Raw genomic sequence first — 453,758 nt, forward strand, 5'->3', positions numbered from 1 at the left:
ACATGATCGATGTCGGCGGGGGTTTCCCGTCGGTCTATCCGGGGATGGAGCCGCCGCCGCTGGAGGACTACTTCCAGATCATCCACCAGAACTTCTACAATTTGCCGATCGCGTACAACGCCGAGCTGTGGTGCGAACCCGGCCGTGCGCTGTGCGCCGAATACAGCTCGCTTATCGTCAAGGTCGAGAAGCGCCGCGGCGAGGAGCTCTACATCAACGACGGCGCCTATGGCGCGCTGTTCGATGCCGCGCATGTGGACTGGAAATTCCCCGTCCGCGCGCTCGAGGACGACCTCATCAAGCCGGACATGGATTTCGCCTTCTACGGCCCGACCTGCGACGATGCCGATTACATGCAGGGCCCCTTCGTCCTGCCCGAGGATATCCAGGCGGGCGACTATATCGAGATCGGCATGCTCGGTGCCTATGGCGCGGCGATGAAAACCGATTTCAACGGTTTCGGCGCGGCCGACCGCGTGCTCGTCACCGACGAGCCGATGGCCAGCCTCTACGACGGCAGCCGCCAGCGTCCTGCGGCGGACAATGTGGTGAGCCTGCGCTAACCATTTGCTCGACGGATCGGCTCAATAAGCCCCGGCGGCCCTGCGCTCGCTGGGGCTTTTTGCTTGCATCACCCGGCGCGGACCTGAATTCTCCCTCGCGAGAGAGAAGGGGAGAGACTGCCGCATGATCGAATTCTTCACCGCGCCTGCGCCCAATGGGTGGAAGGTCGCCATCATGCTCGAGGAATGCGGGCTCGCCTACGAGCAGCGCTGGGTTAATCTGGCGGCGGGCGACCAGCATTCGCAAGAATATCTCGCGATCAATCCCAATGGCCGTATTCCCGCGATCACCGACCACGCGCCCGCCGACGGCGGCGAGCCGGTGACGGTGTTCGAATCGGGTGCGGTGCTGCTGTATCTGGCGGAGAAGGCCGGGCGCTTCCTGCCGACCGATTTGCGCGGGCAATCGCGCGTGCGGCAGTGGCTGTTCTGGCAGGTCGGCCATCTCGGCCCGACGCTGGGCCAGCACGGCCACTTCCACCTCTATGCCGAAGAGAAACTGCCCTATGCGATCGAGCGGTTCCACCGCGAGGCACTGCGCGTCTACGGCGTGATGGATCGGCAACTGGCACAGGAGGAACACCTCGCCGGGGCGGATTACACTATCGCCGACATGGCCTGTTTCCCGTGGGTGCGGACATGGAAGGCGCAGGGCATCCCGCTGGCAGACTTCCCGCATGTTAAGCGGTGGTACGATGCCCTCAAGACGCGCGAGGGGCTGCGGCGCGGGGTGGCGCTGGGCAGCGACATGGCGCGGCGCGGGGAAATGAGCGCGGCAGAACGCCAGAACCTGTTCGGCACTGCCAAGGCGCGCGTGCAATGACCGTGCGGGTGGAGTTCTTCTTCGACCTGTCGAGCCCATGGACACGACTGGCCTTCGCCAACATCCGTCCCGCGCTGGACGGACTGGACTATTCCATCGCCTGGCGGCCCTTCTTGGTCGGCGGGGTGTTCAACGCGGTGAACCCGTCGGTCTATGAAAGCCGCAAGCCTGAAAACGCCGCGCGGCTGGCGCGCAGTTTCGGCTGGCTGAAGCAGTGGGCCGAACTGGCAGGCGTGGGGATGAACTTCCCGTCCGAGCACCATCCGCTGAAATCGGTCAACGCGATGCGCTTCTGCTGCGCGCTCGAGGAAGAGCAGGAGGCGCTCGAGCGTTTTGCCCATGCCGCGTTCGAGGCCTATTTCACCCACGCCCGCAATCTCGACGACCCGGCCGTGCTGGTGGCGGTGGCCAATGAGGCAGGGCTGGGCGGCGCGGCGCTGGCCGAGCGCGCGGGCAGCCAGCCGGTCAAGGATCGCCTGCGCGCCAACACCGACGAGGCGATCGCGCGCGGGTCCTTCGGGTCGCCGACGATCATCGTCCACGAGCCCGCCGGCGAGGAGCAGCTGTATTTCGGCAACGACCAGCTGCCGCTGGTGCGCGCGAAGGTGGCGGCGCTGGCCTAGCCGTATTCGGCGCGGTGGGCGTCGAGCACCGGTTTGACCCGGCCCAGCGCCGCGCCGATCAGCTCGGGCAGCTCTTCCCCGTCGAGCGGCAGGAGAGCGTTGTGCGCGGCTGCGATGCAGACCGCGTCGGCCCAGTCGATCCCCAGCTCGATCGCCCATTCGCGGAATTCGTCTGCCGCGCCCGCTCGCGGTTCGAGCGCCTTGGCCAGCGTCGGGTGGAAGCCGAACCGTCCGGTAAAGGGCAGCAGCGACAGCGGGAAACCCTTGCGCAGGTAGACGAAGGTGTCGTCGACATGGACCGTGCCGCTCGCGCGGTGCAGCGCCAGCACCGAGGAGAAGTGCACGCTCTCGTCGTCGCTCACCAGCGTCACCCCGCGCGGGACCGAGAAGGCGAAATCCTCGGCATACAGCTCGGCCAGCGCATCGTGTTCGCAGCGCAGCGTTTCCCACGGCAGTTCGGGCAGGTGATCGACATGGCGCGCCGTGCCGTAAAGCTTGGCCTGCGGGAAAGCCGAATGCATCCATTCGCAGTGCAGCGTGTGGAAGGGGTGGAGGTTGAGAATCGCCTCGACCTTCGTCCCGCCATCGGTCAGCGCGTCGACTTGGGCGCGGATCGCGTCGGTCAGCGGATAGCTGTCGAGAAAGACGAAATTGCCGCTCGCCAGCCGGACGAGCGCGCATTGCGTGCCGATATCCACGATCCCGCCAAGCCGCAGGCTGCCGCGCAGGCTCCAGAAGCCTTCGCCGAGGTCGACGAGCCGGTCGCTCATGGAAAGCCGACGAAGCGCGCGGCCTCGTCCACGCTCTTGCGTTCGCTTACCACCGCATTGGCGGGGAAGCTCTCGTCGGGCCAGCCCAGCGCGACCGCCTTCATGATCACCTGGTCGTCCGGGATGCCCGCATGCTCGCGCACCACCGGGCTTTGCATGATTCCCTGGCTGTTGATCACGCAGCCGAGCCCGCGGCTCCATGCGGCATTGACCAGCGCGGTAGTGACCGCGCCGCAATCGAAGGGCGTGTCGTCGCTGCCCGACAGTTCGCGGTCGTATGTGACGATCACGCAGACCGGCGCGTCGAACTGGCGGAAGCCGCGCAGCACCCAGTCCTGCCGCTTTTCCTTGTCGTCGCGTTCGATCCCCATCGCGCCGAACAATTGCTTGGCGACGCCGACCTGGCGTTCGCGGTGGACGCCCGCGAAGGGTTCGCCGCGGCGGAACTCGCGGCTGTCGGGCTCGCCCGCAAGAATGCGTTCGGTATTGCCCTTCCGGATCCGGTCGAGCGGTTCGCCGGTGATGACGTGGAAATGCCACGGCTGCGTGTTCATCGAGGTGGGCGAGCGCATGGCGAGCGTCAGCACTTCCTCGATCACCGCGCGCGGCACCGGCTTGTCGAGATAGCCGCGGATCGAGCGGCGTCCCATCACCACTTCGTCATAGGTCATATCCGGATTGCCGCTCATTCAGTCTCGCTCCCATAAGTTTCACTGCCATGCCTAGCGCGCCATACCGACGCGGACAAATCCCCTACGGGATTGCGGGCAGGCAGGTTCCGATGTCCGGCGCGGAAAACAGCCGGCAATCGAAGAATATTGCTTCGCCGCCATTGGCATTCGCCGCGGCGAAACTGAACCGCAGGCTGCGCCGTGCTGCATCGCTCAGCGGCAGGCTGGCCGGGACCTGCGCGGGATCGCTCCACCCCTGCACGCGGCAGTAGCCGCCGCCCGCGCACAGGCTGCGCGCCCGCTCGACCAGCGCGGCCGGCGAATCGCCCGGCGATACGAGGACGAAATGCACGCCTGCGCCCGGACCGGGCTGGCCGGAGGATGCGGCTGCGCGCGGCGGCTCGCCGGCGGCGCGCGCCACGCTGTCGCGGGTGATGCTGCGCACCGCCTCGCCGCTGCCCAGCAGTCCGGGCAGCGGATTGGCGGCAGCGGTGGCGAGCGCGGTGTCCCGCAGCCGCAGCGGATCGGGTTCGCCGCCCGCATAGCGTGCCGAGAGCGCCTGCCGGCTGCCCCAGAAGCCGCGCCAGCGGAAGAAGATATGCGGCCCGACCTTGGCCACCTTGTCGAGCCGGTCGCTCCACCACGGATAGACGTAGTCGGCATGGAAATGCGTGGCATTGCCGACGGGGTCATGCGTCGCGCCGCCCAGCATGTCCTCCGCCCGCGCGCGCGCCTCGCTCCATGCCGCGTCGGAATAGCGCCGCGCGAGCGAGCCGTCGCAGGTGAAGCTGAACTGGCAGCCGGTAGGCCGCTGCGAGCCTTCGAACACCACCCCGCAGACGGTGCCCGCAAACGCCGGATGGCGCACGCGGTTGAGGATCACCTGCATCACCGCGCGCTGGTCGCCATCGGCGCCGCCCGCCTCGGCCATCCCGGCGAGCGCGAGGCAGTCGCGCGCGCGGAGGCGATCGGCCGCATTCCCGGCAAAGCCGAAGGGTAGGGGCGCGCCCGGGCCGATGGCTGCGAACGCCACCGCCGCATTGCGCGCCTGCGCATCGCCGGCGGCCAGTTCGGTCCCGACCACAGTGTCTTCGGGCGAGGCGGGGAGGTCGGGAAGCGGCCCGTCCGCGGCGGCAGGTGCCGGGGCGGCCGGGGCCACGCCGGACGCAGACCAGCCGCCGACCACTGCGAGCAGGACGAGCGGGAGCAGCACCAGCGCCGCGAAGGCGGCCAGCGCGGCGCTATCGCGCGGCGGTTCGGCAGAGGGGGCGGCGCTGTCCATCACGGCTATCTAGGCGCAATTCGCGCCCGCACCAGCCGCACGGCGCGCCGGTCAGGCCGCCTTGGCCAGTTCCATGTCCATCCGGTCCCAGATCTCGACCAGCGCGCCGACCAGATCGTCCATCATTTCGGCGGTGTGCGCAGGGCCGGGGGTGAAGCGCAGACGCTCGGTGCCGCGCGGGACGGTGGGGAAATTGATCGGCTGCACATAGACGCCGTATTCGGCGAGCAGGATGTCGCTGATCTTCTTGGCATGCACCGGGTCGCCGACCATCAGCGGGACGATATGCGTGACGCTGTCCATCACCGGCAAGCCCGCGTCGCGCATCTTGGTCTTGAGCAGTTCGGCGGCGGCCTGCTGGCCTTCGCGCTCGACGCTGCTTTCCTTAAGATGCCGTACCGAGGCAAGCACGCCCGCCACCAGCGCGGGGCTGAGCGAGGTGGTGAAGATGAAGCCCGGGGCATAGGAGCGGATGCAGTCGATGATCTTCTTGTCGGCCGCGACATAGCCGCCCATCACGCCGAAGGCCTTGCCCAGCGTGCCTTCGATGATGTCGATCCGGTGTGCGGCCTCGTCGCGCTCGGAAATCCCGCCGCCGCGCTTGCCGTACATGCCCACCGCGTGGACTTCGTCGATATAGGTCAGCGCGTTGTATTTTTCCGCAAGGTCGCAGATTTCGTGGATCGGGGCGACGTCGCCATCCATCGAATAGACGCTTTCGAAAGCGATCAGCTTGGGCGTGTCGGCATCCTCGGAGGCGAGCAGTTCTTCCAGATGCTCGAGATCGTTGTGGCGGAAGACGCGCTTCTCGCAGCCCGAATTGCGGATCCCCGCGATCATGCTGGCATGGTTGAGTTCGTCGGAGAAGATCACGCAGCCGGGCAGCAGCTTGGCCACGGTCGACAGCGTCGCATCGTTCGAGACATAGCCGCTGGTGAACAGCAGCGCGGCGTCCTTGCCGTGCAGGTCCGAAAGCTCGGCCTCGAGCTGGACGTGGTAATGCGTGTTGCCGCCGATGTTGCGCGTGCCGCCCGAACCCGCGCCGACATCGTGCAGCGCCTCTTCCATGGCGGAGATCACCTTGGGGTGCTGGCCCATCGCGAGGTAGTCGTTCGAACACCAGACGGTGACCGGCTTGGGCCCGTTGTGACCCGCGAAACAGCGCGCGTTGGGGAAGGCGCCCTTGTTGCGCAGGATATCGATAAAGACGCGATAGCGGCCTTCCTCGTGCAGCCGGGAAATCGCTTCGTCGAAGATCTGGTCGTAGTTCACTGGCGTAGTCGCCCGTATCTGCGCCGCCTTCCGCGGCCATCCTGTGCGGGTCGCCCTAATCGAATACGTTGCAAATCGCCACCGCGATCTTTGCGAGTGGTTCGCAGATCAGAACGCGCGCAGATCGTCGATCCCGTAGCGCGCGAAGGCCGGCGCAAGTCGTTGGAAATCGGCCAGCTCTCCCGTTCCTACCGCGAAATCGGGGGCACTGCGCGCAAAATCCTGCCCCTCGGTCAGCGATACGATGCGCCGCGCGATCCCCTCGGCGCCGTGGATGAACGCCACGCCTTCGCCGAACGCCTGCCGCAATTCGTCCTCGAGCAGCGGGAAATGGGTGCAGGCAAGGATCACCGTGTCGAGTCGCTCACCGTGGTTCTGCAGCACCAGCCCCGCCGCAGCGCGCGCGACATCGTCGACATCGACGCTCTCGCCGCGCAGCTTGGCCTCGCCCAGCGCGACGAGGTTGTTCGCGCCGTAGCGCAGCAGCGTGCAGTCGCCGACGAATTCGCGTTCGAGCTCGTCGACATAGGCCTGCCGCATCGTCGCCTCGGTGCCCAGCAGGCCGATGACGCCGGTCCGGGTCATCTTCGCCGCGGGCTTGATCGCGGGCACCGTGCCCACGATCGGCGTTTCGAGCACGTCGCGCACCATGCCCAGCGCGATCGTGCTGGCGGTGTTGCAGGCGATGCAGATCAGCCGCGGCTGGTAGCGTTCGGCCATCCGCCCGAGCAGCCCGGCAACCCGGGCGGCGATTTCGGCCTCGCTCTTCGCGCCATAGGGCAGGCCGGCCATGTCCGCGGCGTAGATCACCGGCGCCTGCGGCAGCAGCTCGCGCAGCTCGCCCAGCACGGTCAGCCCGCCGACACCCGAATCGAACAGCAGGATAGGTGAGTCTTGGGCCGGTTGATCCAATTCCGTGTGTCCTGCGCTTGTCGAGTGGCCGTGTTTCCATTTAGGGCGGTAGAAGAAAGTGCGGGGTTTCGACAAGCTCGGCTCGAACGGTTTCCTGTTTTGCGGAGTGTGCTGTGCCGACCGATATGACCACCAACCTGATCTGGGCCGCGCTGCTCGGCTATCTGATCGGCTCGATTCCCTTCGGCCTGCTGCTGACCAAGGCGGCGGGCATGGGCGACGTGCGCCAGATCGGCAGCGGCAATATCGGCGCCACCAACGTGCTGCGGACCGGCAACAAGGGGCTCGCGGCGGGCACGCTGGTGCTCGACCTGCTCAAGGGCTTCGCACCGGTCGCGGTTGCCGGCCATCTGTGGGGCGAAGTGGCGATGGCATTTGCCGCCGGGGCCGCGGTGCTCGGTCACTGCTTCCCCGTCTGGCTCGGCTTCAAGGGCGGCAAGGGCGTGGCGACCAATGCCGGCGTGGCCTTCGGGCTCGCCTGGCCGCTGGGGCTGGCCTACGCCTTCGTCTGGCTCAGCATATTGGCAATTTTCCGCATTTCCTCGCTTGCCGGAATGGCCGCGGTGGTCGCGGCGGCGGCCGCCGCGCCGCTGTTCGGCTATCCGCAGTTCTTCCCCGTGCTCGGCGCGATCGCGCTGCTGATCATCTATCTCCACCGCGAAAATATCGTGCGGCTGGCCAAGGGCGAGGAGCCCCGCGTCGGCGGCAGCAAGGACACCGCCGGGGGATGACCGGCGCGGCGACCTCGGCCCTGTCGCAGGACGAGGCTTTCGCCCGCATCCGGCTGCTGCGCTCGCCCAATATCGGCCCGGTCAGCTATGCCATGCTGCTCCAGCGCTTCGGCAGCGCGGGCAAGGCGCTCGAGGCGGTGCCCGATCTGGGCCGTCGCGGCGGGCGCCAGTACCGCGCCACCGCCGCCGAGACGGTGGAGCGCGAGGTCGAGGCAGTGCGCAAGGCAGGCGCGAAATACCTGTTCCACGACCAGCCCGATTACCCCGCGCTGCTCGGCCCGCTCGACAGCGCGCCGCCGATCCTGATCTGGCGCGGCGACCTGGCGCTGGCCGCACGCCCCTGCGTCGCCATGGTCGGAGCGCGCAATGCCAGCGCGGCAGCGGTCAAGCTGGCGCGCGATTTCGCCAGCGGGCTGGCCGAGGCGGGGTTCACCGTGGTTTCGGGGCTGGCGCGCGGGATCGACGGCGCCGCGCATGAGGGCGCCTTTCCGCACACCGTGGGCGTGATCGCCAGTGGAATCGACATTGCTTATCCGCCGCAGCACGCCGAATTGCAGGAGCGGATCGCCAGCGAAGGGCTGCTGCTGGCCGAACAGCCGCCGGGCACCGAACCGCGCGGCAGCCATTTCCCCAGCCGCAACCGGATCATCGCCGGGCTGGCGGGCGGGACGCTGGTGGTGGAAGCGGCGGTCAAATCGGGCAGCCTCATCACCGCGCGGCTCGCGGGCGAGGCGGGGCGCGAGGTCATGGCAATCCCCGGCAGTCCGCTCGAGCCGCGCAGCCACGGCTGCAACCACCTCATCCGCGAAGGCGCGGTGCTGGTGCAGGAACCCGGTGAAGTGGTCGAACTGCTGAGCACCTTCGCCGGCGAACCGCGCTCGACCTTTCGCGAACCCGCCAATGGCTTCGACTACACGCCCGAGGACATCGCTGCGGCCGAGCCCGCCGATATCGCCGCGCGGCTCACGACGGCACCGGTGGGGATCGACGAGCTGATCCGCCAGTCGGGTGAAAGCGCCGCCGCGGTGCAGCTCGCGCTGCTCGAACTGGAGATCGCCGGTCGGCTCCAGCGCCACGCCGGGGGCCGCGTCAGCGTACGCTGACGGCATGCGCGGCCAAGTCAGCGCGCGCGGGCCTGCGTGTTTTGCCGCTTGACGCCTTCCGAACCCCGGCCCCATTTTCGCGCGTATACGCACGTACACACGTAAGGGACTGCCCACACCACCATGCAACTGGTCATCGTCGAATCGCCCGCGAAGGCGAAAACCATCGAGAAATATCTCGGCAAGGACTTCAAGGTTCTCGCCAGCTACGGTCACGTCCGCGACCTGCCGCCCAAGGACGGCAGCGTGCGCCCCGACGAAGGCTTCGCGATGGACTGGGAACTCTATCGCGACAAGCAGAAGCGCTTCAAGGAAATCAGCGACGCGTCGAAACAGGCCACCCGCCTCGTCCTCGCGACTGACCCTGACCGCGAAGGCGAGGCGATTTCGTGGCACGTCCAGGAACTGCTCAGGAAGCGCAAGACGCTGCCCGAGAAGGTCGACCGCGTGACGTTCAACGCTATCACCAAGCAGGCGGTGACCGAGGCGATGAAGGCCCCGCGCGAGCTCGACCAGCCGTTGATCGACGCCTATCTGGCGCGCCGCGCGCTCGACTATCTCTATGGCTTCACCCTGTCGCCGGTGCTGTGGCGCCGCCTGCCCGGCGCCAAGAGCGCGGGCCGCGTGCAGTCGGTCGCGCTGCGGCTGATCGTCGGCCGCGAAATCGAGATCGAGCATTTCCGCGCCGACGAATACTGGTCGGTGATCGCCAAGCTGCAGCAGGACGGCAGCGAGTTCGACGCGCGGCTGGTCAAGTACGAGGGCAAGAAGCTCGACAAGCTGACGCTGGGCGATGAAGCAAGCGCCATGGCCGCCAAGGCGGCGGTCGAAGCGGGCAATTTCACGATCGAGGAGATCGAGACCAAGCCGTTCAAGCGCAATCCCGCGCCGCCGTTCACCACCTCGACGCTGCAGCAGGAAGCCGCGCGCAAGCTGGGCTTCTCCGCCAGCCACACGATGCGGCTCGCGCAGTCGCTCTATGAAGCGGGCGCGATCACCTACATGCGTACCGACGGCGTGCAGATGGATGGCAGCGCGATTTCGGAATGCCGCAAGGCGGTGTCCGATCGCTATGGCGGCCATGCGCTGCCCGAAAAGCCGCGCATCTACCAGTCGAAGGCCAAGAACGCGCAGGAAGCGCACGAAGCGATCCGGCCGACCGATTTTTCGCGCGATCGCGTGGGTTCGGGCGACGAGGGCAAGCTTTACGATCTCGTGTTCAAGCGCGCGATGGCCAGCCAGATGGCCGCCGCGCAGCTCGAGCGCACAACGGTCACGCTGCGCGAAGCCACCGGCCAGCACGAATTGCGCGCCACCGGCCAGGTGGTGAAATATCCGGGCTTCTTCGCGGTCTACCAAGAAGGCCGCGACGATGCCGATGACGACGAGGACGGCCTGCTTCCCGCGATGAGCAAGGGCGACAGCCCGCTCAAGCGCGGCGTCGACGCCAACCAGCACTTCACCCAGCCGCCGCCGCGTTTTTCCGAAGCGAGCCTGGTCAAGCGGCTCGAGGAACTCGGCATCGGCCGCCCCTCGACCTATGCCAGCACGATCCAGACGCTGCGCGACCGTGCCTATGTGCGAATGGAGAAGAACCGCTTCTTCGCCGAGGAAAGCGGGCGGCTGCTGACTGCTTTCCTCGAACGCTTCTTCCCGCAATATGTCGCCTTCGACTACACCGCCGGGCTCGAGGACGAGCTCGACACCGTCAGCGACGGGCGCGAGGACTGGAAGAAGCTGCTCGAAGCCTTCTGGCGCGACTTCAAGCCCAAGACCGAAGAGGTGATGGACAAGAAGCCTTCGGAAGTGACCGAAGTGCTCGACGAATTCCTGTCCGATTACCTGTTCCCCGAACGCGCCGACGGCAAGGACCCGCGCCATTGCCCGCTGTGCGAAACCGAAGGCCGCGAGGGCGGCCGGCTGGCGCTGCGCGGAGGCCGCTATGGCGCGTTCGTCGCCTGCGCCAATTACCCCGACTGCAAGTTCACCCGCCAGTTCGCCAAACCCGGCGGCGAGGGCGATGACGGCGCCGATGACGGGGTGATGGGCGAGGATCCCGAAACCGGCCTGCCGGTCGAACGCAAGACGGGACGCTTCGGCCCCTACATCCAGCTGGGCGAAGGCAAGGAAGCCAAGCGCGCGAGCATTCCCAAGGACCTCGATGATTTCGATCTCGAATGGGCCCTCAAGCTGCTCAGCCTGCCGCGCATCGTCGGCCAGCATCCCGAGACCGGCAAGGATATCGAAGCCGCGATAGGACGTTACGGCCCGTACCTGCGGCATGATGGCAAATACGCCAAGCTGCAGAGCACACGCGACGTGTTCGACACCGGCATGAATGCGGCGGTCACGCTGCTTGCCGAAGCCGCCAACCGCAAGGGCGGCACGCGCGGCAAGGCGGAGCCGATCAAGACGCTGGGCGAACACCCGACCAGCGGCGCCGAGATGAAGGTGATGCCGGGGCGCTACGGCCCCTATGTCACCGATGGCACCACCAATGCGACGATCCCCAAGGACATGAAGCCCGAGGACGTCACCGAGGCGCAGGCGATCGAACTGATCGATGCGCGCGCGGCCAAGGGTCCGGGGAAAAAGAAGAAGGCCGCGCCCAAGAAGAAGGCGGCAGCGAAGAAGAAGCCTGCCGCCAAGAAGGCCCCCGCGAAGAAGAAGGCCCCGGCGAAGAAGACGGCTGCCAAGAAGGCCGCGGCCGACTGATGGCGAAGGACCGCTTCGAACGACACAAGCAGCCCTGGACGGGCGAGGAGGCGGGCCAGCTCCGCACCCTCGCCGCCAAGGGGCAGGGCCTCAAGCAGATCGCCAAGGCGCTGAACCGCAGCGAGGAGTCGACCAAGGACTTCGCCAAGAAGAACAAGATCAAGGTGGCGAAGAAGAGGTAGGGCTTTTAGGCTAGGCTTATTGAGAAAACGATGACGCCAACCACAAACATGCTGCCAGACAGCCAGCCCAGCGCCTCACCGATCCAAGATCTTTCTCCTGCTCGATGGATAGAGGACTCTATATCACTCTGCCGCTGACTGTTAGTAAGGCCTGTGATTTTCACTTCATTCCAGTAGAATATCGCATCTGGTAGCGCGCGGGATATCTTATTGGAGTAGTGCTGGTTGGCGACCGCGCCAAGCAACGCGAAGACTAGGCCTGATACGAACAAGAGAGCTGCTTCACGAGGCGATGTCACTTTCTCGAACTGATTCAATACCGTCAGTATTCCGCCAGAGTTTGCTGTGAAGAGGCTGGCGGTAAGCCACTTGGATAGCCCAGTTAACTGATCGAGAGCAATCTCGTGGTGTTTTTGGTAGTAATCGACCTTCCACTCAGCGTGTAATTTCGCCTGTGTGTGTTCGATATCATTAGTGCCGGCCACTTTTCCAACGGTTTTACTGGCTTTGCTCATCTATCAGCTCTTCCAGTCCAGTCCCATTTCCTCGAACATTTCCTTGTCCTCGCTCCAGCGTTCGTCGGTCTTGACGTGGAGGAACAGGTGGACCTTCTGGCCGAGCAGTTCGCTCAGCTCCTCGCGCGCGGCCTGGCCGATCGCCTTGATCCGGCTGCCACCCTTGCCGAGCACGATCATCCGCTGGTTGTCGCGCATCACCACGATCTGCTGGTGGATCTCGACGCTGCCGTCCTTGCGCTGGATGTATTTCTCGGGCCGCACCGCGCTGTCGTAGGGCAGTTCCTCGTGCAGCTGCTGGTAGAGCTGCTCGCGCGTGATTTCGGTGGCGAGCAGGCGTTCGCTGGCATCGCTGACCTGGTCTTCGGGATACATCCACGCGCCTTCGGGCATCATGGCGGCGAGCGCGTCCTTCATCTCGTCCACGCCGTCGCCGGTCAGCGCGGAGACGAAATAGACCGTTTCGAATTCGACCTTCCCGGTCAGCTCCTGCGCCAGCGCCAGTAGCGGTTCCTTCTTGGCCCGGTCGACCTTGTTGAGCACGAGGATCTTGCGTTCGGGCCGCGCGGCGATCTGTTCGAGCAGCGGTTCCAGCTCGTGCCGCCGCTGCTTGAGCGGATCGACCAGCAGCAGCAGCGCATCGGCCGCCTCGGCGCCTTCCCACGCGGCGCTGACCATCGCCCGGTCGAGCCGCCGCTTGGGCGCGAAGATGCCCGGCGTGTCGACGAGGATCATCTGCGTGTCGCCATGCAACGCGATGCCCATCATCCGCGCCCGCGTGGTCTGCGCCTTGGCGCTGGTGATCGCGACCTTCTGGCCGACCAGTTGGTTCACCAGCGTGCTCTTGCCCGCATTGGGCGCACCCAGCACTGCGACCACGCCGCATTTGGTTGTTTCCTGCGTCACCCGAATGTCTCCATGAATATGCGTGCCGCCTGTTTTTCGGCTTCCTGCTTGCTGCCCGCGGTGCCTTCGGCCTCGCCGACCTTGTGGACTTTCACCCGCACGGTGAAGCGCGCCGCGTGATCGGGGCCCGACCGCTCGATCAGCTCGTATTCGGGCGGGCGCCGCTGGTTACCCGCGGCCCATTCCTGCAACGCGCTCTTGGGGTGTTTCGACTTACCCGCGCCGCTTTCCAGCGCCGGACGCCACAGCAGGCGCACGACGTCGCGCGCCGCGGCGAAGCCGTTGTCGAGGAACTGCGCGCCGAGCAGCGCTTCCATCACGTCGCCGAGGATGTTGTCGCTGTCGCGGCCGCCATCGCTGCTCGCCTGGCGCGAGATCCGGATATGCGGCGCCAGCCCGATGCCGCGCGCCACCTGCGCGCACATCGCCCGGCTGACGATCGCGTTGAGCCGCTGCGCCAGCTTGCCCTCTGGCGCTTCGCTTTGCGCATAGAGCCAGTCGGCGATCGCGAGGCCGAGCACGCGGTCGCCAAGGAACTCGAGCCGTTCGTAATCGCGCGTTTCGCCCATGCTGCCATGCGTCAGCGCGGCGAACCACAGCGCTTCGTCCTGCACGGTGAAACCCGTGCGGGTCAGCCAGTCGCGGGCATCCGGGTCGAGCGCGCTCATATGTCGGCCCCGATCCGGTCCCAGCGCGCGGCGGTGAACCAGGTCCACGGCAGCAGCCATTCGGCGCTGCCGTCGGTCGACCACAGCACGCGGCTGGCGCGGCCCACCAGCAGGTCGGTATCGACCAGTCCGACGCCGCCGTCGCGCACGGCCGGGAAGCGGCTGTCGAGCGAGTTGTCGCGGTTGTCGCCCATCACGAACAGCTGGCCTGCGGGAACCACGATCGGCGCGGCATTGTCGGGGTCGATGCGCAGCGGGTTGCCGCGTTCGTCGGTGGCGACACCGCGCGCGCCATCGCTGAGGAAGCGCGGCCCGACGGTGCCGAAATCGATCGTCAGGTAGCTTTTGCCCGACGGCAGGGTCTCGCGGAACTGGCGGTAGCGGCAGGTGGTCCCGCCATCGACCACGACCCCGCCATCGCTGCGGCAGGCGGTGTTGGGGCCCATCGCGATATCGGCGGCGCCCGCGGGCTGCTTGGGCAGCGGCTCGCCGTTGAGGATCACGCGGCCGTTTTCCAGCGCCAGCGTATCGCCGGGCAGGCCGATCACGCGCTTGACGTAATCCGCGCCGGTCACCGGATGCTTGAAGATGACGACATCGCCGCGGTCGGGCAGGCTGGCGAAGATGCGCCCGTCGAACAGCGCCGGTTCGCCCGGCAGCGACAGGTTGGAAAAGCCGTAGGGCCATTTCGCCGCGACCAGGTAATCGCCATTGCGCAGGTTCGGCAGCATGCTCTCGCTGGGAATGGTGAAGGGCGAGAAGATGAAGCTGCGGAAGATCAGCACCGCGATCACCAGCTTGGTGACGAACCACAGGAAACTGCCAAGGCTTTCCTTTTTCTCGGTCTCGCCCGGGCCGGCGGCAGGCGTAGCGGTATCCAGCGTTTGCTGTGTCATGCGGGGTTCTCAATCATTGCCGAGTTCCCTAGTCGCAGGAGCGCAGCCATCAAAGGATTTTTGCCCGCCATGACCACCGCCGCCCAGCTCTGGACCCGCCTGGAAACCCTGCCGCGCCCGACACTGGGCGAATTGTTCAGCGCCGCGCGCGAAGGCGGCGAAGGCGCGGACGAGCCCGGCGGCGCCGACCGGGTCGCGATGCTCTCGGGCCGGATCGAGCTCGAGGAGGGCGGGATCCTGTTCGACTGGTCGAAGACGCATCTCGACCGCGCCGTGGTCGCGGGCTTCGAAGAGCTGGCCGAGGCGATGGACCTCGCCGGCATGCGCACAAAGCTGTTCGGCGGCGAAGTGGTCAACCCGACCGAAGGCCGCGCCGCCGATCATGCGACTCTGCGCGGCACGGGCGAGGGCGCCAAGGTCGAGGAAGCGATGGCGCTGATCGACCGCATGGGCATGCTGGTCGAGGCGATCCACCAGGGCGCGCTGGGCGAGATCGAGCACCTGATCCACATCGGGATCGGCGGCAGTGCACTCGGCCCCGCGCTGGGGGTCGACGCGCTCGGCCGCGATCTGTCCTATTGCGACGTCCATGTCGTCTCCAACATCGACGGGGTCGCGCTCGAGGCAGCCTTCGCGAAATGCGATCCGGCCAAGACGCTGATCGCGGTGGCGAGCAAGACCTTCACCACGATCGAAACCATGACCAATGCCGCCAGTGCGCTCAAATGGCTGGGCGACAATGGCGTCTCCGATCCCGGCGGGCGCGTGATAGCGCTGACCGCCAATCCCGAAGGCGCGGTCGAATGGGGCGTCGACGAAACGCGCATCCTGCCGTTCCAGGAAAGCGTCGGCGGGCGCTATTCGATCTGGTCCTCGATCGGCTTCCCGATCGCCATGGCAGTGGGGATGGACGATTTCCGCGCCATGCTCGCAGGCGCCAAGGCGGTGGACGAGCATTTCCGCGACACCGACGGCGCGGCCAACCTCGTCCTGCGCGCGGCCTTTGCCGATCTCTACTACACCCGCGTGCGCGGCTGCCAGACGCGCGCGGTGTTCGCCTATGATGAACGGCTGGGGCTGTTCCCCGATTACCTCCAGCAGCTCGAGATGGAATCGAACGGCAAGCGCGTCACTGCCGAAATGCAGCCGGTCGACGGCCCGACCGCGCCGATCACCTGGGGCGGGGTGGGCACCGATGCGCAGCACGCGGTGTTCCAGCTGCTCCACCAGGGCACGCATCTGGTGCCGGTCGATTTCATCGCCAGCATCGCCCCGGGCGACGAGCTCGACCCCGCGCACCATCGCATCCTGCTGATGAACTGCTTCGCGCAAGGCGCGGCGCTGATGGCGGGCAAGCAGGGCGAGGACCCCGCGCGCAATTACCCCGGCGACCGCCCCAGCGCGACGATTCTGTGCGACGATCTCGACGCCGCCGCACTGGGCGCGCTGATCGCCTTCCACGAACACCGCGTCTTCGCCAGCGCGGTGCTGATGGGGATCAACCCCTTCGACCAGTTCGGCGTCGAACTGGGCAAGCAAATGGCAAAGGCGATCGAACAGGGCGGCGAGGAATTCGATGCAAGCACCGAGGCGCTGCTGGATGCCGCTGGGTTGGGGTGAGCAACTTCAAACCAGCACGAAATACATCACAGCCAACGCGCCCATCACCACTGTGCCCGTCAGGCTCAGCGCCTTGATTGCGGTGCTTGGCCTCGCGTCGGTGGGCAGTTCGCAGCGCGTCACAACGAGGTAGTTCAGCAGCGCGAGCAGCGGCGCGACCACGAAGGTGGCGCTGGTCACGAAGTCGAGGAAGCTCGTGAACGCGCCCATCGCGGTGAACAGCACTAAGATCGACAGTCCGGCCAGCGCCAGCGTGCTTAGTACATATTGCGTGCGCGTGCCGCTCTGCTGTTCCGCGCCGCGCAGGACTTGGATCGCGGCGGGCAGGGTGCGGGCATAGGCGTCGATCGCGGCGATCACCGTGGTCAGCATCACCGAGAGCGCGGCCACGGCGGCCAGCGCTGCGGCGGTCGGCCCGAGCGCTTCGCGGTAGAGGTTCACCAGCTGGCCCGCGAAGCCCGGCGCATCGGACAGCGGGGCGATATCCTGTGCATGCATCACGCCCGCGCCCATGATGCAGAAGCACAGCGCCATCAGCGTGGTCATGACATAGGGCCACAGGAAGCTGCTGCGCGCCTGCGCTAACGTGGGATGTGCGCCTGTGGGCAAAGTGCGGTCGGCTTCCACCTTCCACAGCGACAGAGCGACCGAGACGTCGAGCGGGTTGGGCATGAAGCCCGCGAGCGCGACGATGAATAGCAGCGCGGCGGTTTGCCGTGTCCAGCCGAAATCGGTCAGCGTCGCCCATTCGACGCGTGGCAGGACCATGATGGTGGTCGCCACCGTCGCGATGACGAGGAAGGCGAGCAGCACGCCGTTGACCCGATCGAGCAGCCGGTACCCGCCGGCGAAGAGCAGCGCGGAGGCGAGCGCGATCACCAGCGATCCCATGACCGGCAGCGGCAGCAGCGGGCCGAAAACGGCAGCGAAGATTCCTGCCGTCGCTGCGCCCAGCGCGGCATAGACGATCGGTACCAGCGGGATCACGGCGACGAGGAACAGCCACACCGCCCATGGGCCCAGCTCGCGATAGCCGGACAGCAGCGAACGCCCGCGTGCATGTGCGTAATCGACGCCGAAGCGGTAGGCGGGATATTTGAGCAAGGTCGAGAGCACGATCACGCCCAGCAGGGCGACCCCGAACATCGCACCCGCGCGGGTCGATTGCACGAGATGCGAAGTACCGATGGCAGAACCGGTAAAGATCAGGCCGGGGCCCGCCAGACGGCGCAGGATCGCGTTTCTCATCTTATATCCCCAAGGCTCCGCAAGGCGCGGACGATGCTTCCGAAATTGCCGGTCACGCAAGCGAAATGATCGTTCGTTCTTGCGAAACAAATTGACATTCCGCGCCTTTGCGCTCATCTGGTCTCCATCGAAGCGCGCTAGCCAGCGTGAAGCGGCGATCGGTTTACAGCGATTGCCCCGGCCGCGCCTCGGTTCCTTTTTCCAGACTTCCCTATTCACGCGGGTGGTTTCAAACCCCGCGACCGCGCCCGGATTCCGTCATGGAACGCTGAGCGCGCCGCATTACGAATGCGAGTTTTCATGACACAGTTTTCCGATCTTGGGCTGTCGCAGCCCGTCCTTCAGGCGCTTGACCTCAAGGGCTATTCCACTCCCACGCCGATCCAGGAAGGGGCGATCCCGCCCGTTCTCGAAGGGCGCGACCTGATGGGTATCGCGCAGACCGGCACCGGCAAGACCGCCGCCTTCATGCTGCCCAGCATCGATCGCCTGCGCGAAGCCGACAAGCAGACGCCGTTCAAATCCTGCCGCATGCTGGTGCTTGCGCCGACGCGCGAACTGGCCGGCCAGATCGCCCAGAGCGCCAAGGATTACGGTGCGCTGGCGGGCCTCAAGGTCCATTCGATCGTCGGCGGCACCTCGGTCAACAAGGACCGCAACAAGCTGCACCGCGGCACCGACATCCTCGTTGCCACGCCTGGCCGGCTGCTCGATCTGATCGACCAGAAGGCCTTCACGCTCGACAAGGTCGAAGTGCTGGTGCTCGACGAGGCCGATCAGATGCTCGACCTCGGCTTCATTCACGCGCTGCGCCGGATCAGCCAGCTGGTCCCCGAAGACCGCCAGACGCTGTTCTTCAGCGCCACCATGCCCAAGCAGATCCAGGAACTGGTCGGCAAATACTGCCGTAACCCGGTCAAGGTCTCGGTCACGCCCGAAAGCACCACTGCCGAACGCATCGACCAGTATCTCTTCATGGTCCAGCAGGACGAGAAGCAGACGCTGCTCGAAATGATCCTGTCCGAACGCCACCAGGTGCCGGGCAAGTTCGAGCGCGTGCTGATCTTCGCGCGCACCAAGCATGGCTGCGACCGGGTGGTAAAGAAGCTGGCGCAGGTCGGCATTCCCGCCAACGCCATCCACGGCAACAAGAGCCAGCCGCAGCGCGAACGCGCGCTCGACGAGTTCAAGCGCGCCAAGACGCCGATCCTGATCGCGACCGATGTCGCCGCGCGCGGGATCGACATCCCCGGCGTGAGCCATGTGATCAATTACGAACTGCCCAACGTGCCCGAGCAATACGTCCACCGCATCGGCCGGACCGCGCGCGCGGGCAAGGATGGCATCGCGATTGCCTTCTGCGCCGAGGACGAGCGCGATTACCTCAAGGACATCCGCAAGAAGACCGATGCCGAGTTCGAACGCCTGCCGCTGCCGGACAATTTCCGCGCGGTCGTCGAAGGCGTCGGCCCGACCAAGCGCGCGGCCCCCGGCCAGCGTATGGCCAAGCCCAAGGTTCGCCCCACCGGCGACGCGGCGAAGCGGGCCAAGCCCAAGGACAAGCATCCCGCCCGCAAGGGCCGTCCCAGCGGCGCAGGCGGTCCGGGCGGCGGCGGAAACGCCGGTGCCGGCAGGCCCGGCGGTGGCCGCAGCCGCAATCGCCGGCGCAGCAGCGCCGCACGCGGCTAACTGTCAGGGGCGGGGCCGGTCGTTTCCGGCTCCGCTTCCCCGTTCATCAGCCGCAGCCGCGCAAAGGCTGCGGGCTGGTGGTCGGCCAGCCATTCGAGCATCCCTTCGCGGATGTCGCAGCGCAGGTCGAACAGCGTGGGCGAATCCTTCGCGCTCATCAGCAGCCGCACCTCGATCGCATCGCGCTTCGTGTCGGTCACCTGCACCACCTGCACACGGCCGTCCCAGCGCGGATTGTCCGCGATCTGGCGTTCGAATTCGGCGCGGATCGGGCCGATCCGGGTCACCGGGTCGAGATAGAGCATCACCGAACCCAGCAGCTGCGCGGTTTTCTTGGTCCAGTTCTCGAACGCGCCCTCGAGGAATTGCGATGTCGGCACGATCAGCCGCCGCTCGTCCCAGATCTTGACCACCACATAGGTCGTGCGGATGTCCTCGATCCGTCCCCATTCGCCTTCGACGATTACCACGTCATCGATATTGATCGGCTCGGTCAGCGCCATCTGCACGCCCGCGATCAGCGATTTGAGCGCGGGCTGCGCGGCCGCGCCCACTGCGAGGCCCGCGAGGCCCGCCGAGGCGACCAGCGTCACCCCGATATCGCGCACGCCGGGGATCGACAGCAGCACCAGCCCGACGGTCACGAAGATGATGATGAAGGTCGCGATGCGGCTGAGCATGGTCAGCTTGGTGCGCTGGCGCCGGGCGGAGAGATTGTCCTCCACCGAGATATCCGCGCGCAGCTTCATCGCCTCGATCAGCGCCTGTAAGATCGCCAGCGCGATCCACCCGATCACCGCGGGCATGACAAAGCCGGCGACGCGTTCCCACACGGTCTCGAAGGCGGGAATCTCGCGCGCGGTCAGCACCAGCGCCAGCGCGACCAGCGCAAAGCGCGTGGGCATGGCGAGCCGCCGCACCAGCATCTCGTCCGCCTCGCTCCGCGTGCGTCCCACGACGCGGCGCAGCAGGCGGAACACCACCCAGTGCAGCAGCAGCGCGGCCAGCGTCGCGGCCACGGCCAGCGCCAGCAGATTCCATGGATGCGGCAGGATCGCCGTCCCGCGGGCGGCGTAATCGGCAAGCGTATCGGTCATGCGGTCTCCCGTTGGATGCATGCGGACAGGGCCGGCATCCCCTCCCAGGGACTTGCCCTTCCAACCCCGGTTCCCGCCGCGCGGTTCCCGCTTGCCTCTTGTGCCGCTGCGCGCGAGGCCCCAAGTGCGGCGCGCATTCACAACGGAGACAGGCTTTGGCTTCAGCACCCACCGGCGAGTACGATTTCGACCTTTTCACCATCGGCGCCGGTTCGGGCGGGGTGCGGGCCAGCCGCGTGGCGGCCGCGCACGGCGCGAAGGTGGCCGTGGCCGAGGAACACCGCGTCGGCGGGACCTGCGTCATCCGCGGTTGCGTGCCCAAGAAGATGCTCGTCTACGGCGCGCATTTCGCCGAAGACCTGAAGGACGCGCGCAATTTCGGCTGGTCGACCGAGAATGCGACCTTCGACTGGATCACGCTGCGCGACAATGTGCTGAAGGATGTCGAGCGGATCGAGGGCGCCTATACCAACACGCTCGAAAGCCACGAGGTGACGATCTTCAAGGAACGCGCCGAGATCACCGGCCCGCATGAGATCACGCTGGCGAGCGGCAAGGTCGTGACCGCGAAAACCATCTTGATCGCCACCGGTGCGCGCCCGCGTATGCCCGAATGCCAGGGCGCCGAACATGCGATCAGTTCGAACGAGGCGTTCCATCTCGACGAACTGCCCAAGAAGATCATCATCGCGGGCGGCGGCTATATCGCCAATGAATTCGCCGGCATCTTCAACGAGTTCGGCAGCGAAGTTCACATCGTCAATCGCGGCGACCGCTTGCTGCGCAGCTATGACGAGGCGGTGCGCGACCGGCTGCTGCAGATCTCGACGATGAAGGGCATCCAGTTCCGCTTCAACACGACGTTCGAATACATCAAGCCGTGTTCGGAAGGCGGCTATTTCGTCAAGATGTCCGATTGCGACGAGGAAAAGGCCGATCTGGTCATGTTCGCGGTCGGCCGCGTGCCCAACACCGAGGGGCTGGGCCTCGAGAATGCCGGCGTCGAACTGGGCGAGGGCGGCGAGATCAAGGTCGACCGCTTCAGCAAGACCAATGTCGATCACATCTATGCCGTCGGCGACGTGACCGACCGCGTGCAGCTGACCCCGGTGGCGATCCGCGAGGGCCAGGCCTTTGCCGACAGCGTGTTCGGCGACGGCGAGCCGGTGGCGGTCGACCACAGCTGCATCCCCAGCGCGGTGTTCAGCCACCCGCCGATCGCCGCGGTCGGCATGACCGAGGGCGAGGCCAAGAACCAGCTCGGCAGCGTGAAGGTCTATCTGTCGGACTTCCGCCCGATGAAGAACGTGCTTGCCGGGCGCAACGAACGCAGCCTGATCAAGATGATCTGCGACGGCGACAGCGGGCGCATCGTCGGTATCCACATGATCGCCCCCGAAGCGCCCGAGATGATGCAGGCTGCCGCGATCGCGGTGAAAGCCGGGCTGACCAAGGAAGACTTCGACGCCACCACCGCAATCCATCCGACCATGGCGGAGGAACTGGTGCTGATGCGCTAGGACGCCGTCATCGGCCCCGCGCCCGCGCGGCGGGGAAGAGTCGACAGCTGCGCATTGCGAAGCGCTCGGCCCGGTGCTTAGGCCGGTACGATGGAACACCCGTCGTCCGCCAGCTTTACGCGCCCCAAGCACGTCGACATCGAACTCGTGTCGGTGGCTTATCGCAACCGCAGCTTTCCGATGCATATGCACGACCAGTATGTGGTGGGCGTGGTCGAAAGCGGCGGCGAAACCCTGACCATCGATGGCACCTCCTACGAGGTCGGCGAAGGCGACATGATCACGATCGATGCGGGCACGGCGCATGCCAACGCCACGCTCGGAGACGCGACCTTGCGCTACCGGGTATTCTACATTCGCGCCGAGGTGGCATGGTCCTATGTCGGCCGCTCGGACCTGCTCTTCCCGGCACCGGTGCGCTGCGACCCCGCCTGCGCCCAGCGGCTGCTGGAACTGCACCGCTGGTTCGAAGCGGGGACCGGCGACAGGCTGGAAGAAGACACCGCGCTTGCGGAAATAGTCGGTATCGCGTTCGCCGCAGCTGTCGAACCGGATCGAGACGACCGGCTACCGGAGGCAGTTCGCCGGGCGAAGGGGTATATCGACGCGCGCTATGACGAGAATTTCGGTCTCGATGAACTGGCCGATGCCGCGGGTGTGACCAAGTACCATCTGGCGCGGAGTTTCACGCGCGCGCACGGTCTCAGCCCGCTTGCCTACCGCACCCAGCGGCGCATCCATGCGGCCAAGGAAATGGTGCTGGCGGGTGCGCCACTGGCCGATGTCGCATCCGATCTGGGTTTTGCGGACCAGAGCCATCTCACGCGCCAGTTCCAGAGCATGGTCGGAATCTCGCCCGCCCGCTATCGTGAGCAATGACGTTCAAGACAGGTCTGGAGCGCCCGACTAAGCCCCGTTGAAAGGCTTGTCAGGGACCATACCATGAAGAATTTACGCTCGATTATCACCACTCGGCCGCAGACGCTGAAAACGGCTGCGCTGGCCGCAGTGGCCGCAGCCTGCGCTGCTCTCGCCGGTCCTGCGAACGCCGCAGCGGCGGGCCAGGACGTTGAAGCCAATCGCCAGGCCTCGGGTGAAGCCAGCAGCCCATACGCGACCTTCCTCGCGAATTATGTCGAATGGGTGAGAACCATCGAAATCGAGGGTCAGGCGCGCGGCATCGCGCTGACGCCGAAGCAGGTCGAGCTGGCCACCCGGATCGGGATCGAGCATCCGGAAAAAGTGCGGCTGGTATACGTCGACGAAATACCCTTTCCATCGGAAGATCCGCAAATGCGCAAGATCGGCGAGGAGCTGGGCTTTGTCGGACCGGGTATCACCAATAACGCGCAGGCGTTCGGTTATACCATCTGGGTGCGCAACGGTTTCGACCTGACATGGCCGATGCTCGCCCACGAACTGGTCCATGTGCAGCAGATCGAGCGCAATGCGAGTTTCGGCGCCTTCGTGGAAAAATACATGAAGCAACTCATGGCTCACGGGCACGAAGACATGCCGCTCGAGGTCGAAGCCTACGAAGCCAATCGGATCCACGCCTCGCAACCCTGAGACGTGCCGGTCCGCCTGCCGCAATGCCCCGCGACCCGATTGCGCCTGCTGCGTTCCCGGCCTAGCGTGGCGCGGTTCAGCGGCGGATGACAAGGGGAACTTGCGTGAAGGGTTATTGCGACAATATCGAGCGGCGGACTGTCGAAAACGACAACTTCCGCCAGGTTCTCTACACCGGCGAGCATCTGCAACTCGTGGTGATGACGCTGCCGCCGGGCTGCGATATAGGCGAGGAGGTCCATGACGACCGCGACCAGTTCTTCCGCTTCGAGGAAGGCAAGGGCGTGGTCGATATCGACGGCGTCGAGAACCCGGTCGAGGATGATTTCGCGGTGATCGTGCCGGCCGGCGCGCGGCACAATGTCCGCAACACCGGCAGCGAACCGCTGCGCCTCTATACCGTTTACGGTCCGCCCGAGCATATGGACGGCGTGGTCCATGCGACCAAGGCCGATGCCGAGGCGCGCCATCACGACGAGGAATGGGACGGCGGCACCACCGAGTGATACGCTGCCCGCCGCAGCAGCGCAGGCGCATAGTCCGATCGCAGGAGCACGACATATGACCAGCACGCCCGATGCCTTTCGCATCCGCGAGGCTGTCGCCTATTTCGACGCCAGCACGGATCTCGAGGAAGCGATCGACGAGCTGCTCAGTTCGGGTTTCGACCGCGCGGAAATCAGCCTGCTGGCGACCGAGAGGGCGGTCGAGGACCAGCTTGGTCACCGCTATCACAAGGTTGCCGAGCTGGAGGACGATCCCGCCGTGCCGCGCGCGATCTACATTCCCAGGGAAGCGATCGGCGAGGCACAGGGCGCACTGGTCGCCACGCCGCTCTACCTGGCGGCGATGACCGCGATCGGCGGTATCGTGGCCTCGGGTGGCTCGCTGCTGGCAGTGATCGTCGGCGCGGCGGTTGCAGGCGGGGCAGGGCGCGCGCTGGGCGCCGGGGTGGCCCGATTGGTGGGTGACCGGCACGCCGAAAACCTGCAGAACCAGCTTGAACATGGCGGGCTGCTGCTCTGGGTGCGCACCTGGGACAGCGGCGACGAACAACGCGCGGTCGACATCCTGACGAAGCATTCGGGGCACGATGTCCATGTGCATGGCTCGCCGCAGAACTGACCGCTTGATGGGAGAATTACAGTGATCGGGAAGATGGTGGCACTCGGGCTCGCAGGGCTTGCCGGATACGCGCTGTTCAAGCGCAAGGATGCATCCCGCAATGCTGCCTTTGCGGAAGACCAGCCGCATAATTTCCATACCGACGTGCGCGATGCCGGACCCGGCGCTATGCGCGACCCGGAGGCGCGCGAATGGACCGAGACCGACGAGGATCTCGACGAAAGCTTCCCCGCAAGCGATCCGCCGGGTGGCTATTGACCCGCGCGGGCGATAACCCGGTGAATTGAATGGCGGCCAGGCTCGTCCAGATATACCTGCCCGAAGACCGGGTCCGCGATCTGGAGATGATCCTCGCTCGCCACACGCGGCGGTTCTGGCGGGAAACCGTGCCCGGGGCGCAGGAAAAATGCACCTGCATCGTCCAGCAACGCTATACCGAACGCCTGCTCGCCGATCTGGACGAGGCCTTCGCAGACCTGCCCGACTTCTCCGCGCTCGTGTCCGAGCTGCAGGCGGTCCTTCCGGTGGTCGAAGAAACGCCGGTCACCGAATTGCCGCTGTCGCCCGACCTGCCGACCCCCACGCGGATCGAGCGGTTCTTCAGCCGCGATCGGCTCAGCACCGACGAACTCTACGACGACATCGAGGAAAGCCTGCATCCCGGGCCTGCCTATTTGCTGACGGTCACGCTGTCGGCGATCATCGCCGGCCTGGGGATGCGCAGCGGGCAGACCGCGGTGGTCATCGGCGCAATGATCATTGCGCCGCTGCTCGGGCCGACGATGGGGTTGGCGCTGGCGGCCACGGTCGGCAATTGGAAGCTGGGCCGGCAGGCGGCCGCGACGCTCGCCATCGGCTGCGTCCTCGCAGTGCTCGCGGGTGTCGTCCTCGGCATTACGGTGGCAATCGATCCGCTGGTGCCCGAATTGAAGAACCGCACGCTGGTCCAGCCCGCCGATATCGCGCTGGCGCTGGCCTGCGGTGCCGCGGGCGTGCTGGCGTTCAGTCGCGGCGCCTCGCTTGCGCTGGTCGGGGTGATGATCGCCGTCGCGCTGGTTCCGCCCCTGACCGCAGCAGGCATCTATACCGGTGCGGGCATTCCCGAAGCGAGCGCCAACGCGCTGTTCCTGTTCACCGTCAACCTCGTCTGCGTCAATGTCGCGGGGATCGCGATGTTCTTGTTCCAGGGCCTGCCGCCGACCAGCTGGCGGATGACCAGCGGGATCATGCTGGTGTGGGTGGTGTTGCTGATCCTGCTGATGTCGATGATGGCGGGGCGGATTTTCCTCGGCTTCGGTTCGTGGGACTTCGTTATGGACTACCTGACCGCCAGCCGCTGAACGGTGGGGATTGCCGCCGCGATGGCGAACGGCGGCTGCGCTGGGGCCGTGTGGCACACCTGCCCGGGGGACCTGGCAGCGGACCAATAAACCTAGGCCCGGCGGATTTCCCTGCTATCGGTGCGGGATGACACCACGTCTCCATCCCCGGGAAGAAGAACGGCTGCGCGAGCTGCGCCGCTACAATATCCTCGATACCGAGCGTGAACGCGATTTCGACGATCTGGTCGAGATCGCGTCGCAGATCTGCGAGGTCCCGGTTTCGGTCGTCAATTTCATCGACGAGGGCCGGCAGTGGTTCAAGGCCGAGGTCGGGCTGGGCGTGCGCTCCACCCCGATCGAAACCAGCCTGTGCGGGCATGTGATCCTCGAAGGCGATTTCGTCGAGATCCCCGACACGCTGAAAGACGAGCGCATGGCCGACAACCCGCTGTGCACCGAAGAGCCCGGTTTCCGGTTCTACGCCGGCGCGGTGCTGCGCACCGAGAAGGGGCTGCCGCTGGGGACGCTGTGCGTGCTCGATCACAAGCCGCGCACGCTCACGCCGCACCAGCGCCGCGTGCTCGAGGTGTTGTCCAAGCACGTGATGCGCGAACTCGAACTCCGGCTTGCGCTGGCGCAGGAACAAACGCTCCGGCGCGAGGTCGACCACCGGGTCAAGAACTCGCTTGCCTCGATCGGGGCACTGCTGTCGATGAAGGCGCAGCGGGCAACCGACGAAGCGGTACAGACCGCGCTCGAAGACGCCAGCATCCGTATCCGCTCGCTCTCGTCGCTGCATGCCGAACTGCACGATCTGGCGCAGGGCGAGCGGGTGGAACTGCGCTCGCTTTTCGAACGGATCGAACGCGATCTGCGCCAGCTGCTGCCCGACGGGATCAGGCTGGTGATCGAGGTCGGCAACGACCGCGTCTCGCCCAGCCTCGCCAATGCGCTGCTGCTGATCGTGAACGAATTCGTGTCGAACAGCGTCAAGCACGGGCTGCAGGACCGCAGCGGATCGATCGCCATCGCCATCCGCGCGGGCGACGACGGCTGGTCGATCGCCTGCAGCGACGATGGCAGTGCCACCAGTGCGGATGCCGAACGCGCGGCGCTGGCCAAGGGGCTGGGCACGCGTGTCATCCAGTCGCTCGCCTCATCCTTCGGCGTGGCGCCCGACTGGAGCGCAAACGGGTCGGGGATGCACCTGAGGATCGACGCCGCGGCCTAGGCGGGCTGCTATGCCGGCGGCGTTCGGAGGCGTTCCACTGCCAGCATCGCGCGGGTCACGCCCACCGCGCGCAGCTCCTCGGGCCACGGCCCGCCGGTCGCGGCCGCTTCCACGGCCAGCGCCATGGCGGGCGAGGTCTGCAGGCCGAACCCGCCCTGTCCCGCCAGCCAGAAGAAACCCGGCGCTTGCCGGTCGAAGCCCGCCACGGGCAGCCGGTCGGGGGCAAAGTTCCTGAGACCCGCCCATTTGCTCGCCAGCTGCCGGATTGTCAGCGTGGTGGCCTGTTCGACATTCCACGCCGCCAGCGCGACGTCTTCCTCTTCGGGCTGCGCGTCGCAGGGCGCGCTCGGGCCTTCGTCCATCGGGCTGGCGAGCAGCCGGCCATTGCCCTCGGGCTCGAGATAGAAGCCGGGGCCCACGGTCTTGGTGAAGGGCCAGTCGCGCACCGCATGCTCGGTATCGAAAGTGATCACCGTGCGCCGCAGCGGGGTGATGCCCAGCGGCGCGATACCGCCCAGCGCCGCGACCGGGTCGGCCCAGGCGCCCGCGGCATTGACCACCACGCGTGCGCTGTAGCTTGCCCCCGGCGTATCGGCAGTCCAGCGCTCGCCCGCGCGCGCCAGTCGCTCCACCGGGACGCCGTTCGCCAGTTCGCCCCCGCGCGCCAGCAGCTCCTTGCGATGCGCCTCGAGCATGGCATGCGCGTCGAGCTTGCGCGCATGCCGGTCGAGCAGCGCGCCGCTGATGCCGCCGTCGCCCTCGCGCAGCACCGGGGTGAACGCGCGCGCTTCGGCAGGCGCCAGCCGTTCGACGCGCGGCTCCCATTCGCGGTAATTGGCTTCCAGCCTGTCGAGCGCCGCTTCCTGCCCTTCAAGCGCGATGAACAGCGCGGGATGCGGCGTTGCCCCGGGTTCGGCCAGCAGCGGCATGCTCGCCGCGGTCAGCGCGCGCACCAGCCAGGCGTCCATGTCGAAATGCGCGAAGGCGGCGCTGCGGCCCGAGGAATGCACACCGGGCGCGGCTTCGGCCTCGACCACCTGCGTGGTACCGTGCCGTGCCAGCCGTGCGGCGGAGGACAGCCCCGCGATCCCGGCGCCCACCACGAGGAAATCGACCTGTTTCATAGCGACTCCGTTGCCCGCTGCAGCCATTCTGCCTAGTCTCGCGCCTAGCAAAACAGCGGGGGCGCAGACAGATGGCAATGACGATCCTGGTGACCGGGGGCACCGGCTATATCGGCGGCGAGGTGATCGAGCAGCTGCTGGCGCGCGGGCACAGCGTCCACACCACGGTCCGCGATGCCGCGAAGAGCGAACCGCGGCTGCGCGCGCGCTGGAACGATGCGGGTGAGCGGCTGAAGGTGTTCCAGGCCGATCTGCTCGACGATGCCGGCTGGGCCGAGGCCAATGCCGGCTGCGACGCGGTGGCGCATGTCGCCTCGCCGTTTCCGCTGGCGACGCCCCGGGACAAGGACGAGCTGGTGGTGCCCGCGCGCGAAGGCACGCTGCGCGCGCTCGATTTCGCGCACCGCGCGGGCATCACGCGCTTCGTCCAGACCAGCAGCGCAGCCGCGATCGCCTATGGCCAGCCGGACAAGGACCATTTCACCCATCTCGACTGGACCGACCTGACCGCCGGCGTGCCGCCCTATATCGAGAGCAAGACCGTGGCCGAACGCGCCGCGCGCGACTGGGTCGCGATGCACGCGCCGGGCATGGCATTCTGCTCGATCAATCCGGTGGCGGTGTTCGGTCCCGTCCATGACGACGACCTGTCGACCAGCGTCGCGATGGTGAAGAAGATCATCGACGGTTCGATCCCGCTGTTGCCCGACATGGGAATCTGCGTGACCGACGTGCGCGATGTGGCCGAAGCGCATGTCCGCGCGCTCGAGGCCCCGGCACAGCAGGTTCGCGGCGAGCGTTTCCCGACCAGCCAGAAATTCCTCTGGCTGCGCGAAATGGCGGCGATCATCCGCCAGCGCGTGCCCGAGCATGCGGGCAGGGTGCCGAGACGCGGCATGCCCAACTGGCTGGTGCACATGCTTGCGCCCTTCATGGACGAAATGAAGCAGGTGCGCGGCGAGCTCGGCAATGTCCGCGACGTTTCCGGTCGCCACACCGAAGAGGTGCTCGGCTTCACCTTCATCGCCGCCGAACAGACGCTGGAGGACACCGTGCGGAGCCTCGCGGCAAAGGGCATCGTCACGCACTGACGGGGGCATTGCATTGCCAGTCCGCCGGGGCTTCGGCACAAGACGCATGAAACGAATCGTTGACGGGAAATAGACATGAACATGCTGGCGTCGCGCGGGCAGCTGCGCGCAAGTTTCCTTCGCTGGGCGCTCTTCACCGTGCCGCTCTGCGTGCTGCTCGGCTTTCTGTCCGGCCAGCTGGGCAGCCCCGACACCGCGTGGTTCCAGTCGCTCGTCAAGCCCGGCATCTATCCCGAACCCAAGTGGTTCGGCATCGTCTGGACGATCCTCTATGTCATGATGGGCTTCGCGCTGGCTCTGGTCGCCTCGGCATGGGGCGCGCGCGGCCGCACTGCGGCGCTGTGGGTCTTCGCCGTGCATTTCGCACTCAACCTCGCGTGGAGCTATGTCTTCTTCGGCGCACAGCAGATCAGCGGGGCGCTGGCACTGCTGGTGGCGATCGTGCTGACGTTGCTGGTGGTGATCGCACTGTTCTGGCGCGTCCGCCGGCTCGCCGCCGTGCTGCTGCTGCCCTATCTCACCTGGGTCTGCTTCGCCACCGCGCTGAATTACCAGTTCCTCCAGCTCAATCCGCAAGCCGATGGCGGCACGCCCGAAGGCGCGGTCGAGCGGGTAAGGATCTAGTTTTTGCTTTTCGCACCGACATCCGTCGGTGCATCCTCGGGGCTGTTCCTCCGCTTCGCTCCGGGCCCCTGCGGGCGCGCGGTCGCGCTTGCCGTTCGCTGGTCGCGAACGTCAAGCGCGTTACCATAGCGGGTCGCACTGGTCCCGAGCCGCAGGCGAGGCAAGGGCGACCGCCCGCCCGCAGTGGAATCGAAGCGACAGCTGAGATGGCTGAAAGCCACCCGACCTTCAGGTCGCATGAGCGAGGATAGCCTAAGGCCGCGGACGCGGCCGCCGGCGCTTGAGGCTAGACAAAAGCAGCATCCCGTCCCATCTGAACCCTATGCAGAGCCAGAATCCCCTGATCGCCGATTTCGTCAAACTCGCCAATTCGGCAGCCGGTACGCTGGCCGGCATGGGGCGCGAGGCCCGCGACGCCGCGCGCGAACGGGCCAAGGAAAGCTTCGGCGGGATGGACTTCGTCACCCGCGAGGAATTCGACGCGGTGAAGACGATGGCCAGCAAGGCGCGCACCGAAGCGGAAGACCTCAAGGCCCGCGTCGCAGCGCTGGAAGCCCGGATCAAGTAGGCTTTTGGCCGCTCGGCGGTCTGCGGGCAGAGAGCTTATCTAGGCCCCTGCCTTCGCAGGGGCGACGCGAAGAGGTAAGGTCAGGCAATGCACCTCATCGCTCTCGTCGCCCCTGCGAAGGCAGGGGCCCAGCCGACCTCTCGGACCGCGGCCTGATCGATGCCGGGCGGCTGGGTCTATATCATGACCAATGGCCCGCACGGCACGCTTTACCTCGGGGTTACCGCCGACATCGCCGCGCGCGTCCACGCCCATCGCGACGGGCAGGGATCCGAATTCTGCCGCAAGCATGGCCTCACGCGCTTGGTCTATGCAGAGCAGTATGAGGATATCCATGACGCCATCGCGCGGGAGAAGGCGATGAAGCGGTGGAAGCGGCAATGGAAGCTCAGGCTGATCCGGCGCGACAATCCCGACTGGAACGACCTGTTCGAGATGATCCTGTGATGGTGCCATTTCGCTGATCTTACCTAGGCCCCTGCCTGCGCAGGGGCGACAGACCACCAGGGCTCTCTCCGTCGCCCCTGCGCAGGCAGGGGCCCAACTGACGTCGCAGTCCGCGATAGAACGCTCCATAAGTCGACTTCGCCGTCTTCGCAGGATCGATGCGAGCGGCTAAGACCGCCCCATGCAGCTTTCCGCTCCCGCCATCCTGCTTGCCGCGCGTGCGCATGGCGAGACCGCGGTCATTGCGCGGATGCTGACCGAGCAGCATGGCATGGTCGCCGCTTATGTAGCAGGGGGGCGCGGGCGGCAGCTGCGGCCGGTGGTGATCCCCGGCAATATCGTCCAGGCGGAAATCCGCGCCAAGTCGGACAGCCAGCTGCCCTTCGCCCGGCTCGAACTGGTCGCCAGCCGCGGGCCGTGGCTGGGCGAGCCGCTGGCGGCTTCGGCGATCAACTGGGTCACCGCGCTCACTGCGAGCGCGCTGCCCGAGCGCAATCCCTATCCCACGCTCCATTCCGCGCTCGGCGGCTTGCTCGATGCGATCTGTTCTGCCGACAGCGCACGGCAGTGGGTCGAGGCGCTGGCGGTCTATGAAGCGCTGCTGCTGCGCGAGCTGGGCTATGGCGGCCAGCGGCCCGCGATAGCCGGCCTCGGGCAGGCCTTGGAAATTCTCGACCGGCAGGAGCCGCTGATCGCGCGCTATTTGCTCGCCGACACCCGCGCCGACGTGATGGGCGCGCGAACGCTGCTGCGCCAGCGACTGGAACGGATGGTTTAGCCGCGTTCAAGAATGGTTCGTCGCCCCGGCCCATGCAGGGGCTTAGACACTGTCCGTTGAGCGCCCCGAGGGGCAGAAAGGCTCCTGCGCAGGAGCGACGAGGCTGGAGAACCACGCTTGAAAATCGCAATTTTCGCCGGCGACGGCATCGGGCCCGAAGTGATCGCACAGGCGCGCCGCGTGCTGGAAGCGCTGTCGTTGCCCGGATTGACGCTGTTCGAAGGCGATGTCGGCGCCGCCGCCTATCGCCGCCACGGCCATCCGCTGCCACCCGAAACGCTGGAAATGGCGCGTGCTGCCGATGCGGTGCTGTTCGGCGCGGTGGGCGATTTTTCCTGCGACGACCTGCCGCGCGAACTGCGCCCCGAACAGGCGATTCTCGGTCTGCGCAGCGAGCTGGGGCTGTTCGCCAATTTGCGGCCAGCGGCCGGCTTCCCGGGGCTCGAACACCTGTCCTCGCTCAAGCCCGAAGTCGCGCGCAGCATCGACCTGCTGGTGGTGCGCGAACTCAATGGCGATGTCTATTTCGGCGACAAGGGCGAACGCGGCAGCGCGGGCGGGCGCGAGGGCTGGGACATGATGTCCTACAACGAGGCCGAGGTTCGCCGTATCGCGCACGCCGGCTTCCGCGCCGCGATGGGGCGCGGCAAGAAACTGACCAGCGTCGACAAGGCCAACGTCCTCGAAACCAGCCGCATCTGGCGCGAAACCGTGATCGAAGTCGCGCAGGAATATCCCGAGGTCGAACTTGACCACATGTATGTCGACAATGCCGCGATGCAGCTGGTCAAGTCGCCGGGCCAGTTCGACACGATCGTCACCGGCAATCTGTTCGGCGATATCCTGTCCGACCAGGCCAGCGCCTGCGTCGGCTCGATCGGCCTGCTCGCCAGCGCGTCGCTGGGCGAACGGCAGACCGACTACGGCACCTTCGGCCTGTACGAGCCGATCCACGGCAGCGCGCCCGACATTGCCGGGCAAGGCAAGGCCAATCCGGTCGCGGCCGTGCTCAGCCTCGCCATGCTGCTGCGTCACTCGTTGGGGCGCGAGGAGGACGCCGTCCGGATCGAGCGCGCCGTGGAGGCGATCCTTGCCGATGGCGTGCTGGGTGGTGACCTCGGCGGAAGCGCTTCGACGCAGGAAGTCGGCGATGCGATTGTTAGGAAGATTGTAACCATATCTTGAGGATTGCCGCATAACCGGGTCATGCAATGGACATGACACCGCAGATGCAGCCCGATCCGGCTACCTCCACCGCTGCCAGCGCTCGCCCGCTGGAGCTGGCGATCATCCTGCCCACGCTCAACGAGCGCGACAATCTCGCCCCGCTGGTCGAGCGGATCGAAGGCGCGCTGGGCGTATCGGGCTGGGAAGTGCTGGTGGTGGACGACAATTCCGCCGACGGTACCAGCGACGAAGCGCGGCGTCTGTCGCTCTCGGATCCGCGCGTGCGGGTACTGCAGCGCATCGGCCGGCGCGGCTTGTCGAGCGCGGCGATCGAGGGCTTCTGCGCCACTGCGGCGCCCTATGTCGCGGTGATGGATGCTGACCACCAGCACGATCCCAAGCTGCTGGTCGACATGCTTGGCGCGGTGAAAGCGGGGGACGCGGATGTCGCGGTCGCCAGCCGCTTCGCCGAAGGCGCGAGCATGGAGGAATGGGGCCGCCCCGACCGCGAGAAGCTTTCCAGCGTCGCCAACATGCTGGCGCGCAAGCTCACCGGTGTCGAACTCAGCGACCCGATGAGCGGCTTCTTCCTGCTGCCCAGCGCGACTGCACGGCGGCTGGTGCCCAGCCTTTCGGGCATCGGCTTCAAGATCCTGCTCGACCTGCTCGCCACTTCCGAAACACCGCTCAAGGTGAAGGATTTCCCGATGAATTTCTCCGCCCGCCGCTCCGGCGAAAGCAAGCTCGACCGCGCGATCGCGCTCGATTTCCTCGCCGGGCTGTACGACAAGAGCTTCGGTCGGATCATCCCGACGCGCTTCGCGCTGTTCGGCACGGTCGGGGTCATCGGCATCGGCGTGCACATGGCGATCCTCTATGCCTTCATGCTGGTGGCAGGGACCAATTTCGGCTGGAGCCAGGCGGTCGCGACTTTCGGGGCGATGACCTTCAACTTCTGGCTCAACAATTTCCTCACCTATCGCGACCGCCGGCTGAAAGAGGCGGACCGCCTGTTCTGGGGCTGGCTCAGCTTCATCGCCGCCTGTTCGATCGGCGCCTTCGCCAATGTTGCGGTCGCCACCACGCTCAACGATCGGGGCTTGCACGAAGTCTTCGCCGCGCTGGTCGGGATCGGCATCGGCTCGGTATGGAACTACGCCCTGTCGAGCCGCTTCGTGTGGGGGCGATATTAGGTTTCGGGCGTGCGGTCGGGACACGCGTCGTGACCTTGCTGTTCCGTCCCACTCCTGAGTTTTTGTTGTGTGCGCCTTCGACACCCGTCGAAGGCTTGCGGCACCGGCCCACTCCCCCACCCGGCCACCCAGTCAGTATGATCCCGTGGGTGGCCGGGTGGGGGAGTGGGCCGGTGCCGCCGCAAGGCAATCGCGGATGCGCTTCACGCACCCCACCAAAACCCTATCTCCAGCTTTCCATCCAGGTCCACACGGCGAAGCTGTCGGGGCCGGCGAGCGGCGCGGCGCTGATGATCGGGTAGAACCACGCGAACACCAGCACACTGCCGATCACCGGCGCCAGCGCGCTCTTGCGCCAGCCGCCCTGCCACAGCGCATCGCACACCAGTGCCAGCGCGGCGAGCAGCGCCATGCTCGGCAATGCGTAATGGTAGTAGAACTGCACCGGCTTGGTTGCGACCACCCAGAAACCCAGGCTCGCCGCATAGAGCAGCGCCGTGCCCAGCGCCGCCCAGTGCCGGCGCATCACCCCGTGCCAGGCGCACCACGCCAGCGCGGGCAGGCCGAGCAGCATGGTCAGCGGATTGCCGATCAGCATGATACCGCGCTGGACCCCCGCGACCGGTTCGTAGAGATACCAGATCGAGCGCGCATTGAGCACCCATTGCTCCCACGTCGACTGGTAGGGATGGGGCTTCAGCACCTGCTCCTGCTGCGACAGCATGAACTGGTGGTGGAACACCAGCCCCTCGGTGATCGGGTGCAGGCGGAAGAAGAAGGCCGGCAGGTAGGTCGCGGCATAGACCGCCAGCGGCACTGCGCCGAGCCACAGCGCGGCCTCGAGCAGCGTGGTCCCTGGGACGGGCGCGCCGCGGCGGCTGAGGAGCAGCCGGCGGCGACCTGCCAGCGTGCGCGCGACGAGGAAGGTCAGCCCCGGGAGCATGGCGACGACCAGCGCGTTCCATTTCGCGCCCATCGCCAGCCCCAGCGCGATCCCGGTCAGAGCCAGCCGCCAGCGACCTTGCTCCGGTTGCCGGATCGCGGCGGCGAACTGCCATGCGGCCAGCGCGAGGAAGGCGAGGTAGACGATGTCGAGCATGGCGATGCGCGCATGCACGAACAGGTGGAAACCGGTCGCCAGCAGCACGCCGTAGGCGAGGGTGGCGAAGCGGCTGGCGCTGGCGAACCACAGCGCTCGCATCGCGCCGAACAGCGCCAGCGTACCCAGCAGCGTGGGCAGCAGCCGCCAGCCGACCGGATTGTCGCCGAACAGCGCGATCCCCAGCGCGATCAGCTGCTTGCCCAGCAGCGGGTGTTCGCGATTGGTGAATTCGCCCAGCACCAGCAGCTCGCGCGCGGCGGGTAGGTAGTGGACCTCGTCGAAATAGGGATGCGGCACCGCGGTCAGATACGGCAGGCAGGCCAGCCAGAAGGCGAGCGCCAGCGCGGCGCACCAGCGAAGCGGATCCTGGACCTGTTCGGGCGCGCGGCTCATCGCGAACCGGCTTAGGTAAGCCGCGCACCCGCATCAAGGCGGATCAGCCGGTTGTGCGCCGTTCCAGCCAGAACAACCGGGCGACCATGGCGAGCAGCCCGATGCTGGCAGTCGCCGCGACGAACAACAGCCACAGCGGCACCGCCATCCCCTGCGCACGGGCGCGCGGAACGACGAAAAAGCACGCGATACCCAGCGCGAACAGCAGGTCCCACCACACCTGGATGCCCCACAGGTTCGAAGTGTGGTTAACCCACACCGGCATCACGCCGTCGCGGGCGATCGTCACGGCGGTAAAGAACCCGAAGCCCGCCGCAAGCAATGCGGCGAGGAGCGGATTGCCCGTCTCGGCACGAGCGGTCAGGATATGGGCGAGGGCGGCCATCACTCCCACCAGCCCGGCAAGGAAGAGGATTACGTAGGGTGTCACGGTAGTCGGCTCCCGATTCGAATGTAGCGAGTGCTACACTTGTAGCCCCTTGTAGCGACTGCTACAAGATGCGCATGTCACCCGCCCGCATGTCCCGCGAAACGCTGCTGCCATTGCTGGCGGCGCATGTGATGGCGCACGGGCTCGCCGATGCCTCGCTGCGTCCGCTTGCCAGGGCGGCAGGAACCAGCGACCGCATGCTGATCTACCATTTCGGTAATAAGGACGCGCTGGTCGCAGCGCTGCTCGATTACCTTGTCGCGCGGTTCGCCGACGCGCTCGATTCCGCTTTCCCGCAAGCGCGCAGTGCCTCGCGCCGCGCCTGTGCGGAAACGGTCTATGCGGTTACGGGGCAGCCCGCATTCGCACCCTTCCGGCGGGTATGGTGGGACATCGTCGCGGGCTGCTCGGCCGGGAATGCCGCCTATCTCGCGGCGGCCGGCGGGATGATGGAGGTCCTGCTCGAGTGGGTGGTCGATCACCTGCCGGCAAGCGATCCCGACCCGGCTGCGGGGGCCCGCGCGGTGCTGACCGCGATCGAGGGTGCCCAGGCGCTGCGCGCGGTGGGGCGCGGCGACATTGCCGAAGCGGGGCTTGCAGCCTTGGAAGGGCGACCCGCTTGATGCGCGCCGCGCGCGTGCTATCGCGCCTGCCATGAAGAAGACCACCGGCACCGACCGTTCGATCACCTCCCGCTGGCGGCCCGCGACGCAGGCGGTGCGCGGGGGCACCTGGCGCAGCGAGCAGGGCGAGACCAGCGAAGCGCTGTTCCTCACCTCGGGCTATAGCTACGACAATGCGCAGACCGTCGCCGACCGCTTCGCTGGCGATGATGCGGGCATGACCTATTCGCGCCTGCAGAACCCCACCGTCGCCATGCTCGAGGAGCGCATCGCGCTGATGGAAGGCGCCGAGGCATGCCGCGCGCAGGCCAGCGGGATGGCGGCGATGACCACCGCGCTGCTGTGCCAGCTTTCGGCGGGCGACCACGTGGTCGGCGCGCGCGCGGCCTTCGGTTCGTGCCGCTGGCTGCTCGATCACCTGCTGCCGCGCTTCGGGATCGAGACCACCGTGGTCGACAGCGCCGATAACGATGCGTGGGAAGCCGCGATCCGGCCCAACACCAAGGTGTTCTTCTTCGAAACCCCCGCCAACCCCACGCTCGACGTGGTCGATCTGGCGCATGTCTGCGCCGTCGCCAAGGCGCATGGCATCACCACCGTGGTCGACAACGCCTTCGCCACCAGCGCGCTGCAGCGCCCGATGGATTACGGCGCCGACGTGGTCGCCTATTCGGCCACCAAGCTGATGGACGGGCAGGGCCGCGTGCTCGCGGGCGCGGTGTGCGGATCGCAGCAATGGATCGATGAGGTGCTGCTGCCCTTCCAGCGCAACACCGGCCCCAATATCTCGCCGTTCAACGCCTGGGTGGTGCTCAAGGGGCTCGAAACACTCGACCTGCGCGCCCGCCGCCAGAGCGCGAATGCGGTCGAACTGGGCACCTTCATCGAACCGCGGCTGCCGCGCATCCTGCACCCCGGGCTGGCCAGCCACCCGCGGCACGATCTGGCAATGGAACAGATGGTCGCCACCGGCCCGATCTTCGCGCTCGACGTGGGCGACCGGGCGACCGCATTCAAGCTGCTCGATGCGCTCCAGCTGGTCGATATCTCGAACAATATCGGCGACTCGCGCAGCCTGATGTGCCATCCCGCCAGCACCACGCACGCGGGCATGACGCAGGAGGCGCGCGACGCGATGGGCGTGACCGAAGGCCTGCTGCGGATCAACGTGGGGCTCGAGGATGTCGAGGACGTAAAGGAAGACCTAGACCGCGCGCTTACCGCCGCGGGGCTCTAACCCGCCGCCGCGTTCAGCCGCGCCACGCGTTGCGCGTCGCCACCCGCTCCAGTTCCTCGCCCAGCGCGTGCGCGGTGGTGAGCGCATCGGTGCAGCGCGCATCGTCGGTCAGCGCGCCATGCACGTCGAGCCCGCCGCCGCCGATCAGCGCCATCAGCAGCCCTTCGTCGCGCGTCATCCCCGCCGCGCAGCACGGCGCGAGCAGGATCTTGCGCCGCGAGGTGCGCGCCAGGTCGACGACCAGCGCGCGCGTCAGCACCAGCAGCCGCCGGAACTCCGCGCCGCTGGCATCGAGCGCGAGCATGGTCGCCCGCGCATCGTGCAGCCCGTGACCGGCGATCCGGCGGACGAGGACAAGCCCCAGCGTCTGGTGCCGCCGCGCGGGGAGCGGAAGGTCGAGTGTGGTCGAATCGTGCGAATGGGCCATGCAATCTCCTTTGCCGGCCGCCATCCTATGCTATTGCAAATCACTCGCAAGTATTATCTGCGGCTCTTCCACCGCCCGATCTCCCCCGCGGCACGCCCTATCGCCCGCGATAGGGTTCGCAGGCGACTCCGTCATTGTCGCGGTCGAGCGCGGGGCGATAGCCCGGCTGTCCGCGCAGTATCGGCGCGGCGCGTGCGGCGCGGGCCGCATCGCAATTAGCGAAATAGACGCCCCCGCGCAGCTGCGCAGTGGGGGCTTGCGGGCTGGATCGGCGGTTGCGGTGACAGTGATAGCCGCCGCTCTGCCGGTTGTTGTGGCATCCCTCGGCGTTCAGTCCGCCCGGGTGCGCCTGTGCGGGCGGTGAAGGCAGGGCCAGCAGTGCACAGGGCAGCAGCAGGGAAAGATGTTTCATCCTCGCCTCCCTAGCACGCAGGCGTTATCGCAGTGAAAAGGGGAGGAACACGATGACTGCAACCGTCGAATTCATTTTCGATATCGCCGCGCCCAATGGCTATCTCGCCTGGTATCCGCTCAAGGACATCGCCGCGCGCACCGGGGCGCGGCTGGAGGTCACGCCGGTGTTCCTCGGCGGGATGCACAAGCTGACCGGCAATGCCCCGCCGATGATCCGCGATGCCGGGGTCAAGGGGAAGGTCGCTTATGCGGCGCTCGAGTTCCAGCGCTTCGTCGACCGTCACGGCATGCACCGGTTCAGGATGCACCCGGCATTGCCGTTCAATTCGATCCTGCTCCAGCGCGTGCTGGCGGCGGCGGCTGACGAAGCGCAGCGGCAGGCGCTCGTCGAAGCGCTGCTGCCGGCAGTGTGGGAACGCAACATCGATTGCAGCGATGCCGACGCGGTGGGTGCGGAATTGACGCAGGCGGGTTTCGACGCACCGGCGCTGCTGGCCGCGGCGCAGGACCCGGCGGTGAAGGCGCGGCTGGCCGAAAACACCGAACGCGCGGTCGAGCGCGGCGCCTTCGGCATCCCGACCTTTTTCGTCGATGGCGAGATGTGGTTCGGCAAGGAACGCCTGGGCCAGCTCGAGGATTTCCTCGGCGACGGACAGCCTTAACCGAGCAATACCGCAATGATCGGCAAGGGCAGCGCCAGCGCCATACCCGATAGCAGATCGCCGCCTTCGTCGCGCACAAGACGCCTCAGCAATGCATAAAACATATTCCGACTCCCCCCGGTTGTCGGACCAACCAATCGGCCGTGCGACCCGAATGGCTCCGGCAATAATCAGGTGCGACCCTGCCATCCGTAATGCACCCGAGGGCTTGGGAATATCTCTACGATCCCGGTAAACCGATGTTAACTTGCCGCATTGCGGAGGAAAATTTTGCCCGTTTCCTTGCGCCACACGGTTGGCGCGCTAGATTGGGGGGGTGATCAAGGAGCTCTTCCAGCATGCCGCCATGACCGACGGGATTACCGTCCGGGTCGCGGTGAACTTCCTGCCCGAACAATCGCAGCCCGACGCGGGCAAGTGGTTCTGGGTCTATCACATCCGCATCGAAAACGGCTCGCACGAACAGGTCCAGCTGATGACGCGCCACTGGCGCATCACCGATGGGGCCGGGCTGGTCAGCCATGTCGATGGCGAAGGCGTGGTCGGCGAACAGCCGGTGCTGAAGCCCGGGCAGAGCCACGATTACGTTTCGGGCTGTCCGCTCGACACGCCGCATGGCTCGATGGAAGGGTTCTACACCTTCAAGGCCGAAGATGGCTCGCCGCGCGAAGTGCGCATTCCCTTCTTCCCGCTCGCCGCGCCCGCCACGGCAAACTAGGCCGCGCGGCCGCAGGCACGCAAGCGGCGCGGGCTGGCTAGCGCGCCAGGCCCGCCTCGGCTTCGACGGGGCCCGATACCGGGCGATCGAGCACGGCTTTCGCCTCGGCTTCCAGCCGGGGCGTCAATTTCGCGGTACGCGGTTCCAGCGGCGTGCCGTCCCCGCGTTCGCCATTGGCCTCGATATCGGCCAGCAGCAGTTTCATTTCGGCGATTTCCCTTACCTGTGCCTCGATGATGGCATCGGCCAGTTCGCGCACGCGCGGATCGCTGATCGCGGCGCGCTCGCTGGTGAGGATCGCGATCGAATGGTGGGGGATCATGGCCTTCATCCACGCCTCGTCCTCGACCGTGTGCTGGCTGCGCACGAGGAACAGGAACAGCGCGAAGCCAACGCAGGCGAGGGCCATCACGGCGATCTTGGTGGCGAGGCTGCGGTACATGCCCCACATGAAGCCGAGCATGATCACGATCATGGCCATGCCCATCATCAGGGCCATCCACATGCGCGTCTGGCTGAAGAAGGCGTGGTCGAGCTCCCACAGCGCCGAATATTTCAGCACGAACATGGTCACGATGGAGGTCGCGATCATGGCGAAGAAGGTGGGCCACATGCCGTGGCCGGAACTGCGCTGTTCGTCGGTCATCGATTCTCCCCTTGTCGGGAAAGCCAACGGGCGGGCGCCGCGCGTTGTTCCGGCCCGCGGGGGGTTACTCTTCTTCCTCTTCCTCGCCGCCGAACTTGAAGCTGCCGACCTTGACCTTCGGTTTAAGGCCGAGCCAGTCGGCCAGTGCCTCGAACTCGCGCATGGCGGGATAGGTGGCCAGCGCCGCGCGGCTTTCGTCGAGCCGCAGGACGAGGCTCTTCTTCTTGCGCCTCAGCGCGCTGGTGGTGAGCGACATGCGGCTGCCGCCGCCCAGCCGCCGGGCGAGGCGGTAGCCCAGGCCCCAGGTGATGCCTTCACGCAGGTCGTCGTCACTTGCCAGTTCGCTCAGCTTCTCGGGCACGTCGGTGCGGCCCATGCTGCCGAACAACGCGGCGCAGATCATCGCGCGGCCGCGCGCGTCGAGGTCGATCCAGCGCTTGCCCAGCGGCCATTCGATCGCATGGCTGACGCGCAGGTTGGGTTCGACCCGCTGCAACGCGCCCGACAGCTGCGCGGCGGCCAGCCGCAGCCGCTCGTTGACGCTGCCATCGCCATCGGTGAGGCTGACCGTCCAGGCGGACAACAGCGTCGCATCGGTGATCGAGGCGTCGCGCGGCGAGGCATAGGCGGTAACCCCCGCGAGCAGCGGGTCGGCCTTCATCTGCGCCGGTTCGAGCCGCGCGTAGAGCAGGCCCTCGCGCAGGCCCCAGGACGAGAATATCAGCTCCTCGGGACCGATCGTATCGAGCAGCGGGCGCAGCAGTGCGGCGGCGTCGGGCAGGTAATGCGCACGCATCGCGCTGATGCCCGAGATCTCCATCAGCTGCTCGGGGTCGGCGGCGACCAGCTCCTGCGCCAGCCGGTGCGCGTCCTCGGGGGCGAGGGAAAAGCCGTGCGGGTCGGTCAGCGGATAGTCGAAATAGCGCATCGCATAGGCCGCCAGCGCGCGCCACGTGCCGCCGATCATGTACATCGGCCCGGGGTGCGCCGCGGCCCAGCCGGCCAAGCCGAGCTGCTTGCGCACCGCCTGTTCGAACGCTTCGGACCCGCGCGCGCGCAGGGCCGGCAGGCGCAGCGTGCCGAGCTGCAGGCTGGCGGCCTCGTGGCAGCTGTTGTCCGCCACCGAGACGAGTTCGAGGCTGCCCCCGCCGAGGTCGGCAACCACGCCGCGCGCGCCCGGGAACGCGCCGAGCGCGCCCATCGCCGAGGCGGTGGCTTCCTCCTCGCCCGAGAGCAGGCGCGGCTCCAGGCCGAGCGCGGCCACCCTGGCCAGGAATTCGCTGCCATTGGTCGCGTCGCGCGCGGCGGCGGTGGCGACGGTCTGGACGTCCTCCACCCCCAGGTCATGCAGGATCAGCGCATAGCGCGCCAGCGCGGCGAGCGCTTCCTCGGCGGCTTCCTCGGGGATCGCGCCACTATCCGCCAGATCGCGGCCGAGCCGGGCGGAGACCTTCTCGTTCCACACCACTTCAGGCGCGCGCGCGGTGCCTTCGTAGATCACCATGCGCACGGTGTTCGAACCGATGTCGATGACCGCGCGCGGCGGCTGGATCAGGCGGCGCTGCCACTTGGCCGAACGCGACTTGTTCATTCGCTCGTTCCTCCCAGCGTGAGGCGCGGGACCTCGTGCTCGGCCAGCGCCGCACCGCGGCCCGACAGCGAGGGGTTGGCCATGAAATACTGGTGGCAGTTGAACCCGCCGTCGCCTTGCCGCAGCCGGTGGTACTGGCCATCGGGTTCGAGCTGCCAGCTCTGTTCGGTATCGAGGATATTGGCGAGCATGACCTGTCCCAGCACCTGATCGTGCACTGTCTTGTTGGTGATCGGCACCATCACCTCGACCCGCCGCAGCAGGTTGCGGCTCATGGCGTCGGCGCTGGTCAGATAGACCTTCGCCTGCCGGCTCGGCAGCGCCTTGCCATTGGCAAAGGCCCAGACGCGCGAATGTTCGAGAAAGCGGCCGATGATCGACTTGACGCGGATGTTCTCCGACACGCCCGGCAGGCCCGCGCGCAGGCTGCAGATGCCGCGCACCATCATGTGTATCTCGACCCCCGCCTGGCTGGCTTCGTAGAGCTTGTCGATCATCGGCCGGTAGGTGATCGAATTGAGCTTCGCCCAGATCCCCGCCGGCTTGCCTGCGCGCGCATTGGCGATCTCGGCGTCGATCAGGCTGAACAACCGCGCCTGCAGGTCGATCGGCGACAGCGACAGCTTCTCCAGATCGTCGGGCTCGATATAGCCGGTGATGAAATTGAACACCTTGGCCGCGTCGCGCCCCAGCGCCGGATCCGCGGTGAAGAAGCTGAGGTCGGTGTAGATCTTGGCGTTGATCGGGTGGTAATTGCCCGTCCCGAAATGGCAGTAGGTGCGATAGCCGTCCTCTTCGCGGCGCACCACCAGGCTGACCTTGGCGTGCGTCTTCCATTCGGTGAAGCCGTAGATCACCTGCACCCCGACGCGTTCTAGCTCGCTGGCCCACTGGATGTTGCGTTCCTCGTCGAAACGCGCCTTCAGCTCGACCACCGCGGTCACTGCCTTGCCGTTCTGCGCCGCCTCGATCAGCGCCGCGATCACCGGCGACTGGTCGCCCGCACGGTACAGCGTCTGCTTGATCGACATCACCGCCGGGTCGCGCGCGGCCTGCCGCAGGAAGTCGACCACCACGTCGAAACTCTCGAACGGGTGATGGATCACGAGGTCCTTCTCGCGAATGGCGGAAAAACAGTCGCCGTCATGTTCGAGGATCCGCTCAGGATAGCGCGGGCTGAAGGGTTCGAATTTCAGATCGGGCCGCGGTTCGTTGCAGATCGTGGCGAGATCGGCGAGGCCGAGCATCCCGCCCGACTTGACGATCATGTTCTCTTCCACCTCGAGCTCCTCGCGCAGCATCGTCTCGGCGATGTCGTCGCATTCGTCGTCGAGTTCGAGCAGCACGGTACGGCCGCGGCGGCGCCGCTGGATCGCCGTGCGGAAGTAGCGCACGAGGTCCTCGGCTTCCTCCTCGACCTCGATATCGCTGTCGCGCAGCACGCGGAACACCCCGTCGCCGAGCACCTTGAAGCCGGGGAACAGCTGGTCGGCAAAGCGCGTCACCAGCTGTTCGATCGCGACATAGATCGCCTTTTCCCCCGGCACCCGGACGAAGCGCGGCGCACCGCTGGGGATCAGCACCATTTCGATCAGGTCGGCCTGGCGCTTGCCGCGCTTGAGCCGGAAGATCACGCCGATCCCCTTGTTGGCGACGAAGGGGAAGGGGTGGCTGGGGTCGATCGCCTGCGGGGTGATCAGCGGCAGGATGTCGCTTTCGAAATATTCGGCCAGCCAGTCCTGCTGTTCGGCGGCCAGGGCGCTGGCCGGGGCCAGCACGATGCCTTCTTCGGCCAGCAGCCCGCTCAGCCGGTCGAGGCTCTCCTGCTGGCGGTCTTCCAGCCGCAGCAGCTCGTCGCGGATCGCGGCCAACTGCTGGCGCGGGCTGGCCCCGTCGATCGCCTGCGTTTCGATCCCGCGGTTCACCTGGCCTTCCAGCCCGGCGATGCGGACCATGGTGAACTCGTCGAGATTGCTCGCCGAAATCGACAGGAAGCGCAGCCGTTCGAGCAGTGGATAGCGTTCGTTCTCGCTTTCGGCGAGCACGCGGCGGTTGAACGACAGCCAGCTCAGCTCGCGGTTGGTGTAAAGGTCCTGCGCGGCGGCCGGGACGTCTTGCGATCCGGCATCATTGGCCGGCGCCTGGGGGGAGGTTTCTGCAGTCATGGTGGTGCGGTGTGGAACATGGTCCTCGCATATGACGGTTGCGCGACAGTGTGGCCGACCGGCGCGCTAAAGGAAAGGGCGGGCGGTGGCATCTTGTTTCCTGCGGCTGCCGCATTTATGTCGCAACGCGCAATGAAGCGTACACACCTGCCTCTCAACGCCCTGCGCGTTTACGATGCCGCCGCGCGGCATCTCTCCTTCACCCGCGCCGCGGACGAGCTGGCAGTGACGCCCGCCGCCGTTGGCCAGCAGATCCGCGCGCTCGAGGATCACCTCGGGACGGTGCTGTTCCGCCGCACCAGCAAGGGGCTGGAGCTGACGCAGGAAGGCGCCGCGGGCCTCGACGCGCTGCGCGAAGGGTTCCTCAAGTTCGAGGAAAGCGTCTCCGCCATGCAGGCGGGCCAGGCTTCCGACAGCTATACGATCGCCTGTCCGCGCGAATTCTACGCGCAATGGCTGGCTCCGCGGCTGGCAACCTTCGGCGAGGCGAACCCCGATATCCGTTTCACCTTCGTTGCCGACGAGAACGCCGATTTCACCGAGGCGAACCTCGATTGCGCGATCCGGCTGGTCGACGGGCCGGGCGACCTGCAGGGCATCGAACTCGACGAGGCGCGCCGCGTCACGGTGGCCCGGCCCGCGCAGCACGGCGGCGCCCCCGACCAGTGGATCGATTGGGGCCTGCCGCTGCAGGACGGGATTGCGGCGCATGTCAGCGTGTCCAACGCGGGCCAGGCGCTGTCCTCGGCACTGGCCGGGCTGGGCAAGGCGATCCTGCCCGAACTGCTGGTCAAGGACGCGATCGATGCGGGCCGGCTCGAAGTGCTCGACGGGCCGCACACCGGCACGCGCGCCTACTGGATGGTGGCACCGACGCCGCAATGGCGGACCAAGAAGGTCCGCACGCTGGTCGAATTCCTGTCTGCGGAACTGTAATCCGGCCGCGCGCGGCGCGCCCCGAGCCGTCACGGCAGGCATCGCCGAAGACGGCGGCCGGATAGCGCCCGGCTCCCCCGTTCCACCCGCCGCGCGGCAGGCGCGACCGCGAGCGCATGGTGAACCGATTTCAACCGGTTCTTAACCCGCGCAGGTAAGGTGATCTTAACGGTGCAACGGTTAGTCCGGGGCCACAGGGGGCTGGCTTTGTGAACCGTATGCTGCAAAATCTTCGTACCGACACCAAGGGCAACGCGCTGGCGATTTTCGCCGCAGCCTTGGTGCCGCTTGTCCTTGTGGTCGGCAGCGGGCTCGACCTGAGCTTCGCCTACATGGCGAAAGCCAAGCTGCAAAACGCCTGCGACGCCGCGGCGCTCGCGGGTCGCCAGTCAATGGACGGCACCAGATGGACGAGCGCGAACGAAGCGGAAGCCGATAAGTTCTTCGACTTCAACTTCCCCGAAGGAACGCTGGGCGCGCGCGACCGGGTCTTCGATATCGGCAAGGATCCCCTCGACAACACGCAGCTCCTGGGCGAGGCAAGCGCCACGATCCCAACGATGCTGATGTATATTTTCGGCTATGACGCAATCCCGATCGAGGCCGAGTGCAACGCCAAGCGCGACTTGGGGCATAACGACGTGATGCTGGTGCTCGACACCACGGGGTCGATGGCCCAGCGTCCCTCGACCGGCGGAAGCAAGGACAAGATCGAACTGCTGCGCACGGGCACCGCGGGGCTGTTTCGCGCGCTCGACGATACCAGCAACGGCTCGATCACCCGCTTCGGCATCGTGTCCTACTCGCATACGGTGAACGTCGCGGGCAGTCTGGGAAATCACGATATTCTCAAGGACCAGCTCTATGCAGGCGAGGAATGGGAGCAGACCGTTTGCTACCAGACCAGATCCGGCTGGTGGTGGCAGACTGATTATTGCACGACGAACACCTACGACGACGAAGACGATGCCCCGAGCCGCGGCTATAGAGACCAGAGCAGTACGCGGCGGACCTATACCTACGATCCGCAGTACAAATATCCCGGCGACGTGACCGTCAAGATTGGGGACACCAAGTGGGATAATCGGCGCGGTTTCCGGGAAAGCACCGAAGGTTGCATCGAGGAACGCTCGAGTGTCGGTCAGCCGGGCAGCCCGGTAACCATCCTGCAGACGGTGAGCCAGGCTGACATCGACGAAATCGCTTCGAACAACGGCAACAGCGCCGCCTATCAGTGGGGCCGCTACGATCCGGACAGTCAGAACGGCCAGTCGCAGAACGGGTGCCCGTCGCAGTCGCAGAAACTGAAAACCTACGCGTCCGAAACCGCGTTCCAGAACGCCGTGAATGCCGCCACCGCCAACGTCACCGGCGGTACCTATCACGACATCGGTATGCTGTGGGGGGCACGCTTCCTGTCGCCGACGGGTATGTTCGCCTCCGAAAACCCGACGCAGCACGGCATCGTGCCGGTCAACCGCCATATCGTCTTCATGACCGACGGGAAGCTCGATACCGGCGATACGCTGTATTCGGCCTTCGGCGTCGATCGCTATCACAACCGGATCCAGGGGTCGCAGTCGCAGACGACCAAGCACATCAACCGCTTCGACTCGATATGCGACCGCGTGAAATCCACCGGCACGACCATCTGGGTGATTGCGCTCGACGTCACCGATACCGACGATATCGAAGACTGCGCAACGACCTCCGACCATTTCTATACTTCCGACGGATCGGACCTCGAGAGCATCTTTGAACGGATCGGTCGCGGGATCGGCAATCTGAGGCTGACGCGGTGAGGCAGGCGATGTCCAGGCTGCGCGGCATCCGCCGGGACGATAGCGGCGCGACGATCGTCGAGTTCGCGATCATCCTCGTTCCGATGGTCATCCTGCTGATGGGCGGGATCGAACTGGGGTACAACAGCTACGTGCGCTCGGTCCTGCAGGGGTCCCTCAACGATGCGGCGCGCCGGGCCGCGGTGGAAGCCCCCGCGATCAACGCTTCGGGTTCGACAGTGGAGGAAAAGGTCGAGAACCTTATCCGCGGCACGGTGCGCAAGGTCTCGCCGAATGCGACGGTAAACGTCACCCAGCAAAGCTATTTCGATTTTTCGAACATCGGGAACCCGGAAAAGCTGATGACCGATCACAACAGCAACGGCCAGTTCGATGCCGCCGACGGCGACTGCTGGGAAGACGCGAACGGCAACGGCCAGTTCGATACCGATGCGGGCAAGACCGGGCAGGGCGGGGCCGAGGATGTCGTGCACTATGTCGCCGATGTCAGCGCGCCGCGGTTATTTCCGCTTCACGCGTTCATTCCCACGATCAACCCGACCATCGAATTCGAACTGCAGGCTGCAGTGCGCAACCAGCCCTTCGGGCAGCAGGCCAACGCGGCGGTGATCTGTGCTTGAGATGCTGCGCTCCCTGCGCCGCGACAGCCGCGGCCTCGCCCTGACCGAGTTCGCCTTTGCGGCGCCGATCTTCCTCACACTGGTGCTGGCCGGTCTGGAACTGACGAACCTCGCCCTGGCCCACCTGCGGGTCAGCCAGATGGCGATGACCGTGGCCGATAATGCGGGCCGCGTGACCTCGGGGATCGACGAAGCCAATATCTACGAAGTGTTCAGCGGGGCGGAAGCGAATTCCAGCGCGCTGGGGTTCAAGGAAAACGGCCGTATCGTGCTGTCCAGCCTCGAGCACAACGGGCGCTCGGGCAGCAGGGAAGGGCAGACCATCGTCTGGCAGCGCTGCTGGGGCGACGATACGGCTGTCTCGTCGTCCTATGGCGTCGAAGGCGACGGCAAGAACAACGACGACCTCGAGTTCGGGATGGGCAATGGGAGCAACACGATCACTGCGCTCGAAGGCACCGCGGTGATGTTCGTCGAGGCGACCTACGACTATCAGCCGCTGGTCGACACCGGTTTCTTCGATCCGCCGACGATCCGCTACGAAAGCGCGTTCAACGTGCGCGGGCGCCAGAACAACGAGATCAGCAACACGCAGAACCTCGACGAGATGGACTGCTGAGCGCAGCCCGCGCGGTTCCCGCCGTTCCTAGCCTGCAGGGCCATCGAAATGCGCGAAGATGTCGCTCACCCCGGGCGGGTGGCGTTCCTCGCGCAGCCGGTCGAGCGCGGGAGCGACCTCGAGCCGGTATTCGGCCTGCGGTCCGTCCTGCCCGACATGCACCCCGCCGAGCCGCTTGATGAAGCTGCGCGCGGCGTCGTTTTCCGACAGTACATGCGCCCGCAGCGCCTCCATCCGGCCCGCCGCGGCGTCGATCAGCAGCGTCGCGGTGAGCAGCCGGCCGACCCCGAGCCCGTGATAGGCATCGACCACCCCGACCGAGAATTCCGCCACCGCGTCGCCCGCATCGGGGCGCATCGCGTGGACCACGCCCATCGCCGGCTGCGCGGGATCGGTCAGGTCGAGCGCGCCCCAGGCGAGGTGCAGCACGCCATCGGCATCGAGCAATCGTTCGATCACCCAGTCGGGCGGGCTCGCCCCGCCGGAGAAGAACCGCAAATAGCGCGAGCGCGGGCTCATCGCCGCGATGCCGGCGCGCAGCCGTCCCTCGTCGCCGGGGGTCACAGTGCGGATGCAGATCGCGCGCCCGTCTTCCAGCCGGGTGACGATCGACGCCTCGCCGCAATCGTCCGGCGCGCGCAGTCCCGCAGGTATGTCGCCGCTGTCGGCCATCGATCCTCTCCACGCTGTGCGGCACTCGCCGCGCGCGGCCGAGCCTAAAGCCATTCGCCGCGCCGCGCCAGCACCTCCGTCGCCCAGGGAACGCTTACCCGGCCGAGCCCCCGCGCAGCCACGCCAGCGCGCCCGCCGCCATGCCCTTGAACTTGGGCCAGCCGTCCGGATCGTCCGCCAGCGGCGCGCAGGCGAGCGCGGCATCGCCGGGCAATTGCCACTTGATCCGGTGATACAGCTTCGAGCGGCTCAGCGGCGAGCGGATCAGCCACAGACCGTCGGCCAGCGGATGCCCGTCGCCATGCAGGTCGAGCGGTCCCGCGGGCGCGGCCTCGGGGTCGTGCCACACGAGGTACAGTGCCGCCGCGTCCCCGGCGGTATCGGTGGCTGCGGCGGGCGAATCGCTTGCGGTTGGCGGCATCGTCGATCTCCTTTGTAACCCAAAGGTAAAGGCCGCTTCGTGGTTCCACCTGCTTGACCGACTCGCGGTGCCATTTTACCCCGTAGGCATGACCTTGGCCTCTCCCTGTATCGGCGTTTGCCGCCTCGATCCGGCCCAGACCTATTGCACCGGCTGCGGCCGCAGCTGGGGCGAGATCGGCGAATGGACCGTGGCGAGCGAGGCGCGCCAGCGCGAGATCCTCGCCGCTGCCGAGGTGCGCGCCGCCGCCGCGCTGGCCGGCGATCCGCCCACGGGCGTGCTGCGGCTGGAACGCCGCGCGCCCGCGCACACCCCGCGCGACATCACGCATCTGGTCGACCCGATGACCGGCGGCCGCGCGCTGCAGCGCTGAACCGTTCCGCCATCTCCCCGGCGCCTTGCGCATAGCGGTCAGAACGGCGGGTCCGCTTCCATCTCGGCCAGGATCGTCCGCGCGCGGCGCACCGCGGCATCGTCCCACGCGGGCAGCTGCGGCTTGCCCTCGGCGTCCTCGGCCTCCCACGCATCGGTGATGTCGCCCGCCCTGGCACCGGCCGCCTGCCGCTGGCGCCACAGCCGCCGCCGGCGGAAGGTCTGCAAGGCGATCGCGCGCGCGGCGACCTCGTCCTGCAAGGTCCGCTTGATCTCGGCTACTTCGGCGCGCGCCTGCGCCGCCAGCTCCTCCCACACCGGGTGGCCGGGGCCGACCTCGCGCGCCTGCGCGCCGTAACGCGCGGGCAGGCGGTGCGCGAGGAGGAAGCGCAGCAGCGCATTGTCGGGCTTGTCCCAATGGCCGAGGATCTCGCCGCCCGAGACGATCGGCGTGCGCGTGCCCAGCAGCGCGCGCTCCATCGCCATGTCCTCCAGCCGCGCCGCCCCGCGCTCGAGCGCCGCGTCCCAGGCAGACGCAAACCCCTCCGCCCCCGGCCGCGCACGCAGCTTGTACAGCGCCTCGAGGCTCTTCCCGATCCGCTTGGCCGCCACCTTGACGATGCCCGTCGCGGCGAGCGTGGCGACGAAGCGGCGTTGCAGGTCTGGCGTGATTGAATTGCGGCGCGGGGCCGTGTGGAGGAAGGGCGCGAAGCCGAGGAGCGGGTCGTCGTCCTCGGGCTCGGGCGCGGTGTGTGCGACGACGGAGGTGGCTTGGCGCGCGATCTTGCGGGTGGGTTCGGTCATGGCGAAAGTCTCCGAGCCGCAGGCGAGGCAAGGCCGACCGGCCGCCCGAGCCTATGCGAGGAAGCCAAGGCGCACGGATGTGCGCCGCCCGGCGTTTGAGGGCCAAACAAAAGACTTGAGGAGATGGGTGGCTTTTCATCAGTCATTGCGAGGAGCCGCAGGCGACGCGGCAATCCAGTGAAGGCGTTCCGTGCCGCTCTGGATTGCTTCGCTGCGCTCGCAATGACTGGGGGTGAAAGCGGCGCGCAATATCCAGGTAGCGCGCAATCGGAGGGCATCGCGCCGTCGCGGCGCGCACCAAGAAGCGAAGACACCAAGGGTGTTGTGGGGCGAGGGTGGTCCATGATCACCCACAGGATGCAAATTTCAGGCGAGTAGGAAAATGGTTTCTAGCTGGCGGGCTATCCGAGCCGGGCTCGGAGCTGAAGGTGGAGAGGGCGCGCAGCGCCAACGCGAGGCAAGGGCGACCGCCCGCCCGAGCTTATGCGAGGAAGCCAAGCGACGCGGACGCGTCGCGCCCGGCGTTTGAGGGACGAAAGCAAAAACTGCGGAGTAGGAAAATGCAATCAGGCTGGCGCTCGTTCCGAGCTGCATGCGAGGCGAGGGAGATCGGTCAGTTGCACTCAGTTTTACTATATATTTTTCCACACGTCTTGCATCTCAGGGGGGATGTTTCCAACATGTTCCATGGAACTAAGCTCAGTTTTTGGGGGGCATCTTGGCGCGCATATTTTTCTCTTACTCTCATGCCGATGAGGCGTTGCGCGACCAATTGGAAACGCAACTGGCTCTGATGAAGCGTCAGGGTTTGATCGAAACTTGGCATGATCGCAGGATACCCGCTGGAAATAATTTCGAGCATGAGATTAGTTCAAATCTCGAATCTGCCGAGATCGTGTTGCTATTGGTGAGCCCCGATTTTTTGGCATCGGATTACTGTTACGATATCGAAATGGGTCGCGCCTTGGAGCGGCATAAAACGGGCGAGGCGAAGGTCATTCCGGTGATCCTCCGTGCCTGTGACTGGCACGGCAGCCCATTTGGTAAGCTCAATGCCGTTCCTCGGGATGGTAGGCCGATAACTCAATGGCCTGATCGAGATCAGGCGTTTTTGGAAGTCGTGAAAGCCATTAGGAATGGTTTGCCGAATAGCGCCGCGAAGCAACCGATAGAAGTCAAATCAGCGTCCGCTTTGCAGCGCAATACAGTCGCGGTTGAGCAAGGTCCGCGATCAAGCAATCTCCGTGTTGGAAAGGACTTCACTGACCGCGATAAAGATAAGTTTAAGGTCGAAGCCTTTGAGTACATGGCAAAATTTTTTGCCAACTCACTTTCCGAACTCGAGGAAAGAAACGAGGGGATTGAGTGCGATTTTAGAAGGCTGGATGGCAATAGGTTTGCTTCGTCAATATATATTAATGGGAACTCGGTGGCTAAATGCACCGTTTTTATGGGGGGGGATCGCTACATGGGGAGCGGAATTTCCTTCGTCCATGGGGAAACAAACTCGTCAAATAGCTATAACGAGAGTTTAGCGGTCCAATCCGACTCCTCGTCAATGTATCTTGCGCCATCTGGTATGGCTGCAATGGTGCGTGGAGAGGACGGTCAGCGTCTCACAATGCAAGGCGCCTCAGAGCTGTATTGGGCATTGTTGATGCAGCCGCTCCAAGGCCACGAGTGATGGTCGTGGTTCGAGCCGAAAGTTTTGGGTGTGGGAGTTTGGCTGATGTAGTCGAAACGTCGCTGGTCTTGGCTGCGGAGCCAAATAGGCATGATTTTCTCGTCGGTGTCAGCGACCAAGGCAAGTTCGCAATAGCGATTAATGACGCTGGAGGATATCGAGCTTTCGAGTGTAGTGGTAATACACCTCATTCCGGCATTATCATACCTAAATTGATCTTTGAGATTGACCTCTCAAGCCCCGCCGAACCTTATGCTATGCCGGCAGGAGCGATGCTCAGAAGTAGCCAAAATTTGCTTATGGCGACTGCAACGGAGCGATTTTCGACTGGTGCGATCGGTCCCGTAACATTGCTAGGTGGGCTTCCTTCGTCGCCAAGCGGGGCCGCGATTTCCTTTCCCAATTGGACGATTTCGATTCAGGATGGTCCCAGTAGGGTGAGGCTGTATTCCAGTGAATCTGGCAGAGAAGTTGGAGTGTAAGCATTGCCTGTCTCAATACGAAAAAGATGTAACAATTGCGGTTATCGCTTTACAACCGACGTATTGACTGAGGAAGAGGTTGCTCAGGCCGAACGTGATAGGCGTCGCACATCTGCTGTTCGCTGTCCGGAGTGCGGTCGGACAGATTTGAGAAACGGATGGGAATAGGGATGTTGTTGAAGGGTATTGTGCGTGTGGTCGGGCGGTCTGATCTAGAGGTCGGAAAATTCTATGCCAGCTCGTTTCCAGACGATGAATATCAAGTCATTCAGATTATCAATCATGTATTGCAGGATGGCGAGCAGTCTAAGCTCGCTGTTATCTACCCACAGGATGGGGGCTTGCCGTCGATAGGAGAAATCCCGTCAATTGAGGTTTACTCCGAGTTTCCTGAGGTCTCGATCCGAATTGATCCTATGTCCAGAACTGGTTCTTGCTTCGATCAAGCTCTGGCAAAAGGATTGTTTATCGTGAGCGGTGAGAATGCCATTTTGCTAGCAACTCCGCCTCGTAATCTCGGTTGGCAATCATTCTCCATCACCGCAAGCGTGACACTCGACGCTCATGACATGCGCGATTGGTGTTCTTTCTCGGATTGGAAGCTGGTCACGATCGAGGGGGATGAGGAGAAGGTGCTCTACTCCGCCCACCCTTGACCGCGCACCCCCATCCAACTATGTGCGCCCCCATCCGGTGCAGGAACCGCCTCGCGTGATTCCCTCACAGGGCAGATAGAGCTGAACATTGCCGGTCATGTCCCGGAGCCTGGTGCGTCATGCGCCCGGGCTTTTTCTATTGCAGCGATCCCTCTGGGAACGCTCGGGGCAGCCGTCAAAGTAACCCGGTGGCCATGTGGGCCGTGGGTGGAGTGATTCAGTTCAGTCGTCATTCCAGCGAACGCTGGAATCTCGTGCCGCTTGCGTCGCGCTTGCGGAAACAGACCCCAGCCTGCGCTGGGGTGGCGCTGGACCAAATCACACCGCCGATAACCCGCTAGTCGTCACCTTCAACGCTTTGGCCCATCCGGGCCGGGCACACGGTGAAGAGAGAACTCATGCCGACGATCAACCAGCTGGTCCGCAAGGGCCGCGTTCCGCAGAAGGCCAAGAGCAAGGTCCCTGCGATGGAACAGAACCCGCAGAAGCGCGGTGTCTGCACCCGCGTCTACACGACGACCCCGAAGAAGCCGAACTCGGCTCTGCGTAAAGTGGCCAAGGTCCGCCTGACCAACCAGCGCGAAGTCATCTCCTACATCCCCGGCGAAGGCCACAACCTGCAGGAACACAGCGTCGTGCTGATCCGCGGCGGCCGTGTGCGCGACCTTCCCGGCGTGCGCTACCACGTCCTGCGCGGCGTGCTCGACACGCAGGGTGTCAAGGACCGCAAGCAGAGCCGTTCGAAATACGGCGCCAAGCGGCCTAAGTAGGGTTTTTGTTTTCGGGTGCGGTCGACACATCCGTGTCGACCTCTGCGCCAGCCCGTCTCCCCCTCCCGACCACCCATGGCATTGTCCGATAGGGTGGTCGGGAGAGGGAGCCGGGCCGACACAGAGCCCGGGAATTGGTTTTCACGCGGATCCGGTTCGATCCTCCTCCCGGCTACCCCATCGAGGTAGTCTCTGGGTGGCCGGCCAGAAGGTCGGAAAGATGGAGCGGGCCGGAGCCGCAAGGCGAAACGGAGGTTTCGCCGCACTCCGAAGGAGTTTGAAAAAATGTCACGTCGTCGTCGTCCCGAGAAGCGGGAAATCCTGCCCGATCCCAAGTTTGGTGATCAGGTGCTGTCGAAGTTCATGAACAACCTGATGTATGACGGCCGCAAGGCGGTTGCCGAAGGCATCGTCTACACCGCGCTCGACGTGGTCGAGGCCAAGGCCAAGGCGAACCCGGTGGAAATGTTCCACACCGCGCTGGAAAACATCAAGCCGCAGGTCGAAGTGCGCAGCCGCCGCGTCGGCGGTGCGACCTACCAGGTCCCCGTCGAAGTGCGTCCCGAACGCGCCCAGGCGCTGGCCATCCGCTGGCTGATCTCGGCGGCACGCAGCCGTCCGGAAACCACCATGTCGGCCCGTCTCTCGGGCGAGCTTATGGATGCGGCCAACAACCGCGGCAATGCGGTCAAGAAGCGCGAAGACACGCACCGCATGGCGGACGCCAACCGCGCCTTCTCGCATTATCGCTGGTAGGGCGCCCTGCTTGTAAGGCCGGGGGAGGGGGTTTCCTTCCCCGCGGTCTTCAAGCGGTCATACTGATACCCATATGGGGCGTGCAGCTGCGCTAACCCCGAAATCGAGGAAATCCACATGGCTCGCGAATATCCGCTGGAGCGGTACCGCAACATCGGCATCATGGCCCACATCGATGCCGGCAAGACCACCACGACCGAGCGTATCCTCTACTACACCGGCAAGTCCTACAAGATCGGCGAAGTCCATGACGGCGCCGCGACGATGGACTGGATGGAGCAGGAGCAGGAACGCGGCATCACCATCACCTCGGCCGCGACGACCACGTTCTGGCAGAACGAGGACGGCAAGGGCGAGAAGCACCGCATCAACATCATCGACACCCCCGGGCACGTCGACTTCACCATCGAAGTCGAACGCAGCCTGCGCGTGCTCGACGGTGCGGTTGCCGTGTTCGACGGCGTAGCCGGGGTCGAACCCCAGTCCGAAACCGTCTGGCGCCAGGCCGACAAGTACGGCGTCCCGCGCATGTGCTTCATCAACAAACTCGACCGCACCGGCGCCGATTTTTATTATTGCGTGCAGTCGATCATCGACCGTCTCGGCGCCACCCCGCTGGTGCTCTATCTCCCGATCGGCGCGGAAAGTGATCTGTCGGGCGTGGTCGACCTCGTGAATAACCGCGGTATCGTCTGGGAAAACGACGGGCTTGGCGCTGACTTCAAGTATGTCGACATCCCCGCCGACCTCGCTGACAAGGCCGCCGAATATCGCGAAAAGCTGATCGAGACCGCCGTCGAACAGGACGACGATGTCATGGAAGCCTATCTTGAAGGCGAAGAGCCCGACGCAGCGACGCTCAAGAAGCTGATCCGCAAGGGCACCATGGCGCGCGACTTCGTGCCCGTGATCTGTGGCTCGGCGTTCAAGAACAAGGGCGTCCAGCCCCTGCTCGACGCGGTGGTCGACTACATGCCGAGCCCGCTCGACGTGCCGGCCATCAAGGGCGTGCTGCCCGACAGCGACGAAGAGCAGACGCGCCCGTCGTCGGACGAAGCGCCGTTCTCGGCCCTGGCCTTCAAGATCATGAACGACCCGTTCGTCGGCTCGCTCACCTTCACCCGTGTCTATTCGGGTCACCTGACCAAGGGTTCGGTCCTGAACTCGGTCAAGGAGAAGAAGGAAAAGATCGGCCGCATGCTGCTGATGCACTCGAACAATCGCGAAGACATCGATGAGGCCTTCGCGGGCGACATCGTGGCGATTGCCGGCCTGAAGGAAACCACCACCGGCGACACGCTGTGCGATCCGGCCAATCCGATCATTCTCGAACGGATGGAGTTCCCCGAACCGGTCATCGAGCTGTCGGTCGAACCCAAGACCAAGGCCGACCAGGAAAAGATGGGCGTCGCGCTCAACCGCCTGGCTGCCGAGGATCCCAGCTTCCGCGTGTCGACCGACCACGAAAGCGGTCAGACGATCATCAAGGGCATGGGCGAGCTTCACCTCGACATCCTCGTCGATCGCATGAAGCGCGAGTTCAAGGTCGAGGCCAATGTCGGTGCGCCGCAGGTGGCTTACCGCGAATATCTCGGCAAGCCGGTCGACGTCGACTACACCCACAAGAAGCAGTCGGGTGGCTCGGGCCAGTTCGGCCGCGTCAAGGTCAAGGTCACCCCGGGTGAGCGCGGCCAGGGCTTCGTCTTCGAAGACGAGATCAAGGGCGGTAACATTCCAAAGGAATACATCCCCGCGATCGAGAAGGGCTTCCGCGAGCAGGCCGAAAGCGGCCATCTCGTCGGCTTCCCGATCATCGACTTCAGCGTCACGCTGTACGACGGTGCGTATCACGATGTCGACTCGTCGGCGATCGCGTTCGAAATCGCCGGTCGCGGTGCGATGCGCGAAGTGGCCGAGCGTGCCGGTATCAAGCTGCTCGAGCCGGTGATGAAGGTCGAAGTCGTGACTCCCGAGGACTACCTCGGCGACGTCATCGGCGACATCAACTCGCGTCGTGGCCAGATCCAGGGCACCGACAGCCGCGGCAATGCCCAGGCGGTCGATGCTTTCGTCCCGCTGGCCAACATGTTCGGCTACGTGAACGAGCTGCGTTCGTTCACTCAGGGCCGTGCGCAGTACTCGATGCAGTTCAGCCACTACGACGAAGTGCCGGCCAGTGTCGCGCAGGAAGTCAAGGAGAAGCTTGCGTAAGCCAGCTTTGAGGTCTAGGGGCGGCGCCTGATTCAGCGGGCGCCGTTTCCTCCCCGCAGAAATCCCAAATTTTAAGACAGAGGTTATTGGAAAATGGCGAAGGAAAAGTTCGAGCGTAACAAGCCGCACGTCAACGTGGGCACCATTGGTCACGTCGACCATGGCAAGACCACGCTGACCGCGGCGATCACCAAGGTCCTCGGTTCGGCCGTCGACTTTGCTAACATCGACAAGGCGCCCGAAGAGCGCGAGCGTGGCATCACCATCTCGACCGCACACGTCGAGTATGAAACCGACAACCGCCACTATGCGCACGTCGATTGCCCGGGTCACGCCGACTACGTGAAGAACATGATCACCGGTGCTGCCCAGATGGACGGCGCGATCCTGGTCGTGAACGCAGCCGACGGCCCGATGCCCCAGACCCGCGAGCACATCCTGCTTTCGCGTCAGGTCGGCGTTCCCGCACTGGTTGTCTACATGAACAAGGTCGACCAGGTCGACGACGAGGAAATCCTCGAACTCGTCGAACTGGAAGTTCGCGAACTGCTGAGCGAATACGGCTTCGACGGCGACGATATTCCCATCGTCAAGGGTTCGGCTCTGGCCGCTCTCGAAGGCCGTGATCCGGAAATCGGCGAAAACTCCATCCGTGAACTGATGGCTGCTGTCGACGAGCACATCCCGCAGCCGGAACGTCCGGTCGACCAGGCATTCCTGATGCCGATCGAAGACGTGTTCTCGATCTCGGGTCGTGGTACGGTTGTCACCGGCCGTGTCGAAACCGGCGTTGTGAACGTTGGCGACGAATGCGAAATCGTCGGCATCAAGGACACCACCAAGACGACCGTCACCGGCGTTGAAATGTTCCGCAAGCTGCTCGATCGCGGCGAAGCCGGCGACAACATCGGTGCGCTCATCCGCGGTGTTGCACGTGACGACGTCGAGCGTGGCCAGGTTCTGGCCAAGCCCGGTTCGGTTACGCCGCACACTGAGTTCAGCGCAGAAGTCTACGTCCTGTCGAAGGACGAAGGCGGCCGTCACACGCCGTTCTTCGCGAACTACCGTCCGCAGTTCTACTTCCGCACCACCGACGTCACCGGCGAAGTGATCCTTCCCGAAGGCACCGAAATGGTGATGCCGGGCGACAACGTGACGATCAACGTCAAGCTGATCGCGCCGATCGCCATGGACGAAGGCCTGCGCTTCGCAATCCGCGAAGGCGGTCGCACCGTCGGCTCGGGCGTCGTGGCCAACATCACGAAGTAAGCTTCGTCGATCACAGTCAAATCGCGGGCCCGCTCCTCGTCACGAGGGGCGGGCCTTCGTTTTATGAGAGCGTGCTAACCGTTCTTCGGGCACGGGTCGCCGTGTCATATTCCGTCATCTTCAGATCGGCGGGATTGAGGGGTTGCCAGACCGGTGACTCACCCGTATAGGCGCGCTCACAGGATGAGGAATCACCGCCATTGGCGGCCTCGCCAACGAATTCATGAAAGGTCGCCCGTTCCGGGAAACCGGGCGCTGACAGGGCGGGCCTTTCTTTTTTGTGGACCTTTGTTGGTCCATTGGCTCTTTCGCATCGGTGTAGGTAATGGAAGCTCAGAATATCCGCATTCGCCTCAAGGCGTTCGACCATCGCGTTCTCGACCAGGCAACTGGCGAAATTGCAGACACCGCGCGTCGTACGGGTGCACTTATTCGCGGCCCCATTCCCATGCCGACGCGCATCGAGAAATTCACCGTGAACCGCGGCCCGCACATCGACAAAAAGTCGCGCGAGCAGTTCGAGGTGCGTACCTACAAGCGGCTGCTCGACATCGTGCAGCCGAACGCCCAGACGGTCGACGCGCTGATGAAGCTCGACCTTGCTGCGGGCGTGAACGTCGAAATCAAGCTCGCTTAAGAGTTTGCCGCAAGTCCCGCATGGCGGGATTTGCCGTCGAGCTGGCCAGACGCTAACTGGCCGCAAAGTTTCGGGGCACTCGATAGCCCCGCTGGACCGCGAGGTTCGGCAAGACATCGGGATACCGCCGGATTGATCCGGGTCTGCGTCCCCCGTCTCGCTACCAAGGCAATTTGCCGAGGTGGCACTCAGCCCGGACGGGGCGACGCATCTTAAAACGGGCTGGCAAGCACCTCGGATGGGCCGGGGTGCCTCTGTGTTAGGAGTTTTACGATGCGCACAGGCGTTATCGCAAAGAAAGTCGGGATGACCCGCCTCTTCCAGGAGGACGGCCGGCACGTGCCGGTTACCGTTCTCGCTCTGGAAAATTGCCAGGTTACTGCTCACCGCACCGAAGATCGCGATGGTTATTTCGCGGTTCAGGTCGGCTCGGGCGAAGCCAAGCAGAAGAACGTCAACAAGCCGCAGCGCGAAGCTTTCGCCAAGGCTGAAGTTCCGCTTAAGATGAAGGTCGCCGAATTCCGCGTCGACACCGAAGAAGCCCTGCTTCCGGTCGGTGCCCGCATTTCGGCCGAACACTTCATTGCTGGCCAGAAGGTCGACATCACCGGTCACACCCAGGGTAAGGGTTTTGCCGGCGCGATGAAGCGCTGGGGCTTCGGTGGTCTGCGGGCGACGCACGGCGTTTCGCTCTCGCACCGTTCGCACGGTTCGACGGGTAACCGTCAGGATCCGGGCCGCGTGTTCAAGGGCAAGAAGATGGCTGGCCACATGGGCGACCGTCAGCGCACCCAGCAGAACCTCGAGATCGTTCGCACCGACGCCGATCGCGGCCTGCTCTTCGTCAAGGGTTCGGTCCCGGGCGCGAAGAACGGTTGGCTGCTGGTCAAGGATGCGGTCAAGATTGCGCACGGCGAACTCCCGTTCCCCGGCGTGATGTATCGCAACCGCGACGAGTTCGAGCATCAGGAAGCTGATGCCGGCCTGGTCGAGAGCGCTGCCGAGCACGAGCCCGGTACGGAAGTTTCCCCCGAGCAGCAGGAAGCGCTGCTGAAGGAACAGGAAGCTGGTGCCGAAACCGAAAACACCACCGATACGCCCGCAGCCGACACCGGCTCGGACGAAAACAAGGAGGGCTGATCCGTGAAGGTGAAGGTCCAGAAAATCGACGGCAAGGCGTCGGGCGACATCGAACTGAACGATGACGTCTTCGGTGTCGAGCCGCGTGCCGATATCCTGCATCGCGTTGTCACCTGGCAGCTCGAAAACCGCCGCGGCACCGCCCGTCCGACGCGTGAGCGTTCGGATGTCGCGCGCACCGGCAAGAAGTTCGGCCCGCAGAAGGGTTCGGGCGGCGCTCGTCACGGCGACCGCGGCGCTCCGATCTTCATTGGCGGCGGTAAGGCTCATGGCGCGCGCAAGCGTGACTTCGAGCAGTCGCTGAACAAGAAGGTCCGCGCACTCGGCCTCAAGATGGCTCTGTCGAGCAAGGCGAAGGACGGCCTTGTCGTCGTCGACAGCCTCGAGCTCAAGGACGCCAAGACCAAGGCGCTCAAGGGCCTGTTCGACAAGGCTGGCTGGAACGGCAAGGTTCTGGTCATCGACGGCGCAAGCGTCGACGATGGCTTCAGCAAGGCGGCCCGCAACCTGCCCGGCGTCAACGTACTGCCGGCCATGGGCGCGAACGTCTACGACATCCTGAAGCACGACACGCTGGTCCTCACCAAGGACGCGGTCGAAAAGCTGGAGGCCCGGTTCAATGGCTAAGAAGCAGGAAGTGGAAGCGCGTCACTACGACGTCGTGCTCGCACCGCACATCACCGAGAAGGCCACGCTGGCGTCGGAAAACAACGCCGTCGTCTTCAAGGTCGCCAATGATGCGAGCAAGCCGCAGATCAAGGAAGCGATCGAGGCTATCTTCGACGTCAAGGTCATGGGCGTGAACACCATCGTGACGAAGGGCAAGACCAAGCGCTGGAAGGGCAAGCCCTACAAGCGCACGGACATGAAGAAAGCCATCGTCACTCTGAAAGACGGCGATTCCATCGACGTCACCAGCGGTATCTGAGGGGCTAGAGAGAAATGGCACTCAAGAACTACAAACCAACGAGCCCGGGCCGTCGCGGCCTGATCCTCGTCGACAAGTCGGGCCTCTACAAGGGCAAGCCGGTCAAGTCGCTCGTCGAAGGCAAGCGCAAGACCGGTGGCCGCAACAACAAGGGCCACGTCACTTCGCGCGGCATGGCCGGCGGCCACAAGCAGAAGTACCGCTACGTTGACTTCAAGCGTCGCAAGTGGGACGTCGAAGGCACCGTCGAACGGCTTGAATACGATCCCAACCGGACCGCGTTCATCGCCCTGGTCAAGTACACCGACGGCGAACTGGCCTACATCCTCGCTCCGCAGCGTCTCGCTGTCGGTGACAAGGTCATCGCTGCCGAGAAGGCCGACACCAAGCCCGGCAACGCCATGCTGCTCGGCCAGATGCCGGTCGGTACGATCTGCCACAACGTGGAAATGAAGCCGGGCAAGGGCGGCCAGATCGCCCGCGCAGCCGGTTCCTACGTCCAGCTGGTCGGTCGTGACCGCGGGATGGTCATCGTGCGTCTCAACAGCGGCGAGCAGCGTTACCTGCGCGCCGACTGCATGGGAACGGTCGGTGCCGTGTCGAACCCGGACAACCAGAACCAGAACCTGGGCAAGGCCGGTCGTCGTCGCTGGATGGGCATCAAGCCGCTGACCCGCGGTGTCGCCAAGAACCCGGTCGACCACCCGCACGGCGGCGGTGAAGGCCGCACCAGCGGTGGCCGTCACCCGGTCACTCCGTGGGGCAAGCCGACCAAGGGCGCCCGTACCCGCAAGAACAAGCAGACGGACAAGATGATCATCCGTTCGCGCCACGCGAAGAAAAAGAGGTAATCCGACATGGCTCGTTCCGTCTGGAAAGGTCCGTTCGTCGAGCTCAGCCTTCTGAAGAAGGCAGAGACCGCCCAGGACGCCGGTGGCTCCAAGCCGATCAAGACTTGGTCGCGCCGTTCCACCATCCTGCCGCAGTTCGTTGGTCTGACGTTCAACGTCTACAACGGACACAAGTTCATCCCGGTCTCCGTCTCGGAAGAGATGGTCGGCCACAAGCTCGGCGAGTTCGCGCCCACGCGCACCTTCCCGGGTCATGCTGCCGACAAGAAGGGTAAGCGCTGATGAGCAAGCAGAAAGCACCCCGCCGCGTTGCGGATAACGAGGCTCTGGCCGTTGGTACCACGATCCGTGGTTCGGCGCAGAAGCTCAATCTCGTTGCCGGTCTGATCCGCGGCAAGAAGGCCGAAGAGGCGCTCAATATCCTCGCTTTCTCGAAGAAGGCGATGGCTAGGGACGCCACCAAGGTCCTCGCATCGGCGATCGCCAATGCGGAAAACAACCATAACCTCGATGTTGACGCGCTGGTCGTTGCCGAGGCTTCGGTGGGCAAGTCGATCACCATGAAGCGGTTCCACACGCGTGGCCGCGGCAAGTCGACGCGCATCCTGAAGCCGTTCAGCCGCCTGCGCATCGTCGTCCGCGAGCAGGAAGAGGCGTAAGATGGGTCAGAAGAGCAATCCGATCGGTCTGCGTCTGCAGATCAACCGCACCTGGGACAGCCGCTGGTACGCCGAAGGGCGCGACTATGCCAAGCTGCTCAGCGAAGACATCGAAATCCGCAAGCACATCGTGAACAGCCTGCCGCAGGCGGCGATCTCGAAGGTCGTGATCGAACGTCCGGCCAAGCTGTGCCGCATCTCGATCTATGCTGCCCGTCCCGGTGTCATCATCGGCAAGAAGGGCGCGGACATCGAAAAGCTGCGCACCAAGCTGGCCAAGATGACCGCAAGCGAAGTGAAGCTGAACATCGTTGAAATCCGCAAGCCGGAAATCGATGCCAAGCTCGTCGCCCAGGGCATTGCCGATCAGCTGATCCGCCGTGTCGCCTTCCGCCGCGCCATGAAGCGTGCGGTGCAGTCGGCCCTGCGGCTTGGCGCCGAAGGCATCAAGATCGTTTGCGGTGGCCGTCTCGGCGGTGCCGAAATCGCCCGCGTGGAATGGTATCGCGAAGGCCGCGTTCCGCTTCACACGCTGCGTGCAAACGTCGACTATGCGGAAGCCGAAGCGCTGACCGCCTACGGGATCATCGGCATCAAGTGCTGGATCTTCAAGGGCGAAATCCTGGCGCATGACCCGACTGCCCATGACCGCCTGATGATGGAAGCCCAGACCTCGGGCGTCCGTCCGGCGCGCTGATTGCAGGATTAGGAAAGAACCATGCTGCAACCGAAGAAAACCAAGTACCGCAAGGCGTTCAAGGGTAAGATCCATGGCCAGGCCAAGGGTGGCACCACGCTGAACTTCGGGTCCTACGGCCTGAAGGCGCTCGAGCCCGAGCGGATCACTGCACGCCAGATCGAAGCGGCTCGCCGCGCGATCACGCGCCACATCAAGCGTCAGGGCCGTCTCTGGATCCGCGTCTTCCCCGATGTGCCCGTGTCGAAGAAGCCTGCCGAAGTCCGTCAGGGTAAGGGCAAGGGTTCGGTCGAATACTGGGCTGCTCGCGTCAAGCCGGGCCGCATCCTGTTCGAACTCGATGGCGTTGCCGGCCCGCTGGCCGCCGAAGCATTCGAACGTGCAGCAATGAAGCTGCCGATCAAGACCAAGGTCGTTGCCCGTCTGGGCGACACCGCCCACCTGGGAGGCGAATGATGGCCAAGACCGAAGACCTGCGCCAGAAGTCGGACGACCAGCTGTCCGAAGAGCTGACGACGCTCAAGCGCGAGCAGTTCAACCTCCGCTTCCAGGCGGCGACGAACCAGCTCGAAGCTCCGGCCCGCATCCGCGAAGTTCGCCGGACGATCGCCAAGATCAAGACGCTGCAGAGCGAGCGTTCGCGCTCGGCTGAAGCGAAGGCTTAAGGAGTAGACCATGCCCAAGCGTATCCTGATCGGGACCGTCACCTCCGACAAGACCGACAAGACCGTTACCGTGCTCGTCGAGCGCAAGGTGAAGCATCCCCTCTACGGGAAGATCATCCGCCGCTCGAAGAAGTACCATGCCCATGACGAGAAGAACGAGTTCACGCTCGGCGACGTCGTGCGCATCGAAGAAACCAAGCCGATCTCCAAGACCAAGACCTGGCAGGTGATCGACCGCGTTACCGCAGGTGGCACGCAGGCTGTCGAGGCTGACCTCGCTGTCGAAGCCGCCGGTAACTGAGCTTTATTGACGTAGGAACTGCCGGGCAATCGTCCCGGCAAGCCATTGAGAAGGAAACGGATCGATGATCCAGATGCAATCCAATCTCGACGTCGCGGACAACAGCGGCGCAAAGCGCGTCCAGTGCATCAAGGTGCTGGGCGGCTCGAAGCGCCGGACTGCTTCCGTAGGCGACGTGATCGTGGTTTCCGTCAAGGAAGCCCAGCCGCGCACGAAGGTGAAGAAGGGCGATGTCCATCGCGCCGTCATCGTGCGCACGAGGAAGGACGTACGCCGCCCCGATGGCAGCGTGATCCGCTTCGACAGCAATGCCGCGGTGCTCGTGAACAAGAGCGAAGAACCGATCGGTACCCGTATCTTCGGCCCGGTGGTCCGCGAACTGCGCGGCCGCGGCTTCATGAAGATCATCTCGCTTGCTCCGGAGGTGCTGTAATGGCTGCCGCAAAGATCAAGAAGGGTGACAGCGTCGTCGTCCTGTCCGGCAAGGACAAGGGCAAGACCGGCACCGTCGCGAAGGTCATGCCGAAGGATGGCAAGATCGTCGTCGAAGGCGTCAACATCGCCGCGCGTCACCGCAAGCCGACCCAGCAGAACCCGCAGGGTGGCATCGACCGCTTCGAAGCGCCGATGCACCTGAGCAAGGTTGCGCTGGCAGACCCTAAGGATGGCAAGCCCACTCGCGTCCGTTTCGAAGAAAAGGACGGCAAGAAGGTTCGTGTCGCCGTAAAGTCCGGGGAGACTATCGATGGCTGATTATACGCCCCGCATGAAGCAGCGCTATGACGACCAGGTCGTCAAGGCGATGACCGAGAAGTTCGGCTACAAGAACGCTCTCGAAGTCCCCAGGCTGGAAAAGATCACGCTCAACATGGGCGTCGGCGAAGCCAGCCAGGACAAGAAGAAGGTCCAGACTGCGGCCGAGGAAATGGCCCTGATCGCCGGTCAGAAGCCGGTTATCACCAAGGCCAAGAAGTCGATCGCGCAGTTCAAGCTGCGTGAAGGCATGCCGATCGGTTGCAAGGTCACCCTGCGCCGCGAACGCATGTACGAGTTTCTCGATCGTCTGGTGACCGTGGCCATGCCGCGCATCCGTGACTTTCGCGGGCTCAACCCGAAGTCGTTCGACGGCCACGGCAACTATGCCATGGGCCTGAAGGAACAGATCATCTTTCCCGAGATCAGCTACGACCAGATCGACAAGGTCCGGGGGATGGACATCATCGTAACCACGACGGCGAAGACCGACGACGAGGCGCGCGAACTGCTCCGCCTGTTCGGTTTCCCGTTCCCGGCTGAAGAGTCGGCAGAGAAGGAGGCGGCGTGAGCCGCTAATAGAGGAACTTAAGTCCAATGGCGAAACTGAGTTCGATCAACAAGAACGAGCGTCGTAAGAAGCTCGTCAAGCAGTATGCGGAAAAGTTCGCGAAGCTTAAGGCTATCGCTGACGATGAATCGCTCGACGAGACCGAACGCCTGATGGCGCGTCTCAAGATGGCGGAACTGCCGCGCAATGCGAACCCGACCCGGGTGCGCAACCGCTGCTCCACCACCGGCCGCCCGCGCGGCTACTACCGCAAGTTCGGGCTCAACCGCATCGAACTGCGCGACCTCGGCAACAAGGGCCTGATTCCGGGCCTGACCAAGTCGAGCTGGTGAGGTAAAGACAAATGGCTATGACCGATCCCCTGGGTGATATGCTCACCCGTATCCGCAACGGCCAGCGCGCGAAGAAGGACAGTGTCCTCTCGCCCGCCAGCAAGCTGCGTGCGAACGTCCTCGAAGTGCTCCAGCGCGAAGGCTACATCCGTGGCTACAGCGATGACGCTTCGGCCAAGCATGCACAGCTGCGGATCGAACTGAAATATTTCGAGGGCGAACCTGCTATCAAGCACGTTGCCCGCGTCTCCAAGCCGGGCCGCCGCGTCTATTCGGGTTCGAAGGAACTTCCGATCGTGCGCAACGGCCTTGGCATCACCATCGTCTCGACACCCAAGGGTGTGCTTTCGGACGCCGAAGCGCGCACCGAGAACGTCGGCGGCGAAGTGCTGGCGGAGGTGTTCTGATGAGCCGCATCGGCAAACGTTCGGTGGCGATCCCCAGCGGGGTCACTGCCAACATCAATGGCAACACGCTCAGCGTGAAGGGTCCCAAGGGCTCGCTCGAAATGGGTCTTTCCGACCTGATCGAATACAAGCTGGAAGACGGCGAGATCTCGGTCAAGCCGGCCAACGAGACCCGTCAGGCGCGCAACCACTGGGGCATGCAGCGCACGATGGTTTCGAACCTGGTCGAAGGCGTGACCGAAGGCTTCACCAAGGTCCTCGAGATCAACGGTGTCGGTTACCGTGCGCAGGCGCAGGGCAAGAAGCTCAAGCTTCAGCTCGGCTATTCGCACGACGTCGATCTCGACGTGCCCGAGGGCATCGAGGTCAAGACGCCCGACCAGACTACCGTCGAAATCAGCGGTATCGACAAGCAGGCCGTGGGCCAGTTTGCGGCGAACGTCCGCAAGTGGCGCAAGCCCGAGCCCTACAAGGGCAAGGGTATCAAGTACCGCGGCGAGTATATCTTCCGCAAGGAAGGGAAGAAGAAGTAAGATGGCAAAGCTCTCTCTCTTTGAACGTCGCCGTCGCCGCGTCCGCACCGCGCTCCGCAACGTGTCCGGTGGCAGGCCCCGCCTATCGGTGCACCGCACCGGCCAGCATATCTATGCGCAGATCATCGACGATTCGGCCGGCAAGACGCTCGCCGCAGCATCGACGCTTGGCGCGGACGGTACGGGTGCCAATATCGAAGCCGCCAAGAAGGTTGGCAGCGATATCGCCGCTGCTGCCCAGAAAGCCGGCGTAACCTCCGTCGTGTTCGATCGCGGTGGTTTCCTGTTCCATGGCCGCGTTAAGGCGCTGGCCGACGCCGCTCGTGAAGGCGGGCTGGAGTTCTGATGATGGCTGACGAAAACAAAACCGAAAACACCGAAGCCGAAACCAAGGTCGAAACGACCGAGGCCAAGGCCGAGACCACGCCTGCGGTCACGAAGGAAGAGCCGGCTGTCGCCGACACGCCTTCGGAAGCTGCAGCGAACCAGAGCCCTGCACAGGGTGCCGAAGGGCAGCCGCAGCAGCGCGAAGGTCGTGGCCGTGGCGGTCGTGACAACCGTGGCGGCGGTGGCCGTGGCCGCGGTGGCCGCGACAACAACCGTCGTGGCGGACGCCGCGAGGAAGAAGACGACGGCATCATCGAGAAGCTCGTCCACATCAACCGCGTCAGCAAGACGGTGAAGGGCGGTAAGCGCTTCGGGTTTGCTGCGCTGGTCGTGGTGGGTGACGGCCAGGGCCGCGTCGGGTTCGGCAAGGGCAAGGCCCGCGAAGTCCCTGAGGCGATCAGCAAGGCGACTGCCGCTGCACGCAAGATGATGGTCCGCGTCCCGTTGAAGGAGGGCCGTACCCTCCATCACGACGGCAAGGGTCGTTTCGGCGCGGGCAAGGTTACCGTTCGTACCGCACCTCCGGGTACCGGCATCATCGCCGGCGGTCCGATGCGTGCCGTGTTCGAAAGCCTCGGCGTTGCCGACGTGGTGACCAAGTCGGTCGGTACGTCGAACCCCTACAACATGATCCGCGCCACGTTCGACGCGCTGACCAACCAGACTTCGCCGAAGTCGGTGGCTCAGCGTCGCGGCAAGAAGGTCGCTGACCTGCTTGGCCGTGGTGGCGCTTCGGTAGCAGAGGCTGAAGCCGACGCCGCCGCTATTGCGGAGTAAGATCGATGGCCAAAGCGAAAACCGTCAAGATCAAGCAGATCGGTTCGCCGATCCGGCGCCCGGAAAGCCAGAAGAAAATTCTGATCGGTCTGGGCCTCAACAAGATGCACAAGATCGTCGAGCGCCAGGACACCCCCGAGGTGCGCGGCGCAATCGCCAAGATCCCGCATCTGGTGACCGTGGTCGACTGATCAGGCAGCCTGTCTGCCGAACAAAAGTGCCGGGCCGCGTTCGATCGCTGCCCGGCCTTTTTCGTTAGGACGACAATTTCGTTTACCGCGTGCGCGCCGTCCAATTGAGAGTCGACATGATCGGCCAAACAGACTATCGGCGCGCACTTCCCAACAGCGCGAACCCCGTCACGGGGCGTTAGAAAGCGAAAGCGAGTGCACTATGAAATTGAATGATATCCGCGACAATCCCGGCGCACGTAAGACCCGCATCCGTATCGGACGCGGCATCGGCTCGGGCAAGGGCAAGACCGGCGGCCGCGGCCAGAAGGGCCAGAAGAGCCGTTCGGGCGTCGCCATCAAGGGCTTCGAAGGCGGCCAGATGCCGCTGCACATGCGCCTGCCGAAGCGCGGCTTCAACAACCCGTTCGGCAAGGACTTCGCCGAAGTGAACATCGGCATGGTCCAGAAGTTCATCGACGCCGAAAAGCTCGACGGATCGAAGGTGCTCGACCATGAAACGCTGCGGGCCGCCGGCCTCGCGCGGGGTGGCAAGGACGGTGTCCGTCTGCTGGGCAAGGGCGAGCTCAAGGCCAAGGTAACCTTCAAGGTCGCCGGTGCCTCGAAGGGCGCCATCGAAGCGGTCGAAAAGGCCGGCGGCAAGGTCGAAGTGATCGCCGCCGACAAGCCCGAGCACGAGAAAAAGGCTGCTCGCGCCGAAGCCAACAAGGCCAAGAAGGCGAAGTAAGCGGGATAATTCGGGGGGACGGGTTCGACAATCCGTCCCCCTGTCCCTATCTAGCCTTCCTGTGCCGGGAGGGGCCGGCGCCAATTCAGGATTGAACAGATTCCCATGGCATCACGCGCCGACAATATCGCGAGCAACATGAGCCTCGCAAACTTCACCAAGGCCACCGAGCTGAAGAACCGTATCTGGTTCACCATCGGGGCCCTGATCGTCTTCCGTTTCCTCAGCTTCGTTCCGCTTCCGGGCGTGAACCCGCTGATCCTGAGCGATCTCTACGATCAGACGCGGGGCGGGATCCTCGACCTGTTCAACACCTTTTCGGGCGGCAGCCTTGAGCGGATGAGCCTCATCGCGCTCGGCGTCATGCCCTACATCACCGCCTCGATCGTCGTGCAGCTGGCAGCCGCGCTGCATCCAAGCCTCGCCGCGCTCAAGAAAGAAGGCACGGTCGGGCGGCAGAAGCTTAACCAGTACACCCGGTACGGCACCGTGTTTCTGTGCGCGATCCAGGGCTGGTTCCTCGCCTCGGGTCTCGAAAGCTTCGGCGCGCAGAGCGGGCTTCAGGCGGTGGTCGACCCGGGCATCATGTTCCGTGTCGGCGCTGTCATCAGCCTGGTGGGCGGGACCATGTTCCTGCTGTGGCTGGGCGAACAGATCACCAGTCGCGGCATCGGCAACGGCGTGTCGCTGATCATCATGGCAGGCATCGTCGCACAGTTCCCGACCTTTGTCTCGAACCTGGGTCAGGGCTATTCGGAAGGTTCGATCCCGACCGGCATCATCGTCGGCCTGATCGCCATGGTCGTCGTGCTGATCCTGGTCATCTGCTTCATGGAGCGCGCCCAGCGCCGCCTGCTGATCCAGTATCCCAAGCGTGCGACGCAGCGCGGCGTTATGCAGGCCGATCGTTCGCACCTGCCGCTCAAGCTCAACACCGCAGGTGTGATCCCGCCGATCTTTGCCAGTTCGCTGCTCCTGCTTCCGCTGACGATCACGCAGTTCGCGGGCAATTCGGTCGATACCGACAGCGCCGCGGGCGGGGTGCTCCAGTCGACGCTGCAATATCTGCAGCACGGTCAGCCGCTCTACATGACGCTCTATGGCCTCGGCATCATCTTCTTCTGCTTCTTCTACACCGCGATCGTCTTCAATCCCGAGGAAACCGCGGACAATCTGAAGAAGAACGGCGGGTTCATTCCGGGCATCCGACCGGGCAAGCGGACCGAGGAATATCTCGATTATGTGCTGACGCGCATTACCGTGATCGGCGCAATCTACCTGACGCTGGTTTGCGTCCTGCCGGAATACATGATCGCCCAGACCGGCGTGCCTCTGTTCCTCGGCGGCACCAGCCTGCTCATCGTGGTCAATGTCACGGTCGACACGATCAGCCAGATCCAGTCGCACCTGCTGGCGCACCAATATGGTGACCTCATCAAAAAAGCGAAGTTGAAGGGACGCCTGCGTTAAGGCACAGCACGGGCGAAGGGGACTTTACGCAATGGATATCATCCTCCTGGGCCCTCCGGGCGCCGGTAAGGGGACGCAGGCCCAGCGCCTGGTCGAACACCACGGAATGCTGCAGCTTTCGACCGGCGACATGCTGCGCGAAACACGCAAGGCCGATACCGAGCTGGGCCACAAGGTCGCGGACATCATGGATTCGGGCGGGCTCGTATCGGACGAGATCGTGTCGGCCATGATCGATGCCAAGCTGGCCGATATGGGTCCGGAAACGGGTGCGATCTTCGACGGCTATCCCCGCACTGCGGCCCAGGCCGACCAGCTCGACGGTATCCTTGCCCGGCACGGCCGCAAGCTCGACCATGTGATCGAGCTCGAAGTGAACGAGGAAGCGCTGGTCGAACGGATCACGGGCCGCTTCACCTGCGCCAATTGCGGCGCCGGCTATCACGACGTGTTCAAGCAGCCGGCGACACCCGGCGTATGCGACAAGTGCGGATCGACCGAGTTCAAGCGCCGTCCCGACGACAATGAGGAGACGGTGCGCAAGCGGATGCAGGAATATCGCGGCAAGACCGCGCCGATCCTGCCCGGCTACGAACAGCGCGGCATTGTCAGCCGGGTCGATGGCATGGCCTCGATCGAAGACGTTACGCACGCGATCGACGCTATCCTCACCCGCTGATCCCACTCGGGTTTCCATGACCCGGTACATGGCCTAAGGCCGACCTCTCGACAGAGGGAGATTGGTCTTATGCGCCTTGCCGGAACCCTGTTTGCCGCTGCTGCGCTTGGCTGTGCGGCGCCATTGTCCGCCGAGGTTGCGGAAACCACCGCCAGCGGCTTCGTCACGCGTGACATGGCCGAGGTTGCGGCTACCCCGAGGCAGACCTGGCTGGCATTGATCCGTCCGGGCGCGTGGTGGAACGATGCGCATACATGGTCGGCAGATGCGGCCAACATGACGCTGACCCCGCAGGCGGGCGGCTGCCTGTGTGAACGCGTGCCGGGCGAGGACCGCGCCGACGGCTTTTCGCTCGATGGCAGTGTGCAGCACATGGTCGTGGTCCAGGCTTACCCGTTGAAGAACCTGCGCATGCGCGGGGGGCTGGGCCCATTGCAGGGCGAACCCGCCACCGGTGTACTGACGATTACTCTGGAAGAGATCGACGGCGGGACACGGATCCGCTGGGAATATGTAGTCGGCGGCTACATGCGTTACGAAGTGCCGACTATCGCTGCCGCGGTCGATCAGGTGATGAGCCAGCAATTGCACGGGCTGCGCGATCATCTGGGCGCGCTCGGCGGAGCCGCGGCGACCGTGCCACGAGACAGCGATCCTGCGCCGGCCGATGAGGCAAGCCTCGAAGACCAGATCGACGCGCTGGACGGGGCGGGGTAGGCCAAGAGCCAGGTCGGGGACGCCACGGCCGGGCGCCGATCATGCTTGCCTAAGGGTTTTGACGTATGGCGGCGAACGGGCTAGGCCCTGATCTTCTCGGACGACAGCGGCCGCATGGGTCGCTGTGGATCTCGCTGTGTGCTGGGCAGTTGACCTTGGCGTCGAATCCCCCTAAGCGCGCGGTTCATTCGACATTGCGGCGATTCCGGCGGATGGCAGTGATATCTGCGTCGAGCCGGATTTTGCGTTAGGCAGGGGCTGCAAGCGTCGGATTGAGCGATGAGATAGGACCGCCGGCCTCACCGGCGCCTGTGGAGCATGGAGAAGTAAGTGGCTCGTATTGCCGGGGTAAACATCCCCACCAACAAGCGCGTGATCATCGCGCTCACCTATATTCACGGTATCGGCCGTAACAACGCCGTCGAGATCGCCGACAAGCTCGGTATCGATCACACCCGCCGCGTGCAGGACCTGTCCGACGAGGAAGTCCTGCGCATCCGCGAGACGATCGATGCGGATTACACCGTGGAAGGCGACCTTCGCCGCGAAACCGCGATGAACATCAAGCGGCTCATGGACCTGCGGTCCTACCGCGGTCTGCGTCACCGTGCCGGTCTGCCCGTTCGCGGCCAGCGCACTCACACCAACGCCCGCACCCGCAAGGGCAAGGCCAAGCCGATCGCTGGCAAGAAGAAGTAAGCGCAGGGGCATTCCCCGCGCTTTTGCCTTCTTGATAGATTAGAGGAATACAGACCATGGCACGCGAACCCGGCCGCGTTAGGCGCCGCGACAAAAAGAACATTTCCAGCGGCGTTGCGCATATCAACGCCAGCTTCAACAACACGATGATCACCATCACCGACGCACAGGGCAATGCGATCAGCTGGTCCAGCGCCGGCATGATGGGCTTCAAGGGCAGCCGCAAGTCGACTCCCTATGCTGCGCAGGTCGCCGCCGACGACGCGGGCCGCAAGGCCGCCGAGCATGGCGTGCGCACCCTCGAAGTCGAAGTGAAGGGGCCGGGCTCGGGCCGCGAAAGCGCGCTGCGCGGTCTCGCGGCAGTGGGCTTCACCATCACTTCGATCCGCGACGTGACGCCGATCCCGCACAACGGGGTCCGTCCTTCCAAGCGTCGTCGCGTCTGATCCGTACCTGCCTGGCGGCTCGCTGACGCGGGCCGCCGACACCCTCTCACGGACCGGACGCTCTTACCGAAGAGCGCCGGTCCTGCCCGCATCCGAACCAGGGGATTTTCATGTCCGTCAACATTAAGAACTGGCAGGAACTCAAGAAACCCAGCGTCCTTGATATCAAGGCAGCTAGCGACAAGCCTCACAAGGTCACCTTCGTCGCAGAACCGCTCGAGCGGGGCTTCGGCCTGACGCTCGGCAATGCGCTGCGGCGCGTGCTCCTGAGCTCGCTGCAGGGCGCTGCGATCACTTCGATCAAGATCGAAAACGTACTCCACGAATTCAGCTCGCTCGCCGGCGTGCGCGAAGACGTGACCGACATCGTCCTCAACGTGAAGCAGATCGCGCTGAAGATGGAAGGCGAAGGCATGAAGCGCCTGCAGCTTTCCGCAACCGGCCCGGGTGAAGTGACCGCGGGCGATATCGCCGTTTCGGGCGACATCGAAGTGATGAACAAGGATCTCGTGATCTGTCATCTCGATGAAGGCGCGACGCTCAACATGGAACTGACCGCGGACACCGGCAAGGGCTACAGCCCCGCCGTGATGAACCGTCCGGCCGACGCGCCGATCGGCCTGATCCCGGTCGACAGCCTGTATTCGCCGGTTCGCCAGGTCAGCTACAAGGTCGAGAACGCCCGTGTTGGCCAGGAACTCGACTACGACAAGCTGTCGATCACCATCGAAACCGACGGCACCGTCTCGCCCGAAGATGCCGTGGCCTATGCCGCGCGCATCCTCCAGGACCAGCTGACGCTCTACGTCCACTTCGAAGACGGCATTCCGCAGCCGACCTCGGCCATGATCGGCCAGGCCGCCGAGCCGCAGGAAAGCGACACCAACCAGCTCAACCGTTACCTGCTCAAGAAGGTCGACGAGCTGGAACTGTCGGTCCGTTCGGCCAACTGCCTCAAGAACGACAACATCATCTATATCGGCGACCTCGTCCAGAAGACCGAAGCCGAGATGCTTCGTACGCCGAACTTCGGCCGCAAGTCCTTGAACGAAATCAAGGAAGTGCTCTCGTCGATGGGTCTGCGCCTCGGCATGGACATCCCCGGATGGCCGCCGGAGAACATCGAGGAAATGGCCAAGAAGCTCGAACAGGAACTCCTGGGCTAACGTAATCAGGGTGCCCCGGCGCAGGTCGGGGCTCCCTTCCATCGGCACAGCGCCGGTGGAAATACGAATGGGCGTAGGTGACGGCCCGCAACGGTCACCGGCTTCGGGCTACCTAGAACGGGCCCTTATCGAACAAAGGAAGAGATACGATGCGTCACAAGATTTCCGGCCGCAAGCTGCAACGCAAGACCGGCCACCGTCATGCCATGCTGCGCAACATGGCTGCCGCGCTGATCAAGCACGAGCAGATCATGACCACGCTGCCCAAGGCCAAGGAAATGCGGCCCTACATCGAGAAGCTGATCACGCTCGCGAAGCGTGGCGGCCTGTCGAACCGTCGTCTGGCAATGAGCCGCCTGCAGGACGAAACGCAGCTCAAGAAGCTGTTCGACATCCTTGCCGAACGTTATTCGGACCGTGAAGGCGGCTACAGCCGCGTCATCAAGGCCGGCTACCGTGCCAGCGACGCCGCCCAGATGGCAATCATCGAGCTGGTCGACCGCGACGAAGACGCCAAGGGCCAGGATTCGGGCCCGGTGATGAATGAAGACAGCGAGTTCGAAGACGCCTGAGGCGCTCTCGAATGAAGACATGCGGGGCCGGGCGGGAAACTGTCCGGCCCTTTTGTTTTGCATGGCTGCGGCAGCATGGCACAAGGCGCGCATGATCAGACATGCCATCACCGCCGCAGCGCTGCTCGCCGCTGTTCCGCTTGCCGCCCAGTCCGTCACGCAGGAGCAGATCGAGACGCGCTACGACCGCTCCCTCGCTGCGGGGTACAAGGCGCTGTTCCTGTGCAGCGCAATCGCGAATGCTGAGCGCAACGGTGCCTTGCGGACTGCCGAAAGCGTCTTCGAATGGGAACTGTCGGGCATTCAGGCACCCCTGGGGCCGCTGGCCGATACGATGCCCTACCGGATCGCGCGCGGCGCAGACGGGACCGTCGAAACGGTCTCGGTCGAATGGGCTGATGACGCACCGCCGCGGATTGCCGTGCATGATTCGCGAATGGGTTGCGCGCAGCTTCCGATCGGGGGGCGCCCCGATCCGGTCGTCACCAAGCGGCCCGCCAGCACGATCGAACGCAGTGCGCCGATTGCTGCCACGGGCGCATTGGCTGGCACGTTCGCGCAAGGGTTCGGCGATACCTATGGCGAGGGAACGCGCACGACGGCGGTGCTCGTCATGCGCGATGGCGAGGTACTGGGCGAACGTTATGCGCCAGGGTTCGGGCCCGCCGTGCCCCAGCGCACGTGGTCGGTCGCGAAAAGCATCGCCGCGACGCTGGTCGGCATGGCGGTGCACCGCGGCGAGGCGGCAGTGGACCAGTCCGCTGGGCTGGGGATCGACATCAATGACGCGCGCACGCAGATAACGCTCGATCACCTGCTGCGCATGGCATCGGGACGCTATTCGGACACCGCGGGCAACCGCACTGATCCCCTGTATTATGGCGGATCGACCGTGGCCGAAACCGCTCTGCACTGGCCACTGGTGCATGAACCGGGCAGAATCTTCCGCTATGCCAACAACGACACGCTGGCCGCAGTCAATGCGATCGAAGCGTCGCTGGCGAAGCAGCCGCCCGCGCAGGTTTTCGCGCAGCTCGGCATGTTCGATACGGTCGCGGAAACCGACTGGCGCGGCGATTACATCCTGTCGAGCCAGGTATGGTCCACCGCGCGCGATCTCGCGCGGCTCGGACAGCTCTATCTGGATGACGGCGTGCTTGCGAATGGCACCCGGGTGCTGCCAGTAGATTGGGCGGACTACGTCTCCGCCCCCGACGGCCCGCAGCCCGATGGCCCCTTCGGCTACGGTGCCGGCTTCTGGCTGCTAGACGCGGTGGACGGCGTCCCCGCCGATACCTTCGCCGCGATGGGGAACCGTGGGCAGTTCATCGTAATCGTGCCGAGCCGTGACACGGTCATCGTCCGGCGGGGCGAGGACCTGGCCGGGCACCGGTTCGATATCGCCGCTTTCACGCGCGACGTGCTGGCTCCGCTGGAATGAACCATTCATAAAAACGGCGCCTAAACTGAACAAAGGCTGTCGTCCAAGTTCAGCCTCGTCTCACGCCCGTTCATCTAGATCGGTTCTCACAGCCGGGGCATTCCCGCCGCGGCCCTGATGAGGAGACCCTCGAGATGAAACAGTTCAGCAAAACGTTCGCGAAGGGTGGGATCGCAGCGGCAACGGTCGGGGCAATGGCCCTGGCGGGTGCCACACCGGCACAGGCACGCGGCGACGACGACGGGATTTCGGTCGGCGAGGTAATCGCCGGCGCAGTGATCATCGGCGGTATCGCTGCCATCGCCGGTGCTGCCAGCAAGGACCGCAACCGCGACCGCTACGGCTATAATGGCGGCGCCTACCGCTATGACAATGACTACCGCCGCGATGCCTACGCCAGGCGCGGCAACCCGCGCGCTGCAGTGCAGCGCTGCGTCAGCGCCGCACAGGTCGACGCGCGCCGCTCCGGCTATCGCCACGCATCGGTCACCGATATCCGTAGCGTGAAGGACACGCGCTATGGCTGGAAGGTCAGGGGCACGATGGTTGTCGATGGCCAGCGCGGTTACCGCGATGCGCGCTACGATCGCCGCCGCGACCGCTACAGCGCCCGCGATAGCGGCAAGTTCACCTGCTACATCGAACGCGGCCGCGTTGCCGATGTCGACTACAGCGGTATTCGCGGACTGCGCTGATCGCGTTTCACGCACCACCACGGGCGGTTCAGGCCTCGTTTAGCCCGGGCCGCCCATTCCTGCCGTATTGCCATACGCGTGCCGGGGTGAGCGCGCGACCACAGGGGATCCATATGCCGACCAGACCATCCATTGCCGCGCTGCCGGCGCTGCTGGCAGCCACCTCGCTGGTGGCCATGCCCGCGCAGGCGGCCGAACTGCCGGTCCAGGCCGCGCCCGCGATAGCACAAACGGTTGCCGCGGCTCCGGCCTGGGCACCGGGCGACGACGATGCCGCAAAGCATCGCCGCTACCGCGATCGCCGTTACCGCGACCGCGGGACCGATGTCGGCGACATCCTCACCGGACTGCTGATCATCGGCGGCATCGCTGCGGTCGCCAGCGCGGTCGACAAGTCGGACGAGCGTGAATACCCGCGCGATGCGCGTTATCCCGATCCCCGCCGCGACACCGATCGCGCCGACGATGTACGGGGGCTCGACCGCGCCGCCGCGATGTGTGTCGAAGCAATCGAACGCGATGCCCGGGTCGACACGGTCGATGCGGTCAACCGCGATGCGAGTGGCTGGAGGGTCGATGGCCGCATGTACGATGGCCAGGCCTTCACTTGCCGGATCGGACCGGACGGGCGGATCGATGGTATCGATTACGGCAGTGGCATGGCCAGTTACGACGCGGGCGGGGCAGGCAGCTACGGCTATCAGCCGGCGACCGACCGGCAATACGGCGCCGACGTCTACGCAGCGGCACGCGCGCGGGCCGATGGCGCGCAGCCTGCCTATCCGGGCGGCCCCCTGCCGGGCGACGACGTGATCGACGGCGATCTCGAATACGGGACCGCCTATCGCGGCACCGGCGGCTAGTCGCGGCCGTAGGCCGGCAGCGCGAGGTTCCAGCGGATCGCCGCAAGCCGCAGGCCATATCCCGCGGCGGTTGCAGCCACCCACACCCATTCGCGGCGGATGCCTGCCAGATCGCCCAGCACGGTGACGCTGGCGGAAAGCGCGGCGGCGGTGACATAGAGTTCGGGGCGCATGAGGATCGATGGACGCCCTGCCACCACATCGCGGATGATCCCGCCGACGCAGCCGGTGATCACGCCCATCAGCGCGGCGGTTACGGGCGGTATCCCATATTCGAGCGCCTTGGCCGCGCCAAGCACGGCGTAGGCCGCCAGCCCGAGGCCGTCGGCAATCGAGAGGAACCGGCCGGCCCACCATCTCGTCGGGATGAACCACGCGAACAGCGAGACCGCGAGGCAGACCACGGCCACCCCGCCATCGTGGATCCAGAACACCGGGGCACCGATCAGCAGGTCGCGCACGGTGCCGCCGCCAACCCCCGTGACCAGCGCGAAAAATGCCAGCGTGACGAAGGTCTGTCGCTCCTTCGCCGCCACCAGCGCACCGGTCAGCGCGAAGATGGCGACGCCGGCAAGATCGAGCCAGTCGAGCAGGGGGGTCAGGACCTCGGGATTCATGCGATAGCCGCGTGCGCGCCGTGCCCTGGCATGATCGCGTCCTCGCCGGCCATCCGGCCCGGCTGCTGTTTCCGCTTGCGGGCAGGGCGCTGAAGGCCGCGCTGGTATTCCATGTCGTCGAGGCTCCCTAGCCGTGGAGTATCGTGCCGATCGACTCCGCCGCGGCGATGCAGTCGAGATCGGCCCACCTGCGCGAGATCACCTGCATTCCGCAAGGCAGCCCGCCGGTTTCGCCCACAGGCAGGACGGTAGAAGGCAGGTTGGGATAGGTCGCGAGCCCCGCCCAGCACAGCGTGCTGCCACCGGGCTGCGGCGTCCCGTTTATCATCACCGGGCCGTCGAACACGCGCCCTTCGCTGTGTTCGACCGCGAGGACGGGGGCGGGGGGCGCTAGCACGAAGTCGTAAACTGCGAACAGGCGGGCCCAGGCATTCTCGCTGCGCGCCTGCAGGTCGAGCATGTCGAACCAGTCGCTGGCGCTGGCCCGCTTGCCGCCGGGCCCGGGCATGCCGCGCGCCATCGCGACATTGAGCATCCGCATATATTCGGCATGCTCGGTTGCCAGATCGGGGACGAGCTCGCTTGCGCGGTCGATGGCCAAGCCCGCGCGCTCGAGCTCTGCCGCGGCCGCTTCGATGGGTGCGCGCACCGCTGCATCGGTCGGGCAGGATGGGTGGTCGAGCAGCAGCAGCGCCCGGCAGTCTTTCAGCGGCTTGCCGCTTGCCTGAAGCGGGACCGAGCGGGTCAGTTCGACCAGCAATCGCAGATCGGCCGCATTGCGCGCTAGCGGGCCAGCAATGCCCAGCGCGCCATCATGCGCATCCCTGCCGGCAAGTTGCGGGTGCACATGGCCCTGCAAGGGGACGAGGCCCCAGCTGCTCTTGTGCCCCCAGATGCCGCAGAAATGCGCGGGCACGCGGACCGACCCCCCGATGTCGGTGCCGAAGTCGCACGCGACCATGCCGCTGGCCACTGCCGCCGCCGCGCCGCCCGACGATCCGCCCGGAGAACGGCCTGCATAATGCGGGTTGTTGGTCCGGCCATAGACCGGATTGCGCGATTGCCAGTCGGCCAGGTCGGGCGGGACATTGGTCTTGCCGAGGATAACCGCGCCCGCGCCCTTTAGCAGGCTGACGACGCGGGCGTCGGCTTTCGCGATATTGTCGGCATAGGCCTGGTGCCCCCAGCAGGTGGGAAGGCCTTCGACATCGAAGCTTTCCTTGATCGTCATGGGCACACCGAACAGGGGCTGATCGGCCGCAAACCCCGTATCGGTCAGCGTGCGCGCGCGTTCGAGCGCGCGGTCGAAGTCGGTGACCACCACCGCGTTGATGTGCGCATCGAGCCGTTCGATCCGCGCAATGGCCGCTTCCACGGCCTCGTATGGGGACATCTCGCCATTGCGAATGGCGGTTGCCGTGGCGATCGCGCCGGGCTTGTCGGTAAGTGCGGGGTAACCCATGCTGTCTCCTCTTGCCCCCAATGTCGGACAAGCGGCCAGCGTGGTCAATCGCGCTGTTCTAATCCCGGCGCGTATGCCGCGCGAGCGCCAGCGCGAGCCCATATCCAAGGATCGGCGCGGCGCCGTAGCCGATCAGCACGCTGGGATAATTCGACACGAACGCCGCGAGCGAAAAGCCGAACAGCGATCCCGCCAGCGCATGGCGCGTGGATTTTGCCGCGGGCAGGGCATGCGCAATCATCAGGAAACCGGCAAGCAGTGCCATGCCGAGACCGAGTGCAGCCAGCGGCTCGCGCAGCGCCAGATCGACCAGCACGCGCTCGACGAAGGGCTGTGCGGGCAGTTCGCCGCGCAGCACCGCGCCGATGCTGGTAAGAAAGGCTATTCCCGCGACGGGCACCATGCGCCAATCCTGGCCGGCATTGTAAAGCCCCACGGCGGCCATCATCACGGCAAGCGCGGTCGCGGCATCGGGTTGGAAGCTGGCGGCGAGCAGCGCGGCCAGCAGGATCGGTGGTGCGTAATCCTCGTCTCGCGCTGCCAGCACGACCAACGCGGGCAGCGCAAGCGCCCCGGTATGCAAATTGACTGGTCCCAGAGGCAGCCATCGCGCCACTGTGCCGAGATGGGGCCCGCTGACTAGCGGGACGAATAACAGGGCGAGCAGGACCAGCGCAAGCATACGCCGCTCGCGCTCGGCAAGCCGCAACGGCAAGAACGCCGCGATCGGCACAGCTATGAGCAGGGTCAGTGCGTTGGCTAAGGGATAGGCAAGCGGTGCGCCGCCCAGCACGAGGTAGAGCAGTCCCGCAGCTACGGGAATGCCGAGCGCGAGCATGATCGCCGCGCGCCCGGCCATTCAGCGGTCCTTGCTCGTCGCAGGAAGGGCCGCGCCGTAAGTCACCCGATCAGACGTGGATGGGCTTGCCCTGGACCGCCATCGCCGCTTCCTTGATCGCTTCGGAATGCGTCGGGTGGGCATGGCAGGTATAGGCGATATCTTCGGACGTAGCGCCGAATTCCATCGCCTGCGTCGCCTGCGCGATCATCGTCCCGGCAACGCTGGCAATCGCCCAGACGCCGAGCACGCGGTCGCTTTCGGCTTCGGCGATGATCTTCACGAAGCCGTCGGGTTCGTGATTGGTCTTGGCGCGGCTGTTGGCCATCATCGGGAACTTGCCGACTTTGACCTTGGACTTGTCGCCGCCCATCTTCTCGATGGCTTCTTCCTGCGTCAGGCCGACACCGGCAAACTCGGGCCAGGTGTAAACCACGCCGGGGATCAGATCGTGGTTCACGATGCCCGTCTGCCCGGCGACATTCTCGGCGCAGGCGATGCCTTCATCCTCGGCCTTGTGCGCCAGCATCGGGCCAGGCACGACGTCGCCGATCGCCCAAACGCCGTCGACCTTGGTGCGGAAATCGTGATCGATCTCGATCTGGCCGCGCTGGTTGGTTTCCAGACCGATGTTTTCCAGCCCCAGCCCATCGGTGTTCGGGCGGCGGCCGATCGATACCAGCACGCAATCCGCCTCGAGCGTTTCCTCGTCCCCGCCAGCGGCGGGTTCGAGCGTGAGCGTGGCTTTCTTGCCCTTGACCGTGCAGCCGGTGACCTTGGTCGACAGGCGCAGTTCCATGCCCTGCTTCTTGAAGATCTTGGCTGCTTCCTTGCGAACATCGTCGTCCATGCCGGGCAGCAGCTTGTCGAGATATTCGACCACGGTCACCTGCGCGCCGAGCCTGCACCAGACCGAACCGAGTTCGAGCCCGATCACGCCGCCGCCGATGACGACCATCTTTTTCGGCACTGCGTTGAGTTCGAGCGCCCCGGTGGAATCAACCACCACCTGCTTGTCGTTATCGACCTCGACACCGGGCAGCGGGGTCACCGAGGAGCCGGTTGCGATGATGATGTTCTTCGCGGTGACCGTTTCGTCACCGACCTTGACCGTATGCGCGTCCTGGAAGGTGGCGTGGCCGTTCTTCCAGTCGACCTTGTTCTTCTTGAACAGGAAAGCGACGCCCTTGGTCAGCCCCTCGACCGCATCGCGGCGCTGCGCATGCATCTTGTCGAGATCGAGCTTGGGCGTGACCTCGATGCCCATCTCCGCCATCGTGCCGTTGCTGGCGGCGTTGAAGTATTCCGACGCGTGCAGCATCGCCTTCGACGGGATGCAGCCGACATTGAGGCAGGTCCCGCCCAGCGTGTCGCGGCTTTCGGCGCAGGCGGTCTTCAGGCCGAGCTGGGCCGCGCGGATCGCAGCGACATAGCCCCCCGGGCCAGCGCCGATGACAAGGACGTCGTAGTCGTATTCAGCCATTATTCTTTCCTCAAAGGTCGATCAGCATCCGGGTCGGATCTTCGATCGCTTCCTTGATGATCTTGAGTGCGGTGACAGCCTCGCGGCCGTCGATCAGGCGGTGGTCGTAGGACAGCGCGATATACATCATCGGGCGGATGACGATCTCGCCGTCGACCACGACCGGGCGGTCCTCGATGCGGTGCAGGCCGAGGACGGCGCTCTGCGGCGGGTTGATGATCGGCGTCGACATCAGCGATCCGAACACGCCGCCGTTGGAGATGGTGAAGGTACCGCCCTTCATGTCGTCCATCGTCAGCGTGCCTTCCTTGGCGCGCTTGCCGAAATCGGCGATGTCCTTCTCGATCCGCGCGAAACCCTTGTCCTGCGCGTCACGGATGACCGGAACGACGAGGCCGTTGGGTGCCGACACGGCGACCGAGATGTCGACATAGTCGTGATAGACGATCTCGTCGCCCTCGATATAGGCGTTGACCGAGGGAACGTCTTTCAGCGCCAGGCAGGCGGCCTTGGCGAAGAAGCCCATGAAGCCGAGCCGGATGTCGTGCTTCTTGGCGAACATGTCCTTGTACTTGCCGCGCGCCTCCATCACCGCCGACATGTCGACGTCGTTGAAGGTGGTCAGCAGCGCGGCGTTTTCCTGCGCGCCCTTCAGCCGCTTGGCGATGGTCTGGCGCATGCGCGTCATCTTGACGCGTTCCTCGCGGCGTTCGCCGCCCGTGGACGCGGGTGCCGGGGCGGAGGATGCCGGCGTGCTGCCACCGGCGCGCTTGGCGTTGGCGGCGGCGATGACGTCTTCCTTGGTCAGGCGGCCATCGCGGCCGGTGCCCTTGATCGTCGACGGGTCGACCCCGTGTTCGAGGACTGCGCGGCGCACGGCCGGCGAAAGCGTCTGCGCGGCGTCCGACGAAGCGGCGGGTGCGGGTGCGGGTGTGTCGGCGCGTTCCTGCTTGCCTTCTTCGCGCTCTTCCTGCGCACGGCCGGCCTCGGCGCCCTTGGCGGCGGGCGCGGCGCCTTCCTCGATCACCGCGATGATGGCGTCGATCTCGACCGTGTCACCGACCGCGACCTTGAATTCCTTGATCACCCCGGCGACGGGCGAGGGGGCCTCGACCGCGACCTTGTCGGTTTCGAGACTGACGATCGGCTCGTCGACGGCAACGGCATCGCCGACGTTCTTGAGCAATTCGCCGACGGTCGCTTCGGTGACCGATTCACCCAGCGTGGGAACTTTGACTTCGGTGGCCATAATCTCGCTTTCCCGAGTTACTTGCAGTCACTGCGGACGTTGGGCGCGGTGCCGTTCAGTCCGAGTGCGATGTTGACGAGGGCTTCCTGCTGCACCTGGTGGCGGCTGGCGTAACCCGTGGCGGGCGAGGCAGCGACTTCGCGTCCCGCATAGCACGGGCGCATGCCCGACTTGCCGGCGGCTTCGGCCGCTTCCTCGATCAGGCGATCGACGAAGAACCATGCACCGTTGTTCTTCGGTTCTTCCTGGCACCAGACGATCTGTTCCAGATTGGTCATCCGGCTCAGACGCTTTGCCAGCGGTTCGCCCGGGAAGGGGTAAAGCTGCTCGATCCGCACGATCGAGACGTCTTCGAGCTCGGTCTCGTCGCGGCGCTGCAGCAGGTCATAGGCGACCTTGCCGCTGCACAGGACGAGGCGCTTCACCTTCTCGTCGGGAATTGTCTTCGTGTCGGACTTGATCCGCATGAAGTGGTGATCGCCCATGAACTCCGCCGCGTCCGACTTGGCCATCGGATGGCGCAGCAGGCTCTTCGGCGTCATGATTACCAGCGGCTTGCGGAAGCTGCGCAGCATCTGGCGGCGCAGCACATGGAAATAATTGGCGGGCGTGGTGATGTTGCAGACCTGGATGTTGTCGTTCGCGCACAGCTGCAGGAAGCGCTCGAGGCGCGCCGAACTGTGTTCGGGACCCTGTCCCTCGTAGCCATGCGGCAACAGCAGGACGAGCCCGTTTGCGCGGAGCCACTTGGCTTCACCGGCGGCGATGAACTGGTCGATCATGATCTGCGCGCCATTGGCGAAATCGCCGAACTGCGCTTCCCACATCACCAGGCTCTTCGGATCCGCCATCGCAAACCCGTATTCGAAGCCAAGCACGCCGTATTCGGACAGCGGGCTGTCATAAACCTCGAACTTGCCGTGCGGCAGCGTGGTCAGCGGGATGTATTTGTGCTCGTCCTTCTGGTCGACCCAGACGGCGTGACGCTGGCTGAACGTCCCGCGCCCCGAATCCTGGCCCGACAGGCGCACGCCGAAGCCTTCGGTGACGAGGCTGCCGAAGGCAAGCGCTTCGGCGGTGGCCCAGTCGAACCCTTCGCCGCTGGAGAACATGTCTTCCTTGGCCTTGAGCACGCGGCCCAGTGTCTTGTGGATCGTCAGGTCGTCGGGGGTCGTGGTCAGTGTCCGGCCGAGGCTGTCGAACAGCTTCTTCTCGATCGCGGTTTCGACGTTCCGGCGGGCGGTTTCCGGATCGGCGGGCTTGTTCATGCCCGACCACCGGCCACCGAACCAGTCGGCCTGGTCCGGCTTGTAATCCTTGGCTTCCTTGAATTCCTTTTCGAGGTGATCGGTGAATTCGGCGATCAGCCCGTCGGCGAAGCCCTTTTCGATCACGCCTTCTTCCTCGAGCCGGGCGGAATAGATCGCGCTGACCTTCGGGTGCTGGCGGATCTCGTCATACATCAGCGGCTGGGTGAACTTGGGCTCATCGCCCTCGTTATGGCCGAAGCGGCGATAGCACCACATGTCGATCACGATGTCGCGGCCGAAGGTCTGGCGGTATTCGACGGCCAGCTTGCACGCGAAGGTGACCGCTTCGGGATCATCGCCATTGACGTGCAGGATCGGCGCTTGGACGCCCTTCGCCACGTCGCTGGGATAGGGCGAGGAGCGCGCGAACTGCGGGCTGGTGGTGAAGCCGATCTGGTTGTTAATGACGAAGTGCAGGCAGCCGCCGGTGTTGTAGCCGCGCACGCCCGAGAAGCCGAGGCATTCCCAGACGATGCCCTGGCCGGCAAAGGCCGCATCGCCGTGCAGCAGCACGGGCAGGACCTGTTCGTGCTGCTTGAGATCGTCGCGGATCGCCTGCTGCGCACGGCTCTTGCCGAGCACCACCGGGTTGACCGCCTCGAGGTGGCTGGGGTTGGGAACCAGCGACATGTGCACGTTGATACCGTCGAATTCGCGGTCGGTGCTGGTGCCGAGGTGGTATTTCACATCGCCCGAACCACCGACGTCGTCGGGATTGGCGCTGCCGCCCGAGAATTCGTGGAAGATCACCTTGTACGGCTTGCCCATGACGTTGGCGAGCACGTTCAGGCGGCCGCGGTGGGCCATGCCGTAGATGATCTCGCGCACGCCCAGCTGGCCGCCATACTTGATGACCGCCTCGAGCGCGGGAATCATCGACTCGCCGCCATCGAGGCCGAAGCGCTTGGTGCCGACGTATTTCTTGCCGAGGAAGGCTTCGTACTGTTCGCCGCGGATCACTGCGGCGAGGATCGCCTTCTTGCCTTCGGGGGTGAACTGGATCGTGTCTTCGGGGGTCTCGAACTTGTCCTGCAGGAAACGGCGTTCTTCCGTATCCGTGATGTGCATGTATTCGAGGCCGACATTGCCGCAATAGGTTGCGCGCAGCGCGTCATAAAGCTCGCTGACCTTGACCCATTCGAAGCCGAACACGCCGCCGACATAGACCTCGCGGCCTTCCTGTCCGTCGAAACCGTGCCATTCGAGCGTCAGGTCCTCGGGCACCTCGCGATGCGACAGGCCCAGCGGATCGAGATTGGCGGCCAGATGGCCGCGCACGCGATAGAGCCGGATGAGCAGCATGGCGCGGATCGAATCGTCCGCCGCCTGCTCGATCGCCTTGGGGTCGAGCGTCTTGCCCGCCTTCTGCGCCGCCTGCGCAACCGCCGCACGCATCTGCGTGGGGTCGAGCGCGGCGGTCAGATCCGCCCCGCTGTCGACCACTTCGGCGAGCCATTTGGGGTTGCCCCAGCTCGGGCCCGGCTGCGGGCCTTCCTGGTCGCCCATTTCGGGAAGGAAATCGTGGCTTTCGTTACCCATCCGGGTCACCTTTCGCGCGCCGACCTGCTGTCGGCTCTCTATGGCAATGCCTCAGCGGCGCGGACGGTCCCGGGGAGGAGGGGGTCCGCGCCGAATGTCAGGCGTGTTCCTTCAACAGTGCGTCGAGCGTGGTGCCGAGTTCGCTCGGGCTCGGCGAGACGCGGATGCCCGCATCTTCCATGGCCGCGATCTTGTCGTCGGCGCCGCCCTGGCCGCCCGAGACGATGGCGCCCGCGTGACCCATGCGGCGGCCCGGAGGCGCCGTGCGGCCGGCGATGAAACCGACCATCGGCTTCTTGCGGCCCTTGGCGGCTTCCTGCTTGATGAATTCGGCGGCTTCTTCCTCGGCGCTGCCGCCGATTTCGCCGATCATGATGATCGATTCGGTTTCCTCGTCGTCGAGGAAGAGATCGAGCACGTCGATGAAATTGGTGCCATTGACCGGATCGCCGCCGATGCCGACTGCGGTGGTCTGGCCGAGGCCGACCTGCGTCGTCTGGTGGACGGCTTCATAGGTCAGCGTGCCCGAGCGCGACACCACGCCGACGCTGCCCTTCTTGAAGATGCTGCCGGGCATGATGCCGATCTTGCATTCGCCCGGGGTCAGGACGCCGGGGCAGTTCGGGCCGATGAGGCGCGACTTCGAGCCCTGCAGTGCGCGCTTGACGCGAACCATGTCGAGTACGGGAATACCTTCGGTGATCGCGATGATCAGCTCGATCTCGGCGTCGATCGCCTCGAGGATCGAATCCGCGGCGAACGGCGGCGGGACGTAGATGCACGAAGCGGTCGCACCGGTTTCGGCCTTGGCTTCGGAAACGGTGTTGTAAACGGGGAGGCCGATATGCTCGCTGCCGCCCTTGCCGGGGGTCACGCCCGCGACCATCTGCGTGCCATAGGCGAGCGCCTGCTCGGTGTGGAACGTGCCGGTATCACCGGTCATGCCCTGCGTGATGACCTTGGTGTCTTTGTTTACGAGGATGGACATTCACTTGTTCTCCGTTCGGGTTCCCACGACCAGTCGCATGGCCGGGGCTTCACGTGATCCTGTGGGGGCGATCTGAACAATGCGCCCTTGGGCACCGAACAGGATTTCGCCGTTTTCGTTCGCGTCTGGAAGCTTGCCTCCAAAGGCAGCCTTGAATTCGTTGTAGGTGTCGAAGCTCTCGATACGGGCATTGACCACGCAGAAGCCATCACTGCTGAGATTGCTCAGAATGATGATCGGGGCGCGTTCGCTGTGGCCGTAGATGATGGGGCCATCTTCGATCGTGCTGCCATCGCCGTCGCGCATCGTTGCGCGTGCCCAGCCGAGCTCTTCGAGAGACGATGCGGAAATCGAACCGCTGTCGGTTGCCGCGAAGCAATCCTTGTAGCTTTGCAAAATGTCCGGGAGCGCAGCCTCGCGAAGCTGCGCCGACGCCGGCGCAGCAAGCAAAGCCGCACTACCCAGAAAGATCAAAGCACGCTTAAGCAAGGCTGCTATCCAGCCCCTTGCAGGCTTCGAGCAGTTCCTCGACCGCGTCGGTCGAGACCTTGAGGTTGGCCTTTTCCTCGTCGCTGAGTTCGATCTCGATCACCTCTTCGGTGCCGCCCGCGCCGATCATCGTCGGTACGCCCACATACAGCCCGTCAAGGCCGTACTTGCCTTCGACATAGCTGGCGCAGGGCAGGATGCGCTTGGTGTCGCCGAGATAGGCTTCGGCCATCGCGATCGCGCTGGTGGCGGGGGCGTAATAGGCCGAGCCGTTGCCGAGCAGGCCGACAATCTCGCCGCCGCCCTTGCGGGTGCGGTCGACGATTTCGTCGATGCGGCTTGCCGACACGCCCTTGATCTTGGCGAAGTCGTTGACCGGGATGCCGTTGATCGTGGTGTAGCTGGTGACCGGAACCATGGTGTCGCCATGGCCGCCGAGCACGAAGGCGTTCACATCCTTCACCGACACGTCGAATTCCCAGGCGAGGAAGGTGGCGAAGCGTGCGCTGTCGAGCACGCCGGCCATGCCGACGACCTTGTTGTGCGGCAGTCCGCTGAATTCGCGCAGCGCCCAGACCATCGCGTCGAGCGGGTTGGTGATGCAGATCACGAATGCGTCGGGGCAGTTGTTCTTGATGCCTTCGCCGACCGCCTTCATCACCTTGAGGTTGATGCCGAGCAGATCGTCGCGGCTCATGCCGGGCTTGCGCGGCACGCCCGCGGTGACGATCACCACGTCGGCACCGGCGATGTCGGCATAGTCGTTGGTGCCGGTGATCTTGGCGTCAAAGCCTTCGACCGGGCCGCACTGGCTGAGGTCGAGCGCCTTGCCCTGCGGCATGCCTTCGGCGATGTCGAACAGGACGATGTCGCCCATTTCCTTCTTCGCCGCGAGGTGGGCGAGCGTTCCGCCGATCATGCCGGCGCCGATGAGGGCGATCTTCTTGCGTGCCATGGAATTGAGGGTCCTTGTTCCTGCCGTGCGGGACAGTAATGATACCCGGACCGATGAGCGGGCCGTGCTTCACGTGTCCCGCAAAGGAGGCACAGCACCCGGTCGATTGCGAATGCGCCCTAGGCCCGTGCCCGAGCGATTGCAACCGCCAATCCCATGCGGCACAAAACTATGTTTGCAAATAGTTATCAATTGCAATAAGCGCGCGTGCGCGTCGTGATACCATGGCCGGGCGCGGGGCAGTTTGCCGGTGGTCCTGGTTCCTCGCAAAGCGCGCGGCAAGCCGATGCACGATGGCGTTCAGCGAGCGCGCGAAGTCAGCCGATCAGCGCGGTTTCCGGCATCACCCGGCTTTCGAGTTGCCGCGCGAGGCGCGCGTCGAGCGTGCGGCAGATGCCCAGCCACCAGCGATAGCTGTCCTCGTCACCGGCACGGAATGCCTCTTCGGCCATGTCGCGCGCGGTTTCCGCCGCCTTGAGGCCATGCGCGCCGAAATGGCGCAGCGCCGCGCGCATTGCGCGGTCTAGCCCGGCTACCGGTGGCTGCGACGACGATCCCGCGGCCCCGCCATTGTCGTTCGCTGCCCTGCCATGTGCCTTCCTCGCCAATGCGCGCGCGATCGGCGAATGGGCGGTGGAGCGGGCGGCAGCGAAATGGAGGGGCATGCCTGGAACCTCGTGTAGCGACTGGGGGACGTTCTCCCTAGCGCAGCGCGCGCTAAACTTCGGTTCCGTGACATGGTTGGGGAGATGTAAAGGCCCCCCTGTGCCAATCCCTTAGGGTTGCTGCCCGGGCTGCGAAATCCAGCGTCCCGAATTGGCGTATTCCTCGCGCACGGTGCCCGATTGCGGCAGCTTGCCCGCGTCCCGCGGCGTATCGGCGGCCGCGGTTGCGCTGGCTGCCGGGGCGGCGGCCTCGAAGCCGGTCCGGGCCGTGGCAGCACTCGAGACGGGGCCGCTGTCCAGTTCGCGAACATCGGCGCGGCGGACGGTGGGTGCTGCCAGCGGTTCGCTGCCCGCATAGGCGTCGGTGAAGGCGCCTGCGGTCCCGGCGCCGCCCTTCCAGCGGTAGAAGCGATGCGCCCCGATCGTGCGGATATAGTCGAGGCTCGCCGCCCAATAGGGGTTCACGTAATTGGTGTGGTAATGCGTCGCCAGCCCGATCGGCCGGTAGACCTCGCCCGTCAGTGCAGCCAGTGCGACCGACTGCGCAACCGCCCAGCCGCGCCGCGCCGGCGTGCGCCTGAGCGATCCGTCGCAGGTGAAGCTGAACTGGCACCCGGTCGTGCGTTCGGACCCCTGGAACACGACACCGCAGACGCTTGCCGGATAGGCCGGATGCGCCACCCGGTTGAGCACCACCTGCGCCACCGCCTGCTGCCCGCCGTAGCTCTCGCTCGCCGCCTCGTAATAGACCGCCATCGACAGGCATTGCAGCGCGCGCGCCTTGTCGACCCCGCTGCCCGCCTGGCGGAAGGCCTCGGCTGCGGCGCCCGCGCCGTGGCTTTCGGCAAACTCGACCGTTTCCAGCGCGCCTTCGTCTTCGCGCAGCTCCGCATAGTCCGCCGCCAGGCGCGGTGCGTCCTCGAGATAGTAGAAAGCGGAACCGGGAAAGCTTTCCCCCGGCGTCTCGAACGGCATGGCGGTGAGGCCAGCCTGTTCGTCCGCGTTCCCCATGGCGCCGGCGAAATCCCACCATTCGCCCTGCGCTGCAAAGGTCGGCAGGGCGATCGCGGCTGCCAGCAACCCGCCGCGCGCCGCGATCTTGCGGCGCTGGCGCCGGCGCGCCTCGTGGCGCAGCGCACGCGGCGAGGGCGCGCGCCGGGCGCGCCGCTGATCCCTCGCTGCTGGTGTCCTCTGGCTCACGTTCGGTCCTGTTCTGCGCCGCAGCAATATAGCGCACCCGCGCCATTCTGACAGGTGCACGGGCGGGGCATCCCGCGGCGGGACGCCGGTCTCGCGCCATGCTTAACAGATATTTGCTTAACGAAGAGCGTCTCTTGTGCATTGCAAAAACCCGCGTTAAGCGCCTCGGCGAGTCACGGGTTGGCCTGTTCGCGCAGGCCCGAAGAGGGAAGGAGGTGCAAACCCTCCGCTGCCCCCGCAACTGTGACCGGGGAGCGATCCCGCCACATGCCACTGGGCCCTGGCCCGGGAAGGCGGCGGGAAAGCGTCGATCCGGGAGCCAGGAGACCTGCCCATGACTGTCGTTCGGCCGCGGGCGGGGTGTATCGTAGGCAAACGTGGAAGGAGCAATACTGCTCCCTCCCGTCATGGACGGCATTTCGTCTGTGATAGGAGGTTACGTGTACAAATACCTGTTTTTCCTGACGGCTTCGGCCGTGCCCGCTGCTGCATTGGCGCAAAGCCCGAGCGACCAGGCGCTCGCTGAAATCATCGACCGGCAGGATGCGGAAGGGGCCACGCCGGCCGCAGTCTATGCTCCGGCAGCGGCGCCGCGCGATGCGGCGGTGATCACGGTTACCGCCAACGGGCTCGGCACCGATCTGCGCAACACCGGCCAGTCGGTCACCGTCATCGAACGCGACGAGATCGAGCAGCTGCAGGGGGCCGACCCGGCGCGGGTATTGAACCGTGTCCCGGGCCTGTCGCTATCGCGCAGCGGCGGGATCGGCCGGGTGACCAGCGTCAATCTGCGCGGGGCCAGTTCGGACCAGGTACTGGTCCTGATCGACGGCGTGCGCGTGGCCGACCAGGCCAGCCCCTCGGGCGGGTTCGATTTCGGCAATCTGCTGCTCGGCACTGCGGGCAAGATCGATGTGCTGCGCGGTTCGAACAGCACGATCTGGGGTTCCGAAGCGGTCGGCGGCGTCATTGACATTTCCACGCGGACCGATCGCGGGCTCAGCGGCAGCATCGAATACGGCGCGCGCGATACGCTGTTCGCCAGCGCGGCGGCAGGCGCGGGCAATGATCGCGTGTTCTTCGGCCTGACCGGTTCATGGTACGAAACCGACGGGTTTTCGGCAGCCGCCTCTGGCACCGAGGCCGACGGTTCGCAGCAATTCGCGCTGGGCACGACCGCCTTCGTCAATCTGACGCCAAGCCTCGAGCTGTTCGCGCATGGCAATTTCGCCGAGGGCGAGGTCGATATCGACGGCTTCCCTGCACCCGCTTTCGTGCTTGCGGATACCGAGGATACGCAGAAAACCACCCGCTACTGGGGCGATGTCGGGCTGGCCTATTACGGCAACGACCTCACGCTGCGCGCCGCCTACAGCCGTTCGGACACCGAACGCGCCAATCGCAATGGCGCAGGCACCGAAACCTTCGCCAGCGATGGCAGCTCCGAACGCGTTTCGCTGCGCGGCGAATACCGCCTGCTGGGCGGACTGGCGCTGGCCTTCGGCGGCGACCACGAATGGACCGCGTTCGAAACCAGCTTCGATGCTTCGGCCGACACCGAGATCAGCGGCGCCTATGCGCAGCTTGGCTGGGTGATGGGGCGGCTGGCCGCGCATGCCGGGGCACGCGTGGACGACCACGAGCAGTTCGGCACGCATGTCAGCTTCGGCGGCGATGTCAGCTACGGCTTCGGCAGCGACTGGCGGCTGCGCGCCAGCGTGGGCGAAGGCTTCAAGGCGCCGACGCTGTACCAGCTGCTGTCCTTCTACGGGAACACCGAGCTCGAACCCGAGGAAAGCACCAGCTACGATCTCGGGATCGAGAAGGGCCAGCGCGGTTCGGGCCTGCATCTGGCGCTCACCGGGTTCCGCCGCGACAGCGACAATCTGATCGGTTTCGGCTTTACCGCCGAGCGTCCGTCGGGTGTCTATCTCAACACGGCGCGCGCGCGGGCGCAGGGAGTCGAGGCCGAAGCCGGCATCGACCTGCTGCGCGGGTTGCGGCTGGCGGGGATCTATTCCTATGTCGACGCCGAGGACCGCACCACCGGGCTCGACCTTGCGCGCAGGCCCGAGCATTTCGGGACGATCTACGCCGACTGGCACAGCGCTTTCGGCCTCGGGCTGGGCGCGGATCTGCGCATCGTCGGTCCGAGCTGGGATAATGGCGCCAACACCAACCGGCTGGAAGGATACGAACTGTTCGACCTGCGCGCTTCCTTCGGGATCGGCGACAATCTCGAACTGTTCGGCCGGGTAGAGAACGTCTTCGATACCGATTACCAGACTGTGGCCGGTTACGGCACTGCCGGACGCAGCGTGTTCGGCGGGATCAGGGCGAAGATGTGAAACCGCTGATCGTCGCATCGGTCCTGCTGCTCGCCGCTTGCGCGGGGGGCGGGGCCGGTGCGCCGCCTCCCGAACGCGGGCCGACGATTGTCAGCCTCAATCCCTGCACCGACGCGATCCTTGCCGAGGTTGCGGCTCCCGGACAATTGCTGGCGATTTCGCACTACAGCAAGGACCCGCGCGCCAGCTCGATGGAAGCGGCAGTCGCGGCGCGGTTCGAGGCGACTGGCGGGACGGTCGAGGAAGTGCTCGCGCTCGATCCCGACGTGGTGGTCGCGGGCAGTTTCCTCGCCCCGGCGACCCGCGCGGCGCTGGCCGAACTGGGGATGGAGGTCGTCACCTTCGATATCGCTGCCGATGTCGCTGCCAGCAAAGAGCAGATCCGCGATCTCGCCGCGCTGGCGGGCGATACCCCCGCGGGCGCGCGCCTGATCGCCCGCATCGACGCCGCACTTGCTGCCGCCGCGCCTGCGGATGGCGAGAGTGTCGCCACGCTGCTGTGGCAGCCGGGCGGGATCGTCGCCGGAGAACAGACACTGGTCAGCGACCTTCTGGTCCGCACCGGCTTCGCCAATGCCGCCCCTGCGCGCGGGCTGTCGCAGGCAGATTATATCGCGCTCGAGGACGTCGTCGCCGCACCGCCCGAGGTCCTGTTGATCGCGGGCGGCGAACTGGGGCAGTCGCATCCGGTTCTCGGCCGCCTGGGCGATATGCACCGGGCGCGGTTCGATACCAGCCTGCTCTATTGCGGCGGGCCCACGATCATCCGGGCGGCCGAGCGGTTGGCCGCGATCCGGGCGGCCGCATCGTGAACCGCGCGATCCCGATCTTCGCCGGACTGTTGGCCATCGCAGTGCCCCTGTCGCTGCTGGCGGGGCGGGTCTGGCTCGACCCCGCGAGCACGCCCAATGCCGCACTCATCCTCGCCGAATTGCGCCTGCCCCGCGCGGTGCTGGCCATCGTCGTCGGCGCCGGGCTGGGCGCGAGCGGCGCCGCCATGCAGGGGTATCTGCGCAATCCGCTGGCCGATCCGGGCCTGTTCGGTATCGCGCCGGGCGCGGCACTGGGCGCGGTCGCCGCGCTGTGGTTCGGCTATGCCGCTGCGCCCTATCTGCTCCCCGCCTTCGCGCTGGTCGGCGCGGGCGGCGCCATGGCGCTGCTGGCCGCGATTGCCGGCCGGACCGGAGGGATCGCGCTGTTCACGCTCGCCGGGCTGATGGTCGCCAGCCTTGCCGGGGCGCTGACCGCACTGGCGATCAGCATGGCGCCCAATGCCTTTGCGATGAGCGAGATCGTCATGTGGCTCAACGGCGCGCTGACCGATCGCAGCTGGCGCGACGTCTGGGTGGCCGCGCCGCTGGTGGCGCTGGGTATCGTGGTGCTTGCGCGCGCGGGCACCGCGCTCGATGCGCTGACGCTGGGCGAACCGGTCGCCCGTTCGCTTGGTGTCGATACCAACCGCCTGCTTTGGCTGCTGATCGCGGGGGTCGGGCTGACGGTTGGGGCCAGCGTCGCGGTGGCGGGCATCATCGGCTTCGTCGGGCTGATCGTGCCGCATCTCGTCCGCCCGCTGACCGATCGGCGGCCCTCGCAGCTGATCCTGCCCAGCGCGCTGGCGGGCGCGCTGCTGGTGCTGGTAGCGGACAGCGCCGTGCGCGTTCTGCCGCTGGTCACCGAATTGCGGCTGGGCATCGCGCTCAGCCTGCTTGGCGCGCCGTTCTTCCTGTGGCTGCTGCTGCGCATGCGCCGGGGGCTGGCATGAGGCTGGCGGCGGCACAGCTGTCGATCGCCGAGCGGTTGGACCGGGTCTCGCTGATCCTCGAACCCGGCACGATCACCGCGATCTGCGGGCCCAATGGCGCGGGCAAGTCGAGCCTGCTCGAAGCGCTTGCCGGGCTGCTTCCGGCCGGCGACGGGGCGGTGTTTCTCGACCGGCAGCAGATCGCCGCGCTGCCCCTGCGCGAGCGGGCACGGCGTATCGGCTATCTGCCGCAAGCGCATGAAATCGCATGGGATGTGCCCGTGCGCAGCCTGGTCGAACTCGGCCGGCTGCCGCATGGCGACCGGCTGGCGGCACCGGTCGATGCCGCACTCGACGCGCTCGACATCCGGGACCTCGAAAACCGCCGCGCACAGTCGCTGTCGGGCGGCGAGACCGCGCGGGTCCTGCTGGCGCGGGTGCTGGCGAGCGAACCGCAGTGGATCCTCGCCGACGAACCGCTCGCCGCGCTCGATATCGCGCACCAGCTTTCGCTGCTGAAGCATTTGCGGCGGGCGGCGCAGGGCGGGGCGGGCGTGGTGCTCGTGCTCCACGATCTCGCGCATGCGATGAACCATGCCGACCGCGTGGTGGTGCTCGACCGCGGCGTGGTGGCCGCCGACGGCGCATGCGAAGACGCGCTCGACCAGCAGGTGATCGAGCGCGTCTGGAAAGTGCCCGTCCGGTGGATCGGCGAACCGCGCCACCGGGCCTTGGTCAGCCGGTGATCAGTTGACCGTGCGCGGCGGCAGCTTGCCGTCGGAAGCCTCGCTGTCCGCCGCTTCGTCGCCCGCGATCAGGCCGCGCGCTTCGAGCATCGGGGTCACGTCGGGCTCGCGTCCGGCGAAGTTCCGGAACATCTCGAAATAGTCCATCGTCCCGCCCGTGCTCAGCACGGTCTTGCGATAATGGTCGCCATTGGCGCGCGTGAGCCCGCCATTGTCCATGAACCACTTGCGGCTGTCGCGGTCGAGCATCTCGGTCCACAGATAGCTGTAATAGCCCGCGCTGTAGCCGCTGGGCGAGCTGAAGATGTGGTTGAAATAGGTCGTCCGGTACCGCGGCGGCACCAGGTCGATTTCCAGCCCCAGTTCCTCGAGCGACTTGCGTTCGAAGGCGGTGACCTTCTCGGGCGTGTCGATCGCGGCGGCTTCCGCCTGCGACAGCGCGGCCCACTTCATGTCGAGCAGGGCGGCTTCGACGACTTCGCCGAAATCATAGCCCTGGTTGAACTTCGAGGCCGCCTCGAGCTTCTCGATCATTTCAGCCGGGATGGTTTCCCCCGTCCGGTAATGCTTGGCGTAGTTCGACAGCACTTCGGGATAGGTGGCCCACATCTCGTTGACCTGGCTCGGATACTCGACGAAGTCGCGCGCCACCGCGGTGCCCGACAGGCTTTCGTAGCGCTGGTCGGCGAAGAAGCCGTGCAGCGCATGGCCGAATTCGTGGAACAGCGTGTTGACGTTGTCGAAGCTGACCAGCTGCACTTCGCCCTCGGGTGCCTTGGGGATGTTGAGCACATTGTAGATCACCGGCTTGGTGCCCCACAGATCGCTCTGGTCGACGAAGTTGCTCATCCACGCCCCGCCGCGCTTGGACTCGCGCTGGAACGGGTCGAAGTAGAACAGCCCCAGTTCGCTGCCGTCACGGTCGAACACCGTGTAGGTCGTCACATCGGGGTGATAGACGGGCAGGTCGCTGCGCTTCTGGAAAGTCAGACCGTAGAGCTTTTCGGCGGCATAGAACACGCCGTCCTCAAGCACGGTATCGAGCTGGAAATATTCCGCCATCGCATCTTCGTCGAGGTCGTAGCGTTCGGCCTTGACCTTGTTGGCATAGCGGTACCAGTCCCACGGCTGGACTTCGAAATCACCCCCTTCGGCAGCGATCGCTTCGTTGAGCATGGCGGCTTCGCGGCGCTGCGTATTGGCCAGCGCGGGGACCATGCGTTCCATGAAGCCGAGCGCGGTGGCGGGTTTTTCGGCCATGCGATCCCACATCGCGTAGCTGGCCCAGTCCGCTTCACCGAACAGCGCGGCTTTCTCGGCGCGCAATTCGGCGATCCTGGCAACCAGCGGGCGGGTGTCGATCGCGGTCGTGCCATTGGCGCGGTTGTAGCTTGCCTTGAAGAGCTTCTCGCGCGCGGCGCGATTTGTCATCGTCGGCAGCAGCGGCTGCTGCGTCGTGTTCTGCAGCGCGATCGCATATTTGCCCGCATAGCCCTTTTCGGCAGCAAGGTCGGCAGCCGCCTTGATGTCCGAATCGGTCAGCCCGGCGAGTTCGGCGCGGGTGTCGAAGATCACCGGCTGGTCGGCCATTGCAGCACGTGCTTGCTGGCCGAATTCGGTCGTGATCTCGGACAGTTCGGAATTGATCTGCTTGACCCGCTCGCGCTCGGCCTCGGTCAGCAGCGCGCCGGCGTGGACCATGCCCTGGTAGGTCTCTTCGAGCAGCCTGGCGTCTTCGCGCGTCATCGCCATGGCGGCGCGGTTGTCGTACACCGCCTTCACCCGCGCGAAAAGTTCGGGGTTGAGCGTGATGGAATCGCCATGCGCGGTCAGCTTGGGACTGATTTCGGTGTTGATCTCATCGAGCCGATCGGTGGTGTTCGACCCCGTCACGGCAAAGAACACGCGCGCCACCCGGCCGAGCATGCGGCCCGACTTTTCCAGCGCGACGATGGTGTTGCTCATCGTCGGCGGTGCGGGATTGTCGATGATCGCCTGGATCTCGGCCTTCTGGATCGCCATGCCCTGTTCGAAGGCGGGCAGGTAATCGTCTTCCGAGATCTTCGAGAAATCGGGCGTCTGGAAGGGAAGCGTGCTGTCCGCGGCAAAATAGCCGGTTGCCTCGGGCAGGTCGGCGGCCGCCATGTCCGGCTGGCCGATGGTATCGAGGTCTTCGCCGTAAGCGGCGGAGCACCCTGCCAGCAGTGCGGCGGATGCGACGGTGGCCAGTATCTGGGCCTTCATAGTGTTCCCCTCAGGATTGGCGCGCCGGCGGGTAAGCCTGGCGCTGGAATACGAAGATGACTTGCGCGGATGGACGCCCCGGCACGCGCGCGCAAGCGCGGACACGTCACCGGTCGGCGCGTTTCCTACATTGGTCGAACGGCACGTGCTAACGCTGGTTCCGACCGGCTGGCGCAGCCGCTGCGTCACGCGCCTCGCCCAGCGCGCGGCGATTGACGGTCATCAGCCGCGGACGGCCGCCTTCGCGGTCGACCACCAGCCATACTGCACCCAGTTCGAAAAACCCGCCCTGGTCTTTCGCCACGCTCATTTGCGACAGGTCCAGCCGTTCCAGCAGCGCAAGCATGTCGGCATCGAAAATTTCGTCGAACACTGCTTCGATCCCGGCGCGATCGGCGATCTCGCGGCGGTCTCCATCGCCGTCGATATACAGCAGCGGCAGGCCGACCTCGCGCAGCAGCTTTGCCTTGTCGCCGCTGCGCGCTGCGGCGCGCAATGCAGCGATCGCGGCCTCGAACTGGCTCGCGCTGGTGCCGGTTGCGCAGGAAATCGCGCCGCCGTCGACGATATCGTGCGCGCGGTCGAATTCGGTGCGGCGTTCCTCCTGCGCGGACCACACCAGCAGCAGGCAATCGTCGGGCTGTGCGCTGCCTTCGGCAAGCAGGTGGGCGCGCACTTCGCTCTCGCGCTCGTCCTCGGGCATGCACCCGGCGAGCGCGCAACCAAGGGTCAGCGACAGGGGAAAGGCGGTTGTCGGTTTCATTCCAGTTCCAGCGCATATCGCATTACGGGCTCGTAGACAGAGCCTTCGGGACGCAGGAAGCTTTCGTACAACAGATAGGCATCGACCTCCCACGGACCAAGACGCAAGCCCGCGGTCCGGGCCAGGAATGGCTCGAGCGAGCCGCTGGCTCGGTTGGTGCGCGCAAGGGTGACATGCGGATGGTACTTGCGGTGATCGGGTTCAACGCCGGCGGCAATGCAGATCTGTTCGATCCGGCGCCGCAGGCGCTGCAAGGCGACGTTGGGTTCCACGCCCGCCCACAGCGTATGCGTGCGGCCACTGCGGACGAAGATACCGGTGCCCGAAAGCGCCATCCGGAAGCGGGGGAGGGCGGCAGCGCGCAGGCGCTCGGCCAGCTCGTCCGCCAGATGGGCGTCGACCTCACCGATGTAACGCAGCGTAACATGCAGTTGGTCGTCATCCTGCCACCGCAACGCATCGACGCCCTCCATCAGGTCGATCAGCGCGTCGCGGATCGCTGCGGGCGGGCGGATGCCGACGAAAAGGCGGTGGTACATGGTTCGGGTCTACAGGACGGTTGGGGACAGTCCGCCGCCTTTGGCGGAGAATCCCGTGGATGATGAGCTGAAAGCGATCAGGTGGAGGCGAGCCCGGGCATCTCGCGCGGGTCTTCATAGGCCGCTTCCATGAAGATTTTCGCGCGACGTTCGCTGCGATATTGCAAGCCCTTGGCGAATTGGCCGCCGGCATGCGTATAGTCCAGCTCGGCCGCGATCGCGTCGTAATCGCCGGCATCGATCGCGGCGTTCAGCCGCGGGCTCTCGCTCGGCGACACATTGCCGATACCGACATTGTAAACCAGGTCGAGAAGCGCATCGAATTCGTGCTGGTGCAGCGGCAGGTCGCCGACCAGCTGGCGCACGCCATCCTCGGCTTCGGCGAGATCGGCATCGAGAAAGGCCAGCACCCGTTCCTCGCTGACCCGGTCACCGACGCGCAGCCTGTCTTCCGGTTCGACCAGATGGCCGACGCCCACCGTGGGGTAGCCCGCGACATCGCGGTAGACGGTGTAGCGCACGCCTTCTTCTTCGATCAGCGCCTGTTTGAACGTGTCGCTCGCTGTCAGCAGCGGTGCCGGCTTGCGCACGCCTTCGGCATATTGCGCGGTCATGTCTGCCGTATTGGACGGGGCGACGGGCGCAGGGCGGGGCGGGCCGGTAAAGGCTGCAAGGCCGAGCGCCCCCGCACCCAGCATCAGTGTTGCCCGCTTGCGGGTCGATAGCTGCGGCCTGACATCGAAGGCCTGTGCGGCGGCCCGGCGCGCACGGCGCAATTCACGGCGGTGCTGGCGTTCGCGGCGCAGCCGCTTGAGCAGGCTTCGCGGGCCTTCGCCGCGGCTGCCGCGCAATGTCGTATGCGACCAGTCGACCGCGTCGAGCGGCCGGTCCAGTTCGTCGAGAATCGCCTGCAGTGCGTCGGCGTTCCGGTTGTTTCGCGCTGTGTTCTGCCCGTTGGGGCCTGATGATTGCTTCCTGTGCGCGGTGTCCATTTCCATTGGCAGGGCACCTTTCGTTGATATTCGAATGAAGACACCTGCAAGTCTGGTCCGGGGTACGCGATTTCGTGAACCCGGCGCGGTGTCGGTCTTTCCCAATCAACGGGTGGGGCGGCTCGATGGTCCTCGGCTCGTCCCGGCGGGGCAACGCCCGGTCGGTGGGGGGTGCCCGTCAGGCGGCGCGGCGCACGCGGTTGCGGCCGGTGTTCTTCGCTTCGTAGCACGCTGCATCGGCACGCAGCAGCGCATCGTCCAGGCCCTCGCCGAAGCGCCAGCCGGTCAGGCCGATCGAGGCCGAAATACGGATATCGGGGTGCTCGCTGAACCCGCGGGCGATCTGCGCGATCGCGCTGCGGAGGCGTTCGGCAGCGTCGGCCGCCGCGCCATCGTCCAGCCCGCGCGTGATCACGAGGAATTCCTCGCCGCCCAGCCGGAACGCCTGGTGCCCGGCGGCTGCGGGCAGGGTGCCGCCCCATTCGCGAATGGCATCGGCCGTCGCGATCAGCACGTGGTCGCCCACGCCGTGACCGTAAGTGTCGTTGATCGCTTTGAACCGGTCGAGATCGATGGTCATCAGGTGGCGCGGCTGGGTGCTGCGTTCGATCCGCGTTTCCTCGAACAGCTTGCGGCGGTTGAACAGACCCGTAAGCGGATCGCGCCAGCTGAGGAATTCCGCATGCGCCAGCGCATCGGCCAGGTCTTCCGACAACTGGCGGTTCTCGACCAGCACTTTCGCCGCGCTCTGGATGTGCTCGCCGGTGGAAGCGCTGTAGATGCGTATCCCGATGACGATCAGCGCAAGCATGACCACCAGCGCAGGATGCTGCACGCCGGGATGCAGGATAATCATCCCCAGCACGGTGAGCCAGAAGCTCGCCAACATGGCGTCGCGTGCCACTGGCAGGGCGGCAAGGGTGACGGCGATGAGCGTCACGACGATTACCACTACGCCGCGCACCAGATTGACGGCCACGACCGAACTGTCGGGCGGCGGCGGCCACAGCATCAGCGCCAGCGTGATGCCGGTCAGACACATGGCGAACAGGACGACCCGTCTGGCCGATTGCGCTGGCTTGCGTGCTCGCATCACGCGTTCGAGCTCGCCGACAGCCTTGTGCGTATAGACGAAGGACGCCGCACGCAGCAGCAGGAGGACTGTCATGGCAGCCGCGTTGGGCAGCATGGCGACACCGGCGGCGAGCATGGCCAGCCCGATCATGCTCGCCAGAACTGAGCGACGCTCGCGCTCGAGCATGGCAATGACCGCCTCGCGCTCGATCTCGAAAGGATCGACCGCCAGCCGCGTGAGCCCCTGGCTCGCAGTGTCGTCAAAACGGCTATCGGTGAACAATGGTGCGACCCTTCGTGTCCCGCGCATCGCGGGCGCTGCGGCATAGCGCCGATTGGTTAACGAACTCCAACGCGAAAATCACCATGTAGTAGCCTGCCACGACCGTGCCCCTACCGGTAGCTCGATTGTGACAATGGTTTGCCAATCGATCGGTGCCCGCTGCCCGCTGCAATCGATCGGCAGCGTTGTAAATCGCGCCGGCGAACCCACATTCGCGGCACCACTGCGGCCGCCCTTGCGTTCGGCCCGTACCCGCCCTTGACCCTAGCGAACAATTCGGGAACACGTTTCCTTCATGGCACTCACCAAAATTTCCGTCCGCGGCGCGCGTGAACACAATCTCAAGGGCGTCGACATCGATCTGCCGCGCGACAGCCTGATCGTGATCACCGGCCTCAGCGGTTCGGGCAAGTCGAGCCTCGCCTTCGACACGATCTATGCCGAAGGGCAGCGGCGCTATGTCGAGAGCCTCAGCGCCTATGCGCGCCAGTTCCTCGAGATGATGCAGAAGCCCGATGTCGAGCATATCGACGGGCTCTCACCCGCGATCTCGATCGAGCAGAAGACCACCAGCCGCAACCCGCGCTCGACCGTCGCGACAGTGACCGAGATCTACGACTACATGCGCCTGCTGTGGGCGCGCGTGGGCGTACCCTATTCGCCCGCCACGGGACTGCCGATCGAGGCGCAGACCGTCTCCAACATGGTCGACCGGGTAATGGAACTGCCCGAGGGCACACGCATCTACCTGCTCGCCCCCGTGGTGCGCGGGCGCAAGGGCGAATACCGCAAGGAACTGGCCGAATGGCAGAAGGCGGGCTTCACCCGCGTGCGCATCGACGGCGAGCTTCATGCGATCGAGGACGCGCCCGCGCTCGACAAGAAGTTCAAGCACGACATCGAGGTGGTGGTCGACCGGCTCGCGGTGAAGGAGGGCATCGAGACCCGCCTTGCCGACAGTTTCGAGACCGCGCTCAAGCTGGCCGAAGGGCTCGCCTATGTCGATCTCGCCGATGGCGCGGTGCCGGGGCGCGAGGACGAGGAAGCCGCGGCCGGCGGCGCAATGAAGGGCGCGGGGCTGCCCGCCAACCGCATCGTCTTTTCCGAGAAATTCTCCTGCCCGGTCAGCGGCTTCACGATCGAGGAAGTCGAACCGCGCCTGTTCTCCTTCAACGCGCCGCAGGGTGCCTGCCCGACTTGCGACGGCATCGGCGAAAAGCAGCTGTTCGACCCGCAGCTGGTCGTCCCCAACGAAGCGCTCAGCCTCAAGAAGGGCGCGGTAGTGCCTTGGGCGAAGAGCAACCCGCCGTCGCCCTATTACATGCAGGTGCTCGCCTCCCTCGCGAAGGAATACGAGTTCGACCTGACCACCCCGTGGCAGGAGTTCGACGCCGAGATCCGCGACATCATCCTCCACGGCACAAAAGGCCGCGCGATCCCGCTGACCTTCAAGGACGGGCGCAAGAGCTACACCGTCAAGAAGCCGTTCGAGGGCGTGATCGGCAATCTCAACCGCCGAATGCTCCAGACCGAGAGCGCGTGGATGCGCGAGGAGCTGGCCAAGTTCCAGACCGCTCAGCCCTGCGAGACCTGCAATGGCAAGCGGCTCAACCCCAAGGCGCTCAGCGTCAAGATCCCCGGCCCCGCGGGCCCGACCGACATCGCCACCCCCACGCAGATGAGCGTTGCCGATGCCAAGGCGTGGTTCCTCGGGCTCGACGGGCACCTGACCGACCAGCAGGCGCAGATCGCCAAGGCCATCCTCAAGGAAATCAACGAGCGGTTGGGCTTCCTCGACAATGTCGGGCTCGACTATCTCAACCTCGACCGCACTTCAGGTACGCTGAGCGGGGGCGAGAGCCAGCGCATCCGCCTCGCGAGCCAAATCGGCAGCGGGCTGTCGGGCGTGCTCTACGTTCTCGACGAACCCAGCATCGGCCTCCACCAGCGCGACAACGACCGGCTGCTCGAAACGCTGAAGCGCCTGCGCGACCTCGGCAATACGGTGATCGTGGTCGAGCATGACGAAGACGCGATCCGCGCCGCCGATTACGTGGTCGATCTCGGCCCCGGGGCGGGGGTTCACGGCGGCGAGGTGGTTGCCGAAGGCACGCTCAAGCAGGTGCTCAAGAACAAGAAATCGCTCACCGCCGCCTATCTCACCGGCCGCCGCGAGATCGCGGTCCCCGCCAAACGGCGCAAGGGCAACGGGCACAAGCTCACCGTCCACGGCGCGCGCGCCAATAACCTCGCCAACGTCACCGCCAGCCTGCCGCTGGGCACCTTCACCTGCGTCACCGGCGTTTCGGGCTCGGGCAAGTCCAGCTTCACCATCGACACGCTCTACGCCTCCGCCGCACGCGAGCTCAACGGCGCGCGCATCGTCGCGGGCGCGCACGACAAGGTCACCGGGCTCGAATATTGCGACAAGGTGATCGAGATCGACCAGTCGCCCATCGGCCGCACCCCGCGCTCCAACCCCGCCACCTACACCGGCGCCTTCACCCAGATCCGCGACTGGTTCGCGGGCCTCCCCGAAAGCCAGGCACGCGGCTACAAGCCCGGGCGCTTCAGCTTCAACGTCAAGGGTGGCCGCTGCGAGGCGTGCCAGGGCGACGGTCTCATCAAGATCGAGATGCACTTCCTGCCCGACGTCTACGTCACCTGCGAACAATGCGGCGGCAAGCGCTACAACCGCGAAACGCTCGAGGTGAAGTTCAAGGGCCACTCGATCGCCGACGTGCTCGACATGACGATCGAGGATGCGGAGGAATTCTTCAAGGCGGTCCCGCCGATCCGCGACAAGATGCACATGCTCAACGAGGTGGGCCTCGGCTACGTCAAGGTCGGCCAGCAGGCGACGACGCTGTCGGGCGGCGAGGCGCAGCGCGTCAAGCTCGCGAAGGAACTCGCCAAGCGCAGCACCGGGCAGACGCTCTACATCCTCGACGAGCCCACCACGGGCCTGCATTTCGAGGACGTGCGCAAACTGCTCGAAGTGCTCCACCGGCTGGTCGAGCAGGGCAATTCGGTGGTGGTGATCGAACACAATCTCGATGTGATCAAGACCGCCGACCATGTGCTCGATCTTGGGCCGGGCGGCGGTGTGCGTGGCGGCCAGGTTGTCGCGGAGGGCGTTCCGGAACACGTCGCGACCGTCGAGGGTAGCTACACGGGCCACTACCTCAAGCCGCTTCTGGATCGCGCAACCCGGAACGAGCCTGCCCCGGCGTAGGCCGGGGCCGGAGGAGGTGGCTGCGGTAGAGAGGAGCTACACGGGGCAGTATCTCAGGCCGATGCTGGCCAAGAGTGCGGAGCGGCAGCAGGAGGCTGCGGAGTGATGACTTGCTATCGCGGTCGCGACGGGCGAAAGACTTGCTAACAGTGCTGTGCGCCCGCATAGGTGCCTTAAAGATCACCATCTGAGACCTGTATGGAATTTCTTCGAGACGAACGTGTAGATTGCCTTTCTGTCATGACGACGATGAAAGTCGGTGATTTCCTATCGATCGTAGCTCCAGCATACGAAGATAAGGGAGGCCTCGAAGGACAACGTCCTGCTTTGAAGACAAAGACAGCTCTGACTATACGAGACAGGCTGGTCGGGGATTTAAAACAGGGGGCGATAGTGCCGCCCGTTGTCATCGGCGTCCTTTGTCTGGATCATGAGAAGCTTAAGAAGATAGAAAATGCGGAAACGCTGGACGGACTGATCGATCAGATTTCCGAGCTTCCGCATGAGAGTGTCTCCATCATTGACGGGATGCAGCGCACAACGGCGTTCCTAGAGGCCGGGGTTGAGGACGGAGATTTCTTCTCACGATCAAAGCAGCGTTTTGAATTCTGGATATCTGGAAATCTAAGCAGTCTCGTGTATAGGATGCTTGTTCTTAATACTGGACAAGTACCATGGGAGATTGCCCGCCAGCTCGAAACAATTTACGCGCAGTTCCTTCAAAAGATAAAAAGTGAAATCGGGAACGATATAGCGATCTTTAAGCGCGATGATGAGCGTCGGCGGCGCGAGTCTGCCCAATATCAGGCTAGCGTGATTATTCGCCTTTTTCTTTCTTTCGCATCTCGTAGGATGGAATTCGATCTCAAGGACCGCATTGCTGAAGATTTTGCCCGCATCGACACTATTGAAGCAAGCTCGCACGACGATTTTCTTCCAGCCTTTATCGAGACACTTGAACTTCTAGCAGCCTTTGATCGTGAGTTTAGTCGGGCTGCGCCTTCGGGTCTCGATAAAACTGCACGCATTCAAGAAGGTAAGGCATTCTTTAATTCGTATCCGGCGCTCGTCGGGTTCGTGAATGCAATTGCGGTAGCGATCATGGACGAGCCAGGTTTCGGAGTGGAATGGGGCGACGTTCGCACAAAGCTATCAGATGTCAAGAAATCGCTGAACTTATTGCTCGTGAAACTGGAAAGAATGAATCCTGAAGACCTAGTGCAATTTCTAGAATTGCCTCTCCTCAATGAGAGGTTGATGGTCAAATCTGGGCAAGTTGGCCGTTTCGAGCGAGACTTCTTTTTCAAGGCGTTTCAAAAAGCAATCCGAAATGCTCACCGGCTCGAAAGTATGCAACCTTGCTGGTTAGCATAAATGGCGAAACTTAGCTTCCGGGATTGTATCCCGTGGGTGTTCGCACCCCTAATTGATGCGTCGCGTCGAACTGATCTGGTGGACACCCTGCGGCTTGTTCCACCGCCGAAGGAAGTTCGAAATGAACAATTTGCACGTTTCGGATCTCTGAAGCGACCAGATAGCACGGCGATCCCGCTTCCGAATGGAGGGTTTTTTCTCCGCTTTCAGCAGGCAAATCAGACATCTTTTGCTTTCAGCTCCTATATCGATGATATTGATCGAGACCCTGATCTAGATTTCTGGCTCGCTGAAAACGAGGCTGTGATTGAGAACTTAGATCAGGCCCTATTTCTATACTTAGCGAAATTTGCTCATCCGCATTTCTCAATTCGCCCAAGATTTAAAAGCCGCGCTGAGGCGCGAAACATCGTCGAAATTGCTGAAGCGAATTCGTATGAGGGGCACAATGCTGACGATCTAATAGAAGTATATAGGCCGACATTTGTAGTTACCTTGCCGAAAGATTCGCTACTTGAGGATGTTGACGACTACACCCTTTGCTCCGAGTTGTCTTCGATGATATCGGATCTGCGATCTCCGATTATTGACCAAACTTTTGCGGGAAAGGTTCATCTTCTACTTGGTAACCACTTGGTAAGTTCTGAAAGTATCTATCTTGTCCTCACATCAACGCGATGGCGGTATGCTTTTATGGAACTTTTTCGCATTTTAGAGACAACGCTACATGTTCCGTGGCTTCTCGATCTAACAAAGGATTTGAGTATCGGGGGTAGCTTGGTAGATCTCTACCGTAATTTGCGGGAAAAGCTTTCTTGGAAAGAGGCTAAAGGAAACTCAGTTGAGAGGGTCTTTCGCGATTTGAACGGTGACGAGGATTTGCTCCGATTCGAGAAGACAGTCTCTGTATTTGCGGGAATTGATTTGGATGCGGAAGAATTTTGCCGATCTTCGATAGGACGTAAAATTTGGAAGACTAGAAATCAGTTGGTACACCCGGAGGATTTTACTGATGGGAGCAAACTAGAAGTAAGTGAAGATCAGTTCCGCGCGCTAAGTAATTACCTCATTGAAGTAATCGCGAAAATTTTCGCCAAGATCCCGGATGGAGCGCTCCGCGCTAGCTAGAACGCGATCGTGACGTGCAAGCCAGCAAGTAGGAAGGTGAGCGCAACGCGCCTGCTGTCCTACACGCCCCGCACTGTATAGATGACTCGGCTCCCTTCCTCACAAGCAAGGCGAACCAATGCATTCCTCCCCCGATACCCCCACAACCCACCCCATCATCCTTCACACCGACCTCCACGCCGAGGACGAGCGCGCGCCGCAGAGGCAGTTCGTGGTCGAGCGGCAGGTCGCCTTTCTCGAGGCGCTGGCGACCACCGGCAGCGTGCGCGCGGCGGCGCGGCGGGCGCGGGTGTCGCACCAGACCTGCTACCGCGCGCGCCGCGCCAGCGCCGCCTTCGGGCGCGCCTGGGATGCGGCGCTGGTGGTCGCGCGCGGCGCGGCCGAGGCCAAGCTCGCCGATTACGCCATGAACGGGGTCGAGGAGGAGGTGTGGTATCACGGCGACCTCGTCGGTTCGCGCAAGCGCGTCTCCGACCGGCTGCTGCTCGCGCATCTCGGGCGGCTCGACCGGATGCGCGGCGATGAACGGATCGAGGCACTCGCGGAGGATTTCGACGGCATGATCCTGCGGCTGCGCCGCGGCGAGCCGATCGAGCCCGAAGTGGCCGAACCCGGCCCCGCCGAGCCCGCGCAGGAGGGGCGCGGCACTTCTTCGCCTGGACCGTGTAACAGGCGGTCCATGTCTCGGGTAAAGTCTCCGGCGGACCCGCAGGACGATGAGGGGGCGGGGGCAGCCTCCGACCCGGGCGAGCCGTCTTGCGACTGCGCCGGTGCGCGTTACGGGACCGATCGCGGGCAGAAGCATTACCGGCGCGGGGCGCAGGGGCCCGAGCCGGTGATCAACGTCGCGGGCGAGGGGCCGTGCTGCGACGCGCCCGACTGGCCGCAGTGCCGCGACTGCCCGCACTATCCCCCCGTCGGCCGGATCCTGCGCGAAATGGAGGAAGACCGCCCCGCCGGCGCCCCCGCTCCGCACGAACAGGGCAACGCCGCCGCGGTCGAGGGCGTGCAGATCGAGGCCTTCTGCGCGGGGCTCGCGCAGTGGTGGCTGCTGACCAGCGAGGAAGAGCTGCAGCGCGCGCTGGCGGAGGGGATGGGGGAGGATGAGGAGGGGTAGGGGGTGAGCGTGGGGTGAGAGAGGGAGTCTTTGTGTTACGCACCCGCATCCGCGGGCGCATCCTCGGGGCTGTTCCTCCGTCGCTGCGCTCCTACGGGCCCCTGCGGGCGGCCGGTCGGCCTTGCCGGGCCTCCGCCGGCCCGGTTCTCGTACGCACCGGACAGGTTGCGCTGGTCCCGAGCCGCAGGCGAGGCAAGGGCGACTGCCCGCCCGCAGCGGGTGCAGCTTGCTGCACGTCTAGCGAGGACGAAGCCGCGGATGCGGCTTCGAAAAGCAGAGACTCAAACATTGATCAAACCGAACTTGAGCCCCTTGACCGCGGCCGAGGCGCGGTCGGTCACGTCGAGCTTGGCGAAGATGCGCTTGATGTGCGTGGCGATGGTGGGGCGCTTGTTGCCGAGGATCATCGCGATCTCCTCATTGCTCTTGCCGCGCGCGATCCAGTGCAGGATGGTGATCTCGCGCGGGGCGAGGTGCGGGCGCTCGACCTCTTCGGACGCCAGCTGGTCGATCCGCAAATGGGTCGCCTGCGCGACGCTGTGGAGGATCGGCACATCGGCATGCGCGATGCGGTCCTCGTGGTCGATCATGGTGATGGAGAACACCGCGATGTGCTGGCGCGGGCCGAAGGTCGGCAGCAGGAAGCCGTCGGTCAGCCCGTGCTCGCGCGCCGCGTCGATGAACAGCTGCTGGTTGCCGGTCAGCCGCCCTTCGGCGACGTCGACCAGCCGCAGCGGCCGGCCCGCGCGCGCGGCGAGGCCGGGCAGCGGGTCGTACTCGGCGAGGCGCTCGCGGTAGCTGGCGACGAAGCCCTCGGGGAAGCCGAAGGAGGTCACCTCGCTGCGCCCCGGATCGGTGCGCGAGGGGCGCGCGTAGCTCAGCGCGGCGAAGCCCTGCGTGCGGAAGAAGGCGCGCGCGACCGCGAAGACCGCGCCCTCATCCTCGGCTGCGGCGATCTGGCGGATGGCCTGGCTGTCGTCCATGGCGTGCGTCGAACCTCCCCCGAAGGCATGCGGTCTGCGGCATGCCTTCACTGGATGTCATCCACTCGCATGACATGCAAGCGTGTCGGCATGTTGGCGGGCAAAGGGCCGTACATGAATACCGCATCGGGCCCGTTGGCGCTGCGCAGCACGTATCTCTACGTAGTGTCTATGGATGTAGTGCACATGGGTGACATGCATTCAGACGACTAGGGAAAATACCGCGTTAATCATAGGCAATGGGCAGGGCCGGGGGGACCATCGCTCGACCGACCCGGGGGGAATTGACGGAACGGGATCGTCACGCGATGCAAAACTCTACCTTTGTTGTCATCGACAGCAACTATCGGACACGTCACGAGCTGGTGCGGGCACTCGGCACGATGGCCTATGTGGTGCCTGCGGATTCGCTCGAGGAACTCGGCGGGCGCTGGCCCGAACAGGGCTGGCTGCTCGTCCACGACACCGGCACGCAGGTGGCCGACACCCAGCGCGCGCTGCGCGAGGCGGGGCAGTACCTGCCGGTGGTTCCCTATTCGCAAGGCGCCAGCATCGCGCATGTGATGGACGCGCTCTCCGCCGGTGCGGCAGGCTATCTCGAATGGCCCTCGGCGCATGACGCGCTGCAGCGCAGCCTGGAAACAATCATGGCGCGCAAGTGGCAGGGCTCGGCGACATCGCTGGCACAGGCCCGCGCCAAGCAGCGCATCGACCTGCTTTCGCCGCGCGAGAAGGAAGTGCTGACCAGCGTATGCGAAGGCTATTCGAGCAAGGAAGTCGCGCGGACGCTCGGAATCAGCCCGCGCACGGTCGAGCTGCACCGCGCGAATGTGCTGACCAAGCTCGGCGTGCGCAATGTCGCGGCTGCGGTGAAGCTGTCGGTCGAGGCGCAGTTCGAGAGCGCCGCCACCGAGACGCCACAGTCCGAGCCATCCGAAATGGCTGCCTGACGACGGGGTACCTGCGGCCCGCCGGCCGTCCTATGGTTCGAGTATGGCGAGGTGGACGGTGCCATGCCCGCGGCGGATCAGGCCCAGCTGCGATGCCGCCTCACGGCTGACGTCGATCACGCGGTTGCCATGAAACGGCCCGCGGTCGTTGATCCGGACGGTAACGCTTTTCCCGCTGCTGGGGTTGGTCACCTCGACCAGCGTGCCGAACGGCAGCGTGCGATGCGCCGCGGTCAGCGCATGCATGTCGAAGCGCTCGCCGCTGGCCGTGCGGCGGCCATGGAAACGGCGGCCGTAGTAGGATGCCACACCCACACCCAGAGGGCGCGCAGCGGGCGCGACCTCGACCGGCGGTTCGATCGTCGAAAGATCGACGACCCGGCCTGCCGGTTCGGGTGGGGGCGGTAGCGCCTCGAAACGCGCAAAGCTGGTCTCGAAGGCCGGCTGCCCGCCCACCGCATGTGTGCGTTCCTGCGGCTGCGCGGCAGTGGCCGGCATGGCAAGTGCGGCAAGTATCACCATGCTGCGTAGCGCGCGATTGACCATGATCGGACCTCCCGTTCGGTTCACGGGGATATAGGCGATAGAAACGGGCGAGTCCCACCGGCGGGGGCCGGTTGCCCCATTGGCGCCACAGTTCGTCGTGTCTCGCGATGCTCGGTGGAAACTTCGGGGGTCGCCCATCGGCGGTGCCCCGCAAATGCAAATGGGGCCGGCATCGCTGCCGACCCCACTCTCACCGATGCGTGGACTTGCCTTGCGACAAGCACTTGGCATCCAGTGCCTGTCCTTCCATCCTGTCCTGAGACAGGGGCGGAAGGATCCGTCACCGGCGCTCGCACCGGCATCCGACCTCGCCCTCCAGCAGGCCCATCGGGGTGCGTCAGGCCGAAGCCCTCGCTTCCCTTGCCGAGCCGGCCTTCGCCGGGCGGTGCCGCGATCCGGCTTTCCGTTACTGGCCGAAGCCTCGAGCAGAGGGGCGCGGATCGGGTATGAAACCGTCAGCTGCGCCGCCTCCTCGGCATTCGACCGGGTCAGCCCGATCCATGGACAATGAACTTTGCGCTTCCGTCATCGACCGTCTTGCTTCGGGCTTGCACCATCCGCAATACGGCCTCTGGAAACACATGGACAGCATTCCCCATGTCTTTCCGGTGTGGAATTCCAAAGCGATTTCAAGCCGTTAAGCCCTGATCGCGTTGGCTTTCCAAGCCGTTCCGATAGATGAAAGCTGCGCCCGGTCGAACGATTCGTCCAGCGCCGGACGGGCAAGTTTTCCACTTTTCCAGCTTTTCGCTGTGGAGGAGAGTGGACAACTCAACCGGCTGCCGCAAACCTGCTCCGAGGCAGGTCCGCAGTCAGCGATCGCGCTTGGCAAGCAGCCTAAGGCGCAGCGCGTTGAGCTTGATGAAGCCTTCCGCATCCTGCTGATCGTAGGCGCCGGCATCGTCCTCGAACGTCACATGCGCTTCGGAATAGAGCGTGTCGTCCGACTTGCGGCCGACCACCATGGCATTGCCCTTGTACAGCTTGAGCCGCACGGTGCCCGAAACCTTCTCCTGGCTGAGGTCGATCGCCGCCTGCAGCATTTCGCGCTCGGGGCTGAACCACAAGCCATTGTAGACCAGCTCGGCATAGCGCGGCATTAGTTCGTCCTTCAGGTGCGCGGCGCCGCGGTCGAGCGTGATCTGTTCGATCCCGCGATGTGCGCGGGCGTAGATCTCGCCGCCCGGCGTCTCGTACATACCGCGGCTTTTCATCCCGACGAAGCGGTTCTCGACAAGATCTAGCCGGCCGATGCCATGCTTGCGGCCAAGGTCGTTAAGCGCGGCGAGCAGCGTGGCGGGGCTCATGGTCTTGCCGTCGAGCGAGACGCCGTCGCCCTTCTCGAAACCGATCTCGATATATTCGGGGGTGTCGGGCGCGTTTTCCGGATGGTCGGTGCGCGAATAGACGTAATCTGGGGTCTCTTCCCACGGATCCTCGAGTACCTTGCCTTCGGACGAGGTGTGCAGCAGGTTCGCATCGGTCGAGAACGGGCTTTCGCCGCGCTTGTCCTTGGGCACAGCGATCTGGTGCTTTTCCGCCCATGCGATCAGCGCGGTGCGGCTGGTCAGGTCCCATTCGCGCCACGGGGCAATGACCGTGATGTCCGGGTCGAGCGCATAGGCCGAGAGTTCGAAGCGGACCTGGTCGTTGCCCTTGCCCGTGGCACCGTGCGCGATCGCATCGGCATCGGTTTCCCGCGCGATTTCGACCAGGCGCTTGGAAATCAGCGGCCGCGCGATGCTGGTGCCGAGCAGGTAGTCGCCTTCGTACCGGGCATTGGCACGCATCATCGGGAAAACGAAGTCGCGCACGAACTCCTCGCGCAGGTCCTCGATGTAGATGTGCTTGTCGGGAATGCCCATTGCACGGGCTTTCTCGCGCGCGGGTTCAATTTCCTCGCCCTGTCCCAGATCGGCGGTGAAGGTCACAACTTCGAGCCCGCGCTCGACCTCGAGCCACTTGGCGATGACCGAGGTATCGAGACCACCGGAATAGGCGAGGACGACGCGTTTGATATCGGACATTGGGGCACCTTCACTGTTCGAGGCGCGCCGCTAGCAGGGCGAGGGGGCTCTAGGCAATCGATTCACGCTTTGGCGGCAACAAGCGGACATGCGCCGATGTCTTGGCCGCGTTCTGAGGCCGAGGAGGGTGGATAGGGAGCGCCTGACCCCGCAGCGAGGGCGGGCCCCACCGAGTATCGCCTGGAAAAGCGTTCAGCGAAGCTGGCTGTCCTTGCTGCCGCGGCGGTTGATCCCCGTGCTGCGCGCGCTGGCATCGAGACCCGACTGGCAATCGACGCAGCGCTTCACGCCCGGGAGCGCCTGACGCCGCCGCTCGGGAATTTCCTCGCCGCATTCGATGCACCACTGTTCGCTTTCGCCCACGGGCATGCGCGACCGCGCGGCGCTGACCGCGTCGGAAATAGTGTCGTCGATCTGGTCCTGTACCGCGCCGTCGCGCGCCCAACCACCTGCCATGGCTTTTTCCTTTCCGGGCGAATGTGGGTGTCCAACCAGCTGGAATCAACCGGATGCGTGGCGTCAGCGGCTTTCCAGCATGCCGCCAAAGTGCCAGACTGCGCCTGCAGCAGACAGGAAGAACTTGGGCGGCTATTGCGACGAGGAAACGGGCGGTCGCCACGCCGCTTCGCTCGAGCGGCTGGGCAAGCATGCGCGCGGCAAGAGCTGCCTCTATGTGAACAAGCTGGCCGATATCGACCTCGCAGTGCTCGAAGAGATGATCCTGACGGATTGGGAAGCGATGAAGCGCCGCTATCCCGATTGATCAGATCCCCGCATACCACTGGTAGCCGGCGCGATCTTCCCAGTAGCCGCCCTTGCCGAGCCCGATATCGTCGAGGCTGGCGACGGCTTCGATCCCGGTCAGATACTTGGCGTGTTTGTAACCCAGCTGGCGCTCGATCCGCATGCGCAGCGGCGCCCCATTGCGGATGGGAAGCGGTTCCCCGTTCAGCCGGTGCGCCACGATGGTTTGCGGGTGGTAGGCATCGATCAGGTCGACGCTTTCGTAATAGTCCTGGCCGTTGAGATTGTCGGCGCAGCGGAAGACGATGAAGCGTGCTTCCTCGCGCAGACCGGCAGCGTCGAGCAGCAGCGACAATTGCGGTCCGGTCCATTCGCCGATCGCGCTCCACCCCTCGACACAGTCGTGCCGCGTGATCTGCGTGCGCTGCGGCAGCCGCCGGATATTCTCCATGCTCAGGCTGAGCGGTGTTTCGACCAGCCCGCCGACGGTCAGTCGCCAATTGGCAAAGCCTTCCTCCGCATGCGCCGGATAGCCGCCCGTTTGCGGATCGGTCGATCCATTGCCGCGGAAATAGGGCGAAATGGCGCTGCGCGGGTATTCGGGCGCCAGGGCGGTGCGGTCGGTCAGCAGCCGATGGGCGCTCTCGTGCCATTTCTCCGCTGCGCCCAGCAATGCCTGGCCCGGCTGGCTATCGGCCACCCGGTTGCATCCGGCGACGCAAGCCGCACCCAGGGTGGCGAGGAAATTGCGCCGCTTCATGCCTGGCTGCCCCCGGAGATCATCGCGCGCATCTGTCCGATGGGGCCGGACAGCAGGACCAGCAGGACATGGACGACGAAAAATCCCGCCAGTGCGAAAGCGAAGATAAAGTGCAGCGAACGCGCGGATTGCCGGCCGCCCATCGCTTCGACCAGCCAGCCGAAGGTGGGTTCCATCCCCGGGCTGATCGCGATGCCGGTCAGGACCATCATCGGCAGGAACACTCCCAGTACAAGGCCGTAAGCGAGCTTCTGGAGGAAATTGTATTTTCCCGCGCCGTGATCGAACTCGAGCCGCAGGTGCGCGCGGACATCGCGCCATATCGCAGCGGGACGCCATTCGCTGCGGCGAGTGGCGATGTCGCGAACGAAGTGCCGATTGGCAAGCATGGCGACCCACATGAACAACAAGCCCAGCGCATAGGGCCACGCCATCAATATGTGCCAGTCGCGCGCGACTGCGAGGCTGTAATAGCCCGGAATGGTCATCCAGTCGGGAAAGCGCGGCACTGCCAGCCACGCCTGTTCGGGGGCAAAGCCCCAGTCGCCCCAGTACAGCCGGCGATGCGCATTGGAGATCGTCAGCCCGGACATGAACAGCACGACCACACACAGCAGGTTGAGCCAGTGCCACAGACGGGTGCTGAGCGCGTGGCGCTTCACGCTGCCTGCCCCGCGCGCGCGAGGTAGATCACGTCGCGCGGCTGCGACAGCAGGTGCTGGCCGCTGTCGATATACAGCGTCTGCCCGCTGGCGAGGTGGCCAGCGGCAAGGAACAGCGCGGCATCGGCCACTTCGTCGGCGCCGGTCTTGCGGCCCAGCAGGTTCATCCGGTGCGAAATCTCGGTTTCCTCCTCGCTCTGGTCGTGGCTGGCAAGGATGGCGCCTGGCGCCAACGCATAGACCCGGTCGCGCGCGCCCGCCGCACCCATCGCGAGCATCGGCACGGTCGCTGCGACCGCATGTTTGCTCATGGTGTAGCTGAAGAAATCGGGATTGGGATTGGCCAGCTTCTGGTCGGTCAGCTGGATCACCCGCCGCCCGCCCGGGGCCTGCGCCCCGGCAAGATAGGCCTGAGCCATGCGTGTCGGGGTGCGCGCGTTGATCTGCATCGTGCGCGCATTGGTTTCCGGATCGAGCGCAGTCACCCGGTCCGGGTCGAATATCGCCGCGCAATTGACCAGTGCGCGCCAGTCACCCAGCCGCTGCGCCAGCGTTTCGACCATTGCCACCGCCGCATCGCCATCGGCAAGGTCGCACTGGAGGCATTCCGCCGATGGCAACGTTTCGGCAAGGCGTTCGGCGTCGCTGCGCGAGGAGCCGTAGTGGATCACGACATGCCAGCCCGCCGCACCAAAGCGGCGCGCGATGGCGGCACCGATCCGTCTTGCTCCACCGGTTACGAGCACTGCTGGCCTGGGATCAGTCATCGCCTACGACCATAGCGCCGCGCGCACCAAAGAAAAGGCGCGCCGCCACCTGAGGGGAGGGTGGCGACGCGCCTCGTGCACAGCCCCCGAGGGATCGGAAGGGGGCTGGGTCAGGGGTGGATCAGGCGGTTACCGGCACTGCAGGCTGCCGCGGTCGATCTCGCGACCGACGAGCCCGCCGACCGTGCCACCGAGTATTGCGCCGAGCGTGCGATCGCCGTTGCCGGCAAGCTCGTGTCCGGCGAGCGCGCCGACCCCGGCGCCGATCACCAGCCCGGTCGTGCCGTTGTCGCGCTTGCAATAATACCGGCCGTCACCGCCGCGCCACATGCGGTCGCTGCGGCTGATCCGGCGCGGTTCGTAATAGCGTCCGCGGTCGTCGTAGACGCGGTCCTTGGCGCGCTTGCCGTGGGCGGGGGCCCAGGAGGGCGGGTCCGCAGCGGCCGGGGCGGAAAGGCCGGCACCCGTAAAGGCAAGCGCTCCGGCGGCGAGAGTGAGGGTGAGTTTCTTCATTGTCGTATCCGTTCGGCGATTGTGTCGGTTCGGGAACGGCGAGACATGGCGCCGGGTCCACAACCTGTGATGAACGGGACGCCGAACTGGGAATAACGCGACAGACCGTGCAATATCTCGCGATAAAGCGTTAGGTTTGGAGCCGTGCGCGCGCCTCGCCGCGCAGTTCATCGCTCAAACGGGGGAGCGCAGCCAGCTGTTCGCATTCCTTGCGCGTGGCCTTGTGCGCCGGATCGTAGAACTTGGCGAACACATGCGCGACGTTCCACACCGCATGTCCGATTTCGACGCGTTCGAGCGTATCGCCGGCCTGCGCCGCGCCTTCTTCGATCACCCGGTAATACCAGCCGCAATTGTGCTGCTTGACGATGCGCGCGACCATGCCCTTGCGGCCGAAATGATGTTCGATCTTCCAGCACGGTTTGCGCGGCTGGCTCACTTCCAGCAGCGCGCTGCCCAGCCGGAAACGGTCGCCGATATGGACCGCGTCCTCGGTCAGACCCTCCGCAACGATGTTCTCGCCAAATGCCGCGGGGCGCGAAAGCAGGTCGTGCCCGCCCAGCCACGCATCCCATTCGGCATAGTGGTCGCGCGGGTAATGGTGCACCGCCATGTCCGGCCCGCCATGATGTTCGGTATCGGCCACCATGTCGCCTGCGAGGCCGAAACTGCGGATCGCGACGGTTCCTGCCAGTGGACGCTTGTCGATCGCGCTCATCTCGGCGCCGTTGAAGGGCTGGGGCTGTCCAGCACACAGCGCGGTGACATCGATTTTCATGCAGGCTCCTTGCGCAGGGTGAAGGCCGCCCAGTCGCGCTGGACGCCGTCGGCACCCTTGCCGCGATAGCAAACCATGTCGACGATCGCGAACCCCGCCACGCGATAGGCGCTCTCGAGCCATGGCTCGCCGGGCAAATTGGTCAGCCGCCCCAGCGGATCGCGGCCTTCGCCCGTTCCGAGCTTGTAATTGGCGAAATGCCAGCCACCGGGACGGAGCGCATCATGGATGGCGGCCAGCACCGCGGGCAGGTCCGTGCGCGCGACATGCAACAGGCAGGCATGCGCCCAGACCGCGTCATAGGCATCCACCGCATCGAGCTCGTCGAAGCGCATCGCCCGCGCACCCACGGCGAAGCGTTCATTGGCCTTGCGCACCATTGCGGGCGTGCCATCGGTCGCATCGAGATCGAAGCCGCGCTCGGCGATCCGGGCGGAATCCCGTCCTGCGCCGCAACCCAGTTCGAGCACGCGCGCTCCGGGTTCGAGCCGGTCGAGAAAGCCATCCAGGTGGTGGCTCGGCGCCTGGCCGAAGCTGAAAGTATAATACGCCGCGTTCGCCTGGTAATAGGCGATCGTCGCGGCGTCGGCGCTCATCCCGCGGCGACCTCTGCCGCAGCGGCTTCGCGATCGCGCTGGGCGCGGCTTTTCTTTTCCGCCGCGGTCTTGAGCTGGCCGCAGGCGGCATCGATGTCGCGCCCGCGCGGGGTTCGCACCGGTGCGCTGATGCCGTGATCGAAGACGATTTCGGAGAAGCGCTTCACCCGCTCGGGCGTCGAGCATTCATAGGGCGCGCCGGGCCACGGATTGAACGGGATCAGATTGACCTTCGCGGGCAGCTTGTAATGCTTGATCAGCCGGACAAGCTCATGCGCATCCTCGTCGGAATCGTTCTTGTCGCGCAGCATGACGTATTCGAAGGTGATCCGCCGGGCGTTGCTTGCGCCGGGATAGGCGGCGCAGGCCTCGAGCAGTTCCTCGATACCGTATTTGCGGTTGATCGGCACGATCTCGTCGCGCACTTCCTTGGTCACCGCATGGAGCGAGACCGCGAGGTTCACGCCGATCTCCTCGCCGCAGCGCTGCATTGCGGGGACGACCCCGCTGGTCGACAGCGTGATCCGGCGCTTCGACAGCGCCAGCCCGGCGCCGTCCATCACCAGCTTGAGCGCGCCTTTCACATTGTCGAAATTGTAGAGCGGCTCGCCCATTCCCATCATCACGATGTTGGTCAGCAGGCGGCCATCCGACCGGTATTCGCTGCGGTCCTCCTCGGTATCGAGACCCGCCATCGACCCCTTGGGCCATTCGCCCAGAGCGTCGCGGGCAAGCAGCACCTGACCGACGATTTCGCCCGGCGTCAGGTTGCGCACCAGCTTCATCGTACCGGTGTGGCAGAAGGTGCAGTTGAGCGTGCAGCCCACTTGGCTGGATACGCATAGCGTGCCGCGGTCCGCATCGGGAATGAAGACCATCTCGAATTCATGGCCGTCGGGGGTCTTGAGCAACCACTTGCGCGTACCGTCGGACGAATGCTGCGCTTCGACCACCTCGGGGCGGCCGATGTAGAAGCGCTCGGCGAGCCACGGGCGCATCGTCTTGGCGATATCGGTCATCGCCTCGAAGTCGGTCACGCCGCGATGATAGAGCCAGTGGAACACCTGCTTGGCGCGCAGCTTGGCCTGCTTGGCATCGAGCCCGGCCTCGGCAAACAGCGCGGTGATCTGGTCCTTCGGCAAGCCGATCAGATCGACGCGGCCGTCGGGGCGGGGCGTAATTTCACGCGCCACGGGAACCGGGTCAACCTGCCCGGGGATGCTCATGAGTGTCGTATCGGCCATGGGAGCGGCGCATATAGGGACAATCGGCGCGAAAGCAAAGCACAGCGCGAGGCACTGCGCTTTCGCTGCCGACGATCACACAGGCGAGGGGGGAGCGCGCGGAGCATGCGACACATTCCGTTCATCGCGCATCAATCACAACTGATCGCGCAACATGTGTTCAAAATGCCACAACTTCGTGTTGTGTGAGGTTAATGAAACTCTTTCGGGTTCCGCGCCGTTTCCCCGGTCCACGCAGCGCAAAAGCTGCGGGTCAATCAAACGGAGTTCGCACATGAACAAGATTTCCACTCTGCTCGTTGCCGGTTCGCTGGTCGCCTTCTCGGCACCTGCAATGGCTCAGGACACCGGCAGCTTCGATGGCTTCCGTATCCAGGGCGTCGCCGGTTATGACGCGCTGAAGGCAGGCAGCAGCGTCGATGACGACGCCAATGCGGACAACGATCAGTCGATCGACGGCCTCGTATACGGCGTCCAGGTCGGTTACGATTACGATCTCGGCAATGCGGTCATCGGCCTCGAGGCCGAACTGACCGATTCCACCGCCAAGACCGAATTCGTGAACGGCGATTTCGAAGGCTTCGGCTTCGGCCAGGTCGAAGCGGGCCGTGACCTGTTCCTTGGCGCGCGCGCCGGTGCAAAGGTCGGACCGGACCTGCTGCTCTACGCCAAGGGCGGTTACACCAACGCCAAGCTCAACATCCTCGCGAATGATGGCACGACCGAATATAACGAGGACTTCGATCTCGACGGCTGGCGTGCCGGTGCGGGTCTCGAATATGCGATCAACCCGCGCACCTTCATGAATGTCGAATATCGCTATTCGAACTACAGCGAAGGCGAAGTCGATTTTGACGGCGACCTGGCCGACAGCGACCGTTTCGACGTCGATCTCGACCGCCACCAGATCATGGCCGGTCTCGGCGTTCGCTTCTAAGCGCGCCCGACCGATCCGATCGAGGGCCGGGGAGCGCGTCATGCGCTTCCCGGTCTTTTCGTATCAGCGGCGCGCGCAGGCGAGCGTGGCGGCATCCATCGCAGTGGCCGCCCCGGCCAGCGAATAGGTGTTCGAGAACCGCCGTCCGCGCGTGTCGGTGGCGCGGATTACCATCCGGTCTGCCGAACGCATGGCCGCGACGATCGCCGCATCCATCGTGCGGTCCCTCGCCCAGGCATCGCCGCCGCCGCCGGTCAGTTCGAAACGCTTGCCGCCGATCGACACGGTGATCGAGGAATCGCGTCGCAGTTTGCGTGAAAGCCGGAAATGGACCTGCCCGCGAAGGCCGCGCCGCGGCCAGGTGCCGATGGTGGCGAAGGGTTCGAAATCGCGTTGCAGCCTGCTGGCCGCGGGCATGGCGATGGCATAGCAGCGCGGCACGGCGGCATCGCGGAACGCGCCCCAGTCGGAAAATACGCCCAGGCTGTCCTTCGCGGACAGGGGCGTCGTCAGCGCCAGCCCAGCAATCATGGCGAACAGGACGGCGCGAAGCCGCAACGGCTTCGAAGAAGGGCAGGTCTGGAACAGCGTTCGGCGCATGGTTAGCGCCAGCCTTATGGCGCTGCGCGTGATCAAGCTAGGCCCCGGCATGTTCGCGGGCTAGCGGATAGGAAATCGCCACGATCTCCCATTCCTTCACCCCACCGGGCAGCCGGACACTGCGCAGATCTCCGATCGCTGCACCCTTGAGCGCGCGCGCGAGCGGGGACGACCAGCCGATCCGGCCCGTGCCGGCATCCTGTTCGTCGTCGCCCACCAGCGTCACGATGCGTTCCACGTCATCTTCGTCGGCCAGCGTAATCGTGGCGCCGAAAAAGGCGCGCGAGGTGTCCGGCTGGTCGGCGGGATCGATGACGCGGGCGGCCTTGAGCCGCCGCGCGAGATGCGCCAGTTCGCGATCGATTTCGCGCATACGCTTGCGGCCGTAGAGGTAATCGCCGTTTTCGCTGCGATCGCCATTGCCCGCCGCCCAGCTGACGATCTCCACGATTTCGGGTCGCTCGGTGCCAAGCAAATGGTCGTAGCGCGCCTTCATCGCGGCATAGCCGGCGGGCGTGACGGGATTGGATTTGGGCGTCATGGAGCATGCGCCCCTAGCGCAAATCAGCCTGGCAGGTAATTGCGAATATCACGTTCGTAACCCGCCGACTTGTCAGGATGCATATTGGCATAGCTGACTGCGTTCCCGATCACGCGCATGACGTAATAGCGCGTTTCGAAATTGGACGGGATCTGTTCGATCCAAGTCACCCAGTCGACTGCGCCCGTGCGCGGATCGCCGTTGAGCCGAAGCCATTCGTTCACCCGTCCGGGGCCGGCGTTGTAGGCGGCAATGGCCAGCGGATAGGCCCCGCCATAGCGGTCCATCAACCGGGCGAAATGGGCATCGCCCAGCCGGATATTGTAGCTGGGGCTCTCGGTCAGATTGGCCGACATGTAGCGCACGCCGATCTTCCCGGCTTCTTCGCGGGCCGTGCCGGGCATCAGCTGCATCATGCCGCGCGCACCGGCATGGCTTACGCGGTTGCGGTCGAACTCGCTTTCCTGGCGCGCGATCGCGTGGACCATCGTCCAATTGGCGCCTGCATGCGTTTCAACCGTCGGATAACCGATGCGTTCGAACCCTTCGAGACCGTGTTCGCCGGCGACCAGACCCGCGACGACCGCCATTTCGTTCAGTCCGGTATCGCGGGCGAGTTGCCCGACCAGCGCCATCTGCTCAGGCGTGTCGGCCTTGTCCGCGATCGCCTCGAAGAAAGCACGTTCGGTCCGCCAGTCGCGGCGATTGCGGGCGATGGCCCGTAGCGCGCCGGTGAGCGGATCGGCTTCGAACGCGGCGCGCTGGGCGCTGTCGGCTGCCGGAACCGCAGCAAAGCCGGGCATCGGCCGCCCGAGCTCGCTCAGCGCCAGCTGGCCGTAATACCAATCGGGATAGTCGGCAGCCATGGCCCAGTACCGCTGCGCGCCTTCGGTATCGCCCGCGCGCGCTGCGGCGCGGCCCGCCCAGTAAAAACCCTTCGAGCGGGTCAGCGGAGTCTTCGCGGCGGTGCCATAGCGATAGAACAGCGGCGCGGCCTGCGCGCCGTCACCCAGCGACCAGAGCGCCTTGGTGCCGCCCAGCCACATCAGGTCGGTATATTTGTCGCGCAGCGTGAAGGAGCCGTCCGAAATATCGGTGCCCGGCGCAAACACATCGTCGACCTTCGATGCAATGCTGACCGCCTGCGTCGCGCCTGCGCTCTTGGCGACCGCGAGCGCTTCGCTGATGAACTTCGTCCCGTCGAAAGCGGGCGTGGTGAAGGCGGCGCGGCTGGCGAGCAGGTTGACCGCTTCATAGGGCTGGCCCGAATTTCGGTAGTGGCGCGTCAGATTGTAGACATAGCCGGCATCGCGCATCGCATCGGCGGGAAGGCGCAGACCTGCCTGCTGCGGCGTGCTGCCCTGCAGCAGCGCCAGCCGCGCCTGCGCCGTGTCGCGATAGGCGGGGGATACCCGCATGACATGGCGCGAGGCAGCCTCGTAATTGCCCTGCCACAGTAGCGCATCCATCCGGGCGTCGTGATCCTCCGGCGCGAAACGGCTGCCAAACAGGCCCTGCATGTATAGCTCCGCAGGGCCGCTCATGGTGCCGCTGCGCCAGGCTTCGCGTGCCACTTCGAGCGCTTCGGGCCGATCGAGCGAGGCCAGCGCGAGCGCGTAGCGTGCGCGGCCGCTGTTGGTGAGCGGGGCATGCCGGTCGAAGAAACCGACGAGGTCCTGCGGGGAGGGCGCTTCCTCGTCGAGTGCCGCCTCGGCGCGGCGCTGAAGCAGTTCCTGCTTGGGGAAATCGGGGTAGGAGGTGATGAACCCGGCATAGGAGGCAAAGGGCAGGTCGTCGCGCGCGGTGAGATATTCCCACTGGCCAACGGACTGGTCCATCTGACCCGGCTGCTGCGCCACGAGGCTGCTGCGACCGGCCTCCTGCGCCTGCGCGGTGGCGGGGAAGACCAGTGCGGTACCGGCCATCAGTGCGATCGAGTAAATAGTTTTTCGTCCCATGCTGGACATAGTGCCCGGCCCCTCCTTATCAGGCGCTGAATGAATTGTGGCGCACATGCGCCGAAAATCGCCTTGTTTCATACCCCTAACGCAGGACCACCGTAAATGTTCTCAGGCTCGATTCCGGCTCTGGCGACTCCTTTTCGCGACGGATCGTTCGATGAAGCCGCTTTTCGCAAGCTGGTCGACTGGCAGATCGACAACGGCAGCAAGGCGCTGGTTCCCTGCGGCACCACTGGCGAGACCTCGACGCTGTCGAATGCGGAACATCACCGCGTGGTCGAAGTGTGCATCGAACAGGCCGCCGGGCGCGTGCCGGTCATCGCCGGTTGCGGATCGAACGACACGCGCAACGCGTTGATGCACATGCAGTTTTCCAAGAAGGCCGGGGCTGCCGCGGGCCTGTGCGTTGCCCCCTATTACAATCGGCCCAGCCAGGCCGGCCTGATTGCCCATTTCAGCTATCTGGCGGAAAACAGCGATCTGCCGATCGTGCTCTACAATGTTCCCAGCCGCACGGTGACCGACATCGAGGATGAGACCGTGGTCGAACTCGTCCGCATGCACCCCGACCGGATCGTGGCGATCAAGGACGCCAGCGGCGACCTTTCGCGGGTGGCCGACCACCGCATGGGGCTGGACAGCGAGTTCTGCCAATTGTCGGGCAATGACGAACTGTGGCTGCCGCATTCGGCCGCGGGCGGCGCGGGTTGCATTTCGGTGACTGCGAATGTCGCCCCCGCGCTGTGCGCCGAGTTTCACGAGGCCATCGCCGCCAACGAACTGGCGAGAGCGCGCGAGCTCAACGACCGCCTGTTCCCGCTGCATTACGCAATGTTTTCAGACGCCAGCCCGGCGCCGGTCAAATATGCGCTCAGCCGCGTGCACGACTGGTTCTCGCCCGATGTCCGCCTGCCGCTGTGCAATGCGAGCGAGGCGAGCCGCAAGGCGGTGGACGAGGCGCTGGAAATCGCCGGGCTGGTCTAGAAGACTTCGTCCTCGTCGAGCATGGGTGCGGCGGGGAAGGGCGGATCGCTGACGGCGAGCGCCTCGACGATGCTGTCGGCATGGTCGCCTGCATGGTCGAGCGCGTCGACCGCGGCGACGTGAAACAGCGCATCGCCCTGGTTGACGATCGGGAGCGTCGCATGGCCGATGATGACCCCGTCGCTGGGGCTCACGAGGTCTTCCTGATCCTCGCCGAACAGCCCGCCGACGCTCGCCAGCAGGTCTCCCGTGCGTACGATGTCTCCCGATTTGCGGACGCGGTGCGAAACCCCGCCGCGCGGCGCGCGTACCCAGCTCGACCGGCTGGATCGTACGGGCACGTGAACTTCGGCCAGCCCATCGTCGGCATCGATCATCCCGATATGTGCCAATACGCGCAGCACGCCCGCGACGCCGGTCTCGATCGAGAAGCGGTCGAAGCGCAGCGCCTCGCCCGCTTCGAGCAGCAGCATCGGCACCTCGCGGTCTCCAGCGAGCGCGCGCATCGAACCGGGCCGTAGCGGGCTCTCGATGATGATCGGCGCGCCGAAGGCCATCGCCAGCTCGGACAGGTAGGGGCTGCCCGATGCGATGCGGATCTGGGGCAGGTTGTAGCGGTGGACCGCGGCCGAGTGGATATCGATCCCCAGCGCGCAGCGGTCGATCACATGGGTAAGGAAGCTATGCGCCAGCTGCGAGGCGAGGCTGCCGCGCTCTGCCCCCGGGAAGCTGCGGTTGAGATCGCGGCGATCGGGCAGGTACCGGCTGTGCGCGACGAAGCCGTAGATATTGACCGCAGGGGCGAAGATGATTGTCCCCGCAAGCATGTCGGGGGCAAGCCGCGTAAGCAGGCGCTGGATGATCGCCGTGCCGACGATCTCGTCGCCATGCACCGCCCCGCTGACGAAGACGCAGGGGCCGGGCCGCGAACCATGCATGACGCGCAGCGCCAGCGCCGCATCCAGCCCGGTGACCTGCTGGCTTACGGGAATGGCGACCGTCGCGCAGGTGCCCGGCATGATCGTCTTGTCGTGAAGGCGGAAGGCTTCGCCGGTATCGTCGCTGCTCATGCGCGCCCCCCGCCATGCAAAACCGGCGCAAGGCAAGAGAATTCCGCGTGCGGCGGTTTGGATTTGGGCACCGTTGCAAGCAAGGATCGCGCCGGAAAGTACCGAGATCAGCGAGCAATGCGTCGGCAGAGCGAGATGGCGCCCCGCCTGCCGACGCATATTGCTTTTGCCAGCTGCGCTGGACCCGTCAGTCGGCCGGGTTGTGCCGTTCGACGAAGCCCACGGCCGCTTCGAGCATCTGCAGCCGGGTGCTCGACAGCGACAGCCAGTGATCTTCGCCTTCCAGTCGGACGAGCTCGTAAGACTTGCCTGCGTCCTTCAGCGCATCCGCCATTTTGTCCGAGTGGCTGAAGGGTACGACCGTATCGTCTTCGCCGTGGATCAGCATGATCGGAGCATCGGCACGGTCGGCAAACCGGCGCGGGGATACTTCGTCCCAGCGATCGCGCGGGCCGAGCTGGTCGAGCAGCCGTTTCTTCGTAATCCGGTTCTGTGCCGTGCGCGTGTCTTCGTTGTACATCGCGGCAATATCGCTGACCGGGGCGACGGCAACAGCGCATTCATACAGGCCCTGCTGAAGCGTGACACCTGCAAGCGCGGCATAGCCGCCATAGCTTGCCCCGACGATGCAAGCGCGATCACGATCGACAATGCCTTTGTCCGCCAGCATGGCGAGGCCATCCGATATGTCGGTCTGCATTTTCCGGCCCCATTCGCCGTAGCCGGCCAGTTTGAAAGCGTCGTCGCGGTTGGTCGATCCGCGAAAGTTGGGCTGGAACACGGCGTAACCCCGCGACGCAAACGCCTGCGCCCACCAATCGAAGGCTTCGGAATCGGAGCTATGCGGGCCACCGTGGGGGAGCACTACCACCGGGAGGTTCGTTGCCTCACGGCCCGGCGGGACCGTGAGGACACCGTCCATTTCAAGCCCGTCCGAAGCCGTATATTCGACGGTCGATACCGCACCGACTTCATTGGGGCCGAGCTCCTTGCGTTCGTAGGCGATGGCGTCGGCTTTGCCGGATGTCAGGTCCACCACGAACCAGGTGCCACTGTCCTTGTTGCCACTGGTCCTGACGAGGACCTTCTTGAAGTCCGGCGACCAGTCGACCATCCGCATGTCGAAATCGGCAAAGGCGTTGCGAATGCCAGTCGCCGCAGACTGGAATGCGGGATCGCGGAAGACGGGCCCCTTCTTCTGGTCGAGATAGCCGATCAGATTGCCCGTGCGCTCGTCCCAATACAGGCGGTCGACGTGTTCATCCGGCAAGAACGGCGTGGCCACACCGCCTGCCAGTGGGACTTCGTACCACTGGGTGATGTTGTCTTCGTCACGCTCCGAATAGATGACCGTGGTGCCGTCATATCCGAGGCCGACGAGGCCGACGCGGCCATTTCGCTCATTGCCGCTGGCAATCGCATCACCTTGCGGACCAGCAAGTCTCCAGTCGCCGTCATCGGCACTGACATCCATCATCGCAGCGACTTCGCCGCGCGCGTCCAGCAACCAGTCGCGCGAGATGCCCTCGCGCGCGGCAGCGGCAACGCGTGTGGGTTGGTTCTCCCTGGTGTCGACGCCATAGAGGTAACGGCGGCCGTGCTTCCAGATCATGTTGGTGCTGGCAACACCGCCTGCCTTCTCCAACTCGATCGCGCCGAAATAGGCCATCCACCGATTGTCGATGAAGCGTGTGCCATAGCTACCCCAAATCGCATCCACCAAATCGCGCGAGCTGCCGAAGACGGTTTCGATCTCGCCCTTATATGTCACCGGGATCAGGCGGGCGACGTTGAATTCAGCCATGTTGGTGGTGAAGCCCCGGAGATCTTCGGTCTGGCCGGTGACGAGCAGGATCTGGTCGTCGCCGACCCAATCGAAATACCGCACCTTGGCGTCGCCGACCGCCAGGCGGCTGATCAGCTTCATGTTCGAATCGAGGAAGAACAGTTGCCGGGTTCCCTCATGCGTCAGCAGAATTGCGATATTCGCTCCGCTGGGCGAGATCGAGGCGTCTTCGACGTCCGGAAGTGCGCCGAAAGCCGCTAGCGGGACCTGTTCCTGCGCGGTTACACTCGGTGCGGAAAATGCGAGAGAAAACGCGGCGAATGCCGCCGCGAAATGCGGAAATACTTTCATACGACCCCCTGAAAACGTTCGATAATCCTGCCGAAGTGCTCAGCGCGTTTCAAGGGGCAACCTTCAAGGGCTTGGCGTTTCTCCCGCCAGCACCTACATGCGCCCACCCTATGGCACGCCCCAAACCCGCCACTTTCGACAAGCAGAAGACCGTCGCCGACAACCGGCGCGTGCGGTTCGACTATTTCGTCGAGGAAACCTTCGAGGCCGGGCTCGCGCTGCAGGGGACCGAGGTCAAGGCGCTGCGGGCGGGCGAGGCGAGCATCAAGGAAAGCTATGCCGAGGTCCGCGACGGGCAGGTGTGGCTGGTGAATGCCAATATTCCCGAATATTCGCACGGCAACCGACTGAATCACGAGCCGCGCCGGCCGCGCAAACTGCTGCTCAATGCGCGCGAGATCGAGAAGCTGTTCGGCGCGGTCGAGCGCAAGGGCATGACGCTGGTCCCGCTGTCGGTCTATTTCAACTCGACGGGCCGGGCCAAGGTCGAACTGGCCCTGGCCAAGGGCAAGCAAGCGCATGACAAGCGCCAGACAATCAAGGATCGCGACTGGAAGCGCGACAAGGCACGGTTGATGCGCGATCGTGGATGAGCGGGCCGGCGGGCCCTTTTATTGCGCGCTTGCGTTAACCACATCGACAGTGATGCCGCATTCGTCGCAAGCCCCTTCCGCCACGCCCTTGCAACCGCCAATGAGGCGGCGCATGGCAAGGGCGTGGCAATGAGCAAGCGTAGATCGAAAACGGCACTCGCGGACTGGCTCCGCCTGCGCATGCCGACGCGCGAGCAAATGGCGCGCAACAAGTACCTCCAGCCTATCGCGCACCGGTTCCTGACGCCCGAACTGTGGCGCTTTACCCGCCGCAGCGTGCCGCGCGGCGTTGCGCTGGGCGTGTTCGCCAGTTTCATCATTCCGGTCGGACAGATCTTCCTGGCCGCGTTCATGGCGCTGCCCGCGCGCGCCAACGTACCGCTGTCCACGCTGGTGACCTTCATCACCAATCCCTTCACCTTCCCGTTCTGGGCAGTGGTTGCAAACAAGCTGGGCGCGTTCCTGCTCAAGGTCGATTTGGCAGCCACCGGTGGCGCGGCGCAGGAAGAAATCACCAGCGGGCGCTGGGCCTGGTTCATCGAACTGTTCGCCGATGTCGGGGTTACCGTGCTCGTGACGATCTTCGGCTTCATCGTCCTGGCACTGGTCGGGGCGGCGCTCGGCTATCTGGTCAGCAGCGTGGTATGGCGCTTCGTCGTCGCGCACCGGCGCAAGCGCAAGCTGCGCGCGATGGCGCGGCCGGCGGCACGGTCCACGGCGGGGAAGCTGCGCGAATGATCGCCAAGGACGAGCATCCGGTATCGACCCTGCCGCCTGTGCCGCTCATGCTCGGCGTGGCGGCGGCCGCGGCCGTATCGGTGGCCCTGGTGTGGCTGAGCACGCCGGAATCGGCCGTCGCGCTCGCCTATGGCGGGGCGCTGGTCACGGTGCTGCTGATGCTGCTGGTCATCGCCCGGCTCAAGAGCCCGCCGGCCGAAGCGCAGATTGCGCAGACCGATTGGTCGATCACCAGCGCGGCAATGGAAAACCGCCGCCGCGCCATTGCAATCATCGACCGCGCCAACCGGTTGGTCTGCGCCAATTCGTCATATGAGGCGTGGTTCGAGAGCACCGCGGCGCCATACGATCTGGCGTTCGAACCGGACACGCAGGAGGCGGTAATCGCGGGAACGCGCAATGCCTGGCGCGACGGATCAGCCCGGGTCGAGGATATTCGCCTGACTGGGTCGGACGCCAGCTACGAGCTCCAGCTCGAGCGCATCGGCCGCGGCGAGGCCTATCTGCTGTGGCGTTTCTCCGAAATGCACCAGGAACGGACCTATGATGGCCTTTCCGAACAATTGTCGGGTGCGTTCGGCGAATTGATGTCGCGTGCGGGGATCGAATCCGCGCTGGTCGCGCCGAATGGCATCGTTCTGACAACGACCCCCGGACTGGCCGAACGCGCGACCGGCAGCCGCGACAATTCGCTCGCGGGGCTCGAATTCGTGCAATTGCTGCGCTCGGACGATCGCGACCGCATCTTCTTCGCGCGCGAAGGACAGCAGGGCTCGCCGCAGACGCTGATCCACATCCCGCTCGATACGCCTACCAGTCCGCGATTGAGCGATGCCGACGAAGCGCCCTCGTTGATGCTGCTGATCGACAGTTCGGTGGGTATCGGCGGGGGAACGGACAGCAATGGCAAGGCGGCGATCCCGCAGCTCGAAGCCCTGCTTTCGGCGCTGTCGCTGGGTCTCGCGCTGACCGATCGCGACGGGCGGTTTCTGTTCGCCAACAAGGCCTTCCTGCGCGCGGTCGAACGCGTCGATCGGGGGCTGCCGCAATTCCCCTCCGATCTCGTGGTGGGCGAGGACAAGGCCGCGATGGCCGATACGGTGCGCCGCTTCGCCAAGGGCGCGACCGCCAGCGGCGACATGGCGGTGCGGCTGGCCAACGACAAGGAAGAACCCGTTTCGATGGGCCTCGCCGGGGTGCGCGGTCTCGGCGATGCGGCAGTGCTGCTGTCGATCTCCGATTCCTCCGAGGAAAAGCGCCTGCGCCGGCAGGTGGCTCAAGCCACCAAGATGCAGGCGGTGGGCCAGCTGGCCGGCGGGGTCGCGCACGATTTCAACAATGTGCTGACCGCGATCATCGGCTATTGCGACCTGATGCTGCTGCGCCATACGCCGGGCGACAGCGATTACGACGACATCCAGCAGATCAAGGCCAATTCCAACCGCGCAGCCAGCCTGACGCGGCAATTGCTCGCCTTCAGCCGCCAGCAGACCCTGCGCCCGGTGGTGCTGCAGCTGCCCGACGTGGTGAGCGAGGTCAGCCAGCTGCTCAAGCGGCTGATGGGCGAGAAGATCGAGTTCTCGGTCCGCCACGACCGCGAACTGGGTTCGGTCCGCGCCGACCCGCAGCAGCTCGAACAGGTCATCATCAACCTGGCGGTGAACGCGCGCGATGCGATGCAGGCCAATGCGCTCAAGCGCGGCAAGCAGGACTGGAAGGGGCGGCTCACTCTCGCCACGCGGCGCGTGTCCGCGCGCGACGTGCGCAAGATGGGCATCGATATCATGCCCGCCGACGATTACACCGTGCTGATCGTCCAGGATACCGGCGGCGGCATACCCGAAAGCCATCTCAACAAGATCTTCGAACCCTTCTTCACCACCAAGGAACAGGGCAAGGGCACCGGGCTGGGCCTGTCGACGGTCTACGGGATCGTCAAGCAGTCGAACGGGTTCATCTTCGCCGACAATGTGCAGGGACCCGACGGCACTCCGATCGGCGCGCGTTTCACCATGTACCTGCCGGTGCACAAGGGCGAGCTGCCCGCGAACATGCGCAGCGAGGAAGTCGAGGAGCCCAAGGCGACCGAATGGTCCGCCGGGGGCAAGCTGCTGCTGGTCGAGGACGAGGACATGGTCCGCGCGGTGGCCGAACGTGCGCTGGTGCGCGCGGGCTACACCGTGACGACCGCGGCCGACGGCGAGGAGGGGCTGGCGGCGGTGGCCAATGGTGATACCGAGTTCGACATGATCGTGTCCGACGTGGTGATGCCGACGATGGACGGGCCGGCCATGGCGCGCGCAATCCGCAAGGTTAAGCCCGACATCCCGATCCTGTTCATGTCGGGCTATGCCGAAGAACAGCTGCGCAATGACATCGATATCGCGAACATGCATTTCATCCCGAAGCCGTTCAGCGTGCAGCAGATCAATGCGAAGGTTTCCGAAGTGCTCAGCGAACAGCGCGGATAGGGCTGCAGGAATTAATTTCGTTCCCTACTTGTTCTTTGAGAACAAAGCCGATACATACTGCGCCAGTTGAAGAGTCGGTAGCCGGCTCTGGCCAAGCGCAGGAGGTAGTGTCATGGCGGCAAGTCTGAAGCTCGTAGAGGACAAGAAAGTGAACGCAGACCGCCAGAAGGCATTGGACGCCGCGCTCGCACAGATCGACCGCGCATTCGGCAAGGGTTCGGCGATGAAGCTGGGCCAGAAGGAAGCCATGCAGGTGGAATCGATTTCCACCGGCTCGCTCGGGCTCGATATCGCGCTGGGCGTGGGCGGTCTGCCCAAGGGCCGCGTGATTGAGGTCTATGGTCCGGAAAGCTCGGGCAAGACCACGCTGGCGCTGCATGTCATCGCCGAAGCCCAGAAGGCGGGCGGCACGGCCGCTTTCGTCGACGCCGAACACGCGCTCGACCCCGTCTATGCCAAGAAGCTGGGCGTCGACATCGAAGAGCTGATCGTTTCGCAGCCTGACACGGGCGAACAAGCGCTCGAGATTACCGATACGCTGGTCCGCTCCAACGCGATCGACGTGCTGGTGGTGGACTCGGTCGCTGCGCTGGTCCCCCGCGCCGAGATCGAAGGCGAGATGGGTGACAGCCATGTGGGGCTGCAGGCCCGCCTGATGAGCCAGTCGCTGCGCAAGCTGACCGGGTCGATCAATCGGTCCAAGTGCATGGTGATCTTTATCAACCAGCTGCGCATGAAGATCGGCGTGATGTACGGTAACCCCGAAACCACCACCGGCGGCAATGCGCTCAAGTTCTACGCCTCGGTCCGCCTCGACATCCGGCGCACCGGCCAGATCAAGGACCGCGACGAAGTGATCGGCAATGCCACTCGTGTGAAAGTGGTCAAGAACAAGGTCGCTCCGCCGTTCAAACAGGTCGAATTCGACATCATGTATGGCGAAGGGATCTCGAAGATCGGTGAGATCCTCGACCTTGGCGTCAAGGCGGGTGTGGTCGAGAAATCGGGCAGTTGGTTCAGCTACGATAGCGTCCGCATCGGCCAGGGGCGCGAGAACGCCAAGAAGTTCCTTACCGAAAACACCGAAATGTGTGCCAAGTTGGAAGCCGCAATTCGCGGCCGCACCGACGAGGTCGCCGAAGAGATGATGACCGGTCCGGACGCGGACGAGGACTGAAGTCTCTTCAAGCGGGAGCGCGTCGGCCTTCATCCCCTGGCCGGCGTCCCAGCCGGACTGTCCCCCGGCGCTTCCGACAGAACGGAAAGCCGGTGCGCGCCGCTCGATGGCCGCACCGGCTTTTCCGTTTTTCGGCTGGCGACAGGTGCGCGGCAGCGCCCTAGGGTGCGCGCGAATCGCCGAATAGGGGAGCTGCCATGTCGATTACCGTCCATCACCTCAACAACAGCCGTTCGCAGCGGATACTCTGGCTGCTGGAAGAGCTGGGCGCGGATTACGACATCGTGTCCTACCAGCGCGATTCCGAAACCAATCTCGCGCCCCCCGAACTCAAGCAGGCGCATCCGCTCGGCAAATCGCCGCTCATCGAGGATGGCGACACCTGCGTCGCCGAAAGCGGCGCGATCATCCAGTATCTGTGCGAACGCCATGGCGGCGCGGACTGGCTTCCCGCACATGATAGCGAGGCGCACGTCCGGCATCTCGAATGGATGCAGTTCGGCGAAAGCAGTTTCTTCGTGCCCGTGATGCTGAAGATCTACGCGGGACGCCTCGGTGATGCCGCTGCCCCGCTGATGCCGCGCGTGGAAGAACAACTCGCCGCGCATGTCGCTTATGCCGAAGAGCACATTTCGGATGATCTGCATTTCTGCGGCGAGGGCTGGTCGGCATCGGATGTGATGATGAGCTTTCCTGCAGAAATAGCGGTTATGCAGGGCTATGCGCAGAAGGCGCCCAAGCTGGCACGCTTCGTCGAGGCGGTTCATGCACGGCCCGCATGGCAGCGCGCGCGCGAACGCGGCGGGCCCTATTTCGTCTGGTGATGTGCGGGACCACGAAGGGTTGCAATCGCCTGGGCATCCCCACAGAAGGCGGGCATGACCGCGGCTCGCGGCAGGAATAGCAGACGGGACATTCGATGAAGATCGCCGTTTTCGGCCTTGGCTATGTCGGCCTTTCCAACGCGATCATGCTCGCGCAGCACAATACCGTGGTCGGCTGCGACGTCTCGCCCGAACGCGTCGCCATGCTGGCCGAGCGCCGCTCGCCGATCCAGGATGAGCTGGTCGAGCAATATCTGCGGCGCGACGATCTCGATCTCGCGTTCACCACCGATGCCGCGCAAGCCATTGCCGGGGCGGAATTCGCGATTGTTGCGGTGCCAACCAATTACGACGTCGACACCAATTTCTTCGACACCTCCGCTGTGGACATGGTCATCGAACAGGTTCTGGCGGCCAACAGCGACGCGGTGATCGTCGTCAAATCGACCGTTCCGGTGGGATATGTCTCCGAAGCGCGGGCGCGGCACGCCAGCGACCGGATCATTTTCAGTCCCGAGTTCCTGCGTGAAGGCAAGGCGCTGTACGACAATCTCCATCCCTCGCGCATTATCGTCGGCGAACGATCCGAACGCGCGCAGCAATTCGCCGATCTGCTGCTGCAGCCCGCGCTGGAAGATGATGTTCCGGTGCTGCTCACCAATGCCGAGGAAGCCGAGGCGATCAAGCTGTTCGCCAACACCTATCTCGCCATGCGCGTCGCCTTCTTCAACGAACTCGACAGCTATGCGCTGTCGCGCGGGCTCGATACCCGGCAGATCATCGAGGGTGTCGGTCTCGATCCGCGCATTGGCGAACACTACAACAACCCGTCCTTCGGCTATGGCGGCTATTGCCTGCCCAAGGATACCAAGCAGCTGCTGGCAAATTATTCGGAAGTCCCGCAGAACCTGATCCGCGCGATCGTCGATGCCAACCGGACCCGCAAGGATTACCTCGCCGACCAGATCGTGGCGCGAAGCCCCCGGACGGTCGGCATTTACCGCCTCGTCATGAAGACGGGGTCGGACAATTTCCGCCAGTCGTCGATCCAGGGCATCATGAAACGGGTCAAGGCCAAGGGCATCGAGGTAATCGTCTACGAACCGGTGATGGACGAAGACAGCTTCTTCGGCAGCCGCGTCGAGCGCGACCTGGAACGGTTCAAGGCCGATGCGGATGTCATCGTCGCCAACCGGCTCGACCAGGCCATCGACGACGTCCGCGACAAGGTTTTCACGCGCGACCTGTTCGGGGCCGATTGATGGGCGAGAGCCGGACTGCGCTGGTCACCGGTTCGGCGGGTTTCATCGGTTATTTCATCGGCAAGCGACTGCTCGCCGACGGTTTCCGCGTTGTCGGCATCGACTCACTGTCCGATTACTACGATCCGAACCTGAAACGGCGACGCCAGGCGGAGCTGCTTCAGAACGCCGGCTTTTCTGCGACGAATGAGCCGATCGAAACGCCAGGCCTCCTGGCTGATCTCTTTGCCGAACATCGGCCCGACGTGGTCGTCCATCTCGCAGCCCAGGCGGGTGTGCGCTATTCAATCGACAATCCGCGCAGCTATCTCGAAAGCAATCTGGTCGGTACCTTCGAACTGCTCGAGGCGGCCCGCGCGCATCCGCCGCAGCATATGCTGCTCGCCTCGACCTCGTCGGCCTATGGCGCCAATACCGAGATGCCCTATCGCGAGACGATGAAGGCCGATCACCAGATGTCCTTCTATGCCGCCACCAAGAAGGCGAGCGAGGCCATGGCGCATTCCTACGCGCATCTCTTCGGCCTGCCGGTGACCATGTTCCGCTTTTTCACCGTCTACGGGCCGTGGGGCCGGCCCGACATGGCGCTGTTCAAGTTCACCCGCGCGATGCTCGCGGGCGAGAAGATCGACGTGTACAATCACGGCGAAATGATGCGCGACTTCACCTATGTGGAGGATCTCGTCGAAGCGGTCCGGCGGCTGATCGACACTCCGCCCGTACGGCCCACTACGGCCGAGGACATCGCCGAAGGCGACAGCCTGTCGCCGGTCGCGCCGTGGCGGGTGGTCAACATCGGCAATTCGCAGCCGGTCCAGCTCGGCGATATGATCGCCGCGATAGAAGACGCGCTGGGTATCAAGGCCAAGCGCAACTTCATGCCGATGCAACCGGGCGACGTCCCCGCGACCTGGGCCGATGCCGAGCTGCTGCGATCGCTCACCGGCTACGTTCCCGGCACCGATATCCGCGAGGGCGTGAGGCGCTTCGTCGCGTGGTATCGCGATTACTACCAGATCTGAGGTGCAATGACCGATCAATCCGAATGGACCGGCAAGGTCGGCAATGTCTGGGCCGAGGAATGGCAGCGCACCGATCGCAGTTTCGGACCGCTGACCCAAAAGCTGATCGCGGTCGCGCGCAGCGGACCGTTCGCACAGGCAATCGATATCGGCTGCGGCGCAGGCGAGATCAGCCTGACACTCGCTGCTGGCGCGCCGTCCTCGCATGTACTCGGCGTCGATATCAGCCACGATCTGCTGCAGGTCGCACGGGTACGGGGCCAGGATCGGCCCAATCTTCGCTTCGAATTGGCCAATGCCGCAAACTGGCATGCGGGCGCGGCGGAAAGGCCCGATCTGGTCGTCTCGCGCCACGGGGTGATGTTCTTTGCCGATCCCACCGCGGCCCTCACGCACATCGCCAGCCAAGCGGCCCCCGGGGCGCGGCTCGCCTTTTCCTGCTTCCGCGAACGCGCCGACAATATCTGGGCGCGCGAACTGGCATCGATCGCGCCGCCGGGCGAAGAACCAGCGCCCGACCCCGAAGCCCCCGGGCCGTTCGCATTCGGGCGGCGTGAACGGACCGAGACCCTGCTCGCGCAGGCCGGGTGGACCGATATCGCGTTCGAAGCGGTGGATTACGGCATGGTCGCCGGCGAGGGCGCAGAGGCGGTCGCCGATGCGCTGTCCTATTTCCAGCGCATCGGGCCGGTCGCCCGCGCGGCGGCGGCGCTGGAGGCTGCTCCGCGCGCGACAATGCTGGCGAAGCTGGAAGCACTGCTCGAAGCCCATCACCGCGATGAACAGGTGTCCTTGCCCGCGGCCTGCTGGATCGTGACTGCCCGCGCACCCGGTTGATCGTCTCTCCTGCACAGTCTGGCCGGGCATTCGCGCTTGTCGCCCGCGCGCCGATTGCCTAACTGCCCGGTCATGACTTCGACCAACGACATCCGCCGCAGTTTCCTCGACTATTTCGCACGCCACGAGCATGCCGAAGTCGTCAGTGCGCCGCTCGTCCCCTTCAGCGATCCCACGCTGATGTTCGTTAACGCCGGCATGGTGCCGTTCAAGAACTCGTTCACCGGGCTCGAAACCCCGCCCGCGCCGCGCGCCACCAGCGCGCAGAAATGCGTCCGCGCCGGGGGCAAGCATAACGATCTCGACAATGTCGGCTACACCGCGCGGCACCACACTTTCTTCGAGATGCTCGGCAATTTCAGCTTCGGCGACTATTTCAAGGAGCAGGCGATCCTGCATGCCTGGACGCTGCTGACCGAGGAATGGGGTCTCGACAAGGACCGGCTGCTGGTCACCGTCTACCATACCGATGACGAGGCCTTCGACCTGTGGAAGAAGCTCACCGGCTTCGCCGACGAACGCATCATCCGCATCCCGACCAAGGACAATTTCTGGGCGATGGGCTCGGACGGCCCCTGCGGGCCGTGTTCGGAGATCTTCTACGATCACGGCGACCATATCTGGGGCGGCCCTCCGGGATCACCCGAGGAGGACGGCGACCGCTTTGTCGAGATCTGGAATCTCGTGTTCATGCAGTTCACGCAGGAAAACGACCAGATCGTCGGCGACCTGCCCAAGCCGAGCATCGACACGGGCATGGGGATCGAACGCGTCGCCGCGGTGATGCAGGGGGTGCATGACAATTACGACACCGACACTTTCAGGAATTTGATCGCGGCGAGCGAGGGGCTGACCGGAGTGAAGGCCGAAGGCGACAGCACTGCCAGCCACCGCGTCATCGCCGACCATTTGCGTTCGACCAGCTTCCTGATGGCCGATGGCGTCCTGCCTTCGAACGAAGGCCGCGGCTATGTCCTGCGGCGGATCATGCGCCGCGCCATGCGCCACGCGCACCTGCTCGGCGCGAGCGAACCGCTGATGCACCGTCTCGTGCCCGCACTGGTTACCGAGATGGGCCAGGCCTATCCCGAACTGCAACGCGGGCAGGCGCTGATCGAAGAGGTGCTCGAACGCGAGGAAACGCAGTTCCGCCGCACGCTCGACAAGGGCCTCAAGCTGCTCGACGAGGCGACCGGCACGATGGGCGAGGGCGGGACGCTGGACGGTCAGACCGCGTTCAAGCTCTACGACACCTATGGCTTCCCCTACGATCTGACCGAAGATGCGCTGCGCAGCCGCGGCATCACCGTCGACAAGGGCGGATTCGACGCGGCGATGGAGCAGCAGAAGGCGGCTGCCCGTGCGGCGTGGAAGGGTTCTGGCCAGTCGGCCAGCGAAGAGGTCTGGTTCGATATCGCCGACGCGCAGGGATCGACTGAGTTCACTGGCTACAATTCGACCACCGGCGAAGGCGAGGTCGTTGCGATCGTCAAGGACGGCGCGCAGGTCGATTCGGCCGGGGCCGGCGATGAGGTGGTCGTTCTGACCAATCAGACGCCGTTCTATGGCGAAAGCGGCGGCCAGACCGGGGATGCCGGGCGGATATGGACGCCCGAAGGCCTCGAATTCGCAGTCGAGACCACCAACAAGCCGCTGGGCCGGCTGCACACGCATGTCGGCAGGGTTGCCGGCGGTTCGGTCAAGGTCGGCGACGCGGTTCACCTGGAAGTCGATGCCGAACGGCGCGACCGGATCCGGGCGAACCATTCCGCGACGCACCTTGTCCATGCAGCGCTGCGCAATCGCCTCGGCGATCACGTCACGCAGAAGGGTTCGCTGGTTTCCGAAGACCGCTTCCGCTTCGACTTCTCCCATCCCAAGCCGCTCGGCGATGACGATATCGCCGCGATCGAGGTCGAGGTGAACGAGGAAATCCGTGCCAACGAACAGGTCGGCACACGGCTTATGACACCCGACGATGCGGTCGCTGCGGGCGCGCTGGCGCTGTTCGGTGAGAAGTATGGCGACGAAGTGCGTGTCCTCTCGATGGGCCGCACGGTCGGCGAAGGGCGCAATTATTCGGTCGAGCTATGCGGCGGCACGCATGTGAAGGCGACCGGCGATATCGGCCTGTTCAAGATCGTTTCCGAAAGCGCGGTCAGTTCGGGTGTCCGGCGGATCGAGGCGCTGACCGGCGAAGCAGCGCGCAAATGGCTTGTCGCGCGCGACGAAGCGGTGCGGGTCATCGCGGGCGCGCTCAAGACTTCGCCCGACGAGGCGCAGGCGCGCGTCACCGCACTGGTCGAGGAACGCAAACGGCTCGAGAAGGAGCTTGCCGAAGCCAAGCGCGCGCTTGCACTCGGTGGCGGCAGCGCGAGCGAATCCGGCCCCGCCGACGAAGAAGTCGGGGGCGTCACATTTTCGGGCCAGGTGGTTGAAGGACTTAATCCGAAGGACCTGCGTCCGCTGCTCGATGAGGCCAAGGGGCGGATCGGTTCGGGCATTGCCGCGATCTGTGCGGTCAATGACGGCAAGGGCGCCTTTGCGGTGGCCGTTACCGACGATCTGACCCAACGCTTCAGCGCAGTCGATCTGGTGCGTGCCGGGGTCGAGGCGCTGGGCGGGAAGGGTGGCGGCGGCCGCCCGGACATGGCCCAGGGGGGCGGTCCGGACGGTGCCAAGGCCGACGAAGCGATCGCCGCGGTGCGCGGCAAACTTTCCGCCGGATAGGTTGCTTAGCTACGGTTGCGCGATTTGCGGCCGACTTCGGACTGGCTGCCGCGCGGGAGGTCCTGACCGCCCGTGTCGGCGGGCTTGTCGGCATTGGCAGTCGGCGGTTCGACCGTGCTTACCGGATCCTGCACGTTCTGCGGTTTGAACTTCTCGCTGTTCGGCGTCGGCTTGGTGGGGTCGGGGTTGCTCATGTCTTTCTCCTTTGCCCCACCAACGCATGGGCCAGCCGGAAGTTCATGAATTCCGCAAGGCGTCCGGATCGAGCGCGGCAAATACCTGCCTGACGTCGGATTGGGCCTTCGCAATGCGGGCCGCGTCGCGCAGCGTCTCGCGCGACGCGGCTATTTCCGCCAGTTCATCCTGGAGCGCTTCGAGCCGGAGGGTCGTGTCTGGGTCGGGCCCGCTGGCAAGCGCGCGACTTACCAGGAAGGCCAGATCGCTCACCGGGCGCATGGCGAGGAATGTCTCGATCATCGGCCCCAGCAATTCCCGGTCGTCGCGCCAGTCGCGCTCTTCGAACAGCGTCTGGACGACATGTTGCCCCGCGCCGAAGCATTCGAAGCGGAGGCAGCCGGCAAAGCCCTGTTCCGCGCGGTCCGCATAGATCGTACAGAGACCGTCATGACCGAGCTTGGGGCATGGCTGGCCCGCTTCCTTGGCGGCGGCGAAACCCGGCATGTCCTCAGAAGGGTAGGCGATACAGCACAGCGCTGCGCAGCGTGTGCAATCCGAACGGGATTCCAGCCTTGTGGCCATCGGCTAAGCCTCGGTCGTACTGGTCCGCAGCTTGGGCTTGTAGGCCAGCGCGCCTTCCTGTTCGATCTGTCCGCGGAACTCGTCGCGCTTCTCGTGGATCGAGGCGATCACCGGGCCCATTGCGACGCCGATATCGACCAGCACGGCCTCGGACAGCTGCAGCGAGCTTTCGAGCGTTTCGGGTACCGCGTGGCTCGCGCCTGCGCGGTAGAGCTGGGCCGCATGCTGGACGTCGCGCGCACGGCACACGATCAGCAGGTCGGGATGTTCGCGGCGCAGCTTGGCGACAAGGCGCTGCACGAGAACGGGTTCGTCCATCGTCAGCACCACCGCCAGCGCGTTCTCGATACCCAGCCGGTCCATCGAATCGCCGCGCGCGGCATCGCCGAAAGTCGCACGGAAACCGCCGCGCTTGGCGCTTTCGATCAGGTCCGGGTCGGCATCGAGCGCGATATAGGGCTTGTCATGCGCGGTGAGCATCTGCGCGACGAGCAGGCCGACACGGCCCGCGCCGACGATGATCACGCGGGGTTCGTCGGCCGTATCCTCGGGCAGTTCGGGGACGGGTTCGACCCGTCGGGCGATGACCCGGCCGAGACGCGCAAGCAGCGGGGTGACGGTCAGGCCGATCGCGGTGACGATCTGCCAGAACTGCGCGGTACCGGGCTGGATCAGCAACGCCGAGCTGGCCGCTGCCAGAATGATCAGCGTCGTTTCGGACGGGCTGGCCATGAGAATGCCGGTTTCCGCCGCCGTGCTGCGCCGCGCACCCATCATGCGCAGCAACATGCCGGTCACCAGAGCCTTGAAAGGTAGGATCAGCAGCACCGCGGTCGCGATCAGGCCGAAATTCTCCCAGATCGTCTGGAGGTCGATGCTCATGCCCACGGTGATCAGGAAGATTCCGAGCGCGAGGCCCTTGAACGGCTCCATGATCGTTTCGACTTCGGCGTGGTATTCGGTCTCGGCAATCAGCAGGCCCGCGATCAACGCGCCGACGATCGGCGACAGTCCAACCGCCGCGGTGGCCAGGCTCGCGCCGATCACCACCAGCAGCGACGCGGCAAGGAACAGTTCGGGGCTCTTGGTGCGCGCAGCCTGCCCGAACAGCCGGGGCAGGGCGAAGCGGCCGAGGATCATCATCGCGGCGATGACCAGCCCGCCCTGCCACAGCGTGGTGAGCATGCCTTCCCAGCCTTCGCCCGCGGCATTGGGGGCCATGGCGCCGAGGATGAAGATGATCGGCACGATCATGATGTCCTCGAACAGCAGCATCGACAGCGCTGCTCGGCCGACCGGTGAATGCGTGCCGGCAATCGGCAGCACGATGGCGGTGGACGAGAACGCCAGCGCGAAGCCCAGCGCCAGCGCACCGGTCCAGAACTGCCCCATCATCGACAGGGCGATCGCCAGCGAGCTGCCGATCACCAGCAGCTCCATCGCGCCGAGTCCGAAGACCAGCTTGCGCATCTGCCACAGCCGGTTGAAACTCAGCTCGAGCCCGATCGTGAACAGCAGCAGGATGATGCCGAATTCGGCAAAGGGTTCCAGCGCCTCCGGATCGGATATCGTTATGTGGTTGAGCCAGGGGTGCTCGAACACCAGCCGCCCGAGGCCATAGGGCCCCACGAGGATGCCGATCAGGATGAAACCGATGATCGGCGTCACGCGGAAGCGCGTGAACACCGGGATCACCAGGCCGGCCGCGCCGAGGATGACCAGCGCGTCGGATACTGCCGGACTTGCGAATTCAGCCGATGCCATGGGACCTTCCGTAACCGCGCCGTGTCAGGCTGTCACGAAGCGATCCGCGCTAACCCCCACCCGGATGAGCGGGGCCGAGCGGTTCACGGCGCGGGCGGGGCTTGCCCGGGTGCTTGCCGTCCTCGTCCCATTCGATCCGGTAGAGGTCGAAACGCCGATCGGCGAGATTGCGCACCGTCCCTTCGGCGCGCGCCCAGCTGAGATCGGCGAGATTGATGTCGCTGATCGTCAGCGTCTCGACATTCTCGCTCGCCTCGGCGGCGATTCCGTCGCGGGCGAAGGGGAAATCGCAGGGCGTCAGGATACAGCTCTGCGCATATTGGATATCCATGTTCGCGACATTGGGCAGGTTACCGACATTGCCGCTGAGCACGACGAAACACTGGTTCTCGATCGCGCGGGCCTGTCCGCAATAGCGCACGCGCAGGTAGCCCTGGCGGCTGTCGGTGCAGAAGGGCACGAAGATGATTCGCGCGCCTTCGTCCGCCAGGCGCCGCGACAGCTCGGGGAACTCGCTGTCGTAGCAGATCTGCACCCCGATCGGACCGCAGTCGGTCTGGATCACCTCGACCTTGTCGCCGCCCTTGATGTTCCACCAATAGCGCTCGTTGGGGGTGGGGTGGATCTTTTCCTGCGCATGCACCGCACCATCGCGCAGGCAAACGTAGGCGACATTGTGGATGTCGCCATCCTCCATCCGCGTCGGATGCGAACCGGCAATGATGTTGATGTTGAACCGCATCGCCATCTCGGAGATGTCGTTACGCAGCCGCGGGGTGTACTCGGACAAGCGCTCGATTGCCTCGACGGGCGAGAGTTCCTTCTCCTCGAAGCTCAACAGCATAAGCGTGAAGAGCTCGGGAAAGACGATGAAGTCCGCTTCGTAATCGCTTGCGACATCGACGAAATATTGCACTGCACGCATGAACTCGTCGTAGTCGGCTACCTGGCGCGCCTGCAGCTGGCAGGTCGCGACACGCACCGCTTCGACCCCGCGGGGCAACCGCTGCTTCACCGGTTGGTCGCGCTCGACATAGGGGTTGCGCCAGACCATCAGCACCGCATTCGCCATCGAGGCCTTGTCCTCGGGCAGGTAGCCTTGCATGATCCGCTCGGGTTCGAACCCGTTGGCCAGCTGGAAGCGCAGCACGGGGTCGTGCAGCTTGCCCTCGACGATCTTGTCGAGGTAATCCTGCGGTCCCTCGACCCGTCGGCGGAACCGGCGGTAATTGGGCATGCGGCCGGCAAAGACGATCCCGGTCAGGTCCTTTCCTTCCGCCAGCGCACGCCGTTCTTCGTAAAGCCGGCGCCCGATGCGCACACCGCGCACCTTGGGATCGACGCACATTTCGTAGCCGTAAAGCCAGTCGCCGGTCGGATCGTGGCGGCTGCCGTAACCATTGCCGGTGATCTCGTCCCAGTCGTGCGGCTGGAAGGCGAGCGCCTCGGCCAGCTGCATGGTAGCACAATAGCCGACGATCTCGTCGTCGAGCAGCGCGACGAAGCAGCCTTCGCGGAAATTGTTGATCTGGCCGCGGATCTCGCCGTGCGTATAGGCAGGCATGTCCTCGTACACCCGGCGCACGAGATGCGCGATGCCGGGAATGTCCTTGATCATCGCATTGCGCACTTCGAGCCGGCGCTGGCCGAACTTCTCGGTGCCCTTGCGCCGCGAGATGCGCTTTTTCTGTGGCGGTCTGGCCATGGTGATTCCTGTCTGTTTGAGCGGCCCATACGACAAGACCGGGGCCGGCGTCACGCCGATCCCGGTCTCTTACGTCAATCGCTGGGCAATGACGAAATGGGTCGAAGGCTTCAGGCCTGCTTGGCCATTTCCTTCTCGAGGTTCTCGACGATCGCTTCGAAGAACTGCTCGGTGGTCATCCAGCTCTGGTCCGGACCGATCAGCAGCGCGAGATCCTTGGTCATCTTGCCGCTCTCGACGGTCTTGATGCAAACCTTTTCCAGCGTCTCGCCGAACTTCACGACTTCAGGCGTGTTATCGAAGCGCCCACGATAGATCAGGCCCCGAGTCCAGGCGAAGATGCTGGCGATCGGGTTGGTGCTGGTTGCCTTGCCTTCCTGGTGCTGGCGATAGTGGCGGGTAACCGTGCCGTGCGCGGCTTCGGCTTCCACGGTCTTGCCATCGGGCGTCATCAGCACGCTGGTCATCAGGCCAAGCGAGCCGAAGCCCTGCGCCACCACGTCAGACTGGACGTCGCCGTCGTAGTTCTTGCAGGCCCACACGAACTTGCCGCTCCACTTGAGCGCGGCGGCGACCATGTCGTCGATCAGGCGATGTTCGTAGGTGATGTTCGCTTCGGCGAACTTGTCCTTGAATTCGCTTTCGAACACTTCCTCGAACAGGTCCTTGAAGCGGCCGTCATACTTCTTGAGAATGGTGTTCTTGGTCGACAGATACACCGGCCAGCCGCGGTCGAGGCCGTAGTTCATGCAGGCACGCGCGAAGTCGCGGATGCTGTCGTCGAGATTGTACATCGCCATGGCGACGCCCGAGCTCTGGAACTCGTAAACGTCGAGATCGATGTTCTCGCCATTCTCGCCTTCGAAGACAAGGCGCAGCTTGCCGGGGCCGGGGATCAGCGTGTCCTTGGCGCGGTACTGGTCACCGAAAGCGTGACGGCCGACGACGATGGGATCGGTCCAGCCGGGGACGAGGCGCGGAACGTTGTCGATCACGATCGGCTCACGGAAGACCACGCCGCCAAGGATGTTGCGAATCGTGCCGTTGGGGCTGACCCACATTTTCTTGAGGTCGAATTCCTCGACGCGGGCTTCGTCGGGGGTGATGGTGGCGCATTTTACGCCCACGCCATATTGCTTGATCGCATTGGCCGCGTCGATCGTGATCTGGTCATCGGTTTCGTCGCGCTTCTCGATCGAGAGGTCGTAATACTTAAGGTCGACGTCGAGATAAGGCAGGATCAGCCGCTCGCGAATCCACTGCCAGATGATTTTCGTCATTTCGTCGCCGTCGAGTTCGACGATCGGGTTCGCAACCTTGATCTTCGCCATGGGTATCCTGTTCGTTCAAAATGAATTGCGCGCGCCATAGCAGAGCACGGCGCGAGGGCAAGGTTGGACAAGATGTTCGCCGAGGGGACAATCGGTGCGGATAGGTAGCCCGACCTGCGCAAAAGGGTCAGGCTAGTGCCGACAATCCGCCACCAAGGTCGCTTTCACTGCCGGGTAAAGCCGCGACGCATAGGGCCGCTTGCAGAAGTCTCATTTCCAAGAAGCAAGCGCACAAAGAAAAACCGGCCGCGGAGAGAACTCCGCGGCCGGTCCGTTTCAAGCTAGCAGCTTAAATTATGCGCTAACCGGGGTATCGTCGTCGTCGTCAGCGGCGATAACAACGCCTGCCACAACTGCGATACCGGCCAGGATGGCGATGATGAGGCCAGCGCCACCAAGTTCCGAGGTGTCTTCAGCGGCAGCCGACGAACGCTCGACAGCAACCGGAGCAGCCGAAGCGGCCACAGGCGCGAACGCCATTGCAGCAGCCGAAGCCGAAATCAAAATTTTCTTCGCAATCATCTTGTTCTCCATTGTGAATTCAGATCTTTAGCCGAAACGCGAGAAGCGAGCCGACTGCGCCCGTATTCGAATCATACCTAGTTGATCTAGCCGGCGCTAGCAACCCCGTTAATCGCCGTGAGTGACCCATTCGTCTCACGTGGGAAGGGCATAAATTACATTCGTTCTCAAAAGGTTGACTTCAGAACCCTATCTGTCGCTCGGCACCGTTTTACTTTCCAACCTCTGGTGTGGCCTTTATGCAGCAAGCTGCCAGGCCTTTAGATCGAAATCACCGTGACTGACAGGGCGGACAATTCTGTAGCGAACACGCAGCACAACAACTAATGGCAGATGCCAAGTTGCCGCATAGCTTTTTCTTTACTTCGCCCTCTAAGGGGACGCCCATTTTCTAAAACGCGATAGGAAACAAAAAAGCCCGCCGTTTCCGGCGGGCTTTTATATGCCTCTGGAGGCTTCGATGGTGGGCGTAGCAAGGATTGAACTTGCGACCCCTACGATGTCAACATAGTGCTCTACCACTGAGCTATACGCCCGCACCAACGGCGCCCCTTTGCAGGGCAGGCCGGCCCTTTAGCGAGCCTGGGAAAGCCGCGCAAGGGCCTATTGTCGACTTATTGAAACTGGGCGCTGATGCGGTCGTCGAGGACCCGTTCAACCTCGAGAACGAGGTCGCGCAGATGGAACGGTTTGGAGAGCACCTTGGCGTTCGGCTGCTCGCGGCTGGCCTTCAGTGTCACGGCGGCAAAACCGGTAATGAACATGACCTTGGTGTCGGGGCTGATCTCGTTGCAACGCTGCGCGAGTTCGATGCCGTCCATTTCGGGCATAACGATATCCGACAGCAGCAGATCGTAGCCCGTCTCCTTCAGCAACGGGAGGGCCTCGGTTCCGCGATCGACCGCATCGACGGCGTAGCCGGCATTGACGAGCGCGCGTTCGAGATAGACGCGCATTGCATCGTCATCCTCGGCAAGCAGGATTCGCTGGTTCGGTGTTGCATTCATGGATGCGTGCATAACGCACGAGCTTTAAAAAACCATGTATCGGAAACGAGTATTGTTAACGGCGCCGGGGCGAGATGGTGGCTTCGGGCACGTCCTGACAGTTTATCGGGGACGAGTGCCCGACAGCGCCGCAATTCCGCGCTTGCCTAATCGCCGCGATCGCACGAACGTGGGGTGATGGTACACACGCCGGCAGCAGCGCAGGAGCGCCTCCAGCCCCTTACGGGCGGACGCATCCCGGAGAACGACGCGCCATCATACCGCCTGTGGCAGCGGGAAGGGGGGCAGTTGCCGGTTTTGATCGCGGTGCCGCATAGCGGACGGTGCTATCCTGCTTTTCTGCTCGCAGCGCTACGCCAGCCCGAACGCGCCAGCCTGCGCCTGGAAGACCGCCATGTCGATGCGCTTGCCCTGCCTGCAGCCGAGGCGACGCAAACCAGTCTTCTGCTGGCCGATGCACCCCGAGCGATGATCGACCTCAACCGGTCGGCGGACGATATCGATTGGGGCATGGTTCGCGGGCCCAAGCCGCGCATAACACGTCATTCGCTTGCCAACCGGCGTTCACGCAATGGGCTGGGGCTGGTGCCCCGGCGGCTTCCGGGTATGGGCGAAATCTGGCGGCGAGCGCTCGATCGGAGCGAGCTCGATAGCTGGATCGCGGGGATCTATCATCCCTACCATGCGGCTCTGAGCCATGAACTCGAGCGCTTGCGCGACCGGTGGGGCACGGCGCTGCTTATCGATCTGCATTCCATGCCGCCCTTGCCCAAAGCGCAACCGCACGATCAGCCGGCCGAGTTCGTAATCGGCGATCGGTTCGGCGCGTCGTGCGAACCGGGGCTGGTCGATCTTGCGATCAGGTATTTGGCGAACAACGGCCGCCGGGTGGCGCACAACCGGCCCTATGCGGGAGGATATGTTCTCGACCGCTACGGACAGACGGCACGCGGTATTCATGCGATCCAGGTCGAGGTCTGTCGCAGTACCTATCTCGATGCACGCTTGGACCAACCGAGCGTGCGGGCAGGGGCAATCGCGAAGCTCCTGTCGGGCCTGATACGCACGCTCGGCACCGAGGCGGCGCTGATGGGCAACTCCGGCGTCGCCGCGCAAGCGGCGGAATGACCCAGAAAAAAACCACCCCACGCAAGTGCGCAGGGTGGCCAAGGTTCAGGGAGGAATGCACTCGCGTGCATTACCGGACGAGCGATGAGGGAAAGCGTCGTCCGGCTCAGGAAAAATGGGTTCGGGCGGCTTTGGTTTCAAGAGGCGGCCTGCCGTGAAAGCGTCACGGTTGAGCGCAGGATCAGGAGGCCGTCGCCGGGGCGGGTCAGCGCCTTGGCTGCGCGATCAACAGCAGCGCATCGCCGTGCAGCATATCTGAGCGCGGACCGTGAACAACAGCGCATTCGCCAACGGCCAAGTCTTCCTTTCCTATGCCGACCGTTCCCGAGAAGGGAATGAATAAAGCCGGGTGATCGGCAAGCCCAGGGAAGGGCGCTTCGCCGCCGCAGCGCCAGTAGAACAGGTCGAAATGCGGCCCGTCGACAAGTTGGCCGGCGTCACCATCGATCCTGCTGCGCAGCGAAGACGGGTATGGGGCTGTGTCAGCGATTTCGACGCCGCGATCGAGATGGAGTTCGCGTGGGCGACCGTAGTCGAACAGGCGAAAGGTAATATCGTTGTTCTGTTGCACCTCGATAAGGCTGACCCCGCCGCCAATGGCGTGGACGGTGCCGCCCGGGATATAGAATGCATCTCCCGGATAGACTTCGTGCCAGTCCAGCAGATCGATAATGCTACCATCCAGCGCGGCCGCTTGCATGTGCTCAGCACTGATCTTTTCGCGAAACCCGGCCGCAATCCTCGCGCCCGGTTCGGCATGAGTGATGACCCAGCATTCGCTTTTTCCAGTGGTGCCGAGGCCCAATGCTCGTGCCTGCTCATTCGTGGGGTGAGCCTGAACCGACAGTCTTTCGCTGGCAAAAATGTATTTCGCCAAGAGCTGGTCTAGATCGCGTGTCGGTTCGAACCAGACCTCTCCAATTGGTTTCTGAAACGAGTGACCAAACAGCGGCGGAAGTCGCGAAACACCCCATACTTTTTCGACGAACCGGGTTCGGAGCTTCTGGATCATGAATTCGTGCAACGGCTTGCCTCGCCGATTCGTTGGGCAGCGTCGCGCGCCACGACAAGAACATCGTCGCCGTCGACAACCACCACGGTGTCGTCTACGCCAATTAACGTGACATGCGGACCGTCGCTGTCGATCATGGAACCTGTCGCGCCCAGGATCTCACCGGGTCCGACGACAACGTTCGGCTCGTTGGCGGGGTTTCGTTCGCGCAAGAGCGCATCCCAATTGCCGATGTCGGACCACCCCATGGAAACATCGATCATCGCGGCACGGCCGGTGTTCTCCATAACCGCGTAGTCGACTGACTCCGCAGAGATCGTTGCAAAGCAATCGGCGTCGGGGCGGATGTCGCTGCCGGATCTCACGCCCTTTTCAAGGGCTGCTGCAGCCGCGATAGCAATTTCCGGTCGATGCTTTTCCAACTCACTGAGGTAGGTTCCGGCCTTGAAAGCGAAAATGCCGCCATTCCAAGCGTATCCACCGTCCGCCAGGAAACCCAGTGCCGTTGCCAGATCGGGTTTTTCGACGAAACTCTGCACTTCGTACCCGGCGCCGAGGGGAGGGCCGCGGTGTAGGTAGCCATACCCGGTTTCCGGCGCGGTGGCTTGGATCCCGAACGCCACCAAGTGATCTTCGCTCGCCAGTTCCGCAGCTGCGCCTGCCGCATCCCGAAATGCCTGCGGATCGACGATGTGATGGTCGCTCGGGCATACCAGCATAATTTCCTGCGGCTCCAAGGCCATCGCCGCAAGGGCAATTGCCGGTGCTGTATTGCGACCCATCGGCTCGATGACGAACTGCGCATCTGGCGCGATCGCCGCTGCCTGTGGTTTGGCGAATTGAAGGTGATGCTCGCCAATCACCACGATCGGAGCGGAAAACAGGTGCCGGTCTGTGCACCGTGAAAGGGTGGCTTCGAAGAGCGTGTTCGAGCCCAAGAGCGGAATAAACGGCTTCGGTTTGCTGGCACGGCTTCGCGGCCAAAGGCGCGTTCCACTGCCCCCACACAAGACAACAGGTACGATTGTCGGCACGCGCATCGCCTCCCCGCGATTGGAAGCGATTGATGTGGCAGACCCGAGGTTCTCTGAAAAGGGGCTGCCAGGCCTTTACGCCAAGGAGATATTGCTAATTCGCCTCGTGCGGAATTTCCAGTTCGGGAACGAAGCCCGTTTGCCAATCGGCCAGGCCCGCTGGGTGGGACTGTGCAGCCTCGGCGATTTTCGCCAGTTCGGCTTCGATGAATTCGACGCGTTCGTCCCAGCCGTCATGCGTACGCTTGCGGAAGATCCAGCCGCCATGCTTCGGGCCCCAGGTCCGCATGAAACGGACCGCGGCTGCGGGATCGTAGCCGGCATTGTGCAGAAGCCACGGCATCAGCCGGTCGGCATCGCGCTCGGAGAGCCGGACGAGTTTCCTTTTCCAGCCGATTTCGGCGAAAGTCTGCGGATGGCCCAGGATGTTATGCGCCATTTCGTGCGCTATCGCGGCCGCGAATGACGCTTCGTCATACGCGAGGCCCGGAAAGTTTTCCCCGACCAGTACACGCTCGCCGTCGGCCGCCGCGCTGCTCTTGGAATCAACGAGCTCGAACCGCGTGGGGCAGGCCGGGACCCCGGTGATCGAAGCCGCCAGCGCCGGCGTTTCGGCGCGGCTCAAGGAAAGATCCAGCGTTCCCCGGGATAGCGCATCATCGATTATGTCCCGCAGCGCGGTGACACGCTGCCAGCGCGGATTGGTCAGTGGCCATTCGGCCTCGATCGTGCGGCCAGCGATAGCGAGGATCGTGTCATTCTGCCGAATGCCTGCGGCGTCAGCCGGAGACAGCGGCGCAACCGCCTGCACGCCGATATCGCCGAGCAGGCCAAACTGCCGGCGCACTGCGGCGGGATCACTGTAACTGCCTGCATCGTGGATCAGGAGGCCGGAAACCCTCACCGTCTGGTCGCAGAATGCCGCGTTCGCGGTAGCCAGACGGTATCCGACCCGGAAGAGCCGATCCTCGCTGCGCTGAAAGGTTTCGAGAGGTTCGGGCGGGTCGCTACCGTCCGCAGCCGCCGAAGCCATGCTCCCGGCCATGCCCAGAGCGAGCGCGGCGACTATCGTGCGCATGCGCGCAAATCGAGGCACGGGAGCGCGAGCCGGAGTGGTGCGCGCTCCCGTACTCGAATGATTATGCAGTCGGGACACCGGCGGTCGCAGCATCGGGCAGGGGAACCTTGCCCTGCTGGAGCTGGCGCCCGAAAATCGTGCGCATCACGTCCATCGAGAAGATCTGCGCCCAGATCAGGGGCAGCAGGCCGCTCTCGGTCCATTTGCGCAGCTGGTCACCGCGAAGTTCGCGCAGCTTGTCCTGGTTGATCATCTGGAAGCCACGGTAGATGAAGGGCTTGTCGCTGCCCTGCTGCGTGATGGAAATCTCGCCATCCATCAGCAGGTCATGGTCCTTGAGTTCCTTCATGAAGGCCTGCGTGCGCTGACCGGCATGCTCGAACTGCTCGCAGAACTCGAGGATCTGCTTGGTGCCTTCGCTGGCTTCCCCGTTCTCGAACAGCGGCTGGCCGTCTTCGAATTCGCCGATATTCTCGGCGGTGGGATCGAAGCAGAGCGACAGTTCGTCGCTGTCCGGCTTGAGCCGTGCAAGCATGAAGGGGTAGCGGCGGACGTAAGCGGGGATGTAAACCTGTTCGGTCACCGTACCTTCGTCATCGACGAAAGTGTTTACGCCGTCGTTGAGCCCCATCAGCGCGAGCGGAACGGCATCCGGACCAGTCGAGAAAACGATCGGCAGGTCGCGCTGCGCCTGGACGAATTCATCAACCGTCAGGGGCACTGCGTGCTGGTTGGCCAGCCAAGGGGCCTTCGGCATCGGACGCGAACGATAGTTCGCATGGTCCTTGCTGTTGAGCGGCATCAGGTCTTTGAAGAACAGGGGCAGGTTGGGCTGCGGCGCGCTGGCCATGGATTTCTCCGAAATTCGATTGGATTGAGCAGCACACCCCGGGAGGATATGCGCGCGAAGCGCGGGCTTTAAGGCCTCGCCGTCTCAGGCGCAAGCGGTACGAGTTTGCCTGGGTTGAGCAGCCCCTGAGGGTCGAGCGCCTGCTTGATCGAGCGCATCAGTCTGAGCGAGACAGGATCGCCGAGCCGGCCCAGTTCGTCCCGCTTCATCTGCCCGATTCCGTGCTCGGCGCTCAGCGATCCGCCATATTCGGTGACGCGGTCATGGACGAAAGCGCTGATGGCCTTGCCTTCGCGCTCTTCCCATTCGCCCGCAACGGCGGCCTCGGGCGCGAGAACATGATAATGGATATTGCCGTCGCCAAGATGCCCGAAACCCGCAACCAGAGTGCCGGGAAAGCGCGTCTCGATCTGCGGCGAAACCGTCTCGACGAATTCGGCCATGCGCGACACCGGGACGGAGATGTCGTGCTGCATCGCGGGCCCGATCGCACGTTCCGCCGGTGAGATGCTTTCGCGCAAGTGCCAGAAGCTTTCGGCCTGGCTCTCGTTGGCGGCGATAACCGCGTCTTCCAGCAGCTCGCGCTCCATCGCGGTTTCGAAAACCGTCTCCATCAGGGTATCGAGTCCGTCGGTGGCGCCTGCAGGTGCGACCAGTTCGATCAATGCGTACCAGGCGTGCTCGTTTTCCAGCGGGCTGCGCGTGTCGGGCAGATAGGCCAGCACCGCATCGAGGCAATGCCGCGGCAGGACTTCGAACCCCTCGAGCGCGTCGCCGGCCTGCTGTTCGCAGTGCATCAGCAGTTGGCGTGCCTGGGCAATGCCGGCGAGACCGACCCACGCCACGCGCCGCTCGCCGATCGCGGGGGCGAGCTGCAAGGTGGCCGCCGTAACGATGCCCAGCGTGCCTTCCGAGCCGATCAGCACTTGCTTGAGGTCGAAGCCGCGGTTGTCCTTCTTCAGGGGCACGAGCCCGGAGAACACATCGCCGTTCGCCAGCACTGCCTCGATCCCGAGCACCTGAGCCCGCATCGTCCCATGGCGAAGGACCTGTGTACCCCCGGCATTGGTCGAGATCAGGCCGCCGACCGTGGCTGAACCCTTGCCGCCCAGCGTGAGCGGGAACCGCAAACCTTCTTTCTCCGCGGCCTCGTGCAGCGTCTGGAGGATCACGCCCGCCTCGCACGTGATTTGCATGCTGTCCTTCTCGAGGTGGCGGATTGCAGTCATTCGCCGCAACGAGAGGATAACGCTATCGCCGGTATCGTCGGGTGTGGCCCCGCCCGACATTCCGCTGTTGCCGCCTTGCGCGACGATTGGGACACCGTGCTTCGCGCAAAGCCTGACGAACTGGGCGACCTCTTCGGTCGAGGTCGGCGAGGCAAGGCCGAGCGCGCGGCCGGTATAGCGGCCTCGCCAGTCGGTCAGCCACCTATCGAGCAGGTCGGGGTCGCAGGTAAATCCGCGCGGCCCGAGGAGACCAGCGGCGGCTTCGTGGAAGGTCTGGGCATCGGTCATCGCATGCCTTCCTGCCACAATTCGTTGGGCGATTGCCACCACTTGCCAATCGAAAGCAAACAATTAAGCCCGCATTCAACCGTGAGGGTACAACCGAGCACGTGACGTACCCGCATGGTGTCCAACACGCGGCCAAGGAGCGATCGAACCCGACCGATGTCCCTGCTTTCCCCCCTCGCTGCCATGCTGATCGCATTGGGCTCGCCCCACGGCGCCGGCGACGATGGGGTGGCCCGGCAGGCCGCGGTTCCGAGTGAAGCACCGCTTGGCGCGGCGCCGCTGGTGGGGCGGGGCTCGATATGGTCATTCGATGCTGCATCCGCCGGGAAGGTCCCTATCGCCCGACAGGTGCGGATCGAGCGCCGCGTGATCATGCGGATCACGCCGCAACCGGGCAATTCGCGCCGTGGGTTCCTGTCGCAATTGCCGCGCCAAACCGCTCCGCGCGTCGTCGAGCGGCCCCACGGTGAATGCGTCGATGCCGGCGAGATCGTCGGCGTGGCCGATCGGGGCAGTCGGCTGGTCATGTATATGCGCGACCGGCAGATCATCTCTGCCGAACTCGAAAAGGCGTGCAGCCCGCGCGATTTCTATCTCGGCTTCTATGTCGAACGCAGTCCCGACGGGCAGCTCTGCGTGAACCGCGATCGGTTGATGTCGCGCGCCGGGGCGAAGTGCCGGATTGCCGATTTCCGCCGATTGATCGCCGTCGCGGACTGACATTCGCGTCGGGTCTGCCGGGATTTCTTGACTTTTGGGCCGATTCCGGCGAATGGCGCGCCCAGCCAATGCTGCGGACGCGCGGCGACTTGTAGGCCAGTGTTCCAGGGACAGTTTCTAACCGCATGACTTTCGCCGATCTCGGCCTTTCCGAAGACTTGCTCAAAGCAGTAAGCGAAGCCGGCTATACAGAGCCGACCGACATCCAGCGCGAAGCGATTCCGCCGATCCTGATGATGAAAGACATCATCGGGATCGCGCAGACGGGCACGGGCAAGACTGCCAGCTTCGTGCTGCCGATGATCGACATCATGGCCAGCGGACGGCGGCGCGCACTGATGCCGCGTTCGCTGATTCTCGCGCCGACGCGCGAACTCGCAGCCCAGGTGGCCGAAAACTTCGAGAAATACGGCAAGAACCACGATCTCAAGCTCGCGCTGCTGATTGGCGGCGTGCAGATGGGCGATCAGGTCAAGGCGCTGAATGATGGCGTCGACGTGCTGATCGCCACGCCGGGCCGGCTTATGGATCTTTTCGAACGGGGCAAGATCCTGCTCAACGGCTGCGAATTGCTGGTCATCGACGAAGCCGATCGCATGCTCGACATGGGGTTCATCCCCGATATCGAATTCATCTGCTCCAAGCTTCCCGAAGCGCGGCAGACAATGCTGTTCTCGGCGACCATGCCGCCACCGATCGAGAAGCTCGCCAAGAAGTTTCTCAACAATCCTAAGCGGATCGAAGTCAGCCGCGCGGCGACCACGAACAAGGACATCACCGCGTTCAAGGTGCCCGTAAAGGCCCGCCAGAAGCGCGACACGCTGCGCTGGCTGCTGGAAAACGACCACGTCGAGACCGCGATCATCTTCTCCAATCGCAAGACCACCGTGCGCGAGCTCAACAAGAGTTTGCAGAGCTATGGCTTCCGCAGCGGTGAGATCCATGGCGACATGGACCAGTCGAACCGGCTGAAGGAACTCGAACGCTTCAAGCAGGGCGAAATCAACATCCTCGTCGCTTCGGACGTCGCGGCTCGCGGGCTCGACGTCAAAGGCGTGAGCCACGTGTTCAATTTCGACACGCCCTGGCACCCGGACGATTACGTCCACCGGATCGGCCGTACGGGCAGGGCAGGGGCCAAGGGCCGCGCCTTTACGCTAGTGGCCGAAGAAGATGCCGAAGCGATCGCCAATGTCGAGAAGCTGACCGGCGCCGAAGTGCCCGTGTTCGGCAAGAAGGACGTTCGTGTCGATCTGGTCGACACGGCAGCCGAACCCAAGCCCGCGCGCGAAGACAAGCCCGAACGCGCGGCAAAGCCCAAGCGTTCGCCCACGCCCGACACGGACGCCGAAGCGGCCGCCGAAGAAAAGCCCAAGCGCGCTCGCAAGAAGCGGGACGATGACGAAGCACCGCGCGAAAAGCCGGCGCGCAAGGCCCGGGCTAAGAGCGAAGGGCGCCTGCAGCGCGGCGACGATGGCGGTTCGGTCCCGGCGGGCGAATGGAACGGTCCGCGCCCCGGTTTTCTGAATATTTCCGCGACCTGATAGCGATCCGGGCGTACGTGCGCCCGGCGATAATCCTCAGTCGGCCAGGCTGACGAAACTGTCGAGAACGCGCTTCTCGCCTGCTTTCTCGAATTCTATCGTCAGCTTGTTGCCTTCCTGGGCGGTCACGCAGCCATAGCCGAACTTGTCATGGAAGACGCGGGCGCCAAGCGCGATATCGCTGCGCGGCTTGGCCGCGAAGCTCGCCGCACTGCGGCCCGGTTCAGCCAGACGCTTAGGCGTCGTGTCATAACCTGACGAGAGCGCCCTTTGCCAACCGGGACCCCGCTTGCCGGACCGGTCCGGCCGGCTGGTCGAGACATGCGCGAACGGGTCGTCGGTCTCGCTCCAATTCGCCCGCCAGAGCGAGGCACCGCCGGTCATCGTGGTTTCGGACGTGATATAGTCTTCGGGAAGGTCTTCGATGAACCGGCTGGGGATCGAGCTTGTCCACTGGCCGTAGATGCGGCGGTTCGCTGCATGCAATATCGTGCAACGGCGCTTGGCGCGTGTGATCGCGACATAGGCCAGCCGGCGTTCTTCCTCGAGGCTTGCAAGGCCGCCCTCGTCGATGGCGCGCTGGCTCGGGAACACGCCTTCTTCCCAGCCGGGCAGGAAGACGTGGTCGAATTCCAGCCCCTTGGCAGCGTGCATGGTCATTATGGTGACCTTCTCGCCATCGCCGGCGCGTTCATTGTCCATCACCAGGCTGACATGCTCGAGGAAATCGCCGAGCGTCTCGTATTCTTCCATCGCCCGCGCGAGTTCGGTAAGGTTCTCGAGCCGCCCCGCGCTTTCGGCGCTGCGATCTTTCTGCAGCATGTCTTCGTACCCGCTTTCCGCAAGCACGCTGCGCAGCAGTTCCGACGGGGTGACCTTGTCTGCCTGTTCGCGCCAGTGAACGAACTGGCCCAGCAAGGCGACAAGGTTGTTCCGCGCCCGCGCAGGCAGTTCGTCGGTATCGCACAGGTCTAAGCTGGCAGCGGCGAGCGACATCTGCAGCTGGCGCGCATGACGGCGCATCGCCTCGAGCGTCTTCGCGCCGAGCCCGCGCTTGGGCTGGTTGTAGATCCTTTCGAAGGCGAGGTCGTCGGCCGGCTGCGCGATGACGCGCAAATAGGCCAATGCATCGCGGATTTCGGCGCGTTCGTAGAACCGGAAACCGCCGACGATGCGATAGTTGAGGCCGATCTGGATAAACCGATCTTCGAATTCCCGCGTCTGGTACTGCGCGCGCACCAGGATTGCGATCTGGTCGAGCGGTGCGCCCTCGCTTTCGAGCCGTTCGATCTCCTCGCCTACGCGGCGCGCTTCCTCGGGCGCATCCCATACGCCGATGATCCGTACCTTTTCACCGGGCGGCAGTTCGGTCCACAGCGTCTTGCCGAGGCGTTCGCTATTGGCATTGATCAGGCCCGAGGCCGCCGCCAGGATCTGCGGCGTCGAACGGTAGTTCTGTTCCAGCTTGACCACTGACGCGCCGGGAAAATCCTTTTCGAACTTGAGGATATTGGCGACTTCTGCGCCGCGCCATGAATAGATCGACTGGTCGTCGTCCCCCACCACGCAGATATTCTTGCGCGTCTGAGCGAGCAGCCTCAGCCAGAGATACTGGACCTGGTTGGTGTCCTGATATTCGTCGACGAGGATGTATTTGAAGCGCTGCTGGTATTGCGCGAGCACGTCGTGATGCGTGCGGAAGATGTTCAGTATGTGCAGCAGGAGGTCGCCGAAGTCGCAGGCGTTGAGCGTCTTCAGCCGGTCCTGATAGAGCTTGTAGAACTGGGCGCCGCGCCCGTTGGCATAGCTTTCATTCTCGACTGCATCGAGATCGCCGGGATTGAGCCCGCGATTCTTCCACCGGTCGAGCAAGCCGGCCAGTTGCCGCGCCGGCCAGCGTTTCTCGTCGACGTCGTTTTCCTGGATCAGCTGCTTGAGCAGGCGGATCTGGTCGTCCGTGTCGATGATCGTGTAATTGCTTTCCAGCCCGACCAGTTCGGCATGGCGGCGCAGCATTCGTGCCCCGATCGAATGAAACGTGCCCAGCCAAGGCATCCCTTCGACCGCATCGCCGATATGCCGGCCCACGCGTTCGCGCATTTCGCGCGCCGCCTTGTTGGTGAAGGTAACGCAAAGAATTTCGCTGGGCCATGCACGCCGCGTTGCGATGAGGTGTGCCAGCCGTGCGGTGAGCGCCGCAGTCTTCCCGGTGCCTGCCCCGGCGAGCATCAGAACGGGGCCTTCGGTGGTCAGCACCGCCTCGCGCTGGGGAGCATTCAACCGCGCCGCATAGGCGGGAATCTGCGCATCTGCGGGCGCGTCGGACGGGGTGGGGAGGTCTGTCATGAAGTACGGAACAGCTAGGGAACGAAGCGGCGCAAGACAAGCCCCGGCCATATGGGCGCGCCGGAACCGACGACCGGGGCGCTGCGTAGGTTAGCCGTACACACCACACAAATGGAGGAATCTCCTATGCGTAATCTGATTCTCGCCGGCGCTGCAGCGCTTGCCTTTACCGCTGTTCCGGCTGCTGCCGACGATCACATGTCGGGCGAAAGCTACAGCTGGTCCACCGAGCAGGAAGCCGCCTATGACCAGTGGCCCGCCGATCGCCAGACCGCTTATGATGCATGGCCCGCAGGCGTTCAGGAATATTACTGGACGCTGTCGCCCATGCAGACCGAAGGTTGGTGGGTGCTGACCGACGAACAGCGGGTCGCCATCTACGAAATGGAACCGGCAACGCGCATGCAGGCGTGGAACCAGATCGCTGCCCAGATGAATGGCAATCCGGCAACTACGTCGAGTGCATCTTCGAGCGCGACCGCGTCGCCCCGCTTCGTGAGCAACGCGGTGACGCAGTCGGTTCCGCCCGAATACACCCCCGCCGACAATGCGAACCTGCCAGTGTGTTCGGCCATGCAGCAGGATGGTTGCATCAACAGCTGGGCCAAGAACAAGACGGGTAATCGCCCGCTCGAATACTGGCCGGGTCAGCCCGCCAGCACGATCCCCCAGAAGCTTCCCGCAACCAAGCCGGGTTCGTGAGCTGAACTGAATGCGCGTCCTGCCAGCGGGTAGGGTGCGAAGCGAAAGGGTGGGACCGCCAAGGCGGTTCCGCCCTTTTCGTGCGTCTCAGGGGTTTGCGAGGTTGGTACCGGTTTCGAACCTGTCCCTGCCGGGCTGCGCGGTTCAGGCCGCGAGGCGCAGCAACGTGATCTTCGCCTTGCCGGTCTTTCGCTCGGCAACGATATCGAAGGCCCGCAGAGCGCCTTCTTCCTTCGCGCCGGTTTCGAGCGCGACCCAGGTCGCCGGCCCGATCCAGCCGAGCCGCGCGAGCCGGTCGAGCGCGACATGGCCGGCACCCGTATCGTAGGGCGGATCGAGAAAGATCACATCGTGCGCCGTCTTGGCAGGGCTGAGGCTGAGCACGGAACCTTGCTGGACCACGCTGCGTGCACGTGCGTCGAGCGTCTCGATATTTTTGCGGATGTCCTCCACCGCGCGCGCATCCTGTTCGACGAACAGGCAGGATGCAGCACCGCGCGACAGAGCCTCTAAGCCCAGTGCGCCTGATCCGGCGAAAAGATCGACCACGCTCAGCCCGTCGAAACTGCCCACGCGGCTGCCCAGCATGTTGAACAGCGTTTCGCGCGTCCGGTCGGCAGTGGGGCGGGTCAGATCGCCCGGCGGCGCGACGAGTTTGCGACCGCGCCAATCGCCTGCGATGATCCTCAAAGCTGGCCCCCGCGCCTGAGTTGCTTGCGGAACCGCTCGACATCGGCCTGGCGGATTTCCACTGCCTGGCCGCGCGGCAGGTCGGCCAGTTCGAACGGGCCATAGGCGGTCCGCAGCAGGCGATTCACCTGCAGGCCGAGATGTTCGAGCACGCGGCGAACTTCGCGGTTCTTGCCTTCGGTCAGCGTCATTTCGACCCAGCGATTCTTGCCCGAACCGCGCTCGAGGTCGGCCTCGATCCGGCCGTAGCGAATGCCGTCGATCTCGACGCCTTCGATCAGTTCGTCGAGTTGCGCCTGCGTGACATCGCCAAAGGCGCGCGCGCGGTAAGTGCGCGGTATGCCCGACGAGGGCAGTTCCATCGCCCGTTTCAGTTCGCCGTCATTGGTCAGCATCAGCAGACCTTCGGTGGTGAAGTCGAGACGGCCGACGGGAATCACGCGGCCCGCATCCCTGGGCAAGGCATTGCGCAGCGCGGTGTAAATGGTGGGCCGTCCGCGGGGATCGCGTTCGGCGGTGATCAGCCCCGACGGTTTGTGGAACGCGAACAGCCGCGCCGCCTCCGCCCGGCCGACAGCCTTGCCATCGACCGTCACGCCATTGAGATTCGCCAGCTTGACTGCGGGCGTGTCGAGGACCTTGCCATCGATCGCGATCCGCCCGTCGGCGATCATGCGCTCGATTTCGCGGCGGCTGGCGACGCCGGCACGGGCGAGCAGCTTGGCGATCCGATCGCCTTCTTCTGGTAAACGGTTATCGGCCATGCGCGCGCCAATACACACAACCCCCGTCATGCGGAAGCGGTGATCGCCGTCGACCTGCCAGCGAGGTGCCCGGGCTACCGCGTCAAATGCGCGCGCCGGGTTCAATTCACTGCGCGCAGCGCCTCTTCCACGGTCTCGTGATAGCGGCGGATACCCCCTTCGAGCGTGCCGAGGGTAAGCTGCGGCACCGCGCCGGTGGCCAGCCCCTGTTGCCCGAGTTCGGCGGCGCGGAAATCCTCGCCCGCGAAGACCCCGCCGTCGAGCAGGGCCCAGCTGCGTTCCCAGTGGTTGCGCGCCTTGTCGGTCCTGGGATGTTCGGGAATGAGCATGAAATCCTCCACCAGCGTGCGATCGTGCGCCTGCGGCATCATCACCATGACATTGATGTAGTCCGGGCTGGGGATGACCAGCGCGCCGGGCAGCAGCTGATAGGCAAAGGTCACCACGCGGCGCAGCGCGGCCATGTCCTCCAGATCGACCCCGTCCATTTCCTCGAGCCGGCCTACCGCGCTGCGGGCATGTGGTCCGATCATGTCGCCGCTGGTTGCGCCGTCCTTGAAGAACGGCCCGATCGTCTGCGCATGCAGGCGGGTGACATGGTAACTTTCGAGGAAAGCATCCATGATCAGTTTCCAGTTCCCCGCCACTTCGTGCGTCTTGCGGCGGAACAGCACGTGTTCGCCCATGCCGAGCGCGTCGAAATCCTCGCCGATCTTGTCCGCGAAACCGAAATCCGCGCTGTCTGCGCAAGGGGAGAACCAGATCAGCCCACCGGTTTCGCGGCTGGGCAGTTCCACGAGGCCGTAATCGCCCTTGTCGAGCCCGGGGAAGGTATCGGGCCGCGGCAGGGCCAGCAAACCGCCGTCCACCGCATAGGTCCATGCGTGATAGGGGCACACCAGCCTTTTCGTGCACTGAACCTCATTGCCTTCGACCAGCCGCGTGCCGCGGTGCCGGCAGACGTTCAGGAAGACATGCGCCATGCCCGATGCATCGCGGGTCACCAGCAAGGGGCGCCCGGTGGCGTCATGCGGCAGCGCCATGCCGGGATCGGGCAACAGCGCCGACGGGCAGACGATCTGCGGCAGCCGGTCGTAGATCGCCGCTTTTTCTCGCTGCCAGTAATCCGGATCGGTATAGACGCTTGCGGGCACCGTGGTCGCACTACCGGCATCGCGCTGCCGACCTTCGGCGATATCCCTGGCCAGGGCCAGCATGCCACGGGTCGGGCGATGCGCGGGTTGTTTGGTGTCGACATCGCTCATGACGCCTGTTCCTCCCTCTCTCTCGCCGCTAGTGTCGCAAAAATCACGCCGAATTGGAAGGATGCCAGCGAATGGCTGCGGTCGCAGAAGACAAGAAGAAGATTTCCGCCTGGCGCGCGCTCGGCATGGCGCTGGGCAATCGCAAGACCGGCTTCATGTTGCTGTTCGGTTTTGCCAGCGGTCTGCCCTTCGCGCTGTTCCTCGGCACCCTGTTCGCTTGGCTGACCGAAGCCGAAGTCGATCTCGAGACGATGGGCATCTTCTCGCTCATCGGTTTGGCCTATGCCTTCCAGTTCCTCTGGTCGCCGCTGATCGACAAGGTGAACATACCGGTGCTGCGCCGGCTGGGACGGCGCAAGCAGTGGATCGTGCCGATGCAGCTGGTGCTGGGCGCGATCCTGATTACGATGAGCGTGCTGGAACCGCGTACCCAGCTCGGCTGGTTCAGCCTGCTGGCGGGAATCGGCGCGTTCGCCAGCGCGACACAGGATATCGCGATCAATGCGTGGCGGATCGACGTGGCCGACGAGCGCGCGACGATCGACATTCTCTCCACCGTTTACCAGATGGGCTACCGGCTGTCGTCGCTGGTGGGCGGGGCGCTCGGCCTGATCATTGCCGCGCGGATCGGCTGGCCCGAAACCTACGCGCTGATGGGGGCGATCCTGCTGGGCGTGGGCTTCATCGGCCTGTGGGCGCCCAATGCGAGCGAAAACGCCGCGGATGTGGCGACCGAAAGCGAACGGCAGGTGCGCGCGCTGCGTCATGCGGGGGAACTCGAACCCGCGATCCGCAATCGCGCGCTGGCGCTGGTCGCGCTGCTGTGGGCGGGGGCGATCGGCATCGTCCTGACGTTCATGATCATGTCGATGACCTACGCCCCCGAAGATCGGCCCAACCCGACCGAATTCACGGTCAATGTCGGCCCGTGGATCATCGTGGCGACCATCATCCTGCCCGCGCTGATCGCCGGCTGGCTCGCCTCGAAGAAGCGCCGCGGCGAACACCTGCTGACAGCCGACGAGGAACCCGCCAGCGGCGGCAATTACATCCTCGATCACCTGTACCGCGCGCTGGTTCTGCCGCTGGTCGAATTCGTGGGACGGATGGGATGGTCGCTGGTGCTGATCCTGGCGGTGGTGCTGACCTATCGTATCTGCGACGCGATCTGGGGTACTTTCGCCTATCCCTTCTATCTCGGGGAGCTCGACTACACGAATGACGACGTCGCTTTCGCGTCGAAGTTCTTCGGCGTGGGGGCAATCATTGCAGGGCTCGCGCTCGGCGGCCTGTTGCTGACCACCATCGGCCGGATGGCGACGCTGCTGATCGGCGGGATACTCGCCGCGCTGACCAACCTGCTTTACGCGGATATGGCCGTGGGCGGATATTATATGGAGGCCTTCAGCGGGGCGATCGGTTTCACCTACCTGATCGAACAGGTACCGGGCATCGGCGATGCGGACCTCGCCAAGCTCACCATCACCATCGCGTTCGAAAATCTCGCGATCGGCATAGCCGGGGCTGCCTATATCGCATGGCTCTCCTCGATCGTCTCGAAGAAGTTCAGCGCGGTGCAGTATGCGCTGCTGTCGTCGCTGACGCTGCTGGTGGGCACGCTGGGGCGCGGGGCCCTTGGCGAAATGATCGAAAACCAGGGCTATTACGACGTCTTCATCCTGACCACATGGATCGGACTGGGGGCGGCGGTGCTGGTCTGCATCGAATGGTATCGCGAAAGCCGCTCGCGTGCCAATTCGGGCGTGGTCGCGCCCGAAGCGGGGCAGGCGGTCGCCCCGGCGGAATAGCGCCGGGGCTATTCCGGCGCTTCGCCGTTGCGCCGCAGCACATCGCCAGCAAGGTAGAGCGACCCCGCGATCAGGACGGGCAACCCATCTTCGGGAATAGCCGCGAGCGCGTTCACGATATCGGGAAAGAAGCGCGCTTGCGGGGCGATCGCTTCTGCCGGATGCCAATCGTGGCCCGGCACCGGGACCACAGCGAGGCTGGCGATCATGGGGGCGAGGGGATCGACCAGCGCAGCCGGATCCTTCGCATCGAGCATGCCGAGCACGAGGTGCAGCGGCTGCCCGGCAAAATGCGTGCCCAGCATGCGCCCGGCATCGGCATTGTGTCCGCCATCGAGCCATATTTCGCGGTGGCCTGCCAAGGGACCGGGGGCAAGGCGCTGCAGCCGGGCGGGCCAGGCCGCCTGCTCGATTCCCTGCGCGAGCGCATGGGGCGTGACCGGCAGCACATCCTGCGCGCGAAGCATGGCGATGGCGAGCGAGGCGTTCACCGCCTGATGCGCTCCGGGCAGGGACGGTAGCGGGAGCGCGAATTCGCCCTCTGCATCGCGGTAGAAAAGGTGACGTCCTGTTTCCGCCACCCATTCCGCGCCGCGTGCCGATAGCGGTGCCCCGGCGCGCGCGGCTGCGGCCTCGATCTGCTGCTGTGCTGCCAGCGGATAGGACAGGCATGCGAGCGGCACGCCCGCTTTGGCGATTCCGGCCTTTTCAAAGGCGATTCGCGCCACCGGATCGCTGGGTACACCGTCTTCCGGTGCCAGCAGGAAGCGTTCATGGTCGATCCCCAGCGCCGCAATCCCGCATGCGGCAAGGACGGCTGGCTCCAGAACATTGGTTGCATCGTAGCGTCCGCCCAGTCCGACTTCGACAACGCAGGCATCGGCCGGGATGCGGGCGAAATCCAAAAACGCGGCGGCTATGGTGACTTCGAAAAAGCTGGGCCCGAGATCTTCGCCCGCGTCGAGCACTTCGGACAGGAGCGAGGCAAGCCGTTCATCGCCGATTAGCTTGCCCGCCAGGCGGATACGCTCGTTGTAACGCACCAAATGCGGGCTGTTGGTGACATGCACCGAATAGCCTTGCGCCTCGAGCATTGCGCGCAGGAAGGCACAGGTCGATCCCTTGCCGTTGGTGCCTGCGACATGGAACACCGGTGGCAGAGCACGGTGCGGATTGCCCAGCCGGTCGAGCAGGACGTGTATGGTTTCGAGACCCAGCCTGCCATCGGGAACGGAAAGGCGCCCCAGCCGGTCGAGCTGTGCCTGGACTCGGGGATGATCGGAGCGGGCGAAGTCCCGCATGGCGCAGGTCAGGCGGCCTTGGCGGGGGCCAGGTAATCGAGCAGTGTCGCCAAAGTGTCTTTCAGCTCGTGACGATGCACCACCATGTCGACCATGCCGTGCTTGTGCAGGTACTCGGCGCGCTGAAACCCATCGGGCAATTGTTCGCGGATCGTGTCCTGGATCACGCGCTGACCGGCAAAGCCGATCAGCGCGCCGGGTTCGGCGATATGCACGTCGCCCAGCATCGCATAGCTGGCAGTGACACCGCCCGTGGTCGGGTCGGTCAGCACGACTATATAGGGCAGCTTGGCTTCCTTCAGACGCCGCGTCATCACCGTTGCCTTGGGCATCTGCATGAGGCTGAGGATGCCTTCCTGCATGCGTGCGCCGCCCGCTGCGGTAACGACGATATAGGGGCAGTGCCGCGACAGCGCGCGTTCGGCGCCCTGGCAGAAGGCGGTGCCCACTGCCATGCCCATCGATCCGCCCATGAAGCCGAAATCCTGCACGCCGACGACCGCGGGCTTGCCCTCGATTGCACCCGAACCGACAAGGAAGGCGTCCTTGTGCGGGCTCTTGGCGCGCGCCTTCTTCAGCCGGTCGGTGTATTTCGCCGTGTCGCGGAACTTGAGCGGGTCTTCCTTCACATCGGGGATGGGAAGGACCTCGAACCCTTCGTCGAGCAGCTGCCGCAGCCGTTCGTCGGCACCGATCCGGCCATGGTGGCCGCAGCGCGGGCAGACATAGGAATTGTCCTCGTATTCCTGCGCGAAGACCATCTGCTGGCAGCTGGGGCACTTGACCCACAGGTCTTTTTCCGTGCTGCGCTTGGACAGCGAGGTGATCGAATTGCGGACGCGGGTGAACCAGTTCATGCGCTGAGCCTATAGTCAGGTTGTCACAAAGCTCAAATAGTCAGCGCACCGCCGGAGCGTCATCCCTGCGCAGGGGCGACGAACTAGCGGGCTGATCGCACCGCTTCGGCAAGCGATGAAGCCAAGGTGCGCAACTTCGCCGGAGCGTCGTCGCCATGTTCGGCGACCAGTTCGACCAGCGCCGAACCCACCACGACTCCATCGGCCACGCGTGCGATCTCGCTCGCCTGCTCGGGTGTGCGCACACCGAAGCCGACCGCGACCGGAATGTCGGTCGATCGCTTGATGCGCGAGACATTGGCTTCGATCGACTCGATCGCCGCCTGCTGCATTCCCGTGATGCCCGCGACTGCGACGTAATAAAGGAAGCCCTCGCTGCCTTGGATCACGGCGGGAAGGCGCTTGTCGTCGGTGGTCGGCGTGGCCAGGCGGATGGGGGCGATTTCCGCAGCACGCAGCGCCGGACCAAGCGCGTCATCTTCCTCCGGCGGGATGTCGACGCAGATTACTCCGTCGATGCCCGCTTCCTTGGCCGCGGCCGCGAACCAGTCGGGCCCGCGGCGAATCATCGGGTTGGCATAGCCCATCAGCACCAGCGGAACATCGGGATGACGCTGGCGAAATGCGGTAGCGATGGCGAGCACGTCGGCCGTCGTCGTTCCGACGCCCAGCGACCGGATATTGGCCGCCTGGATCGCGGGGCCATCCGCCATCGGATCAGTGAAGGGCATGCCCAGTTCGATCACATCGGCGCCGCCTTCGACCAGTGCATCGAGATTGGCAGCGGTGTCCCCGTCGCCGGCAGTCAGGAAGCAGACGAGCGCGGGGTGGGGCTTGGCGAAGGCGGAGGCGAGGCGGGTCAAATGTCCACTCCCAGCTTCTCGGCCACGGTGAAGATATCCTTGTCGCCGCGCCCGCACAGATTGGCCAGGATGATGCTGTCCCGCGGCATTTCCTTGGCACGCTTCGCCACTGCTGATATGGCGTGGCTCGGCTCCAGCGCGGGAATGATTCCCTCGGTGCGACAGAGCAGCTGGAACGCCTCCAGCGCCTCGTCATCGGTCACCGCAGTGTATTCGACGCGGCCTGAATCCTTGAGCCACGCATGCTCGGGACCAATGCCGGGATAGTCGAGCCCGGCGCTGATCGAGTGACCTTCGGTAATCTGGCCGTCCTCGTCCTGCAGCAGATAGGTCTTGTTGCCGTGAAGTACGCCGGGGAAACCGCCGAGCAGGCTTGCCGCGTGTTCGTTGCCATCGAGCCCGTGACCCGCCGCCTCGACGCCCAGCAGCTTGACCTCGGCGTCGTCGAGGAAGGGGTGGAACAGGCCCAGCGCGTTCGAACCGCCACCGATGCAGGCCACGGCCAGGTCGGGCAATCGTCCGATCCTCTCGAGCATCTGCGCCCGCGCCTCCTTGCCGATGATGCTCTGGAAGTCGCGCACCATCTCGGGATAGGGATGCGGTCCGGCGGCCGTGCCGATGATGTAGAAGGTGTCATGGACGTTCGCGACCCAGTCGCGCAGCCCTTCGTTCATTGCGTCCTTCAGCGTCCCGCGCCCGCTGGTGACGGGCACGATTTCCGCACCGAGCAGCTTCATGCGGAAGACGTTGGGCGATTGGCGCCGCACGTCTTCGGCACCCATGTAGATCACGCAGGGCAGGCCGAAGCGTGCGCAGACCGTTGCGGTGGCGACGCCGTGCTGGCCCGCGCCGGTTTCCGCGATGATGCGAGTCTTGCCCATCCGGATGGCGAGCAGGATTTGCCCGATGCAATTGTTGATCTTGTGCGCACCGGTGTGATTGAGTTCGTCGCGCTTGAACCAGACCTGCGCGCCGTGGCCCTCGGGCGAACCGGCGCGCAGCGCCTCGGTCAGCCGTTCGGCAAAATACAGCGGCGAGGGGCGGCCGACGTAATGTTCGAGCAAATCGTCGAATTCTCGCTGGAATTCCGGATCGGCCTGCGCCTTGCGGTATTCACGCTCGAGATCGAGCACCAGCGGCATCAGCGTTTCGGCGACATAGCGTCCGCCGAAGTCGCCGAAATGGCCGCGCTCGTCGGGCTGGTTGCGATAGGAATTGGGATTGGTTTCGGTCATCGCGCTCCCCATGCCCTCCGCAGCAGGCGAAGTCGAGACAGCTTTGCTTTTTCACGAGGCATCAGGACTGCGGTTTGGCAGCCACGGGCCGCAGATCAGGCGGCGAGCGCGGCCCGGCAGAAATCGGCGATACGCTGCGGATCCTTCACTCCCGGTGCGCTTTCAACACCGCTCGACGTATCGACCAGCGGCGCACCGGTCGCGCGGATCGCTTCGGCGACATTGCCCGCCGTGAGGCCACCTGCCAGCGCCCAGTCGATCTTGTGGCGGTGCCCGGAAAGCAAGGACCAGTCGAAAGCCGTGCCATTGCCGCCGGGCAGTGCTTTGGCCGGTGCGTCGAACAGCAGGCGGTCGACCTTGCCGATGTATTTCTCGCTCCGGGTCAGCGTGCCAGCGTCCTTCAGCCCGACTGCTTTCCACACCTCATAGGGCAGGCTGCGACGGATACCGCCAATCCATTGCGGTGTCTCATTGCCGTGGAACTGGACCACGTCGGGCTGGATCGCGTTGAGGGCGCGTCCGGTGGTTTCGGGATCGGCATTGACCAGCAGCAGCACCGCCTTGGCCTTGCCCCGGGCCTGCTCGCGCAGTTCGCGGGCCAGATCGAGCGCGACATGGCGGGGCGAGGGTTCGTAATGAACCAGCCCGATATGCGTCGCGCCCGCGGCAAGCGCTGCATCTACCGTTTCGGGCGTCGAAAGCCCGCAGATCTTGATCTGGACCGCCATGGCGAAACCTACAGCGTGGCTTCGATGGCGCGGGCGGCCTGCGCCGGATCGTCGGCCCGGCTGATCGGGCGTCCGATGACCAGCACGCTGGCACCATCATCGCGCGCCTTGCGCGGGGTGACGACGCGCTTCTGGTCGCCGGTGCCGCTGCCCGCGGGGCGCAATCCCGGGACGACGAAAAACCCGTCCTTCCACTGGTCGTGGACCGATTTCACTTCCTGGCCCGAACAGACGATCCCGTCGAGACCGGCGCGGTGCGCAAGATCGGCAAGGCGCAGCACCTGATCGTGCGCGCTGCCTTCGATCCCCGTGCTCGCCAGATCGCGATCGTCCATGCTGGTCAACATGGTCACGGCAACGACCTTGGTGTGTTCGCCTGCGGCGGCCTTGGCATCCTCGAGCATGGCGCGCCCGCCGCTGGCATGCACGGTGACGATGCGCGGTTCTAGCACATGGATCGCCTGCATCGCGCCCGCGACGGTATTGGGGATGTCGTGGAACTTCAGGTCGAGGAAGATCGGCAATCCGAGCTGGCCGACCAGATGAACCCCGTGCGCCCCATGCGCGCAGAAGAATTCGAGGCCCAGCTTCACCCCGCCGACATGGCCCTTGACCTTCCGGATCAGGTCGAGGCCGTCCTGCAGATGCGGGAGGTCGAGCGCGAGATAGATCGGATTGGTCATGCGGGCTTCGCAGGATCTGTGTCGACGGGGTCGACGGGATTGGCCGGTTCGGGCGGCGGGTTGTGTACCGGAGGCTCGGGCGTAGGAGCAGGCGCGGGCTGGACGGTTGCCGAAGCATCGGGAGCGGGCGTGGCCGCGCCGAACCGGCTGGTCGCCGCCTCCAGCGCATTGATGCGCCGCGTCGCGCGCCACTTGCTCGCCCGGTGCACGAGCCACATCGGGATCAGCCCCAGCAGGAACGAGATCACTACCAGCGCGGGCAGCTTGGTTTCGAGCACGAGGTTCGACCAGATCTGAACCTCAACCGGCTTCCAGTTGAAAAAGCTGAATGCGAGCAGCGAAAACAGCAGCAGGACCCAGCCGATGGTGCGCACGATTTGCATGGAGTGTAGCCCTCTTTCGTCTTGGCGTGGGATGCTAGGCCGGGACCCGTCCCGCGTCTAGCCGAAGACCCGCGCGAAGATCGTGTCGACGTGCTTGAAGTGGTATTCGAGATCGAACTTCTCTTCGAGCTGCTGGGCACCCAGCGCGGCGGTAACCTCCTCGTCGCGCTTGAGCAGGTCGAGCAGCGTCAGCTGGCCATCCGATTCCCACACCTTCATCGCGTTGCGCTGGACGAGGCGGTAGGCATCCTCGCGGCTGACCCCGTTCTGCGTCAGCGCCAGCAGCACGCGCTGCGAATGGATCAACCCGCCCATGCGGTCCATGTTCGCCTGCATGCGCTCGGGATAGACCAGCAGCTTGTCGACCACGCCGGTCAGCCGCGCTAGCGCGAAATCGAGCGTAATGCAGGCATCGGGACCGATGAACCGCTCGACCGAGGAATGCGAGATATCGCGTTCGTGCCACAGCGCGACGTTTTCCAGCGCGGGCAGGGCATAGGCGCGGATCATGCGCGCCTGGCCGGTAAGGTTCTCGGTCAGGATCGGGTTGCGCTTGTGCGGCATCGCGCTCGACCCCTTCTGGCCGGGCGAGAAATACTCCTCCGCCTCGAGCACTTCGGTGCGCTGGAGGTGGCGAACCTCGACCGCCAAGCGCTCGATCGAACCGGCGATAACCGCCAGCGTCGAAAAGAACATGGCGTGCCGGTCGCGCGGGATGACCTGCGTCGAGACGGGCTCCACGGTCAGGCCGAGCTTGTCGGCGACATGCTCTTCCACCTGCGGGTCGATGTTGGCGAAAGTGCCGACTGCACCCGATATGGCGCAGGTCGCGATTTCCGCGCGCGCCGCGATCAGGCGGGTCCTGCAGCGGTCGAATTCGGCATAGGCCTGCGCCAGTTTGAGACCGAAGGTGACGGGTTCGGCATGGATGCCATGGCTGCGCCCGATGGTGGGCGTGTATTTGTGCTCCTCGGCGCGGCGCTTGATCGCCTCGAGCAGGCCGTCGAGATCGGCCAGCAGGATATCGGCTGAGCGGGCCAACTGGACCGCAAGTGTCGTGTCGAGCACGTCGCTGCTGGTCATGCCCTGGTGCATGAAGCGGGCCTCGTCGCCGACATTCTCGGCCACCCAGGTAAGGAAGGCGATGACATCGTGCTTGGTGACCGCTTCGATCGCATCGATGGCCTCGACGTCGATCTTGGGATCGGTTGCCCACCAGTCCCACAGCGCCTTGGCCGCGCTCGGCGGGACCACGCCCAATTCGCCCAGCTTTTCGGTCGCATGCGCCTCGATCTCGAACCAGATGCGATACTTCGCTTCGGGCTCCCACAGGGCAGTCATATCGGGACGGGCGTAGCGGGGGACCATATAAGAGCTCCGATTGCGGGTCAGGCGGGATTCGCGGCTGCGCGGCGGCTAGGCCGAGCCGGCAGAATTGGCAAGGTTTGCCCCCGGGGGGGCCGTCCTGAACAGATCAGAGGAGGCCCTTGGCGCGCAGCGAGACGTTGCCTTCGCGCCCGATGATGACGTGGTCGTGGACGGTGACCCCCAGCAGGCGGCCTGCTTCCGCGATCCGCGCGGTAATGGTGATATCGGCGCGGCTGGGTTCGGGATTCCCGCTGGGGTGGTTGTGGACGAGGATCAGCGCCGTCGCGCCCACATCGAAGGCCTTGCGGATGACCTCGCGGGGATGGATGGCGGCTTCGTCGATCGACCCTTCGCTGAGGAGATGATCCAGGATCAGCCGGTTCCGGGTGTCGAGATAGAGCCCGCGCACCCGTTCATGCGTCAGATGCGCCATGTCGATGTTGAGATAGTCGAGCAGCGCTTGCCAGCTACCCAGCACCGGGCGGTTCTGCACCGCACCGCGCGCCATGCGCCGCGCCGCCAGCGCATTGGCGTGCAATGCCGCAACACTGGCATCGCCCATGCCCTTGACCTGGCGCAGCGCCTGCGGATCGGCCGTGAGCACCGCGGCGAAAGACCCGAAGTGTGCGATCAATGCCTTGGCGAGCGGTTTCGTATCGCCCTGGCGGATGGCAGCGAACAGCAGGAATTCGAGCAGTTCGTAATCGGCCAGCGCTTCAGCACCGCCGTCGAGCAACCGTTGGCGCAAGCGTTGTCGATGGCCGGTACCGGCATGGCCAGCCGAATTTTTTGGATCTCCCGGCAACCGATCCCCCACATCCCGCGTTTGAGGCACTTGCATTGCCTTTAGCAGGCATATCGCGCAAGTGTGGGATCGATGGAGCGGGCCGCGAGCGACAATGACATGACGGCCGACGATTCCGTCAGGCGATCCCGCTGGCGCCGCAAGCGCTGGGCGGCGCTGCTGGTCGTGCTGGGAGCGCTGCTACTGGCTGGCCTCGGCCTATGGCTGTCGCGCGAACGGATCGTCGACGACATCATTCGCGACCAGCTCGAGGCCTATGATATCCCGGGCAACTACACGATCGAGCGGATCGGCGGGACCACGCAGATACTGTCCGACGTCGTGCTCGGAGATCCTGACAATCCCGACTTCACCGCCGAGCGGCTGGTGGTCACCCTGCGCCACCGGTTCGGCATTCCGGAAATCGGTGGCGTGGTGCTGGTCAAGCCGCGCCTTTATGCCAGCTACCGCGATGGCGAACTGAGCCTCGGGCGGCTCGATCCGCTGGTGTTCGGCGGGGACGACAGTCCGGCGAGCCTGCCCAATCTGAATTTCGAAGTCCGCGACGGCCGCGCGCTGCTGGCGACCGACTACGGGCCGGTCGGCATCAAGCTGGCGGGTTCCGGACTTCTCAGCCATGGCTGGCAGGGCTCTATCGCGGCGAGCGCCCCCGAGCTCGCGACTGCGCGCTGCGGTATCGAGAATGCCACCGCCTTCGGCAAGCTCACCTCGGTATCGGGCGAGCCGCAGTTCGCAGGACCCGTCCGCTTTGCGGCGCTCACCTGCGAGGAAAGCGGCCTTGCGCTCGACGACTACGCGATGGAGCTGAGCGTCGTTGCCGATACGGCGCTGGCCAATCCCGCGATCGAAGCACGGCTCGAGGGGGGAGAAACCCGGTTCGGCGAACAGTCCGCCGCAGCCTTGCTGGGCACGGTCCGCGCCCAGATCCGCGACCGGCTGACGACCGCCAGGTTCACGCTCGCCGCACGCGGGGTCGATACACCGCAGGCGCTTGCCGCAGTGCTCACCGCCGAAGGGCAAATGCGGGCAACCGACGGCTTCGACCACGTCCAGCTCGACAGCAATGTGGAAGGCAACGGGCTAAGGCTGGGCCGCTCCACGATTGCAGCGATCCAGTCGCTGGCGCAGACCGGGGAGGGCACGCTGGTTGCGCCGCTGACCGGCAAGCTGGCGGCAGCGCTTCAGCGCGAAGCCCGCGGCAGCGCGCTCGATGCGGATATACGCCTGCGGATCGATCCAGCTGGCTATTCGCTGCTGGCGCCGCGCGCCGAATTGCGCGGTGGTAGCGGGGCGCGGCTCGTATCGCTTTCACGCGTCGAGATTGCTGCACCGGATGGCGAAGCCCCTTACGTTGCGGGGAACATCGCAACCGGCGGCGCGAACATGCCGCGGATCAGCGGTCGGATGGAGCGCAGCGAATCGGGTGGCTCGATATTCCGCCTGGCGATGGAGCGATATGCCGCGGGCGACAGCGCTCTCGCCGTCCCCCAGGTCGTCATTGCGCAGGGGCCGGGCGGCGCCCTCGGATTCTCTGGCCGGGTGCTCGCAAGCGGACCGCTGCCGGGCGGCTCGGCGACGAACCTCCTGCTGCCGCTCGAAGGCCGCTACGCGGGCGGGCAACTGGCGCTGTGGCGTTCCTGCATGGACGTTGCTTTCGACCGGCTTCAGCTCGCCGACCTCACATTCGAAAAGCGCGGGGTCACACTGTGCCCGGCACGGGGACGCCCCATTCTCTCAAGCGGGCCCGGCGGCCTGCGCATAGCCGCCGGCACCAGCGGGCTCGATCTCGAAGGATCGTTGGGGGAGACCCCGATACGGATTGCCACCGGTCCGATCGGGTTCGGCTATCCCGGCGTGATGACCGCCCGCGAAATCGATGTATCGCTGGGCCCGGTCGAGACCGCCAGCCGGTTCCGCATTTCCGACTTGGACGCGCGGATCGGGCAGGACATCGCCGGAACGTTCAGCGATGCGGATATCGCGATTGCGGCCGTCCCGCTCGATCTGATGCAGGCGAGCGGGCAGTGGCGCTTCGCCGATGGAAGCCTGGCGATCGAGGAAGGCGCGTTCACGCTGGTCGATCGCGACGAATCGCCCCGGTTCGAACCGCTTATGGCGCGCAATGCCACGCTGACACTGGCCGAGAATGTCATCGACGCGCAGGCGCTGCTGAGGAATCCGGCAAGCGAAAGCGTAGTGACAACGGTCGACCTGCGCCATGATCTTGAAACCGGTGCGGGCTGGGCGGACCTCGACGTGCCCGGTGTCCGGTTCGACGAAGACTTGCAGCCCGAACAGATATCGCAGCTGGCCAAGGGGGTGATCGCCAATACCGAGGGAGTGGTCACGGGCACCGGACGCATCGACTGGGCCGCAAACGGGACCGTGACCAGCACCGGGCGTTTCTCCAGCGACGATCTCGATTTCGCGGCTGCGTTCGGACCGGTGAGGGGCGCGGCGGGGACGGTCGAGTTCACCGACCTGCTCAACCTGACGACCGCACCCGACCAGACGATCCGCGTTGCCTCGGTCAATCCGGGGATCGAAGTCTTCGATGGCGAGGTCGGCTTCGAGTTGCGCAATGGCGAAGTGCTGGCGGTATCGGGCGGATCGTGGCCCTTCATGGGCGGCGAATTGCTGCTCCGCGATGTCGATCTGACGCTGGGGATCAGCGAGGAGCGGCGCTACATCTTCGAAATCGTCGGGCTCGAAGCTGGCACCTTCGTGACCGCGATGGAACTCGAAAACATCTCGGCAACGGGGCTGTTCGACGGAACGGTTCCGATCGTGTTCGATGAACGCGGCGACGGGCGGATCGACACCGGCGTGCTGATTTCGCGGCCCCCGGGCGGTACCGTCTCCTATGTCGGCGACCTGACTTATGAAGACCTCTCACCGATTGCCAATTTTGCCTTTGATGCCCTGAAAAGCCTCGATTATTCGCAGATGCGGATCGTGATGGAAGGCCCCCTGACGGGCGAAATCGTGACCCGTGTGCGTTTCGACGGCGTGCGCCAGGGCGACGCGGCCCGGTCCAATTTCGTCACGCGGCGCCTGGCGGCACTGCCGCTGCAGTTCCGCATCAATGTGCGGGCGCAGTTCTACCAGCTGCTGACCAACCTCAAGTCGCTTTACGATCCCGCATCGGTGCGCGACCCGCGCGAACTGGGCCTGCTGTCCGACGACGGCACGCGCCTGCTGCGGCGCTCGATCACCGGCGAGGAAGCCGAACCCGATATCGACCCGGACGACATCGTGCCGGATGAAGAACCCATTCAGGAGCAGGAAAGCGAGTGAGGGCTATGAACGACCCCAAATTGACCGGGAGGGTGGCTGCCGCCATGCTCGCCACAGTCGCGCTCGGTGGTTGCATTACCGTCAATGCACCCGAGGAGCCGATCGTGATCGAGCTGAACGTCAACATCCGCCAGGAAGTGATCTACCGCCTCGCCGAAGACGCGGGCAATACGATCGAAGACAATGCGGATATCTTCTGATGGGTGAGGTTATGAACAAGCTAACGAAATCGGTTCTCGCTGCGGCGGCCCTGGCGACTGCGCTGGGCGGCATCGCGTCCCCGGCATTCGCCCAGCGCGATCCCGCCTATGCCTCGGCGCGTGCCGCCGGGCAGGTGGGCGAGCGGATGGACGGATATCTCGGCATCGTCGTGGCGGAGACCCCGGCGCTGCGCCGCATCGTCAACGACATCAACATCAAGCGCCGTGCGGTCTATTCCGAACGCGCCAAGGCAACCAATGCCACGATCGAGGAATATGCGCTGACTGCCGGGTGCCAGGCCATACTCGCAACGGCAGTTGGCGAGAAATACCAGGCGCCCGACGGCAGCTGGCAGACGCGCACTTCGGCCGCTCCCCTGCGCGACCCGCGCTGTCCCTGACCCTTAGGCCCGACCGCCGGTTGGGCGGATTTGTGAACGCCGGCGGGCCATGCTGCCCGGCCTGTTTCGATTTTCCCGACCTTGGATGCACAGCACGCGCCGGTCCGTGTTGACTCGCCAACACCCCCCTTCTAAGGGGGCGACGCCCTCGGCGGGCAAGTCCGTGCCCGTGCCGCGCAACCCCCTTAAAGGAGCAAGGCATGAGCAACGACGAACCCGCACGGGAACCTGTTAAGGAGGATGCGCGGATCGACGCGCTGGAGGCGCGGCTTGCAGCCGCGCAGCAGCGCGAAGAGGAACGCAACCGTCCTCAGGCTTCGGGTGCCGATGCGAATTATCGCAGCGGAAATCGGGTCCTGGCGGATCTTCTTGGCGGGCTCCTTGGCGGTGCGGTGATCGGTTATGCCATCGGCTTCTTTACCGATACCAACCCGTGGGGTCTGTTGGTCGGGCTGTTCCTCGGAATAGTCGTGGCCTTCAGGAACGTTATCCGCGCGGCAAACCGGCGCCCCGGTGAATAATCCCCGAACCGAGGGGGTTACGGGGTGTTCGTTACAGGATTTAGGGACGTAAGAGACGTGGCAGCCGAACAGGCCAAAGTCGACCCGATGTACCAGTTCACGATCGAGCCGCTTGCCGGTTCGGGCGGCTGGGAAATCGCAGGCTACAACATTGCCTTCACCAACAGCGCGCTGTGGATGCTGATCACCACGGTGGTCCTGTTCCTCTTCGTGCTCGGCGGGATGAAGCGCGAACTCGTGCCCGGACGCTGGCAGATGGTCGTCGAATCCTTCACCGGGTTCATCGACGATATGCTCGAAGCGAACATCGGCAAGGAAGGGCGCAAGTATGTGCCCTATGTCTTCAGCCTGTTCATGTTCATCCTTTTCGCCAACCTGCTCGGCCTGATGCCGCTGGGCGTGTTCGGCCTGCACCCGTTCACCTTCACCAGCCACTTCACCGTCACCGGCGTGCTGGCGATCATCAGCTTCTCGATCGTGCTGCTGGTGGGTTTCTGGAAGCACGGGTTGCACTTCTTCTCGCTGTTCGTGCCCGAAGGCACGCCGCTGCCGATGATCCCCATTCTTGCACCGATCGAGTTCATCTCCTTCATGGTGCGCCCGTTCAGCCTTGGCCTGCGTCTGTTCGTGGCCATGATGGCCGGACACGTTCTGCTCGAAGTGCTGTCGAGCTTCGTGATCGACGGGACCAATGCCGGCGCCACCTTCGGCCTGATGGTCGGTTTGCCCAGCTTTATCCTGATGATCGGCATCTGCGCGCTCGAACTGCTCGTAGCCGGCATTCAGGCTTATGTTTTCGCCCTTTTGACGTCGCTGTACATCAACGACGCCGAGAACCTTCACTAATCGTTTTAATTTAGCGTTTTTCCAAAGGAGTTTGAAATGGAAGCTGAAGCTGCAAAGCTGCTCGGAGCCGGTCTCGCCGCTGTTGGTGCCGGTCTTGCCTCGCTGGGTGTCGGCAATGTCTTCGCCAAGTATCTCGAAGGCGCACTGCGTAACCCCGGCGCCGCCGACGGTCAGCAGGGCCGCCTGTTCATCGGCTTCGCCGCTGCCGAACTTCTCGGCCTGCTGGCGTTCGTCGTCGCGATGATCCTGATCTTCGTCGCCTAAGCACGACCACCGATATTGCACCGGCCGGATATGCGTCCGGCCGGTGCCGTGATTTTACCGTACCCGCCTTTCGAGAGCTGACATGCCCCAGATCGCACAGCTTGCCGAAACATGGTCCAGCCAGGTCTTCTGGCTGCTGGTCTTTTTCGGCATCACTTTCTTCGTCATCGGCCGCGGCATGGTGCCGAAGGTGATGGAAACCGTCGCCCAGCGTGACAGCCAGATCGCCGCCGACCTCGGCGCGGCCAAGGCTGCGCGCGATGCAGCCGACGAGCAGGAAGAGGCCTGGCGGGTCCGCGAGAACGAGAACCGCGCCGCGGCGCAGGCGATCGTGGCCAAGGCCAAGGACGAGGCTGCCGCCAAGTCCGAAAAGAAGCTCAAGGCGGCGCAGACCCGTCTCGACAAGAAGCTGGCCGAAGCCGAAGACCGTATTGCCGAAGCACGCACGGCGGCGCTGACCGAAGTCGAGGCAGTCGCTGCCGAAGCGGCTCAGGACATCGTCAGCCGTCTGGCCGGTGTAAAGGTGACCAAGCCGGTTGCCACCAAGGCGGTCAAGGAGGCGATGACTCATGGCTAATCCCGTAACCGGAGCGCCCGAAGTGTTCGCCACCGAAGCTGCCCAGACCCTGGTCGAGAATGGCAATGGCGGCGCACCGGTCCACGTCGAGCCCGAATTGTGGGGGCTTGCGCCCTTCCAGATCGTCTCGATCTCGATGCTGGTCCTGCTCCTGTTCGCCTTTTTCGGCGCCAAGGTTCACAAGAAGCTGGCTGGCGGGATCGACGGCAAGATTGCTGCGATCAAGGAACAGCTAGAAGAAGCCAAGCAGCTGCGTGCCGAAGCCGAGACGCTGCGCGAGGAATATGCGCAGAAGATCGCCGGGGCCGAAAAGGACGCCGAAGCGATGCTGGCCAATGCCCGTCATGAAGCCGACGCGATCCTCGAGAAGGCCGAAGCCGACAGCAAGGACATGGTCGAGCGCCGCAAGCGGATGGCGGAAGACAAGATCGCCGCTGCCGAACGCGAGGCAGTGGCCGACGTGCGCAACCGCGCGGTCAGCGTGGCGACGGCGGCAAGCCGGTCGCTGATTTCCGACAAGCACGATGCCGAAGCCGACAGGCTGATGGCCGACAAGGTCATCGCCGGGATCTGATCCCGCTCGCGGCACCCCGGCATTCGAGAGGGCGGTCCTGCGAGGCCGCCCTTTTCGTATGTGCTGCGTCTCGGAGGAGGCGCCAGAGCCTGGGGCGGTGCGAGTGCCAGCGGGAGGCTACGGTTCAAGGACCAGCTTGCCGACGATGTCGCCGCGCTCCATCCGTTCGAAGGCTTCGCGCCATGAGGTTAGCGGCAGCTTGCCGTCGACATGCGGCGCAATCTGTCCCTCGCTTGCCAGCGTGTCGATCGCGCGGGCGACATGCTCGCCGCGCTCGGGAAACCGCCTCGCATATTCGCCGGCGCGGACGCCTACTACCGAGAACCCCTTGATCAGCGGGATATTGACCGCGATTTCGGGAATCCGCCCGGAGACGAAGCCGATCACCAGCAGCTTCCCGCCGAAGGTCACGCAGCGCGTGCTTTCATCGAAAACGTCTCCGCCCACCGGGTCGAACACGAGATCGCACAGCCGGCCATCGGTCAGCCGGGCAATGTCTTCGCGGAACCGCCCGGTATTGAGGATGGCAGCGTCGGGGCGGGCGACGGCGCGCAGCATCTCGAGCTTGTCCTCGCGGTGCGATGCCGCGATGACCCTGGCGCCCAGCGCGCGCGCGAGGTCGCAGGCGGCAAGACCCACGCCCCCGCTTGCCCCATGCACCAGCACGGTCTGCCCGGGCTGCAAGCCGCCGATTTCCACCAGCGCGACATAGGCAGTGTGATAGGCCGCGCCCATCGCCGCCGCAGCGGGGAAATCCATTCCTTCCGGCACATGGCGCAGCGCGGACGCGGGGAGCGCGACATATTCCGCGAACGCGCCGGTCTTGGCCCCTCCGCGCACCCGGTCGCCCACGGCAAAGCCGCTGCCGGGCGCCGCTTCCACGACCTCGCCGGCCATTTCCAATCCCGCGATGAAGGGCGGTTCGGGTTTGAACTGGTATTCCCCGCGCGTCATCAGCAGGTCGGGATAGTTGAGCGAGGCCGCGCGCATGCGCACCACGACCTCGCCCCGGGGCCGTTCCACCTCGGCCAGTTCGACGCCCGACAGGTCGGGCGAAAGCGCGGTGACGAGGACGGCTTTCATTGCGGTCAGAAACTGTCCTTGGCGGCGCGCAGGGCGGCGAAGGTCTCCGCCGGGCTGGTCCCGCCCCAGCGATCGCGCAGCGCGTCCGCATCCGCCCGCAGGAAGGGGTTGGTGGCCAGTTCGCGCGACAGCACGGTCGGCACGGTGGGTTCGCCCTTGGCGCGTTGTTCGTCGATGCGCGCGGCATAGAGCGCCAGTTCGGCATTGTCCGGATCGGCATGCAGCGCGAACTTGGCATTCGCCTGCGTATATTCATGCGCGCAATAGAGCAGCGTGTCGGCGGGCAACTGGCGGATCCGGTCGAGGCTGTTCCAGAACTGCTCGGCTTCGCCTTCGAACATGCGGCCGCAGCCGAGCGCGAAGACGCTGTCGCCGACGAAAGCCATGTCCGCTTCGGCGATGTGATAGGCGATATGGCCGTTGGTGTGGCCCGAGACATCGATCACGCGTGCCTGCCAGTCGCCCAGCATCACGCTGTCGCCATTGCCGACCACGCGGTCGATCCGGCTCAACTTGTCGACTTCCTGCGGGGCGATGACGGTGGCTCCGGTCGCATCCACGATCGCCGCATTGCCGCCCGCATGGTCGGGATGCCAGTGCGTGTTCCAGATCTGCGTGATCTGCCAGCCCTTGGCACCGGCCTGTTTCAGGTATTCGGCCCCGTCGGGAGTATCGATCGCCGCGGTCTCTCCGCTGGCGGGGTCATGCAGCAGGAAACCGTAATTGTCGGACAGGCACGGGAATTGGTGAACTTCGAGCATGACGGGGAACCTAGGCGGGTTCCCCCGTATAGGAAAGGCCCGCTTGCGGATCTCGCAAGCGGGCCTTCCTGTGTTCGTCATCCCGGCGCAAACCGGGATCGCTGACGGCACCGCGGGACTTGTCGCCCGTGATCCCGGATCAGGTCCGGGATGCCGGTGCGGCAGGCGCCCGCCGCGCGGGCGCCAACCTGTTACCGTCAGTCGTCCTTCTTCTTCAGCGCTTCGCCGAGGATGTCGCCGAGCGAGGCACCCGAGTCGGACGAACCGAACTGCTGGACCGCTTCCTTCTCTTCGGCGATCTGACGCGCCTTGATCGAGAAGTTGGGCTTCTTCGAACGATCGAAGCCGGTGACCATCGCGTCGACCTTGCTGCCGACCTGGAAGCGCTCGGGGCGCTGCTCGTCGCGGTCGCGGCCGAGATCGCTGCGCTTGATGAAGCCGGTCGCGCCGTCTTCGCCAACCTGCACTTCGAGGCCGCCATCGCGAACCTCGAGGATCGACACGGTGACGGTTTCGCCCTTGCGGACCGAACCGGCGGCACCGGCTTCGGTCGGTGCACCCTTTTCGAGCTGCTTCATGCCGAGGCTGATGCGCTCCTTGTCAGTGTCGACATCGAGGACGACGGCTTCGACCTGCTCGCCCTTGCGGTGCAGTGCCAGGGCGTCTTCACCCGAGATGCCCCAAGCGATGTCCGACATGTGGACCATGCCGTCGACGTCGCCGTCGAGACCGATGAACAGGCCGAATTCGGTGGCGTTCTTGACTTCGCCTTCGACCTTCGAGCCGACCGGGTGCTTGTCCGCGAATTCTTCCCACGGATTGCGCTGGGCCTGCTTGAGGCCGAGGCTGATGCGGCGCTTCTCGCTGTCGACTTCGAGGACCATGACTTCGACTTCCTGCGAGGTCGAGACGATCTTGCCCGGGTGGACGTTCTTCTTGGTCCAGCTCATTTCCGAAACGTGGACCAAGCCTTCGATGCCCGGTTCGATTTCGACGAAGGCGCCGTATTCGGTGATGTTGGTCACGGTACCCGTCATCTTCATGCCGACCGGGTACTTCGCGGCAACGCCATCCCACGGATCGCTTTCCAGCTGCTTCATGCCGAGGCTGATGCGCTGGGTTTCTTCGTTGATGCGGATGATCTGGACGGTCACCGTGGCGCCGATTTCGATCATTTCGCTGGGGTGGTTGACCCGCTTGTAGCTCATGTCGGTGACGTGCAGCAGGCCGTCGATACCGCCGAGGTCGACGAAGGCGCCGTAATCGGTGATGTTCTTGACCACGCCGTCGATCACCTGGCCTTCGGCCAGCTTGTCGATCAGTTCGCTGCGCTGTTCGGCGCGGGTTTCTTCAAGCACGGCGCGGCGCGACACGACGATGTTGCCGCGGCGGCGGTCCATCTTGAGGATCTGGAAGGGCTGGGCCATGTCCATCAGCGGAGTGACGTCGCGCACGGGGCGGATGTCGACCTGGCTGCCGGGCAGGAAGGCCACGGCGCCGTCGAGGTCGACGGTGAAGCCGCCCTTGACGCGGCCGAAGATGCGGCCTTCGACGCGCTTGCCTTCGCCGAATTCGTTTTCGAGCTTGTCCCAGGCGGCTTCGCGGCGGGCGCGGTCGCGGCTGAGCATCGCTTCGCCTTCGGCGTTTTCGACGCGGTCGACATAGACTTCGACTTCATCGCCGACGCCGGGCGCGGTTTCGGTTTCGGAGCGCTGGAATTCCTTGAGGTCGACGCGGCCTTCGCTTTTGAGGCCGACATCGATGTGCGCCATGCCGTTTTCGATGGCAGTGACGGTGCCCTTGACGACGCGGCCTTCGAAGCCGCCATCATCGGCGCCACCGAGCTGCTCGTCGAGCATGGCCGCGAAATCGTCGCGGGTGGGATTGGCTGAAGTTGCCATGTGTGAGTAGTCCTAACTTACGTTTGCTACCGGCCACCGGTTTTACCGGGGTCTTTACCCGTCTCTGCGCACGATTGCGCAGGCCAACGGGGCAAGAGGGCCGCTGTCTCCCGCGAGGCCGGATGCCACCGCGGAAGTCCTTTCAATCGGGGATTGAGAGAACGGGCGCGCGCCTAGGCGAAACGGGCGCGAAAGGCAAGCGAATTGCGGGCCGCTGCCGATAGACATGGACCGCATGTTACACGGTCCGGAGCAAAAACCGGTGCTGGCGCTCCGCTTCGTGCAAACGGCGGGATGCCGCAGGGTCGATAGCAAGGGGAGGGGCATCGCTGGCACCATGCGCCGGCCCGGGCCATGTAGGAAAGCGCCCCGCGCGCCGCTTCCCGGGACCGCTCAGCCGATAGCCTGCTCGACTGCCTCGATCGCCGCGGCGACGGCCTCGTCCTTGTCGAGGTCGCTGGTGTCGATCACCATGGCATCGGGGGCCGGTACCAGCGGCGCGACGGCGCGGTTGCGGTCGCGTTCGTCGCGGCGCCGCAAATCGTCCTGGATCTCGAGCAGGTTCACGCCCGCGCCGCGTTCGCGCATTTCGAGGAAGCGGCGCTGCGCGCGCGCCTCGACGCTGGCGGTGACGAACAGCTTGGCCTGCGCCTCGGGCGCGATCACCGTGCCGATGTCGCGCCCGTCGAGCACGGCGCCGGTGTCGCGCGTGGCGAAGCTGCGCTGGCGGTCGAACAGCGCCTGCCGCACCGCCGGGTGAACCGACACGCGGCTTGCCAATCCGCCGGTCTGCTCATCGCGCAATGCGGGATCGCCGAGCAGAGTATCGGGAAAGGCGGTGGCGGCGAGCGCATCGCCGGCGTCGTCCGGGTCGCCGCCATCGAGGAAGACCTGCCGGCCGACTGCGCGATAGAGCAGCCCGGTATCGAGATGGGGCAGGCCGAAATGGGCTGCCAGGGCCTTGGCGATCGTGCCTTTCCCGCTGGCAGTCGGTCCGTCTACGGCAATGATCATGCTTCGCGTTCCTGTGTCTTGCGCGTGCCCCGCACGGCCTTGGCGATGCCGAAGATCGCGATGGCGGCCCAGAATCCCTCGAGCACGAGGCTCGGCCAATTGGTATGCACCAGCAGCGAGACGGTAAGCAGCGCTGCCCCCATGAGATTGGTGCCATGCAGAACGAACGGGTTGGGCGCATCCTTGATGGTCAGATAGCCATAGGCGCCGATAATGCAGGCGGTGCCGACGAAACCAACCCAGCTGGCCCAGTCGAGCCCGGTCATGCCGCGGCCTGCGCGATCAGATCGATGAAATTGGGGAAGCTGGTGGCGATCGGTTCGGCGCTGTCGATGGCGACGCCGTCGCCGCTAGCGAGCCCTGCGACCGCCATGCTCATCGCGATGCGGTGGTCGAGATGCGTGGTAACCGGACCGCCGCCGGGCAGCGGCGTGCCGCCGGTGCCCGTTATGGTCAGCCCGTCGTCGCTTTCCTCGACCTTTGCCCCGGCCAGGCGCAGCGCGGCCGCCATGGCGGAGAGGCGGTCGCTTTCCTTGACGCGCAATTCCTCCAATCCACGGGTGATGGTGGTGCCGCGCGCCAGCGCTGCGGCCACGAACAGAACGGGAAATTCGTCGATCATGCTGGGGGCGATCGCCGGGTCGACTGCAATCCCTTCGAGGACGGCGTGGCGTACACGCAGATCGGCCACCGGCTCGCCGCCGACCTCGCGCTCGTCGATGAATGCGATATCCGCGCCCATCTGCCGCAGCACGCGGAAGATGCCATCGCGCGTGGGATTGAGGCCGACGTTCTCGATCACCAGGTCGCTGCCGGGCACGATGCTGGCGGCGACGGCAAAGAACGCCGCCGAGGATGGATCGCCCGGCACTTCGATATCACAGGGGTGCAAATCGGCGGGGCCGTGGATGCGGATGATCCGCGCGCCATCACCCTCTTCCACGCTCAGTTCAGCACCGAAGCCGCGCAGCATGCGTTCGGTATGGTCGCGCGTGGCGACCGGTTCGATCACGCTGGTGACGCCGGGCGTGTTGAGGCCTGCCAGGAGCACCGCGCTCTTGACCTGCGCGCTGGCGACCGGGAGGCGGTATTCGATCGGTACGGCGGGCTGGAGGCCTTCCATCATCAGCGGCAAAGTGCCGCCGGGGGAGGGGGTGAAGCTGGCCCCCATCTGCGACAGCGGATCGATCACCCGGCCCATCGGGCGCTTCGACAGGCTGGCATCGCCGGTAAAGGCGGCGGTGATGCCATGGCTGGCGATGAGCCCCATCAGCAGCCGCGTCGAGGTGCCCGAATTGCCCATGTCGAGCGCCTCGCCGGGCTGCAGCAGCCCGCCGACGCCGACCCCGTCGACCACCCAGTCGGACCCGTCGCGATCGATCCGCGCGCCCATCGCGCGCAGCGCGGCGGCAGTGGCCAGCACGTCTTCGCCCTCGAGCAGGCCCGAAATGCGGTTGCGGCCCACGGCCAGCGCCCCGAACATGAGCGCGCGGTGGCTGATCGACTTGTCGCCGGGGACGCGGATGCGCCCGGTCAGCGGGCCGGAAGGAAAGAAGGTATGGGCGGTCAAGCGATTGTCCCGTATGACGCTGGTGGCGGAACGCCGCGCTTTGACAGTGGCAATGCGTTCTGGCAAGGCGCGCGCGCTGTTGATTCCTGCATGGCAGGTTCCCATCAATACGATTACGAATTCACGGCCCCGGGCGTAACGGCTGGGGCGGCACACTCAAGGATTACACATGGTCAAACCGGAATGGGGCACCAAGCGGACGTGCCCGAACTGCGGCACCCGCTTCTACGATCTGAACAAGGACGAACCCGTCACCTGCATCGAATGCGGTGAGGAATGGTCGCCCGAGCCCGTGCTCAAGTCGAAGCAGCCGATCCTTGCCGAGGAAGAAAGCAAGAAGAAGAAGGACGCCGAGGCGGACAGCGATCTGGGCGGCGACGACGACGATGACGATCTCGACATCGATATCGACGAGGACAGCGATTCTCCCGACAATGAAGTCGACCTCGGCGGCGACGACGACCTCGGCGTCGAAACCAAGTCCAAGGGCGACGACGACAACGTCGACGAAAGCTGATTTTTTCTCTTGCGTTGCGCGGGGCGGCCCCATAAAGGGCTGCCTCCGCAAGGCTGGCGCACCTCCCAGGGGGCGCCATGAAAAATGGCTCGGGGCCTTAGCTCAGCTGGGAGAGCGCTACAATGGCATTGTAGAGGTCAGCGGTTCGATCCCGCTAGGCTCCACCATTTTCCCCATTGCGGGCCGGATATGTTGGTAGCAGGCCGCGACGACGGTTGCGGCTTGCTTCCACCACACCCGGGCAGACAGTTCTGGGTTTCACCGGGGAATTCCCCACGCTGGCCAACGAGTTTTCGTTCGCCGGCGTTTTTCGCGTCTATTCGGGCCGCCCGCGGTTCGGAAGGAGTAAGCAGGCATGTTCGACAATCTGTCCGATCGCCTCGGTAACGTCTTCGACCGCCTGAAGGGGCGCGGCGCGCTGTCCGAAAGCGACGTGCGCGAAGCCATGCGCGAGATTCGCGTGGCGCTGCTCGAAGCCGATGTCGCGCTGCCCGTGGTCCGCCGCTTTATCGATGCGGTGACCGAGAAATCGGTCGGCCAGGACGTGCTGCGCTCGGTTACGCCGGGCCAGCAGGTCGTCAAGATCGTCGATGACGAGCTGGTGGCGATGCTCGGCGGAGGCGGGGATGCCGATCCCGCCGACCGCGAACTCAATTTCGCGGCCAAGCCGCCGGTGGTGATCATGATGGTCGGCCTGCAGGGTTCGGGCAAGACGACCACGACTGCCAAGCTGGGCAAGCTGCTCAAGGAAAAGCACGGCAAGAAGGCGATGATGGCGTCGCTCGACGTCAACCGTCCGGCGGCGCAGGAACAGCTCAAGGTGCTCGGCGAACAGGTCGATGTCGCCACGCTGCCGATCATCGAGGGCCAGCAGCCGGTCGATATCGCCCGCCGGGCGATGGACAGCGCCAAGCTACAGGCCGCCGACGTGCTGCTGCTCGATACGGCAGGCCGCCTGCATGTCGATGAAGCGCTGATGGCCGAGATGAAGGCCATCGCCGGCGTCTCGACGCCGACAGAAGTGCTGCTGGTGGTCGACAGCCTGACCGGCCAGGACGCGGTCAATGTCGCGCAGAGCTTCACCGGCGAAGTGCCGCTGACCGGCGTGGTGCTGACCCGCATGGATGGCGATGCGCGCGGCGGTGCGGCGCTGTCGATGCGCTATGTCACCGGCAAGCCGATCAAGTTTGCAGGGACCGGCGAAAAGCTCGACGCGATCGAGGCGTTCGACCCCAAGCGCGTGGCGGGCCGCATCCTCGGAATGGGCGATGTCGTCAGCCTGGTCGAAAAGGCCGCGCAGGGCATCCAGCAGGACGAGGCGGAAGCGCTCGCCAAGAAGATGGCCAAGGGCCAGTTCGACCTCGAAGACCTGCGCATGCAGTTGAAGCAGATGCAGAACATGGGCGGGCTGGGCATGCTCGCGGGGATGCTGCCGGGCATGAAGAAGGCCAAGGCAGCGATGGCCGCGTCGAACATGGACGACCGGGTGCTGCTGCACATGGATGCGATCATCGGGTCGATGACCGCCAAGGAGCGCAAGAACCCCGCGCTGCTCAACGCCAAGCGCAAGAAGCGCGTGGCAGCGGGGTCGGGCACGCAGGTGCAGGACGTCAACAAGGTGCTGAAGATGCACCAGGAGATGTCGCGCGCCATGAAGCAGATCAAGAAGATGGGCGGGCTTAAGGGCCTCGGCGCTTTGTTCGGCAAGGGGGGCATGGGTGCCGCCATGCCGGGTCTTGGCGGTCCGGGCGGCGGGATGCCCGGAATGGGCGGCGGCAAGGGGCCGGGGGTGGATCCCTCCACGCTCCCGCCCGACCTGCAGGACCTGCTCAACAAGAAATAGATTTCAGACGTTTACATTCGAAAGGTAATATCAAATGGCAGTTGCAATCCGTCTTTCGCGTGGTGGTGCGAAGAAGCGCCCCTACTACCGCATCGTGGTTGCCGATTCGCGTGCCGCACGCGACGGCAAGTATCTCGAGCAGATCGGCACCTACAACCCGATGCTGCCCAAGGATTCGGGCGAGCGCGTCAAGCTCAACGAAGACCGCGCCCGCCACTGGCTGAGCGTCGGCGCCAAGCCGAGCGACCGCGTCCACCGCTTCCTCGATGCCGCCGGTATCCTCGAGCGCAGCCCGCGCAACAACCCGAAGAAGGCCGAGCCGGGCGAAGCCGCCAAGGAACGCGCCGAGGAAAAGGCCGCGAAGCAGGCTGAAGCCGAGGAAGCCGCCAAGGCTGCCGCAGAAGAAGCCAACGCTCCGGCCGAAGAAGCAGCTGCCGAAGACGCTCCCGCCGAGGAAGCCGCAGCTGAAGAAGCTACCGAAGACAAGGGCGAGTAAGCGCGCCCATGTCGGACAAGCCCGTCACGCTCGCTGCCGTCACCGGTGCGCATGGCGTGACGGGCGAAGTCCGCCTGAAGCTGCTCGGCGAGGGCTATGAAGCGCTCAAGCCGCACAAGAGCTTCAACGAGGGTTCGCTGACTCTCACCAAACTCCGCAGCGACAACAAGGGCGGCGCGATCGCGCGGTTCGCCGAGGTGGCCGACCGGACCGCGGCCGAACAGCTGCGCGGCACCGCACTTGCGGTTTCGCGCGAGGACCTGCCGGCGCTGGACGAGGGGGAATTCTATTTCTCCGACCTGCTCGATCTGGCCGTCATCACCGATACGGGCGAAGCGGTGGGTCGCGTCTGCGCAGTGGAGAATTTCGGCGCGACCGATATCGTCGAGATCGAGAAACCCGACGGCAAAAAGTTCATGGCGCCGCTGACCGCGCAGGCAGTGCCGCGCTGGGACGCGAGCCAGTTGGTGATCAACCCCGATTTCATCGGCTAGCCGGGAGGCGCCCGCAAATTCAGCGCCTGAGCGGACGTTCGCGGGCGAGGTGATTGCGGATCGTGGTTGCGGCAACGCCCGCCTGTCCCATCGCATGGCTGATCTGGTCGAGTCCGATCACCACGTCGCCCGCAGCGAACAGCCCGGGCACGCTGGTTTCGAGATGGTCGTCCACCAGCACGCAGTCCTGTTCGCTGACCTCGGCCCCGCAGCTGACTGCCAATCCCGAACGCACCAGCGATCCAAGCGCGGGATAGATGCTGTCGAAGGCCATGCGGCCCGTGCCAGTGTCGAAGGCGATCCGGCCATTCTCGATCGCATAGCCGCTGCACGGGCCCGCCACCCGGGCGATCCCCGCCTCGTCCAGCGCCTGCGAACACTGTGCGGACAGGTCATGGTCGCCGTGCGGTGATACCAGCGTCAGGTCGGCCGTATAGGTGCGGATGAACTGCGCTTCGGCGGTGCCATGGTCGGCGGTGCCGATCACCGCCACGCGCTTGTCGGTCACTTCGTAGCCATCGCAGACCGGGCAATAGCGCAGCAGCCCGCGGCCGAGCGCTTCGGCGTGGAACTGGTCGTCCATCCCTTCCGGCCGGTTGTTGACCACGCCGGTCGCCAGCAGGACGGTGCGCGCGCGGAAGTCCTCGTCGTCGCAGCGCACGATGAACTGGTCGCCATCGCGCCGCAGGTCGGTCACGCGGCGGGGTTCGCGCAGCGCGCCGTAGCGAGCCGCCTGGTCGCGCATGCGTTCGAGCAGTTCGTTGCCGTTGATCCCGTCGGGAAAACCCGCATGATTGTGGCTGGTGGGGATCCAACTCGCCCGGCTCGTCCCGCAATCGAACATGCGGATCGAAAGGTGATAGCGCGCCAGATAGATCGCGGCGGTCAGCCCGGCGGGCCCCGCACCCACGATGATGCAATCGTCGACATTCATGGCAGGACTACGCACCACGCGCCGATGGGTGCCGTTCGCCGAGGCAGAATGGCCGCCGGACCGGTCCGCGCTTTTGCATGCACACGTCGGCATGGCAGGACCTTCGGCAAGGGGGATTGCAAAAGATGATCGATATGGTTTTCCTCGCCGGCGCTTACGCAGCGTTGGCCGCCGGGCTCGGTGCAGGTGTCGGCAGGGTGTCGCCTTCGATCGGGCCGCGGCTGCGCCATGCTTTCGCGGGCATCGCGCCGCTTGCCGCGGTGCTCGGGATGAAGCTGACCGAGGCCGACAGCGTGACGCTGCATGGCGTGGACCTCGCCGCGGGCGGCGGACTGGTCGTGCTGGGTATCGCCGCGTCGGCAATGGCCGCGAAAGCCTTGCCTGCCGCCAGGCGCGCTGCGCCTGCAGAGGACCGCCTGCCGATCGGCTGATCCCCGCGGCCGGCTATGGCGCTGCTGCCGATTGGCGGCTAGGGCGCGCGGCATGGGTTTTGCAGCCACCATTCTCACGCTCTATCCCGAGATGTTCCCCGGTCCGCTGGGGGTCAGCCTTGCCGGTCGCGCGCTCGAGCGCGGCGACTGGTCGTGCGAGACCGTGCAGATCCGCGATTTCGCCACGGACAAGCACCGCACCGTCGACGATACGCCCGCGGGCGGCGGCGCGGGGATGGTGCTCAAACCCGATGTGCTCGGCGCGGCGATCGCCAGCGTGGGCGAGGGGCGGCCGATCCTTGCCATGACGCCGCGCGGCAAGCCGATATCGCAGGCGCGCATCCGCGCCATCGCGCAGGGCCCCGGCGTGGCCATCTTGTGCGGCCGTTTCGAAGGGTTCGACGAACGCATTTTCGAGGCCTATCCGCAGATCGAGCAGGTCAGCCTCGCCGATATCGTCCTGTCGGGCGGCGAGACCGCTGCGCTGGCCATTCTCGACGCTTGCATTCGCCTGCTTCCCGGCGTAATGGGCGCGCCCGATAGCGGAGTCGAGGAGTCCTACGAGAACGGGCTCATCGAATACCCGCAATATACCCGACCTCAGCAATGGGAAGGGCGCACGATCCCTGAAGTGCTGCGATCGGGGGATCATGCGAAGATCGCTGCTTGGCGCAAGGCAAGGAGCGAAGACGATACTCGGTTACGCAGGCCGGACCTTTGGGAGCGTTACTGTGACGCTCGGGACCGACCTGCCTCTGGCGCGCGGCGAAAAGACTAAGGATACGGTTCGATGAACCTCATTCAGCAGCTCGAAGCGGAAGCTATCGAGAACCTCGGGAAGGAAATCCCCGAATTCCGCGCCGGTGACACCGTGCGCGTCGGCGTCCGCGTTGTCGAAGGCAACCGCGAACGCGTCCAGAATTTCGAAGGCGTTGTCATTGCCCGCTCGAACCGCGGCATGGGCAGCAACTTCACCGTGCGCAAGATGTCGTTCGGCGAAGGTGTGGAACGCGTGTTCCCGCTCTACTCGCCGATCATCGACAGCATCACCGTGGTGCGTCGCGGCATCGTGCGTCGTGCCAAGCTCTATTACCTGCGCGGCCGCACCGGCAAGCGCGCGCGTATCGCGGAACGCCGCGACAACGCGCCCAAGGCGTAAGCGCAAACAGCAGTTCTCTTCGCGAGAATCTTGGGGCGGTTTTCCTTCGGGGAGACCGCCCTTTTTGCATCTTGCGCCGCAGTTGCCGGGGGAGGGAGCACAAGCCTTTACCCGGGCCGGCGGGGCATGGCGCGGGCCCGGTGCTTGCAATCGCGCCACCGCGTTGCGAGGAAGCAGCCGATCGATCCTTGGGGAGAACCTATGAAAGCCATGTCCCTTGCCGCCGCGCTGGCGTTCGGCACCTGCCTGTCCGCCCCGGCCAATGCCCAGACCACTACGGAGACCGCGCCCATGGACCTGACCTTCGAGCGTGTCTTCGCCTCGCCCGGCCTCGATGGGCCGACGCCGCGCAAGGTGAAGCTGTCCCCCGACGGGCGTTATCTTACCGTGTTGCGCAATCGCGCCGCCGACCGCGAACGCTACGATCTGTGGGCCTATGACCGCAATGCGGGCGAATGGGCGATGCTGGTCGACAGCGAGGTGCTGGGTTCGGGCCGCGAACTGTCCGAGGAGGAGAAGATGCAGCGCGAGCGCGCGCGGGTCGGCAGCCTGAAGGGCATCATCGACTATCAGTGGACCGAGGATGGCACCGGCGTGCTGGTCCCGCTCGATGGCGATCTCTACCTCGCGCGAGTGGGCGGGGAAGTGGTACGGCTGACCGATACCGAGGAAAGCGAACTCAATCCCGCGCTCAGCAATACGGGCAGCCACGTTTCCTTCGTCCGCGATCGCCAGCTGTGGGTCGGCGAGACGGGGGGCGAGGCCGCACCGATTACGCCGCGCGAGGGCGAGGCGGTACGCTGGGGCGAGGCCGAGTTCGTCGCGCAGGAGGAAATGGGCCGGATGACCGGCTATTGGTGGAGCCCCGACGACCGGCGCATCGCGGTCGAGCGCTTCGACGAGAGCATGGTCGGCATCGTGACGCGGGCGGCGATCGGCGCGACGGGCACCAGGGTGTTCGACCAGCGCTATCCGGTCGCGGGCAGCGAAAACGCCGATGTCGAACTCTATGTGATGGATCCCGACGGCGAGAACCGGGTGAAGGTCGATCTCGCCGCGCATCAGGAGCCGGGAATCTATACCGAAGGCGATCCGACCGATTTCTATCTCGCCCGGGTGGACTGGGCGCCCGATGGCAGCGCGCTCTACGTCCAGCGCCAGAACCGCGAGCAGACCGTGCTCGACATGCTCCGGGTCGATCCGGAGACGGGCGCCGTGTCGCCGGTCTTCACCGAAAAGGCCGCGGTTGCGGATTACTGGATCAATCTTGGTGACGATTACAAGCTGCTCCAGGATGGCAGCCTGGTCTGGTGGTCCGAGCGCGACGGCTTTGGTCACCTCTATCGCTATTCTGCCGACGATGGCTGGAAGGATGCACGCCAGCTTACGCGCGGGTCATTCGTCGTCACCAAGTTGGTGGGTGTGGACCAAGCAGCGGAGCGCCTGTTCTATCTCGCCACAAGCGAAGAGGACCCGCTCGAACAGCATATCTATGCGCTCGATTATGCCGATCCCTCCGCGCAACCGCTGCAGCTGACCGAAAGCGGCTTCACCCATACGGCGACGATGGACGGGACGGGGCAGACGCTCGTCATCATCCGCTCGAACGACGACACGCCGCCACAGAGCTACATCGCCGACCAGGAGGGGCAGCGCCTCGCATGGATCGAGGAGAACGCGCTCGATGCGGATCATCCCTACGCGCCCTACCTCGCCAGCCACCGGCCGACGCAATACGGCACGATCCCAGCCGAGGACGGCACGCCGCTGCACTGGGAAATGATCACGCCCGAAATGGAGCCGGGCAAGCGCTATCCAGTCTATTACTATCATTACAGCGGGCCGGGCCCGCAGATCGTCAACCGGGGCTGGAATGGCGCGTTGCCCCAGGCTATCGTCGACAGGGGCTATATCTGGTTCGCGCTCGACAATCGCGGCAGCAATTATCGCGGGGTTGCCTTCGAACAGCCGATCTACCGGGCGATGGGCGGGGTCGAAGTGCGCGACCAGAAGGCCGGGGCGGAATATCTCAGGACGCTCGACTTCGTCGATCCGGACAAGATCGCCGTGGATGGCTGGTCCTATGGCGGCTACATGACGCTGAAGCAGTTGCAGGCCGACCCGGGCCTCTACGCCGCGGGCATCAGCGGCGCGCCGGTGACCCGCTGGGAGCTCTACGACACGCATTATACCGAGCGTTACATGGGCACGCCGCAAGACGACGGCGCAGCCTATGATGCCGCCAGCGCGATTCCCGATGCGACGAAGATAAGCGATCCGCTGCTGATCATCCACGGCATGGCCGATGACAATGTGGTGTTCGAAAACGCGACCGAGATCATCTCCGCGATGCAGGAAGCCAATGTGCCGTTCGAGATGATGCTCTATCCCGGATATACGCACCGTGTTTCGGGCGAACAGATCTCGCCGCATCGCTACAACACCGTGTTCCGCTTCCTTGAGAGCCATGGTGTAACCCCGCCCGAGTGAGGCTTTAGGGTGCGCAAACGTATGTGCGCTTGCGGGGGCGCAGCTAATCGCTATCTCGGCGACACAGAAATACTGGAGATGTAATTTGGGTTATCGTGTTGCCGTGGTCGGTGCGACCGGGAATGTCGGCCGGGAAATGATGCAGGTCCTGGCAGAACGCGGCTTCCCCTGCGACGAGGTGGCAGCGGTTGCCAGCAGCCGCTCGCAGGGCACCGAAGTCGAATTCGGCGACACGGGCAAGATGCTCAAATGCAAGAACATCGAGCATTTCGACTGGGCCGGCTGGGACATCGCGCTGTTTTCCGCGGGCAGCGGACCGGCCAAGGAATATGCGCCCAAGGCGGCGGCGGCCGGCTGCGTCGTCATCGACAACAGCTCGCTCTACCGCATGGATCCCGATGTGCCGCTGATCGTGCCCGAGGTGAACCCCGAGGCGATCCACGATTATGCCAAGCGCAACATCATCGCCAATCCCAACTGCTCGACCGCGCAGCTGGTGGTGGCGCTTGCGCCGCTGCACAGGGCGGCGCGGATCAAGCGCGTGGTGGTCTCGACTTACCAGTCGGTCTCGGGCGCAGGCAAGGCGGGGATGGACGAGCTGTTCCAGCAGAGCCGCGCGATCTTTGTCGGGGACTCGATCGAGCCGGTGAAGTTCACCAAGCAGATCGCCTTCAACGTCATCCCGCATATCGATGTCTTCATGGACGATGGTTCGACCAAGGAAGAATGGAAGATGGTGGTCGAGACCAAGAAGATTCTCGACTCCAAGATCAAGCTCAACGCGACCTGCGTGCGGGTGCCGGTGTTCGTCGGCCACGCCGAGGCGGTGAATATCGAGTTCGAGGACGAACTGTCGGCCGAACAGGCGCAGGACATCCTGCGCGAGGCCCCCGGCATCATGCTCGTCGACAAGCGCGAGGACGAGGGATACGTCACCCCGGTCGAGGCGGCGGGCGACAGCGCGACCTACATCAGCCGCGTGCGCGACGACCCGACGGTCGACAATGGCATCACGCTGTGGTGCGTCTCCGACAATCTGCGCAAGGGCGCCGCGCTTAATGCGGTGCAGATTGCCGAGCTCCTCGGCCGCGAATGCCTCAAGAAGGGATGATCCGCGCCGCCCTCCTGCTTGCGCTCCCGCTGGCCCTGGCGGGATGCGGTTCGGCGCCGGACCAGCCCGCCGCGGAAGCGGGCGAGCAGGGCGATGCAGCGCAGCAGCGCATCGCGCAGGCGCGGATCGTAGTGAACGCCGACGGGCTTTCGGCGAGCGGCGAAACGCTCGGCTTCAGCACACCGCGTGCTGAGGTCGATGCCCTGGCCGAGCAAGCGTTCGGCGCAGCGCCCGCAAAGTCGCGCAATGAAGAATGCGGCGCAGGGCCGATGGATTTCAGCCAGTTCGGTCCGCTGCAGATCGCCTATCTCGACGGCAGCTTTGCCGGCTGGTTCCTCCGCGCCGGCGAAGGCGTGGTTACCGCGGATGGCATCGCCCCCGGTGTGACGACCTTGGACGCATTGCAGGACGAGCGGCAGGCACAGCAGCTCGACACCACGCTGGAGGGCGAGTTCCAGTACACGACGGGCGATTACGGCACGATCACCGGCTTCGCCGCGCCCGATGGATCGATCGACGCGCTGCAGGCCGGAATTAGCTGCTTCTTCCGTTGAACGTCATCCCGGCTCGAGCCGGGATATTGTTCCACCTGCCGCAACACCGACAGCGGACCCGGCTTTCGCTGGGACGACGGAGATGTATAAGTCCCTGCATGACCCTGACCGCAGAGCTCTATTTCAGCTTCCGTTCGCCCTACAGCTATCTTTCGGTCGGCCGGTACCGCGCCATGGCCGAGGAATACGATCTCGACATCGCGCTTCGTCCCGTCTGGCCGCTGGCAATCCGCGAACCCGACTTTTTCGAGCGCAACCATCCCAACTGGCTGGCCTATACGCTGCGCGACATGATGCGCGTGGCGCAGTTCCACGGCATTGCCTTCGGGGCGCCGCGCCCCGATCCAATCGTGCAGGATGCCGCCACACGCAAGATCGCCGCCGAGCAGCCCTATATCCGCCACGTCACGCGGATGGGCCAGGCTGCGGCACGAAGAGGCAAGTGTCTCGTCTTCGCGCATGAGGCGGGGCAGTTGATCTGGGGCGGGCAGGAAAACTGGCACGAGGGCGACCACCTCGCCGGCGCGCTGACCCGCGCCGGGCTCGACGCGGCGGAGATCGATCGCGAGGTCGCCGCCGAGGAAGACACGCTCGACGCCGAAATCGCTGCCAACCAGGATGCACTCGAGGCCTCGGGTCATTGGGGCGTGCCGACGCTGGTGTTCGAGGGCGAACCGTTCTTCGGCCAGGACCGTATCGAAATGGCGCGCTGGCGCATGGAACAGCAGGGGCTGGCGAAGCGATGACCACCGATTTCTTCGACAGTTTCGACGGCACGCGGCTGGCGCTGCATCGGCATGGGAGAGGGCGGCCGTTCGTCCTCCTACACGGCCTGTTCTCCAGCGCGCAGATGAACTGGATCAAATGGGGGCATCACGAGGCGATCGCCGCGCAGGGGTTCGAAGTGTTGATGCTCGATTTCCGCGTGCATGGCGACAGCGCGGCGCCGCATGATCCCGATAGCTATCCGAGCAATGTGCTGGTGCGCGACGTGGCCGCGCTGGTCGATCATCTCGGGCTCGACGATTACGACCTTGGCGGCTTCTCGCTTGGCGCGCGCACATCGCTGCACGGCGCGGCGCACGGCGTGCTGACGCCTGCGCATCTGGTCATAGGCGGCATGGGGACCGCGGGGCTGGGCGAATGGCAGCGCCGCGCCGCCAAGTTCCGCCGCGTGATCGACGAGTTCGATGCCATTCCCAAGGGCGATCCTGACTATTTCTCAATGCAGTTCCTCAAGTCGCAAGGGGTCGACCGAGTCGCGGCGCGGCTACTGCTTGGCACCATGCCCGATCTCGATCTCGCCTTGCTCGACAATATCACCATGCCCACGCTGGTCGTGTGCGGTGACGAGGACCGCGACAATGGCTCGGCCGCCGATCTGGCGGAGCGCCTGCCCGATGCGGATTTCGCCGAAGTGCCGGGTACGCATATGAGCAGCGTCACCAAGCCCGACCTCGGGCAGGCGATCGCCGACTGGCTGGGAGCGCAGGCATAGGCAGACCCGCGCCTGCGCTGACCTGGTGGCTGTGGGGCCTGCTGGCCTTCGCCGTCGTCGTCGCGCTGAGCCTGGCGGTGACCGCGCCCAACGATGTGACGCTGGGCATTGCCGAACACCAGGCGGCCGGCACTGCTGCACGGGTCGATGCCATCCAAGCACAGTGGCATGCGGGCGGCGTGCGTCCGCTGGCCGTCTTCGCAATGTTCGGCGATCTGGTCTTTATCGGCATCTATGGCGCAGGCAGCTGGATCGCCGGCCGCAGTTTCATGCGCATGGGTGGCACGGTGCGGACGATCGGCGCGGTCGTCGCAGCCGCGGCGCTGGTATTCGTGCTGACCGATTATACCGAAACGCTGCTGCAGCTGGCCCAATTGCTGCGCGATGCGGGGGCCGACCGGCTGGCCGGTATCGCGGCGACGGTGCGTCCGATCAAGAACGCGACGTGGGCCGCGACCTTCGTCGGCGTCGTCGCAGCGTGGCTCATCCTGCGCTTGCTTCCGCAACCGCTTGATTAAGCGCCCCGGCAGGTGCAATTCGGTAGCACGTGCAACCAGATTACCCGATCCTGAGAGGACCCGCATGAAATTCGCAACCGTCGCGCTCTCCGCGCTTGCCGTCTCGCTGGCCACGCCCGCAATGGCCGACCATCACGCTGCCGGAACCGAGGCGGCGGCCAGCGCCTACCCGATGACGCCGCAGGGCGCGGCCGACTGGGTGGCCGTGGTCGAGAATGACATGTTCGATTTCTCGGTCGAATACGGACGCGTGCTGTGGCTCAACAACACTTACATCGTCCATGACAGCGACCAGCTTGCGGCGAAATACGGCGCCGAGGCGACAGAGAAGTCGGTCCGCTACGCCAATGAAGCGGCGAAATATGCGCGCGTCGAGGGGCTCGATGCCGAAGTCGCGCGCAAACTCGATATCCTGCGCAACGGCATCGTCATGCCCGCTCCGGTCCGCGATGGCGCGGCGACCGAGCTGAACGAAATCGCAACCAAGCTCGGCTCGGCCTATGGTAAGGGCAAAGGCACGCTCAATGGCGAGGAAATCAACGGCAGCGACATTGTGGCCGAGATGGGCAACCTCGATCGCACCCCCGCTGAACTGGCCGAGATGTGGGCCAGCTGGCACGACAATGTCGGTGCGCCCATGCGCGGCGACTACCAGCGCATGATCGCCATCGCCAACGAAGGCTCGAAGGAACTCGGTTTCGCCGATCTCGGCGCGATGTGGCGTTCGAACTACGACATGGACCCCGACCAGTTCGCAGCCGAGACCGAGCGCATGTGGCAGGAAGTGAAGCCGCTCTACATGGCGCTGCACACCTATGTCCGGGGCAAGCTCAACGCCAAGTACGGCGCCGAAGTGCAACCCGCTGACGGCCCGATCCGCGCCGACCTGCTCGGCAATATGTGGGCGCAGGAATGGGGCAATATCTATCCGCTGGTCGCGCCCGAGGGAGCCGGCGACATCGGTTATGACCTCACCGACCTGATCAGCGCCAAGGGTCTCGACGAGATCGAGATGGTCCGGACCGGTGAACAGTTCTTCTCCTCGCTCGGTTTCGAGCCGCTGCCGGACACGTTCTGGGAACGCAGCCAGTTCGTGAAGCCGCAGGACCGCGAGGTCGTATGTCACGCCAGCGCGTGGGACGTGGACAATGTCGACGACCTGCGCATCAAGATGTGCATCAAGAAGAACGCGGACGATTTCATCACGATCCACCACGAGCTGGGCCACAACTATTACCAGCGCGCCTACAACCAGCAGGACTATCTGCACCTCAACGGCGCCAATGACGGGTTCCACGAGGCCATCGGCGACATGATCGCGCTTTCGATCACGCCCGAATACCTGGTGCAGATCGACATGCTCGACGAGGCGGACGTGCCCAGCGCGGACAAGGATATCGGCCTGCTGCTGCGGCAGGCGATGGACAAGGTCGCCTTCCTGCCCTTCGGCCTGATGGTCGACCGTTATCGCTGGCAGCTGTTCGACGGCACCATCCCGGCCGACCAGCTGAACAAGGGGTGGAACGATTTGCGGCTCGAATACCAGGGGATCGTCCCGCCGGTGGAGCGCGATGAAAGCGGGTTCGACGCCGGCGCGAAGTACCACATCCCCGGCAACGTGCCTTACACGCGCTATTTCCTTGCGCGGATCCTGCAGTTCCAGTTCTTCAAGGCCGCCTGCGACCAGGCGGGCTGGGAAGGGCCGCTGCACCGCTGCTCGTTCTACGGCAATGAGGAAGTCGGCAAGAACCTCGCCGCCATGCTCGAAATGGGCGCCAGCAAGCCGTGGCCCGATGCGCTCGAAGCCTTCACCGGCGAGCGGCAGATGAGCGGCACGGCAATGGTCGAGTACTTCGCTCCGCTGAAGGCGTGGCTCGACGAACAGAACGCCGGCCAGACCGAAGGATGGTAAGCCGCCTCGCGCTGCTGCTGGCGCTTCCGCTGACCGCCGCTTGCGCCCCCATGGCGCCAAGCGGCGATGCCCGCGCGCCGATATCCGGACAGCCGGTCGAGGGGGCGCTGTTCGTGGCCGGCAAGTTCGGCAACACGCTGACGAAGGTGGAGCTGGCATCGGGCGAAACCGCCGCGAGGGTTGCCAGCTGCGCCAATCCACACGAACTCGCCACGTCGCCCGACGAAAGCCATCTCGCGCTTGCCTGCTATGGCGGGCGCACGGTCGATATCTTCCGGACGTCGGACCTCGGCAAGGTCGCCAGCGTGGATCTGGGCGAGGGCGCGCGGCCGCACGGGATCGTTTGGCATGCCAATGGCGATATCTATGCCACGGCGGAGGGGCGCCGCTCGATTTTCTGGATTCGCGATCCGCTCGGTGCGGCGGAGGCATTCGAATATGGTTCGGGGCAGGATGGCACGCATATGCTGGCGGTCGCGCCCGATGGCCGCCATGCCTGGACCACCAACCTGGGTTCGCGCACGGTCAGCCTGATCGACCTCAAGACCCGGCGGGCCCCGCGTTCGGTTGAAGTGGGCGAGGAACCCGAGGGCATTGCGCTGGCGGATGATGGCGAAACGCTGTGGGTTTCGGCGCGCGGTTCGAATGCCGCGTTCACGCTCGATCCCGAGACGCTGGCGATACGGCAACGGATCGAAACCGGCGCCTTCCCCCTGCGGATCGTCGTCAGGCCGCAGGGCGATTACGCGGTCACCTCCGATCTTGCCGATGGCGGGCTGAGCGTGATCGATACCGCCACCGGCGAACTGGACCGCAGCATTGCGGTGTCGAGCCCTGCCGAGGCCGAGGCGCGGACGCAGGTCACGATCCTGTTCTCCCCCGATGGCGAGCGGATCTACGTTGCCGAAACCACCGCGAACACCATTGTCGAGGTCGACTTCGCCAGCGGCCGTGTGCTGCGCCGCCTGCCCGGTGCCGGGGGCGGCGACGGCATCGCCATCATCGAATGAGCGCGAACCGCAAGCCCCTGCCGCCGATCGGCTGGCGCGAGCTGGTGCATCTGCCCGAGCTCGGCCTGCATTCCGTTCCGGCCAAGATCGATACCGGCGCGCGGACATCCTCGCTGCATGGAACCGTGCTCGCCGAATTCGAGCGGGACGGCGAGAAATACGTGCGTTTCGCGGTCGATTTCGAACGGCAGCACGTACGGCAGGTGTGCGAGGCGGTGCATGTCGATATCCGCGGCATCACCAGTTCGAATGGCGAAACGCAGCGCCGCTATGTTATCAAGACCCCGCTGAAGATCGGCGACGTCGAGTTTCGCGCCGAACTCAGCCTCGCCGACCGGCGCGACATGCGTTTCCCGATGCTGATCGGGCGTTCGTCGCTGCGCCGCCGGTTCGTAGTGGACAGCGGCTATTCGTGGCTGCAAACGCCCGAAATGAAGGTCAAGAAAGGCCACAAACCATGAAAATCGCGATGCTGGCGCGCAATCCCAATCTCTATTCGCACCAGCGCCTGCAGCAGGCCGCCGAGGATCGCGGGCACCAGCTCGATATCCTCAACACCCTGCGCTGCACGGTGCATATCGCCAGTCACAAGCCCGAAGTCTTCTACAATGGCGAACCGTGCATCGGCTACGATGCGGTGATCCCGCGGATCGGCGCGTCGATCACCAATTACGGCCTCGCGATCCTGCGCCAGTTCGAGATGCGCGGATGCTGGCCGCTCAACGAAAGCGTGGCGATCGGGCGCAGCCGCGACAAGCTGCGCAGCATGCAGATCCTCGCCAAACACGGGCTGGGCCTGCCGCTGACCGCCTATGCCAACGACCCCAAGGCGGCGGAGGAGATCATCAAGGCGGTCAAGGGGCCGCCGGTGGTGATCAAGCTGCTGGAAGGCACGCAGGGCATCGGTGTCGTCCTCGCCGAAACGATGTCATCGGCCAAATCGGTGATCGAGGCGTTCCGCGGCGCCAACGTCAACATCCTCGTGCAGGAATTCATCAAGGAAGCGGGCGGCACCGACATTCGCGCGCTGGTGGTCGGCGGCAAGGTGGTCGCGGCGATGAAACGCACCGGCGCGGCGGACGACTTCCGCAGCAACCTGCACCGCGGCGGCAGCGCCGAGCTCATCAAGATCACGCCCGAAGAACGCTCGACCGCGGTGCGCGCCGCCAATCGCATGGGCCTCAACGTATGCGGTGTCGACATGCTGCGCAGCAACCACGGGCCGGTCATCATGGAGGTCAATTCCTCGCCCGGCCTCGAGGGGATCGAGAAGGCGACCGGCAAGGATATTGCCGGGCTGGTGATCGAGTTCATCGAGAAGAGTGCGCGCGACGGCAAGACCAAGACGAAGGGGCGGGGCTGACGCCAGAACTTGCGCTGATCGCGAATGGTCAGCGCACCGCGACGGCCGGTCTGAAATTGCCCTCTCTCGGCCGAGGCACTGTCAGTGCTCTGTCCCGGTGTCCGCCAAGCCAGCGATGTCCGCTTGCGTACGCTGCAGCAGCAGCGCCCGATCCGGCAGACGGTTCCACCCGTGGTCGGCATCGGGATAGCGGTACAGGACTGCGTTCTCCGACCAGATATCGGCGTATTTCTGCGCATATTCGAACGGCACGACCTCGTCCGCTTCGCCCTGGTGGACGAACACCTTGCCAGTAAAAGCGCCTAGCCCTGCGAAAGGGTCGAATGCCTCTGCCGTCTCGACGAAGCGCGGGCCGAGCGCCTGGCCCTTGAAATCGAACACGCCCGTATCGCGAAGCGGGTCCAGCGACTTGCCCTGGATCTGGCCGCTACGCACATCATCGACGAAAACCGCCGCGGCAGCCCAGAGTGTCAGACTTGCGAGATCGCCCGGACGCCGCGCAGCCAGGCATGCCGATTCCATGCCGCCAAGCGAATGACCGACAAGGTGCACCGGACCATTTCCGTCCGCGAGCACGTGATCGAGCATGGCGGATAGCTGGTCGAGTTCGTCCGGCACGGAGACATCGAGAAAGCGGCCGTCGCTTTCGCCATGGCCGAGACGGTCGAAGGCGAAGACCGTGCAACCCGAATTGGTCAGACCTCGTGCGAGATCGACAAACGCCCGGCCGACGCCCGTGCGGGTGACGCCGAAGCCGTGGTTCAAGAGGACCTTCGCTCCGTTCGGGCGCGGCGCCGGGTAGCGCACTCCGGCGATGCGCTGAGATCGGAAATCGATGCTGATGCTTTCGGGCCGAGACATGGGATGATCCTGAACGGGCGGGCGCGCGGCGCAGGTGCTGGCCTATTGCATACGCGCAGGGCCGAAGGTCGATCCTTCAGGCTCGGCGGCATCGGGGTAGCGGACGCCCGAGGCGCACGACGTGTCAGCCGGTTTACTCGTCACGCATTGCGCGCCATCAGCCCGCCGTCCACCGGGATCACCGCGCCGGTAATGTAGCTCGCCGCGGGGAGTACGAGCGATAGCGTCACATGCGCGACTTCTTCCGGGTCGCCATAGCGCTTCAGTGCCGTCCGCCGCTTGGCATAGATCACCTTGTGTTCGTCGGGCACTGCATCGGTCATCGCGGTGCGGATCGGCCCGGGACAGATGCAGTTTACCGTGATGGCTTCGGGCCCGAGATCGACCGCCAGCCCGCGGGTAAGGCCGACCACGCCCGACTTGGCCGCGACATAGGGCGTGTCGCCGGGCGTCGCACCGAGACCTTCGGTGCTGGCGACGTTGACGATCCGTGCGGCATCGCTTTTCCGCAGATGCGGGAGCGCGGCGCGAACCATGCGCTGCTGCGCGGTCAGCATCACGGCCAGTGCGCGGTGCCAGGTCTCCTCATAGGCATCGTCTTCGAGTGCGCAGAAGCTCGAGATGCCGGCATTGTTGACGAGTATGTCGATTCCGCCGAAATCCGCTGCGACCTGCGCCACGACCTGCGCAATCGCATCCGCGTCCGATACGTCGAGCGCATAGGCGCGCGCGCCGTCCCCGCACGCTGCCGCCACAGTTTGGCATCCGGCGATATCGAGATCGGTCACCGCGACGCGCGCGCCTTCCTTTGCCAGCAGCATCGCGGTTGCGCGGCCCATGCCGCTGGCGGCCCCGGTGACGATGGCGACCCGGCCCGCGACCGAGCGCGAGCGATTGGGTGTTGTGGTCATGCGATCAATGTCCTCCCCGACAGCAGGCTATCGAAGAATGGCATCGCCGTCACGGCCGCCAATCAGGCGGCCTTGATACTGGCAACGAAGTCGCCGGCCGATCGCTCGAGCGAATGGATGGTCTCGAGCAGCGCTTTCACGTTCTGCCGGGCATCGCCGGACAGCTTCTGGGTGGTGCTTGCGCGGTTCGCCAGGACGGCGCTGTTGTGGGCCATCTGTTCGGTGCCCGCAGCGGTGTCGCCCATGGTCTGTTCGATGCTGGAGGTCGCCGCCCGCTGGCTGTCGACATCGCTGCGTACCGTCATCGCCGATCTGGCGAGTTCGGCGATTGCCCCGCTGAGCTTGCCGAAGCTGTTCTCCGCTTCGCCGGTGCCCTTGCTGATGCCCGAGAGCAGGTCCTCAATCTCGCGCGTGGCACGTGCGGCCTGCGCGGCGAGCTGCTTGACCTCCTGCGCCACCACGGCGAAACCCTTGCCGGCATCCCCTGCGCTGGCGGCCTCGATCGTGGCATTGAGCGCGAGCAAATTGGTCATTTCGGCAATTTCCGCGATCGAACGCGTCGCATCGCCGATGGTCTTCGACTGGTTGGCAAGCGATCGGACCGCGTCGCCGCCGGTTTCGGTGCGCGTTCCTGCCTCGCTGGCAAGCTCGTCCTGGCGACCGGCGGTCACTGCGATGTTGCCGATCGAACGGGACAATTCGGTAACGCTGCCGGCCACCGCATCGATGGCATTGGATACCTGCGAGGCAGCTGCGGCGACTTCGCCTGCCTGCTGCCCGGTGTCGCGCGCATTCTCGTCCAGCGAATGCATCACCTCGTCCAGCGCGCGAGCGCTCTTGGCCACCGCCATCGTGACTTCGGAAACCGAGCTTTCGAAATCGGCCGCGATCCGCAGCATGTCTTCGCGCCGACGGGCGGCGAGGTTGCTTTCCAGCCGGCTGCGTTCGGCGCGCTCCGAATCGGCAAGGCGGAGCGCCTCTTCGGCAGACCGCGTGGCCTGTTCGCTTTCCGCCAGCGCAGAACCGATGCGCGTGATCAGCGAATTGAGCGTAGTGGCAATATAGCACAATACGCCTGCTTCCAGCACTACGGCCAGCGCGTGGATGAACACCCGGTTCACACCTCCGCCACCGGAGAAGACCCAGCTGGGCGCGGCAATCGACAGGATGAGGTGGTGCAGGGCGACGGTCGCCGCAGCGAGCAGGATCGGCCGGACATCGCACAGGATTGTCAGCGTCGCGATGGCGACGAAGAAATACATATGCATGTCGATCTGCCACGGGGCACCGCGCAGCGCGTAAAGCATAAGCGCAGGCTGCAGCGCGGCCATGAGCGCGACCGCCATGCGTGCAGCGCTGTCGTAGCGGCGTTGCCAGGCCGCGATGGTCGGCAGCAGGTTCAGCAAGACGCTCGCGGCGAGTGCATGGAAGGCCTGCGTGCCCATTGCCGGGATCAGTGCGGCGAGGCTCAGCGAGGCAGCCCAGCCTGCGATCGCAATTCCTATCACGCCTTTGGTGCGCAGCGCATTGATTTCGTTATGTTCCACTGACTGCTCCGGTGCAGCCGCCCTGCGGGACGGCGAGAACGAGGATGCCGTGCTCGAAGAGAAGCTCGGAAAGCGGCGGACGTGCGCCCTGCATCACATAACCACCGCCCAGCGCGGTGCGGGCGACAGCGCGCCGCCCGTCCTGAAACACGATTCCGGGCAAGGCCCGGTCCGCCGCAGGAGATATGGGGTAGAATGCCAATTGGCCGAAAGCCGGCGGCGCGAGCAGCAGGCCGCCGACCGCGCCGATCGCGATTACAGCCTGGGACAATCCCAGCAATCGGCGCGGCTTCGGCTTGGATTCGGGCTTCGCGATATACATCGCGATGGCTGGTGGCAGCAAATCCTCCCCAAGCCGTTAACCTTGATGCCGCGGTTTTCCCAAGGGCCTATCTGAACGGCGGCTCGTTGAACGCGCGCAGCTTGCGGCTGTGGAGGCGGGGGCCTTCTTCGCGCAGCCGCTTGCAGGCATTCACCCCGATCTGGAGATGCGCGGCAATCGCTTCTTCGTAGAAGGCATTGGCTTGTCCGGGCAGCTTGATCTCGCCATGCAGGGGCTTGTCCGAAACGCACAGCAAGGTGCCGTAGGGGACGCGGAAGCGATAACCCTGGCCCGCGATGGTGGCGCTTTCCATGTCCACGCCGACCGCGCGGCTCAGGCTCATGCGCTTGGCCGACTGCGTGAAGCGCAGCTCCCAGTTGCGATCGTCGGTCGTGACCACCGTACCGGTGCGCATCCGCTTCTTGAGATCGGCACCATGTTCGCCCGAGACCGCTTCGGCCGCACCCGCCAGCGCCTGCTGCACTTCGGCGATCGCGGGAAGCGGGATTTCCGGCGGCAGCACCGGGTCGAGCACGTGGTCGTCGCGCAGATAGGCATGCGCCAGGACGTAGTCGCCGATCTTCTGGCTGGGGCGCAGACCGCCGCAGTGCCCGATCATCAGCCATGCTTCGGGCCGCAGCACCGCAAGGTGATCGCAGATCGTCTTGGCGTTGGACGGGCCGACGCCGATATTGACCAGCGTGATCCCTTCGCGATTGGGGCCGACGAGGTGGTAGGCGGGCATCTGGTGCCGGCGCCATGCGGTGTCGGACAGCTGCGCGCGCGCATTATCGGTCTGTTCGGTAAGCATCATGCCCCCGGCACCGGCCAGTGCGGTGTAGCCGTTGGAGCCCAGCTGCGCGCCCGCCCAGTCCACGAATTCATCGACATAGCGATGATAATTGGTGAACAGGATGAAGCGCTGGAAGTGGTCGGTGCTGGTCCCGGTGTAATGCGCCAGCCGGGCCAGGCTGAAATCGGTCCGCAACCCGTCGAACAGCGACAGCGGGATCGGGTCGTCATCGTTTTCGAGCACGATACCATCGGCCAGCTCGTCGCCGATATCGGCCAGTTCGGTCGAGGGGAAATGCCGCGCGATCAGATTGGGGTCGACGCCTGCCAGCTCGGCCCCGGCGCCCCCGTCGAGGACATAGGGGAAGGGGATCTCCTGTTTCGAGGAACCGACTTCGAGTTCGACCTCGTAATTCTCGCTGATCAGTTCGAGCTGCTCGCGCAGATAGTCGCGAAACAGCTCCGGGCGGGTGACCGTGGTGGTGTACAGCCCGGGCGCATTGAGACGGCCGAACGCGCGGTTGCGGTCGGCAGGCTGGTCGCCTCCGCGAAAGCGCAGCCGCAATTCGGGATAGGCATAGCTGCCGTTGTGGCGCCGTTCGGGCGCGGGAAGCTCGCGTTCGCGGCCGAAGGCGATCACGTCCTCGCGGAGCCGCTCGACGGCAGCGTCGTAGATTTTCTCGAGCCGGTCGAGCGTCTGTTCGATGGATTCCATGGGCGTTGCTCCTGCCTCTTGTTGTTTTAGGATTTGTGTCGCCCACCCACATAGGGTGCGCAGGCGGTTCTTACAAAAAGGGCGCGGAGACCGAAGCCGCCGCGCCCTGATTGTCGATCGCACGAAGCGACGAAGCTTACTCGCCTTCGGGCGCGGTCGCTTCGATCTTGGCTTCGGTCTCGCTCATGCCTTCGGGCGTGCTGATGCCGTCTTCGAGCATGTCGGCGGGGATTTCACCCGGTTCGAGCGTCGGGTCGGTCCGGTTCGCTTCGGCCTGTTCTTCGATCTCGCGCTGCTCGTCTTCGAACATCTGCGCCATCACGTCGATACCCTGGCTCTGCAGTTCGGCTTCATCGTCGCTGCGAGCGACGTTGGCCTTGATCGTGACCGAGACCTCGGGGTGCAGGTCGATGCGGACTTCATGCATGCCGATCGCCTTGATCGGGTCACCCATGATGACCTGCTTCTTGTCGATCTCGTGGCCCTTTTCGGCCAGCGACGCGGCGATGTCGCGCACGTTGACCGAACCATAAAGCTGGCCAGTGTTCGACGCGGCACGGATCAGTACGATTTCTTCGCCCTGGACCTTCTCGCCGGACTTTTCGGCTTCGCTGCGACGTTCCGCGTTTTCCTTTTCCAGGCGGTCGCGGTTCGCTTCGAAGACCTTCTTGTTGGCTTCGTTGGCGCGCAATGCCTTCTTCTGCGGGAGCAGGAAGTTGCGGGCATAGCCGTCCTTCACGGTGACGACGTCACCGATCGAGCCGAGCTTTTCGATCCTCTGAAGGAGAATGATATCCATGATTATTCCCCTTACTTCACGATGTACGGCAGCAGGCCGATGTGACGGGCGCGCTTGATGGCCTTGGCCAGTTCACGCTGCTTCTTTGCGCTGACGGCGGTGATGCGGCTGGGGACGATCTTGCCACGTTCGGACATGAAGCCCTGCAGCAGGCGGACGTCCTTGTAGTCGATCGTCGGGGCGTTCTTGCCCGAGAAGGGGCAGGACTTGCGGCGGCGGAAAAACGGGCGGGCCATCAGTTACGCTCCTCGCGGTCGCGGCGCTTCTTCGCATCGCGCTCGTTCTTGCGCATCATCACGCTCGGACCTTCTTCGTGCTCTTCGACACGGATGGTCATGTAACGGATGACGTCTTCATTGATGCGGGTCTGGCGCTCGAGCTCTTCCACGACGGCACCGGGGCCCTCGATGTTGAGCATCACGAAATGCGCCTTGCGGTTGCGGTCGATCTTGTAGGCGAGGTTCTTGAGGCCCCAGGTCTCCGTCTTGGTGACCTTGCCTTCGTTCTTCTCGACAATCTCGGTAGCGGTGGCGGCGAGCTGGTCGACCTGAGCCTGGCTCAGGTCCTGTCGCGCCAGGAAAACATGCTCGTATAGAGCCATGCCCTTGTCCTTTCACATGTGGCCGATCGCTGGCTTGTCCGCGGGATTGCGGGGCCCCTCCGGCTTTCTTCGAATCCCCGCCCACAGGCAGGGGATGCGCGCACATAACGGGATTGGCGACGAATGCAAGCCAATCTCGGGGCTTGGCAGGGTGGAACCGGGCGGGCAGGGCGGCATTGGTTGGAAAACGAAGGAGTAGTGCGTGCCCGGTGGACTTGTAGCCCTGCTAGACGACGTGTCGATCATCGCCCGCGCGGCGGCGGCCTCGGTCGACGATATCACGGTTGCCGCGGGCAGGGCGGGCTCGAAGACCGCCGGCGTCGTGATCGACGATGCGGCGGTCACGCCGAGTTACGTCACGGGCCTCAGCCCCGCGCGCGAACTGCCGATCATCTGGAACATCACCAAGGGCAGCCTGAAGAACAAGCTCATCATCCTGCTGCCCGGCGCGTTGCTGCTCAGCTGGCTGCTTCCCAGCGCCATCGTCTTCATCCTGATCCTGGGCGGTTGCTACCTGTCCTATGAAGGGGCGGAAAAGGTGATGGAAAAGCTGGGCGGCCAGAAACACGGCGTCACTGTGGAGGATGAGATCACCGACCCGGCGGCGTTCGAGAAACAGCGGGTGAACGGTGCGATCCGCACCGATCTGATTCTCTCGGCCGAAATCATGGCGATCACGCTGAACGAGGTGGCCGCGGAAGACTTCATCGTACGTGCGGGCGTGCTGGCGATCGTCGGTATCGGCGTGACACTGGTGGTCTATGGATCGGTCGCGCTGATCGTGAAGCTGGACGATATCGGATTGCACCTGCGCGAGAAGACTTCGGCCGCCGCACAGGCCTTCGGGCAGTTTCTGGTGACCTCGGTACCCTATCTGCTGACCACGCTGTCCTTCATCGGCACGATCGCGATGCTGTGGGTCGGCGGCGGCATCATCCTGCACAGCCTGCACGAACTGGGCATCCATGGTCCCTCCGATTGGGCGCATGGCCTGCAGCACACGGTGGAAGCCGTGACCGGCGGACTTTCGGGCATCCTCGGCTGGGGAACCTATGCGGCGCTGTCCGCCCTGACGGGGCTCGCGCTCGGCTTCGTGCTGGCGATCCTCATCCACAAGGTCTTCAAGATCGGCATTACCCATGGCGACCACTGAGCCGCCGGTCCTCTACACCTGCGCGGGGTCGCGCGGGCTGCGGGCGACCTGGGCGGCGGAAGAGGCGGGAGTCGCTATCGATCTACAGCTGTTGCCGTTCCCGCCCCGCTTCAAGGCGCCCGACTACCTGGAGGTCAATCCCCTGGGTACGGTACCCATGCTGGTCGATGGCGCCGCGCACATGACCGAGAGCTGTGCGATCGCGCATTACCTGGCCACCAAGGGCGCGGACCAGTCGCTGGTCGTGGCGCCAAACGAGATGGATTATCCCGCCTATCTCGATTTCACCTACCACGCCGATGCCACGATCACTTTCCCGCAAACCGTCTATATGCGCTTCGCCATGTTCGAGAAGGACAAGGGCTGGGGCGAGGCGGGCGAGGCCTATGCCAAGTGGTTCTGGAAGCGCCTCGTCAAGCTCGAGCAGCGCCTCGAAACGCGCGACTACTTGTGCGCGGATCGCTTTACCGTGGCCGATATCTGCTGCGGTTACGCGCTGATCCTGGCGGGCCGGGTGGGCTTGGACGAGGGCGTGCCGCAATCGCTCAGGGACTACCGCGACCGGCTGACCGCACGCGAGGGATATCGCCGGGCCGTGGCGCGTGAGGCCGCAGGCCCCGCCGCGATCTAGGCCAACCGGTCGAACAGGTCGCGTGCAAATCCGCTCAGCGTGTCATCGCGCGCGCCCATGATGACAATCCGGTCGCCTGGCTGCGCGAGTTCGGCGAGCCTGTCGCCCACCGCCGTGCGCTCGGGAATGTGTTCGGCTTTGCCGCCCGCCTGCTCGATCAACCGCACAATCCGCTCGCTGCCTTCGCTGCGATCGACGCTGCCGCCGAAATAGACCGGGTCGCACAGGATCACGCGGTCCTCGTCACCCAGTTCATGCGCGAAGGTCTGGGCCAGCTCCTCGCCCATCTGGCGCAGGGGCCCGTAGCCGTGCGGCTGGAAGAAGGCGAGCACGCGGCCCGGGTGCGCTTTGAGCGTGCGCAGCGTGGCGGCGCATTTTTCCGGATTGTGGCCGAAATCGTCGATCACGGTGATGGCGGACGGGCTGGTGCCGACGATGTCGAACCGCCGCGCGAGACCTTCGAAACCGGCGAGCGCGGCGACCGCATTGGCGACCGGTATGCCCGCTGCCGCTGCCGCTGCGATTGCCGCCAGCGCGTTGGCCAGATTGTGCCGCCCGGGCAGGTTGAACATCAACGGATGTTCGCTGCCGTCGTGCCGGTCGACGACCAGCGCGGCCTGCCGCATCGGGCCTTCCGCGACCGAGCCGGGGACCACGCCGATCTGCGCCTTTTCCTGCTCGATCCCGAAGGTGACGACTTCCTTCGCATGCGGCAGCAGCGCCAGCGCTTCGGGATCGTCGGCATTGATCACCGAAATGCGGCTGCGCGAAAGGTAGTCGCCGAACAGCTGGCGCAGCTCTTCCATGCTCTTGTGGTCGAGACTGACATTGAGCAGCACGCCGACAGCCGGACGATAGAGCGCGATCGACCCGTCGCTTTCGTCGACCTCGCTGACATAGAGGCTCTGACCGCCGACCACCGCGCTGGCATAGGGGCGTTCGGGCGAGACGAAGTTCTTCATCACCGCGCCGTTCATGATCGTCGGCTCGCGCCCGCAGGCGTGGAGGATCCAGCCGAGCATGCCGGTGACAGTCGACTTGCCGCTGGTCCCGGCAACCGCCAGCCCCGCACCGCTGGTGTTGAAGAGGATCGAATTGAGCTCGGCGCGGGTCAGCCGCAGGCACTCCAGTTCCTTGGCGCGCTTGGCATCGGGTACGGTATCTTCCACCGCGGCGCTGGCGACGAGGATCTGCTTGGCCGAGACGATCCCGCTGCCGTCCTGCGGATGCAGCGTGAAACCCTGTTGTTCGAGCGCAGCGAACTTGTCGGGCGTGCGGCCCTGATCGTGGCTGCGGTCCGATCCTTCGACCGTGCAGCCGCGACCTTTAAGGATCTGCGCCAGCGGCAGCATTCCCGATCCGCCGATCCCGCAGAAGAAGAAGGGGCGGGCGAACAATTCATCTGGAGTGGGCATATCGCTCATGCGCGTGCAGCTATTGAGTTGTGCCGCGCGATACAAGCACGCTAGCAGGGCGCATGGTCAGAATTGCGATCTGCGCCCCCGGAAAGCGGTTGAAGCGCGAACGCGCCGAGGCGGTCGAAGCGCTGGTGGCGGGGCGCAGCGACGTATCGTTGCAGTTCCACGAACAATGCTTTGCCGAAGACGGGCATTTCGCCGGCAGCGACGACGTGCGGCTCGCCGCCTTGCTCGATTGCGCCAACGATCCCGGCTTCGATGCGGTGTGGTTCGCGATGGGCGGCTATGGTTCGAACCGCATCGCCCCGCAGGCGGTCGCGCAAATGAACGCGGCAGCGCGGGACAAGTCCTATCTCGGCTATTCCGACACCGGCTTCCTGCTCGCCGCACTGTACAGGCATGGCATCGGGCGCGTCGCGCATGGGCCGCTGGCGGGCGATGTCCGGCGCGAGGGCGGCGCCGCTGCGATCGAGCGCGCGCTGGACTGGTTCAAGGGCGGCACCGATGGCCTTGAACCGAATCTCGATGAACGGCCTGCGGCGGCCTTCAACCTGACGACCCTGGCAATGCTGGCGGGGACCGAACTCGCGCCCGACCTGTCGGGTCATGTCGTCATGATCGAGGAAGTGGCGGAGCATCTCTATGCGGTCGACCGCCTGCTGTTCCATGCCACGCAGCATCTGCAGGGAACCGCGGGCCTGCGTCTGGGCCGCATCAGCGATGTCCCCGTCAACGACCGCCCGTTTGGCACCGACGAAGTCGCCATCGCGCAGGACTGGTGCCGGCGCAGCGGCATCCCCTACCTCGGCCGGGCGGATATCGGCCACGATGCTGCCAACAAGATTGTCCCCTTCGGACTTGAGACGCGGGGCGCTCGCGCCTAGTCGCGCGGTCGAGGAGATTTTATGACTGCATTCATCTTTCCCGGCCAGGGCAGCCAGAAGGTCGGCATGGGCGCCGATCTCGCCGAAGCCAGCGCGCATGCGCGCGAAGTGTTCCAGGAAGTCGACGAAGCGCTCAAGCAGAAGCTTTCCGCGCTGATGAAGGACGGCCCCGAAAGCGAACTGACGATGACTGCCAATGCGCAGCCGGCGATCATGGCCAATTCGGTGGCCACTGCCCGGGTCCTCGAAAAGGAATTCGGCGTGACGCTGGCCGACACGGCCGATTGCGTCGCGGGCCATTCGCTCGGCGAATACAGCGCGCTGTGCGCCGCCGGGGCATTCTCGCTGACCGACACGGCCAAGCTGCTGCGCCTGCGCGGCATCGCAATGCAGGATGCGGTTCCGATCGGCGTCGGCGCGATGGCCGCGCTGCTCGGTGCCGATATCGAAAAGGCCACCGCGCTGGCCGAGGCAGCGGCCCAGGGCCAGGTCTGCGAAGTCGCCAATGACAACGATCCGACGCAGGTCGTTATCTCCGGCCATGCCGAGGCGATCGACCGCGCGATCGAGATGGCCAAGGATCACGGGATCAAGCGCGGCATCAAGCTGCCCGTTTCGGCGCCGTTCCACTGTTCGCTGATGGGTCCTGCTGCGCTGCGCATGAAGAACGCGCTCGAAACGACGCCCCCGCAGGCCTTTGCAGTGCCGCTGTTCGCCAATGTCACTGCCGCACGCGTCACCGATCCGGCGGAAGAACAGGCGCTGCTGGTCGATCAGATCACCGGCCGGGTCCGCTGGCGCGAAAGCGTTCTGGCGATGCGCGAGGCAGGCATCGAACGGTTTGTCGAAGTGGGCGGCAAGGTGCTCGCCCCGATGGTGGGCCGCATCGACAAGGAGGCCGCAACCGTCAGCCTCGTCACCATGGAAGACCTCGAAAACTTCGCCAAGGAGAACGCATGATGTTCAGCCTCGAAGGAAAGACCGCGCTCGTGACCGGGGCCAGCGGGGGGATCGGTTCGTCGATCGCCTACGCGCTGGCGAAGCAGGGTGCGCGCCTCGCGCTGTCCGGCTCCAACGGCGACAAGCTGCGCGCCTTCCGCGAACAGCTCAACGACGAATTCGGCCATGACCATGTCGAGATCACCTGCGACCTTTCCAATCCGACGCAGGTCGAGGAACTGATCCCGGCCACCGTCGATACGCTGGGTTCGATGAACATCCTCGTCAACAATGCCGGCATTACCCGTGACAATCTGGCCATGCGGATGAAGGACGACGAGTGGGACCAGGTGATCCGCATCAATCTCGAGGCGAGCTTCCGCCTGATGCGCGCCAGCGCACGGCCGATGATGAAGGCCAAGGGCGGACGGATCATCTCGATCACCAGCGTGGTCGGGCACACCGGCAACCCCGGCCAGATGAACTATGTCGCCGCCAAGGCGGGCCTGACCGGCATGTCGAAAAGCCTCGCGCAGGAACTGGCGAGCCGGAACATCACCGTGAACTGCGTGGCCCCCGGCTTTATCCGCACAGCGATGACCGACGCGTTGAACGACGAGCAGAAAGCGGCGATCAACGGGCGTATTCCGATGGGCCGCATGGGCGAAGGCGACGAGATCGGCGCTGCGGTTGCCTACCTTGCCAGCGACGAGGCAGCCTATGTCACCGGCCAGACGCTGCACGTGAACGGCGGCATGGCGATGATGGGCTGATTTCACCCACTTTTCCCCAAGGAATTGCGGCGCCGCGGCGTCCGGCCTTGCCCCCCAAGCCCGCCCCGCTAGGGTGACTATCCGTATTCCGGCGCTGGTGGGGCGATTCCGGCCTGCCAGGCGCCCAAGAGGGACGAAAGTAGGACCATGAAGGCCACCATCGAACGCGCGACGCTGCTGCGTTGTCTCAGCCACGTCCAGTCGGTCGTGGAGCGCCGCAATACCATCCCGATCCTCTCCAACGTGCTGATCGAAGCCGAAGGCGACAATTCGCTCAGGGTCATGGCAACCGACCTCGATCTGCAGGTGATCGAGCATATGGAAGCCAATGTCGACAGTGCAGGGGCGATCACCGTTTCGGCGCACCTGCTGTTCGATATCGCACGCAAGCTGCCCGAAGGTTCGCAGGTCAGCCTCGAAGCGGCGGAAAACCGCATGGCGATCAAGGCGGGGCGCAGCCGCTTCTCGCTGCCGACGCTCCCGCGCGACGACTTCCCGGTCATCGTCGAAGGCGATCTGCCGACCAGTTTCGAACTGCCCGCCAAGACCTTCGCCGACCTCATCGATCGGACGCGGTTCGCGATCTCGACCGAGGAAACCCGGTATTATCTGAACGGTATCTTTTTCCACGTGTCGGACGACAACGAACCCGTCCTGCGGGCGGCCGCAACCGACGGTCACCGGCTCGCGCGCTTCACTCTGCCGCGGCCTGATGGGGCAGAAGGCATGCCCGACGTGATCGTACCGCGCAAAGCCGTGGCCGAACTGCGCAAGCTGCTCGACGAGTCGCTCGACGGCAATGTCCAGATCGACCTGTCGGCCAGCAAGGTCCGCTTCACGCTCGGCGGCGAGGGCGGAGTGGTGCTGACCAGCAAGCTGATCGACGGGACCTTCCCCGATTATTCGCGCGTTATTCCAACGGGTAACGACAAGCTCCTTAAGCTCGACCCGAAGATCTTCCACGAAGGGGTCGACCGCGTGGCGACGATCGCCACCGAGAAGACCCGCGCGGTCAAGATGGGGCTCGATCGGGACAAGGTCACGCTGACCGTAACCAGTCCCGACAATGGCACCGCGACCGAGGAAGTGCCGGCGGAATATTCGTCCGACGGGTTCGAAATCGGCTTCAACGCGGGCTATCTCAAGGACATCCTCAACCAGATCGATGCCGACACGGTGGAAATCCATCTGGCCGATGCTGGCGCCCCGACGCTGATCCGCAAGGACGAGAATTCGCCCGCGCTCTACGTCCTCATGCCGATGCGGGTTTAAGCGCTCGCATTGGCGTATATCTGCGGTTAGCGTCGCTCTCGAAGGAGAGACGCGAATGCAGCAAGTCCATGTCCGCAAGAATGCAATCGGCGAGGCCCGACTGGTCGATTGCGACCAGGTAAAGCTGGCCGACGATGCCGTGCGCCTGGAAATCGAAAGCTTCTCGGTCACGGCGAACAACGTGACCTATGCGGTCGTCGGCGACGGCTTCGGATACTGGAACTTCTTCCCCGTGCAGGGGGCAGGCACCGACGGCATGGGCATCGTGCCCATGTGGGGCCATGCACGCGTGATCGAAAGCAATGTGTCCGAGATATCCGTGGGCGAGCGGGTCTATGGCTACCTGCCTATGGCGACGCATCTGGACGTCGTGCCCGGAAAACTGTCCGCCAGCGGCTTTACCGACATGGCCGCACATCGCCAGCCGATGAGCCCGGTCTACAACAGCTATTCGCGGCTTGCAGCCGACCCGGAACACGATCCGGCGCGCGAAGGCGAACGGATGATCTTCGGTCCGCTGTTCAAGACCGGTTTCCTGATCGAATACTTCATGCGCTCGCAGGACTGGTTCGGCGCCGAACAGGTAATCCTGACCAGCGCATCGTCCAAGACTGCCATGGGCCTTGCCAGCACCGCCAGGCATCGTTCGCCGGATATCCGGCGGATCGGCCTGACCTCTTCGGGGAATGTCGCTTTCGTGAAGCAGAGCGGTCTCTACGACGAAGTGCTCGCCTATGACGATGTGCAGGCATTGGCAGGCCAGCCCGCGGTATCGGTCGATTTTGCCGGCAACGCCCGTCTGCTGGGCGCGATCCATGCGCATCTTGGCGACGCGTTGAAGTACTCCTGCCTGGTGGGGGCGACGCATATCGAGGAGCGCGGCGGCGGGGCGGGGGACTTGCCCGGACCGGCGCCGACGCTGTTCTTCGCACCCGACCATGCGGTTGCGCTATTCAAGGATCTGGGGCCGCAGGAAGCGGGCCGCCAGATGGCCGAGAGCTGGCGTATATTCCTTGCCGATGCCGGCGACAGCGTGACCATTGAACGCCATGCGGGCCTTGCTGCTGCGCGCGCCGTTTTCGTCAGAATGGCCGGCGGCAGTGTGGATCCCGCCAAGGGAATCATCATCGAACCGTGATGGGCCGCCGGGGGCCGGTGGAGGCCGGCCCCGCGATACCCGGTCAGTGTCCGGTCCCCGCTATGGCAGGTAACCGCGCCCCTAGATCTCGACTGAGATTTTGCCGAAGTGGCTCCCGCTTTCCTGATGGCGGAAGGCATCGGCGAGGTCTGCTAGCGCGAAGGTATCGCTGATGACCGGCTTGATGCCGTTGGCCTCGATCGCAGCGATCATGTCCTGCTGCATCGCGCGGCTGCCGACGGTGAGGCCCTGCACCTTGAGGTTCTTGGAGAACAGCAGCGCGGTCTGCACCGGCCCGGCGAAACCTGCCAGCACACCGATCAGCGCGACATGCCCGCCAACGCGTGTGGCCAGCATCGATTGGTCGAGCGTGCCCGCCCCGCCGATTTCGACCACGCAGTCGACCCCGCGCCCGCCGGTTATCTCCAGCGCCTTCGGGCCCCAGGCTTCGACTTCCTTGTAATTGATCAAATGGTCCGCCCCCAGTTCGCGCACCCGTTCGAGCTTCTCGTTCGAAGAAGAGGTGGCGATGACAGTGGCGCCCGCGGCCTTCGCGAACTGCAGGGCGAAGATCGAGACCCCGCCCGTGCCCTGGACCAGCACGGTGTCCCCCGGCTTGACCGCGTAGTCGACGAACAATGCGCGCCAGGCGGTCAGCCCGGCGCAGGTCAGCGTTGCAGCCTCGGCATGGCTGAACCCGGAGGGTGCGCGCGTGAACCAGTGGGTCGGGGCAGTCACTGCCTCGCGCGCATAGCCGTCGATCCCGTCACCGGGAACGCGGGTGAACGCGCTGGACGGCGGGCGGCCGTCGAGCCAGTCGGGGAAGAAGGTGCTGACCACCTGGTCGCCCACGGCGAATTCGGTCACCCCGTCGCCAACCGCCGAGACGATGCCAGCGCCATCCGACATGGGGATGCGACCCGGTTCGGTCGGGATCATGCCTTTCACGACGGCGTAATCGTGATAGTTGAGCGAACTGGCCTTCAGATCGACGGTAATCTCGCCCGGACCGGGCGCCGCTGCGGCGTCGATATCGACCCATTCCAGCGCATCGAGGGTGGACGGCTTCGCGCCCGTACGGATTGCTTTCATTCTGCAGCCTCCAGCATTTCGGCCCGCTGCGGGCCGCGGATCAGGCCACCGGGCGCCTCGCCCGTCCATTCGCCTTCGCGGAATGTAACCTTTCCGTTCTTGATCGTCGCGACATAGCCATCGGCCTTCTGCAGCAAGCGTTTGCCGCCCGCAGGCAGGTCGAAGGCCAGCCAGGGCTTGCCCAGCTTGATCCGGTCCATGTCGATGATGTTGATATCGGCCAGATAGCCGGGCGCCAGCACGCCGCGGTCCTCCAGCCCGTAGAGCCGGGCCGTGTCGTTGCATTGCCGCTTGATCGCATTTTCGAGGCCGATCGTGCCGCGCGCCCGGTCACGCACCCAGTGCTGCAGCATGAAGGTGGGCGAGGCGGCATCGCAGATCGTCCCGCAATGCGCGCCGCCATCGGACAGCGAATTCACCGTGTCGTCGGCGTGTTGCAGGTCTTTCAGGAAATCGAGATTGCCATCGGCGTAATTGAGGATCGGCAGGTAGATGAAGCCCTTGCCCTCGTCGCGGCACAGCAGCTCGTAGGCATATTCATCGCCCGACATGCCCGCTGCCTTCGCGCGTTCGAGAATACTTTCTTCCGCGGTCGGTTCGTAATTGAAGTCGGGGTCCATTTCGAACTGCATGTTCCAGCCGCCGCAAACGACCATGATCAGGCCCATGATGTCCTGGTTGACCTCGGAAAAATCGTGCTGTTCGGCGATCAGGCGCGCCTTGAACTCGGGGTCGAACAGCTTGGCCTTCTGCTCTTCCCATGGAAGGTCCTCGATTTCCTTCCAGCTCGGTTTGAGCCGGAAGGGATGCACGGTGCCCTGCCACGCCATGACGATGCCGTTGCCGCGCAGCGCGATCTGCGCGACGATGTTCGCGCCATTGTCGTTCTCGGCGCGCATGCTCTCGATCTGCTCGTCGAGCGGCATTTCCTTGGCGATCGACTGGAGCGCCGCGAAGGTGACCGGCAGCCCGGTCTCGCGGCTCATCTGGCCCATCCAGCCGAACTCGTCCCATTCGCGCATCATGTCGCTGGCCATTTCGAACACGCCATGCCCGGCGCGGCCCATTGCGCGGCCGATCTCGACCAGCTCCTCGGCAGTGGCAGTGGTGCCGGGGACGACTTCGCCGCCGATATCGCGGTGCAATACGGTGCGCGAGGTGGAGAAACCCAGCGCGCCCGCGCGTACGCCGTCTTCGACGATGCGGCTCATGGCGGCAATGTCTTCGGCGGTCGGCACGGCCCCGGGACGCTCGCGATCGCCCAGCACATAGGCGCGCACCGAGCCATGCGGGACATGGGTGCCGACATCGACGGTACGGGGCAGTTCTTCCAGCGCATCGAGATATTCGGGGAAGGTTTCCCAGTTCCACTTCATGCCCTCCGCCAGCGCGGTCCCGGGAATGTCTTCCACGCCTTCCATCAGGCCGATCAGCCATTCGTGCTTGTCGGGACGCGCCGGAGCGAAACCGACACCGCAATTGCCCATGACGACGGTCGTTACGCCGTGCCAGCTCGACGGGGCCATTTCCTGGTCCCAGGTCGCTTGTCCGTCGTAATGCGTGTGAATGTCGACGAAGCCGGGGGTGACCAGGTGACCCTGCGCATCGATTTCCTCGGCGGCGTCGCCGCTGACGTGGCCCACTTGAGCGATGAGCCCGTCCTTCACGGCGAGATCCCCGGTAAAGCGGTCCTGTCCGGTACCATCGACAATGGTCCCGTTGCGAATGATCAGATCATATGCGGGCATGTTGGTGCTCCTCTCTCCGCCGAGGAAGGTTCCACATTGCAACCGATGAGTCCAGCGCCGAGCTATTCGGCGTGCGTGGGCATGCGGACAGCAAGCAGGACGAGGAAGCCGATCGCGAACAGCAGGTGGATCGAAGTCATGCCGATCCGCTGGTCGCCCGACCACAGGGTGAACTGTTCGACCAGCAGCGGCCCCATCCATACGGTGATGGTGCCGGCAATCGCGTAGAGGCCGAAGAATTCACCGCTACGGCCCGGCGGGGCAAGCGTGACCAGCATCGTACGGCTCGACGAAATGCTGGCGGTGGCGGTCACCGCGATCACGCTGATGAGACCGAGATAGACGAGGTCCGACAGGGTGCGGAAGACGAGCCCGTCCCACACCACCACATTGTCGACCAGGCCGAGGAACAGGCTTTCGCGGGTGATACTCAGCTGGAGTAGTCCGACACCCACCATGGCGAGGATTTCCAGCGCCAGCGCGCGCTTTACGCCGACCTTTCCTTCGAGCCAGCCGCCGAAAATGCCGCCGCCGAATGCGCAGGCGCTGGCGAAGATCGCGTAGCAGAGCATTTCGAGGAAATTCCAGCCGAGAAAGAGCGCGACATAAACCGCGCCGAGCGCCAGCAGCGCAGCCATCGCGTCGGCGTAGAACATCCGCGCGATGAGGAACCGCATCAATTCGCGGTATCGCGCTGCCTCGCGCAGCGTGCGCGCAACGCTGCGTGCGCCTTCCCGGAAGGCGCGCATCCAACTGGCCCCGGGGACGCCCGGGTCTCGTGCCCTGGTGAAGAAGGGTATCGAGAACAGCACCAGCCACACCGCGCAGATCGGGCCGGCTAGCCGCGCATGTTCGAACGTCGTCAGGTCGATTCCGAATTGCGGCGCCGCGAATGGCCAGGCGATCGCAGCGGGCAGCACGAAGAGCACGGCAATCGCGAGAAAGATCAAGGTCGCAGCGAGGTTGCCGAGACCCAGTCCGAGACCCGATATCATCGCCAGTCGGCGTGGTTCGCCCGACACGCTGAGCATCGCATTGTGCGTCACTTCTGAATAGGTGTAGCCGACATAGGCGACCACCAGCAGGGCCATGATCGCGGGAACCGGCAGGCCTTCGCCCCCCGGCATCGCGAACCACAGCAGCGCCGAACAAACCGCGATGGCCCCGAGAAACAGCGCGAGGATCGGTTTCAGCCGCCCGCCGCGGTCGAGCGCCGCACCCAGGACCGGCGCGGTCAGGGCGGCAATGAAACCGGCCCATTTGGTCACCGAGGCTATGGTTGCCTGCCCCTGCGCATTGGCCGCGGCAAGCGCGTCGCCGGGCGGCAGGTCGTCCAGCGCACCGCTGGCAAGCAGGTCCGCGCCGATGATGTCGCGCGCAAAATAGGGCGCGAAGATGTAGATCACGATCAGGATGTAATAGGGGTTGCGGGCCCATTCGAAGATCGCCCAGGCAAAGCCGGTTCGACCGAAAGCGCCGCCTTCGCCCGTCGTCTGGCGCGGCGGTTGGCTGGCAAGCGGGTTCGCCAAGAGCGCGGGATCGGCAGTCATGTCATTGTCCTTGCGATCCGCCTGGTCCGGGCTGGACAGCAGTGCTGGGGGTATCGATTGCGGAGCGGCCGGGCGGACAAGGGCGGTATCCCCCGGTCGGCATGGCCGGGGTGTCGGACCTGTGCGAGCGAAGGACGATCACGCGCCGCGTGCTGCGATCATGCTTTCGATATCGACGAACTTCTCCCGCGGCGCTCCTTCGCGCGCGGCTGCGATCTCGGCTTCCTCGATTTTCTGCCAATCGCGGAAAGTGACGATCTCGATCCCGCGTTCCTGCGCCAGTTCGTCGAAACCCGCGCGGCCAGGTTTGCCGGAGCTTGCGGCGATGTCTTCATCGACCGTGTCGATGACCCCATATCCATCGGGCCGGTTGGTGCCGATCGTGCCGCTGGGGCCGCGCTTGGCCCAACCGACGCAATAGAGGCCGGGCAGGATACGGCCCTGGTCATTGGCGAAATGTCCCGCCCGCTGGTCGAACGGCACGCCCTCTATGGCCGAGGTGCGATAGCCGATACAGCTGACGACCAGATCGGCCGGCAGGTTATAGGTTTCGCCGGTACCCACCGCGCGCCCGGTTTCGAGGCGGGTCCGCTCCACTTCGATGGCACTTACCCGGCCGTTCGTGGCGGTGATGGCTCGGGGACTGGCGAAGAAATCGAACTCGATAGAAACCGGTTTGGCATTGCGGTCGGCTGCCGCAGGCTGCGCGAATTCGCGCAGCAGCGTGACCGATTTGCGCACCCCCGGTTCGAGAACGGCATCGTCGGCAACCGGCGGCAGGTCGGCCGGATCGACCTGCGGAGCGGCGCGGTCGAGCGTCCCCAACTCGCCCAGTTCCTTGGGCGTCATCATGATCTGGTGCGGACCGCGCCGGCCGAGGACGGTGATTTTCTCGATAGCGCTGCCGCGCAAAGCCTCGAGCGCGTGGGCGACGATGTCCGAGCCGGCAAATTCGCCTTCGGTCTTGGCCAAGATCCGCGCCACGTCGAGCGCGACATTGCCCATCCCGATGACGACGGCATGTTTGCCCGATAGCACGGGGTCCATCCCCGCAAACTCGGGGTGGCCGTTGTACCAGCCGACGAATGCCGCACTGCCAAAGACATTTCCGGTCCGCGCGCCAGGGATTTCCAGCGGGCGATCCTGCGGCGCGCCCGTGGCCAGGATGACCGCATCGTAGAGCGAACCGAGCTCCTCGATGGAAACCGAACCACCGACGTCGACATTGCCGATGAAGCGTACCGATTGGCCGATCGCCGTTTTTTCGTACCGACGCGCAACCGCCTTGATCGACTGGTGATCGGGCGCGACGCCGGTGCGGATCAGGCCGAACGGCACCGGCAATTTGTCGAAGATATCGATCCGGGCGTCATCGCCCCATTTCTTGACGGCGGCTTCGGCCGTGTAATAGCCCGCCGGACCCGATCCCACGATCGCGATATGCCGCATGTCTTTCTCCCCCGAGACATGCCTTCCATGCACATGGTCGGGGCAGCTGGCAAGCAGCGGACTATGTGCGGTACACCGCAGATCACATGGTTATCCGTTTGGAAAGAAGTTGCGTTTATCTACATGGTTCGCTGCGCTGAGAGGGAATTTCGGCGCACAGAGGCTACTCGGGAGCATGAGTTCACATGGCAGGGTTCTTCTCGCGTGCGTCGCGGGCGAAGACGGAACGACGCGAAGGTTCACAGCCTGCGCCGCTGCGTCCGATCGCCATCACCGATGCCGAACGCCGGGTGGAACTGCTCGACAGTTTCGAGGCCGCAGGTCTGGGCTGGTTCTGGGCGACCGATGCCGAAGGCCGGCTCATCTACCTGTCCGACAATGCGGCGAAAGAGCTCGACTGGACGCAGGGCGAAGCGATCGGCAAATCGCTGAGCGAACTCTTCATCCCCGAGAAGGTCGATGATCCCGACCGGCCCGAGCGCCCGCTCGCGTTCCTGCTGCGGGCGCGCAACTCGATCAGCCAACTCAATGTCCGCCTCGCCATAGAGGGGCGCGAAGTCTGGTGGGAAATCGCGGGCAAACCGCAGTTCGACGAGCAGGAGCGCTTTACCGGCTATCGCGGTAGCGCGAAGGATATCACGGCCAGCCGGGAAAACCGGCGCGATGCCGAACGGTTGGCGCAATACGATCCGGTTACCGGTCTGGCCAACAGCCACCGGATGAACCGGCGTCTGGCCGAATTGCTCAAGGCCTATCGCAATTCCAAACGGACCTGCGCGTTGCTGATGGTCGACCTCGACCGGTTCAAGCAGATCAACGATTCGCTGGGTCATGCCGCGGGCGACGAACTGCTGAAGCAGGTTGCTGCGCGGCTTGAACGGATCATCGGGAGCAAGGGGGAAATCGCACGCCGGAGCGCGGACTCGTTCCAGATCGTGTTGCCCGACATGGATGACCGCGGCGCCTTGGGCGATCTGAGCCAGCGCGTCATCCAGATGCTGTCGCAGGCCTATTCGATCAACGATTCGCGCGCGGTCGTCGGAACGTCGGTCGGGGTCGCCATTGCGCCTTATGACGGGCTCGATCCGGAAGGGCTGATATCGGCCGCCGATCTGGCGCTGCATGCCGCCAAGAGCGGTGGGCGGGGCCAGTACCGCTTCTATTCGGCCGAGCTCAAGGATGGCGCGAAACATCGCCGGCAGATCGAGGAAGACCTGCGCGACGCCATCGAGAACGGGCAGGTGGTCATGCACTACCAGCCACTCGTCTGCGCCAAGACGCATATGGTCCGCGGGTGCGAAGCCTTGATGCGCTGGAATCATCCGGACCGCGGCGCGATTTCGCCCGAGGATTTCATCTCCGTGGCCGAGGAAATCGGCATTGTCGGGGAAATGGGCGAATGGGCGTTGAACGAGGTCTGCCGACAGGCGGCCGAATGGCCGCTCGAACTGCGCGTGGCGGTAAACGTCTCGCCGATGCAGTTCGCGCACGACAATTTTCCGCAGATCGTCGCAAACGCGCTCAAGCAAAGCGGCCTGACACCCGAGCGGCTCGAACTCGAAATTACCGAGAGCGTGTTCCTCGGCGATGCCGGACGCACCCAGCGGATTTTCGAGGAATTGAAGGCGCTCGGCGTCAAGCTGGCGCTCGACGACTTCGGGACCGGGTACAGCTCGCTCAGCTACCTGCGCACTGCGCCGTTCGACAAGATCAAGATCGACCAGAGCTTCGTGCGCGGCGCGACCGAGGAAGGCAACAACAACGCGGCCATCCTCAGCGCTATCGTCAGCCTTGCAGATGCGCTCGACATGGAAACAGTGGCAGAGGGCGTCGAGGCGAAGGACGAACTCGATCTCGTGACCAAGCGCGGGGCAACACTGGTCCAGGGGTATATCTTCGCCCGCGCCATGCCTCACGCAGAGTTGCTCGAACGGCTGGAGGCGGGCGAGCTCAAATATGAACCGCGCGGCCCGGCGAAATACCGTGCGACCCGCAAGACCGTGTTCCGCCGCATCGGTCTGATCCACGAAGATAGCCGCTACCGGGTGGTCATGCGCAATCTCTCGAAGACCGGGGCGCGGATCGAGGGGCTTATGGACGTGCCTCTGGGCACCGAAGTCGTGCTCGACCTGGGCAATGGCCAATTGGCCGTCGCAACCGTACGCCGGTCGAAGGGCTCGGTGCAGGGCGTCGAGTTCGAGACCCCGTTGATCAGCGACGGCGCCGACGGCCTGTGCACCCGCCACCGCGTCTCGCCCTATCAGATCGAAGCGGCCGGCAGCCCGCTGACGACCTTGCCGCAGGATCCCTACTCGCTGATCATGGCGGGGCGGGGGGAAGCCTCGTCGAAGCGCAAGTTCGTCGAGGTCGAGGTCGGCACGCCCAAAGCGGGCACCAGCTACTGATTATCGGACCAGCTGCGGGAATCGCGTCGCAGAGGGCGCTTGGCGAGAATGCCTGCCACGGCTAAGGCGCGGGCGAGGCATGTCTTGTGCCATCTTTTCCGATTAAGCAGTTTGTATGACCGATCTCAGAAAAATCCGCAATTTCAGTATCATTGCCCATATCGATCATGGCAAGTCGACGCTCGCCGATCGGCTGATCCAGCATTGCGGGGGGCTGACCGATCGCGAGATGTCCGAGCAAGTGCTTGATAACATGGACATCGAGAAGGAGCGCGGGATCACCATCAAGGCGCAGACCGTGCGTCTCACCTACACCGCGCGCGACGGCGAGACCTATGAGCTCAACCTCATGGACACGCCCGGCCATGTCGACTTCGCCTATGAAGTCAGCCGCTCCCTCGCCGCGTGCGAGGGCGCGCTGCTGGTGGTCGACGCGGCGCAGGGCGTCGAAGCGCAGACGCTCGCCAATGTCTACCAGTCGATCGAGCACGACCACGAGATCGTCCCCGTCATCAACAAGATCGACCTCCCTGCCGCCGAACCGCAGCGCGTCGCCGAGGAGATCGAGGAGATCGTCGGCATCGAGGCCACCGGCCCGTGGGAAGAGGGCGGCGCGGTGCTCACCAGCGCCAAGTCGGGCATCGGCATCGAGGAAACGCTGGAGGCGCTGGTCAAGCGCATCCCCCCGCCCACCGGCGACCGCGACGCGCCCTTGAAGGCCATGCTGGTCGACTCATGGTACGACCCCTATCTCGGCGTGGTCATCCTCGTCCGCGTGATGGACGGCGCGATCAAGAAGGGCCTGAACGTCCGCTTCATGCAGGGCGGCACGCAGCACCTGATCGACCGCGTCGGCTGCTTCACCCCCAAGCGCACCGATCTGCCCGAACTCGGCCCGGGCGAGATCGGCTTCATCACCGCGCAGATCAAGGAAGTCGAACAGGCGCGCGTCGGCGACACCATCACCACGGTGAAGGGCGGGGCGGACAAGGCGCTGCCCGGCTACAAGGAAGTCCAGCCGGTGGTGTTCTGCGGGCTGTTCCCCGTCGATGCCGCCGATTTCGAGAAATTGCGCGAGAGCATCGGCAAGCTGCGGCTCAACGATGCCAGCTTCAGCTTCGAGGCCGAAAGCAGCGCCGCGCTGGGCTTCGGCTTCCGCGCGGGCTTCCTCGGCCTGCTGCACCTGGAGATCATCCAGGAACGCCTGACGCGCGAATACGATCTCGACCTGATCACCACCGCCCCCTCGGTGGTCTACCGCATCCAGCTCAACAAGTCGCGCACCGACCCGGCGCAGGAGCTGATGCTGCACAACCCCGCCGACTATCCCGATCCCAGCCGCATCGAGCAGATCGAGGAGCCGTGGATCAAGGCGGTGATCTACACCCCCGACGAATATCTCGGCGCGATCCTCAAGCTGTGCCAGGACCGCCGCGGCATCCAGGTCGATCTGACCTATGTCGGCGGCCGCGCTCAGGTGACCTACGAACTCCCGCTCAACGAAGTGGTGTTCGATTTCTACGACCGGCTCAAGTCGATCAGCCGCGGCTATGCCAGCTTCGACTATGAACAGATCGGCCTGCGCGAGGGCGACCTCGTCAAGATGAGCATCCTGGTGAACAACGAACCGGTCGATGCGCTATCGATGATCGTCCACCGCGATGTCGCCGAAAGCCGCGGGCGCGGTATGTGCGAACGGCTGAAGGACCTCATCCCGCGGCACCTGTTCAAGGTGCCCATCCAGGCCGCGATCGGCGGCAAGGTGATCGCGCGCGAAACCATCGCCGCGATGCGCAAGGACGTGACCGCCAAATGCTATGGCGGCGACATCAGCCGCAAGAAAAAGCTGCTCGAAAAGCAGAAGAAGGGTAAGGCGCGGATGAGGGAATACGGAAACGTCAGTATTCCGCAGGAAGCGTTCATTGCCGCGCTGCGGATGGGCGAGGAATAGGGCGCGTCCCCAGCGCCAGCGCTGTCCAGCCCCCCCCCCNCCCAACACACACACAGCCGGCCCCCCCCGCCGGCCAACCAGAAACGAGATTACCGCCTATGTCCGGATATAAGGACCCCGATTTCCAGGATCGCCGCGCGCTTGCGCAGAAGGCGCGCGCCAAGGCGCTCGAGAAACTGGCCGACGCGCCCAAGCTCGACGAAGCGACGATTGCCAAGCGCAAGGCCGCGCAGGAAGCGCGTGAAGCCGCCATCGCCGAAAAGAGCGCCGCCAAGCGCGCCGCAATCGCGCAGGCCAAGGCCGACAAGCAGGCCGCCGCCAAGGCGAAAGCCGAAACCGACGCGGTCCCCGCACCGACCGAAGCGGAGCTCAAGGCCGCGCGCGACGCGAAATATGCGGCGCGGAAGAAGCGGAAGAAGGGGTAGGGCGAGCTCTGTTGGGGACGGTGTGATCGCAGGCGCCTAACGCAGGCTCTTGGTTTGCCAAGCGACGAGTTGGAAGCCGTTGCGCGTCAGCACATCCGCGACCTTCGGCCGACCGCGATGCGCAGCATCACGGAGCGACGTCATGTGACGCATGGAGCGATTGCGCTAGCAATCGCGGAACGGCGCGCGGTGTTCTCGCTGCATTTAAGGATGCCTAGACGAAATGCCACCGGCACATGCGACAAGTAATGGCTGTGGATTGTCAAGTTCCGGCACTTGCAGATTAACGGCGGCAATGCGATTCGCGGAAGTTGACTGAAGTGGGGAGCCAGGATTGGCGCCTGACCCCCCTTCAACCACCGAAACCTGAGCGGTTGTGGTGGAGGTCGTTTCCGTGCTGGAAACCTCGCGTGTATGATCTCGTGGGGTCGGACCCGTCAAGCAACTGCTCTAAATTTGAATTGGGTTAGGAAACAGACTTTCAACAGGCTTTTCCACAACCCAATTCGGCTTTGAGGCGAGTTGTAAGAAATGGCGTTAGAGAACATACACCTTCGGAAGCTGCTAAAGCTCATGTACCTCGAGCCGAACAAACGTCGTTCGGCTTTGCGGACGGACATTCGCGAGGACATCCGGCGCGAAGCAGGCGAAGATGGAGGCGGCGGAGACTTCTACTCCCCATTCTGGGCCGATGCGAAGGCACACGTGTTTGGTGGCCCGGACCTCAGGGAATCCACGGCAGAAAGAATTGCAGCCAACGATCGCAGAAGCAATTTGTACCCGCAATTGCGAGATGGTTTTCTGAGCTGGTGGGACGAGAGAAGGCGTTGGACAAACCTTCCCTTCAATCCCGGGCGCAAGCTTAAAGCTCGCTTCCAATTTCCCGAATTCGACGCGGTCGTTAAAATTGATAACATTCTGACAGTCGTAGACGGTAACGGTGACGAACATGTCGTATATTCTTATTTTGCCCCCGAGCCGGCGCTTTCTGCGGACGCTGCTCGCTTGGGTCTTTGGGTTTTAACTCAAGCTTTTCCTGCTGTTCCCCCGAGCGAGTTGCGGATATTGGATATCATTCGCGGTAACACGTTTTCCATCGATCGCACGCCACTTACTGGTGAGGAAGAAATTGAGCTTCGCGCACGCTATGCTCGGCTAGTTGTTGAACGCGACAACTTGCGTGCCGAGTACGAGTAGGAGATTCGTTTGCTTAACCGCGACACTGTGTGGGAGACCCGTCGCTCCCAATGGGTGAAAAAGCCGAAGGATGCGCGCACGGCTGGCGATATCGACTACGCGCGCGTAATCCATTCAGCATCATTTCGCAGACTCCAGGGTAAGACGCAAATTCTCAACCTCGGCGACAGTGATTTCTATCGCACGCGTCTTACTCACTCGCTGGAAGTGGCGCAGATTGCTGGCAGTCTAGGCGCTCAGCTTCGCCAAAATTATTTGGGTCACGATGCTATCAACTTCATACCAGATCGCAGCATGCTACAAGCCATCGCCTCTACCCATGATCTTGGGCATCCACCCTTTGGTCATGGCGGAGAGGTCGCGCTCAATTACTGCATGCGAAACGCCGGGGGTTTTGAAGGCAATGGCCAAACGCTGCGAATCCTCTCGAAGCTAGAGAAATTTTCGGATCGGGATGGTGCCGATCTCTGCCGCGAGGCACTCCTTGGCGTATTGAAATATCCAGTGGCTTTCAGCGCAGCTGTAAATCCGGGTATCCGCCCGCGGATGCTACCTGACACGAGTGGCACGCCGTTGCTGGATCGCACGGCTTCAAAGCCACCGAAGTGCTACATGGACAGTGAAGCTGACGTGGTGGAATGGTTGCTTGAACCTCTTTCCGGAGCCGACAGGGAAGCGTTCCAAGCTTTCGATTTGAAGGAGGGCAAGCATGCCAAAGCCCGCCACAAATCCTTTGCTTGCAGCATCATGGACTTAGCGGACGATATTAGCTTTGGGATTCATGACATGGAAGACGCGTTGGCCCTCGGTCTTGTCGACCAAGAAGGCTTTCGCCGGCATGTGACCTCGGAGAGAACCGAGGGGCTTCTCGATTACTTGAACAGCAACTACGCGGGAAAATACGGCAATGATGTCTACGGTGGATTGGTTGAACTAATTTTCGCGAACGGGGCCGAACGGAAGCATCAGATAAATCGTATTCTCAACTTCGTTATCACTAGTGTAGAGATTGACGTGTTGTCGGAGTTTGAGGAGCCGCGCCTGCGATATCGCGCTCGATTGCCTGAGCCAGTGGCGCGTTTTGTTGAGGCAGTGAAAGATTTTATCCGCGAAGAAGTGATTTTTAGCCCAGGCGTTCAGCATCTGGAATTCAAAGGTCAGATGATGGTTATCTCTGTCTTCGAGGTAATGAAGTCTGATCCGAAGAGCTTTCTGCCTCCCGACATCTACGCAAAGTATAGGCATAGTGCGGATCCGATGCGTGACATTTGCGACTATGTTGCGGGAATGACAGATACCTATCTACTCCAAACCTACGAACGGCTGTTCGCACCGAGAGTCGGTTCAGTGTTTGACAAACTTTGATCGACGATGGCTTTCGGCGTTTTCATGCATAAGGATGGGTCAACCTACGACGACATTCCCGAGGTGCATTATCAGTTTCCGAAAATCTATCTCAGCCGTGCCCAGCAGATGGTCGGCGACTGGGTTGTCTATCGAGAGCCGGTCAAAATTCGAAACTCGAAAGGCTTTTTCGCCGTGGCGAAGGTCGAGCGGATCATTACTGATCCAGATAAGACGGATCACTATCGCGCGCTCATCGAGGAAGGTAGCTACTTACCGTTCGAGCCGACTGTCGCGCATATCGTGAATGGCGAGCAAGTGGAGCAGGGGGTTCTCAATGAAGCCGGCAAGGTTTCCGGCCGGGCCCAAGCTGCCGTGCGCCCGTTGTCGCCATCGGACTTCGCCCGCATCATTGCGCTCGGCCTGCCAGACGAGAATTTCCTACCTCGCAGTGATGGCGACGTTATCGCAGACAATCGTGTCTACGAACCTCAAACCCCGTTCGAGATCGACCGACCCATCGTCCAGTCACTCATCTCCAAGCCGTTCCGTGATCGCGCGTTCCGTCGCGCCGTGATGCACGCCTATGATGGCCGCTGCGCGGTGACGGGCTGGAAGCTGGTCAATGGCGGCGGTCGCTTGGAAGCGCAGGCTGCGCATATCCGCCCGGTCGAACATGGCGGCCCCGATAGTGTGCGCAATGGCCTCGCGCTATCCGGCACCGCGCATTGGATGTTCGACCGTGGTTTGATTGGCTTCAGGGATGATCTGGAGATCATCGTGCATCGGAAGGTCAATGACCGCGAGGGTGTCGAGGCGATCATCAATCCCACGGGCAAGCTCAAGGCGCCGGAGATCGAGTCGTACCGGCCGCATTCGAAGTACTTGTCGTGGCACCGCGAGTTTCACGGGTTCGACGCGTAGCTTCAACGCGCCCCTGTGAAGGCATTCCAAGGTTCGGTTTTTTGTTTGGACCCTGCGGGCGCGAGCCATCCGGCTCGCTTGCTTCCTCGCATAAGCTCGGGCGCGCGGTCGCGCTTGCCTCGCCTTCGGCTCGGGGACAGTGCCTTCAATCAGCTTTCGGACTGGTCCGCCTCCGCGCGCTGCCCATAGAGCGGATGCTCCGGGTCGTCGCTTGCCTTGTAGCCGCGCGCGATATCTTCGTCTCGCAGGCGTTCGAATTCGGCGTAGGCGGCCAGCGTGCGCGGGCTTAGCTGCGCTTCAATCTGCTGGCGGAAGACGGCGACCTTGCGCGCGATGGAGGCGCGCACTTCGGCGGGGGAGGTGCGGCGCTGCTCCTTCTCCCACTGCCGCCGCCATTTCGCCTTGAGCCGCTTCTTCTCCATCCGCCCGATCGCGTTGAGCGCCTTGGGGCGGCCGCCCGCAAAGCGCTCGGGCGCGCGGTTGCGCAGCATGAACATCAGTAGCCGGTCGTTGTGCACGCGGCGGCTGCCGACGAGCTTGCCGTAGGAATAGACCGGCACCTCGACCCCGTTCAGGGCGTGGTCCATCGCGACATCCTCGATCCGCTGCATGCCGAGATCGAGCGCGGCCTGCCACGCGGCGCGGAAGCTGGCGGCTTTAGGGTGGCGGCGCAGGAGATAGGCGCCGACCTCGGCGCGGCCGACCTGGCGGCAGGCGCTGGCGACGCTGCCGGTATCCGCCAGCGCCTCGATAAAGGCGCGCTGGACCTGCGGCTTCCAGCCGTTCGACCGCTCCTTCGCGCGCGGGACGGGGGTGAAGGCAGGCAGCGTGCCGCGCGCGGTGTGCGGGTGCTGGGTGGGGGCGGTGTCGGGGTCGTGGTCGGCCATCTGCGGGGATGGAGCAGATTTGGCGCGAGTAGGAAAATCTGGTGGAAGGGGAGTCCTTGCTTTTCGAACCCGCATCCGCGGGTTCGTCCTCGGGGCTGTTCCTCCGTCGCTGCGCTCCTGCGGGCCCCTGCGGGCGGCCGGTCGGCCTTGCCGTTCGCTGGTCGCGAACGGGACTTGCGCGTTACGATAGCGGCTCGCACTGGTTCCGAGCCGCAGACGAGGCAAGGGCGGAAGCGTAGTCGAAGACGCAGCTGGCCGAAGGCCACCTGCACGCCCGCCCGCAGCGGGTGCAGCTTGCTGAACATCTAGCGAGGACGAACCCGCGGATGCGGGTTCGCAAAACCAAACCAGCTTACGGCCGCGTCTGTCCGTCGCCGTGGACGAGGTATTTGAAGCTGCACAGCTGTTCGAGCCCGACCGGGCCGCGGGCGTGCATCTTGCCGGTGGCGATACCGATTTCCGCGCCCATGCCGAACTCGCCGCCATCGGCGAATTGCGTGCTGGCGTTGTGCATCACGATCGCGCTGTCGATGCTGGTCATGAACTTGCGCGCGGCGGCGTCGTCCTCGGTGATGATCGCGTCGGTGTGGTGGCTCGAATGCTCCTCGACCCAGGCGATCGCCTCGTCGAGCCCGTCGACGATCTTCACGCTGGCGATGGGGTCGAGATATTCGGTGTGCCAGTCGTCCTCGGTGGCCTGCTTGAGGCGGCCGTCGATCGCCACGGCATCGGCATCGCCGCGCAATTCGCAATCGGCGCCCATCGTGTCGGCGAATTTGGGAATGAAGTCTGCGGCCACCGCGCGGTCGACGACCACGCTCTCGGTCGCACCGCAGACGCCGGTGCGGCGCAGCTTGGCGTTGCGGATGACCTTGACTGCCTTGTCGAGATCGGCGGCGGCGTGGACGTAGCTGTGGCAATTGCCGTCGAGGTGGAGGAGGGTGGGGACGCTCGCCTGGTCGCGCACCAGCTCGACCAGCCCGCGCCCGCCGCGCGGGATCACCAGGTCGACGAATTCATCCGCCTTGAGCAGCGCGGCGACCGCACCGCGATCGGTGGTGCCGACGGTCTGCACCGCGTCTTCGGGCAAGCCCGCTGCAGCGAGGCCGTTGCGCATGCATTCGACGATCACGCGGGTCGAGTGACGGCTTTCGCTGCCGCCGCGCAGGATCACCGCATTGCCCGACTTGAGGCACAGGGCGGAGGCGTCGGCGCCGACATTGGGGCGCGATTCGTAGATCATGCCGATCACCCCGATGGGCACGGCAACGCGCTCGATGGTGAGGCCGTTGGGGCGCTCGAAGCTGGCGAGCTGGCGGCCCACGGGATCGGGCAGTTCGGCGATTTCCTCGAGCGCGCCGGCCATGCCCTCGATGCGGTCCTCGGTCAGGCGGAGACGGTCGACGAAGCTCTCGGGCTTGCTGCCTTCGACGCCTTGCACGTCCTCGCCATTGGCTTCGAGCAGTTCGCCCATCCGGCTGCGCAGCGCCTTGGCGGCTTCGCGCAGCGCGTTGTTCTTCGCCTCGGTGCTGGCGGACAGCAGCGCGCGCGCGGCCTTGCGGGCGCGCTGGCCGAGGTCGTGGATATGGATCTGCGGGTCGGGGGTCTGGTCGGTCATAGGTTCTCTCGTATGCTTGCGTCGGGGCGGGAGGCGCCGGGTATCAGCGCAGCTCGACCGCGCGGTCGTAGGCTGCCTGCAGTGTATCATGCAGCCGGGTGGAAAGGCCACCGTCGCCATTGAGCGCGTTCAGGCCCGCGGCGGTGGTGCCGCCCTTGCTGGTCACCGAATTGCGCAATTCCTCGAGGCTGGGCGCGGCCGGTTCGCTGGCCATCGCGATCGCGCCGCCGATCGTGCCGAGCACCATGTCGCGCGCCTCGTCCTCGTCGAAACCCTGCGCCATCGCGGCTTCGGCATAGGCGCGCGCGATTTCGAAGACGTAGCCGGGGCCCGATCCGGCCACTGCGGTAACGCGGTCGAGCTTTTCCTCGCTGTCGACGGTGATCGTCGCACCCGCGCGGCGCATGAAGGCCTCGGCATGCGCGACATGGTCGCTGGTGGCATGCGGGCCGGGGCAGATCCCGCTCACGCCGCGGCCGATCGCCGCGGGGAGGTTGGGCATCGTGCGGACCACCGGCGCATCGCCCATCAGCTGCGACAGGCGTCCGGCGGAATAGCCCGCGGCAATCGACAGGACATAGCCGCCGGGGGCGAGATGGTCGGTATAGTCGGCGAGGATATCGTCGATCAGCTGCGGCTTTACCGCGGCAACCACGAGGTCGAAGCGCTGGTCGGCGATCGCGGAGCGGTCGGTTACCAGCGTAACGCCATCGGGAACTTCGCTACCCGCGGGATCGACGACAGTTATCGCTTCAGGGCCCTCGACCCACTGCGAAAGTAAAGCGGAACCCATTTTTCCGCATCCGACAATACAAACAGTTTTCGTAATGACTAAAATCCGTTTCCGAGCAATCGGGCTCTTGTGGTTTCTTGTACTTACTTGACTATAGAATATGCCGCGGTGCAGTACTTGCCTTTAACTTTGTCAGTTACCATGCTTTTCGCGACCGGCGGATATTCTCAAAATGTGGTTGTGCAGTGCACAAACGCTATCTATATTGCCGTTGAGAAATTTCAAGTCTGTGCAATAATTGAAGTCTATGGCAAAAAAACGAAACATCGTCGTCAAAATCGGTTCGGCCCTGCTGGCCAATCTCGAACTCCTTACACCGCGTTACGGTTTCCTCCAGCGCCTGCTGGAAGACGTCGCCCAGCTCCGCGCCGAAGGGACCAATGTGATCCTGTGCTCGTCGGGCTCGGTCGCCCTGGGGCTGCGCATCATCGGGGAAACGCCCGAAAGCGCGGGTGTTTCCGACAAGCAGGCCGCCGCCGCCTGCGGCATGCCGCTGCTGCTCAACGCCTACAAGCAGGTGGGGCATGAATTCGGCTTTGAAATCGCGCAGGTGCTGCTCACGCTCGGCGACTTCGAGGACCACCGCCGCTTCCTCAACACGCGCAACACGGTGCACCGCCTGCTCGAGGCCAATGTGGTCCCGATCGTGAACGAGAACGACACGATCACCACCGAAGAGATTCGCGTCGGCGACAACGACCGGCTGGCCGCCAAGGTGGCACAGATGGTCGGGGCAGACGATTTCATCATCCTCACCGGGGTCGACGGGCTGTACGATCGCAACCCCGATGAACCCGGCGCGCAGTTCATCCCCGAGGTCGACGACGTGAGCCAGTATATGGACGCGACCAAGGGCAAGAGCACGCTGGGCACCGGCGGCATGGAAACCAAGCTGCTGGCAGCGAACATGGCGCAGGAAGCCGGGGTCACCACCTGGATCGCGCAGGGTGAAGTCGATCACCCGGTTTCGAGCGTGCTGGCGCAAACGCGCCGGTCGACCAAGATCCTGCCGCATCCCAACCCGCTGTCGGGCTGGGACAGCTGGATCGCCAACCGCCTGCAGATGGCGGGCAGCCTGGTGATCTCGGATACGCTGGCGACCGCGCTCAGCGGCGATCGCCCGATCCGGCGCGAGGACGTGATCTCCATGACCGGCGACTTCAGCCGCGGTGACGTGCTGCATATCTACGACAGCAAGGGGATCGAGCGGGCACGCGGGCTGAGTGATTTCACTTCCGAAGAACTGCGCGTGCTGACCAGCAATCCCGATACGCAGGCGGAAAAGCTGCTCGGATATCGCACCAAGGGCGAAGTGATCCGCAGCGCCAATCTGGTGATGCTGGAAAACCGCCACCTGCTGTGGGACGCACCCGAGGAAATCTCCGGTTCGGCCTGACGCCGGGCCGGGTCCGCGCACACGCGGGGGACAGCGGCGCGAACTTCACTTGGCGTTCATCGGCACGCTGGTTATAGGCTGCTTCCCATGACGACCCAGACCCGCTCACCCAGCAAGCTCATCCTTGGCGCCGCCCTTGCGGGGGCGACGCTGCTCACCGCCGGATGTGCGGGCGGCGATGGTGGGCCGCGCGATACCGCCTATGTCGCACGCGACGTGGAAACGCTCTATTTCGAAGCCAAGCGCCGGCTAGACAACGGGCAGGCGGAAATGGCCGCGGCGCTGTTCGACGAGGTCGAGCGTCAGCATCCCTATTCGCCCTGGGCGCGCCGCGCGCAGCTGATGGGTTCGTTCAGCTATTACGTCGCCAAGGATTACAACAAGGCGATCCAGGCGGCGCAGCGCTTCCTGCAGATTCACCCGGGCAACAAGGACGCACCCTATGCGTTCTACCTCATCGCGCTCAGCTATTACGAGCAGATCAGCGACGTCCAGCGCGACCAGCGGATCACCGACCAGGCGCTGACCGCGCTGAACGAGATCAACCGCCGGTTCCCCAACAGCGATTACGCTGCCGACGCCCGGCTCAAGATCGACCTCGTGCGCGATCACCTGGCGGGCAAGGAAATGGAAATCGGCCGCCATTACGAACGGTCGGGCAAGTGGATTGCCGCGCAGATCCGTTTCCAGAACGTGGTCGACACCTATGAGACCACCAGCCATGCGCCCGAGGCGCTCTACCGGCTGACCGAAACCAGCCTGGCACTGGGCGTTCCTGCCGAAGCGGTCAAATATGCCGCGGTGCTCGGGGCGAACTATCCCGGCACCGAATGGTACGAAAAGGCCTATGAACTGGTGCAGGACCATGCACCGGACGTCACCCCCGGCTGAGCCGGTTCAGGCCTGTCGCGCGGGCCGTGACGGGGTGCGCGCCTGCGCAGCGGCATCCTTTTCGAACGCCTCGACGCGGTCGCGGCCTTCATCTTTGGCGCGGTAGAGCGCACGGTCGGCCTGGCCGTAAAGCGCGGTCCAGTCTTCCGCCTGCGTGACCACTGCATCGGCCACCCCGATGCTGGCGGTGACCGCTTCGCCATGCGGCATTTCCGAAGTGCGGATTTCGCGCAGCAATTGCAGCGCCAGCGCCGGGTCGAGCGCATCGCTCCGGCTGAGCATGGCGAATTCCTCGCCCCCGAGCCGGGCCGCGCAGATATCCCCGCGCGCATGCGACAGCAGCACGGTGGCGATGGTCTGCAGCACACGGTCGCCCATATCGTGCCCGAAGCGGTCGTTGATCCGCTTGAAGCGGTCGATATCGATGACCATCAGCCGCAGCGACGCACCGCTGTCGGCGAAACCTTCGAACTGTTCGATCAGGGCACGGCGATTGGCCAGCCCGGTCAGCGGATCGCGCCGGGCAAGTTCGCCCGATTTGTGGCGTTCCTCCACCAAGCTTACCAGCAACTGCTGATGGCGTACCATCATCACCATCTGGAACCCCACCGCGATAAGGATCGACACCGCCAGCACGCGGTCCATCGTCGCGCCCGTTCCTGCCAGCACGCAGGCCACGGGCCCGAGTGTCACCAGCAGGACCGACATGGCGACGCTGCGCACTGCCATGAGGCAATAGCTCAGCATCAGTGCGCCCAGCGACATGATCGCCGGATAATAGAGCCGCACCTCCACCGGTGCGCTGGCCCAGCTGGCGACGCACCAGAGGCTGCCGAGCGCGGCGGCGAGCAGGCACAATTGCCACAGCGTGTCGATCGTCTTGCGCGCTTCCTCGGCAGTGGCCGAAGGGGCGAGCGGGCGCGCCACGCTGGCCAGCGCCAACGCGCACAGCACGAAAATGGCAGCGGGCAATCCGTAGGCAACCAGCGGCCCCGCGCCCGGGCTGGCGCCCAGGACGACCATCGGCAGGCTGAGAATGAAACCGACGAACAAAAGCCGGGCCTGGCCGCGCATGTGGCGGGCGGTAAGCAGGGTGAAGTCGTCGCGCAGGTGCACGGGTATGTCCGGCCCGAGAAGACCGTTGCAGATGCGTTTCCAACTCACGCCTCCCTTCTATGCATCATTTGCTAACTCTGCGTTTACGGCGGCGGATGCGTGCGATTGCGGCAAGCTTGTCGATTGCCGGCGATGCGCTGCTGACTCGGGTTTCGGCATTGGCTAGGAGGGAGGCCGAATGCTGACCCGCCTCTCCATCCGCAACATCGTGCTGATCGAAGCGCTCGACCTGACCTTCGGGCGGGGACTGGGCGTGCTGACGGGCGAAACCGGGGCGGGCAAGTCGATCCTGCTCGACGCGCTGGGGCTGGTGCTGGGCAATCGCGCCGACAGCGGACTGGTGCGGGGCGGCACCGACAAGGCCAGCGTTTCGGCCAGTTTCGAATTCGCCGCGCTGCCGCAGGGGCTGGCCGAGCGGCTCGACGATGCGGATATCGAGGTCGAGGACGGCGAACCGCTGATCGTGCGCCGGCAGCTCAGGCCCGACGGCAAGAGCAAGGCCTTCGTCAACGACCAGCCGGTCAGCGTCGGCCTGCTGCGCGAAATGGCGGGTTTCCTCGTCGAATTGCACGGCCAGCACGACGACCGCGGCCTGGTCAATCCGCGCGGCCACCGCACGCTGCTCGATCGCTTTGCCGGAGTCGATGGTGCGCAGCTCGCAGCCGCCTGGCGCGCGTGGCGCAGCGCCGACGAGGCGCTGGGTGAGGCGCGGCTCGCGGTGGAAACCGCCAAGGCCGACCAGGACCTGCTGCTTGCGCATCTGGCCGAACTGACCGCGCTCGAACCGCAGGCGGGCGAGGAAGCGCGGCTCGCCGCGGCGCGCACCGACATGCAGAAGGGCGAGAAACTGTCGGGCGATCTCGAGGAATTGCGGCACCTGTGGGAAGGCTCGGATTCGCCGCTCGCATCGCTGCGCGTGGCGGCGCGGCGGCTCGACCGCATCGCGCCCGAACACCCGCTGCTGGCCGAGGCATTGGGCGCGCTCGACCGGGCAGTGATCGAAGCGGGCGAGGCGGAGGAAAAGCTGCAGGCGGCGGCCGAGGCGCTCGTCCACGACCCTGCCGCGCTCGATGCCGCCGAAACCCGGCTGTTCGAACTGCGCGCGCTGGCGCGCAAGCACCGCTGCGAGGTCGACGAACTGCCCGAACTGATGCGCACGATGCGCGGCCAGCTCGACAGCATCGAGGGGAGCGAGGCGCAGCTCGACGCGCTCGAGGCCGCGGCGAAGGAGGCGGGGCAGCGTTACCGCGCGGAAGCGCAGGCGCTGCACGACCGGCGCGTTGCCGCAGCGCTGCGGCTCGACGAGGGGGTGGCGCGCGAACTGGCGCCGCTCAAGCTCGACGCGGCCCGCTTCCGCACTGCGGTCACGCCGCTGCCCGAAGACAAGTGGGGCGCGGGCGGGACCGATGCGGTCGAATTCCTCATCGCGACCAATCCGGGCGCCGATTTCGCGCCGCTGACCAAGATCGCCAGCGGCGGCGAACTGTCGCGCTTCATCCTCGCGCTCAAGGTCGCGCTGGCCGAGCAGGGCGGCGCGGCGACGGTGATATTCGACGAGATCGACCGCGGGGTTGGCGGCGCGGTGGCGAGCGCGATCGGCGAACGGCTCGCGCGGCTCTCTGCCGACGGGCAATTGCTCGCGGTGACGCACAGCCCGCAGGTCGCCGCGCGCGGGCGCATGCATTACATGATCGCCAAGTCGAGCGACGGGACGGTGACCAAGACCGGCGTCGCGCTGCTCGACGAAGGCGGGCGGCAGGAGGAAATCGCCCGGATGCTCAGCGGCGCGGAAGTCACCCCAGAAGCGAGAGCGCAGGCCGATCGGCTGCTGGAGGGGGCGTAACATGGCAGTCGACGTCACCGAAGCCGAAGCCGCCAATGAATTGATGCGGCTGGCGAAGCAGATCGCGAAGCACGACCGGCTTTACCATGCCGAGGACGCGCCCGAGATCAGCGATCCGGAATATGACGCGCTGGTGCGGCGCAATGCCGCGCTGGAGGCGGAGTTTCCGCACCTCGTGCGCGAGGATTCGCCCAGCCGCAAGGTGGGCCACACGGCCACCGCCTCGCCGCTGAGCAAGGTAACGCACGAGGTCCGGATGATGAGCCTCGACAATGCCTTCAACGCCGAAGAGGTCGAGGAATGGGTGGCGCGCGTGCGGCGCTTCCTGTCGCTGTCGGATGGCGATCCGGTGGCCTTCACCGCCGAGGACAAGATCGACGGGCTGTCGTGTTCGCTGCGTTACGAGAAGGGCAAGCTGGTGCGCGCAGCGACGCGCGGCGACGGGCAGGTGGGCGAGGATGTGACGCCCAATGTCGCGCATATCGCCGACATCCCGCAGCAATTGCCCGGCGATGCGCCCGAGGTGTTCGAGATCCGCGGCGAGGTCTATATGGGGCGCGCCGATTTCGAGGCGCTTAACACGCGGTTGATGGATGATGCGCGCGCCGCGGCGGAGGAAAAGGGCGAGGAATTCGACCCGGCCAAGGTCCGCCAGTTCGCCAATCCGCGCAATGCGGCGGCGGGATCGCTGCGGCAGAAGGACGCGGAGGTCACCGCGCAGCGCCCGCTCAAGTTCTGGGCACATGGCTGGGGCGCGGCTTCCGACGTGCCGGGCGGCACGCAGGAAGAGGTGGTCCGCGTGATCGAGCGCTGGGGCGTGCCCGTGTCGCCGCTGTTCGCGCGGTTCGACGATGCCGCCGCGATCCTCGCGCATTACGAGACCATCGCCGCGGCGCGGCCCGACCTGCCCTATGAAATCGACGGCGTGGTCTACAAGGTCGACCGGCTCGACTACCAGCAGCGGCTCGGCTTCGTCGCCAAGGCGCCGCGCTGGGCGCTGGCGCACAAGTTCCCCGCCGAACAGGCCGAGACCACGCTCGAGGGCATCGATATCCAGGTCGGGCGGACGGGCAAGCTGACCCCGGTCGGGCGGCTCGCGCCGGTCCTCGTCGGCGGAGTGACTGTGACCAATGTCACGCTGCACAACCGCGACGAGATTGAACGGTTGGGCGTGCGGCCGGGCGACCGCGTGGTGGTGCAGCGCGCGGGCGATGTTATTCCACAGCTTGTGGATAACCTCACGCCCGAGGCGGAGCGCGATCCCTTCCACTTCCCCGATCATTGCCCCGAATGCGGCAGCGAGGCGGTGGCGGAAGAGGGCGAGGTCGATGTGCGTTGCACAGGCGGTCTGATATGTCCCGCACAACGCACGGAAAGGCTTAAGCATTTCGTCAGCCGCGGCGCACTCGACATCGACGGGCTGGGCGAGAAGACGATCGACCAGTTCTTTGCGCTCGGCTGGCTCGAGAGCCCCGCCGACATCTTCCGCCTGAAGCAGCGGCGCGCGGACATTCTCGCGCTCGACGGGTGGAAGGAGCGGTCTGTGGATAATTTGTTGGAATCTGTGGAAGCGCGCCGTGAACCCGATGCCGCGCGGCTGCTGTTCGGGCTGGGGATCCGCCATGTCGGCGCGGTCACCGCCCGGGACCTGATGAAGGGGCTGGGCGATATCCGCCTGCTGCCCCGAAAGGCCGCCGAGTTCCGCACCTATTGCCTCGAACACCCGCGCACCGAGGGCGAGAAGGAAAGCCCGTTCAACACCCGCATGGTCGAGGCGGTGAAACGCATTTTCGAAGTCCGCACCGACGGGATCGGCACTGCGGTGGGCCATGCGCTGGCCGATTTCTTCCACGAAGAGCACAACCGCAGCGTGTGGAACGATTTGATCGGCGAGGCACCGGGCGAAGGGGTGGTCGAGCCCCAGCGCTATGAGGTCGAGACACGCGACAGCCCCGTCAGCGGCAAGACGGTGGTGTTCACCGGCAAGCTCGAGACGATGAGCCGCGACGAAGCCAAGGCGCAGGCCGAACGGCTTGGTGCCAAGGCCAGCGGCTCGGTCAGCGCCAAGACCGATTTGCTGGTTGCAGGGCCGGGCGCGGGCAGCAAGCTGAAGAAGGCCGCCGAACTCGGGATCGAGGTGGTGGACGAGGCCGGCTGGGCCGAAATCGTCAAGGCGGCTGGCTGACATGCTCGAGCAGACCCATAAACAGGCGCTGCGCATTGCCGATCTGCTGCGCCAGCGCGGCGAGAAGATCGCGGTTGCCGACGGCGCGACCGGCGGGCTGGTCGCGGCTTCGCTGCTGACCGTGCCCGGCGCGCTCGATTTCTTCGTCGGGGGCGGGGTGGTCTATTCCTTCCGCGCGCGCGACATCTTGTTCGACCTGCCGCGCGACGCCTATGCCGGAATGCGCGGGGCAAGCGAGGAATATGCGCTGCTGCAGGCGCGTGCGATCCGCGACAATTTCGGCGCGGAATGGGGGCTGGCGGAAAGTGGTTCGGTCGGCGGGTCGAGCCACCCCAGCGGTGCACCCGCGGGGCGCAGCTGCGCGGCGGTGGTCGGGCCCGGCGGGTTCGAATTCATCCGCCGGACCGAAACCGGCAGCGACGACCGGATCGCCAATATGGAAGCCTTTGCGCGCGCCGCGCTGGAGACGCTGGAAGAGGCGCTGCAGCGCTGATCAGCCGGTCGGCATGATGTGAATTTCGCGCACTGCGGCGGTTTCGGGCTGCGAGATGGCGAAGATCACTGCATTCGCGACATCGCCGGGCTGGATTTTGTCGGGCTTGGGTTCGTCGAAGAACGGCGTGTCGACCATGCCCGGTGAAATGACCGTGCAGCGGCCGCCCCATTCGCGCATTTCTTCGGCGAGGTTCCCGGCAAGACCGTGGACGAACCACTTGGTCGCGCCATAGACCGACCCTTTGAGGTGATCGCGCCCCGCCTTCGATCCGGTGACCACGAAATGTCCCTTGGTCTTGCGCAGATGCGGCAGGGTCGCATGCGCGGTGGACAGCACGGCCATCACGTTGAGCTGGATCATCTCGTCCCATTCGGCCGGAACGCCCTGTTCGATACCCGGGCTGGACACGCCCTTGCCGGCGTTGGCGAAGACCGCGTCGAGCCCGCCGAAATGGTCGACGGCCCTGTCCACCGCCGCATTCAGCGCGGCGCGGTCGGTCACGTCGCAGGGCAGCGCCAGCGCACGCTCGCCGATCTCGCCGGCGAGGCTGTCCAGTTCGTCTTGTGAACGGGCGAGCAGGGCGACCTGCCATCCGGCCTCGGCGGCGGCGCGGGCGGTGGCTGCTCCGATACCGGTCGATGCGCCGGTGATAAGCAAGGTCTGGGTCATGGTGTCTCCTGAAAAAGGTTTGTCTTGAGAGCGTATCGCTGCCGCCAAGGTTCCACCGCTGCGCCGTCGATGTCGTTCCTGTCCTCGCTTCGCGGGCCGAAATCCATTATGCTGCCTGCGGGTGCAAGGCAGGGGGCAGGTCTTGATCAGGAAATATTTGCGTACGCGCCGCGAACGTGCGGCCGACCGGCGGGCGATCGGCACCGATGGCAAGCGCTGGGTCCGCTCGTGGATCAACGTCTATCGCTGCGAAACCGAAGCGCGCGTTCCGCACGATGAAACCGCATTGGCCAAGCTGGTGAGCGAAGGCCGCTACAGCTGCGTGGGCCAGTCGCATTCCTACAACGGGGTCCAGGTGGTCCCCGGCGTCACCGCGATGATGATGCGCGAAGGCGGGATCAAGACGCTGTCTTACGATCCTGCCACTGAAACCGTGCGCGTGGGCGCTTCGGTTTCGGTGCGCGATCTCAAGCTGTTCCTGCGCGACCAGCACGGGCGCGGCTTGCACAATTCGGGCAATTACATGGAACAGTCGGTGGTCGGCGCGCTGGCCACGGGCACGCATGGCTTCGGTCCGCGCGCGGTGATGGCGGACAGCGTGGTCGAACTGACCTTCCTCGACGGGAAGGGGCAGCGCGTCACGCTGCGGCGCGGCGATCCCGAATTCGCCTATGTGGCGCTGTCCTTCGGCACGATCGCACCGATCGTGGAGCTGGTGCTGGAGACCAAACCGCTCGAATCCTACATTTCGGTCAGTTCGATGAGCCGCCTGTCGAAGCTGGACGAGCTGCGCCAGGGCGGGATCGCGGTCAATTGGGCGGTGATGCCCTATACCGACCCGGACGATCCGGTGGTGATGACCCACGTCCTTGCCGAATGCGCCGACGAGAAGGTCGTGGTCGCGCATCCCAAGGCCAGCGGCAGCGGCAAGTTCGCCGCATGGTTCCTGCGCCATTATTACAAGCTCGATCGGTTCCTTCCCCGGCTGCGGCGACCGATGCAACGCTTCATCGACTGGCTCGACCTCGAGCAGAGCGAACGCGTGATCACCGATCCGGGCGATCTTGACTATCTTTACGATCCCAAGCCCGGGCTGAAGGAAAACCGCGCGCCCAGCATCACCCGCGGGCTGTTTTCGACCACTTACACCGGATACAATCTGGCCTTCTTCGTCCCGCTCGAACGCGCCCCCGCAGTGGTCAAGTTCATCATCCGCGAAGCAGATGCGCTGCGCGATTTGGGTTTCTTCCTCAAGGGCATCATCTCGGTGCGCGAATTGCCGGGGGTGGCGGAGCCGGTCTTCGCGGCCAATGCGCGGCGGCCGATGGCGGCGATCGACCTGTTCGCCGACCCGCGCGACTATGCCTGGCTCGAACGGCTGCAGCGGCTGGTGATGCGCTATGAAGTCGATACGCGCCCGCATTTCGGCAAGAGCGCGCTGGGGCCGCAATTCCGCAGTTCGCTGGGGCTCGATCATCTCGACCAGCTGATGCGGATCTACGAACGCTATTTCCCCGAAGGCAATCTGATGTTCTCCGAACGCGTGCGCGCGATGTTCGATGTCGGCCGCCCGCTGCCCGGCGAAGCCGCAGCAGATGCGGGGCTGGTCTAGCGAAAGCTTCGGAAACCAGCGCGCTGCAGCGCGTTGAGGAAGGGTGACGCTTCCCTTCCGTTTCCTGCTCGTTGCGATCCCGGTGCTGCTGCTGGCGCTGCTGGTCGTGTGGCTTCCGCGCCTGCAGGCGCCCGCCGATCCGCTGGTCGAACAGGCCAGCGAAGCGGTGGAAGCGCCGCCGCTGACGCCAGCGCAGGCCGCGCTCGACCGCGCAATCAGCCGGATCGGCGGGACTTTCGATGGCCATGTCGGGATCGCGGTGCGTGATCTTGCCGCGCGGCGCACATTGCATTTCAACGGGCTGGAGCAGTTCCCGCAGCAGAGCGTGAGCAAGCTATGGGTCGCGCTGACCGCGCTCGACGAGGTCGATGCAGGCCGGCTCGACCTTGGCGAAATGGTCCGCATCCGTCCTGGCGACCTGACCGTTTTCCACCAGCCGATCCGCGATATCGTCCGCCGCGACGGCAGCTTTTCGGCCGATTACGCCGAGCTGGTCGAACGCGCGATCACGCAGAGCGACAACACCGCCAACGACCGCATCCTGCGGCGCGTCGGCGGACCTGCGGCGGTGCAGGATTTCCTCGACACGCATGGCCTGTCGAGCATCCGGTTCGGCACTGATGAGCGCAGCAAGCAGAGCGCCATTGCGGGGCTCGAATGGCGGCAGGACTATGCGCAGGGACCCGCCTTCTTCGAGGCGCGCGACGAGGTCCCGCCCGCCGTGCGGCGCAGCGCGTTCGAGGCCTATCTCGCCGACCCGCTGGACGGGGCGCCGCCGGTGGCAGTGGTCGGCGCGCTGGCGAAGCTGCATCGCGGCGAATTGCTCTCGCCCGGCTCGACCAGCCTGCTGCTGGGTACGCTTGCGCGCACGCGCAGCGGACCGCAGCGGCTCAAGGCCGGGGCGCCGGAGGACTGGACCGTGCGGCACAAGACCGGGACCGGGCAATTCTACGACGGCGAACAGTCGGGCTATAACGATATCGGGCTGATCACCTCGCCCGCGGGCCGCACCTATGCGATCGCGGTGATGATCGCCCGCACGCGCGAGCCGACACCGGTACGGATGGAGATGATGCAGGAGGTCGTGCGCGCGGTCGTGCGCTATGACGAAGCCTTGCCCGCTGTTGCGCCTGACGGCGGCTGACCCGGCGCCGCGGGCTCGGGCACCCATTTCATCACGCCGCCGGCCAGCGGGGTCCAGCGCCCCATCGCAATTCCCGCATGGGCCAGCGTGTCGCCGACCCACTGGTTGCAGGTGTTCGCCAGTGTGTAGCGTCCGGTGGCATCGTAATTGCGCGCGCCTTCCTCGAAGCTGTCGTAGGTGACGCGCGTCTCGCCGGGGGCGAGCGGCGGCAACGCGGCTTCGACGCGCTCGACGAGGCGGGCATATTCGGCCGGGCGCAGCGTCAGCGGGCGGTGGTATTCGGACGGCGCGGGGCGCACGTAATGGCCCACGCGAACGAGCCCCTCGCCACCGCGCAGAGCGATCCGCAGCGCGGTGGCGGGTTTGAGGTCGCTCCAGGTCGGGGTGCTGAGGAAAACCTCCTTCTCTCCCCAGCCGATCGCGACATGCGTGGGCAGCTGCCCGTCGGCGCGCGGCAGGCCGGCGGAAGGGAAGGTCGCGCGCCAGTCCTTCACCGGGCTGATCACGGGCATCACGATGCCGGTGTGGATGCCGTTGGTTTCCACCATGATGGTGACGCCCTCGGCCGGTTCGGTCCAGTCCGGATTGCGCGGCAGGCTGCTGCCGATCCATGCCGCGAGCAGGAACAGCGCGAGCGCGGCGCAGGGCAGGGCGATCAGCCCTGCAAGCCAGCGCCGCCAGCGCGTCACCGCACGCGGCTCTTGCGCAGCCACAGGATCGACCAGTCGCCGCGCACCAGCCGCCGCGCGAGGCGGAAACCCTGTGCGCGGTAGGCGCGGCGCACGCGCGCCTCCTGCGTCTCGAGCAGCCCCGCTAGCAGCAAATTGCCTCCCGGCGCGGTGGCGGCGGCAAAGGCGGGCGCGAGTTCGACCAGCGGCCCGGCGAGGATGTTGGCGATGAACAGGTCGTAGGGCCCGCGCAGCCGCAGCAACGGGTCCGCCATCCCGTCGGCGATGACCATCGTCAGCTGGCCCGGACCGCCGCCTTCGGCAATGGCATTGCGCGCCATGTTGTCGCGCACCACGCCCGCACAGACCGGGTCGATATCCGACGCGGTGGCGCGCGCGCCGGGCCACAGATGGAGCGCGGCGAAGGCCAGCAGCCCGGTGCCGGTGCCGATATCGGCATGGTTGCGTGCGGTCACGCCCGCGCGCTTCATCAGGTCGAGCATGGCAAGACAGCCCGCGGTGGTCTGGTGCTGGCCGGTGCCGAAGGCCTGGCTTGCGGGGATGACGAAATCGACGAGGCCGGGATCGGCCGGGTGCTCGGGCGTGCGGACGTGGAAGCGGCCCGCGCGGATCGGTTCGACGCCCTTCTGGCTTTCGGTCACCCAGTCGGTCGCGGGCAGCTTTTCCGCCGACAGCCGCGGCGGCGTGCCGGCGAACAGCGCCGCGACGCGTTGCAAATCGTCCGGCCCCGGCTCGCAGTCGAGATAGACTTCGACCGTCCAGTCGTCGGGCAGGTGGTCGGCGACTTCCATGCCGGTCACGACCCATTCGGCCGGCCAGTCAAGCGCTTCCTCATGCGCGACGAGCGCGGCCCGCGCTTCCGTTTTCGACACTTCGGCGACGATCTTCCAGGCGTCAGCCATCCGCTTCCTCCGCCAACCGCGCATCGAGCCGGGCCTCGGCGGCATCGGCATAGGCGGCGCAGCTCATCCCGCCGGCCAGCGTTCCGCTCGCCGCGCGCGCGACCATCTCGCTCGCGGAGGGGTGCGGGGTCAGCAGCAGGTCGCAGGCGGTTTCGCGCAGCCGCTGCAATCCGGCGCGGAACGCGGCGACATAGGCGGGATGGTCGGCAAAGCGGTATCCTTCGCGGCTGATCGCGGAGAGCGAGTCGGCATAGACCACGTCGAGGCAGTCACCCGCCGCGTCGCACGAGCGCCATGTCCAGCTCAGCGCGCCCGGCGTGTGCCCCGGCGTGGCGATCGCGGTGAGCGTGGCGGTTTCGCTGCGCACCGTCTCGCCGCCGCGGACCAGCACGTCGACAGCCACCGGCGCCATCGGTTCGTGCAGTCCGTATTGCGGATCTTCGGCAATGCTCAGGCCGCTGCGTAGCGCAGGCGCGGCAGCGGGCGAAGCGACGATATGCGCGCCGCTGGCTTGCTTGACGCGCGCATGGCCGCCGGTGTGGTCGAAATGTTCGTGGCTGTGCAGCAGGCTGGCGATCTCGTCGGGGCGGAAACCGAGCTTGCCGATGTTGTCGAGCACCACTTTGGCGCCCGCCTCGGTCCCGCTGTCGATCAGCAGGTGTCCGGCCGGCCCCGCGACGAGGATCGCCGTGATGCCGCAAGTGCCGACATAATAGGTCGAGCCGTGGATGCGGTAGGGCGGGGCGGGCTTGTCCCAATCGTCCCACGGCTCGCAACCGGCAGCCCATTGCTGCGGCGTAACCTGCTCGGGCGCGGGCAGGTCGGGACGGGACTGGATCGGCGGTGCGCAGCCGGCGAGGCACGCGGCCGCAAGTGCGAGGCCGGCTCCGGTTCTAGCGAACATAGCTGGCGCCGTTCGCATCGAGCGTGGCGCCGGTCATGCTGGCAGGTGCATCGAGCGCGCAGAACGCGATCAGCGTCGCGATTTCTTCGGGTTCGGCGACGCGGCCCAGCGGGATATCCGCCAGCAGGCCGGGTCCGCCGCGGCTTTCGAGGTAATCGCCCGCCATCGCGGTGTCGGTGAAGCCGGGGGTTATCGCGAAGCTGAGAATGCCTTCGCCGGCATAGGCGCGGGCGATGGTCTTGTGCATCGCCAGCATCCCGCCCTTGGCCGCGGCATAATGCCAGTGTGCCGGCGAATCGCCGCGGTGGCCCGCCCGGCTGGCGACATGGACAATGCGGCCCACAACGCCGCGTTCCTGCCAGTGGCGCACGGCGAAGCGGCTGAGCTGCGCGGCGGCGGTGAGATTGATCCGGAGCGTGTCTTCCCAGGCATCGAGCCAGGCGATGTCCGACCGGTCGAGCGGGCTGGGATCGAACAGGCCGGCGTTGTTGACCAGCACGTCGATGCTGCCGCCGGCGCGCGCCAGCGCGGTTTGCCACAATTCCTGCGGCGCGCCCGGTTCGCAGAAATCGGCGGCGACCATATCGGCCGAATCGGCCTTGGTGGCCTGGCCGACCACGCGCGCACCGCGCGCCTCCAGCGCCCGTTTGGCGGCGGCGCCGATCCCGCGGCTTGCGCCGGTAAGTAGAATGCATGTCATGCAAACCCTATTCGAAAAAATTGCGCATCTTGTCGAGGCCCCCCGCCTTGTCACGCACGATCACATCGCTAAGGGAGGCGTTCCAAATTGTTTCTATCGGAAGATCACCATGGCCAACCGCCCGATGGCGCCGCACTTGCAAGTCTGGAAATGGGGTCCGCACATGGCGGTCTCGATCCTGCACCGTATCACCGGCGACGGGATGGCACTGGTCGGTCTGGGCGTGCTGCTGTGGTGGCTGGGCGCGATGGCCGCGGGGCCGGGCGCGTATGAAACCTTCGCCACCATCATGGGATCGCCGCTGGGCATGGTCGTGCTGGTCGGGCTCTCGTGGGCCTTTTTCACCCACATGATGAGCGGCCTGCGCCACTTCGTGCTCGACATCGGTGCCGGTTACGAGCTTGAAACCAACAAGACCTGGTCGATCCTCGCGCCGCTGATCGGCATTCTTCTCACTGCGGGCTTCTGGGCCCTCATCCTGCTTCGCTAAGGGCTACATCATGGGTAACGGAACCTCGATCGGACGCGTGCGCGGGCTCGGCTCGGCGCATGAAGGCGCGCATCACTGGCTGGTGCAGCGCTTCACCGCCATCGGCAATCTGGCGCTGATGCTGTTCCTTGCGTTCAGCCTCGCGCTCTTGCCCGACTATTCCTACGGCACGGTTGCGGGCTGGGCGGCGCAGACGCTGCCGGCCACCGCGCTGGCACTGCTCATCATTTCCGTCTTCTGGCACGCACGCCTCGGCCTGCAGGTGCTGATCGAAGACTATGTCCACGACGCCGGGACCAAGTTCGGCGTCATCGCCCTTCTCAACCTTGCAACCATCGGCGGCGGCGCCTTCGGTCTCGTATCGATTGCCCGCCTCGCCCTTGGAGGAGCCGCCTGATGGCCCGTACCGAAACCTTCAGCATCAATGGCCGCGAGTACCCGATCACCGACCACACCTATGACGTGGTCGTCGTCGGCGCCGGCGGCTCGGGCCTGCGGGCCACGATGGGCGCCGCCGAAAGCGGCCTCAAGACCGCCAACATCACCAAGGTCTTCCCGACCCGTTCGCATACCGTCGCCGCGCAGGGCGGGATCGCCGCCAGCCTCGGCAACAACACGCCCGACCACTGGTCGTGGCACATGTACGATACCGTCAAGGGGTCGGACTGGCTGGGCGACCAGGACGCGATCGAATATCTGGTGCGCGAAGCGCCGCAGGCGGTTTACGAGCTGGAGCACGCCGGCGTGCCCTTCAGCCGCAATGACGACGGCACGATCTACCAGCGCCCGTTCGGTGGGCACATGCAGAACATGGGCGAAGGCCCGCCGGTGCAGCGCACCTGCGCCGCCGCCGACCGGACCGGTCACGCCATGCTCCACGCGCTCTACCAGCAGAGCCTGAAATACGCCGCGGACTTCTTCATCGAATATTTCGCGCTCGACCTGATCATGAAGGACGGCGCGAACGGCGAGAAGGAATGCGTCGGCGTGATCGCCATGTGCCTCGACGACGGCACGATCCACCGCTTCCGTTCGAAGGCGGTGGTGCTGGCAACTGGCGGCTATGGCCGTTGCTATTTCACCGCGACCAGCGCGCATACCTGCACCGGCGACGGGGGCGGCATGGTGCTGCGCGCAGGCCTGCCGATGCAGGACATGGAATTCGTCCAGTTCCACCCCACCGGCATCTACGGCGCGGGCGTGCTCATTACCGAAGGCGCACGCGGCGAAGGCGGCTACCTCACCAATTCCGAGGGCGAGCGCTTCATGGAGCGCTATGCGCCCAGCGCAAAGGATCTCGCGAGCCGCGACGTCGTCAGCCGCTCGATGGCGCTGGAAATGCGCGAAGGCCGCGGTGTGGGCCCGGAGAAGGACCACATCTACCTCCATCTCGACCACATCGATCCGACCGTGCTCGGCCAGCGCCTGCCGGGGATCACCGAAAGCGGCAAGATCTTCGCCGGGGTCGACCTGACCCGCGAACCGCTGCCCGTCACCCCGACGGTGCATTACAACATGGGCGGCATCCCCTGTAACTATCACGGCGAAGTGATGGCGGGCGATAAGAACGATCCCGAAAAGATCGTCCCCGGCCTGTTCGCGGTGGGCGAAGCCGCCTGCGTTTCGGTCCACGGCGCGAACCGCCTCGGTTCGAACTCGCTGATCGACCTTGTGGTGTTCGGCCGCGCGACCGGCCACCGCCTCAAGGAACTGATCAAGCCGGGCACCAGCCATGACGAACTGCCCAAGGACAGCGCCGAACTGTCGCTCGGCCGGCTCGACCATTTCCGCTATGCCGATGGCGGCACGCCGACCGCGACGCTGCGCGCGGACATGCAGAAGACCATGACCCGCCATGCCGCGGTGTTCCGCGACAGCAAGCTGATGGCCGAGGGCGTGGAAAACCTGAAGCAGATCAACAAGCGGATGGAGGACGTGAAAGTCCACGACCGGTCGCTAATCTGGAACAGCGATCTGATCGAGACGCTCGAGCTCGACAATCTGATGGCGCAGGCCAATGTCACCATGGCTTCGGCGGAAAACCGCAAGGAAAGCCGCGGCGCGCATGCGCATGAGGATTTCCCCGACCGCAACGACGCCGAATGGATGAAGCACACCATCGCCTGGTTCGAGGGCTGGGGCGGCAACGGCGGCGGGGTGAAGATCGACTACCGCCCGGTCCACGAATACACGCTGACCGACGATGTGAAGTACATCGAGCCGAAGAAGCGGGTTTACTGATGCGGGCGGGGGCGCTCGGCTTCGTCGCGGGTCTCGCGGCGCTGCTTGCCGCCCCCGTCTCCGCGCAGCTCAGCGATGCAGAAGAGGTCATGGTCGAAACCGTCGCGGACGGGTTCGAGGATGACGTCGCGCTGCTCGAGCGGATCACGCTGATCAATTCGGGTTCGCACAACCATGCGGGCGTGAAGGCAGTGGCCGAGGTGCTGGCGCCCGAATTCGCGGCGCTCGGCTTTGACGTCGAATGGATCGACCAGTCGGCGCAGGGGCGCGCAGGCCACCTGTTCGCGCGGCACGAGGGCGTGCCGGGCACCACGAAGATGCTGCTGATCGGTCATCTCGACACGGTGTTCGAACCCGGTTCGCCCTTCACCGGCTTCGTCCGCGAGGGCGACCGTGCGGTCGGGCCGGGCGTGGTCGACGACAAGGGCGGCATCGTGGTGATCCTTGCCGCGCTGCGTGCCATGCAGGCGGCGGGCACGCTCGAGGGCGCGAACATCGTCGTCGCGCTGACCGGCGACGAGGAAGATGCGGGCGAACCGCTGGAAGCCGCGCGCCGCGACCTGGTCGAGGCGGGCAAATGGGCCGATGTCGCGCTGGGTTATGAAGGACTCTCGGTGCTGGACGGCAAGGACGCAGGCGTGATCGCGCGGCGCTCGTCGGGTAGCTGGACGCTGACCACGCGCGCGGGCAGCGGGCACAGCTCGGGTATCTTTTCCGACCATGCGGGCTATGGCGCGATCTATGAAATGGCGCGCATCCTCGATGCCTTCCGGCGCGAATTGCCCGAGGAAAACCTCACCTACAACGTGGGCTTCATGGCGGGCGGAACCCCCGCCGAGCTGGGCGAGGACGGCCTTTCCGCCACCACCAGCGGCAAGACCAACATCATCCCTTCGCACGCCATTGCCCGCGGCGATCTGCGCGCGCTGACGGGTGAACAGAACGAGCGGGTTGCCGGGAAGATGCGCGCCATCGTCGCGCAGCACCTGCCGGGGACCGAGGCGACCATCGCGATCGAGTTCCGCTATCCGCCGATGGCGCCGACCGCGGGCAATGCCGCGCTGCTCGACCGGCTCAATGCGATCAACGCCGATCTCGGGCGCGAGGCGATGCAGCCCTATCCCCCGTCGCGCCGCGGGGCAGCCGATATCAGCTTCGTTGCGCCCTATACGGTCGGTCTTGCGGGCATGGGCCCCGCGGGCAGCGGCAGCCATGCGGAGGGCGAGTCGATCGACCTCCGCTCGATCGTGCGGCAGGCCCAGCGTTCGGCGATCCTGATCAGCCGGCTCGCCCGCGAACCGTCGCCGCAATAGCCGCGGTCATTCCGCGGGTGCTGCGGCGCTCTCCACCCGGCGCATTTCGACGATCTCGACGGGCTCGGCCAGCAATTGGCCCTTCATCCAGCCTTCGCCCTTGTCGGGATCGATCGGCGCGGCATGGATCGCATGGACCACTTCCATCCCGTCCACCACATAACCGAACACCGCAAAGCCCAGCTGCAGGTTCGGGTCGCTCGAGACGGGATTGGCATCGAGCCCGGTCTGGTCCTTGATCATGATCGAGAAATCGCCCGTCGCGCTGCCCGGCTCGTAGCGTGCCATCGACAGCGCGCCGTCGGTATGGCTGAGCCCGGTTTCGGTCGTCGGTTCATGCGCGATCGGGTCGCGCACGCGGTCGGGGTGCATCTGCGTACCGCCCTGCAGCAGGCCGTTGGGCGGTTCGCCCCAATCGAGATGCATCGCGCGGTAGAATTTCGTCCCGTCGAACCGGTCCTCGTCGACATAGCGCAGGAAATTGCCCGCGGTGATCGGCGCGCGTTCGGTCTCCAGCTCAACCGTGATGTCGCCCATGGTCGTCTCGATCACGACGCGCTGCGTGGCGTAGTCGCGCGGGGGCGGGGCGGGCGGATCGTCCTGCGCGGCCAGCGGACTGGCCAGGACAGCGAACGAGGCGAGCAGGGGAAGAAACCGGGTCATCGGTCAAGAGTGATATGTCGTTGGTCGAGAAGCAAGCGCGTTTGCCCGATATTGATCCATGGCGCAGGTTTACAATCGTAGTCATTGCGGCTACAGACGTAATCGTCACACCATGCGTGGCGGAACGAGGAGGCGGGAATGGCCAAGCGCAGCAACGGGCCGGGCGAACGGATCAGCGAAGCGGAGCATGCCATCATGGAAGTGCTGTGGGATCGCAACCCAATCTCCGCCGCCGAGGTCTGCGACGCGATCTGTGCCGAGCGCGACTGGTCGATCCCGACGGTCAAGACGCTGCTCAGCCGGCTGGTCCAGAAGCAGGCCGTGGGTACCGAGCCCGAGGGTCGCAAGTTCCTCTACCGCCCGCTGATCGCACGGTCGGACTATGTCGGCGGGGAAAGCCGCCGGCTGGTCGACCGGCTGTTCGGCGGCCGCGCCGCCCCGCTGTTCGCGCAGCTCGCCGAAAGCGAGGCGCTGACCGATGACGACCTGTCCGAAATCGAGGCGCTCTTGAGGGAGATGCGCAAATGACCGAACTGCTTCGCCAGTATTGGCACTGGTTCCTGTTCGACACGCTGGTGTGGACGGGTGCCCTGATCGTCCTGGCGCTGCTGCTGCGACGCCCGGTGGCGCGGCACCTGGGGGCGGGGGCTGCCTATGCGCTGTGGTTCCTGCCGCTGGCGCGCTTGCTGTTCCCGCCGGTTACGCTGCCGTCCTGGATGCAGCCGCTGTCGTCCACTACCCCGCCGCCCGCGCCCGAGCTGGCGCTGTTCCCCGCCGCTGCCGGGGGTTTCGGCGATGGCGCACTCGTAGCGCCGGTATCGCCCGTGCCGATGGATGCGCCGGTCGACCTGCTGACCCCGCTGCTGATCCTGTGGCTCGCCGGGGCCGCGATCTTCATGACGCGGCGGTTCTGGCTCTATGGCCAGCTGCGCCGCGAACTCCTCGAAGAGGCGCGTCCGGTGGGCGAGGTGGGCGCCATCCGCCTGATCGAAACCCCGGCGATTTCGGGACCGATGGCATTCGGCGTCTTCGACAAGGTCGTCGCGCTGCCCGATGGTTTCATGGCCAGCCGCGAGCGCCTGGTCCGCGACCTCGCGATCGCGCATGAGCTGGCGCATCACCGCGGCCACGACATCCTCGTCAACGTCCTCGTCCAGCCGCTGTTCGCACTCCACTGGTTCAATCCGCTGGGGTGGATGGGCTGGTCGGCCATGCGCCGCGACCAGGAGGCGGCCTGCGACGCCCGCGTGGTGGCCAGCCGCAGCCGCGACGAGCGCGCCGCCTATGCCGCGATCATCGCCGATTTCGCCCGCCGCCCGCAAATCGCGCCGCGCCCCGCACTGGCGGCGCCGATGGCCTGCCCCGTGCTGGGGGACAAGTCGATCATCCACCGGCTGCGCAGCCTGCCGATGACCGACCATTCGCGCCGCCGCCGACTTGCCGCGCGCGGCGTGGTCGCCGCTGCGCTGCTCGCGCTGCCGATGACCGCGAGCATCGGGTATGCCGAGACGGTGACGGCCCCGGAGGAACGGGCATCCACGCCTATGCCGCCCGCTGCGCCGCAGCCGCCTGCGGCTGTCGCGCCGCCTGCGGCGGACTGGGCTCCGCCGCCGCCGCCCGAACCTGTCGCTCCGCCACCTGCGCCGCAAAGCAAGCGCGAATTCGTCGCGGCGCTGGAGCGCACGATCGAGCGCGAGTTCGAAAGCGCCGAACGCGATCTGGAACGCGCCGAGCGCGAGCTCGAACGGGCCCGCCAGACCATGGCCAGCGTCGAGCGCAATCCCGAGCGGCATGCGCGCTGGAACGGCAAGGTCTGGGACGACATGAACGACAAGGAACGGCGCGCGTTCAAACGCGAAATGGCCGAACTGCGCGAGACGCTGGCGGAGGACGGCAGGCTGGCCCGCGAGACCGAGCGGAAGTCTGCGCTCAAAGTAACGGACAAGGCCGAAGCGCGCCGCGAGGTGAAGATCGCGATGGCCGAGGCCCAGGCCGACGCCGCGCAGATGAGCGCCGAAGCGGTTGCCGTTCGCGCAGTGGCGAATGCGCCGCAGGTCGTGATGAAGTGCCTCGACAAGAACAGCCCCGTGACCACCAAGGTCGACAGCGCGGGCCGCGTGACGATGTATGTCTGCGAAAGTTACGGGCAGAAATTGGCGCTTACGACGCTGAAGAGCGTTCGCAAGGCCATCGCCGCTGATCGCAGTATGTCCGCGGCGGACCGGGCCGAGGCGCTCGGCGAAATCGACGCCGAACTCGCCGAATTGACGCGCTGATCAGCCACCGCGTGACGGGGAGGACGCGGCCGATGCGCCGCGCCTGCCCGCCTCGACAGCGCTTGATCAGCCGATATTGGTGATCCGGTCGCAGGCGCGGTCATCGCCCTGCAGGCCCAGCCGCAGGGCATCGCTGCGCTGCTGCGAGGTGCCATGCGTGAAGTTCTCCGACGAGACCCGTCCGCCCGTCAGCCGGTCGTCGCCGATCGCGGCGGCAGCGTTCATGCCTTCCTCGATATCGCCCGGCTCGATCAGATTGCGGTTCTTGCCCGCCCAGACCCCGGCATAGCAATCCGCCTGCAATTCCATCAGCACCTGCAGCTGGTTCGCCCGGCTCGGGTTCTGCTGCTGCGCGCTGCGGATCTGTCCCGAAATGCCGGTGATCGTCTGGATATGGTGGCCATATTCATGAGCCAGCACGTAATAACGCGCAAAATCGCCGCCCGCGCCGAGCTGGCGTTCGAGCGTGTCGTAGAAGCTGGTGTCGATGTAGATCGTCTGGTCGGCAGGGCAGTAGAACGGCCCCATCGCCGACGTGCCGTTGCCGCAGCCGGTGCGGACCCCGCCGCCGCCGTAAAGGTCTAGCGTGGGCTGCTGGAACTGGTCGCCGTAGCCCTGCGCGTCGAAGGTCGCCGCCCAGGTCTGGTTGAGCGATTGCAGCCCGTTGCAGGCTTCCAGCGCATATTCGCTGCTGGTGCACACTTCCTGTTCGTCGGTGTTGGCCGGGCCTGCCTGCTGCTGGCCCTGCTGCACGCCCTCGACCATGCCCGCGGTCTGCATCGGGTCGAGCCCGAAGACGAAATAGCCGATCGCCGCGATCACAATCGTGCCGCAGCCGATCCCGCCCGCCTTGCCGCCGGGGACACCGCCGCCGCTCGATCGTACGTTGATATTGTTGGTGTTGAACGGATTGAGCCGCATGTCTTCCCCCGGTGTCTGGCCGCTTTACAGCCGCTGGTATGTGCGCGATGGCCGCAATGAACAGTTTCTACAACGCCCGGAGGCCCAAATGTTTCTTGCCGGCAAGCGCGCGCTCGTCACCGGATCGACCAGCGGTATCGGACTCGCGATTGCGCGGTCGCTGGCTGCCGAGGGGGCGACGCTGATCCTCAATGGTTTCGGCGATGCGGCCGTGATCGTGGAGCTGTGCGAAGAGCTCGGCGCGACGCATTCGGGCGCCGACCTGACCGATCCCGCGCAGATCGCCGCGATGATGGATGCGGCGGGCGAGATCGACATTCTCGTCAACAATGCGGGCATGCAGCATGTCGCGCCGGTCGAGGATTTCCCGGTGGAGAAGTGGGACACGATCATCGCGCTCAACCTGACCGCCGCGTTCCACACCACGCGGCTGGCCGTGCCGGCGATGAAGCGGAAGGGCTGGGGCCGGATCATCAACACCGCCAGCGCGCATTCGAAGGTCGCCAGCCCGTTCAAGGCGGCCTACAATTCGGCCAAGCACGGGCTCGACGGTTTCACCAAGACGATCGCGCTCGAACTGGCCGAGCACGGCGTGACGGCGAACTGCGTCAGTCCCGGCTATGTCTGGACCCCGCTGGTGGAAAGCCAGATTCCCGATACGATGAAAGCGCGCGGTCTGACCCGCGAGCAGGTCATCAACGATGTGCTGCTCGTCAAACAGGCGACCAAGAAGTTCGTCCAGCCCGAGGAAATCGGCGCGCTGGTCGCTTTCCTGTGCCGCGACGAGGCGCAGAACGTCAACGGCGCGAACTGGAGCGTCGATGGCGGCTGGACCGCGGAATAGCAGCGCATGCCCGTGTCGCTGACGCTGTTCCTCGCGGCGATGGCTGCCAGCCTGATGGTAAGCGGCGCCGCTGCCATCGCCGCGCTGCGCGAGCCGGCACTGGGGCTGAAACCGCTATGGGCACTGCTCGCGCTGACCGGGCTGGGCGGGGCGGCGCTGGTGCCGGCTGTGCCCGGCGCGCTTTACTGGTTTCTCGGCATGGCGCTCCCGACCGCCTCGTTCAGCGCCGCTGCCGGAAGCTGGCAGCCCGAAGTGCTGCGGGTGCTGTTCCCCTTCGGTGCGCTTGCGGTGCTCGTCCGGATCGCGGTTCACCGCCGGCGGCAACGGGTGTCTCGCGGACGGGATGGCGCGCTGGCCGGGCGCCGCTAGGCGACCGGTGCGATGCGCCGGCTGGCACCGCGCGGTTATGGGCACTAGCTAGTTTTCCAAACCGTCGTTACATGGGCCGCCACATTTCTCCCCCCGGCAGGCGATTCTCCACGTGGCACATTTCGACATCCCCCTCGGTCTTACTTTCGACGACGTGCTCCTGCGTCCTGCCGAGAGCGATATCCTGCCTTCGCTGGCGAACACCGCCACGCGGCTGACGCGCGATATCGGGCTCAGCATCCCGGTGGTGTCCAGTGCGATGGACACGGTGACCGAGGCCGACATGGCGATCGCCATGGCGCAGCTTGGCGGGATCGGCGTGCTGCACCGCAATCTCGAAGTCGACGAACAGGTCGCTGCCGTGCGCGCGGTCAAGCGCTATGAAAGCGGCATGGTGGTCAACCCGATCACCATCCACCCCGAAGCCACGCTGGGCGAAGCGCAGGACATCATGTCCGCCAACCGCATCAGCGGGATCCCCGTCACCGACCGCGGCGGCAAACTGGTCGGGATCCTGACCAATCGCGACGTGCGCTTTGCCGAAAATCCGCTTCAGCCGGTCAGCGAGCTGATGACGGTCGACAATCTCGCCACCGTGCCGCTGGGCACCGGGCAGGAGGAAGCGCGCCGCCTGCTGCACCAGCGCCGCATCGAGAAGCTGCTGGTGGTGGACGACAACGGCCGCTGCGTCGGGCTGATCACGGTCAAGGATATCGAGAAGGCGGTCGCCTATCCCGATGCCACGAAGGATGCGACCGGGCGGCTGCGCGTCGCCGCCGCGACCACGGTCGGCGACAAGGGGTTCGAGCGGACGCAGGCGCTGATCGACGCCGAAGTCGACGTGGTGGTGATCGATACCGCGCATGGCCACAACAAGGATGTCGCGCGCGCGGTCGAACGGGTGAAGAAGCTGTCGAACAGCGTGCAGGTGATCGCGGGCAATGTCGCGACCGCCGAAGCGACCCGGGCGCTCGCGGGGGCGGGCGCCGATGCGGTCAAGGTGGGCATCGGTCCGGGGTCGATCTGCACCACCCGCGTGGTCGCAGGCGTGGGCGTGCCGCAGATGACCGCCGTGATGGACAGCGCCGAGGCCGCCGAGGAATACGGCATCCCGGTCATCGCCGATGGCGGTCTGCGCGCGAGCGGCGATGCCGCCAAGGCGCTGGCTGCCGGCGCAAGCACGGTGATGGTCGGTTCGATGCTGGCCGGGACCGAGGAAGCGCCCGGCGAGACCTTCATCTACCAGGGTCGCAGCTACAAGGCCTATCGCGGTATGGGCAGCGTGGGCGCGATGGCGCGCGGCAGCGCCGACCGCTATTTCCAGGCCGATGTCAGCCAGCAGAAGCTGGTCCCCGAAGGGATCGAGGGGCAGGTCCCTTACAAGGGCCCTGCCGCGGCGGTCGTCCACCAGCTGGTCGGCGGGATCAAGGCGGCGATGGGCTATACCGGCAGCGCCACGATCGAGGATCTGCGCAAGCGCGCGCAATTCGTCCGGATCACCAATGCCGGGCTGGCCGAAAGCCATGTCCACGACGTGGCGATCACTCGCGAAGCGCCCAACTATCCGACGCGCTAGGCCATGACGCCCGCTGCCCGGGTCCAGACCGCGATCGAGCTGCTCGACCGGATCGTCGAGGCCGCGCGCGCAAAAGCCGCGCCCGCCGACCGGATCCTCGCCGAATGGTTCCGCAGCAACCGCTTTGCCGGGTCGAAGGACCGGCGGGCGATCCGCGAACTGGTCTATGCCGCGATCCGCGCCTGCGGCCCGGTCCCCGCGACCGGCCGCGCGGCGATGCTGCGGCTGGCGCAGGACGATCCGGCGATCGCGCCGCTGTTCGACGGATCGCACTACGGCCCCGCGCCGCTGGCCGACGACGAGCCGGTGGCCGAGGGCGGGGTCGCGCCGCGCTGGCTGGTCGACCGGCTCGCCGCCTCGGGTGTGGACGGCACCGATGCGGCTGCGTTGCTCGACCGGGCTCCGCTCGACTTGCGGGTCAACACGCTCAGGGCCGAGCGCGCCACGCTCGCCTTGCCCGAAGCCGCCGTGCCCACCGCCGCGCCGCATGGCTTGCGGCTCGCCACCGGCACCCCGGTCGAGCAATGGGACGCCTTCCGCGCGGGCGCGATCGAAGTGCAGGACACCGGCTCGCAGCTGGCTTGCCTCGCAGCGGCTGCACGGCCCGGCGAAACGGTGGTCGATCTATGCGCGGGCGGGGGTGGCAAGACGCTCGCGCTTGCAGCGGCGATGGACAACCAGGGACGGCTCGTCGCCTCCGATACCGATCGTGGCCGCCTGTCCCGGCTCGCCCCGCGGGCCGAACGGGCAGGCGCGACCTGCATCGAGACATTGCTGCTCGACCCCCGGCGCGAAATGGAAGCGCTCTCCGGATTGGCCGGACAGGCCGACGCGGTGCTGGTCGACGCCCCCTGTTCGGGCACGGGGACCTGGCGGCGCAATCCCGAAGCGCGCTGGCGGCTGGACGAGGCCGAACTGGCGCGGCTGGCCGAGCTGCAGGCCTATCTGCTCGACATCGCGGCGCAGCTCATCAAGCCGGGCGGCCGGGTGGTCTATGTCACCTGCTCGCTGCTCGACGAAGAGGGCGCGGGGCAGTTCGAAGCCTTCCTCGCGCGGCATCCGCAGCTGCAGCCGCAGGCCATGGCGCTGCCACTGGGGCAGGCGCGCGGGCAGGGGATCCGGCTCGCACCGGCGCATGACGGGACCGACGGATTTTTCATCGCCTGTGCAGGGTGAACGTGTTAGCCATTTAGATTATGGCTGATGTGCCACCTTTTCGACGGACGACCCCGCTGGAGACGATCATGCGTTTTGCCCCTGCCGCTGCTGCCCTTTCCCTGGCGCTGGCCGTGACATCGAGCGTTGGCTGGGCCGGGAACGACGCGCCCGAGCCGCGAGCGGGCGTGCTGATCGCCAAGGGCGAAACCGCGCTGGCGCAGGGCGATACGCAGGGGGCGATCGACGCCTTCGAAGCCGCCCTGGCAGTCGACCCGGGCCACACGCCCATCTTCCTGCGACTGGCCGAGGCCGCCCGCGCCGACGGGCTGCAGGGCAAGGCGATCCGCTATTACCGCGAAGCGCTGACGCGCGAGCCGCGCAATCTGGCCGCGATTGCGGGCGAGGGCGAGGCGCTGGTCGAAAAGGGCGCGGTCGAAATGGCTAAGGGCAGCCTGGCCAAGCTGGAATCGCTGTGCGGCGAAAGCTGCCCCGAAACACAGACGTTGTCGGCAACCATCGCGGCCGGTCCGCCGGCGCGGGTGCAAACCGCCGAAGCGCTGCTGCCCGACGCCGCGGTGCCGCAGTCGAACTGACCGGATACCCCGGCAGCGGTCGCCGCGGCGGGTCCGTCAGACCAGTTCGCGGAAAGCCTCGACCACCGCGCGATACACGCGTTTCTTGAACGGCACGATGAGGTCGGGAAGCTGTTCCGCCTCGACCCATTTCCAGTCGCAGAATTCGGGCGGATCATGCGCCTCGAGATCGATATCGGTATCGCTGCCCGCGAACCGCGCGAGGTACCAGACCTGCTCCTGCCCGCGGAAACGGCCGCCCCACAGCTTGCCGATCAGCTCTTCGGGCAGGTCGTAACGGATCGGTTCGTCCAGCGCCTTGAGGATGGTGACATGCTCGCTCCGCACGCCGGTTTCCTCGTGCAGTTCGCGCAGCGCGGCCTCGCGCAGGTCCTCGCCGTCATCGACGCCGCCCTGCGGCATCTGCCACCAGTCGCCTTCCTTGTTGTCGATCCGGCGGCCGACGAAGACCTTGCCGTCGCTGTTGACCAACATCACGCCCACGCAGGGACGGTAACCGAGCCCATCGCTCACCTGTATCGCTCCACCATCAGTTTCACGGCGTCGAGAAACGCCTCGAGATCCTTCTGTCCGCTCGGTATCGCTTTTCTCAGCGTGGTAAAGCCGTGAACGATGCCGGGGAACTCGAGAAACACGGTTTCCGTGCCGAGTTGCACCAGATGTGCGGCGTATTCCCGTCCCGAATCGCGTAGCGGGTCGAGTCCGGCGGTGCACACCACGGTCGGCGGCGTGTCGGCACAGTCGCCCACCATCGGCGTGTGCCGCGGGTCGCTCGCATCGCCGCCATATTGCGAGGTGAACCAGGCCATCGCCGCGCCGGTCAGCAGGAAGCCCTCGGCGAACATCGCCAGGCTCCGGTGCTGGCTCAGATCGCTGGCGACGGGGTAGATCGGCGCCTGGACGATCACGGGGACATCGGCGGGCTCGTTGGTCAGCTGGTTGGTGGTGACGATCGTCAGATTGCCGCCCGCGCTGTCGCCGGTGATGACCAGCCCGGTGATCTCGCGCCCCAGTTCGGCAGGCGAGGAAGCGAGCCAGCGCGCGGCCGCTTCGCAATCGTCGGGCGCAGCGGGGAAGGGGTGTTCGGGGGCTAGCCGGTAGTCGACCGAGACCACCGGCAGGTCGAGATGGTGCGCGATCTCGGTGCACAGCGCATTGTACACTTCCAGATCGCCGATGACGAAGCCGCCGCCGTGGAAGAACAGCACGCAGGGCCCGGGTTCGCGCTCTGCGCGCGGATCGTAGAAGCGCAGCGGGATCGGGCCGGCGAGACCGGGGCAGGCGAGGTCCTTCTGCACCGCCATCGCACGCGGCTCGGCTTCGGCCAGGGCGCCCATGGCGCGCATCTGTTCGCGGCCTTCCTGTGCGCCGACCTCTTCGACACCCTTGCCGCCCATCGCTTCGAGCATGTCGAGGAAGCCGCGCACGTCGTCGCGGACATAATGTTCTGTATCGGCCATGTCGTTCTCTCTCCAAAATCCGTTGCGTTTTGGAACTTAGCGTGTTTGGAGCGCTTTTCCATGAGGCTTTTTCGGCCTAGCAGAGAAACTTCATTGCGAGAGAATGGGGCGCGGCCTAGGTGGCGCTTCCAATTGGAAACGGCGCCGCCGGTTGGTGGCGCAGACAAGGATGACCCGGATGGCTACAGCCGCCACGGCGCCGCAGGACGGCCTCCCCGAAACCCCCGAAAGCGTGGTCGTACGCTTCGCCGGCGACTCCGGCGACGGCATGCAGCTGACCGGTGGGCAGTTCACGCTGTCGACCGCGCTCGCGGGGAACGACCTGGCCACCTTCCCCGATTTCCCCGCGGAAATCCGCGCGCCGCAGGGCACGCTGTTCGGCGTTTCCGCGTTCCAGATCAATTTCGGCAGCCGCGAAATCAACACCGCGGGCGACGCGCCCGACGTGCTCGTGGCGATGAACCCCGCCGCGCTGAAGGTGAACCTCGCCGCGCTCAAGCCCGGCGGGCTGATCATCGCCGATACCGGCGCCTTCACCAAGCGTAACCTCGAGAAGGCGAAATACGACGCCAATCCGCTCGAAGATGGCAGCCTGGGCAAGTTCGACCTGCTGGCCTTCGACATCAGCGAGAAGACGATCGAGGCGGTCAAGCCCTACGGCCTTGGCAACAAGGACGCGCTGCGGTCGAAGAACATGTGGACGCTGGGCCTTGCGCTGTGGATGTTCGATCGTCCGCGCGACCCGATCCACGACTGGCTGAAGAGCAAGTTCAAGTCCAAGCCCGAGATCGCCGATGCCAATATCGCGGCGCTCGACGCGGGGCATGCCTATGGCGAAACGGCGGAACTCGCGGGGCCGCTGAAGCAGGTCCATATCGATCCGGTTCCGTCCAAGCCCGGCCTCTATCGCACCGTCACCGGTGCCGAAGCGGTCAGCCTGGGGCTGGTTGCCGGCGCGCAGCTGGCCGAACTGCCGATGTTCTTCGGCGGTTATCCGATCACGCCGGCTTCCGCGATCCTGCACCACCTTGCGCGGCTCAAGGAATTCGACGTCACCACCTTCCAGGCGGAAGACGAGATCGCTGCGGTCTGCGCCGCGATCGGCGCCAGCTATGCGGGCAGCCTCGGCGTGACCAGTTCGTCGGGCCCGGGGATCGCGCTCAAGACCGAAGCGATCGGGCTCGGCATCATGACCGAACTGCCGCTGGTTATCGTCAATTCGCAGCGCGGTGGCCCTTCGACCGGCCTGCCGACCAAGACCGAGCAGAGCGATCTCTACCAGGCGGTCTACGGCCGCAACGGCGATGCACCGATGCCGGTGATCGCCGCCAGCAGCCCGTCGGACGCGTTCGATGTCGCAATCGAGGCCTGCCGCATCGCGGTGCAGTACATGACCCCGGTGATGCTGCTGACCGACGGTTATATCGCCAATGCCGCCGAACCGTGGAAGGTGCCCGACCCGGCCAGCTACACGCCGTTCCCGGCCAGTTTCCTGACCGAAAAGAACGCGCAGGACGACGAGGGCGAGGGTGTCTTCCTGCCTTACAAGCGCGACGCCAAGGGCGCGCGCCCCTGGGTCAAGCCGGGTACGCCGGGGCTGATGCACCGCATCGGCGGGATCGAGAAGCACGAGCTGACCGGCAATATCGACTATTCGCCCGACAATCACCAGCGCATGACCGATGCGCGCAAGAACAAGATCGAAGGCATCGCCGTGCCCGACCAGGAGGTCTGCCTCGGCGAGACTTCGGGCAAGCTTGCGGTGGTCGGCTGGGGTTCGACCTATGGCCCGATTCACCGCGCGGTCGACAATGCGCGCCGAAAGGGGCTCGATGTCAGCCATATCCACGTTCGCCATATCTGGCCGATGCCGGCGAATCTCGGCGACCTGCTCCGCAGCTTCGAACACGTGCTCGTGCCCGAAATGAACACCGGGCAGTTCAAGACCGTGCTGCGCGACCAGTTCCTCGTCGATGCCGTACCGCTGACCAAGACCAGCGGCCAGCCGTTCCAGATTGCCGAGCTCGAAGAGGCCATCGGCAAGTATTTCGATGGTATCGATGGCAATGAAGGCGGGCAGGTTTCGGTCAATGACGACCAGCTGCCGCATCTGGAAACCGGACATGACGACGGCTCGCTGAAAGACCAGGCCTCGCCGCAATCGCAGGAGCACAGCTCGTGAACGCACCAGTGAAAATCGAAACCACGCTCAAGGACTGGGAAACCGACCAGGAAGTCCGCTGGTGCCCGGGTTGCGGGGACTATGCGATCCTCAAGGCGGTGCAGCGCACGCTGCCGCAGCTGGGCGCGGACCCGGCCAACACCGTCTTCATCAGCGGGATCGGCTGTTCGAGCCGCTTCCCCTATTACGTCGAAAGCTACGGCTTCCACACGATCCACGGCCGTGCGCCCGCGTTCGCCACGGGCGCGAAGCTCGCCAATCCCGATCTCGACATCTGGCTGGTGACCGGCGACGGCGACGGCCTGTCGATCGGCGGCAACCATCTGATGCACGTCCTTCGCCGGAACGTGAACATGCAGATCATGCTGTTCAACAACGAGATCTACGGTCTCACCAAGGGCCAAGCCTCGCCCACCAGCCGCGAGGGCACCAAGTCGCCCTCGACCCCGATCGGCAGCTACGACCATCCCGCCCGTCCCGCCGCATTCGCGCTGGGCGCCGGGGCGCGCTTCGTCGGCCGCGGTTTCGACGTGTCGAAGCACCTGCCGGATGTGCTCAAGGCCGCCCATGCACACGAAGGCGCAGCCTTCATCGAGATCTTCCAGAACTGCATCGTCTACAACAAGGACGTGTTCAACGATTTCGCCGCCCCCAAGGGCGCCGAAGACCAGCAGCTGTGGCTCGAAAACGGCAAGCCGATGCTGTTCGCGAAGGATGCCAGGGGCATTGCGCTCAACCGCGACACGCTCAACCTCGAAGTGGTCGATGTCGTCGATGGCGACTGGGAAGCCGCGGGGGTGATCGTCCACGACGTCACCAACCGCTCGATCGCGCACATGCTCGTCGAGATGCCCTTCGGCCCGTTCCCGATGGCGCTGGGCGTGCTGTACGACGATCCGCGCCCGACCTTCGAGGCTGCTGTGCTGGCAGAAAAGGCCGCCGCAAGCGCGGGCAAGGAGGCCAATCTGGCCAAACTGCTGGGCCAGGGCCAGACCTGGACCGTCGACGGGACCGCGCAAGACCCGGTCTGACGCATCCGGCAATCGGTTTCGCGCGAGGCGGACCGATTGCGGTGCGGCTTCGTTGGTTGGACATTCCCCTGCCGCCGGCAGGACGTTCAACCAATGGAGGACACATGACCATTCTGAAGAAAACGACCGCGCTTTCCACGCTTGCCCTGGCGCTTGCCGCTTGCGGGGACGACGTCGCCGAAGATCCGGTGGTCGGCAGCGAAATGGCCGATGTCGAGACCGCCGCGACTGCCGAATACGACCCGATGACGCGCGACTACGCGCTCTCGGACGACGCGCAGACGCGCCGCGACGCATTCGACGCGGATGCGTTTCGCAGCGAATATGACGGCTACCGCGACGAGGTTGCGGCGGAGCAGGTCGCAAATGCCGACGAGGCAGCGACCGCAGCCGACATGAGCGAGGACGAGCGGAACGAAATGGAAGCCGCCTCGCAGGAGCGCGACGCGGACACCAACATGCGGCGGCGCGAGAACATGACCTGGGGTTATCTCGACCGGAACGACGACGACCAGCTTTCGGTCGCCGAATATGCGATCTGGGCGATCCCGCTCGATCCGCAGCATGAAGCGCTCAACGACCAGGGCGAGCCCGAGCTGAAGGCGGAAACGATCAACAAGGCCGCCGACAGCTTTTTCTATTACGATACCGACGGCGACACCTATCTCGACCGGCGCGAATTCACGTCCGCCCGCCGCGGCGAAAACTTCGATTCCTGATTCTCGGGCAATCGGCTGGACAAGGGCGGCGGGGCAACCTGCCGCCCTTTCCTTTTGGGCGGGGCGGGCTATCACTCGCGCGCAATGGACAATCTCACACACAGCCTCGTCGGGGCATTGATCGGGCAGGCGGGGCTCAAGCGGAAGACCGGGCTGGCAATGCCCGCGCTGATCATCGGCGCGAATCTGCCCGATGTCGATGCGGCCTGTTTCTTCTGGCTCGACGGGGTCGAACACCTCGGCTTCCGCCGCGGCATCACGCATGGTCCGCCCGCCATGCTGCTGCTGCCGCTGATGCTGGCGGGCCTGCTCTACGGCTTCGACCGCTGGCAGGCGAAACGCGGCAAGCGCCCGGAGGCACGGCTCCCGGTCAGCTTCAAGTGGCTCTACGCGCTAGCGCTGCTCGGCTGCCTGACGCATCCCGCGCTCGACTGGCTCAATGTCTACGGCATCCGTTTGCTCGAGCCGTTTTCCTCGCGCTGGTTCTACGGCGACACGCTGTTCATCATCGATATCTGGCTGTGGCTGCTGATGGGCTTTGCCACATGGTTCTCGCTCCGGCGGCAAAAGCGGGGTGGGGAGTGGCGCAGGCCGGCACGCGCGGCGCTCGCGGCGGCGCTCGCCTATATCGGGCTCAACGCCGTGATCACCGCGGCCGACGAAAACGCGCTCGACGCCAGCCCGACCGGCACCGCAACCGTGATCGCCAGCCCGGTGCCGTTCAACCCGCTCGCGCGCGAGATGATCAGCGGCGGCAACGGGCTGTACACGCTCGGCGAAGACACCACGCTGCCCGGGGTCCCGCTCGACCGGTGCGATCTGGCAGCGGTGCGGGCAGGCGATAGCGCGGTCGACGCTTTCCTGTTCTGGGCACGCACCCCGCTGATCGAGCCGCGCGAGGATGGCTCGCTGTGGCTGCGTGATGCGCGCTTCTACGATCCGCGGGTCGGCGATCGCTTTTCGGTCGAACTGCCCGCGGGGGTCTGCCCCGGCGTGCAAACGGAACCCACGCCAGCACCCGGCGGTTAGAACGGCATGACTGCACCCCACATCGTCTGGCTGCGGCGCGATCTGCGCATGGCCGATCATCCCGCGTTGTATGCCGCCGCGCAAGCCGGACCCGTCATTCCGGTCTACGTCCTCGACGACGACCGCGCGGGCGACCATGCCTATGGCGGGGCGTCGAAGGTCTGGCTGCATCATTCGCTCGACGGCCTCGGCAAGAGCTATGGCGCGCGCAATTCGCGGATCGTGCTGCGCCGGGGCGACGCCCCGCAGGTGCTTGCCGCGCTGGCCGACGAAACCGGCGCCACCTGCATCCACGCGATGCGCCACTACGAGCCATGGTGGAAGGAAGCCGAAGACGAGCTGCGCGACGCACTTGCGGGTTTGGGGGGTGAGGAGCGCAGACTGTGCCTCTACGATGGGAATTACCTGCTTCCCCCGGGCAGCGTGACCACCGGGTCGGGCGATCCCTACAAGATCTACACCCCGTTTGCGAAATCCATGCTGGAGGTTATGCCTCCGCGCGACCCACTGCCCGTGCCGGAAACGCTGTCGTCGCCCGATAGCTGGCCCGACAGCGACGAACTGGCTGATTGGTCGCTCCTACCCACGAAGCCCGACTGGGCCGGCGGTATTCGCGAATTCTGGGACTTCGGCGAACAGGCGGCGCATGACCGGCTCGATTGGTGGGCCGATGTGGTGGGCGAGTACGACGAGGGCCGCAATCTCCCGTCCGAAGACACCACCTCCCGCCTCTCGCCGCATCTGCATTGGGGCGAGATCAGCCCCGCGCAGGTCTGGCACAGGCTGAAAGACAACCGCAGCGACGGCTGGAAGACCTTCGCCAAGGAAGTGATCTGGCGCGATTATGCGCAGAACGTGATCGACCAGTTCCCCGACTACCCGCGCGAAAGCTACCGTGACTACGACGAGCGCACGCTGTGGCGGAACCCCAATGCGGGGCATCTGATCGCGCAGGACTTCGCGTGCTGGCAGAAAGGCATGACCGGCTATCCGGTGGTCGATGCGGGCATGCGGCAGCTGTGGCAGACCGGCTGGATGCACAACCGCGTGCGGATGATCTGCGCCAGCTTTCTGGTGAAGCACCTGCTGATCGACTGGCGCTTCGGCGAACAGTGGTACTGGGACTGCCTCGTCGATGCCGATTACGGCAACAACGGCGTCAACTGGCAGTGGATTTCGGGCACCGGGGTCGACAGCAACATGTTCGTGCGCATCATGGCCCCGCTGACGCAGAGCGAGAAGTTCGACGCGGCAGGCTATATCCGTGAATATGTCCCCGAACTGGCCGGGCTTGGCGATGACGAGATCCACGATCCTCCCGAAGACCGGCGCGGCGATTACCCGGCCAAGGTGATCGGCCACCGCGAAGCGCGCGAGCGCGCGCTGGAAGCCTATCGCAGCGCGAAGGGCTGATCCGCCGCCGCGGCGCATCGGTGCATGCCGCGGGCTTGTGAACGACAGATCGCCGAGCCATAGCGCGAACGATGGATATGCCGACCACCTCCCGCGGGCGCGAGCTTGTCGCCGGATCGCAGCGTTTCGTTCGCAGGCCCGGTCTGGTCGCGCGGCTGGTGGCGCCCGGCATCGGCAAGATCATCGACCGGATCGACCGGGCACTGGTCAGCGGCGCGATCCATGCCACGCTGCCCGACGGCATGCGGCGCACCGTCGGCGGGCGTTCGCCGGGCTTCGAATGCACGGTCGAACTGCGCAGCTGGAACGCGCTGGTGCGGCTGGCCAGCAATGGGTCGGTCGGCTGGTACCAGGCTTGGGAAGCCGGCGAATGGTGGAGCCCGGATCCGGTGCCGCTGTTCGCCCTGTTCATGCAGCATGCGCAGCACCTGGGCGATACCGCGCGGGCCAAGGGGCCGTTCCGTCACGCGCTGAAGCTGGCGCATCTGTTCAATCGCAACACCCCGCAGGGCGCGCAGAAGAACATCAGCGCGCATTACGATCTGGGCAATGATTTCTACGCTGCCTGGCTCGACCCGACGATGAGCTATTCCTCGGCGCTGGCCCCGGCGGACGACGGGCTGGAGGCGGCACAGCGGCGCAAGTGCGGTGCGCTTGCCGGCCGGATCGGGGAGGCGCCCAGCGTGCTCGAAATCGGCTGCGGCTGGGGCGCGCTGGCGGCAAGCCTGGCCGCACAGGGCCGCAGGGTGACCGCGATCAGCCTGTCCGACGAGCAATTGGAGTGGGCGCGCAGCCATCACCCGGACGTGGCCGAGTTCCGCAAGCAGGATTACCGCGACTGCGACGGCCGCTACGACGCCATTGTCAGCGCCGAAATGGTCGAGGCGCTGGGCCGCGAATACTGGCCGACCTTCATGGACTGCATCGCACGCAATTTGCGCGCCGGGGGCCGCGCGGCGATCCAGTATATCTCGATCCGCGACTATCTGTTCGACGCCTATGCGCGAAGTGCGGATTTCATCCAGGCCTATATCTTCCCAGGCGGGCTGCTGATCCGCACCAGCGAATTTCGCCGCCTTGCCGAGGAACGCGGACTTGCATGGCAGGACCAGCACGATTTCGGCCACGATTATGCCGATACGCTGCTGCACTGGCGCCGGAACTTCGATAGGGCGGTGGCGGAGGATCGCCTGCCGCAGGGTTTCGATCGGGAATTCTGCGACTTGTGGCGATATTATCTGATGTATTGCGAAGGCGGGTTCCGCGGGGGCGGGATCGACGTCCACCAGGTTACACTGGTGAAAGAGGGAGAGAAATGATGCGCGGACTTATGATTTCGGTGGCGGCACTGGCGCTGGCCGGCTGCGGCACGGCCTATGGCGATGCTGGCACCGCCACGGCGACGGCGGTTCCGCCGCCTGCAATGACCCAGTCGATGCCTGAGCAGATGGCCAGCCTCGATCCCAGCGACTCGATCCTGTTCTGGAGTGAAGAGCGCCGCTCGGCAGTATTCCGCGACATGGAAGGATCGTTCCCCGGGCTCGAGGTCGCGCCTGCCAGTACGGTTCGCGAATTGCCGCGCAGCGCAGCGCCGCTGCCTGCCTCGCTGCAGGCCGAACTGCGCGAATACATGGCCGAAACGCAGGCTGCCGGCCTCATGGTGCTCAAGGACGGCGAAGTGCTGTTCGAGGATTACGGTCTGGGTTTCGGCCCGACCGGACGCTGGACCAGCTTCTCGGTCGCCAAGAGCTTCACGTCCACGCTGCTGGGGGCGGCGATCGCCGATGGTGCGATTGCCAGTGTCGACACGCCGGTAACCGAGATCATCCCCGCACTGGCGGGCACCGCCTATGACGGCGTCAGCGTCGGCCAGATCGCCACCATGACCTCGGGCGTGGCATGGAACGAGGATTACACCGATCCCGACAGCGACGTTGCCAAGATGCTGGCGGTTGCCCCGGTTGCGGGCGAATCGCAGGCGGTCACCTACGCGCGCACGCTGACGCGCGAGGCGCCCGCTGGCGAAAAGTGGGTCTACAAAACGCTCGAAACCAATCTGCTCGGGCTGATCGTCGAACAGGCGACCGGCCAGTCGCTGGCCGCCTATGCCGCGGAAAAGATCGTCGAACCCGCGGGCTTCGAAGGTGGCCTGTTCTGGATGCAGGACCTCACCGGCGGCAACATCGGTGGCTGTTGCCTGTCGCTGCGGCTGGCCGACTATGCGCGCATGGGCCAGTTCGCGCTGGAGGGCGGGGCGGGCACCGTACCCGCAGGCTGGTTCGCCACCGCCGGTTCGCCGCTGGTTGACTTCGCACCGCAGGCGCCCGGCTTCGGCTATGGGTACCAGTGGTGGACCTATCCCGGCGGCATGTATGGCGCGCAGGGCATCTTCGGCCAGGCGATCACCATCGTCCCGCAGGAACAACTGGTGGTGGCCGTGGTCAGCAATTGGGAAACCGCGACCAGCAGCGCGAACCGCGACGGCTTTCGCGCTCTGATCGGCAAGATCGTCGCGGCGGCTGAGTAACCGGCCGGTGGCGGCGTCCCGGCAAGGGCTACGCCGTCACCACCTGACCGGAATGGGCGTTCAGAAAGGGCGCTGGTAGCTCGGGTCGCCGAACCGCGCGAGGATGCTGTCATGCACCAGCGGGCTCAGCAATTCGCTGAACGCGCATCCGACCATGCTCTTTTCCCACCACACGACCTGCGCCTGGAGCGATTCGAGTCCGGGCATGGTCAGCCAGCACAGCTGCCCTTCGTGCATGCGGTTGAGCGCAGCGGCGGAAAAGCCGGATACCGACAGGTCGTGGACGACCGTCTGGAAGGCGCGGCCGCCGCTCGCGCGCAACTGGCCGGGAATGGCCAGCTTCGCGCGCGGCGCGCTGCGATCTTCCTGCGCGGCGAGTGAATAGCGATCCTGCGACTGGTGGATCATGGCGGCGCCCCTTTTCGATCTGTCCCGCTTGGTCCTGGCGCGCATTCGGGCGCGCAGGCAGCGGATATGATCGATCAAGGTGGCCAAGGCGTTCCCGGACTTGGTTAACTCAGGCTTCGACCCGTTCGCGGTGGAACCCGTCGAAGCCCTCGACCAGCAATTGGGTGAGCCGTTCCGCCACGGTTTCGGGCGGTTTGACCGTCTGCGGGTCTTCCCCCGGATAGGCCTTGGCGCGCATGGCCGTGCGCGTGGCGCCCGGATCGACCAGCGCGACGCGCACCTTCGAGGTCTTCTCGACCTCCTGCGCATAGCTTTCGAGCAGGTTGTCGAACGCCGCCTTGGTCGTGCCATAGGCCGCCCAATAGGCGCGCGGGCTCGCCCCGACGCTGCTGGTCAGGCCGATCACGCGGCCCGCTTCGGCGCGTTTGAGCAACGGGTCGAAATTGGCGAGCAGCGCCTGGGTCGAGAGGAAATTGACCGTCAGCGCCTGGCTCAGCTGCTTGCCGTCGATCTGCGTGACCGGGGTCAGCGCGGGGAGGTAGGCGGCTGCGGCGACGAGCACGTCGAGCTTGTCCCAGCGGCTGGCAATTGCCGAAGCGAGCCGCGCGATCCCGTCGCTTTCGGCCAGATCGACCGGTGCGATGGTGGAAGCGCCGCCAGCGGCATGAATCGTGTCCTCGACCGCTTCGAGCGCGCGTACGTCGCGCCCGGTGAGCACCACATGGGCGCCGGCTGCGGCCAGCGCCTGCGCGGTAGCGGCGCCGATTCCCTTGCTCGCCCCGGTGACCAGGGCCAGGCGGTTGTCGAGCGGTTTCGTCATCAGGCGACCTGTTCGGGAGGGAAGGAAAGCTGCTGCTGCTTGTCGTCGCGCCGGGCGAGATCGGTCAGCGAAGTGGGATAATCGCCGGTGAAGCAGGCATCGCAGAACTGCGGGCAGGCGGCATCGCGCGGCTTTTCGCCGACCGCGCGGTACAGCCCGTCGATCGAGACGAAGGCGAGGCTGTCGGCCCGGATGAATTCGCGCATCGGTTCGACGTCCATCCGCGCGGCGAGCAGCTTGCTGCGCTCGGGCGTGTCGACGCCGTAGAAGCAGCTGTGCGCGGTGGGCGGGCTGGCGACGCGGAAATGCACTTCGGTGGCCCCGGCCTCGCGCATCATTTCGACGATCTGCAGGCTGGTGGTGCCGCGCACGATGCTGTCGTCGATCAGGACGATGCGCTTGCCTTCGACCAGCGCGCGGTTGGCATTGTGCTTGCGCTTGACGCCGGCGTGGCGCGCGCCGTCGCTCGGCTGGATGAAGGTGCGGCCGACATAGTGCGAGCGGATGATCCCCAGTTCGAACGGGATCCCCGCTTCCTGCGCATAGCCGATGGCCGCGGGCACGCCGCTGTCGGGCACGGGAATGACCAGATCGGCCTCGACTGGAGTCTCGCGCGCAAGCTCGGCGCCGATCGCTTTGCGCGCAGCATAGATACTGCGCCCGTCGAACACCGAATCCGGGCGGCTGAAATAGACATGCTCGAAGATGCAGGGCCGCGCCGAATGGTTGCCGAAGGGATGCAGCGAATCGACATTGCCGTCGAAATCGACCTTGATTACTTCGCCGGGTTCGACCTGGCGGACGAATTCGGCGCCGACGACGTCGAAGGCGACGGTCTCCGACGCGAACAGCGTGGCATCGCCGATCCGGCCCATCTGCAGCGGACGGATGCCCAGCGGATCGCGGCAGGCGATCATGCCCTCCGGCGTCATGACGATCAGCGCATAGGCGCCTTCGAGCAGCCGCAGCGCATCGATCAGCCGGTCCATGATCGTAGGATATCGGCTGGTGGCGACGAGGTGGATAATGACCTCGGTATCGCTGGTCGACTGGAAGATCGACCCGCGCCGCACGAGGTCCTCGCGCAGCATGCCCGCGTTCGAAATATTGCCATTGTGCGCTACTGCAAAACCGCCGCTGGCGAGGTCGGCATAGAGCGGCTGGATATTGCGCAGGCCCGACCCGCCGGTGGTCGAATAGCGGACATGGCCCGCCGCCATCATGCCGGGCAGTTCGGCGATCGCTTCCTGACTGGAGAAATTCTCCGCCACATGGCCGAGCCCGCGGCGGGTGTAGAATTCGGCCCCGTCGAAGCTGGTGATGCCCGCGGCTTCCTGCCCGCGATGCTGCAATGCATGGAGGCCGAGCGCGGTGACGGCGGAGGCATCGGTCGCATTGACCGCGCCGAACACGCCGCACTCTTCGCGCAACTTGTCGCCATCCTCGTCTAGAAACGGGTGCGTGAGGTTCATCGAAAGGCCTGTCCGCCGAAGCTGATCGGGATGCGCGCCCAATGGCGGTGTTACGCCTCGATTACAAGGGCAGTGCGACCAATGCCGCGAGCGGCCACACGATTTCATTGCGCAGCAAGGATTGGCTGCCTAAACGCGGCTCCATCCGCAGGCAACAATCAGGGCCGCCTTGATCCTCTCCCCCTTCGAATGGACAATCGCCAAACGCTATCTGCTTCCGGGCAAGAGCGAGGCCTTCATCGCGCTGGTGGCGAGCATCTCGATCGGGGTGGTGATGCTGTCGGTGGCGATGCTGGTCGTGGTGATGAGCGTGATGAACGGCTTTCGCGCCGAACTGCTCGACAAGATCGTCGGCCTCAACGGCCATGCCATCGTCCAGGCCTACGGCGGGCGGCTGGACGATTGGGAAAACATTCTCGAGGAAGTGCGCGCGACACCGGGGGTGGTCGATGCGAGCCCGCTGATCGAACAGCCGCTGGCGATCAGTTTCAATGGCCGCATTCAGGGGGTTTCGGTCCGCGGCAACACCGACGAGGATCTCGCCGAACTTGCCGACAAGACCATCAGCGGAGATTTTAGCGAGCTGCAGGCCGGTGCCGGAAAACTCGCTATAGGTGTGCGGCTGGCGGAGAATATCGGTGCCCGCGTCGGGGACACGATCACCGTCATCAATCTCCAAGGGCGCTCGACTCCGTTCGGTACCATGCCCCGTCAGATCGGCTACGAGGTCGCCGCGATTTTCGAGGTCGGCGTCTACGACTACGACGGCGCTTTCGTGGTCATGCCAATGCAGGACGCACAGACGCTGTTGCTGATCGGCGACAGCGTGCAGATGATCGAGGTCACGGTCGAGAATGCCGACGAGGTCGGTGAAATTCTTGCGCCGCTCAGTCAGTCGCTGTCGGGTCGCGCCGTTGTCAATGACTGGAAGACCATCAATGCGACGCTATTCGACGCCCTTCAGGTCGAGCGCGCGGCGATGGCGTTTGCGCTCAGCTTCATGGTGCTGGTGGCGGCGTTCAACATCCTCTCCAGCCTCGTGATGCTGGTACGGGCCAAGACGCGCGACATCGCGATCATGCGGACGATGGGCGCCACGCGGCAGAGCCTGATGAAGATCTTCGTCACCACCGGCTTCACCGTGGGCGCGATCGGGACGCTGGCCGGGCTCGCGCTGGGCTTCGCGATTCTCGCCGGGCGGCAGCAGATCGTCCAGGCGATCGGCGCGTTGACCGGGCAGGATCTGTGGGATCCGCAATACCGCTTTCTCACCACCATCCCTTCGAAGGTCGACGGCGGCGAAGTGACCATGATCGTGCTGCTCGCGCTGGGCCTGAGTTTCCTCGCTACGCTCTATCCCGCGTGGAAGGCGGCGAACACCGATCCCGTGCAGGTGCTGCGTTATGAATAGTCCCGGCGTGAAACCGGTGGTCGAGCTCAAGCGGCTCACCCGCAGCTTCGAACAGGGCGGCGAGCGGATCGACGTGCTGCGCGGGGTCGACCTCGCGATTCGCCCGGGTGAGATCGTCGCGCTGCTCGGGCCGTCGGGATCGGGCAAGTCGACGCTGCTGCAGGCGGTCGGGCTGCTCGAAGGCGGGTTCGGCGGGGAGATCATGATAGCCGGCCATTCGGCCGAGAAGTCGAATTCGCATGCCCGCACCGTGCTGCGCCGCGAACACCTGGGCTTCATCTACCAGTTCCATCACCTGCTGCCCGATTTCAATGCGCTGGAAAACGTGGTCCTGCCGCAGCTGGTAGCGGACAGGCCGCGCGCCGAAGCCGAGGCACGGGCGGAAGAACTGCTCGTCGCGCTGGGGCTCGGCCATCGGCTCGAACACCGCCCCAGCCAGCTGTCGGGCGGCGAACAGCAGCGCGTGGCAGTCGCCCGCGGGCTGGCCAACAAGCCCGATCTGGTGCTGGCGGACGAGCCCACCGGCAATCTCGACGAAGCGACTGCCGACAGGGTGTTGGGCGAGTTTCTCAGCCTTGTCCGGGGCGAGGGCAGCGCGGCGCTGATCGCGACGCATAACGAGCGGCTGGCGCAGAAGATGGACCGCGTCGTGCGGCTGCATGAAGGTGTGCTCGAATAGCGGACCCGTAGCGCGCTTCGCTCGTTGGTCGGGCAAAGGAGATTTTCATGACCGACCATCCGAGCACCTTCAAGGGCGACCACGACCACCACGGCGGCATTCAATGGGATGACCGCGCCAGCCTGCACCACACCGGCGACGGCAATGGCGTGCTCGACGGTGCCAAGGGCCTGCGCAGCGGCAGCTTCGCCGAACTGGTCCGCCATCTGATGCTGTTGCCCGAGCAAGAACGCGCCGATTATTACATCGAGAAGGCGGGCGACCGCGAATACCATGCCGCGGAGATCGCGGAACTGTCCAAGCGCCCCGATTTCCCGCGTGAGTGACGCGGCGCCGCGCTTGGCTGCGCCCGCGCTATCGACACAGGAAACTGCAAGAGCATGACCACCATCGCCGATTTCACCGTCGCCACCAACAAGGGCGAACCGCTTGAGCTGAAGGACAAGCTTGGCACTGTTCTGCTGGTGGTCAACACCGCCAGCAAGTGCGGCTTCACCCCTCAGTATGACGGGCTTGAAGAGCTGTACCAGCGGTTCGGCGACCGCGGTTTCGAGGTGCTTGCCTTTCCCTGCAACCAGTTCGGCGGGCAGGAGCCGGGCGATGCGGGCGAGATTGCCGAATTCTGCAAGGTCAATTTCGGGCTGACCTTTCCGCTGATGGCGAAAGTCGACGTCAATGGCGACAATGCCAGCCCGCTGTTCGACTGGATGAAGCGCGAACAGCCCGGACTGATGGGATCGAAGGCGATCAAGTGGAACTTCACCAAATTCCTGATCGACCGCGAAGGCCGCGTGGTGGAACGCTACGGGCCGGCGGAAAAGCCGCAAGGTATCGCCAGGGATATCGAAAAGCTGCTGTAGCTCCCGGGCAAGGACTGTCATCTCAGCCTAGGCAGGGACCCGGTGATCCAGCCTCCGGCGGATCGTTTCCGTTATCTGGATCCCTGCCTTCGCAGGGATGACGGAACGGAGGAAAGCGCGGCGCGCGCGGGTTGGCGAATCCCCTCCCGCGCCGCATATTGGTACGCATGTCGTTCAAGCCCTTCGTCCCGTTCCGTATCCTGTCGGCCTACACCATGCTGGAAGGGGCGATCGATCCGAAGGCAATGGCCAAGCTGGCCAAGGAACGCGGCTTTCCGGCTGTCGCGATTGCCGATCGCAACGGGCTTTACGGCGCGGTCATGTTCGCCAATGCCTGCAAGGCCGAAGGCATCCAGCCGATCATCGGCACGCTGCTGGGCGTGGCGCGCCCGAGCCGCGACGAAGGGGCGGAAGGCAAGCAGGTCGATTACCTGCCGCTCTACGCGCAGGACGAGGCTGGGTACGACAATCTGTGCCATCTCGTGTCGAAGGCGCATCTCGAACGCCCGCTCGAATTCGAACCGCACGTCCGGATCGGCGACCTTGATGGCCGCACCGACGGCTTGATCGCCTTCACCGGTGCGAGCGAAGGCGCGGTAACGCGGCTGCTTGCCGAAGGCCAACAGAGCCATGCCGAGGCCCTGCTCGACCGCCTGCAGGCGCTGTTCCCCGACCGGCTCTACATCGAACTGGCGCGGCGCGGCGATCCGGTCGAGGAGCGCGCCGAAGCCGCGCTGGTCGATCTCGCCTATGCGCGCGACCTGCCGCTGGTGGCGACCAATCCCGCCAATTTCGCCGAGCCGCACATGCACAAAGCGCATGACGCAATGCTGTGCATTGCCGGCTCGACGCATGTCGATGCGGAGGAACGCACGCGGTCGAACCCCGAAAGCTATGTGAAGACCTACCACATGATGGAGGAGGCCTTCGCCGACCTGCCCGAAGCGGTGCAAAACACCGTGGTGGTGGCGCAGCGCTGCGCCTATGCGCCGCCCTATCGCAAGCCGATCCTGCCCAGCCTCGCTGGCGACCTCGAAGGCGAGGCGCGCGCGCTGGAGGAAGATGCGCGCAAGGGGCTGGAGGCCCGGCTAGAACCCTATGGCGAGATGAGCGAGGAGGAACGCAAGGTCTATTTCGACCGGCTGCAGTTCGAAGTCGACATCATCAACCAGATGGGTTTCCCGGGCTACTTCCTGATCGTTGCCGACTTCATCAAATGGGCCAAGGACCACGATATTCCCGTGGGACCGGGGCGTGGTTCGGGCGCGGGCAGCCTCGTCGCCTGGGCGCTGACGATCACCGATCTCGACCCGATCCAGCTCGGCCTGCTGTTCGAACGCTTCCTCAATCCCGAACGCGTCTCGATGCCCGACTTCGACATCGACTTCTGCGAAACCCGACGCGGCGAGGTGATCCGTTACGTCCAGCAGAAATACGGCCACGACCACGTCGCGCAGATCATCACCTTCGGCAAGCTCAAGGCGCGCGCGGTGCTGCGCGATACGGGGCGGATCCTGCAGATGAGCTACGGCCATGTCGACCGGCTGTGCAAGATGGTGCCCAATCACCCGACCGACCCGTGGACGCTGCCACGCGCGCTCAATGGCGCCGCCGATTTCAAGAACGAATACGACAACGACAACGAGGTGAAGCGCCTCGTCGACCTGGCGATGCAGCTCGAAGGCTTCCCGCGCAACAGTTCGACCCATGCGGCGGGGGTGGTGATCGGCGACCGGCCGCTGGCCAAGCTCGTGCCGCTCTACCGCGATCCGCGCTCGGACATGCCGGTGACGCAGTACGACATGAAGAATGTCGAGAGCTCGGGACTGGTCAAGTTCGACTTCCTCGGGCTCAAGACTCTGTCGGTGCTCAAGAAGGCGGTCGATCTGCTTAAGCGGCGCGAGATCGACATCGATCTATCGCAGCTGCCGCTCGACGATCCCAAGGTCTACGAACTGATGAAGGCGGGCAACACGGTGGGCGTGTTCCAGCTCGAATCGGAAGGCATGCGGCGCACGCTGACTGCAGTGAAGCCGACCAATTTCGGCGACATCATCGCGCTCGTCTCGCTCTACCGCCCGGGCCCGATGGACAACATCCCGCTGTTCGGCAAGCGCAAGGCAGGCGAGGTCGCGATCGAGTTTCCGCATGCCAAGCTCGAAGGCATATTGGCCGAGACCTACGGCATCTTCGTCTATCAGGAACAGGTGATGCAGGCGGCGCAGATCCTTGCCGGCTATTCGCTCGGGGACGCCGATCTGCTGCGCCGCGCGATGGGCAAGAAGGTCCAGGCCGAAATGGACATCCAGCGCGAACGCTTCGTCACCGGATGCAAGGAAGTCAGCGGGATCGAGAAGGCCGAGGCCAATGCGCTGTTCGATTTGATCGACAAGTTTGCCGGCTACGGTTTCAACAAGTCGCACGCCGCCGCCTATGCGCTGCTCGCCTACCAGACTGCGTGGCTCAAGGCGCATTACCCGGAAGAATTCTACGCCGCCTCGATGTGTTTCGACATGCACCAGTCCGAAAAGCTGGCGATCTTCGTCGACGACGCGCGCCGCGGCGGGATCACGGTGCTGCCGCCCTCGCTCACTCATTCGGAGGCCGAATATACCGTCGAGCAGACCGACGACGGTTACGCCGTGCGCTACGCACTGGCGGGCATCCGCAATGTCGGCGAACGCGCGATGGAAGCGATCGTCGAGGAACGCGAGGCGGCGGGCCGGTTCGAAAGCCTCAAGGACCTGTTCGAACGCCTGCCCAAGGGATCGATGAATTCGCGCCAGCTCGAGGCATTGATCAGCGCGGGCGCGCTCGACGAATTCGAACCCAACCGCGCCAAGCTGATGGCCAATGCGGACATGCTCTTGGCCGTGGCCGACGCGGCCGAGCGCGAGCGCTCGAGCGGGCAGGCGGGCCTGTTCGGCGGCGAAGATGCAGCGGTCGATGACGATCTGCGACTGAAGGACGCGGAAGACTGGTCGCTCAGCGAGGCGCGCGCCCGCGAGAAGGAGACCATGGGCTTCTCCTTCAAGCAGCATGCTACCGCCGCCTATCGCGAGATCGCCAGCGCGCAAGGCGCACGTTCGCACGCCTCGCTGATGTCCGGCGGCGTGCCCGGTGGCGGGCGCATGGGCGCGGTGATGGCGGTGCAGGTCGAAGGCGCCAGCAAGGGTACGACCAAGCGCGGCAAGCCCTTCATCCGCGCCGATTTCTCCGACGCCTCCGGCCAGTTCAGCGCCGCCTGTTTCGAAGAGGGGCTGGTCGAGAAGTTCCTCGAATGGGCCAGGAATGGCACCTGCGTGAAGCTCGATGTCGAACTCGACAGCCCGAGCCCCGACGAACCGCCGCGGATCACCGTGCGCGGGGCGGTCCCGCTCGACGCGGTGCGCGGGAGCATGGCGATGCTGCTGACGCTGGAGGTCGAGAGTGTCGAGGCGGTGACCCAGCTGGCGCTGGCGCTGGGCGAGGGCGGGCAGGGGGGCGACGAGGCGGTCGCAACGCTGCTCACCGGCGACCCCACCCCGCCTGTCGTGCGGCTGGGCCGAACATTTTCTATCGACGGCGAGCTCGCCGAACGCTTGGCAAGCGTGCCCGGCCTTGCCAAGGTGCAATTAACCGCGCGACGGGGGAAGGCAAACCTGCGCCTCGTCGCTTGATCTGGGACCTGATTGGGTGAGAGGAATACATATGTCGCTTGGCGCGATGCAGGACTGGAGCATGCGGATCTCGCATGTGATCGACCACGCAGCCCGGGAAGCCCCGAACCGTGAAATCGTCACCCGCTGGGCGGATGGCAGCGAGACCCGCACCGACTGGGCGGGCGTGCGCCAGGATGCGAAGAAGATGAGCCAGGCGCTGCAGGCGCTGGGCCTCGGCAAGGGCGACAAGGTTGCCAGCCTCGCCATGAACCACGCGCGCCACCTGGTCAGCTGGTTCGGCGTCGCGGGGATGGGCGGCGTGCTGCACACCTGCAATCCGCGCCTGTTCGAGGACCAGCTCGAATACATCGTCAATCATGCCGAGGACAAGGTGATGATCTACGATGCGGCGTTCCAGCCGATCGTGGATAAGATGCGCGACAAATGGCCCACGGTCGAACATTACATCTGCTTCGACAGCGGCGAGCACACCACCAGCTTCGAGGACTGGATCGGCGCGCAGGATGGCGATTTCGAATGGGTTGACGGCGACGAGCGCGATCCCTGCATGATCTGCTACACCAGCGGTACCACGGGCAACCCCAAGGGCGTGCAGTACGAGCATCGCTCGACGCTGCTGCACGCGCTGGCCGGACTGCAGCCGTCGACCTTCAACTTTACCGCGTCCTCGGTGATGCTCCCGGTGGTGCCGATGTTCCACGCGGCCAGCTGGGGCCTGCCCTATGCCGGGGCGATGGCAGGGATCAAGTTCGTCTTCAGCGCGGTCAACGACCCGGCGGTGCTCGACGAGGTGATGAAGACCGAAAAGGTCACCGATTCGGCGGGTGTGCCCACAGTGTGGCTGGCGCATTTCCAGTATTGCGACGCCAACAATCTCGAACTGCCCAAGCTGCGCGCGGCGACGATCGGGGGTTCGGCCGCGCCGCGCTTCATGATCGAACGGCTGATGAAGAACGGCACGCGCGTCCAGCATGCCTGGGGGATGACCGAGACCTCGCCGATCGGCACCGTTGGCGGCCCCACGGCCGACTGGGACCAGCTGACCTTCGACCAGAAGGTCGAGAAGACGATGAAGCAGGGTCGTCCGATCTTCGGCGTGGAACTGCGCACGGTGGATCTCGATGATCCGACCAAGGTACTGCCGCGCGATGGTGAAAGCTCGGGCGCGCTGCATATCCGCGGGCCCTGGGTGGTGAAGCGCTATTTCAAGGCCGAGGAAGACGCGATCGATGCGGACGGCTGGTTCAACACCGGCGACGTGGCGATCCTGCATCCCGACGGCACGATGCAGATAACCGACCGGACCAAGGACGTGATCAAGTCGGGCGGCGAATGGATCAGCTCGGTCGAACTCGAAAACGCCGCGGTGGGCCACCCGGCGGTCGCCGAAGCCGCCGCGATCGGCATGATGCATCCCAAGTGGGACGAACGGCCGGTGCTGTTCGTGGTCAAGCAGGAAGGCAAGGAAGTCACCGCGGAAGAGGTGATCAATTTCCTGTCCGACAAGGTCGCCAAGTGGTGGCTGCCCGATGCGGTCGAATTCGTCGACGACATCCCGCACACCGCGACGGGCAAGATCAGCAAGAAGGATCTGCGCGACCGGTTCAGCGACTACGCGCTGGAGATCTGACCATGGCCAGCAGCTATATCGATCCGAGCCCCGCGAACTTCCAGGCGTTCAAGGACCTGCCGCGCGACGAGCCGATCCACATGCTCAACCTGCTCGAATATCGCGAGCAGGCGGAATATCCGGAAGGTCACGAACACGTCGGCAAGGGCTGGAGCGGGCGGCGCGCCTATGAGGAATACGGCAAGACCAGCGGCCCGATCTTCCGCCGCGTGGGTGGCACCATAGTCTGGCGCGGTGCGTTCCAGACCATGGTCACCGGTCCCGATGCCAAGCGCTGGCACGACGGCTTCATTGCGCACTATCCCAATGCCGGCGCCTTCTTTGAAATGATCAAGGACCCTGAATACCAGCAGGCAGTGGTCAACCGCACCGCCGCGCTGGTCGACAGCCGCCTGATGCGCTTTGCGCCAAGCGAGGCAGGTGAGGGGTTCTAGCCTCCGCGGATTGGGGAAAATGTCATAGCAACCGCATCTGACCGCCCAACGTGGGCGGCCTGAACTGCGTGCAATCCAGCTCGAACTTCGCCTTGCCCATTCCGGCGCGCTTGCAGGCAAGGCGGAAGCGCGCGCGGAAGAGGTCGGCCCACACGCCGCTGGGCTTCATGCGCGTGTTGAAATCGGGATCGTTGTCGCGCCCGCCTCGGATCGAGCGGACGATGCTCATCACCTTGTCTCCGCGCTCGGCATAATGGACCGACAGCCATTCGCGGAACAGCGGGGCGACCTCGTGCGGCAGGCGCAGCGGGATCCAGCCGACGCTGTCGACCCCGAGCGCGGCCGCGCGCTGGACGATCTCCTCCATGAACTCGTCGGTAATCGCGGGAATGATCGGCGAGACCGAGCAATGCGTCGGCACCCCCGCAGCGGCCAGCCTCCCCAGCGCCTGCAGCCGCTTGGCCGGGGCCGCCGCGCGCGGTTCGAGTTTGCCCGACAGTTTCGGGTCGAGCGAAGTGACCGAGATCGCCACCGCCACCAGCCGCCGCTCGGCCAGTTCGGCCAGCAGGTCGAGATCGGCGAGCACGCGGTCGGATTTGGTGGTGATCGTTACCGGATGGCGCGCGTCGAGGCACACTTCGAGCACCTGCCGCGTGATCCGGTAGCGCGCCTCGATCGGCTGGTAGGGATCGGTATTGGTCCCCATCGCCAGCGGGCGCGGGCGGTATTTGGGCTTGGCCAGCGTGGCACGCAGCAGCTCGGCCGCATTGGGCTTCGCGAACAGTCTGGTTTCGAAATCGAGCCCGGGCGAGAGATCGTGATAGGCATGCGTGGGGCGCGCAAAGCAATAGACGCAGCCATGTTCGCAGCCACGATAGGCATTGACCGAGCGGTCGAAGGGCACATCGGGCGACTGGTTGAAGCTGAGGATCGTGCGCGGGAATTCCTCGGTCACTTCGGTGCGCAGTTTGGGCGTAGCATCGCCCTCCAGTACGGCGAGCTGCTCCATATGATCGCGCCAGTCGCCGTCTTCCTCGCGCGTGGCGAGGCCGAAGCGTGTTGGCACCGCTGCGCCCTGCGCACCGCGTCCTGATAGGGCAGGGGCGAGTCGTCGTTCCATGCACGAGAACATATATAGAACACGAGTAGTGCGCCAGTCGGAAGTGGTCGGTGGCAGCGGGCTAGCGCGGCAACCTACCGCGCTCTTCAATCGTTCCGTCATCCCCGCGAAGGTGGGGACCCGCTGCTGTTTCGCGTTCCCAAGGTTAGCGGGACCCCCGCCTTCGCGGGGGTGACGGGGGTGGATGGGGTTCGAAGCGTCCTGGTCGGGCCAGTGCCCCTCGGTTTGCGGCTGCTAGCCTCATCCATCTCCCATTTGGCGGACGCAGAACGGGGAGGATACTTGGTGCCTATCGTTCCCTGAGCCGCGGCATCAGTTCGACGAAATTGCAGGGGCGGAAGCGGCTGTCGAGCTGGTGGAGGAGGATCTTGTCCCAGCCGTCCTTCACCGCGCCGTTCGATCCGGGCAGCGCGAAGATATAGGTGCCGCGCGCAAGCACGGCGCAGGCGCGGCTCTGGATGGTGCTGACGCCGATCGTTTCGTAACTGAGCCAGCGGAACAGCTCGCCGAAGCCGGGAATGTCCTTGTCCTTCACGCGGTCGAGCGCTTCGGGCGTGACGTCGCGCCCGGTGAGCCCGGTGCCGCCGGTGGTGATCACGCAATCGACCATTTCATCGTCGATCCAGCGGTGCAGGTGTGCGGCGATCTCGTTCTTGCTGTCGCGGCTGATCTCGCGCGTGGCGAGTTCGTGCCCGGCATCGGCGATGCGCGTGGCGAGGATGTCGCCCGAGCTGTCGTCAGCCAGCGTGCGCGTGTCGGAGACGGTCAGCAGCGCAATACGCACCGGCTGGAACGGGCGGCTTTCATCGATCGGCATCAGCGCACCTTCGGGAATTGCGGCCAGTCGTTCTCGGCCAGGTCGATCCGGCTGGGCGCGGGGGCATCGGCCTGCCGCAAATACATCCAGTAATTGCGCATCACCACCGCGACATAGCCGCGTGTTTCCCAATAGGGGATGCTTTCCATGTAGAGTAGCGGGTCGCCCGCATCGCGGATTTCGCTTTCCCAGCGCGCCACGGGCGAGGGACCGGCATTGTAGGCCGCCATGATCTTGGGCAGCCGCCCCTGCGTATAGCCCGCGGTCGACAGCGATTCGAGCGTGCGCTGGCCGAAGGCGAGATTGACCGCGGGGTCCTTGAGATCGGCATTGCTGCTCATGTTGATCGAGGCGGCATATTCGCGCTGCGTGATCGGCATGATCTGCATCAGCCCGATCGCGCCCGCGGGGCTGACCACGCGTTCGCGGAAATTCGATTCCTGCAGCGCATGCGCAAAAGCCAGCGCCGGGTCGACGCGCCAGCCGCCCACCGGGGTGCGGAAGGTGACGGGGTAGCGCAGGCTGGGATGCGCGCCTTCGCCGCGCGGCGCGTTATAGGCCATGAAGGTCTGCGCGCCGGTCAGCCCGAGTGCGCGCGCCAGCCGCGACAGCGCGGGGTAATCGTCGGGATCACCCGTGCGAACCAGCCAGACCAGATCGTCCGCCGCCTCGTCGCGCCGTCCGATTTCGGCGAGCATGACTGCCTGCTGGACCGCATCTTCATCGCGCAGCCGCCGCCAGTCGGCTTCGGTCAGGTCGGGCTGGGCGTGCGTTTCGGGCAAGTCGCGGCCCAGTTGCTCATGCGCGAGCATGCCATAGAGCGTTTCGGGGAAGCGCGCCGCGCCGCGCAATTGTTCGTCGGATTTTTCGGGGAAGCGGCAGCGGATCAGGGCGCGGCTGGCCCAGTAATGCGCAGCGGCAGTGAGGTTGGGATTGGTCGATGCGGCGGCGCTGCGCTGGAACGCCTCGGCCGCCTTGTCGCAATCGCCCAGCCGCCATGCCGCGAGCCCTGCGGCCCAGTCGCCCTCGGCGACCCACGGGCCGCTGCCATTGTCGCGCACGGTATCCGCCAGTGCCCAGGCCTGCGCATCCTGGTTCTCGATGTAATAGCTCCACGCGACGCGATAGCGCCATTCGGCGCGCGCCTGCGGGCTCAGCGTGGCATCGACCCCGTCGAGCAGCAGCCGGGCGCCGTCGGGATCGTCATTGGTGATATGCTTGAGGATCGCGGCCCGCACGCTGGCGGGCATGGTCCCGTCGTTGATCGTGCCGGGGCGGATGCGCTTGCTCGACCCCGGCTGGCGGACGAGATCGCGTGCGCCGGGCAGGCGCGGCGGATTTTCCAGCCCGCGCGTCTGGCCCAGCCGGACCATCGCTTCGGCCTGCGGCAGCTGCGCATAGCGCGCCAGCCAGGCCTCGATCCGCGGCAGTTCGATCCGCGGGCTTTCGGGGTGCAGATAGTAGGCCGCCAGCGCGGCGCCATGAAGCGGCCCTTCGCTGCGGCCGGCAAGCATGACTTCGACCCGGTCCCAGTTGCGCGCCTCGATCGCGGCGAACAGTGAAGCGTAATAGCCGCGCTCGTCAGCCGACAGCAGCTGCGGCAGAGCGGCGGCGTGCGACCGGGTAAAATAGTCGACGCTGTTGCCCTGGCCCATCACGGGCGCGGCCGAGGCGAGCGCGGATGCCGCTAGAGCAGCGGCGGCGAGGGGGCGTAGGATCATCGGGTCCAGTCCAGCCAGCGGTTCCAGAAATTCTCCCGGCGCACGGCCGAGCGGGCGAGATTGCGCAGGTCGGGTGCGGCCAGCAGCGCATGGGGCGAGCCGTTGCAATCGACCGACAACGGCTCGCGCGCCTGTTCGGGCGCGATGCCGAACAGCGCGAGCTGCGCGCGGCCGCAAAGCAGGACTCGCTGCGGCGCGGCGAGCGCGATGTGGTGTCGCAGGACCTGGCCCAGGCCGGCTGCCGCCAGTCGGTCCCATTCGGGCATGGCCATCGGCGCGGGCAGCGCGCTGGCGAAATAGACCTCGTGCTCGGCGATCCCCATTGCGCGCAGCATGGCCGCGCAGAAGGGGGCGGCGCCGCCGGTCAGCAGGCCATCGCCATCGTCGTCGAACGGCTGCGGCAGGACAATCATCAGCCGGGCTCCGGCGACCCCGCGCGGCGGCACGCGGCGGTCGAGCGCGCCTTCGGCCAGTGCGGTGTCGGTCATCCACCATTCGCGAAATTTTTCGAGCGTGGCGGGCAGGGCTGCGGGGTCGATTGCGAGCGAGGGGGCGCCGGGCTGTTCGAGCGCGCGTTCGAGCGCGGTCTTGCGCTGGATCGGCGGCGGGGCGGGCGGGGGCGGGGCCGCTACGGCATTCTCGCTCTCGGGCTCGACCAGCCAGCCGCTCGCCTCATCCGCGAAATCGGCATCGACCCCGGCCTCGCGCCACCAGTCGAGCGCGCCTTCGAGGCTCTCCAGCGCGATGAAATCGCGTGTGTTCAGGGGATCGGCGTGCATCATTCCTCGGTCCGCAGGTCTTGACCTCAATAGCGCCACCAATCAAGGCACTCTCACAAGTTACGCGACGAAAAGAGAGAGTCATGAGCGAACGCGAATCGATGCCCTGCGACGTCGTCATCATCGGCGGCGGTGTCGCCGGCCTGGCAGCGGCAATCCGGTTGAAGCAGATCAACGAGGACCTCGAGGTCGTGGTGCTCGAGAAGGGCAGCGAAATCGGTGCGCACATCCTGTCGGGCGCCGTGGTCGACCCCCGGGCACTGGACGAACTGCTGCCCGAATGGCGCGACATGGACTGCCCGATGGCGGAAACCCCGGTGACCGAGAACCACCACTGGGTGCTGTCCGAAACCGGCCAGTCCGACCTGCCCGAATTCCTCCTCCCGCCCTTCATGGGCAATCACGGCAATTACACCGGTTCGCTGGGCAATCTGGCGCGCTGGCTGGGCGAACAGGCCGAGGGCCTGGGCGTGATGGTCTTCCCCGGCTTCCCCGCTGCCGAAGTGCTGTTCGACGAGCAGGGCGCGGTTACCGGCGTGGTGACGCAGGACATGGGCATCGCCGAGGATGGCTCGCAGAAGGGCGATTACCAGCCGGGGATGGAAATCCACGCGAAATACACGCTCTTCGCCGAGGGTGCGCGCGGCAATCTGACCAAGAAGATGAAGGCGAAATACGACCTCGAGGCCGATTGCGAGCCGCAGGTCTACGGCCTCGGCATCAAGGAACTGTGGGATATCGATCCCGCCAAGCACGAGCCCGGCCGCGTGATCCACACGCAGGGCTGGCCGCTGAGCGAGAGCGGCACCTGGGGCGGCGGCTTCCTCTACCACCAAGCAAATGGCCAGGTCGCGCTCGGCTTCGTCACCGCGCTCGATTACAAGAACCCCTATGTCTCGCCCTACCAGGAATTCCAGCGCTGGAAGCACCACCCGGCGATCGCGGCGATCCTCGAGGGCGGCAAGCGCGTCGCCTATGGCGGCCGCGTCATCAACGAGGGCGGCTGGCAGTCGGTCCCCAAGCTGGCGTTCCCCGGCGGCGCGCTGATCGGCTGCGCCGCGGGCTTCGTCAATGTCCCGCGGATCAAGGGCAGCCACACCGCGATGAAGAGCGGCATGCTGGCGGCCGAGAGCATCGCTGCGGCGATCGCCGGCGGCGCCAAGCATAGCGAGCTGATGGATTATGACGCCGCGGTCCGGTCGAGCTGGATTGCCGAAGAGCTCAAGAAGGTGAAGAACGCGCAGCCCGCGGTGGCCAAGTGGGGCGAAGACCTCGGCACCGTGCTGGCGGGCATCGACATGTGGATGCGCACGCTCAAGATCGGCCTGCCGATCACGATGAAGCACCACCGCGACCACGAGATGCTGCAGCGCGCCGACCTGCATCAGAAGATCGCCTATCCCAAGCCCGACGGGAAGCTGAGCTTCGACAAGCTGACCAATGTCGCCTTCAGCTACACCAACCACGCCGAGGACCAGCCGGTCCATCTGAAGGTGTGCGACTGGGAGCTGCAGAAGACCAGCGAACTGGCCGAATACGACGGCCCGTCGAACCGCTATTGCCCCGCTGGCGTCTACGAATGGCTTGCCGACGAGGACACGGGCGAGATGAAGTTCCAGATCAACTCGCAGAACTGCATCCACTGCAAGACCTGCGACATCAAGGATCCGAACCAGAACATCGAATGGACCACGCCTGAAGGCGGGGGCGGCCCGAACTACCCGAATATGTGATCGCCGGCGTCGCTTGCTCTGTCATTGCGAGGAGCGAAGCGACGCGGCAATCCACGGCAGCGCCCTGGATTGCTTCGCTTCGCTCGCAATGACGTGGGAGCCTGCGGGTGGCCATTGCTGAGACCGCCTACGCCAAGATCAACCTCGCGCTGCATGTCCGCAGGCGGCGCGAGGATGGCTATCACGAGCTCGAGACGCTGTTCGCTTTCGTCGATACGGGCGATGTGCTGACGGCGCGCAGTGCGGCTCAGGACAGCGTCACCGTCTTCGGTGAATTCGCCGGCGGGCTCGACGATCCGTTCGACAACCTCGTCGCCAAGGCGCTGGGCAAGCTCCCGCGCGCCGATGGGCTGGCGGTTGCTCTTGAGAAGAACCTGCCCGTCGCGGCGGGGTTGGGGGGCGGATCGGCCGATGCCGGCGCGGTCTTCCGCATGGTGCAGGCGCGCTTCGGCCTGCCCGAGGACTGGCACGCGCGCGCCGCCGCGCTCGGCGCCGATGTGCCCGCCTGCGTCGAGAGCCGCACCTGTGTCGGCCGGGGGACCGGAACCGAGCTGGAGGCGGCGGACGACAGCCTTGCCGGCACCCCGGTGTTGCTGGTCAATCCGCGCCTCCCGCTCGCCACCGGTCCGGTGTTCGGACACTGGGATGGCCAGGACCGCGGCGCACTGCCTGCCGGGGATGCGCGGAGCGTGGCAATCGCGGGCCGCAACGACCTCGAGGGGCCGGCAATTTCGCTATGTCCGCAGATCGCCGGGGTGCTGGCGGAATTGGGCGGAACATCGCCCATCCTCGCCCGTATGTCGGGCTCGGGCGCGACGTGTTTTGCGCTCTACGAAAGCGTCGCGGCGCGTGACGCGGCAGCTTCGCAGATCGGCAAGCTCCACACGGGCTGGTGGCAGATGAAAGGGCTCCTGCGATGATGATCGACAACCTCCCCTACCGCCAGGTCGCGGCTGACGACCTGCGTCCGGGAGGGCTGCTGTGCGTCGCCGACCACGCCTCCAACCACGTCCCGGAAGACATAGAGCTGGGCATCGACCCGGCCTTGCTCGACGCGCATATCGCGGTCGATATCGGCGTCGAGGGCATTGCCGACCGGTTGGCCCGGCGCCACGGCATGCCCGCGCATATCGCCACGGTCAGCCGCCTCGTGTGCGACCTGCATCGGCGCGAGGACGATCCCGCAGCGGTGCCGAGCGAGAGCGACGGGACGCTGATCCCCGGCAATATCGGCGCCAATGTCGAGGCCCGGCTGGACCGGTTCCACCGTCCGTATCATGCCGCGCTGGCCGAACTGATCGCGCGGGCCCAGCCGCGCCTGATCCTGGCGCTGCACAGCTTCACGCCGAAAATGGCCACCAGCGACGAACAGCGCCCGTGGGAAGTCGCGCTGCTTTACAACCAGGACGACCGCGCGGCGCGCCATGCGATCCGCCTGTTCGGCGAGCAGGGCCTCAATGTGGGCGACAACCAGCCCTATTCCGGCAAGCAGCTCAATGCGACGATGGACCGCCACGCCGAGGCGCAGGGCATCCCCTATTGCACGGTCGAAATCCGCCAGGACCAGATCGGCACCGCCGCTGGACAGGCGCGCTGGGCGACGCTGCTGGCCGATGTGATGGGCCGCGTCGCGCTCGAGGTCTGAGGAGGCGCTTCGTCGTTTGCGGTTTGCGGAGCGTCGATACCGCGCGCCAAGACGCGAAGACAGGTTTTCTCGCGCTTTCCCGTCATCCCCGCGAAGGCGGGGATCCAGCTGACGTGGCGTTAAAGAACGAAGGGCATTTGGGCCCTTGCCTCCGCAGGGGCGACGCGGCGGCTGCGGGCCCGAAGGTTCCTCCGCACCCCAGCGCGCAAATCCCGCATCTAGCTTCGCGTAAAGATTTTCCGCTTCGACCCGCACCCGCGATCCTCTAGTCTGTCTTCCTCCCCGAAGCCGACCGGACCAATATCATGCCCGCCTATCGTTCCCGCACCACCACCCACGGCCGCAACATGGCCGGCGCGCGCGGATTGTGGCGCGCCACGGGCATGAAGGATGGCGACTTCGGCAAGCCGATCATCGCCGTGGTCAACAGCTTCACGCAGTTCGTGCCTGGCCATGTCCACCTCAAGGACCTCGGCCAGCTGGTCGCGCGCGAGATCGAGGCCGCGGGCGGCGTGGCCAAGGAATTCAACACCATCGCGGTCGATGACGGGATCGCCATGGGACACGACGGCATGCTCTATTCGCTGCCTAGCCGCGACCTCATCGCCGACAGCGTCGAATACATGGTCAACGCGCATTGCGCCGATGCGATGGTGTGCATTTCCAATTGCGACAAGATCACGCCTGGCATGCTGATGGCCTCGATGCGGCTCAATATCCCCAGCGTGTTCGTTTCGGGCGGGCCGATGGAAGCGGGCAAGGTCGTGGTGAAGGGCAAGGAAGTTGCGCTCGACCTGGTCGATGCGATGGTCGCGGCGGCGGATGAGAGCTACACCGACGAGGAAGTGACCGCGATCGAGCAGAACGCCTGCCCGACCTGCGGTTCGTGCAGCGGCATGTTCACTGCCAATTCGATGAACTGCCTGACCGAAGCGCTCGGCCTTTCGCTGCCCGGCAACGGGTCAACGCTGGCGACGCATGCCGACAGGCAGGGGTTGTTCGAACGCGCGGGACGGCTCGTGGTGGCGCTCGCCAAGCGCTATTATGAGGAAGACGACGCAAGCGTCCTGCCGCGCACCATCGCCAGCTTCGAGGCGTTCGAAAACGCGATGAGCCTCGATATCGCCATGGGCGGGTCGACCAACACCGTGCTGCACTTGCTGGCCGCCGCGCATGAAGCCGGGGTCGATTTCACCATGAAGGACATCGACCGGTTGAGCCGCGAGGTGCCCTGCCTGTCGAAGGTCGCGCCTGCCAAGGACGATGTCCACATGGAAGACGTGCACCGCGCCGGCGGCATCATGGCCATCCTCGGCGAACTCGAGAAGGCGGGGCTGCTCCACACCGCGCTGCCGACCGTTCACAGCCCGACCATGGCCGATGCGCTGGACGATTGGGATATCGGCCGCACGCAGAACAACACGGTGCGCAATTTCTTTGCCGCCGCGCCGGGCGGGGTGCCGACGCAGACCGCCTTCAGCCAGTCCAACCGCTGGCCCGAACTCGATCTCGATCGCGAAAACGGGGTGATCCGCAGTGCCGAGCACGCCTTCAGCAAAGATGGCGGACTGGCAGTGCTTTACGGCAATATCGCGCGCGACGGCTGCATCGTGAAGACCGCGGGGGTCGATGAAAGCATTCTCACCTTCTCCGGTCCGGCGAAGGTTTACGAAAGCCAGGACGATGCGGTCACCGCGATCCTTACCGGGCAGGTGGTCGAAGGCGACGTGGTGGTAATCCGCTACGAAGGGCCGCGCGGCGGACCGGGGATGCAGGAAATGCTCTATCCAACCAGCTACCTCAAGTCGAAGGGGCTGGGCGCGGGCTGCGCGCTGCTGACCGACGGACGCTTTTCGGGCGGCACATCGGGGCTGTCGATCGGCCATGTTTCGCCCGAAGCGGCCGAGGGTGGGACCATCGGCCTGGTCGAAGAGGGCGATCTGATCGAAATCTCGATTCCCGAGCGTACGATCACCCTCGCCGTGCCCGACGACGTGCTGGCGGAGCGGCGCGCCGCGATGGAAGCGCGCGGGTGGCAACCGGTCAAGCCGCGCGACCGGCGCGTCTCGCCCGCACTCGAGGCCTATGCCGCCATGACCACCAGCGCCGCACGCGGGGCCATCCGCGATGTTGGGCAGCTGAAAAAGCGCTGACACTTGCCCCGCGGCCGCGCGCGTGGCAGCGGCGGCGGATGGTCAAACCAAGATCCCTCTCATGCGCGCCGCTGGCGGCGCTGGCGCTGGCCGCCTGCGATGTATCCCCCGGTATCGAGAGCGAAGGCGGCACCAGCGTCGCCTGCGCGCTCGGCGGCGCGAGCGACTTTGCCAGCGAATGCCGCCTGGTCCAGAGCGGCGAGGGCACGGGCGCGGTGTATGTCATGCGGCATCCCGATGGCGGTTTCCGGACGCTGGTGCCTGCGGACACCCCCGCCGGCCTCGCCGAATCCGACGGGTCGCAGATCGCGACCAGCAAGCGCGAGGGGGGCGACATTGTCCTGATGATCGGCGACGACCGCTACCGCTGGAAGGAACCGGCCGATGAGTGAGCCCGTGTTGACGGTCGAGCAGATGCGCGCGGCCGAGCGTGCCGCAGTGGATGCCGGGACCAGCGAATGGGAACTGATGCAACGCGCCGGTCGTGGCGCGGCGCTGTGGGTCATGCGCGCGGCTGCCGGGCGCGGCGTGACGGTACTGTGCGGGCCGGGCAACAATGGCGGCGACGGCTATGTTATCGCGCAAAGCCTGCTTGGCGCAGGCTATGCGGTCGAGGTGATCGCGCCGCGCGAACCCTCCAGCACTGCGGCGCGCACCGCGCGGGCGCATTACGAGGGTCCCGTGAGCGAAGCGGCCCGGCCGCAGCACCCCGTGGTGGTGGATTGCCTGTTCGGCTACGGGCTTTCCCGCGCAGTCGAGGGCGCTTTTGCCGAACTGCTCGAAGAGCTCGGAGCAAATGACTGTTATCGTATCGCAATTGACGTACCCAGCGCGGTCGAAAGCGACAGCGGCCGGGTGCTCGGACCGCTCCCTCGCTACGATCTCACGCTGGCGCTCGGGGCATGGAAACAGGCGCATGCGTTGATGCCGGCGGTTGCCCGGATGGGGGCCCTGCGACGTGTTCCGATCGGGATCGAGACCGGGGGCGGAACGGCGGCGTTTGCCGCGCCGCCGCATCTCGGCGCTCCGGCCGCCGATGCCCACAAATACCGGCGGGGCCTGCTTGCGATCGTCGCGGGCGCGATGCCCGGCGCGCCGCTGCTGTCGTCCGAGGCGGCAATGCGCGCGGGGGCGGGCTATGTGAGTTTGCTCAGCGAACACGCGCATCCCGATGCCCCCGCCGAACTGGTGATCGAGCAGGGTGATTTCGCCGAGGCCATTGCGGATGAGAGGATCGCGGCGCTCCTGGTCGGCCCCGGGCTTGGTCGCGATGGCGCTGCCCGTTCACGGCTCGCGGCGGTCCTCGGCCGGGGGTTGCCGGCGGTGCTCGACGCCGACGCGCTGCATCTGCTCGATGCGAAGCTACTGGCGGAGGCCGATGCTTCGAAGCTGTGCGTTACCCCGCATGAAGGCGAACTGGCGGCGCTGTGCGAGGCGTTCGGCGTCACAACGGAGTGCAAGCTCGACCGCGCACGGCGGCTTCATGACGTCACCGGGATGACCGTGCTGGCCAAGGGCGCAGACACGATACTCGTGGCTGGCGGCATGACGTCATTCTTCCCGCGCGGGTCCAGCTGGCTGTCGGTTGCGGGCACCGGCGACGTCCTTGCCGGCATCTTCGCTTCGCGGCTCGCGGTACACGGCAATACGCGCCGCGCTGGCGAAGAAGCGGTGTGGTTGCATCACGAAGCGGCACGGCGCGCGGACCCTGCCTTTACCGCCGGCGAGCTGGCCCGGGCGGTCCGGACCGCAATGGAGACATTCCTGTGAGCGACAGCGAGATCATCGAACGGATCGCCGCCCGCGGTGACGGCATTACGGCATCGGGCCGCCACGTCGCGGGCGCTGTACCCGGCGACGCGGTTGCCGCCGATGGGACGCTGCTTGCCGGGCCGCATCATGTCACGCCCCCGTGCCGCCATTTCCCGGAATGCGGCGGCTGCCAGTTGCAGCAGGCCGATGAAACCGCGCTGCGCCAGTTCGTTACCGACCGGGTCGTCCATGCCGCCGAAGGGCAGGGCATTGCCATCGGCGAGGTGCTGCCGACGCATCTCTCGCCAGCCAATTCGCGGCGCCGCGCGACGCTGCACGCGCTGCGCACGGCCCGGGGTGCAGTGCTCGGTTTTCGCGAAGGCGGGGCGCATCGCATTGTCGACATGCGCGAATGCCACATCCTCGTGCCCGAGCTATTCGCACTGGTGGGGCCGCTGCGTTCGCTGGTTGCCGAACATGGGGCACGCCAGCCGGTCGATATCGAACTCACGCTGGTCGACGAAGGCGTGGACTGCACGCTCAAGGGGATTGAGGCGGATGGCCTCGCGGCGACCGAGGCGCTGCTCGATTTCGCGCGCGCCAATGCGCTCGCCCGGCTCTCGCTCGATCGCGGCTTCGGCCCCGAGACCGTGTGGGAACCGCAGCCGCTGACGATCACGCTCGGCTCGTTCCCGGTACCCTTCCCGCAGGGCAGTTTCCTGCAGCCCACCGAGGATGGGGAGGGCGTGCTGGTCGGCGATGCACGCGCCTTCCTCGACGGGGCGACGACGATTGCGGATCTGTTTTCGGGTCTCGGGACCTTTGCGTTCGCGCTGGCGGGGCCGCGCAAGGTGCTGGCGGTCGAGGCCGCGCGCGACGCGCATCTGGCGTGCAAGGCCGCAGCCAACATGCGCGGTGTGCCCGTGCTTGCGCTGCACCGCGACCTGTTCCGCAACCCCTTGCAGCCCGAGGAAGCCGGGCGCTTCGGCGCGATCCTGCTCGATCCGCCGCGCGCGGGTGCGCGCGACCAGGTCGTGCAGATTGCTGCCAGCGATGCCGCGCGCGTGGTATATGTCAGCTGCAACCCTGCCAGCTGGGCGCGCGATGCGAGGACGCTGGTCGAGGCGGGGTTCAGGCTCGAGAAGCTGCGTCCCGTGGGCCAGTTCCGCTGGTCGACGCATGTCGAGCTGTCGAGCTACTTCACCCGGTAGGCACGCAGCGTTTCGAGCAGGCGGGCGCGCAGCCAGGCGCGCGCTTCGCCATCCGAAAAGGCGTGATCCGCCCCCGGGCACCGCGCGATCCGGTCATCGTCTGCATCCCAGCGCTCGGCAAAGACTTGCGCAGTGCGATCGGCTTCGGCGAGCAGGAAGCGCACCGGCCCGCCAAAGCTGTCGAGCCCGCTCTTCATCTGGTCGGCGAGCGACGAGGGGATGCTGCGCGGGCGCATCGCCTTGACCATCCCGCGCGACAGTTTCTTTAGGTCGACACCGCCTGAGAGAAGCCGGGCAAGTTCCTGCGGGCTCTTGAGTTTTTGTGCATAGCGCGAACGGATGGCCGCGGGCGGCGGGGTGCTGTCTTCGCTTTCGTCAATTGTCCACGGGTTGCTGAGGACCAGCGCATCGCATTCCGCGCCCCCGGCCAGCATGAGGGCGCTGGCAGCATCGCAATTGCCGAATGCCACCACGCGCTGGACCTGTGGAGCGATTGCGCGGAAGGCGAGCAGCGCGGCCGCGATATCGCGGCCCGAGCGGCGGAAGCCGCGATTGGTGCCCTCGCTGTCGGCGATCCCGCGCCGGTCGAAGCGGAACACCGGGAAACCGGCGCGCGCGATCTCGGCGGCAAGCTGCGACTGGCCGTTGAACGCGCCGGCGCGTATCTCGTTGCCCCCGCTGACGATCAACAGCCCGGTGGTACCCGGCGCGCTGTCCAGCGTGGCACCGCAGCGCTGCTCGCGGCATTCGAAGGTAAGATGCAGCCTGCTCATCTCTCGGCCATTTCTGCCATCACGATCGCCGCCAGCGTGTCGGCCTGCGCGGCATCGAAATCGTTTTCGGCGCGCAGCCACAGCGGCCGCCCGCCAAGCTCGGCCTGTTCGACGACCCGGTGCCGCGGCGAAGGATCGTAAACTGCCGTTTCCAGTTCGCCGACCAGCTCGGCGCCGAGCTGCCAGCCCGCGAGCACGATGCCGTTCGACCGCGCATCGTCGAGCAGTGCCTCGGCGGTTTCCGGATGCCCGGTTTCCCTTGCGGCCAGCACCCGTGCGCGCAGCATGTTGCGAAGGACCTGTGCAGGCTTTGCGGGAGCATAGAGCGCGGCGGGCATGTCATCGGGCACCAGCCAGCAGCCCGACCGCACCGCAAGGACATGCGCGGCACCGAAATGCGCGGCAGCCGCCCCGACCGCCTGCCGCCAGCCGGCGAGCGTCTGCGCCTGCAGCGGCGCCATGCTTTCGTTGCAGCCGGGCAGGTCGGGGAGGAAGCAATCCACGCCGCCTTCATCCAGTCGGCGCATGATTTCAGAGAGTTGGTGGCGGAACTTGTTGGCTTCATCGAACAGCGGGGGGATCACCAGCAAGCGCCGGGACCGCCGTTGTTCGAAGCACAGCGCCATTTCCTCGCCCGACGTGCCGTCCGGCAGCGGGCAAGGCCATGTGACATACATGTGCGCGGTCAGCTTTCGACGACCTTGGCTTCGGCGAAAGCCAGCAGGCCGCTGTAGGTTTCGAGCATTTCGCCATCGACGTCCTCGTCTTCGATGACAATGTCGAGCCGGTCTTCCATTTCGGTAAGCAGGCCCGCGACGGCCATCGAGTCGAGTTCGGGAAGGTGGCCGAACAGCCCGGTATCGGCATCGAAGCCGTCGACCTGCGCCTGGTCGAGGCCGAGAACGTCGCGCAGGATCGCGCGCAGCGTCTGGTCGATGTCGCTGCGGCTCGGCCCGGTCGGTGCGGCGTGTGCGGTTTCGGCGTTCATTTCCTCGGCTTCCCCTGCCTTTGGCCCTGGATTGGAGGCGCTGCCCTTAGCTGGGCCTATTGTGCGGTGCAAGGTGGCGGACCCACTCCCTGGCGATGGCCGGCCAGGCCCGCGGTTGGCGCCAGTCGAGACAATCGAGCCGGTAGCGCGGCCGGTTCGCTTCCATCCAGTCGCGCTTGTAGGCATCGGCTCCGGTACCGAAATCGACCAGCGACACGCCATCCGTATCGATAACCCGCTCGAACAGCGCCGCGCTCAGTGTTGTCCCCGCCGAAAGCGGTTTGGCCGCCTCGATATGCGCCAGCTTGTGGATATAGGCGGTGCTGCCTTCCACCGTCCAGAACTGCGCCGCGACCGGCTCGCCAGCGGCATAGGCGAGCCCCAGCCGGATCCGGCCGGCAGCGCCTTCCGCGCGGGCAAACGCCTCGAGGATATCCGCGCGTTCCTCCCGCGGCTTCCAGCTTTGTGCATAGACCGCCTGATAGTCGGCCCAGGCCGCCTCGTCGAACCGGGTGAGGATTTTCACCTCGACCTTGCGCGCCTTGCGCTTGAGCGTGGTCCGCATCTTGCCCGGGCGCGCGGCCCAGTACTCGGCAAAGCTGCGGCCTTCGACCGGGAGCACGTGGTTTTCATCGCAGGTGCTACGAAAGACCAGCCAGCCGGCCTTGCGGAACGCCTGTTCGAGCACGTCCGCACTACCGTCCTCGCCGGGAACGGGGGCAAGCACGATCCGGCCGGCCTGTCGCCGCAGGTCGCGGGCGAGGGCGGTGAGCAGGGCTTGCGAACGGCCCAGCGGGCGCCAGCTGAAGCTGAACCAGTAGGTCAGGCTGGCGAGGTGGTCATGTTCGCGCCGCAGCGGCAGCAGCACGCGCTCATCCCCGCGCTCGGCCATGGCGGCAAGCACGGGTCCGAGCAGGCCGAACCACTCCAGCCTGTCGAAAGGACCGTCCTGCGGCCAATCCAGCGCTTGCAGTTTGGTAAGGCTCTCGTGATAGCTGACCGCGATGTCCACCGGATTTCCCTCACTCAGGAGCGTTAATGCCTGATCCCACGCCGCAGCCGCTCGATCGACTGGCCGAGCGCGGGCGAGACGATGCGCCTGCGCTCGTTCTGCGCGAGCGTACGCTTACCCATGCCGAGCTGAGAAAGCGAGTGGGCCTGCTTGCAGGCTGGCTCGCGGGCCGGGTGCCGGCGGGCGCGCGTGTCGCCAGCTGGGCGGCGAAGGGGGAATTGACCTGCCTGCTGCCGCTCGCCGCGGCCCGCGCAGGCGTGGTGCACGTGCCGATCAACCCGCTGCTCAAGCGCGCGCAGGTCGCGCATATCGTTGCCGACAGCGGCGCGGTGTTGCTGATCGGGACCAGGGCACGGTTGGCCACGCTGGAGGACGCGGACCTGCCGCCAGCGTGTTCGCCGATCGACGAAGCCGATGTCTTCGCGCTGGCCGAAGCGCAGGGCGACCATGCAGGGCCATCCGCGCACGATCCGGACGCCTTGGCGGCCATCCTCTACACCAGCGGTTCGACCGGCCGGCCCAAGGGCGTCATGCTGAGCCATGCGAATATGTGGCTGGGCGCGGTCAGCGTGGCGCATTACCTCGGCATGGCGGAGGACGATGTGACGCTGGCGGTGCTCCCGCTGAGTTTCGATTACGGCCAGAGCCAGCTGCTATCGACCTGGTATGCGGGGGGCTGCGTGGTCCCGCTCGATTATCTCTTCCCGCGCGATGTGGCGAAAGCCTGCGCCCGGCATGCGGTGACGACGCTCGCTGCGGTGCCGCCCCTGTGGCTCCAACTGACCGACGTCGAATGGCCTGCGGAGGCGATCGGGAGCATGCGGCGGCTGACCAATTCCGGCGGCGCACTGACGCTCGACCTCGTGCGAGATTTGCGCGGCATGTTCCCGCAATCACAACTTTTTCCGATGTATGGCCTGACCGAGGCATTCCGTTCGACCTATCTCGATCCGGTGCTGGTTGATACCCATCCGACATCTATGGGCCGGGCCATTCCCTTCGCCGAGATACTGGTGATGGCCGACGATGGTTCGCTGGCCGGACCGGGTCAGGAAGGCGAACTGGTGCACTGCGGACCGCTGGTGGCGCAGGGGTACTGGCAGGATGCCGAGCGTACAGCCGAACGCTTCAAGCCGGCCCCGGCGATGTCCGAATATGGCGGCACGGCCGTCTGGTCGGGCGACCGGGTCTTGCGCGATGCGGACGGGCTGCTCCATTTCGTCGGACGGCGCGATGCGATGATCAAGAGCGCGGGGAACCGTATCAGTCCGCAGGAGATCGAGAGCGCTGCCGTGGCGAGCGGCCTGGTGGCCGAAGCGGTCGCGCTCGGGGTCCAGGACGAACGCCTCGGTGACGCGATCCATCTCGTCGTGCGTCCTGCCGTAGGCTCGGACGACCCCGAAAGCGGCCTTCGCAAGGCCCTGCAGAAGGAACTGCCCAATTTCATGCAACCGCACGTGATCCATTGGCGCGACACGCTGCCGCTCAATCCCAACGGCAAACTCGACCGGACCGCGATCGCCACGGAGATCGGCGCATGAAGCCGCTGGGACCCATTCCCGCGGGCTATACCGCGATCGGCGGCGAGCTGGCCATCGGCGGCAAGCCCGCCAGTCATTGGGTCGAGGCTGCGGGGCGGACCCCGCTGTTCGTCTATTCGAAGGATTTGATAACGCACCGCCTTGCCGATCTGCGCGCGGCGATGCCCGACCGGATCAAGATCAATTATGCAATCAAGGCCAACAGTTTCGCGCCGGTTCTTGACCATGTCTCGACGCTAGCGGACGGGCTCGATATCGCATCGGGCGGCGAGCTCGAAATGGTCCGGGCAATGGGTTTCGACCTGACGCGGGTGAGTTTCGCCGGGCCGGGCAAGCGCGACAGCGAACTGGAAGCGGCTATTGCCGCGGGCGTCACGCTCAACCTCGAAAGCGAGACCGAGGCCGACCGCGCGCTGGGTATCGCAGCGCGGCTCGGCAAGACGCCGCGGATGGCGATCCGCGTCAATCCCGATTTCGAACTCAAGGGATCGGGGATGAAGATGGGCGGCGGCCCCAAGCCATTCGGGATCGATGCCGAACGGGTGCCGGCACTGATCGCGCGGATCATTGCGGCAGGCTGCGAATTTCGCGGATTGCATATCTTTACCGGCAGCCAGGCACTGTCGGCCGAAGCGGTGATCGACATGCAGGCGAAAGTGCTCGATTGCGCCGATCGCCTGGCTGGCGAGGCGGGGGTCAAGCTGCCCAAGCTCAACATGGGGGGCGGCTTCGGCATTCCCTATTTTTCGGGTGACGAGCCGCTGGACATAGCTGCCGTAGGGGCCGCGCTGCACGACCGCTTCGCGCACCTGCCCGAGACGCTGGCCGATGCTGAACTCTTTCTTGAACTCGGCCGCTATCTTGTTGGCGAAGCTGGGGTTTATCTCACACGTATCGTCGATCGCAAGGACAGCTACGGCGAAACCTATCTGATTACCGATGGCGGCCTGCATCACCAGCTGGCGGCATCGGGCAATTTCGGCACGGTGGTCCGGCGCAATTATCCGGTGGCGATCGCCAGCCGCTTTGCCGCCGAACCGGAAGAAACCGCGAATGTGGTCGGCTGCCTGTGCACCCCGCTCGACCGGCTTGCGGACAAGGCGCATCTGCCCCGCGCCGAGGTGGGCGATCTGGTCGCGGTGTTCTGCGCGGGGGCCTATGGCGCCAGCGCGTCACCCAGCGCTTTCCTCGGACAGGGGCCGGCGGCCGAAATGCTGGTGTGAACGTGGCGGGGTAAGGCCCACGAATCCTGCGGTTTCTGCGGTTCCCGGGCGCTATGGCTAACTGTATGTTCACCTTTCTTGGGCAATAGTCTTCCCAAACAGGGGCCAACGGGCGCAATCGGCGTCCGAAACGGCCGTGGACAGATGCCGGGATAGATACATGCGTTTGAACCGACCAAGCTTGCTTTTTGCCGGATGCGCCGCACCCATGCTGATGCTGGCGGGCTGTGCCGGCGGCGGCAACACCGAGCTTCCCCCCGCGACTTTCGTCGCCATGCAGGAAGGCCCGGGCGAGGAATATGTGATCGGTCCGCTCGACCAGCTGACCATCCATGTCTGGCGCAATCCCGAACTGGGTGCGGAAAAGATCCAGGTGCGCCCCGATGGCCGCATCACCATCCCGCTGGTCAAGGACATGCCGGCGGTGGGCAAGACGCCATCGATGCTCGAGGAGGATATCCGCCTCCAGCTCAGCCAGTATATCGAGGATCCGCTGGTCTCGGTCATCGTCAACGAATTTGCCGGGACCTTCAGCCAGCAGATCCGCATTGTCGGCGCCACGGCGCAACCGGCCTCGCTGCCCTACCGCGCGAACATGACCGTGCTCGACGCGATGATCGCGGTCGGCGGCCTGTCCGAGTTCGCCGCCGGCAATCGCGCCAAGCTGATCCGTTTCGACAAGCAGCTCGGCCGCCAGCGCGAATATGCGCTGCGCCTGACCGATCTGCTCAAGCGGGGCGACAGCAAGGCCAATGTGCTGCTGCAACCGGGTGATGTGATCATCATCCCCGAAAGCACCTTCTAGGGGACTGCGGGGGCATGCAGGAAGTCGTCGAAGAACTTCGCAGCGCGCTGCATACGGTGTGGAACCGCCGCTGGCTCGCGCTCGCGGTGGCCTGGGCCGTGTGCATCCTCGGCTGGCTGGCGGTTGCGTTCATCCCCAACAGCTATGAAAGCCGGGCGCGGATCTATGTCGAGCTCGAGGATGTCCTGTCCGAGCAGCTGGAGATTTCCGGCGACGGCAAGCAGGCGATCACCAAGGTCCGCCAGACGCTGGTCAGCGCGGTCAATCTCGAGCGCGTGGTACGCAGCACCAAGCTGGGCGAAAAGGTCGCCACCGACAATGAGATGCAGAGCGCGGTGCAGAGCCTGACCGAGAACATCGTGGTCGAGAGCGAGCAGGACAATCTGTTCACGATCACTGCGACGGTCGGCAAGTCGAGCCTGAGCGATGCCGAGAACGCAGCGTTGGCGAAAGACGTGGTCCAGAAGCTGATCGATATCTTCCGCGAATCGAACATTGCGGGCAACCGCGGCGATGTCGCCGATACGATCGCGTTTCTCGACCAGCAGCTCGACGACCGCAAGGCCGAGCTCGAAGCTGCCGAACAGCGGCGCCTGGCCTTCGAGGCGGAACATCCAGACCTGATCGGCGGCACTGGCACCGTGACCGGTCGCCTGCAGACGATGCGCACCGAAATGCGCGGGATCGATGCCGATATCGCCGCGGCGCAAAGCGCGCTGGCGGCCATCAACGGCCAGATCGCCAGCACGCCGCGCAGCATCGTGACCGCCGGGGGCGGGGGCGCACGCGGGGCGTTGATGCAGGCGCAATCGAACCTCTCGGCTATGCGTGCGCGCGGCCTGACCGACAGCCATCCCGACGTGCAGGCGCAGCAGCGCCAGATCGCCTCGCTGCGCGAACAGGCAGCCAGCGAACCGGCGGGTTCGGGCGGTTCGCCCAACCCGGCCTACACTTCGCTGATGTCGATCCGCGCCGAACGCCAGGCCAATGTGCAGGCGCTGCAGGCCCGCAAGGCGGCGGTGCAATCGGACATTTCCGCGCTGATCGCCGCGCAGGCCAACGAGCCTGCCGTGGCGGCCGAAGCCAATCGCATCAGCCGCGACTACGAAGTGCTGAAGGACAAGTATGACGACCTGCTCAACGACCGCGAGGAAATGCGGCTGCGCGGACAGGTCGAAACCGAACGCAGCGCATTCCAGTTCGAGGTGATCGACCCGCCCACCGCGCCGCGCAATCCCGCGGCTCCCAACCGGCCGCTGCTGCTGCTGGGCGTGCTGATCGTCGGCCTCGGCGCGGGCGCGGGGGCCGCATTCGTCCTCGGCCAGCTCCGTTCGAGCTTCACCACCGCGGACAAGCTCGAGCGCTCGCTCGACCTGCCGGTGATCGGGACGATTTCGCGTTCGGTCACCGAAGCGGCGCGCAAGCACCAGAAACTCCGTCTGAAGCAATTCTTCGCCGGTGTCGGTGCGCTGGGAGCGGTGTGCTTCCTGCTGCTGGTCGTCGAAATCGTCCAGGTCGGATCGGTGGCCTGAGGGAACATGGCAGTGAACAAACCCACGCAGATAGAGCCGTCGAACGATGACGATGGCAAGCCCAAGCGGGCATCGCTTCTCGAACGCGCCAGCGGCACCTTCGGCTTCGACCGGCTGATTCCCGCCGCGGTTCCGGCCAAGCTCGACAGCGACAAGGCGAAGAAGTTCGCCCCGCGGCGGACCATCGAGGTGACGCCGACTCCCGCGCCGGCACCCGTACCGCAGCGCCGCGCGAGCGATGCGCATACGTCCACCGTTCCCGAGCCGGCGGTTGTGGAACCCGACCGCCCGGTGGTCGCCTTTACCGGTCCGAAACGCGAAATCGTGCGCGCCATGTTGCGCGAGCAGGGCCTGATCGATCCCGATGGCGGGGCATCGACGCTGCTCGAGGAATTCCGCATCGTGAAGCGCCAGGTGCTGGCCACCACCAAGACCGAGGGCAGCCAGCTGGCGCGCCGCGTGCTGGTCTGTTCGCCGCACCCCAACGAGGGCAAGACCTTCTGTGCGCTCAATCTCGCCATCGCGCTGGCGGGCGAACGCGACATGGAAGTGCTGCTGGTGGATGCCGATTTCGGCAATCCGTCGGTCATGGAGAAACTCGGCCTGCAGGAATCCGCGGGCTTTATGGACGTGCTGTCCGACCCTGCTGCGCAGGTCGCGGATTTCGTCGTCGGTACCGATATTCCCGGGCTGTTCGTCCTGCCTGCAGGCAAGCGCACCGGACGTGACAGCGAATATCTTTCGAGCGAACGCACCCGCGATGTGCTCGACCAGCTCACGCGCGGCGCGCGCAACCGGATCATCGTGTTTGACAGCCCGCCGGCACTCGCCGCGACGCCGGCTGCCGAGCTTGCCAAGCAGGTGGGCCAGGCATTGCTGGTCGCCCGCGCCGATCTAACCGGGCGCGCGGCTCTGGAAGATGCGGTCGACCTGCTTTCGGCCTGTCCCGACATCAAGCTGCTGCTCAACGATGCGACCTTCAGCCCCAGCGGGCGCAGGTTCGGAACCTATTACGGATATGGCGAGTAAGCCCATGATCTACCGAATGAAAACACCCTATCTGGCAAGCGCCGCGACGGCTGTTGCGCTGTTTGGCGCCGCGCCGCTGCAGGCCCAGTCCTACCAGGGGGCCGACAGCGGTTCGGCGGGCAGCGCGGCCGAAGGCGTGTCCACTGGCGGCGGGCGCACCAGCATCGATCCCTATATCGAGGCCAATTCGCTGGCGAGCTGGCAGATATCGCCGGGCAGCGATGTGGTTACCTACACGCAACTTGCCGCAGGGGTCGACGCCTCGATCGCCGGGCGCAACAACGGCGGCAGCGTGTCGGTGCGTTACGAACGCAATTTCGCGCACCAGTCCAACGGCGCCGATTCGGATACGATCACCGGCGTGGCGCGCGGCTATGCCTCGATCATTCCGCGCGTCCTGACGGTGGAAGCGGGCGCGCTGGCCAGCAGCACGCGCGTGGATGCGCAGGGCCGTTCGGTGATCAATCCGATCGTCGACGATACGCTTTCGACCCAGACATACTCCGCCTATGCCGGACCCACGCTGCAGACGCGCGCGGGCGATGTCGAAGTGAACGCGAACTACCGTATCGGCTATACGCGCGTCGACAGCCCCGATTTCATCACCGCCACAGGCACCGCTGCCGACCTGTTCGACGAAAGCGTTTCGCACAGCGCCAGCGTGCGCGCGGGAACGCGGCCCGGCCAGCCGCTACCGGTCGGTCTCGGGGTCGGTGCCGGCTACTACCAGGAAGATGTCTCCAACCTCGATCAGCGCGTGCGCGATGCCTATGTCCGCGGCGACGTGACCGTTCCCGTCACGCCGACGCTGGCAATCGTCGCGGGTGCGGGCATCGAGGACGTCGAAGTGTCGAGCCGCGATGCGGTGCGCGATGCCGCGGGCAACCCGGTCATCGGCGACAATGGCCGTTTCATTACCGATGAGGCGAGCCCGCGGATCATCGCCTATGAAGCCAGCGGCCTCATCTGGGATGTCGGGGTCGTATGGTCGCCGAGCAGCCGGACGCAGCTCGAAGCGCGGTTCGGCCATCGCTATGACAGCGAAACCTTCTACGGCAGCTTCAGCTGGCGGCCGAGCAGCCGCAGCAGTTTGCAGATCGGTGTCTATGACGGCATTCAGGGATTCGGCGGCCGGCTCAACAATTCGCTCGCTGCATTGCCCACCGATTTCACCGTCTCGCGCGATCCGGTCACGGGCGAGCTGACCGGTTGCGTCAGCTCGATCGACGGCAGCGGCTGCCTCGACGGCCTGCTCGGCTCGCTCCGCTCTTCGGTCTTCCGGGGCCGCGGCGTGGTCGGCAGCTACAGCCGCCAGATCGGCCGCATGACCGCCAGCATCGGCGCGGGCTACGATCGCCGCACCTTCATCGGCGCGCCCGGCACGGTACTCGAACTGGCCGACGGCCTCGTTGATGAAAGCTATTACGTGACGGCCGGCTTGTCCGGCCCGGTCGGCCAGCGCGGCCGCTTCTCGGTCAACAGTTATGCCAACCGTTTCGAAAGCGGAACGGCGGGCGCCGAAGACGTGACCGCGATTGGCGGATCGGCCAGCTACAGCGAAGAGGTCATCCGCAATCTCTCGGCGCGCGCGGCGGTGGCGATCTCGATGCTCGACAGCGATATCGCGCCCGACAATTTCACCACTGCATCGGCCCTGCTCGGCCTGCGGTACGATTTCTGATAGGACTGCGCAGATGTACGAAGAATATTACGGTTTCAGCGAGCGTCCTTTCCAGCTCACGCCCGACCCGGCGTTCTATTACGAAAGCGTCACGCACAAGAAGGCGCTGAGCTATCTCGGGTACGGCCTCAATCAGGGCGAAGGCTTCGTCGTCATCACCGGCGAGGTCGGTTCGGGCAAGTCGACGCTGGTGGCCCATCTCAAGCAGAAGCTCGACAGCGACCGCATGACCGTGGGCGAAGTGGTGACCAGCGCGCTCGATGGCGAGGAAATGATCCATGTCGCAGCGCGCAGCTTCGGGCTCGACGCGGGCGGCGACAAGGCTGCCGACCTCGCAGCGATCGAGATGTTCCTGCACGAAGAGGCGCGCAATGGCCGCCGGGCGCTGCTGATCGTCGACGAGGCGCAGAACCTGTCGATCGGCGCGCTCGAAGAACTGCGGATGCTGTCGAACTTCCAGCTCGGTTCGCACCCGCTGCTGCAGACGCTGTTGCTCGGCCAGCCCGAGTTCAAGCAGCTGCTCGCGCATTCGGACGAGCTCGAGCAGCTCCGTCAGCGCGTCATCGCCGCACACCATCTCGAACCGATGCAGCCGGGCGAGATCGAACCCTATGTCGAGCATCGCCTGCGCCATGTCGGCTGGAACGAGCATCCCGAACTCGACGGGAGCATGTGGGTCAAGCTGCACAAGGCGACCGGCGGTATTCCGCGCAAGATCAACCAGGTCATGACCCGGTTGCTGCTGCTCGGGTCGGTCGAAGAAAAGTCCCGGCTCGATGTCGAGATGCTCGACACGGTGGTCGAGGAGATGTCCGGCGATGCGGCACCGGCCGAAGACCATGTCGCGAAGCCGCGGCCCGACCGCGATGGCCGCGCGCTTGAAGCGATCGCCCGAGCCAGGCAGGAAGCGCGGCAGGCCGAAGCCACCGCGGCGACAGGCGGCGCGAAGGATGGCAAGCCTGCGACGGATGCGGGCACCGGTGCGGATCCGCAGCAGACCGGCTTGCTTGATCACCAGATTCAGGCGATCGAAGCTGCCTTCGCCGAACGCGACAAGCATCTGCGCGCCATGCGCGAGGAAGTGGACAAGCTCGCCAAGGCGCCTACGGCAGGCGAAGCATCTTCTGACACCGGCGAGCGCCTGTCGGCCATTGAGGCGCGCCTCGACGAGCAGGAACGCTCGCTGCGCCATGTGCTCGCGATGATGATCGACTATTTCGAATCGCAAGGTTCGCGCGCCGCAGCGTGATGCCGGGGAGGGTGCGTTGAACGAGATTACCGTCGTCAACGGCCTGTCGGTCGATGTGGAAGACTGGTTCCAGGTCGGCGCGTTCGAGAACACCATCGCGCGCAGCGACTGGGACGCGCTCGAACTGCGCGTGGGCGACAATGTCGCGCGCATCCTCGACCTGTTCGATGAAGCCGGGGTCAAGGCGACCTTCTTCACGCTGGGGTGGGTCGCCGAACGCAACCCCGCCGCAATGCGCGCCATCGTCGATCGCGGGCACGAACTTGCCAGCCATGGCTATGACCACACGCGCGTGTTCACGTTTAGCCGTGATGAATTCGCCGCCGACCTCATGCGCGCCCGCGCTATTCTGGAGGATGCGGGCGGGCAGGCGATCACCGGATACCGGGCGCCGAGCTTCTCGATCGATTCGCGCAATGCATGGGCGCATGACGTGCTGGCGGAACACGGCTATGCCTATTCGTCATCGGTCGCGCCGGTGGTCCACGACCATTATGGCTGGCCCGAGGCGCCGCGTTTTGCCTTCGCGCCGGTTTCCGGAAGCGATCTCGTCGAAATCCCGGTGACGACCGCAATGCTGCGCGGGAAACGTCTGGCGGCGGGCGGCGGCGGCTTTTTCCGTGTCCTGCCCTATGGATTCAGCCGCTGGGCGATCCGGCAGGTGAACCGCGAAGGACACCCCGCGGTGTTCTATTTCCACCCGTGGGAAATCGATCCCGGGCAACCGCGCGTAGCGGGCGCGCCGCTGCGATCGCGACTGCGCCACTATACCAATCTGTCCAAAATGGCGGGCAAGCTGTCCGGCCTGCTGGGCGATTTCGAATGGGGGCGGATGGACGCGCTGGCCGCGCGCGAACAGGCGCGGAGCTTGGACTGGGCGGCATGAACGCGCCGATGGTGCACACTCCCGTCATACGCGAGGCAGACCTTGCCGATCGGGGCGAAGCGGAAGCGATCGAGGCATTCGTCGCGGCGAATGAGGGGGAGGTCTTCCATCGTCCGTTGTGGCTGCAGGCCATCGCGCACGGCACGGGCAACAGCGTGCGCGGCCTGATCGCCGAACGCGGAGGCCGTCTGGCGGGCTGGCTTCCACTCAGCGACGTGCATTCGCCGCTGTTCGGCCGCGCGCTCGTTTCCAGTGGCTTCGGGGTCGGTGGCGGCGTGCTGGCAGCGCGGGACGACGATGCACGACGCTTGTGCCGCGCGGCAGAGGAACTGGCCGGCCGCCTTTGCGCGGCCAGCGTCGAACTGCGCGGGGGAAGCGCGCCGGCGGACTGGACCACGATAAGCGGCAAGCACGCCAATTTCGCCGCCGAGCTCGCGGCCGATGACGAGACGCAGCTGCTGGCCATCCCGCGCAAGGCGCGCGCCGAGGTACGCAAGGGCCTCAAGCACGATCTGACGGTTACCACCGGCACCGCCGAGACCGACCGCGCCGCGCATTTTGCGGTCTATGCACAGAGCGTCCGCAACCTCGGCACGCCCGTGTTTCCGCGGACACTGTTCGATGCCGTGCTCGACCGGTTTGGCGACGACGCCGATATCCTTACCGTCCGTCAGGGGGAACTTCCCGTGGCCAGTGTGCTCTCGCTCTATCACCGGGAAACAGTGATGCCCTTCTGGGGCGGCGGCACATGGAGCGCGCGCGGACTGAGGGCAAACGAGCGCATGTATTACGAACTGATGACCCACGCCCGGCGGCGGGGGTGCACGAGGTTCGATTTCGGTCGCTCGAAAACCGGCAGCGGGCCCTATGCGTTCAAGAAGAACTGGGGCTTTACGCCCGCGCCGCTGACCTATCACGAATGGTCGCCGCCGGGCACCGCGCCGCGCAATATCGATCCGACCGATGCCGGCTATTCGGCGAAGATCGCGCTGTGGAAGCGGCTCCCTTTGCCGGTGGCGAACCGCCTGGGGCCATGGATCGCCCGCGGGCTCGGCTAGCATGGGCGAAACACTGTTCCTGGCGCACCGCGTGCCGTTCCCGCCCGACCGCGGGGACAAGATCCGTTCGCACCATTTGCTGCGGGCATTGGTTAAGCGCGGGCCGGTCCATGTCGGCACCTTCGGCGAGACCAAGACGGACCTTGCGCAGAAATCGGCGCTCGCCGCGCTGGCGCGCACCCATGCGCTGATCGAACGCAAAAAACCGCTGGCGCTCGCCGGGGCCGAGGCAGTGCTGAAACGCAAGCCGGTCAGCCTCACCGCATTCGACGATGCCGCGATGCACCGCTATGTCGCCAAGACGCTGGGCAATCACCGGATCGAGACGATCTTCGTCTTTTCGGGACAGATGGCCCAATATGTGCCCGACAGCTTCACCGGACGGGTGATCGTCGACCTCTGCGATGTCGATAGCGCGAAGTTCGAAGCCTATGCCGATGCCGGGCGGCGCGTCTGGCTCAACCGGCGCGAGGGCCGGCTGCTCGCGCGCGAAGAGGAACGCATTGCCGCGCGCGCCGACCGGGTGCTGCTCATCAGCGGGCACGAGGTGGAACTGTTCACGTCGCGGCTGGTCGATCCCGGTGCAGCCACATGCCTGGCCCTTGGCAACGGGATCGACGCGCAGATATTCGATCCGCAAACCGTCGCCCGGCAGCAGGATCTCGACGAGGGCGAGGATCCGCAGCTCGTGTTCACCGGGCAGATGGACTACGCTCCCAATGTCGCGGCGGCCCAGTGGCTGATCGATAACGTCATGCCCGATCTGCGCCGTGTCTACAGCCGTGCGCGGTTGCATGTCGTCGGCCGCGCCCCGGTGCCCGCGCTGACCAGACGGCATGGCGAAAACGGCGTCCGGGTCTGGGGCGAAGTTCCCGACGTGCGACCCTTCCTCAAATCGGCCGACCTCGTCGTCGCGCCGCTGCTGATCGCGCGGGGGGTGCAGAACAAGGTGCTCGAGGCGATGGCAATGGCGCGCCCGGTGGTGCTGACGCCGGGAGCCGCGACCGGCATAGAGGCACGGGACGGATGCCATTTCGCAATTGCTCCTGCCGAGGGCGCGGCGATGCTCGCCCGGATCACGGGGCTGCTGGGCGATCCGCCCCGGGCCGAGGCGATGGGACAGGCGGCCCGCAAGTTCGTGATCGACGAGATGAGCTGGGAAAGCGTGGAACGGGCATTGAGCGAAATCCTGGCCTGCGCGGGCGCGCCGCACGATGCTCCGTAGTCCGGCCGCAACTGCCACGCGCAGGGGCGCGTTCGCCATACCCGGGGCCATGCTGGCGCTCGCCGCGCTCGTGCTGGTGGCGCTGACATTCGCGGAATGGCGCGCGATGGCGCATCAGTGGTGGAACATCGACACCTACAGCCATATCCTGCTGGTTCCGCCGATCATTGCGTGGCTCGGGTGGATCCGGCGCGACGAACTGGCGCGGGCCGGGCTGCGGGGCTGGTGGCCCGGGCTCGCATGGCTGGTGCTGGGCCTCGCCGTCTGGTTCGTGGGCCGCGAGATCGCGATCAACACCATCGCGCAGGGCGGGGCGGTGATGGCATTGCAAGGCGCCGTGCTGGCGCTGTGGGGCCTGCGCGCCGGGCTCGTGCTGGCCTTTCCGCTTGCCTATGCCTTCGTGCTGGTGCCGTTCGGCGACGAGATCATTCCCCCGTTGCAGATGGTCACTGCGGAAATCGCCACCGCGCTGACCCGGTGGAGCGGTATCGAAACGGTGGCGAGCGGCATTCTCATCGATACGCCCGCGGGCTTGTTCATCGTTGCCGAGGAATGCTCGGGCGTGAAGTTCCTCGTCGCCATGCTCGCATTGGGGCTGCTGGTCGCGCATACCTGTTTTGCCAGTTGGAACCGCAGGGCGTGGTTCCTGATCGCCTGTGTCGTCGTTCCGATCATCGCCAATGGCATCCGCGCCTGGGCGACGATCTTCCTTGCGCAATATGTCGGCGCCGAAGCCGCTGGCGGGTTCGACCATATCGTCTACGGCTGGTTCTTCTTCGCGCTGGTGCTGGCGCTGGTGCTGGGTGTGGCCTGGCGCTGGTTCGAGCGCGAACCCGAAGAGGCTGGCTGGACCGCCGCCGGGATCGCCGCGCTGCCGCATGTCGCGCGGTGGGAAGGGCCGGGCGCAGACCGCAATCTCGTCCTTGCCGCGATCCTGCTTGCCGCAGGATCCTTTGCCGTCGCCGCGCGGCTGGTCTAGGCAGCCCCGCATGTGCGGCATCGCGGGGATTTTCCATTACGAAACGGTCAAGCCGGTCGATCCCAGGCGGGTCGAACGGATGGCCGATGCGCTTGCTCATCGCGGACCCGACGGCAGCGGCGTATGGACCGCGCCCGGAGTGGGGCTGGGACATCGCCGGCTGTCGGTCATCGACCTCGAAGGTTCGCCGCAGCCGATGCATTCCGCCGACGGGCGCGCGGTTATCGTCTTCAATGGCGAGATCTACAATTACCGCGAACTGCGGCGCGAACTGATCCAGGACGGCGCGCAGTTCCATACCGATGGCGATACCGAGGTCATTCTTGCCGCTTGGCGGAAATGGGGCCCCGATTGCCTCCACCGCCTCGAGGGAATGTTCGTCTTCGCGCTCTATGACTGCGACCGGCGCCAGCTGTTCCTCGCGCGCGACCGGCTGGGGGTCAAACCACTTTATCTCGCGCGGCTCGAAGGCGGTGCACTGGCCTTCGCGAGCGAGCTCAAGGGCCTGCTTGCCCATCCGCTGCTGCGCCGCACGATCGATCCGCTGGCGATCGAGGATTACATGACCTGGGGCTATGTCCCCGATCACCGCAGCGTCCTGAAAGGCGTCGAAAAGCTCGCTGCGGGCCATTTCCTGCTGCTCGAACATGGGCGTACGCCGGAGCCTCAGCGGCAGTGGTGGGACGTGTCCTTCGCCGAGCGTGAAAAGGGCGGCACGCGCGACCTGTCGGCGCAGCTGCTGCACCGCATGCGCGAAGGCGTGGGCAGCCGGATGGTCGCCGACGTGCCGTTGGGGGCATTCCTGTCGGGCGGTGTCGACAGCTCGTCGGTCGTCGCGCTGATGAGCGAGGCCAGCAAAAGCCCCGTGACCACCTGCTCGATCGGTTTCGATGTCGAAAGCGTGGATGAGACCCGATACGCGCGGCAGGTGGCCGAGCTGTTCGCCACCGATCACCACGAACGCATCGTATCGGCCGACCAGTTCGATGCGATCGACAGCATCGCGGCAATCTTCGACGAACCCTTCGCCGACGCCAGCGCGCTGCCGAGCTTGCGCGTATGCCAGCTGGCGCGGGAGCATGTCACCGTGGCACTGTCGGGCGACGGGGCCGACGAGGCGTTTGCCGGGTACCGCCGGCAGATGTTCCATGCGCGCGAGGAACAGGCACGCTCGGTTCTGCCCCGCACCTTGCGCCAGCCGCTGTTCGGTTCGCTGGGGAAGGTGTGGCCCAAGGCCGACTGGGCCCCGCGACCGCTGCGCGCCAAATCCACTTTGCTGGCGCTTTCGGCGGGGGGCGAGGCCGGCTACGCGCGCGCGCTCGCCATTCTGGCGCCGGAGCAGCGCAAGGCGCTGTATGGTGATACCATGCTCCGCGAACGCGGGGAGTACCGCGCCGAACAGCCGTTCGAGGAAACGATGCGCGATGCTCCCGCGCGCAGCGGGCTCGACCGGGCGCAATATGCCGATCTCAAGTTCTGGTTGCCGGGCGACATCCTGACCAAGACCGATCGGACAAGCATGGCGGCGGGACTGGAGGCGCGCGAGCCGCTGCTCGATCACCGCTTGATCGAGTTCGCGGCGCGGCTGCCGCAGCGCCAGCGCCTGCGCGGCACCACTGGCAAATGGCTGCTGAAGCACACGATGGAACGCTATCTGCCCGAAGACATCCTCTATCGCCGCAAACAGGGCTTCGTGACCCCGCTGGCGGAGTGGTTCCGCGGTCCGCTGGCGGGCGAGGCGAGGGCGGTCGCCGCGAGCGAACTGCTTACCGGGAGCGGATGGTTCGCCCGCAAGGCGCTGTCACGCCTCGCGGACGACCATATTTCCGGACGCAGCGACCATGGCCGGGTGCTGTGGCAGCTGTTGATGCTGGAGCGATCGCTCCGCCATCTCGCCCCCAGCGCCTAGCGCGCGTCGACCAGCACGACTTCGGCGTCGTCGAGCGCCTCGACCACGATTTCGCTCTCGCCGGTCACGGCAATCCCGTCGCGCGGCTGCGCTTCCCGGCCATTGACCGTGACCCGACCCTTGGGCGCGACCAGATACTGGTGGCGTTCGCCCGAAGTGTTCCAGACCGCGCTCTGGCCTTTCGCCAGCGTCGCCGCGGCGACCTTCGCATCCGTCCGGATCGGCAGCGCATCATCCGCTTCGGCATCGCCGCTTGCGAGCACTTCGAAGCCGCCTTCGCGCGTGGCCTTGGGAAACTCGCGCTGGCCCCAGCCGGGCTGCTCACCCTGCCGATCGGGAATGATCCAGATCTGGAACAGCGTCGTCGCTTCGTCCTCGCGATTCATCTCGGCATGGGTGATGCCGGTGCCTGCGCTCATCACCTGCACATCGCCCGCGGCGGTGCGGCCTTCATTGCCGAGGCTGTCGCGGTGCGTGATCGCCCCGCTGCGCACGAAGGTGACGATTTCCATGTTGCGGTGCGGGTGCGGGGGAAAGCCGCTCTGCGCCGCGATGGTGTCGTCGTTCCATACGCGGATGCTGCCCCAGCCCATCCGGTCGGGGTCGTGGTAATTGGCGAAGCTGAAGTGGTGCCGCGCGTCGAGCCAGCCGTGGTCGGCGTGGCCAAGCGTGGCGAAGGGTCGGATATCGATCATGGTTCAGTCTCACATCGGCGGGGTGTTGACGCCGGTATGCGGGCGATGTGGGGGCGGCGCGAAAGCCGTCAAGAAACACCCATGTTACTGCCCGGTGCCGGAGGTCAGGCTGCCCCGTGGCCGCGCGCCATGTAATCCGCGCTCTGCATTTCCTTGAGGCGGCTGACCGTGCGCTCGAACTCGAACGCGCCGTCGCCGGCGGTGTAGAGGTCCTCGGGTTCGGCCGCCGCGGTGACGAACAGCTTGACGCCGTTCTCGTAGAGTGCGTCGATCAGCTTGGTGAAGCGGATCGCCTCGTTGCGGTTGTCGGGTGACATGGCGGGGACGCCGACCACGATCACGGTGTGATAGGCATGCGCGATCGCGAGATAGTCCGCCGCTCCGCGGTTCTCGCCGCACAACCGCTTGAAGCTGAACACGCCCACGCCCTTGAGGCTCTTGGGCACGTGGATCGTCCGCCCGCCGCCCAGGTCCAGTTCGGCGCTGGGAACGTGTTCGGCATCCTCGGGCGCGTAATCGGTGAGGCGGAAAAAGGCCTCGCGCACCTGCGCGGTCGCCTCCTCGCCCAAGGGGGCGTGCCACGTCGCGATATCGCCCAGCCGGTCGAGCCGGTAATCGGTCGGACCGTTGAGCGGCAGCACGTCCATTTCGGCTTCGACGAGATCGATGAACGGGAGGAACAGCGAGCGGTTGAGCCCGTCCTTGTAGAGATCGCGCGGCGGGCGGTTGCTGGTGGTGACCACGGTCACGCCCTCGTCGCGGATCAGCGCGGTGAACAGCCGCGCCATGATCGCCGCGTCGGCGGTGTTGTTCACCACCATCTCGTCGAAGGCGAGGCAGCGCACATCGGCCGCGATATCGCGCGCGACCTTGCCGGTCGGATCGCCGGGATCGCTGGTCCGCCGTTCGCGCATGCGCCGGTCGACCTCGAGCATGAACTCGTGGAAATGCGCGCGGCGTTTCTCGGCGATCCCCAGCGTCTCGACGAACAGGTCCATCAGCATCGACTTGCCGCGCCCGACGCCGCCCCACATGTAGACGCCCTCGGGCCGCGCCTTCTTCGGCTTGAACAGCTGTGCGAGCAGCCCGCCCGAGCTATCTGCCTCGAGGTCCTTCTGCAGCCGGTCGAGCCGCTGGGCGGCACGGCGCTGGTCGGGATCGGCCTGCAATTCGCCCGCCGAGACGAGCCGCTCGTAGCGGGCGAGCATTCCGGTCACGCGGCGGCGCGGGGCTTGATCTTCTTGACGATGCCCGAGAAGCTGGCGACCGCGTGGTCTTCCTGGACCACCGTGCCGCGCACGAACACCATGCTGCCCGTCTCGCGGACGATCTCGCACACCGCGTCGAGCGGCATGTCGGGCTTGCCGCCGCCTACGAACTGGGTCGACAGCTCGACCGTCACCGAGGGTCCGGCATTGCCGCTGCCGATATTGTGCATGGTGGTGAACAGCGAAATGTCGATCAGCGACAGCGTCACCGCGCCGTGGATGATGCCCTGCAGGTTCTGGTGGCGCCGTTCGGGGAACATGCGCAGCCGCGCCTTCCCGTCATCGTCCACCCGGGTGATGAGCTTGCCCATCACCGCGCCGTTGAACAGCGTTTCGTCCTTCAGGTTCCAGTGCCGCCAGCCGGGGTTTTCCGGGTCGGGGCCATGGTCGAACACCTCGTCGCGCAGAGCCATCAGATCGCGCGTTCGGCGATCATCTTCTTGGTTTCGGCGATTGCCTTGGCGGGGCTCAGGCCCTTGGGGCAGACATTCGCGCAGTTCATGATCGTGTGGCAGCGATAGAGGCGGAAGGGGTCTTCCAGCTGGTCGAGCCGTTCACCGGTCATCTCGTCGCGGCTGTCGGCGAGCCAGCGATAGGCCTGCAGCAGGATCGCCGGGCCGAGGAACTTGTCCGAATTCCACCAATAGCTGGGGCAGGCGGTCGAGCAGCAGGCACACAGGATGCACTCGTAGAGCCCGTCGAGCTTCTCGCGCTGTTCGGGCGACTGCAGCCGTTCCTTGCCGCTGGGCGTGGTCGAGACGGTCTGTAGCCAAGGACGGATGCTGGCGTATTGCGCATAGAAATGCGTGAAATCGGGCACGAGGTCCTTGATCACGTCCATGCTCGGCAGCGGGGTGATGCGGATTTCGCCCTTGAGGTCCTCGATCGCGGTGGTGCAGGCGAGACCGTTTTTGCCGTTGAGGTTCATCGAGCACGAACCGCAGATCCCTTCGCGGCACGACCGGCGGAAGGTCAGCGTCGGGTCGATCTCGTTCTTGATCTTGAACAGGGCATCGAGGACCATCGGGCCGCAATCGTCGAGGTCGAGCTCGAAGGTGTCGTAGCGCGGATTCTCACCGCTGTCGGGATCGTAGCGATAGACCTTGAACTTGCGGATGCGCGCGCCGCCTTCAGCCTTGTGAGTGCGGCTCTTGCCGGTGATCTTCGAATTCTTGGGAAGGGTGAAGGTCGCCATTACGCTGTCAGTCCTGTTGCTTTGCGAAACCCATCTAGCGGTTCGGGCGCTTGGTGCAAGGCCATGTATGACGCAAATCCTGCAACGGGTGTCCTACAACATGGACCGGGTGTTACACGGTCCAGGGCGAAAACACTTTCTCGCGCCAAAAGCCCGGTAATCGGGTGAATTCGAGGGAACCACGAGCGGTTGCCGGAGGTCTAGATCGGTATGATGATTGTAGGAAACCCCTTTCGGCGTGCCGCGATCTTCGGCGCCAGCGGCGGTATCGGCGCCGCACTGGCCACGAGGCTGGCGGAAAGCGGCGTCGAGGTATGGGCAGGAAGCCGTTCGGGCACGGCAGCCGACCCCGCCCTGCGCGCCTTTCGCTTCGATCTGTCCGACGAAGCCTCGATCGCCGCTGCCGCTGGCGCGATGGCCGACGCGCCCCCCGATCTGGTGGTGGTCGCGAGCGGTGTGCTGACACTGGCCGATGGCTCGGGCCCCGAACGCAGCTACAAGCAGATCGACGGCGCGGCGATGGACGAGGTGTTCCGGCTCAACACCATCGGCCCCGCGCTGGTGGCCAAGCACGTGCTGCCCCTCTTGCCGCGCGACCGCCGCAGCGTCTTCGCCGCGCTGTCGGCGCGGGTCGGATCGATCGGCGACAACCGCATCGGCGGGTGGCACAGCTACCGTGCCAGCAAGGCTGCGCTCAACATGCTGCTCAAGAATTTTGCGATCGAGCTGGGCCGGACGCACAAGCAGGCGATCGTGGCAGGCCTGCATCCGGGCACGGTGGATTCGGCGCTGTCCGAACCCTTCCAGGCCAATCTGCCCGCGGGCCAGCTGACCCGGCCCGCCGATGCGGCGGACAACCTGCTGAATGTCATCGACGGGCTGACGGTGGCGGACAGCGGCGGCGTGTTCGACTGGAAGGGCGAAGCCGTTCCGGCCTAGGCGGCCAACGCGCCCGCCCGCCCGGTTTCGGCACGCTCGAGATTGAAGGCGAGCAATTCGCCATAGCGCTGGCCTGCCAGACCCTTGCGGCCGCTGCGCTGCGGCATCAGCACCCCGGGCTTGGCATTGCCTTCGACCACCATCGGCCCGTCGGGCGTGAACGCGATATCCCAGCCGATAAGGGTATAATCGGGGAACGCCGCGGCATGCGCGCGGCAGGCGAGCGCCACGGCCTTTTCCCAATCGGGCAGCTGCAGATCGCCAAAGGCCGCACCGCTGACCGGATGGCATTCGTAATCGCCGCCGCCATAGCCCTTGCAGGCGGTACCCGCGCGCCCGGTTTCGAAATCGACCGGCATGATCAGCCCGCCCGCCTTCATGTTATCGATCACCGGGCCGCGCAGCGAAGCCACGCGAAGCACGGTGCTGACCAGTTCGGATTCTCCGGTCTCATTGCGCATCGTGGTGAGCCGCGCAGTCGCCAGCGCATCCATCGCATAGTCCGCCAGCGCTGCGTGGTTGCCCAGTGCGCGCTGGATCACCCACACTTGCCGGTCATCGACATAGGGCGCGATCGCCTGGGCGAAGGCGGCCTGGTCGGTGATATCGGACACGGCATGGGGGAGCAGCGCGACACCGCGGCCGCCTTCGCCATGGGTAGGCTTGGCAATCAGCGGGTGTCCGCGGGCGGGGCGAAAATCGCGCAATCCGCGATCGTAGACCGCGTGCACGGCGGGGTGGGGCAGGCCGTGCGCGGCGCAGCGGCGATAGAACGCCGCCTTGTCGACCAGCACGCAGGCGCGGCTCCATCCCTGCGAGTTGATGATCTTGTTGAAACCCGCATCCTCGAACCGCCGGATATAGTGATCGAGCTCCTCGGGCCGCTCGATCCGGAACAGCGCAATGTCGTTGGGATCGACGAAGCGTTCGCGCGCGATTGCCAGCGCCTGCCGTTCCCACTGCGCATCCATGCCGTACTTGCGCGCGACAGCGCAGGTTCGTGATGGCAGCCATGCAGCAAAGCCCCGCGCAATGCCCCGGTCGAGCATTGCGCGCGCCGGTGACCGGCTGCGGCGGCGGCGCTCGTAATGCGCAGCGAAGGCCGGGGCGCTGGCGGCTTCGGCCCCGCCGGGGAACAGCGCGAACGCCTTCTTGGCGTAATAGGCGAGTTCGGCGGGGTGCATGGCGGGTCAGACTTCGATGGTTTCGCCGCCGACATCCTCGGGCATCATCGCCAGGTCGAACGGCACCCGTTCTGCCGTGATCACTCCCTGCCGGTCCATGCTGTAGGCCGCGATATGCTCGATCAGCTGGGCATGCGTCAGCCCGGCCAGTTGCGCCGCGCCCGAGACGGTCTTCTTCGACCACAGGTTGCACGACAGATTGACTTCCATGAACAGCACTTCCCCGGTCGTCGGAGTATAGCGGAACTCGAAACGTCCGTAATCGAACGGCCACAGTTCGGGCAGCATGGCGCGTGTGTATTCGCGGATCTTGCGCGTCATGACCGGGTTTTTCATCGCCACCAGCCGTTCCTTTGGACCTTCGGACAGCCCGCGCTTTTCCTCGTAGGAGCGAAAATTGCCTTCATCGCCCGGCATTTCGAAGCGCATGGTCGACAGCAGGATCGGTTCGGCTCCGCCAAGGACGGGGACCACCACGTCATAGGCACCCTCGTAGCGTTCGACGATCACGTCATGCCCCTCGGCATGCAGCTTGGCGATGTCGTTCTTGGCGGTTTCCCAGTCGGTCGGCATGCTGACTCCCCAGCTGGCGGAAGACGCATTGGGTTTGACCACCAGCCGTTCGAAAGCGAAGTCGGGATAGGGGATCCACTGGCATCCCCGGCGCGCGATCAGCCACGGTGCCACCGGCACGCCGCGCGCCACTGCCACGGTCTTCATCAGATGCTTGTCATCCGACAGGCCGCGCAGGATCGGGGAGGCACCGAGCGCGGGCAGGCCGATGCGCTGCGCAAGCAGCGGGCCGAGCATCTCGCTCATCGGATAGCCAGCCCGGTTGAGCAGTGTGAACAGGTAGTCGTGATCGGTCGGACCGAACAGTGCCGTGAAGTCGCTCGCGGGGGTCACGTCGAGGCCGATGGCGCGCAGCGTCGTCAGCACTTCATGGTGATAGACCGCATGGTTGCCGTCCTCGCCATGCAGCGATCCGCCGGATTCGGCGTGCTTTGCCAGAAACAGGACGCGCAGCCGCTCCTTGTCGGCGGCGGGGATGCGGAACAGGTCGATCTTGTTGCTCATGCGCCGCGCTTTAGGCGCAGGCCCGGGGCCGGTCACGAATTTTGTGCTTGCCGGATTATCGTTAAGCGATAGCCTTACGGCAGGAAAAGCGGCTGAGGAGCGCGCGATGGGGTTGAAGCGCTGGTACGATGCGCATGTGATGCCGCGGCTCATTACGCGCGCCTGCGGCCAGCCGGGGATCGAAGACCGCCGCCGTGCCATCGTCCCGCTCGCCCGCGGCAGGGTGTTCGAACTGGGCTGCGGCGGCGGATTGAACCAGGCGCTTTACGATCACGACAGGGTTACCGCCTTTTCCGGGATCGATCCGCATGGAAAATTGCTCGCCCGGGCGCGCCAGCGCGCCGAAGCGCGCGGATGGCCGGTCGATATCCGCCAGGGCGCGGGGGAAGACATCCCGTTTCCCGATGGCTCGTTCGATACGGTGGTGTGCACCTATACGCTATGCTCGGTCGATGATCCGGCGCGGGTCATGGCCGAAATGCGCCGCGTGCTGGCCCCGGGCGGCCGGCTGCTGTTCCTCGAACACGGCCGCGCGCCCGATGCGGGCGTGGCGCTGTGGCAGGAGCGGCTCGAACCACTGTGGAAACCGCTGGCGGGTGGCTGCAATCTGACGCGCCCCGTGGGGGCGGCGCTGCGCGGTGCCGGTTTCGCGGTCGAACCGCTGGGCCAGGCCTATCTCGACAAGGCGCCGCGCGTGCTGGGGTGGATGGAATGGGGCGTGGCGCGCAAGGCCTGAGGGCCGGCAAGCGCAGCGGCTCGCCGACCCTCGAGGTCCTTATTCGTCGCCGAAAGTCCGCTGCCACCAGCCCCGCTTGGGCTTGGGGGCTTCAGCTGCCGGGGCCGGCTGTTCCGTAGCTTCGGGCGCAGGCGCCGGAGCAGGGGCGGACTGGGGCGCCGGTTCCGCGGGGGCCTCGGCGGCCGGTTCCACCGCGGCATCGGCGGCAGGTTCGGCTTCCGCCTTCTTCCTGCGCGGAGCCCGCTTCTTGGGCGCGGGCTTGGCTTCGGCCTCGGCCTCGCTTTCGCCCGTTTCCGGATCACCGGCTTCGGCATTTGCCTTCTTCTTGCGCGGGGCCCGCTTTTTCGGCGCGGGCTTGGCTTCGGCCTCGGCCTCGCCGGTCGCCGGATCAGCCGCTTCGGTGTCGGCCTTCTTCTTGCGCGGTGCCCGCTTCCTGGGCTTGGGTTTTTCTTCCTCTTCCGCGGCGGCTTCGGCCGTTTCGGGGGAATCGCTCGGACCGGCGACGACTGCCATGTCGTCGACCACGGCTTCCGACACCTGTTCGAGGTTCTGCGCGTCTTCGGCGTTCACCTCGTCAGCGTTCCGGCCACGGCCGCGTCCACCCCGACGGCGTCCACCCCGACGGCGGCGCTTCTTGCCACTGTCGTCTCCGTCGTCCCCATCGTCATTGTCATTGTCCGATGAGGCGTCGTCATTGCCGTCGCCGCCATTGTCATCGTCATTGTCGTCCCGGTAGTCATCCTGCGAACGGTTCTTGTTGCGACCACGGCCGCCCCGCCGCCGACGACGCTTCTTCCGCGGACGATCATCGTCGTTCTCGCCGTCGCCGTCGTTTTCGGCAGTTTCCTCGGCGGTTTCTTCCTCGTCGTCGTCCTCGTCCTGCTCATGGACGATCGGATCGAAACGCGGCGCGTCCTTCGGCTTGGGACCGTGGCTCGACACCACCATCTTGGCGCCTTCGTCCTCGCCCTCGGGCACGACTTCGACGGTCACGTGGTAGCGCTGTTCGATCTCCATCAGATCGGCGCGCTTCTCGTTGAGGAGATAGACCGCGGCTTCGGTGCTGGCGGCCAGGCGAATGACCGATCCCTTGCCCTTGGCAGCCTCGTCCTCGATCAGGCGCAGCGCCGAAAGACCCGCGCTCGATGCGGTGCGGACCAGCCCGGTGCCATCGCAGTGCGGGCATTCGCGCGTGGTCGCCTCGAGCACGCCGGTGCGCAGGCGCTGGCGGCTCATTTCCATCAGGCCGAAGCTGGAAATCCGGCCGACCTGGATCCGCGCGCGATCGTTCTTGAGCGCATCCTTCATCGCGCGTTCGACCTTGCGCGTGTTCGAATGGTGCTCCTGGTCGATGAAGTCGATGACCACGAGCCCGGCCATGTCGCGCAGCCGCAGCTGGCGAGCGATTTCACGCGCGGCTTCCAGATTGGTGTGCAGCGCGGTCTGCTCGATATTGTGCTCCTTGGTGGAGCGGCCCGAGTTGATGTCGATCGAAACCAGCGCTTCGGTCGGGTTGATGACTAGATAGCCGCCAGACTTGAGCTGGACCATCGGGTCGTACATCGCCTTGAGCTGATCCTCGGCGCCATAGCGCTGGAACATCGGCACCGGGTCGGAATATTGCTTCACGCGCCGGGCGTGGCTGGGCATCAGCAGTTTCATGAACTGCTTGGCCAGCTTGTAGCCTTCCTCGCCCTCGACGACGACTTCCTCGATCTCGCGATTGTAGATGTCGCGGATCGCGCGCTTGATCAAATCGCTGTCCGAATGGATCAGCGCGGGCGCGCTGGAGGACAGCGTGCGTTCGCGGATTTCGTCCCACAGCCGTGCGAGATAGTCGAAATCGCGCTTGATCTCGGTCTTGGTGCGGCTGAGCCCGGCGGTGCGCACGATCAGGCCCATGGCGCGCGGTAGGCTCAGCGAGCTGACGACCTGCTTGAGCCGCTTGCGGTCCGATGCGCTGGAAATCTTGCGCGAAATGCCGCCGCCGTGGCTGCTGTTGGGCATCAACACGGTGTAGCGACCGGCCAGGCTGAGATAAGTGGTGAGCGCGGCGCCCTTGTTGCCGCGTTCCTCCTTGACGACCTGGACTAGCAGCACCTGGCGGCGCTGGATGACGTCCTGGATCTTGTAGCGGCGGCGCAGCGCCATGCGCTTGGCACGCGCTTCGTCGACTTCCTTGGTCCGCGCGCGGCCCTTGCCGTTCTGGCGGCGGCCACGCGGGCGGCGACCACGGCCGCGTCCGCGCGACTTGTCGTCGTCATCGTCCGAACCCTCGTCATCCGAATCGTCGTCGTCCTCATTGCCGTCGAGATGGCCTTCCTCGATCGTGGCGACATCGTCCTTGTCGGAGGTATCGACTTCCTCGAGCCCGTCTTCGGCGAGGTCTTCGGCGAGCGCTTCGGAGCTTTCGTCGTCGGCGTCGTATTCGTCGCCGGGCATTTCGCCGCGGTCTTCTTCCTCTTCACGCAGCCGCGCTTCTTCCTCGGCAGCTTCGGCCTCGGCTTCGAGCAGCGCTTCGCGATCTTCCTTGGGGATCTGGTAGTAGTCGGGGTGGATCTCGCTGAAGGCGAGGAAGCCGTGGCGGTTGCCACCGAAATCCACGAAGGCCGCCTGCAGCGACGGTTCGACCCGTGTAACCTTGGCTAGGTAGATATTGCCTTTGATCTGCTTGTGATCGGCAGATTCGAAATCGAATTCTTCAATCCGGTTGCCCTTGAGCACCGCCACCCGGGTTTCTTCCTGGTGGCGCGCATCGATAAGCATGCGCGTTGCCATGTATCTGTCTCCAGCCGCGTCGGGGCAGGGATGACCCTGCAAAAGCGCGGCGATTTATGTTGGAAAATCCGCGGCCCTCCTGGGGCATCGCGGTGTTTGCGAACCGGCCGCGCCCTGCTGGTGCAGGAGGCCGGGTATTCGTGACTGCGGGAGTGGCCGCGCGCTGTTTCTGCGCTGTCCGACCCGACACGGCTGCACGGGCTTGCGCCAGTGCTGCGAATGTCGGGGAGTAACGGGCCATGTCCGGCATCAACCTGTATTGACTTGGGCCTGAGCGGGACTGCCGCTGCGGCCTGAAAAACCACGGTTTTTCCATGTGACCCTCTTCGTCGCGCATTGTTCGCGCCGATCGGAGGCACCGGGAAACCGATGACATGTCGCTAGCACCGTGGGTTTCACACGGCAACCATATTGCGTCATTCGGCAACAAGGCCGTAACCATGCGGCCAATGTCGATACGGGCGCAAATCCTCCTGCTCATTCTCTTGCCGCTCGCCGCAGTGGCGCTGCTGGTCGTTTCGGCGCAGCGCATACCCGTGCCTGAAATGGGGCGTGGCTATGTCCTGCGGGTGGAATTGCCGCGCGTCGACAGGCCGGCGGACCTGCCCGAGGTCGCGGGCCGCGCGGGGCTGCCGCTGGTGGTGATCGATGCCGGTCACGGCGGACACGATCCCGGGGCCTCGGGGCAGGGGTACCGCGAGAAGACGATCGTGCTGGGTCTCGCCCGCGCGCTGCGCGACCGGTTGGAGGAAGAGGGCCGGGTGCGGGTCGCGCTGACGCGCGATGACGATCGCTATCTCGTGCATGCCGAACGCGTCGATATCGCCCGCCGGCTCGATGCCGACCTGTTCCTGTCGATCCATGCCGACAGCGCGGGCGAGGCGGCGGAGGTGACCGGGGCCAGCATCTACACGCTGTCGAACAAGGCATCGAGCGAGGCCGCCGCGCTGTTCGCCGAACGCGAGAACGCGTCCGACCGGATAAACGGGACCGATGTCGGCGCGCAAAGCGACGTCGTCAGCACGATCCTGGTCGAACTGTCGCAGCGCCGTACGCAGGAGCAGTCGGACGCCTTCGCCCGGCTGATCCGGCGCGAGGCCGAAGGGGCGATCCGGTTCCATCCGCAAGCGCGCAAATCGGCCGCGCTCAAGGTGCTGCGCGCACCCGATGTGCCATCGGTGCTGTTCGAAAGCGGCTTCATCACCAATGAAGACGACGCGCGGCGTCTGGCGTCGCCCGAGGGGCGGGCGCGTTTCGCCGAAGTCATGGCGCGGGCGATCCGCAGCTATTTCGCCCGCCAGCAAGAAAGCTGATCCCGTCACGCTGTTCGTTCTGGCGATTTGCAGAATGACCATGCTAGAGGCCCTTCCACCATCATGCCAGAACAAGCCGCCCTGCAATATTATCGCTACCGTATCAGCCGCGATCCCAAGCGGCTGATCGCGTGGTTCGGTGACAATTGGTCGCACAATCGCAAGCTGCGCGTGCTCAGCTATCTCGGCGGCTTCGCGGTGGTGGCCATCCTGCTCGCCTGGGCGACGCTGGGCCGCAACCTGCCCGATGCCGAATCGCTGCTGGAATATGAAACGCCGCTGCCCACGGTGGTGCGCGGGATCGACGGCGAAATTGTCAGCACCTATGCGCGCGAGCGGCGGGTTCAGCTGCAGTATGTGGATTTCCCCGAGCGGCTGACGCAGGCGTTCCTGTCGGCCGAGGACAAGACGTTCTTCAGCCATGGCGGGGTGGATATCACCGGCACGGCGAATGCAGTGATCGACTATGCGACCAAGTTCGGGTCGGGCGAACGCGCGGTCGGCGGGTCGACGATCACCCAACAGGTCGCCAAGAACCTGCTGCTGGGCGACGAATATTCGGTGACCCGCAAGCTGAAGGAAATGATCCTCGCCACGCGCATCGAAAGCGTGCTGACGAAGGAGGAAATCCTCGAACTCTATCTCAACGAGATTCCGCTGGGGCGGCGCAGTTTCGGCGTGCAGGCGGCAGCGCGCGCCTATTTCGACAAGGATGTCGGCGATCTCGACCTGCATGAGATGGCCTTCCTTGCCATCCTGCCCAAGGCCCCCGAGCGCTATGGCCGCGAACGGTATCGCGACATGGCGATCGTGCGGCGCAATTTCGTGCTCGACCAGATGGTGGCGAACGATTTCGTCGCGTCGGGAGAGGCCGAAGCGGCCAAACGGATGGGCCTGGGGCTGGTCGAACAGCAACGGACGCGTTCGGCCGATGCGGGGTATTTCCTCGAGGAAGTCCGCCGCCAGTTGATCGACCAGTTCGGCGAAACCGCCGACGATGGCCGCAACAGCGTCTATTCGGGCGGGCTGTGGGTGCGCACCTCGCTCGATGTCGAACTGCAGGATGCCGCACGCGACGCGCTGCGGGCGCAGCTTATCAGCTATCACGGCAATCGCGGGTTTACCGGGCCGATCGCCACGCTCAATCCCGACAATGGCGATCTTACCGCGCAGCTCGCTTCGTCCAACATCGGGATCAACTATCGCGACTGGCGCGTGGGCGTGGTGACAGCGCCGGGGCGGATCGGCTTTTCCGATGGCGAGGAATTCGCGCTGTCGGGCGGGCCTTCGTCGCTGAAGCCCGGCGATGTGGTCGCCGCGGCAAGGTCGGGCGGGGGCTATGCGATCCGCGGCGTTCCCGAGGTTTCGGGCGCGTTCCTTGCCGAAGCGCCGCAAACCGGCCGGGTGCTCGCCATGCAGGGCGGCTTCGACAGCCGGCTCGGCAGTTTCAACCGCGCGACGCAGGCGCTGAGACAGCCGGGGTCGACGATCAAGCCCTTCGTCTATGCCGCCGCGCTGGACCAGGGAATGACCCCGGCGACGCAGGTGCCCGACCAGACGTTCTGTGTCTGGCAGGGCGCCAATCTGGGCGAGAAATGCTTCCGCAACTTCGGCGGCGGCGGGGGCGGTGTTCATACGCTGCGCTGGGGCCTCGAACAGAGCCGCAACCTGATGACGGTCCACATCGCCGACGATGCCGGAATGGACAATGTGATCAAGACGATCGACCGGCTCGGCATCGGGTCCTACGAACCCTATTATTCCTTCGCGCTGGGCGCGGGCGACACCACGGTGGCGCGGATGGTCAACGCCTATGCCGCGCTGGCCAACTGGGGCCGGCAGAACCCGGGCTCGGTGATCGATTACGTCCAGGACCGCGACGGCAAGGTGATCTTCCGCACGGACACGCGCAACTGTTCGGGATGCAACATGGCCGAATGGGACGGGCAGCCGATGCCGCGCTTCGACATGTCGGGCAAGCAGGTGCTCGACCCGCGCACCGCGTTCCAGATGGTCCACATGCTGCAGGGCGTGGTCACCCGCGGTACCGCGGTCCGCCTGCGCAGCCTCGACCTGCCGCTGTTCGGCAAGACCGGCACCACCAATGGCCCGACCAATGCCTGGTTCGTCGGCGGCTCGCCCGAAATCATCGCCGGCATGTATGTCGGCTTCGACCAGCCGCGCAATCTGGGCGGCTGGGTGCAGGGCGGCAATACCGCCGCAACCATCATGAAACGCTTCGTCGAAGCCACTCCGGATCGCTGGCAGGCCGAGGATTTCGTAGCCCCGCCGGGCGTGCGGATGGTCAAGATCGACCGCCGCAGCGGCAAGCGCGTGTTCGAAGGAACCCCGTCGAACGAGCCCACCGCTTCGATCATCTGGGAAGCCTTCAAGCCCGACACCGAACCGCCGCGGGCGACACGCAGCGATGCGATCGCCGCCAAGCGCAACGAGATTCTCGAGCTGATCCGCCGCGGCCGGCAGGGGGCGCTATCGGCGCGCGCGCGCGATGGCGGCGACCAGCCCAACGATTTCGTCGAGGACCAGGGCGGCATCTACTGACGCACGCGTCCCGCCGCCGCTGCACTTTACAATCGCCCTGCGCATATTAGGGGCAGGTCCAAGCAGATCCGAAGGAATTTCCTATGCGTGCCGAAGGGCAGGCCCATATCGACCGTATCCAAGCCGCGCTGTCGCTGGTGCGCCAGTCGCTCGACTGGGAGCAGGCGCTGCGCCGGCTCGACGAACTCGACGCGCGCGTCCAGGACCCCACCCTGTGGGACGATCCCAAGCAGGCGCAGGCGATCACGCAGGAACAGAAGCGCCTCGAAACCGCGATCAACACGGTGCGCGAAATCGAGAGCGAGATGGCCGATGCGATCGAATTCGTCGAGATGGGCGAAGCGGAAGGCGATGCCGATGTCGAGCGTGAAGGGCTCGATTCGCTCGCCGGGCTGGCCGACCGCGCCGACCGCGACAAAGTCCAGGCGCTGCTTTCGGGCGAAGCCGACGGCTCCGATACCTATCTGCAGATCAACGCCGGTGCGGGCGGCACCGAAAGCCAGGACTGGGCGGACATGCTGCTGCGCATGTATGCGCGCTGGGCCGAACGGCGCGGCTTCAAGGTCGAAACGGTCGAATATGCCGCGGGCGACCAGGCCGGGATCAAGAGCGCGACGCTGCTGATCAAGGGCGAGAACGCCTATGGCTATGCCAAGACCGAGAGCGGCGTTCACCGGCTCGTGCGGATCAGCCCCTACGACAGCTCGGCGCGGCGCCACACGAGCTTCAGCTCGGTGTGGGTCTATCCGGTAATCGACGACGACATCGACATCGAGATCAACCCCGCCGACCTCAAGATCGACACCTACCGCGCCAGCGGCGCGGGCGGGCAGCACGTCAACACGACCGATTCCGCCGTGCGTATCACCCACCAGCCCACCGGGATCGTCGTCGCCAGCCAGAACGACCGCAGCCAGCACAAGAACCGCGCCACCGCGATGAACATGCTGAAAGCGCGGCTGTTCGAACGCGAGATGGCCGAACGCGAGGCGGCCGCTTCGGGCGAATACCAGGAAAAGAGCGACATCGGGTGGGGGCACCAGATCCGGTCCTATGTGCTGCAGCCGTATCAGATGGTGAAGGACCTGCGCACCGGCGTTCAGTCGCCCACGCCCGACGACGTGCTCGACGGCGCGCTCGACCCGTTCATCTCGGCCGCGCTGGCGCAGCGGGTGACCGGCGAGAAGGTCGAGGTAGAGGATACCGAGTGAGGCACCGCCTCCTCTCGACCCTGCTGGTCGCGGCGGCATTGGCCGGCTGCGAGGGCAATGCGCGAATGGCCGATGACGGCCCGCGCTTTCCCGAACCGGACCGCCCGGTGTCCGAACTGGGATCGAACCAGTTCTCGACCGAAGACCAGCGCGACAGCCGCGGCGAGGCGAGCACGGTGATGGAGCTTGCCGAGATCGCCGAGGGCATGACCGTGGCCGACATCGGCGCGGGCAATGGCTATTACACCGTTCGCCTGGCCGAACGCGTCGGCGATGACGGCCGCGTGCTGGCCCAGGATATCGATGGCGCCGCTTTGACCCGGCTAGCCCGCCGGATCGAGCGCTACCGCCTCGAAAACGTCTCGATCCGGCAGGGCGAACTGGCCGATCCGATGCTGCCCGCCGCCAGTTTCGATCGCATCTTCATGGTCCACATGTACCACGAGATCGAAAGCCCCTATGAATTCCTCTGGCGGATGTGGCCCGCGCTGCGCGACGGCGGGCAGGTGGTCGTCGTCGATATCGACCGACCGACCGACCAGCACGGGATCGACCCCCTGCTGCTGAGCTGCGAATTCGAAGCGGTCGGCTACGAGCTGGTGGCCTTCAAGGACGCGCCCGAACTGGCGGGGTACTATGCACAGTTCAAGGCAGCCGCTACGAGACCCGCTCCCGGAGAGATAGAGCGCTGCCGCGGCGATCGTGCCGCGCTAGGCGCCAGGGCCGAACGGCCTGCATAAGACAAAAGCAGAGAAAGCGTTGAGTTTATGAGTTTCAAGGGTCTCGAGCCGATCAGCTATGGCGGCAAGGAAGTCTGGCCGCTGGTCGAAGGCGGCAAGGGCGTGTCCGCCACCAATCACCTGAGTTCGGGTGCCTGGGCCGCCGCGGGCGGCATCGGCACCGTCAGCGCGGTCAATGCCGACAGCTATGACGAGGACGGCAACCCGATCCCGCAGGTCTATCCGCAGGCGACCCGCGTCGAACGCTTCGAACAGCTGGTGCGCTACGGCATCGAAGGCGGCACCGAACAGGTCAAGCGTGCGCACGAAATCTCGGGCGGCAAGGGCGCGATCAACATCAACGTGCTGTGGGAAATGGGCGGCGCGCAGCAGGTCCTCGAAGGCATCCTCGAGAACTGCCCCGGCCTCGTCACCGGCGTCACCTGCGGCGCGGGCATGCCCTACAAGCTCGCGGAAATCGCCGCGAAGCACAATGTCCACTACCTGCCCATCGTCAGCTCGGCGCGCGCGTTCCGTGCGCTGTGGAAGCGCAGCTATTCCAAGGTCCCCGACCTGATGGCGGCAGTGGTCTATGAAGACCCCTGGCTGGCGGGCGGGCACAACGGCCTGTCCAACGCCGAGGACCCGGCCAAGCCCGAGGATCCCTATCCGCGCGTTGCCGCGCTGCGCGACACGATGCGCAAGGAAGGCGTGTCCGAAGACACTGCCATCGTCATGGCGGGCGGCGTGTGGTTCCTGCGCGAATGGAACGACTGGATCGACAATCCCGAGCTGGGCAAGATCATGTTCCAGTTCGGCACGCGTCCACTGCTGACGCAGGAAAGCCCGATCCCCAATGTGTGGAAGGACATGCTGCGCACGGTCGAGCCGGGCGACGTATTGCTGCACAAGTTCAGCCCGACCGGTTTCTATTCCAGCGCGGTGAAGACGCCGTTCCTCTACGATCTGATGCATCGCAGCGAGCGGCAGATCCCGATCTTCAAGCGCGACGAGGAGGAAGGGACCATTCCGCTGGCCGATCACGGCAAGGCGAAATATTTCTTCGTCCACCCCGGCGACCAGCGCAAGGCGCAGGCCTGGATGCACGAGGGCTTTACCGAGGCGCTCAAGACGCCCGACGACACGGTGGTGTTCACCACTCCCGAAAGCGCCGAGCAGATCCGCGCCGACCAGCAGGCCTGCATGGGCTGCCTGTCGCACTGCCAGTTTTCCAGCTGGAAGGATCATGACAACCACACCACCGGGCGGCTTGCCGATCCGCGCAGCTTTTGCATCCAGAAAACGCTGCAGGACATCGCGCATGGCGGCGACCCGGACGAGAACCTCGCTTTCGCCGGCCACGCGGCCTACCGCTTCAAGCAGGACCCGTTCTACTCGAACAACTACACCCCGACGGTGCAGGAACTGGTCGAGCGTATCCTGACCGGCGACTAGGCCCTACAATACCGGATCCGCTTCACCCCGGCCTTCGGGCCGGGGCGGGGCGGTCTCGGGTCAGAACCCCGTAAGCACCTGATCGGGCGGGCGGTGGCCGTCGGCCCACATGCGGATATTGGCGATCACCTTAAGACCGCTGTCCTCGCGGCCCTCGCGCGTGGCGCTGCCGATATGCGGCAGTGTCATCACATTGGGGTGGGCGATCAGCCGTGCGTCGACATCGGGTTCGTCGGGATAGACGTCGAGCCCCGCACCCGCGAGTTTGCCGCTTTCCAGCGCGGCGATCAGCGCTTCCTGGTCGACCAGATCGCCGCGGGCAGTGTTGATGAGGCAGGCGCCGTCCTTCATCAGGCCGATCCGCCGCGCATCGATCATGTGGTGCGTATCGGGGCCGGCGGGACAGTGCAGCGACAGGATATCGGCTTCGCTCATCAGGTCGTCGAGCTGTTCGACCCAGCGCGCCTTGAACATGCGTTCCACCGCTTCGGGCAGCCGCTTGCGGTTGTGATAGGCGATTTCGAGCCCGAAGGCATGCGCCCGGTGAGCCACCGCCTGGCCGATCCGGCCCATGCCGACGATCCCCAGCACCTTGCCCGCCAGCTTGGTCCCGAGCAGCGCGGTAGGCGTCCAGCCGGTCCACCGGCCGCTGCGGATCAGTTCGACCCCTTCACGGATACGGCGCGGCACGCCGATAATCCCCGACATGGCGAGATCGGCGGTGTCGTCGGTGAAGACGCCGGGGGTGTTGGTGACCAGGATATTGCGCGCGGAAGCCGCTGCGAGGTCGATGTGTTCGGTGCCCGCGCCGAAATTGGCGATCAGACCCAATTGCCGGCCGGCAGCGGCGATCATGTCGGCATCGATCCGGTCGGTCACCGTCGGCACCAGCACGTCGTATTCCTGCATCGCGGCGACCAGCTGTTCGCGTGTAAGCGGCTGATCCTCGGTGTTGAGGCTGACGTCGAACAGCTCGCGCATGCGGCTTTCGACCGAAGGCATCAGGTGACGCGTGACGAAGACGCGCGGCGTGCGTTCGAGACGCTTGGCGGGGCGGGTGTCGGGGCTTTCCATGTGTGCAGCAGCGCTAGGACGCCGGCGGCGCCGTGGTCAAGGATTCGCCTGCGATATCGCGCATGAAGGGCGTTGACTGGAAGCGCGTGATGCCCGATTCACCACCGCGATGTTTGCACGCCTATTCATGCCTTTCCTGCTGCTGGCCGGCCTCGCCGCTCCCCTGCAGGCGCAGGACCGCGAAACCCCCTATTGGGCGACGATTCGTGCGAGCGTGCTCAACATGCGTGTCGGCCCGAGCGCGGATTACAAGATCGACTGGGTCTACCGGCTTCCCGGCCTGCCGGTGAAGGTCCTGCGGCTGATGGAAGGCTGGCGGCTGATCGAGGATCCCGACGGCGCGCAGGGTTGGGTCGTGGCCCGGCTGCTCAGTCCCGATCGCGGGGCCATCGTCATCGGGGACGGCCTGGCCGAACTGCGCGATGGCCCGTCGCACGACGCGATGCTGAAATGGCGCGTCGAACCCGGCGTGGTCGGTGCGCTCGGAGGCTGCGACGATGGCTGGTGCGAACTTCGCATCGACGATTATCGGGGCTATATCGCGCAGAACCGGCTGTGGGGCGCGGGCGAACCCTGAAGGTTATTCGCCGATCGGGCGGATCGTGTAGCTCTCGCTTCCGTCGTCGCGCGTGCTTGTGAAACTCCCGTCTTCGGCCAAGGCGGAATTCGTCCAACAGCGTTCCTGCTGATCGGGCCCGTCTCCATCCGGATCGAAGCAGGCGAGGCCGCGCTCGTCCCGCCAGGTTCCGCGTCCGACTTCATTGCCTTCGCCATCGAGATCCGCATAGGTTCCGTCAGGCTTGACGACAGTCTGCGAATAGACCGTTCCGTCACCGCCCTCGATGGCATATCTGCCCGGTCCCATCACATAGGCGGCAGGAGAGGCACGTTCGCTCCCTTCGATCGGCGTTTCCGTGTCGGCGTTGGTCTCGTTGCTGCATCCGGCAATCAGCGCCCCAAGCACAACGATCGGCAAAAGCTTGAACGTCATGAAATCCTCCCTTGCGAACGATCAGGGCGGCTAGCGTAGCGCCGCCCTGATCGTTTGTCATTCCGACGGAGCGGCCATCGCTTGGGCTTCGACCTTGCGGACGGAGGACTGGACCGTGCCGTCTTCGCCGCGCATTTCGAAAGCACCATCTTCTGCCGGCGCACCGCCGGTATAGCATTCCTCGGGATCGTTGCCTTCCGGATCGAAGCACATCGTGCCATTGTCGCCGGTGCGCCAGGTGCCGCCGCCGATGCGGGTGCCATCGGGAGTCGTGTCGACGTAGGTACCATCGGCATTGATGGTCTGCATCGTGACGCTGCCGTCGGCGAGCTTCACCTCATAGGTGCCGGCGACATTACCGGTGGCGGTGCTGTCGAGCGTCGTGTCAGCGGTTTCGATCGGCTCGACCGGAGCCTCTGTCTCGTTGGAACCGCAGGCGGCAAGCGCCACACAGGATGCGGCGACCAGAAACTTCTTCATGGATACTTCCCCTTTCGCCCGCCTCAACGCGCGCGAAAGGGGTAAGTGCCCGAATATCAGACCAGTTCGACTGCGACCGCCGTGGCTTCGCCGCCGCCGATGCACAACGAGGCGACACCCCGCTTCTTGCCCTGTTGCTTGAGGGCGTTGAGCAGCGTCACGATGATGCGTGTGCCGCTGGCGCCGATCGGGTGGCCGAGAGCCGTGCCGCCGCCGTTCACGTTGATCTTGTCGTGCGGGATGCCGATGTCGCGCATCGCGAACATGGCGACGCAGGCGAACGCCTCGTTGACTTCCCACAGTTCGACTTCGTCCGCGCTCCAGCCGGCCTTGTCGAGGACCTTCTCGATCGCGCCGATCGGGGCGACGGTGAACTGCGCGGGTTCCTGCGCATGCGCGGCCATGGCGACGATTTTCGCCACCGGCTGCTGGCCATTGGCCTTAGCGACGCTTTCGCGGCTCAGAACCACGGCCGCCGCACCGTCGGAGATCGAGGAGGAGGTCGCTGCGGTGATCGTGCCGTCCTTGGCGAAGGCGGGGCGCAGCTGCGGGATCTTGTCGGGACGGCCCTTGCCGGGCTGCTCGTCATGCTCGACCGTGACTTCGCCCTTGCGGGTCGAGAAGGTGACCGGGACGACCTCATCGGCAAAGGCACCGCTGTCGATCGCGGCATTCGCGCGGCGCAGCGATTCGATGGAGTATTCGTCCATTTCCTCGCGCGTCATCTGGTAGTCATTGGCGGTTTCCTGCGCGAAAGTGCCCATCGCGCGGCCTTCTTCGTACGCGTCCTCGAGCCCGTCGAGGAACATGTGGTCATAGGTGGTGTCGTGTCCGAGGCGCGCGCCGCTGCGGTGCTTCTTGAGCAGGTAGGGGGCATTGGTCATGCTCTCCATCCCGCCCGCGACGACATAGTCCACCGTGCCGCTGGCGAGCGCTTCGGCGCCCATGATCACCGTCTGCATGCCGCTGCCGCAGACCTTGTTGACGGTGGTCGCCTGCACCGACTTGGGCAGGCCTGCCTTGATCGATGCCTGCCGCGCGGGCGCCTGGCCGAGCCCGGCGGGAAGGACGCAGCCCATGTAGGTGCGGTCGAAACTGTCCACCGGCACCCCCGAGCGCTCGACCGCGGCCTTTACTGCCGTGGCCCCGAGATCGGTGGCCGAGACATCGGCGAGCGCGCCCTGCATGCCGCCCATCGGAGTGCGGGCGTAAGACAGGATGACGACGGGATCGGATGCGCTGAACTGGGTCATGCTTGTGTATGTCCTTCGGTTCTGGAATATCGGTTGCCAATGGCGACCTATCTGGTGGCCCACAACCTAGTGCTGCGATGCAGCAATATCAAACGGAGAGAGCAATGGCGGACGACCGGAAAACCGACATGGAAGCCGTATTGCGCAAGCAGCGCGCCGCGCACCACCAGATGCGCCCCGAACCGCAGGCGCTGCGCAAGGACCGCATCCAGCGCGCGATGAAGCTGCTCACCGATCATGCGGACGACCTGTGCAAGGTGATGGCGGCCGATTTCGGCAATCGCTCGCCGCACCAGTCGATGATCACCGACATCGCGGGCACGGTGAACTTCGGCAAGTACTGTCTCAAGCACATGGACAAATGGTCGCGCCCCGAAAAGCGCCATGTCCAGTTCCCGCTCGGCCTGCTGGGTGCGAAGGCCGAGGTGCGCTACGAGCCCAAGGGCGTGGTGGGCATCCTCAGCCCGTGGAACTTCCCCGTCAATCTCAGCTTCGGCCCGCTGATGCAGATCTTCGCTGCGGGCAATCGCGCGATGATCAAGCCGAGCGAGTTCACCGAGAAGACCAGCTTGCTGACCAAGGAACTGGTGGAGGAATACTTCACCCCCGACGAATGCGCGGTGTTCACCGGCGGGCCCGAAGTCGCCGCGGCGTTCAGCGAACTGCCGTTCGACCACCTGATCTTCACCGGATCGACCGCGACCGGGCGCAAGGTGATGGAATCGGCGGCCAAGAACCTCGTCCCCGTCACGCTCGAACTGGGCGGCAAGAGCCCGGTGTTCCTCGGCGAGAGCGCCGATTTCGCCAAGGCGGGCGAGCGGGTGGCATTGGGCAAGATGCTCAATGCAGGCCAGATCTGCCTCGCGCCCGACTACCTCTATGTCCCCGAAAGCAAGCAGGACGAGGCAATCCACGGCGTGTGGCAGGGGACGGCCAACATGTACCCCACGCTGCTCGATAACGAGGACTACGCCAGCGTCGTCACCGACCGCCATTTCGACCGCCTGCAGGAGCTGGTTGCCGATGCGCGCGACAAGGGTGCCGAGGTGATCGAGGTCAATCCCGGGAACGAGGATTTCTCCAACACCAATGCGCGCAAGATGCCGCTGACGATCCTCAAGAACGTCAATGACGACATGCGCGCGATGCAGGAGGAAATCTTCGGCCCGGTCCTGCCGGTGAAGACCTATCGCCACATCGACGAGGCGATCGATTACGTGAACGACCACGATCGCCCGCTGGGCCTGTATTTCTTCGGCCAGGACAGCGACGAGCGCGAGAAGGTGCTGTCGCGGACGATCAGCGGCGGCGTGACGGTCAACGACGTTATCTTCCACGTGTCGATGGAAGACCTGCCGTTCGGCGGAGTCGGACCGAGCGGGATGGGCAGCTATCACGGGGTCGAGGGCTTCCGCGAATTCAGCCACGCACGCAGCATCTATACCCAGCCCAAGATCGACGTCGCCAAACTGGGCGGATTAAAGCCGCCCTATGGGCCCGCGACTGAAAAAGCGGTCAAAACGATGATGAAGTAACACCCCGGGGCAGGGGGTGTGCGCGGGGTGCGGAATTGTTGCGAATTGTTCGCATTTCTGCACCCTTGCGCCATCTGGGTGAGGGGCCTAGAGGCGGGCGCGAACCAAGCTTTACGCCTAGGAATCATTCGTGGTCGACCTCGAACAATACCTGCCCATCCTGATCTTCCTGATATTCGCCGCAGGGCTTTCGGCGCTGTTCGTCTTCCTGCCGATGGGCGTGTCGCGGCTAACCGGAGCGCACAAGCCGGATGCCGAGAAGCTTAGCGAATATGAATGCGGTTTCCCCGCCTTCGAAGACCCGCGCAGCCAGTTCGACGTCAAGTTCTACCTCGTGGCGATCAGCTTCCTGCTGTTCGATCTCGAGGCCTCGTTCCTGTTTCCCTGGGCGGTAAGCCTCGAATACACCGGCTGGACCGGCTGGATCGCGATGATCATCTTCCTCGGCATTCTGGCGGTCGGCCTGGCCTATGAATGGAAGATGGGCGCACTGGACTGGGAATGACATGAGCAATTCGACCATCATCACCCCGCCGCAGACCGTGCCCGCCGCGCAGGGCGGCGAAACCCGCCAGCCCGACGCGGACTATTTCAACGCGCTCCAGACCGAGGTGAACGACAAGGGGTTCCTCGTTACCAGCACCGAGGACCTGTTCCAGTGGGCGCGCACCGGATCGCTGTGGTGGATGACCTTCGGCCTCGCCTGCTGCGCGGTCGAGATGATCCACGTCAACATGCCGCGTTACGACATGGAGCGCTTCGGCGTCGCTCCGCGCGCCTCGCCGCGGCAGAGCGACGTGATGATCGTCGCCGGTACGCTGTGCAACAAGATGGCGCCTGCGCTGCGCAAGGTCTACGACCAGATGTCGGAGCCCAAATACGTCATCTCGATGGGCAGCTGCGCGAATGGCGGCGGCTATTACCATTACAGCTATTCGGTGGTGCGCGGCTGCGACCGTATCGTCCCCGTCGACATCTATGTTCCCGGGTGCCCGCCGACCGCCGAAGCGCTGCTTTACGGCGTGATGCAGCTGCAGCGGAAAATCCGCCGCGCGGGCACGATCGAGAGGTAGGGCGCAATGGCTACGCTACATTCCGCACCCCGCTTCACGCAGATCGACGGGCTGAAGGACACGCTGGGCGGGGCGCTCGGCGCGCACTTGCTCGACGTGCATGAAGAGCACGGCGAACTGCTGTTCACCGTGAAGCGCGAGAGCATCGAGGACGTGCTGCGCATCCTGCGCGACGACCACAAGTACCAGCAGCTGATGGAAATCGCCGGGGTCGACTATCCGAGCCGCGCGGAGCGGTTCGAAGTCGTTTACATGCTGCTGTCGCTGACCACGAACAACCGCATCATGGTCAAGTGTTCGGCGAGCGAGGACACGCTGGTCCCGACGGCAACGACGCTGTGGCCCAATGCAGGCTGGCTCGAGCGCGAAGTGTTCGACATGTACGGCGTGCTCTTCGCGGGCAATACCGACCTGCGCCGGATCCTCACCGATTACGGTTTCGAAGGGCACCCCTTCCGCAAGGATTTCCCGCTTACCGGCTATCACGAGCTGCGCTATTCGGAAGACGAGAAGCGCGTGGTCTATGAACCGGTCGAGCTCGCGCAGGACCTGCGCCAGTTCGACTTCATGAGCCCCTGGGAAGGGGCCGATTACGTGCTGCCGGGTGACGAGAAGGCGGATGTCCCGCCGGTCGACGAACCCAAGACCACCGAAACGCCCAAGGACACGGGTGCGGGCAAGAAAACCGACGAACATGCGGCCGACAAGGTCAGCGCCGGTGCCCCGGCCGAGGAAGACGGCGGCGAGAACGCCCCGGCTCCCGAACCGACCGAGGACCAGCCCGCACGCGCCGAGCGCGAGGGCAAGACCACCGACACCGCCGAAGCGACCGAGCCGGATACGCCGGATAACGATGCCGGCGGCCCCGCGCCTGCGGCCGGGAAGCGCAAGTCATGAAGCGGCTGCTCCTGATTGCCCTCCCGCTGGCGCTCGCCGGGTGTTCTTCGGAACCCGCCGAGCAGGAAAGCGCCGACGATTTCGCCAGCCGTATCGGCCAGGACGGCAATGCCGCTGGCGGACCGCAGGCCGATCCCGACCTGCCCAACACTGCAAGCGTTACGGCACCCGGCGGTGTCGATCTGACCCAGCTCCAGAAGCTGGGCGATATCGGCGGCGTCGACCTGGGTGCGCGCGACGGCGGCTGCACGCTGATGGTCGGCAAGGACGAAATGCTGATCGCCGGTGCGCCCGATGACGCCTCGGTTCCCGGCAAGGCGGTGGTGCGCGTGGGCGATAGCCTGGTGCTGACCGATGCCGCGGCGGGCGGTCTCGACGCCATCCGCGACGGGACCAGCTTCGCGGGCGAAGGCTTCACCGTCTCGGTCGCTCCCGCTGCGGGCACCGAGCAACGCCGTCCCGCGAATGTCACCGTGACCGACGCGGCGGGCAAGACGCAAAGCTACAGCGGTAACTGGATCTGTTCATGAGCCACGCCATGCATCTGGAAGAGTCGCCGACCACCGGCGACGAAGTGATCACCAATTACACGATCAACTTCGGGCCCCAGCACCCCGCGGCGCACGGCGTGCTGCGCATGGTGATGGAGCTCGACGGCGAGATCATCGAACGGATCGATCCGCATGTCGGCCTGCTGCACCGCGGCACCGAAAAGCTGATCGAGCACAAGACCTATCTGCAGGCGCTGCCCTATTTCGACCGGCTCGACTATTGTTCGCCGCTGGCGCAGGAATACAGCTACGTCCTCGCGATCGAGAAGCTGCTCAATGTCGAGGTGCCCGAACGCGCGCAATACCTGCGCGTGCTGTTCGCCGAGCTGACCCGCATCTGCAATCACATGCTCAACATCGGCGCCCATGTCATGGATGTCGGCGCGATGACGCCGAACCTGTGGGTGTTCGAGCTGCGCGAAGACTGCATGAACTTCTTCGAGCGGGCCTCGGGTGCGCGCATGCACAGCGCCTGGTTCCGCCCCGGCGGCGTCCACCAGGACGTGCCCGAAAAGCTGTTGGTCGACATCGGCAACTGGGTCGATGGCCGGCTCCAGGAACTGTTCGGCGATGCGATGAGCCTCGTGCTCGACAACCGCATCTTCAAGCAGCGCAATGTCGATATCGCCGTGGTCAGCAAGGACGATGCGGTCGCCTGGGGTTTCTCCGGCCCGATGATCCGCGCTGCAGGCATCCCGTGGGACCTGCGCAAGTCGCAGCCTTACGACGTCTACGAGCGGATAGAATTCGACATTCCCGTGGGCACCAATTCCGACTGCTACGACCGTTTCGTGGTGCGCGTGAAGGAAGTCTACGAAAGCGCGAAGATCATCAAGCAGTGCCTGGCGCAGATGCCCGGCGGGCCGATCTGCTCCGACGACCGCAAGGTCTCGCCGCCCAAGCGCGCCGAGATGAAGCAGTCGATGGAAGCGCTGATCCATCACTTCAAGCTCTACACCGAAGGGTTCCACGTCCCCGCTGGCGAAGTCTATGTCGCGACCGAAAGCCCCAAGGGCGAATTCGGGGTTTATCTGGTCAGCGACGGGTCGAACAAACCCTATCGCTGCAAGATCCGGCCGACCGCGTTCAGCCACTTGCAGGCGATGGATTTCATGAGCCGCGGCCATATGCTGCCCGACGCCACCGCCATTCTCGGCGCCATCGACGTCGTGTTCGGGGAGTGTGACCGGTGATCGCGCGCGAAGTGTTCATCTTCATCGCGGCATTTGCGGCATTCGCTTCGGCGGTTGCTGCCTATCTGTTCGCCTTCCATGGCGAAAGCTCGCTCAAGGAAATCCTTTCGACGGCCTTCGCTGCCGTCATCGGTCTCTATGTGGGCCGTTATGTCGAACGCAGGTTGATCAATGGCTGACCGTTCCCTCGCTCCCGATACCCCCGACCTGCGCGAGCGCTGGGGCGGTTTCGAGTTCACCGAAAGCTACCGGACCCGTGCCGACAGGGCGATTGCGCGCTATCCCGAAGGGCGCCAGCGCTCCGCGGTGATGCCGCTGCTCGACCTCGCCCAGCGCCAGGTCGGTGAAGAAACAAACACGCAGGGCTGGCTGCCGCTGCCGGTGATCGAATATGTCGCCGATTACCTCGACATGCCGGTAATCCGCGTGCTTGAGGTTGCGACCTTCTACTTCATGTACAACCTCCGGCCCGTGGGTAAGTACCACGTGCAGGTGTGCGGCACGACGCCGTGCATGTTGCGTGGTTCGGACGGCCTGCTCGCCGCCTGCAGCAAGCGCGGGATGAAGAAGGGCCACGTCTCCGAAGACGGGTTGTGGACGCTGACCGAAGTCGAATGCATGGGCAATTGCGCGACTGCGCCGATGGTCCAGATCAACGACGACAATTACGAAGACCTGACCCCCGAGCGCCTTGATGCGGTGCTCGACGCACTGGCCAAGGGCGAGCAACCCAAGACCGGCACGCAGGAACCCGGCCGCCACACCAGCGAACCCGCCGGTGGGCCGACCACGCTGACCGAGATGGTCGATGCCAATCACGATTACCGGAAGGAATGGTGATGGAGATCGTCACTATCCTCGTCGCGCTGGTGCTCGCCTGGATCGCCTGGAAGGTGCTGGTGGGCCTCGTGAAATTCGGCGTTCTCGCGCTTATCGCGGTCGCCGCCATCTATTTCCTCTCGCAAGGGGGCGCATTCTGATGCTTGCCGACAAGGATCGCATCTTCACCAATGTCTACGGCTTCCAGGACTGGGGCCTCAAGGCGGCGCAGCAGCGCGGCGACTGGGACGATACCAAGTCGCTGATCGCGCGCGGCCATGACAGCATCATCGACGAGATGAAGGCTTCGGGGCTGCGCGGGCGGGGCGGGGCAGGCTTCCCCACCGGCCTGAAATGGTCGTTCATGCCGAAGGAATCGAAGGACGGCCGTCCCAGCTTCCTCGTCATCAATGCCGACGAGTCCGAACCCGGCAGCTGCAAGGACCGCGAGATCATCCGCCATGATCCGCACAAGCTGATCGAAGGCGCCCTGATCGCCGGTTATGCGATGCGCGCGCGGGCGGCCTATATCTATATCCGCGGCGAATACATCCGCGAGGCGGAGACACTTCAGGCCGCGATCGACGAAGCCTATGATGCGGGACTGATCGGCAAAAACGCCAGCAAATCGGGCTACGATTTCGACGTCTTCCTGCACCGCGGTGCGGGGGCCTATATCTGCGGCGAAGAGACCGCGATGATCGAGAGCCTCGAGGGCAAGAAGGGCCAGCCGCGGCTCAAGCCCCCGTTCCCCGCGGGAGCAGGCCTCTACGGCTGCCCGACCACGGTCAACAATGTCGAATCGATTGCCGTCGTGCCGACCATCCTGCGCCGGGGCGCATCGTGGTTCAGCTCGTTCGGGCGCGAGAACAACAAGGGCACCAAGCTCTTCCAGATCAGCGGCCATGTGAACAAGCCCTGCGTGGTCGAGGAAGCGCTCAGCATTCCGTTCAGCGAGTTGATCGAGAAGCATTGCGGCGGTATCCGCGGCGGCAAGGACAATCTGCTCGCGGTGATCCCGGGCGGATCGTCGGTGCCGCTGGTTCCGGCTGAGCAGATCTGGGATGCGCCGATGGATTTCGACGGGCTCAAGGAGCTCGGCTCGGGTCTCGGCACTGCCGGCGTCATCGTGATGGACAAGTCGACCGACATCGTCCGCGCGATCAGCCGCATCAGCTATTTCTACAAGCACGAGAGCTGCGGCCAGTGCACTCCCTGCCGCGAAGGCACGGGCTGGATGTGGCGGATGATGGAACGCCTGCGCACCGGCGATGCCGCGATCGAGGAAATCGACATGCTGCAGCAGGTCACCAAGCAGGTCGAAGGCCATACCATCTGCGCGCTGGGCGATGCGGCCGCCTGGCCGATCCAGGGCCTGATCCGCCACTTCCGCCCCGAGCTCGAGCGCCGGATCGAAGAACACAACGCCAAATTTGCCGAGGCAGCGGAATAATGCCCAAAGTCACCGTAGACGGACAGGAAATCGAGGTCCCCGATGGCGCGACCGTCCTTCAGGCCTGCGAGCTTGCGGGCAAGGAAATCCCGCGCTTCTGCTATCACGAGCGGCTGAGCATCGCCGGCAACTGCCGCATGTGCCTGGTTGAAGTGAAGCCCGGACCGCCCAAGCCGCAGGCGAGCTGTGCGCTGCCGGCTACCGACGGGCAGGAAATCCGCACCGACAGCGAAATGGTCAAGACCGCGCGCGAAGGCGTGATGGAATTCCTGCTGATCAATCATCCGCTCGACTGCCCGATCTGCGACCAGGGGGGCGAATGCGACCTGCAGGACCAGTCGGTCGCCTATGGCCGCGGGGCCACGCGCTACGAAGAGAACAAGCGCGCGGTGACCGAGAAATACATGGGCCCGCTGATCAAGACGGTCATGACCCGCTGCATCCACTGCACCCGCTGCGTGCGCTTCTCCGAAGAGATCGCCGGCGTGGACGAAATCGGCGCGCTCTATCGCGGCGAGGACATGCAGATCACCACCTATCTCGAGCAGGCGGCCGAGCATGAGCTGTCGGCCAATGTGATCGACCTGTGCCCGGTCGGCGCACTGACAAGCCGCCCCTATGCCTTCGAAGCGCGCCCGTGGGAGCTCAAGAAGACGCTCAGCATCGACGTCTCGGATGCGGTGGGGTCGAACATCCGGCTCGACAGCCGTGGCCGCGAAGTCATGCGCGCGCTCCCGCGCATCAATGACGACGTCAACGAGGAATGGATCTCGGACAAGACCCGCTACCAGGTCGACGGCTTGTCGAAGCGGCGCCTGGACAAGGTCTTCATGCGCAAGCGCGGCAAGCTGCAACCGGCGAGCTGGGACGAGGCGTTCAAGGCGATCGCCAAGGCCAAGCCGGGCAACAGCATTGCCGCCATCGCGGGCGACATGGTCGATTGCGAAACCATGTTCGCCGCCAAGACGCTGCTCGAGGCCTGCGGTTCGTCGCTGATCGAAGGCCGCCAGACCGGCATGGATTACGACGTGTCGAACTTGGCCGCGGTCAATTTCAATTCGACCTTTGCGGGTATCGAAACCGCCGATGCTATCCTGATCGTCGGCAGCCACATCCGCTGGGAAGCGCCGCTGGTCAACGTGCGGATCCGCAAGGCGGTGAAGCGCGGTGCCAGGGTCTTCGTGGTCGGTCCGCAGTGGGACACGACCTATCCGGCGCAGTTCCTCGGCGAGGACCTCGCAGTGCTCGGCGAATTGCCCAAGGACGTGGTCGATGCCTTCGCCGGCGCCGACCGCCCCGCCATCATCATGGGCGGCGCGGCGCTTGCCAAGGGCGCGCTGGGGGCAGGCCTCGCCTTTGCCGAAACGCACAAGCTGGTGCGCGAGGGCTGGAACGGCTTCAATGTGCTGCACTTCAGTGCAGCACGGATGGGCGGATTGATGCTCGGTTTCGCGCAAAAGGGCGGGATGAAGGACATCGCCGCGGCAGGGCCCAAGGTGGTCATAAGCCTGGGCGCCGACGAGATGGATTTCGAACCCTTCGCCGACAGCCTGAAGGTCTATATCGGCCATCACGGCGACAAGGGCGCGCATGCGGCGGACATCATCCTGCCGGGTTCGAGCTTCGCCGAGAAGGACGGGACCTACGTCAACACCGAAGGCCGCGTGCAGTTCGCCGAACGCGCGGTGTTCGCGCCGGGTGACGCGCGCGAGGACTGGACGATCCTGCGCGCGCTGGCCGATGCGCTCAAGGTCGAGGTCGGCTTCGACAGCTTTGCCGAATTGCAGGCCAACATGATCCGCGAAGTCCCCGCGCTGGGCGAGGAAGGCCTTGCCGGCTATGGCGACTTGCCCAAGGGTGGCAGCACGGCCAAGGCGGAAGGGCGGATCACCGCCTATCCGATCAAGGACTTCTACCTCACCAATCCCATCGCCCGCGCCAGCGCGGTGATGCAGCAATGTTCGAGCGAACTGCTCGGCAGCGGCGAGCTTGCGGAGGCCGCGGAATGACCGAATTCTTCCAATCGCTGGGCATGACCTACGAATGGGCCTGGGGTCTTGCGACCTTTGCCGGGATCCTGCTGATCGCGCTGCCGCTGATGCTCAGCGTCGCGATGGTCATCTATGTCGACCGCAAGGTGTGGGCGGCGATCAACCTGCGCCGCGGTCCCAACGTGGTCGGCCCGTTCGGCCTGCTGCAGAGCTTTGCCGACGGGTTGAAGGTGTTCCTGCAGGAAACGATCATTCCCTCGGCGGCGAACAAGGGGATATTCCTCCTTGCGCCGATCCTCACCTTCACCGTCGCGCTCGGCGCGTGGGCGGTGGTGCCGTTCAGCGCCGAAGCGGTACTGGCGGACATCAACATCGGCCTGCTCTACATTCTCGCGATCAGTTCGCTGTCGGTGTACGGCGTGGTGATGAGCGGGTGGGCGAGTAACTCGAAATACCCGTTCTTTTCGGCCATGCGCGCCGCTGCGCAGATGATCAGCTACGAAGTCTCGATCGGCTTCATCCTGGTGTGCGTCGTGCTGTTCGCGGGCACGTTCAATCTGAACGACATCGTCCGCGCGCAGGAAGGCTTCGGCCTCGGCTTCATCAATGCCTATGGCATCCATCCGCTGCTGTTCCCGATGTGGGTGATGTTCTTCATCAGCTCGCTCGCGGAAACACAGCGCGTGCCGTTCGATCTGACCGAGGCGGAAAGCGAGCTCGTCGCCGGGTACCAGACCGAATATAGCTCGATGAGCTTCGCGCTGTTCTGGCTGGGCGAATATGCCAACATCCTGCTGATGTGCATTCTCAATGCGCTGCTGTTCTGGGGTGGCTGGCTGCCGCCGTTCGACTGGGCGCCGCTCTATTACGTGCCCGGGATCGTCTGGCTGCTGCTCAAGACCTTCTTCTTCTTCTTCATGTTCAGCTGGGTGATGGCGACCGTACCGCGCTATCGCTACGACCAGCTGATGCGCCTGGGCTGGAAGGTGTTCCTTCCGATCAGCCTCGGCTTCGTCGTCGTCATTTCGGGCTATCTGATGGCCACGGGACATTACGGATGAGTATCGCGCAAACCATCAAGGCGTTCACCCTGTGGGAGTTCGTGAAGGCGCATGCCCTCACGCTGAAGTATTTCTTCAAGCCCAAGGTCACGATCAACTACCCGTTCGAAAAGAACCCGATCTCGCCCCGCTTCCGCGGCGAGCATGCGCTGCGCCGCTATCCCAACGGGGAAGAACGCTGCATCGCCTGCAAGCTGTGCGAGGCCGTCTGCCCCGCGCAGGCGATCACGATCGAGAGCGAACCGCGCGAGGACGGCAGCCGCCGCACCACGCGCTACGACATCGACATGACCAAGTGCATCTATTGCGGCTTCTGTCAGGAAGCCTGCCCGGTGGATGCCGTGGTCGAGGGGCCGAACTTCGAATACGCCACCGAAACGCGTGAAGAACTGCTGTACGACAAGGCCAAGCTGCTGGCGAACGGGGACAAGTGGGAGCGGGCGATCGCCGCGAACCTTGAAGCCGATGCGCCCTATCGCTAGGGGCCGCGCGTGACTGGGGCATACCAACTCACCACCATTTCCGTCATCCCCGCGCAGGCGCGGATCCATCAGGCGGCAGTGGCACCATGCAACGTTATCCGGACCCCCGCCTTTGCGGGCGTGACGCAAGAGGTTTGAGGGAAAAGTGATACAGACTATCGCCTTTTACCTGTTCGCAGCACTGGTCATCGCCAGCGCCGTCATGGTCATCATGTCGCGCAACCCGGTGCATTCGGTGCTGTGGCTGATCCTCGCCTTCTTCAATGCGGCCGGGCTGATGGTCCTCGTCGGCGCCGAATTCATCGCCGCGCTGATGGTCATCGTCTATGTGGGCGCAGTCGCGGTGCTGTTCCTGTTCGTGGTGATGATGCTCGACATCGACTTTGCCGAACTGCGCGCGGGCTTCATCAAGAACTTCCCGCTGGGTATCGCGATCGCGCTGGTGCTCGCTGCCGAGCTGATCTTCGGCATCGGTGCCTATCAGGCTGGGCGGATCGACCTGGGCGTCGCCAGCGGCGCTGCTGCCCCCATCCTCGGGGAATCCAATACCGCCAGCATCGGCGCGGTGCTGTACCGCGACTATATCTTCCTGTTCGAAGCCGCGGGCCTGATCCTGCTGGTGGCAATGGTCGGCGCGATCGTGCTGACGCACCGTAAGCGCCCCGACGGCGCGCGCGGCCAGCAGGACATCACCCGCCAGGTGCGCCGCAATCCGGACGAGGCAACCGTCATGAAACAGCCCGAAGTGGGCAGGGGGGTCGAGCTGTGATCGGCATCGAACACTATATCGTGGTCAGCGCGATCCTGTTCGTGCTGGGCGTGCTGGGTATCTTCCTGAACCGGAAGAACATCATCGTCATCCTGATGGCGATCGAACTGATCCTGCTCAGCGTCAATCTCCAGCTGGTCGCGTTCAGCGCGTTTCTCGGCGATCTGGTGGGGCAGGTCTTCGCCATGTTCGTGCTGACCGTGGCAGCGGGCGAAGCCGCCGTCGGTCTCGCCATTCTCGTCACCTATTTCCGTAGCCGTGGCACGATTGCCGTCGACGACGTCGACCGGTTGAAGGGATAAGCACCCGTGCACCCGATCCTCTTTATCGTATTCCTGCCGCTGCTGGCGGCGCTCGTCGCCGGCCTGACCAACAAGGCCGCGCCGCCGGTCTTCGCCAAGGCGGTGACCACCGGGGCGCTGTTCATCAGCGCCGCGCTCAGCTGGCCGATTTTCCTCGGCTTCGTCGGCGGATCTTCCGAAGCGACCGTGGTGCCGGTGCTTACCTGGATCCAGTCGGGCACGCTGGCATTCGACTGGGCGCTGCGCGTCGATACGCTGACCGCGGTCATGCTGGTGGTGATCAACACCGTTTCGGCGCTCGTCCACCTCTACAGCTGGGGCTATATGGACGAAGACCCCGACCAGCCGCGGTTCTTCGCCTATCTGTCGCTGTTCACCTTCGCCATGCTGATGCTGGTGACGGCGGACAACCTCGTCCAGATGTTCTTCGGTTGGGAAGGCGTGGGCCTGGCATCCTACCTGCTGATCGGTTTCTGGTTCCGCAAGCCGAGTGCCAATGCCGCCGCGATCAAGGCCTTCGTGGTCAACCGCGTCGGCGACCTCGGCTTCATGCTGGGCATTTTCGGCACCTATCTGGTGTTCGACACCGTTTCGATCACCGAAATCCTCGCCGCCGCGCCCGGTATGAGCGGGGCGACGATTGGCTTCCTCGGCTTCACCGTGCAGACGATGGACGTGCTGTGCATCCTGCTGTTCATCGGCGCGATGGGCAAATCGGCGCAGCTCGGCCTGCACACCTGGCTGCCCGACGCGATGGAAGGCCCGACGCCGGTGTCGGCGCTGATCCATGCTGCGACCATGGTGACCGCGGGCGTGTTCATGGTCTGCCGCCTTTCGCCCATGTTCGAAACCGCGCCCGTGGCGCTGGGCATGGTGACCTTCATCGGCGCTGCCACCTGCATCTTTGCCGCCACAGTCGGCACCACGCAGTGGGACATCAAGCGCGTGATCGCCTATTCGACCTGTTCGCAGCTGGGCTACATGTTCTTTGCCGCGGGCGTCGGCGCATATGGCGTGGCGATGTTCCACCTGTTCACTCATGCCTTCTTCAAGGCGCTGCTGTTCCTGGGTGCGGGCTCGGTCATCCATGCGATGCACCACGAACAGGACATGCGCTATTACGGCGAGCTGCGGAAGCACATCCCGCTTACCTTCTGGGCGATGATGATGGGGACGCTGGCGATTACCGGCGTGGGCATCTATCATCTTGGCGCGGGCTTCGCCGGCTTCTGGTCGAAGGACGCGATCCTCGAAGTGGCCTATGGCCGCGGGACCGAACTGGGCAATTTCGCCTTCTGGATGGGCACCTTCGCCGCGCTGCTGACCAGCTTCTACAGCTGGCGGCTGATGTTCCTCACCTTCTGGGGCAAGCCGCGCTGGATCGAGAGCGAGCACATCCAGCATTCGGTTCACAAGACCCCCGCCGAAGCGGGCGAGGACACGACCGGCGGCTATCATCCGCATGAAAGCCCGCTGTCGATGCTGATCCCGCTGGGCGTGCTGTCGATCGGTGCGGTCCTGGCCGGACAGATCTTCGCGCCGACCTTCCTCGATGATGCCGCGTTCTGGGGCAGCTCGATCTTCTACAACGAACCGCTCATCCACGCGATGCACGGCGTGCCCTATCTGGTGAAATACGCCGCCTTCATCGTCATGCTGATCGGCCTGTTCGTCGCCTGGCTGGCCTATATCAAGGACACCAGCATTCCGGGCAAGACGGCCGAACAGCTCGGGCCGATCTACCGCTTCCTCTACAACAAGTGGTATTTCGACGAACTTTATCACTACCTGTTCATCGTCCCTGCCTTCTGGCTGGGGCGCCAGTTCTGGAAACTTGGCGATGTCGGCACGATCGACCGTTTCGGTCCCAATGGCATTGCCTGGGTGGTCGAGAAGGGGGCCGTTGGCGCCCGCCGCTTCCAGACCGGATATCTGTATAGCTATGCGCTGGTGATGCTCCTCGGGCTCGTCGCCGCCATCACCTGGGTGCTGTTCTGATGGAATTCCCCATCCTTTCGCTGATGCTCGCCGTGCCGCTGGCCGGCGCTATCGCCTGCCTGTTCCTCGGTGCGCACACCGCGCGCATGGTCGCGCTGGTGGCCACGCTGGTCGATCTCGCGCTCGGCGTGTTGCTGTGGCTCAATTACGACATTGGCGGGGCGCAGTGGCAGTTCACCGAGCGCGCGGAGATATTCGCGGGCTTCAGCTATGCGCTGGGGATCGACGGGATCGCGCTGATGCTGATCATGCTCAGCGTGTTCCTGATGCCCATCTGCATCCTCGCCAGCTGGGATGCGATCAGCAAGCGCGTCGGCGAATACATGAGCGCCTTCCTGCTGATGGAAGTGCTGATGATCGGCGTCTTCGCCTCGCAGGACATGTTCCTGTTCTACATCTTCTTCGAAGCCGGCCTGATCCCGATGTACCTTATCATCGGCGTATGGGGCGGCGATAACCGCATCTACGCCTCGTACAAATTCTTCCTCTACACGCTGCTCGGCTCGGTCCTGATGCTTATCGCAATGCTGTGGATGGCAAACGAAGCGGGCACGACCGATATCCCGACGCTGCTGAACTACGACTTCTCGCCGCAGGCGCAGACCTGGTTGTGGCTGGCCTTCTTCGCCAGCTTCGCCGTGAAGATGCCGATGTGGCCGGTGCATACCTGGCTGCCCGATGCCCACGTGCAGGCGCCGACCGCCGGGTCGGTCATCCTCGCGGGCGTGCTGCTCAAGCTGGGCGGCTACGGCTTCATCCGCTTCAGCCTGCCAATGTTCCCCGAAGCCAGCGCGCAGTTCACCTGGTTCGTCTTCGTCCTGTCGATGATCGCGGTGATCTACACCTCGCTCGTCGCGCTGGTGCAGAGCGACATGAAGAAGCTGATCGCCTATTCCTCGGTCGCGCATATGGCGATCGTGACCGCAGGCATCTTCGCGTTCAACGCGCAGGGCATCGAAGGCGCGGTGATGGTCATGCTGGGCCACGGGCTGGTCTCGGGCGCGCTGTTCCTGTGCGTCGGCGTGATCTACGACCGGCTGCACACGCGCGAGATCGCGCGCTATGGCGGCCTCGCCATCAACATGCCGCGCTATGCGCTGTTCTTCCTGCTGTTCACGATGGCCTCGATCGGCCTGCCGGGCACCAGCAATTTCGTCGGCGAATTCCTTGCGCTGGCGGGCCTCTACAAGGTCTCGACGCTGGTCACGCTGGTCTGCACCACCGGGATCATCCTCGGTGCCGCCTACATGCTGTATCTCTACCGCCGCGTCGTCTTCGGGCTTCAGGTCAACGAAGATGCCGCGCGCATGCCCGACCTCAACGCCCGCGAATGGGCCATGCTCGCCCCGATCGCAGCCGCCGTGCTGTGGATGGGCGTCTATCCGGAAAGCTTCCTAGCCCCCATGCGTCAGGATATTGCCGCTCTCGAGGCGCGCGTGGCACGCGCCGCACCCGATTTCGATGCCGACAACACCATCGGCACGCCGCGCGAACACAATGCCAATTACGTCGGATTCGCGCATGGCGAAGCCCGCGGTGAAGAGGGAGCGCACTGATGTCCTACGCTACCTCGCTCTATCTCACCGCGGCGGAAATCGGCCTGTCGATCACCGCGCTCGTCCTGCTGCTGCTCGCCGCGTGGAACGGGGATCGGTCCGCCCGCCTGCTGACCATCATCGCCGTGGCCGCGCTCGTCGGTGCAGCGATCTTCAGCATCGGCTTGTTCGACCGCAGCGCAAGCGAAGTCGCCGGACGGGCTTTTGGCGATCTTTACCGTGCCGATGCCTTCGGCAGCTTCGGCAAGGTGCTGATCTATCTCGCCTCGGCGGCGGTCCTGATCGTCACCCCGCGTTTCTTCACCCAGCTGGGCGGTTACCGCGCCGAATATCCCGTGCTGATGCTGTTCAACGCGGTCGGCATGGGCATCATGGTGTCCGCCACCGACCTGATGACGCTCTACATCGGTCTCGAAATGTCGAGCCTGTCGAGCTACGTGCTGGCTAGCTTCCTGCGGCAGGACGACCGGTCGAGCGAGGCCGGGCTCAAGTACTTCGTGCTCGGCGCGCTGGCATCGGGCATCATCCTCTACGGCGTCAGCCTGGTCTACGGTTTCACCGGTTCGACCAATTACGACGGCATCCGCGCCGCCTTTGCGCTCGATTTCTCCACCGGTGCATTGTTCGGCGTGGTCTTCGTGCTGGCGGGTGTCGCCTTCAAGATCAGCGCCGTGCCGTTCCATATGTGGACCCCCGACGTCTACGAAGGCGCACCGACGCCGGTCACGGCCTTCTTCGCCAGCGCGCCCAAGGTCGCGGCGATGGGCGTGCTGGTGCGCATCGCGATGGATCCCTTCGCGGGCGAAGTCGATGCCTGGCGGCAGATCATCATCTTCGCCGCGCTGGCATCGATTGTAGTGGGCGCGCTCGGCGCCATCGGGCAGCAGAACCTCAAGCGCCTGCTGGCCTATTCGTCGATCAACAACGTCGGCTTCATCCTTATCGGTCTTGCCGCAGCGACCGCGGCGGGCGTCGCCAGCGTGCTGACCTATCTGACGATCTACGTCGCCATGGTGATCGGCAGCTTCACCGCGCTGCTGATGCTGCGCGACCCGGCCGGTCAGAACCTCGAAACCTTCGCCGATATTGCCGGGCTCTCGACCCGGCGGCCGGCGCTCGCCTGGTGCCTGCTGGTGCTGATGTTCAGCCTCGCGGGCATTCCGCCGCTGTTCGGATTCTGGGGCAAGTTCGTGGTGTTCCAGGCCGCCGTGCAGGCCGATCTGGTCGCACTTGCCGCGATCGGGATCGCCGCCAGCGTGATCGGCGCGTTCTACTACCTGAAGTTCATCAAGGTGATGTTCTTCGACGAACCCACGCGCGATGTCGAGACGAGCAGCCCGGTGAGCCACTGGGCCGTGCTGGGCGTGTGCGTCGCGATCCTGTCGCCGCTCGGCTACCTGCTGACCATCCCGCTGGGTGAATGGACGGCGCAGGCCGCGGCTTCCTTCGTCGCTGCGATGTGATCCGCTTCGTAACCGAAACCGGTTCGACCAATTCCGATCTTGCCGCGCAGGTGCGCGCGGGCGAGGTGGTGGCCGAGGGTCACTGGCTGGTGGCCGATCGGCAGGTCGCAGGGCGCGGGCGGCAGGGACGCAGCTGGTTCGACGGCAGCGGCAATTTCATGGGTTCGACCGCGGTTCGCATTTCGCCGCGCGATCCCGCCCCGGCAACGCTGGCGCTGGTCGCGGGCGTGGCGGCCTACGAGGCCGTGTCCGCCGTGCTGGCCGAACCCGGCAAGCTGAGGCTCAAATGGCCCAACGATCTCATGCTCGGCGATGCCAAGCTGGCCGGCATCCTGCTCGAACGCGAAGGCGACAGGATCATCGTCGGCATGGGCGTGAACCTGGCTGCCGCGCCCGACCTGCCCGACCGCAAGACCGTGGCGCTGGCCGAACTGGGCCCCGCGCCCGATCGCGACATGTTCGCCCGCACCCTGGCCGAGGCCTTCGACCTCGAACTCGAGCGGTGGCGCACCTACGGCCTCGAACCGCTCACGCGGCGCTGGGCCAGCGTGGCCCACCCGCCCGGCACGCGGCTGACCGTGCAACCGCCGGGCGAGGAGCGGATCGAAGGCGCCTTTGCCGGTTTGACCCCCGACGGCGCGTTGTCGCTGCGCTTGGCGGACGGATCGACCCGTGCCATCCATGCGGGCGACGTGATGCTCGCAAACGAGGAGAGCTGAGCCATGCTGCTCGCCGCCGATGTCGGAAATACCAATGTTGTCTTCGCGCTGATCGACAAGGGCGAGATCAAGGCGCGCTGGCGGATCGCCTCCGACCCGCGCCGGACGGGCGACGAATATGCCGTTTGGCTGCTGCAACTGGCCGAATTCCAGGGCTTCGACAGCGGCGAGATCGATCAGGTGATCATCGGCTCGGTCGTTCCCAAGGCGATCCACAATCTCACGGTCCTGTCGGAAAAGTATCTCGGGATCACGCCGCTCATCGCGGGCCAGGACAAGGCGGCCTGGGGAATCGAGCTGGATATCGAACAGCCCAGCTCGCTGGGTGCGGACCGCGCGCTCAACACCATTGCGGCGCATGCCAAGCACGACGGCGATCTTATCGTCATCGATTTCGGCACCGCGACGACATTCGACGTGGTCGATTTCAACGGCGCCTACAAGGGCGGCATCATTGCGCCCGGGATCAATCTCTCGCTTGACGCGCTGGTAGGGAACACGGCCAAATTGCCGCGGATCGCCATCGAGAAGCCCGAAAGCGACAGCGTCATCGGTCGCAACACCGAGGACCAGATGCTAATTGGGGTTTTCTGGGGCTATGTATCTCTGATCGAAGGACTTGTGGCCCGCATGAAGGCTGAAATCGGACGTCCCGCCAAGGTGGTCGCGACAGGGGGCCTGGCGATCCTGTTTGATGAACACACCGACCTGTTCGACGTGGTCGACCCCGACCTCACGCTCGAAGGGCTTGCCATTCTGGCAGGGCGCGCCGCGTGAAGAAGGACTTCACCCCCGAAGACGAACTGCTGTTCCTCGCGCTCGGCGGTTCGGGCGAAATCGGCATGAACGTCAATCTCTATGGCTGCCAGGGCAAATGGCTGATGGTCGATCTGGGGATGACCTTCTCGGGCGACCAGTATCCCGGCGTCGACCTGGTGTTCGCCGATCTGGAATTCATCGAGGAACGCGCCCATCAGCTCGAAGCCATCGTGCTGACGCATGCGCATGAAGACCACATCGGTGCGGTCCCCTATTTCGCCGCCGATCTCGGCGTGCCGATCTATGCCACGCCGTTCACTGCCGACCTCGTCCGCCGCAAGCTCAAGGAAGCGGGCCTGGTCGACGAGGTCGAGCTGCATGTCATCGAAGAGGACCACGGCCAGTTCGCCGTCGGCCCGTTCGAGGTGACCTATATCCCACTCGCGCATTCGATCGCCGAAGGCAATGCGCTGCTGATCGATACCCCGCACGGGCGGATCTTCCACACCGGTGACTGGAAGCTCGACGAAGACCCCATCATCGGCGAACCGACGACCGAGGAAGAACTGATCGCGATCGGCGACGAGGGCGTGCTGGCGCTGGTCTGCGACAGCACCAATGTCTTCAATCCCGCGCCGAGCGGTTCGGAAGGGGCGGTCTACAAGGGCTTGCTCGAGGAAGTGCAGCGCCATGCGGGCAAGCGGGTGATGGTGACCACCTTCGCCAGCAATGTCGCACGGCTCCAGACGCTGGGCGACGTCGCGCGCGAAACCGGCCGCCAGGTTTGCGTCGCCGGCCGCTCGCTCGACCGGATCATCGAGGTCTCGCAGGATAACGGCTATCTGCAGGACTTCCCCGACCCGGTCGATTTCGACACCGCGATGGGGCTGCCTCGCGGCGAAGTGCTGATCATTGCGACCGGCGGGCAGGGCGAACCGCGCGCCGCGCTGGCGCGGGTGGCGGACGAAAACCACCCGATCGAACTGGTCAGCGGCGATGTCGTGCTGTTTTCGAGCCGGCAGATCCCGGGCAATGAACTGTCGATCGGGATCGTGCAGAACAAGCTCGCTGCGCGCGGTATCACCATGGTCACCGACCGGCAGAGCATGATCCACGTGTCGGGCCATCCGGGCCGCCCCGAGCTGGAAGCGCTCTATGGCTGGATCCGGCCGGACATTCTCGTCCCCGTGCATGGCGAGATGCGCCACATGCAGGAGCAGGGCAGGCTGGGTAAGGAATGCGCGATACCCGACCAGGTCGTCCAGCAGAACGGCGATCTCGTGCGGCTCGCGCCCGGTGCGCCCGGCAAGATTGCCGAAGTGAAGGCGGGCCGCCTGGTGCTCGATGGCGATCTCATCATCCCGGCCGATGGCGAGGCGATTGCCATGCGGCGCCGGATCATGCGCGAAGGCGTGCTCATCGTCGCGCTCGACGGCGATCTCAACCCGCGGATCGACAGCCTGGGGCTGCCGCTGGACGAGGATTACGACGATTTCGTCGCCGAAGCGACGCGGGACATCACCGCCGCGATCGGCAAGCTTCGCGGCGGCGACCGGCGCGACGAGGCAAGCGTTCACGAGGCTGCGCGGCTCGCCGCGCGCCGGGCGGCGCAGCGCTGGTCGGGCAAGCGACCGCAGGTGCGCGTGATCGTACCCAATCTGTAGGAGGCGCAGCCATGCAGTGGACCAGCATTCTCGCGATCTATTTCCTGTTCTTCGTGTTCAGCGCCTTCGTGCTGCTGCCCTTCGGCGTGCGCACGCATGACGAGGCGGGGATCGAGAAAATCCCCGGGCAGGCCGATAGCGCGCCGGTGGAATTCCGCGCCGGCCGTTTGCTGCTGCGCGCGGTGATCCTCTCCGCGGTCGTCACCACGCTTTACGTGCTCAACTACATCTACGGATGGATCACCGTGGACGACATCATCCTGTGGGGCCCGTCGGCGGGCTGATCACTGGCGCAGCCGTTCCAGCGCCTGCGCCAGCACCACGTAAAGCTTGCCCATATCGCTGCTGAGTAGCGTCACGCTGATGGCATTGCCGTCGCGCGTGGACAGCAGCGTGCGCAGCATCGCCTCGAAATCGTGGATGTAGCGGCTGACATGGTCGCGGAAATCGTGGTCCGCATCGTACAGTTCCGCGATCTCGCGCGCCTCGGTGTTGTCGAGCAGGCGGACCGCTCGCCGGGTGAAAATCCCCCGGTCGCCGCGCAGATAGCTGGTCCATGCGGTATCGGTCACATCGGTCGACAGTGCCTTGGTGATGTCGATCGCGTTCGAATTGAGGCTTTCGCTGATCAGCGCGACACGGCGTGAGAAATCATTGTCCACGTCCTCGGCCGCGCGTTCGCGCGCGTGGGCAATGCGGCTTTCCAGATTGGCGGTCAGTTCGTTGACCTTGGCCAGCTGGTCGCGCAGCTGCCGCGTGATCTCGCGTCCCGCTGCGGCAGAACGCTCGCTCGCTGCGTCCAGTTCGGTCAGCGCATGCGCGGTCTGCTCGCGCAGCGCGTGGTCGATCGCCTCGGCGCTCTGCTGGCCGACCTCGCGCGCGATCCCGGCGATGCGTTCGGCCTGTTCGGTCTCGATCGCAGCCAGCGCTTCGCGTGCGCTGGTTTCGAGCGCGGTGATCGCATCGCGCAGCGCGGTCTGCGCCTGTTCGGAAACCCCGGCGCTTTCCTCGCCCAGCGTGGCAATGCTGCCGCGCAGCCGGGCGATTTCATCGGCATGCTCGGACGCGGTTTCGCCGAACCGGTTCTGGAACACCTCGATCCCGTCCATTGCCTCGCGGCTGCGCGCCTCGGCGGTATCCATGCTCGCGGTCAGCGCTTCGCCAGCGGATTTCGCCTGGTCGAGCAGCGCCTTCACTTCTTCGGCGCGCTGTTCGATCCGGTCCAGCCGCGCTTCGCTTGCCTCCATCGCTTGCGGCAGATCGTCGCGGCTGTGCTTCGCGCTCGCCTGGATCAGCTCGAGCAGGCGGACGCTGGCGTCGGTCAGCTGCGATACCGCTGTCTCGGTCCCGTCGAGCGCGCCGCGGCTGTCCGCCAGTTTCGCATTGAGCGCGCCGATCCCGTCGGCGAGCTCGGTCCGCGCCTCGCGGCCCTGTTCGGCAATCGCCGCGAACACCGTCCCGAGCGCCGCGATGCGTTCGCCCAGTTCGTCGCCTTCCGCAGCCATGAGCGACAGCTGTTCGGCCTGCGCGGCCCGGCGATCGGCAATCGCTTCGTCGAGCGCGGCGAGCCGCTGGGTCAGGCGTTGCTGGGCTGCCTCTTCGGCCTCGGCCATGGCGACCTGTCGCTCGGTGGTCTCCTGCGCGAACATCCGATTGCGTTCGGCAATCCGGGTATCGACGCGTTCGGCCTCGGCAGCCAGTGCCGCAAGCTTGGCATTGGCCGCTTCCAGCGCGGCATCGTCGACGCGGGCGATCTCCTCGACGGCGTCGTTCATCCTCTCGCGCATGGCCTCGATCTGCTCTTGCCATGCGTCCATCGCCTGCGCTTCGCCTTCGCGTATGGTCGCCGCCGCATGCGCGGTTTCCTCGCGAATGGCGGCGAGCCGCTCGGTCAGGCTGGCGACCGCGGTTTCACGGTCCGCCGCGGTAGTGGTCTCGGTCTCGGCGAATTCGCTGCGCAGCTTGTCGAAGCGGGTGCGCAGCGAAGCCAGCGCCTCGACTTCGCGGCGGTCGAGTTCGCCGCGGAAATCTTCGCTGCCCTCGCGCAGTTCCGAGAACCGCCGATCGGCGATCTCGGCAAGATGATCGGCCTGCTGTGAAAAAGCCTCGAGCGCGCCGTCGATCCGCTCGCGTAGCGAGGCGACCTGCCGCTCGCTTGCCGAGCCGAACTCGTTGAGCCTGGCGAAACCGTCAACCAGCGCGTCGAGCTGGTTCTGCGCTTCACGGCCGGCGCTACCGATCTGGTTCGACACATCCTTGGCCGAGCTGGCGACAACAGGCAGGTTGTCGCGCAGCTTGTCCATGTTTTCCAGAGCGGTAACGCTCACACGTGCGATCGCTTCGACCTGTTCGCCATTGTCCGCGACCAGCGCCTGCAACCGGTCGGCATGTTCGGACAGCCGGTCGGTCGCGGTCCGACCGAGATAGTCGAGATCGCGCGTCTGGCTGGTCAGGAATTCGCGCGCGAGGCTGAGTTCGCGGTTGATCGTCGCCAGCCGGCTTTCCAGTTCGGCGCTCTGCGCTGACAGATCGTGGGCGACAGTGGCGAAGCGGCGCGCTTCGCGGGCCGAATTGCGCATTGCCAGAAGCCATACGCCGATTACCAGCAGGACGGGCACTGCCCATTGGGTGACCAGCGCGGTCCAGGCGCGGGGCGTGGGGAGGGCCATTAGCTGGCTGGCATGCGCCCAGGCAAAAAACGCCGTCCAGCCCGCTATCGCTAGGATCGCGGCAGCTGGGAGCAGCCAGGAAAAGCGCCGCCGGGCCGCGGACTCATCGTCCCAGACCACCTCGTCGTCTTCTTCGAGTTCCGGCGAAGTTTCTGCGACAAACTCTTCGGAAACAACGGTTTCATCATGGGTTTCGTCAGGCGTCTGATCGACGGCCTGGATAAGCGAGCGCTTTCTCATAATGGGGCAAACTACCACCAAAGCGATCAGGCTTAAACCTGAATTAACCGCCTCGCGTTTACGGTAGCCCGATGGCCTATCACACTACAGGTTTCGAAGCCGCGCTGGCCCATGCTGCCGGGGACGACTTCGCCCTGCGGGAAGACCTGAAGCAGGCGTTCGTGCAGAGCGCGTCGGCGCATCACGACCTGCTGCGCCGGGCCCGGTGCGATGCCAATTGGGCAATGGCGGCCGAGCGGCTCGGGAAACTGGCCGCGAGCTTTCATGCAACCGAACTGATGGATCTCGCCGAAGAAGCCCGCGCCGGGGCACCGGGAGAACCCACGGTGATCAGCCGCATCGAAAGCGTCATCGCCGCTCTCAACTGAGGGAAACCGCCGCCGCACCCTTGGCGGAAGCTGCCCCGCACACTTAAAAGCAAGACATCCGTCGAACCGCCAACCGGAGTCCTGCGTGCGCGTCGCCCTGCTGTCCGTGCTCGATCGCCAGACCGGCCCGCAGCAGGTGCCGGCTCCCTTTCGCCTGCTTGCCGGCGCGAGGCTGGTAGAACGCCAGCTCGACATCGCGCTGGCTGCGGGATGCGAAACCATCGCCTGTCTCGCGCAGGCGGTCGGCCGCGAGGTGATCGAACTCCAGCACCGGGCGGAGGCCGCCGGTGCCCGTTTCATTGCGCTGCACGAACCCCGCAAGCTGTCGGGCATGGTGAGTGCATCGGACGAATTGCTGGTCATGGCGCCGGGCGTGCTGCCCGAAGAGGAGGCGGTGCTGCGGCAGCTGGCCAAGCCGGGCGTGCTGGTCTTTCCCGAGGATCCTGCGGTGCAGCGCGGCTATGAGCGCATCGATGCGCATTTCGCCTGGGCCGGGGTCCTGCTGACGAGGGGGCAGGCGGTCGAGCAACTCGCGCAATTGCCCGACGATGTCGATACGCCCTCCGCGCTGCTGCGTATCGCGCTGCAATCGGGCACGCGGACCTATCCGCTCGAAACCCGCCTGCTCGACGAGGATATCTGGCTCAACGACCCGGCGCCCGAACATCTTGCAGCGCGCGAACGCAGCTGGGTGGCGGGGCATGCCGACGTCGCGCCGTTCAAGGCCCCCGGCCTCGCTGTCGCGGAACGCATGGGGGCGCGGCTCGCGCGCGATACGATGCGCGGCAATCTGGCACGCTTCCTCGCGCTGGGTTCGGCTGCGGCCGCCGTGCTTGCGCTGGCCGTTGCAGTATTCGGGTGGCTGGTGCCCGGTTTCGGCCTCGCTGCGGTCGCCGCGTTGCTTTTCGCGATGGAGGCGGTGGTGCGCCGCGTATCGTCGGCGGGCCAGGTCCGCCCGCGCGTACCCTTGCTGGTACAGGCCCTGGCCATCCTCATCGATCCCGTGATCGTCCTGCTGATCGTCCTCGCATCGCCTGAAGACACCGCCTGGCTGCGGCTTTTCGTGCCTGCGGTCCTGTTCGGCCTGCTGCACCTGGGCGAGCGGTTGGCGCAGCGCGACTGGCGCCGCAGCTATGCCGATCGCGTCATGCTGACGGCGCTGCTCATCCCCGCGGCGTTGTTCGGCGTGATCCAGCCCGCAGCCGCAGTGCTCGCGCTGGGCGCTCTCGTGTCGCTTTTTCTCACTGCACCGCCGCGCGACTAACGGCCATTTAACTATGGCGATGGTACCACCCGGTCATGTCGATCCCTGATCCCGCATCCGAGCCGCAGGGCGCCGGCCACGATTCGCTGCGCGAAGCCCTCGCGCAGGGCAATGCGTCGCTTGCGCGGATCACGCCGATCCTGACGCATCTGCTGGCCACGCCCGATCATTCGCTGTTCAGCGACGAGATCGTCGCCCGGGTTCGCGGCATGTGCCACCACCTTGCCTGGCAGGTGCTGCGTGCGCAGGCCGAGGCGGCGGGGCAGTCCGAACGCGAAACCTTCGTTGAACGCCACGGCGAAGCCCTGGCCGAACATTTCGTCGGACGGCCCGCTCTGCTGGCGCACTGCCATTCGCTGGCGATCGAGTGGCAGCTGGCGGAAGCGCTGGAAGTGCGTTCGGGCATCGATCCGGTGCTCTCGCCGCTGGTGCAGGAACTCATCGCGCATGACGACGATGGCGTCTCCGGCGCGGCAATGGCTGCATTGACCGCACAGGCGCGCTTCGCCCAGACCCAGCGCCGCATGGAATTGCCGCTCAGCGAATTGCCGGGCGACCTCCTGCACGACCTGCTGGTCGGATGGCGCGAATTCAGCAACCAGCTGCGTTCGGATGCCATGATGCGGGCGGAAACCAAGCTCCGTTCCAGTTTCGACGAAGGCGCAGGGCGGCTGTCGCTGCTTGCGCGGGTCGTGACGGGTATGGGGGCTGCGGGCGCGCGCGCGCTCGATATCGATCGCGCTGGCGTGGCGCTGTTCCTGACAGCGCTGGCGACGCGATCGGGCCAGTCGCGCACAGCTGCGGTGCTGTCGACCAACAACCGCCAGACTGCGCGCCTTGCGCTGGGCCTGCGCGCCGCAGGGCTGTCGGGCGAGGACGCCGAACGACAGGTCCTGCGGATCAATCCGCAGGCCGAACCGCCCGCCGAGGCCGTTACCATCGATCCCGACGACGCCCGCCGGCTGATCGCCGATACACCGCTCACCGAGGTAGACTGACCATGGCGACGACTGTTGGAACCCATTATATCGCCCGGGCCCGCGCCGATGCCGAGGCGCGACTGGTCGAAGCGGACGAAATCGTCGCGCGCCTCCAGCATGCCTGCGGTGGTTCGCTGGGTACGCGTATCGCCATTCCCGAACTGCTTGCGCTGGTCGAGAAGGCCCAGCGTTATGGCCTGCGCCTCGCGCGCCAGTTCGAAGCCATCGACGGCGAGAACCGGGTCACCGCCTGGGTCGAAATCGCGCCGGTAACAAACGAGGCGGGCGAATCCGATGGCTGCGCGATCGACGTGGTCAGCTGGCACAGCGAGGAACTGCCGCCCGAGAACGATATCGAAGCGGCCCGGCGCCGCGTCGAGATCAACCGCCATACGGCCGACTGCACCGCGCGGCTCGATTCGCAGCAGCGGCTCCTGTCGCTCGAAACCGAAGCTTCCGACCTTGCCGAGTTTTCCGAGCAAGCGCGGGCAAAGGTCGGCAAGCCTTGGACCGAGCTGGTCGACCTGCCCGGCACCAGCCACCAGCAGCCGCTGCACTGGCGCCTGCTCGACGGTGCAAGTTGCAGCATCGCGGGGTCGAACCGCAACTGGACCGCGCATCTCGAACCGCTGGGACAGTCGCAGCCCGGCAGCGCGGGTTTCGTGCTCTATCTGACCGCCGACCGGCCGCTGGCCAAGGGCGGTGCCGAGGACGAGGACGAGGGCGCGGAAGGGCCTTCGTTCGGCCGCGACCTCACTCCCGTCCTGCGCCAGCCGATCAATCGGATCATCGCCAACGCCGAGACGATCCGGACCAAGCTGGCGGGACCGCTGGCCGACGAATACAGTTCCTACGCCGCCGATATCGCCACCGCCGCGCAGCACCTGCTCGCGCTGATCGATGATCTGTCCGATCTCGAAGTCGTCGAATCCGAGGATTTCGTGACCGCGCCCGACCGGATCGAACTGGCGGATGTGGCCCGGCGCGCCTGCGGTATCCTAGGCGTGCGCGCGCGCGAGAAGGGCATCACGCTCGTCGCGCCGCCCGAAGGGGAAAGCCAGCTGGCAATCGCCGAATTCCGGCGCGTGTTGCAGATCCTTCTCAATCTCGTCGGCAATGCGATCCGCTATTCGCCCGATGACAGCCAGGTATGGATCCGGCTCGACCGGATCGGCAGCCGCGCACTGATCACCGTCGCCGACCAGGGGCATGGCCTCGGCGAAGACCAGCAGGAACGGATCTTCGAGAAGTTCGAACGGCTCGGCCGCAGCGGCGATGGCGGGTCTGGTCTCGGACTCTACATTTCGCGCCGCATCGCGCGTGCGATGGACGGCGACCTGACCGTCGAAAGCGCGCTGGGGCAGGGCGCGCGCTTCACGCTGTCGGTCCCCGCCGCAGAGGATTTGCGCCAGACACCGCGCTGAAGCCTTGCCGTTGCCGCGCCCGCGCGCAGCGGCAGTAGCATCCCCAACGAAAAACGGGCCTTGCGAGGGGCGGGAAGCCGCCTCGCAAGGCCCGTTCGTGTTACCTGGCGTGAGCCTTAACGCTGGCCGATCTGAACGTAATCGCGTTCGGTCGGGCCGGTGTACAGCTGGCGCGGACGGCCGATCACCTGAGCGGGATCCGAGATCATTTCATTCCACTGCGCGACCCAGCCCACGGTGCGGGCGAGTGCGAACAGCGCGGTGAACATGGTCGTCGGGAAACCGATCGCGTTGAGGATGATGCCCGAGTAGAAGTCGACGTTCGGGAAAAGCTTCTTTTCCTTGAAGTAGTCGTCGTTGAGCGCCAGCTCTTCGAGCTTGAGCGCGGTCTCGAACACCGGATCGTTGACGTTCAGCGCTTCGAACACTTCACGCAGCGTCTGCTGCATCACGGTCGCCCGCGGATCGTAGTTCTTGTACACGCGGTGGCCGAAGCCCATCAGGCGGAACGGGTCGTTCTTGTCCTTGGCGCGCTCGATATAGTGCGGGATGCGATCGGGCGAGCCGATTTCCTGCAGCATGTTGAGCGCCGCCTCGTTGGCGCCGCCGTGCGCCGGACCCCACAGGCAGGCAATGCCGGCCGCGATGCAGGCGAAGGGGTTTGCGCCCGACGAACCGGCCAGTCGCACGGTCGAGGTCGAGGCGTTCTGTTCGTGGTCGGCATGGAGGATGAAGATGCGATCCATTGCACGCTCGATGGCGGGATGGATTTCATATTCCTCGGCCGGCACGCCGAAGGTCATGCGCAGGAAATTGCCCGTGTAGCTCAGCGAGTTGTCGGGCTGCATCATCGGCTGACCGACCGAATACTTATACGCCATGGCGGCGATGGTCGGCATTTTCGCGATCAGCCGGTGGCTTGCGATCTTGCGCTGCTCGGGATCCGAAATGTCGGTGCTGTCGTGATAGAAGGCCGACAGCGCGCCGACCACGCCGCACATGATCGCCATGGGGTGCGCATCGCGGCGGAAACCCTGGTAGAACTGGCGCAGCTGGTCATGCAGCATGGTGTGCCGCGTGATCGTGTAGGTGAAATCGTCGAGCTCGGTCTGCTGCGGCAGTTCGCCGTTGAGCAGCAGGTAGGCGACTTCCATGAACGACGAATTTTCGGCCAGCTGGCCGATCGGATAGCCGCGGTGCAGCAGGATGCCTTCTTCGCCGTCGATATAGGTCAGCGCGCTTTCGCAGCTGGCAGTCGACTTGTAGCCCGGGTCGTAGGTGAACTTGCCGGTGGTGCCGTACAGCTTGCGGATGTCGACCACGTCGGGGCCAACGCTGCCCTGCAGCACGGGGAATTCCTGGGTCTGACCGCCCAGATCGAGGGTTGCCTGCTTGTCGGCCACGCGTGTCTCCTCACTCGTTCTCTTCGGTGCCTGCGGGCGAGGCGGCCTGCGCATCGATACGCAAGAGCGACTCTTCCTTGCCCAACAGGACCAACACATCGAAAATGCCGGGTGACGTCGTCGTCCCCGTCAGTGCTGCGCGCATGGGCTGCGCGAGCTTGCCGAGACCCAGTTCGAGCTGCTCGGCATAGGCCTTCGTAGTGGCTTCCAGAGCCTCGATTGTCCAGTCATTTTGCACATGCAGCATTTCGGACAAACCGGCGAGCCGCGCCCGCGCTTCATCATCGAGCAACCCCGCCGCCTTGTCGGTCATCTGCAAGGGGCGCGTGGCGAAAAGAAATCCTGCACCCTCAGCAAGTTCATTCATGGACCTTGCACGCGTCTTGAGCACAGGCATGGCTTCGGCAAGCAGCGCGCGGTCGGCGTTTTCACCGATCCTGTCGGCGACGATGTCGGCCAGCCGTTCATCATCCGCCTCGCGGATGTAATGGCCGTTGAGGTTCTGCAGTTTCTTGATGTCGAAACGCGCCGGGCCCTTGCCGACGCCATCGAGGTCGAACAGTTCGATCGCTTCGTCGCGGCTGATTTCCTCGCGATCGCCGTGACCCCAGCCGAGCCGCAGCAGGTAGTTGAACAGCGCTTCGGGCAGCACGCCTTCTTCGTCGCGATAGGCTTCGACGCCGACCGCGCCATGGCGTTTCGACATCTTCGCCCCGTCGGGTCCGTGGATCAGCGGGACATGCGCATAGACCGGATCGGGCCAGCCACCCTCGATCGCATCCATCGCGCGGATCACCGGCAGCTGGCGGAAGGCGTTGTTGAGGTGATCGTCGCCGCGAATGATGTGCGTGACGCCCATGTCGTGATCGTCGACCACCACCGCCAGCATATAGGTCGGCGTGCCGTCCGCGCGCAGCAGCACGTAATCGTCGATCTCGGCATTCTTCACCGTGACCTTGCCCTGGACCTGGTCGTGGATCGTGGTTTCGCCCTCGGTCGGTACCTTGAGCCGGATCACATAGGGCGCGCCCGCGGGAGCTTCGCTCGCATCGCGATCGCGCCAGCGGCGGTCGTAGCGCATCGGCTGCTTGTTGGCGCGTTGCTCGGCGCGCATTGCCTCGAGTTCCTCGGGCGTGGCGAAGCATTTGTAGGCATGGCCCGCCTCGAGCAGCTTGTGCGCCACTTCGGCATGGCGCTCGGCGCGGTCAGACTGGAACACCGGCGCATCGTCGAAATCGAGGCCGAGCCAGCCAAGCCCGTCCATGATCTTGTCGATCGCGTCCTGCGTGCTGCGCTTCTTGTCGGTATCCTCGATCCGCAGCAGCGCGCGGCCGCCGTGATGGCGCGCATAGAGCCAGTTGAACAGCGCGGTCCGCGCCCCGCCGATATGCAGATAGCCGGTGGGCGAGGGAGCGAAGCGGGTGACGACCGGAGGGGTCTCGCTGTCACTATCGCTTGCCATTGTCACTCGCTTCCTTTCAAACATTCACATGGCGACACGGGGGACGCCTTCGATACCGATGGGAGAAGCGGGCGAAACCGCCCGCGAAACAGTGCCGCGCCCTTGGCGCATGCGCGGCGCAATGTCCAGTTTGGCAGCCCGGGTCGAGGCATTTCTCGCGGGCGCCGAATTCGATCGCGGTCCATGGCTGGCGGTCGCCTTTGGCTGCGGCATCGGGCTGTGGTTCCTCCTTGCCGGGACGTGGCAATGGCTCACCGTGATCGCCGGTTCGCTGGTCGTCGCCTTCGCAGCCATCGCCGCATGGCGCGGCCGCGAGAACCGCAGTTATGCGCTTGCTGCGCTGCTTTCGATTGCCCTCGGCATATCTGCGGGCACCGCGCTGGTCTGGGCGCGGTCGGCGACAGTGGGTGCCGAGCCGATCCCCTATCCGCGGTTCGAACGGATCGACGGACGGATCCTTGCACGCGAGGAACAGCCGGCGGAAGGACGGGTAAGGCTGGTGCTGGCAGCACGCGACCCCGAGACAGCCCGGGCAGTTGCCTACCGCGGCAATCTGCCGCTGGAAGCCGACGGGCCGCAGCTGCGCGAAGGGGCACGGATCCGTCTGAGCGCGCGGTTGATGCCGCCATCGCCGCCGATCGTCCCGGGTGCTTACAATTTCGCGCGGCGGGCTTGGTTCGATGGCCTGTCCGCCACCGGATCGGTGGTCGGTGACGTCGAACTCGTCGAACCGCCCGCGGAGACGCTTGTGTCGATCGCCGTGATCCAGCGCCGCCTGTCGGCGCATGTGAGGCGCAATCTCGACGGGACGGCGGGCGCCATCGCTGCCACGCTGGCAAGCGGCGACCGCGGTGCGATCCCCGAGGCCGACGAAGAAGCCATGCGCGATGCCGGGCTCACCCATCTGCTTTCGATCAGCGGCCTGCATGTCAGCGCGATTATCGCCGCGACCTATCTGGTGGTGCTGAAACTGCTGGCAGCCTGGCCTTGGCTGGCGCTGCGCGTGCGGTTGCCGTTGGTGGCGGCGGGTGCAGCCGCGCTTGCGGGCATCGGCTACACGCTGCTTACCGGCGCGCAGGTGCCGACCGTTCGCAGCTGCATCGGCGCCTTGCTCGTGCTCGTCGCGATGGCCCTGGGGCGCGAACCCCTGTCGTTGCGGATGGTTGCGATCGCCGCCGGAGTGGTGCTGGCGCTCTGGCCGGAATCGCTGGTCGGGCCGAGTTTCCAGATGAGCTTTGCCGCGGTCATCGCCATTGTCTCGCTCCACAATGCCGCTTGGGTCCGCAGCTTCCTGGCGCCGCGCGAGGAAAGCTGGCTATCGCGCCTGGCACGGCGTGCAGCGATGCTGTTCCTGACCGGGCTGGTCATCGAATTCACGCTGATCCCGATCGTGTTGTTCCATTTCCACCGTGCTGGGCTCTACGGCGCGGCGGCCAATCTGATCGCGATCCCGCTGATAACCTTCGTGTCGATGCCGCTGGTTGCACTGGCGCTCTTTCTCGATCTGGTGGGGGCGGGGGGACCGGCCTGGTGGCTGGTCGGCCAGTCACTCGACGTGCTGCTGGCGATCGCGCATTTCTTCGCCGAGCAACCCGGTTCGGTCAAACTGTCGCCGCGCATCGGCATGGGCACGATGGCGCTCTATATCGGCGGTGCACTGTGGCTGGCGTTGTGGCAGGGCAGGGCAAGACTGTGGGGCGCGGTGCCGATCGCGTTGTCCACGATCCTGATCGTGACCGCCCCGGTTCCCGACTTGCTGATTACCCGTGACGGGCGCGATCTGGGAATCGCCAGCCAGGCCGACCGCCTGCTCGTCCTCCGCGACAGCGGCGGGGGCTATGCGCAGCAGAACCTGCTCGAACTGGCGGGGACCGACCGCGAGCCCATGGCCATCGCAGCGTGGCCGCAGAGCCGCTGCAGCCCCGAGTTCTGCGTGCTCCCCGTCGAGAGAAGCGGAAAGACATGGAGCGTGCTCGTGGCCCGCAATCGCGACTTGATCGCCGAGCGTGCGCTGGCCGCTGCCTGCGGGAAGGCGGATATCGTCGTGGCCGACCGCTTCCTGCCGCGCAGCTGCCGGCCGCGTTGGCTCAAGGCCGATCGGCGCTATCTGCAACGCGAAGGCGGCGTCGCGGTTTATCTCGATCGCGAACGCGTCGATACGGTCGCGCAGGACCAGGGGGCGCATGGCTGGTGGCGGGCACCGCGCCGATAGGGCGCGGTGCGCGTACCATCAGTGATAGCGGCGCAATAGCCCGGCGAGCTTGCCCTGCACCTGAACGCGGTGCGCATCGTAGACCTGGGGGTCATAGGCGCCATTGGCCGGATCGAGGATCACGCGTCCCGCGTCCTTGCGCAGATATTTGAGCGTGGCTTCCTCGTTGTCGACCAGCGCCACCACGATTTCGCCATCGCGCGCGCTGTCGGTCCGTTTCACGAGAGCGAAGTCGCCATCGAAAATGCCGGCCTCGATCATCGAATCGCCCGAGACTTCGAGCGCGTAATGTTCGCCGGGACCGAGCAGGGCAGCGGGAACCGGCATGCTCGACTGGCCTTCGATCGCCTCGATCGGCGCGCCAGCGGCAATCCGTCCGTGCAGCGGCACGTCGATGATGTCGTTGGCGGGTTCGGGTGCCACGGTCTTGGTCGGCATTGCCGCCCCGACCAGGTCGTTCGCAGCACTGGGCTTCTCGCTCCCGGTAACAGCGTCTTCGGGAAGCTTGACCACTTCCAGTGCGCGCGCACGGTTGGGCAGCCGGCGGATGAAACCGCGTTCCTCGAGCGCCGAGATCAGGCGGTGAACGCCCGACTTGCTCTTGAGGTCGAGGGCTTCCTTCATCTCCTCGAAACTCGGGGAAATGCCGGTGTCTTCCAGGCGTTGCTGGATAAAGCGGATCAATTCGTGCTGCTTGGCGGTCAGCATGGTGCGAACTCCCGTATCGCCTGTTCACAAAGCTGTGAACGAATACGGAACAAGTAGGCAACCCGAATCGGCAAGTCAAGCAATTGCGCCGGTTTAGCGGTATGGAGGCGAGAACAGCTGTTCCTGCTTTGCCCCGGGCGCGACGGTTCAGCCGTGCAGCAGCGTCCTGGTCGCAGCAGCGACATCGGCCTGCCGCATCAGGCTCTCACCAACGAGGAAGCTGCGCACACCCGAATCTGCGAGACGGGCACAATCCGCATGCGAGCTGATCCCGCTCTCGCCCACCAGCAGGCTTTCCGCCGGCGCCCGCGGGGCAAGCTGCTCGGTCGTTGCGAGATCGGTGGTGAAGGTTTTCAGGTCGCGGTTGTTCACCCCGATGAGCCGCGAGGAAAGCCGCGCCGCGCGGTCCATTTCGGCGGCGTCGTGGACTTCGATCAGCACATCCATCGAATGGTCGAGCGCGGCCGCCTCGATCTCGGCCATGACGCTGTCATCGAGCGCCGCGACGATGATCAGGATGGCATCGGCACCGAGCGCGCGTGCTTCGGCGACCTGCCACGGGTCGACCATGAAATCCTTGCGCAGGACGGGCAGGTCGCAGGCCTCGCGGGCGGCGATGAGGTAATCCTCATGGCCTTGGAAATAGGGCGCATCGGTCAGCACGGAAAGGCATGCCGCGCCCCCTGCGGCATAGGCCCTGGCATGCGCCGCAGGCTCGAAATCGGCGCGGATCAGGCCCTTCGACGGCGAGGCTTTCTTGATCTCGGCAATAAGTCCGAACCTGTCATCCTGCGCGCGGGCGAGTGCAGCCTGAAACCCGCGCGGCGGGGTCTGCGCACGGATCGCGGTTTCGAGATCGGACAGCGAGCGTTCCTGCTTGCGGGCAGCCACTTCTTCGCGCTTGGTGGCGCAGATTTCTTCCAGCTTGTTCATGTCAAACGCTCAGTGCGATCCAGTCGCGGAGGAGGGTCAGGGCAGCGCCGGAATCGAGCGCCTCGGCAGCGATCTGGGCGCCTTCGGTCCAATCGTCGGTCCGGCCGGCGACGATCAGCGTGGCGGATGCGTTGAACAGCACCGCATCGCGATAGGGGCCGGGGGTGCCTGCCAGCAGCGCCTCGAGCGCGCAGGCGTTGTGCGCCGGATCGCCGCCGCGGATGGCTTCGACCGGGGCGTGCGGCAGATTGGCCTGCACTGCCAGCACGCGGCGCATTTCGAAGCTGTTGCCCGTCACGTCGGCCAGTTCGTTGCCGCCCGCGAGGCTGAGTTCGTCGAGGCCCTCGTCGCCCGAGGCGATGAAGCTGCGCTCGGTTCCGAGCCGGGCCTTGGCCGCGGCATAGATCGGAACATAGGCGGGGCGGGCGATACCGATCAGCTGGCGCCGGACCCCGGCGGGATTGGAAAGCGGCCCCATCAGGTTGAAGATCGTGCGCACCCCGAGCTTCTGGCGGATGGGCTGGATTCGCCCCATTGCCGGGTGGTGGTTCTTGGCGAACAGGAAACAGATGCCCAGTTCGGCGAGCGTCTTCTCCGCGCTGCGGCCTGCCGCTTCCATGTCGAGTCCGAGCGCCTCGAGCGTATCGGCCGCGCCCGCCTTGCTGCTGGCAGCGCGGTTGCCGTGCTTGGCCACCGGGACGCCGCAGGCCGCCACGACCAGGCTGACCGCGGTGGATACGTTGAGCGTATGATGGCCGTCGCCGCCGGTGCCGCAGCAATCGACCGTGCCCTCGGGCGCAGCGATGGGGATCATCCGGTTGCGCAGGGCTCGCGCCGCGCCCGCGATTTCCTCGGAGGTTTCACTGCGCGCTGACATGTCGACCAGGAAACGGGCGATCGCGTCGTCATCGGCTTCGCCATCGAGGATCCAGCCGAAGACTTCTTCGGCCTCGGCTTCGGCAAGGTGCCGGGTGGCATCGGGGAGCTGTTTCATGCGGGCACCTTGGCGGCGATGCCGCAGATGGCAAGGAAGTTCGCCAGCAGGGCGTGGCCGTGTTCGGTGGCGATGCTTTCGGGGTGGAACTGGACACCGTGGAGCGGAAGATCGCGGTGGCGGAACCCCATGACGCTGCTGCCGTCGAGGCCCGGGGTCTCGCTGGTCGCGTTGATCGCCAGGCAATCGGGAATGTCTTCGACCACCAGCGAATGGTAGCGCGTCGCGGTGAAGGGCGAGGGCAGATCGGCAAACACCCCGTCGCCTTCATGCGTGACGGGCGAGGTCTTGCCGTGCATCAGACCGCCGCGCACCACGCGGCCGCCGAAATGCTGGCCGATCGCCTGGTGGCCTAGGCAGACGCCGAGCAGCGGTTTGCCCGCTGCCGCGCAGGCCGCGACGATATCGAGGCTGATGCCGGCTTCGTTGGGAGTGCAGGGTCCGGGAGAAATCAGATAGCCCGCATGACCGCCATCCATCGCCTCGTCCGCCGATATGGCATCGTTGCGCACCACTTCCACGCGGGCGCCCATCTCCATCAGGTAATGGACAAGGTTGAAGGTGAAGCTGTCGTAATTGTCGATTACGAGAATGGATCGGCTGTCGGTCATCGATACAGTCCTTGAAGCGATGGCGACGCGCTTTCAAGCAAGGAAAGGTTTGCAGGCCAGCGCGGCCGGCACCGCGCTTCCCGCAGCCGATCAGCCGGTCTTGCCGGCCAGCTTGTCCGTGGCGCGGACGAGGCCATCGACGATGCCAGGTTCACCGGCGCTGTGACCGGCGTCGGGCACGATCCACAGGTCGGCTTCGGGCCAGGCCTTCTTGAGCGCCCATGCCGCGCCCGGCGGGGTGCAGATGTCGTGGCGGCCCTGAACGATGATCCCGGGTATTCCCGCCAGCGAATCCACGTTCCGCAGGAGCTCGCCTTCCTCGAGGAAGAAGTTCTCGAGGAAGAACTTGGCGCAGATGCGTGCAAACGGAACCGCCTTGGCCGGATCGCCGAAGCTTTCGAGCAGGTCTTCATTGGGCAGCAGTGTCGCGACATGCCCTTCCCACAGCGACCATTCGCGCGCCGCGGCAAGCCGGGTCGCCTCGTCCTCGCTGGTCAGGCGGTTGTAATAAGCGCGCACGAGATCGCCGCGCTCGGCTTCGGGAATGAGACCGGTGAACGCATCCCATTGCTCCGCCATGATCTCGCTCGCGCCATAATCGTAGAGCCACGACTTTTCCTGCTGCCGCGCGAGGAACACGCCGCGCAGCACCAGCTCGCTCACCCGGTCGGGATATTTCTGCGCATAGGCAAGCGCGAGCGTCGAACCCCAGCTGCCGCCGAACGCCTGCCACTTTTGGTGTCCGCACATCTCGCGCAAGCGCTCGATGTCCTCGACGATGCGCCATGTGTCATTGTGTTCTATTTCAGCAAAGGGCAGCGACTTGCCGCAACCGCGCTGGTCGAACAGCAACACGTCGTAGAGTTCAGGGTCCCACTGGCGGCGATGATCGGGAGCCATGCCCCCGCCGGGCCCGCCATGCAGGAAAACCGCCGGCTTGGCGCCCGGTGTGCCCACGCGCTCGTAATACAGCGAATGGCCTTCGCCGACATCGAGCATGCCGGTCTCGTAGGGTTCGATCTCCGGATAGAGCTTGCGGCGGGTATCGGTCATTCGCTTGCTTTCTTTCTGACCACGAGGATCGGGCCGATGGCGGCACCGGTGTCGAGCCGGTCGGTCGCCGGATTCCACAGCAGCGACACGGTATCGACGAGGAACAGCGCGTTCTCGGCCTCGAGCTCGTTCTTGTAGAACCGGGCGAGCTTGCCGAAGGAAATCGGGGCGTTGGAGATCACGAAATGCGCGCGCCCTTCGCCATCGATGCCCACCGCATTGCGGATCTTGCGCGACGGGCCGTCATGGACGATCTGCGGATGGATCTTGCCGTCGACGATCAGCATCGGCCCCGACTGCGTGCCGAATTGCGGGCGCTCGGTGACATTGGCGAGGAACCAGTCGGTCTCGCGCACCTGCCAGTCGCCGCCGCTGCCGTAGAACACCCCGTTGGGTTTCATGTAGAAATTGCCCGAGCCCGATCCGGTGTCGAGTTCGCCCAATCGTTTGGAATCTTCCACGAAATAGCCCGCCGGGCGTTCGCCTTCGCCGAAAATCCCCGCGTTCATCGCGAAGGCGATGGTGTCGCCGTCATTGGCATCGGCATATCTGGCGAGGCTGCCGTAGCGCGATCCGCCCCGGTCGAGCGCAGTCGAGATCTGGTGCCGTTCGGGCACCGCGAGGCAGTGCGTCAGCGGCGTATCTTCGAAAATGATCGAGCGGCAGGCGCTTTCGACCTGGCTCGCCAGCGTCGCCGCCGGAGTGGGCGTGTCGCCGGCTGCATCCTGCGGCTGTCCGTCGATCCGCGCGCGGGCCACCGGTTCGCCCTCGGGCTGGGCTTCGCATGCAGTCAGCGCGAGCAGCGCCAGCGCGGCAAGTGTCGTTCTCATTGGCCGAATCCGGGTTCCTTCGCGAGGCGGACGGCTTCCTTCGCCGCAGCGAGCAGGGCGCCCGCTTTCGCTTCGCATTCTCTCTGCTCATACGCGGGTTCGCTATCGGCGACTATCCCCGCGCCGGCCTGCACATGCATGGTTCCGTCCTTCACCACCGCAGTGCGCAGCACGATGCAGCTGTCGACCGAACCATCGGGCGCGAAATAGCCCACGCCGCCGGCATAGGGGCCGCGCGTCGCCGGCTCGAGTTCCGCGATGATCTCGCAGGCGCGCACCTTGGGCGCACCGCTGACCGTGCCCGCGGGGAAGCCGGCGAACAGCGCATCGATCGCGTCTTTCGCCGGATCGAGCTGGCCGGTCACATTGCTGACGATATGCATCACGTGGCTGTAGCGTTCGACCATGAAACTGTCGGTGACGGTCACGCTGCCCGATTGTGCCACGCGTCCGACATCGTTGCGGCCCAGGTCGAGCAACATGAGGTGTTCGGCGCGTTCCTTCGGGTCGGCCAGCAGCGAGCGTTCGGCGTCGCGATCCTCTGCCTGCGTCGCGCCGCGCGGGCGAGTGCCGGCGATGGGCCGGATGGTCACTTCGCCTTCGCGCACGCGGACCAGGATTTCCGGGCTCGACCCCACGATCGCAAACCCGGGCATGTCGAGGAAATAGAGGAAGGGTGAGGGATTGACCCGTCTGAGCGCGCGGTAAAGCGCCATCGGCGGCAGTTCGAACGGGGTGGCGAAGCGCTGTGACAGCACGACCTGGAAGATGTCGCCGGCCTCGATATAGTCCTTCGCACGCAGCACCATCGCCTCGTAGTCCGCGGCGGGCATCGTCGGCGTCAGAGCGGGTTCGGGATGATCGGCGGCGCGTGTTTCCGACGGGATCGCCGGCCGGGCGAGCCTGCGCAGCACCTCGTCGATGCGTTCGCCCGAACGTTCGATCGAACCGCCCGACCATACCGGGGCGATGCAAAACAGCGCGTCGCTGAGCCGGTCGAACACCAGCAGCACGGTCGGCCGCACGAACAGCATGTCGGGTACGTCAAGCGCACCCTGCGGCGGGCGCGGGAGTTTTTCGACCAGCCCGATGGTCTCATAACCGAAATGCCCGACGAGGCAGGCGAGGGCGGGAGGCAGTTCGCCGGGAACAGCACAATGGCAGCTTTCAACCAGTGCGCGCAAGCTGTCGAGCGTGCCGGCATCGCACGCCTCGAAAGCCTCGCGGTCGTGTTGCCAGCGACGGTTTATCGCCGCGCTGTCGCCCGTTGCGCGAAACACCAGATCGGGATCGAGCCCGATGAGGCTGTAACGGCCGCGGACTTCGCCGCCCTCGACCGATTCGAGCAGGAAGTCGCCGCGCCCTTCCTCGAACAGTTTGAGCGCCGCGCCGACAGGGGTTTCGGTATCGGCCACGATTTCGCGCCAGATCAGCGAGGGAGTGCCCTGCGCCAGTGCGGTGCGCGCCCGGTCGACGCCTTTCAGGCCGTTATCCAACTGGACCTCAGTTGCCGGAGAGCTGGGCACGCACGGCTTCGATCGCCGTGGCATTGCGCGAGACGCCCAGTTCTTCGCGCATCGCGCGGCTGAACTGTTCGGCGTATTCTTCGCCCAGCAACGGACCCATCTGGCGGGTGGCCTGCGCGATCAGGGGATCGTCGCCGGCGATCTCGCCCATGGTGATATCATCGACATCGACCACGAAGAAACCGGCATTGTTGCCCGCTTCGAGCCGCTTCGTCGTTCCCTCGGCCATGCTGAACAGCAGGGCGATCGGGGGCGGGATGCGCTGTTCGCGCTGGCGCGCGAGATCTTCGCGGGTCATGTCGACGCTCTGCGCGGGGGGAACGCGGCGCTCCTCCTCGGCGAGCGCGGCGGCCATCGTCTTGCCCGACCGCACGCGTGCGATCACCCGGTCGGCCGCGGCCTGCGCGGCTTTCATGCCCTCGGTAGCACGCCAGCGCGCTTCGACCGCATCGGCGATCTGTGCATAGGGGGCGACGGCAGCGGGCGTGATATCGTCCACTTCGTAAACCAGATAGGTCTGCCCGCTCTCGATCGGGGCGATCTCGGGTTCTTCGACTTCCATCTGGAACAGCGTGGCAAGGGCGGGCTGGAGCACCTCGGGCACCGTGCCGCGGGGCTCGTCGAACAGCTGGCCATTGGCGAGAACCGGGCCGACCGTTTCCAGCTCGAGACCCAGTTCTTCGCCCACTTCGCTGAGCGTGGCGCCGTTTCCGAGCTGCTCTTCGATCTCGCTTGCGAGATCGGCCAGGCCGCGCACCCGCTTTTCCGCGCGCAGCGTATCGGTGATATCGCCGCGCACCTGGCTCAGCGAGCGGGCAGGAGTGGTTTCGACCGCGTCGATCCGCGCGACATGCCAGCCCAGCGGGCTGCGCGCGGGCGTGGTCATCGCGCCGCGTTCGGTGGAGAAATAGGCTGCGGCGACCGCAGGCGACGCCTGGCTCGCGAGACCTTCGCGAACGACATCGACCACGGGCGAAGCGCGCAGTCCCGCCTCGCGGGCGACCTGTTCGAACGACGCGCCACCGGCAACGCGGTCACGGATCGACTTGGCGGCGGCTTCTGTCGGTACGATCAGCTGGGTGACGTCGCGGGTTTCAGCAGCGGCGTATTGTTCGGCATCGCGTTCATAGCGCGCGGCGATTTCGGCATCGGTCGGTTCCGCCCTGTCGCCCAGTGCTGCCGCGTCGAAGGTGGCATAGCGGATCGTCCGGCGTTCCGGCCGTACGAACGCATCACGGTTCGCATCGTAATAGGCGCGCAAGACCTTGGGGTCGGCTGCGCCGCTCGGGGCGTATGTCGCTGCGGGGAGCAACGCGATCGAACCTTCGCGCCGTTCCTTGAACAATTGCGCATAACGGTACGCAAACTTGTCGGGCACGGTCGCTCCGAAGCTCGCGGGAAGCAGCATCTGCTGCGACAGCAGGCCGATCCCCAAGTCCTCGCGCACGTCGGCATCGCTCAGCCGCTGCAGGGCCAGCGCCTGACGATAGGTATCCTCGCTGAAATTGCCGTCTGGGCCGCGGAACGCGGGAATCATCCGGATTTCGCTGTTGACCAGATTGTCGCCCGCCCGGAGCCCGTAGCGCTGGGCATACTCCTTCAGCGCGGCGCGGCTGATCAGCGCTTCGAGCGCGGAATCGAGCCCCCCACCGCGCAGGAAGGCCTGCATGGTGGCCGTAGGCTGGTCCTGCCGCACCCGGTCGAGCCCGTTGTTCGCGCCCTGGATCAGATCCGCAGTGGATATCTTTTCATCCCCGACGACAGCCACGCGGTCACCGCCCGCGATGCCGCCGAAAGTCCCGGTGGACGAAACATCCGCGCTGGCGAACGCCAGGGCGATCAGACCGAGGAAGGCGAGCGCGATTGCCAGCCCGAGCTTGGTCTTGAAGAAATTGCGGAAGAATTGGAACATGATAGACGGACGATCCGGTTGGATGGCTGCTGTTGTTCAGGCGGAGCCTGGATGGGTTGGGGCGCTTTATCCCCCCTGCGACCTCGCGGCAACAGGTTGCAAAGGGTTTTGACGCGGGAAGAAACCTTGTCTAGCGGAGCGCATTCCAAGCCCCATATAGCGGGCCACACATTTCAATAAATCGCAGGACCAAGACATGGCCGAACGGCCCTACATCGTCGGAAACTGGAAAATGAACGGCACGCGCGCCATGCTTTCCGAAGCACGCGCGATCGATCGTGCCGCGCAGCGTTACATGAAGGTCGAGGTCGCCGTGGCGCCTCCCTACACGCTGATTCACGCAGTCCATAAGGAAGCCGAACAGATCGGCGTCGGCGCGCAGGATTGCCACCCGGGCGCGGAAGGTGCGCATACCGGGGACATCAATTCCTCCATGGTTGCCGATGCAGGCGCGAAGTTCGTGATCCTGGGCCACAGCGAACGGCGCCAGGGCCACGGCGAAAGCAACGAACTGATCAACGCCAAGATCGAATCGGCCATCGAGTCGGGCCTGCGCATCATCCTCTGCTGCGGCGAACCGCTCGATACGCGTGACGCGGGCAAGGCCGAAGAATACGTGCTGGCCCAGATCAAGGCCGCTCTGACGGTGGTCGAAGATCCCGCCGAACGCCTGACGATCGCTTACGAACCGATCTGGGCGATCGGTACCGGGCGCACCGCAACCGGCGAGGATATCGCAGCCATGCACGGGGCTATCCGCCGGCTGCTCGACGAAACCTATGGCGAAGAGGAATCCGCCAAGGTCCGCATCCTCTATGGCGGTTCGGTGAAGCCCGACAATGCGCGCGAGATCCTCGCGACCCCCGATGTGGGCGGCGCGCTGGTCGGCGGTGCCAGCCTGTCGGCGGAAAGCTTCCTCGGGATCGTGGTCGGCGCCTCTGAAGCCGAAGAGGCCTGATCGCACCCGACCTTGCCGTTTGCCGCCGGCGCGCCTAGATGCGCGTGAGCTCCGCTAAAGCCTTTCCAAGAGTATTCGCATGTTCCTGTTCCTAACCGTCGTCCAGGCGATCATCGCAGCCGCGCTTGTCGGCGTCATCCTGATGCAGCGCTCCGAAGGCGGTGGGCTTGGCATCGGTGGCAGCCCGTCGGGCATGCTCAGCGCGCGCGGAGCCGCGGATTTCCTGACCCGTTCGACCAAATGGCTCGCGGTGCTGTTCGTCGTCCTGTCGATCGCGCTGGCTGCAGTCGCAGTCGAGACGACCGGCAGCGACGCCATCGAATCGACGCTCGATCGCACGGTTGCACCGGCGGATCCGCTGGGTGCGGCCACGACCGGCGAAGCCGCTCCTGCCGCCGATCCCCTGAGCGCTCCTGCGGACGGCGATCCGCTGTCCGGCGCGACCGAATAATCTCCATTCCATCGCAGAGCTGTGGATTGCGCCGTGCGAATGGCGCGATCCATGTGCGTTTGCGCTTGCCCCGACTCAATCCCACAGCTTAAGGCTCGACCCCCATGGCGCGGTATATCTTTATCACCGGCGGCGTGGTCTCCTCGCTTGGCAAAGGTCTCATGGCAGCATCGCTTGCTGCCCTCCTCCAAGCGCGTGGCTACAAGGTCCGTATCCGGAAATTCGACCCCTATCTCAACGTCGATCCGGGGACGATGTCCCCCTATCAGCACGGCGAGGTCTATGTGACCGACGACGGGGCAGAGACCGATCTCGATCTCGGCCATTACGAGCGTTTCACCGGCGTATCGGCTCACCAGGGCGACAACATCACCTCGGGCCGGATCTACCAGGACATCATCGCCAAGGAACGCCGCGGCGACTACCTCGGCGCGACCGTCCAGGTGGTCCCGCACGTGACCGACGAGATCAAGGCCTTCGCGCTGGCCGGGCAGGACGACCATGACTTCGTGCTGTGCGAGATCGGCGGAACCGTGGGCGACATCGAAGGCCTGCCGTTCATGGAGGCCATCCGCCAGCTGCGCAACGAGCTGGAACCGTGGCAGACGCTGAGCGTCCACGTCACGCTGGTCCCCTATATTGCCGCGGCGGGCGAGTTGAAGACCAAGCCGACGCAGCACTCGGTGCGCGAACTGGCCAGTCTCGGGATCAAGCCCGATGTGCTGCTGTGCCGCGCCGAGCATCCGATCCCCGAATCCGACCGGCGCAAGATCGCGCAGTTCTGCAACGTGCGGCAGGAAGCGGTCATTCCCGCGCTGGACGCGCCGTCGATCTATGCCGTGCCGCTGCAGTATCACGGCGAGGGGCTCGATACCGAAGTGCTGCGCGCCTTCGGGATTACCGATGCGCCCGATCCTGACCTGTCGCGCTGGTACGACGTCGTGGATCGCCATTCCAACCCCGAGGGCGAAGTCACGATCGGCGTGATCGGCAAATATGTCGGCCTGCAGGATGCTTACAAATCGCTCAACGAGGCGCTGGTGCACGGCGGCATGGCGCACCGGGTCAAGGTCAACATCAAGTGGATCGACGCCGAAGTGTTCGAAGGCGACGATGCCGACATCGCCGCCAAGCTCGAACCCATGCATGCCATCCTGGTGCCCGGCGGGTTCGGTGAGCGCGGCAGCGAGGGCAAGATCGCGGCAGTCCGTTTCGCTCGTGAACGCAAGGTGCCGTTCTTCGGCATCTGCCTTGGCATGCAGATGGCGTGCATCGACGCTGCGCGCGAGGCCGGCTTTGCTCGCGCCTCGTCGACGGAATTCGGCGAGACCGAAGAACCGGTCGTCGGCATCATTACCGAATGGATGACCGAAGAGGGTCTCCAGAAACGCGAAGCCGGCGGCGATCTCGGCGGGACCATGCGGCTGGGTGCATATGATGCCAAGCTTGCGGAGGGCAGCCACGTGTCGAAGGTCTATCACGGGGCGACCAGCATCTCGGAACGCCACCGCCACCGCTACGAAGTGAACGGGGCCTATATCGAGCCGCTCGAGAAACAGGGCCTGGTCTTCTCGGGCATGTCGCCCGACGGCCTGCTTCCCGAAATCGTCGAACGCCCCGATCACCCATGGTTCGTGGGCGTGCAGTTCCATCCCGAGCTGAAATCGCGGCCCTTCGAACCGCACCCGCTGTTCGCCGGTTTCGTCGGCGCGGCGCTGGAACAGGCACGTCTGGTCTGATCCAGCGCCGAGATGGCGGCATTTTAAGCCTCTGATTTCGTTGGAGGCGTCGAAATTACGCTTGTAGCTATGCGACAAAATGATGTCGCGGGCACGAGACCGGTTTATCTTTTGTTATGTTTGGGCCAGAATACGGCTGTTCCACACCTCTGGTGTGGGCGCATGGAGACACATGCTTTGCCAGCACGAGGCGGGGCTTGCTTCGAAGCCGGTTGTCTTCTGCGACCCGGACGGCCGATTTCGGGGTTTGGCGGCGTTCAACGTCGCGGGGGCGGAACCTGGTTCCGCCCCCTATTCATTTCACCAGTGCAGGTGAAGGCGGGATCAGGCCGCCTTGGTCGTGTCGCCGTCGCGCTCGTCGTCTTTGACGACTTCGAGCGGCTGCGTTTCGCCGATGGCGATCTTCTTCGGCTTCATCGCATCGGGCACTTCGCGCACGAGATCGATGACCAACAGGCCATCGGCCAGGTCGGCATGGGCCACGCGGACATAGTCGGCCAGTTCGAAACGGCGTTCGAATCCGCGGTTGGCGATCCCGATATGCAGCATTTCGCCGTCGTTGAGTTCGTCGCGCTTCTTGCCGGTCACGACGAGCAGGTTCTGCTGCGCAACGATATCGAGATCCGGCTTGCGGAAGCCCGCGACCGCCAGCGTGATGCGATATTCGTCATCGCCGCGGCGTTCGATGTTGAAGGGGGGGTAATTGTCGCCGCCGGCATTGCGAGCCTGACGTTCCATCAGGTCGAACACACGGTCGAAGCCCACGGTGGAGCGGCGGAAAGGCGTAAGGTCCATACGGTTCATCGAAACAAATCCTCTTGTGAGCGATTCTATGATGGCGGGGCCCGGTATCGGCGCCCCGTCGCCGCCACGAACACCGTGACGGTATTTTCGAGATAGGCGCGTCCTTTGCGCTTTCAAGACTTCTTGTCGCGCGCTAGTTTCGCCGCGGAAAACAAGGGAATATCAATGAGCCACCACCCGGTCGACATTTACACCAAATTCGGTTGCGGATTCTGCGTCCGAGCCAAGCGCCTGCTCGACGAGAAGGGCGTGGACTATAGCGAACACGACATCACGATGGGCGGGCCGAAGCGCGAAGAGATGCTGGAACGCGCGCCTACCGCGCGGACCGTGCCGCAGATCTTCATCGGCGATACGCATGTCGGCGGTTCGGACGAACTCGCCGCGCTCGAGCGCGAAGGCAAGCTCGACGCGTTGCTGGCGGGCTGAATGGCACGCGTCGCTGTCCTGCAGATGACTTCGGGCATCGATCCCGGGGCCAATGCCGCAGCGCTCGAAGACGCGGTCACACAGGCTGCGGCCGGGGGCGCCGACATGCTGTTCACGCCCGAAATGTCGGGCCTGCTCGATCGCGATCGCGAACGCGCTTCCCGGTCGATCTGCAGCGAAGACGCTTCGCCCGTCCTTGCCCGTGTCCGTGAAGCTGCGCGCCAGCACGGCCTGTGGGTATCGCTCGGCTCGCTCGCGCTCGAGGCCGGTGGCGGGGGCGAATGGGTCAACCGCGCTTTCGTCATCGCGCCTGACGGCACGATTGCCGCGCGCTACGACAAGATGCACATGTTCGATGTCGATCTGGCAAGCGGTGAAAGTTGGCGCGAATCCAACGCCTATCGTGCAGGTGACAGCGTCGGGCTGGTGGAGGGCACGCCGCTCGGCCGGCTCGGCCTCACCGTGTGCTACGACATTCGCTTCCCTGCCTTGTTCGAGGCGCTGGGGCGCGCGCGCTGCGACTGCATCGCCATACCCGCTGCTTTTACCGTACCGACCGGCGCCGCGCATTGGCACGTGTTGCAGCGCGCCCGCGCCATCGAGGCGAGCGCTTTCGTCGTGGCCGCGGCGCAGGTCGGCGAGCACGAGGACGGCCGCCGGACCTATGGTCACAGCCTCGTGGTGGATCCGTGGGGCGAAGTGCTGCTCGACATGGGCGGAGAGGAGGCCGGACTGGGTTTCGTCGCTGTCGATCTGGAGCGGGTGGCCGAGGTGCGCGAACAGGTGCCCAGCCTTGCCAACCGCAGGCATATCACCGCATAGGCCGCCGCATGATCGTTTACGACCTATCCTGCAGCGAAGGCCACCGCTTCGAGGGCTGGTTTTCGTCCTCGAGCGACTACTCGGACCAGAAAGTGCAAGGCTTGCTGCAGTGTCCCGCCTGCGGGTGCGAAGATGTCGGCAAGGCGCCGATGGCCCCCTCAGTCCCGGCCAAGGCCAATGCCGTCGCAGCCCCGGCGGGAGAAAAGGCGCAGCTAAGCACGGGCGACATGCCCCCGGCCGTCAAACAAGCGTTCGAAGCGCTGGCGAAGGCTCAGGCCAAGGCGCTCGAGAGCAGCACCTGGGTCGGCGACTGCTTTGCCGAAAAGGCCCGCGAAATGCACTATGGGGAAAGCGAGAACGCACCCATTCACGGGCGCGCCACGCGCGACGAGGCCGAGGACATGGTCGCGGAAGGCATCGCCGTCGCCCCCCTGCTGGTGCCGGTCGCGCCGCCCGACGAACTGAACTGATTGCCTGCGCGCGATCGTCTGCTAAATGCGGCGGTGGGCGCCCGTAGCTCAGTCGGATAGAGCACCAGATTCCTAATCTGGGGGCCACAGGTTCGAATCCTGTCGGGCGCACCATTGACGAAAATCCGCAGATTTCTCTGATTTCCGGACTCGCCCGGCAGGAATGCTATGGGCACTGAATGGCAGCTTTTTGGCCGTCCGCAGTCATTCCGGTCAAGGCGCCAAATGCTGGCTGAAGCGTCGGCCAACTGTATGGGAAAGCCGTTTTGTGCCTTGTGGCGTCGGCGCCTGGCTATTGCGAGTTCAATCGAGACCTAACAGCATTTGTAAATTGGCCGTTTGCCATCGTTCGTTCACCTTGATGTGGATCACGAACAGGGGGCAGGTCACATTTTTCGCACGTTCTTCAGCTTGGTGCAGTCGGGCAGGATGGATGGGGCGAGTTCGCGCTTACTCAACTTCGTCTTGGTCGCTGGCCTCGCCTGTGGCTCCAGCGCGGCCAAGGCCAGCGAGGAGCCCGAAATCGCCCAGGCTATCGCTGACTGCGAGCAAAAGGTGTCGGTCGCATGCGGCACGGTCGGGCTCGCCTATTCCGACCCGGCGAATGACCAATACGATATTTTCCTCAGCCTGAGATTCCTTCAAGAGGCCTGCCGCGGTAACCACGCGGCTTCGTGTGGCCGTCTTGCATTGGTCTACCTCGAGGGATCCGAAGATATCGAAGCCGATCGGGCCACGGCAGGCCGGTTTGCGATCAAGGGGTGTTCGCTGTTCGATAAAACAGCGTGCGAAGTCGCCGAGACAGTCTTTGCAGAGGCGTCGTCCGATCAATTCGACGCGGAGAAAGCCCTGCGCTACCGGCGCGTGAATTGCGATCAGGGCGGATGGCGCTCGTGCGAAGATCTCGCGCGCATTTACTACAATCTTGGGGAATTCGCACCGGCGGAACAGGTGGCTGCCAAGGCGTGCGACCCCCCACATGCCGAGCAGCGGTCGGTATGCGAATTCGCCGCAAGCCTGCGTCAGCGACGCCAGGAAATCGAGCAGGCGTTGACCGAACGACATGAAGCGCAGCGCCGTCGCCTAGCCGAACGCGAGCGCGCTTCGCAAGTCGTCCATTCCTTCCTCGGGCAGGGCAAATACGACAGCGCGATCTATGCGGCGATCTATCACAGCCGCCAGCTGGCAGATGCGCGGACTGCGCTCGAAGCGACTTTGGAGGCGGGCGCATTGGGCAGTGTCTACAAGGACCATCTCTATGTTCTCGACTACTGGTTCCCGTCGGGCAGGCTCAATGCCGCGGTGAATGCGGAGATTGCACGGCGCAGCCGGGGCGACGACTGCGGAATCTACAACTGCACCAACATGCCCGGTGCATCGAGCCGTCGTTGGGCGGCCGGGGCGGGTAGAACGGCGGCATCGCGTTCGTCCTCCTCATCCGCGTCCTCGTTCCAGCCAGCCCGGATGAAAAGTGCAGCGGAAATCTCCCGCGAGACGCGCAATCGTTATCGCACAGCCCACTGCACGATGAACAACAACGCAAACCGATATCTTTGCAATTGAACGTGGAGCAAGCAGCCATGAATCTTCGTCCTTTTCTTGCGGCTACCGTCCTGTCGGTGACATCGATTGCAGCTCTCCCCGTCGCGGCGCAAAGCAATGCAGAGCAAGCGCAGGAGCGCTACAATGCGGGGGACTTCCCGGCTGCTCGCGCACTCTACCAGAAAGCGTGCATGAGCGATGGCAAGGATGAGGCATGCCACAATCTCGGTTCGATGGCGTGGCGGGGGCAGGGCGGGGCGAAGGACCCGGTGCAGGCGCGCGATGCCTATCGGCGCGGATGCGAAGCCGGCCTGTTCAAATCCTGCGGCCAGTATGGCGCATTGCTCAAGGATGGTCTTGGCGGACCGGCCGATCCTGCCGAGGCGCTGGGCCCGCTGGGGCTCGCCTGCAAGGCGGGCGAAGCGGGCGCGTGCTACAATCAGGGCCAGATCCTCTATTTCGGCGACGCCGGTGAGCGCCGCTTCGAAGAAGCGCGAACGGCATTCGCCGGGGCCTGCCCCGGCTACGCGGCGGATGGCTGCTATGCGCTCGGGATAATGAAACGTGACGGTCAAGGCGGTGCGGTCGATACCGCGGGAGCGAACAAGGCTTTCTCCATCGCGTGCGAAAGCGGCAATGCCGAAGGATGCATCGAATCCGGCGTCGGCTATTACGATAACGGGCAATTCGCCGAAGCCCGCGACCAGTTCGCGCAGGCATGCAACAACGGGGCCGCCGGCGGATGCATGAATGCGGGCATGATGTACCGCGACGGGACCGGAGCCGCTCCCGATCACGCCAGGGCGAAGCGCTATTTCACCAATGGATGCAAACTGGGCATCCAGGACGGCTGTGCCATGGCTGAGGCGCTGGGACAGTGAGCGTTGCAGCGGGACTAATTGGCGCGTTCGCCGTGAAACTACGCAGCTTGGGCCTGGTATTCGCGCTGGCTGCGGCCTGGTCGGTTCCCCCGAGCGCCTCGCCCGCGGACCAGGGCGCGGCGTCGGAAAAATCGGCTGTCGAGCGCGCTTGCGAAGCCGGGGAGGTCGCGGCTTGTCTCAATGCAGGGAGGATCCTCGTCCAGCTTTCTGGCGAAGCGCGCGCCCTCAGGGCTCGCGATATGTTCGCGCGGGGCTGCGAACTCGGCAACACCGATGCGTGCCATCTGCTGGTACCGATGCTGATCGAAGGGCGTGGGGGTGCGCAATTGCTCGATGTGGCGGCTGAGGTCGCAGAAATCCTGTGCGAAGCCGGGTCTGGACAGGGTTGCAGCTGGCAGGCGAATGTCCTTTCGCGGCAGGCCGCATCGGACCAGCAAATCGACCACGAGAATTTGATCGCCGCGCGCGAGTTGTACCTGCAAGGCTGTGATCTGGATTCGATGGAGGCTTGCGGGCAAGCCGGTGCCCTACTGGCAACCGGCACCGGTGGGCCGGCTGACCCCATCAAGGGCTACGACTTACTGGAGCGCGCCTGCCGGGCAGAGCAATGGCAGGCGTGCGCCAATGTCGCCGTCATGGCACGCGACGGACTGGCGCATGACGCCGACTGGGCGTCCGCGCGAGACTATTTCGGGATGGCATGCGACGGTGGTATCGCCAACGCCTGCAATGATCTCGGCATCATGTGGATGCAACTGTCCGATCGCAGCGGGGACGAGCGCTGGCGCGACCCGGCGCTGCTCGTATTCATCGCCTCATGCGATGGCGGAGACGGTGCAGGGTGTTCCAACGCGGCGCGGCAATTGCGCGAAGGCCGGGGCGTGCCGACCGATCTCGTGCGCGCCCATGATCTCGCTGTGCGCGGCTGCGAAGCGAACAGCGCGCGGGCCTGCCTGCTCGCGTCCGATATGCGGGGAGCGGGAGAAGGCGTCGAGGGCGATGCGCAAACCGCTCGCGCGCTGCGGCAAAAGGCGTGCGATCTCGGCCAGTCCAGCGCCTGCGCCATGGTCGATGCACCGGCCCGTCGGGACTGACATGAATTTGGGGAGGGCAGAAATGCCGCAAGCGATTGATCTCTTTCGTCGGGCTTTGCAAAAGCAAAGGCGAGCGGGGGCATGTGGTGTGGGTAACAGGATGCGCGGGACACTGACTGCGGTAGCGGCGCGGATCTTCGCGCCCGTACTTCTCGCTGCAGCAAGCACCAGCACATTCGCAGAGGCGAAAGAACGACCTTTCGACGACGAGGCTCTAATGGAGATCCATCGCGGCGGACTTGCCTATGAGCGCGACGGGGATACCTATGCCGCACTGTCGATGTACGGGCAGGCCTGCGACATGGGGCTGGCCGCGGCCTGCACCCTCGGCGGACAAATCGAGCATGAAACGGCATCCGACAACAAGGATCACATCAGGGCGGCGCGCATGTTCGCCGCTGCCTGTCGCGCGGGAGACGACCTCGCCTGCACGCGGACGGGGATGGCTTTGGGGCCGCTCTCGCAGGCAGACTCGCCCGAACCCGATGGGCTGATGAAGCTCGCGCTGCTGGCCATGGGCGAGGAGTGCCGTCACGGCGGTGCGCAGGCCTGTGTCGACGCCGCAGAACTGCTTGGCACGACTGAAGAGATCGGGGCGGACATCGCGGCGGTTCGCGGTTACACAGTGAGGGCTTGCGAGGACCAGCAATTCGCAGCCTGCATCAGCGCCGCGATGCTTCCTGCCGAAGAACCCGACGCTGCGGAGACGCGCGCGCGCAATGTCCTGCTGTGCAATGTGGGCTGGGTCGGTGGGTGCGACGCGCTGCTGGAACCGCTGATGACGGGCGAGGCGCCAGGCGAAGTCGATGATCTCAAGCAGGCCCTGAAGGCAGCGTGCGACGATTGGGTGGGGATCGCCTGCGCAAACCTCGGCCTTTACTATACGCAGGGGCCGAAGGACGCTTATTTTCCGGGCATCGGCTTTCGCTACATGCGCAGCGCCTGCGATCTCTACGTAGCCAAGGCATGCTTTGCATACGGGGTGATGCACAAGAAGGGCATTGGCGGCCGGGTCGATGAAACCCGTGCGCAATCGCTCGTGGCGCATGCCTGCGAAATCGGAAGTCCGAAAGCCTGCGCCACTCTGGCGCGCATCGCAGGGGAAAGTGAAGAAGGTGAAGTTGCGGGGGTCTCCACGATGGAGGCCCTCCGGCGTACATGTCGGCTGGGCGACAAGCCCTCTTGCGTGAAGGAACTCTGATGAAGACTGCGATGCGATCGGTGATCTGGGGAACGGTGGCTGCGGCGGCGGCGCTCGCGGGACCCTTGCACGCTCAGAGCCTGGAAGGCATTCCAGTGGAGCAACGGCTCCAGATCTTGGCCGGGAACCAGCAGGCCCGACCGCTGATGGAAGTGTTTGGTATAGCCACTTTCGCGGCTGGTGCGGACGAAAGCTGCCAGCTGTTCGACGTCGGCGAATTGCGCGCGTTCCAGGTCCTGAAGGGACAGATCGGGAGGCAGTTGGCGCGGGTCGGCGGGGACGAAGTTGTCGCAGCGATAGACCAGTCCGAACGTGGCACGCGGCAGGCGAAGGGCTGCGCCATGCCGGACGATACCAACGTCACGATCGAGCGTGCGAGGGTAGTGGCAAGGGCCTTGCAGGACGCCCCGGCCGCCATGACGACCGACCAGCAGCAATGCGCGGTTGAGGGAACGCACTGGCGCTTCCATCGGCGCGAATGGGAGTTCGTTCCGAAAGGGCATTTCGTCGAGTACGAAGACGCTCAGCTCGAGGCGATGTATCAGGGATTGCGGACGAATTTCGCGAGTATCGCGGACCAGGCCTGCGGGTTGGTAAAGCAGACGGTTATGTTGATTCCTGCTTTCGAGAAACTCCGCCTGATGGAAGAAGCCAGCAGCTTTGCTGCTCCCTACGCGATGGCCTTTACTTCGCTCGGATCGTCCGAACGCACATTCACCTCGCGACACCTCGGCCTTTGGCGGTCGCAGCGTTCATGGACCGGGGGCGGTTATACTACCGAACCCGACTTCTACCGCATGGCCCACGACGGGGACGTGAAAACCGGCTTTGCGAGGCTGTCCAGTCCGGGTCTTTTCGGCGTCGCGGGGCACATGTACTTTACCACCGGGGGGAAGTGGATCGCGGGTATCAACCGGAACATCGAAGCGGTCGAACTCCGGCTCGACAACGGCATCAGTTTGCCCATGGAGAAAGTCGCCGGCGAGAAGGAAGGGATGGAGAGCACTTCGACCTTCGAACTCGGCAAAAGCGGATTGACCGTCCTGAGGGATCAGGGGGCGGACGTTTCGGTTCGGGTTGCGTTCAAGCAGGCTGGAGAGGAATGGCGGATTTTCAACGCTCCGGGCAAGGGCAGCGGAGTGCAGCAAATCAACCTGGGGGCGGTCAGGGAAGGTTTGGCGTGGTCGAATGCGCCGCGCCCCGCGAAAAACTGACGCGATAACGGGTGTCTCGAAGTGTCTGGGCGCGCTATCCGAAGGCGGCCGGATACCGGGCGCGGGGGGCTGAACGTGGATCGACTGAAAATCCTCTATATCGAAGACGATGCGCACACCGCGACGCGGGTGAAGGAACTCGCCCTGTCTCGCGGCGACGATCTGCATTGGGAAAGCGATGGAGCTTCAGGCCTCCGGATAGCGGGGCGGGACAGGTTCGATGTCATCATACTCGATCGAATGCTGAGCGATGACGATGGCCTCGAGATCCTGGCCCGCCTGCGCGAGAGCGGGGTAGACACACCGATCCTGATGCTGAGCGCACTCGGGCGCACCAGCGACCGCGCCGAAGGGCTCGACGCCGGTGCCGATGATTACCTTGGCAAGCCATTCGAAGCCGCCGAATTGATGGCCCGCGTGAACGCCCTCCACCGGCGTGCATCGGGCAGGGTGCATAGCGCGGTGATCCTGTACGGTGCCTTCGAGTGCCATCTGAAAGCGCGCACGGCTTTTCGCGAGAACCGGCATCTCGCTTTGAGCCCGAGGGAATTCGAGCTCTTCCATTACTTCATGGAAAACGCCGGGGAGGTGGTAACGCGCGAAATGCTGCTGCGCGATGTTTGGAACATGTCGTTCGACCCGCAAACCAATGTGGTTGACGTCAATATCGGACGTTTGCGGCGCAAGCTCGAGGACGGCTTCTCCGCTCCGGCGCTGGAAACGGTCTGGGGCACGGGCTTTCGATTGCTGGACGGCAAATAGACGTGTCACCTGCACGTTCCATTTTTTCCCGGTTGGTCGCCGCCGCCACCTTGCTGGCGGCCCTTACGGTGCTGGGGCTCTGGTTGGTGACGGAGCGAACGATAGATGCCGCGCTGAAAGAAAGTGCGCGCGAGGCGGTCGATGTCGATCTTGCCGGCCTGGCCGATATCTATTCCAGCAGCGGGGAAGCGGATCTGGTACGGAGGATCGAGGATCGCCTGGCATTGCGGCCCGTCGACGGGGGAGCGCCGCACTACCTGCTTATGCGCACAGACGGGGTCCGCCTCGCGGGCGATCTGGAAGCCTGGCCGGATCTCGATGCGGCGATCTCGGAGCGGGGCATGATCGCGATAGGCCATCGTTCCAGCGCGCATGCCCGTTCGACCCGGCTTGCTCCGGATAGATGGCTGCTGGTCGCACATGAGGTCGATCCGGCCAGGTCATTGAAGGCCGGAGTGCGAACCGTGTTTCTGGTTGGCGGGGCCATTCTGGTTTTGGTCGTGGCGATGCTTGGCAAATTTTCTGCCGACAGGTTGAAGCGCCGCATCGCGCGCATCAACCGCACCCTGTCGCACCCCGATGAGCTTGCGTCCATGCCAGAGCTCCCCAGACGAACCCGCGACGAAATCGACGAACTCGCAGCCAATAGCGCGCAAGTGATCCTCCGGGTACGGAACCTGTTGGAAGCCCACAGCGATACGACCGACAGGCTCGCCCACGAAATTCGCACCCCCCTGACTCACCTCGATGCGAGGCTGGTCAAAGCACTCGAAACGCAACCGGACGAGCAAGTCACCAGGCGGCTGACGGAAGCCCGTAGCGAAATCCGGCGGCTGGTTAGCATGCTGGAATCGCTACTTGATATCGCGTGGAGCAAAGCCCGCCTCAGTGATCGATCGATGCTAACGCCCGTCGACATGTCCGCCCTCGTTACCAATTTGTGCGAACTCTATGCCGATAGCGCCGAAGATGCCGGGTTGGTCCTGCAGTGGGAGGTGGAGTCCGGCGTTGTCTTGGACGGTGACGAAGCACAGCTCGGGCGCCTGCTGGCCAACCTCCTCGACAATGCCCTCAAATACGTCCCGGCCGGAGGGACAATCCGCGTCACGCTCGGTGATGGCCCCGTCCTCGTCGTGGCGGATGATGGGCCTGGCATAGCCGAAGTCGACCGGACGCGGATTTTCGAGCGTTTCCAGCGGGGGCCGGACGCCAAGGGAGACGAAGAACGCCCGGGCGCAGGACTTGGCCTTGCCCTCGCATCCGCAATCGCACAACGTCATTCGATGATCCTGGAATGCCTTCCGAGCGCAACCGGTGCACTGTTCCAGCTCCGCAGAGAGACGCCATGAACAAGCTTCTGGCAATGGCGCTGCTCGGCGCGCTGACCAGCAGCTGCACCGGATCTGCGGGTGAGCCTCGCAGCGCGTCACTCGCGGGCCACTTGGCGGCCCGTTCGGATACGGATAGAACCGCGGCGGCGGTCCTGTATCGCGCGCAGTCGGCTTACGAGGATGGCGATCGTGCCGCCCTCTCTCTCGCGCTTTCGCGGCTGGATGCCGTCGGCCTTCATCCGGTCGGCGAAGAAGCGAACGACATCCTTGCTCGGTGGCGGGCGGCCGCAGATCAGCCTGCCATTACCCGAGGGCGGATCCTCGGTCCGGGGTTCATGGTGGGAGAACTCGCACCAAAGGAAGAACGCGCGCTTGAGCAGACGTTCCTGTCGGGGCGCGGTGCCGCGATCAGTTTGTCCGCGCTCGAAGGAAGGCCGCTGGAGATTTCCGTTCGTGACAGCAGCGATCAGTCGCTGTGCAGGAAGGTCGCCGAACGCGTCACATGTCGCTGGGTGCCGCTCTATACCCACCGGCACACGATTACTTTGCGTAACCCCAACACGAAAAAGACACGCTACCAGCTTGTGATCGATTGATCGTCCTGCGATGCCACATCCTCGCTGTTTCGAGGGGCACACGTCGACATGCACCGTCATATCTTTGCGATTGCCGCGATCGGCCAGGCTATCGCGTTCGCTCCACCAGTACTGCCGCAGGTGCAGACTGTTTCCGAAGGTGCGGGCCTCACCGATCTCGCATCCCTGAAAGTGGCCGCAGAGGCGATCGACCCGCTCGCCGAGGCGGCGAAATCGGAGGGTGCGTGGTCTGTCTATCTGGAAGCACTGGAAGCTGAGAACGGCCCCGCAGAGGAACAGGCGCACGCACTAAACCGCATCGGCGACAGCCGCTACTACCAGCAGGACATTGCCGGCGCGCTCGCATCCTCGCTCGAAGCGGAAAAGCGACTGATCGCCGCACGGGCGACCCGTGGTGAAGCCATGGCGGGGACATTGGCCAACATCGCGACCTTCTACACAGGGGTAGGGCAGCCGGAGAAGAACGTCCCACTGCAGGAGCGGTCGCTTAAGATACGGACCGCCTTGTATGGCCAGGACCCCGAAGGGATTGCCCCTCCCGATGCCAAGGCACTCGGGCTGGGATATCTGAATTACGCCGCCGCGCTGTACGAAGCGAACCGCTTCGGTGACGCCGCGGAATATGTCGATCCCGCTATCAAGGGCCTGATTCGTGGCGGGATGACCGACACCACGCTCTTCGTGGCGCTCTCGACCGGAGCGAATATCTACATTGATGCCGGTCGCCAGGTCGATGCCTTGCGTCTCGCGAGGCAGGGGATCGCGATGGCGAACGAGCTGCTCCCGGAGGAGCACCCGTTCCACGGTTTCGCGCAAGGAACCTTGGCCAAGGTCCTGCTGCAGGCGGGACGATACGAGGAAGCCGAACAACCTGCTCGAACTGCACTCGATATAATGACCGAAAGGCTTGGCCCGACACATCGCAATACCTTGGTCGCACTGCACAATCTGGGCGTGGTCCAGATGCGCCTCGGGCAGTATGACGAAGGCATCGCACTCATGCTGGCGCGGCACGAGCGATTGATGGAGATCAGTCCCGCAGAAGCGGTGAACTCGTTGCTCTCCGCATCAAACGCCGCGATCGAAGCCGGCCGTGACGACGACGCCATGCATTTCGCGTTCAAGGCTGCGGATCTGGCACGAGAATTGCCGGCCGAAGACGACAAGGCGCTGCGCGGCCTCCTCACGTTGTCGCAGCGTCTCGATGAGAGCGGACAACCCGAGGCTGCGCTCGACATCCTCGATGAAATCGAAATGCGCGTGAACAGCAGCGGGCGCGAGCTACCTGTCGATGCAGCTATTCAACGTGGACTGTCACAGGTTCGCGCAGGACAGGATGAGGGTTGGGAGCACGTAGCAAGGGCACGCGCGCAGATCGTCGACAAGATGATCCAGGATGCGACCAGCTTCGAACTCGATGCGGATCTTGAAAATTACTTCGACTCGATCCTGCTGATCGCCGAAGCCGCGATCATTTCCGACCGCGCCGATGATGCGCTCAATGCATTCGAACTGGCCAGTTGGGGCGTCAACGCCCGTGCGCGCCAATTGGCCAAGCTGCGTCACGGCCAGTTCGACAGGCCCGACCTTGCTGCCGATATCGAGAGGCTCCGCAGCGGGACCGCGCGCCTTCGGTTGCTCGCGCGCGAGCGGGCGGCGATGCTGGCCGCGGGGCGATCCGAGGCGATCGGCGAAGTCGAGCGGGAAATCGCCGACCTCGAGCGATCGGTGAGCGATGCCGAAGCGGCCTTGCGCACGGCGCTTCCCGAATTTGATACGACGCGGCGACCGGTCGATGTATCAATCGAGACCGTGCAAGCCCGATTGCGGCCGGACGAAGCCTTGCTGATCGCAATGCCTGCCAAGCGGGGGATGCTCCTGATGGCCGTGACCTCCGAAACGGCGGTGATGAAAGTGGGGCCGGGGGGGCGCGCAACCATCCGGACGTTCGTGGAACGATTGCGTTTGGCACTCGACGCGGGCGAAGGTGCAGACGCATTCCCATTCGACGATGCGAAGGCGTTGCACGACCTCGTCCTGTCGGCCGAAATCGCAGCGGCGCTCAATGGAAAGACCCGGGTATCCTTGGTTACGAGCGATGCTCTCTCGCGTCTGCCATTTTCCGCTTTGCTGTCTTCCGTGCCCGACCGACAGGTGCGGGACTTCAGCGAGATGGAATGGCTGGTCCGCCATCACGCATTCGCGACGGTTCTTTCGCCTTCCGCTGTACTGGGCTCGAGACAAGATGGGGGTAATGCCGGGCGGTTTCTCGGCATAGGCGCCGCCGCAAATTCGGACGAAGCGTTCACTGGGGAAACGCGGGCGGTCGTGGCAACCGCCGTGGATTTGCGATCGCTGCCCTCGCTGCCTGCGAGCCGCGAGGAGGTCCGGCTTGCGGGGGAGGTCAGCGGCGCCAGCGAGCGCATCCTCCTCGTCGGTGGGGACGCAACCGAAGCCCGGCTTCGGCTGCTGGCTGAAGCAGAATACAGTGTAGTCCTGTTCGCCACGCACGGTCTCATGGAAGGGGAACTGGGCGGTCTACGGGAACCGGCGCTCGTCCTGACGCCCGGATCGGGAACGGGCGGTACGACCGACGACGGCATCCTGCTTGCCGGTGAAATTGCGGAGCTTGGCCTTTCGACCCAGATCGCGATCCTCTCCGCATGCAACACCGCCGCGGGACGCACTCATGCTGCTCCTGCCTATACGGGTCTTGCAAATGCCTTTCTCGCGTCGGGAAGCGAGCGCGTGATGCTCTCGCATTGGCGGGTCCAGGACGAAGCCGCGTCGCAGCTGACCGTGGAATTCGTTAAGCGCCTGCGTGATGGGCACGCCCACGCGGACGCTCTTCGTCTTGCCCAATTATCGATGCTGGAGGGCGAAACGGACAGCGGATCCGCCAATCCTGCCCGGTGGGCAAGCATGGTGCTCATCGACGGTCGATAAATGTCGCGTCCGCTATGTCGACAGTCCCGAAACAGGCGACAGGATCCCCCGCCGGAGCTTGCGCGCAAAGCGGTTCTAGCAGGTTGCCAGCCAGCTCATCATCGAACTGATTTTACTGTCGGCACCGGTGGCGTAGCCGGCGGCTTGGCTGTCCGCCCAGCTTTCAGCCCTGGCGTGCATTTTGTCGAAATAGCTCAGATCGCTGTCTTCCCGCATGTCGCGACGTGCCTGACGCTGCCAATAGCGATGGCGGATTCCCGCACGAGCGGCTGACAATTCTTCGCGCAGGTTCGCAACGAATGCCGAATCCTGGGAGCTCCCCAGGATATCGGACCAACGCTGCCACAGCGCGGAGCATTGCAGCATCTCACCGATTGTTTCGGGCGAGGTATAGGACTCCGCCAATCCTCGATCATAGGCTGCATTGTGCATGGCAGCGCTTTCCGCGCCGTCCCGGAGGACCTGTTGCGGCTGAGCAAGCGCCATATTCGGCAGAAAGGACACGCCTGCCGAAAGGGCTAGCGCCAGAGCGCCGCTACCCAAGAGTCTACGTCGCGCACACATTTCACTTTTCCCCTCAGGTTCTGCGCACTGCCTCGATGGAAGCGCAAGCACGGTTTCACCGGCGCCTCAGTCTTCCTTGCAGACCCGCCCGCCGCCGGTGCCCTTGTAGGTGGTGCAGACGACGACACCGCTGCCCGGTTTCGGTCTGCTCGAACTTCCGCTGCCAAGCGATCCGACGTAGGGCGCATTCGCCCGCCGCGCCTGCGCCGCGCGATCGTCGGCCGCGCGCTGCGCCCAGCGTTGCGCTTCCGATTGGGTCTGGCGCATCATCCGCATGCGGCGTCTATACTCTGCATCGACCAAGCGGGTGGCGGGCGGATTATACTGCCAGTAATGCTTGTTCGCGATCGCATAGATCGCTTCGTCGCTCCATCGACGTAGCCCGGACGCGCCCGCTTCCACGACCAGCTGGCCGAGCAGATCGCCATCCTCGTTCGGCTTGAACAGGTCTTTGCCGTATGGGTAATTGTAGACGAGGTAATTGGCGATTTCGCCGAGATCGCCCGTTCGTGTCGCATAAGACCGGAGCGCCGCGGCTGACAGGGTGCCCAGCGAATTGAGCTCGCCCTCTACCGCTGCGGCGTCGCGCTCCGCCAGTTCGACGTAGAGGTCGGAACAGTCCTGTGCGACGGACAGGACGTAACGCTCGAGCGCGGGGCGCCCGTCGCTCTTTCTCATCCCGTCCCAGACGGCTCGAACTTGCCGATCCGCCTCGTTGCGAAGGTTCGGATCATTCCGTGTCACTTCGGCAAAATGGCCCATCGCACGGTTGGATGAAACGGACAGTTGAATGTCTTCTTTCTCGGCGAACTGCATCGCCAGACCGCATTCGTAGATCAGTTCGGCGTCTTCCGTATTGGCGCGTAGGGGAGCTGCCGCCACCAGCAAGCAAGCCGCCGCGCAAAGCGCGAGGACGCCGGGGGACGCGTGGAGCGTGTCGCGGCGTCCTGGGAGGGCGGACGGCATCACGACTGGATAACGGCCATTTCGCGATCGCAGTCGCGCGCGCGTTTCAACATGTGGTTGCGCGCCTCGTCCGCCCCCATCACACGCGCCCGCTTGTTGTACTTGGCCTTGGCCGTCTGGATCGCTTTTTCGCCGTCGAGACCGGTCCGCTGTTCGATGATCCTAACCAAGCCGATCCATTCCGCCGATCCATAATTTAGGCTCACGTCGCTGCCTTCTGCGATCGAGACGACATATGCACAGCCTGCGCTCATCTCGAGCAGCTTCTTCGGGCTCGGATCTTTCGCAAGGACTGGCTGCGAGAACGCGAGCAGCGCGGTGCCACAGGCCAGCGATATCAGAAATTTCGGCGTCATGGTTTTCCCCTCGGTTCGGTCGGATCCGATTACCGAAGGACGCCGTCTCCGGAAATTTACAAATGCTGTTAAGAAGATGACGAAGGCCTCTCGACAGGAGGTGAGGAGCTCTCGGGATACTCGTTGCTTGGTCCCGCCCCCCGGGCGGGCCATCGCCGGGGGGCAGGCCTCTCAGGTTACAGGCCGATTATGCCTGGCTTCGGTCAGAAGCGATAGCTTACGCCTGCGCTCAATACCCACGGGTCGAGCTTGTGTTCGGTTTCGATTGCGAGCGTGTCGCCGGCATACCAGCGCGCGGTCGTGTCGACGAAATAGCGTTTCGCGTCGATCGTCAGGCCGAGACCGCTGTCGCCAAGCGCGATATCGGTACCTGCCTGCAGCACGAGGCCGAATTCGTCCGACAGCGTGGTGCGCGTCACACCGAGCGGAATGGTGTCCGCACCCGGTTCGACATCGACCCACCAGAAATAGGTGGCCCCGGCACCGAGATAGGGTTTCACGCCGCCGAGATCGAAATGGTACTTCGCCGTGAAAGTTGCGGGGATGACCTTGGCGTCTGACACCAGCTCTGCACCCGGCAGCCCGGCCACCGCATCGACATCATGTTGTGTCACGCAGCAGATCGTCTCGATCGAGAAATTCGGCGCGGCGAAATATTCGATTGCCAGCGTGGGTACGAAATTGTCGCTCGCCTCGGTCTGCGTCGTGGCGGGAAGGCCCACGATATCCGTGTTGATATCGGTGATTTTGCCATCGGGTGCGACAAGGGTGCCGAGCAGCTTTACCTGCAGCTTGCCGTCGTTGTCCGCGGCTTGGGCAGGTGCGGCGAACATTGCCGTACCGGCCAGCGCAGCTACCAGAAACTTCTTCATTCGATCGTCCTCGAGCGCGGCAGTGGCCGCCCCATGCGGCCCAGGGATGTTGCAGCGCTGGGATGGCTGTGGCGCGAAAATTTCTTGCCGGCATTGATCTGGGTCAAGGAAGCGCCGGCTTATCGGGGCGAGGGCGGCTTCATGATCACACCAGCCGAACCCTTCCAGCGATTTGCCAACCGGATACTTCCCGCAAATCTGTCGGATACCGTATACTTCCGGTTCCAGGCGCTCGCCCGGGCAAGCCGGCTTGCCAAGGCGCATTCGCTGGATTTCGCGGGGGCGGGCCAGCAGATCGTCTTCGTCGTCGACGGGGCTACCAAGCTGGTGGCGCACGCGTCAGAGTCGCGCGACCAGATCGTCGCTTTCCAGTTCGCTGGCGAGGTCTTCACTGTCCCCGGTCCCGACAACTATTCCTACTCCGTCAGCGCGCTCAAGGACTGCGACATCCTGGCTTTCGACTCGGCCGAATTCCTCCGGCTGGCATCGAGCGAAGCGGGGGTCCTCCACCACTTGCTGGAAAACACCACGCTTTCGCTGCGCCGGTGCCGCGAGAAGACGATCGCGCTGGGCCGCAAGACTGCCGGCGAACGCATCGCCGTGTTCCTGGTCGGGATGGCCGAGCGGATCGGGGTCGAGCAGGACGGCCGGCTGGTTCTCGAATTGCCGATGTCCCGCCGTGACATCTCGGACAGTCTCGGGCTCACGATCGAGACTGTCAGCCGTCAACTATCGAAGCTCAGGGACGACGGGGTGATCGAGACGGTGGGCCGTTCAGGCGTGATTTTGAACGCCCTCGAGAGCCTCCGCGACCGGGCAGGTTTCCTGCGCGAGGCCGCGTGAAATCTTTTCCGAATTTGATCTGGGTCAATGCCCTTCGCGGGATACCCGCTTAACCCCCTGCAAAAGGACGGAGAATTCTATGCAAGCGGAAACGGCGCTGGGCCGGGTGGGCCTGTGGTTCCTGGTCATGCTGGTCGCGATGGCGGCAGCGCTCGGGGCGGCGGATAGCGGCTTCGCGGCGCACGCCTGGATCATTGCGGCCCTTGGTTTCGTGATGATCTGGGTCAGCGCCTCGCGGTTCGACCCGCTGGGCAAGGCGCGGGGCTTCTTCAAGCTTCCTGACGGACCTTCGCGGTATGACGACGATCCCATTCGCTGGGGCGTCATCGCCACCATGTTCTGGGGCCTCGCGGGCCTTCTGGCGGGCGTTTTCATCGCTGCCCAGCTGGCTTATCCGCAGCTGAATTTCGAACCCTATCTCAATTTCGGACGCCTGCGTCCGCTGCATACCAGCGCGGTGATCTTCGCCTTCGGCGGCAACGCCCTGCTGGCGACGAGCTTCTACGTCGTGCAGCGCACCTGCCGCACACAGCTGGCTTTTCCCAATCTCGCGCGGTTCGTCTTCTGGGGCTACCAGCTGTTCATCGTGCTGGCAGCGACCGGCTACCTGCTCGGCATTACCCAGTCGAAGGAATATGCCGAGCCCGAATGGTACGTCGACTTGTGGCTGACGATCGTCTGGGTTGCCTATTTCGTGGTCTTCGTCGGCACGCTGGCGCGCCGCAAGGAACCGCATATCTACGTCGCCAACTGGTTCTATCTCGCCTTCATCGTGACGGTTGCGATGCTGCACATCGTCAACAACCTGGCGATGCCGGTGAGCCTGCTGGGCGCCAAGAGCTACAGCGCGTTTGCCGGGGTGCAGGATGCGCTGACGCAGTGGTGGTACGGCCACAATGCGGTCGGCTTCTTCCTCACTGCTGGCTTTCTGGCGATGATGTATTACTTCGTCCCCAAGCAGGCTGAACGCCCGGTCTATTCCTACCGGCTGTCGATCATCCACTTCTGGTCGCTGATCTTCCTCTACATCTGGGCGGGCCCGCACCACCTGCACTACACAGCGCTGCCCGACTGGGCGCAGACGCTGGGCATGGTCTTCTCGATCATGCTGTGGATGCCGAGCTGGGGTGGCATGATCAACGGGCTGATGACCCTCAACGGGGCCTGGGACAAGGTTCGCACCGACCCGATCATCCGCATGATGGTAATGGCACTCGCCTTCTACGGCATGAGCACCTTCGAAGGACCGATGCTGTCGATCAAGAGCGTCAACAGCGTGTCGCACTACACCGACTGGACCATCGGCCACGTGCATTCGGGCGCGCTCGGCTGGAACGGCATGATCACCTTCGCCTGCGTCTATTTCCTCGTACCGCGCCTGTGGAAGCGCGAACGGATGTATTCGCTGCGCATGATCAACTGGCACTTCTGGCTCGCGACGATCGGCATCGTTTTCTACGCCGCGAGCATGTGGGTTGCCGGTGTCACCCAGGGCCTAATGTGGCGCGAATATGGGCCGGACGGATACCTGGTGAACAGCTTCGCCGACACCGTTGCCGCGCTGCACCCGATGTATGTCATGCGCGCCGCGGGCGGCCTGATGTACCTCGGCGGTGCCCTCATCATGTCCTACAACATCTGGATGACGCTGGCCGGGAAGCAGCGTGTCGAAGCTCCGCTCAACGACGCTGCCTACGATCCCGAAGCGGACCGTCCGATCGTCAACCAGCCCAGCGCCGTTCCGGCCGAATAGGATCACCCAAGCCATGACCGATCCCGTCGTCGAAGAAACCGTCAAGGGCCACAAACGGCTCGAGCGCAACATCACCTTGCTGGCCATCGGCACTTTCGTGACCGTCGCCATCGGCGGTCTCGTCCAGATCACGCCTTTGTTCTATCTCGACAATACCATCGAGGAGGTCGAGGGCGTGCGCCCGTACACCCCGCTCGAACAGGCAGGGCGCGACATCTACATCCGCGAGGGTTGCTACGTGTGCCATAGCCAGATGGTCCGCCCGTTCCGTGACGAGGTGGAGCGCTACGGCCACTACAGCCTCGCTGCCGAAAGCATGTACGACCATCCGTTCCAATGGGGCTCCAAGCGCACCGGTCCCGACCTTGCGCGCGTGGGTGGCCGCTATTCCGACGAATGGCACGTCCAGCACCTCGAGGACCCGCAAAGCGTGGTGCCCGAAAGCGTCATGCCGCAATACGGCTTTCTCAAGGAGACCGAACTCGAAATCGGCGATCCCGAAGCGACCATGGTCGCGCTCATGCGGGTGGGCGTGCCCTATACCGAGGAAGACCTCGCGAATGCCGAGGCCGATATGCTCGCGCAGGCGGATCCCGATCGCGATCCCGGCGATCTCGCGGCGCGCTATCCCAAGGCGCAGATCCGCGATTTCGATGGCAATCCCGACAAACTGACCGAGATGGATGCGCTCATCGCCTATCTGCAGATGCTTGGCACGCTCGTCGATTTCGACAGCGCCGCACCGCTCGAGGAACTGGCCGAGGAGAAGGGCCGATGAGCATCTACGAAACCCTGCGCCACTTCGCCGACAGCTATGCGCTGGTGCTGATGCTGGCGCTGTTCGTCGGGCTGTGCGCCTGGCCGTTCCGACCCGGCGCGAAAGAACGTAACCGCGACGCTGCAAACCTGATCTTCGAAGGAAAAGCCGATGGCGAATAAGCGCATCGACCAACCGACCGGCACGCCCACCGTCGGCCATGAATGGGATGGCATCGAGGAACTCGATACGCCGCTGCCGCGCTGGTGGCTGTGGACCTTTTATCTGACGATTGCCTTCGCGGTGGGCTATGTGATTGCCTATCCCGCCTGGCCGATGATCGACCGGGCGACCGAGGGCGTGCTGGGCTGGTCGAGCCGGGGGGAACTGGCAGAGGAAATGAGCGCTGCCGACCAGGCCCGCGCCACCGTGCGCGAGCAGCTGGCCCGCATTCCGATCGAACGCCTGCCCGAAGACGGCCCGCTGATGCAGCAGGCGGTTGCCGGTGGCGCAGCTGCGTTCCGCGTCAATTGCGTGCAGTGTCATGGTTCGGGCGCGGCGGGCAGCCAGGAACTTGGCTATCCCAACCTCAATGACGACGACTGGCTATGGGGCGGCGATCTCAAGGCGATCGAATACACGCTTGCGCATGGCATTCGCCAGGCTGGCGACGACGAGACCCGCAGCAGCGTCATGCCGCCCTTCGCGGGCGCGTTCGATACCGACCAGCTCAATGCCCTGACCGATCACGTTCTCGCCTTCAGTGGTAAGGCCGAGAGCAATCCGGTGGGTGCACAGATCTATGCCGACAATTGCGCTGCCTGCCACGGCATCCGCGGGGAAGGGGACCGGGCACAGGGCGCACCCACGCTCAACGATGCGATCTGGCTGCGGGGCAGCAGCCGCGAGGCTATCAAGCAGCAGATCCTCAATCCGCGCATGGGCATGATGCCCAAGTGGGAGGGCCGGCTCGATCCGGTGACGCTAAAGATGTTGGCGGCCTATGTACACTCGCTCGGGGGAGGCGAAGACTTCGTGGAAGTTGCCGAGGATCCCGAGGTAGCGGTCGATGAACAACCCTGAAGACAACAGGCCACCGGGTGAACGCGACTGGTCGGTAGTCGTCGAGGACGGCATCGCCAAGAGCAACCAGCCGGTCTCGGGTGCGATTGCCGATCCTGCGGCGACGACGCGTCGCCACGAACCGCACGAACCCGCGCGAGAGCACTTGCCCGAACGGCTCTACGAGCCGCGCAAGGCTGTGCACAACAAGCGGATCGACGGGCCTTTCCGCCGGTTCAAATGGCTGGTGATGCTGGTCACCCTGGGGATCTACTATGTAACGCCGTGGATCCGCTGGGACCGCGGCCCCTACGCGCCCGACCAGGCCGTGCTGGTGGATCTCGCCAATCGCCGCTTCTACATGTTCAGCATCGAGATCTGGCCGCACGAATTCTACTTCGTGGCCGGACTGCTGATCATGGCGGGGATCGGCCTGTTTCTCGTGACCAGCGCCGTAGGGCGCGCATGGTGCGGCTATGCCTGTCCGCAGACGGTGTGGACGGACCTGTTTCAGCACGTCGACCGCTTCGTCGACGGCGATCGCAATGCGCGCATCCGGCTCGACGCGGCACCGTGGACCTGGAGCAAGGTGGCGCGCCGCGCCTTCAAGTGGAGCATCTACCTGTTCATCGGGTTCTGGACCGGTGGCGCGTGGATCATGTATTTCGCCGATGCGCCCACGCTGGTCCAAAATTTCTGGCGCGGCGAGGCGGCTTCGGTTGCCTACATAACGGTCGCGGTGCTGACACTGACTACGGTCACGCTGGGCGGCTTCATGCGCGAACAGGTGTGCATCTACATGTGCCCCTGGCCACGCATCCAGACGGCGATGATGGACGAAAAATCGCTGCTGGTGACCTACAAGGACTGGCGCGGCGAGCCGCGCGGAAGCGTCAAGAAGGCAGCGAAGAACCCCGACCGGTTCGGCGACTGCATCGATTGCACCCAGTGCGTGCAAGTGTGCCCGACGGGGATCGATATCCGCGAAGGACCGCAGATCGGCTGCATCACCTGCGGGTTGTGCATCGATGCCTGCGACCGGGTCATGGACGATATCGGACGCCCGCGGGGTCTGATCGATTATGCGACGCTCGAAGATTGCGAGCGCGAGGCAGCCGGCGAAGCCGTGAAATCGCCCTGGCGCACGCTGCTGCGGCCGCGCACGATCGCCTATACGATGATCTGGGCTGGGATCGGCGGAGCACTGCTGTTCGCGCTGGGTACGCGCAGTCATACCGAACTGACCGTCGCCCCCGATCGCAACCCGCCCTTCATGCTCATGTCGGACGGATCGGTGCGCAATTCCTACACGCTCAAGATCCGCAACATGGAAAGCCGCCCGCGCGCCATGGAGATCGCGGTCGAGGGCCTGCCCGGCGCTCTCATGTGGACCGACACGATCAACCGCGACGAGGCCTCAGCCACGCAGCGGGTGACAGTGCCGGCCGATCTCGTGCGGGCAGTGCGCGCCTATGTCGCCGTGCCGGTCGGCACCGCACCGCAGCAATTCGAATTCCGCGTCACCTCGCTCGACGAGCAACGTGAAACGGATGTGGTGGAAACGCGCTTCGATGCACCGGAGGATGAATGATGCGCCGTGAATTCACAGGACGGGACATGGCCATGGTCATGGTCGCCGGTTTCGGGATCGTGGTTGCGGTGAATTTCTACATGGCCTCGCTCGCGATCGGCGGTTTCGGCGGCGTGGTGGTCGAGAACTCCTATGTCGCGAGCCAGAAGTTCAACGGCTGGCTCGACGAGGCGCGCGAGGGCCGCAAGCTTGGCTATGCTGCGCAGATGGCTCGCGCCGCGGACGGCAGGCTGATGGTAACGACGCAGGGTGTGCCGGCGGCGGCACGCCTCTCCGCCGATTTGCGGCGACCGCTCGGCCGGCCGCAGGACATGTCCTTGCAGCTGGAGCAGGCAGGGGCGGGCAGCTATCTCTCTGCCGAAACCCTGCCCGCGGGCCGCTGGATCGCGCGCGTTACCATCGCCGTCGGTGACCAGCGCTGGATGGATGAAGCGGAAGTGCAATGAACGCCCCGCTTGCACTCGACACGCAGGGTAGCATGCCCTTGCGCGACAGCCGGTTCACCGTGCCGGGGATGCGCTGTGCCGGGTGCATATCGAAGATCGAGCGCGGGCTGGCGAAGCTCGAAGGTGTCGACGCGGCGCGGGTGAACTTCTCCGCCAAGCGTGTCGCCGTCCGCCATCACGCGCGACTGGGTGAGGATGACCTGGTCGAAGCGATCGCCGCCATCGGGTTCGAGGCCCAGTCCGTGGCCGACAATCCGATGGCGCGCGACGACCGCGAATCGGCGGCGCTGATGCGGGCGCTCGCCGTGGCCGGCTTCGGCATGATGAACATCATGCTGCTTTCGGTCAGCGTATGGTCGGGCGCGGAAGGGGTTACGCGCGACCTGTTCCACTGGCTGTCGGCGATGATTGCCCTGCCGGTGGTGGCCTATGCCGGCCGGCCTTTCTTCGCGAGCGCTGCAATGGCACTGCGCCACCGACGCACCAACATGGATGTGCCGATCTCCATCGGGGTCCTGCTGGCGACGGGCTTGAGCCTCTACGAGACCATCGCGGGCACGGGCCATGCCTATTTCGACAGCGCGGTCATGCTGCTGTTCTTCCTGCTTGCCGGGCGCGCGCTCGACGCGACGATGCGCAACCGGACGCGCGCAGGAATCGGGGCCCTGCTGTCGCGGATGGGTCGCAGCGCGATGGTCCTCGATGAAAGCGGGGCGCATCGCACCGTCGCTGCGGAGGATCTCGAGCGGGGCATGCTGATGATCGTCGCGGCGGGCGAGGCGCTCGCAGCCGATGGCGTGATAGAGGAAGGCGAGACGACGCTCGACAATGCCATGCTGACCGGGGAAAGCGCACCGCAGGCGGCACGGGTCGGCGATACGGTTTATGCCGGGGCGATCAATCTTGGGAATGCAGTGCGCGTGCGGGTGACAGAGGCCGCTTCGGATACGGCGCTCGCGGGGATCGCGCGGCTCATGGACGAGGCGGGCCAATCACGCAGCCACTATGTCCGCATTGCGGATCGCGCATCCCGGCTTTACGCCCCGGCGGTGCACTCGCTCGCGCTGCTGGCCTTTGCCGGGTGGATGATCGCCGGGGCGGGTTGGTACCAGTCGCTGGTGATCGCGATTGCGGTGCTGATCATCACCTGCCCGTGCGCAATGGGGCTCGCGGTACCGGCAGCGCAGGTCGTGGCGTCAGGGGCGCTCGCCAAAAACGGCCTGCTGGTCAAAGATGGCAGCGCGCTAGAACGGCTTGCCGAAATCGATACCGCGCTGTTCGACAAGACGGGCACGCTGACCGTGGGCGAGCCGGTGCCCGCCTTGGGCCATCTTACCGACCGGCAGGCAGCGATCGCCCTGGCACTTGCCCGCACCAGCCGCCATCCGCTGAGCAAGAGCATCACCCGCGCGCTCGAAGGGCGCGGCGTGCAACCCGTCGACTTGTCGAGTGTGCAAGAAACGGGCGGCAATGGTGTCTCCGCTGTCTTCGGCGGTATCGCAGTCGCGCTCACCCGCCCCGATACCGACGGGTTCCGTATCGCTACCGGACTGCGCATCGGCGACGAGGTCACGAATATCGCGTTCGACGACCCCGTTCGGCACGATGCCCAGGCGACATTGGACGAGCTTGCCGCTGCGGGCATTGAAAGTGCGGTGGTCTCGGGTGACAGGGCGGGGCCGGTGAGCGCGGTCGCCGGCGACCTGGGGCTCGAGTGGAAGGCCGAACTTCACCCCGACGCCAAGCTTGCACATATCGAAAAACTCAAATCGGCCGGGCATCACCCGCTCATGGTGGGGGATGGCATCAATGACGGCCCGGCGCTGGCCGCGGCGCATGCTTCGATAGCGCCGGGCAGCGCCAGCGATGTGAGCCAGCAGGCAGCCGATGCGGTCTTCCTCGGACGGTCGCTGCGTCCCGTCGTGCTGGCGGTACGGGTCGCCCGCCGGACCATGCGGATCGTGCGCCAGAACTTCACTTTCGCGATCGTCTACAATGTCTTTGCCGTGCCACTGGCGCTGGCCGGTCTTGTAACGCCCTTGATCGCAGCGGTGGCGATGTCGCTCAGCTCGCTCGTCGTGGTAGGCAATTCGCTCAGGCTTGCCAGGGCGGCGCAATGAGCGGCCTCGCCTTCCTGATCCCGATTGCGCTGGGCCTTGGGATGCTCGGTCTCGCCGCGTTCTTCTGGGCCATGAAGCGGGGCCAGTTCGAGGATCTCGATGGCGCTGCGCAGCGTATCCTGATCGACGATGAGGAAGACGAGCGATGACCGTATCCGTGCTACCGGGCATCCTCGTGTTGCTGCCACTCGCGGTCGGTCCGCTGCCGCAGCCCGCACGGACCATCACCGCCGATCTGTGCAACGGCGGATCGGTGGAAATTCCCGTCGATCGCAACCCGGCGCGTGAGGAGCCCTGCGCCGTGAAGGCGTGCCACGCAGGTTCATGTCGCAAGAGATTTGATCTGGCGCAATGACGCGAATGGTGCGCGCCTTCAAGAAGGCCCGCATGTGGACATATTACCCCGATCTGCTCGCCAGGCCCGTGCCGCGTTACACGAGCTATCCCACCGCCGCCGAATTCGGCGACATCGATACCGGCCTCTACCGGCAAGCGCTGAGCGGAGCAGGAGGCGATATCTCGCTCTACGTCCACATCCCGTTTTGCGAGAAGATATGTTACTATTGTGGATGCAACACGGCTGCATCGGGCCGGCGTCAGCGGCTCGAGACCTATCTGGCCGCCCTCCACCGCGAGATCGAGCTGGTCGCTGCGCTGCTGCCGGATTCTGCCCGGATCGCGCGGGTCGCCTTCGGTGGGGGCAGCCCGAATGCCATCGAGCCTGGCGACTTCCAGCGATTGGTCGACAGCCTGCTTGCAAACCTTCATGTGTCCAATCCGACCTTCTCGATCGAGTTCGACCCGCGGACCATGACGCGGGAATGGGCCGATGTGATCGGGCAGGTCGGTATCGAACGCGCCAGCCTCGGCGTACAGACCTTCTCGGCCCAGTGTCAGGAGGCGATTGGCCGCGTGCAATCGGAGGATTGCATCGTCCAGACCGTCGACTGGCTGCGTGGGGCGGGGGTGACGTCGCTCAACTTCGATCTGATGTACGGTCTGCCGGGCCAGACGATGCATGACCTGGAAGACAGTTTGCAGCGCACCCGTGTGCTCGGCGCCGACCGGGTCGCGCTGTTCGGCTATGCTCATGTGCCGCACATGGTACCGCGGCAGCGGGTGATCGATGGCAGCAACCTGCCAGACCAGCGCGAACGCTTTGCCATGGCCCAGATGGGATACGCCTATTTCGCCACGCATGGCTACACGCCGATCGGCTTCGACCATTTCGCCAAGCCGGGGGGAGACCCGCTCGCCCGTGCGGCGCTGGACGGGACGTTGCGGCGCAACTTCCAGGGGTTCACCGACGATCCCAGCGACATCCTGATCGGGCTGGGCGCGTCGGCAATCAGCAGCTTCCCGCAATTGCTCGCGCAGAACGAGAAGAACAGTGGCCGCTATCGCATGCTCAGCTCGCAGGGACACCTGCCGGCCGGTCGCGGCATCGTCCGCAATCCCGACGACCGTTACCGCGCAGCGGTGATCGAACGGCTGCTGTGCCAGGGCCGCGCGCAGTTAGGGGCGTGCCTCATGCGGGAAGCGAACGAGACGCTCCGCCCGTTTCTCGAACGAGGGTTGGCGTCTATCGACGGGCAATGGCTTACCATCTGTCCGGAGGGGCTCCCCTATGCGCGAACGATCGCCGCAGCGTTCGACGCGTATCGGCAGCCGAGCGCTCGGCAGTTCAGCTCCGCGGTCTGAGCGTCAGCGGCCATACCGGCGCGCTGCGAAGGACAGCGCAGTCAGAGCGAGCGAACATCCCGCCAGCAGCGCACAGGTCCCGGCCCAGCCGTAGATGTCATAGGCCAGCGTCCCGGCATAGCTGCCGATTCCGCCGCCGATGAACATGATCACGACATAGATGGTGGTCAGCCGGGTGCGGATCGCGGGATCGAGCGAGAGGAAGGTCATCCGGCCGGTGACGTCGATTCCCGGTCCGACGAGATTGGCGATGAACAGCGGCACCAGCAGCCCCCACAGCGTCCCGCCCAGCGGCCACAGCAGCAGGATCCCGACGAGCTGTATCGAGGCGAAGACCATTCGCGCAGTGCGCGGGCCGATCGCATCGGACCAGCGGCCTAGCCATGGCGTGGAGGCGATGCTTACCGCCGCCAAGCCTGCAAGGTAGCCGACCGTGTCGGTGCCATACCCCATCGGCGGTGAGGTGAGATAAAGCGCCAACCCGAGCCAGAGCGCGATGAATTGTGCGAAGTTCAAGCCCTGAATGGCGCCGGCAATGAGGATTTCGCGGTGGCGCGATAGTAGCGGAAACACCGAGAGGATGAGCCCGGTATAGGACTGCCTTCCGCTGGCCGGCCGCTCGCCACCTTCCATCAGTCGGGGCAGGGCGAGAGTGACTGCAAGCATCAGCCCGGTCGCGGCCCAATAGACCGCGCGCCAGCCGAAATGCTCGGCGACGACGCCCGCGCCCACCCGGGCGACGAGAATGCCCAGGATGACGCCCGCAGTCAGCTTGGCAGTGACCTGTCCCAACCGTTCGGGAGCCACGCGTTTGGAAGCATATGCGGGCAGCAAGTACGGTGCGATCGTGAAGAACCCCAGCAGCGTCGATCCGAGCACGAAAAGCGTAAAGCCCTGTGCGAACGTCATGACCGCCAGCGATACCGTCTGTCCTGTGGCAAACGCGATGGTGAGGCGGCGGTTGGAAAACCTGTCGCCCAGCGGCAACAGCAGGAAGATGCCGACAGCCAGAGCGAGCTGGTTGAGCGCCGGGACCAGTCCGATCCGTGCGTGGCTGACCCCGAAGTGGTCGGCAACCAGCGCGATGATCGGATGGATGTAATAGGCGTTCGCCGTCACCACCGCCGCGGCGATCGCGAGCGAGGTTTCCTGCGCGGCCGTCAGTCGTGCCGTATGGTTCAACCGAGGTGACCCGCCTTGCGCGCCATCGCGATGACGCCTTGCGCGAGGACATCGGGCTGATCTTCCTGGCAGAAGTGACCGCAGGTGCCCAGCGTCTGGTGCGGTTGCCCCGCAGCGCCCGCAATTCGTTCGATCAAATGCTTCTCAGCGCCGCGGGTGATGGGATCGTCTTCGCCGAATAGGGTGAGGAACGGCTTGTCGTAAGCGGCAAGCGCGGGCCAGGCTCGCTTGTTTTCCTCGACCCCCGGCATCCCGTCAGCCGCAGGGACCAGCGCCGGGAAGGCGCGGGCGCCCGCTTTCGAAGGCTCATCGGGGAAGGGCGCGTCATAGGCAGCGATCTCCGCCTCGCTTCGCGGCGTCGCGGTGGCGCGGTCGAGCAGCGCGCCGATCCTGAAATCGGGCGAACTTCGTGCAAACTCACGCCAGGCCAGGAAAGCTTCGCTTGGCGTGCCGCCTGCGGGCAGAAAGGTGTTGCTGGCGACGACGCAGGAAAACAGATCGGGATCGTCGGCAACCATCCGCAGCCCCAGCAGTCCCCCCCAATCCTGACAGAACAGCGCGGCCGGGCGCGGTTCGACTGCAGCGCGCCACTGCTTGAGCCAGTCGACATGGCGGGCATAGGTGTAGAACGCGATGTCGTCGGGCTTGTCGCTTTTTCCGAAGCCGATCAGATCGGGCGCGAGCACGCGGAAGCCAGCCTCCACCAGCGGCGGGATCATCTTGCGATAGAGGAACGACCAGCTCGGCTCGCCATGGAACAGCAGGACGGGCGGGGCATCGCGCGGCCCCTCGTCGACGTAATGCTGGCGAGCCTTAAGGCCATCGCCGAGGTCGACCTCGAACCAGTGCTCGGCAAACGGATAGTCAGGAATGCCGGCAAAGCGTTCGGCGGGCGTGCGCAGGATCTGCAAAGGTTTCTCCTCCCAGGCGACCGATGATCCGGTCCTGATTCGAAACCTTAAGGCGTCGGATGACTGGTGTCACCCAAGTGGCTGACCGGAACCGTTTCCTTGAAGGTATGCGTCACATAGGGGAAGGGGATTTCGATCTCTGCATCGTCCAGCGCCGCCTTGATTGCGCGGATGACCTTGTCCTTGCTTTCCCAGCCGTCGCGCGGGGAAGATCCCGCCCACCAGCGCACCAGGAAATCGACCGAGCTGGAATTGAATTCCTGCGCGAAGATGTCGATCCCCTTGCTGGCGAGGACATGGTCGACCCCTTCGACCGCGCGCCGGATCACGCTTGCAGCATGGTCGAGCTGCGTGTCGTAGGAAACGCCGACCACTACCTCGTGGCGGCGCTGGCTTTCGTCGGTAACGATTTCGACGGGGTTCTTGAACAGGATCGAATTGGGCACGACGGTCAGTTCGCCCGAGAGCTTGCGAATATGCGTTTCGCGCAAGGTAATATGTTCGACCTTGCCCGAAATGCCCTCGCACTCGATGACATCGCCGATGCGCATCTTCTCGCGGACCATGATGAGCACGCCGGCGAGGAAGTTCTCGAACACGTCCTGAAAGGCGAAGCCGATGGCGACTGCGCCGATCCCGAGCCCGGCGAGCAGGCTGGCGGCGGTCAGGCCCGGCAGGACGACGACAGCCGCGATGAAGATCCCCGCGACCCAGATCCCCAGCTTGACCAGCGTGTCGATCAGCGTCTTGAGACTGGCCCGCAGGTCGGTCCGGCCGACCAGCATGTCCGAAATACGCGCAGCGAAGCGCGCGAGGATCCAGGTAATGAAAAGGATGAAGATCGCAATCGCGATGCTGGGAAGGCTCGCCACGAAACCTTCGCCCATGTCCTGCAGCTGTTCGCGCAGCGTATCGATGTAATTCACGAGTGCGAAACTCCCTTTGCGCTGCAACGCAACGCAAAGGGTGAGGTTCCTAGCCGGTGTGGGTCAGCTGACCCCGTGTTCCTTCCGGGCAAGTTCGTGCAGCCAGTCCGCATGGCGGGGCGCGGTCTTGGTCTCGCTCCATTCGTCGAGCATCATCGGCGCCACGCGCTTGAGTTCTGCATATTGTTCGTCGGTCCCGATATCGGCGGCCAATTCGACGCGGTGACCGTTGGGATCGAAGAAATAGATCGACTTGAAGATGCCGTGATGCGTCGGGCCGAGCACGTCGATGCCGAGGCTTTCGACGTGGTCCTTGGCGGCCAGAAGCTCGTCCTTGTTTGCCACCTTGAAGGCAAGGTGCTGGACCCAGGCGGGCGTGTTCTCGTCGCGCCCCATGTCCTTCTGGTTCGGCAGTTCGAAGAACGCCAGGATATTGCCGTTACCGGCATCCAGGAACACATGCATGTAGGGGTCGTACTCACCAGTCGAAGGGACATGGTCCTCGGCGAAGGCAGTGGTGTATTCCATGCCCAGCACCTTGCCGTACCATTCGACGGTTTCCTTGGCGTCCTTGCAGCGATAGGCCGCATGGTGGACGCCGCCCAGTTTCACCGGATGTTCGGTCACATCGCTCATTCTGCCGGCTCCTTCGCAGCGGCTTCGGCTTCCCCGACGGTCAGCGCGCCGCGCTTGATCTGGTCGCGTTCCATGCTTTCGAACAGCGCCTTGAAGTTGCCTTCGCCGAACCCATCGTCGCCCTTGCGCTGGATGAATTCGAAGAACACCGGTCCGACCTGCGCTTCGGCGAAGATCTGGAGCAGCAGGCGCGGCTGGCCGCCTTCGGTCGTGCCGTCGAGCAGGATGCCGCGCATCTGGAGTTCGTTCTCGTCTTCACCGTGGCCCGGCAGACGCTCGGAAAGCATCTCGTAATAGGTGGCGGGCGGGGCGGTCATGAAGGGCACGCCAAGCTGTTTGAGATTGTCCCAGCACTGCAGAAGATCGTCACAGATCAGTGCGATGTGCTGGATGCCTTCGCCATTGAATTCGCGCAGGAATTCCTCGATCTGGCCCTTGCCGCCTTCGCCTTCCTCGTTGAGCGGGATGCGGATCTTGCCGTCGGGTGCGGTCAGCGCTTTCGAGGTCAGTCCGGTGTATTCGCCCTTGATGTCGAAGAAGCGGATTTCGCGGAAGTTGAAGAGCGTTTCGTAATAGTCCGCCCAATATTTCATGCGGCCGTTGTAGACGTTGTGCGTGAGGTGATCGATCACGTTGAACCCGGCGCCGACGGGAAACTTCTCCGCGCCGTCGAGATATTCGAAATCGATATCGTAGATCGACAGGCCGTTGCCGTGGTCATCGGCATAGCGATCGACCAGGTAAACGATCGCGCCGCCGATGCCGCGGATCGCCGGGATCCGCAGTTCCATCGGGCCGGTTTCAACCGCGACAGGCTCGGCCCCGCGCCGGAGCAGTTCGTCATAGGCCTTCTTCGCATCGCGGACGCGGAAGCCCATGCCGCAGGCGGACGGGCCGTGCTCGCGGGCGAAGAACCATGCCGCGCTGCGCGGTTCATAGTTCAGGATCAGGTTGATCTGCCCCTGCCGCCAGAGTTCGACATCCTTCGAGCGGTGCGATGCGACGTGGGTAAACCCCATGGCCTTGAAAACCGGTTCGATGACGCCTTTTTCGGGGGCGCAGAATTCGACGAATTCGAAGCCGTCGAGGCCGATGGGGTTTTCAAACAGGTCGGGCATGGAAATCCTCTGGTACGGTGTTTGGTTGCAATGGAAACTAAATACCTGTCCAGGGTGGTTGTTGTCAAGCCGGGGAGGGGCTGGCGCCACGCGCTGTTCCGTCGGTGCGACGAACGGTCCCACGCGCAAGAATGCGCTTGCGCGAGCCGGTTAACTGTGATTCTGTCGAATGATGCGGCGCACTCGCTCTCGATCCCCGATTCAGCAGGCGAAGATCACCCAGCACACTGCGCTGGCGGCTTTGCTGGTGATGGGCGGTTTTGCCATTGCCGGGCCTTCGGGCCTGCTCGCGTGGAGCGAAAACCTGCGCGTGCTCGATCAGCGTGAGGCCCAGCTCGCTGCCTTGGAAGCGGAGCGCGAGGCGTTGAAGAACCGCGTCGCACTGCTGCATCCGGACCATGCCGATCCCGACATGGTCGGCGAATTGCTGCGCAGCCAGCTCAACGTCGTCCACCCCAACGAAGTGGTTATCAAGCTCGAGGACTGACTGCTTACGGAAACCACCGCTTTCCGTAAGGGTTTTCGTATGCATGCACGCTCTGCCGTTGCGCGGTACGCGTGGCTGTGCCTATAGGCGCAGCCGATATTCCTCCCCGGAAGAACAAGGATCCGAAGTCTTGGCCAAAGCCCCCCGGAGCAAGAAAACCGCCCCCAAGTCACCAGCAGAGGACAGCGAGTTCGCGCTTCACTCGCTGCAGGACGCGTTCGAACAGGACTCGCGGTTCAAGGCCAGCAAGGAACAGCTGCTCGACTTCTACAAGCAGATGCTGCTCATTCGCCGGTTCGAGGAACGCGCCGGCCAGCTCTACGGGCTCGGCCTGATCGGCGGCTTCTGCCACCTGTACATCGGCCAGGAAGCGGTCGCGATCGGCCTCCAGTCCGCGCTCGACGGCGACAAGGACAGTGTGATCACCGGATATCGCGATCACGGTCACATGCTTGCTTACGGCATCGATCCCAAGGTCATCATGGCCGAACTCACCGGGCGCGAGGCGGGCATTTCGAAGGGCAAGGGCGGGTCGATGCACATGTTCTCGACCGAGCACAAATTTTACGGCGGGCACGGCATCGTCGGCGCGCAGGTCTCGCTGGGCGGCGGCCTCGCGCTCGCGCATCAGTATAATGATGATGGCGGCTTCTGCCTCGCCTATTTCGGCGATGGCGCGGCCAACCAGGGCCAGGTCTATGAGACGATGAACATGGCGGCGCTGTGGAAGCTGCCTATCGTCTTCGTCGTCGAGAACAACCAGTATGCCATGGGCACGGCGGTCGGTCGCAGTTCGGCGGAAACCGAATTCCATCGCCGCGGCACCGCTTTCCGCATTCCGGGCATGGATGTGAACGGCATGGACGTGCTCGAAGTGCGGCAGGCCGCCGAAATCGCGTTCAAGCACGTGCGCGAGGGCAAGGGCCCCGTGCTGATGGAATGCAACACCTATCGCTATCGCGGGCATTCGATGTCCGATCCCGCCAAGTACCGGACGCGCGAGGAAGTGCAGGATATCCGCGAACACAAGGATCCGATCGAGGCAATCAAGAAAGTGCTCCTCGAAAACGGTTCGACCGAGGACGAGCTCAAGGCCATCGACAAGGAAATCCGCAAGACGGTGACCGAGGCGGCAGACTTCGCCGAGAGTTCGCCCGAACCGGAACCCGGCGAACTGTACACCGATGTTCTCGTGGGGGAGTACTGAGCGATGGCTATCGAACTGAAAATGCCCGCGCTGTCCCCGACGATGGAAGAAGGCACGCTGGCCAAATGGCTGAAGTCGGAAGGTGACGCGATCGTCGCCGGCGACATCATCGCCGAGATCGAAACCGACAAGGCCACGATGGAATTCGAGGCCGTCGACGAAGGCACTCTGGGGAAAATCCTGGTCGATGAAGGCACCGAAGGCGTGAAGGTCGGCACAGTCATCGCCATGCTCGCCGGCGAAGGCGAAGATGCATCAGATATCGAGGCTCCCGTCCAGGACGCAGCGGTCGAGGACACGCCGGGCGAAGGCAAGGACGTCGGCCGCGATCCGAGCGAAGCGCAGATAACCAAGCCTGCACGCAAGACCGATGTGAAGGACCCCGAGGTTCCCGAAGGAACGGCATTTACCGCCACCACCGTGCGTGAGGCGCTGCGCGACGGCATGGCCGAGGAAATGCGTGCCGACGAACGCGTCTTCGTGATGGGCGAGGAAGTCGCGCAGTACCAGGGTGCCTACAAGGTCACACAGGGCCTGCTCGACGAATTCGGCCCCAAGCGCGTCATCGACACGCCGATCACCGAATACGGGTTCGCCGGCATCGGCACCGGGGCAGCGATGGGCGGCCTGCGCCCGATCGTCGAATTCATGACGTTCAATTTCGCCATGCAGGCGATCGACCACATCATCAACTCGGCGGCGAAGACCAATTACATGTCGGGCGGCCAGATGCGCTGCCCGGTGGTCTTCCGTGGCCCGAACGGCGCGGCCAGCCGCGTCGGCGCGCAGCACAGCCAGAATTACGGTCCGTGGTACGCCAGCGTGCCGGGCCTCGTGGTGATCGCTCCCTACGATGCTGCCGATGCCAAGGGGCTGATGAAAGCCGCCATCCGCTGCGAAGACCCCGTCGTCTTTCTCGAGAACGAACTCGTTTATGGGCGCAGCTTCGACGTCCCCGATCTCGATGACTACGTCCTGCCGATTGGCAAGGCGCGGATCATGCGCGAGGGAACGGATGTCACGATCGTCGCCTATTCGATCGCGGTCGGCCTCGCGCTGGAGGCAGCGGACGAGCTGGCGGACGAAGGCATCGATGCCGAGGTGATCGATCTGCGCACGCTGCGCCCGCTGGACCGGGAAGCGATCCTCACCTCGCTGGCGAAGACCAATCGTCTGGTCATCGCGGAAGAGGGGTGGCCGACATGCTCGATCGCATCCGAGGTCATGGCAATCTGCATGGAAGACGGTTTCGACCATCTCGACGCGCCGGTAACGCGCGTGTGCGACGAGGACGTGCCGCTGCCCTATGCCGCCAATCTCGAGAAGCTGGCCCTGATCGACACCCCGCGTATCGTCGCTGCCGCCAAGAAGGTCTGCTATCGCGACTGATATGGAGCAGGACCAGGCAGCCGCGGGCGACCTGCTCGACGAATGTCCGGAAGTGTCGCGCATCGCACTGGCGAGTGCCGGGTCTCGGCGAGACATCTGGCTGGCCGCCTTTGCGCTCGACGGGCGCATCGGACGGATGGTGCTCGGCGCGAGCGAGCCGATGCTCGGCCAGATGCGGTTGGCATGGTGGCGCGATCAGCTAGGGGCGCCAGCGTCCGCTCGCCCGCAGGGCGATCTGCTGCTCGACCTCATCGGCAGGACATGGGCGGACAATGAATTACCGCTGCTCTCGCTGGTCGACGGGTGGGAAGCATTGCTTGGCGAACGTCCGTTTGGCGCTGCCGACATGCAGCGCTTCATCGACGGGAGAGCGGGGGTGGCTCGCGGGCTGGCTGCCCGTCTCGGGGCAGCCAATGCAGAGGTACGGGCGGAAGCGGCAGGACGGATCTGGGCCCGGGCGGACTTGGCCGCTTATGCTTCCGAGGACGGCGAACGCGATCGCGTGCTCGATCAGGAGCGGGGCGCCGCGCGGGCCGAAGGGCAGCTTCCTGCTGCGCTGCGCCCACTGGCTGTGATCGAAGGCCTCGCTCGGCGCTCGCTTCGCGCAGGGGGCGGGCCGATGCTGGGCGATCGTCTGAGTCCGCTGGTGGCCTTGCGACTGGGCCTGTTTGGACGCTAGGCTCGCTCTTAACGGCAGAAGGAGCGGGGGCCATGAACCGGATCGTGCTCGGAGCGATGATTGCACTCGCCCTCGCGGGGCTGGGTGCCTTCTGGTGGCAGGGCCGCGCGCAAATCGAACGCGGCGCCCCGCCGCCGGTTCCGGCCGAGCCTGTGGTCGCCGAACCCGAGGTCCCCGCGAGCGACCCGGGCGACATGGTCGGCCCCGCGCCGCCCGAGGCGAGCGAATTGACCAAGGAACAGCGCCGCTTTTTCCGCTACGACCGCAATCGCGACTGGCGGATCACTCGCACGGAAATGCTTTCGAGCCGCACCGACGCGTTCCGCAAGCTTGATGTGGATGGCAACAACCTGCTCGATTTCGAGGAATGGGCGGTAGCTACGGTCACCAAATTCGAAGGCGCCGATGCCGATGGCGACAACCAGCTGACCCCGGGCGAATTTGCCACCACTGCGCCGAAACCACGGCGGAAAACTCGTTGCGCCTGCTAGGCGGGGACGGCTTCCATCGCTCCGAGCCACTGCCCGAAGTCTTCCTTGGCCCGGTTGGTGTAGGCTTCCTTGCGCACTTTTTTGCCAACGTCATGAAGTGGCGGGAAGAGCCCGAAATTGACGTTCATCGGCTGGAAGGTCGCGGCTTCCGCATCGCCGGTGATATGTGATAGCAGCGCGCCGAATGCCGAGGTCCGCGGCGGCGCCGACCATTCGTGACCGGCCAGTTCCGCAGCGGCCATGAGTCCTGCCATCAGGCCGACGGCAGAACTCTCGACATAGCCTTCGCAGCCGGTGATCTGGCCAGCGAAGCGGATGTGCGCGCCGCCCTTCAACCGCAGCTGGCGATCGAGCACTAGCGGCGAATTGATGAAGGTGTTGCGGTGCAGCCCGCCCAGCCGCGCGAATTCGGCACTCTCTAGACCCGGGATCGTGCGGAAAAGCTCGATTTGCGCGCCATATTTGAGTTTGGTCTGGAAGCCGACCATGTTCCATAGCGTGCCGAGCTTGTTGTCCTGTCGCAGCTGCACCACCGCATAGGGCCAGCGCCCCTGCGGGTGTTCCTCGCTGGTGTCGTAGGGATTGTCGAGCCCGACGCCCTTCATCGGGCCGTAGCGCAGCGTCTCGACACCGCGCGCGGCCATCACCTCGATCGGCATGCAGCCATCGAAATAGGGCGTGTCGGCTTCCCATTCCTTGAATTCGGTCTTGTCGCCGTCGATCAGGCCTTGGTGGAAGGCGAGATACTGCTCCTTGGTCATCGGACAGTTGATGTAATCGCCGTCCTCATTGCTCGCCGCGGTGCGTTTGTTCCAGCGCGACTGGATCCAGCACTTGCTCATGTCGATGCTGTCGCGGTGCACGATCGGCGCGATGGCATCGAAGAAAGCGAGCCGGTCCTGCCCGGTGGCGCCGACAATGCTTTCTGCCAGAGTCTGCGCGGTCAGCGGTCCCGTGGCGACGATCGTCGGCCCTTCGGCGGGCAAAGCGTCGACCCGTTCGCGCACCACGGTGACATTGGGATGTTCTTCCAGCGTGCGCTGCACCTCGGCGGAAAAGACGTCGCGGTCGACCGCCATGGCCGAACCCGCGGGGACGCGCGCGACTTCGCCGGCCCGCATAACGATGCTGTCGAGCCGGCGCATTTCGTGATGCAGCAGTCCGACCGCGTTCTTGGTATCGTCGTCCGAACGGAAGCTGTTCGAACAGACCAGTTCGGCCAGACCGTCGGTCTGGTGCGCTGGCGTCATCTCGCCGCTGCCGCGCATTTCGGACAGCCGCACCTTGAAGCCGCGCTGCGCCAGTTGCCAGGCCGCCTCGCTGCCTGCGAGGCCGCCACCGATTATGTGGATATCATGGGTCATCGCGCGCGCCCTAGTGCTTGCATGGCCCCTTCGACAAGGCCTAGCGTCGTGCGATGCCGCATCGCGCCCTTATCAAGCAACGGCCCTGGCTGCTGGCCAGCCTCGTCGCCGGCGTTTCCTATTTTTTCGTTGCCGACGATCCGATCGGCGGCGCATGGCTGATGCTGTGGAAAGGGGCCGGGGTCGGATTTCTGGCGCTCTACGCTGCCTTTCGCACCCGGGGTTTCGACGGTTTGCTGATTGCCGGCGCGCTCACGCTGGGCGCATTGGGCGATGTGACACTGGAGATCAGCTTCCTGATCGGGGGGGCGTTGTTCGCGCTCGGCCATGCAGTCGCGATCATCCTGTATTTGCGCAATCGCCGTGCAAGCACCAGCAGCAGTCAAATCCTTACGGGTGGCAGCCTGCTTCTGCTGACACCCCTTATCGCTGGTTTGATTGCCTATCCGATGCCGAACTGGATCGTCGCCACGGCCTATTCCGCAGTGGTTGGGGGCATGGCAGCTGCCGCCTGGACGAGCCGCTTTCCGCGGTACCGGGTGGGCCTCGGTGCGGTAATGTTCGTGGTGAGTGATCTGCTGATCTTCGCACGCGAAGCAGCGGCCCTGCCCGATTTCGCCACCGCATGGACAATCTGGCCCCTCTATTTCGGCGGGCAGTTTCTTATCGCGACCGGCGTGGTGCAGACGCTGCGCATGGATCGGCGGCCGGACAAAACCTGATCCAGGGCCCGAGGGCCAACGGGGCCGGACCAATGCAGGACCGGCCCTCTGATCGTCAGCCGCCCGGTTCGCCTTCGATATTCTTGTCCGAATGCGCGGTGGTGTAGGGCTCGGTCTTGTCGAGCCCGCCACGGTCGGCAATCTCGTCCGCTACCGCTTCCTCAGCCGGGTTTTCGGGTTCCTCATTCTCGTCGATCCTCGCGGCACCGACGATCTGTTCACCCTTGGCGACGTTGAAGACACGGACGCCCGACGAGCCGCGCCCCGAGATCGAGAAGCCTTCGTGCGTCTCGAACCCGTTCTCAAGCATATGCCGGAATTGCAGCGGCAACCGGATCAGCTTGGCGCGGTCCGTCACCAGCATCAGCTGCATGCCATGCCGGACCGGGAAGCTGGCCACCACGTGCCCGTTGCGGTCGGGGTTGCTGGTGGGTTCGCCGATATTCGTAAGCCCCTGACCGCCGCGGCCGGTCGTGCGGTATTCGTAGGCGGAAGAGATCTTGCCGTAGCCATTGGCTGTCAGCGTCAGGATGAACTCTTCCTGCTCGGCCATTTCCTCGACCTTTGCCGCGTCGAGGGTGGGGGCATTCTCGTTGTTCTTCCAGTCGGCAGCGCGCAAATAGGCATCGCGAACTTCGGTGTCGCGTTCGCCGGTGACGAGCACCGCCATCGAGACGACCTTTTCGCCCTCCTTGAGCTTCATCCCGCGAACCCCGATGCCCGTCCGGCTCTTGGTTTCGCGCGCGTCAGTGGCGGAGAAGCGGATGGCCTTGCCGGCATCGGATGCGAGGAAGATTTCCTGATCTTCGCGCAGCAGCCGCACGCCGATCAACCGGTCGCCACTACCTTCGACGAAGCCCATGGCGTATTTGCCATTGCTGGGGACGTTGGTGAAGGCGTCCATCGAATTGCGCCGCACCATCCCCTGCTCGGTGGCGAAGACGATGTTGAGCGCGCTCCATTCGCTTTCGTCCTCGGGCAGGGGGAGCACGTTGGTCACGCGTTCATCGTCGCCCAGCGGAAGCAGATTGACCATCGGACGGCCCTTGGTCTGGGGGCCGCCTTCGGGCAGCTTCCATACCTTGAGGCGATAGACGCGGCCGGTATTGGTGAAGAAAAGCACGGGGTTATGTGTCGAAGTGACGAACATTTCGACGACCGCGTCTTCGTCCTTGGTCGCCATGCCGCTGCGACCCTTGCCGCCGCGCGCTTGCGCACGGAAGGCATCGAGCGGAGTGCGCTTGATGTACCCTCCATGGGTGACCGTGACGACCATTTCCTCGCGCTCGATCAGGTCTTCGTCCTCGATCCCGTCCCATGCGGGGGCGATTTCGCTGATACGAGGGGTGGCGTAGGTGTTGCGGATTTCTTCGAGCTCTTCGCGCAGCACGCCGTAGAGCTTTACGCGGTCGGCGAGGATCGAGAGGTATTCCTCGATCGCGATACTGAGTTCCTTGAGCTCGTCTCCGATCTCGTCGCGGCCCAGAGCGGTCAGACGGTGAAGCCGAAGGTCGAGGATCGCTTTGACCTGCCGTTCGGACAGGCGGTAGGTCCCGCCCGACTGTTCGTCGGTCGGCTCGATTGCTTCGACGAGCGCGATGTATTGCGCGATGTCGCCGATCGGCCATTCCTTGACGAGCAGCTTGGCTCTCGCCTCCGCCGGATTGGGCGAACTGCGGATCATCGCCACGACCTCGTCGAGGTTGGACACGGCGACGACCAGGCCAAGCAAGATATGCGCGCGTTCGCGGGCCTTGTTCAGTTCGAACTTCGTCCGCCGCGTGATGACCTCTTCGCGGAAGGTGATGAAGGCCTGGATGAAGTCGCGCAGCGTGAGGACTTCGGGCCGACCACCGCGGATCGCCAGCATGTTGGCAGGAAAGCTCGCCTGCGCGGGCGTGTAGCGCCAGATCTGGTTGAGGACGACTTCGGGCGAAGCATCGCGCTTGAGGTCCACCACCACGCGGACGCCTTCACGGCTCGATTCGTCACGGATGTCCGCAACGCCTTCGATCCGTTTCTCCTTGGCGGCTTCGGCGATCTTTTCGACCAGTGCGTTCTTGCCGACCTGGTAGGGGATCGCGGTGAGCACGATCGCCTGCCGATTGCCCTTGGTTTCGACTTCATGCCGCGCACGCATGAGTACCGATCCACGTCCGGTCGTGTAGGCCGAGCGTGCACCCGACTTGCCCAGGATGAGCGGGGCGGTCGGGAAATCGGGACCGGGGATGATCTCGAACAGCTCTTCCGAGGTTATCGCCGGGTTATCGATATAGGCAAAGCAGCCATCGATCACTTCGCCCAGATTATGCGGCGGGATATTGGTCGCCATGCCGACGGCAATGCCGCCCGCGCCGTTGACCAGCAGGTTTGGGAAGCGCGCGGGCAATACGGTCGGCTCGCGCCGCGAACCGTCGTAATTGTCCGTGAAATCGACCGTGTTCTTGTCGAGATCGTCGAGCAGCGCGTTGGCGACCCTCGCGAGCCGCGCTTCGGTATATCGCATGCTGGCCGGCGGATCGGGGTCCATCGAACCAAAGTTGCCCTGACCATCGACCAAGGGCACGCGCAGCGACCAGTCCTGCGTCATGCGGGCGAGCGCATCGTAAATCGCGGAATCGCCGTGCGGGTGATAGTTGCCCATCACGTCGCCGACGATCTTGGCGCTCTTGCGATAGGGGCGCCCGGCCACGAAGCCGCCTTCTTGGCTGGCGAACAGGATCCGGCGGTGAACCGGCTTCAGACCGTCGCGCACATCGGGCAGCGCGCGGCTGACGATCACGCTCATCGCGTAATCGAGATAGCTCGTCTTCATCTCATCGACGATGTCGATGCGGGCGTAACCGTCACCGCCGGGGGCGGGCGTTTCCAGAATGTCGGTGTCGTCTGACAAAACGTGTAATTCCGTACTGCGAAAAACTATTTTCCGATGGCCTGCGACCCTAGGGCAAAGGGGGGGAAGGCGCCACTCGGCAATGGGAACCAAAGCCAGCTTTCGCGCGCTTTTTCCACATATGGCTGCACAATTCCGCGATCATCACGATGAACTGCACCGCGCGGGTGCATTCAATCGCCGTTCAGCACGCTTCCGGTAGAAGAATTTGCAATGAGCGTGCACTCGCGGCATGTCCCGCGCAGCCATTTATCCAGGTGTTCGACGCGCTCGATCCCCTTTCATCCTTGGGAGTTTACCACATGATTTTCACTCGTCTTGCCCGCAAGAACGGCGCGGCTTCCACCCTCGCGCTAGCCTTGGCGCTGGCCACAGGGGGCGCTGTCGGCCTGGCAGCCATCGAGGCACCCGCATTCGCGCAGAAGAAGCCGAAGTATTCGAAGGCCTTCATCGCAGCATATTCGCCGCTCGAGACGGCGCTCGGCGCTGAAACCGTCGATCCTGCCGCAGTCAAGGCAGCCGTCCCCGCAGTCGTCGGTGCCATCGAAAACGCGTCGGATCGCCATGCTGCCGGCGGCGCGATCGTGAACGCGGGCCAGAAGCTCAATGACATGGGCCTGATCCTCCAGGGTCTCGAACTCATGCTTGAAAGCGGGCAGGTTGCTCCCGAGCAGCTGGGCATGGTCAATCTCCAGACCGGCCAGATCGCCTTTAACCAGAAGCAGTACGGGAAGGCTCGCACCTATCTCCAGGCTGCACTGGATGCCGGATACACCGAGAACAATCCCGAAGGCATCATTGCGGAAAGCTATTTCGCCGAAGAGCGTGATGCGGAAGGCCTTGCCTATCTTTCGGGCGTGATCGATGCACGCAAGAGCGCCGGTCAGCCGGTCGACGAAACCTGGCTCCAGCGTGGCCTGGCTGTCGCCTATCGCGCCTCTATGACCGAGGACGCGCAGAAGTTCGCTGGCTGGTACGTCGCCGACTATCCCAGCGAAACCAGCTGGCGCGACGCGATCGCCATCCTGCTGAATACCGGCGGATACGAAAAGCCGGAAACGCTCGACCTGCTTCGTCTCGGCCGCCGCGTCGGCACGCTCAACGACGACCGCATCTATCTCGAATATGTCGAGGCGGCCGATTACCGCCGTCTGCCCGCCGAAGTGGTTTCGGTGATCGACGAGGGTGTCGAGAAGGGAATGCTGGCGGCTGACGATCCCTACGTCACCGATACACGCAGCGAGGCGGCCGGCCGTGTTGCAGCCGATCGCGCCGATATGGACACCCTCCTCGCCGACGCGCGCGCGGATGGTGCCGGTGTCCGCACGGTAATGGCTGCAGGCGACGCGCTGCTCAGCCTCGAACGTCCCGCGGAGGCCGAGGAGTTTTATCGCAAAGCCGCCGGGATGGCTGGCGCCGAGGCGCCGATGGCGCTGACCCGCCTGGGCATTGCGCAGTTCGACCAGGGTAAGTTCGCTGAAGCCGAAGCGACCTTCAACGAAGTGGAAGGTCCGCGTGACGCGATCGCCAACCTCTGGGCAATCTACGCCGCGCAGCAGACTTCGGGCACTGCGATGTAAGGGCTGACAGCCTAAGAATTGCAGAAGGGCGCGGGCTACGGCTCGCGCCCTTTTTCGTTAGCGCAACCGCTTGACGAAGCTCTGGCCATTCCCGCGCCGCTCGACGGAAAAATTGGGAATCGTCTCGATCAGGTCGGTGAGACGCGCAAAACCGTAATTGCGCGTGTCGAAGCTTGACCGGTTGCCCGCGCGCTGTCCGACTTCGGACAGGTTGGCATAGCCCTTGTCGTCGCGCTTGCTGGCGGCATAGGCGTCGAACAGCAGGTCTAGCAAATCCTGGTCGAGGACGTTCGATGCCTTGCTCGGCCCGCCTTCCTTGGGGGTGTCCTTTTCCGCCTTGATCAGCGCATTCACGTCGATGAAACGCGTGCATGCCTGGCGGAATGCCTCAGGGGTTTTGGCACCGCCGAACCCGTAGACCGGCAGGCCGTCCTGCCGGATGCGCATCGCAAGCGGCATGAAGTCGCTGTCCGAGCTCATGATCCCGAACCCATGGACCCGGCCGCGATAGAGCAGGTCCATCGCGTCGATCGTCATCTTCATGTCGGTAGCGTTCTTGCCCTTGGTCATGTCGAACTGCTGCTGCGGTTCGATGCCATAGCGATGCATCAGATCGATCCAGCCCTTGAGGCTCGTCTTGCGCCAATTGCCATAGGCGCGGCGGATGTTCACCTGGCCCAGTTCGGCAAGCACGGTGAGCACCGGATCAATGCCCGAAGGACTGGCATTATCCGAATCGATGAGAAGAGCGATATTGCGTTGTTCGATATCCGACATATGCGCTTCCATGACCGCAAGCCGGGTCACGCGCAAGTCACGGGGCGGGGGCGAATTCTCCGCTTTCCTCGTCGAGCAGGTGCAGAATCCCGTCGGAAATGGCGAAATAGGCGCCCCGCAGGGTGAGACTGCCATTGCCTTCCTTTTCCTGCACGCAGGGGAAGGTGCGAAGGTTCTCCAGGCTGACCTTGACCGCGGCCAGTTCCATTGCGCGTTCGGCGATGCGGCCGCTCGTGCCCTTTTCCACAGCGATCGGTTCTCGCACCGCGTCGAGCATGTCGATCCAGTGCGCCACGAACCCGCCTTCGCCCAGCGCGTTGCCATGCAGGTCCTGCGTCAGCGCAGCCTTGCACCCCCCGCACATGCCATGGCCCATGACCACCACTTCGCGGACCTTGAGGAACTGGACAGCGAATTCGAGCGCCGCGGATACGCCGTGCCGGCCGGGCGTCGTTTCGAACGGCGGGACCAGCGCGGCAACATTACGCACCACGAAAATCTCGCCCGGATCGACATCGAAAATCTGGGCGGGGTCGACGCGGCTGTCGGAGCAGGCGATCACCATGACCTGCGGCGACTGGCCTTCCCTGAGCTGTTCCCAGCGGTCGTGCTGTTTGTGCCAGTCGCCTTCGCGAAAGCGGCCGTAACCCTGGATCATCTGTTCGAAAGTCTTCATGCGATCATCGCTGCCGTGAAATGGTCCCGGTGGCAAGGGGCGGCGCATAGCTATGCGGGTTGCCGTTGGCGGGCAGGGGGCCTAGATGGGCCGCGCTATGAACGACCTTTCTTCCGCACCGCGGCCCGAGGGCGAACGCCCCAAGATGCAGCGCAAGCCCGACTGGATCCGGGTGAAGGCGCCCGTCAGCAAGGGCTATCAGGAAACGCGCAAGCTGATGCGCGAACTCAACCTGCACACGGTGTGCGAAGAGGCGGCCTGCCCGAACATTGGCGAGTGCTGGACCAAGAAACACGCCACGGTGATGATCCTTGGCGATACCTGCACGCGCGCCTGCCGGTTCTGCAACATCAAGACGGGCATGCCGATGCCCGTCGATCCGCTCGAGCCCGAGCACACCGCGACCGCTGCAGCGGCCATGGGTCTCGAGCATATCGTGATCACCAGCGTCGATCGCGATGACCTGCCCGATCGCGGTGCGGGGCAGTTCGTCAAAGTGATCAACGCGCTGCGCCGCGAAACGCCGAATACGACGATCGAAATCCTGACTCCCGATTTCAAGGGACGGATGAAGCAGTCGATCGCAGAGATCTGCGAGGCGGGCCCCGATGTCTTCAATCACAATCTCGAGACCGTCCCGCGGCTTTATCCGACGATCCGCCCGGGCGCGCGCTACTATGCCTCGCTGCGCCTGCTCGAAGAGGTGAAGGTCCATAATCCGCTGATCTTCACCAAGTCGGGCATTATGCTCGGCTTGGGCGAAGGCCGGCTCGAGGTCCATCAGGTGATGGACGACATGCGCAGCGCGGATATCGATTTCATCACCATGGGCCAGTATCTCCAGCCTACGCCCAAGCACGCGAAGGTGGAAGAATTCGTCACGCCCAAGCAGTTCGCGGCCTATGGCTCGATCGCGCGGGCGAAGGGCTTCCTCCAGGTCGCATCGAGCCCGCTGACCCGCTCGAGCTATCATGCGGGCGACGATTTCGCCGAAATGCGCGCCGCGCGCGAAGCAAAGCTCGCCAAGCAAGGCGCCTGATGCCCGGCATCCGTGAAAAACGGCGGCTGCCTTACAGCCAGGAACAGATGTTCGACCTCGTCGCCGATGTGGGCAGCTATGGCGAATTTCTGCCGTGGGTGGTCGCGACGCGCGTGCGCAGCGACAGCGAAACCGAAATGGTCGCCGACATGCTGGTCGGCTTCAAGGCGATCCGCGAGAAGTTCACCTCCCGCGTCGTCAAGCAGCGTCCCGAGCACCTCGAAGTGTTCTACGTCGACGGACCGCTCAAGGATCTCGACAACAACTGGACCTTCACCCCGACCGAGGACGGAGGGTGCGAGATCGATTTCTGCGTGGATTTCACTTTCCGCAACGCGGTCTTCGAAGCATTGGCAGGCCAGTATTTCGACCGTGCCTTCCGCAAAATGGTGCAGGCGTTCGAAGATCGTGCGGACGAACTGTACGGCCGCGAAAACGCCGCCGCCAACCTCTAGGGCAGCAAGAGTTCAAGCGCGCAGATCGTCGCCTCGCGGCGAATATCGGCGCGCGAAGTCGGCTCGAACCGTTTGAGTTCGCCTTCGGGTTCGACGCCATCTCCGCGAACGACACGCGCGAAGACGACCGTCCCCACGGGCTTGAGATCGGTGCCGCCGCCGGGCCCGGCGACCCCGCTGATGGCAACCGCCACATCGGCATGGCTCCTGTCGAGCGCGCCCTTGGCCATGGCCCAGGCGCAGGCGATCGAAACTGCCCCAAAGGTTTCGATGATCTCGAGCGAAACGTCGAGACATTCCATCTTGGCTTCGTTCGAATAGGTTACGAAACCGCGGTCGAGCACGGCCGACGATCCCGGGATTTCGGTTAGCGCGGCAGCGACAAGACCGCCGGTGCAGCTTTCGGCGACGGTCACCTTGCGCCCGAGCGCCGCGTTTTCCTCGACTACGCGGCGGGCGAGCGTCTCGATGTCGTCGGGAAGCAGTCCGCCGGTCATGGCTGCTCAGCCGGGCAGATGCCGGGTTCCTTCACATCGGTAACATCGAGAATGAAGGTCAGCAGTCCGCCGAAATTCTCCGGGGGAAGGGGCGCCAGCAGTTCCATGGCCTGCTCGATCTTCTGCGCCAGGAAGGCGTCGACGATCGGGCGCAGTGTCTCGGGTGGCAGGTCGGACAGCATCGCGGCCGTGCCGTCGTCTTCCCTGCCGTTCGCCAGCGCCATGAAGGTACGGAAAGCGCCGGGCCAGCGATCCGACTGGATCGAGGCATAGGGCGCGACGAATGCTTCGCCGCGGGTCGCAAAAAATCCGTCCTCGGCTAGGTAGGGCGTGCACGATGCCCGGAAGCCTTCCGCCAGGATCGGGACCGCATAGATGCCGGTATCGGTCACGTCCTGCGGGGCGATGCAGCGTTGCGCCAGCGCCGGCTGCGCCGCAAGCAGGCCAAATGCAGCAAGCGCTGCGGCGCCCATCCGTTTGCGATATCCCATGCGCATCAATCTACTCCCTGATGACGGTTGCCACGGCCTGCGCTGCAATTCCTTCGCCGCGGCCCGTGAAACCGAGCCGCTCTGTTGTCGTGGCCTTTACCGATATGGCGGTGATGTCAACGCCGAGCAGTTCGGCGATCCGCGCGCGCATGGCGTCGCGATGCGGCCCGATCTTCGGCGCTTCGCAGATGATCGTCAGATCGATATTGCCAACGCTGTAGCCGGCTTCGCGCACGAGCCGGGCAGCGTGTTCGACAAAGCGATCGCTGCTCGCTCCTTTCCACTGCGCGTCGCTGGGAGGGAAATGGCTGCCGATATCGCCTTGAGCGATCGCCCCCAGCAATGCGTCGACAATGGCGTGTAGTGCCACATCCGCATCGCTATGGCCGGCCAGGCCCTTGTCGTGTTCGATCCGCACCCCAGCGAGCCACAGCTCTTCGCCTTCGGCCAGCCGGTGGACATCGTAGCCCATGCCGGTGCGCAGGGGCGGTAATCGGGTCATGAAATCCTCCGCGAAAGTGAGTTTGGCAAGCCGTTCGTCGCCCGCGACATGCGCGATTTCTCCGCCACTTGCACGCAGCACCTGCGCATCGTCGCCCGCATCGGCTTCGCCTGCCCAGATGGCATGCGCATCGCGAATGGCGGCAAAGCGGAAAGCTTGCGGTGTCTGGACCCGGCGCAAATGTTCGCGCGGCGCGGCGCCGGCCATCATACCCTCTTCCTCGAAAGCCAGGCTGTCGACGACCGGGAGGACCGGAATGGCGCCAGCGTGGGTTTCAAGCGCGCCAAGCAAGCGTTCGATCACCGCGGGCGGAAGGTCCGGCCGCGCCGCGTCGTGGATCAGCACGGTATCGGCGCTTTCGATAGCGCTCAGCGCCCGGGCAACCGATTGCTGACGTGTCACGCCTCCGGCGACGAGGGTATAGCCCGCCAGTCCGTCCAGCGCCGTGTGCGCAGCCGCTTCGCCGTTTTCGGGGATCGCGATGACGAGCGGGGCCGCCCCGGCTTCGAGTAGGGTTTCGACCGAGTGGCGCAGCACCGGTTTGCCGCGCCAGTCCGCAAATTGCTTTGGCAGCGGCTGTCCCGCCCTGATACCCTTCCCTGCGGCGACGATGATTGCCGCGAAGGCGGGAAGGGGGGGCGCGTGTTGCATACGAAAGCAGCGCGCTAGCGGCTTGCCGTTTTCGCTGCAACGCACTATGTGCCTGCCCAATATTTAGGCAATGAATCCCATATGACGACGCAACCGCTCCCGCCCGCACCCCCGCAGCCGATCGAGGTCGGCAACGTGTCGATCGACACGCCGGTGGTGCTCGCGCCGATGACCGGCGTGACCGACCTGCCGTTCCGGCGCCTGGTGCGGCGCTATGGCTCGGGCCTCAATGTGACCGAGATGATCGCCAGCGAAGCGGCGATCCGCGAAACGCGGCAGAGCGTCCAGAAGGCGGCTTGGGACGCGATCGAGGAACCGGTGTCGATGCAGCTGGTCGGTTGCGATCCCGACAGCATGGCCGAGGCGGCCAAGCTGCAGCAGGACAACGGCGCGGCTATCATCGACATCAATTTCGGCTGTCCGGTGCGCAAGGTCGTGGGTCAGCTGGCCGGGTCGGCGTTGATGCGCGAAGTGCCGCTGGCGACGAAGCTGATGGAAGCGACAGTCAAGGCGGTCGATGTGCCCGTGACCGTCAAGATGCGGATGGGCTGGGACCATGCCGATCTCAACGCCCCCGAACTGGCGCATATCGCGGAAGACCTCGGCGTGAAGATGATCACCGTCCATGGCCGAACCCGCAACCAGATGTACAAGGGGCACGCGGACTGGGCATTCATTCGCAAGGTGAAGGATGCGGTCTCGATCCCGGTCATCGCCAATGGCGATATCTGCACGATAGCCGACGCCGCGGCCGCGCTCGAGCAATCGGGTGCCGACGGCATCATGATCGGGCGCGGGGCCTATGGCAAACCGTGGCTGCTGGGCCAGATCATGCACTGGTGGCGCACCGGCGAAGTGCTCGAGACGCCTGCTTTCGACGAGCAGTACGACGTCCTTGTCGAACACTACCGATCGATGCTCGATCATTACGGCGAAGGCGTCGGGACGAAGATCGCGCGCAAGCATCTCGGGTGGTACACCAAGGGCATGCACGGCTCGGCGGAGTTCCGCAATTTCGTCAATTTCATCGACGATCCGCGCAAGGTGCTCGAGGAAATCGAAGCCTTCTACGAGCCCTTCCTGCGGCGCCGCGCCGCGTGACCCCGTCTTCCGGCGCACCCGATGCGCGCGCCCAGCTTGCCGCGATGATCTTCGCGGTGCTGCTGCTGGACGAGGACGATCGCATCGTCGAAGCCAATTATGCAGCCGAAGAAATGCTCGGCCGCAGCGCCCGCAAGCTATCCGAAAAGCGGTTCTGGGATGTCGTGGGAATCGCCGACGAACGGCTCACGGAGCGCCTCTCGAGTGTCGATGCGCAGGTCATCGCCAGAGGCGTGACCATCGCCACCGCTGTCGGTGAGCGGCGGATCAATATCAGCAGCTCGCCCATTCATGCATCCGCGGGATGGCGCGTGCTCACGTTGTCCGACGCAGGGCAGCCCGACAATGACGAGGACGCCGAAGAGCGCGTCGAATTGCGCGCACCCGCGGTTCTCGCACATGAAATCAAGAATCCACTCTCCGCCATCCGGGGGGCGAGCCAGCTGCTCGCCCGCCGCGTGGCAGGGAAGGACAAGCCGCTGGCGAAAATGATCTCCGCCGAAGTCGATCGGATCGCGCAGCTGATCGATCGCATGCAGCAGCTCGGCGCGAAGCCGATCGAGATTACCGGGCCGTGCAACCTGCACGAGGCCATTCGCAACGCGATGGCGACAGTGCGCGCGGGAAGAGACGATCCCTGCGAACTGGTGGAGGAATTCGATCCCTCGCTCCCCCCGGTCGCGGCGGATCAGGGCGCGCTCGAGCAGGTCCTGATCAATCTCATCGCCAATGCCTGCGATGCCAGCGCCGCGCTCGACGGCGCCCGGGTGCGTGTGCGCACCCGCTTCGTCAGCGGCCTGGTCTTCAACACCATCCGTCTGGGCAAGGCGACCCGCCTGCCGATCGAGATCACGGTCACCGACGGCGGATCCGGGATCGAACCGGCGCTGCGCGATCACGTGTTCGAACCGTTCGTTTCGAGCAAGCCGCACGGGCAAGGGCTCGGGCTTGCCCTGGTGCGCAAGCTGCTGCGCGACATGGGTGGGCGCATTTCGCACCAGCGCGACGAGCGCGCGGGTGAAACCCATTTTCGCATTAACCTGGCGGTCGCAGGGTAGGGGGAGCACATGGCACGCACGGTCCTGCTGGTCGAAGACGACAAGAGCATTGCAACGGTGATCACCGAAGCGCTGCGCGATGATGGGTTCGAAGTTACGGCGTGCGATACGCTCGCCCGGCGCGATGTCTTGCTGGACGAGCAGGCGTTCGACGTCATGCTGACCGACGTCATTCTGACCGACGGCGACGGTCTGGCGTCGATCGATGCCGTGCGATCGCGCGCGCCCGACATGCCGGTGATCGTCCTGTCGGCCCAGAACACGCTCGATACGGCGGTCCGCGCGAGCGATAGCGATGCTTTCGAATATTTCCCCAAGCCCTTCGATCTTGACGAGCTGACGCAGGCGGTTGCGCAAGCGGTCGCCAGTCGGCCGGTCCTCGAGGGCGCGGACGACAGCGAAGACAGCGCGCTTCCGCTGATTGGCCGCAGTCCGGCGATGCAGGGCGTGTTCCGGATGATCACGCGGGTCCTGCGCAACGATCTCACGGTACTGATCACCGGTGAAAGCGGCACGGGCAAGGAACTGGTCGCCGAGGCGATCCACCAGCTTGGCGCGCGCAAGACCGGTCCGTTCGTGGCGGTCAATATGGCGGCGATCCCGCACGATCTGCTCGAAAGCGAGTTGTTCGGGCACGAACGCGGTGCATTCACGGGCGCGGTCGGACAGCAGATCGGCAAGTTCGAACAGTCGAACGGCGGCACGCTGTTCCTCGACGAGATCGGCGACATGCCGGCTGAAGCGCAGACGCGCTTGTTGCGCGCGCTCCAGTCAGGGCGGATTCGCCGCGTCGGCGGGCGGCAGGAGATCGGGGTCGACGTCCGGATCGTGGCGGCCACCAATCGCGACCTCACCCCGATGATCGCCGACGGGCGTTTCCGCGAGGACCTCTATTACCGTTTGAACGTCGTACCGATTCACCTGCCGCCGCTGCGCGAGCGGCGCGAGGACATCGGCGCTCTGGTCCGCCATTTCCTCGGCCAGGCGGCGAATGAAGGACTGCCCGTCCGCAAGGCCAATGCGCAGGCGATCAACGCGCTCGAGGCGCGACCCTGGCAGGGCAATGTGCGCGAACTGCGCAATGCAGTCTTCCGGCTCGTCCTCATGGCGCGCGAGGATGTAATCGATGCAGCCGCGGTCGAAGACATCCTCCCTGCCGCGCGCGGAGAGACGGGCGAGGGGCAGAAGGACGGTCTTGCCGCCGCGGTAGAGCGCTGGCTCGGACACGCGCGGCCGGCCGACGGGGCTGTCTATCACACCGCACTGGCTGCCTTCGAGAGGCCGCTGTTCGAACTCGCGCTCGAACGGACCGAGGGCAATCAGCTGCGCGCTGCGAGGATGCTTGGCATCAACCGCAACACGCTGCGCAAGCGGCTTTCCGAACTCGACATAGCTCCTGAAAGCTACGCTCGACGCCGTTGATCCCGCGTTTCGACCGGACCGCGGCGGGTTTGACGAATTTATACTTGCAAAAGTGCAACAGTCCCGTTGTATGCGCGCCACGATGGCGACGCGAACAGCAGTAAGTGGACGACAGACGCCCCGCTGGTGGCGCAGGTTCGTCGTAACCTCGCGCAAACGCAACATGGTCGGCTATATCGAGGTCGTCGCCGCAATCGCTTTCCTGGTCATGGTTGCCAGCACCTGGGCAACCTTCACCAATGCACCGCCCGATGGCGCGCTCCTGCCATCGCGGCAGGTAGCCGGCCTGCTGATCGGTACGCTAATCCCCGCCATGGCGTTGCTCGTGCTTGCCGGGCGGCGGATCGCGCTGCGGCGCGCTGCCGGCAGTACCGCGCGGCTTCATGTCCGACTGGTGTTCTTCTTTTCGATGATCGCAGCGGTCCCGACGCTGCTTGTGGCGGGGTTCGCCGCTTTTCTGTTCCAGTCGGGCGTCGATTTCTGGTTTTCGGACAATTCTCGCGGACTGATGGAAAATGCCAACCAGCTCGCGGAAGGATATTACGAGGAAAACCAGCTCGATCTCGGCAATGAAACGATCTCGATGGCAATGGACATGCGCGCCATCCTTGCGCGCGTTCAGGTAACCGATCCCAACTTTGCGCTCGTCTACCAATACCAGGCCGAACCGCGCGATGTCATCGAAAGCGCCATCCTCCAGGCGATGCCCGACGACACCATGCGCACTGCCGTGGTCTATGGCCTGAGCGAGGCAAGCGATCCGCGAACCTTCGCCCAGGATGCCTATGAAAAGCTTGCCCGCGGAGAACAGGTTGCGGTTCGCGGCAGCGCCGAACGCATCGAGGCGGTGGCGCCGATCGATCGCGAGGCGGGGATCTATCTCTACACCGCGCGCAATGCGGAGGCGGCGACCTTCCGCAGCTGGCAATCCGCCCGCTCGATTTCCGCTGCCTATGAGGAACTGACCAAGCGTGCACGTGCGCTGCAGTTGCGCTTCAATCTCGCGCTGTTCTTCGTCTCGTTGGCGCTGGTGGGCGTCGCGGTATGGTTTGCCTTGCGGTTCGCGGACCGGCAGGTCGAACCGCTTACCGATCTGGTCGCCGCTGCGCGCAAGGTCGGTGCGGGCAATTTCGCGCTGCGCGTCGAAGGGCGCACCGGGGCCGACGAGATCGGCCTGCTCAACCGCGCCTTCAACCGCATGACGGCGCAGCTCGAAAAACAGACCGATGCGCTGCTTTCCGCCAATATCGAACTCGAGGAGCGGCGCGGGTTCATCGAAGCGGTTCTGGAATCGGTGAGTGCGGGAATCATCTCGGTCGATGCCGACCTGAACCTTTTGCTGATGAATGCCCCCGCGCAGTCGATGCTGGGCTACGATGCGGCGGGCGAAAGCACGCCCGCGACACTCGACGACCTGGCCCCGCAGATCGGCGCCATGGTGCGTGGCGGGCTGACAAGGGGCGTCATCTCGCACAGCCGCAATGGCGAACTGCTGACCTTCGCCGTGAAGATCGGCCGCGAGAGCGATGGCCATGTGATCACATTCGAGGATATCACGCGGCAGTTGCTCGACCAGCGTCAGGCGGCATGGTCCGATGTCGCGCGCCGGATCGCGCATGAGATCAAGAACCCGCTCACCCCGATCCAGCTGGCGACCGAACGGTTGAAACGGCGCTATCGCAAACAGATCGAGATCGACGGCGAACTGTTCGACGAACTGACCAACACGATCGTTCGCCAGGTCGGCGATCTGCGCAAGATGGTGGACGAATTCTCAAGCTTCGCGCGGCTGCCCAAGCCGACCTTCCGGACGGAAAACGCGATCGACCTGATCCGCCAGTCGCTGTTCCTGCAGGAAGTGGCGCATCCCGCGGTGGATTACCGTTTCCAGGCCCCAGAAGAAGGCCCGCTGCGCATCCGCTGCGACCGTCACCAACTGGGCCAGGCGCTGACAAACACGCTCAAGAATGCCTATGAGGCGATCGAGGCCAAAGCGCAGTCGGCGAGTGTCGACTACCGGGGCAGGATCCGCGTCGAGGTCGAGACCGCCGAGGATTCGATTTCGGTCTCGGTGGAAGACAATGGTATCGGCCTGCCGCAAGACCGGGTTAATATCCTCGAACCCTATGTGACGACGCGTGAAAAGGGCACCGGGCTGGGCCTCGCGATCGTCAACAAGATCGTCGAGGAACACGGCGGTGAAATGACGTTCACCTCGGTCGAGACCGGGGGCACGCGGGTGACGATGCGCTTCGCGCGCGATCCGCTCGCCGAGGAAAGCGACGCGCAGACAACGACAAAGAATGAAGGATAGGGACGCATGGCGCTGGATATTCTGATCGTCGACGACGAACGCGACATCCGCGAACTGGTGGCCGGGGTGCTGAGCGACGAGGGGTACGACTGCCGTACCGCTGCCGACAGCACCGCCGCGCTGGAAGCCATCGACCAGAAGCGGCCGAGCCTCGTGTTGCTCGATGTGTGGCTGCACGGCAGCCAGATGGATGGGCTGGAAGTGCTCGACGCGATCAAGGTGCGCGAACCCGATCTGCCGGTCATCATCTTTTCGGGCCACGGAAACATCGACACCGCGGTCAGTGCGGTCAGCCGCGGCGCGGTCGATTTCATCGAGAAGCCGTTCGAGGCCGAGCGGCTGTTGCACCTGGTCGAACGTGCGACCGAGACCGAACGGCTGCGGCGCGAGAATACGCGGCTGCGCGAAAACCAGGGGCAGGGTGACGAGTTCACCGGTAATTCGGCAGTGATCAATGCGGTCCGCGCCACACTGAAGCGCGTCGCCAGTACCGGCAGCCGAGTCTTGGTCACCGGCCCTGCCGGGGCAGGCAAGGAAGTGGCGGCCCGGCTGCTCCACAGCTGGAGCCCGCGTGCCGACAAGGCCTTCGTCATAGTCAATTCGGCCCGGATAACGCCCGAACGTTTCGAAGAGGAGCTGTTCGGCGAGGAAGCCGATGGCAAGCTGGTCCGCCCGGGCCTGCTCGAGACCGCTGACGGGGGAACGCTTTATCTCGACGAAGTCGCCGACATGCCGCTTTCCACGCAGGCACGGATCCTGCGGGTGCTCACCGAGCAGAGCTTTGTCCGCGTGGGCGGCACCCGGCAGATTGGCGTCGATGTGCGGGTGGTCTCGTCCACCTCACGCGATCTCACCGGCGAAATGGAGGAGAAGCGCTTCCGCGAAGACCTGTTCTACCGCCTCAATGTCGTGCCCGTCGAAGTGCCCTCGCTGGCCGAGCGGCGCGACGATATCCCCGCGCTCGCCGACGGGTTCTTTGCCCGCTATGCTACCGAACAGGGTCTGCGCCCCCCGACCATCAGCGACGAGGCGATGGCGGCGCTGCAGGCCTATGACTGGCCGGGCAACGTGCGCCAGCTGCGCAACGTGGTCGAACGTACGATCATCCTGACCCCGCGCGAAAATCTCGAACAGATCGAGGTCGACATGCTGCCCGAGGAAGTGCTCGGGGGTAAGCTCGGCGGAAACGGCGGGGTGGGGGCGATGATGGGAGCGCCGCTGCGCGAAGCCCGCGAGAATTTCGAGCGCGAGTATCTCACCGTCCAGATCCGGCGCTTTTCAGGCAATATTTCCAAGACCGCAACCTTCATCGGGATGGAGCGCTCCGCGCTGCACCGCAAGCTGAAGCTGCTGGGAATGGTCGAACGCAAGCCGAGCGAGCCGAAAAAGTAGGAGCGATCGGGAAAGTTGCGCGTTGTGCGGCAGAATAAGGAATGCATTGCGCACGACGGTGCGATGTCCCACATTAATGGCGTTCGCAAAGAGTTGCGGATGCACACACGGGCGTCGCGGGCGCCCAGATTGCGGCTCGGTGGAGGGCCGCCAAGAAACGGGAAAAGACATGTCCGGCGAAAAGACACTCTCGGCACGACCGCGTCCGAAACCCCCTGAAACTGCATCGGGCGGCCGTCCCGTGAACCTGCAGGATGCCTTCCTCAACCTGCTGCGCAAGAACAAGTCCCCGGTGACCATGTTCCTGGTCAAGGGCGTGAAGCTGCAAGGCATTGTCACCTGGTTCGACAATTTCTCGATCCTGTTGCGCCGCGATGGCCAGTCGCAGCTGGTCTACAAGCACGCGATCAGCACGATCATGCCCGCGCAGCCGGTCGATACCGAGCAGTTTACGAGCCAGGGTTCGGGGGCCAAGCAGCGGCTGCTGCAGGACGTGTTCCTGAGCCGGGTCCGTCAGGCGGAAGCGCAGGTCACCATGTTCCTCGTCAATGGGGTGATGCTGCAGGGCCGGATCGCGTCCTACGATCTGTTCTGCATGTTGCTCGAGCGTGACGGTTACGTCCAGCTTGCCTACAAACATGCCGTATCGACGATCCAGCCCGCAACACCGGTCGATCTGACCGAAGACTGGGAAGAGGACGACAGCTGAGTTTCGATGACGACTTGATGGGCGAGGTCTCTCGCGGAGCACGGGCGCTCGTGGTGTGCCCGGACATTCGCGGGATGGCCTATGACCTCGACGCGCAGTCGCGGCTTGCAGAAGCCGAGGGGCTTGCTCTGGCGATCGGCGTGGTCATCGCCGAGAGCTTTGTGCTGCCCGTTCGCGAAGTGCGCCCGAACCTGCTGTTCGGCGCCGGTCAGGTCGATAACATCCGCATCGCCTGCGAACAGGACGAGGTCGAACTGGTCGTGGTCGACGGCGCGCTCACGCCGATCCAGCAGCGCAATCTGGAAGACAAGCTGGCGCGCAAGGTCATCGACCGCACCGGACTGATCCTCGAGATCTTCGGCGAACGTGCGGCCACTGCCGAGGGTCGTCTTCAGGTCGAACTCGCCCATCTCGATTACCAGCAGAGCCGGCTCGTGCGCAGCTGGACCCACCTCGAACGGCAGCGCGGCGGGTTCGGCTTCCTCGGCGGTCCGGGTGAAACCCAGATCGAGGCCGACCGCCGGATGATCCGGCAGCGGATGGGGCGGCTGCGCAAGGAACTCGAGCAGGTGCGCAAGACCCGCGGCCTGCACCGCGAACGGCGTGAACGCGCGCCGTGGCCGGTTGTCGCGCTGGTCGGCTACACCAATGCGGGCAAGTCGACGCTGTTCAACCGGTTGACCGGAGCGGGGGTGATGGCGGAAGACTTGCTGTTCGCCACGCTCGACCCGACGATGCGCGCAATTGCATTGCCCGGGGTCGAAAAGGCGATCCTGTCCGATACGGTCGGGTTCATTTCCGACCTGCCGACGCAGCTCGTGGCCGCGTTCCGCGCAACGCTGGAAGAAGTCACCGCGGCCGACGTGATCTGTCACGTTCGCGATATCTCGAACCCGTCGACCGGCGCGCAGAAGGCGCAGGTGCTGCAGGTTCTCCGTGATCTCGGGGTGGCCGACGAGGAAGGCGAAGAGCCTTCGATCCCCGTCCTGGAAGTGTGGAACAAGTGGGACCAGTTATCGCCAGAAGATGCCGAAGAACTGGCCGAACAGGTCGTCGGCAATGACGATGTGGTAGCGATGTCGGCGCTGACGGGAGAGGGGGTCGATACCCTGCTCGAACGGCTCGGCGAGATGCTTACCCGGAATGCCTCACTCCGCACTTTCGAGGTTCCCGCTGGCGATGGCCGGCGGATTGCCTGGCTGCATGCGCATGGCGAGGTGATCGACGATGTCCCCGAAGAGGAGGGCGGCGCAAACCGGCTGATCACGGTGCGGCTCAACCCCAAGGAACTGGGGCAATACGAGGCGCTCGACTAACCGATCGTGCGTTTGGCGCGCTGCCAATAGGTTTCCTTGCCATCGAGGTCGAGCGCGGCGAAATCTTCGCCCTCGTTCTGCGAAAGTTCTTCCATCTTCCTGAAACGACGTTCGAATTTGGCGTTCGAAGCGCGCAAGGCTTGTTCGGGATCGACTCCGTAGCGGCGCACGATGTTGACGACGGAAAACAGCACGTCGCCCGCCTCCATCAGTTTTTCGTCATCGGTCTGTGCCTGCGCGAGTTCGTCCAGTTCCTCGCGCAGTTTGTCTATCGGGCCCGTGACATCGGGCCATTCAAAACCGACCCGTGCTGCACGCTTCTGCAATTTGTGCGAGCGCAGCAAGGCGGGCAGCGCGTTTGCGACGCCGTCCATCGCGCTGTTTTGCCCCGATCGCGACCGTTCTGCAGCCTTGATATCCTCCCACCGGCCGTCTTCCATGATGCCACCTTCATCGCCAAAGATATGCGGATGGCGCGCCTCCATTTTGTCGCCGATGCTACGTGCGACGTCTTCGAAGGCAAAATCTCCGGCTTCTTCGGCCATGCGCGCATGGAACACGACCTGGAAAAGCAAATCACCGAGTTCGCCGCGCAAATCGTCCATGTCGCTGCGTTCGATGGCGTCGGCGACCTCGTAGGCTTCTTCGATCGTATACGGTGCAATGGAGGCAAAGTCCTGCGCCGTGTCCCATTCACAGCCGCTGACGGGATCACGAAGGCGGGCCATGATGCGGAGCAAGCGGTCGGTCTGATCGGACATGGTTGTCTTCTAACGCCAAGGCTGCGGAAGGGTAAGGCTGTTTGGCAGCGGCTTATCCCTCTCGTATGGAATGATAATATATATTATGTTAAATAACGTCGTTGAGCGAGGAGGAGCTTCTGCGTCCTGCCCTACCGCACCAGATCGATGAACAGGACGACGATTGCGAAGATGCCCACCCATGCTGCGGCCATGTAGAAACCCTTTTTCACGTTCACACGGTGTGCCCGGAATGCGCCGGTCACCAGGATCAGGAACCCCAGCAGCGATATCAGCGAGACGATCTGGTATTCGTTCATGCGGTCATCGTCAGGCCATCGTAACCGACCGTTACATGATCGGGTACTTCGTCGCACAGGCTGCGGTAGTCCATGCTCTTGTCCATATGCGTCAGGACCGTGCGGCCAACCTTGGCCCGCCGAGCGAGATCGAGCGCCATGTCGAGATGCGCATGCGTGGGATGCGGCCGCCTGCGAAGACAGTCGACGACAAGAATGTCGGCCCGGTCGAAGCATTTGAGCATGCTGGGTGTAACCTCACTGAAGTCGGTCGCATAAACGATTGATTTTCCATCCGCTTCTAACCGGAAGCCGGTGCTGGTCACCGGTCCGTGCGGCATTTCGACATGGTCGAAGGAAAAACCGGCAACGAGCCTGGCGTCCGCGATATCCTTGAGCGACATCAACGTGGGATAACCATGCTGTCCTTCGAATATGTAATCGAACCGGCGACGCAGATTGTCGCAGGTCTTTCTGCTGGCATAGCCTGGCAGCGGGTTGCTGCGATCGTAGCGCATGACGCGCAGATCATCGATGCCGTGGCAGTGATCGGCATGGTCATGCGTCCAGAAGACCGCATCCACCTTGCCGATCCCGTTCGCCAGCAATTGCGCGCGCAGGTCGGTCGAGGTGTCGATCAGAATCCGCTGTCCCGCCTGGTTCTCGATGATAATCGAAACGCGCGTGCGCCGGTTGCGCGGTTCGTGCGGGTCGCATTCGCCCCAGTCGTTGCCGATCCGCGGCACGCCGGTCGACGTGCCGGAGCCGAGCATGAGCAGCTTCACGCGGCGGCCTTGCTGAACAGGCTGTAGAAGTTGCGCGTGGTATAGGCGGCCAGCTCGGCGAGCGGTTCCTCGCGAAGGTCGGCGAGGAACTGCGCAGTGTCGCGGACGTAGCCCGGTTCGCATGGCTTGCCCCGATGCGGAACCGGCGCGAGAAACGGGCTGTCGGTTTCGACCAGCAGCCTGTCCTGCGGAATGTCGCGCGCGAACGCCTGAAGATCTTTTGCGCTTTTGAAGGTAACGATGCCCGAAATCGAGACCGACAGTCCCAGGTCGATGACCGCCCTCCCGAACTCGGCCGACGCGGTGAAGCAATGGATCAGCGCGGGGAAAGCCCCCTTCCCCAGCTCGTCTTCGAGGATCGCGAGCGTATCATCTTCTGCGTCGCGGGTGTGGATGATAACCGGAAGCTGGACCTCGCGGGCCACATCAATGTGCAGGCGGAACAGGTCCTGTTGCACGGCGCGGTCCGAATGGTCGTAATAGTAATCAAGTCCGGTTTCGCCGATCCCGATGACCTTAGCGTCGTGCGTTGCCGCGAGCAGTTCTTCGCGTGTCAACTCGGCGTGATCGTCGGCATTGTGCGGATGAATGCCGACGCTGGCATAGACGTCGCGCTTGGCCTTCGCGGTACCGACGACCTGGTCCCACTCCGCGCGCTTGGTCGAAATGTTGAGGAAGGCCTCGATCCCGGCTCCGCGCGCCCGATCGAGCGCCGCGTCTTGGTCTTCGACGAGGCCTTCGTATTCAAGGTGGCAATGGCTGTCGACGAGCATCAGGCGGGCTCCTCTTCGGGCAATTCGAGCCGCGGGAAAACCGGGGTCGGCTTGTCGATAGCATGGCCGCTCGCCGCCAAAGCGCCGAACCAGTCCGCATCGCCAAGGTTGGCATAGGACCTGCGATCCGCCGGGATACCCAGCTGGTCGAGCACCGCCGCGGCCTTTTCGGGGACGACGGGCTGGATCGCGATGGCGAGGTCGCGGATGGCGATGAACAGCGTTTGCAGCACCGCCTTCATCCGTTCGGGATCGGTCTTCTTTAGCCCCCACGGCGCCTGTTCGTCGACATAGGCATTGCAGGCATACACGGCTCGCAGCCAGGCTTCGATCCCGACCGAGAAATTAAGCGCTTCGAATTCTTGCGGCAGCGTTTCGGCGCAGGCCTTCCCAACTGTGGCTAGGAGCGTATCGTCTTCGCTGGCTGCGGAGAACAGCTCGAGCTTGCCGGCCATGTTCTTGGCGATCATCGAAAGCGTGCGCTGGGCAAGGTTGCCGAAACTGTTGGCTAGTTCAGCATTTACCTTGTTAACAAGCGCTTGCGCCGAATAGCTGCCGTCCTGCCCGAAGGTAACCTCGGCCATGAGGAAGTACCGCAGCGCATCCACGCCGAACTTGTCGGCCAGCTCCATCGGATCGGTGACATTGCCCGCTGACTTGGATTCCTTGACCCCGCGATTGAGCAGGAAGCCATGCCCGAAGACCTTCTTCGGCAGCGGCAGATCCGCGCTCATCAGGAAGGCCGGCCAGTAGATCGTATGGAAGCGGACGATGTCCTTGCCGATCAGGTGGAGATCGGCGGGCCAGAACTTGTCCCACAATTCGCCGCCATCGGGATAGCCGACGCCGGTGATGTAATTGGTCAGCGCGTCGACCCAGACATACATGACGTGGCCATCGCCGCTCGGCACCTTGACGCCCCAGTCGAAACTGGTGCGGCTGACCGACAGATCCTGCAAGCCGCGTTCGATGAACGCGACCATCTCGTTGCGCCGGCTCACCGGTTCCAGGAAACCGGGCGTCTTGAGCAGTTCGAGCAGGGGTTCGGCATAGTTGGACAGGCGGAAGAACCAGCTTTCCTCCTCGGTCCATTCGACCGGAGTGCCCTGCGGCGAGAGCTTGGCCCCGCCCTCGCCTTCGACCAGTTCGCCTTCGTCGTAATAGGCTTCGTCGCGAACCGAGTACCAGCCTTCGTAGCGATCGAGATAGAGGTCGCCCTTCTTCTCCATCGCCTCCCAGATCGCCTGGCTCGCGCGGTGGTGATCGGGATCGGTGGTGCGGATGAAACGGTCATAGGAAATGTTCAGAACATCGAACAGTTCCCTGAAATGGCCCGACATTTCATCCGCAAGCTCACGCGGGGTGCTGCCGATGTCGCGGGCTTTCTGGGCCATCTTCAAACCGTGTTCGTCGGTCCCCGTCTGGAAGCGGACTTCACGGCCGCGCAGGCGCTGGAAGCGGGCGATAACATCAGCCGCGATCGTCTCGTAGGCATGGCCGATATGCGGCTTGCCATTGGGATAGTGGATCGCGGTGGTCAGGTAATAGGGTTCAGCCATCGGCTCGCTCGCTAGCGGTAGCCGCCTTGGCGAGCAAGGTGCCGATTTCCATCGCCAGCAGTCCCGCATCGAAATTATAGGTTGGTTGCTCGCCGGTCAGGCGGACCAGTTCGCTATGCGTGTCGATGACGGGTCGCGGATCGGCCATCGCCCCGTCGAGCCGTTGCGCCACTGCCGAGCGGGCCAGTTCGAGCACCGCGCGGATCCGCTCGCGGTCGGGCCGCGCACCGATCAGCCCCGCGAGCGTGCCGCGCAGCTGGAAATCGGGATCGCCGCGGGCCAGGATTGCATCCATCGCCTGACCCACCTTGCCCAGTTCCATGTCGACGAACTGGAGCGCGGCGCCGGGCGAACCACCCGCCGCCGCAATCGCCGCCGCGCGTGTGGCAGTGTCCGCTCCCGGCGAGAGATCGGCCAGCAGCCTGTCCATCTCGGCATCGGATACCGTCGGAAAGCGCAACACGCGGCAGCGCGAGCGGATGGTCGGCAGCAGGCGGGCCGGACTGTGCGCGACCAGCAGGAAATAAGTGCCGATCGGCGGTTCTTCCAGGCTCTTGAGCAGCGCGTTGGCGGCATTGCGCTCGAGATCGTCGGCCGGATCGATGATGATCGCGCGCTTGTCGCCGAGTGTCGGGCGGGTTCCGAGCCGCGCCTGCATGCCGCGCACCTGCGCTATACGGATGCTGCGCGCGACCTCGTATGGCTTGCCGTCGGCGCGCTTGCGTTCTTCCTTGTCGTCCTTGGGAGCGTAGGTGAGAGTCAGTATGTCGGGATGGTTCTGGGCATCAGCGGGATCCACACCGACCAGTTCGCAGGCGGCGGCGAAGGCAAAGCTGCCCTTGCCCACGCCGCGTCGTCCGGCCAGCAGCCAGGCGTGGTGCATGCGTTCCCCGCCCAGGGCCTTGCGCCATTCGCGCCAGGCAGTCTCGTGGCCGAGCAGCATCAGCCCGCCCCATCACCGAAGCGCGTGGCGATTTCCGCCAGGATGCGCCTATGCACATCCTCGACGCTGCCGCTGCCGTCGACCACCGCGAACCGATCGGGTTCGGCACGCGCGAAGGCGAGGAAGGCTGCGTTGACGCGCGCATGGTAATCGGCTGCACGTCCGCCGATGGCGTCGCTGACGCCGCCATCGCGCTGTGCGAGACGTCCCGCCACCGCCTGCGCGGGCGCATTGATGACGATTGTCAGATCGGGCAATAGCCCCGCGCTACCCAGCGAATGCAGCGCCATCACGCGGTCATCACCCAGCGCCCCGGCCTCGCCCTGATAGGCCCTGCTCGAATCGATGAAGCGATCGCAGACCACCCAGTGGCCCGCGCCGAGCGCAGGCCGAATCAGCCGCGCCACGTGATCCGCCCGCGCTGCGGCGAACAGCAGCGCCTCGGCCTCGAGCGTCCAGCCATCAGCCGGCGGATCGAGCAGCAACGTGCGGATCGCTTCCGCGCCCGGCGTACCGCCCGGCTCGCGCGTGAGTTCGACCCCGAGACCGCGCTTGCGCAAGTGGTCCGCCAGAAGGCGCGCCTGGGTGGACTTGCCCATGCCCTCCCCGCCTTCGAAGGCGATGAAGCGGCCCGGGCTCACCCGAGCCAGCTCTGGAATGCGTTCAAGACGCGGCGGACGATCGAGGCTTCGGACACCTCTTCGGCCGCGACCAGCGGCACGCGGTGTTCGGGCATGCCGGCGATCGACACCACCAGTTCGGCCACTTCTTCACCCTTCGCGACCGGAGCCTGCAGTGGTCCTTCATAGCTGATTGTCAGCGATATCTCGGGATCGCTGCCGCGGGGCACGGCAATGCGCAAGGGCCGGCGCGTGGTCAGCCCGACCGTGCCTGCTCCGCCCTCCTGCACGCGCGCCGTGCCGATGTGTGCGTTCTGCGCGAACAGCACGCGGCTGTCGAAATTGCGAAATCCCCATTCGATGAACTGCCGCGCGGCGCGGCGCCGCTCGCGTCCGCCCGGGCTGCCCGCCACCACCATCACGAGACGCTGGCCATCGCGTTCGGCGGACCCGAGGAACCCGAACCCCGCCTGGTTGGTATAGCCGGTCTTGATGCCGTCGGCGCCGGGCACGACACCGGTTATCGGATCGTGGTTGCGCTGTTCGATCCCGTTGTACTCGAGACCCTGCGCGCCGACGAAATGACGGTATTTCGTCGGGTGCCGCACCACCATGGCTTGCGCCAGCGTGCCGAGATCGCGCGCGGTGACGAACGTCCTGCCTTCGTCCATCCAGCCATTGGGATTGCCGAAATGGCTGTTGGCCATGCCGATCTCGCGCGCCTTGGCATTCATCGCAGCGACCCAGTCCTCGACCGATCCGGCCGCGCCTTCGGCCAGCACCACCGCGCCGTCATTTGCGGAGACGGTGGTCACGCCGTGAAGCAGGTCGTCGACCGATACGCGCGCGTCTTCGGCGAGGAACATGGTCGAGCCCTTGCGGTGCCACTGGCGGAAAGTCTCCGGCCGCACACCGAAGATCCGTTCACGCAGGAGGCGGCCCTCGTCGATCCATTCGAAAGCGAGGAAAGTCGTCATCACCTTGGTGATCGACGCGGGCATGAACCGCCGGTCTATCTCCCGCTGATAGAGAACCTGGCCGCTTGTGGCATCGAGCAGATAGGCGATCGGCGCATCGGCCTCGCTGGGAATGGCGGCGCCCGGCGCACGCTGCGCGCCAAGCGGCGCAGCAATGCAGGCCATTGCCATGCTAGCCAGTAAAGTCAGGCGGTTGCGCAAGTGTGCTCCCGTCGCCGGGCAGGAGCCGCGGCGGATCAATCGAGTGGTCGTATCAGCGCGTCGCTATAACCGCGTGAGCGAAGCTTGGCGAGCGCCTCCTCCGCCTGTCCACGGGTTGCGAAGGGTCCCACGCGAACGATTGCCAAGGCACCGCTGTCTTCAACATAGCCCTGCACTTCGCGCGCCAGCTTCTGCGCATTGGCCCTGACCGAAAACGCGCCGAGCTGGACCGCGAACTTCCCGTCCGGATCGGTCGGCACCATGACCGGGGCGCGGGCAGGACCGCCTTCGACTGCATTGCGCAACTGCGGCCGTCCGGCCGGCGGTTCGGCCGGCGTGAGCGCGGGCTCTTCCGCTTCATTCTCAGCATCTTCCACCAGCGCCTCCTCGTTCGGGTCGCGGGTTTCGATGACCTCGGGCGTCGGCGCGACACCGCTCACCTCGGCTTGCCGCGGATCGCCGAGCGGCGCCGAGCCGCGCGGCGGCAGCCTGCGCTTGAGGACTTCGAGCAGGCTCTGCGGCGTGTCCATCCGCGGGGGTGCCTCGCGCCCGGCGCGCAGTTCCGCACGCTGTTCCTCGGGCGGGTTCACCCGCCGCATGCGGATGGGAGCTCCCTCACCGATCCCCAACTGCGCGATAGCGTCGGGGGCCAGTGCGATCAGCCGGTCGTTGCTCATCGGTCCGCGCCGTTCGAGCCGGACAAGGATGGTCCGCCCGGTGTCGAGCGAGGTCACCTCGACATAGCTCGGCAAGGGGAGTGTCCGATGCGCGCCGGTCACCCCCGTCACGCCGGCCTCTTCGCACCCCGCATAGCCGACCTGGTCGTAATTCATCGTATCGACCGGGGTATAGGTTACGCCGTCGATGGTGAACGGATCGCCGATAACGACGGGATAATCGGCGGCAGGGCCGTTGCCCGCTACGGGCGCGGTGCTTGCGGCCGGGGCTTGCGCGTTCGAAGCGCAGGCGCCGAGGCCGAGCAGGCCCAGGCCGGCGCTCGTAGCAAGAAGTATTCTATTCGGCGATTTCATCTGCGAGCAGCCCCACACTCATGGCGTAATAGTTCGAACAGTTGTATTCGAGGATCACCCGATAATTCGAGGTTAACAGCCAAGCCGGCGTGCCGGGACCGTCGGGCTGGAACAGCGTGACCAGCACGTCGTCGCCGATCGCGCGCTGGGGCTGGATGCCGAGTGCGCGCCATTCCGACACCGGCTTGTAGACGCTGTGCCGTTCGTGGACGCGCGAACACACCGGGGCAGCGATCGGCGTGCGGTAGGCCGCGACGTCGAAGCCGGAGGGAACATAGGCGCTCACGCCCCAGGGCTGGCCTTCGCGCCAGCCCGCGTCGCGGAAATAGTTGGCGATCGAGGCCAGCGCATCGGCGCTGTCGTTCATGATGTCGGCGCGGCCGTCGCCATTGCCGTCGGCGGCGAGCCGCAGGTAGACCGAAGGAAGGAACTGCGGATTGCCGAAGGCGCCCGCCCAGCTGCCCTGCAGTTCGCCGCGGGAGTAGCCCTTGTCGGCCACCTTCATCAGCGCGACCCACTCGCTGGCGAAGAGGTCGCGGCGGCGGCCCTCCCAGGCGAGCGTGGCAAGCGCCTGCGACAGGTCGAACCCGCCCTTGACCGCGCCATAGGCGGTTTCATGTCCCCAGATGGCGACCACGATTTCGCCCGGCACGCCGTAATCGCGTTCGATGGCACGCAGCGTGCCCGACCACTCGGCCCGGGCGCTACGTCCCCCGCGAATGCGCGCGGCATCGACGTGCCGCGCGATATAGGGCGCAAGAGCCGGATAGCCGGACGAGGTCGGCGATCCCGGCTGCGCACGGTCGAGCCGGATCACCCGGTCGTTGGGCTCCAGTCCCGCGGTCATGCGCGCCAGAGTCGCTTCGCTGACACCTTCGGCGCGTGCCTTGGCGATCAGCAGCTGGACATAGGCATCGAAGCTCAGGTCCTGCTGGGCGGTGGCGGGAACGGCGGGCAATGCGAGCGCAAATGCCCCGGCGGCGGCGAGAAGGGGTTTGAATTTCATCCGGCGATTGTCGCAGAGCGAAGCTTAACGGCAAGTGTCATTTGGCGTTTACGGGGCACGGCCCGTCCTCTTTGCAGGTAAATGCGTGACAAGCCCGGCCGAAGTGACTAGCTAGCCCGCGCTCGCGGAGAGGTGGCAGAGCGGTTGAATGCACCGGTCTTGAAAACCGGCAAGGGTGCAAGCCCTTCGTGGGTTCGAATCCCACCCTCTCCGCCACGAGCCCCGATCAGTCCTTGTCGCCCGGCTTGCGGACCAGCGATTGCGCGCTGCGATCGCCCTTGGGGTAGTCCTGCGGGTCGATCGAAGACTGGTTCTGCAGGGCCTTGTGATCCTTGATGGTCTTGCTGTCCTCGGCGTCCTGCGCCGCGTCATCCTGGGCCTGGGGGGTATCGCGCTTCGGGATTGTCATGGTGTTCTCCTTTCCTCCCCCAACGCGCGGCATGCTGACTGGTTGCGTCTAGCGTCCGCGCGCGGCGATTTCGTCCATCGCCTCGCGCAGCTTGGGATCCCATTCGGCCTTGAGCTCCCTGATCTTGGCAAGCAGTTCCTCGTTCTCGTAAGACGGCGTATCGAGCCGGAAGACATCGGCAATCTCGCGCATCGAGGTGCGATCCATCTCCTCCCACGCTTCGACCATGGCGGTGGCCGACTGGCGGTCGTGACCCAGCGCCTCGTAGACCGAACGGCCCATCCGCAGGCTGCTGTCATAGGTTTCGCGGACGATGTCGCGGCAGCCCATCGCCCACAGGTGATAGACATGGTCGCGGTCCTTGGCGCGTGCGACGACGTGCAGGCCCGGGAAGTTGGCACAGGCATAGCGTACCAGCCGGTCGATCTGCTCGCGCTCGTCGAGCGCCACGACGAGGATCCGCGCGCGGTCGATCCCCGCGCTGGCGAGCAGGTCGGGCCGCGTCGCGTCGCCGTAATAGGTCGTGACGCCGAACTTCTTGAGCACTTCTAAATGCTCGCTGTTGTAGTCGATCACCGTCGCGCGGTGTCCGGCGGCATCAAGCATGCGGTCGACGATCCCGCCGACGCGCCCGCGCCCCGCGATGATGATCGGGTTGTCCTCGTCGATGGCATCGGCCTCGCGGCCGCCCTGCCCGGTCGAATAGGCATGCGCGATGAGCTTGTCGTAGAGGATGAACAGCAGCGGGGTGACCAGCATGGTCAGCGCGACGATCAGCAGCAACTGATCGGCGAAGGCGGGTTCGAACACCGCATTGGCGACGCCGAAGGCGATCAGGACGAACGCGAACTCGCCCGCCTGCGGCAGGCTCAGGCAGAACAGCCACAGCGCCTGCCGCCGCAGCCCGTAGAACCAGCCGACGACCAGCAGCACAGCCATCTTGGCAGCCACCGTCACCGCGGCCCAGAACACCACCGAATCCCAGATCGTGCTGGCGAGCGCGAAGTCGATCCCCGCGCCGACAGTGATGAAGAACAGCCCCAGCAGCAGGCCCTTGAACGGGTTGATGTCGCTTTCGAGCTCGTGGCGGTATTCGCTGGTGGCAAGCACCACGCCCGCGATGAAGGCGCCGAGCGCGGGCGAGAGGCCGACCAGCGACATCAGCAGCGCGATCCCGATCACCACGAGCAATGCTGCGGCGGTGAACAGTTCGCGCAGATTGGCGCGCGCGATGTAGCGGAACAGCGGGCGGATCGCGAAGATGCCGATCGCGATCACTGCGGCGACCGCACCGATCCGTGTGCCTGCAGCCAGCCAGCCCGACATGTGTGCAGTGAAGTCGATCCCGCCATGCGCGCCCCCGCCCGTGTGGTCCGCAGCCGCACCGGCGAGTTCGGGCAGCGCAAGCAGCGGCACCAGCGCGAGGATCGGGATGACCGCGACGTCCTGCACCAGCAGCACCGAGAAGCTCGCTTCGCCGCCTTCAGTCCTGAGCAGGCCCTTCTCGGTCAGCGTCTGGACGATGATCGCGGTCGAGCTGAGCGCGAGGACCATGCCGACTGCCAGCGCGGTCTGCCAGCGCTGGTCGGCCAGCAGCGCGATGCCGGTCAGCGCGAGCGTGGTCAGCAGCACTTGTCCGCCGCCCAGCCAGGTGAGTTTGCCGCGCATCGCCCACAGGCGCCGTGGCTCCATTTCCAGCCCGATGATGAACAGCATCATCACCACGCCGAATTCGGCGAAGACCTGCAGCGCCTCGACATCGACCGACAACGCGGCGAGGAGCGGTGATATCGCCATGCCTGCGAGCAGGTAGCCAAGCACCGAGCCGAGCCCGATCCGCGTGGCGAGCGGAACGGCCAGTACCCCTGCGATCAGGATCAGGAAGGCGAGGATCAGGAAACCGGTCACGCTGTCATTCCCCTCGCGCTGTGGCGCGTGTCAGGCCTCAGATATGGAGCGCGCGGCCATAGCTCGCAAGCACGCTCTCATGCATCGATTCGCTGATCGTGGGATGCGGGAACACCGTCTGCATCAGCTCGGCCTCGGTGGTCTCGAGCGTCTTGCCGACGACGAAGCCCTGGATCATCTCGGTCACCTCCGCGCCGACCATATGCGCGCCGAGCAGTTCGCCGGTCTTGGCGTCGAACACGGTCTTCACGAAGCCCTCGGCCTCGCCCAGCGCGATGGCCTTGCCATTGCCGATGAAGGGGAAGGTGCCCGCCTTGACGTCGTGGCCCGCTTCCTTCGCCTTGGCCTCGGTCAGGCCGACGCTGGCGATCTGCGGATGGCAATAGGTGCAGCCCGGGATGTTGGCGCGGTCGAGCGGGTGCGGGTGGACCTCCTTGTTGCCCAGCTCCCGTGCGATCGCCTCGGCCGTGGTGACGCCCTCATGGCTCGCCTTGTGCGCCAGCCACGGCCCCGGTGTGCAGTCACCGATCGCCCACAGGCCCTTCGATTTGGTGCGGCCGTAATCGTCGATCTGGATGAAGCCGCGATCCATTTCGACCAGCTTTTCCAGCCCGACATTCTCGGTGTTGGGCACGATGCCGATCGCTGTGATGCAATGGCTGAACTCGGTCTCGGTTACCTTGCCCTTGCTGTCCTTGATCTTGGCGGTCATGCCCTTGGCGGTGATCTTGAGGTCCTCGACGCCAGCGCCGGTCATGATCGTCATGCCCTGCTTGGTGAGGCTCTTCTCGAGGAAGGCCGAGACCTCCGCATCCTCGACCGGCACCACGCGGTCGAGCATTTCGACCACGGTCACATCGACGCCAATGTCGTTGTAGAAGCTGGCGAACTCGATCCCGATCGCGCCGCTGCCGATCACCAGCAGCTTCTTCGGCATTTCCTTGGGAGTCATCGCGTGGCGGTAGGTCCACACGCGTTCGCCGTCCGCCGGAGCGAAGGGCAGGTCGCGCGCCCGCGCGCCGGTGGCGACGATCACATGCTTGGCGGTGAGCTTCTCTTCGCCCTTGTCGCCTTTCACGGTGAGGCTGGTGGGGCCGGTCAGCGTGCCCTCGCCCATGTGCACCGCGATCTTGTTCTTCTTCATCAGGTGCGTGACGCCCTGATTGAGCTGCTTGGCGACCCCGCGGCTGCGCTTGACCACCGCTTCGAGATCGGCCTCGATCGCGCCGGCGATCTTGAGCCCGTAATCCTTGGCGTGCTGCGCATAATGCAGGATCTCGGCCGAACGCAGCAGCGCCTTGGTCGGGATGCAGCCCCAGTTGAGGCAGATCCCGCCGAGCAGTTCGCGTTCGACAATGGCGGTCTTGAGCCCCAGCTGCGCGCAGCGGATCGCCGCGACATAACCGCCCGGGCCGCTGCCGAGCACGATGACGTCATAATTGGTGTCAGCCATGATTCGTCTCTGTAGTCTCTCGTTTGGTCGCAGACATGGACCGGGTGTTACACGGTGCAAGCGAAGAAAATCTGGGGCGCGCGGGCCCGTGAATTGCGGCGGTCCGGGGCGGAGAATGCGTGCAGGTCATGCGGGTGCGTATCGCATACCGCGCAGGTTGTAGGACAGCGTTCAAGCCCACCGCTCCGCCACCGCGCGGGGCCGGTCGTTGTCGTCGAGCAGGACGAATTTGAACGTGCCTTGCGCGACCTTGGTTTCGGCTTCGCCATTGCGCTCGCGGGCGATGGCTTCGGCAGTGATGGTGAGCGAGGTGGTGCCGGTCGCGGCGATATCGCAATAGACCGAGAGCTCGTCGCCTACCTGCATCACGCCAGGAAAGGCGAAGTCTGTTGCCGAGACGACCACCGCCTTGCCCTTCCCCTCGCGGCTTGCGAGCGACCCGGCGCCGAGCGCCATCTGGCTCATCAGCCACCCGCCGAACACCCCGCCATAAGGGTTGAGGTCGGTCGGCATGGCGGTGACGCGGATTAGGGGGAAGCGGTCAGTCATGCTCGCGACGGCTCCTCACCTCATCATTCCGCTCCCTCAAACTCTCGAGATATGGATCGCTCTCGACCGCATTTTTTGCCCTCAAGAAGAAGAAGGCGCCATGAAATGCGAAGGCGATTATCCAAAAAAAGATCACCACGTGACGATAAAATTCCAGAGGGTCTTCACAACCGGATCGCGACCTGCACCTAGGCGAGTCTGGCCATAACCAAAACTGAAGGACGACAGCAGCCAAAAACAACGCCAACTTCCACTCGATTCTTTCAACAATCAGCGAGATGCTGAGCGCGACTAAAGCCGAAGCAGAAGTCAGAATGCCAATGGGAATGAGAACCGGCGAGGCAAACAAGTACCAGATCAGGTCTTGAGACCTAACGGAACTTAGAGAACCGCTAAAATACGCGAACTCGGCTACTACCAACAGAAAGCCAAGAACAATTGCAGTAGCAGCCCGGCTGGAGATCGAGTCGATCAAACCACCAGCCCCATCGGGTTTTCGCACAGCTGCTGGAAGGCTTCCATAAACCGCGCGCCGTCGGCGCCGTCGATGGCGCGGTGGTCGAAGCTTCCGGTGGCGCTCATCACGGTGGCGACGCCGAGCGCGCCGTCGATCACATGCGGGCGCTGCTCGCCTGCGCCGACCGCGAGGATCATCGCCTGCGGCGGGTTGATCACCGCGTCGAACTGCTTGGTGCCGAACATGCCGAGGTTGGACAGGCTGGCGGTGCCGCCCTGGTATTCCTGCGGCTGCAGCTTGTTGTCCTTCGCCTTAGTTGCCAGCTCCTTCATCTCGGTGCTGATCTGCGCGAGGCCTTTTTTGCCCGCATCGCGGATGATAGGGGTGATCAGGCCCGAGGGCGCGGCGACCGCGACCGAGATATCCTCGCGCGAATACTGGTACAGCTCGTCGCCCTGGAAGCTGACATTGCATGCCGGAACGCGCTGGAGCGCGCGAGCGAGCGCCTTGATCAGCAGATCGTTGACCGAGAGCTTCACGCCATCCGCTTCGAGGCTGGCATTGAGCTGCTTGCGCAGATCGAGCAGCGCATCGAGCCGCACGTCGACGGTGAGGTAGATATGCGGGATCGTCTGCTTGGCTTCGGTCAGGCGGCGCGCGATGACCTTGCGGACATTGTTGAGCTTGGTGGCTTCATAAGGCGCATCGAGCTCGCCGCCGAGCGTCGCGGGCTTGGGCGGCGCGCTGGCCGCGGGCGCAGACGCTTCAGCTTTGGCGGGAGCCGCCCCGGCTTCGAGCCCTTCAACATCGGCCTTCACGATGCGTCCGCGCGGGCCGGAGCCGGTGACACTGGCGAGGTCGATACCCTTCTGCTCGGCAATGCGGCGCGCAAGCGGCGAGGCGATAATGCGCTCTCCGCTGTCGTCCTTCGGCGCTGCGGGGGCTTTTGCGCCGTTCGTCACCCCAGCGGAAGCTGGGGTCGCTTTCTGTTGCGCGGCTTCGTTAGCGGTCCCAGCTTTCGCTGGGACGCCGCTCTCTTTATCGGACCCAGCGTCAGCGGAAGTGGGTTCGGCTACTTCACCGTCACCTTCGGGAGCAGCCGCAGCGGCCTCGTCGAGGTCCTCGCCTTCCTCGGCGAGCATCGCGATCACGGTGCCGACCTTTACGCCCTCGCTGCCTTCATCGACCGCGATGCTGGCGATCGTGCCTTCGTCCACCGCCTCGAATTCCATCGTCGCCTTGTCGGTTTCGATCTCGGCCATGATGTCGCCGGCTTCCACCTTGTCCCCCGGCTTTACCAGCCATTTGGCGAGCGTGCCCTCCTCCATGGTGGGCGACAGGGCGGGCATCTTGATCGGCGTGGGCATGGTCTGACGTTACGTCCTCGCTGGGGAGAGAGTTGTGCCGCGACCTCTGCCGAAGATGCCCCTGCGCCGCAAGGTCCTTGCACAGAATACGAATTACCGGGTAACGCGCTGCGAGGGATCAGGGGGAGCCGCTATGCGCACATACCTTGTTGTGATGGACGAGACCGAAGAAGCCAGGCAGGCGCTGCGGTTCGCCTCGCTGCGCGCGCAGAAGACCGGCGGATCGGTGCATATCCTGGCGCTCGTCCCGCAGCAGACCTTCAACGCTTTCGGCGGGGTGCAGGCCACGATCGAACAGGAAGCGCGCGAACGCGCCGAGGTGATGGCCAATTCGGCTGCCGGCAACATCTTCGGCGAAATGGGCAAGATGCCCACCATTGCGGTGCGCCCCGGCCCGGCGGCGGATGTCGTGCGCAAATATATCGACGAACATGCGAGCATCGCCGCGCTGGTGCTGGCGACCAGCGCGGAAGGCGGGTCGGGCCCGCTGGTGACGCATTTCGCGGCGCATGCAGGGCAATTGCCCTGCCCGCTCTATCTCGTTCCCGGCGGGCTTAGCCGCGACGAGATTGACGCGCTCGCCTGACGCTCAGGTCAGCGTGCCGCGCGTCGGATAATCCTTGTCCAGTGTGAAGCTGATGCCGCTCAGCAGATCGTCGAGATCGGGCCGCGTGAACGGCGCGTTCTGGACCACGGCAAAATGCAGCGTGCCATCGGGCTTGATCAGGAACAGCCCCGGCTCGGAGAACATGTCGGGTTCCTCGCTGCCGTCACGCTTTTCACTAATGTAGAGGCCCCATTCGCGTGCCTTGTCCTCGCCCAGCGAATGCGCCAGCGGGACGTCGCCCGTGTCCCATTCCTCATGGCTGACCGCGGCGCGCTCGGGGCTGTCCATCGACACCGCGAAGACGTTGATGCCCTTGTCGGTGAACTGGTCGAGCTTGCCGCTCAGCTCGGTAAGGTACTTCTTGCAGATCGGACAATGCTTGCCGCGATAGAACACCAGCATGGTGAACGCTTCGGGCTGCTGCTTCGACAGTTCGAAACGCGCATCGATGGTGAGCGGCAGGTCGAGATCGGGGACGGTCTGGCCGGGGATAAGCTGGGTCATGAAGGCTCCTTTACCAACCCAATGAGCAGTTCCCCGGCCCGTTCCGTCACTTCTTCTTGCGGCCCTGGTGGCGGATGTTGCCCGGGCGTCCGCGCTTGCCCGCGGGATGCGACTGGCGCGGGGCACCCTGCGCCTTCTTGGGGCGCTTGTTCTGGTGCGTCCGCTTCTTTTCCGGGGCGCGGTTGCCGCGTGGTTCGATCCCCGCGCCATCGCTGTCGGGCACTTCGAACTTGAGCGCGCCGGTCAGCGCATTGGCTTCGGCGAGCTTGAGCTTGAGCCGGTCGCCCACGGCATATTCGGTGCCGCTGCGTTCGCCGACGAGCTTGCGCGCGCCTTCGTCATAGCTGAAATATTCGCGCCCCAGCGTGCTGACCGGGACCAGTCCGTCACCGCCAAGCTTCTCGATCGTGGCGAAGAATCCGAAGCCCTGCACCCCAGTGATGCGCGTATCGAAGGTCTCGCCCACGCGGCCCGAGAGCCAGGCCGCGACATAGCGGTCGATCGTGTCGCGTTCGGCCTCCATCGCGCGGCGTTCGGTCTGGCTGATCGCGTCGGTGATCTGGTGCAGCGCGGTCTTGTCGCGATCGGACAGGCCCGAGCCTTCGGGCAGGTCGACCTTGGGTCTGGGCTGTTCGAGCTTGTAGGCATCGACCAGCGCGCGGTGCACCAGCAGGTCGGCATACCGCCGGATCGGCGAGGTGAAATGCGCATAGCTGCCGAGCGAGAGGCCGAAGTGGCCCGCATTCTGCGGCCCGTAGAACGCCTGCGTCTGGCTGCGCAGCACCGCTTCCATGATCAGCGCCTTTTCGGCCGGCTCGGAAATGTCCTTGAGCATGCGGTTGAACAGCCCCGGCGTGATCACCTGCCCCAGCGCGAACTTCTTGCCCTGCGTGGCGAGATATTCGCGGAAGGCGAGCAGCTTCTCGCGGCTCGGCTGCTCGTGGACGCGGTAGACCACCGGCGCGGCCTTGGCCTCGAGCGCCTTGGCCGCCGCGACATTGGCGGCGATCATGAAATCCTCGACCACGCGGTGCGCATCGAGCCGTTCGCGGATCGCGATTTCCTCGATCACGCCCTCGTCATTGAGGCGGACCTGCCGTTCGGGCAATTCGAGATCGAGCGGGTCGCGCGCCTGCCGCGCCTTGAACAGCAGCTTCCACGCACCCCACAGGTTCTGCAGGTATTCTGGCGCGTCGCCGGCATCGATTGCGGCCTGCGCGTCTTCATAGGCGATGTTCTTCGCCAGCCGCACGATAGCGCGGGTGAAGCGCCAGTCGCTGACCTTGCCGTCCTTGTCGATACGGATGTGGCAGGCCATCGCGGCGCGGTCGACATCCTCCTTGAGGCTGCAGACATCGGCGCTGAGCACTTCGGGCAGCATCGGCACGACGCGGTCGGGGAAATAGACCGAATTGCCGCGCTTGCGCGCCTCGCGGTCCAACTCGCCGCCGGGGCGCACGTAATAGCTGACATCGGCGATGGCGATGATCGCGCGGTAGCCGCCCTTCCCGTCGGGCTCGGCCCAGATGGCATCGTCATGGTCGCGCGCATCGGCGGGGTCGATCGCGACGATGGGAACGTCGCGCAGATCCTCGCGGTGATCGCTCGATAGCGGCAGGTCGACCGCGCGCTCCGCCTCGGCGATGGTTTCGCTCGGGAAGACATGCGGGATGCCGTGCTTGGCGATGGCGATCAGGCTGAACGCCTTGGGTGCCAGCGGATCGCCGACCACCTCGACCACCTTGACCTTTGCGCGGGCCGATTTGCCCATGCGTTCGGCCAGCACCAGCTCGCCTTCCTGCGCTTCGCCCAGGTCGCCGATCGGCGCGCTGTCGCGCACGCGCTTGTCGACCGGGGCGAGCCAGGGCTTGCCCGCGCCATCGAATTCGACGACGCCCATCAGCCCTTCGGTTCGCGCGGGAAGCTTCTTCATCGGATGCGCGACCCAGCCGCGCGCGGTTTCCTCGTTGCGCGCAAGAATCCGGTCGCCGCGCTTGACCGCGGAAAGCTTCTTGCTTTCCTTCACCAGCAGCCGCGGCGGTTTCTCCTTGCTGTCGGGCGCCCAGTTCTCGGGCTCGGCAATCGGCTCGCCATCCTCGATCGCGACGACCTTGAGCACGGTCACCTTGGGCACGCCGCCCATGCGGTGATAGGCCGTGCGCTTGCCGTCGATGAGGCCTTCCTCGGCCATGTCCTTGAGACGCTTCTTCAGCGTGATCTTTTCCTGACCCTTAAGGCCGAAGGCCTTGGCGATTTCGCGCTTGCCCGCGGGCGTGTCGGAGGTCTGGATGAATTCGAGTATCTGTTCTTTCGACGGCATCCCCTGACGCCGCCGGTTCGTGTTCTGTTTTGTCATGCGCGCCATATGGGGATGGCAAGGCCCGGTGTCACGTACTCACCGTGTCCTGCCCCCTGCATCGGCAATGACCACATGCAAGCGAGTTGCCCGGACTGGTCACTTGTCTGGATCCCCGCCTGTGCGGGGATGACGAATCAGGGTGCCTTAGTACGCCTTGGCCAGCAGCACGCGCTCGACCGCGGGTTCGCCGGTGAAGATGCACGCGCCGTCGACCGGTGCAGCGTCCATTGGTACGTTGCGGATGGTGAGCTTGTGGTCCTTCAGCCGCTCGACGACCTTTTCCAGCGCCGCGCCGGTCGGCTTCGACCATTGCACTTCGACCCAACCAGGATAGCGCGAGCCGGAGAAGTGCTTTTCCACCTCGGCGAAATCGGTGACCCCGCGGGTGATGTTCGCATCGCGGCGCTCGGCAGCTTGAGCAAGCAGCGCTGCCTGCATGTCGGCGAGGATCGCGGGAATGGCCTCCCCTGCGGCTTCACGCGTCGGGTTCTCGAAGGCGGGCTTGCCGGTTTCGGCATCCCACAAGCGGTCGCGGCGCAGCATGCTGACGACGCCATTGTCCATGTCGCGCCCGCCCACCTCGACGATCACCGGCGCGCCCTTGCGGACATAGTCCCAGCGCTTCTGGGCCGCCTTGCCGGGCCGCGTGTCGAGCAGCACGCGGAGCGGTTCGCCAAGCACGCTCTGGCCGGCCAGCGTGGCGCGCAGCGTCTCGCAATAATTGACCAGCGCCTGGTCTTCGGGCTTGTCGCGTAGCATAGGCAGGATGACGACCTGCTGCGGCGCGATCCTGGGCGGCAGGCGCAGGCCGTCGTCGTCGCCATGCGTCATGATGACGCCGCCGACCATCCGGGTCGAAACGCCCCAGCTGGTGGTATGCGCCAGGCTCTCGCCGCCTTCGCGGTTCTGGTACTTGATGCCCGAAGCCTGCGCAAAATTGGTGCCGAGATAATGGCTGGTGCCCGCCTGCAGCGCCTTGCCGTCCTGCATCATCGCCTCGATCGACCAGGTCTCGACCGCGCCCGGGAAACGCTCGTTCTCGGGCTTTTCACCGGGCACCACCGCCAGCGCGAGGTCCTCGTCGGCAAAAGCGCGGTAAACCTCGAGCATGGTCAGCGTGTGCTCTTTCGCCTCGGCCTCGTCGGCATGCGCGGTATGGCCTTCCTGCCACAGGAATTCGCTCGTGCGGAGGAACATGCGCGTGCGCATTTCCCAGCGCACGACATTGGCCCATTGGTTGAGCTTGAGCGGCAAGTCGCGCCAGCTCTGGATCCAGCGCGCCATCGCATCGCCGATGATCGTTTCCGAGGTCGGGCGCACCACCAGCGGTTCTTCCAACTTGGCTTCGGGATCGGGGATCAGCCCGCCATCCTTGCCCGCGATCAATCGGTGATGCGTGACCACCGCCATTTCCTTGGCAAAGCCTTCGACATGCTCGGCCTCGCGCTCGAAGTTCGACAGCGGAATGAAGATCGGGAAATAGGCGTTTTCATGCCCGGTCGCCTTGATCCGGTCGTCGAGCAGGCGCTGCATGCGCTCCCAGATGCCGAAGCCCCACGGGCGGATCACCATGCAGCCGCGCACGCCCGATTCCTCGGCCATTTCGGCGGAACTGATGACATCCTGGTACCAGGCCGCGAAATCGTCTTCGCGCCGGGTGTTCAGGGCATGGCGGATATTGGGCATGATCG

The 453,758-nt window shown here is 65.0% G+C and carries 444 protein-coding genes, 4 tRNA genes and 1 riboswitch (1 of these 449 running past the window's edge); of the genes, 266 read left to right on the plus strand and 182 right to left on the minus strand.

The window, feature by feature from the left end; translation table 11 throughout:
• From GRI55_RS06270 to GRI55_RS06280, 3 genes are all read left to right on the plus strand, one after another.
• Positions 1–563, plus strand: the end of a protein-coding gene (locus GRI55_RS06270; RefSeq protein ID WP_160766579.1) for a type III PLP-dependent enzyme. The gene continues 640 nt to the left of window position 1, outside the view; the window shows 563 of its 1,203 coding nt (coding positions 641–1,203); the start codon falls outside the window, past its left edge; it ends in the stop codon at positions 561–563.
• A 124-nt stretch (positions 564–687) separates the two neighbouring features.
• Positions 688–1,386, plus strand: coding sequence for a glutathione S-transferase N-terminal domain-containing protein (locus GRI55_RS06275; RefSeq protein ID WP_160766580.1), 699 nt, complete (start codon positions 688–690; stop codon positions 1,384–1,386).
• On the plus strand, positions 1,383–2,009 hold the full coding sequence (locus GRI55_RS06280) for a 2-hydroxychromene-2-carboxylate isomerase (protein WP_160766581.1): 627 nt from the start codon (positions 1,383–1,385) through the stop codon (positions 2,007–2,009). Before GRI55_RS06275 ends, GRI55_RS06280 begins: the two co-directional genes overlap by 4 nt.
• On the opposite strand, the gene GRI55_RS06285 is transcribed toward GRI55_RS06280, so the two are convergent.
• The 5 genes from GRI55_RS06285 to murI form a co-directional block, all read right to left on the minus strand.
• A complete protein-coding gene (locus GRI55_RS06285; RefSeq protein WP_160766582.1) occupies positions 2,006–2,779 on the minus strand; it encodes a hypothetical protein in 774 nt (257 codons plus the stop codon). The two genes, GRI55_RS06280 and GRI55_RS06285, sit on opposite strands and share 4 nt — an antisense overlap.
• A complete protein-coding gene (locus GRI55_RS06290) occupies positions 2,776–3,468 on the minus strand; it encodes a nitroreductase (RefSeq protein ID WP_202392394.1) in 693 nt (230 codons plus the stop codon). The genes GRI55_RS06285 and GRI55_RS06290 overlap by 4 nt, the downstream gene beginning before the upstream one ends.
• A 64-nt stretch (positions 3,469–3,532) precedes the next feature.
• Positions 3,533–4,732 carry a cell wall hydrolase gene (locus GRI55_RS06295; RefSeq protein ID WP_160766583.1) on the minus strand — a complete coding sequence of 400 codons (1,200 nt, stop codon included), beginning with the start codon at positions 4,730–4,732 and terminating at the stop codon, positions 3,533–3,535.
• A gap of 51 nt (positions 4,733–4,783) precedes the next feature.
• Positions 4,784–6,004 (minus strand): 5-aminolevulinate synthase, encoded by a 1,221-nt coding sequence (hemA, locus tag GRI55_RS06300; protein WP_050599270.1) that lies wholly within the window; start codon positions 6,002–6,004, stop codon positions 4,784–4,786.
• 108 nt (positions 6,005–6,112) lie between these two features.
• On the minus strand, positions 6,113–6,916 hold the full coding sequence (murI, locus tag GRI55_RS06305) for a glutamate racemase (RefSeq protein ID WP_050599269.1): 804 nt from the start codon (positions 6,914–6,916) through the stop codon (positions 6,113–6,115).
• Positions 6,917–7,041: 125 nt separating this feature from the next.
• Between murI and plsY the strand changes: the two genes are divergently transcribed.
• From plsY to GRI55_RS06325, 4 genes are all read left to right on the plus strand, one after another.
• Positions 7,042–7,647, plus strand: a complete 606-nt coding sequence (plsY, locus tag GRI55_RS06310; RefSeq protein WP_160767034.1) for a glycerol-3-phosphate 1-O-acyltransferase PlsY — start codon at positions 7,042–7,044, stop codon at positions 7,645–7,647.
• On the plus strand, positions 7,644–8,750 hold the full coding sequence (gene dprA, locus GRI55_RS06315; RefSeq protein WP_160766584.1) for a DNA-processing protein DprA: 1,107 nt from the start codon (positions 7,644–7,646) through the stop codon (positions 8,748–8,750). The genes plsY and dprA overlap by 4 nt, the downstream gene beginning before the upstream one ends.
• 123 nt (positions 8,751–8,873) lie before the next feature.
• A complete protein-coding gene (gene topA / locus GRI55_RS06320) occupies positions 8,874–11,465 on the plus strand; it encodes a type I DNA topoisomerase (RefSeq protein WP_160766585.1) in 2,592 nt (863 codons plus the stop codon).
• Complete coding sequence (locus tag GRI55_RS06325) at positions 11,465–11,647, plus strand: hypothetical protein (RefSeq protein WP_067464282.1); 183 nt, start codon at positions 11,465–11,467, stop codon at positions 11,645–11,647. The genes topA and GRI55_RS06325 overlap by 1 nt, the downstream gene beginning before the upstream one ends.
• A gap of 5 nt (positions 11,648–11,652) precedes the next feature.
• On the opposite strand, the gene GRI55_RS06330 is transcribed toward GRI55_RS06325, so the two are convergent.
• Genes GRI55_RS06330 through lepB form a run of 4 tightly spaced genes read right to left on the minus strand, consistent with a single transcriptional unit; the run spans position 11,653 to position 14,632 of the window.
• Positions 11,653–12,162 (minus strand): hypothetical protein, encoded by a 510-nt coding sequence (locus tag GRI55_RS06330; RefSeq protein WP_160766586.1) that lies wholly within the window; start codon positions 12,160–12,162, stop codon positions 11,653–11,655.
• A 3-nt stretch (positions 12,163–12,165) separates the two neighbouring features.
• On the minus strand, positions 12,166–13,068 hold the full coding sequence (gene era, locus GRI55_RS06335; protein WP_160766587.1) for a GTPase Era: 903 nt from the start codon (positions 13,066–13,068) through the stop codon (positions 12,166–12,168).
• Positions 13,065–13,736 (minus strand): ribonuclease III, encoded by a 672-nt coding sequence (rnc, locus tag GRI55_RS06340; protein WP_050599274.1) that lies wholly within the window; start codon positions 13,734–13,736, stop codon positions 13,065–13,067. The genes era and rnc overlap by 4 nt, the downstream gene beginning before the upstream one ends.
• Entirely contained in the window at positions 13,733–14,632 is a 900-nt protein-coding gene (gene lepB, locus GRI55_RS06345; protein WP_160766588.1) for a signal peptidase I, read from the minus strand. The genes rnc and lepB overlap by 4 nt, the downstream gene beginning before the upstream one ends.
• A gap of 69 nt (positions 14,633–14,701) precedes the next feature.
• Between lepB and pgi the strand changes: the two genes are divergently transcribed.
• The gene (pgi, locus tag GRI55_RS06350; protein WP_160766589.1) at positions 14,702–16,252 is read left to right on the plus strand and encodes a glucose-6-phosphate isomerase; all 1,551 of its coding nucleotides are present in this window, start codon (positions 14,702–14,704) and stop codon (positions 16,250–16,252) included.
• Positions 16,253–16,258: 6 nt separating this feature from the next.
• Here the strand turns inward: pgi and GRI55_RS06355 are convergent, their stop codons facing one another.
• Positions 16,259–17,500 carry an NRAMP family divalent metal transporter gene (locus tag GRI55_RS06355; RefSeq protein ID WP_156494240.1) on the minus strand — a complete coding sequence of 414 codons (1,242 nt, stop codon included), beginning with the start codon at positions 17,498–17,500 and terminating at the stop codon, positions 16,259–16,261.
• A gap of 300 nt (positions 17,501–17,800) precedes the next feature.
• Here GRI55_RS06355 and GRI55_RS06360 point away from each other — a divergent pair, with 300 nt between their 5' ends.
• Positions 17,801–19,189 (plus strand): DEAD/DEAH box helicase, encoded by a 1,389-nt coding sequence (locus GRI55_RS06360; protein WP_063506879.1) that lies wholly within the window; start codon positions 17,801–17,803, stop codon positions 19,187–19,189.
• Here the strand turns inward: GRI55_RS06360 and GRI55_RS06365 are convergent.
• Complete coding sequence (locus GRI55_RS06365) at positions 19,186–20,286, minus strand: mechanosensitive ion channel family protein (RefSeq protein ID WP_160766590.1); 1,101 nt, start codon at positions 20,284–20,286, stop codon at positions 19,186–19,188. The genes GRI55_RS06360 and GRI55_RS06365 overlap by 4 nt on opposite strands.
• 155 nt (positions 20,287–20,441) lie before the next feature.
• On the opposite strand from GRI55_RS06365, the gene gorA reads away from it, so the two are divergent.
• The 8 genes from gorA (at position 20,442) to GRI55_RS06405 (ending at position 27,053) form a co-directional block, all read left to right on the plus strand.
• Complete coding sequence (gorA, locus tag GRI55_RS06370; RefSeq protein WP_160766591.1) at positions 20,442–21,806, plus strand: glutathione-disulfide reductase; 1,365 nt, start codon at positions 20,442–20,444, stop codon at positions 21,804–21,806.
• Positions 21,807–21,896: 90 nt separating this feature from the next.
• Complete coding sequence (locus GRI55_RS06375; RefSeq protein ID WP_160766592.1) at positions 21,897–22,685, plus strand: AraC family transcriptional regulator; 789 nt, start codon at positions 21,897–21,899, stop codon at positions 22,683–22,685.
• A gap of 63 nt (positions 22,686–22,748) precedes the next feature.
• On the plus strand, positions 22,749–23,375 hold the full coding sequence (locus GRI55_RS06380) for a hypothetical protein (protein ID WP_160766593.1): 627 nt from the start codon (positions 22,749–22,751) through the stop codon (positions 23,373–23,375).
• Between the two features lie 104 nt (positions 23,376–23,479).
• On the plus strand, positions 23,480–23,881 hold the full coding sequence (locus tag GRI55_RS06385) for a cupin domain-containing protein (protein ID WP_160766594.1): 402 nt from the start codon (positions 23,480–23,482) through the stop codon (positions 23,879–23,881).
• A 55-nt stretch (positions 23,882–23,936) separates the two neighbouring features.
• Positions 23,937–24,500 (plus strand): hypothetical protein, encoded by a 564-nt coding sequence (locus tag GRI55_RS06390; RefSeq protein ID WP_160766595.1) that lies wholly within the window; start codon positions 23,937–23,939, stop codon positions 24,498–24,500.
• 21 nt (positions 24,501–24,521) lie between these two features.
• A complete protein-coding gene (locus GRI55_RS06395) occupies positions 24,522–24,758 on the plus strand; it encodes a hypothetical protein (RefSeq protein WP_202392396.1) in 237 nt (78 codons plus the stop codon).
• A 29-nt stretch (positions 24,759–24,787) separates the two neighbouring features.
• On the plus strand, positions 24,788–25,840 hold the full coding sequence (locus GRI55_RS06400) for a TIGR00341 family protein (protein ID WP_160766596.1): 1,053 nt from the start codon (positions 24,788–24,790) through the stop codon (positions 25,838–25,840).
• Positions 25,841–25,967: 127 nt separating this feature from the next.
• Positions 25,968–27,053 carry a histidine kinase dimerization/phosphoacceptor domain -containing protein gene (locus GRI55_RS06405; protein WP_063506128.1) on the plus strand — a complete coding sequence of 362 codons (1,086 nt, stop codon included), beginning with the start codon at positions 25,968–25,970 and terminating at the stop codon, positions 27,051–27,053.
• A gap of 8 nt (positions 27,054–27,061) precedes the next feature.
• On the opposite strand, the gene GRI55_RS06410 is transcribed toward GRI55_RS06405, so the two are convergent.
• Positions 27,062–28,177, minus strand: a complete 1,116-nt coding sequence (locus tag GRI55_RS06410) for an NAD(P)/FAD-dependent oxidoreductase (RefSeq protein ID WP_160766597.1) — start codon at positions 28,175–28,177, stop codon at positions 27,062–27,064.
• Between the two features lie 71 nt (positions 28,178–28,248).
• Here GRI55_RS06410 and GRI55_RS06415 point away from each other — a divergent pair, with 71 nt between their 5' ends.
• From GRI55_RS06415 to GRI55_RS06445, 7 genes are all read left to right on the plus strand, one after another.
• Entirely contained in the window at positions 28,249–29,268 is a 1,020-nt protein-coding gene (locus GRI55_RS06415; protein WP_160766598.1) for an NAD-dependent epimerase/dehydratase family protein, read from the plus strand.
• Positions 29,269–29,343: 75 nt separating this feature from the next.
• Positions 29,344–29,892: a TspO/MBR family protein gene (locus tag GRI55_RS06420; RefSeq protein ID WP_160766599.1), complete on the plus strand. Its 549-nt coding sequence runs from the start codon at positions 29,344–29,346 to the stop codon at positions 29,890–29,892.
• A 322-nt stretch (positions 29,893–30,214) separates the two neighbouring features.
• Positions 30,215–30,460 (plus strand): accessory factor UbiK family protein, encoded by a 246-nt coding sequence (locus tag GRI55_RS06425; RefSeq protein ID WP_160766600.1) that lies wholly within the window; start codon positions 30,215–30,217, stop codon positions 30,458–30,460.
• Positions 30,461–30,619: 159 nt separating this feature from the next.
• Positions 30,620–30,907, plus strand: coding sequence for a GIY-YIG nuclease family protein (locus tag GRI55_RS06430; RefSeq protein ID WP_160766601.1), 288 nt, complete (start codon positions 30,620–30,622; stop codon positions 30,905–30,907).
• A gap of 181 nt (positions 30,908–31,088) precedes the next feature.
• Entirely contained in the window at positions 31,089–31,685 is a 597-nt protein-coding gene (gene recO / locus GRI55_RS06435) for a DNA repair protein RecO (protein WP_160766602.1), read from the plus strand.
• Positions 31,686–31,802: 117 nt separating this feature from the next.
• A complete protein-coding gene (gene leuB / locus GRI55_RS06440) occupies positions 31,803–32,870 on the plus strand; it encodes a 3-isopropylmalate dehydrogenase (RefSeq protein WP_160766603.1) in 1,068 nt (355 codons plus the stop codon).
• A 32-nt stretch (positions 32,871–32,902) separates the two neighbouring features.
• A complete protein-coding gene (locus tag GRI55_RS06445) occupies positions 32,903–34,045 on the plus strand; it encodes a glycosyltransferase (RefSeq protein WP_237452440.1) in 1,143 nt (380 codons plus the stop codon).
• Positions 34,046–34,268: 223 nt separating this feature from the next.
• On the opposite strand, the gene GRI55_RS06450 is transcribed toward GRI55_RS06445, so the two are convergent.
• Both GRI55_RS06450 and GRI55_RS06455 read right to left on the minus strand, forming a co-directional pair.
• The gene (locus GRI55_RS06450; RefSeq protein ID WP_160766605.1) at positions 34,269–35,540 is read right to left on the minus strand and encodes a phospholipid carrier-dependent glycosyltransferase; all 1,272 of its coding nucleotides are present in this window, start codon (positions 35,538–35,540) and stop codon (positions 34,269–34,271) included.
• Positions 35,541–35,583: 43 nt separating this feature from the next.
• Positions 35,584–35,970, minus strand: coding sequence for a hypothetical protein (locus tag GRI55_RS06455; protein ID WP_307019505.1), 387 nt, complete (start codon positions 35,968–35,970; stop codon positions 35,584–35,586).
• A gap of 89 nt (positions 35,971–36,059) precedes the next feature.
• Between GRI55_RS06455 and GRI55_RS06460 the strand changes: the two genes are divergently transcribed.
• Complete coding sequence (locus GRI55_RS06460; protein ID WP_160766606.1) at positions 36,060–36,593, plus strand: TetR/AcrR family transcriptional regulator; 534 nt, start codon at positions 36,060–36,062, stop codon at positions 36,591–36,593.
• Between the two features lie 31 nt (positions 36,594–36,624).
• The gene (locus tag GRI55_RS06465; protein ID WP_160766607.1) at positions 36,625–37,830 is read left to right on the plus strand and encodes a trans-sulfuration enzyme family protein; all 1,206 of its coding nucleotides are present in this window, start codon (positions 36,625–36,627) and stop codon (positions 37,828–37,830) included.
• Between the two features lie 13 nt (positions 37,831–37,843).
• On the opposite strand, the gene GRI55_RS06470 is transcribed toward GRI55_RS06465, so the two are convergent.
• Entirely contained in the window at positions 37,844–38,257 is a 414-nt protein-coding gene (locus tag GRI55_RS06470) for a DUF6628 family protein (RefSeq protein WP_063505516.1), read from the minus strand.
• 97 nt (positions 38,258–38,354) lie between these two features.
• The gene (locus GRI55_RS06475; RefSeq protein ID WP_156488997.1) at positions 38,355–38,669 is read right to left on the minus strand and encodes an excalibur calcium-binding domain-containing protein; all 315 of its coding nucleotides are present in this window, start codon (positions 38,667–38,669) and stop codon (positions 38,355–38,357) included.
• Between the two features lie 52 nt (positions 38,670–38,721).
• Between GRI55_RS06475 and GRI55_RS06480 the strand changes: the two genes are divergently transcribed.
• Together GRI55_RS06480 and apaG are read left to right on the plus strand one after the other, a co-directional pair.
• On the plus strand, positions 38,722–39,333 hold the full coding sequence (locus tag GRI55_RS06480) for a 2-hydroxychromene-2-carboxylate isomerase (RefSeq protein ID WP_160766608.1): 612 nt from the start codon (positions 38,722–38,724) through the stop codon (positions 39,331–39,333).
• 319 nt (positions 39,334–39,652) lie between these two features.
• Complete coding sequence (gene apaG, locus GRI55_RS06485; RefSeq protein WP_050599272.1) at positions 39,653–40,051, plus strand: Co2+/Mg2+ efflux protein ApaG; 399 nt, start codon at positions 39,653–39,655, stop codon at positions 40,049–40,051.
• Between the two features lie 37 nt (positions 40,052–40,088).
• On the opposite strand, the gene GRI55_RS06490 is transcribed toward apaG, so the two are convergent.
• The 3 genes from GRI55_RS06490 to GRI55_RS06500 all read right to left on the minus strand — a co-directional run bounded on the left by GRI55_RS06490 (position 40,089) and on the right by GRI55_RS06500 (position 44,453).
• Complete coding sequence (locus tag GRI55_RS06490) at positions 40,089–40,697, minus strand: DUF305 domain-containing protein (RefSeq protein WP_050599238.1); 609 nt, start codon at positions 40,695–40,697, stop codon at positions 40,089–40,091.
• A gap of 64 nt (positions 40,698–40,761) precedes the next feature.
• Positions 40,762–42,288 (minus strand): Ppx/GppA family phosphatase, encoded by a 1,527-nt coding sequence (locus GRI55_RS06495; protein WP_160766609.1) that lies wholly within the window; start codon positions 42,286–42,288, stop codon positions 40,762–40,764.
• Positions 42,285–44,453, minus strand: coding sequence for an RNA degradosome polyphosphate kinase (locus GRI55_RS06500; RefSeq protein ID WP_160766610.1), 2,169 nt, complete (start codon positions 44,451–44,453; stop codon positions 42,285–42,287). The genes GRI55_RS06495 and GRI55_RS06500 overlap by 4 nt, the downstream gene beginning before the upstream one ends.
• Positions 44,454–44,585: 132 nt before the next feature.
• On the opposite strand from GRI55_RS06500, the gene GRI55_RS06505 reads away from it, so the two are divergent.
• The 4 genes from GRI55_RS06505 (at position 44,586) to GRI55_RS06520 (ending at position 48,430) form a co-directional block, all read left to right on the plus strand.
• Positions 44,586–45,389: a LysR substrate-binding domain-containing protein gene (locus GRI55_RS06505; protein ID WP_063511389.1), complete on the plus strand. Its 804-nt coding sequence runs from the start codon at positions 44,586–44,588 to the stop codon at positions 45,387–45,389.
• Positions 45,390–45,607: 218 nt separating this feature from the next.
• Positions 45,608–47,191 (plus strand): Tad domain-containing protein, encoded by a 1,584-nt coding sequence (locus GRI55_RS06510; RefSeq protein WP_050599234.1) that lies wholly within the window; start codon positions 45,608–45,610, stop codon positions 47,189–47,191.
• Between the two features lie 8 nt (positions 47,192–47,199).
• Complete coding sequence (locus tag GRI55_RS06515) at positions 47,200–47,811, plus strand: TadE/TadG family type IV pilus assembly protein (protein ID WP_050599233.1); 612 nt, start codon at positions 47,200–47,202, stop codon at positions 47,809–47,811.
• Between the two features lies 1 nt (position 47,812).
• Positions 47,813–48,430, plus strand: coding sequence for a TadE/TadG family type IV pilus assembly protein (locus GRI55_RS06520; RefSeq protein WP_050599232.1), 618 nt, complete (start codon positions 47,813–47,815; stop codon positions 48,428–48,430).
• Between the two features lie 27 nt (positions 48,431–48,457).
• On the opposite strand, the gene GRI55_RS06525 is transcribed toward GRI55_RS06520, so the two are convergent.
• Positions 48,458–49,102 (minus strand): GNAT family N-acetyltransferase, encoded by a 645-nt coding sequence (locus GRI55_RS06525; RefSeq protein ID WP_228135176.1) that lies wholly within the window; start codon positions 49,100–49,102, stop codon positions 48,458–48,460.
• Positions 49,103–49,196: 94 nt separating this feature from the next.
• Entirely contained in the window at positions 49,197–49,523 is a 327-nt protein-coding gene (locus GRI55_RS06530; protein ID WP_160766612.1) for a hypothetical protein, read from the minus strand.
• A 94-nt stretch (positions 49,524–49,617) separates the two neighbouring features.
• Here GRI55_RS06530 and GRI55_RS06535 point away from each other — a divergent pair, with 94 nt between their 5' ends.
• Positions 49,618–49,896 (plus strand): DUF1289 domain-containing protein, encoded by a 279-nt coding sequence (locus tag GRI55_RS06535; protein ID WP_197458133.1) that lies wholly within the window; start codon positions 49,618–49,620, stop codon positions 49,894–49,896.
• A 38-nt stretch (positions 49,897–49,934) separates the two neighbouring features.
• Here GRI55_RS06535 and GRI55_RS06540 read toward each other — a convergent pair whose 3' ends face one another.
• The gene (locus GRI55_RS06540) at positions 49,935–50,699 is read right to left on the minus strand and encodes a hypothetical protein (RefSeq protein ID WP_237452441.1); all 765 of its coding nucleotides are present in this window, start codon (positions 50,697–50,699) and stop codon (positions 49,935–49,937) included.
• A gap of 718 nt (positions 50,700–51,417) precedes the next feature.
• Here GRI55_RS06540 and GRI55_RS06545 point away from each other — a divergent pair.
• The 37 genes from GRI55_RS06545 (at position 51,418) to GRI55_RS06725 (ending at position 77,831) form a co-directional block, all read left to right on the plus strand.
• Positions 51,418–52,383, plus strand: coding sequence for a toll/interleukin-1 receptor domain-containing protein (locus GRI55_RS06545; protein WP_160766613.1), 966 nt, complete (start codon positions 51,418–51,420; stop codon positions 52,381–52,383).
• A gap of 652 nt (positions 52,384–53,035) precedes the next feature.
• Positions 53,036–53,521 carry a hypothetical protein gene (locus GRI55_RS06550; protein WP_160766614.1) on the plus strand — a complete coding sequence of 162 codons (486 nt, stop codon included), beginning with the start codon at positions 53,036–53,038 and terminating at the stop codon, positions 53,519–53,521.
• 398 nt (positions 53,522–53,919) lie between these two features.
• Positions 53,920–54,291, plus strand: a complete 372-nt coding sequence (gene rpsL, locus GRI55_RS06555) for a 30S ribosomal protein S12 (protein ID WP_006831873.1) — start codon at positions 53,920–53,922, stop codon at positions 54,289–54,291.
• Positions 54,292–54,576: 285 nt separating this feature from the next.
• Complete coding sequence (gene rpsG, locus GRI55_RS06560) at positions 54,577–55,047, plus strand: 30S ribosomal protein S7 (protein ID WP_050599060.1); 471 nt, start codon at positions 54,577–54,579, stop codon at positions 55,045–55,047.
• Positions 55,048–55,164: 117 nt separating this feature from the next.
• Complete coding sequence (gene fusA, locus GRI55_RS06565; RefSeq protein ID WP_050599059.1) at positions 55,165–57,258, plus strand: elongation factor G; 2,094 nt, start codon at positions 55,165–55,167, stop codon at positions 57,256–57,258.
• Between the two features lie 93 nt (positions 57,259–57,351).
• The gene (gene tuf / locus GRI55_RS06570) at positions 57,352–58,527 is read left to right on the plus strand and encodes an elongation factor Tu (protein WP_160766615.1); all 1,176 of its coding nucleotides are present in this window, start codon (positions 57,352–57,354) and stop codon (positions 58,525–58,527) included.
• 325 nt (positions 58,528–58,852) lie between these two features.
• Positions 58,853–59,164, plus strand: coding sequence for a 30S ribosomal protein S10 (rpsJ, locus tag GRI55_RS06575; protein WP_006831877.1), 312 nt, complete (start codon positions 58,853–58,855; stop codon positions 59,162–59,164).
• Between the two features lie 273 nt (positions 59,165–59,437).
• The gene (gene rplC, locus GRI55_RS06580) at positions 59,438–60,304 is read left to right on the plus strand and encodes a 50S ribosomal protein L3 (RefSeq protein ID WP_050599057.1); all 867 of its coding nucleotides are present in this window, start codon (positions 59,438–59,440) and stop codon (positions 60,302–60,304) included.
• A gap of 3 nt (positions 60,305–60,307) precedes the next feature.
• Positions 60,308–60,931 carry a 50S ribosomal protein L4 gene (rplD, locus tag GRI55_RS06585; RefSeq protein WP_050599056.1) on the plus strand — a complete coding sequence of 208 codons (624 nt, stop codon included), beginning with the start codon at positions 60,308–60,310 and terminating at the stop codon, positions 60,929–60,931.
• Entirely contained in the window at positions 60,924–61,232 is a 309-nt protein-coding gene (locus GRI55_RS06590) for a 50S ribosomal protein L23 (protein WP_050599055.1), read from the plus strand. Before rplD ends, GRI55_RS06590 begins: the two co-directional genes overlap by 8 nt.
• A gap of 14 nt (positions 61,233–61,246) precedes the next feature.
• The gene (rplB, locus tag GRI55_RS06595) at positions 61,247–62,083 is read left to right on the plus strand and encodes a 50S ribosomal protein L2 (RefSeq protein WP_050599054.1); all 837 of its coding nucleotides are present in this window, start codon (positions 61,247–61,249) and stop codon (positions 62,081–62,083) included.
• A gap of 6 nt (positions 62,084–62,089) precedes the next feature.
• On the plus strand, positions 62,090–62,365 hold the full coding sequence (gene rpsS / locus GRI55_RS06600; RefSeq protein WP_050599053.1) for a 30S ribosomal protein S19: 276 nt from the start codon (positions 62,090–62,092) through the stop codon (positions 62,363–62,365).
• On the plus strand, positions 62,365–62,742 hold the full coding sequence (gene rplV / locus GRI55_RS06605; RefSeq protein ID WP_050599052.1) for a 50S ribosomal protein L22: 378 nt from the start codon (positions 62,365–62,367) through the stop codon (positions 62,740–62,742). Before rpsS ends, rplV begins: the two co-directional genes overlap by 1 nt.
• 1 nt (position 62,743) lies before the next feature.
• Positions 62,744–63,439, plus strand: a complete 696-nt coding sequence (gene rpsC / locus GRI55_RS06610) for a 30S ribosomal protein S3 (protein ID WP_050599051.1) — start codon at positions 62,744–62,746, stop codon at positions 63,437–63,439.
• Between the two features lie 21 nt (positions 63,440–63,460).
• On the plus strand, positions 63,461–63,895 hold the full coding sequence (gene rplP / locus GRI55_RS06615) for a 50S ribosomal protein L16 (protein ID WP_050599050.1): 435 nt from the start codon (positions 63,461–63,463) through the stop codon (positions 63,893–63,895).
• On the plus strand, positions 63,895–64,104 hold the full coding sequence (gene rpmC / locus GRI55_RS06620) for a 50S ribosomal protein L29 (RefSeq protein ID WP_050599065.1): 210 nt from the start codon (positions 63,895–63,897) through the stop codon (positions 64,102–64,104). Before rplP ends, rpmC begins: the two co-directional genes overlap by 1 nt.
• 10 nt (positions 64,105–64,114) lie before the next feature.
• Positions 64,115–64,405 carry a 30S ribosomal protein S17 gene (gene rpsQ, locus GRI55_RS06625; RefSeq protein WP_050599049.1) on the plus strand — a complete coding sequence of 97 codons (291 nt, stop codon included), beginning with the start codon at positions 64,115–64,117 and terminating at the stop codon, positions 64,403–64,405.
• Positions 64,406–64,469: 64 nt separating this feature from the next.
• The gene (rplN, locus tag GRI55_RS06630) at positions 64,470–64,838 is read left to right on the plus strand and encodes a 50S ribosomal protein L14 (protein WP_050599048.1); all 369 of its coding nucleotides are present in this window, start codon (positions 64,470–64,472) and stop codon (positions 64,836–64,838) included.
• Positions 64,838–65,158, plus strand: coding sequence for a 50S ribosomal protein L24 (gene rplX / locus GRI55_RS06635; protein ID WP_050599047.1), 321 nt, complete (start codon positions 64,838–64,840; stop codon positions 65,156–65,158). Before rplN ends, rplX begins: the two co-directional genes overlap by 1 nt.
• Positions 65,151–65,729 carry a 50S ribosomal protein L5 gene (rplE, locus tag GRI55_RS06640; RefSeq protein ID WP_050599046.1) on the plus strand — a complete coding sequence of 193 codons (579 nt, stop codon included), beginning with the start codon at positions 65,151–65,153 and terminating at the stop codon, positions 65,727–65,729. Before rplX ends, rplE begins: the two co-directional genes overlap by 8 nt.
• A 26-nt stretch (positions 65,730–65,755) precedes the next feature.
• On the plus strand, positions 65,756–66,061 hold the full coding sequence (gene rpsN / locus GRI55_RS06645; RefSeq protein WP_050599045.1) for a 30S ribosomal protein S14: 306 nt from the start codon (positions 65,756–65,758) through the stop codon (positions 66,059–66,061).
• A gap of 11 nt (positions 66,062–66,072) precedes the next feature.
• On the plus strand, positions 66,073–66,468 hold the full coding sequence (gene rpsH, locus GRI55_RS06650) for a 30S ribosomal protein S8 (RefSeq protein ID WP_050599044.1): 396 nt from the start codon (positions 66,073–66,075) through the stop codon (positions 66,466–66,468).
• Positions 66,468–67,001 carry a 50S ribosomal protein L6 gene (gene rplF / locus GRI55_RS06655; RefSeq protein WP_050599043.1) on the plus strand — a complete coding sequence of 178 codons (534 nt, stop codon included), beginning with the start codon at positions 66,468–66,470 and terminating at the stop codon, positions 66,999–67,001. Before rpsH ends, rplF begins: the two co-directional genes overlap by 1 nt.
• A 1-nt stretch (position 67,002) precedes the next feature.
• Positions 67,003–67,347, plus strand: a complete 345-nt coding sequence (gene rplR / locus GRI55_RS06660) for a 50S ribosomal protein L18 (protein ID WP_050599042.1) — start codon at positions 67,003–67,005, stop codon at positions 67,345–67,347.
• Positions 67,347–68,165 carry a 30S ribosomal protein S5 gene (gene rpsE, locus GRI55_RS06665; RefSeq protein ID WP_063505561.1) on the plus strand — a complete coding sequence of 273 codons (819 nt, stop codon included), beginning with the start codon at positions 67,347–67,349 and terminating at the stop codon, positions 68,163–68,165. Before rplR ends, rpsE begins: the two co-directional genes overlap by 1 nt.
• A gap of 5 nt (positions 68,166–68,170) precedes the next feature.
• The gene (rpmD, locus tag GRI55_RS06670) at positions 68,171–68,356 is read left to right on the plus strand and encodes a 50S ribosomal protein L30 (RefSeq protein ID WP_050599040.1); all 186 of its coding nucleotides are present in this window, start codon (positions 68,171–68,173) and stop codon (positions 68,354–68,356) included.
• Positions 68,357–68,558: 202 nt separating this feature from the next.
• Positions 68,559–69,083 (plus strand): 50S ribosomal protein L15, encoded by a 525-nt coding sequence (rplO, locus tag GRI55_RS06675; protein ID WP_050599039.1) that lies wholly within the window; start codon positions 68,559–68,561, stop codon positions 69,081–69,083.
• 105 nt (positions 69,084–69,188) lie between these two features.
• Positions 69,189–70,553, plus strand: a complete 1,365-nt coding sequence (secY, locus tag GRI55_RS06680) for a preprotein translocase subunit SecY (protein WP_050599038.1) — start codon at positions 69,189–69,191, stop codon at positions 70,551–70,553.
• A 31-nt stretch (positions 70,554–70,584) separates the two neighbouring features.
• Positions 70,585–71,232: an adenylate kinase gene (locus GRI55_RS06685; protein ID WP_160766616.1), complete on the plus strand. Its 648-nt coding sequence runs from the start codon at positions 70,585–70,587 to the stop codon at positions 71,230–71,232.
• A gap of 69 nt (positions 71,233–71,301) precedes the next feature.
• On the plus strand, positions 71,302–71,949 hold the full coding sequence (locus GRI55_RS06690) for an SRPBCC family protein (RefSeq protein ID WP_160766617.1): 648 nt from the start codon (positions 71,302–71,304) through the stop codon (positions 71,947–71,949).
• A gap of 330 nt (positions 71,950–72,279) precedes the next feature.
• Positions 72,280–72,648, plus strand: a complete 369-nt coding sequence (rpsM, locus tag GRI55_RS06695) for a 30S ribosomal protein S13 (protein ID WP_050599036.1) — start codon at positions 72,280–72,282, stop codon at positions 72,646–72,648.
• Positions 72,649–72,704: 56 nt separating this feature from the next.
• The gene (rpsK, locus tag GRI55_RS06700) at positions 72,705–73,094 is read left to right on the plus strand and encodes a 30S ribosomal protein S11 (protein ID WP_006831904.1); all 390 of its coding nucleotides are present in this window, start codon (positions 72,705–72,707) and stop codon (positions 73,092–73,094) included.
• A gap of 110 nt (positions 73,095–73,204) precedes the next feature.
• Positions 73,205–74,260, plus strand: a complete 1,056-nt coding sequence (locus tag GRI55_RS06705) for a DNA-directed RNA polymerase subunit alpha (protein ID WP_050599035.1) — start codon at positions 73,205–73,207, stop codon at positions 74,258–74,260.
• Positions 74,261–74,409: 149 nt separating this feature from the next.
• Positions 74,410–74,832 carry a 50S ribosomal protein L17 gene (rplQ, locus tag GRI55_RS06710; protein ID WP_063512196.1) on the plus strand — a complete coding sequence of 141 codons (423 nt, stop codon included), beginning with the start codon at positions 74,410–74,412 and terminating at the stop codon, positions 74,830–74,832.
• A gap of 91 nt (positions 74,833–74,923) precedes the next feature.
• Positions 74,924–76,273, plus strand: coding sequence for a serine hydrolase domain-containing protein (locus GRI55_RS06715; RefSeq protein ID WP_160766618.1), 1,350 nt, complete (start codon positions 74,924–74,926; stop codon positions 76,271–76,273).
• Positions 76,274–76,407: 134 nt separating this feature from the next.
• Positions 76,408–76,968 carry a hypothetical protein gene (locus GRI55_RS06720; RefSeq protein ID WP_050599033.1) on the plus strand — a complete coding sequence of 187 codons (561 nt, stop codon included), beginning with the start codon at positions 76,408–76,410 and terminating at the stop codon, positions 76,966–76,968.
• A gap of 113 nt (positions 76,969–77,081) precedes the next feature.
• The gene (locus tag GRI55_RS06725) at positions 77,082–77,831 is read left to right on the plus strand and encodes a hypothetical protein (RefSeq protein ID WP_160766619.1); all 750 of its coding nucleotides are present in this window, start codon (positions 77,082–77,084) and stop codon (positions 77,829–77,831) included.
• Here the strand turns inward: GRI55_RS06725 and GRI55_RS06730 are convergent.
• The 11 genes from GRI55_RS06730 to GRI55_RS06780 form a co-directional block, all read right to left on the minus strand.
• Positions 77,828–78,448 carry a trimeric intracellular cation channel family protein gene (locus GRI55_RS06730; protein ID WP_050599031.1) on the minus strand — a complete coding sequence of 207 codons (621 nt, stop codon included), beginning with the start codon at positions 78,446–78,448 and terminating at the stop codon, positions 77,828–77,830. The genes GRI55_RS06725 and GRI55_RS06730 overlap by 4 nt on opposite strands.
• Before the next feature lie 127 nt (positions 78,449–78,575).
• Positions 78,576–79,910 (minus strand): amidase family protein, encoded by a 1,335-nt coding sequence (locus GRI55_RS06735; RefSeq protein WP_160766620.1) that lies wholly within the window; start codon positions 79,908–79,910, stop codon positions 78,576–78,578.
• Between the two features lie 58 nt (positions 79,911–79,968).
• On the minus strand, positions 79,969–80,769 hold the full coding sequence (locus GRI55_RS06740; RefSeq protein ID WP_160766621.1) for a hypothetical protein: 801 nt from the start codon (positions 80,767–80,769) through the stop codon (positions 79,969–79,971).
• Positions 80,770–80,818: 49 nt separating this feature from the next.
• A complete protein-coding gene (gene lpdA / locus GRI55_RS06745; RefSeq protein WP_050599028.1) occupies positions 80,819–82,231 on the minus strand; it encodes a dihydrolipoyl dehydrogenase in 1,413 nt (470 codons plus the stop codon).
• Positions 82,232–82,241: 10 nt separating this feature from the next.
• On the minus strand, positions 82,242–83,480 hold the full coding sequence (gene odhB / locus GRI55_RS06750; RefSeq protein WP_160766622.1) for a 2-oxoglutarate dehydrogenase complex dihydrolipoyllysine-residue succinyltransferase: 1,239 nt from the start codon (positions 83,478–83,480) through the stop codon (positions 82,242–82,244).
• Between the two features lie 17 nt (positions 83,481–83,497).
• Complete coding sequence (locus tag GRI55_RS06755; protein WP_160766623.1) at positions 83,498–86,329, minus strand: 2-oxoglutarate dehydrogenase E1 component; 2,832 nt, start codon at positions 86,327–86,329, stop codon at positions 83,498–83,500.
• A gap of 97 nt (positions 86,330–86,426) precedes the next feature.
• Positions 86,427–87,317, minus strand: coding sequence for a succinate--CoA ligase subunit alpha (sucD, locus tag GRI55_RS06760; RefSeq protein ID WP_050599025.1), 891 nt, complete (start codon positions 87,315–87,317; stop codon positions 86,427–86,429).
• Positions 87,318–87,806, minus strand: coding sequence for a hypothetical protein (locus GRI55_RS06765; protein ID WP_160766624.1), 489 nt, complete (start codon positions 87,804–87,806; stop codon positions 87,318–87,320).
• Positions 87,799–88,761 (minus strand): malate dehydrogenase, encoded by a 963-nt coding sequence (gene mdh / locus GRI55_RS06770; protein ID WP_063512386.1) that lies wholly within the window; start codon positions 88,759–88,761, stop codon positions 87,799–87,801. The genes GRI55_RS06765 and mdh overlap by 8 nt, the downstream gene beginning before the upstream one ends.
• A 317-nt stretch (positions 88,762–89,078) precedes the next feature.
• Positions 89,079–89,426 carry a hypothetical protein gene (locus GRI55_RS06775; RefSeq protein WP_063505568.1) on the minus strand — a complete coding sequence of 116 codons (348 nt, stop codon included), beginning with the start codon at positions 89,424–89,426 and terminating at the stop codon, positions 89,079–89,081.
• Positions 89,427–89,537: 111 nt separating this feature from the next.
• Positions 89,538–90,626, minus strand: a complete 1,089-nt coding sequence (locus GRI55_RS06780; RefSeq protein WP_307019492.1) for a cell wall hydrolase — start codon at positions 90,624–90,626, stop codon at positions 89,538–89,540.
• 160 nt (positions 90,627–90,786) lie between these two features.
• A riboswitch (cobalamin riboswitch) is annotated at positions 90,787–90,976 on the plus strand.
• 90 nt (positions 90,977–91,066) lie between these two features.
• On the opposite strand from GRI55_RS06780, the gene GRI55_RS06785 reads away from it, so the two are divergent.
• Genes GRI55_RS06785 through GRI55_RS06800 form a run of 4 tightly spaced genes read left to right on the plus strand, consistent with a single transcriptional unit; the run spans position 91,067 to position 95,461 of the window.
• Positions 91,067–92,974, plus strand: a complete 1,908-nt coding sequence (locus tag GRI55_RS06785; RefSeq protein ID WP_160766625.1) for a TonB-dependent receptor plug domain-containing protein — start codon at positions 91,067–91,069, stop codon at positions 92,972–92,974.
• Complete coding sequence (locus GRI55_RS06790; RefSeq protein WP_307019490.1) at positions 92,971–93,786, plus strand: ABC transporter substrate-binding protein; 816 nt, start codon at positions 92,971–92,973, stop codon at positions 93,784–93,786. Before GRI55_RS06785 ends, GRI55_RS06790 begins: the two co-directional genes overlap by 4 nt.
• On the plus strand, positions 93,783–94,736 hold the full coding sequence (locus tag GRI55_RS06795) for a FecCD family ABC transporter permease (RefSeq protein ID WP_160766626.1): 954 nt from the start codon (positions 93,783–93,785) through the stop codon (positions 94,734–94,736). The genes GRI55_RS06790 and GRI55_RS06795 overlap by 4 nt, the downstream gene beginning before the upstream one ends.
• On the plus strand, positions 94,733–95,461 hold the full coding sequence (locus GRI55_RS06800; RefSeq protein ID WP_160766627.1) for an ABC transporter ATP-binding protein: 729 nt from the start codon (positions 94,733–94,735) through the stop codon (positions 95,459–95,461). The genes GRI55_RS06795 and GRI55_RS06800 overlap by 4 nt, the downstream gene beginning before the upstream one ends.
• On the opposite strand, the gene GRI55_RS06805 is transcribed toward GRI55_RS06800, so the two are convergent.
• The 5 genes from GRI55_RS06805 to GRI55_RS06825 all read right to left on the minus strand — a co-directional run bounded on the left by GRI55_RS06805 (position 95,462) and on the right by GRI55_RS06825 (position 101,356).
• Entirely contained in the window at positions 95,462–97,705 is a 2,244-nt protein-coding gene (locus GRI55_RS06805; protein ID WP_160766628.1) for a M3 family metallopeptidase, read from the minus strand.
• 148 nt (positions 97,706–97,853) lie between these two features.
• Complete coding sequence (locus GRI55_RS06810) at positions 97,854–98,468, minus strand: hypothetical protein (protein WP_202392397.1); 615 nt, start codon at positions 98,466–98,468, stop codon at positions 97,854–97,856.
• The gene (thpR, locus tag GRI55_RS06815; RefSeq protein WP_160766629.1) at positions 98,465–99,007 is read right to left on the minus strand and encodes an RNA 2',3'-cyclic phosphodiesterase; all 543 of its coding nucleotides are present in this window, start codon (positions 99,005–99,007) and stop codon (positions 98,465–98,467) included. Before thpR ends, GRI55_RS06810 begins: the two co-directional genes overlap by 4 nt.
• 77 nt (positions 99,008–99,084) lie before the next feature.
• Positions 99,085–100,005, minus strand: coding sequence for a lysozyme (locus GRI55_RS06820; protein ID WP_237452443.1), 921 nt, complete (start codon positions 100,003–100,005; stop codon positions 99,085–99,087).
• Between the two features lie 172 nt (positions 100,006–100,177).
• Positions 100,178–101,356, minus strand: coding sequence for a GGDEF domain-containing protein (locus GRI55_RS06825; protein ID WP_160766630.1), 1,179 nt, complete (start codon positions 101,354–101,356; stop codon positions 100,178–100,180).
• Positions 101,357–101,651: 295 nt separating this feature from the next.
• Here GRI55_RS06825 and uvrA point away from each other — a divergent pair, with 295 nt between their 5' ends.
• From uvrA to GRI55_RS06845, 4 genes are all read left to right on the plus strand, one after another.
• Positions 101,652–104,591: an excinuclease ABC subunit UvrA gene (gene uvrA, locus GRI55_RS06830; protein ID WP_160766631.1), complete on the plus strand. Its 2,940-nt coding sequence runs from the start codon at positions 101,652–101,654 to the stop codon at positions 104,589–104,591.
• A 240-nt stretch (positions 104,592–104,831) separates the two neighbouring features.
• Positions 104,832–105,965 carry a hypothetical protein gene (locus GRI55_RS06835; protein WP_160766632.1) on the plus strand — a complete coding sequence of 378 codons (1,134 nt, stop codon included), beginning with the start codon at positions 104,832–104,834 and terminating at the stop codon, positions 105,963–105,965.
• Complete coding sequence (locus GRI55_RS06840; protein ID WP_160766633.1) at positions 105,966–107,093, plus strand: hypothetical protein; 1,128 nt, start codon at positions 105,966–105,968, stop codon at positions 107,091–107,093.
• 118 nt (positions 107,094–107,211) lie between these two features.
• Positions 107,212–108,210, plus strand: coding sequence for a hypothetical protein (locus GRI55_RS06845; RefSeq protein WP_160766634.1), 999 nt, complete (start codon positions 107,212–107,214; stop codon positions 108,208–108,210).
• 281 nt (positions 108,211–108,491) lie between these two features.
• On the opposite strand, the gene GRI55_RS06850 is transcribed toward GRI55_RS06845, so the two are convergent.
• Positions 108,492–109,193: a helix-turn-helix transcriptional regulator gene (locus GRI55_RS06850; RefSeq protein WP_063505782.1), complete on the minus strand. Its 702-nt coding sequence runs from the start codon at positions 109,191–109,193 to the stop codon at positions 108,492–108,494.
• A 308-nt stretch (positions 109,194–109,501) separates the two neighbouring features.
• On the opposite strand from GRI55_RS06850, the gene GRI55_RS06855 reads away from it, so the two are divergent.
• Entirely contained in the window at positions 109,502–110,143 is a 642-nt protein-coding gene (locus GRI55_RS06855) for a response regulator transcription factor (protein ID WP_160766635.1), read from the plus strand.
• Between the two features lie 30 nt (positions 110,144–110,173).
• Here GRI55_RS06855 and GRI55_RS06860 read toward each other — a convergent pair whose 3' ends face one another.
• The 3 genes from GRI55_RS06860 to GRI55_RS06870 all read right to left on the minus strand — a co-directional run bounded on the left by GRI55_RS06860 (position 110,174) and on the right by GRI55_RS06870 (position 113,172).
• Positions 110,174–110,689, minus strand: a complete 516-nt coding sequence (locus tag GRI55_RS06860; RefSeq protein ID WP_160766636.1) for a septal ring lytic transglycosylase RlpA family protein — start codon at positions 110,687–110,689, stop codon at positions 110,174–110,176.
• 812 nt (positions 110,690–111,501) lie between these two features.
• Positions 111,502–112,716, minus strand: coding sequence for an argininosuccinate synthase (locus tag GRI55_RS06865; protein WP_160766637.1), 1,215 nt, complete (start codon positions 112,714–112,716; stop codon positions 111,502–111,504).
• A 192-nt stretch (positions 112,717–112,908) separates the two neighbouring features.
• On the minus strand, positions 112,909–113,172 hold the full coding sequence (locus GRI55_RS06870) for a DksA/TraR family C4-type zinc finger protein (RefSeq protein ID WP_160766638.1): 264 nt from the start codon (positions 113,170–113,172) through the stop codon (positions 112,909–112,911).
• A gap of 124 nt (positions 113,173–113,296) precedes the next feature.
• On the opposite strand from GRI55_RS06870, the gene GRI55_RS06875 reads away from it, so the two are divergent.
• On the plus strand, positions 113,297–113,479 hold the full coding sequence (locus GRI55_RS06875; RefSeq protein WP_202392398.1) for a hypothetical protein: 183 nt from the start codon (positions 113,297–113,299) through the stop codon (positions 113,477–113,479).
• On the opposite strand, the gene GRI55_RS06880 is transcribed toward GRI55_RS06875, so the two are convergent.
• The 7 genes from GRI55_RS06880 to rlmN all read right to left on the minus strand — a co-directional run bounded on the left by GRI55_RS06880 (position 113,480) and on the right by rlmN (position 118,780).
• Complete coding sequence (locus tag GRI55_RS06880; RefSeq protein WP_160766639.1) at positions 113,480–114,220, minus strand: molybdopterin-dependent oxidoreductase; 741 nt, start codon at positions 114,218–114,220, stop codon at positions 113,480–113,482.
• Entirely contained in the window at positions 114,217–114,882 is a 666-nt protein-coding gene (locus GRI55_RS06885; protein ID WP_063510596.1) for a cytochrome b/b6 domain-containing protein, read from the minus strand. Before GRI55_RS06885 ends, GRI55_RS06880 begins: the two co-directional genes overlap by 4 nt.
• Complete coding sequence (locus GRI55_RS06890; RefSeq protein WP_160766640.1) at positions 114,879–115,649, minus strand: SDR family oxidoreductase; 771 nt, start codon at positions 115,647–115,649, stop codon at positions 114,879–114,881. Before GRI55_RS06890 ends, GRI55_RS06885 begins: the two co-directional genes overlap by 4 nt.
• 129 nt (positions 115,650–115,778) lie before the next feature.
• Positions 115,779–116,162: a glycine zipper 2TM domain-containing protein gene (locus GRI55_RS06895; protein ID WP_160766641.1), complete on the minus strand. Its 384-nt coding sequence runs from the start codon at positions 116,160–116,162 to the stop codon at positions 115,779–115,781.
• A 130-nt stretch (positions 116,163–116,292) separates the two neighbouring features.
• Positions 116,293–116,940 carry an MOSC domain-containing protein gene (locus tag GRI55_RS06900; protein WP_160766642.1) on the minus strand — a complete coding sequence of 216 codons (648 nt, stop codon included), beginning with the start codon at positions 116,938–116,940 and terminating at the stop codon, positions 116,293–116,295.
• Positions 116,937–117,536 carry a class I SAM-dependent methyltransferase gene (locus tag GRI55_RS06905; protein WP_160766643.1) on the minus strand — a complete coding sequence of 200 codons (600 nt, stop codon included), beginning with the start codon at positions 117,534–117,536 and terminating at the stop codon, positions 116,937–116,939. The genes GRI55_RS06900 and GRI55_RS06905 overlap by 4 nt, the downstream gene beginning before the upstream one ends.
• On the minus strand, positions 117,533–118,780 hold the full coding sequence (gene rlmN, locus GRI55_RS06910) for a dual-specificity RNA methyltransferase RlmN (protein ID WP_160766644.1): 1,248 nt from the start codon (positions 118,778–118,780) through the stop codon (positions 117,533–117,535). Before rlmN ends, GRI55_RS06905 begins: the two co-directional genes overlap by 4 nt.
• 274 nt (positions 118,781–119,054) lie before the next feature.
• Here rlmN and GRI55_RS06915 point away from each other — a divergent pair, with 274 nt between their 5' ends.
• Positions 119,055–119,717 carry an outer membrane protein gene (locus GRI55_RS06915; RefSeq protein ID WP_050601044.1) on the plus strand — a complete coding sequence of 221 codons (663 nt, stop codon included), beginning with the start codon at positions 119,055–119,057 and terminating at the stop codon, positions 119,715–119,717.
• Positions 119,718–119,780: 63 nt separating this feature from the next.
• Here the strand turns inward: GRI55_RS06915 and GRI55_RS06920 are convergent, their stop codons facing one another.
• Genes GRI55_RS06920 through GRI55_RS06930 form a run of 3 tightly spaced genes read right to left on the minus strand, consistent with a single transcriptional unit; the run spans position 119,781 to position 122,783 of the window.
• Positions 119,781–120,317 (minus strand): invasion associated locus B family protein, encoded by a 537-nt coding sequence (locus GRI55_RS06920; protein ID WP_307019481.1) that lies wholly within the window; start codon positions 120,315–120,317, stop codon positions 119,781–119,783.
• 37 nt (positions 120,318–120,354) lie between these two features.
• Entirely contained in the window at positions 120,355–120,858 is a 504-nt protein-coding gene (locus tag GRI55_RS06925) for a GreA/GreB family elongation factor (protein WP_160766645.1), read from the minus strand.
• 23 nt (positions 120,859–120,881) lie between these two features.
• Entirely contained in the window at positions 120,882–122,783 is a 1,902-nt protein-coding gene (locus tag GRI55_RS06930) for a lytic transglycosylase domain-containing protein (RefSeq protein WP_160766646.1), read from the minus strand.
• Between the two features lie 138 nt (positions 122,784–122,921).
• On the opposite strand from GRI55_RS06930, the gene dapA reads away from it, so the two are divergent.
• Positions 122,922–123,803: a 4-hydroxy-tetrahydrodipicolinate synthase gene (dapA, locus tag GRI55_RS06935; protein ID WP_050601047.1), complete on the plus strand. Its 882-nt coding sequence runs from the start codon at positions 122,922–122,924 to the stop codon at positions 123,801–123,803.
• On the opposite strand, the gene GRI55_RS06940 is transcribed toward dapA, so the two are convergent.
• Both GRI55_RS06940 and GRI55_RS06945 read right to left on the minus strand, forming a co-directional pair.
• Entirely contained in the window at positions 123,800–124,873 is a 1,074-nt protein-coding gene (locus GRI55_RS06940) for a succinylglutamate desuccinylase/aspartoacylase family protein (RefSeq protein WP_160766647.1), read from the minus strand. The genes dapA and GRI55_RS06940 overlap by 4 nt on opposite strands.
• Before the next feature lie 187 nt (positions 124,874–125,060).
• Entirely contained in the window at positions 125,061–127,010 is a 1,950-nt protein-coding gene (locus tag GRI55_RS06945) for an alpha/beta hydrolase family protein (RefSeq protein WP_160766648.1), read from the minus strand.
• Positions 127,011–127,120: 110 nt separating this feature from the next.
• Here GRI55_RS06945 and smpB point away from each other — a divergent pair, with 110 nt between their 5' ends.
• The 9 genes from smpB to alaS all read left to right on the plus strand — a co-directional run bounded on the left by smpB (position 127,121) and on the right by alaS (position 138,664).
• On the plus strand, positions 127,121–127,603 hold the full coding sequence (smpB, locus tag GRI55_RS06950; protein ID WP_050601050.1) for an SsrA-binding protein SmpB: 483 nt from the start codon (positions 127,121–127,123) through the stop codon (positions 127,601–127,603).
• 129 nt (positions 127,604–127,732) lie between these two features.
• Positions 127,733–128,341 carry a DUF2062 domain-containing protein gene (locus tag GRI55_RS06955; protein WP_050601323.1) on the plus strand — a complete coding sequence of 203 codons (609 nt, stop codon included), beginning with the start codon at positions 127,733–127,735 and terminating at the stop codon, positions 128,339–128,341.
• Positions 128,338–130,812, plus strand: coding sequence for a hybrid sensor histidine kinase/response regulator (locus tag GRI55_RS06960; RefSeq protein ID WP_160767041.1), 2,475 nt, complete (start codon positions 128,338–128,340; stop codon positions 130,810–130,812). The genes GRI55_RS06955 and GRI55_RS06960 overlap by 4 nt, the downstream gene beginning before the upstream one ends.
• Before the next feature lie 112 nt (positions 130,813–130,924).
• On the plus strand, positions 130,925–131,989 hold the full coding sequence (gene recA / locus GRI55_RS06965) for a recombinase RecA (RefSeq protein WP_050601052.1): 1,065 nt from the start codon (positions 130,925–130,927) through the stop codon (positions 131,987–131,989).
• Positions 131,990–132,186: 197 nt separating this feature from the next.
• A complete protein-coding gene (locus GRI55_RS06970; protein WP_160766649.1) occupies positions 132,187–132,813 on the plus strand; it encodes a glutathione S-transferase family protein in 627 nt (208 codons plus the stop codon).
• A 95-nt stretch (positions 132,814–132,908) separates the two neighbouring features.
• Positions 132,909–134,075 (plus strand): nucleotide sugar dehydrogenase, encoded by a 1,167-nt coding sequence (locus GRI55_RS06975; protein ID WP_160766650.1) that lies wholly within the window; start codon positions 132,909–132,911, stop codon positions 134,073–134,075.
• Positions 134,075–135,097, plus strand: coding sequence for an NAD-dependent epimerase/dehydratase family protein (locus GRI55_RS06980; RefSeq protein ID WP_160766651.1), 1,023 nt, complete (start codon positions 134,075–134,077; stop codon positions 135,095–135,097). The genes GRI55_RS06975 and GRI55_RS06980 overlap by 1 nt, the downstream gene beginning before the upstream one ends.
• 6 nt (positions 135,098–135,103) lie before the next feature.
• Complete coding sequence (locus GRI55_RS06985) at positions 135,104–135,934, plus strand: class I SAM-dependent methyltransferase (protein WP_160766652.1); 831 nt, start codon at positions 135,104–135,106, stop codon at positions 135,932–135,934.
• Between the two features lie 72 nt (positions 135,935–136,006).
• Entirely contained in the window at positions 136,007–138,664 is a 2,658-nt protein-coding gene (gene alaS, locus GRI55_RS06990) for an alanine--tRNA ligase (protein ID WP_160766653.1), read from the plus strand.
• Between the two features lie 5 nt (positions 138,665–138,669).
• On the opposite strand, the gene GRI55_RS06995 is transcribed toward alaS, so the two are convergent.
• The 8 genes from GRI55_RS06995 to cpdR form a co-directional block, all read right to left on the minus strand.
• Complete coding sequence (locus GRI55_RS06995) at positions 138,670–138,858, minus strand: hypothetical protein (protein ID WP_050601058.1); 189 nt, start codon at positions 138,856–138,858, stop codon at positions 138,670–138,672.
• Positions 138,859–138,901: 43 nt separating this feature from the next.
• Complete coding sequence (locus tag GRI55_RS07000) at positions 138,902–139,345, minus strand: hypothetical protein (protein WP_160766654.1); 444 nt, start codon at positions 139,343–139,345, stop codon at positions 138,902–138,904.
• Between the two features lie 81 nt (positions 139,346–139,426).
• A complete protein-coding gene (locus tag GRI55_RS07005) occupies positions 139,427–141,187 on the minus strand; it encodes a cation:proton antiporter domain-containing protein (protein WP_050601060.1) in 1,761 nt (586 codons plus the stop codon).
• Positions 141,188–141,236: 49 nt separating this feature from the next.
• Positions 141,237–142,892, minus strand: a complete 1,656-nt coding sequence (locus GRI55_RS07010) for a carbon-nitrogen hydrolase family protein (protein WP_160766655.1) — start codon at positions 142,890–142,892, stop codon at positions 141,237–141,239.
• A gap of 110 nt (positions 142,893–143,002) precedes the next feature.
• Positions 143,003–144,223, minus strand: a complete 1,221-nt coding sequence (locus tag GRI55_RS07015; protein WP_160766656.1) for an NADP-dependent isocitrate dehydrogenase — start codon at positions 144,221–144,223, stop codon at positions 143,003–143,005.
• Between the two features lie 294 nt (positions 144,224–144,517).
• Positions 144,518–144,757: a hypothetical protein gene (locus GRI55_RS07020; RefSeq protein ID WP_237452444.1), complete on the minus strand. Its 240-nt coding sequence runs from the start codon at positions 144,755–144,757 to the stop codon at positions 144,518–144,520.
• A gap of 449 nt (positions 144,758–145,206) precedes the next feature.
• Positions 145,207–145,281: transfer RNA gene (locus tag GRI55_RS07025), tRNA-Val, on the minus strand.
• Positions 145,282–145,359: 78 nt separating this feature from the next.
• On the minus strand, positions 145,360–145,752 hold the full coding sequence (gene cpdR / locus GRI55_RS07030; RefSeq protein ID WP_050601063.1) for a cell cycle two-component system response regulator CpdR: 393 nt from the start codon (positions 145,750–145,752) through the stop codon (positions 145,360–145,362).
• 288 nt (positions 145,753–146,040) lie between these two features.
• On the opposite strand from cpdR, the gene GRI55_RS07035 reads away from it, so the two are divergent.
• Entirely contained in the window at positions 146,041–146,880 is an 840-nt protein-coding gene (locus GRI55_RS07035) for an N-formylglutamate amidohydrolase (protein ID WP_237452445.1), read from the plus strand.
• A 205-nt stretch (positions 146,881–147,085) separates the two neighbouring features.
• On the opposite strand, the gene GRI55_RS07040 is transcribed toward GRI55_RS07035, so the two are convergent.
• The 5 genes from GRI55_RS07040 to GRI55_RS07060 all read right to left on the minus strand — a co-directional run bounded on the left by GRI55_RS07040 (position 147,086) and on the right by GRI55_RS07060 (position 152,371).
• Positions 147,086–147,892 (minus strand): class I mannose-6-phosphate isomerase, encoded by an 807-nt coding sequence (locus GRI55_RS07040; RefSeq protein ID WP_202392399.1) that lies wholly within the window; start codon positions 147,890–147,892, stop codon positions 147,086–147,088.
• Positions 147,889–148,932, minus strand: coding sequence for a mannose-1-phosphate guanylyltransferase (locus tag GRI55_RS07045; RefSeq protein ID WP_202392400.1), 1,044 nt, complete (start codon positions 148,930–148,932; stop codon positions 147,889–147,891). The genes GRI55_RS07040 and GRI55_RS07045 overlap by 4 nt, the downstream gene beginning before the upstream one ends.
• Positions 148,933–149,020: 88 nt before the next feature.
• Positions 149,021–150,004: a M48 family metalloprotease gene (locus GRI55_RS07050; protein ID WP_160766658.1), complete on the minus strand. Its 984-nt coding sequence runs from the start codon at positions 150,002–150,004 to the stop codon at positions 149,021–149,023.
• Between the two features lie 61 nt (positions 150,005–150,065).
• Positions 150,066–150,854: a SapC family protein gene (locus GRI55_RS07055; RefSeq protein ID WP_050601068.1), complete on the minus strand. Its 789-nt coding sequence runs from the start codon at positions 150,852–150,854 to the stop codon at positions 150,066–150,068.
• 68 nt (positions 150,855–150,922) lie between these two features.
• The gene (locus GRI55_RS07060; RefSeq protein ID WP_160766659.1) at positions 150,923–152,371 is read right to left on the minus strand and encodes an FAD-binding oxidoreductase; all 1,449 of its coding nucleotides are present in this window, start codon (positions 152,369–152,371) and stop codon (positions 150,923–150,925) included.
• Between the two features lie 156 nt (positions 152,372–152,527).
• On the opposite strand from GRI55_RS07060, the gene GRI55_RS07065 reads away from it, so the two are divergent.
• On the plus strand, positions 152,528–153,091 hold the full coding sequence (locus GRI55_RS07065; RefSeq protein ID WP_160766660.1) for a hypothetical protein: 564 nt from the start codon (positions 152,528–152,530) through the stop codon (positions 153,089–153,091).
• Between the two features lie 125 nt (positions 153,092–153,216).
• Positions 153,217–154,635, plus strand: a complete 1,419-nt coding sequence (locus GRI55_RS07070) for a DEAD/DEAH box helicase (RefSeq protein WP_160766661.1) — start codon at positions 153,217–153,219, stop codon at positions 154,633–154,635.
• A 36-nt stretch (positions 154,636–154,671) separates the two neighbouring features.
• On the opposite strand, the gene GRI55_RS07075 is transcribed toward GRI55_RS07070, so the two are convergent.
• Entirely contained in the window at positions 154,672–156,981 is a 2,310-nt protein-coding gene (locus GRI55_RS07075; protein ID WP_160766662.1) for an ATP-dependent helicase, read from the minus strand.
• Between the two features lie 126 nt (positions 156,982–157,107).
• On the opposite strand from GRI55_RS07075, the gene GRI55_RS07080 reads away from it, so the two are divergent.
• Complete coding sequence (locus tag GRI55_RS07080; RefSeq protein WP_160766663.1) at positions 157,108–157,683, plus strand: hypothetical protein; 576 nt, start codon at positions 157,108–157,110, stop codon at positions 157,681–157,683.
• 144 nt (positions 157,684–157,827) lie between these two features.
• Here the strand turns inward: GRI55_RS07080 and rsmD are convergent, their stop codons facing one another.
• From rsmD to GRI55_RS07095, 3 genes are all read right to left on the minus strand, one after another.
• On the minus strand, positions 157,828–158,373 hold the full coding sequence (gene rsmD, locus GRI55_RS07085; protein ID WP_160766664.1) for a 16S rRNA (guanine(966)-N(2))-methyltransferase RsmD: 546 nt from the start codon (positions 158,371–158,373) through the stop codon (positions 157,828–157,830).
• Entirely contained in the window at positions 158,370–159,137 is a 768-nt protein-coding gene (locus GRI55_RS07090) for a pseudouridine synthase (RefSeq protein WP_063506951.1), read from the minus strand. The genes rsmD and GRI55_RS07090 overlap by 4 nt, the downstream gene beginning before the upstream one ends.
• A gap of 101 nt (positions 159,138–159,238) precedes the next feature.
• The gene (locus GRI55_RS07095) at positions 159,239–160,402 is read right to left on the minus strand and encodes an aromatic ring-hydroxylating oxygenase subunit alpha (RefSeq protein WP_160766665.1); all 1,164 of its coding nucleotides are present in this window, start codon (positions 160,400–160,402) and stop codon (positions 159,239–159,241) included.
• Positions 160,403–160,473: 71 nt separating this feature from the next.
• Here GRI55_RS07095 and GRI55_RS07100 point away from each other — a divergent pair, with 71 nt between their 5' ends.
• Entirely contained in the window at positions 160,474–162,210 is a 1,737-nt protein-coding gene (locus GRI55_RS07100) for an MFS transporter (protein WP_050601077.1), read from the plus strand.
• Between the two features lie 8 nt (positions 162,211–162,218).
• Here the strand turns inward: GRI55_RS07100 and GRI55_RS07105 are convergent, their stop codons facing one another.
• The 9 genes from GRI55_RS07105 to radC form a co-directional block, all read right to left on the minus strand.
• Complete coding sequence (locus GRI55_RS07105; RefSeq protein ID WP_160766666.1) at positions 162,219–163,511, minus strand: bifunctional folylpolyglutamate synthase/dihydrofolate synthase; 1,293 nt, start codon at positions 163,509–163,511, stop codon at positions 162,219–162,221.
• Positions 163,512–163,519: 8 nt separating this feature from the next.
• Positions 163,520–164,368: an acetyl-CoA carboxylase, carboxyltransferase subunit beta gene (gene accD / locus GRI55_RS07110; protein WP_050601079.1), complete on the minus strand. Its 849-nt coding sequence runs from the start codon at positions 164,366–164,368 to the stop codon at positions 163,520–163,522.
• Positions 164,369–164,451: 83 nt separating this feature from the next.
• Positions 164,452–165,231: a tryptophan synthase subunit alpha gene (gene trpA / locus GRI55_RS07115; RefSeq protein WP_063511598.1), complete on the minus strand. Its 780-nt coding sequence runs from the start codon at positions 165,229–165,231 to the stop codon at positions 164,452–164,454.
• Positions 165,228–166,466 (minus strand): tryptophan synthase subunit beta, encoded by a 1,239-nt coding sequence (trpB, locus tag GRI55_RS07120; protein ID WP_063512238.1) that lies wholly within the window; start codon positions 166,464–166,466, stop codon positions 165,228–165,230. The genes trpA and trpB overlap by 4 nt, the downstream gene beginning before the upstream one ends.
• Before the next feature lie 95 nt (positions 166,467–166,561).
• Positions 166,562–167,194, minus strand: coding sequence for a phosphoribosylanthranilate isomerase (locus GRI55_RS07125; protein ID WP_160766667.1), 633 nt, complete (start codon positions 167,192–167,194; stop codon positions 166,562–166,564).
• An 8-nt stretch (positions 167,195–167,202) separates the two neighbouring features.
• On the minus strand, positions 167,203–167,877 hold the full coding sequence (pyrF, locus tag GRI55_RS07130) for an orotidine-5'-phosphate decarboxylase (RefSeq protein ID WP_050601082.1): 675 nt from the start codon (positions 167,875–167,877) through the stop codon (positions 167,203–167,205).
• Entirely contained in the window at positions 167,874–168,260 is a 387-nt protein-coding gene (locus tag GRI55_RS14880) for a DUF1049 domain-containing protein (RefSeq protein ID WP_202392401.1), read from the minus strand. The genes pyrF and GRI55_RS14880 overlap by 4 nt, the downstream gene beginning before the upstream one ends.
• Before the next feature lie 57 nt (positions 168,261–168,317).
• Positions 168,318–169,628: an adenylosuccinate lyase gene (gene purB, locus GRI55_RS07140; RefSeq protein ID WP_160766668.1), complete on the minus strand. Its 1,311-nt coding sequence runs from the start codon at positions 169,626–169,628 to the stop codon at positions 168,318–168,320.
• Positions 169,629–169,734: 106 nt separating this feature from the next.
• Complete coding sequence (gene radC / locus GRI55_RS07145) at positions 169,735–170,469, minus strand: RadC family protein (protein ID WP_082835715.1); 735 nt, start codon at positions 170,467–170,469, stop codon at positions 169,735–169,737.
• Positions 170,470–170,532: 63 nt separating this feature from the next.
• Here radC and GRI55_RS07150 point away from each other — a divergent pair, with 63 nt between their 5' ends.
• The 8 genes from GRI55_RS07150 to GRI55_RS07185 all read left to right on the plus strand — a co-directional run bounded on the left by GRI55_RS07150 (position 170,533) and on the right by GRI55_RS07185 (position 177,113).
• On the plus strand, positions 170,533–173,730 hold the full coding sequence (locus tag GRI55_RS07150) for an intermembrane phospholipid transport protein YdbH family protein (protein WP_160766669.1): 3,198 nt from the start codon (positions 170,533–170,535) through the stop codon (positions 173,728–173,730).
• Positions 173,731–173,735: 5 nt separating this feature from the next.
• Positions 173,736–173,930 (plus strand): YnbE family lipoprotein, encoded by a 195-nt coding sequence (locus GRI55_RS07155; RefSeq protein ID WP_050601086.1) that lies wholly within the window; start codon positions 173,736–173,738, stop codon positions 173,928–173,930.
• Positions 173,931–173,941: 11 nt separating this feature from the next.
• Positions 173,942–174,331, plus strand: a complete 390-nt coding sequence (locus tag GRI55_RS07160) for a YdbL family probable chaperone protein (RefSeq protein WP_082835713.1) — start codon at positions 173,942–173,944, stop codon at positions 174,329–174,331.
• 200 nt (positions 174,332–174,531) lie between these two features.
• Positions 174,532–174,852, plus strand: a complete 321-nt coding sequence (locus GRI55_RS07165; protein WP_063505957.1) for an AtpZ/AtpI family protein — start codon at positions 174,532–174,534, stop codon at positions 174,850–174,852.
• A 57-nt stretch (positions 174,853–174,909) separates the two neighbouring features.
• The gene (locus tag GRI55_RS07170) at positions 174,910–175,698 is read left to right on the plus strand and encodes a F0F1 ATP synthase subunit A (RefSeq protein WP_255357767.1); all 789 of its coding nucleotides are present in this window, start codon (positions 174,910–174,912) and stop codon (positions 175,696–175,698) included.
• A 36-nt stretch (positions 175,699–175,734) separates the two neighbouring features.
• Entirely contained in the window at positions 175,735–175,962 is a 228-nt protein-coding gene (locus GRI55_RS07175; RefSeq protein WP_050601089.1) for a F0F1 ATP synthase subunit C, read from the plus strand.
• A gap of 82 nt (positions 175,963–176,044) precedes the next feature.
• Positions 176,045–176,539, plus strand: coding sequence for a F0F1 ATP synthase subunit B family protein (locus tag GRI55_RS07180; RefSeq protein ID WP_050601090.1), 495 nt, complete (start codon positions 176,045–176,047; stop codon positions 176,537–176,539).
• Positions 176,532–177,113: a F0F1 ATP synthase subunit B family protein gene (locus GRI55_RS07185; protein ID WP_160766670.1), complete on the plus strand. Its 582-nt coding sequence runs from the start codon at positions 176,532–176,534 to the stop codon at positions 177,111–177,113. The genes GRI55_RS07180 and GRI55_RS07185 overlap by 8 nt, the downstream gene beginning before the upstream one ends.
• 117 nt (positions 177,114–177,230) lie before the next feature.
• On the opposite strand, the gene GRI55_RS07190 is transcribed toward GRI55_RS07185, so the two are convergent.
• The 6 genes from GRI55_RS07190 to aroA all read right to left on the minus strand — a co-directional run bounded on the left by GRI55_RS07190 (position 177,231) and on the right by aroA (position 183,457).
• On the minus strand, positions 177,231–178,196 hold the full coding sequence (locus GRI55_RS07190; protein ID WP_160766671.1) for an NADPH:quinone oxidoreductase family protein: 966 nt from the start codon (positions 178,194–178,196) through the stop codon (positions 177,231–177,233).
• Positions 178,197–178,201: 5 nt separating this feature from the next.
• The gene (gloB, locus tag GRI55_RS07195) at positions 178,202–178,957 is read right to left on the minus strand and encodes a hydroxyacylglutathione hydrolase (RefSeq protein ID WP_160766672.1); all 756 of its coding nucleotides are present in this window, start codon (positions 178,955–178,957) and stop codon (positions 178,202–178,204) included.
• 197 nt (positions 178,958–179,154) lie between these two features.
• Entirely contained in the window at positions 179,155–180,858 is a 1,704-nt protein-coding gene (gene rpsA / locus GRI55_RS07200) for a 30S ribosomal protein S1 (protein WP_050601094.1), read from the minus strand.
• 393 nt (positions 180,859–181,251) lie between these two features.
• Positions 181,252–181,872 carry a (d)CMP kinase gene (locus GRI55_RS07205; protein WP_160766673.1) on the minus strand — a complete coding sequence of 207 codons (621 nt, stop codon included), beginning with the start codon at positions 181,870–181,872 and terminating at the stop codon, positions 181,252–181,254.
• Entirely contained in the window at positions 181,869–182,138 is a 270-nt protein-coding gene (locus GRI55_RS07210; protein ID WP_050601096.1) for a CBU_0592 family membrane protein, read from the minus strand. The genes GRI55_RS07205 and GRI55_RS07210 overlap by 4 nt, the downstream gene beginning before the upstream one ends.
• Positions 182,135–183,457, minus strand: coding sequence for a 3-phosphoshikimate 1-carboxyvinyltransferase (gene aroA, locus GRI55_RS07215; protein WP_370873257.1), 1,323 nt, complete (start codon positions 183,455–183,457; stop codon positions 182,135–182,137). Before aroA ends, GRI55_RS07210 begins: the two co-directional genes overlap by 4 nt.
• A 154-nt stretch (positions 183,458–183,611) precedes the next feature.
• Here aroA and GRI55_RS07220 point away from each other — a divergent pair, with 154 nt between their 5' ends.
• The 5 genes from GRI55_RS07220 (at position 183,612) to rimM (ending at position 186,792) form a co-directional block, all read left to right on the plus strand.
• Entirely contained in the window at positions 183,612–183,959 is a 348-nt protein-coding gene (locus GRI55_RS07220) for a TIGR02300 family protein (RefSeq protein ID WP_050601097.1), read from the plus strand.
• Between the two features lie 91 nt (positions 183,960–184,050).
• Positions 184,051–184,126, plus strand: a tRNA-Ala gene (locus tag GRI55_RS07225).
• Positions 184,127–184,314: 188 nt separating this feature from the next.
• On the plus strand, positions 184,315–185,802 hold the full coding sequence (gene ffh, locus GRI55_RS07230) for a signal recognition particle protein (protein WP_160766675.1): 1,488 nt from the start codon (positions 184,315–184,317) through the stop codon (positions 185,800–185,802).
• Between the two features lie 34 nt (positions 185,803–185,836).
• A complete protein-coding gene (rpsP, locus tag GRI55_RS07235) occupies positions 185,837–186,298 on the plus strand; it encodes a 30S ribosomal protein S16 (protein WP_050601099.1) in 462 nt (153 codons plus the stop codon).
• Positions 186,299–186,306: 8 nt separating this feature from the next.
• Positions 186,307–186,792, plus strand: a complete 486-nt coding sequence (gene rimM / locus GRI55_RS07240; RefSeq protein ID WP_160766676.1) for a ribosome maturation factor RimM — start codon at positions 186,307–186,309, stop codon at positions 186,790–186,792.
• Positions 186,793–186,811: 19 nt separating this feature from the next.
• Here the strand turns inward: rimM and GRI55_RS07245 are convergent, their stop codons facing one another.
• A complete protein-coding gene (locus GRI55_RS07245) occupies positions 186,812–187,726 on the minus strand; it encodes an NAD(P)/FAD-dependent oxidoreductase (RefSeq protein ID WP_160766677.1) in 915 nt (304 codons plus the stop codon).
• A gap of 125 nt (positions 187,727–187,851) precedes the next feature.
• Between GRI55_RS07245 and GRI55_RS07250 the strand changes: the two genes are divergently transcribed.
• The 13 genes from GRI55_RS07250 to rimK all read left to right on the plus strand — a co-directional run bounded on the left by GRI55_RS07250 (position 187,852) and on the right by rimK (position 199,772).
• The gene (locus GRI55_RS07250) at positions 187,852–188,157 is read left to right on the plus strand and encodes a hypothetical protein (RefSeq protein WP_160766678.1); all 306 of its coding nucleotides are present in this window, start codon (positions 187,852–187,854) and stop codon (positions 188,155–188,157) included.
• Between the two features lie 52 nt (positions 188,158–188,209).
• Positions 188,210–188,935 carry a tRNA (guanosine(37)-N1)-methyltransferase TrmD gene (trmD, locus tag GRI55_RS07255; protein WP_050601103.1) on the plus strand — a complete coding sequence of 242 codons (726 nt, stop codon included), beginning with the start codon at positions 188,210–188,212 and terminating at the stop codon, positions 188,933–188,935.
• A gap of 12 nt (positions 188,936–188,947) precedes the next feature.
• Positions 188,948–189,316 (plus strand): 50S ribosomal protein L19, encoded by a 369-nt coding sequence (rplS, locus tag GRI55_RS07260; RefSeq protein ID WP_050601104.1) that lies wholly within the window; start codon positions 188,948–188,950, stop codon positions 189,314–189,316.
• A 201-nt stretch (positions 189,317–189,517) separates the two neighbouring features.
• Positions 189,518–191,806 (plus strand): S9 family peptidase, encoded by a 2,289-nt coding sequence (locus GRI55_RS07265; protein ID WP_160766679.1) that lies wholly within the window; start codon positions 189,518–189,520, stop codon positions 191,804–191,806.
• Positions 191,807–191,891: 85 nt separating this feature from the next.
• The gene (locus tag GRI55_RS07270; RefSeq protein ID WP_050601106.1) at positions 191,892–192,917 is read left to right on the plus strand and encodes an aspartate-semialdehyde dehydrogenase; all 1,026 of its coding nucleotides are present in this window, start codon (positions 191,892–191,894) and stop codon (positions 192,915–192,917) included.
• Positions 192,914–193,471: a hypothetical protein gene (locus tag GRI55_RS07275; protein ID WP_160766680.1), complete on the plus strand. Its 558-nt coding sequence runs from the start codon at positions 192,914–192,916 to the stop codon at positions 193,469–193,471. Before GRI55_RS07270 ends, GRI55_RS07275 begins: the two co-directional genes overlap by 4 nt.
• Before the next feature lie 98 nt (positions 193,472–193,569).
• On the plus strand, positions 193,570–194,217 hold the full coding sequence (locus GRI55_RS07280; RefSeq protein WP_160766681.1) for a 2-hydroxychromene-2-carboxylate isomerase: 648 nt from the start codon (positions 193,570–193,572) through the stop codon (positions 194,215–194,217).
• Complete coding sequence (locus tag GRI55_RS07285; RefSeq protein ID WP_160766682.1) at positions 194,214–194,969, plus strand: alpha/beta fold hydrolase; 756 nt, start codon at positions 194,214–194,216, stop codon at positions 194,967–194,969. The genes GRI55_RS07280 and GRI55_RS07285 overlap by 4 nt, the downstream gene beginning before the upstream one ends.
• 77 nt (positions 194,970–195,046) lie before the next feature.
• Entirely contained in the window at positions 195,047–195,487 is a 441-nt protein-coding gene (locus GRI55_RS07290) for a hypothetical protein (RefSeq protein ID WP_160766683.1), read from the plus strand.
• Positions 195,488–195,551: 64 nt separating this feature from the next.
• The gene (locus GRI55_RS07295; RefSeq protein WP_160766684.1) at positions 195,552–197,399 is read left to right on the plus strand and encodes a M2 family metallopeptidase; all 1,848 of its coding nucleotides are present in this window, start codon (positions 195,552–195,554) and stop codon (positions 197,397–197,399) included.
• Positions 197,393–198,409 (plus strand): YncE family protein, encoded by a 1,017-nt coding sequence (locus tag GRI55_RS07300; RefSeq protein WP_237452447.1) that lies wholly within the window; start codon positions 197,393–197,395, stop codon positions 198,407–198,409. Before GRI55_RS07295 ends, GRI55_RS07300 begins: the two co-directional genes overlap by 7 nt.
• Positions 198,406–198,870 (plus strand): ATP-dependent zinc protease family protein, encoded by a 465-nt coding sequence (locus GRI55_RS07305; protein ID WP_050601113.1) that lies wholly within the window; start codon positions 198,406–198,408, stop codon positions 198,868–198,870. The genes GRI55_RS07300 and GRI55_RS07305 overlap by 4 nt, the downstream gene beginning before the upstream one ends.
• Positions 198,867–199,772, plus strand: a complete 906-nt coding sequence (gene rimK / locus GRI55_RS07310; protein WP_050601114.1) for a 30S ribosomal protein S6--L-glutamate ligase — start codon at positions 198,867–198,869, stop codon at positions 199,770–199,772. Before GRI55_RS07305 ends, rimK begins: the two co-directional genes overlap by 4 nt.
• A gap of 81 nt (positions 199,773–199,853) precedes the next feature.
• Here the strand turns inward: rimK and GRI55_RS07315 are convergent, their stop codons facing one another.
• The 8 genes from GRI55_RS07315 to rpsF form a co-directional block, all read right to left on the minus strand.
• Positions 199,854–200,633, minus strand: a complete 780-nt coding sequence (locus GRI55_RS07315; protein ID WP_237452448.1) for an alpha/beta hydrolase — start codon at positions 200,631–200,633, stop codon at positions 199,854–199,856.
• Between the two features lie 140 nt (positions 200,634–200,773).
• A complete protein-coding gene (locus GRI55_RS07320; protein ID WP_063505164.1) occupies positions 200,774–201,544 on the minus strand; it encodes an SDR family NAD(P)-dependent oxidoreductase in 771 nt (256 codons plus the stop codon).
• 62 nt (positions 201,545–201,606) lie between these two features.
• Positions 201,607–203,091, minus strand: coding sequence for a methyl-accepting chemotaxis protein (locus GRI55_RS15225; protein WP_160766686.1), 1,485 nt, complete (start codon positions 203,089–203,091; stop codon positions 201,607–201,609).
• Positions 203,081–203,413, minus strand: a complete 333-nt coding sequence (locus tag GRI55_RS07330; protein ID WP_160766687.1) for a hypothetical protein — start codon at positions 203,411–203,413, stop codon at positions 203,081–203,083. The genes GRI55_RS15225 and GRI55_RS07330 overlap by 11 nt, the downstream gene beginning before the upstream one ends.
• A gap of 67 nt (positions 203,414–203,480) precedes the next feature.
• Positions 203,481–204,953 (minus strand): AMP nucleosidase, encoded by a 1,473-nt coding sequence (locus tag GRI55_RS07335; protein WP_307019586.1) that lies wholly within the window; start codon positions 204,951–204,953, stop codon positions 203,481–203,483.
• 103 nt (positions 204,954–205,056) lie between these two features.
• Positions 205,057–205,719 (minus strand): 50S ribosomal protein L9, encoded by a 663-nt coding sequence (gene rplI, locus GRI55_RS07340; RefSeq protein WP_050601120.1) that lies wholly within the window; start codon positions 205,717–205,719, stop codon positions 205,057–205,059.
• Positions 205,720–205,730: 11 nt separating this feature from the next.
• Complete coding sequence (gene rpsR / locus GRI55_RS07345; RefSeq protein WP_050601121.1) at positions 205,731–205,955, minus strand: 30S ribosomal protein S18; 225 nt, start codon at positions 205,953–205,955, stop codon at positions 205,731–205,733.
• Positions 205,955–206,320: a 30S ribosomal protein S6 gene (gene rpsF / locus GRI55_RS07350; protein ID WP_050601122.1), complete on the minus strand. Its 366-nt coding sequence runs from the start codon at positions 206,318–206,320 to the stop codon at positions 205,955–205,957. Before rpsF ends, rpsR begins: the two co-directional genes overlap by 1 nt.
• Positions 206,321–206,522: 202 nt before the next feature.
• Between rpsF and GRI55_RS07355 the strand changes: the two genes are divergently transcribed.
• Both GRI55_RS07355 and GRI55_RS07360 read left to right on the plus strand, forming a co-directional pair.
• Positions 206,523–207,473: a DUF808 domain-containing protein gene (locus tag GRI55_RS07355; RefSeq protein WP_050601124.1), complete on the plus strand. Its 951-nt coding sequence runs from the start codon at positions 206,523–206,525 to the stop codon at positions 207,471–207,473.
• Complete coding sequence (locus GRI55_RS07360; protein WP_160766689.1) at positions 207,460–208,104, plus strand: glutathione S-transferase family protein; 645 nt, start codon at positions 207,460–207,462, stop codon at positions 208,102–208,104. The genes GRI55_RS07355 and GRI55_RS07360 overlap by 14 nt, the downstream gene beginning before the upstream one ends.
• Here the strand turns inward: GRI55_RS07360 and GRI55_RS07365 are convergent.
• The gene (locus tag GRI55_RS07365) at positions 208,101–209,528 is read right to left on the minus strand and encodes a glutamate ligase domain-containing protein (protein ID WP_160766690.1); all 1,428 of its coding nucleotides are present in this window, start codon (positions 209,526–209,528) and stop codon (positions 208,101–208,103) included. The genes GRI55_RS07360 and GRI55_RS07365 overlap by 4 nt on opposite strands.
• A gap of 53 nt (positions 209,529–209,581) precedes the next feature.
• Between GRI55_RS07365 and GRI55_RS07370 the strand changes: the two genes are divergently transcribed.
• The 5 genes from GRI55_RS07370 to GRI55_RS07390 all read left to right on the plus strand — a co-directional run bounded on the left by GRI55_RS07370 (position 209,582) and on the right by GRI55_RS07390 (position 214,528).
• Positions 209,582–210,406, plus strand: a complete 825-nt coding sequence (locus tag GRI55_RS07370; protein WP_160766691.1) for an LD-carboxypeptidase — start codon at positions 209,582–209,584, stop codon at positions 210,404–210,406.
• A 21-nt stretch (positions 210,407–210,427) separates the two neighbouring features.
• Positions 210,428–211,366, plus strand: coding sequence for an ACP S-malonyltransferase (gene fabD / locus GRI55_RS07375; RefSeq protein WP_160766692.1), 939 nt, complete (start codon positions 210,428–210,430; stop codon positions 211,364–211,366).
• The gene (gene fabG / locus GRI55_RS07380) at positions 211,366–212,118 is read left to right on the plus strand and encodes a 3-oxoacyl-[acyl-carrier-protein] reductase (RefSeq protein WP_050601329.1); all 753 of its coding nucleotides are present in this window, start codon (positions 211,366–211,368) and stop codon (positions 212,116–212,118) included. Before fabD ends, fabG begins: the two co-directional genes overlap by 1 nt.
• A gap of 147 nt (positions 212,119–212,265) precedes the next feature.
• Complete coding sequence (gene dnaN, locus GRI55_RS07385; protein WP_160766693.1) at positions 212,266–213,390, plus strand: DNA polymerase III subunit beta; 1,125 nt, start codon at positions 212,266–212,268, stop codon at positions 213,388–213,390.
• Between the two features lie 55 nt (positions 213,391–213,445).
• Positions 213,446–214,528, plus strand: a complete 1,083-nt coding sequence (locus GRI55_RS07390) for a DUF2855 family protein (RefSeq protein ID WP_160766694.1) — start codon at positions 213,446–213,448, stop codon at positions 214,526–214,528.
• A gap of 81 nt (positions 214,529–214,609) precedes the next feature.
• Here the strand turns inward: GRI55_RS07390 and GRI55_RS07395 are convergent, their stop codons facing one another.
• The 4 genes from GRI55_RS07395 to GRI55_RS07410 form a co-directional block, all read right to left on the minus strand.
• Positions 214,610–215,620 carry a zinc-dependent alcohol dehydrogenase family protein gene (locus tag GRI55_RS07395; RefSeq protein ID WP_160766695.1) on the minus strand — a complete coding sequence of 337 codons (1,011 nt, stop codon included), beginning with the start codon at positions 215,618–215,620 and terminating at the stop codon, positions 214,610–214,612.
• Entirely contained in the window at positions 215,617–217,368 is a 1,752-nt protein-coding gene (locus GRI55_RS07400) for an N-acyl-D-amino-acid deacylase family protein (RefSeq protein ID WP_160766696.1), read from the minus strand. Before GRI55_RS07400 ends, GRI55_RS07395 begins: the two co-directional genes overlap by 4 nt.
• A gap of 62 nt (positions 217,369–217,430) precedes the next feature.
• A complete protein-coding gene (locus GRI55_RS07405; protein WP_160766697.1) occupies positions 217,431–218,918 on the minus strand; it encodes an MFS transporter in 1,488 nt (495 codons plus the stop codon).
• 138 nt (positions 218,919–219,056) lie between these two features.
• Positions 219,057–220,367, minus strand: a complete 1,311-nt coding sequence (locus GRI55_RS07410) for an FAD-dependent oxidoreductase (protein ID WP_160766698.1) — start codon at positions 220,365–220,367, stop codon at positions 219,057–219,059.
• A gap of 185 nt (positions 220,368–220,552) precedes the next feature.
• Between GRI55_RS07410 and GRI55_RS07415 the strand changes: the two genes are divergently transcribed.
• From GRI55_RS07415 to GRI55_RS07440, 6 genes are all read left to right on the plus strand, one after another.
• Complete coding sequence (locus tag GRI55_RS07415) at positions 220,553–222,772, plus strand: EAL domain-containing protein (RefSeq protein ID WP_082847699.1); 2,220 nt, start codon at positions 220,553–220,555, stop codon at positions 222,770–222,772.
• 115 nt (positions 222,773–222,887) lie between these two features.
• Positions 222,888–224,723, plus strand: a complete 1,836-nt coding sequence (gene lepA / locus GRI55_RS07420; RefSeq protein ID WP_063512766.1) for a translation elongation factor 4 — start codon at positions 222,888–222,890, stop codon at positions 224,721–224,723.
• A 98-nt stretch (positions 224,724–224,821) separates the two neighbouring features.
• The gene (locus GRI55_RS07425; RefSeq protein WP_160766699.1) at positions 224,822–225,148 is read left to right on the plus strand and encodes a DUF6481 family protein; all 327 of its coding nucleotides are present in this window, start codon (positions 224,822–224,824) and stop codon (positions 225,146–225,148) included.
• A gap of 573 nt (positions 225,149–225,721) precedes the next feature.
• Positions 225,722–226,345 carry a hypothetical protein gene (locus GRI55_RS07430; protein ID WP_202392402.1) on the plus strand — a complete coding sequence of 208 codons (624 nt, stop codon included), beginning with the start codon at positions 225,722–225,724 and terminating at the stop codon, positions 226,343–226,345.
• A gap of 9 nt (positions 226,346–226,354) precedes the next feature.
• Entirely contained in the window at positions 226,355–227,710 is a 1,356-nt protein-coding gene (locus GRI55_RS07435; RefSeq protein ID WP_202392403.1) for an anti-phage deoxyguanosine triphosphatase, read from the plus strand.
• A gap of 6 nt (positions 227,711–227,716) precedes the next feature.
• Positions 227,717–228,613 carry an HNH endonuclease gene (locus GRI55_RS07440; RefSeq protein WP_160766701.1) on the plus strand — a complete coding sequence of 299 codons (897 nt, stop codon included), beginning with the start codon at positions 227,717–227,719 and terminating at the stop codon, positions 228,611–228,613.
• 149 nt (positions 228,614–228,762) lie between these two features.
• Here GRI55_RS07440 and GRI55_RS07445 read toward each other — a convergent pair whose 3' ends face one another.
• The 3 genes from GRI55_RS07445 to GRI55_RS07455 form a co-directional block, all read right to left on the minus strand.
• Positions 228,763–229,500 carry a hypothetical protein gene (locus GRI55_RS07445; RefSeq protein WP_160766702.1) on the minus strand — a complete coding sequence of 246 codons (738 nt, stop codon included), beginning with the start codon at positions 229,498–229,500 and terminating at the stop codon, positions 228,763–228,765.
• 352 nt (positions 229,501–229,852) lie between these two features.
• Positions 229,853–231,118 carry a glutamate-5-semialdehyde dehydrogenase gene (locus GRI55_RS07450; protein WP_160766703.1) on the minus strand — a complete coding sequence of 422 codons (1,266 nt, stop codon included), beginning with the start codon at positions 231,116–231,118 and terminating at the stop codon, positions 229,853–229,855.
• A 43-nt stretch (positions 231,119–231,161) separates the two neighbouring features.
• Complete coding sequence (locus GRI55_RS07455) at positions 231,162–232,025, minus strand: pyrroline-5-carboxylate reductase family protein (protein WP_269149436.1); 864 nt, start codon at positions 232,023–232,025, stop codon at positions 231,162–231,164.
• 133 nt (positions 232,026–232,158) lie between these two features.
• Here GRI55_RS07455 and proB point away from each other — a divergent pair, with 133 nt between their 5' ends.
• Positions 232,159–233,307, plus strand: a complete 1,149-nt coding sequence (gene proB, locus GRI55_RS07460) for a glutamate 5-kinase (protein ID WP_050601142.1) — start codon at positions 232,159–232,161, stop codon at positions 233,305–233,307.
• Positions 233,308–233,394: 87 nt separating this feature from the next.
• The gene (locus tag GRI55_RS07465) at positions 233,395–234,198 is read left to right on the plus strand and encodes an outer membrane protein assembly factor BamD (protein ID WP_063505241.1); all 804 of its coding nucleotides are present in this window, start codon (positions 233,395–233,397) and stop codon (positions 234,196–234,198) included.
• Between the two features lie 6 nt (positions 234,199–234,204).
• Here the strand turns inward: GRI55_RS07465 and GRI55_RS15230 are convergent, their stop codons facing one another.
• On the minus strand, positions 234,205–235,362 hold the full coding sequence (locus tag GRI55_RS15230) for a GGDEF domain-containing protein (protein ID WP_156493964.1): 1,158 nt from the start codon (positions 235,360–235,362) through the stop codon (positions 234,205–234,207).
• A gap of 130 nt (positions 235,363–235,492) precedes the next feature.
• Between GRI55_RS15230 and recN the strand changes: the two genes are divergently transcribed.
• Genes recN through GRI55_RS07485 form a run of 3 tightly spaced genes read left to right on the plus strand, consistent with a single transcriptional unit; the run spans position 235,493 to position 239,835 of the window.
• Positions 235,493–237,157, plus strand: a complete 1,665-nt coding sequence (gene recN / locus GRI55_RS07475; protein ID WP_160766705.1) for a DNA repair protein RecN — start codon at positions 235,493–235,495, stop codon at positions 237,155–237,157.
• 1 nt (position 237,158) lies between these two features.
• The gene (ligA, locus tag GRI55_RS07480) at positions 237,159–239,342 is read left to right on the plus strand and encodes an NAD-dependent DNA ligase LigA (protein WP_160766706.1); all 2,184 of its coding nucleotides are present in this window, start codon (positions 237,159–237,161) and stop codon (positions 239,340–239,342) included.
• 1 nt (position 239,343) lies between these two features.
• On the plus strand, positions 239,344–239,835 hold the full coding sequence (locus tag GRI55_RS07485) for a CinA family protein (protein WP_160766707.1): 492 nt from the start codon (positions 239,344–239,346) through the stop codon (positions 239,833–239,835).
• Here GRI55_RS07485 and GRI55_RS07490 read toward each other — a convergent pair whose 3' ends face one another.
• A complete protein-coding gene (locus GRI55_RS07490) occupies positions 239,836–240,507 on the minus strand; it encodes an SDR family oxidoreductase (protein WP_160766708.1) in 672 nt (223 codons plus the stop codon).
• Between the two features lie 142 nt (positions 240,508–240,649).
• Between GRI55_RS07490 and GRI55_RS07495 the strand changes: the two genes are divergently transcribed.
• Together GRI55_RS07495 and GRI55_RS07500 are read left to right on the plus strand one after the other, a co-directional pair.
• The gene (locus GRI55_RS07495) at positions 240,650–242,119 is read left to right on the plus strand and encodes an FAD-binding protein (protein ID WP_160766709.1); all 1,470 of its coding nucleotides are present in this window, start codon (positions 240,650–240,652) and stop codon (positions 242,117–242,119) included.
• A gap of 43 nt (positions 242,120–242,162) precedes the next feature.
• The gene (locus GRI55_RS07500; RefSeq protein ID WP_307019448.1) at positions 242,163–243,263 is read left to right on the plus strand and encodes a serine hydrolase; all 1,101 of its coding nucleotides are present in this window, start codon (positions 242,163–242,165) and stop codon (positions 243,261–243,263) included.
• Here GRI55_RS07500 and GRI55_RS07505 read toward each other — a convergent pair.
• The 4 genes from GRI55_RS07505 to GRI55_RS07520 are packed head-to-tail and all read right to left on the minus strand — an operon-like array spanning position 243,221 to position 246,458.
• Positions 243,221–243,952, minus strand: a complete 732-nt coding sequence (locus GRI55_RS07505) for a DUF2459 domain-containing protein (protein ID WP_307019446.1) — start codon at positions 243,950–243,952, stop codon at positions 243,221–243,223. The two genes, GRI55_RS07500 and GRI55_RS07505, sit on opposite strands and share 43 nt — an antisense overlap.
• Positions 243,949–244,854, minus strand: coding sequence for a 50S ribosomal protein L11 methyltransferase (locus tag GRI55_RS07510; protein WP_160766710.1), 906 nt, complete (start codon positions 244,852–244,854; stop codon positions 243,949–243,951). Before GRI55_RS07510 ends, GRI55_RS07505 begins: the two co-directional genes overlap by 4 nt.
• Complete coding sequence (blaECM, locus tag GRI55_RS07515; protein ID WP_160766711.1) at positions 244,847–245,758, minus strand: ECM family subclass B3 metallo-beta-lactamase; 912 nt, start codon at positions 245,756–245,758, stop codon at positions 244,847–244,849. The genes GRI55_RS07510 and blaECM overlap by 8 nt, the downstream gene beginning before the upstream one ends.
• Complete coding sequence (locus GRI55_RS07520; protein ID WP_160766712.1) at positions 245,748–246,458, minus strand: SDR family NAD(P)-dependent oxidoreductase; 711 nt, start codon at positions 246,456–246,458, stop codon at positions 245,748–245,750. The genes blaECM and GRI55_RS07520 overlap by 11 nt, the downstream gene beginning before the upstream one ends.
• Before the next feature lie 109 nt (positions 246,459–246,567).
• Here GRI55_RS07520 and sdhC point away from each other — a divergent pair, with 109 nt between their 5' ends.
• Genes sdhC through GRI55_RS07540 form a run of 4 tightly spaced genes read left to right on the plus strand, consistent with a single transcriptional unit; the run spans position 246,568 to position 250,502 of the window.
• A complete protein-coding gene (gene sdhC / locus GRI55_RS07525; RefSeq protein WP_050601334.1) occupies positions 246,568–246,948 on the plus strand; it encodes a succinate dehydrogenase, cytochrome b556 subunit in 381 nt (126 codons plus the stop codon).
• A gap of 10 nt (positions 246,949–246,958) precedes the next feature.
• A complete protein-coding gene (gene sdhD / locus GRI55_RS07530; protein WP_050601152.1) occupies positions 246,959–247,345 on the plus strand; it encodes a succinate dehydrogenase, hydrophobic membrane anchor protein in 387 nt (128 codons plus the stop codon).
• The gene (gene sdhA / locus GRI55_RS07535) at positions 247,345–249,189 is read left to right on the plus strand and encodes a succinate dehydrogenase flavoprotein subunit (protein WP_160766713.1); all 1,845 of its coding nucleotides are present in this window, start codon (positions 247,345–247,347) and stop codon (positions 249,187–249,189) included. The genes sdhD and sdhA overlap by 1 nt, the downstream gene beginning before the upstream one ends.
• Positions 249,189–250,502 (plus strand): M20/M25/M40 family metallo-hydrolase, encoded by a 1,314-nt coding sequence (locus GRI55_RS07540; RefSeq protein WP_160766714.1) that lies wholly within the window; start codon positions 249,189–249,191, stop codon positions 250,500–250,502. Before sdhA ends, GRI55_RS07540 begins: the two co-directional genes overlap by 1 nt.
• A gap of 6 nt (positions 250,503–250,508) precedes the next feature.
• Here the strand turns inward: GRI55_RS07540 and GRI55_RS07545 are convergent, their stop codons facing one another.
• Positions 250,509–251,165, minus strand: coding sequence for a peptidylprolyl isomerase (locus GRI55_RS07545; protein ID WP_160766715.1), 657 nt, complete (start codon positions 251,163–251,165; stop codon positions 250,509–250,511).
• Between the two features lie 138 nt (positions 251,166–251,303).
• Between GRI55_RS07545 and GRI55_RS07550 the strand changes: the two genes are divergently transcribed.
• Positions 251,304–251,693 (plus strand): BlaI/MecI/CopY family transcriptional regulator, encoded by a 390-nt coding sequence (locus tag GRI55_RS07550; protein ID WP_063511761.1) that lies wholly within the window; start codon positions 251,304–251,306, stop codon positions 251,691–251,693.
• The gene (locus GRI55_RS07555) at positions 251,690–253,441 is read left to right on the plus strand and encodes a M56 family metallopeptidase (protein ID WP_160766716.1); all 1,752 of its coding nucleotides are present in this window, start codon (positions 251,690–251,692) and stop codon (positions 253,439–253,441) included. Before GRI55_RS07550 ends, GRI55_RS07555 begins: the two co-directional genes overlap by 4 nt.
• A gap of 66 nt (positions 253,442–253,507) precedes the next feature.
• Here GRI55_RS07555 and ypfJ read toward each other — a convergent pair whose 3' ends face one another.
• The gene (gene ypfJ / locus GRI55_RS07560) at positions 253,508–254,362 is read right to left on the minus strand and encodes a KPN_02809 family neutral zinc metallopeptidase (RefSeq protein ID WP_050601159.1); all 855 of its coding nucleotides are present in this window, start codon (positions 254,360–254,362) and stop codon (positions 253,508–253,510) included.
• 88 nt (positions 254,363–254,450) lie between these two features.
• Here ypfJ and GRI55_RS07565 point away from each other — a divergent pair, with 88 nt between their 5' ends.
• The 5 genes from GRI55_RS07565 (at position 254,451) to GRI55_RS07585 (ending at position 258,902) form a co-directional block, all read left to right on the plus strand.
• Entirely contained in the window at positions 254,451–255,206 is a 756-nt protein-coding gene (locus GRI55_RS07565; protein ID WP_160766717.1) for a 3-hydroxybutyrate dehydrogenase, read from the plus strand.
• Positions 255,207–255,212: 6 nt separating this feature from the next.
• Positions 255,213–255,575 (plus strand): hypothetical protein, encoded by a 363-nt coding sequence (locus GRI55_RS07570; RefSeq protein ID WP_160766718.1) that lies wholly within the window; start codon positions 255,213–255,215, stop codon positions 255,573–255,575.
• A gap of 112 nt (positions 255,576–255,687) precedes the next feature.
• Positions 255,688–257,151, plus strand: coding sequence for an IMP dehydrogenase (guaB, locus tag GRI55_RS07575; RefSeq protein WP_050601162.1), 1,464 nt, complete (start codon positions 255,688–255,690; stop codon positions 257,149–257,151).
• 3 nt (positions 257,152–257,154) lie between these two features.
• Positions 257,155–258,327: an RsmB/NOP family class I SAM-dependent RNA methyltransferase gene (locus GRI55_RS07580; RefSeq protein ID WP_160766719.1), complete on the plus strand. Its 1,173-nt coding sequence runs from the start codon at positions 257,155–257,157 to the stop codon at positions 258,325–258,327.
• A gap of 68 nt (positions 258,328–258,395) precedes the next feature.
• Positions 258,396–258,902: a tetratricopeptide repeat protein gene (locus GRI55_RS07585; protein ID WP_156488860.1), complete on the plus strand. Its 507-nt coding sequence runs from the start codon at positions 258,396–258,398 to the stop codon at positions 258,900–258,902.
• A gap of 36 nt (positions 258,903–258,938) precedes the next feature.
• Here the strand turns inward: GRI55_RS07585 and GRI55_RS07590 are convergent, their stop codons facing one another.
• Positions 258,939–259,415: an RNA pyrophosphohydrolase gene (locus GRI55_RS07590; protein WP_082835416.1), complete on the minus strand. Its 477-nt coding sequence runs from the start codon at positions 259,413–259,415 to the stop codon at positions 258,939–258,941.
• Entirely contained in the window at positions 259,412–260,362 is a 951-nt protein-coding gene (locus GRI55_RS07595; protein ID WP_160766720.1) for an alpha/beta hydrolase, read from the minus strand. Before GRI55_RS07595 ends, GRI55_RS07590 begins: the two co-directional genes overlap by 4 nt.
• Before the next feature lie 178 nt (positions 260,363–260,540).
• Here GRI55_RS07595 and GRI55_RS07600 point away from each other — a divergent pair, with 178 nt between their 5' ends.
• The 7 genes from GRI55_RS07600 to GRI55_RS07630 all read left to right on the plus strand — a co-directional run bounded on the left by GRI55_RS07600 (position 260,541) and on the right by GRI55_RS07630 (position 269,263).
• Positions 260,541–262,544 (plus strand): 2-oxoacid:acceptor oxidoreductase subunit alpha, encoded by a 2,004-nt coding sequence (locus GRI55_RS07600; RefSeq protein WP_063506096.1) that lies wholly within the window; start codon positions 260,541–260,543, stop codon positions 262,542–262,544.
• Positions 262,541–263,575 (plus strand): 2-oxoacid:ferredoxin oxidoreductase subunit beta, encoded by a 1,035-nt coding sequence (locus GRI55_RS07605; protein ID WP_160766721.1) that lies wholly within the window; start codon positions 262,541–262,543, stop codon positions 263,573–263,575. Before GRI55_RS07600 ends, GRI55_RS07605 begins: the two co-directional genes overlap by 4 nt.
• 104 nt (positions 263,576–263,679) lie before the next feature.
• The gene (locus GRI55_RS07610; RefSeq protein WP_160766722.1) at positions 263,680–264,294 is read left to right on the plus strand and encodes a hypothetical protein; all 615 of its coding nucleotides are present in this window, start codon (positions 263,680–263,682) and stop codon (positions 264,292–264,294) included.
• A gap of 84 nt (positions 264,295–264,378) precedes the next feature.
• Positions 264,379–265,323 (plus strand): metal-dependent hydrolase, encoded by a 945-nt coding sequence (locus GRI55_RS07615; RefSeq protein ID WP_160766723.1) that lies wholly within the window; start codon positions 264,379–264,381, stop codon positions 265,321–265,323.
• A 6-nt stretch (positions 265,324–265,329) separates the two neighbouring features.
• Positions 265,330–266,736 carry a cryptochrome/photolyase family protein gene (locus GRI55_RS07620; protein ID WP_160766724.1) on the plus strand — a complete coding sequence of 469 codons (1,407 nt, stop codon included), beginning with the start codon at positions 265,330–265,332 and terminating at the stop codon, positions 266,734–266,736.
• A 71-nt stretch (positions 266,737–266,807) separates the two neighbouring features.
• Positions 266,808–268,055: an SAM-dependent methyltransferase gene (locus GRI55_RS07625; protein ID WP_160766725.1), complete on the plus strand. Its 1,248-nt coding sequence runs from the start codon at positions 266,808–266,810 to the stop codon at positions 268,053–268,055.
• Positions 268,055–269,263: a serine hydrolase domain-containing protein gene (locus GRI55_RS07630; protein ID WP_160767049.1), complete on the plus strand. Its 1,209-nt coding sequence runs from the start codon at positions 268,055–268,057 to the stop codon at positions 269,261–269,263. Before GRI55_RS07625 ends, GRI55_RS07630 begins: the two co-directional genes overlap by 1 nt.
• Before the next feature lie 60 nt (positions 269,264–269,323).
• On the opposite strand, the gene GRI55_RS07635 is transcribed toward GRI55_RS07630, so the two are convergent.
• The 3 genes from GRI55_RS07635 to purF form a co-directional block, all read right to left on the minus strand.
• Positions 269,324–269,671, minus strand: a complete 348-nt coding sequence (locus tag GRI55_RS07635; protein ID WP_050601172.1) for a PilZ domain-containing protein — start codon at positions 269,669–269,671, stop codon at positions 269,324–269,326.
• Positions 269,672–269,780: 109 nt separating this feature from the next.
• Complete coding sequence (locus GRI55_RS07640; protein ID WP_063512984.1) at positions 269,781–270,491, minus strand: SDR family NAD(P)-dependent oxidoreductase; 711 nt, start codon at positions 270,489–270,491, stop codon at positions 269,781–269,783.
• Positions 270,491–271,963 carry an amidophosphoribosyltransferase gene (purF, locus tag GRI55_RS07645; RefSeq protein ID WP_050601174.1) on the minus strand — a complete coding sequence of 491 codons (1,473 nt, stop codon included), beginning with the start codon at positions 271,961–271,963 and terminating at the stop codon, positions 270,491–270,493. The genes GRI55_RS07640 and purF overlap by 1 nt, the downstream gene beginning before the upstream one ends.
• Positions 271,964–272,132: 169 nt before the next feature.
• On the opposite strand from purF, the gene GRI55_RS07650 reads away from it, so the two are divergent.
• The 7 genes from GRI55_RS07650 to GRI55_RS07680 all read left to right on the plus strand — a co-directional run bounded on the left by GRI55_RS07650 (position 272,133) and on the right by GRI55_RS07680 (position 280,639).
• Complete coding sequence (locus tag GRI55_RS07650; RefSeq protein WP_160766726.1) at positions 272,133–273,374, plus strand: lipoprotein-releasing ABC transporter permease subunit; 1,242 nt, start codon at positions 272,133–272,135, stop codon at positions 273,372–273,374.
• Positions 273,367–274,053 carry an ABC transporter ATP-binding protein gene (locus GRI55_RS07655; protein ID WP_160766727.1) on the plus strand — a complete coding sequence of 229 codons (687 nt, stop codon included), beginning with the start codon at positions 273,367–273,369 and terminating at the stop codon, positions 274,051–274,053. The genes GRI55_RS07650 and GRI55_RS07655 overlap by 8 nt, the downstream gene beginning before the upstream one ends.
• 47 nt (positions 274,054–274,100) lie before the next feature.
• Positions 274,101–274,379, plus strand: a complete 279-nt coding sequence (locus GRI55_RS07660; protein WP_063506580.1) for a hypothetical protein — start codon at positions 274,101–274,103, stop codon at positions 274,377–274,379.
• 54 nt (positions 274,380–274,433) lie between these two features.
• Positions 274,434–274,913, plus strand: a complete 480-nt coding sequence (locus GRI55_RS07665; protein WP_160766728.1) for a glutathione peroxidase — start codon at positions 274,434–274,436, stop codon at positions 274,911–274,913.
• Between the two features lie 167 nt (positions 274,914–275,080).
• The gene (dnaE, locus tag GRI55_RS07670) at positions 275,081–278,572 is read left to right on the plus strand and encodes a DNA polymerase III subunit alpha (RefSeq protein WP_160766729.1); all 3,492 of its coding nucleotides are present in this window, start codon (positions 275,081–275,083) and stop codon (positions 278,570–278,572) included.
• Between the two features lie 31 nt (positions 278,573–278,603).
• Complete coding sequence (locus GRI55_RS07675; protein ID WP_237452449.1) at positions 278,604–280,205, plus strand: long-chain fatty acid--CoA ligase; 1,602 nt, start codon at positions 278,604–278,606, stop codon at positions 280,203–280,205.
• 2 nt (positions 280,206–280,207) lie between these two features.
• On the plus strand, positions 280,208–280,639 hold the full coding sequence (locus GRI55_RS07680; protein WP_160766730.1) for a DUF1330 domain-containing protein: 432 nt from the start codon (positions 280,208–280,210) through the stop codon (positions 280,637–280,639).
• Between the two features lie 22 nt (positions 280,640–280,661).
• Here the strand turns inward: GRI55_RS07680 and GRI55_RS07685 are convergent, their stop codons facing one another.
• From GRI55_RS07685 to GRI55_RS07700, 4 genes are all read right to left on the minus strand, one after another.
• Complete coding sequence (locus GRI55_RS07685) at positions 280,662–281,771, minus strand: PA0069 family radical SAM protein (protein ID WP_370873249.1); 1,110 nt, start codon at positions 281,769–281,771, stop codon at positions 280,662–280,664.
• 277 nt (positions 281,772–282,048) lie between these two features.
• Positions 282,049–282,576 (minus strand): molybdenum cofactor biosynthesis protein B, encoded by a 528-nt coding sequence (gene moaB, locus GRI55_RS07690; protein WP_160766732.1) that lies wholly within the window; start codon positions 282,574–282,576, stop codon positions 282,049–282,051.
• Positions 282,576–284,297, minus strand: coding sequence for a lytic transglycosylase domain-containing protein (locus GRI55_RS07695; protein WP_160766733.1), 1,722 nt, complete (start codon positions 284,295–284,297; stop codon positions 282,576–282,578). Before GRI55_RS07695 ends, moaB begins: the two co-directional genes overlap by 1 nt.
• Positions 284,294–285,076, minus strand: coding sequence for a uracil-DNA glycosylase family protein (locus GRI55_RS07700; RefSeq protein ID WP_237452450.1), 783 nt, complete (start codon positions 285,074–285,076; stop codon positions 284,294–284,296). Before GRI55_RS07700 ends, GRI55_RS07695 begins: the two co-directional genes overlap by 4 nt.
• 83 nt (positions 285,077–285,159) lie before the next feature.
• On the opposite strand from GRI55_RS07700, the gene GRI55_RS07705 reads away from it, so the two are divergent.
• The 7 genes from GRI55_RS07705 (at position 285,160) to GRI55_RS07735 (ending at position 293,570) form a co-directional block, all read left to right on the plus strand.
• On the plus strand, positions 285,160–286,809 hold the full coding sequence (locus GRI55_RS07705; RefSeq protein ID WP_160766735.1) for an electron transfer flavoprotein-ubiquinone oxidoreductase: 1,650 nt from the start codon (positions 285,160–285,162) through the stop codon (positions 286,807–286,809).
• Positions 286,810–286,916: 107 nt separating this feature from the next.
• Positions 286,917–287,729, plus strand: a complete 813-nt coding sequence (locus GRI55_RS07710) for a 4-(cytidine 5'-diphospho)-2-C-methyl-D-erythritol kinase (RefSeq protein ID WP_160766736.1) — start codon at positions 286,917–286,919, stop codon at positions 287,727–287,729.
• Positions 287,729–288,454 (plus strand): N-formylglutamate amidohydrolase, encoded by a 726-nt coding sequence (locus GRI55_RS07715; protein ID WP_063505703.1) that lies wholly within the window; start codon positions 287,729–287,731, stop codon positions 288,452–288,454. Before GRI55_RS07710 ends, GRI55_RS07715 begins: the two co-directional genes overlap by 1 nt.
• A 305-nt stretch (positions 288,455–288,759) precedes the next feature.
• On the plus strand, positions 288,760–290,607 hold the full coding sequence (ilvD, locus tag GRI55_RS07720; protein ID WP_160766737.1) for a dihydroxy-acid dehydratase: 1,848 nt from the start codon (positions 288,760–288,762) through the stop codon (positions 290,605–290,607).
• Positions 290,608–290,645: 38 nt separating this feature from the next.
• Entirely contained in the window at positions 290,646–290,999 is a 354-nt protein-coding gene (locus GRI55_RS07725) for a hypothetical protein (RefSeq protein WP_063505699.1), read from the plus strand.
• Positions 290,992–292,377, plus strand: coding sequence for an NAD(P)H-hydrate epimerase (locus GRI55_RS07730; protein ID WP_237452451.1), 1,386 nt, complete (start codon positions 290,992–290,994; stop codon positions 292,375–292,377). Before GRI55_RS07725 ends, GRI55_RS07730 begins: the two co-directional genes overlap by 8 nt.
• Entirely contained in the window at positions 292,374–293,570 is a 1,197-nt protein-coding gene (locus GRI55_RS07735) for a class I SAM-dependent RNA methyltransferase (protein WP_160766738.1), read from the plus strand. Before GRI55_RS07730 ends, GRI55_RS07735 begins: the two co-directional genes overlap by 4 nt.
• Here GRI55_RS07735 and GRI55_RS07740 read toward each other — a convergent pair.
• From GRI55_RS07740 to GRI55_RS07755, 4 genes are read right to left on the minus strand one after another with little or no spacing between them, the layout of a single operon-like run.
• Positions 293,555–294,343, minus strand: a complete 789-nt coding sequence (locus tag GRI55_RS07740; protein ID WP_160766739.1) for a hydrolase 1, exosortase A system-associated — start codon at positions 294,341–294,343, stop codon at positions 293,555–293,557. The genes GRI55_RS07735 and GRI55_RS07740 overlap by 16 nt on opposite strands.
• Positions 294,340–295,020, minus strand: coding sequence for a hypothetical protein (locus GRI55_RS07745; RefSeq protein WP_160766740.1), 681 nt, complete (start codon positions 295,018–295,020; stop codon positions 294,340–294,342). Before GRI55_RS07745 ends, GRI55_RS07740 begins: the two co-directional genes overlap by 4 nt.
• Positions 295,021–295,028: 8 nt before the next feature.
• Positions 295,029–295,331, minus strand: coding sequence for an acyl carrier protein (locus GRI55_RS07750; RefSeq protein ID WP_160766741.1), 303 nt, complete (start codon positions 295,329–295,331; stop codon positions 295,029–295,031).
• Positions 295,332–295,377: 46 nt separating this feature from the next.
• On the minus strand, positions 295,378–296,343 hold the full coding sequence (locus GRI55_RS07755; protein ID WP_307019430.1) for a GNAT family N-acetyltransferase: 966 nt from the start codon (positions 296,341–296,343) through the stop codon (positions 295,378–295,380).
• Positions 296,344–296,369: 26 nt separating this feature from the next.
• On the opposite strand from GRI55_RS07755, the gene GRI55_RS07760 reads away from it, so the two are divergent.
• The 12 genes from GRI55_RS07760 (at position 296,370) to GRI55_RS07815 (ending at position 311,460) form a co-directional block, all read left to right on the plus strand.
• Positions 296,370–297,884 carry an acyl-CoA ligase (AMP-forming), exosortase A system-associated gene (locus tag GRI55_RS07760; RefSeq protein WP_160766742.1) on the plus strand — a complete coding sequence of 505 codons (1,515 nt, stop codon included), beginning with the start codon at positions 296,370–296,372 and terminating at the stop codon, positions 297,882–297,884.
• A complete protein-coding gene (locus GRI55_RS07765; RefSeq protein ID WP_160766743.1) occupies positions 297,881–299,107 on the plus strand; it encodes a pyridoxal-dependent decarboxylase, exosortase A system-associated in 1,227 nt (408 codons plus the stop codon). The genes GRI55_RS07760 and GRI55_RS07765 overlap by 4 nt, the downstream gene beginning before the upstream one ends.
• Positions 299,108–299,267: 160 nt before the next feature.
• Positions 299,268–299,912 carry an XrtA/PEP-CTERM system exopolysaccharide export protein gene (locus GRI55_RS07770; RefSeq protein WP_063506499.1) on the plus strand — a complete coding sequence of 215 codons (645 nt, stop codon included), beginning with the start codon at positions 299,268–299,270 and terminating at the stop codon, positions 299,910–299,912.
• Positions 299,913–299,926: 14 nt separating this feature from the next.
• Complete coding sequence (locus tag GRI55_RS07775) at positions 299,927–301,444, plus strand: XrtA system polysaccharide chain length determinant (RefSeq protein ID WP_050601198.1); 1,518 nt, start codon at positions 299,927–299,929, stop codon at positions 301,442–301,444.
• A gap of 6 nt (positions 301,445–301,450) precedes the next feature.
• Positions 301,451–302,473 carry a P-loop NTPase family protein gene (locus tag GRI55_RS07780; RefSeq protein WP_160766744.1) on the plus strand — a complete coding sequence of 341 codons (1,023 nt, stop codon included), beginning with the start codon at positions 301,451–301,453 and terminating at the stop codon, positions 302,471–302,473.
• Positions 302,474–302,489: 16 nt separating this feature from the next.
• On the plus strand, positions 302,490–304,154 hold the full coding sequence (locus GRI55_RS07785; RefSeq protein ID WP_160766745.1) for a preprotein translocase subunit YajC: 1,665 nt from the start codon (positions 302,490–302,492) through the stop codon (positions 304,152–304,154).
• 13 nt (positions 304,155–304,167) lie between these two features.
• Positions 304,168–305,403 carry an AAA family ATPase gene (locus GRI55_RS07790; RefSeq protein WP_160766746.1) on the plus strand — a complete coding sequence of 412 codons (1,236 nt, stop codon included), beginning with the start codon at positions 304,168–304,170 and terminating at the stop codon, positions 305,401–305,403.
• Positions 305,404–305,419: 16 nt separating this feature from the next.
• Complete coding sequence (locus tag GRI55_RS07795; protein WP_202392405.1) at positions 305,420–306,289, plus strand: XrtA system polysaccharide deacetylase; 870 nt, start codon at positions 305,420–305,422, stop codon at positions 306,287–306,289.
• Entirely contained in the window at positions 306,286–307,347 is a 1,062-nt protein-coding gene (locus tag GRI55_RS07800) for a FemAB family XrtA/PEP-CTERM system-associated protein (RefSeq protein ID WP_160766747.1), read from the plus strand. Before GRI55_RS07795 ends, GRI55_RS07800 begins: the two co-directional genes overlap by 4 nt.
• 1 nt (position 307,348) lies before the next feature.
• Positions 307,349–308,572: a TIGR03087 family PEP-CTERM/XrtA system glycosyltransferase gene (locus GRI55_RS07805; protein WP_160766748.1), complete on the plus strand. Its 1,224-nt coding sequence runs from the start codon at positions 307,349–307,351 to the stop codon at positions 308,570–308,572.
• Positions 308,562–309,551 carry an exosortase A gene (gene xrtA / locus GRI55_RS07810; RefSeq protein ID WP_160766749.1) on the plus strand — a complete coding sequence of 330 codons (990 nt, stop codon included), beginning with the start codon at positions 308,562–308,564 and terminating at the stop codon, positions 309,549–309,551. The genes GRI55_RS07805 and xrtA overlap by 11 nt, the downstream gene beginning before the upstream one ends.
• A 10-nt stretch (positions 309,552–309,561) precedes the next feature.
• A complete protein-coding gene (locus GRI55_RS07815; RefSeq protein ID WP_160766750.1) occupies positions 309,562–311,460 on the plus strand; it encodes an XrtA/PEP-CTERM system amidotransferase in 1,899 nt (632 codons plus the stop codon).
• On the opposite strand, the gene GRI55_RS07820 is transcribed toward GRI55_RS07815, so the two are convergent.
• From GRI55_RS07820 to GRI55_RS07835, 4 genes are all read right to left on the minus strand, one after another.
• Positions 311,457–312,155, minus strand: a complete 699-nt coding sequence (locus GRI55_RS07820) for a pirin family protein (protein WP_160766751.1) — start codon at positions 312,153–312,155, stop codon at positions 311,457–311,459. The genes GRI55_RS07815 and GRI55_RS07820 overlap by 4 nt on opposite strands.
• Before the next feature lie 104 nt (positions 312,156–312,259).
• On the minus strand, positions 312,260–313,372 hold the full coding sequence (gene zapE, locus GRI55_RS07825; RefSeq protein ID WP_160766752.1) for a cell division protein ZapE: 1,113 nt from the start codon (positions 313,370–313,372) through the stop codon (positions 312,260–312,262).
• Entirely contained in the window at positions 313,369–313,836 is a 468-nt protein-coding gene (locus tag GRI55_RS07830) for a PaaI family thioesterase (RefSeq protein ID WP_063511146.1), read from the minus strand. The genes zapE and GRI55_RS07830 overlap by 4 nt, the downstream gene beginning before the upstream one ends.
• The gene (locus tag GRI55_RS07835) at positions 313,836–314,618 is read right to left on the minus strand and encodes a succinate dehydrogenase iron-sulfur subunit (protein ID WP_050601208.1); all 783 of its coding nucleotides are present in this window, start codon (positions 314,616–314,618) and stop codon (positions 313,836–313,838) included. The genes GRI55_RS07830 and GRI55_RS07835 overlap by 1 nt, the downstream gene beginning before the upstream one ends.
• Before the next feature lie 210 nt (positions 314,619–314,828).
• On the opposite strand from GRI55_RS07835, the gene GRI55_RS07840 reads away from it, so the two are divergent.
• Positions 314,829–315,557 (plus strand): SDR family NAD(P)-dependent oxidoreductase, encoded by a 729-nt coding sequence (locus tag GRI55_RS07840; protein ID WP_160766753.1) that lies wholly within the window; start codon positions 314,829–314,831, stop codon positions 315,555–315,557.
• Here GRI55_RS07840 and GRI55_RS07845 read toward each other — a convergent pair.
• Together GRI55_RS07845 and GRI55_RS07850 are read right to left on the minus strand one after the other, a co-directional pair.
• Entirely contained in the window at positions 315,554–316,741 is a 1,188-nt protein-coding gene (locus tag GRI55_RS07845) for a sugar-transfer associated ATP-grasp domain-containing protein (RefSeq protein ID WP_160766754.1), read from the minus strand. The genes GRI55_RS07840 and GRI55_RS07845 overlap by 4 nt on opposite strands.
• 6 nt (positions 316,742–316,747) lie before the next feature.
• A complete protein-coding gene (locus tag GRI55_RS07850) occupies positions 316,748–317,818 on the minus strand; it encodes a D-alanine--D-alanine ligase family protein (RefSeq protein WP_050601211.1) in 1,071 nt (356 codons plus the stop codon).
• 106 nt (positions 317,819–317,924) lie between these two features.
• Here GRI55_RS07850 and GRI55_RS07855 point away from each other — a divergent pair, with 106 nt between their 5' ends.
• Entirely contained in the window at positions 317,925–318,554 is a 630-nt protein-coding gene (locus GRI55_RS07855) for a class I SAM-dependent methyltransferase (protein WP_050601212.1), read from the plus strand.
• 39 nt (positions 318,555–318,593) lie between these two features.
• Here GRI55_RS07855 and GRI55_RS07860 read toward each other — a convergent pair whose 3' ends face one another.
• Complete coding sequence (locus tag GRI55_RS07860) at positions 318,594–321,332, minus strand: Rne/Rng family ribonuclease (protein ID WP_160766755.1); 2,739 nt, start codon at positions 321,330–321,332, stop codon at positions 318,594–318,596.
• A 440-nt stretch (positions 321,333–321,772) separates the two neighbouring features.
• Here GRI55_RS07860 and GRI55_RS07865 point away from each other — a divergent pair, with 440 nt between their 5' ends.
• The 5 genes from GRI55_RS07865 to GRI55_RS07885 all read left to right on the plus strand — a co-directional run bounded on the left by GRI55_RS07865 (position 321,773) and on the right by GRI55_RS07885 (position 328,592).
• Positions 321,773–322,645: an N-acetylmuramoyl-L-alanine amidase family protein gene (locus GRI55_RS07865; RefSeq protein ID WP_307019423.1), complete on the plus strand. Its 873-nt coding sequence runs from the start codon at positions 321,773–321,775 to the stop codon at positions 322,643–322,645.
• A gap of 63 nt (positions 322,646–322,708) precedes the next feature.
• On the plus strand, positions 322,709–325,207 hold the full coding sequence (locus GRI55_RS07870) for a penicillin-binding protein 1A (RefSeq protein WP_160766756.1): 2,499 nt from the start codon (positions 322,709–322,711) through the stop codon (positions 325,205–325,207).
• A gap of 83 nt (positions 325,208–325,290) precedes the next feature.
• Positions 325,291–326,418 (plus strand): peptide chain release factor 2, encoded by a 1,128-nt coding sequence (gene prfB, locus GRI55_RS07875; RefSeq protein ID WP_063506591.1) that lies wholly within the window; start codon positions 325,291–325,293, stop codon positions 326,416–326,418.
• Positions 326,419–326,483: 65 nt separating this feature from the next.
• The gene (locus tag GRI55_RS07880; RefSeq protein WP_160767055.1) at positions 326,484–327,158 is read left to right on the plus strand and encodes a class I SAM-dependent methyltransferase; all 675 of its coding nucleotides are present in this window, start codon (positions 326,484–326,486) and stop codon (positions 327,156–327,158) included.
• A 27-nt stretch (positions 327,159–327,185) separates the two neighbouring features.
• A complete protein-coding gene (locus GRI55_RS07885; RefSeq protein ID WP_050601216.1) occupies positions 327,186–328,592 on the plus strand; it encodes an NAD(P)H-dependent flavin oxidoreductase in 1,407 nt (468 codons plus the stop codon).
• A 60-nt stretch (positions 328,593–328,652) separates the two neighbouring features.
• Here GRI55_RS07885 and GRI55_RS07890 read toward each other — a convergent pair whose 3' ends face one another.
• Complete coding sequence (locus GRI55_RS07890) at positions 328,653–329,666, minus strand: 2-hydroxyacid dehydrogenase (protein ID WP_160766757.1); 1,014 nt, start codon at positions 329,664–329,666, stop codon at positions 328,653–328,655.
• 109 nt (positions 329,667–329,775) lie between these two features.
• Here GRI55_RS07890 and GRI55_RS07895 point away from each other — a divergent pair, with 109 nt between their 5' ends.
• Positions 329,776–330,243: an SH3 domain-containing protein gene (locus GRI55_RS07895; protein ID WP_063506588.1), complete on the plus strand. Its 468-nt coding sequence runs from the start codon at positions 329,776–329,778 to the stop codon at positions 330,241–330,243.
• A gap of 3 nt (positions 330,244–330,246) precedes the next feature.
• Here GRI55_RS07895 and GRI55_RS07900 read toward each other — a convergent pair whose 3' ends face one another.
• The 3 genes from GRI55_RS07900 to GRI55_RS07910 are packed head-to-tail and all read right to left on the minus strand — an operon-like array spanning position 330,247 to position 332,390.
• Positions 330,247–330,657 (minus strand): hypothetical protein, encoded by a 411-nt coding sequence (locus GRI55_RS07900; protein WP_160766758.1) that lies wholly within the window; start codon positions 330,655–330,657, stop codon positions 330,247–330,249.
• Positions 330,658–330,714: 57 nt separating this feature from the next.
• Positions 330,715–331,137, minus strand: a complete 423-nt coding sequence (locus GRI55_RS07905; protein WP_160766759.1) for a hypothetical protein — start codon at positions 331,135–331,137, stop codon at positions 330,715–330,717.
• 56 nt (positions 331,138–331,193) lie between these two features.
• The gene (locus GRI55_RS07910; RefSeq protein WP_160766760.1) at positions 331,194–332,390 is read right to left on the minus strand and encodes a thiolase family protein; all 1,197 of its coding nucleotides are present in this window, start codon (positions 332,388–332,390) and stop codon (positions 331,194–331,196) included.
• Between the two features lie 104 nt (positions 332,391–332,494).
• Between GRI55_RS07910 and GRI55_RS07915 the strand changes: the two genes are divergently transcribed.
• The 22 genes from GRI55_RS07915 (at position 332,495) to GRI55_RS08015 (ending at position 352,959) form a co-directional block, all read left to right on the plus strand.
• Positions 332,495–333,925 carry a coniferyl aldehyde dehydrogenase gene (locus GRI55_RS07915; protein WP_160766761.1) on the plus strand — a complete coding sequence of 477 codons (1,431 nt, stop codon included), beginning with the start codon at positions 332,495–332,497 and terminating at the stop codon, positions 333,923–333,925.
• A gap of 130 nt (positions 333,926–334,055) precedes the next feature.
• Positions 334,056–334,430 carry an NADH-quinone oxidoreductase subunit A gene (gene ndhC / locus GRI55_RS07920; RefSeq protein WP_050601222.1) on the plus strand — a complete coding sequence of 125 codons (375 nt, stop codon included), beginning with the start codon at positions 334,056–334,058 and terminating at the stop codon, positions 334,428–334,430.
• 1 nt (position 334,431) lies between these two features.
• Positions 334,432–334,998, plus strand: a complete 567-nt coding sequence (locus GRI55_RS07925) for a NuoB/complex I 20 kDa subunit family protein (protein WP_082835494.1) — start codon at positions 334,432–334,434, stop codon at positions 334,996–334,998.
• Between the two features lie 6 nt (positions 334,999–335,004).
• A complete protein-coding gene (locus tag GRI55_RS07930; protein ID WP_160766762.1) occupies positions 335,005–335,895 on the plus strand; it encodes an NADH-quinone oxidoreductase subunit C in 891 nt (296 codons plus the stop codon).
• Positions 335,892–336,425: a hypothetical protein gene (locus GRI55_RS07935; RefSeq protein WP_160766763.1), complete on the plus strand. Its 534-nt coding sequence runs from the start codon at positions 335,892–335,894 to the stop codon at positions 336,423–336,425. Before GRI55_RS07930 ends, GRI55_RS07935 begins: the two co-directional genes overlap by 4 nt.
• On the plus strand, positions 336,422–337,639 hold the full coding sequence (locus GRI55_RS07940) for an NADH-quinone oxidoreductase subunit D (RefSeq protein WP_160766764.1): 1,218 nt from the start codon (positions 336,422–336,424) through the stop codon (positions 337,637–337,639). Before GRI55_RS07935 ends, GRI55_RS07940 begins: the two co-directional genes overlap by 4 nt.
• Positions 337,636–337,818 (plus strand): hypothetical protein, encoded by a 183-nt coding sequence (locus GRI55_RS07945; protein WP_063511447.1) that lies wholly within the window; start codon positions 337,636–337,638, stop codon positions 337,816–337,818. Before GRI55_RS07940 ends, GRI55_RS07945 begins: the two co-directional genes overlap by 4 nt.
• On the plus strand, positions 337,811–338,479 hold the full coding sequence (gene nuoE / locus GRI55_RS07950) for an NADH-quinone oxidoreductase subunit NuoE (RefSeq protein ID WP_160766765.1): 669 nt from the start codon (positions 337,811–337,813) through the stop codon (positions 338,477–338,479). Before GRI55_RS07945 ends, nuoE begins: the two co-directional genes overlap by 8 nt.
• On the plus strand, positions 338,479–338,619 hold the full coding sequence (locus GRI55_RS14885; protein WP_197458229.1) for a hypothetical protein: 141 nt from the start codon (positions 338,479–338,481) through the stop codon (positions 338,617–338,619). Before nuoE ends, GRI55_RS14885 begins: the two co-directional genes overlap by 1 nt.
• Positions 338,619–339,911 carry an NADH-quinone oxidoreductase subunit NuoF gene (gene nuoF / locus GRI55_RS07955; protein ID WP_082847422.1) on the plus strand — a complete coding sequence of 431 codons (1,293 nt, stop codon included), beginning with the start codon at positions 338,619–338,621 and terminating at the stop codon, positions 339,909–339,911. The genes GRI55_RS14885 and nuoF overlap by 1 nt, the downstream gene beginning before the upstream one ends.
• The gene (nuoG, locus tag GRI55_RS07960) at positions 339,911–341,920 is read left to right on the plus strand and encodes an NADH-quinone oxidoreductase subunit NuoG (protein ID WP_160766766.1); all 2,010 of its coding nucleotides are present in this window, start codon (positions 339,911–339,913) and stop codon (positions 341,918–341,920) included. Before nuoF ends, nuoG begins: the two co-directional genes overlap by 1 nt.
• Entirely contained in the window at positions 341,917–342,963 is a 1,047-nt protein-coding gene (gene nuoH, locus GRI55_RS07965; protein WP_050601229.1) for an NADH-quinone oxidoreductase subunit NuoH, read from the plus strand. The genes nuoG and nuoH overlap by 4 nt, the downstream gene beginning before the upstream one ends.
• Positions 342,960–343,445, plus strand: a complete 486-nt coding sequence (gene nuoI, locus GRI55_RS07970; RefSeq protein WP_050601230.1) for an NADH-quinone oxidoreductase subunit NuoI — start codon at positions 342,960–342,962, stop codon at positions 343,443–343,445. Before nuoH ends, nuoI begins: the two co-directional genes overlap by 4 nt.
• A gap of 145 nt (positions 343,446–343,590) precedes the next feature.
• Positions 343,591–344,214 (plus strand): NADH-quinone oxidoreductase subunit J, encoded by a 624-nt coding sequence (locus GRI55_RS07975; protein ID WP_050601231.1) that lies wholly within the window; start codon positions 343,591–343,593, stop codon positions 344,212–344,214.
• On the plus strand, positions 344,211–344,516 hold the full coding sequence (gene nuoK / locus GRI55_RS07980; protein WP_050601232.1) for an NADH-quinone oxidoreductase subunit NuoK: 306 nt from the start codon (positions 344,211–344,213) through the stop codon (positions 344,514–344,516). The genes GRI55_RS07975 and nuoK overlap by 4 nt, the downstream gene beginning before the upstream one ends.
• A 6-nt stretch (positions 344,517–344,522) precedes the next feature.
• Positions 344,523–346,514: an NADH-quinone oxidoreductase subunit L gene (gene nuoL / locus GRI55_RS07985; RefSeq protein ID WP_050601233.1), complete on the plus strand. Its 1,992-nt coding sequence runs from the start codon at positions 344,523–344,525 to the stop codon at positions 346,512–346,514.
• Positions 346,514–348,070, plus strand: a complete 1,557-nt coding sequence (locus GRI55_RS07990; RefSeq protein WP_160766767.1) for an NADH-quinone oxidoreductase subunit M — start codon at positions 346,514–346,516, stop codon at positions 348,068–348,070. The genes nuoL and GRI55_RS07990 overlap by 1 nt, the downstream gene beginning before the upstream one ends.
• Positions 348,070–349,533, plus strand: coding sequence for an NADH-quinone oxidoreductase subunit NuoN (gene nuoN, locus GRI55_RS07995; RefSeq protein ID WP_160766768.1), 1,464 nt, complete (start codon positions 348,070–348,072; stop codon positions 349,531–349,533). The genes GRI55_RS07990 and nuoN overlap by 1 nt, the downstream gene beginning before the upstream one ends.
• The gene (locus GRI55_RS08000; protein WP_160766769.1) at positions 349,530–350,252 is read left to right on the plus strand and encodes a biotin--[acetyl-CoA-carboxylase] ligase; all 723 of its coding nucleotides are present in this window, start codon (positions 349,530–349,532) and stop codon (positions 350,250–350,252) included. The genes nuoN and GRI55_RS08000 overlap by 4 nt, the downstream gene beginning before the upstream one ends.
• A 3-nt stretch (positions 350,253–350,255) precedes the next feature.
• The gene (locus GRI55_RS08005) at positions 350,256–351,029 is read left to right on the plus strand and encodes a type III pantothenate kinase (RefSeq protein ID WP_063505398.1); all 774 of its coding nucleotides are present in this window, start codon (positions 350,256–350,258) and stop codon (positions 351,027–351,029) included.
• Positions 351,026–352,675 carry a ribonuclease J gene (locus GRI55_RS08010; protein WP_307019411.1) on the plus strand — a complete coding sequence of 550 codons (1,650 nt, stop codon included), beginning with the start codon at positions 351,026–351,028 and terminating at the stop codon, positions 352,673–352,675. The genes GRI55_RS08005 and GRI55_RS08010 overlap by 4 nt, the downstream gene beginning before the upstream one ends.
• 11 nt (positions 352,676–352,686) lie before the next feature.
• Positions 352,687–352,959 carry a DUF1467 family protein gene (locus GRI55_RS08015; protein WP_050601237.1) on the plus strand — a complete coding sequence of 91 codons (273 nt, stop codon included), beginning with the start codon at positions 352,687–352,689 and terminating at the stop codon, positions 352,957–352,959.
• Here GRI55_RS08015 and GRI55_RS08020 read toward each other — a convergent pair whose 3' ends face one another.
• On the minus strand, positions 352,960–355,584 hold the full coding sequence (locus tag GRI55_RS08020; RefSeq protein WP_160766770.1) for a coiled-coil domain-containing protein: 2,625 nt from the start codon (positions 355,582–355,584) through the stop codon (positions 352,960–352,962). It abuts the gene before it with no gap.
• 71 nt (positions 355,585–355,655) lie between these two features.
• On the opposite strand from GRI55_RS08020, the gene GRI55_RS08025 reads away from it, so the two are divergent.
• The 4 genes from GRI55_RS08025 (at position 355,656) to GRI55_RS08040 (ending at position 359,620) form a co-directional block, all read left to right on the plus strand.
• A complete protein-coding gene (locus GRI55_RS08025) occupies positions 355,656–355,952 on the plus strand; it encodes a hypothetical protein (RefSeq protein ID WP_063505397.1) in 297 nt (98 codons plus the stop codon).
• Between the two features lie 85 nt (positions 355,953–356,037).
• Complete coding sequence (locus GRI55_RS08030; protein WP_160766771.1) at positions 356,038–357,216, plus strand: hypothetical protein; 1,179 nt, start codon at positions 356,038–356,040, stop codon at positions 357,214–357,216.
• A 35-nt stretch (positions 357,217–357,251) separates the two neighbouring features.
• Positions 357,252–358,214: a hypothetical protein gene (locus tag GRI55_RS08035; RefSeq protein ID WP_160766772.1), complete on the plus strand. Its 963-nt coding sequence runs from the start codon at positions 357,252–357,254 to the stop codon at positions 358,212–358,214.
• Positions 358,215–358,216: 2 nt separating this feature from the next.
• On the plus strand, positions 358,217–359,620 hold the full coding sequence (locus GRI55_RS08040; RefSeq protein ID WP_160766773.1) for a sensor histidine kinase: 1,404 nt from the start codon (positions 358,217–358,219) through the stop codon (positions 359,618–359,620).
• Positions 359,621–359,736: 116 nt separating this feature from the next.
• Here the strand turns inward: GRI55_RS08040 and GRI55_RS08045 are convergent, their stop codons facing one another.
• Together GRI55_RS08045 and gltX are read right to left on the minus strand one after the other, a co-directional pair.
• Positions 359,737–361,023, minus strand: a complete 1,287-nt coding sequence (locus tag GRI55_RS08045) for a citrate synthase (protein ID WP_050601243.1) — start codon at positions 361,021–361,023, stop codon at positions 359,737–359,739.
• A gap of 10 nt (positions 361,024–361,033) precedes the next feature.
• Positions 361,034–362,485 carry a glutamate--tRNA ligase gene (gltX, locus tag GRI55_RS08050; RefSeq protein ID WP_160766774.1) on the minus strand — a complete coding sequence of 484 codons (1,452 nt, stop codon included), beginning with the start codon at positions 362,483–362,485 and terminating at the stop codon, positions 361,034–361,036.
• A gap of 121 nt (positions 362,486–362,606) precedes the next feature.
• Here gltX and GRI55_RS08055 point away from each other — a divergent pair, with 121 nt between their 5' ends.
• Complete coding sequence (locus GRI55_RS08055; RefSeq protein ID WP_237452452.1) at positions 362,607–364,697, plus strand: ComEC/Rec2 family competence protein; 2,091 nt, start codon at positions 362,607–362,609, stop codon at positions 364,695–364,697.
• 18 nt (positions 364,698–364,715) lie between these two features.
• On the opposite strand, the gene lexA is transcribed toward GRI55_RS08055, so the two are convergent.
• The 8 genes from lexA to GRI55_RS08095 all read right to left on the minus strand — a co-directional run bounded on the left by lexA (position 364,716) and on the right by GRI55_RS08095 (position 373,264).
• Positions 364,716–365,405 (minus strand): transcriptional repressor LexA, encoded by a 690-nt coding sequence (gene lexA, locus GRI55_RS08060; RefSeq protein ID WP_160766776.1) that lies wholly within the window; start codon positions 365,403–365,405, stop codon positions 364,716–364,718.
• A 147-nt stretch (positions 365,406–365,552) separates the two neighbouring features.
• Positions 365,553–366,338 carry an indole-3-glycerol phosphate synthase TrpC gene (gene trpC / locus GRI55_RS08065; protein WP_160766777.1) on the minus strand — a complete coding sequence of 262 codons (786 nt, stop codon included), beginning with the start codon at positions 366,336–366,338 and terminating at the stop codon, positions 365,553–365,555.
• Position 366,339: 1 nt separating this feature from the next.
• Positions 366,340–367,332 carry an anthranilate phosphoribosyltransferase gene (gene trpD, locus GRI55_RS08070; protein ID WP_160766778.1) on the minus strand — a complete coding sequence of 331 codons (993 nt, stop codon included), beginning with the start codon at positions 367,330–367,332 and terminating at the stop codon, positions 366,340–366,342.
• A complete protein-coding gene (locus GRI55_RS08075) occupies positions 367,329–367,943 on the minus strand; it encodes an anthranilate synthase component II (protein ID WP_050601249.1) in 615 nt (204 codons plus the stop codon). Before GRI55_RS08075 ends, trpD begins: the two co-directional genes overlap by 4 nt.
• 90 nt (positions 367,944–368,033) lie before the next feature.
• The gene (gene pip / locus GRI55_RS08080) at positions 368,034–368,996 is read right to left on the minus strand and encodes a prolyl aminopeptidase (RefSeq protein ID WP_160766779.1); all 963 of its coding nucleotides are present in this window, start codon (positions 368,994–368,996) and stop codon (positions 368,034–368,036) included.
• Positions 368,993–369,826, minus strand: a complete 834-nt coding sequence (locus GRI55_RS08085; protein ID WP_160766780.1) for a phosphodiester glycosidase family protein — start codon at positions 369,824–369,826, stop codon at positions 368,993–368,995. Before GRI55_RS08085 ends, pip begins: the two co-directional genes overlap by 4 nt.
• Entirely contained in the window at positions 369,823–371,376 is a 1,554-nt protein-coding gene (gene trpE, locus GRI55_RS08090) for an anthranilate synthase component I (RefSeq protein WP_160766781.1), read from the minus strand. Before trpE ends, GRI55_RS08085 begins: the two co-directional genes overlap by 4 nt.
• Positions 371,330–373,264, minus strand: a complete 1,935-nt coding sequence (locus GRI55_RS08095; protein WP_160766782.1) for a peptidylprolyl isomerase — start codon at positions 373,262–373,264, stop codon at positions 371,330–371,332. The genes trpE and GRI55_RS08095 overlap by 47 nt, the downstream gene beginning before the upstream one ends.
• Positions 373,265–373,460: 196 nt before the next feature.
• Here GRI55_RS08095 and tpiA point away from each other — a divergent pair, with 196 nt between their 5' ends.
• From tpiA to GRI55_RS08110, 3 genes are all read left to right on the plus strand, one after another.
• Entirely contained in the window at positions 373,461–374,222 is a 762-nt protein-coding gene (tpiA, locus tag GRI55_RS08100) for a triose-phosphate isomerase (protein WP_050601253.1), read from the plus strand.
• A 79-nt stretch (positions 374,223–374,301) separates the two neighbouring features.
• Positions 374,302–374,673, plus strand: coding sequence for a preprotein translocase subunit SecG (gene secG, locus GRI55_RS08105; protein ID WP_063507142.1), 372 nt, complete (start codon positions 374,302–374,304; stop codon positions 374,671–374,673).
• A gap of 104 nt (positions 374,674–374,777) precedes the next feature.
• A complete protein-coding gene (locus GRI55_RS08110) occupies positions 374,778–376,412 on the plus strand; it encodes a CTP synthase (RefSeq protein WP_063507143.1) in 1,635 nt (544 codons plus the stop codon).
• Between the two features lie 324 nt (positions 376,413–376,736).
• On the opposite strand, the gene GRI55_RS08115 is transcribed toward GRI55_RS08110, so the two are convergent.
• Positions 376,737–377,216 (minus strand): Hsp20 family protein, encoded by a 480-nt coding sequence (locus GRI55_RS08115; protein ID WP_050601256.1) that lies wholly within the window; start codon positions 377,214–377,216, stop codon positions 376,737–376,739.
• Between the two features lie 165 nt (positions 377,217–377,381).
• Here GRI55_RS08115 and grxC point away from each other — a divergent pair, with 165 nt between their 5' ends.
• From grxC to GRI55_RS08180, 13 genes are all read left to right on the plus strand, one after another.
• Complete coding sequence (gene grxC / locus GRI55_RS08120) at positions 377,382–377,645, plus strand: glutaredoxin 3 (protein WP_160766783.1); 264 nt, start codon at positions 377,382–377,384, stop codon at positions 377,643–377,645.
• Positions 377,646–378,467 (plus strand): carbon-nitrogen hydrolase family protein, encoded by an 822-nt coding sequence (locus GRI55_RS08125; RefSeq protein WP_160766784.1) that lies wholly within the window; start codon positions 377,646–377,648, stop codon positions 378,465–378,467. It begins immediately after the preceding gene.
• Between the two features lie 8 nt (positions 378,468–378,475).
• Positions 378,476–378,937: a DUF1178 family protein gene (locus GRI55_RS08130; RefSeq protein ID WP_063511004.1), complete on the plus strand. Its 462-nt coding sequence runs from the start codon at positions 378,476–378,478 to the stop codon at positions 378,935–378,937.
• Between the two features lie 37 nt (positions 378,938–378,974).
• Positions 378,975–379,051 (plus strand) — tRNA-Arg (locus GRI55_RS08135).
• 249 nt (positions 379,052–379,300) lie between these two features.
• Entirely contained in the window at positions 379,301–380,500 is a 1,200-nt protein-coding gene (locus GRI55_RS08140) for a sel1 repeat family protein (RefSeq protein WP_160766785.1), read from the plus strand.
• A gap of 17 nt (positions 380,501–380,517) precedes the next feature.
• The gene (locus GRI55_RS08145) at positions 380,518–381,360 is read left to right on the plus strand and encodes a tetratricopeptide repeat protein (protein ID WP_160766786.1); all 843 of its coding nucleotides are present in this window, start codon (positions 380,518–380,520) and stop codon (positions 381,358–381,360) included.
• Positions 381,361–381,656: 296 nt separating this feature from the next.
• Positions 381,657–382,454 carry a tetratricopeptide repeat protein gene (locus tag GRI55_RS08150; protein ID WP_160766787.1) on the plus strand — a complete coding sequence of 266 codons (798 nt, stop codon included), beginning with the start codon at positions 381,657–381,659 and terminating at the stop codon, positions 382,452–382,454.
• Entirely contained in the window at positions 382,360–383,655 is a 1,296-nt protein-coding gene (locus tag GRI55_RS08155; RefSeq protein ID WP_160766788.1) for a sel1 repeat family protein, read from the plus strand. Before GRI55_RS08150 ends, GRI55_RS08155 begins: the two co-directional genes overlap by 95 nt.
• Positions 383,655–384,869 (plus strand): hypothetical protein, encoded by a 1,215-nt coding sequence (locus GRI55_RS08160; RefSeq protein WP_160766789.1) that lies wholly within the window; start codon positions 383,655–383,657, stop codon positions 384,867–384,869. The genes GRI55_RS08155 and GRI55_RS08160 overlap by 1 nt, the downstream gene beginning before the upstream one ends.
• Positions 384,870–384,944: 75 nt before the next feature.
• Positions 384,945–385,631 carry a response regulator transcription factor gene (locus tag GRI55_RS08165; protein WP_160767057.1) on the plus strand — a complete coding sequence of 229 codons (687 nt, stop codon included), beginning with the start codon at positions 384,945–384,947 and terminating at the stop codon, positions 385,629–385,631.
• A gap of 2 nt (positions 385,632–385,633) precedes the next feature.
• Complete coding sequence (locus GRI55_RS08170; protein ID WP_307019399.1) at positions 385,634–386,980, plus strand: sensor histidine kinase; 1,347 nt, start codon at positions 385,634–385,636, stop codon at positions 386,978–386,980.
• On the plus strand, positions 386,977–387,558 hold the full coding sequence (locus tag GRI55_RS08175) for a hypothetical protein (RefSeq protein WP_160766790.1): 582 nt from the start codon (positions 386,977–386,979) through the stop codon (positions 387,556–387,558). Before GRI55_RS08170 ends, GRI55_RS08175 begins: the two co-directional genes overlap by 4 nt.
• 48 nt (positions 387,559–387,606) lie before the next feature.
• Positions 387,607–390,504, plus strand: a complete 2,898-nt coding sequence (locus GRI55_RS08180) for a CHAT domain-containing tetratricopeptide repeat protein (protein WP_160766791.1) — start codon at positions 387,607–387,609, stop codon at positions 390,502–390,504.
• A 75-nt stretch (positions 390,505–390,579) separates the two neighbouring features.
• On the opposite strand, the gene GRI55_RS08185 is transcribed toward GRI55_RS08180, so the two are convergent.
• From GRI55_RS08185 to GRI55_RS08200, 4 genes are all read right to left on the minus strand, one after another.
• A complete protein-coding gene (locus tag GRI55_RS08185) occupies positions 390,580–390,936 on the minus strand; it encodes a hypothetical protein (RefSeq protein WP_156494147.1) in 357 nt (118 codons plus the stop codon).
• A gap of 198 nt (positions 390,937–391,134) precedes the next feature.
• Positions 391,135–391,950: a hypothetical protein gene (locus GRI55_RS08190; RefSeq protein WP_307019396.1), complete on the minus strand. Its 816-nt coding sequence runs from the start codon at positions 391,948–391,950 to the stop codon at positions 391,135–391,137.
• Positions 391,951–392,033: 83 nt separating this feature from the next.
• Positions 392,034–392,390 carry a hypothetical protein gene (locus GRI55_RS08195; RefSeq protein WP_063507157.1) on the minus strand — a complete coding sequence of 119 codons (357 nt, stop codon included), beginning with the start codon at positions 392,388–392,390 and terminating at the stop codon, positions 392,034–392,036.
• A 203-nt stretch (positions 392,391–392,593) separates the two neighbouring features.
• On the minus strand, positions 392,594–393,262 hold the full coding sequence (locus GRI55_RS08200; RefSeq protein ID WP_050601270.1) for an OmpW/AlkL family protein: 669 nt from the start codon (positions 393,260–393,262) through the stop codon (positions 392,594–392,596).
• A gap of 141 nt (positions 393,263–393,403) precedes the next feature.
• Here GRI55_RS08200 and GRI55_RS08205 point away from each other — a divergent pair, with 141 nt between their 5' ends.
• From GRI55_RS08205 to hemN, 11 genes are all read left to right on the plus strand, one after another.
• A complete protein-coding gene (locus tag GRI55_RS08205; RefSeq protein WP_063507164.1) occupies positions 393,404–394,105 on the plus strand; it encodes a helix-turn-helix domain-containing protein in 702 nt (233 codons plus the stop codon).
• A gap of 79 nt (positions 394,106–394,184) precedes the next feature.
• Positions 394,185–395,858, plus strand: coding sequence for a cytochrome-c oxidase, cbb3-type subunit I (gene ccoN / locus GRI55_RS08210; RefSeq protein WP_160766793.1), 1,674 nt, complete (start codon positions 394,185–394,187; stop codon positions 395,856–395,858).
• A gap of 13 nt (positions 395,859–395,871) precedes the next feature.
• Positions 395,872–396,636 (plus strand): cytochrome-c oxidase, cbb3-type subunit II, encoded by a 765-nt coding sequence (ccoO, locus tag GRI55_RS08215; protein ID WP_050601273.1) that lies wholly within the window; start codon positions 395,872–395,874, stop codon positions 396,634–396,636.
• Positions 396,633–396,797 (plus strand): CcoQ/FixQ family Cbb3-type cytochrome c oxidase assembly chaperone, encoded by a 165-nt coding sequence (locus GRI55_RS08220; RefSeq protein ID WP_063507159.1) that lies wholly within the window; start codon positions 396,633–396,635, stop codon positions 396,795–396,797. Before ccoO ends, GRI55_RS08220 begins: the two co-directional genes overlap by 4 nt.
• On the plus strand, positions 396,787–397,698 hold the full coding sequence (gene ccoP, locus GRI55_RS08225) for a cytochrome-c oxidase, cbb3-type subunit III (RefSeq protein WP_063507160.1): 912 nt from the start codon (positions 396,787–396,789) through the stop codon (positions 397,696–397,698). Before GRI55_RS08220 ends, ccoP begins: the two co-directional genes overlap by 11 nt.
• Positions 397,685–399,268 (plus strand): cytochrome c oxidase accessory protein CcoG, encoded by a 1,584-nt coding sequence (ccoG, locus tag GRI55_RS08230; RefSeq protein WP_160766794.1) that lies wholly within the window; start codon positions 397,685–397,687, stop codon positions 399,266–399,268. The genes ccoP and ccoG overlap by 14 nt, the downstream gene beginning before the upstream one ends.
• Complete coding sequence (locus GRI55_RS08235; protein WP_237452453.1) at positions 399,265–399,714, plus strand: FixH family protein; 450 nt, start codon at positions 399,265–399,267, stop codon at positions 399,712–399,714. The genes ccoG and GRI55_RS08235 overlap by 4 nt, the downstream gene beginning before the upstream one ends.
• Entirely contained in the window at positions 399,711–401,834 is a 2,124-nt protein-coding gene (locus GRI55_RS08240) for a heavy metal translocating P-type ATPase (RefSeq protein WP_160766795.1), read from the plus strand. Before GRI55_RS08235 ends, GRI55_RS08240 begins: the two co-directional genes overlap by 4 nt.
• Complete coding sequence (gene ccoS, locus GRI55_RS08245; protein ID WP_050601277.1) at positions 401,831–401,983, plus strand: cbb3-type cytochrome oxidase assembly protein CcoS; 153 nt, start codon at positions 401,831–401,833, stop codon at positions 401,981–401,983. Before GRI55_RS08240 ends, ccoS begins: the two co-directional genes overlap by 4 nt.
• Positions 401,980–402,189: a hypothetical protein gene (locus GRI55_RS08250; RefSeq protein WP_160766796.1), complete on the plus strand. Its 210-nt coding sequence runs from the start codon at positions 401,980–401,982 to the stop codon at positions 402,187–402,189. Before ccoS ends, GRI55_RS08250 begins: the two co-directional genes overlap by 4 nt.
• A 32-nt stretch (positions 402,190–402,221) precedes the next feature.
• The gene (gene hemN / locus GRI55_RS08255) at positions 402,222–403,535 is read left to right on the plus strand and encodes an oxygen-independent coproporphyrinogen III oxidase (protein WP_160767060.1); all 1,314 of its coding nucleotides are present in this window, start codon (positions 402,222–402,224) and stop codon (positions 403,533–403,535) included.
• A gap of 3 nt (positions 403,536–403,538) precedes the next feature.
• On the opposite strand, the gene GRI55_RS08260 is transcribed toward hemN, so the two are convergent.
• The 5 genes from GRI55_RS08260 to hppD form a co-directional block, all read right to left on the minus strand.
• Positions 403,539–404,717: an MFS transporter gene (locus GRI55_RS08260; RefSeq protein WP_160766797.1), complete on the minus strand. Its 1,179-nt coding sequence runs from the start codon at positions 404,715–404,717 to the stop codon at positions 403,539–403,541.
• Positions 404,714–405,628, minus strand: coding sequence for a haloalkane dehalogenase (locus GRI55_RS08265; protein ID WP_160766798.1), 915 nt, complete (start codon positions 405,626–405,628; stop codon positions 404,714–404,716). The genes GRI55_RS08260 and GRI55_RS08265 overlap by 4 nt, the downstream gene beginning before the upstream one ends.
• 47 nt (positions 405,629–405,675) lie before the next feature.
• Positions 405,676–406,554 carry a mechanosensitive ion channel family protein gene (locus tag GRI55_RS08270; RefSeq protein WP_050601280.1) on the minus strand — a complete coding sequence of 293 codons (879 nt, stop codon included), beginning with the start codon at positions 406,552–406,554 and terminating at the stop codon, positions 405,676–405,678.
• 63 nt (positions 406,555–406,617) lie between these two features.
• Positions 406,618–407,190, minus strand: a complete 573-nt coding sequence (locus GRI55_RS08275; protein WP_160766799.1) for a VOC family protein — start codon at positions 407,188–407,190, stop codon at positions 406,618–406,620.
• The gene (gene hppD / locus GRI55_RS08280) at positions 407,187–408,308 is read right to left on the minus strand and encodes a 4-hydroxyphenylpyruvate dioxygenase (RefSeq protein WP_160766800.1); all 1,122 of its coding nucleotides are present in this window, start codon (positions 408,306–408,308) and stop codon (positions 407,187–407,189) included. Before hppD ends, GRI55_RS08275 begins: the two co-directional genes overlap by 4 nt.
• A gap of 172 nt (positions 408,309–408,480) precedes the next feature.
• Here hppD and GRI55_RS08285 point away from each other — a divergent pair, with 172 nt between their 5' ends.
• The 5 genes from GRI55_RS08285 (at position 408,481) to GRI55_RS08305 (ending at position 412,561) form a co-directional block, all read left to right on the plus strand.
• Positions 408,481–408,795: an FtsB family cell division protein gene (locus GRI55_RS08285; protein ID WP_050601354.1), complete on the plus strand. Its 315-nt coding sequence runs from the start codon at positions 408,481–408,483 to the stop codon at positions 408,793–408,795.
• Between the two features lie 130 nt (positions 408,796–408,925).
• Positions 408,926–410,002, plus strand: coding sequence for a pyruvate dehydrogenase (acetyl-transferring) E1 component subunit alpha (gene pdhA, locus GRI55_RS08290; RefSeq protein WP_237452454.1), 1,077 nt, complete (start codon positions 408,926–408,928; stop codon positions 410,000–410,002).
• 3 nt (positions 410,003–410,005) lie between these two features.
• Positions 410,006–411,391: a pyruvate dehydrogenase complex E1 component subunit beta gene (locus GRI55_RS08295; RefSeq protein WP_160766802.1), complete on the plus strand. Its 1,386-nt coding sequence runs from the start codon at positions 410,006–410,008 to the stop codon at positions 411,389–411,391.
• 1 nt (position 411,392) lies between these two features.
• Entirely contained in the window at positions 411,393–412,070 is a 678-nt protein-coding gene (locus GRI55_RS08300; protein WP_160766803.1) for a hypothetical protein, read from the plus strand.
• A gap of 32 nt (positions 412,071–412,102) precedes the next feature.
• On the plus strand, positions 412,103–412,561 hold the full coding sequence (locus GRI55_RS08305) for an EF-hand domain-containing protein (protein ID WP_050601286.1): 459 nt from the start codon (positions 412,103–412,105) through the stop codon (positions 412,559–412,561).
• On the opposite strand, the gene trmFO is transcribed toward GRI55_RS08305, so the two are convergent.
• Positions 412,558–413,925 (minus strand): methylenetetrahydrofolate--tRNA-(uracil(54)-C(5))-methyltransferase (FADH(2)-oxidizing) TrmFO, encoded by a 1,368-nt coding sequence (gene trmFO, locus GRI55_RS08310; protein WP_160766804.1) that lies wholly within the window; start codon positions 413,923–413,925, stop codon positions 412,558–412,560. The two genes, GRI55_RS08305 and trmFO, sit on opposite strands and share 4 nt — an antisense overlap.
• 53 nt (positions 413,926–413,978) lie before the next feature.
• Here trmFO and GRI55_RS08315 point away from each other — a divergent pair, with 53 nt between their 5' ends.
• Positions 413,979–414,647, plus strand: a complete 669-nt coding sequence (locus GRI55_RS08315; protein WP_160766805.1) for a lysoplasmalogenase family protein — start codon at positions 413,979–413,981, stop codon at positions 414,645–414,647.
• Between the two features lie 55 nt (positions 414,648–414,702).
• Here the strand turns inward: GRI55_RS08315 and gyrA are convergent, their stop codons facing one another.
• The gene (gyrA, locus tag GRI55_RS08320; protein WP_160766806.1) at positions 414,703–417,540 is read right to left on the minus strand and encodes a DNA gyrase subunit A; all 2,838 of its coding nucleotides are present in this window, start codon (positions 417,538–417,540) and stop codon (positions 414,703–414,705) included.
• A gap of 302 nt (positions 417,541–417,842) precedes the next feature.
• On the opposite strand from gyrA, the gene GRI55_RS08325 reads away from it, so the two are divergent.
• Positions 417,843–419,120 (plus strand): hypothetical protein, encoded by a 1,278-nt coding sequence (locus GRI55_RS08325; protein WP_160766807.1) that lies wholly within the window; start codon positions 417,843–417,845, stop codon positions 419,118–419,120.
• 57 nt (positions 419,121–419,177) lie between these two features.
• On the opposite strand, the gene GRI55_RS08330 is transcribed toward GRI55_RS08325, so the two are convergent.
• Together GRI55_RS08330 and GRI55_RS08335 are read right to left on the minus strand one after the other, a co-directional pair.
• Positions 419,178–419,897 carry an NYN domain-containing protein gene (locus GRI55_RS08330; protein WP_160766808.1) on the minus strand — a complete coding sequence of 240 codons (720 nt, stop codon included), beginning with the start codon at positions 419,895–419,897 and terminating at the stop codon, positions 419,178–419,180.
• 37 nt (positions 419,898–419,934) lie between these two features.
• Positions 419,935–420,573: a carbonic anhydrase gene (locus GRI55_RS08335; RefSeq protein WP_160766809.1), complete on the minus strand. Its 639-nt coding sequence runs from the start codon at positions 420,571–420,573 to the stop codon at positions 419,935–419,937.
• A 97-nt stretch (positions 420,574–420,670) separates the two neighbouring features.
• On the opposite strand from GRI55_RS08335, the gene lipA reads away from it, so the two are divergent.
• The gene (gene lipA, locus GRI55_RS08340) at positions 420,671–421,612 is read left to right on the plus strand and encodes a lipoyl synthase (protein ID WP_063505353.1); all 942 of its coding nucleotides are present in this window, start codon (positions 420,671–420,673) and stop codon (positions 421,610–421,612) included.
• The gene (locus tag GRI55_RS08345; RefSeq protein WP_063510835.1) at positions 421,612–422,067 is read left to right on the plus strand and encodes a type II toxin-antitoxin system RatA family toxin; all 456 of its coding nucleotides are present in this window, start codon (positions 421,612–421,614) and stop codon (positions 422,065–422,067) included. Before lipA ends, GRI55_RS08345 begins: the two co-directional genes overlap by 1 nt.
• Here GRI55_RS08345 and GRI55_RS08350 read toward each other — a convergent pair.
• The 3 genes from GRI55_RS08350 to GRI55_RS08360 are packed head-to-tail and all read right to left on the minus strand — an operon-like array spanning position 422,064 to position 424,208.
• Positions 422,064–422,564 carry a CinA family protein gene (locus GRI55_RS08350; protein ID WP_063505349.1) on the minus strand — a complete coding sequence of 167 codons (501 nt, stop codon included), beginning with the start codon at positions 422,562–422,564 and terminating at the stop codon, positions 422,064–422,066. The genes GRI55_RS08345 and GRI55_RS08350 overlap by 4 nt on opposite strands.
• Positions 422,561–423,055: a hypothetical protein gene (locus GRI55_RS08355; protein ID WP_160766810.1), complete on the minus strand. Its 495-nt coding sequence runs from the start codon at positions 423,053–423,055 to the stop codon at positions 422,561–422,563. Before GRI55_RS08355 ends, GRI55_RS08350 begins: the two co-directional genes overlap by 4 nt.
• A 10-nt stretch (positions 423,056–423,065) precedes the next feature.
• Positions 423,066–424,208 carry a bifunctional 2-C-methyl-D-erythritol 4-phosphate cytidylyltransferase/2-C-methyl-D-erythritol 2,4-cyclodiphosphate synthase gene (locus GRI55_RS08360; protein WP_160766811.1) on the minus strand — a complete coding sequence of 381 codons (1,143 nt, stop codon included), beginning with the start codon at positions 424,206–424,208 and terminating at the stop codon, positions 423,066–423,068.
• 81 nt (positions 424,209–424,289) lie between these two features.
• On the opposite strand from GRI55_RS08360, the gene dusB reads away from it, so the two are divergent.
• From dusB to hflX, 7 genes are all read left to right on the plus strand, one after another.
• Positions 424,290–425,309 carry a tRNA dihydrouridine synthase DusB gene (gene dusB / locus GRI55_RS08365; RefSeq protein ID WP_050601296.1) on the plus strand — a complete coding sequence of 340 codons (1,020 nt, stop codon included), beginning with the start codon at positions 424,290–424,292 and terminating at the stop codon, positions 425,307–425,309.
• Positions 425,306–426,367, plus strand: coding sequence for a two-component system sensor histidine kinase NtrB (locus tag GRI55_RS15235; RefSeq protein ID WP_160766812.1), 1,062 nt, complete (start codon positions 425,306–425,308; stop codon positions 426,365–426,367). Before dusB ends, GRI55_RS15235 begins: the two co-directional genes overlap by 4 nt.
• 9 nt (positions 426,368–426,376) lie before the next feature.
• Positions 426,377–427,789, plus strand: coding sequence for a nitrogen regulation protein NR(I) (ntrC, locus tag GRI55_RS08375; protein WP_160766813.1), 1,413 nt, complete (start codon positions 426,377–426,379; stop codon positions 427,787–427,789).
• 82 nt (positions 427,790–427,871) lie between these two features.
• On the plus strand, positions 427,872–430,103 hold the full coding sequence (locus tag GRI55_RS08380) for a sensor histidine kinase (RefSeq protein WP_160766814.1): 2,232 nt from the start codon (positions 427,872–427,874) through the stop codon (positions 430,101–430,103).
• Positions 430,104–430,109: 6 nt separating this feature from the next.
• Positions 430,110–431,495 (plus strand): nitrogen assimilation response regulator NtrX, encoded by a 1,386-nt coding sequence (gene ntrX, locus GRI55_RS08385; protein ID WP_160766815.1) that lies wholly within the window; start codon positions 430,110–430,112, stop codon positions 431,493–431,495.
• 169 nt (positions 431,496–431,664) lie between these two features.
• Positions 431,665–432,204 carry an RNA chaperone Hfq gene (hfq, locus tag GRI55_RS08390; protein ID WP_160766816.1) on the plus strand — a complete coding sequence of 180 codons (540 nt, stop codon included), beginning with the start codon at positions 431,665–431,667 and terminating at the stop codon, positions 432,202–432,204.
• Between the two features lie 17 nt (positions 432,205–432,221).
• Positions 432,222–433,520, plus strand: coding sequence for a GTPase HflX (gene hflX, locus GRI55_RS08395; protein ID WP_160766817.1), 1,299 nt, complete (start codon positions 432,222–432,224; stop codon positions 433,518–433,520).
• On the opposite strand, the gene mazG is transcribed toward hflX, so the two are convergent.
• The 10 genes from mazG to GRI55_RS08445 form a co-directional block, all read right to left on the minus strand.
• Positions 433,517–434,281, minus strand: coding sequence for a nucleoside triphosphate pyrophosphohydrolase (gene mazG / locus GRI55_RS08400; RefSeq protein WP_160766818.1), 765 nt, complete (start codon positions 434,279–434,281; stop codon positions 433,517–433,519). The genes hflX and mazG overlap by 4 nt on opposite strands.
• 131 nt (positions 434,282–434,412) lie before the next feature.
• Positions 434,413–434,580 carry a hypothetical protein gene (locus tag GRI55_RS08405; protein ID WP_160766819.1) on the minus strand — a complete coding sequence of 56 codons (168 nt, stop codon included), beginning with the start codon at positions 434,578–434,580 and terminating at the stop codon, positions 434,413–434,415.
• Positions 434,577–435,344: an MBL fold metallo-hydrolase gene (locus GRI55_RS08410; protein ID WP_160766820.1), complete on the minus strand. Its 768-nt coding sequence runs from the start codon at positions 435,342–435,344 to the stop codon at positions 434,577–434,579. Before GRI55_RS08410 ends, GRI55_RS08405 begins: the two co-directional genes overlap by 4 nt.
• Positions 435,341–436,117, minus strand: coding sequence for a TatD family hydrolase (locus GRI55_RS08415; protein ID WP_160766821.1), 777 nt, complete (start codon positions 436,115–436,117; stop codon positions 435,341–435,343). The genes GRI55_RS08410 and GRI55_RS08415 overlap by 4 nt, the downstream gene beginning before the upstream one ends.
• Positions 436,117–437,676: a methionine--tRNA ligase gene (metG, locus tag GRI55_RS08420; protein ID WP_160766822.1), complete on the minus strand. Its 1,560-nt coding sequence runs from the start codon at positions 437,674–437,676 to the stop codon at positions 436,117–436,119. The genes GRI55_RS08415 and metG overlap by 1 nt, the downstream gene beginning before the upstream one ends.
• Entirely contained in the window at positions 437,669–438,619 is a 951-nt protein-coding gene (locus GRI55_RS08425) for a DNA polymerase III subunit delta' (protein WP_160766823.1), read from the minus strand. The genes metG and GRI55_RS08425 overlap by 8 nt, the downstream gene beginning before the upstream one ends.
• Entirely contained in the window at positions 438,619–439,260 is a 642-nt protein-coding gene (tmk, locus tag GRI55_RS08430) for a dTMP kinase (RefSeq protein WP_160766824.1), read from the minus strand. Before tmk ends, GRI55_RS08425 begins: the two co-directional genes overlap by 1 nt.
• Positions 439,257–440,417, minus strand: a complete 1,161-nt coding sequence (locus GRI55_RS08435; protein ID WP_237452456.1) for a D-alanyl-D-alanine carboxypeptidase family protein — start codon at positions 440,415–440,417, stop codon at positions 439,257–439,259. Before GRI55_RS08435 ends, tmk begins: the two co-directional genes overlap by 4 nt.
• A 35-nt stretch (positions 440,418–440,452) precedes the next feature.
• Complete coding sequence (locus GRI55_RS08440) at positions 440,453–441,448, minus strand: SPOR domain-containing protein (protein WP_160766825.1); 996 nt, start codon at positions 441,446–441,448, stop codon at positions 440,453–440,455.
• Positions 441,432–442,454: a lytic murein transglycosylase gene (locus GRI55_RS08445; protein WP_160766826.1), complete on the minus strand. Its 1,023-nt coding sequence runs from the start codon at positions 442,452–442,454 to the stop codon at positions 441,432–441,434. Before GRI55_RS08445 ends, GRI55_RS08440 begins: the two co-directional genes overlap by 17 nt.
• Before the next feature lie 126 nt (positions 442,455–442,580).
• On the opposite strand from GRI55_RS08445, the gene GRI55_RS08450 reads away from it, so the two are divergent.
• Positions 442,581–442,670: transfer RNA gene (locus GRI55_RS08450), tRNA-Ser, on the plus strand.
• A gap of 10 nt (positions 442,671–442,680) precedes the next feature.
• Here GRI55_RS08450 and GRI55_RS08455 read toward each other — a convergent pair.
• From GRI55_RS08455 to GRI55_RS08480, 6 genes are all read right to left on the minus strand, one after another.
• Positions 442,681–442,863: a hypothetical protein gene (locus tag GRI55_RS08455; protein ID WP_050600515.1), complete on the minus strand. Its 183-nt coding sequence runs from the start codon at positions 442,861–442,863 to the stop codon at positions 442,681–442,683.
• Positions 442,864–442,911: 48 nt separating this feature from the next.
• On the minus strand, positions 442,912–444,771 hold the full coding sequence (locus GRI55_RS08460; protein ID WP_160766827.1) for a cation:proton antiporter domain-containing protein: 1,860 nt from the start codon (positions 444,769–444,771) through the stop codon (positions 442,912–442,914).
• A 37-nt stretch (positions 444,772–444,808) separates the two neighbouring features.
• Positions 444,809–446,224: a dihydrolipoyl dehydrogenase gene (gene lpdA / locus GRI55_RS08465; protein ID WP_160766828.1), complete on the minus strand. Its 1,416-nt coding sequence runs from the start codon at positions 446,222–446,224 to the stop codon at positions 444,809–444,811.
• Between the two features lie 171 nt (positions 446,225–446,395).
• Positions 446,396–446,773 (minus strand): acyl-CoA thioesterase, encoded by a 378-nt coding sequence (locus tag GRI55_RS08470; RefSeq protein WP_160766829.1) that lies wholly within the window; start codon positions 446,771–446,773, stop codon positions 446,396–446,398.
• A complete protein-coding gene (locus tag GRI55_RS08475; protein WP_160766830.1) occupies positions 446,766–447,248 on the minus strand; it encodes a hypothetical protein in 483 nt (160 codons plus the stop codon). The genes GRI55_RS08470 and GRI55_RS08475 overlap by 8 nt, the downstream gene beginning before the upstream one ends.
• Positions 447,245–448,597 carry a pyruvate dehydrogenase complex dihydrolipoamide acetyltransferase gene (locus tag GRI55_RS08480; RefSeq protein ID WP_160766831.1) on the minus strand — a complete coding sequence of 451 codons (1,353 nt, stop codon included), beginning with the start codon at positions 448,595–448,597 and terminating at the stop codon, positions 447,245–447,247. The genes GRI55_RS08475 and GRI55_RS08480 overlap by 4 nt, the downstream gene beginning before the upstream one ends.
• Positions 448,598–448,730: 133 nt before the next feature.
• Between GRI55_RS08480 and GRI55_RS08485 the strand changes: the two genes are divergently transcribed.
• On the plus strand, positions 448,731–449,183 hold the full coding sequence (locus tag GRI55_RS08485; protein WP_050600521.1) for a universal stress protein: 453 nt from the start codon (positions 448,731–448,733) through the stop codon (positions 449,181–449,183).
• A gap of 3 nt (positions 449,184–449,186) precedes the next feature.
• On the opposite strand, the gene GRI55_RS08490 is transcribed toward GRI55_RS08485, so the two are convergent.
• The 3 genes from GRI55_RS08490 to proS form a co-directional block, all read right to left on the minus strand.
• Entirely contained in the window at positions 449,187–449,708 is a 522-nt protein-coding gene (locus tag GRI55_RS08490; RefSeq protein WP_160766832.1) for a peroxiredoxin-like family protein, read from the minus strand.
• 46 nt (positions 449,709–449,754) lie between these two features.
• Positions 449,755–452,028, minus strand: a complete 2,274-nt coding sequence (gene rnr / locus GRI55_RS08495; protein ID WP_202392444.1) for a ribonuclease R — start codon at positions 452,026–452,028, stop codon at positions 449,755–449,757.
• Positions 452,029–452,211: 183 nt separating this feature from the next.
• Positions 452,212–453,753 (minus strand): proline--tRNA ligase, encoded by a 1,542-nt coding sequence (gene proS, locus GRI55_RS08500; protein WP_160766834.1) that lies wholly within the window; start codon positions 453,751–453,753, stop codon positions 452,212–452,214.
• Between the last annotated feature and the right edge of the window lie 5 nt (positions 453,754–453,758).

This window comes from Qipengyuania citrea, assembly GCF_009828015.1.
Lineage (GTDB): Bacteria > Pseudomonadota > Alphaproteobacteria > Sphingomonadales > Sphingomonadaceae > Qipengyuania > Qipengyuania citrea.

Coding starts and splice junctions, on each gene's coding strand:
- GRI55_RS06275 (WP_160766580.1), top strand. CDS start 688: ATGATCGAATTCTTCACCGCGCCTGCGCCCAATGGGTGGAAGGTCGCC.
- GRI55_RS06280 (WP_160766581.1), top strand. CDS start 1,383: ATGACCGTGCGGGTGGAGTTCTTCTTCGACCTGTCGAGCCCATGGACA.
- GRI55_RS06285 (WP_160766582.1), bottom strand. CDS start 2,779: ATGAGCGACCGGCTCGTCGACCTCGGCGAAGGCTTCTGGAGCCTGCGC.
- GRI55_RS06290 (WP_202392394.1), bottom strand. CDS start 3,468: ATGAGCGGCAATCCGGATATGACCTATGACGAAGTGGTGATGGGACGC.
- GRI55_RS06295 (WP_160766583.1), bottom strand. CDS start 4,732: ATGGACAGCGCCGCCCCCTCTGCCGAACCGCCGCGCGATAGCGCCGCG.
- plsY (WP_160767034.1), top strand. CDS start 7,042: ATGACCACCAACCTGATCTGGGCCGCGCTGCTCGGCTATCTGATCGGC.
- dprA (WP_160766584.1), top strand. CDS start 7,644: ATGACCGGCGCGGCGACCTCGGCCCTGTCGCAGGACGAGGCTTTCGCC.
- topA (WP_160766585.1), top strand. CDS start 8,874: ATGCAACTGGTCATCGTCGAATCGCCCGCGAAGGCGAAAACCATCGAG.
- GRI55_RS06325 (WP_067464282.1), top strand. CDS start 11,465: ATGGCGAAGGACCGCTTCGAACGACACAAGCAGCCCTGGACGGGCGAG.
- GRI55_RS06330 (WP_160766586.1), bottom strand. CDS start 12,162: ATGAGCAAAGCCAGTAAAACCGTTGGAAAAGTGGCCGGCACTAATGAT.
- rnc (WP_050599274.1), bottom strand. CDS start 13,736: ATGAGCGCGCTCGACCCGGATGCCCGCGACTGGCTGACCCGCACGGGT.
- lepB (WP_160766588.1), bottom strand. CDS start 14,632: ATGACACAGCAAACGCTGGATACCGCTACGCCTGCCGCCGGCCCGGGC.
- pgi (WP_160766589.1), top strand. CDS start 14,702: ATGACCACCGCCGCCCAGCTCTGGACCCGCCTGGAAACCCTGCCGCGC.
- GRI55_RS06355 (WP_156494240.1), bottom strand. CDS start 17,500: ATGAGAAACGCGATCCTGCGCCGTCTGGCGGGCCCCGGCCTGATCTTT.
- GRI55_RS06360 (WP_063506879.1), top strand. CDS start 17,801: ATGACACAGTTTTCCGATCTTGGGCTGTCGCAGCCCGTCCTTCAGGCG.
- GRI55_RS06365 (WP_160766590.1), bottom strand. CDS start 20,286: ATGACCGATACGCTTGCCGATTACGCCGCCCGCGGGACGGCGATCCTG.
- GRI55_RS06375 (WP_160766592.1), top strand. CDS start 21,897: ATGGAACACCCGTCGTCCGCCAGCTTTACGCGCCCCAAGCACGTCGAC.
- GRI55_RS06380 (WP_160766593.1), top strand. CDS start 22,749: ATGAAGAATTTACGCTCGATTATCACCACTCGGCCGCAGACGCTGAAA.
- GRI55_RS06390 (WP_160766595.1), top strand. CDS start 23,937: ATGACCAGCACGCCCGATGCCTTTCGCATCCGCGAGGCTGTCGCCTAT.
- GRI55_RS06400 (WP_160766596.1), top strand. CDS start 24,788: ATGGCGGCCAGGCTCGTCCAGATATACCTGCCCGAAGACCGGGTCCGC.
- GRI55_RS06405 (WP_063506128.1), top strand. CDS start 25,968: ATGACACCACGTCTCCATCCCCGGGAAGAAGAACGGCTGCGCGAGCTG.
- GRI55_RS06410 (WP_160766597.1), bottom strand. CDS start 28,177: ATGAAACAGGTCGATTTCCTCGTGGTGGGCGCCGGGATCGCGGGGCTG.
- GRI55_RS06415 (WP_160766598.1), top strand. CDS start 28,249: ATGGCAATGACGATCCTGGTGACCGGGGGCACCGGCTATATCGGCGGC.
- GRI55_RS06420 (WP_160766599.1), top strand. CDS start 29,344: ATGAACATGCTGGCGTCGCGCGGGCAGCTGCGCGCAAGTTTCCTTCGC.
- GRI55_RS06425 (WP_160766600.1), top strand. CDS start 30,215: ATGCAGAGCCAGAATCCCCTGATCGCCGATTTCGTCAAACTCGCCAAT.
- GRI55_RS06430 (WP_160766601.1), top strand. CDS start 30,620: ATGCCGGGCGGCTGGGTCTATATCATGACCAATGGCCCGCACGGCACG.
- recO (WP_160766602.1), top strand. CDS start 31,089: ATGCAGCTTTCCGCTCCCGCCATCCTGCTTGCCGCGCGTGCGCATGGC.
- GRI55_RS06445 (WP_237452440.1), top strand. CDS start 32,903: ATGACACCGCAGATGCAGCCCGATCCGGCTACCTCCACCGCTGCCAGC.
- GRI55_RS06450 (WP_160766605.1), bottom strand. CDS start 35,540: ATGAGCCGCGCGCCCGAACAGGTCCAGGATCCGCTTCGCTGGTGCGCC.
- GRI55_RS06460 (WP_160766606.1), top strand. CDS start 36,060: ATGTCCCGCGAAACGCTGCTGCCATTGCTGGCGGCGCATGTGATGGCG.
- GRI55_RS06465 (WP_160766607.1), top strand. CDS start 36,625: ATGAAGAAGACCACCGGCACCGACCGTTCGATCACCTCCCGCTGGCGG.
- GRI55_RS06470 (WP_063505516.1), bottom strand. CDS start 38,257: ATGGCCCATTCGCACGATTCGACCACACTCGACCTTCCGCTCCCCGCG.
- GRI55_RS06475 (WP_156488997.1), bottom strand. CDS start 38,669: ATGAAACATCTTTCCCTGCTGCTGCCCTGTGCACTGCTGGCCCTGCCT.
- GRI55_RS06480 (WP_160766608.1), top strand. CDS start 38,722: ATGACTGCAACCGTCGAATTCATTTTCGATATCGCCGCGCCCAATGGC.
- GRI55_RS06490 (WP_050599238.1), bottom strand. CDS start 40,697: ATGACCGACGAACAGCGCAGTTCCGGCCACGGCATGTGGCCCACCTTC.
- GRI55_RS06495 (WP_160766609.1), bottom strand. CDS start 42,288: ATGAACAAGTCGCGTTCGGCCAAGTGGCAGCGCCGCCTGATCCAGCCG.
- GRI55_RS06500 (WP_160766610.1), bottom strand. CDS start 44,453: ATGACTGCAGAAACCTCCCCCCAGGCGCCGGCCAATGATGCCGGATCG.
- GRI55_RS06505 (WP_063511389.1), top strand. CDS start 44,586: ATGAAGCGTACACACCTGCCTCTCAACGCCCTGCGCGTTTACGATGCC.
- GRI55_RS06510 (WP_050599234.1), top strand. CDS start 45,608: ATGCTGCAAAATCTTCGTACCGACACCAAGGGCAACGCGCTGGCGATT.
- GRI55_RS06515 (WP_050599233.1), top strand. CDS start 47,200: ATGTCCAGGCTGCGCGGCATCCGCCGGGACGATAGCGGCGCGACGATC.
- GRI55_RS06520 (WP_050599232.1), top strand. CDS start 47,813: ATGCTGCGCTCCCTGCGCCGCGACAGCCGCGGCCTCGCCCTGACCGAG.
- GRI55_RS06525 (WP_228135176.1), bottom strand. CDS start 49,102: ATGGCCGACAGCGGCGACATACCTGCGGGACTGCGCGCGCCGGACGAT.
- GRI55_RS06530 (WP_160766612.1), bottom strand. CDS start 49,523: ATGCCGCCAACCGCAAGCGATTCGCCCGCCGCAGCCACCGATACCGCC.
- GRI55_RS06540 (WP_237452441.1), bottom strand. CDS start 50,699: ATGACCGAACCCACCCGCAAGATCGCGCGCCAAGCCACCTCCGTCGTC.
- GRI55_RS06550 (WP_160766614.1), top strand. CDS start 53,036: ATGTTGTTGAAGGGTATTGTGCGTGTGGTCGGGCGGTCTGATCTAGAG.
- rpsL (WP_006831873.1), top strand. CDS start 53,920: ATGCCGACGATCAACCAGCTGGTCCGCAAGGGCCGCGTTCCGCAGAAG.
- rpsG (WP_050599060.1), top strand. CDS start 54,577: ATGTCACGTCGTCGTCGTCCCGAGAAGCGGGAAATCCTGCCCGATCCC.
- fusA (WP_050599059.1), top strand. CDS start 55,165: ATGGCTCGCGAATATCCGCTGGAGCGGTACCGCAACATCGGCATCATG.
- tuf (WP_160766615.1), top strand. CDS start 57,352: ATGGCGAAGGAAAAGTTCGAGCGTAACAAGCCGCACGTCAACGTGGGC.
- rpsJ (WP_006831877.1), top strand. CDS start 58,853: ATGGAAGCTCAGAATATCCGCATTCGCCTCAAGGCGTTCGACCATCGC.
- rplC (WP_050599057.1), top strand. CDS start 59,438: ATGCGCACAGGCGTTATCGCAAAGAAAGTCGGGATGACCCGCCTCTTC.
- GRI55_RS06590 (WP_050599055.1), top strand. CDS start 60,924: ATGGCTAAGAAGCAGGAAGTGGAAGCGCGTCACTACGACGTCGTGCTC.
- rplB (WP_050599054.1), top strand. CDS start 61,247: ATGGCACTCAAGAACTACAAACCAACGAGCCCGGGCCGTCGCGGCCTG.
- rpsS (WP_050599053.1), top strand. CDS start 62,090: ATGGCTCGTTCCGTCTGGAAAGGTCCGTTCGTCGAGCTCAGCCTTCTG.
- rplV (WP_050599052.1), top strand. CDS start 62,365: ATGAGCAAGCAGAAAGCACCCCGCCGCGTTGCGGATAACGAGGCTCTG.
- rpsC (WP_050599051.1), top strand. CDS start 62,744: ATGGGTCAGAAGAGCAATCCGATCGGTCTGCGTCTGCAGATCAACCGC.
- rplP (WP_050599050.1), top strand. CDS start 63,461: ATGCTGCAACCGAAGAAAACCAAGTACCGCAAGGCGTTCAAGGGTAAG.
- rpmC (WP_050599065.1), top strand. CDS start 63,895: ATGGCCAAGACCGAAGACCTGCGCCAGAAGTCGGACGACCAGCTGTCC.
- rpsQ (WP_050599049.1), top strand. CDS start 64,115: ATGCCCAAGCGTATCCTGATCGGGACCGTCACCTCCGACAAGACCGAC.
- rplN (WP_050599048.1), top strand. CDS start 64,470: ATGATCCAGATGCAATCCAATCTCGACGTCGCGGACAACAGCGGCGCA.
- rplX (WP_050599047.1), top strand. CDS start 64,838: ATGGCTGCCGCAAAGATCAAGAAGGGTGACAGCGTCGTCGTCCTGTCC.
- rplE (WP_050599046.1), top strand. CDS start 65,151: ATGGCTGATTATACGCCCCGCATGAAGCAGCGCTATGACGACCAGGTC.
- rpsN (WP_050599045.1), top strand. CDS start 65,756: ATGGCGAAACTGAGTTCGATCAACAAGAACGAGCGTCGTAAGAAGCTC.
- rpsH (WP_050599044.1), top strand. CDS start 66,073: ATGGCTATGACCGATCCCCTGGGTGATATGCTCACCCGTATCCGCAAC.
- rplF (WP_050599043.1), top strand. CDS start 66,468: ATGAGCCGCATCGGCAAACGTTCGGTGGCGATCCCCAGCGGGGTCACT.
- rplR (WP_050599042.1), top strand. CDS start 67,003: ATGGCAAAGCTCTCTCTCTTTGAACGTCGCCGTCGCCGCGTCCGCACC.
- rpsE (WP_063505561.1), top strand. CDS start 67,347: ATGATGGCTGACGAAAACAAAACCGAAAACACCGAAGCCGAAACCAAG.
- rpmD (WP_050599040.1), top strand. CDS start 68,171: ATGGCCAAAGCGAAAACCGTCAAGATCAAGCAGATCGGTTCGCCGATC.
- rplO (WP_050599039.1), top strand. CDS start 68,559: ATGAAATTGAATGATATCCGCGACAATCCCGGCGCACGTAAGACCCGC.
- secY (WP_050599038.1), top strand. CDS start 69,189: ATGGCATCACGCGCCGACAATATCGCGAGCAACATGAGCCTCGCAAAC.
- GRI55_RS06685 (WP_160766616.1), top strand. CDS start 70,585: ATGGATATCATCCTCCTGGGCCCTCCGGGCGCCGGTAAGGGGACGCAG.
- GRI55_RS06690 (WP_160766617.1), top strand. CDS start 71,302: ATGCGCCTTGCCGGAACCCTGTTTGCCGCTGCTGCGCTTGGCTGTGCG.
- rpsK (WP_006831904.1), top strand. CDS start 72,705: ATGGCACGCGAACCCGGCCGCGTTAGGCGCCGCGACAAAAAGAACATT.
- GRI55_RS06705 (WP_050599035.1), top strand. CDS start 73,205: ATGTCCGTCAACATTAAGAACTGGCAGGAACTCAAGAAACCCAGCGTC.
- rplQ (WP_063512196.1), top strand. CDS start 74,410: ATGCGTCACAAGATTTCCGGCCGCAAGCTGCAACGCAAGACCGGCCAC.
- GRI55_RS06715 (WP_160766618.1), top strand. CDS start 74,924: ATGATCAGACATGCCATCACCGCCGCAGCGCTGCTCGCCGCTGTTCCG.
- GRI55_RS06720 (WP_050599033.1), top strand. CDS start 76,408: ATGAAACAGTTCAGCAAAACGTTCGCGAAGGGTGGGATCGCAGCGGCA.
- GRI55_RS06725 (WP_160766619.1), top strand. CDS start 77,082: ATGCCGACCAGACCATCCATTGCCGCGCTGCCGGCGCTGCTGGCAGCC.
- GRI55_RS06730 (WP_050599031.1), bottom strand. CDS start 78,448: ATGAATCCCGAGGTCCTGACCCCCCTGCTCGACTGGCTCGATCTTGCC.
- GRI55_RS06735 (WP_160766620.1), bottom strand. CDS start 79,910: ATGGGTTACCCCGCACTTACCGACAAGCCCGGCGCGATCGCCACGGCA.
- GRI55_RS06740 (WP_160766621.1), bottom strand. CDS start 80,769: ATGGCCGGGCGCGCGGCGATCATGCTCGCGCTCGGCATTCCCGTAGCT.
- lpdA (WP_050599028.1), bottom strand. CDS start 82,231: ATGGCTGAATACGACTACGACGTCCTTGTCATCGGCGCTGGCCCGGGG.
- odhB (WP_160766622.1), bottom strand. CDS start 83,480: ATGGCCACCGAAGTCAAAGTTCCCACGCTGGGTGAATCGGTCACCGAA.
- GRI55_RS06755 (WP_160766623.1), bottom strand. CDS start 86,329: ATGGGTAACGAAAGCCACGATTTCCTTCCCGAAATGGGCGACCAGGAA.
- sucD (WP_050599025.1), bottom strand. CDS start 87,317: ATGTCCATCCTCGTAAACAAAGACACCAAGGTCATCACGCAGGGCATG.
- mdh (WP_063512386.1), bottom strand. CDS start 88,761: ATGGCACGCAAGAAGATCGCCCTCATCGGCGCCGGCATGATCGGCGGA.
- GRI55_RS06775 (WP_063505568.1), bottom strand. CDS start 89,426: ATGCCCCTCCATTTCGCTGCCGCCCGCTCCACCGCCCATTCGCCGATC.
- GRI55_RS06800 (WP_160766627.1), top strand. CDS start 94,733: ATGAGGCTGGCGGCGGCACAGCTGTCGATCGCCGAGCGGTTGGACCGG.
- GRI55_RS06805 (WP_160766628.1), bottom strand. CDS start 97,705: ATGAAGGCCCAGATACTGGCCACCGTCGCATCCGCCGCACTGCTGGCA.
- GRI55_RS06810 (WP_202392397.1), bottom strand. CDS start 98,468: ATGAAACCGACAACCGCCTTTCCCCTGTCGCTGACCCTTGGTTGCGCG.
- thpR (WP_160766629.1), bottom strand. CDS start 99,007: ATGTACCACCGCCTTTTCGTCGGCATCCGCCCGCCCGCAGCGATCCGC.
- GRI55_RS06820 (WP_237452443.1), bottom strand. CDS start 100,005: ATGGAAATGGACACCGCGCACAGGAAGCAATCATCAGGCCCCAACGGG.
- uvrA (WP_160766631.1), top strand. CDS start 101,652: ATGGCACTCACCAAAATTTCCGTCCGCGGCGCGCGTGAACACAATCTC.
- GRI55_RS06835 (WP_160766632.1), top strand. CDS start 104,832: ATGACGACGATGAAAGTCGGTGATTTCCTATCGATCGTAGCTCCAGCA.
- GRI55_RS06840 (WP_160766633.1), top strand. CDS start 105,966: ATGGCGAAACTTAGCTTCCGGGATTGTATCCCGTGGGTGTTCGCACCC.
- GRI55_RS06845 (WP_160766634.1), top strand. CDS start 107,212: ATGCATTCCTCCCCCGATACCCCCACAACCCACCCCATCATCCTTCAC.
- GRI55_RS06850 (WP_063505782.1), bottom strand. CDS start 109,193: ATGGACGACAGCCAGGCCATCCGCCAGATCGCCGCAGCCGAGGATGAG.
- GRI55_RS06855 (WP_160766635.1), top strand. CDS start 109,502: ATGCAAAACTCTACCTTTGTTGTCATCGACAGCAACTATCGGACACGT.
- GRI55_RS06860 (WP_160766636.1), bottom strand. CDS start 110,689: ATGGTCAATCGCGCGCTACGCAGCATGGTGATACTTGCCGCACTTGCC.
- GRI55_RS06865 (WP_160766637.1), bottom strand. CDS start 112,716: ATGTCCGATATCAAACGCGTCGTCCTCGCCTATTCCGGTGGTCTCGAT.
- GRI55_RS06870 (WP_160766638.1), bottom strand. CDS start 113,172: ATGGCAGGTGGTTGGGCGCGCGACGGCGCGGTACAGGACCAGATCGAC.
- GRI55_RS06880 (WP_160766639.1), bottom strand. CDS start 114,220: ATGAAGCGGCGCAATTTCCTCGCCACCCTGGGTGCGGCTTGCGTCGCC.
- GRI55_RS06890 (WP_160766640.1), bottom strand. CDS start 115,649: ATGACTGATCCCAGGCCAGCAGTGCTCGTAACCGGTGGAGCAAGACGG.
- GRI55_RS06895 (WP_160766641.1), bottom strand. CDS start 116,162: ATGAAGAAACTCACCCTCACTCTCGCCGCCGGAGCGCTTGCCTTTACG.
- GRI55_RS06900 (WP_160766642.1), bottom strand. CDS start 116,940: ATGAAAATCGATGTCACCGCGCTGTGTGCTGGACAGCCCCAGCCCTTC.
- GRI55_RS06905 (WP_160766643.1), bottom strand. CDS start 117,536: ATGAGCGCCGACGCCGCGACGATCGCCTATTACCAGGCGAACGCGGCG.
- rlmN (WP_160766644.1), bottom strand. CDS start 118,780: ATGGCCGATACGACACTCATGAGCATCCCCGGGCAGGTTGACCCGGTT.
- GRI55_RS06915 (WP_050601044.1), top strand. CDS start 119,055: ATGAACAAGATTTCCACTCTGCTCGTTGCCGGTTCGCTGGTCGCCTTC.
- GRI55_RS06920 (WP_307019481.1), bottom strand. CDS start 120,317: ATGCGCCGAACGCTGTTCCAGACCTGCCCTTCTTCGAAGCCGTTGCGG.
- GRI55_RS06925 (WP_160766645.1), bottom strand. CDS start 120,858: ATGACGCCCAAATCCAATCCCGTCACGCCCGCCGGCTATGCCGCGATG.
- GRI55_RS06930 (WP_160766646.1), bottom strand. CDS start 122,783: ATGGCCGGTACCGCACTGGTCTTCCCCGCCACCGCGCAGGCGCAGGAG.
- dapA (WP_050601047.1), top strand. CDS start 122,922: ATGTTCTCAGGCTCGATTCCGGCTCTGGCGACTCCTTTTCGCGACGGA.
- GRI55_RS06940 (WP_160766647.1), bottom strand. CDS start 124,873: ATGAGCAGCGACGATACCGGCGAAGCCTTCCGCCTTCACGACAAGACG.
- GRI55_RS06945 (WP_160766648.1), bottom strand. CDS start 127,010: ATGAAAGTATTTCCGCATTTCGCGGCGGCATTCGCCGCGTTTTCTCTC.
- smpB (WP_050601050.1), top strand. CDS start 127,121: ATGGCACGCCCCAAACCCGCCACTTTCGACAAGCAGAAGACCGTCGCC.
- GRI55_RS06955 (WP_050601323.1), top strand. CDS start 127,733: ATGAGCAAGCGTAGATCGAAAACGGCACTCGCGGACTGGCTCCGCCTG.
- GRI55_RS06960 (WP_160767041.1), top strand. CDS start 128,338: ATGATCGCCAAGGACGAGCATCCGGTATCGACCCTGCCGCCTGTGCCG.
- recA (WP_050601052.1), top strand. CDS start 130,925: ATGGCGGCAAGTCTGAAGCTCGTAGAGGACAAGAAAGTGAACGCAGAC.
- GRI55_RS06970 (WP_160766649.1), top strand. CDS start 132,187: ATGTCGATTACCGTCCATCACCTCAACAACAGCCGTTCGCAGCGGATA.
- GRI55_RS06975 (WP_160766650.1), top strand. CDS start 132,909: ATGAAGATCGCCGTTTTCGGCCTTGGCTATGTCGGCCTTTCCAACGCG.
- GRI55_RS06980 (WP_160766651.1), top strand. CDS start 134,075: ATGGGCGAGAGCCGGACTGCGCTGGTCACCGGTTCGGCGGGTTTCATC.
- GRI55_RS06985 (WP_160766652.1), top strand. CDS start 135,104: ATGACCGATCAATCCGAATGGACCGGCAAGGTCGGCAATGTCTGGGCC.
- alaS (WP_160766653.1), top strand. CDS start 136,007: ATGACTTCGACCAACGACATCCGCCGCAGTTTCCTCGACTATTTCGCA.
- GRI55_RS06995 (WP_050601058.1), bottom strand. CDS start 138,858: ATGAGCAACCCCGACCCCACCAAGCCGACGCCGAACAGCGAGAAGTTC.
- GRI55_RS07000 (WP_160766654.1), bottom strand. CDS start 139,345: ATGCCGGGTTTCGCCGCCGCCAAGGAAGCGGGCCAGCCATGCCCCAAG.
- GRI55_RS07005 (WP_050601060.1), bottom strand. CDS start 141,187: ATGGCATCGGCTGAATTCGCAAGTCCGGCAGTATCCGACGCGCTGGTC.
- GRI55_RS07010 (WP_160766655.1), bottom strand. CDS start 142,892: ATGGCCAGACCGCCACAGAAAAAGCGCATCTCGCGGCGCAAGGGCACC.
- GRI55_RS07015 (WP_160766656.1), bottom strand. CDS start 144,223: ATGGCGAAGATCAAGGTTGCGAACCCGATCGTCGAACTCGACGGCGAC.
- GRI55_RS07020 (WP_237452444.1), bottom strand. CDS start 144,757: ATGGAGAACAAGATGATTGCGAAGAAAATTTTGATTTCGGCTTCGGCT.
- cpdR (WP_050601063.1), bottom strand. CDS start 145,752: ATGAATGCAACACCGAACCAGCGAATCCTGCTTGCCGAGGATGACGAT.
- GRI55_RS07040 (WP_202392399.1), bottom strand. CDS start 147,892: ATGATCCAGAAGCTCCGAACCCGGTTCGTCGAAAAAGTATGGGGTGTT.
- GRI55_RS07045 (WP_202392400.1), bottom strand. CDS start 148,932: ATGCGCGTGCCGACAATCGTACCTGTTGTCTTGTGTGGGGGCAGTGGA.
- GRI55_RS07050 (WP_160766658.1), bottom strand. CDS start 150,004: ATGCGCACGATAGTCGCCGCGCTCGCTCTGGGCATGGCCGGGAGCATG.
- GRI55_RS07055 (WP_050601068.1), bottom strand. CDS start 150,854: ATGGCCAGCGCGCCGCAGCCCAACCTGCCCCTGTTCTTCAAAGACCTG.
- GRI55_RS07060 (WP_160766659.1), bottom strand. CDS start 152,371: ATGACCGATGCCCAGACCTTCCACGAAGCCGCCGCTGGTCTCCTCGGG.
- GRI55_RS07065 (WP_160766660.1), top strand. CDS start 152,528: ATGTCCCTGCTTTCCCCCCTCGCTGCCATGCTGATCGCATTGGGCTCG.
- GRI55_RS07070 (WP_160766661.1), top strand. CDS start 153,217: ATGACTTTCGCCGATCTCGGCCTTTCCGAAGACTTGCTCAAAGCAGTA.
- GRI55_RS07075 (WP_160766662.1), bottom strand. CDS start 156,981: ATGACAGACCTCCCCACCCCGTCCGACGCGCCCGCAGATGCGCAGATT.
- GRI55_RS07080 (WP_160766663.1), top strand. CDS start 157,108: ATGCGTAATCTGATTCTCGCCGGCGCTGCAGCGCTTGCCTTTACCGCT.
- GRI55_RS07090 (WP_063506951.1), bottom strand. CDS start 159,137: ATGGCCGATAACCGTTTACCAGAAGAAGGCGATCGGATCGCCAAGCTG.
- GRI55_RS07095 (WP_160766665.1), bottom strand. CDS start 160,402: ATGAGCGATGTCGACACCAAACAACCCGCGCATCGCCCGACCCGTGGC.
- GRI55_RS07100 (WP_050601077.1), top strand. CDS start 160,474: ATGGCTGCGGTCGCAGAAGACAAGAAGAAGATTTCCGCCTGGCGCGCG.
- GRI55_RS07105 (WP_160766666.1), bottom strand. CDS start 163,511: ATGCGGGACTTCGCCCGCTCCGATCATCCCCGAGTCCAGGCACAGCTC.
- accD (WP_050601079.1), bottom strand. CDS start 164,368: ATGAACTGGTTCACCCGCGTCCGCAATTCGATCACCTCGCTGTCCAAG.
- trpB (WP_063512238.1), bottom strand. CDS start 166,466: ATGACCGAAACCAATCCCAATTCCTATCGCAACCAGCCCGACGAGCGC.
- GRI55_RS07125 (WP_160766667.1), bottom strand. CDS start 167,194: ATGGCGGTCCAGATCAAGATCTGCGGGCTTTCGACGCCCGAAACGGTA.
- pyrF (WP_050601082.1), bottom strand. CDS start 167,877: ATGACCAATCCGATCTATCTCGCGCTCGACCTCCCGCATCTGCAGGAC.
- GRI55_RS14880 (WP_202392401.1), bottom strand. CDS start 168,260: ATGCAAATCGTGCGCACCATCGGCTGGGTCCTGCTGCTGTTTTCGCTG.
- purB (WP_160766668.1), bottom strand. CDS start 169,628: ATGGTCCCCCGCTACGCCCGTCCCGATATGACTGCCCTGTGGGAGCCC.
- radC (WP_082835715.1), bottom strand. CDS start 170,469: ATGCAAGTGCCTCAAACGCGGGATGTGGGGGATCGGTTGCCGGGAGAT.
- GRI55_RS07150 (WP_160766669.1), top strand. CDS start 170,533: ATGACGGCCGACGATTCCGTCAGGCGATCCCGCTGGCGCCGCAAGCGC.
- GRI55_RS07155 (WP_050601086.1), top strand. CDS start 173,736: ATGAACGACCCCAAATTGACCGGGAGGGTGGCTGCCGCCATGCTCGCC.
- GRI55_RS07160 (WP_082835713.1), top strand. CDS start 173,942: ATGAACAAGCTAACGAAATCGGTTCTCGCTGCGGCGGCCCTGGCGACT.
- GRI55_RS07165 (WP_063505957.1), top strand. CDS start 174,532: ATGAGCAACGACGAACCCGCACGGGAACCTGTTAAGGAGGATGCGCGG.
- GRI55_RS07175 (WP_050601089.1), top strand. CDS start 175,735: ATGGAAGCTGAAGCTGCAAAGCTGCTCGGAGCCGGTCTCGCCGCTGTT.
- GRI55_RS07180 (WP_050601090.1), top strand. CDS start 176,045: ATGCCCCAGATCGCACAGCTTGCCGAAACATGGTCCAGCCAGGTCTTC.
- GRI55_RS07185 (WP_160766670.1), top strand. CDS start 176,532: ATGGCTAATCCCGTAACCGGAGCGCCCGAAGTGTTCGCCACCGAAGCT.
- GRI55_RS07190 (WP_160766671.1), bottom strand. CDS start 178,196: ATGAAAGCCGTCCTCGTCACCGCGCTTTCGCCCGACCTGTCGGGCGTC.
- gloB (WP_160766672.1), bottom strand. CDS start 178,957: ATGCTCGAAGTTCACCAATTCCCGTGCCTGTCCGACAATTACGGTTTC.
- rpsA (WP_050601094.1), bottom strand. CDS start 180,858: ATGGCAACTTCAGCCAATCCCACCCGCGACGATTTCGCGGCCATGCTC.
- GRI55_RS07205 (WP_160766673.1), bottom strand. CDS start 181,872: ATGATCATTGCCGTAGACGGACCGACTGCCAGCGGGAAAGGCACGATC.
- GRI55_RS07210 (WP_050601096.1), bottom strand. CDS start 182,138: ATGACCGGGCTCGACTGGGCCAGCTGGGTTGGTTTCGTCGGCACCGCC.
- GRI55_RS07220 (WP_050601097.1), top strand. CDS start 183,612: ATGGTCAAACCGGAATGGGGCACCAAGCGGACGTGCCCGAACTGCGGC.
- ffh (WP_160766675.1), top strand. CDS start 184,315: ATGTTCGACAATCTGTCCGATCGCCTCGGTAACGTCTTCGACCGCCTG.
- rpsP (WP_050601099.1), top strand. CDS start 185,837: ATGGCAGTTGCAATCCGTCTTTCGCGTGGTGGTGCGAAGAAGCGCCCC.
- rimM (WP_160766676.1), top strand. CDS start 186,307: ATGTCGGACAAGCCCGTCACGCTCGCTGCCGTCACCGGTGCGCATGGC.
- GRI55_RS07245 (WP_160766677.1), bottom strand. CDS start 187,726: ATGAATGTCGACGATTGCATCATCGTGGGTGCGGGGCCCGCCGGGCTG.
- GRI55_RS07250 (WP_160766678.1), top strand. CDS start 187,852: ATGATCGATATGGTTTTCCTCGCCGGCGCTTACGCAGCGTTGGCCGCC.
- trmD (WP_050601103.1), top strand. CDS start 188,210: ATGGGTTTTGCAGCCACCATTCTCACGCTCTATCCCGAGATGTTCCCC.
- rplS (WP_050601104.1), top strand. CDS start 188,948: ATGAACCTCATTCAGCAGCTCGAAGCGGAAGCTATCGAGAACCTCGGG.
- GRI55_RS07265 (WP_160766679.1), top strand. CDS start 189,518: ATGAAAGCCATGTCCCTTGCCGCCGCGCTGGCGTTCGGCACCTGCCTG.
- GRI55_RS07275 (WP_160766680.1), top strand. CDS start 192,914: ATGATCCGCGCCGCCCTCCTGCTTGCGCTCCCGCTGGCCCTGGCGGGA.
- GRI55_RS07280 (WP_160766681.1), top strand. CDS start 193,570: ATGACCCTGACCGCAGAGCTCTATTTCAGCTTCCGTTCGCCCTACAGC.
- GRI55_RS07285 (WP_160766682.1), top strand. CDS start 194,214: ATGACCACCGATTTCTTCGACAGTTTCGACGGCACGCGGCTGGCGCTG.
- GRI55_RS07295 (WP_160766684.1), top strand. CDS start 195,552: ATGAAATTCGCAACCGTCGCGCTCTCCGCGCTTGCCGTCTCGCTGGCC.
- GRI55_RS07300 (WP_237452447.1), top strand. CDS start 197,393: ATGGTAAGCCGCCTCGCGCTGCTGCTGGCGCTTCCGCTGACCGCCGCT.
- GRI55_RS07305 (WP_050601113.1), top strand. CDS start 198,406: ATGAGCGCGAACCGCAAGCCCCTGCCGCCGATCGGCTGGCGCGAGCTG.
- rimK (WP_050601114.1), top strand. CDS start 198,867: ATGAAAATCGCGATGCTGGCGCGCAATCCCAATCTCTATTCGCACCAG.
- GRI55_RS07315 (WP_237452448.1), bottom strand. CDS start 200,633: ATGTCTCGGCCCGAAAGCATCAGCATCGATTTCCGATCTCAGCGCATC.
- GRI55_RS07320 (WP_063505164.1), bottom strand. CDS start 201,544: ATGACCACAACACCCAATCGCTCGCGCTCGGTCGCGGGCCGGGTCGCC.
- GRI55_RS07330 (WP_160766687.1), bottom strand. CDS start 203,413: ATGTATATCGCGAAGCCCGAATCCAAGCCGAAGCCGCGCCGATTGCTG.
- rplI (WP_050601120.1), bottom strand. CDS start 205,719: ATGGATATCATTCTCCTTCAGAGGATCGAAAAGCTCGGCTCGATCGGT.
- rpsR (WP_050601121.1), bottom strand. CDS start 205,955: ATGGCCCGCCCGTTTTTCCGCCGCCGCAAGTCCTGCCCCTTCTCGGGC.
- rpsF (WP_050601122.1), bottom strand. CDS start 206,320: ATGGCTCTATACGAGCATGTTTTCCTGGCGCGACAGGACCTGAGCCAG.
- GRI55_RS07360 (WP_160766689.1), top strand. CDS start 207,460: ATGGCGACCACTGAGCCGCCGGTCCTCTACACCTGCGCGGGGTCGCGC.
- GRI55_RS07365 (WP_160766690.1), bottom strand. CDS start 209,528: ATGAGCGATATGCCCACTCCAGATGAATTGTTCGCCCGCCCCTTCTTC.
- GRI55_RS07370 (WP_160766691.1), top strand. CDS start 209,582: ATGGTCAGAATTGCGATCTGCGCCCCCGGAAAGCGGTTGAAGCGCGAA.
- fabD (WP_160766692.1), top strand. CDS start 210,428: ATGACTGCATTCATCTTTCCCGGCCAGGGCAGCCAGAAGGTCGGCATG.
- fabG (WP_050601329.1), top strand. CDS start 211,366: ATGTTCAGCCTCGAAGGAAAGACCGCGCTCGTGACCGGGGCCAGCGGG.
- dnaN (WP_160766693.1), top strand. CDS start 212,266: ATGAAGGCCACCATCGAACGCGCGACGCTGCTGCGTTGTCTCAGCCAC.
- GRI55_RS07390 (WP_160766694.1), top strand. CDS start 213,446: ATGCAGCAAGTCCATGTCCGCAAGAATGCAATCGGCGAGGCCCGACTG.
- GRI55_RS07395 (WP_160766695.1), bottom strand. CDS start 215,620: ATGAAAGCAATCCGTACGGGCGCGAAGCCGTCCACCCTCGATGCGCTG.
- GRI55_RS07400 (WP_160766696.1), bottom strand. CDS start 217,368: ATGCCCGCATATGATCTGATCATTCGCAACGGGACCATTGTCGATGGT.
- GRI55_RS07405 (WP_160766697.1), bottom strand. CDS start 218,918: ATGACTGCCGATCCCGCGCTCTTGGCGAACCCGCTTGCCAGCCAACCG.
- GRI55_RS07410 (WP_160766698.1), bottom strand. CDS start 220,367: ATGCGGCATATCGCGATCGTGGGATCGGGTCCGGCGGGCTATTACACG.
- GRI55_RS07415 (WP_082847699.1), top strand. CDS start 220,553: ATGGCAGGGTTCTTCTCGCGTGCGTCGCGGGCGAAGACGGAACGACGC.
- lepA (WP_063512766.1), top strand. CDS start 222,888: ATGACCGATCTCAGAAAAATCCGCAATTTCAGTATCATTGCCCATATC.
- GRI55_RS07425 (WP_160766699.1), top strand. CDS start 224,822: ATGTCCGGATATAAGGACCCCGATTTCCAGGATCGCCGCGCGCTTGCG.
- GRI55_RS07430 (WP_202392402.1), top strand. CDS start 225,722: ATGTACCTCGAGCCGAACAAACGTCGTTCGGCTTTGCGGACGGACATT.
- GRI55_RS07440 (WP_160766701.1), top strand. CDS start 227,717: ATGGCTTTCGGCGTTTTCATGCATAAGGATGGGTCAACCTACGACGAC.
- GRI55_RS07445 (WP_160766702.1), bottom strand. CDS start 229,500: ATGGCCGACCACGACCCCGACACCGCCCCCACCCAGCACCCGCACACC.
- GRI55_RS07450 (WP_160766703.1), bottom strand. CDS start 231,118: ATGACCGACCAGACCCCCGACCCGCAGATCCATATCCACGACCTCGGC.
- proB (WP_050601142.1), top strand. CDS start 232,159: ATGGCAAAAAAACGAAACATCGTCGTCAAAATCGGTTCGGCCCTGCTG.
- GRI55_RS07465 (WP_063505241.1), top strand. CDS start 233,395: ATGACGACCCAGACCCGCTCACCCAGCAAGCTCATCCTTGGCGCCGCC.
- recN (WP_160766705.1), top strand. CDS start 235,493: ATGCTGACCCGCCTCTCCATCCGCAACATCGTGCTGATCGAAGCGCTC.
- ligA (WP_160766706.1), top strand. CDS start 237,159: ATGGCAGTCGACGTCACCGAAGCCGAAGCCGCCAATGAATTGATGCGG.
- GRI55_RS07485 (WP_160766707.1), top strand. CDS start 239,344: ATGCTCGAGCAGACCCATAAACAGGCGCTGCGCATTGCCGATCTGCTG.
- GRI55_RS07490 (WP_160766708.1), bottom strand. CDS start 240,507: ATGACCCAGACCTTGCTTATCACCGGCGCATCGACCGGTATCGGAGCA.
- GRI55_RS07510 (WP_160766710.1), bottom strand. CDS start 244,854: ATGGCTGACGCCTGGAAGATCGTCGCCGAAGTGTCGAAAACGGAAGCG.
- blaECM (WP_160766711.1), bottom strand. CDS start 245,758: ATGTTCGCTAGAACCGGAGCCGGCCTCGCACTTGCGGCCGCGTGCCTC.
- GRI55_RS07520 (WP_160766712.1), bottom strand. CDS start 246,458: ATGACATGCATTCTACTTACCGGCGCAAGCCGCGGGATCGGCGCCGCC.
- sdhC (WP_050601334.1), top strand. CDS start 246,568: ATGGCCAACCGCCCGATGGCGCCGCACTTGCAAGTCTGGAAATGGGGT.
- sdhD (WP_050601152.1), top strand. CDS start 246,959: ATGGGTAACGGAACCTCGATCGGACGCGTGCGCGGGCTCGGCTCGGCG.
- sdhA (WP_160766713.1), top strand. CDS start 247,345: ATGGCCCGTACCGAAACCTTCAGCATCAATGGCCGCGAGTACCCGATC.
- GRI55_RS07540 (WP_160766714.1), top strand. CDS start 249,189: ATGCGGGCGGGGGCGCTCGGCTTCGTCGCGGGTCTCGCGGCGCTGCTT.
- GRI55_RS07545 (WP_160766715.1), bottom strand. CDS start 251,165: ATGACCCGGTTTCTTCCCCTGCTCGCCTCGTTCGCTGTCCTGGCCAGT.
- GRI55_RS07550 (WP_063511761.1), top strand. CDS start 251,304: ATGGCCAAGCGCAGCAACGGGCCGGGCGAACGGATCAGCGAAGCGGAG.
- GRI55_RS07555 (WP_160766716.1), top strand. CDS start 251,690: ATGACCGAACTGCTTCGCCAGTATTGGCACTGGTTCCTGTTCGACACG.
- ypfJ (WP_050601159.1), bottom strand. CDS start 254,362: ATGCGGCTCAATCCGTTCAACACCAACAATATCAACGTACGATCGAGC.
- GRI55_RS07565 (WP_160766717.1), top strand. CDS start 254,451: ATGTTTCTTGCCGGCAAGCGCGCGCTCGTCACCGGATCGACCAGCGGT.
- GRI55_RS07570 (WP_160766718.1), top strand. CDS start 255,213: ATGCCCGTGTCGCTGACGCTGTTCCTCGCGGCGATGGCTGCCAGCCTG.
- GRI55_RS07580 (WP_160766719.1), top strand. CDS start 257,155: ATGACGCCCGCTGCCCGGGTCCAGACCGCGATCGAGCTGCTCGACCGG.
- GRI55_RS07585 (WP_156488860.1), top strand. CDS start 258,396: ATGCGTTTTGCCCCTGCCGCTGCTGCCCTTTCCCTGGCGCTGGCCGTG.
- GRI55_RS07595 (WP_160766720.1), bottom strand. CDS start 260,362: ATGGCCGATACAGAACATTATGTCCGCGACGACGTGCGCGGCTTCCTC.
- GRI55_RS07600 (WP_063506096.1), top strand. CDS start 260,541: ATGGCTACAGCCGCCACGGCGCCGCAGGACGGCCTCCCCGAAACCCCC.
- GRI55_RS07610 (WP_160766722.1), top strand. CDS start 263,680: ATGACCATTCTGAAGAAAACGACCGCGCTTTCCACGCTTGCCCTGGCG.
- GRI55_RS07615 (WP_160766723.1), top strand. CDS start 264,379: ATGGACAATCTCACACACAGCCTCGTCGGGGCATTGATCGGGCAGGCG.
- GRI55_RS07620 (WP_160766724.1), top strand. CDS start 265,330: ATGACTGCACCCCACATCGTCTGGCTGCGGCGCGATCTGCGCATGGCC.
- GRI55_RS07625 (WP_160766725.1), top strand. CDS start 266,808: ATGGATATGCCGACCACCTCCCGCGGGCGCGAGCTTGTCGCCGGATCG.
- GRI55_RS07630 (WP_160767049.1), top strand. CDS start 268,055: ATGCGCGGACTTATGATTTCGGTGGCGGCACTGGCGCTGGCCGGCTGC.
- GRI55_RS07635 (WP_050601172.1), bottom strand. CDS start 269,671: ATGATCCACCAGTCGCAGGATCGCTATTCACTCGCCGCGCAGGAAGAT.
- GRI55_RS07640 (WP_063512984.1), bottom strand. CDS start 270,491: ATGACGAAACCGCTCGACAACCGCCTGGCCCTGGTCACCGGGGCGAGC.
- purF (WP_050601174.1), bottom strand. CDS start 271,963: ATGAACCTCACGCACCCGTTTCTAGACGAGGATGGCGACAAGTTGCGC.
- GRI55_RS07655 (WP_160766727.1), top strand. CDS start 273,367: ATGAATAGTCCCGGCGTGAAACCGGTGGTCGAGCTCAAGCGGCTCACC.
- GRI55_RS07660 (WP_063506580.1), top strand. CDS start 274,101: ATGACCGACCATCCGAGCACCTTCAAGGGCGACCACGACCACCACGGC.
- GRI55_RS07665 (WP_160766728.1), top strand. CDS start 274,434: ATGACCACCATCGCCGATTTCACCGTCGCCACCAACAAGGGCGAACCG.
- dnaE (WP_160766729.1), top strand. CDS start 275,081: ATGTCGTTCAAGCCCTTCGTCCCGTTCCGTATCCTGTCGGCCTACACC.
- GRI55_RS07675 (WP_237452449.1), top strand. CDS start 278,604: ATGTCGCTTGGCGCGATGCAGGACTGGAGCATGCGGATCTCGCATGTG.
- GRI55_RS07680 (WP_160766730.1), top strand. CDS start 280,208: ATGGCCAGCAGCTATATCGATCCGAGCCCCGCGAACTTCCAGGCGTTC.
- GRI55_RS07685 (WP_370873249.1), bottom strand. CDS start 281,771: ATGTTCTCGTGCATGGAACGACGACTCGCCCCTGCCCTATCAGGACGC.
- moaB (WP_160766732.1), bottom strand. CDS start 282,576: ATGCCGATCGATGAAAGCCGCCCGTTCCAGCCGGTGCGTATTGCGCTG.
- GRI55_RS07695 (WP_160766733.1), bottom strand. CDS start 284,297: ATGATCCTACGCCCCCTCGCCGCCGCTGCTCTAGCGGCATCCGCGCTC.
- GRI55_RS07700 (WP_237452450.1), bottom strand. CDS start 285,076: ATGCACGCCGATCCCCTGAACACACGCGATTTCATCGCGCTGGAGAGC.
- GRI55_RS07705 (WP_160766735.1), top strand. CDS start 285,160: ATGAGCGAACGCGAATCGATGCCCTGCGACGTCGTCATCATCGGCGGC.
- GRI55_RS07715 (WP_063505703.1), top strand. CDS start 287,729: ATGATCGACAACCTCCCCTACCGCCAGGTCGCGGCTGACGACCTGCGT.
- ilvD (WP_160766737.1), top strand. CDS start 288,760: ATGCCCGCCTATCGTTCCCGCACCACCACCCACGGCCGCAACATGGCC.
- GRI55_RS07725 (WP_063505699.1), top strand. CDS start 290,646: ATGGTCAAACCAAGATCCCTCTCATGCGCGCCGCTGGCGGCGCTGGCG.
- GRI55_RS07730 (WP_237452451.1), top strand. CDS start 290,992: ATGAGTGAGCCCGTGTTGACGGTCGAGCAGATGCGCGCGGCCGAGCGT.
- GRI55_RS07740 (WP_160766739.1), bottom strand. CDS start 294,343: ATGAGCAGGCTGCATCTTACCTTCGAATGCCGCGAGCAGCGCTGCGGT.
- GRI55_RS07745 (WP_160766740.1), bottom strand. CDS start 295,020: ATGTATGTCACATGGCCTTGCCCGCTGCCGGACGGCACGTCGGGCGAG.
- GRI55_RS07750 (WP_160766741.1), bottom strand. CDS start 295,331: ATGAACGCCGAAACCGCACACGCCGCACCGACCGGGCCGAGCCGCAGC.
- GRI55_RS07760 (WP_160766742.1), top strand. CDS start 296,370: ATGCCTGATCCCACGCCGCAGCCGCTCGATCGACTGGCCGAGCGCGGG.
- GRI55_RS07765 (WP_160766743.1), top strand. CDS start 297,881: ATGAAGCCGCTGGGACCCATTCCCGCGGGCTATACCGCGATCGGCGGC.
- GRI55_RS07770 (WP_063506499.1), top strand. CDS start 299,268: ATGCGTTTGAACCGACCAAGCTTGCTTTTTGCCGGATGCGCCGCACCC.
- GRI55_RS07775 (WP_050601198.1), top strand. CDS start 299,927: ATGCAGGAAGTCGTCGAAGAACTTCGCAGCGCGCTGCATACGGTGTGG.
- GRI55_RS07780 (WP_160766744.1), top strand. CDS start 301,451: ATGGCAGTGAACAAACCCACGCAGATAGAGCCGTCGAACGATGACGAT.
- GRI55_RS07785 (WP_160766745.1), top strand. CDS start 302,490: ATGAAAACACCCTATCTGGCAAGCGCCGCGACGGCTGTTGCGCTGTTT.
- GRI55_RS07790 (WP_160766746.1), top strand. CDS start 304,168: ATGTACGAAGAATATTACGGTTTCAGCGAGCGTCCTTTCCAGCTCACG.
- GRI55_RS07800 (WP_160766747.1), top strand. CDS start 306,286: ATGAACGCGCCGATGGTGCACACTCCCGTCATACGCGAGGCAGACCTT.
- GRI55_RS07805 (WP_160766748.1), top strand. CDS start 307,349: ATGGGCGAAACACTGTTCCTGGCGCACCGCGTGCCGTTCCCGCCCGAC.
- xrtA (WP_160766749.1), top strand. CDS start 308,562: ATGCTCCGTAGTCCGGCCGCAACTGCCACGCGCAGGGGCGCGTTCGCC.
- GRI55_RS07815 (WP_160766750.1), top strand. CDS start 309,562: ATGTGCGGCATCGCGGGGATTTTCCATTACGAAACGGTCAAGCCGGTC.
- GRI55_RS07820 (WP_160766751.1), bottom strand. CDS start 312,155: ATGATCGATATCCGACCCTTCGCCACGCTTGGCCACGCCGACCACGGC.
- GRI55_RS07830 (WP_063511146.1), bottom strand. CDS start 313,836: ATGGCTCTGCGCGACGAGGTGTTCGACCATGGCCCCGACCCGGAAAAC.
- GRI55_RS07835 (WP_050601208.1), bottom strand. CDS start 314,618: ATGGCGACCTTCACCCTTCCCAAGAATTCGAAGATCACCGGCAAGAGC.
- GRI55_RS07840 (WP_160766753.1), top strand. CDS start 314,829: ATGATGATTGTAGGAAACCCCTTTCGGCGTGCCGCGATCTTCGGCGCC.
- GRI55_RS07845 (WP_160766754.1), bottom strand. CDS start 316,741: ATGCACCCCGCCGAACTCGCCTATTACGCCAAGAAGGCGTTCGCGCTG.
- GRI55_RS07850 (WP_050601211.1), bottom strand. CDS start 317,818: ATGAGCAACAAGATCGACCTGTTCCGCATCCCCGCCGCCGACAAGGAG.
- GRI55_RS07855 (WP_050601212.1), top strand. CDS start 317,925: ATGGGGTTGAAGCGCTGGTACGATGCGCATGTGATGCCGCGGCTCATT.
- GRI55_RS07860 (WP_160766755.1), bottom strand. CDS start 321,332: ATGGCAACGCGCATGCTTATCGATGCGCGCCACCAGGAAGAAACCCGG.
- GRI55_RS07865 (WP_307019423.1), top strand. CDS start 321,773: ATGCGGCCAATGTCGATACGGGCGCAAATCCTCCTGCTCATTCTCTTG.
- GRI55_RS07870 (WP_160766756.1), top strand. CDS start 322,709: ATGCCAGAACAAGCCGCCCTGCAATATTATCGCTACCGTATCAGCCGC.
- prfB (WP_063506591.1), top strand. CDS start 325,291: ATGCGTGCCGAAGGGCAGGCCCATATCGACCGTATCCAAGCCGCGCTG.
- GRI55_RS07880 (WP_160767055.1), top strand. CDS start 326,484: ATGGCCGATGACGGCCCGCGCTTTCCCGAACCGGACCGCCCGGTGTCC.
- GRI55_RS07885 (WP_050601216.1), top strand. CDS start 327,186: ATGAGTTTCAAGGGTCTCGAGCCGATCAGCTATGGCGGCAAGGAAGTC.
- GRI55_RS07890 (WP_160766757.1), bottom strand. CDS start 329,666: ATGGAAAGCCCCGACACCCGCCCCGCCAAGCGTCTCGAACGCACGCCG.
- GRI55_RS07895 (WP_063506588.1), top strand. CDS start 329,776: ATGTTTGCACGCCTATTCATGCCTTTCCTGCTGCTGGCCGGCCTCGCC.
- GRI55_RS07900 (WP_160766758.1), bottom strand. CDS start 330,657: ATGACGTTCAAGCTTTTGCCGATCGTTGTGCTTGGGGCGCTGATTGCC.
- GRI55_RS07905 (WP_160766759.1), bottom strand. CDS start 331,137: ATGAAGAAGTTTCTGGTCGCCGCATCCTGTGTGGCGCTTGCCGCCTGC.
- GRI55_RS07910 (WP_160766760.1), bottom strand. CDS start 332,390: ATGACCCAGTTCAGCGCATCCGATCCCGTCGTCATCCTGTCTTACGCC.
- GRI55_RS07915 (WP_160766761.1), top strand. CDS start 332,495: ATGGCGGACGACCGGAAAACCGACATGGAAGCCGTATTGCGCAAGCAG.
- GRI55_RS07925 (WP_082835494.1), top strand. CDS start 334,432: ATGAGCAATTCGACCATCATCACCCCGCCGCAGACCGTGCCCGCCGCG.
- GRI55_RS07930 (WP_160766762.1), top strand. CDS start 335,005: ATGGCTACGCTACATTCCGCACCCCGCTTCACGCAGATCGACGGGCTG.
- GRI55_RS07935 (WP_160766763.1), top strand. CDS start 335,892: ATGAAGCGGCTGCTCCTGATTGCCCTCCCGCTGGCGCTCGCCGGGTGT.
- GRI55_RS07940 (WP_160766764.1), top strand. CDS start 336,422: ATGAGCCACGCCATGCATCTGGAAGAGTCGCCGACCACCGGCGACGAA.
- nuoE (WP_160766765.1), top strand. CDS start 337,811: ATGGCTGACCGTTCCCTCGCTCCCGATACCCCCGACCTGCGCGAGCGC.
- GRI55_RS14885 (WP_197458229.1), top strand. CDS start 338,479: ATGGAGATCGTCACTATCCTCGTCGCGCTGGTGCTCGCCTGGATCGCC.
- nuoF (WP_082847422.1), top strand. CDS start 338,619: ATGCTTGCCGACAAGGATCGCATCTTCACCAATGTCTACGGCTTCCAG.
- nuoG (WP_160766766.1), top strand. CDS start 339,911: ATGCCCAAAGTCACCGTAGACGGACAGGAAATCGAGGTCCCCGATGGC.
- nuoH (WP_050601229.1), top strand. CDS start 341,917: ATGACCGAATTCTTCCAATCGCTGGGCATGACCTACGAATGGGCCTGG.
- nuoI (WP_050601230.1), top strand. CDS start 342,960: ATGAGTATCGCGCAAACCATCAAGGCGTTCACCCTGTGGGAGTTCGTG.
- GRI55_RS07990 (WP_160766767.1), top strand. CDS start 346,514: ATGGAATTCCCCATCCTTTCGCTGATGCTCGCCGTGCCGCTGGCCGGC.
- nuoN (WP_160766768.1), top strand. CDS start 348,070: ATGTCCTACGCTACCTCGCTCTATCTCACCGCGGCGGAAATCGGCCTG.
- GRI55_RS08005 (WP_063505398.1), top strand. CDS start 350,256: ATGCTGCTCGCCGCCGATGTCGGAAATACCAATGTTGTCTTCGCGCTG.
- GRI55_RS08015 (WP_050601237.1), top strand. CDS start 352,687: ATGCAGTGGACCAGCATTCTCGCGATCTATTTCCTGTTCTTCGTGTTC.
- GRI55_RS08020 (WP_160766770.1), bottom strand. CDS start 355,584: ATGAGAAAGCGCTCGCTTATCCAGGCCGTCGATCAGACGCCTGACGAA.
- GRI55_RS08025 (WP_063505397.1), top strand. CDS start 355,656: ATGGCCTATCACACTACAGGTTTCGAAGCCGCGCTGGCCCATGCTGCC.
- GRI55_RS08035 (WP_160766772.1), top strand. CDS start 357,252: ATGTCGATCCCTGATCCCGCATCCGAGCCGCAGGGCGCCGGCCACGAT.
- GRI55_RS08040 (WP_160766773.1), top strand. CDS start 358,217: ATGGCGACGACTGTTGGAACCCATTATATCGCCCGGGCCCGCGCCGAT.
- gltX (WP_160766774.1), bottom strand. CDS start 362,485: ATGGCAAGCGATAGTGACAGCGAGACCCCTCCGGTCGTCACCCGCTTC.
- GRI55_RS08055 (WP_237452452.1), top strand. CDS start 362,607: ATGTCCAGTTTGGCAGCCCGGGTCGAGGCATTTCTCGCGGGCGCCGAA.
- lexA (WP_160766776.1), bottom strand. CDS start 365,405: ATGCTGACCGCCAAGCAGCACGAATTGATCCGCTTTATCCAGCAACGC.
- trpC (WP_160766777.1), bottom strand. CDS start 366,338: ATGAACAAGCTGGAAGAAATCTGCGCCACCAAGCGCGAAGAAGTGGCT.
- trpD (WP_160766778.1), bottom strand. CDS start 367,332: ATGAAACAGCTCCCCGATGCCACCCGGCACCTTGCCGAAGCCGAGGCC.
- GRI55_RS08075 (WP_050601249.1), bottom strand. CDS start 367,943: ATGACCGACAGCCGATCCATTCTCGTAATCGACAATTACGACAGCTTC.
- pip (WP_160766779.1), bottom strand. CDS start 368,996: ATGACCGATACCCGCCGCAAGCTCTATCCGGAGATCGAACCCTACGAG.
- GRI55_RS08085 (WP_160766780.1), bottom strand. CDS start 369,826: ATGAGAACGACACTTGCCGCGCTGGCGCTGCTCGCGCTGACTGCATGC.
- trpE (WP_160766781.1), bottom strand. CDS start 371,376: ATGCCACGGCGATCGAAGCCGTGCGTGCCCAGCTCTCCGGCAACTGAG.
- GRI55_RS08095 (WP_160766782.1), bottom strand. CDS start 373,264: ATGTTCCAATTCTTCCGCAATTTCTTCAAGACCAAGCTCGGGCTGGCA.
- tpiA (WP_050601253.1), top strand. CDS start 373,461: ATGGCCGAACGGCCCTACATCGTCGGAAACTGGAAAATGAACGGCACG.
- secG (WP_063507142.1), top strand. CDS start 374,302: ATGTTCCTGTTCCTAACCGTCGTCCAGGCGATCATCGCAGCCGCGCTT.
- GRI55_RS08110 (WP_063507143.1), top strand. CDS start 374,778: ATGGCGCGGTATATCTTTATCACCGGCGGCGTGGTCTCCTCGCTTGGC.
- GRI55_RS08115 (WP_050601256.1), bottom strand. CDS start 377,216: ATGAACCGTATGGACCTTACGCCTTTCCGCCGCTCCACCGTGGGCTTC.
- grxC (WP_160766783.1), top strand. CDS start 377,382: ATGAGCCACCACCCGGTCGACATTTACACCAAATTCGGTTGCGGATTC.
- GRI55_RS08125 (WP_160766784.1), top strand. CDS start 377,646: ATGGCACGCGTCGCTGTCCTGCAGATGACTTCGGGCATCGATCCCGGG.
- GRI55_RS08130 (WP_063511004.1), top strand. CDS start 378,476: ATGATCGTTTACGACCTATCCTGCAGCGAAGGCCACCGCTTCGAGGGC.
- GRI55_RS08145 (WP_160766786.1), top strand. CDS start 380,518: ATGAATCTTCGTCCTTTTCTTGCGGCTACCGTCCTGTCGGTGACATCG.
- GRI55_RS08150 (WP_160766787.1), top strand. CDS start 381,657: ATGCTGATCGAAGGGCGTGGGGGTGCGCAATTGCTCGATGTGGCGGCT.
- GRI55_RS08155 (WP_160766788.1), top strand. CDS start 382,360: ATGCGCAAACCGCTCGCGCGCTGCGGCAAAAGGCGTGCGATCTCGGCC.
- GRI55_RS08160 (WP_160766789.1), top strand. CDS start 383,655: ATGAAGACTGCGATGCGATCGGTGATCTGGGGAACGGTGGCTGCGGCG.
- GRI55_RS08175 (WP_160766790.1), top strand. CDS start 386,977: ATGAACAAGCTTCTGGCAATGGCGCTGCTCGGCGCGCTGACCAGCAGC.
- GRI55_RS08180 (WP_160766791.1), top strand. CDS start 387,607: ATGCACCGTCATATCTTTGCGATTGCCGCGATCGGCCAGGCTATCGCG.
- GRI55_RS08185 (WP_156494147.1), bottom strand. CDS start 390,936: ATGCACAATGCAGCCTATGATCGAGGATTGGCGGAGTCCTATACCTCG.
- GRI55_RS08195 (WP_063507157.1), bottom strand. CDS start 392,390: ATGACGCCGAAATTTCTGATATCGCTGGCCTGTGGCACCGCGCTGCTC.
- GRI55_RS08200 (WP_050601270.1), bottom strand. CDS start 393,262: ATGAAGAAGTTTCTGGTAGCTGCGCTGGCCGGTACGGCAATGTTCGCC.
- GRI55_RS08205 (WP_063507164.1), top strand. CDS start 393,404: ATGATCACACCAGCCGAACCCTTCCAGCGATTTGCCAACCGGATACTT.
- ccoN (WP_160766793.1), top strand. CDS start 394,185: ATGCAAGCGGAAACGGCGCTGGGCCGGGTGGGCCTGTGGTTCCTGGTC.
- ccoO (WP_050601273.1), top strand. CDS start 395,872: ATGACCGATCCCGTCGTCGAAGAAACCGTCAAGGGCCACAAACGGCTC.
- GRI55_RS08220 (WP_063507159.1), top strand. CDS start 396,633: ATGAGCATCTACGAAACCCTGCGCCACTTCGCCGACAGCTATGCGCTG.
- ccoP (WP_063507160.1), top strand. CDS start 396,787: ATGGCGAATAAGCGCATCGACCAACCGACCGGCACGCCCACCGTCGGC.
- ccoG (WP_160766794.1), top strand. CDS start 397,685: ATGAACAACCCTGAAGACAACAGGCCACCGGGTGAACGCGACTGGTCG.
- GRI55_RS08235 (WP_237452453.1), top strand. CDS start 399,265: ATGATGCGCCGTGAATTCACAGGACGGGACATGGCCATGGTCATGGTC.
- GRI55_RS08240 (WP_160766795.1), top strand. CDS start 399,711: ATGAACGCCCCGCTTGCACTCGACACGCAGGGTAGCATGCCCTTGCGC.
- ccoS (WP_050601277.1), top strand. CDS start 401,831: ATGAGCGGCCTCGCCTTCCTGATCCCGATTGCGCTGGGCCTTGGGATG.
- GRI55_RS08250 (WP_160766796.1), top strand. CDS start 401,980: ATGACCGTATCCGTGCTACCGGGCATCCTCGTGTTGCTGCCACTCGCG.
- hemN (WP_160767060.1), top strand. CDS start 402,222: ATGTGGACATATTACCCCGATCTGCTCGCCAGGCCCGTGCCGCGTTAC.
- GRI55_RS08275 (WP_160766799.1), bottom strand. CDS start 407,190: ATGAGCGATGTGACCGAACATCCGGTGAAACTGGGCGGCGTCCACCAT.
- hppD (WP_160766800.1), bottom strand. CDS start 408,308: ATGCCCGACCTGTTTGAAAACCCCATCGGCCTCGACGGCTTCGAATTC.
- GRI55_RS08285 (WP_050601354.1), top strand. CDS start 408,481: ATGCGGCGCACTCGCTCTCGATCCCCGATTCAGCAGGCGAAGATCACC.
- GRI55_RS08295 (WP_160766802.1), top strand. CDS start 410,006: ATGGCTATCGAACTGAAAATGCCCGCGCTGTCCCCGACGATGGAAGAA.
- GRI55_RS08300 (WP_160766803.1), top strand. CDS start 411,393: ATGGAGCAGGACCAGGCAGCCGCGGGCGACCTGCTCGACGAATGTCCG.
- GRI55_RS08305 (WP_050601286.1), top strand. CDS start 412,103: ATGAACCGGATCGTGCTCGGAGCGATGATTGCACTCGCCCTCGCGGGG.
- trmFO (WP_160766804.1), bottom strand. CDS start 413,925: ATGACCCATGATATCCACATAATCGGTGGCGGCCTCGCAGGCAGCGAG.
- GRI55_RS08315 (WP_160766805.1), top strand. CDS start 413,979: ATGCCGCATCGCGCCCTTATCAAGCAACGGCCCTGGCTGCTGGCCAGC.
- GRI55_RS08325 (WP_160766807.1), top strand. CDS start 417,843: ATGATTTTCACTCGTCTTGCCCGCAAGAACGGCGCGGCTTCCACCCTC.
- GRI55_RS08330 (WP_160766808.1), bottom strand. CDS start 419,897: ATGTCGGATATCGAACAACGCAATATCGCTCTTCTCATCGATTCGGAT.
- GRI55_RS08335 (WP_160766809.1), bottom strand. CDS start 420,573: ATGAAGACTTTCGAACAGATGATCCAGGGTTACGGCCGCTTTCGCGAA.
- lipA (WP_063505353.1), top strand. CDS start 420,671: ATGAACGACCTTTCTTCCGCACCGCGGCCCGAGGGCGAACGCCCCAAG.
- GRI55_RS08345 (WP_063510835.1), top strand. CDS start 421,612: ATGCCCGGCATCCGTGAAAAACGGCGGCTGCCTTACAGCCAGGAACAG.
- GRI55_RS08350 (WP_063505349.1), bottom strand. CDS start 422,564: ATGACCGGCGGACTGCTTCCCGACGACATCGAGACGCTCGCCCGCCGC.
- GRI55_RS08355 (WP_160766810.1), bottom strand. CDS start 423,055: ATGGGATATCGCAAACGGATGGGCGCCGCAGCGCTTGCTGCATTTGGC.
- GRI55_RS08360 (WP_160766811.1), bottom strand. CDS start 424,208: ATGCAACACGCGCCCCCCCTTCCCGCCTTCGCGGCAATCATCGTCGCC.
- dusB (WP_050601296.1), top strand. CDS start 424,290: ATGACGACGCAACCGCTCCCGCCCGCACCCCCGCAGCCGATCGAGGTC.
- ntrC (WP_160766813.1), top strand. CDS start 426,377: ATGGCACGCACGGTCCTGCTGGTCGAAGACGACAAGAGCATTGCAACG.
- GRI55_RS08380 (WP_160766814.1), top strand. CDS start 427,872: ATGGCGACGCGAACAGCAGTAAGTGGACGACAGACGCCCCGCTGGTGG.
- ntrX (WP_160766815.1), top strand. CDS start 430,110: ATGGCGCTGGATATTCTGATCGTCGACGACGAACGCGACATCCGCGAA.
- hfq (WP_160766816.1), top strand. CDS start 431,665: ATGTCCGGCGAAAAGACACTCTCGGCACGACCGCGTCCGAAACCCCCT.
- hflX (WP_160766817.1), top strand. CDS start 432,222: ATGGGCGAGGTCTCTCGCGGAGCACGGGCGCTCGTGGTGTGCCCGGAC.
- mazG (WP_160766818.1), bottom strand. CDS start 434,281: ATGTCCGATCAGACCGACCGCTTGCTCCGCATCATGGCCCGCCTTCGT.
- GRI55_RS08405 (WP_160766819.1), bottom strand. CDS start 434,580: ATGAACGAATACCAGATCGTCTCGCTGATATCGCTGCTGGGGTTCCTG.
- GRI55_RS08415 (WP_160766821.1), bottom strand. CDS start 436,117: ATGCTCGTCGACAGCCATTGCCACCTTGAATACGAAGGCCTCGTCGAA.
- metG (WP_160766822.1), bottom strand. CDS start 437,676: ATGGCTGAACCCTATTACCTGACCACCGCGATCCACTATCCCAATGGC.
- GRI55_RS08425 (WP_160766823.1), bottom strand. CDS start 438,619: ATGCTGCTCGGCCACGAGACTGCCTGGCGCGAATGGCGCAAGGCCCTG.
- GRI55_RS08440 (WP_160766825.1), bottom strand. CDS start 441,448: ATGAAATCGCCGAATAGAATACTTCTTGCTACGAGCGCCGGCCTGGGC.
- GRI55_RS08445 (WP_160766826.1), bottom strand. CDS start 442,454: ATGAAATTCAAACCCCTTCTCGCCGCCGCCGGGGCATTTGCGCTCGCA.
- GRI55_RS08455 (WP_050600515.1), bottom strand. CDS start 442,863: ATGACAATCCCGAAGCGCGATACCCCCCAGGCCCAGGATGACGCGGCG.
- lpdA (WP_160766828.1), bottom strand. CDS start 446,224: ATGGCTGACACCAATTATGACGTCATCGTGCTCGGCAGCGGCCCGGGC.
- GRI55_RS08470 (WP_160766829.1), bottom strand. CDS start 446,773: ATGACTGACCGCTTCCCCCTAATCCGCGTCACCGCCATGCCGACCGAC.
- GRI55_RS08480 (WP_160766831.1), bottom strand. CDS start 448,597: ATGCCCACGCCGATCAAGATGCCCGCCCTGTCGCCCACCATGGAGGAG.
- GRI55_RS08485 (WP_050600521.1), top strand. CDS start 448,731: ATGCGCACATACCTTGTTGTGATGGACGAGACCGAAGAAGCCAGGCAG.
- GRI55_RS08490 (WP_160766832.1), bottom strand. CDS start 449,708: ATGACCCAGCTTATCCCCGGCCAGACCGTCCCCGATCTCGACCTGCCG.
- rnr (WP_202392444.1), bottom strand. CDS start 452,028: ATGCCGTCGAAAGAACAGATACTCGAATTCATCCAGACCTCCGACACG.
- proS (WP_160766834.1), bottom strand. CDS start 453,753: ATGCCCAATATCCGCCATGCCCTGAACACCCGGCGCGAAGACGATTTC.